414 protein-coding genes, 5 tRNA genes and 2 pseudogenes (1 of these 421 running past the window's edge) are annotated in these 457,139 nt (G+C 65.4%); 215 read left to right on the forward strand and 206 right to left on the reverse strand.

The window, feature by feature from the left end; genetic code table 11:
• Nucleotides 1–418: 418 nt before the first annotated feature.
• Nucleotides 419–2,851 (reverse strand): penicillin acylase family protein, encoded by a 2,433-nt coding sequence (locus LK542_RS03370; protein ID WP_227810816.1) that lies wholly within the window; start codon nt 2,849–2,851, stop codon nt 419–421.
• 232 nt (nt 2,852–3,083) lie between these two features.
• Between LK542_RS03370 and LK542_RS03375 the strand changes: the two genes are divergently transcribed.
• The 11 genes from LK542_RS03375 to LK542_RS03425 all read left to right on the forward strand — a co-directional run bounded on the left by LK542_RS03375 (nt 3,084) and on the right by LK542_RS03425 (nt 13,124).
• A complete protein-coding gene (locus LK542_RS03375) occupies nt 3,084–4,568 on the forward strand; it encodes a B12-binding domain-containing radical SAM protein (RefSeq protein WP_227810817.1) in 1,485 nt (494 codons plus the stop codon).
• 52 nt (nt 4,569–4,620) lie between these two features.
• Nucleotides 4,621–5,760, forward strand: a complete 1,140-nt coding sequence (locus LK542_RS03380) for an ABC transporter permease (protein ID WP_227801154.1) — start codon at nt 4,621–4,623, stop codon at nt 5,758–5,760.
• Complete coding sequence (locus tag LK542_RS03385; protein ID WP_227810818.1) at nt 5,760–6,614, forward strand: ABC transporter ATP-binding protein; 855 nt, start codon at nt 5,760–5,762, stop codon at nt 6,612–6,614. Before LK542_RS03380 ends, LK542_RS03385 begins: the two co-directional genes overlap by 1 nt.
• Nucleotides 6,615–6,616: 2 nt before the next feature.
• Complete coding sequence (locus tag LK542_RS03390; RefSeq protein ID WP_227810819.1) at nt 6,617–7,564, forward strand: MlaD family protein; 948 nt, start codon at nt 6,617–6,619, stop codon at nt 7,562–7,564.
• An 8-nt stretch (nt 7,565–7,572) separates the two neighbouring features.
• Complete coding sequence (locus LK542_RS03395; protein ID WP_374040113.1) at nt 7,573–8,181, forward strand: ABC-type transport auxiliary lipoprotein family protein; 609 nt, start codon at nt 7,573–7,575, stop codon at nt 8,179–8,181.
• Nucleotides 8,178–9,356 (forward strand): VanZ family protein, encoded by a 1,179-nt coding sequence (locus tag LK542_RS03400; protein ID WP_227801158.1) that lies wholly within the window; start codon nt 8,178–8,180, stop codon nt 9,354–9,356. The genes LK542_RS03395 and LK542_RS03400 overlap by 4 nt, the downstream gene beginning before the upstream one ends.
• A gap of 48 nt (nt 9,357–9,404) precedes the next feature.
• Nucleotides 9,405–9,734, forward strand: coding sequence for a ferredoxin (locus LK542_RS03405; RefSeq protein WP_227801159.1), 330 nt, complete (start codon nt 9,405–9,407; stop codon nt 9,732–9,734).
• Nucleotides 9,735–9,747: 13 nt separating this feature from the next.
• Nucleotides 9,748–10,377: an alpha/beta hydrolase gene (locus LK542_RS03410; protein ID WP_227810821.1), complete on the forward strand. Its 630-nt coding sequence runs from the start codon at nt 9,748–9,750 to the stop codon at nt 10,375–10,377.
• A 101-nt stretch (nt 10,378–10,478) separates the two neighbouring features.
• Nucleotides 10,479–11,624, forward strand: a complete 1,146-nt coding sequence (locus LK542_RS03415; RefSeq protein WP_227801161.1) for a D-alanyl-D-alanine carboxypeptidase family protein — start codon at nt 10,479–10,481, stop codon at nt 11,622–11,624.
• Nucleotides 11,625–11,874: 250 nt separating this feature from the next.
• On the forward strand, nt 11,875–12,801 hold the full coding sequence (locus tag LK542_RS03420) for an aldo/keto reductase family oxidoreductase (protein ID WP_227810822.1): 927 nt from the start codon (nt 11,875–11,877) through the stop codon (nt 12,799–12,801).
• Between the two features lie 11 nt (nt 12,802–12,812).
• The gene (locus tag LK542_RS03425) at nt 12,813–13,124 is read left to right on the forward strand and encodes a metal-sensitive transcriptional regulator (RefSeq protein ID WP_227810823.1); all 312 of its coding nucleotides are present in this window, start codon (nt 12,813–12,815) and stop codon (nt 13,122–13,124) included.
• A 15-nt stretch (nt 13,125–13,139) separates the two neighbouring features.
• On the opposite strand, the gene LK542_RS03430 is transcribed toward LK542_RS03425, so the two are convergent.
• From LK542_RS03430 to pssA, 4 genes are all read right to left on the reverse strand, one after another.
• Nucleotides 13,140–13,961, reverse strand: coding sequence for an alpha/beta fold hydrolase (locus tag LK542_RS03430; protein ID WP_227810824.1), 822 nt, complete (start codon nt 13,959–13,961; stop codon nt 13,140–13,142).
• 109 nt (nt 13,962–14,070) lie between these two features.
• Complete coding sequence (locus LK542_RS03435) at nt 14,071–14,817, reverse strand: LytTR family DNA-binding domain-containing protein (RefSeq protein WP_227801165.1); 747 nt, start codon at nt 14,815–14,817, stop codon at nt 14,071–14,073.
• Nucleotides 14,814–15,959, reverse strand: coding sequence for a sensor histidine kinase (locus tag LK542_RS03440; protein ID WP_227810825.1), 1,146 nt, complete (start codon nt 15,957–15,959; stop codon nt 14,814–14,816). The genes LK542_RS03435 and LK542_RS03440 overlap by 4 nt, the downstream gene beginning before the upstream one ends.
• A gap of 1 nt (nt 15,960) precedes the next feature.
• Entirely contained in the window at nt 15,961–16,749 is a 789-nt protein-coding gene (gene pssA, locus LK542_RS03445) for a CDP-diacylglycerol--serine O-phosphatidyltransferase (RefSeq protein WP_227801167.1), read from the reverse strand.
• A gap of 139 nt (nt 16,750–16,888) precedes the next feature.
• Here pssA and LK542_RS03450 point away from each other — a divergent pair, with 139 nt between their 5' ends.
• Both LK542_RS03450 and LK542_RS03455 read left to right on the forward strand, forming a co-directional pair.
• Complete coding sequence (locus LK542_RS03450; protein WP_227810826.1) at nt 16,889–17,869, forward strand: CAP domain-containing protein; 981 nt, start codon at nt 16,889–16,891, stop codon at nt 17,867–17,869.
• Nucleotides 17,866–18,453 carry an Hpt domain-containing protein gene (locus LK542_RS03455; protein ID WP_227810827.1) on the forward strand — a complete coding sequence of 196 codons (588 nt, stop codon included), beginning with the start codon at nt 17,866–17,868 and terminating at the stop codon, nt 18,451–18,453. Before LK542_RS03450 ends, LK542_RS03455 begins: the two co-directional genes overlap by 4 nt.
• 16 nt (nt 18,454–18,469) lie before the next feature.
• On the opposite strand, the gene LK542_RS03460 is transcribed toward LK542_RS03455, so the two are convergent.
• The 7 genes from LK542_RS03460 to rpmH all read right to left on the reverse strand — a co-directional run bounded on the left by LK542_RS03460 (nt 18,470) and on the right by rpmH (nt 23,796).
• A complete protein-coding gene (locus LK542_RS03460) occupies nt 18,470–18,685 on the reverse strand; it encodes a hypothetical protein (RefSeq protein ID WP_227810828.1) in 216 nt (71 codons plus the stop codon).
• A gap of 303 nt (nt 18,686–18,988) precedes the next feature.
• Nucleotides 18,989–19,561 (reverse strand): DUF1439 domain-containing protein, encoded by a 573-nt coding sequence (locus LK542_RS03465; RefSeq protein ID WP_227801170.1) that lies wholly within the window; start codon nt 19,559–19,561, stop codon nt 18,989–18,991.
• Between the two features lie 153 nt (nt 19,562–19,714).
• Nucleotides 19,715–21,091, reverse strand: coding sequence for a tRNA uridine-5-carboxymethylaminomethyl(34) synthesis GTPase MnmE (mnmE, locus tag LK542_RS03470; protein ID WP_227810829.1), 1,377 nt, complete (start codon nt 21,089–21,091; stop codon nt 19,715–19,717).
• A 203-nt stretch (nt 21,092–21,294) separates the two neighbouring features.
• Nucleotides 21,295–22,965 carry a membrane protein insertase YidC gene (gene yidC / locus LK542_RS03475; protein ID WP_227810830.1) on the reverse strand — a complete coding sequence of 557 codons (1,671 nt, stop codon included), beginning with the start codon at nt 22,963–22,965 and terminating at the stop codon, nt 21,295–21,297.
• Between the two features lie 10 nt (nt 22,966–22,975).
• A complete protein-coding gene (gene yidD / locus LK542_RS03480; protein ID WP_227810831.1) occupies nt 22,976–23,239 on the reverse strand; it encodes a membrane protein insertion efficiency factor YidD in 264 nt (87 codons plus the stop codon).
• Nucleotides 23,236–23,628, reverse strand: a complete 393-nt coding sequence (gene rnpA / locus LK542_RS03485) for a ribonuclease P protein component (protein ID WP_227810832.1) — start codon at nt 23,626–23,628, stop codon at nt 23,236–23,238. The genes yidD and rnpA overlap by 4 nt, the downstream gene beginning before the upstream one ends.
• Nucleotides 23,629–23,661: 33 nt before the next feature.
• On the reverse strand, nt 23,662–23,796 hold the full coding sequence (gene rpmH, locus LK542_RS03490) for a 50S ribosomal protein L34 (protein ID WP_040378179.1): 135 nt from the start codon (nt 23,794–23,796) through the stop codon (nt 23,662–23,664).
• A gap of 333 nt (nt 23,797–24,129) precedes the next feature.
• Here rpmH and dnaA point away from each other — a divergent pair, with 333 nt between their 5' ends.
• The 3 genes from dnaA to gyrB all read left to right on the forward strand — a co-directional run bounded on the left by dnaA (nt 24,130) and on the right by gyrB (nt 29,551).
• Nucleotides 24,130–25,530: a chromosomal replication initiator protein DnaA gene (dnaA, locus tag LK542_RS03495; protein ID WP_227801175.1), complete on the forward strand. Its 1,401-nt coding sequence runs from the start codon at nt 24,130–24,132 to the stop codon at nt 25,528–25,530.
• Between the two features lie 214 nt (nt 25,531–25,744).
• The gene (gene dnaN, locus LK542_RS03500) at nt 25,745–26,851 is read left to right on the forward strand and encodes a DNA polymerase III subunit beta (RefSeq protein WP_227801176.1); all 1,107 of its coding nucleotides are present in this window, start codon (nt 25,745–25,747) and stop codon (nt 26,849–26,851) included.
• Nucleotides 26,852–27,049: 198 nt separating this feature from the next.
• Nucleotides 27,050–29,551, forward strand: coding sequence for a DNA topoisomerase (ATP-hydrolyzing) subunit B (gene gyrB / locus LK542_RS03505; RefSeq protein WP_373889540.1), 2,502 nt, complete (start codon nt 27,050–27,052; stop codon nt 29,549–29,551).
• Nucleotides 29,552–29,610: 59 nt separating this feature from the next.
• Here the strand turns inward: gyrB and LK542_RS03510 are convergent, their stop codons facing one another.
• The 4 genes from LK542_RS03510 to nudK all read right to left on the reverse strand — a co-directional run bounded on the left by LK542_RS03510 (nt 29,611) and on the right by nudK (nt 33,224).
• Nucleotides 29,611–29,910, reverse strand: a complete 300-nt coding sequence (locus LK542_RS03510; protein WP_227810833.1) for a hypothetical protein — start codon at nt 29,908–29,910, stop codon at nt 29,611–29,613.
• Nucleotides 29,911–29,945: 35 nt separating this feature from the next.
• Nucleotides 29,946–31,232: an MFS transporter gene (locus LK542_RS03515; RefSeq protein ID WP_227810834.1), complete on the reverse strand. Its 1,287-nt coding sequence runs from the start codon at nt 31,230–31,232 to the stop codon at nt 29,946–29,948.
• Between the two features lie 138 nt (nt 31,233–31,370).
• Nucleotides 31,371–32,468 carry an MrcB family domain-containing protein gene (locus LK542_RS03520; RefSeq protein WP_227810835.1) on the reverse strand — a complete coding sequence of 366 codons (1,098 nt, stop codon included), beginning with the start codon at nt 32,466–32,468 and terminating at the stop codon, nt 31,371–31,373.
• A 168-nt stretch (nt 32,469–32,636) separates the two neighbouring features.
• A complete protein-coding gene (gene nudK / locus LK542_RS03525) occupies nt 32,637–33,224 on the reverse strand; it encodes a GDP-mannose pyrophosphatase NudK (RefSeq protein WP_227810836.1) in 588 nt (195 codons plus the stop codon).
• Between the two features lie 70 nt (nt 33,225–33,294).
• Here nudK and LK542_RS03530 point away from each other — a divergent pair, with 70 nt between their 5' ends.
• The 3 genes from LK542_RS03530 to LK542_RS03540 all read left to right on the forward strand — a co-directional run bounded on the left by LK542_RS03530 (nt 33,295) and on the right by LK542_RS03540 (nt 35,073).
• A complete protein-coding gene (locus tag LK542_RS03530; protein ID WP_227810837.1) occupies nt 33,295–34,050 on the forward strand; it encodes a DeoR/GlpR family DNA-binding transcription regulator in 756 nt (251 codons plus the stop codon).
• A gap of 16 nt (nt 34,051–34,066) precedes the next feature.
• Complete coding sequence (locus LK542_RS03535) at nt 34,067–34,429, forward strand: DUF4406 domain-containing protein (RefSeq protein ID WP_227810838.1); 363 nt, start codon at nt 34,067–34,069, stop codon at nt 34,427–34,429.
• Nucleotides 34,430–34,572: 143 nt separating this feature from the next.
• The gene (locus tag LK542_RS03540; protein WP_227810839.1) at nt 34,573–35,073 is read left to right on the forward strand and encodes a hypothetical protein; all 501 of its coding nucleotides are present in this window, start codon (nt 34,573–34,575) and stop codon (nt 35,071–35,073) included.
• Between the two features lie 32 nt (nt 35,074–35,105).
• Here the strand turns inward: LK542_RS03540 and LK542_RS03545 are convergent, their stop codons facing one another.
• The gene (locus tag LK542_RS03545) at nt 35,106–36,209 is read right to left on the reverse strand and encodes a hypothetical protein (protein WP_227810841.1); all 1,104 of its coding nucleotides are present in this window, start codon (nt 36,207–36,209) and stop codon (nt 35,106–35,108) included.
• Between the two features lie 183 nt (nt 36,210–36,392).
• Here LK542_RS03545 and LK542_RS03550 point away from each other — a divergent pair, with 183 nt between their 5' ends.
• The gene (locus LK542_RS03550; RefSeq protein ID WP_227810842.1) at nt 36,393–37,331 is read left to right on the forward strand and encodes a PHB depolymerase family esterase; all 939 of its coding nucleotides are present in this window, start codon (nt 36,393–36,395) and stop codon (nt 37,329–37,331) included.
• Here LK542_RS03550 and LK542_RS03555 read toward each other — a convergent pair.
• The 3 genes from LK542_RS03555 to infA form a co-directional block, all read right to left on the reverse strand.
• Complete coding sequence (locus LK542_RS03555) at nt 37,321–38,973, reverse strand: ATP-binding domain-containing protein (protein WP_227810843.1); 1,653 nt, start codon at nt 38,971–38,973, stop codon at nt 37,321–37,323. The genes LK542_RS03550 and LK542_RS03555 overlap by 11 nt on opposite strands.
• A gap of 193 nt (nt 38,974–39,166) precedes the next feature.
• Nucleotides 39,167–40,348, reverse strand: coding sequence for a fatty acid desaturase (locus tag LK542_RS03560; protein ID WP_227810844.1), 1,182 nt, complete (start codon nt 40,346–40,348; stop codon nt 39,167–39,169).
• A 97-nt stretch (nt 40,349–40,445) separates the two neighbouring features.
• The gene (gene infA, locus LK542_RS03565) at nt 40,446–40,709 is read right to left on the reverse strand and encodes a translation initiation factor IF-1 (RefSeq protein ID WP_227801192.1); all 264 of its coding nucleotides are present in this window, start codon (nt 40,707–40,709) and stop codon (nt 40,446–40,448) included.
• Nucleotides 40,710–41,026: 317 nt separating this feature from the next.
• Here infA and blaOXA point away from each other — a divergent pair, with 317 nt between their 5' ends.
• The 7 genes from blaOXA (at nt 41,027) to LK542_RS03600 (ending at nt 49,386) form a co-directional block, all read left to right on the forward strand.
• A complete protein-coding gene (blaOXA, locus tag LK542_RS03570) occupies nt 41,027–41,812 on the forward strand; it encodes a class D beta-lactamase (protein WP_227810845.1) in 786 nt (261 codons plus the stop codon).
• A gap of 526 nt (nt 41,813–42,338) precedes the next feature.
• Nucleotides 42,339–44,021 carry a 2-isopropylmalate synthase gene (gene leuA, locus LK542_RS03575; protein WP_227811200.1) on the forward strand — a complete coding sequence of 561 codons (1,683 nt, stop codon included), beginning with the start codon at nt 42,339–42,341 and terminating at the stop codon, nt 44,019–44,021.
• A 153-nt stretch (nt 44,022–44,174) separates the two neighbouring features.
• The gene (locus tag LK542_RS03580; protein ID WP_227810846.1) at nt 44,175–47,168 is read left to right on the forward strand and encodes a polymer-forming cytoskeletal protein; all 2,994 of its coding nucleotides are present in this window, start codon (nt 44,175–44,177) and stop codon (nt 47,166–47,168) included.
• Complete coding sequence (locus LK542_RS03585) at nt 47,165–47,620, forward strand: Tfp pilus assembly protein FimT/FimU (RefSeq protein WP_227810847.1); 456 nt, start codon at nt 47,165–47,167, stop codon at nt 47,618–47,620. The genes LK542_RS03580 and LK542_RS03585 overlap by 4 nt, the downstream gene beginning before the upstream one ends.
• Nucleotides 47,610–48,086 carry a prepilin-type N-terminal cleavage/methylation domain-containing protein gene (locus LK542_RS03590; protein WP_227810848.1) on the forward strand — a complete coding sequence of 159 codons (477 nt, stop codon included), beginning with the start codon at nt 47,610–47,612 and terminating at the stop codon, nt 48,084–48,086. The genes LK542_RS03585 and LK542_RS03590 overlap by 11 nt, the downstream gene beginning before the upstream one ends.
• Nucleotides 48,083–48,925, forward strand: a complete 843-nt coding sequence (locus LK542_RS03595) for a prepilin-type N-terminal cleavage/methylation domain-containing protein (RefSeq protein ID WP_227810850.1) — start codon at nt 48,083–48,085, stop codon at nt 48,923–48,925. Before LK542_RS03590 ends, LK542_RS03595 begins: the two co-directional genes overlap by 4 nt.
• Nucleotides 48,922–49,386, forward strand: coding sequence for an MSHA biogenesis protein MshP (locus LK542_RS03600; protein WP_227801198.1), 465 nt, complete (start codon nt 48,922–48,924; stop codon nt 49,384–49,386). The genes LK542_RS03595 and LK542_RS03600 overlap by 4 nt, the downstream gene beginning before the upstream one ends.
• Before the next feature lie 18 nt (nt 49,387–49,404).
• Here the strand turns inward: LK542_RS03600 and LK542_RS03605 are convergent, their stop codons facing one another.
• Nucleotides 49,405–50,376 (reverse strand): GlxA family transcriptional regulator, encoded by a 972-nt coding sequence (locus tag LK542_RS03605; RefSeq protein WP_227810851.1) that lies wholly within the window; start codon nt 50,374–50,376, stop codon nt 49,405–49,407.
• Between the two features lie 90 nt (nt 50,377–50,466).
• Here LK542_RS03605 and LK542_RS03610 point away from each other — a divergent pair, with 90 nt between their 5' ends.
• The 3 genes from LK542_RS03610 (at nt 50,467) to LK542_RS03620 (ending at nt 52,798) form a co-directional block, all read left to right on the forward strand.
• Nucleotides 50,467–51,264 (forward strand): MBL fold metallo-hydrolase, encoded by a 798-nt coding sequence (locus LK542_RS03610; RefSeq protein WP_227810852.1) that lies wholly within the window; start codon nt 50,467–50,469, stop codon nt 51,262–51,264.
• An 83-nt stretch (nt 51,265–51,347) separates the two neighbouring features.
• Nucleotides 51,348–52,088 carry an SDR family oxidoreductase gene (locus LK542_RS03615; RefSeq protein WP_227801201.1) on the forward strand — a complete coding sequence of 247 codons (741 nt, stop codon included), beginning with the start codon at nt 51,348–51,350 and terminating at the stop codon, nt 52,086–52,088.
• Between the two features lie 62 nt (nt 52,089–52,150).
• Entirely contained in the window at nt 52,151–52,798 is a 648-nt protein-coding gene (locus tag LK542_RS03620) for an HAD hydrolase-like protein (RefSeq protein WP_227810853.1), read from the forward strand.
• On the opposite strand, the gene LK542_RS03625 is transcribed toward LK542_RS03620, so the two are convergent.
• A complete protein-coding gene (locus LK542_RS03625; RefSeq protein WP_227801203.1) occupies nt 52,770–54,020 on the reverse strand; it encodes an RtcB family protein in 1,251 nt (416 codons plus the stop codon). The genes LK542_RS03620 and LK542_RS03625 overlap by 29 nt on opposite strands.
• Nucleotides 54,021–54,128: 108 nt before the next feature.
• On the opposite strand from LK542_RS03625, the gene LK542_RS03630 reads away from it, so the two are divergent.
• Both LK542_RS03630 and LK542_RS03635 read left to right on the forward strand, forming a co-directional pair.
• Nucleotides 54,129–55,163 (forward strand): lipid A deacylase LpxR family protein, encoded by a 1,035-nt coding sequence (locus tag LK542_RS03630; RefSeq protein ID WP_227810854.1) that lies wholly within the window; start codon nt 54,129–54,131, stop codon nt 55,161–55,163.
• Nucleotides 55,164–55,259: 96 nt separating this feature from the next.
• On the forward strand, nt 55,260–55,700 hold the full coding sequence (locus tag LK542_RS03635) for a hypothetical protein (protein ID WP_227810855.1): 441 nt from the start codon (nt 55,260–55,262) through the stop codon (nt 55,698–55,700).
• Between the two features lie 133 nt (nt 55,701–55,833).
• Here LK542_RS03635 and LK542_RS03640 read toward each other — a convergent pair whose 3' ends face one another.
• The 3 genes and pseudogenes from LK542_RS03640 to folE all read right to left on the reverse strand — a co-directional run bounded on the left by LK542_RS03640 (nt 55,834) and on the right by folE (nt 57,663).
• On the reverse strand, nt 55,834–56,442 hold the full coding sequence (locus LK542_RS03640; RefSeq protein WP_227810856.1) for an undecaprenyl-diphosphatase: 609 nt from the start codon (nt 56,440–56,442) through the stop codon (nt 55,834–55,836).
• Between the two features lie 174 nt (nt 56,443–56,616).
• Nucleotides 56,617–56,892, reverse strand: a pseudogene (locus LK542_RS03645) (transposase); the annotation flags it as partial.
• A gap of 204 nt (nt 56,893–57,096) precedes the next feature.
• Nucleotides 57,097–57,663, reverse strand: a complete 567-nt coding sequence (gene folE / locus LK542_RS03650; protein WP_227801207.1) for a GTP cyclohydrolase I FolE — start codon at nt 57,661–57,663, stop codon at nt 57,097–57,099.
• Between the two features lie 144 nt (nt 57,664–57,807).
• Here folE and LK542_RS03655 point away from each other — a divergent pair, with 144 nt between their 5' ends.
• Nucleotides 57,808–58,665: a hypothetical protein gene (locus tag LK542_RS03655; RefSeq protein ID WP_227810858.1), complete on the forward strand. Its 858-nt coding sequence runs from the start codon at nt 57,808–57,810 to the stop codon at nt 58,663–58,665.
• 4 nt (nt 58,666–58,669) lie between these two features.
• On the opposite strand, the gene nudC is transcribed toward LK542_RS03655, so the two are convergent.
• Nucleotides 58,670–59,491, reverse strand: coding sequence for an NAD(+) diphosphatase (gene nudC, locus LK542_RS03660; protein ID WP_227810859.1), 822 nt, complete (start codon nt 59,489–59,491; stop codon nt 58,670–58,672).
• A gap of 181 nt (nt 59,492–59,672) precedes the next feature.
• Here nudC and LK542_RS03665 point away from each other — a divergent pair, with 181 nt between their 5' ends.
• The 3 genes from LK542_RS03665 (at nt 59,673) to LK542_RS03675 (ending at nt 63,817) form a co-directional block, all read left to right on the forward strand.
• On the forward strand, nt 59,673–61,352 hold the full coding sequence (locus tag LK542_RS03665) for a carbamoyltransferase C-terminal domain-containing protein (protein ID WP_227810860.1): 1,680 nt from the start codon (nt 59,673–59,675) through the stop codon (nt 61,350–61,352).
• The gene (locus LK542_RS03670) at nt 61,349–62,701 is read left to right on the forward strand and encodes a N,N-dimethylformamidase beta subunit family domain-containing protein (RefSeq protein WP_227810861.1); all 1,353 of its coding nucleotides are present in this window, start codon (nt 61,349–61,351) and stop codon (nt 62,699–62,701) included. The genes LK542_RS03665 and LK542_RS03670 overlap by 4 nt, the downstream gene beginning before the upstream one ends.
• Nucleotides 62,702–62,764: 63 nt before the next feature.
• Nucleotides 62,765–63,817: a glycosyltransferase family 9 protein gene (locus tag LK542_RS03675; protein WP_227810862.1), complete on the forward strand. Its 1,053-nt coding sequence runs from the start codon at nt 62,765–62,767 to the stop codon at nt 63,815–63,817.
• 585 nt (nt 63,818–64,402) lie between these two features.
• Here the strand turns inward: LK542_RS03675 and LK542_RS03680 are convergent.
• The 6 genes from LK542_RS03680 to LK542_RS03705 form a co-directional block, all read right to left on the reverse strand.
• A complete protein-coding gene (locus LK542_RS03680) occupies nt 64,403–65,491 on the reverse strand; it encodes a glycosyltransferase family 9 protein (protein WP_227810863.1) in 1,089 nt (362 codons plus the stop codon).
• Nucleotides 65,488–66,402, reverse strand: a complete 915-nt coding sequence (locus LK542_RS03685) for a glycosyltransferase family 2 protein (protein WP_227810865.1) — start codon at nt 66,400–66,402, stop codon at nt 65,488–65,490. Before LK542_RS03685 ends, LK542_RS03680 begins: the two co-directional genes overlap by 4 nt.
• Nucleotides 66,403–67,026, reverse strand: coding sequence for a DUF4254 domain-containing protein (locus LK542_RS03690; RefSeq protein ID WP_227810867.1), 624 nt, complete (start codon nt 67,024–67,026; stop codon nt 66,403–66,405).
• A 202-nt stretch (nt 67,027–67,228) separates the two neighbouring features.
• Nucleotides 67,229–68,389 carry an MFS transporter gene (locus LK542_RS03695; protein ID WP_227810869.1) on the reverse strand — a complete coding sequence of 387 codons (1,161 nt, stop codon included), beginning with the start codon at nt 68,387–68,389 and terminating at the stop codon, nt 67,229–67,231.
• Between the two features lie 575 nt (nt 68,390–68,964).
• Entirely contained in the window at nt 68,965–69,390 is a 426-nt protein-coding gene (locus tag LK542_RS03700) for an organic hydroperoxide resistance protein (protein ID WP_227801217.1), read from the reverse strand.
• Between the two features lie 215 nt (nt 69,391–69,605).
• Entirely contained in the window at nt 69,606–70,616 is a 1,011-nt protein-coding gene (locus LK542_RS03705) for a LacI family DNA-binding transcriptional regulator (protein ID WP_227810870.1), read from the reverse strand.
• 255 nt (nt 70,617–70,871) lie between these two features.
• Between LK542_RS03705 and LK542_RS03710 the strand changes: the two genes are divergently transcribed.
• From LK542_RS03710 to LK542_RS03730, 5 genes are read left to right on the forward strand one after another with little or no spacing between them, the layout of a single operon-like run.
• The gene (locus tag LK542_RS03710) at nt 70,872–72,233 is read left to right on the forward strand and encodes a GH1 family beta-glucosidase (RefSeq protein ID WP_227810871.1); all 1,362 of its coding nucleotides are present in this window, start codon (nt 70,872–70,874) and stop codon (nt 72,231–72,233) included.
• A gap of 44 nt (nt 72,234–72,277) precedes the next feature.
• Nucleotides 72,278–73,333, forward strand: a complete 1,056-nt coding sequence (locus LK542_RS03715; protein ID WP_227810872.1) for a glucokinase — start codon at nt 72,278–72,280, stop codon at nt 73,331–73,333.
• The gene (locus LK542_RS03720) at nt 73,320–74,657 is read left to right on the forward strand and encodes an MFS transporter (protein WP_227810873.1); all 1,338 of its coding nucleotides are present in this window, start codon (nt 73,320–73,322) and stop codon (nt 74,655–74,657) included. The genes LK542_RS03715 and LK542_RS03720 overlap by 14 nt, the downstream gene beginning before the upstream one ends.
• Nucleotides 74,654–75,223, forward strand: a complete 570-nt coding sequence (locus LK542_RS03725) for a heme-degrading domain-containing protein (RefSeq protein WP_227801222.1) — start codon at nt 74,654–74,656, stop codon at nt 75,221–75,223. Before LK542_RS03720 ends, LK542_RS03725 begins: the two co-directional genes overlap by 4 nt.
• Nucleotides 75,223–76,209, forward strand: coding sequence for a Gfo/Idh/MocA family protein (locus LK542_RS03730; RefSeq protein ID WP_227810874.1), 987 nt, complete (start codon nt 75,223–75,225; stop codon nt 76,207–76,209). The genes LK542_RS03725 and LK542_RS03730 overlap by 1 nt, the downstream gene beginning before the upstream one ends.
• Here the strand turns inward: LK542_RS03730 and LK542_RS03735 are convergent.
• Nucleotides 76,191–77,966, reverse strand: a complete 1,776-nt coding sequence (locus LK542_RS03735; protein WP_227810875.1) for an ABC transporter ATP-binding protein — start codon at nt 77,964–77,966, stop codon at nt 76,191–76,193. The two genes, LK542_RS03730 and LK542_RS03735, sit on opposite strands and share 19 nt — an antisense overlap.
• A gap of 130 nt (nt 77,967–78,096) precedes the next feature.
• Here LK542_RS03735 and LK542_RS03740 point away from each other — a divergent pair, with 130 nt between their 5' ends.
• From LK542_RS03740 to LK542_RS03780, 9 genes are all read left to right on the forward strand, one after another.
• Nucleotides 78,097–78,690, forward strand: a complete 594-nt coding sequence (locus tag LK542_RS03740) for a hypothetical protein (RefSeq protein ID WP_227801225.1) — start codon at nt 78,097–78,099, stop codon at nt 78,688–78,690.
• A 280-nt stretch (nt 78,691–78,970) separates the two neighbouring features.
• On the forward strand, nt 78,971–81,892 hold the full coding sequence (locus LK542_RS03745; protein WP_227810876.1) for a monovalent cation/H+ antiporter subunit A: 2,922 nt from the start codon (nt 78,971–78,973) through the stop codon (nt 81,890–81,892).
• Nucleotides 81,892–82,236: a Na+/H+ antiporter subunit C gene (locus LK542_RS03750; RefSeq protein ID WP_227801227.1), complete on the forward strand. Its 345-nt coding sequence runs from the start codon at nt 81,892–81,894 to the stop codon at nt 82,234–82,236. Before LK542_RS03745 ends, LK542_RS03750 begins: the two co-directional genes overlap by 1 nt.
• Nucleotides 82,233–83,852, forward strand: coding sequence for a monovalent cation/H+ antiporter subunit D (locus LK542_RS03755; protein ID WP_227810877.1), 1,620 nt, complete (start codon nt 82,233–82,235; stop codon nt 83,850–83,852). The genes LK542_RS03750 and LK542_RS03755 overlap by 4 nt, the downstream gene beginning before the upstream one ends.
• Nucleotides 83,849–84,367 carry a Na+/H+ antiporter subunit E gene (locus LK542_RS03760; RefSeq protein ID WP_227801229.1) on the forward strand — a complete coding sequence of 173 codons (519 nt, stop codon included), beginning with the start codon at nt 83,849–83,851 and terminating at the stop codon, nt 84,365–84,367. Before LK542_RS03755 ends, LK542_RS03760 begins: the two co-directional genes overlap by 4 nt.
• Nucleotides 84,351–84,629, forward strand: coding sequence for a K+/H+ antiporter subunit F (locus LK542_RS03765; RefSeq protein ID WP_227801628.1), 279 nt, complete (start codon nt 84,351–84,353; stop codon nt 84,627–84,629). The genes LK542_RS03760 and LK542_RS03765 overlap by 17 nt, the downstream gene beginning before the upstream one ends.
• Nucleotides 84,626–85,021: a monovalent cation/H(+) antiporter subunit G gene (gene mnhG, locus LK542_RS03770; RefSeq protein WP_227801230.1), complete on the forward strand. Its 396-nt coding sequence runs from the start codon at nt 84,626–84,628 to the stop codon at nt 85,019–85,021. Before LK542_RS03765 ends, mnhG begins: the two co-directional genes overlap by 4 nt.
• A 193-nt stretch (nt 85,022–85,214) precedes the next feature.
• Nucleotides 85,215–86,759 carry a hypothetical protein gene (locus tag LK542_RS03775; RefSeq protein WP_227810878.1) on the forward strand — a complete coding sequence of 515 codons (1,545 nt, stop codon included), beginning with the start codon at nt 85,215–85,217 and terminating at the stop codon, nt 86,757–86,759.
• 422 nt (nt 86,760–87,181) lie between these two features.
• Nucleotides 87,182–87,703, forward strand: coding sequence for a DUF1993 family protein (locus tag LK542_RS03780; RefSeq protein WP_227810879.1), 522 nt, complete (start codon nt 87,182–87,184; stop codon nt 87,701–87,703).
• 314 nt (nt 87,704–88,017) lie between these two features.
• On the opposite strand, the gene ssb is transcribed toward LK542_RS03780, so the two are convergent.
• Nucleotides 88,018–88,518, reverse strand: a complete 501-nt coding sequence (gene ssb / locus LK542_RS03785) for a single-stranded DNA-binding protein (RefSeq protein WP_209589756.1) — start codon at nt 88,516–88,518, stop codon at nt 88,018–88,020.
• A 451-nt stretch (nt 88,519–88,969) separates the two neighbouring features.
• Here ssb and uvrA point away from each other — a divergent pair, with 451 nt between their 5' ends.
• Nucleotides 88,970–91,819, forward strand: a complete 2,850-nt coding sequence (uvrA, locus tag LK542_RS03790) for an excinuclease ABC subunit UvrA (RefSeq protein WP_227801236.1) — start codon at nt 88,970–88,972, stop codon at nt 91,817–91,819.
• 229 nt (nt 91,820–92,048) lie between these two features.
• On the opposite strand, the gene LK542_RS03795 is transcribed toward uvrA, so the two are convergent.
• Genes LK542_RS03795 through LK542_RS03805 form a run of 3 tightly spaced genes read right to left on the reverse strand, consistent with a single transcriptional unit; the run spans nt 92,049 to nt 97,010 of the window.
• Nucleotides 92,049–93,257 carry a cyanophycinase gene (locus LK542_RS03795; protein WP_227810880.1) on the reverse strand — a complete coding sequence of 403 codons (1,209 nt, stop codon included), beginning with the start codon at nt 93,255–93,257 and terminating at the stop codon, nt 92,049–92,051.
• Between the two features lie 10 nt (nt 93,258–93,267).
• Nucleotides 93,268–96,024: a TonB-dependent receptor gene (locus LK542_RS03800; protein ID WP_227810881.1), complete on the reverse strand. Its 2,757-nt coding sequence runs from the start codon at nt 96,022–96,024 to the stop codon at nt 93,268–93,270.
• Between the two features lie 23 nt (nt 96,025–96,047).
• Nucleotides 96,048–97,010, reverse strand: coding sequence for a MurR/RpiR family transcriptional regulator (locus tag LK542_RS03805; RefSeq protein ID WP_227810882.1), 963 nt, complete (start codon nt 97,008–97,010; stop codon nt 96,048–96,050).
• Between the two features lie 197 nt (nt 97,011–97,207).
• Between LK542_RS03805 and LK542_RS03810 the strand changes: the two genes are divergently transcribed.
• From LK542_RS03810 to LK542_RS03820, 3 genes are all read left to right on the forward strand, one after another.
• Nucleotides 97,208–98,326 (forward strand): succinylglutamate desuccinylase/aspartoacylase family protein, encoded by a 1,119-nt coding sequence (locus LK542_RS03810; protein WP_227810883.1) that lies wholly within the window; start codon nt 97,208–97,210, stop codon nt 98,324–98,326.
• Nucleotides 98,327–98,351: 25 nt separating this feature from the next.
• Nucleotides 98,352–99,728 carry a YfcC family protein gene (locus LK542_RS03815; protein ID WP_227810884.1) on the forward strand — a complete coding sequence of 459 codons (1,377 nt, stop codon included), beginning with the start codon at nt 98,352–98,354 and terminating at the stop codon, nt 99,726–99,728.
• Between the two features lie 67 nt (nt 99,729–99,795).
• A complete protein-coding gene (locus LK542_RS03820) occupies nt 99,796–100,248 on the forward strand; it encodes a DUF2214 family protein (protein ID WP_227810885.1) in 453 nt (150 codons plus the stop codon).
• 109 nt (nt 100,249–100,357) lie between these two features.
• Here LK542_RS03820 and LK542_RS03825 read toward each other — a convergent pair whose 3' ends face one another.
• Nucleotides 100,358–102,220: a phosphoenolpyruvate carboxykinase (GTP) gene (locus LK542_RS03825; protein WP_227810886.1), complete on the reverse strand. Its 1,863-nt coding sequence runs from the start codon at nt 102,218–102,220 to the stop codon at nt 100,358–100,360.
• A 341-nt stretch (nt 102,221–102,561) separates the two neighbouring features.
• On the opposite strand from LK542_RS03825, the gene LK542_RS03830 reads away from it, so the two are divergent.
• Nucleotides 102,562–103,554: a D-2-hydroxyacid dehydrogenase family protein gene (locus tag LK542_RS03830; RefSeq protein WP_227810887.1), complete on the forward strand. Its 993-nt coding sequence runs from the start codon at nt 102,562–102,564 to the stop codon at nt 103,552–103,554.
• Here LK542_RS03830 and LK542_RS03835 read toward each other — a convergent pair.
• On the reverse strand, nt 103,551–104,315 hold the full coding sequence (locus LK542_RS03835; RefSeq protein ID WP_227810888.1) for an L-asparaginase: 765 nt from the start codon (nt 104,313–104,315) through the stop codon (nt 103,551–103,553). The two genes, LK542_RS03830 and LK542_RS03835, sit on opposite strands and share 4 nt — an antisense overlap.
• 132 nt (nt 104,316–104,447) lie before the next feature.
• Between LK542_RS03835 and LK542_RS03840 the strand changes: the two genes are divergently transcribed.
• On the forward strand, nt 104,448–104,933 hold the full coding sequence (locus LK542_RS03840; protein WP_227801246.1) for an asparaginase domain-containing protein: 486 nt from the start codon (nt 104,448–104,450) through the stop codon (nt 104,931–104,933).
• Between the two features lie 82 nt (nt 104,934–105,015).
• Entirely contained in the window at nt 105,016–106,629 is a 1,614-nt protein-coding gene (locus tag LK542_RS03845; RefSeq protein WP_227810889.1) for a catalase, read from the forward strand.
• A 92-nt stretch (nt 106,630–106,721) separates the two neighbouring features.
• Here LK542_RS03845 and LK542_RS03850 read toward each other — a convergent pair whose 3' ends face one another.
• The 4 genes from LK542_RS03850 to LK542_RS03865 form a co-directional block, all read right to left on the reverse strand.
• The gene (locus LK542_RS03850) at nt 106,722–107,618 is read right to left on the reverse strand and encodes a recombination-associated protein RdgC (RefSeq protein WP_227801248.1); all 897 of its coding nucleotides are present in this window, start codon (nt 107,616–107,618) and stop codon (nt 106,722–106,724) included.
• Nucleotides 107,619–107,707: 89 nt separating this feature from the next.
• The gene (gene dinB, locus LK542_RS03855) at nt 107,708–108,799 is read right to left on the reverse strand and encodes a DNA polymerase IV (protein ID WP_374040121.1); all 1,092 of its coding nucleotides are present in this window, start codon (nt 108,797–108,799) and stop codon (nt 107,708–107,710) included.
• A gap of 158 nt (nt 108,800–108,957) precedes the next feature.
• Nucleotides 108,958–110,739 carry a S8 family peptidase gene (locus tag LK542_RS03860; RefSeq protein ID WP_227810891.1) on the reverse strand — a complete coding sequence of 594 codons (1,782 nt, stop codon included), beginning with the start codon at nt 110,737–110,739 and terminating at the stop codon, nt 108,958–108,960.
• A 359-nt stretch (nt 110,740–111,098) separates the two neighbouring features.
• Entirely contained in the window at nt 111,099–113,300 is a 2,202-nt protein-coding gene (locus LK542_RS03865; RefSeq protein WP_227810892.1) for a TonB-dependent receptor, read from the reverse strand.
• Between the two features lie 411 nt (nt 113,301–113,711).
• Here LK542_RS03865 and LK542_RS03870 point away from each other — a divergent pair.
• Nucleotides 113,712–113,787 (forward strand) — tRNA-Val (locus LK542_RS03870).
• Nucleotides 113,788–113,829: 42 nt separating this feature from the next.
• Nucleotides 113,830–113,906: transfer RNA gene (locus tag LK542_RS03875), tRNA-Asp, on the forward strand.
• Nucleotides 113,907–114,157: 251 nt separating this feature from the next.
• On the opposite strand, the gene LK542_RS03880 is transcribed toward LK542_RS03875, so the two are convergent.
• Nucleotides 114,158–115,312, reverse strand: coding sequence for a diguanylate cyclase (locus tag LK542_RS03880; RefSeq protein ID WP_227810893.1), 1,155 nt, complete (start codon nt 115,310–115,312; stop codon nt 114,158–114,160).
• A gap of 253 nt (nt 115,313–115,565) precedes the next feature.
• On the opposite strand from LK542_RS03880, the gene LK542_RS03885 reads away from it, so the two are divergent.
• Together LK542_RS03885 and LK542_RS03890 are read left to right on the forward strand one after the other, a co-directional pair.
• Entirely contained in the window at nt 115,566–116,051 is a 486-nt protein-coding gene (locus tag LK542_RS03885; RefSeq protein ID WP_227801253.1) for a cyclic nucleotide-binding domain-containing protein, read from the forward strand.
• Nucleotides 116,048–117,211 carry an AI-2E family transporter gene (locus tag LK542_RS03890; RefSeq protein WP_227801254.1) on the forward strand — a complete coding sequence of 388 codons (1,164 nt, stop codon included), beginning with the start codon at nt 116,048–116,050 and terminating at the stop codon, nt 117,209–117,211. The genes LK542_RS03885 and LK542_RS03890 overlap by 4 nt, the downstream gene beginning before the upstream one ends.
• Before the next feature lie 31 nt (nt 117,212–117,242).
• On the opposite strand, the gene LK542_RS03895 is transcribed toward LK542_RS03890, so the two are convergent.
• The 6 genes from LK542_RS03895 to LK542_RS03920 form a co-directional block, all read right to left on the reverse strand.
• Nucleotides 117,243–119,429: a YgiQ family radical SAM protein gene (locus LK542_RS03895; protein WP_374040122.1), complete on the reverse strand. Its 2,187-nt coding sequence runs from the start codon at nt 119,427–119,429 to the stop codon at nt 117,243–117,245.
• Nucleotides 119,430–119,594: 165 nt separating this feature from the next.
• Nucleotides 119,595–119,879, reverse strand: coding sequence for a DUF4404 family protein (locus tag LK542_RS03900; protein WP_227801256.1), 285 nt, complete (start codon nt 119,877–119,879; stop codon nt 119,595–119,597).
• Nucleotides 119,880–119,890: 11 nt separating this feature from the next.
• A complete protein-coding gene (locus LK542_RS03905) occupies nt 119,891–120,118 on the reverse strand; it encodes a VF530 family DNA-binding protein (protein ID WP_227810895.1) in 228 nt (75 codons plus the stop codon).
• A gap of 88 nt (nt 120,119–120,206) precedes the next feature.
• Nucleotides 120,207–122,345: a M3 family metallopeptidase gene (locus LK542_RS03910; protein WP_227810896.1), complete on the reverse strand. Its 2,139-nt coding sequence runs from the start codon at nt 122,343–122,345 to the stop codon at nt 120,207–120,209.
• Between the two features lie 64 nt (nt 122,346–122,409).
• Nucleotides 122,410–124,521 (reverse strand): M3 family metallopeptidase, encoded by a 2,112-nt coding sequence (locus tag LK542_RS03915; protein WP_227810897.1) that lies wholly within the window; start codon nt 124,519–124,521, stop codon nt 122,410–122,412.
• Between the two features lie 106 nt (nt 124,522–124,627).
• A complete protein-coding gene (locus LK542_RS03920; protein WP_227810898.1) occupies nt 124,628–126,760 on the reverse strand; it encodes a M3 family metallopeptidase in 2,133 nt (710 codons plus the stop codon).
• A gap of 173 nt (nt 126,761–126,933) precedes the next feature.
• Between LK542_RS03920 and LK542_RS03925 the strand changes: the two genes are divergently transcribed.
• Nucleotides 126,934–128,229 carry an FAD-dependent oxidoreductase gene (locus LK542_RS03925; RefSeq protein WP_227810899.1) on the forward strand — a complete coding sequence of 432 codons (1,296 nt, stop codon included), beginning with the start codon at nt 126,934–126,936 and terminating at the stop codon, nt 128,227–128,229.
• On the opposite strand, the gene LK542_RS03930 is transcribed toward LK542_RS03925, so the two are convergent.
• The 3 genes from LK542_RS03930 to LK542_RS03940 all read right to left on the reverse strand — a co-directional run bounded on the left by LK542_RS03930 (nt 128,204) and on the right by LK542_RS03940 (nt 132,847).
• On the reverse strand, nt 128,204–128,419 hold the full coding sequence (locus LK542_RS03930; protein WP_227801262.1) for a SlyX family protein: 216 nt from the start codon (nt 128,417–128,419) through the stop codon (nt 128,204–128,206). The two genes, LK542_RS03925 and LK542_RS03930, sit on opposite strands and share 26 nt — an antisense overlap.
• A 66-nt stretch (nt 128,420–128,485) precedes the next feature.
• Nucleotides 128,486–130,630, reverse strand: coding sequence for a DUF4214 domain-containing protein (locus LK542_RS03935; protein ID WP_227810900.1), 2,145 nt, complete (start codon nt 130,628–130,630; stop codon nt 128,486–128,488).
• 156 nt (nt 130,631–130,786) lie between these two features.
• The gene (locus tag LK542_RS03940; RefSeq protein ID WP_227801264.1) at nt 130,787–132,847 is read right to left on the reverse strand and encodes a UvrD-helicase domain-containing protein; all 2,061 of its coding nucleotides are present in this window, start codon (nt 132,845–132,847) and stop codon (nt 130,787–130,789) included.
• 173 nt (nt 132,848–133,020) lie between these two features.
• Between LK542_RS03940 and LK542_RS03945 the strand changes: the two genes are divergently transcribed.
• Nucleotides 133,021–133,506, forward strand: a complete 486-nt coding sequence (locus LK542_RS03945) for an SRPBCC family protein (protein WP_227801265.1) — start codon at nt 133,021–133,023, stop codon at nt 133,504–133,506.
• 44 nt (nt 133,507–133,550) lie between these two features.
• On the opposite strand, the gene LK542_RS03950 is transcribed toward LK542_RS03945, so the two are convergent.
• The 5 genes from LK542_RS03950 to hemE all read right to left on the reverse strand — a co-directional run bounded on the left by LK542_RS03950 (nt 133,551) and on the right by hemE (nt 140,478).
• Nucleotides 133,551–134,990: a dihydrolipoyl dehydrogenase gene (locus tag LK542_RS03950; protein WP_227810901.1), complete on the reverse strand. Its 1,440-nt coding sequence runs from the start codon at nt 134,988–134,990 to the stop codon at nt 133,551–133,553.
• Between the two features lie 80 nt (nt 134,991–135,070).
• Complete coding sequence (locus tag LK542_RS03955) at nt 135,071–135,907, reverse strand: hypothetical protein (RefSeq protein ID WP_227801267.1); 837 nt, start codon at nt 135,905–135,907, stop codon at nt 135,071–135,073.
• A 32-nt stretch (nt 135,908–135,939) separates the two neighbouring features.
• A complete protein-coding gene (locus LK542_RS03960) occupies nt 135,940–136,755 on the reverse strand; it encodes a hypothetical protein (RefSeq protein WP_227810902.1) in 816 nt (271 codons plus the stop codon).
• A gap of 75 nt (nt 136,756–136,830) precedes the next feature.
• Entirely contained in the window at nt 136,831–138,837 is a 2,007-nt protein-coding gene (locus LK542_RS03965; protein WP_227810903.1) for a primosomal protein N', read from the reverse strand.
• Nucleotides 138,838–139,395: 558 nt separating this feature from the next.
• The gene (hemE, locus tag LK542_RS03970) at nt 139,396–140,478 is read right to left on the reverse strand and encodes a uroporphyrinogen decarboxylase (protein ID WP_227801270.1); all 1,083 of its coding nucleotides are present in this window, start codon (nt 140,476–140,478) and stop codon (nt 139,396–139,398) included.
• 93 nt (nt 140,479–140,571) lie between these two features.
• On the opposite strand from hemE, the gene LK542_RS03975 reads away from it, so the two are divergent.
• From LK542_RS03975 to LK542_RS03990, 4 genes are all read left to right on the forward strand, one after another.
• Nucleotides 140,572–142,485, forward strand: a complete 1,914-nt coding sequence (locus tag LK542_RS03975) for a prolyl oligopeptidase family serine peptidase (protein WP_227810904.1) — start codon at nt 140,572–140,574, stop codon at nt 142,483–142,485.
• Entirely contained in the window at nt 142,482–146,603 is a 4,122-nt protein-coding gene (locus LK542_RS03980; protein WP_227810905.1) for a DEAD/DEAH box helicase, read from the forward strand. The genes LK542_RS03975 and LK542_RS03980 overlap by 4 nt, the downstream gene beginning before the upstream one ends.
• 58 nt (nt 146,604–146,661) lie before the next feature.
• Nucleotides 146,662–147,144, forward strand: coding sequence for a hypothetical protein (locus LK542_RS03985; RefSeq protein ID WP_227810906.1), 483 nt, complete (start codon nt 146,662–146,664; stop codon nt 147,142–147,144).
• Nucleotides 147,145–147,244: 100 nt separating this feature from the next.
• Nucleotides 147,245–149,167, forward strand: coding sequence for a DUF885 domain-containing protein (locus LK542_RS03990; protein WP_227810907.1), 1,923 nt, complete (start codon nt 147,245–147,247; stop codon nt 149,165–149,167).
• A gap of 72 nt (nt 149,168–149,239) precedes the next feature.
• On the opposite strand, the gene LK542_RS03995 is transcribed toward LK542_RS03990, so the two are convergent.
• The 31 genes from LK542_RS03995 to LK542_RS04145 form a co-directional block, all read right to left on the reverse strand.
• Nucleotides 149,240–152,068, reverse strand: coding sequence for a pitrilysin family protein (locus LK542_RS03995; protein ID WP_227810908.1), 2,829 nt, complete (start codon nt 152,066–152,068; stop codon nt 149,240–149,242).
• A gap of 183 nt (nt 152,069–152,251) precedes the next feature.
• Complete coding sequence (locus LK542_RS04000) at nt 152,252–152,884, reverse strand: hypothetical protein (RefSeq protein WP_227810909.1); 633 nt, start codon at nt 152,882–152,884, stop codon at nt 152,252–152,254.
• 130 nt (nt 152,885–153,014) lie between these two features.
• Nucleotides 153,015–153,770, reverse strand: coding sequence for a twin-arginine translocase subunit TatC (gene tatC, locus LK542_RS04005; protein ID WP_227810910.1), 756 nt, complete (start codon nt 153,768–153,770; stop codon nt 153,015–153,017).
• Complete coding sequence (gene tatB, locus LK542_RS04010) at nt 153,771–154,280, reverse strand: Sec-independent protein translocase protein TatB (protein WP_227801278.1); 510 nt, start codon at nt 154,278–154,280, stop codon at nt 153,771–153,773.
• Nucleotides 154,281–154,289: 9 nt separating this feature from the next.
• A complete protein-coding gene (tatA, locus tag LK542_RS04015; RefSeq protein ID WP_227801279.1) occupies nt 154,290–154,529 on the reverse strand; it encodes a Sec-independent protein translocase subunit TatA in 240 nt (79 codons plus the stop codon).
• Between the two features lie 115 nt (nt 154,530–154,644).
• Entirely contained in the window at nt 154,645–155,019 is a 375-nt protein-coding gene (locus LK542_RS04020; protein WP_227810911.1) for a histidine triad nucleotide-binding protein, read from the reverse strand.
• A 134-nt stretch (nt 155,020–155,153) separates the two neighbouring features.
• A complete protein-coding gene (locus LK542_RS04025) occupies nt 155,154–155,492 on the reverse strand; it encodes a phosphoribosyl-ATP diphosphatase (protein WP_227810912.1) in 339 nt (112 codons plus the stop codon).
• Nucleotides 155,489–155,899, reverse strand: a complete 411-nt coding sequence (gene hisI, locus LK542_RS04030; RefSeq protein ID WP_227801282.1) for a phosphoribosyl-AMP cyclohydrolase — start codon at nt 155,897–155,899, stop codon at nt 155,489–155,491. Before hisI ends, LK542_RS04025 begins: the two co-directional genes overlap by 4 nt.
• Nucleotides 155,900–155,901: 2 nt before the next feature.
• Nucleotides 155,902–156,663 carry an imidazole glycerol phosphate synthase subunit HisF gene (gene hisF, locus LK542_RS04035; protein ID WP_227801283.1) on the reverse strand — a complete coding sequence of 254 codons (762 nt, stop codon included), beginning with the start codon at nt 156,661–156,663 and terminating at the stop codon, nt 155,902–155,904.
• 158 nt (nt 156,664–156,821) lie between these two features.
• The gene (gene hisA / locus LK542_RS04040; RefSeq protein ID WP_227810913.1) at nt 156,822–157,598 is read right to left on the reverse strand and encodes a 1-(5-phosphoribosyl)-5-[(5-phosphoribosylamino)methylideneamino]imidazole-4-carboxamide isomerase; all 777 of its coding nucleotides are present in this window, start codon (nt 157,596–157,598) and stop codon (nt 156,822–156,824) included.
• A gap of 40 nt (nt 157,599–157,638) precedes the next feature.
• Entirely contained in the window at nt 157,639–158,280 is a 642-nt protein-coding gene (gene hisH / locus LK542_RS04045; RefSeq protein ID WP_227810914.1) for an imidazole glycerol phosphate synthase subunit HisH, read from the reverse strand.
• Between the two features lie 7 nt (nt 158,281–158,287).
• Entirely contained in the window at nt 158,288–158,878 is a 591-nt protein-coding gene (gene hisB, locus LK542_RS04050) for an imidazoleglycerol-phosphate dehydratase HisB (RefSeq protein WP_227810915.1), read from the reverse strand.
• A 56-nt stretch (nt 158,879–158,934) separates the two neighbouring features.
• Nucleotides 158,935–160,026, reverse strand: a complete 1,092-nt coding sequence (gene hisC, locus LK542_RS04055) for a histidinol-phosphate transaminase (RefSeq protein WP_227810916.1) — start codon at nt 160,024–160,026, stop codon at nt 158,935–158,937.
• Nucleotides 160,023–160,844, reverse strand: a complete 822-nt coding sequence (locus LK542_RS04060; protein WP_227810917.1) for a site-specific DNA-methyltransferase — start codon at nt 160,842–160,844, stop codon at nt 160,023–160,025. Before LK542_RS04060 ends, hisC begins: the two co-directional genes overlap by 4 nt.
• Nucleotides 160,841–162,160, reverse strand: coding sequence for a histidinol dehydrogenase (hisD, locus tag LK542_RS04065; RefSeq protein ID WP_227810918.1), 1,320 nt, complete (start codon nt 162,158–162,160; stop codon nt 160,841–160,843). Before hisD ends, LK542_RS04060 begins: the two co-directional genes overlap by 4 nt.
• Nucleotides 162,161–162,168: 8 nt before the next feature.
• On the reverse strand, nt 162,169–162,843 hold the full coding sequence (gene hisG / locus LK542_RS04070) for an ATP phosphoribosyltransferase (RefSeq protein ID WP_227801290.1): 675 nt from the start codon (nt 162,841–162,843) through the stop codon (nt 162,169–162,171).
• Entirely contained in the window at nt 162,843–164,096 is a 1,254-nt protein-coding gene (murA, locus tag LK542_RS04075) for a UDP-N-acetylglucosamine 1-carboxyvinyltransferase (protein ID WP_227801291.1), read from the reverse strand. Before murA ends, hisG begins: the two co-directional genes overlap by 1 nt.
• Nucleotides 164,097–164,099: 3 nt before the next feature.
• Nucleotides 164,100–164,336, reverse strand: coding sequence for a BolA/IbaG family iron-sulfur metabolism protein (locus tag LK542_RS04080; RefSeq protein ID WP_227801292.1), 237 nt, complete (start codon nt 164,334–164,336; stop codon nt 164,100–164,102).
• Between the two features lie 20 nt (nt 164,337–164,356).
• A complete protein-coding gene (locus LK542_RS04085; protein ID WP_227810919.1) occupies nt 164,357–165,124 on the reverse strand; it encodes an ABC transporter permease in 768 nt (255 codons plus the stop codon).
• The gene (locus LK542_RS04090) at nt 165,121–166,044 is read right to left on the reverse strand and encodes an ABC transporter ATP-binding protein (protein WP_227810920.1); all 924 of its coding nucleotides are present in this window, start codon (nt 166,042–166,044) and stop codon (nt 165,121–165,123) included. The genes LK542_RS04085 and LK542_RS04090 overlap by 4 nt, the downstream gene beginning before the upstream one ends.
• Nucleotides 166,045–166,198: 154 nt before the next feature.
• A complete protein-coding gene (locus tag LK542_RS04095) occupies nt 166,199–166,474 on the reverse strand; it encodes a lipid asymmetry maintenance protein MlaB (RefSeq protein WP_227801295.1) in 276 nt (91 codons plus the stop codon).
• Nucleotides 166,474–167,106 carry a phospholipid-binding protein MlaC gene (locus tag LK542_RS04100; protein ID WP_227801296.1) on the reverse strand — a complete coding sequence of 211 codons (633 nt, stop codon included), beginning with the start codon at nt 167,104–167,106 and terminating at the stop codon, nt 166,474–166,476. Before LK542_RS04100 ends, LK542_RS04095 begins: the two co-directional genes overlap by 1 nt.
• Before the next feature lie 71 nt (nt 167,107–167,177).
• The gene (locus LK542_RS04105) at nt 167,178–168,011 is read right to left on the reverse strand and encodes a VacJ family lipoprotein (protein WP_227810921.1); all 834 of its coding nucleotides are present in this window, start codon (nt 168,009–168,011) and stop codon (nt 167,178–167,180) included.
• A complete protein-coding gene (mlaD, locus tag LK542_RS04110; protein ID WP_227801298.1) occupies nt 168,008–168,481 on the reverse strand; it encodes an outer membrane lipid asymmetry maintenance protein MlaD in 474 nt (157 codons plus the stop codon). Before mlaD ends, LK542_RS04105 begins: the two co-directional genes overlap by 4 nt.
• Before the next feature lie 12 nt (nt 168,482–168,493).
• Complete coding sequence (mlaE, locus tag LK542_RS04115) at nt 168,494–169,276, reverse strand: lipid asymmetry maintenance ABC transporter permease subunit MlaE (protein WP_227801299.1); 783 nt, start codon at nt 169,274–169,276, stop codon at nt 168,494–168,496.
• Entirely contained in the window at nt 169,273–170,076 is an 804-nt protein-coding gene (locus LK542_RS04120) for an ATP-binding cassette domain-containing protein (RefSeq protein ID WP_227801300.1), read from the reverse strand. The genes mlaE and LK542_RS04120 overlap by 4 nt, the downstream gene beginning before the upstream one ends.
• Before the next feature lie 438 nt (nt 170,077–170,514).
• Nucleotides 170,515–171,978: a glutamate synthase small subunit gene (locus LK542_RS04125; RefSeq protein WP_227801301.1), complete on the reverse strand. Its 1,464-nt coding sequence runs from the start codon at nt 171,976–171,978 to the stop codon at nt 170,515–170,517.
• Nucleotides 171,979–172,101: 123 nt separating this feature from the next.
• Nucleotides 172,102–176,817: a glutamate synthase-related protein gene (locus LK542_RS04130; RefSeq protein WP_227810922.1), complete on the reverse strand. Its 4,716-nt coding sequence runs from the start codon at nt 176,815–176,817 to the stop codon at nt 172,102–172,104.
• Nucleotides 176,818–177,080: 263 nt separating this feature from the next.
• Entirely contained in the window at nt 177,081–177,791 is a 711-nt protein-coding gene (locus LK542_RS04135) for a transposase (protein WP_227810923.1), read from the reverse strand.
• A gap of 123 nt (nt 177,792–177,914) precedes the next feature.
• Entirely contained in the window at nt 177,915–178,595 is a 681-nt protein-coding gene (locus LK542_RS04140) for a response regulator transcription factor (RefSeq protein WP_227801304.1), read from the reverse strand.
• 12 nt (nt 178,596–178,607) lie between these two features.
• Nucleotides 178,608–179,777 (reverse strand): sensor histidine kinase KdpD, encoded by a 1,170-nt coding sequence (locus LK542_RS04145; RefSeq protein ID WP_227810924.1) that lies wholly within the window; start codon nt 179,775–179,777, stop codon nt 178,608–178,610.
• Between the two features lie 162 nt (nt 179,778–179,939).
• On the opposite strand from LK542_RS04145, the gene LK542_RS04150 reads away from it, so the two are divergent.
• Nucleotides 179,940–180,188 (forward strand): DUF3297 family protein, encoded by a 249-nt coding sequence (locus LK542_RS04150; RefSeq protein WP_159699730.1) that lies wholly within the window; start codon nt 179,940–179,942, stop codon nt 180,186–180,188.
• Nucleotides 180,189–180,350: 162 nt separating this feature from the next.
• On the opposite strand, the gene LK542_RS04155 is transcribed toward LK542_RS04150, so the two are convergent.
• A complete protein-coding gene (locus LK542_RS04155; RefSeq protein WP_227810925.1) occupies nt 180,351–183,476 on the reverse strand; it encodes a DEAD/DEAH box helicase in 3,126 nt (1,041 codons plus the stop codon).
• Between the two features lie 253 nt (nt 183,477–183,729).
• Here LK542_RS04155 and LK542_RS04160 point away from each other — a divergent pair, with 253 nt between their 5' ends.
• Both LK542_RS04160 and LK542_RS04165 read left to right on the forward strand, forming a co-directional pair.
• A complete protein-coding gene (locus LK542_RS04160; protein ID WP_227810926.1) occupies nt 183,730–186,081 on the forward strand; it encodes a Tex family protein in 2,352 nt (783 codons plus the stop codon).
• Nucleotides 186,078–186,536 (forward strand): GNAT family N-acetyltransferase, encoded by a 459-nt coding sequence (locus tag LK542_RS04165; RefSeq protein WP_227810927.1) that lies wholly within the window; start codon nt 186,078–186,080, stop codon nt 186,534–186,536. The genes LK542_RS04160 and LK542_RS04165 overlap by 4 nt, the downstream gene beginning before the upstream one ends.
• Here LK542_RS04165 and LK542_RS04170 read toward each other — a convergent pair.
• Together LK542_RS04170 and LK542_RS04175 are read right to left on the reverse strand one after the other, a co-directional pair.
• On the reverse strand, nt 186,520–186,810 hold the full coding sequence (locus LK542_RS04170) for a hypothetical protein (protein WP_227801309.1): 291 nt from the start codon (nt 186,808–186,810) through the stop codon (nt 186,520–186,522). The genes LK542_RS04165 and LK542_RS04170 overlap by 17 nt on opposite strands.
• 85 nt (nt 186,811–186,895) lie before the next feature.
• Entirely contained in the window at nt 186,896–187,207 is a 312-nt protein-coding gene (locus LK542_RS04175) for a hypothetical protein (protein WP_227801310.1), read from the reverse strand.
• Between the two features lie 151 nt (nt 187,208–187,358).
• Between LK542_RS04175 and grxD the strand changes: the two genes are divergently transcribed.
• Both grxD and LK542_RS04185 read left to right on the forward strand, forming a co-directional pair.
• A complete protein-coding gene (gene grxD, locus LK542_RS04180) occupies nt 187,359–187,676 on the forward strand; it encodes a Grx4 family monothiol glutaredoxin (protein WP_227810928.1) in 318 nt (105 codons plus the stop codon).
• Nucleotides 187,676–188,269 carry a UbiX family flavin prenyltransferase gene (locus LK542_RS04185; RefSeq protein ID WP_227810929.1) on the forward strand — a complete coding sequence of 198 codons (594 nt, stop codon included), beginning with the start codon at nt 187,676–187,678 and terminating at the stop codon, nt 188,267–188,269. Before grxD ends, LK542_RS04185 begins: the two co-directional genes overlap by 1 nt.
• Nucleotides 188,270–188,290: 21 nt before the next feature.
• Here LK542_RS04185 and LK542_RS04190 read toward each other — a convergent pair whose 3' ends face one another.
• The 3 genes from LK542_RS04190 to LK542_RS04200 all read right to left on the reverse strand — a co-directional run bounded on the left by LK542_RS04190 (nt 188,291) and on the right by LK542_RS04200 (nt 190,304).
• Entirely contained in the window at nt 188,291–188,464 is a 174-nt protein-coding gene (locus LK542_RS04190; protein WP_201303300.1) for a hypothetical protein, read from the reverse strand.
• A gap of 117 nt (nt 188,465–188,581) precedes the next feature.
• Complete coding sequence (locus tag LK542_RS04195; RefSeq protein WP_159699706.1) at nt 188,582–189,001, reverse strand: hypothetical protein; 420 nt, start codon at nt 188,999–189,001, stop codon at nt 188,582–188,584.
• Between the two features lie 250 nt (nt 189,002–189,251).
• The gene (locus LK542_RS04200) at nt 189,252–190,304 is read right to left on the reverse strand and encodes an MBL fold metallo-hydrolase (protein ID WP_227810930.1); all 1,053 of its coding nucleotides are present in this window, start codon (nt 190,302–190,304) and stop codon (nt 189,252–189,254) included.
• 138 nt (nt 190,305–190,442) lie between these two features.
• Here LK542_RS04200 and LK542_RS04205 point away from each other — a divergent pair, with 138 nt between their 5' ends.
• From LK542_RS04205 to LK542_RS04240, 8 genes are all read left to right on the forward strand, one after another.
• Entirely contained in the window at nt 190,443–190,844 is a 402-nt protein-coding gene (locus LK542_RS04205; RefSeq protein ID WP_227810931.1) for a MerR family DNA-binding transcriptional regulator, read from the forward strand.
• Between the two features lie 117 nt (nt 190,845–190,961).
• Nucleotides 190,962–192,146 carry an isovaleryl-CoA dehydrogenase gene (locus tag LK542_RS04210; RefSeq protein WP_227801315.1) on the forward strand — a complete coding sequence of 395 codons (1,185 nt, stop codon included), beginning with the start codon at nt 190,962–190,964 and terminating at the stop codon, nt 192,144–192,146.
• Nucleotides 192,147–192,200: 54 nt separating this feature from the next.
• On the forward strand, nt 192,201–194,003 hold the full coding sequence (gene aceK, locus LK542_RS04215) for a bifunctional isocitrate dehydrogenase kinase/phosphatase (protein ID WP_227810932.1): 1,803 nt from the start codon (nt 192,201–192,203) through the stop codon (nt 194,001–194,003).
• Nucleotides 193,996–195,195, forward strand: coding sequence for an acetyl-CoA C-acyltransferase (locus LK542_RS04220; protein ID WP_227810933.1), 1,200 nt, complete (start codon nt 193,996–193,998; stop codon nt 195,193–195,195). Before aceK ends, LK542_RS04220 begins: the two co-directional genes overlap by 8 nt.
• A gap of 164 nt (nt 195,196–195,359) precedes the next feature.
• Nucleotides 195,360–196,028: an SDR family oxidoreductase gene (locus LK542_RS04225; RefSeq protein WP_227801318.1), complete on the forward strand. Its 669-nt coding sequence runs from the start codon at nt 195,360–195,362 to the stop codon at nt 196,026–196,028.
• A 37-nt stretch (nt 196,029–196,065) separates the two neighbouring features.
• On the forward strand, nt 196,066–197,193 hold the full coding sequence (locus LK542_RS04230) for an acyl-CoA dehydrogenase family protein (RefSeq protein WP_227810934.1): 1,128 nt from the start codon (nt 196,066–196,068) through the stop codon (nt 197,191–197,193).
• Nucleotides 197,190–197,723: a GNAT family N-acetyltransferase gene (locus LK542_RS04235; RefSeq protein ID WP_227810935.1), complete on the forward strand. Its 534-nt coding sequence runs from the start codon at nt 197,190–197,192 to the stop codon at nt 197,721–197,723. The genes LK542_RS04230 and LK542_RS04235 overlap by 4 nt, the downstream gene beginning before the upstream one ends.
• A 57-nt stretch (nt 197,724–197,780) precedes the next feature.
• Nucleotides 197,781–198,764 (forward strand): hypothetical protein, encoded by a 984-nt coding sequence (locus LK542_RS04240; RefSeq protein ID WP_227810936.1) that lies wholly within the window; start codon nt 197,781–197,783, stop codon nt 198,762–198,764.
• A 7-nt stretch (nt 198,765–198,771) separates the two neighbouring features.
• Here the strand turns inward: LK542_RS04240 and LK542_RS04245 are convergent, their stop codons facing one another.
• The 4 genes from LK542_RS04245 to LK542_RS04260 form a co-directional block, all read right to left on the reverse strand.
• Complete coding sequence (locus tag LK542_RS04245) at nt 198,772–199,815, reverse strand: LD-carboxypeptidase (RefSeq protein WP_227810937.1); 1,044 nt, start codon at nt 199,813–199,815, stop codon at nt 198,772–198,774.
• Nucleotides 199,816–199,893: 78 nt separating this feature from the next.
• Nucleotides 199,894–202,743, reverse strand: a complete 2,850-nt coding sequence (locus LK542_RS04250) for a TonB-dependent receptor domain-containing protein (RefSeq protein WP_227810938.1) — start codon at nt 202,741–202,743, stop codon at nt 199,894–199,896.
• A gap of 186 nt (nt 202,744–202,929) precedes the next feature.
• A complete protein-coding gene (locus LK542_RS04255; RefSeq protein ID WP_227810939.1) occupies nt 202,930–204,711 on the reverse strand; it encodes an ABC transporter substrate-binding protein in 1,782 nt (593 codons plus the stop codon).
• Between the two features lie 71 nt (nt 204,712–204,782).
• Nucleotides 204,783–206,318: a serine hydrolase gene (locus LK542_RS04260; protein ID WP_227810940.1), complete on the reverse strand. Its 1,536-nt coding sequence runs from the start codon at nt 206,316–206,318 to the stop codon at nt 204,783–204,785.
• Between the two features lie 181 nt (nt 206,319–206,499).
• Between LK542_RS04260 and LK542_RS04265 the strand changes: the two genes are divergently transcribed.
• Together LK542_RS04265 and dacB are read left to right on the forward strand one after the other, a co-directional pair.
• Nucleotides 206,500–207,738 (forward strand): nucleoside recognition domain-containing protein, encoded by a 1,239-nt coding sequence (locus LK542_RS04265; RefSeq protein ID WP_227810941.1) that lies wholly within the window; start codon nt 206,500–206,502, stop codon nt 207,736–207,738.
• 9 nt (nt 207,739–207,747) lie between these two features.
• On the forward strand, nt 207,748–209,229 hold the full coding sequence (gene dacB / locus LK542_RS04270; RefSeq protein WP_227810942.1) for a D-alanyl-D-alanine carboxypeptidase/D-alanyl-D-alanine-endopeptidase: 1,482 nt from the start codon (nt 207,748–207,750) through the stop codon (nt 209,227–209,229).
• Here the strand turns inward: dacB and LK542_RS04275 are convergent.
• Nucleotides 209,226–209,981, reverse strand: a complete 756-nt coding sequence (locus LK542_RS04275; RefSeq protein WP_227811201.1) for an SDR family oxidoreductase — start codon at nt 209,979–209,981, stop codon at nt 209,226–209,228. The genes dacB and LK542_RS04275 overlap by 4 nt on opposite strands.
• Before the next feature lie 101 nt (nt 209,982–210,082).
• Here LK542_RS04275 and LK542_RS04280 point away from each other — a divergent pair, with 101 nt between their 5' ends.
• Nucleotides 210,083–210,994, forward strand: coding sequence for a LysR family transcriptional regulator (locus LK542_RS04280; protein WP_227810943.1), 912 nt, complete (start codon nt 210,083–210,085; stop codon nt 210,992–210,994).
• Here LK542_RS04280 and LK542_RS04285 read toward each other — a convergent pair.
• The 11 genes and pseudogenes from LK542_RS04285 to LK542_RS04335 all read right to left on the reverse strand — a co-directional run bounded on the left by LK542_RS04285 (nt 210,991) and on the right by LK542_RS04335 (nt 222,347).
• Nucleotides 210,991–211,926 carry a polysaccharide deacetylase family protein gene (locus LK542_RS04285; protein ID WP_227810944.1) on the reverse strand — a complete coding sequence of 312 codons (936 nt, stop codon included), beginning with the start codon at nt 211,924–211,926 and terminating at the stop codon, nt 210,991–210,993. The two genes, LK542_RS04280 and LK542_RS04285, sit on opposite strands and share 4 nt — an antisense overlap.
• Before the next feature lie 79 nt (nt 211,927–212,005).
• Complete coding sequence (locus LK542_RS04290; protein ID WP_227810945.1) at nt 212,006–212,593, reverse strand: PEP-CTERM sorting domain-containing protein; 588 nt, start codon at nt 212,591–212,593, stop codon at nt 212,006–212,008.
• A 151-nt stretch (nt 212,594–212,744) separates the two neighbouring features.
• A complete protein-coding gene (locus LK542_RS04295; RefSeq protein ID WP_227810946.1) occupies nt 212,745–213,356 on the reverse strand; it encodes a M15 family metallopeptidase in 612 nt (203 codons plus the stop codon).
• Nucleotides 213,353–214,258, reverse strand: coding sequence for a LysR family transcriptional regulator (locus LK542_RS04300; RefSeq protein WP_227801331.1), 906 nt, complete (start codon nt 214,256–214,258; stop codon nt 213,353–213,355). Before LK542_RS04300 ends, LK542_RS04295 begins: the two co-directional genes overlap by 4 nt.
• A 301-nt stretch (nt 214,259–214,559) precedes the next feature.
• Nucleotides 214,560–215,339: pseudogene (locus LK542_RS04305) on the reverse strand (N-acetylmuramoyl-L-alanine amidase); the annotation flags it as partial.
• Between the two features lie 14 nt (nt 215,340–215,353).
• The gene (locus LK542_RS04310) at nt 215,354–216,295 is read right to left on the reverse strand and encodes an N-acetylglucosamine kinase (protein ID WP_227810947.1); all 942 of its coding nucleotides are present in this window, start codon (nt 216,293–216,295) and stop codon (nt 215,354–215,356) included.
• Nucleotides 216,296–216,336: 41 nt separating this feature from the next.
• Nucleotides 216,337–217,950, reverse strand: coding sequence for a glycoside hydrolase family 10 protein (locus LK542_RS04315; protein ID WP_374040114.1), 1,614 nt, complete (start codon nt 217,948–217,950; stop codon nt 216,337–216,339).
• Between the two features lie 21 nt (nt 217,951–217,971).
• Nucleotides 217,972–219,114 carry an acyltransferase family protein gene (locus LK542_RS04320; protein ID WP_227810948.1) on the reverse strand — a complete coding sequence of 381 codons (1,143 nt, stop codon included), beginning with the start codon at nt 219,112–219,114 and terminating at the stop codon, nt 217,972–217,974.
• Between the two features lie 150 nt (nt 219,115–219,264).
• Nucleotides 219,265–220,575, reverse strand: coding sequence for an MFS transporter (locus tag LK542_RS04325; RefSeq protein WP_227801334.1), 1,311 nt, complete (start codon nt 220,573–220,575; stop codon nt 219,265–219,267).
• Between the two features lie 54 nt (nt 220,576–220,629).
• Entirely contained in the window at nt 220,630–221,508 is an 879-nt protein-coding gene (locus LK542_RS04330; RefSeq protein WP_227810949.1) for an N-acetylmuramic acid 6-phosphate etherase, read from the reverse strand.
• A gap of 98 nt (nt 221,509–221,606) precedes the next feature.
• Nucleotides 221,607–222,347 (reverse strand): GntR family transcriptional regulator, encoded by a 741-nt coding sequence (locus LK542_RS04335; protein WP_227801336.1) that lies wholly within the window; start codon nt 222,345–222,347, stop codon nt 221,607–221,609.
• 245 nt (nt 222,348–222,592) lie between these two features.
• Between LK542_RS04335 and LK542_RS04340 the strand changes: the two genes are divergently transcribed.
• The 12 genes from LK542_RS04340 to LK542_RS04395 all read left to right on the forward strand — a co-directional run bounded on the left by LK542_RS04340 (nt 222,593) and on the right by LK542_RS04395 (nt 236,638).
• A complete protein-coding gene (locus LK542_RS04340) occupies nt 222,593–223,948 on the forward strand; it encodes a serine hydrolase (RefSeq protein ID WP_227810950.1) in 1,356 nt (451 codons plus the stop codon).
• Nucleotides 223,949–224,057: 109 nt separating this feature from the next.
• Nucleotides 224,058–225,293 (forward strand): D-amino acid dehydrogenase, encoded by a 1,236-nt coding sequence (locus tag LK542_RS04345; protein ID WP_227801338.1) that lies wholly within the window; start codon nt 224,058–224,060, stop codon nt 225,291–225,293.
• A gap of 71 nt (nt 225,294–225,364) precedes the next feature.
• The gene (locus tag LK542_RS04350) at nt 225,365–225,805 is read left to right on the forward strand and encodes a YchJ family protein (RefSeq protein WP_227810951.1); all 441 of its coding nucleotides are present in this window, start codon (nt 225,365–225,367) and stop codon (nt 225,803–225,805) included.
• Nucleotides 225,806–225,834: 29 nt separating this feature from the next.
• On the forward strand, nt 225,835–227,442 hold the full coding sequence (locus LK542_RS04355) for a carboxyl transferase domain-containing protein (RefSeq protein WP_227810952.1): 1,608 nt from the start codon (nt 225,835–225,837) through the stop codon (nt 227,440–227,442).
• A 10-nt stretch (nt 227,443–227,452) separates the two neighbouring features.
• Nucleotides 227,453–228,238: an enoyl-CoA hydratase/isomerase family protein gene (locus LK542_RS04360; RefSeq protein WP_227810953.1), complete on the forward strand. Its 786-nt coding sequence runs from the start codon at nt 227,453–227,455 to the stop codon at nt 228,236–228,238.
• A 21-nt stretch (nt 228,239–228,259) separates the two neighbouring features.
• On the forward strand, nt 228,260–229,600 hold the full coding sequence (gene bioA / locus LK542_RS04365; RefSeq protein WP_227810954.1) for an adenosylmethionine--8-amino-7-oxononanoate transaminase: 1,341 nt from the start codon (nt 228,260–228,262) through the stop codon (nt 229,598–229,600).
• A gap of 2 nt (nt 229,601–229,602) precedes the next feature.
• The gene (gene bioF, locus LK542_RS04370) at nt 229,603–230,790 is read left to right on the forward strand and encodes an 8-amino-7-oxononanoate synthase (protein ID WP_227810955.1); all 1,188 of its coding nucleotides are present in this window, start codon (nt 229,603–229,605) and stop codon (nt 230,788–230,790) included.
• A complete protein-coding gene (gene bioD, locus LK542_RS04375) occupies nt 230,787–231,620 on the forward strand; it encodes a dethiobiotin synthase (protein ID WP_227810956.1) in 834 nt (277 codons plus the stop codon). The genes bioF and bioD overlap by 4 nt, the downstream gene beginning before the upstream one ends.
• A gap of 11 nt (nt 231,621–231,631) precedes the next feature.
• The gene (bioB, locus tag LK542_RS04380; RefSeq protein WP_227810957.1) at nt 231,632–232,663 is read left to right on the forward strand and encodes a biotin synthase BioB; all 1,032 of its coding nucleotides are present in this window, start codon (nt 231,632–231,634) and stop codon (nt 232,661–232,663) included.
• A gap of 68 nt (nt 232,664–232,731) precedes the next feature.
• Nucleotides 232,732–234,753 carry an acetyl/propionyl/methylcrotonyl-CoA carboxylase subunit alpha gene (locus LK542_RS04385; protein ID WP_227810958.1) on the forward strand — a complete coding sequence of 674 codons (2,022 nt, stop codon included), beginning with the start codon at nt 232,732–232,734 and terminating at the stop codon, nt 234,751–234,753.
• Nucleotides 234,754–234,782: 29 nt separating this feature from the next.
• Nucleotides 234,783–235,712, forward strand: a complete 930-nt coding sequence (locus LK542_RS04390) for a glyoxylate/hydroxypyruvate reductase A (RefSeq protein WP_227810959.1) — start codon at nt 234,783–234,785, stop codon at nt 235,710–235,712.
• Nucleotides 235,713–235,717: 5 nt separating this feature from the next.
• Entirely contained in the window at nt 235,718–236,638 is a 921-nt protein-coding gene (locus tag LK542_RS04395) for a hydroxymethylglutaryl-CoA lyase (RefSeq protein ID WP_227810960.1), read from the forward strand.
• A gap of 78 nt (nt 236,639–236,716) precedes the next feature.
• Here the strand turns inward: LK542_RS04395 and LK542_RS04400 are convergent.
• A tRNA-Pro gene (locus LK542_RS04400) sits at nt 236,717–236,793 on the reverse strand.
• A 100-nt stretch (nt 236,794–236,893) separates the two neighbouring features.
• Here LK542_RS04400 and LK542_RS04405 point away from each other — a divergent pair.
• Nucleotides 236,894–237,508, forward strand: coding sequence for a hypothetical protein (locus tag LK542_RS04405; RefSeq protein WP_227810961.1), 615 nt, complete (start codon nt 236,894–236,896; stop codon nt 237,506–237,508).
• Between the two features lie 3 nt (nt 237,509–237,511).
• On the opposite strand, the gene LK542_RS04410 is transcribed toward LK542_RS04405, so the two are convergent.
• Nucleotides 237,512–238,453 carry an alpha/beta hydrolase gene (locus tag LK542_RS04410; RefSeq protein WP_227810962.1) on the reverse strand — a complete coding sequence of 314 codons (942 nt, stop codon included), beginning with the start codon at nt 238,451–238,453 and terminating at the stop codon, nt 237,512–237,514.
• Between the two features lie 135 nt (nt 238,454–238,588).
• A complete protein-coding gene (gene rsmI, locus LK542_RS04415; protein ID WP_227810963.1) occupies nt 238,589–239,494 on the reverse strand; it encodes a 16S rRNA (cytidine(1402)-2'-O)-methyltransferase in 906 nt (301 codons plus the stop codon).
• 11 nt (nt 239,495–239,505) lie between these two features.
• Between rsmI and LK542_RS04420 the strand changes: the two genes are divergently transcribed.
• From LK542_RS04420 to LK542_RS04440, 5 genes are all read left to right on the forward strand, one after another.
• Nucleotides 239,506–240,777, forward strand: a complete 1,272-nt coding sequence (locus LK542_RS04420; RefSeq protein WP_227810964.1) for a penicillin-binding protein activator — start codon at nt 239,506–239,508, stop codon at nt 240,775–240,777.
• 1 nt (nt 240,778) lies between these two features.
• Nucleotides 240,779–241,135 carry a YraN family protein gene (locus LK542_RS04425; RefSeq protein WP_227810965.1) on the forward strand — a complete coding sequence of 119 codons (357 nt, stop codon included), beginning with the start codon at nt 240,779–240,781 and terminating at the stop codon, nt 241,133–241,135.
• A gap of 109 nt (nt 241,136–241,244) precedes the next feature.
• Nucleotides 241,245–241,838: a phosphoheptose isomerase gene (locus LK542_RS04430; protein ID WP_227801354.1), complete on the forward strand. Its 594-nt coding sequence runs from the start codon at nt 241,245–241,247 to the stop codon at nt 241,836–241,838.
• Nucleotides 241,835–242,467 carry a BON domain-containing protein gene (locus tag LK542_RS04435; RefSeq protein WP_227801355.1) on the forward strand — a complete coding sequence of 211 codons (633 nt, stop codon included), beginning with the start codon at nt 241,835–241,837 and terminating at the stop codon, nt 242,465–242,467. Before LK542_RS04430 ends, LK542_RS04435 begins: the two co-directional genes overlap by 4 nt.
• A 49-nt stretch (nt 242,468–242,516) precedes the next feature.
• Nucleotides 242,517–243,035 carry a TlpA disulfide reductase family protein gene (locus tag LK542_RS04440; protein WP_227810966.1) on the forward strand — a complete coding sequence of 173 codons (519 nt, stop codon included), beginning with the start codon at nt 242,517–242,519 and terminating at the stop codon, nt 243,033–243,035.
• A gap of 8 nt (nt 243,036–243,043) precedes the next feature.
• Here the strand turns inward: LK542_RS04440 and LK542_RS04445 are convergent, their stop codons facing one another.
• Both LK542_RS04445 and LK542_RS04450 read right to left on the reverse strand, forming a co-directional pair.
• Complete coding sequence (locus LK542_RS04445; RefSeq protein ID WP_227810967.1) at nt 243,044–243,463, reverse strand: hotdog fold thioesterase; 420 nt, start codon at nt 243,461–243,463, stop codon at nt 243,044–243,046.
• 229 nt (nt 243,464–243,692) lie between these two features.
• Entirely contained in the window at nt 243,693–245,681 is a 1,989-nt protein-coding gene (locus tag LK542_RS04450; RefSeq protein WP_227810968.1) for a helicase-related protein, read from the reverse strand.
• 228 nt (nt 245,682–245,909) lie between these two features.
• Here LK542_RS04450 and LK542_RS04455 point away from each other — a divergent pair, with 228 nt between their 5' ends.
• From LK542_RS04455 to LK542_RS04530, 16 genes are all read left to right on the forward strand, one after another.
• The gene (locus LK542_RS04455; protein ID WP_227810969.1) at nt 245,910–247,739 is read left to right on the forward strand and encodes an ATP-binding protein; all 1,830 of its coding nucleotides are present in this window, start codon (nt 245,910–245,912) and stop codon (nt 247,737–247,739) included.
• Complete coding sequence (locus LK542_RS04460) at nt 247,736–248,140, forward strand: response regulator (RefSeq protein WP_227801360.1); 405 nt, start codon at nt 247,736–247,738, stop codon at nt 248,138–248,140. The genes LK542_RS04455 and LK542_RS04460 overlap by 4 nt, the downstream gene beginning before the upstream one ends.
• Nucleotides 248,130–249,632 (forward strand): HD domain-containing phosphohydrolase, encoded by a 1,503-nt coding sequence (locus LK542_RS04465; protein WP_227810970.1) that lies wholly within the window; start codon nt 248,130–248,132, stop codon nt 249,630–249,632. The genes LK542_RS04460 and LK542_RS04465 overlap by 11 nt, the downstream gene beginning before the upstream one ends.
• A 1-nt stretch (nt 249,633) precedes the next feature.
• Nucleotides 249,634–251,670, forward strand: a complete 2,037-nt coding sequence (locus LK542_RS04470; RefSeq protein WP_227810971.1) for a GspE/PulE family protein — start codon at nt 249,634–249,636, stop codon at nt 251,668–251,670.
• Nucleotides 251,671–251,682: 12 nt separating this feature from the next.
• Nucleotides 251,683–252,807, forward strand: coding sequence for a type II secretion system F family protein (locus LK542_RS04475; protein ID WP_227810972.1), 1,125 nt, complete (start codon nt 251,683–251,685; stop codon nt 252,805–252,807).
• 114 nt (nt 252,808–252,921) lie between these two features.
• Nucleotides 252,922–253,509: a prepilin-type N-terminal cleavage/methylation domain-containing protein gene (locus LK542_RS04480; protein WP_227810973.1), complete on the forward strand. Its 588-nt coding sequence runs from the start codon at nt 252,922–252,924 to the stop codon at nt 253,507–253,509.
• Nucleotides 253,466–254,068 (forward strand): GspH/FimT family pseudopilin, encoded by a 603-nt coding sequence (locus LK542_RS04485; protein WP_227810974.1) that lies wholly within the window; start codon nt 253,466–253,468, stop codon nt 254,066–254,068. The genes LK542_RS04480 and LK542_RS04485 overlap by 44 nt, the downstream gene beginning before the upstream one ends.
• 2 nt (nt 254,069–254,070) lie before the next feature.
• Nucleotides 254,071–254,502: a type II secretion system protein gene (locus tag LK542_RS04490; protein WP_227810975.1), complete on the forward strand. Its 432-nt coding sequence runs from the start codon at nt 254,071–254,073 to the stop codon at nt 254,500–254,502.
• On the forward strand, nt 254,499–254,978 hold the full coding sequence (locus LK542_RS04495) for a PilW family protein (RefSeq protein WP_227810976.1): 480 nt from the start codon (nt 254,499–254,501) through the stop codon (nt 254,976–254,978). Before LK542_RS04490 ends, LK542_RS04495 begins: the two co-directional genes overlap by 4 nt.
• On the forward strand, nt 254,975–255,874 hold the full coding sequence (locus LK542_RS04500) for a DNRLRE domain-containing protein (protein ID WP_227810977.1): 900 nt from the start codon (nt 254,975–254,977) through the stop codon (nt 255,872–255,874). Before LK542_RS04495 ends, LK542_RS04500 begins: the two co-directional genes overlap by 4 nt.
• Before the next feature lie 22 nt (nt 255,875–255,896).
• Nucleotides 255,897–257,051, forward strand: coding sequence for a GGDEF domain-containing protein (locus LK542_RS04505; RefSeq protein ID WP_227810978.1), 1,155 nt, complete (start codon nt 255,897–255,899; stop codon nt 257,049–257,051).
• On the forward strand, nt 257,048–258,172 hold the full coding sequence (gene pilM, locus LK542_RS04510; RefSeq protein ID WP_227810979.1) for a pilus assembly protein PilM: 1,125 nt from the start codon (nt 257,048–257,050) through the stop codon (nt 258,170–258,172). Before LK542_RS04505 ends, pilM begins: the two co-directional genes overlap by 4 nt.
• Entirely contained in the window at nt 258,165–258,815 is a 651-nt protein-coding gene (locus LK542_RS04515; protein WP_227810980.1) for a PilN domain-containing protein, read from the forward strand. Before pilM ends, LK542_RS04515 begins: the two co-directional genes overlap by 8 nt.
• Nucleotides 258,812–259,387, forward strand: coding sequence for a GspMb/PilO family protein (locus tag LK542_RS04520; RefSeq protein ID WP_227810981.1), 576 nt, complete (start codon nt 258,812–258,814; stop codon nt 259,385–259,387). The genes LK542_RS04515 and LK542_RS04520 overlap by 4 nt, the downstream gene beginning before the upstream one ends.
• A complete protein-coding gene (locus LK542_RS04525) occupies nt 259,384–259,737 on the forward strand; it encodes a hypothetical protein (protein ID WP_227810982.1) in 354 nt (117 codons plus the stop codon). The genes LK542_RS04520 and LK542_RS04525 overlap by 4 nt, the downstream gene beginning before the upstream one ends.
• Nucleotides 259,734–261,071, forward strand: a complete 1,338-nt coding sequence (locus LK542_RS04530; protein ID WP_227810983.1) for a type II secretion system protein GspD — start codon at nt 259,734–259,736, stop codon at nt 261,069–261,071. The genes LK542_RS04525 and LK542_RS04530 overlap by 4 nt, the downstream gene beginning before the upstream one ends.
• On the opposite strand, the gene LK542_RS04535 is transcribed toward LK542_RS04530, so the two are convergent.
• Entirely contained in the window at nt 261,068–261,460 is a 393-nt protein-coding gene (locus tag LK542_RS04535; protein ID WP_227810984.1) for a rhodanese-like domain-containing protein, read from the reverse strand. The two genes, LK542_RS04530 and LK542_RS04535, sit on opposite strands and share 4 nt — an antisense overlap.
• A gap of 89 nt (nt 261,461–261,549) precedes the next feature.
• On the opposite strand from LK542_RS04535, the gene ftrA reads away from it, so the two are divergent.
• A complete protein-coding gene (ftrA, locus tag LK542_RS04540; RefSeq protein WP_227810985.1) occupies nt 261,550–262,515 on the forward strand; it encodes a transcriptional regulator FtrA in 966 nt (321 codons plus the stop codon).
• On the opposite strand, the gene LK542_RS04545 is transcribed toward ftrA, so the two are convergent.
• The 8 genes from LK542_RS04545 to LK542_RS04580 form a co-directional block, all read right to left on the reverse strand.
• Nucleotides 262,485–265,382: a glycosyl hydrolase 115 family protein gene (locus LK542_RS04545; protein WP_227810986.1), complete on the reverse strand. Its 2,898-nt coding sequence runs from the start codon at nt 265,380–265,382 to the stop codon at nt 262,485–262,487. The genes ftrA and LK542_RS04545 overlap by 31 nt on opposite strands.
• 204 nt (nt 265,383–265,586) lie before the next feature.
• Entirely contained in the window at nt 265,587–266,576 is a 990-nt protein-coding gene (gene lipA, locus LK542_RS04550; RefSeq protein WP_227810987.1) for a lipoyl synthase, read from the reverse strand.
• 56 nt (nt 266,577–266,632) lie between these two features.
• Nucleotides 266,633–267,307: a lipoyl(octanoyl) transferase LipB gene (lipB, locus tag LK542_RS04555; RefSeq protein ID WP_227801379.1), complete on the reverse strand. Its 675-nt coding sequence runs from the start codon at nt 267,305–267,307 to the stop codon at nt 266,633–266,635.
• A gap of 88 nt (nt 267,308–267,395) precedes the next feature.
• On the reverse strand, nt 267,396–267,662 hold the full coding sequence (locus LK542_RS04560) for a DUF493 family protein (protein ID WP_227801380.1): 267 nt from the start codon (nt 267,660–267,662) through the stop codon (nt 267,396–267,398).
• Nucleotides 267,663–267,912: 250 nt separating this feature from the next.
• Entirely contained in the window at nt 267,913–269,859 is a 1,947-nt protein-coding gene (locus LK542_RS04565) for a DUF6600 domain-containing protein (RefSeq protein WP_227810988.1), read from the reverse strand.
• Nucleotides 269,860–269,982: 123 nt separating this feature from the next.
• Nucleotides 269,983–270,621 (reverse strand): LysE family transporter, encoded by a 639-nt coding sequence (locus LK542_RS04570; protein WP_227810989.1) that lies wholly within the window; start codon nt 270,619–270,621, stop codon nt 269,983–269,985.
• A gap of 102 nt (nt 270,622–270,723) precedes the next feature.
• Nucleotides 270,724–271,008, reverse strand: coding sequence for an HU family DNA-binding protein (locus tag LK542_RS04575; RefSeq protein WP_159699514.1), 285 nt, complete (start codon nt 271,006–271,008; stop codon nt 270,724–270,726).
• Nucleotides 271,009–271,095: 87 nt separating this feature from the next.
• Complete coding sequence (locus LK542_RS04580; RefSeq protein ID WP_227801383.1) at nt 271,096–271,320, reverse strand: BrnA antitoxin family protein; 225 nt, start codon at nt 271,318–271,320, stop codon at nt 271,096–271,098.
• A 199-nt stretch (nt 271,321–271,519) separates the two neighbouring features.
• Between LK542_RS04580 and LK542_RS04585 the strand changes: the two genes are divergently transcribed.
• The gene (locus LK542_RS04585; RefSeq protein WP_227801384.1) at nt 271,520–272,455 is read left to right on the forward strand and encodes a DUF808 domain-containing protein; all 936 of its coding nucleotides are present in this window, start codon (nt 271,520–271,522) and stop codon (nt 272,453–272,455) included.
• Nucleotides 272,456–272,561: 106 nt separating this feature from the next.
• Here the strand turns inward: LK542_RS04585 and LK542_RS04590 are convergent, their stop codons facing one another.
• Together LK542_RS04590 and LK542_RS04595 are read right to left on the reverse strand one after the other, a co-directional pair.
• A complete protein-coding gene (locus LK542_RS04590) occupies nt 272,562–273,068 on the reverse strand; it encodes a hypothetical protein (RefSeq protein WP_227810990.1) in 507 nt (168 codons plus the stop codon).
• A 21-nt stretch (nt 273,069–273,089) separates the two neighbouring features.
• Entirely contained in the window at nt 273,090–273,557 is a 468-nt protein-coding gene (locus LK542_RS04595; RefSeq protein ID WP_227801386.1) for a hypothetical protein, read from the reverse strand.
• A 45-nt stretch (nt 273,558–273,602) separates the two neighbouring features.
• On the opposite strand from LK542_RS04595, the gene LK542_RS04600 reads away from it, so the two are divergent.
• The 3 genes from LK542_RS04600 to LK542_RS04610 are packed head-to-tail and all read left to right on the forward strand — an operon-like array spanning nt 273,603 to nt 276,421.
• On the forward strand, nt 273,603–274,898 hold the full coding sequence (locus tag LK542_RS04600) for an SDR family oxidoreductase (protein WP_227810991.1): 1,296 nt from the start codon (nt 273,603–273,605) through the stop codon (nt 274,896–274,898).
• Nucleotides 274,899–275,363, forward strand: a complete 465-nt coding sequence (locus LK542_RS04605) for a DUF2269 domain-containing protein (RefSeq protein WP_227810992.1) — start codon at nt 274,899–274,901, stop codon at nt 275,361–275,363.
• 32 nt (nt 275,364–275,395) lie between these two features.
• A complete protein-coding gene (locus LK542_RS04610) occupies nt 275,396–276,421 on the forward strand; it encodes an NAD(P)-dependent alcohol dehydrogenase (RefSeq protein ID WP_227810993.1) in 1,026 nt (341 codons plus the stop codon).
• On the opposite strand, the gene LK542_RS04615 is transcribed toward LK542_RS04610, so the two are convergent.
• The 5 genes from LK542_RS04615 to LK542_RS04635 form a co-directional block, all read right to left on the reverse strand.
• Entirely contained in the window at nt 276,422–277,192 is a 771-nt protein-coding gene (locus LK542_RS04615) for a glutaminyl-peptide cyclotransferase (RefSeq protein ID WP_227810994.1), read from the reverse strand. It lies immediately after the preceding gene.
• A 71-nt stretch (nt 277,193–277,263) separates the two neighbouring features.
• A complete protein-coding gene (locus LK542_RS04620) occupies nt 277,264–277,947 on the reverse strand; it encodes an SOS response-associated peptidase (protein WP_227810995.1) in 684 nt (227 codons plus the stop codon).
• Nucleotides 277,948–277,971: 24 nt separating this feature from the next.
• The gene (locus LK542_RS04625) at nt 277,972–278,448 is read right to left on the reverse strand and encodes a hypothetical protein (protein WP_227811203.1); all 477 of its coding nucleotides are present in this window, start codon (nt 278,446–278,448) and stop codon (nt 277,972–277,974) included.
• A 5-nt stretch (nt 278,449–278,453) separates the two neighbouring features.
• Nucleotides 278,454–278,792, reverse strand: a complete 339-nt coding sequence (locus LK542_RS04630; protein ID WP_227810996.1) for a DUF6152 family protein — start codon at nt 278,790–278,792, stop codon at nt 278,454–278,456.
• Nucleotides 278,793–278,838: 46 nt separating this feature from the next.
• The gene (locus tag LK542_RS04635) at nt 278,839–279,405 is read right to left on the reverse strand and encodes a histidine phosphatase family protein (RefSeq protein ID WP_227810997.1); all 567 of its coding nucleotides are present in this window, start codon (nt 279,403–279,405) and stop codon (nt 278,839–278,841) included.
• An 85-nt stretch (nt 279,406–279,490) separates the two neighbouring features.
• On the opposite strand from LK542_RS04635, the gene LK542_RS04640 reads away from it, so the two are divergent.
• Nucleotides 279,491–279,991 (forward strand): GNAT family N-acetyltransferase, encoded by a 501-nt coding sequence (locus LK542_RS04640; protein ID WP_227810998.1) that lies wholly within the window; start codon nt 279,491–279,493, stop codon nt 279,989–279,991.
• Nucleotides 279,979–280,632, forward strand: coding sequence for a DUF6624 domain-containing protein (locus LK542_RS04645; protein ID WP_227810999.1), 654 nt, complete (start codon nt 279,979–279,981; stop codon nt 280,630–280,632). Before LK542_RS04640 ends, LK542_RS04645 begins: the two co-directional genes overlap by 13 nt.
• On the opposite strand, the gene nfsB is transcribed toward LK542_RS04645, so the two are convergent.
• Both nfsB and LK542_RS04655 read right to left on the reverse strand, forming a co-directional pair.
• Nucleotides 280,619–281,272 carry an oxygen-insensitive NAD(P)H nitroreductase gene (gene nfsB, locus LK542_RS04650; RefSeq protein WP_227811000.1) on the reverse strand — a complete coding sequence of 218 codons (654 nt, stop codon included), beginning with the start codon at nt 281,270–281,272 and terminating at the stop codon, nt 280,619–280,621. The two genes, LK542_RS04645 and nfsB, sit on opposite strands and share 14 nt — an antisense overlap.
• 22 nt (nt 281,273–281,294) lie before the next feature.
• Nucleotides 281,295–282,302: a zinc-binding alcohol dehydrogenase family protein gene (locus LK542_RS04655; RefSeq protein ID WP_227811001.1), complete on the reverse strand. Its 1,008-nt coding sequence runs from the start codon at nt 282,300–282,302 to the stop codon at nt 281,295–281,297.
• A 102-nt stretch (nt 282,303–282,404) separates the two neighbouring features.
• Here LK542_RS04655 and LK542_RS04660 point away from each other — a divergent pair, with 102 nt between their 5' ends.
• Nucleotides 282,405–283,310: a LysR family transcriptional regulator gene (locus tag LK542_RS04660; protein ID WP_227811002.1), complete on the forward strand. Its 906-nt coding sequence runs from the start codon at nt 282,405–282,407 to the stop codon at nt 283,308–283,310.
• On the opposite strand, the gene LK542_RS04665 is transcribed toward LK542_RS04660, so the two are convergent.
• Nucleotides 283,307–284,368: a nitronate monooxygenase family protein gene (locus tag LK542_RS04665; RefSeq protein WP_227811003.1), complete on the reverse strand. Its 1,062-nt coding sequence runs from the start codon at nt 284,366–284,368 to the stop codon at nt 283,307–283,309. The two genes, LK542_RS04660 and LK542_RS04665, sit on opposite strands and share 4 nt — an antisense overlap.
• A gap of 51 nt (nt 284,369–284,419) precedes the next feature.
• Nucleotides 284,420–285,037, reverse strand: a complete 618-nt coding sequence (locus LK542_RS04670) for a LysE/ArgO family amino acid transporter (protein WP_227811004.1) — start codon at nt 285,035–285,037, stop codon at nt 284,420–284,422.
• Nucleotides 285,038–285,126: 89 nt separating this feature from the next.
• Here LK542_RS04670 and LK542_RS04675 point away from each other — a divergent pair, with 89 nt between their 5' ends.
• Nucleotides 285,127–286,035 (forward strand): LysR family transcriptional regulator ArgP, encoded by a 909-nt coding sequence (locus tag LK542_RS04675; RefSeq protein WP_227811005.1) that lies wholly within the window; start codon nt 285,127–285,129, stop codon nt 286,033–286,035.
• A 136-nt stretch (nt 286,036–286,171) separates the two neighbouring features.
• Here LK542_RS04675 and LK542_RS04680 read toward each other — a convergent pair whose 3' ends face one another.
• Complete coding sequence (locus tag LK542_RS04680; protein WP_227811006.1) at nt 286,172–286,621, reverse strand: hypothetical protein; 450 nt, start codon at nt 286,619–286,621, stop codon at nt 286,172–286,174.
• A gap of 136 nt (nt 286,622–286,757) precedes the next feature.
• Nucleotides 286,758–289,016, reverse strand: a complete 2,259-nt coding sequence (locus LK542_RS04685; protein WP_227811007.1) for an alkaline phosphatase PhoX — start codon at nt 289,014–289,016, stop codon at nt 286,758–286,760.
• Between the two features lie 155 nt (nt 289,017–289,171).
• On the opposite strand from LK542_RS04685, the gene LK542_RS04690 reads away from it, so the two are divergent.
• Nucleotides 289,172–291,871 carry a PAS domain-containing protein gene (locus LK542_RS04690; RefSeq protein ID WP_227811008.1) on the forward strand — a complete coding sequence of 900 codons (2,700 nt, stop codon included), beginning with the start codon at nt 289,172–289,174 and terminating at the stop codon, nt 291,869–291,871.
• 7 nt (nt 291,872–291,878) lie between these two features.
• Here the strand turns inward: LK542_RS04690 and LK542_RS04695 are convergent, their stop codons facing one another.
• On the reverse strand, nt 291,879–292,226 hold the full coding sequence (locus tag LK542_RS04695; RefSeq protein WP_227801413.1) for a YnfA family protein: 348 nt from the start codon (nt 292,224–292,226) through the stop codon (nt 291,879–291,881).
• Between the two features lie 36 nt (nt 292,227–292,262).
• Nucleotides 292,263–293,108, reverse strand: coding sequence for a helix-turn-helix domain-containing protein (locus tag LK542_RS04700; RefSeq protein ID WP_227811009.1), 846 nt, complete (start codon nt 293,106–293,108; stop codon nt 292,263–292,265).
• Between the two features lie 191 nt (nt 293,109–293,299).
• Here LK542_RS04700 and LK542_RS04705 point away from each other — a divergent pair, with 191 nt between their 5' ends.
• Complete coding sequence (locus LK542_RS04705; RefSeq protein ID WP_227811010.1) at nt 293,300–293,707, forward strand: DUF2750 domain-containing protein; 408 nt, start codon at nt 293,300–293,302, stop codon at nt 293,705–293,707.
• A gap of 93 nt (nt 293,708–293,800) precedes the next feature.
• Here the strand turns inward: LK542_RS04705 and tssG are convergent, their stop codons facing one another.
• From tssG to tssE, 3 genes are read right to left on the reverse strand one after another with little or no spacing between them, the layout of a single operon-like run.
• Nucleotides 293,801–294,889, reverse strand: a complete 1,089-nt coding sequence (tssG, locus tag LK542_RS04710) for a type VI secretion system baseplate subunit TssG (protein ID WP_227811011.1) — start codon at nt 294,887–294,889, stop codon at nt 293,801–293,803.
• Nucleotides 294,853–296,691 carry a type VI secretion system baseplate subunit TssF gene (tssF, locus tag LK542_RS04715; protein ID WP_227811012.1) on the reverse strand — a complete coding sequence of 613 codons (1,839 nt, stop codon included), beginning with the start codon at nt 296,689–296,691 and terminating at the stop codon, nt 294,853–294,855. Before tssF ends, tssG begins: the two co-directional genes overlap by 37 nt.
• A 2-nt stretch (nt 296,692–296,693) precedes the next feature.
• On the reverse strand, nt 296,694–297,200 hold the full coding sequence (gene tssE / locus LK542_RS04720) for a type VI secretion system baseplate subunit TssE (RefSeq protein ID WP_227811013.1): 507 nt from the start codon (nt 297,198–297,200) through the stop codon (nt 296,694–296,696).
• A 137-nt stretch (nt 297,201–297,337) separates the two neighbouring features.
• Between tssE and tssK the strand changes: the two genes are divergently transcribed.
• The 6 genes from tssK (at nt 297,338) to LK542_RS04750 (ending at nt 305,266) form a co-directional block, all read left to right on the forward strand.
• Nucleotides 297,338–298,678, forward strand: coding sequence for a type VI secretion system baseplate subunit TssK (gene tssK, locus LK542_RS04725; protein WP_227801420.1), 1,341 nt, complete (start codon nt 297,338–297,340; stop codon nt 298,676–298,678).
• Entirely contained in the window at nt 298,675–301,440 is a 2,766-nt protein-coding gene (locus LK542_RS04730) for a type VI secretion system Vgr family protein (RefSeq protein WP_227811014.1), read from the forward strand. Before tssK ends, LK542_RS04730 begins: the two co-directional genes overlap by 4 nt.
• Nucleotides 301,441–301,461: 21 nt before the next feature.
• Nucleotides 301,462–302,943, forward strand: a complete 1,482-nt coding sequence (locus LK542_RS04735; RefSeq protein ID WP_227811015.1) for a hypothetical protein — start codon at nt 301,462–301,464, stop codon at nt 302,941–302,943.
• On the forward strand, nt 302,940–303,527 hold the full coding sequence (locus LK542_RS04740; RefSeq protein WP_227811016.1) for a hypothetical protein: 588 nt from the start codon (nt 302,940–302,942) through the stop codon (nt 303,525–303,527). The genes LK542_RS04735 and LK542_RS04740 overlap by 4 nt, the downstream gene beginning before the upstream one ends.
• A gap of 65 nt (nt 303,528–303,592) precedes the next feature.
• Nucleotides 303,593–303,856 carry a PAAR domain-containing protein gene (locus LK542_RS04745; RefSeq protein ID WP_227811017.1) on the forward strand — a complete coding sequence of 88 codons (264 nt, stop codon included), beginning with the start codon at nt 303,593–303,595 and terminating at the stop codon, nt 303,854–303,856.
• Between the two features lie 9 nt (nt 303,857–303,865).
• On the forward strand, nt 303,866–305,266 hold the full coding sequence (locus LK542_RS04750; RefSeq protein WP_227811018.1) for a hypothetical protein: 1,401 nt from the start codon (nt 303,866–303,868) through the stop codon (nt 305,264–305,266).
• A 19-nt stretch (nt 305,267–305,285) separates the two neighbouring features.
• On the opposite strand, the gene LK542_RS04755 is transcribed toward LK542_RS04750, so the two are convergent.
• From LK542_RS04755 to glmS, 4 genes are all read right to left on the reverse strand, one after another.
• Nucleotides 305,286–306,593, reverse strand: coding sequence for a hypothetical protein (locus LK542_RS04755; RefSeq protein ID WP_227811019.1), 1,308 nt, complete (start codon nt 306,591–306,593; stop codon nt 305,286–305,288).
• Nucleotides 306,594–306,597: 4 nt separating this feature from the next.
• The gene (locus tag LK542_RS04760) at nt 306,598–307,689 is read right to left on the reverse strand and encodes an NAD/NADP-dependent octopine/nopaline dehydrogenase family protein (protein WP_227811020.1); all 1,092 of its coding nucleotides are present in this window, start codon (nt 307,687–307,689) and stop codon (nt 306,598–306,600) included.
• A gap of 456 nt (nt 307,690–308,145) precedes the next feature.
• Nucleotides 308,146–309,171: a hypothetical protein gene (locus tag LK542_RS04765; RefSeq protein ID WP_227811021.1), complete on the reverse strand. Its 1,026-nt coding sequence runs from the start codon at nt 309,169–309,171 to the stop codon at nt 308,146–308,148.
• A 130-nt stretch (nt 309,172–309,301) separates the two neighbouring features.
• Complete coding sequence (glmS, locus tag LK542_RS04770; RefSeq protein ID WP_227801430.1) at nt 309,302–311,131, reverse strand: glutamine--fructose-6-phosphate transaminase (isomerizing); 1,830 nt, start codon at nt 311,129–311,131, stop codon at nt 309,302–309,304.
• Between the two features lie 160 nt (nt 311,132–311,291).
• Between glmS and LK542_RS04775 the strand changes: the two genes are divergently transcribed.
• Nucleotides 311,292–311,762, forward strand: a complete 471-nt coding sequence (locus LK542_RS04775) for an Lrp/AsnC family transcriptional regulator (protein WP_227811022.1) — start codon at nt 311,292–311,294, stop codon at nt 311,760–311,762.
• Nucleotides 311,763–311,895: 133 nt separating this feature from the next.
• Here LK542_RS04775 and glmU read toward each other — a convergent pair whose 3' ends face one another.
• On the reverse strand, nt 311,896–313,272 hold the full coding sequence (gene glmU, locus LK542_RS04780; protein WP_227811023.1) for a bifunctional UDP-N-acetylglucosamine diphosphorylase/glucosamine-1-phosphate N-acetyltransferase GlmU: 1,377 nt from the start codon (nt 313,270–313,272) through the stop codon (nt 311,896–311,898).
• Between glmU and LK542_RS04785 the strand changes: the two genes are divergently transcribed.
• The 5 genes from LK542_RS04785 (at nt 313,232) to LK542_RS04805 (ending at nt 316,446) form a co-directional block, all read left to right on the forward strand.
• The gene (locus LK542_RS04785; RefSeq protein ID WP_307728911.1) at nt 313,232–314,191 is read left to right on the forward strand and encodes a DUF6279 family lipoprotein; all 960 of its coding nucleotides are present in this window, start codon (nt 313,232–313,234) and stop codon (nt 314,189–314,191) included. The genes glmU and LK542_RS04785 overlap by 41 nt on opposite strands.
• A 41-nt stretch (nt 314,192–314,232) precedes the next feature.
• Nucleotides 314,233–314,883 carry a 16S rRNA (guanine(966)-N(2))-methyltransferase RsmD gene (rsmD, locus tag LK542_RS04790; protein ID WP_227811024.1) on the forward strand — a complete coding sequence of 217 codons (651 nt, stop codon included), beginning with the start codon at nt 314,233–314,235 and terminating at the stop codon, nt 314,881–314,883.
• Between the two features lie 111 nt (nt 314,884–314,994).
• Nucleotides 314,995–315,495 carry a pantetheine-phosphate adenylyltransferase gene (coaD, locus tag LK542_RS04795; protein ID WP_159699373.1) on the forward strand — a complete coding sequence of 167 codons (501 nt, stop codon included), beginning with the start codon at nt 314,995–314,997 and terminating at the stop codon, nt 315,493–315,495.
• Nucleotides 315,496–315,517: 22 nt separating this feature from the next.
• Nucleotides 315,518–315,778, forward strand: a complete 261-nt coding sequence (locus tag LK542_RS04800) for a YfhL family 4Fe-4S dicluster ferredoxin (RefSeq protein ID WP_227801437.1) — start codon at nt 315,518–315,520, stop codon at nt 315,776–315,778.
• Between the two features lie 158 nt (nt 315,779–315,936).
• The gene (locus tag LK542_RS04805) at nt 315,937–316,446 is read left to right on the forward strand and encodes a DUF1003 domain-containing protein (RefSeq protein ID WP_227811025.1); all 510 of its coding nucleotides are present in this window, start codon (nt 315,937–315,939) and stop codon (nt 316,444–316,446) included.
• A 489-nt stretch (nt 316,447–316,935) separates the two neighbouring features.
• On the opposite strand, the gene LK542_RS04810 is transcribed toward LK542_RS04805, so the two are convergent.
• Nucleotides 316,936–317,130, reverse strand: a complete 195-nt coding sequence (locus LK542_RS04810; RefSeq protein ID WP_227801439.1) for a hypothetical protein — start codon at nt 317,128–317,130, stop codon at nt 316,936–316,938.
• Between the two features lie 139 nt (nt 317,131–317,269).
• On the opposite strand from LK542_RS04810, the gene LK542_RS04815 reads away from it, so the two are divergent.
• Both LK542_RS04815 and LK542_RS04820 read left to right on the forward strand, forming a co-directional pair.
• Entirely contained in the window at nt 317,270–318,226 is a 957-nt protein-coding gene (locus tag LK542_RS04815) for a LysR family transcriptional regulator (RefSeq protein WP_036253186.1), read from the forward strand.
• 175 nt (nt 318,227–318,401) lie between these two features.
• Nucleotides 318,402–319,964: a PKD domain-containing protein gene (locus tag LK542_RS04820; RefSeq protein WP_227811026.1), complete on the forward strand. Its 1,563-nt coding sequence runs from the start codon at nt 318,402–318,404 to the stop codon at nt 319,962–319,964.
• 6 nt (nt 319,965–319,970) lie between these two features.
• Here LK542_RS04820 and LK542_RS04825 read toward each other — a convergent pair whose 3' ends face one another.
• Nucleotides 319,971–320,426 (reverse strand): Lrp/AsnC ligand binding domain-containing protein, encoded by a 456-nt coding sequence (locus LK542_RS04825; protein ID WP_005664065.1) that lies wholly within the window; start codon nt 320,424–320,426, stop codon nt 319,971–319,973.
• 215 nt (nt 320,427–320,641) lie between these two features.
• Between LK542_RS04825 and putA the strand changes: the two genes are divergently transcribed.
• Both putA and ald read left to right on the forward strand, forming a co-directional pair.
• Nucleotides 320,642–324,286 (forward strand): trifunctional transcriptional regulator/proline dehydrogenase/L-glutamate gamma-semialdehyde dehydrogenase, encoded by a 3,645-nt coding sequence (gene putA / locus LK542_RS04830; RefSeq protein WP_227811027.1) that lies wholly within the window; start codon nt 320,642–320,644, stop codon nt 324,284–324,286.
• A 140-nt stretch (nt 324,287–324,426) separates the two neighbouring features.
• On the forward strand, nt 324,427–325,542 hold the full coding sequence (gene ald / locus LK542_RS04835; protein ID WP_227811028.1) for an alanine dehydrogenase: 1,116 nt from the start codon (nt 324,427–324,429) through the stop codon (nt 325,540–325,542).
• Here ald and LK542_RS04840 read toward each other — a convergent pair.
• Together LK542_RS04840 and aac(6') are read right to left on the reverse strand one after the other, a co-directional pair.
• Nucleotides 325,512–326,306, reverse strand: coding sequence for a 5'-methylthioadenosine/adenosylhomocysteine nucleosidase (locus LK542_RS04840; RefSeq protein ID WP_227811029.1), 795 nt, complete (start codon nt 326,304–326,306; stop codon nt 325,512–325,514). The two genes, ald and LK542_RS04840, sit on opposite strands and share 31 nt — an antisense overlap.
• A gap of 20 nt (nt 326,307–326,326) precedes the next feature.
• Nucleotides 326,327–326,770 carry an aminoglycoside 6'-N-acetyltransferase gene (gene aac(6') / locus LK542_RS04845; RefSeq protein ID WP_227811030.1) on the reverse strand — a complete coding sequence of 148 codons (444 nt, stop codon included), beginning with the start codon at nt 326,768–326,770 and terminating at the stop codon, nt 326,327–326,329.
• Between the two features lie 1,377 nt (nt 326,771–328,147).
• On the opposite strand from aac(6'), the gene LK542_RS04850 reads away from it, so the two are divergent.
• The 7 genes from LK542_RS04850 to LK542_RS04880 all read left to right on the forward strand — a co-directional run bounded on the left by LK542_RS04850 (nt 328,148) and on the right by LK542_RS04880 (nt 335,544).
• Entirely contained in the window at nt 328,148–329,782 is a 1,635-nt protein-coding gene (locus LK542_RS04850; RefSeq protein WP_227811031.1) for a GMC family oxidoreductase, read from the forward strand.
• Between the two features lie 154 nt (nt 329,783–329,936).
• Nucleotides 329,937–330,710, forward strand: coding sequence for an ABC transporter ATP-binding protein (locus LK542_RS04855; RefSeq protein ID WP_227811032.1), 774 nt, complete (start codon nt 329,937–329,939; stop codon nt 330,708–330,710).
• A complete protein-coding gene (locus LK542_RS04860) occupies nt 330,707–331,423 on the forward strand; it encodes an ABC transporter ATP-binding protein (protein ID WP_227811033.1) in 717 nt (238 codons plus the stop codon). The genes LK542_RS04855 and LK542_RS04860 overlap by 4 nt, the downstream gene beginning before the upstream one ends.
• 35 nt (nt 331,424–331,458) lie before the next feature.
• Nucleotides 331,459–332,661, forward strand: coding sequence for an ABC transporter substrate-binding protein (locus LK542_RS04865; RefSeq protein ID WP_227811034.1), 1,203 nt, complete (start codon nt 331,459–331,461; stop codon nt 332,659–332,661).
• Nucleotides 332,662–332,848: 187 nt separating this feature from the next.
• Complete coding sequence (locus LK542_RS04870) at nt 332,849–333,733, forward strand: branched-chain amino acid ABC transporter permease (protein ID WP_227811035.1); 885 nt, start codon at nt 332,849–332,851, stop codon at nt 333,731–333,733.
• 3 nt (nt 333,734–333,736) lie between these two features.
• Complete coding sequence (locus LK542_RS04875) at nt 333,737–334,726, forward strand: branched-chain amino acid ABC transporter permease (protein WP_227811036.1); 990 nt, start codon at nt 333,737–333,739, stop codon at nt 334,724–334,726.
• Nucleotides 334,723–335,544 (forward strand): alpha/beta fold hydrolase, encoded by an 822-nt coding sequence (locus tag LK542_RS04880; protein ID WP_227801452.1) that lies wholly within the window; start codon nt 334,723–334,725, stop codon nt 335,542–335,544. Before LK542_RS04875 ends, LK542_RS04880 begins: the two co-directional genes overlap by 4 nt.
• On the opposite strand, the gene LK542_RS04885 is transcribed toward LK542_RS04880, so the two are convergent.
• Nucleotides 335,539–336,696, reverse strand: a complete 1,158-nt coding sequence (locus tag LK542_RS04885) for an iron-containing alcohol dehydrogenase (protein ID WP_227811037.1) — start codon at nt 336,694–336,696, stop codon at nt 335,539–335,541. The genes LK542_RS04880 and LK542_RS04885 overlap by 6 nt on opposite strands.
• Before the next feature lie 80 nt (nt 336,697–336,776).
• On the opposite strand from LK542_RS04885, the gene LK542_RS04890 reads away from it, so the two are divergent.
• From LK542_RS04890 to LK542_RS04970, 17 genes are all read left to right on the forward strand, one after another.
• Nucleotides 336,777–337,547, forward strand: a complete 771-nt coding sequence (locus LK542_RS04890; RefSeq protein ID WP_227811038.1) for a TSUP family transporter — start codon at nt 336,777–336,779, stop codon at nt 337,545–337,547.
• 190 nt (nt 337,548–337,737) lie between these two features.
• Nucleotides 337,738–339,669, forward strand: a complete 1,932-nt coding sequence (gene mnmG / locus LK542_RS04895; protein WP_227811039.1) for a tRNA uridine-5-carboxymethylaminomethyl(34) synthesis enzyme MnmG — start codon at nt 337,738–337,740, stop codon at nt 339,667–339,669.
• A complete protein-coding gene (rsmG, locus tag LK542_RS04900) occupies nt 339,666–340,313 on the forward strand; it encodes a 16S rRNA (guanine(527)-N(7))-methyltransferase RsmG (RefSeq protein ID WP_227811040.1) in 648 nt (215 codons plus the stop codon). Before mnmG ends, rsmG begins: the two co-directional genes overlap by 4 nt.
• A 110-nt stretch (nt 340,314–340,423) precedes the next feature.
• Nucleotides 340,424–341,194: a ParA family protein gene (locus tag LK542_RS04905; protein ID WP_227801458.1), complete on the forward strand. Its 771-nt coding sequence runs from the start codon at nt 340,424–340,426 to the stop codon at nt 341,192–341,194.
• A 32-nt stretch (nt 341,195–341,226) separates the two neighbouring features.
• The gene (locus tag LK542_RS04910) at nt 341,227–342,114 is read left to right on the forward strand and encodes a ParB/RepB/Spo0J family partition protein (protein ID WP_227811041.1); all 888 of its coding nucleotides are present in this window, start codon (nt 341,227–341,229) and stop codon (nt 342,112–342,114) included.
• A 304-nt stretch (nt 342,115–342,418) separates the two neighbouring features.
• A complete protein-coding gene (locus LK542_RS04915; protein WP_227811042.1) occupies nt 342,419–342,757 on the forward strand; it encodes an ATP synthase subunit I in 339 nt (112 codons plus the stop codon).
• A gap of 1 nt (nt 342,758) precedes the next feature.
• Complete coding sequence (atpB, locus tag LK542_RS04920) at nt 342,759–343,610, forward strand: F0F1 ATP synthase subunit A (protein ID WP_227811043.1); 852 nt, start codon at nt 342,759–342,761, stop codon at nt 343,608–343,610.
• Between the two features lie 86 nt (nt 343,611–343,696).
• Complete coding sequence (atpE, locus tag LK542_RS04925; protein ID WP_056340707.1) at nt 343,697–343,936, forward strand: F0F1 ATP synthase subunit C; 240 nt, start codon at nt 343,697–343,699, stop codon at nt 343,934–343,936.
• 73 nt (nt 343,937–344,009) lie between these two features.
• Nucleotides 344,010–344,480, forward strand: coding sequence for a F0F1 ATP synthase subunit B (locus tag LK542_RS04930; protein ID WP_227811044.1), 471 nt, complete (start codon nt 344,010–344,012; stop codon nt 344,478–344,480).
• Between the two features lie 2 nt (nt 344,481–344,482).
• Nucleotides 344,483–345,016: a F0F1 ATP synthase subunit delta gene (locus LK542_RS04935; RefSeq protein WP_227811045.1), complete on the forward strand. Its 534-nt coding sequence runs from the start codon at nt 344,483–344,485 to the stop codon at nt 345,014–345,016.
• Between the two features lie 73 nt (nt 345,017–345,089).
• Nucleotides 345,090–346,631: a F0F1 ATP synthase subunit alpha gene (gene atpA, locus LK542_RS04940; RefSeq protein ID WP_227801468.1), complete on the forward strand. Its 1,542-nt coding sequence runs from the start codon at nt 345,090–345,092 to the stop codon at nt 346,629–346,631.
• Nucleotides 346,632–346,687: 56 nt separating this feature from the next.
• Nucleotides 346,688–347,563, forward strand: coding sequence for a F0F1 ATP synthase subunit gamma (atpG, locus tag LK542_RS04945; protein WP_227801469.1), 876 nt, complete (start codon nt 346,688–346,690; stop codon nt 347,561–347,563).
• Between the two features lie 36 nt (nt 347,564–347,599).
• Nucleotides 347,600–349,003 carry a F0F1 ATP synthase subunit beta gene (gene atpD / locus LK542_RS04950; protein ID WP_227801470.1) on the forward strand — a complete coding sequence of 468 codons (1,404 nt, stop codon included), beginning with the start codon at nt 347,600–347,602 and terminating at the stop codon, nt 349,001–349,003.
• Between the two features lie 25 nt (nt 349,004–349,028).
• Nucleotides 349,029–349,451, forward strand: a complete 423-nt coding sequence (locus LK542_RS04955; protein ID WP_159699284.1) for a F0F1 ATP synthase subunit epsilon — start codon at nt 349,029–349,031, stop codon at nt 349,449–349,451.
• 190 nt (nt 349,452–349,641) lie between these two features.
• The gene (locus LK542_RS04960; protein ID WP_227811046.1) at nt 349,642–350,004 is read left to right on the forward strand and encodes a hypothetical protein; all 363 of its coding nucleotides are present in this window, start codon (nt 349,642–349,644) and stop codon (nt 350,002–350,004) included.
• 132 nt (nt 350,005–350,136) lie between these two features.
• On the forward strand, nt 350,137–351,807 hold the full coding sequence (locus tag LK542_RS04965) for a beta-lactamase family protein (RefSeq protein WP_227811047.1): 1,671 nt from the start codon (nt 350,137–350,139) through the stop codon (nt 351,805–351,807).
• A gap of 90 nt (nt 351,808–351,897) precedes the next feature.
• On the forward strand, nt 351,898–353,568 hold the full coding sequence (locus LK542_RS04970) for a serine hydrolase (protein WP_227811048.1): 1,671 nt from the start codon (nt 351,898–351,900) through the stop codon (nt 353,566–353,568).
• A 3-nt stretch (nt 353,569–353,571) separates the two neighbouring features.
• Here the strand turns inward: LK542_RS04970 and LK542_RS04975 are convergent, their stop codons facing one another.
• Entirely contained in the window at nt 353,572–354,189 is a 618-nt protein-coding gene (locus LK542_RS04975; RefSeq protein WP_227811049.1) for a peptidoglycan recognition family protein, read from the reverse strand.
• Nucleotides 354,190–354,313: 124 nt separating this feature from the next.
• Here LK542_RS04975 and LK542_RS04980 point away from each other — a divergent pair, with 124 nt between their 5' ends.
• The 3 genes from LK542_RS04980 (at nt 354,314) to LK542_RS04990 (ending at nt 356,144) form a co-directional block, all read left to right on the forward strand.
• Nucleotides 354,314–354,736 carry a CoA-binding protein gene (locus LK542_RS04980; RefSeq protein WP_227801481.1) on the forward strand — a complete coding sequence of 141 codons (423 nt, stop codon included), beginning with the start codon at nt 354,314–354,316 and terminating at the stop codon, nt 354,734–354,736.
• 83 nt (nt 354,737–354,819) lie between these two features.
• Nucleotides 354,820–355,413, forward strand: a complete 594-nt coding sequence (locus tag LK542_RS04985; RefSeq protein WP_227811050.1) for a glutathione peroxidase — start codon at nt 354,820–354,822, stop codon at nt 355,411–355,413.
• A gap of 128 nt (nt 355,414–355,541) precedes the next feature.
• The gene (locus tag LK542_RS04990; RefSeq protein WP_227811204.1) at nt 355,542–356,144 is read left to right on the forward strand and encodes an OmpW family protein; all 603 of its coding nucleotides are present in this window, start codon (nt 355,542–355,544) and stop codon (nt 356,142–356,144) included.
• Nucleotides 356,145–356,148: 4 nt separating this feature from the next.
• Here the strand turns inward: LK542_RS04990 and pabB are convergent, their stop codons facing one another.
• The 3 genes from pabB to LK542_RS05005 form a co-directional block, all read right to left on the reverse strand.
• Nucleotides 356,149–357,978 (reverse strand): aminodeoxychorismate synthase component I, encoded by a 1,830-nt coding sequence (pabB, locus tag LK542_RS04995; RefSeq protein WP_227811051.1) that lies wholly within the window; start codon nt 357,976–357,978, stop codon nt 356,149–356,151.
• 18 nt (nt 357,979–357,996) lie between these two features.
• The gene (slmA, locus tag LK542_RS05000; RefSeq protein ID WP_227801484.1) at nt 357,997–358,572 is read right to left on the reverse strand and encodes a nucleoid occlusion factor SlmA; all 576 of its coding nucleotides are present in this window, start codon (nt 358,570–358,572) and stop codon (nt 357,997–357,999) included.
• A 147-nt stretch (nt 358,573–358,719) separates the two neighbouring features.
• On the reverse strand, nt 358,720–359,448 hold the full coding sequence (locus tag LK542_RS05005; protein WP_227801485.1) for a pyrimidine 5'-nucleotidase: 729 nt from the start codon (nt 359,446–359,448) through the stop codon (nt 358,720–358,722).
• A gap of 24 nt (nt 359,449–359,472) precedes the next feature.
• Here LK542_RS05005 and LK542_RS05010 point away from each other — a divergent pair, with 24 nt between their 5' ends.
• Nucleotides 359,473–360,363, forward strand: coding sequence for a TraB/GumN family protein (locus tag LK542_RS05010; RefSeq protein ID WP_227811052.1), 891 nt, complete (start codon nt 359,473–359,475; stop codon nt 360,361–360,363).
• Nucleotides 360,364–360,385: 22 nt separating this feature from the next.
• Here LK542_RS05010 and LK542_RS05015 read toward each other — a convergent pair.
• A tRNA-Thr gene (locus LK542_RS05015) sits at nt 360,386–360,460 on the reverse strand.
• Between the two features lie 42 nt (nt 360,461–360,502).
• Nucleotides 360,503–361,432, reverse strand: coding sequence for an acetylglutamate kinase (gene argB, locus LK542_RS05020; RefSeq protein ID WP_227801489.1), 930 nt, complete (start codon nt 361,430–361,432; stop codon nt 360,503–360,505).
• 139 nt (nt 361,433–361,571) lie between these two features.
• Between argB and LK542_RS05025 the strand changes: the two genes are divergently transcribed.
• Nucleotides 361,572–361,775, forward strand: coding sequence for a cysteine-rich CWC family protein (locus LK542_RS05025; RefSeq protein ID WP_227811053.1), 204 nt, complete (start codon nt 361,572–361,574; stop codon nt 361,773–361,775).
• A gap of 32 nt (nt 361,776–361,807) precedes the next feature.
• On the opposite strand, the gene LK542_RS05030 is transcribed toward LK542_RS05025, so the two are convergent.
• Together LK542_RS05030 and LK542_RS05035 are read right to left on the reverse strand one after the other, a co-directional pair.
• The gene (locus LK542_RS05030) at nt 361,808–362,854 is read right to left on the reverse strand and encodes a PHB depolymerase family esterase (RefSeq protein WP_227811054.1); all 1,047 of its coding nucleotides are present in this window, start codon (nt 362,852–362,854) and stop codon (nt 361,808–361,810) included.
• Nucleotides 362,855–362,876: 22 nt separating this feature from the next.
• Nucleotides 362,877–363,308 carry a CopG family transcriptional regulator gene (locus LK542_RS05035; protein WP_227801492.1) on the reverse strand — a complete coding sequence of 144 codons (432 nt, stop codon included), beginning with the start codon at nt 363,306–363,308 and terminating at the stop codon, nt 362,877–362,879.
• Between the two features lie 126 nt (nt 363,309–363,434).
• Between LK542_RS05035 and LK542_RS05040 the strand changes: the two genes are divergently transcribed.
• From LK542_RS05040 to LK542_RS05060, 5 genes are all read left to right on the forward strand, one after another.
• Nucleotides 363,435–363,902 carry a thioesterase family protein gene (locus tag LK542_RS05040; protein WP_227811055.1) on the forward strand — a complete coding sequence of 156 codons (468 nt, stop codon included), beginning with the start codon at nt 363,435–363,437 and terminating at the stop codon, nt 363,900–363,902.
• Nucleotides 363,903–363,959: 57 nt separating this feature from the next.
• Complete coding sequence (locus LK542_RS05045) at nt 363,960–365,426, forward strand: UbiA family prenyltransferase (RefSeq protein WP_227811056.1); 1,467 nt, start codon at nt 363,960–363,962, stop codon at nt 365,424–365,426.
• Nucleotides 365,423–365,617, forward strand: a complete 195-nt coding sequence (locus tag LK542_RS05050) for a DUF1289 domain-containing protein (RefSeq protein WP_227801497.1) — start codon at nt 365,423–365,425, stop codon at nt 365,615–365,617. Before LK542_RS05045 ends, LK542_RS05050 begins: the two co-directional genes overlap by 4 nt.
• Nucleotide 365,618: 1 nt before the next feature.
• Entirely contained in the window at nt 365,619–366,530 is a 912-nt protein-coding gene (locus tag LK542_RS05055) for an MBL fold metallo-hydrolase (RefSeq protein WP_227811057.1), read from the forward strand.
• 84 nt (nt 366,531–366,614) lie between these two features.
• Complete coding sequence (locus LK542_RS05060; RefSeq protein WP_227811058.1) at nt 366,615–367,571, forward strand: nitronate monooxygenase family protein; 957 nt, start codon at nt 366,615–366,617, stop codon at nt 367,569–367,571.
• A 116-nt stretch (nt 367,572–367,687) separates the two neighbouring features.
• Here the strand turns inward: LK542_RS05060 and LK542_RS05065 are convergent, their stop codons facing one another.
• Nucleotides 367,688–368,314, reverse strand: a complete 627-nt coding sequence (locus LK542_RS05065; protein ID WP_227801502.1) for a hypoxanthine-guanine phosphoribosyltransferase — start codon at nt 368,312–368,314, stop codon at nt 367,688–367,690.
• Nucleotides 368,315–368,391: 77 nt separating this feature from the next.
• Entirely contained in the window at nt 368,392–368,739 is a 348-nt protein-coding gene (locus LK542_RS05070; RefSeq protein ID WP_227811059.1) for an MmcQ/YjbR family DNA-binding protein, read from the reverse strand.
• Between the two features lie 151 nt (nt 368,740–368,890).
• Here LK542_RS05070 and LK542_RS05075 point away from each other — a divergent pair, with 151 nt between their 5' ends.
• The 7 genes from LK542_RS05075 to LK542_RS05105 all read left to right on the forward strand — a co-directional run bounded on the left by LK542_RS05075 (nt 368,891) and on the right by LK542_RS05105 (nt 374,109).
• Nucleotides 368,891–370,708: an aminopeptidase P family protein gene (locus LK542_RS05075; RefSeq protein WP_227811060.1), complete on the forward strand. Its 1,818-nt coding sequence runs from the start codon at nt 368,891–368,893 to the stop codon at nt 370,706–370,708.
• A gap of 1 nt (nt 370,709) precedes the next feature.
• A complete protein-coding gene (locus LK542_RS05080; RefSeq protein WP_227811061.1) occupies nt 370,710–370,976 on the forward strand; it encodes a hypothetical protein in 267 nt (88 codons plus the stop codon).
• A gap of 9 nt (nt 370,977–370,985) precedes the next feature.
• Nucleotides 370,986–371,729 carry an MgtC/SapB family protein gene (locus LK542_RS05085; protein ID WP_227801507.1) on the forward strand — a complete coding sequence of 248 codons (744 nt, stop codon included), beginning with the start codon at nt 370,986–370,988 and terminating at the stop codon, nt 371,727–371,729.
• 49 nt (nt 371,730–371,778) lie between these two features.
• Nucleotides 371,779–372,357 carry a DUF924 family protein gene (locus LK542_RS05090; RefSeq protein WP_227811062.1) on the forward strand — a complete coding sequence of 193 codons (579 nt, stop codon included), beginning with the start codon at nt 371,779–371,781 and terminating at the stop codon, nt 372,355–372,357.
• 1 nt (nt 372,358) lies between these two features.
• Entirely contained in the window at nt 372,359–373,189 is an 831-nt protein-coding gene (locus tag LK542_RS05095; RefSeq protein ID WP_227811063.1) for a DUF2520 domain-containing protein, read from the forward strand.
• A 62-nt stretch (nt 373,190–373,251) separates the two neighbouring features.
• Nucleotides 373,252–373,629, forward strand: coding sequence for an MAPEG family protein (locus LK542_RS05100; RefSeq protein ID WP_227801510.1), 378 nt, complete (start codon nt 373,252–373,254; stop codon nt 373,627–373,629).
• A 117-nt stretch (nt 373,630–373,746) separates the two neighbouring features.
• Complete coding sequence (locus LK542_RS05105; protein ID WP_227801511.1) at nt 373,747–374,109, forward strand: hypothetical protein; 363 nt, start codon at nt 373,747–373,749, stop codon at nt 374,107–374,109.
• Nucleotides 374,110–374,210: 101 nt separating this feature from the next.
• Here the strand turns inward: LK542_RS05105 and LK542_RS05110 are convergent, their stop codons facing one another.
• Nucleotides 374,211–374,786 (reverse strand): molybdopterin-dependent oxidoreductase, encoded by a 576-nt coding sequence (locus LK542_RS05110; protein WP_227811064.1) that lies wholly within the window; start codon nt 374,784–374,786, stop codon nt 374,211–374,213.
• 53 nt (nt 374,787–374,839) lie between these two features.
• Between LK542_RS05110 and LK542_RS05115 the strand changes: the two genes are divergently transcribed.
• Complete coding sequence (locus tag LK542_RS05115; RefSeq protein WP_227811065.1) at nt 374,840–375,442, forward strand: alpha-ketoglutarate-dependent dioxygenase AlkB; 603 nt, start codon at nt 374,840–374,842, stop codon at nt 375,440–375,442.
• A gap of 174 nt (nt 375,443–375,616) precedes the next feature.
• Nucleotides 375,617–376,186 carry a porin family protein gene (locus LK542_RS05120; RefSeq protein ID WP_227811066.1) on the forward strand — a complete coding sequence of 190 codons (570 nt, stop codon included), beginning with the start codon at nt 375,617–375,619 and terminating at the stop codon, nt 376,184–376,186.
• A gap of 147 nt (nt 376,187–376,333) precedes the next feature.
• Here the strand turns inward: LK542_RS05120 and LK542_RS05125 are convergent, their stop codons facing one another.
• The 3 genes from LK542_RS05125 to rarD all read right to left on the reverse strand — a co-directional run bounded on the left by LK542_RS05125 (nt 376,334) and on the right by rarD (nt 379,662).
• On the reverse strand, nt 376,334–376,867 hold the full coding sequence (locus tag LK542_RS05125) for a transposase (protein ID WP_227811067.1): 534 nt from the start codon (nt 376,865–376,867) through the stop codon (nt 376,334–376,336).
• A 157-nt stretch (nt 376,868–377,024) separates the two neighbouring features.
• Nucleotides 377,025–378,692 (reverse strand): energy-dependent translational throttle protein EttA, encoded by a 1,668-nt coding sequence (ettA, locus tag LK542_RS05130; protein ID WP_227801519.1) that lies wholly within the window; start codon nt 378,690–378,692, stop codon nt 377,025–377,027.
• A gap of 88 nt (nt 378,693–378,780) precedes the next feature.
• Entirely contained in the window at nt 378,781–379,662 is an 882-nt protein-coding gene (gene rarD, locus LK542_RS05135) for an EamA family transporter RarD (RefSeq protein ID WP_227811068.1), read from the reverse strand.
• Between the two features lie 323 nt (nt 379,663–379,985).
• Between rarD and LK542_RS05140 the strand changes: the two genes are divergently transcribed.
• The 4 genes from LK542_RS05140 (at nt 379,986) to LK542_RS05155 (ending at nt 383,850) form a co-directional block, all read left to right on the forward strand.
• Entirely contained in the window at nt 379,986–381,863 is a 1,878-nt protein-coding gene (locus tag LK542_RS05140; protein WP_227811069.1) for a potassium transporter Kup, read from the forward strand.
• A gap of 145 nt (nt 381,864–382,008) precedes the next feature.
• Nucleotides 382,009–382,440: an FKBP-type peptidyl-prolyl cis-trans isomerase gene (locus tag LK542_RS05145; RefSeq protein WP_227811070.1), complete on the forward strand. Its 432-nt coding sequence runs from the start codon at nt 382,009–382,011 to the stop codon at nt 382,438–382,440.
• 128 nt (nt 382,441–382,568) lie between these two features.
• Entirely contained in the window at nt 382,569–382,766 is a 198-nt protein-coding gene (locus LK542_RS05150; protein WP_227811071.1) for a hypothetical protein, read from the forward strand.
• An 88-nt stretch (nt 382,767–382,854) separates the two neighbouring features.
• Nucleotides 382,855–383,850: a hypothetical protein gene (locus tag LK542_RS05155; protein ID WP_227811072.1), complete on the forward strand. Its 996-nt coding sequence runs from the start codon at nt 382,855–382,857 to the stop codon at nt 383,848–383,850.
• Here the strand turns inward: LK542_RS05155 and LK542_RS05160 are convergent.
• The 9 genes from LK542_RS05160 to LK542_RS05200 all read right to left on the reverse strand — a co-directional run bounded on the left by LK542_RS05160 (nt 383,847) and on the right by LK542_RS05200 (nt 393,592).
• Nucleotides 383,847–384,299, reverse strand: coding sequence for a GNAT family N-acetyltransferase (locus tag LK542_RS05160; protein ID WP_227811073.1), 453 nt, complete (start codon nt 384,297–384,299; stop codon nt 383,847–383,849). The genes LK542_RS05155 and LK542_RS05160 overlap by 4 nt on opposite strands.
• A 36-nt stretch (nt 384,300–384,335) precedes the next feature.
• Nucleotides 384,336–385,316: a histone deacetylase family protein gene (locus tag LK542_RS05165; protein ID WP_227811074.1), complete on the reverse strand. Its 981-nt coding sequence runs from the start codon at nt 385,314–385,316 to the stop codon at nt 384,336–384,338.
• 16 nt (nt 385,317–385,332) lie between these two features.
• Entirely contained in the window at nt 385,333–386,928 is a 1,596-nt protein-coding gene (gene gshA, locus LK542_RS05170; RefSeq protein WP_227811075.1) for a glutamate--cysteine ligase, read from the reverse strand.
• A 79-nt stretch (nt 386,929–387,007) separates the two neighbouring features.
• The gene (locus LK542_RS05175) at nt 387,008–388,795 is read right to left on the reverse strand and encodes a DUF885 family protein (protein ID WP_227811076.1); all 1,788 of its coding nucleotides are present in this window, start codon (nt 388,793–388,795) and stop codon (nt 387,008–387,010) included.
• A gap of 69 nt (nt 388,796–388,864) precedes the next feature.
• Nucleotides 388,865–389,692, reverse strand: coding sequence for a peptide chain release factor N(5)-glutamine methyltransferase (prmC, locus tag LK542_RS05180; RefSeq protein ID WP_227811077.1), 828 nt, complete (start codon nt 389,690–389,692; stop codon nt 388,865–388,867).
• Nucleotides 389,689–390,165, reverse strand: a complete 477-nt coding sequence (locus tag LK542_RS05185; RefSeq protein WP_267877536.1) for a disulfide bond formation protein B — start codon at nt 390,163–390,165, stop codon at nt 389,689–389,691. The genes prmC and LK542_RS05185 overlap by 4 nt, the downstream gene beginning before the upstream one ends.
• 188 nt (nt 390,166–390,353) lie before the next feature.
• Nucleotides 390,354–391,430: a peptide chain release factor 1 gene (gene prfA, locus LK542_RS05190; protein WP_227811078.1), complete on the reverse strand. Its 1,077-nt coding sequence runs from the start codon at nt 391,428–391,430 to the stop codon at nt 390,354–390,356.
• A gap of 82 nt (nt 391,431–391,512) precedes the next feature.
• Nucleotides 391,513–392,790 carry a glutamyl-tRNA reductase gene (gene hemA, locus LK542_RS05195; protein WP_227801532.1) on the reverse strand — a complete coding sequence of 426 codons (1,278 nt, stop codon included), beginning with the start codon at nt 392,788–392,790 and terminating at the stop codon, nt 391,513–391,515.
• 112 nt (nt 392,791–392,902) lie between these two features.
• Nucleotides 392,903–393,592: a response regulator transcription factor gene (locus LK542_RS05200; RefSeq protein WP_227801534.1), complete on the reverse strand. Its 690-nt coding sequence runs from the start codon at nt 393,590–393,592 to the stop codon at nt 392,903–392,905.
• Nucleotides 393,593–393,781: 189 nt separating this feature from the next.
• Between LK542_RS05200 and LK542_RS05205 the strand changes: the two genes are divergently transcribed.
• A complete protein-coding gene (locus tag LK542_RS05205; RefSeq protein ID WP_227811079.1) occupies nt 393,782–394,336 on the forward strand; it encodes a hypothetical protein in 555 nt (184 codons plus the stop codon).
• A gap of 169 nt (nt 394,337–394,505) precedes the next feature.
• Nucleotides 394,506–395,942, forward strand: coding sequence for a tyrosinase family protein (locus tag LK542_RS05210; protein WP_227801537.1), 1,437 nt, complete (start codon nt 394,506–394,508; stop codon nt 395,940–395,942).
• 57 nt (nt 395,943–395,999) lie between these two features.
• Here the strand turns inward: LK542_RS05210 and minE are convergent, their stop codons facing one another.
• The 4 genes from minE to LK542_RS05230 form a co-directional block, all read right to left on the reverse strand.
• Nucleotides 396,000–396,251, reverse strand: coding sequence for a cell division topological specificity factor MinE (gene minE, locus LK542_RS05215; protein WP_159699137.1), 252 nt, complete (start codon nt 396,249–396,251; stop codon nt 396,000–396,002).
• A gap of 1 nt (nt 396,252) precedes the next feature.
• The gene (minD, locus tag LK542_RS05220; RefSeq protein ID WP_227801538.1) at nt 396,253–397,068 is read right to left on the reverse strand and encodes a septum site-determining protein MinD; all 816 of its coding nucleotides are present in this window, start codon (nt 397,066–397,068) and stop codon (nt 396,253–396,255) included.
• 47 nt (nt 397,069–397,115) lie between these two features.
• Nucleotides 397,116–397,907: a septum site-determining protein MinC gene (gene minC, locus LK542_RS05225; protein WP_227811080.1), complete on the reverse strand. Its 792-nt coding sequence runs from the start codon at nt 397,905–397,907 to the stop codon at nt 397,116–397,118.
• Nucleotides 397,908–397,985: 78 nt separating this feature from the next.
• Nucleotides 397,986–398,192 (reverse strand): hypothetical protein, encoded by a 207-nt coding sequence (locus LK542_RS05230; RefSeq protein ID WP_227801540.1) that lies wholly within the window; start codon nt 398,190–398,192, stop codon nt 397,986–397,988.
• On the opposite strand from LK542_RS05230, the gene LK542_RS05235 reads away from it, so the two are divergent.
• The 7 genes from LK542_RS05235 (at nt 398,191) to LK542_RS05265 (ending at nt 405,682) form a co-directional block, all read left to right on the forward strand.
• Complete coding sequence (locus LK542_RS05235) at nt 398,191–399,369, forward strand: acetyl-CoA C-acetyltransferase (RefSeq protein WP_227801541.1); 1,179 nt, start codon at nt 398,191–398,193, stop codon at nt 399,367–399,369. The two genes, LK542_RS05230 and LK542_RS05235, sit on opposite strands and share 2 nt — an antisense overlap.
• Before the next feature lie 53 nt (nt 399,370–399,422).
• Complete coding sequence (locus LK542_RS05240) at nt 399,423–400,163, forward strand: beta-ketoacyl-ACP reductase (protein ID WP_227801542.1); 741 nt, start codon at nt 399,423–399,425, stop codon at nt 400,161–400,163.
• A 105-nt stretch (nt 400,164–400,268) separates the two neighbouring features.
• Nucleotides 400,269–401,585: an amino acid deaminase gene (locus LK542_RS05245; protein ID WP_227811081.1), complete on the forward strand. Its 1,317-nt coding sequence runs from the start codon at nt 400,269–400,271 to the stop codon at nt 401,583–401,585.
• Between the two features lie 50 nt (nt 401,586–401,635).
• Entirely contained in the window at nt 401,636–402,592 is a 957-nt protein-coding gene (gene pip, locus LK542_RS05250) for a prolyl aminopeptidase (protein WP_227811082.1), read from the forward strand.
• A gap of 72 nt (nt 402,593–402,664) precedes the next feature.
• Complete coding sequence (locus LK542_RS05255) at nt 402,665–403,129, forward strand: DUF2721 domain-containing protein (RefSeq protein WP_227801545.1); 465 nt, start codon at nt 402,665–402,667, stop codon at nt 403,127–403,129.
• Nucleotides 403,130–403,140: 11 nt separating this feature from the next.
• Nucleotides 403,141–403,593 (forward strand): hypothetical protein, encoded by a 453-nt coding sequence (locus tag LK542_RS05260; protein ID WP_227801546.1) that lies wholly within the window; start codon nt 403,141–403,143, stop codon nt 403,591–403,593.
• Nucleotides 403,594–403,648: 55 nt separating this feature from the next.
• A complete protein-coding gene (locus LK542_RS05265; RefSeq protein ID WP_227811083.1) occupies nt 403,649–405,682 on the forward strand; it encodes an NADPH-dependent 2,4-dienoyl-CoA reductase in 2,034 nt (677 codons plus the stop codon).
• A 46-nt stretch (nt 405,683–405,728) separates the two neighbouring features.
• Here LK542_RS05265 and LK542_RS05270 read toward each other — a convergent pair whose 3' ends face one another.
• Both LK542_RS05270 and LK542_RS05275 read right to left on the reverse strand, forming a co-directional pair.
• A complete protein-coding gene (locus LK542_RS05270; RefSeq protein WP_227811084.1) occupies nt 405,729–406,850 on the reverse strand; it encodes a beta-ketoacyl-ACP synthase III in 1,122 nt (373 codons plus the stop codon).
• A gap of 116 nt (nt 406,851–406,966) precedes the next feature.
• On the reverse strand, nt 406,967–408,394 hold the full coding sequence (locus tag LK542_RS05275; RefSeq protein ID WP_227811085.1) for a S41 family peptidase: 1,428 nt from the start codon (nt 408,392–408,394) through the stop codon (nt 406,967–406,969).
• A gap of 505 nt (nt 408,395–408,899) precedes the next feature.
• On the opposite strand from LK542_RS05275, the gene LK542_RS05280 reads away from it, so the two are divergent.
• The 3 genes from LK542_RS05280 (at nt 408,900) to LK542_RS05290 (ending at nt 413,346) form a co-directional block, all read left to right on the forward strand.
• Complete coding sequence (locus LK542_RS05280; RefSeq protein ID WP_227801551.1) at nt 408,900–409,130, forward strand: hypothetical protein; 231 nt, start codon at nt 408,900–408,902, stop codon at nt 409,128–409,130.
• A gap of 57 nt (nt 409,131–409,187) precedes the next feature.
• A complete protein-coding gene (locus LK542_RS05285; RefSeq protein ID WP_227801637.1) occupies nt 409,188–411,200 on the forward strand; it encodes a M13 family metallopeptidase in 2,013 nt (670 codons plus the stop codon).
• An 85-nt stretch (nt 411,201–411,285) separates the two neighbouring features.
• Nucleotides 411,286–413,346 (forward strand): M13-type metalloendopeptidase, encoded by a 2,061-nt coding sequence (locus tag LK542_RS05290; protein ID WP_307728913.1) that lies wholly within the window; start codon nt 411,286–411,288, stop codon nt 413,344–413,346.
• 86 nt (nt 413,347–413,432) lie between these two features.
• On the opposite strand, the gene LK542_RS05295 is transcribed toward LK542_RS05290, so the two are convergent.
• From LK542_RS05295 to LK542_RS05305, 3 genes are all read right to left on the reverse strand, one after another.
• Entirely contained in the window at nt 413,433–415,031 is a 1,599-nt protein-coding gene (locus tag LK542_RS05295) for a right-handed parallel beta-helix repeat-containing protein (protein WP_227811086.1), read from the reverse strand.
• Between the two features lie 339 nt (nt 415,032–415,370).
• On the reverse strand, nt 415,371–417,581 hold the full coding sequence (locus LK542_RS05300; RefSeq protein ID WP_227811087.1) for a hypothetical protein: 2,211 nt from the start codon (nt 417,579–417,581) through the stop codon (nt 415,371–415,373).
• A 265-nt stretch (nt 417,582–417,846) separates the two neighbouring features.
• Nucleotides 417,847–418,737: a cytochrome c5 family protein gene (locus LK542_RS05305; protein ID WP_227811088.1), complete on the reverse strand. Its 891-nt coding sequence runs from the start codon at nt 418,735–418,737 to the stop codon at nt 417,847–417,849.
• Nucleotides 418,738–418,929: 192 nt separating this feature from the next.
• Between LK542_RS05305 and LK542_RS05310 the strand changes: the two genes are divergently transcribed.
• The 7 genes from LK542_RS05310 to LK542_RS05340 all read left to right on the forward strand — a co-directional run bounded on the left by LK542_RS05310 (nt 418,930) and on the right by LK542_RS05340 (nt 428,218).
• A tRNA-Arg gene (locus LK542_RS05310) sits at nt 418,930–419,005 on the forward strand.
• A gap of 350 nt (nt 419,006–419,355) precedes the next feature.
• Nucleotides 419,356–420,645 carry a nucleotide sugar dehydrogenase gene (locus tag LK542_RS05315; protein WP_227811089.1) on the forward strand — a complete coding sequence of 430 codons (1,290 nt, stop codon included), beginning with the start codon at nt 419,356–419,358 and terminating at the stop codon, nt 420,643–420,645.
• An 80-nt stretch (nt 420,646–420,725) separates the two neighbouring features.
• Entirely contained in the window at nt 420,726–421,772 is a 1,047-nt protein-coding gene (locus LK542_RS05320) for an NAD-dependent epimerase/dehydratase family protein (protein WP_227811090.1), read from the forward strand.
• A 49-nt stretch (nt 421,773–421,821) separates the two neighbouring features.
• Nucleotides 421,822–423,225, forward strand: coding sequence for a TIGR03013 family XrtA/PEP-CTERM system glycosyltransferase (locus tag LK542_RS05325; RefSeq protein ID WP_227811091.1), 1,404 nt, complete (start codon nt 421,822–421,824; stop codon nt 423,223–423,225).
• A gap of 67 nt (nt 423,226–423,292) precedes the next feature.
• Nucleotides 423,293–425,383 (forward strand): XrtA/PEP-CTERM system histidine kinase PrsK, encoded by a 2,091-nt coding sequence (gene prsK / locus LK542_RS05330; protein ID WP_227811092.1) that lies wholly within the window; start codon nt 423,293–423,295, stop codon nt 425,381–425,383.
• Between the two features lie 13 nt (nt 425,384–425,396).
• Complete coding sequence (prsR, locus tag LK542_RS05335; RefSeq protein ID WP_227801560.1) at nt 425,397–426,758, forward strand: PEP-CTERM-box response regulator transcription factor; 1,362 nt, start codon at nt 425,397–425,399, stop codon at nt 426,756–426,758.
• Nucleotides 426,755–428,218: a right-handed parallel beta-helix repeat-containing protein gene (locus tag LK542_RS05340; RefSeq protein ID WP_227811093.1), complete on the forward strand. Its 1,464-nt coding sequence runs from the start codon at nt 426,755–426,757 to the stop codon at nt 428,216–428,218. The genes prsR and LK542_RS05340 overlap by 4 nt, the downstream gene beginning before the upstream one ends.
• A gap of 30 nt (nt 428,219–428,248) precedes the next feature.
• Here LK542_RS05340 and LK542_RS05345 read toward each other — a convergent pair whose 3' ends face one another.
• The 6 genes from LK542_RS05345 to LK542_RS05370 are packed head-to-tail and all read right to left on the reverse strand — an operon-like array spanning nt 428,249 to nt 433,681.
• A complete protein-coding gene (locus LK542_RS05345; RefSeq protein WP_227811094.1) occupies nt 428,249–429,514 on the reverse strand; it encodes a glycosyltransferase in 1,266 nt (421 codons plus the stop codon).
• On the reverse strand, nt 429,508–430,350 hold the full coding sequence (locus LK542_RS05350) for a hydrolase 1, exosortase A system-associated (protein ID WP_227811095.1): 843 nt from the start codon (nt 430,348–430,350) through the stop codon (nt 429,508–429,510). Before LK542_RS05350 ends, LK542_RS05345 begins: the two co-directional genes overlap by 7 nt.
• Complete coding sequence (locus tag LK542_RS05355; protein ID WP_227801565.1) at nt 430,347–431,189, reverse strand: hydrolase 2, exosortase A system-associated; 843 nt, start codon at nt 431,187–431,189, stop codon at nt 430,347–430,349. Before LK542_RS05355 ends, LK542_RS05350 begins: the two co-directional genes overlap by 4 nt.
• The gene (locus tag LK542_RS05360) at nt 431,186–431,434 is read right to left on the reverse strand and encodes an acyl carrier protein (RefSeq protein WP_227801566.1); all 249 of its coding nucleotides are present in this window, start codon (nt 431,432–431,434) and stop codon (nt 431,186–431,188) included. The genes LK542_RS05355 and LK542_RS05360 overlap by 4 nt, the downstream gene beginning before the upstream one ends.
• Before the next feature lies 1 nt (nt 431,435).
• A complete protein-coding gene (locus LK542_RS05365) occupies nt 431,436–432,482 on the reverse strand; it encodes a GNAT family N-acetyltransferase (protein WP_227811096.1) in 1,047 nt (348 codons plus the stop codon).
• Nucleotides 432,479–433,681 carry a DegT/DnrJ/EryC1/StrS family aminotransferase gene (locus LK542_RS05370; protein ID WP_227811097.1) on the reverse strand — a complete coding sequence of 401 codons (1,203 nt, stop codon included), beginning with the start codon at nt 433,679–433,681 and terminating at the stop codon, nt 432,479–432,481. The genes LK542_RS05365 and LK542_RS05370 overlap by 4 nt, the downstream gene beginning before the upstream one ends.
• A 111-nt stretch (nt 433,682–433,792) precedes the next feature.
• Here LK542_RS05370 and LK542_RS05375 point away from each other — a divergent pair, with 111 nt between their 5' ends.
• From LK542_RS05375 to LK542_RS05395, 5 genes are all read left to right on the forward strand, one after another.
• Nucleotides 433,793–435,385: an acyl-CoA ligase (AMP-forming), exosortase A system-associated gene (locus tag LK542_RS05375; RefSeq protein ID WP_227811098.1), complete on the forward strand. Its 1,593-nt coding sequence runs from the start codon at nt 433,793–433,795 to the stop codon at nt 435,383–435,385.
• Nucleotides 435,382–436,611 carry a pyridoxal-dependent decarboxylase, exosortase A system-associated gene (locus tag LK542_RS05380; protein WP_227811099.1) on the forward strand — a complete coding sequence of 410 codons (1,230 nt, stop codon included), beginning with the start codon at nt 435,382–435,384 and terminating at the stop codon, nt 436,609–436,611. The genes LK542_RS05375 and LK542_RS05380 overlap by 4 nt, the downstream gene beginning before the upstream one ends.
• A gap of 108 nt (nt 436,612–436,719) precedes the next feature.
• Nucleotides 436,720–437,739 carry a glycosyltransferase family 2 protein gene (locus tag LK542_RS05385; RefSeq protein WP_227811100.1) on the forward strand — a complete coding sequence of 340 codons (1,020 nt, stop codon included), beginning with the start codon at nt 436,720–436,722 and terminating at the stop codon, nt 437,737–437,739.
• Nucleotides 437,708–438,703 (forward strand): glycosyltransferase, encoded by a 996-nt coding sequence (locus LK542_RS05390; RefSeq protein WP_227811101.1) that lies wholly within the window; start codon nt 437,708–437,710, stop codon nt 438,701–438,703. The genes LK542_RS05385 and LK542_RS05390 overlap by 32 nt, the downstream gene beginning before the upstream one ends.
• Nucleotides 438,704–438,810: 107 nt before the next feature.
• The gene (locus tag LK542_RS05395; protein WP_227811102.1) at nt 438,811–440,271 is read left to right on the forward strand and encodes an oligosaccharide flippase family protein; all 1,461 of its coding nucleotides are present in this window, start codon (nt 438,811–438,813) and stop codon (nt 440,269–440,271) included.
• Nucleotides 440,272–440,304: 33 nt separating this feature from the next.
• Here LK542_RS05395 and LK542_RS05400 read toward each other — a convergent pair whose 3' ends face one another.
• The 15 genes in view from LK542_RS05400 to LK542_RS05465 are tightly spaced (at most 45 nt apart) and all read right to left on the reverse strand, a layout consistent with a single transcriptional unit that may run on beyond the window.
• A complete protein-coding gene (locus tag LK542_RS05400; protein WP_227801578.1) occupies nt 440,305–441,465 on the reverse strand; it encodes a glycosyltransferase family 4 protein in 1,161 nt (386 codons plus the stop codon).
• Nucleotides 441,462–442,454, reverse strand: coding sequence for a polysaccharide deacetylase family protein (locus tag LK542_RS05405; RefSeq protein ID WP_227801579.1), 993 nt, complete (start codon nt 442,452–442,454; stop codon nt 441,462–441,464). Before LK542_RS05405 ends, LK542_RS05400 begins: the two co-directional genes overlap by 4 nt.
• On the reverse strand, nt 442,454–443,836 hold the full coding sequence (locus LK542_RS05410) for a putative O-glycosylation ligase, exosortase A system-associated (protein WP_227811103.1): 1,383 nt from the start codon (nt 443,834–443,836) through the stop codon (nt 442,454–442,456). Before LK542_RS05410 ends, LK542_RS05405 begins: the two co-directional genes overlap by 1 nt.
• A 3-nt stretch (nt 443,837–443,839) precedes the next feature.
• Nucleotides 443,840–443,968, reverse strand: a complete 129-nt coding sequence (locus tag LK542_RS24810; protein WP_267877533.1) for a hypothetical protein — start codon at nt 443,966–443,968, stop codon at nt 443,840–443,842.
• A gap of 17 nt (nt 443,969–443,985) precedes the next feature.
• Nucleotides 443,986–445,179, reverse strand: a complete 1,194-nt coding sequence (locus LK542_RS05415; protein ID WP_227811104.1) for a glycosyltransferase family 4 protein — start codon at nt 445,177–445,179, stop codon at nt 443,986–443,988.
• Nucleotides 445,176–446,414, reverse strand: a complete 1,239-nt coding sequence (locus LK542_RS05420; RefSeq protein ID WP_227811105.1) for a TIGR04063 family PEP-CTERM/XrtA system glycosyltransferase — start codon at nt 446,412–446,414, stop codon at nt 445,176–445,178. The genes LK542_RS05415 and LK542_RS05420 overlap by 4 nt, the downstream gene beginning before the upstream one ends.
• A gap of 45 nt (nt 446,415–446,459) precedes the next feature.
• The gene (locus LK542_RS05425) at nt 446,460–448,394 is read right to left on the reverse strand and encodes an XrtA/PEP-CTERM system amidotransferase (RefSeq protein ID WP_227811106.1); all 1,935 of its coding nucleotides are present in this window, start codon (nt 448,392–448,394) and stop codon (nt 446,460–446,462) included.
• Nucleotides 448,382–449,572: a TIGR03088 family PEP-CTERM/XrtA system glycosyltransferase gene (locus LK542_RS05430; RefSeq protein ID WP_227811107.1), complete on the reverse strand. Its 1,191-nt coding sequence runs from the start codon at nt 449,570–449,572 to the stop codon at nt 448,382–448,384. Before LK542_RS05430 ends, LK542_RS05425 begins: the two co-directional genes overlap by 13 nt.
• Before the next feature lie 3 nt (nt 449,573–449,575).
• Nucleotides 449,576–451,126, reverse strand: a complete 1,551-nt coding sequence (gene xrtA, locus LK542_RS05435) for an exosortase A (RefSeq protein WP_227811108.1) — start codon at nt 451,124–451,126, stop codon at nt 449,576–449,578.
• A complete protein-coding gene (locus LK542_RS05440; protein WP_227811109.1) occupies nt 451,117–452,310 on the reverse strand; it encodes a TIGR03087 family PEP-CTERM/XrtA system glycosyltransferase in 1,194 nt (397 codons plus the stop codon). The genes xrtA and LK542_RS05440 overlap by 10 nt, the downstream gene beginning before the upstream one ends.
• A gap of 3 nt (nt 452,311–452,313) precedes the next feature.
• A complete protein-coding gene (locus LK542_RS05445) occupies nt 452,314–453,411 on the reverse strand; it encodes a FemAB family XrtA/PEP-CTERM system-associated protein (RefSeq protein WP_227811110.1) in 1,098 nt (365 codons plus the stop codon).
• Between the two features lie 9 nt (nt 453,412–453,420).
• Entirely contained in the window at nt 453,421–454,305 is an 885-nt protein-coding gene (locus LK542_RS05450; protein ID WP_227801588.1) for an XrtA system polysaccharide deacetylase, read from the reverse strand.
• The gene (locus LK542_RS05455) at nt 454,302–455,336 is read right to left on the reverse strand and encodes an XrtA/PEP-CTERM system-associated ATPase (RefSeq protein ID WP_227801590.1); all 1,035 of its coding nucleotides are present in this window, start codon (nt 455,334–455,336) and stop codon (nt 454,302–454,304) included. The genes LK542_RS05450 and LK542_RS05455 overlap by 4 nt, the downstream gene beginning before the upstream one ends.
• A gap of 12 nt (nt 455,337–455,348) precedes the next feature.
• Nucleotides 455,349–456,917, reverse strand: a complete 1,569-nt coding sequence (locus LK542_RS05460; protein ID WP_227811111.1) for a TIGR03016 family PEP-CTERM system-associated outer membrane protein — start codon at nt 456,915–456,917, stop codon at nt 455,349–455,351.
• Nucleotides 456,898–457,139, reverse strand: the end of a protein-coding gene (locus tag LK542_RS05465) for an XrtA-associated tyrosine autokinase (RefSeq protein ID WP_227811112.1). The gene runs 709 nt beyond the window's last position; 242 of the gene's 951 nt are visible here — the last part of the coding sequence; its start codon lies beyond the right edge, outside the window — the gene reads right to left on this strand; the stop codon is at nt 456,898–456,900. Before LK542_RS05465 ends, LK542_RS05460 begins: the two co-directional genes overlap by 20 nt.

Raw genomic sequence — 457,139 nt, forward strand, 5'->3', positions numbered from 1 at the left:
CATCTCATTGCTGAGACAACGCTTAATACTTTTGTGAACATTTGATAATTTAAGTATGCAGCTGAACAAGTCAGCTGGCACCTTCATCAAACGCCCACACTTATCGACTGTTGATTGTTAAAGAACCAGTGTTCTGTACTACCTTGCTGCACCGTGCGAAGCGTTGTGTTCGTCAGCAGCAGAGGAACGAGATTATGCAGTGTTTCGCGATGCTCGTCAAGTCCCTCATTTCTTTCGCTGTCGCTCTTTTGCAGAGCAGAAGCAGCGGCGGAAGACCAGAACTATAGCAAACGCCAATGCAGGCGCACAAGTGGGGAAAGTGAGATTTTGTGAGATTTCAGCCTCACTTAAGCCAACAAAATGGGCCGCCCTGGCCAGCGTGGTTGCTGGCACCCGGGCAGCCCGTCTTTTCTTTCTATTACTCGCGGAGGGTCGTAGCCTTGTAGTTCGGATCAGACTTGATCTTCTCCTGGGTGAACGGCAGCACCGCCCACTCCTTGCGGGAGTACATCTTCGTTTGGTCCGCATACCACGGCGACTTCGGATCGACCGACTGGCCATAGGTCAGCAGCGCATGCGCGACCGGACCTTGCGGCTCGAAGCTGACGGTCTGGATGTAGCTCTGGCCCCAGTACACGCCCATGTAGCCGCCTGGCGTCAGGCCGGTCGCCATGGTCAGCGAACTGTAGCTGCCGTCCTCGTCGCCGATCCCGCCATGCAGGGGGATGCGCACGCCGTTGCGCGGCTCGACCTGGTAGTCGCCGAGGCGGCCGTCGAGCGGGATGCCGAGCGACTGCAGCTTGGCGGCTGCGGTCTTCAGCGCGGCCAGCATGTCCGGCTTGGCCGCAGCGGCGACGCCATTCGGGGTATGTACCGGGTCGGCCGGATCGAAGGGCGTGGTCCACTTGTTCGGGATCCGGGAGGCGATGCTCCAGAATTCGCGGAACAGGACTGCGCCGCGGCTGTCGACGTCGGCGCGGCGGTCCCAGGCCTGCAGGGTCGTGCATGCCTGGCGCACCTGTGCGTCGGCGGACCCTGCGCAGGCCGGCAGCAGTTCCGGGAGCACCAGCTCGGCCGCGTGCACGCGGTTCGAGAAGGCCAGCGCCTGCATGTCGGTCAGGCCGATCCGGCGCTTTTGCGCCAGCAGTTCTTCGAGCTGGCGGAAGCCGACGCGGGTGCGCAGGCTCTGCTCGATGCCGACGCTGCCATACAGCGGCGAGTAGCCGTAGGGAGCCGGGCCGTTCAGCAGCGACTTCGGATTGGTCAGCCAGTAGCTGTCGTTCGAGTTGCCGACGTAGTCGGTGCGCATCATCCACGGCGCGTTGGCCGGTGAGAAGACGCCGTTTGGTGCGCCGCGGTCCTGGCCTGCGCCGCAGCCGCTGCTCGAACCGTCGAACATGAGCGCTTCCTGCAGCAGCAGGCAGCCGTTGATGAACTTGTCGGTATACATATGTGGCACCACGCTGGCATCCGCATACAGGGTATTGCCGTCGCGGTCAGCCGCGACCGTGTTCACCCAGGGCAGGCCCACCACCTTGTCGAGCGATGCCTTCAGCTCGCGCACGCTGCCCGATTTGCCGATGCCCAGCCACTGCTCGATCATGCGGGTGTTGTGGCGGTTCGGGTCGGCCAGCACGAAGGCTGCCTGCGAAGACCAGGTCATGCCTGCCTCCGGACGCACGATGATCGCGCCCTGGTGGCTGAAGTAGAAGGTCTTGCTGGTCCGGGCCAGCGATCCGTTCGCCTGCAGGGCCTCGACGGTGACGGTCTTGGACGTCATCTTGCGGCGCTGGCCGTCGTACAGGTAGGTGGTGCCGGTCGGGTCGGTAGCGTCCAGCGCCAGGCGGAAGGTGTTGAAGTGGTAGGCGGTGGTGACCGTATGGCTCCAGGCCACGTCCTTGTTGAAGCCGATGACGACCGCCGGCACGCCGCCGATGATCACGCCCATGGCGTCATAGCGGCCCGGGACCGTCAGGTGCGCCTGGTAGAAGCGGTCCGAGGTGGTCCACGGGAAGTGCGGGTTCCCCAGCAGCAGGCCGCGGCCATTGCTGGAATGGTCCTTGCCGACTGCCAGCGCATTGCTGCCGATGCCCTGCTCGCGCAGCTTGTCGAGCTGGGCCACCAGGGTGCTGGTGTCGAGCTTGCGCGGCGCCAGCTTGGCCAGCTGTACCGGTGCACCCGGCACGCGGCCGCCCGCGACGAAATCGGCGGCGAAGACCTGGCCGGAGGCGTGCAGCGCCTTTTCGGCCACCACCAGCGCCATGTCGTCGAAGTCGATCGGCTTGACCCACTTCGCGCCGGCGCAGGCCGCCGGCAGCTTGCCGGCGTAGTCCTTGAGGTAGCGGTTGTAGCCCTCCACAAAACCTTCGAGCAGCTGGCGCGGCTCGGACGCGCCGGACGCATAACCGGCGCGCAGCTGGCCGATGTCGAGGTAACCCTTGAAGAAGAAGTCGCTGTCGCCGTTCTTCAGGTCCATGAAGCCGCTGCCGCCGCCGTACTCGTCGCCGGTGCGCTGGCGCGGGCGCGCCTCGGCGCCGAAGTAGCGCGAGCGCTCGCCGCGCACGGTCAGCACCGAGTCGGCGAACATGCAGACGTTGTCCTGGGCGTAGGCATAGGCCAGACCGTAGGCCAGGCTGCGGAAATCGGTGGCGCGCACGTGCGGGATGCCGTGACTGGTGCGGGCGACGTCGACCTTGATGCGTGCCGAGGACACGATGTGGCCGGCGGTCGACGACATGGTCGCCGACTGGACTTCTTCCTCGCTGCGGCCGCATGCGGCCAGCGCCAGTGCGATCGTTGTTGCGAACAGAAGCTTGTAGGGATGCTGGAATGCGCTGGTGCGACCTTGCATGAACGGCCTTTCTGCGGTTGGGCGCGAAGATTGTAAATTTGGAACAGCGCGTCACTGTAACGCTGAACAATACGCGCACGATATGCAGAGCGAATAAATTGTTGCGTTTGTAAGTACGATTCGCACTTTAGCCACACCCTGCCTCCGCCTCCATCTCTCGCTTGGCAGGATGCCAGCGCTTTCTGCGACGCCAGCGCTTAAAATGGCGGCTTTTCCGTACCAGGCGCCCGCCATGACCATCCTGCTTTCCACTCTCAACGCCCGCTACACGCACGCCTCGCTCGGCTTGCGCTATCTGCTGGCGAACATGGGACAGCTAGAGGCGCAGACCCGGATCCAGGAATTCGTCATCGGCGCCAAGACGAGCGACCTGGTCGAACGCATCCTGGCGCACGGGCCGCGCATCGTCGGCCTGGGGGTCTATATCTGGAACGTGGAAGAGACGACCCGGCTGGTGGCGATGCTCAAGCGCGTCGCGCCCCAGGTCACGATCGTGCTGGGCGGCCCGGAGGTCTCGCACGAGACGGGCGAACAGGAGATCGTGCGTCTGGCCGACTACGTGGTCACCGGCTGGGGCGACGTCACCTTTCCCAAGCTGTGCGGCGAGATCCTGAACGGGCCCAAGCCCCTGATGAAGGTGCACGCCGGGGTGCAGCCGCCGATGGCGGAGATCGCCCTGCCCTATTCTTTATATAGTGACGAAGACATCGCCCACCGCACCTTGTATGTGGAAGCCTCGCGCGGCTGTCCGTTCAAGTGCGAGTTCTGCCTGTCTTCGCTGGACAAGACCGCCTGGCCCTTCCCGCTGGATGCCTTCCTGGCCGAGATGGAATCGCTGTACGCACGCGGCGCGCGCCTGTTCAAGTTCGTCGACCGCACCTTCAACCTGAACGTCAAGACCAGCCTGCGCATCATGCAGTTCTTCCTCGACAAGCTGGCAGCGAATCCGGACGACCCGGTCTACGCCCACTTCGAGCTGGTTCCCGACCACCTGCCCGAAGCGCTGAAGGAAACCATCGCCAAATTCCCGCCGGGCGCGCTGCAGTTCGAGATCGGCATCCAGAGCTTCAACCCGGAGGTGCAGGCCCTGGTGAGCCGGCGCCAGGACAATGCCAAGGCGGCCGACAACATCCGCTGGCTGACCGAACACTCGACTACCCACCTGCACGTGGACCTGATCGCCGGCCTGCCGGGCGAGGACGTGGCCAGCTTCGCGCGCGGATTTGACCAGTTGGTCAAACTTGGGGCCCAGGAGATCCAGTTCGGCATCCTCAAGCGCCTGCGCGGCACGCCGATCATCCGCCACACCGAGCCCTTCGGCATGGTCTACGATCCCTACCCGCCCTACACCGTGCTGGCCACGAAGCAGGTCGACTTCCCGACCATGCAGCGCCTGGTGCGCTTTGCCCGCTACTGGGACCTGGTCGCCAATTCGGGCCGCTTCGCCAACACCACCCGCGTGCTGCTGGGCGAGACACCGTTCGACAACTTCATGGCCTTTTCCGACTGGATCTATACCAGGACGGATGCCACCCACCGCATCGCACTCGAGAAACTGGCCAAGCTGGTGCAGGAATGGCTGCAGCTGCGCGGCATGGCGCGCGCGGATGCGGCGGCGCTGCTGGCCTCGGACTACGCGGGCAAGGTGGACACCGTCCACCTGCCCAAGCCGGCGGCGGCGGCGCCGGAACGCCAGGTTCGCCACCTGGCTGCCTAGCTATGTTAGATACCGTGTAGCAGCGATAACGATTCTCTTTTACACTGGCGCAATGCAGATTGAAAATGCGCCAATATTAACCATCCAGCATCCCGGGTCCGCCGACAGCGCGGGCCAGTCTGTCATGGCGAGCGGCGTATGGCAGGTGCACACCCTGTCGCACAAAGGCGTGCTCAAGGCGATCAACCGCACGCTGCGCGGCCTGAAGCACAAGCACACCCTGGCATGGGACCTGTCCGGCATCGAGCGCCTCGACCACGTGGGCGCCCAGATGTTCTGGAACGCCTGGGGCAAGCAGCGTCCCGCGCAGCTCAAACTCGACCCCAACCACGAAGAGCTGTTCGGCCGCATCGAGAAGGCCAGCGCCATCAAGCTGCCGCGCCAGCGCGTCAGTCCGCTGAACTGGCTGATCGTGCTGGGCGGTGGCGTGCTCACGTTCTTCGAGCACCTGCGGGCCTTCGTGGGCCTGATCGGCCAGCTGATCATCGACATCGGCCGCTTCATCCGGCGTCCGATGGCCGGCCCCTGGCGCGAGATCTCGGCCAATATCTACCACTCCGGTTTCCAGGCGCTCGGCATCACGGCCATGGTCGGCTTCCTGATCGGGATCGTTCTCTCCTTCCTGTCGTCGCAGCAGCTGCGCATGTTCGGCGGCGACATCTATATTGTTAACATCCTGGGCATGGCGGTGATCCGCGAGCTCGGCCCGCTGCTGGCGGCGATCCTGGTGGCGGGCCGCTCCGGTTCGTCCATCACGGCGCAGCTGGGCGTGATGCGGGTGACCGAGGAACTCGACGCCATGCTGGTGATGGGCATTTCGCACGGCCAGCGTCTGATCATGCCGAAGGTGATCGCGCTGGCCATCTCGATGCCGCTGCTGGTGGTGTGGACCGACGCCATGGCCCTGATCGGCGGCATGGTCTCGGCCAAGATCGAGCTGGGCCTGTCGTTCCGTTATTTCATCCAGAAGCTGCCGGACGCGGTGCCGGTGGTGAACTACACCATCGGCCTGCTCAAGGGCTGCGCCTTCGGCATGCTGATCGCGCTGGTGTCCTGCCACTTCGGCCTGCGCATCCAGCCGAACACGGAAAGCCTGGGCCGCGGCACCACCACCGCCGTCGTTACCGCGATCACCGTGGTGATCCTGGCCGACGCCGTGTTCGCCATCATCTTCAACGACGTGGGGTTCTGATGGCCGATACCAAACCACGCCAGCCGCAGCAACTGAACAAGCGCCCCGACGAGGATGTGGGGCCACCGGTGGTCGAGATCCGCAACCTGTGGACGCGTTTCGGCCGCACGGTGGTGCACCAGGACCTGAACCTCGACATCTACGCCGGCGAGATCCTCACCATCGTGGGCGGCTCCGGCACCGGCAAGACCGTGCTGCTGCGCCAGATGCTGGGCCTGGAGCGGCCGAGCCAGGGCTGCGTGAAGGTGTTCGGCCAGGACATCACCGAGGCCGACGCCCAGCAGCTGCAGCGCATGCGCAACCACTGGGGCATGCTGTTCCAGCAGGGCGCGCTGTACTCGGCCCTGACTGTGTTCGACAACATTGCCTTCCCCATGCGCGAGCTGCGCGCGCTGCCCGAGGACGTGATCCGCGACGCCGTGCTGCTCAAGATGGACATGGTGGGCCTGGGCCCCGAGCACGCCAACAAGATGCCGTCCGACCTGTCGGGCGGGATGATCAAGCGCGTGGCCCTGGCGCGCGCCCTGGCGCTCGAACCGCAGTTATTGTTCCTGGACGAACCCACGGCGGGCCTCGACCCCGACCTGTCGGACTCCTTCGTGGCGCTGATCCAGACCCTGCACAGTGAACTGAAGCTGACCGTGGTGATGGTCACCCACGACCTCGACACGCTGTTCGCCCTCTCGTCGCGCATCGCCGTGCTGGCGGAAAAGCACGTGCTCGCGGTCGGGCCGGCCTGTGACGTGCTGCGGGTCCAGCATCCGTTCATCAAACACTTTTTCCTGGGCCCGCGCGGCCAGCGGGCGCTGGAAGTGCTCGAAGAGCGCCACGCCCAGAACGATTTGGAGGACTGAATATGGAAAACAGGTCGTATGCCCTGATGACAGGCGTCTTTACGATCGCCCTGGTGATCGCCGCCGTATTGGCCGGTCTGTGGTTCAACCGCGACCGCACCGAACTGCTGCCCTACGAGATCGTCACCACGCAGTCGATCCCGGGCCTGAACCCGCAGGCCACGGTGCGCTACCGCGGCCTGGAAGTGGGCCGCGTCGACGAGATCGTGTTCGACCCGCGCGTGACGGGACAGATCCTGATCCGCCTGTCGGTCAAGCAGGATTCGCCGATCACCACCACCACCTTCGCCTCGCTCGGCTACCAGGGCGTGACCGGGATCGCCTTCATCCAGCTCGACGACGACCGTACCGGCTCGCCGCGCCTGGCCGCCAGCGAAGACCGTCCGGCGCGCATCCCGCTGCGTCCGGGCCTGCTCGACCAGCTGGAAAAGCGCGGCCTGGCCATCCTCGAGCGCGCCGAGAAGATCACCGCGAGCCTGGACCAGATGCTGGGGCCGGAGAACCAGAAGACCATCGTCGGCGCGTTCGACAGCATCGGCAAGGCCGCCGACGCCTATGCTGCCATCCCGCAAAAGCTGGAGCCGACCATCGACCGCATGCCGGCGCTGACCGCCAAGCTGGAACGCAGCCTGACGTCCTTCGACGCCGCGGCCGGCAGCATCACCGCCACCGCCAACAACTACAACCAGCTGGCGACCCGCCTGCAGGCGCCGGACGGCCCGCTAGAGCGCCTGAACGGCGCGGTCGGCTCGCTGCAGTCGGCCACCAGCGAACTCGAACTCGAAACCCTGCCGCACGTCGTCGAGATGACCGACGAGGCGCGCGGCGCCCTGCGCGCCGTGAAGCGCACCGCGACTTCGCTGTCCGACCGCCCGCAGAGCATCCTGTTCGGCGCCCCGAGCGCCCAGCCGGGCCCGGGCGAACCCGGCTTCGTGCCCCCGACCAAATGAGGACCACCGTGACCGCATACCGCTCCTTTACCGCCCTCGCCCTGGCCCTCGTGCTGGCCGGCTGCGCCAGCAAGAAGGCCCAGGAAAGCACGACCTACGATTTCGGTCCGGCGACCATGACCCAGCAGGCCGGCGCCCCGGCCACGATGGCGGCCATCGTCGTGATGGACGCCACCGGCCCGGAAGCCCTCGAGAACGAGCGCATGTTCTACCGCCTGAACTACGCCGACGCGCTGCAGGCCCGCACCTATGCCCACAGCCGCTGGGCCGGCAACCCGCTGCAGATGCTGACCCAGCGCGTCAAGACGCGCCTGGCGCAGTCGGGCATGAAGGTGCTGACCGCCACCGACGCCTCCACCGGCGTGCCGCTGCTGCGGGTTGAAGTGGACGACTTCGTCCACGCCTTTACCGGCGTGGCCCAGAGCGAAGGCCAGGTCACCCTGCGCGCCTCGCTGTTCAGCGACCACCGCCTGCTCGACCAGCGCACCTTCACCCGCACCACCCCGGCCCCGAGCGCCGATGCGCCGGGCGGCGCGCGCGCCCTCGCCGCCAGCACCGACGCCATCGCAGCCGACATCCTGGCCTGGCTGGCGACGGTCGACACCCGCAAGCGATGACCAAGCCGACCGCCGTCGTCGATCAGCGCGAACGCCCGCGTGAAGGACGCGGCTCGCCGATCGCACGGGCGGCGCTGCTGGCCTACCTGCTCCTGATCGTCTACGCCAGCTGGTACCCGTTCACCGGCTGGCGCGACAGCGGCCTGCCGCTGTTCACCTTCCTGAACCTGGTCAAGCAGCGCTACTGGACCGGCTTCGACGTCGGCGTCAACGTGTTCGGCTACGTGCCGCTGGGCGTGCTGCTGGTGCTGTCGATCTACCCGCGCATCCGCGGCATCTGGGCGGTATTGGTGGCCGCAATTGGCGGCGTGCTGGTGACGATCGCGATGGAAACGGTGCAGAACTTCCTGCCCAGCCGCGTGCCCTCCAACCTCGACCTGATGACGAATGCCGGCGGCTGCCTGGTGGGCGCCATCCTGGGCGCCTGGTGGGCGCCCGGCCTGCTCGACCGCAGCCGCCTGTTCCAGCTGCGCCGGCGCTGGTTCGCGCCCTATGCCAGCCAGGGCCTGGTGCTGGTCGCCCTGTGGCCGCTGGCGCAGATCTACCCGCAGAGCTACCTGTTCGGGCACGGCCAGGTGCTGCCGATCATCTCCGGCTGGCTGTCACGCCTGTTCGATACCGAGATCGACCTGGTCGCCATGCTGCGCCCGGACGCGGTGATGACGGTGGAGCAGTACTGGCTGTCCGAAACCATCATCACGGCCTGCGGCATGACCGGCGCCGTGCTGACCCTGATGTGCCTGGTGCGCCGCAGCGCCCCGCGTTTCCTGCTGATGGTGGGCTTCCTCGCGATCGCGCTGCTGGTCAAGACCCTGGCCAGTTCGTTGCTGTTCCGGCCCGATAACGCTTTCGTGTGGGTGACGCCGGGCGCCGAGGGCGGCTTCATCATCGGCATGCTCATGCTGGCCGGGCTGGTGTTCGCGCCCCAGGTGGCGCAGCGGCGCCTGGCCGTGGTGACCCTGGTGCTGAGCCTCATCGTGGTCAACACGGTGCCGGTGAACCCGTATTTCGTCTCCACCCTGCAGGGCTGGGTGCAGGGGAAGTTCCTGAACTTTAACGGGGCGGCCCAGTTCCTGTCCCTGATGTGGCCTTTCTTTGCGCTCTGGTTCCTGCTGCTGCCTTCGCACCAGCTGAACCGCCAGGAGCCGCGTCCCGGCGCGCCGGACCAGGCTTGATGCCGTATCATTGCGCCTTGCGCCCGCCCTCCCTATGACGAGACCGACATGAACGACGACGCCAAACCCTATTACCAGCACCACGTTTTCTTCTGCATGAACGAGCGCGAAGGCAAGGATGCGCGCCAGAGCTGCGGCAAGTGCGGCGCCGAGAAGGCCCAGAAGCACGCCAAGAAGCGCATCAAGGAACTCGGCCTGAACGGCGAAGGCAAGGTGCGCATCAACCAGTCCGGCTGCCTGGACCGCTGCGAAGAAGGCCCGGTGCTCGTGGTCTACCCGGAAGGCACCTGGTACACCTACGTGGACAACGCCGACATCGACGACATCATCGACACCCACCTCATCGGCGGCAAGGTCGTGGAACGCCTGAAAATCTGATAACGCACCAAGCATGAACAAGTATTCGCACAAGTTTACCCTCGACGGCCACGCCGGCAAGATGCAGTGCATCCTCGACCTGCCGGAAGACCCACCGCGCGGCATCGCCCTGGTGGCGCACCCGCACCCGCTGTACGGCGGCACCATGGAAAACAAGGTGGCGCAGACGCTGGCGCGCACCTTCGTCAACCTGGGCTATGCCACCGCGCGCTTCAACTTCCGCGGCGTGGGCGAGTCCGAAGGCGTGCACGACGACGGCCGCGGCGAAGTGGACGACATGGACATCATGTACAGGCACATGACCGAACAGTACCCGGGCCTGCCGGTCGCGCTGTCCGGTTTCTCCTTCGGCACCTTCGTGCAGGCCCAGTTCCAGCAGCGCCTCATTGCGGAAGGCCGCCCGGCCGAGCGCCTGGTGCTGGTCGGCACCGCGGCCGGCAAGTGGCCGATGCCGCCGGTACCGGCAGACACCATCCTGATCCACGGCGAACTTGACGATACGATCACGCTGCAGGAAGTCTTCGACTGGGCGCGCCCGCTCGACATCCCGGTGACGGTGATCCCGGGCGCCGACCACTTCTTCCACCGCAAGCTCGGCCACATTAAAAATCTTGTCGTAGAAATGTGGCGGCGTGACATTTGACGCCAACGCTGTGCAATAATTAGGCTCTTCTCCTAAGGCAATATCTTGAGATATTGCCTTGCGCGCTTCTGCATTAGCTTTTTTTACAGACGAACACTCCCATGAAAAAACTGTTAGCGGCCGTGGCCGCCAGCCTGCTGATGGCCTCGGCCAGCGCACAGACCGTGCCGGCACCGTCCATCGCAGCCAAGTCGTGGCTGCTGCTCGATGCAACGAGTGGCCAGGTCATCGCAGCCCAAGACCCGAACGCCCGCATCGAACCGGCCTCGCTCACCAAGGTGATGACGGCCTACGTGACTTTCCGCGCGATCCACGACAAGCGCCTGACGCTGGACACGATGGTGAACGTCTCGACCCGCGCCTGGAAGGTCGACGGCAGCAGCTCCAAGATGTTCATCGACCCGGCTACGCCGGTGTCGGTCAACGACCTGCTGCACGGCCTGATGATCCAGTCGGGTAACGATGCGGCGGTGGCGCTGGCAGAAGCGGTGGCGGGCGACGAAGGCACCTTCGTGACCCTGATGAACCGGGAAGCGGAGCGCATGGGCCTGAAGGGCACCCGCTGGGCCAACCCGCACGGCCTGCCGGATGCGAACAACTACTCGACCGCGCGCGACCTGTCGGTGCTGGCGGCGAATGTGATCAAGGACTTCCCGGAGTTCTACAAGATCGACTCGATCAAGCAGTACACCTACAACAAGATCACCCAGCAGAACCGCAACCGCCTGCTGTGGCTGGACCCGACCGTGGACGGCATGAAGACCGGCCACACCGACTCCTCGGGCTATAGCATGATCGCCTCGGCGCGCCGCCCGAACGGCAACGCCGGCCAGCGCCGCCTGATCTCGGTGGTGCTGGGCACCGCCTCGGACGCGGTGCGCACCCAGGAAAGCCAGAAGCTGCTGAATTGGGGCTTCCAGAACTTCGACACCGTGCGCCTGTACTCGAAGGGCCAGGCGGTGGCGACCGTGCCGGTGTGGAAGGGCTCGGAGTCGGAAGTGAAGCTCGGCTTCAACCGCGACGTGCTGGTGACCGTGCCGAAGGGCGTGGCCGGCAAGCTCAAGCCGGTCCTCGAACGCAAGGACCCGCTGGTCGCCCCGCTGGCGCGCAACGCGCAGGTCGGCACCGTGAAGATGATGGTCGACGGCAAGCCGCTGATCGCGCTGCCGCTGGTGACGCTGGCCGAGGTGCCGGAAGCGAGCATCTTCGGCCGCGCATGGGATTCGATGCGCCTGTGGATGCAGTGATCGGCTGATCGTTTTGTCAAAAGCCCGTCCGTGCGAAAGCCGGGCGGGCTTTTTGTTTTCCGGCGCAAGGATGCGTTGGTGGCTTGTTCCGAACTTAGGTTCCGGCCTTCGCCGGAACGACGGCTCAACCCTTAGTGGTTAGCCCAAAGACCGTCGTTCCGGCGAAGGCCGGAACCCAATTTTGCGTGCACCCAGATAGCCCTCGCTTGCACCGCTATAATCGTGCCATTCCGTCACAAGAAAGCGCCCGATGACCCTCCCGCTCCCTTCCGACCTGCACTGCCCCCGCATCGCCACCCGCGACGGCGGCCTCGAACTCTCGCGCATCGTGGCCGGCATGTGGCGCATGAACGATTGGGGCATGTCGGTCGCGCAGCGCGTGGCCTTCATCGAGCAGTGCATCGAACTCGGGGTCACCTCTTTCGACCACGCCGACATCTACGGCAACTACGGCGTCGAGGGCGTGTTCGGCGAAGCCCTGCGCGCCCAGCCTCTGCTGCGCGACCGCATCGAACTGGTGAGCAAGTGCGGCATCAAGCTGGTCTCGCCGAAGCGCCCGCAGCACGGCATCCAGCACTACGACACCAGCGCTGGCCACATCATTGCATCGGCCGAGGAATCGCTGCGCCAGCTGGGCACCGATCACCTCGACCTGCTGCTGATCCACCGCCCCGACCCGCTGATGGACTTCGACGAGATCGCGCAAGCCTTCGCCCGCCTGCAGCAGGACGGCAAGGTGCGCCATGTGGGCGTGTCGAACTTCACGCGCCACCAGTTCGAATGCCTGAACCGCCGCGTGCCGCTCGCCACTAACCAGGTCGAATTCTCGCCGATGGTCACCACGCCGATGTTCGACGAGACCTTCGACGGCATGCAGGACCTGCGCATCGCGCCGATGGTCTGGTCGCCGCTGGGCGGCGGGCGCCTGTTCACCTCGAACGACGCGCGCGCGCTGGACGTGCGCACCGTCATCCAGGAAATCGCCGGGCGCATGGAAAAGCCGTTCGCCAGCGTGCTGTTCGCCTGGATCATGCAGCTGCCGAGCCGCCCGATCCCGCTCACCGGCACCGGACGCTTCGAGGCGATCCGCGAAGCGGTGGCGGGAACGCAGTTCCAGCTCGAACGCGGCGACTGGTTCCGCATCCTGCGCGCGGCGCGCGGGCACGAAGTGGCATAAGGCGATCGGTCATGGCCGACACCCCGCTCAAGATCGTCGAGGGCAGCGCCCTCACTGCCCAGCAGAAGAAGGACCTGCTGAACCGGCTGGCGCGCATCGAAGGCCAGCTGCGCGGGGTGCAGAAGCTGGTGGCGCTGGCGGCCGAACCGTCGGATGTCGACGCCGTGGCCCAACAGATGGCGGCGGCGCGCAAGGCGCTCGACCGCTCCTTCGTGCAGCTGCTTGCGGGCGCGGTCCAGACCCAGACCGGCAATGCCGCCGACCTGCCCGAAGCCCAGGCACGCGCCGCCCACCTGGCGGCGATGCTCGACAAGTTCGTGTAAGCCAGCCCGGCTTGCTCAGCGCGCCGCGGTGGTCAGGCTCTCCGTCGCCGCCAGCACCTGCCGTACCGCCGCCGTCACGACCTCCGGCGAGGTGAGCGCCATCTGGTGGCTGGAGTCGACCACTACCTTCCTTGCCTTCGGATAGAGCGCGCGCACCTGCCTGCGCGTCTGTTCATCCATCCGGAACGCGCCGAAATCGACCGCGATCGCGGTGCTGGAGACCGGCTGGTTCACCAGGCGCACGATCGGCTTGTCGTCGATGCCGCCCAGCGCCAGCACCATCTCGCCGGTATCGTCGATCTTTTCGATCTCGCGCCAGACCGTGCCGGAAAAGGCCAGCCTGCCGGCCAGGCGCGTCATGAAGGGAAAATCGTCCGTCTTCTTGACCATGCCCGGATACAGCGCGTCCACCAGCACCAGGCCTTTCACCTCGCTTGGGTAGGCGCGGGCGAACAGCTGCATGTACAGGCCGCCCAGCGAATGCCCGACCAACACGTAGGGCGGCTTGAGGCCCTTGTGGCGCAGGACGGCGCGCAGCTCCTCGACGATGGTGCGGCCGTCGCGCGGCGTCGTGGCCTCGCCGCTGTTGCCGTATCCCGGGCGGTTATAGGCGAACACCGTAGCCTCGTGTGCGAGCTGCTCGGGCACCCGCCCCCATTTCTCGATCGTGTTGCGCGAGCCGCCCTCGAACACCACCACGTCCTTCGACGTCGGATGGCGGATCGTCAGCGATTCGACCTGGCGCCCACCGATGGTGTCGATGACGGGGGCAGGAGGAGCCGCAATGGCGGCGGCGCTCAGGCAAAGGGCGGACAGGGTCAGTGCAGGCTTGAACATGGCGTCTCCATGGTGGAAAACGCCAGCATCGCCGCGAACCCAGGGCCGGCGCACCCGCTTTGCGACGGATCGACAGCGTGGGCGACGAATGGCGAGCCGGACGGACGGGCTACATGGCCCTGAACAGGTGCACGAAGGCGCGGCTGACCGGCAGCTCGGCATCGTGGCCGCGCATGCGCAGGAACAGGCGGCTGGCGTCGTCGCGGCGCGTGCCATCGAGCCAGGCCAGGTTGATCACGGTGGAGCGGTGCACCTGCCAGAACTGTTCCGGATCGAGCTGTGCGGCCAGGTCGGTGATCGTGGTCCGGATCAGGTATTCGCCGTGGACGCTGGCGACGACCGTGTACTTGTCGTCGGCCTGGAAGAAGCGGATGTCGGCCACGTCCAGGTGGCGCGTGCGCTCGCCCTGGCCGGCAAGGATGTAGCGCAGCCTGGGGCGGGCGGGCGCGGCGGTCAGCTGCTGCAATGCCTGCGCCAGCGCCGGCCCTGCCGGCAGGGTGGCGGGAGCGGCGCGCAGGCGCGCCACGGTACGGGCCAGCCGTGCCGTGTCCACCGGCTTGAGGATGTAGTCGAGCGCCGCATGCTCGAATGCCTGCAGGGCAAATTCGTCGAAGGCGGTGACGAAGACGACGCGGGTGCTGCCCTCGATGCCCTGCGCCACCTCGAGGCCGGACAGGCCCGGCATCTGGATATCGAGAAAGGCCAGGTCCGGCTCCAGCTCGGCGATCCGGGCCGCAGCCTCGACGCCGTTGCGGGCGAGATGGACGATTTCCAGGCCAGGCCACAGCGCCAGCAGCTGGTCGCGCAGGTAGAGCGCGAGGTGCGGTTCGTCGTCCGCGATCAGGGCGCGCGTCATGCCGCGATCCGCTGCGACACGGCGCCGGCGACAAAGGGAAGCTCGAGCACGACCTCGGCGCCGTCGCCCGTTGCTTGCAGGGTCAGGCTGGCGTCGGCGCCGAACTGCGTGTGCAGGCGCGAGCGCAGGTTGGCCAGCGCCATCCCCGCCCCGGGACGCAGGCGTCGCCGCGGCGCGTCCAGGCCGACGCCGTCGTCGGCGATGCGTACGATGAGGCGGCCGGCATCCACCCTGGCGCTGACGCTCACGCGGCCGCCTTCGAGCTTCGGTTCGAGGCCGTGGTGGATGGCGTTCTCCACCAGCGGCTGCAGCATCAGCGTCGGCATGCGCGCCGAGCGTGCTTCGTCATCGGCATCGATGTGGAAGGACAGCCGCTCCTCCATGCGGATCTTGAGCAGGGACAGGTAGCTGTGCACCATCTCGAGCTCGGCCTGCAGCGTGCTGTCGGTCTGGCGCAACTGCGACAGCCCGGCGCGCAGGTAGCCGGAGAAGGTCTCGAGCATGCGCTTGGCCCGCGGCGGGTCGTAATCCATCAGGCTCTGGATGTTGGCCAGGGTGTTGAACAGCAGGTGCGGCTCGATCTGCCCCTGCAGCAGGCGCAGGCGCGCATCGAGCGCTTCCGCCTGCAGCTGCTGCCGGCGCAGGCGCGAACGCCACCACGCCCAGTTGAGCGCCATGACGAACAGCAGGAAGACCGCGAATTTGGTCAGGGGCGCGGGCAGCGAAATGAACATGCGCCGCATGTCGAAGCCGACCAGGATCGGCACGATGGTAAAGCCGACGGCCAGGCCGAGGATGATGCCGCCCAGGGCCAGGGCGCTGAGCGCCATGCCGGCGCGGATGTCGCGTACACCGGACATGCGCCTGACGAGCGGCGCCGGCAGCCAGCGCGCCCCCAGGCGCAGCACGCCGAACAGGGTATGCACGATGCACAGGCAGATGCCGATGTTGGGCAGCATGGAGGCCCACCACCAGTTCGGCCACTCGACCGTGCCGAACACCTCGACAAAGCTCATCAGCCCCAGGGCGAGGGCCACTGCCATCCCGGACGCGACCAGCAGGCGTGCGCCGAGCGGCGCCTCGGGGTCCGGCCGGAACTCCCACAGTGAGCGCCAGCCCCGGCCCAGATAGGACCCTGTCAATTCAGTCCTCGTACACCTGCGGCGGCGCGATGCCGCGCCAGCCGGTGCGCCAGGCGATGTTGAGCAGCAGGGTCGCGCACACGTAGACCAGGAAGAACAGCACGAAGAAGCGCGTCTGCAGGATCGCCAGCAGCACCGCGCACACGGCCAGCAACGCCAGCATCACCTTGCCGCGCGGGTGCTTCGAACTGGGGAAGCGCACCGTCGATACCATCAGCGTGCCCACCGCCAGCATCAGCGCGACGATGGCGAAGCACTGGGCCATGGTGGTGGCCGGATCGGGCCAGGCCACCACCACCGAGGCCACGCAGGCCGCGCCCGCGGTGATCGGCATGCCGACGAAGTAGCGCGGGTCGGTGCGGCCGACCATCACGTTGAAGCGCGCCAGGCGCAAGGCGCCGCAGGCCACGAACACGAAGCAGGCCAGGCCGCCCATGCGCACCAGGGTCGGATGCGCGGCGCTCATCTGCGCGAAGCCATAGCAATACAACAGCAGGCCGGGAGCGCAGCCGAAGTTCATCACGTCGGCGATCGAGTCGAGCTGCACGCCGAAGCTGGACTGGGTCTTGGTCACGCGCGCCACGAAGCCGTCGAGGGCGTCGAAGACGCCGGCCAGCACCAGCAGGATCGCCGCCAGGCGGTAGTCGGCGGGGGCGCCGACGTGCGCATTGTCCACCGAGATCACGATGCTGCCGAAGCCGCAGGCAATCGACAGCAGCGTCACGAGACTGGGCAGGGCGAACTTGGCACGCGCAAGGCGTTCGCGGCTGGTGGGCTTGGATGGCGACAATTGACGACTCGACAATAAGGGTGATGCCATATTCTACAGGCACCTAAATAAGCTGGCGTCGCACAACACCGTCGCGGGCATGGACCGGTGTTTTGCTCTAGAATGTCGCTTCATTTAAAGTGTTGACAGGAGTTGCTAAATGAGCTATATGCCGCACTGGCGTTCCCTCATCGCCGCATTGGTGGCCGCATCGACCCTGGCCGCCTGCGGTGGCGGTGGCGGCGACAGTTCGAGCGGCATGACCGCCGTCCCATCGGGCAACACCCCGCCCGCTAGCACCCCGGCTACCCCGAGCGCGGTGCCAGGCGCGAACGCGCCTGTCTCGGTGGGCAACGTCGCCATCGATGGCCGCAACTGGATCAACTACCGCCGCACCCAGCTCGGCGTGCCGACGGTGACCGAGAACGCGATGATCAACAATGCGGCGCTGGGCCACTCCGAGTACCTGCGCACCAATAACATCATGAGCCACGACCAGCAGGCCGGCAGGCCGGGCTTCACCGGCACGACCCTGAAGGACCGCCTGAACGCGGCCGGCTACACCATTCCGGCCAACGGTTATGCCTATGGCGAGGTGATCTCGGGCACCACCAACGGCAACGGCTTCTACATGGCGGAGGAACTGATCACCGCGATCTATCACCGCTTCGTGATGTTCGAGCCGAAGTTCCGCGAGATCGGCACCGGCGCGGCGTTTTCCTCGGGCGGCTATCACTACTTCACCGCCGACTTCGCGACCCGCAACGGCTTCGGCCCCGGCATCGCCGCGGGCAGCGTCGTGATCTGGCCCTTCAGCGGCCAGACCGGCGTGACGCCGAATTTCATGAGCGACAGCGAAGATCCGGATCCGGTGCAAGGCATTAACGAGGTCGGCTACCCGATCAGCGTGCACGCCAACATCGACGCTCCAATGACGATGCAGACCTTCACCGTGCGTCCGCGTGGTGGCGCCAACCTGCAGGTGCAGGTGGTGAACTCGTCGGCGACCGCCAGCCAGCGCACCGCCATCGCGATCGTCCCGCTGGCGCCGCTCAAGGCCGCCACCACCTACGACGTCAGCTTCGCCGGCACGGTGAACGGCGCCCCCGTCACCCGCGACTGGTCGTTCACGACGCGGTGAGCGCGGACCTCGTGGCCGCCGCCGACGCCCCGGCGCTCGACATCGCCGCCGGCGTCGAGCGGATGATGGGCGACGCTGCTATGTACCTGCGCATCCTGGCGCGCTTCCGTTCCGACTACACCGGCTACGTGGCGCGCCTGCGCACAGCCCTTGCCGGTGGCGACCTCACGCTGGCGCACCGCGTCGTCCACACCCTCAAGGGTGCGGCGGCGATGATCGAAGCGCGCGGCCTGCGCGCAGCGGCGGTGGAGGTGGAGCAGCAGCTGCGCGGCGGCGCCCACGCCAATGCTCACCTGGTCGACCGGATGGAAGCGGAACTGGCGCGCGTGATGGCGCAGGTGGACAGCCTGATGGCGGCGCAATCCGCAGGCGACACCGCCGGTGCGCAGGCGATGCTGGCCGAGCGCGACCTACGGCGCCTGCGCGCCCTGCTCGACGTCGGCGACAGCGGCGCCCAGAATGTCATCGCGGAGAACCGCAGCGCACTGCGCACCCGGCTGGGTGCGGCGCGCATGGCGGAACTGGAGAAGGCGGTGGCCGCGTTCGATTACGAACGGGCGCTGGGTGTGCTCGACGCCCAGTGAATTGCCGGGCGCCGGCCTAGCGCGTAAATTCCGCTTCTTCGTCGAACGAATCGGCGCAGGTCTTGCCGCAGAAACGGCGCACGCTGTCGAGCGGCTTCTCGCAGTACCAGCACGATCCTTTCGCGGGCAGGCTCGCACGCGATGGCATGACAGGAGACACCGTTCCTACGGCGGCAAGCACCGGCTCGGTGGCTAGTCCGTTGTCCGGAAAACTTTCCTGTGTCGTTTCCAAGATCCACCCCCTACACGACAGACTGAAGTCCAACCAAGATTACTTCAGCGGAACATCGTGCCCATGAGAAACCTCAAGCGCGGACCGCGGCGGGTTCGCGCCACGGCAGTTCACTGCAATTCAATCCGCTTCAGTGTGCGCCGAATGGACTGGCTCTGCAATCCTGAACTGCTTATTCGTCCTGCGAACAACAATTCCTGCAAGGACTTCCACCGCATCCCGCCAGGACGCGCGAAAATAATAGCGGATTGCCAAGCTTCTGCACGCACGCAAACGCGTGCGTGGTGGGAATACTACTAGATATTATTTCGCGGGTTCCAGCGTCACCAGCAAACCAGAACGTGTGGTTTCGATCCGGGTCGGAATGTACTGGACGCCGGCATAACGCAGGTCGTCGGGGTCGAAACTGTAGACCGGGGTGTCGCGCACCACCGTGTCGATGAGCGTACTGGCCACGCGCGCGAGCTGGCGCTCGGTTTCGGGATTGGCGCCGATGGCGATGCGGTCGACCCGCGGTTCCGCCATCATGACGGCCGGGCGGCCCGGATCGACGTACAGGCGGCCGGAGAAGGCCACGCTGCCGCTCCAGGTGTCGCGCGCGAAGGGCGGCGCAACCGAGGCGTCGAGCGCCAATGCCACCCGGTCCAGTTCCGGCTGGAGCGCCAGCATCGGCCGCGACAGGCGGATGTCGAAGATCTGCATCAGGCGGTGATTCACCGGAAAGCGGCGCTCGAGGCCGGCCTGCAGCTTGTGCAGCGGGATCTCGACCTTGCGCGGGCCGATCAGGCTGGCGCAGGAAGAGAGCAGGCCACAGGCGGCCAGCAACAGCCCTCCCTGCATCATCCGGCGCCGGTTACAACTGCGGGTGTGCGTCATCTTGTCCTCCAGGTAGGGTGGGCACATTCTCCGCCCACCGGTGATAGGTAAAGGTTCTGTTGTCGAGCAAGTGATCTTGCTGTTAACTATAAGCGCGTGGGCGGCATAGCTGCCCACCCTACAGGCTGGAGCGTGACGATACGCGTACCGGCCTTATTTACCGATACAGAATCGGCTGAAGATCACGCCCAGCAGGTCGTCCGGCGTGAACTGCCCGGTAATGCTGGAGAGCTGGTCCTGCGCCAGGCGCAGCTCCTCGGCGAACAGGTCGAGCGACTGGTCGTCCTGCATCGCATGCCGGCGCGCCAGCTCCAGGTGTTCGCGTGCGGCGCGCAGCGCGATCAGGTGGCGTTCGCGCGCCAGGTAGAGCGATTCGCCAGTCTGCTGCCAGCCCGCGATGCGCAGCAGTTCGGCGCGCAGCAGGTCGATGCCGAGCTTCTCGTTCGCCGACAGGTACAGGTGGGTGGCATCGGGCGACACGTCCATCGAGGGCTTGTGGCCCGACAGGTCGATCTTGTTCCAGATGCGCAGCACCGGCACGCCTTGCGGGAAGGCCGCCACGATCTTTTCATCTTCCGCGCTCGGTCCCAGGTTGGCGTCCATCAGGTGCAGGATCACATCCGCCTTGCCGACTTCGCCCCAGGTGCGCTCGATGCCGATGCGCTCCACCACGTCGATCCCTTCATCCGTGCGGATGCCGGCGGTGTCGATGATGTTGAGTGGGATGCCTTCGATCTGGATGGTCTCGGTCACCTTGTCGCGCGTGGTGCCGGCGATCGGCGTGACGATCGCCACGTCCGCCCCGGCCAGCGCGTTCAGGAGCGAGGACTTGCCGACGTTCGGCTGGCCGACCAGCACCACGTTCAGGCCTTCGCGCAGCAGCGCGCCTTGCGCCGCCTGGCGGAACACGTTTTCCAGTGCGTCGATGATGCCGGCCAGCTGGCCGCGCGCGTTCGATTTCTCGAGGAAGTCGATCTCTTCTTCCGGGAAGTCGAGCGTGGCTTCGACCAGCATGCGCAGGTTGATGGTCTGGTCGACCAGCGTATGCACGACCTGCGAAAAGGCGCCGGACAGCGACTGCGAGGCCGACTTCGCGGCAGCCTCGGTGGACGCGTCGATCAGGTCGGCCACCGCCTCGGCCTGGGCCAGGTCGAGCTTGTCGTTCAGGAAGGCGCGGCGGGTGAATTCGCCCGGTTCGGCCAGGCGCACACCGAGCGGGCCGCCAGCTTCGAGCACGCGAGAGAGCAGCATCTGCAGCACGACCGGGCCGCCGTGGCCGTGCAGCTCCAGCACGTCCTCGCCGGTGTAGGAATGCGGGCCGGGGAAGTACATGGCCAGGCCCTGGTCGATCACGTCGCCGTTGGCGGCCTTGAAGGGAATGTAGGTGGCGTGGCGCGGGGCCAGCTTCGTGCCGGGGAACAGGGCATCGATCAGCGCGCCGAGCGCCTTGCCCGAAGCGCGCACGACGCCGATGCCGCCGCGGCCGGGGGCGGTGGCGATGGCGGCAATGGGGGAGGTGTCGAGTTTCATGGGGGGATTGTAAGGGATGTGGTGCAAGGAGGCGGTGGCGGTGCGCGACGAAATTGGGTTCCGGCCTTCGCCGGAACGACGGTCTTTAGGCCTGCGACCTTTGCACGTCGTCCCGGCGAAGGCCGGGACCCAAGTTCGCAGCACATCCACGAAAAGAAAAAGCCCGCGCATCGCGCGGGCTTCCGAAGACAAACGCCAACAGCTTACTTCGCCGGAGCCGCCGTCTCGAACTTCTTGGTGATCACCCACTGCTGCGCGATCGACAGGATGTTGTTGACCACCCAGTACAGCACCAGGCCCGACGGGAAGAAGAAGAAGATGACCGAGAACGCCAGCGGCATGAACAGCATCATCTTCGCCTGCACCGGATCGGTCGGTTGCGGGTTCAGCTTGGTGGTGATGTACATCGAGACCGCGTAGATGATCGGCAGGATGTAGAACGGGTCAGGCTGGGTCAGGTCGGTGATCCAGCCGATCCACGGCGCGCCGCGCATCTCGACCGAGGACTGCAGCACCCAGTACAGCGCGAAGAACACCGGCATCTGCACCAGGATCGGCAGGCAGCCGCCCAGCGGGTTGATCTTCTCGGTCTTGTACAGCTCCATGGTGGCCTGCTGCATCTTCTGCGGGTCGTTCTTGTAGCGCTCGCGGATCGCCTGCATCTTCGGGGTCACCACGCGCATCTTGGCCATGCTGCGGTAGCCGGCTGCCGACAGCGGGAAGAAGGCCAGCTTGATCAGGATGGTCAGGGCGACGATGGTCCAGCCCCAGTTACCCAGCAGCGAGTGCAGGTGGTCCATCACCCAGAAGATCGGCTTGGCGATGATGGTCAGCACGCCGTAGTCCTTCACCAGCTCCAGGCCCGGGGTGATGGTTTCCAGGGTCTTCTCGTCCTGCGGGCCCGAGTACAGGCGGGCGTCGCTCGAGACGGTCGCGCCAGGCGCCACGGTGCCCAGCGGCAGCACAGTGCCGATCGCATACAGGTTGGTGGCGATCTTCCTGGTGTAGATGTCGCGCTGCGCCTTGTCGGCCGGGATGAAGGCCGAGACGAAGAAGTGCTGCGAGATCGCGACCCAGCCGTTGTTGGCCTTGGCCGAGTGCTCCGCCTTGCCCTTCTCGATGTCTTCGAAGGTCAGCTTCTGGTACTTGTCTTCCGCGGTGTACAGGGTCGGGCCGGTGTAGCTCGACATGAACCACGAGTCGTTGGCCGGCTTGTTGCCGTCGTGCTGCAGCTGCAGGTAGAGCGATGGCTGCACCGGGGCCTGCGAAACGTTGGTCACGTCATGGCGCACGCCGATGGTGTAGTCGTTCTTACGGAAGGTGAAGGTCTTGGTCAGGCGCACGCCGCCCTGCTCCGCGTCCAGCACCAGCTGCACGTTGCCGTTGGCGTCGCGGGTGGGTGCGCCGCCGCGGACGGTGAACGGGGTCTGGTGGTTCGGCAGCACGCCGGCCGGGGTCGAGCCGATCAGGCCGGTCTGGCCCAGATAGGTGTTCGGGCCGCCGACGGTGAACAGCACCTGGTTCTTGGTCTTGTCGAAGTGGTCCGGGAACTTCAGCAGTTCGAGGCGCTTGATGACGCCGCCGAGGGTGTCGATGTCGACCTTCACCAGGTCGGTGGTGACGGTGACGCGCTGGCTTGCCGGCGCGGCTGCGGCGGGTGCAGCTGCACCAGGCGTGCCCGGCACGGCGGCGGCGCCCGGCTGGGCGGCTGCCGGCACGTCGTTCGGCTTGGGCTGCTGCTGCGCCACCTGGGCGGCTGGCGGCGCCGGCGAGAACAGCGACTGCTTACCGTTGGCCACCATCCAGTTGTTCCAGAGAACAATCAGGGAAATGGCGAACACGATCCACAGGACGGTACGTTTATTGAGTTCCATTGGAGTCTAGTCAGGAGTGGTTACAACCGCGAGCGGCTGGTGGGGGTTGCTTGTGCTGGTCCGCAGGCGGGACGAAGTCGACGCCGCCCGGATTCCACGGATGGCAGCGGCACACGCGGCGCGCGGCCAGCAGCGAACCGCGTGCGGCGCCATGGACGCGCAGCGCTTCGATCGCATAATTGGAGCAGGTCGGGTAGAAACGGCATTTCTGCCCGAGCAGCGGGGACAGCAGCAGCTGGTAGCCGCGAAGGAACCAGACCAGCAGCGTCTTCATGGTGAAGGCGGGGCCTTGCGCGGACGCTGCGAGGCGAACAGGCGGGTGAGCTCGGCGCGCAGCTCTTTCTTGAGGGCGCGCGTGGTGGCCGGCCCGTCCTTGGCGTTCACCGGGCGCGACAGGCGCACGATGCAGTCGACCGCCAGCAACTGGCTGGTGCGGAACAGTTCGCGCGTGACGCGCTTGATCGTGTTGCGGGTGACGGCGCGCGGCGCGAAGCGCTTGGCCGCGACGACGCCCAGCCGCGCGTGCGGCAAGGTCGATGGTCGGGTGTAGAGCACGAAATGCGCGGATTTTTGCGCCGGCCGCAAACGAAAAACGGATGAAAACTCATCCGTTTTAACGATACGCCGAACGCGCGCGAAGTCGTGCGAACCTTCGCCTGTCATGGCCGACCGCGTCGATCTGCTGGTCTAAGGAACTTAGACAGCCAGGCGCTTGCGGCCCTTGGCGCGGCGAGCGTTCAGGACTTGACGGCCACCACGGGTAGCCATACGTGCGCGGAAGCCGTGCGTGCGCTTGCGACGGACGACGGAAGGTTGGTAAGTACGTTTCATGGTGGTCTCGCTTAAAGCAAAAGTAAGTGCAAAATCGGGTCTGACGTCGTGTCAGGATTCGTCGCCAATGACAGTTCGCAGATGTTAAGCCAGCGTCACGCCACAGCAGATACTCGTTTCGCCCGGGACGCGACCTGCCGACATTGTCAGCTTGATATGGCGCACGGACGGGGAACCCTGAATTAGACATGATTTCCAGTCCAGCTGTCAAGGAAGCTGTTGTATCCCGACGAGTTCGCGTTCTGCGTTTTCGGTTGAAAATAGTGGGTCCAACCTGTGGATAACTTCGGCCGAGACAGGTAAAATAGCGTGTTACGTATCAACTAGCGAAGTATGGAAAACTTTTGGCAGACCTGTTCCGCGCAGCTGGAACTCGAGCTGACGCCGCAGCAATATAGTGCGTGGATCAAATCGCTCGTCGTCCTCGACTACGAGGACGGCAAGCTGCGCATTGCGGCGCCGAACCGCTTCAAGCTCGACTGGGTCAAGACGCAGTTCGCCACCCGCATCACCGAGCTCGCCTGCCAGTACTGGGAAGCCCCGGTGGAGGTGCAGTTCGTGCTCGACCCGAAGAACAGCCCGGCCAAGAAGCCGGCGGGTCCCGCCTCGTCCGGCGCCGACGGCAACGCGGCGCCCAACCTGAATGCGCCCCGCCCTGCCGACCCGGCCCCGAGCCAGGGCAATGTGAACATCGCCAACTCGCCCAAGCGCGAGCAGAGCCGCATCAACACCGACCTGACCTTCGACAGCTTCGTCACCGGTAAGGCCAACCAGCTGGCGCGCGCCGCCGCGATCCAGGTCGCCAACAACCCGGGCGTGTCGTACAACCCGCTGTTCTTCTACGGCGGCGTCGGCCTCGGTAAGACCCACCTGATCCACGCGATCGGCAACCAGGTCATGGCCGACAACCCGAACGCGCGCATCCGCTACATCCACGCCGAGCAGTACGTGCGCGACGTCGTCACCGCCTACCAGCGCAAGGGCTTCGACGACTTCAAGCACTATTACCACTCGCTCGACATGCTGCTCATCGACGATATTCAGTTCTTCGGTGGGAAGAGCCGCACGCAGGAAGAGTTCTTCTATGCCTTCGAGGCGCTGATCGCGGCCAAGAAGCAGATCATCATCACTTCGGATACCTATCCGAAGGAAATCACCGGCATGGACGACCGCCTGATCTCGCGCTTCGACTCCGGCCTGACGGTGGCGATCGAGCCGCCGGAGCTGGAAATGCGCGTGGCGATCCTGCTGAAGAAGGCGCAGTCCGAAGGCGTGGGCCTGTCGGACGACGTGGCCTTCTTCGTGGCCAAGCACCTGCGCTCGAACGTGCGCGAGCTGGAAGGCGCGCTGCGCAAGATCCTGGCCTACTCGCGCTTCCACGGCAAGGACATCACCATCGACGTGGTGAAGGAAGCCCTGAAGGACCTGCTGTCGGTGCAGAACCGCCAGATCTCGGTGGAGAACATCCAGAAGACGGTCGCGGACTTCTTCAACATCAAGGTGGCGGACATGTATTCCAAGCGCCGCCCGGCGAACATTGCGCGGCCGCGCCAGATCGCGATGTACCTGGCCAAGGAGCTGACCCAGAAGAGCCTGCCGGAGATCGGCGAGCTGTTCGGCGGCCGCGACCACACCACCGTGCTGCACGCGGTGCGCAAGATCGCCCAGGACCGCCAGAAGAATGCCGAATGCAACCACGAGCTGCACGTGCTGGAACAAACCTTGAAAGGTTGATACGTAGGGTGGGCGGATTTTCCGCCCACGCGGTGATCGCTGCAGGGCGATACGTTGCGACAGAGCCGGTGATGTTGACCGCGTGGGCGGCAAGCCGCCCACCCTACGAAAAACGGTCAACGGCCCAATATTCGGGAGGGTTTGTGTTAATTCCCGGCAATTGGCAAAATAGAGCGATAGCAATAAATAAATTAATACTTAACTGAGGATACCTATGCAACTGGTCAAAACCACCCGAGACACGCTTCTCCGGCCACTGCAGATCGTGAGCGGTATTGTCGAGCGTCGGCACACTATGCCGATTCTGGCCAATATCCTCATTCGCAAGGACGGCGAAAGCGTCTCGTTCCTCTCGACCGACACCGAAGTCCAGATCACGACGCACGCGAACATCGGTTCGGGCGACGACGTGACCGGCACCACGGTGGCGGCGCGCAAGCTGCTGGACATCCTGCGTGCGCTGCCGGAATCGGGCGACGTCACCATGACCCTGCAGAACAAGCGCCTGGCCGTCCAGAGCGGGAAGTCGCGCTTCGCCCTGCAGACCCTGGCCGCGGAAGAGTTCCCGACCGTGTCGGTGGCCGACAGCTACAACGCCACCGTCACCCTGCCGCAGAAGACGCTGAAGCACCTGTTCAACATGGTGCACTTCGCCATGGCCCAGCAGGACATCCGCTACTACCTGAACGGCCTGCTGCTGGTGCTGGACGGCCAGAACATCATCGCCGTGGCGACTGACGGCCACCGCCTGGCCTTCTGCCAGGTGGCCTCCGAGCAGTCCTTCGAGCGCCAGGAAGTGATCATCCCGCGCAAGACCATCATCGAACTGCAGCGCCTGCTGGAAGAAAGCGATGAGGAAGTGCGCCTGGATATCGCCGCCTCACAGGTGAAGCTGACCTTCGCCGACATCGAGCTGGTCTCGAAGCTGGTCGAGGGCAAGTTCCCTGACTACACCCGCGTGATCCCGAAGGGTTACAAGAACGAGTTCACGATCGGCCGCGACGAGCTGCTGCGTTCGCTGCAGCGTGCTGCGATCATGACCAGTGACAAGTTCAAGGGCGTGCGCTGCATCATCGAGCCGGGCGTCATGAAGATCAGCTCGACCAACGCCGACCAGGAAGAGGCGGTGGAAGAACTCGAGATCGACTACGGCGGCGACACCATCGACATCGGCTTCAACGTGACCTACCTGCTCGACGTGCTGAACAACCTCAAGTGCGACCAGGTGAACATCGCGCTGGGCGATTCGAACTCGTCGGCGCTGATTTCGATTCCTGACAATGGCGACTTCAAGTATGTCGTCATGCCGATGCGGATTTGATCCTTGTTTGAATAGTTGAGCAGCCGGCACCATCTACATTAAGAGTCAGCCTCAACCCGTCATTCCCGCGCAGGCGGGAATCCAAGTTCGTCGATGTTCACGCAAACTTGGATCCCGGCCTGCGCCGGGATGACGACTCAAGCGCTGCAGGTGAACGCCAAAGCAGCCTTGAATCACCCGTTATATAGAAAGCAGTCCATGTCCGAGAATACCCAACCAGAAATGACTCCCGCCCCGAAGGCGGACGAATACGGCGCGTCTTCGATCCAGATCCTGGAAGGCCTGGAAGCGGTGCGCAAGCGCCCGGGCATGTACATTGGCGACACCTCGGACGGCACCGGCCTGCACCACCTGGTGTTCGAGGTGCTCGACAACTCGATCGACGAAGCCCTGGCAGGCTTCTGCTCCGAGATCCACGTCACCATCCACAGCGACAACTCGATCTCGATCACCGACAACGGCCGCGGCATCCCGACCGGCATCAAGATGGACGACAAGCACGAGCCGAAGCGCTCGGCGACCGAGATCGCCCTGACCGAACTGCACGCCGGCGGCAAGTTCAACCAGAACGCCTATAAAGTCTCCGGCGGCCTGCACGGCGTCGGCGTCTCGTGCGTGAATGCGCTGTCGAAACTGCTGCGCGTGACCGTGCGCCAGAACGGCAAGGTCCACCAGCTCGAGTTCTCGCGCGGCGTCCCGATGGACCGCCTGATCGAGGTGCGCGACGGCGTCGAAGTCTCGCCGATGAAAGTCCTGGGCGACACCGACAAGCGCGGCACCGAAGTGCACTTCTGGGCCGACGAGGAAATCTTCACCACCGTCGAGTACCACTACGAGATCCTGAGCAAGCGTATCCGCGAACTCTCGTTCCTGAACAACGGCGTCAACATCAAGCTTTCCGACCAGCGCACCGGCAAGGAAGAAGTGTTCGCCTTCGAGGGCGGCACCCGCGGCTTCGTCGAGTACATCAACAAGGCCAAGACCGTCCTGCACCCGACCGTGTTCCAGGCCACCGGCGAGCGCGTCTCCGAGCAGGGTACCAACATTTCGGTGGACGTGTCGATGCAGTGGAACGACGCCTACAACGAGCAGGTGCTGTGCTTCACCAACAACATCCCGCAGCGCGACGGCGGCACCCACCTGACCGGCCTGCGCGCGGCGATGACGCGCGTGATCAACAAGTACATCGACGAGAACGACTTCGCCAAGAAGGCCAAGGTCGAGATCTCGGGCGACGACATGCGCGAGGGCCTCACCTGCGTGCTGTCGGTGAAGGTACCGGAGCCGAAGTTCTCGTCGCAGACCAAGGATAAACTCGTGTCGTCGGAAGTGCGCGGCCCGGTCGAAGAGATCGTGGCCAAGACCCTGACCGACTTCCTGATGGAGAAGCCGAACGACGCCAAGATCATCTGCGGCAAGATCGTGGAAGCCGCGCGTGCCCGCGAGGCCGCCCGCAAGGCGCGCGACCTGACCCGGCGCAAGGGCGTGATGGACGGCCTGGGCCTGTCCTCGAAGCTGGCCGACTGCCAGGAACGCGACCCGGCGCTGGCCGAGCTGTACATCGTCGAGGGTGACTCGGCAGGCGGCTCCGCCAAGCAGGGCCGCGACCGCAAGTTCCAGGCCATCCTGCCGCTGCGCGGCAAGGTGCTGAACGTGGAAAAGGCGCGCTTCGAAAAGATGCTGTCGTCGGAGCAGATCACCACCCTGATCGCGACCCTCGGCACCTCGATCGGCCCGGACGAATTCAACGTCGACAAGCTGCGCTACCACCGCATCATCATCATGACCGACGCGGACGTCGACGGCGCCCACATCCGCACCCTGCTGCTGACGCTGTTCTACCGCCAGATGCCGCAGCTGGTGGAGCGCGGCCACATCTACATCGCCCAGCCGCCGCTGTACAAGGTGAAGGCCGGCCGCGACGAGCGCTACCTGAAGGACGACGTCGAGGAAGCCAGCTACATGATGACCTTCGCGCTGAACGCGGCTTCCTTGATCCCGCGCGATGGCGCCGAGCCGATCACCGGCGAAGGCCTGAGCGAACTGGTGCGCCAGTACAACCTGGCCAACGCCATCATGATGCGCCTGACCCGCGTGATCGACCGCGCGGCGCTGACCGCGATCATGAGCGGCGTCACGCTGGACATGAGCACGCTGGAAAACGCGGAAGCCTCGGCCAAGGCAATGGAAGCGGCGATCAACGACCGTGCCGTCAAGGTGATCGTGCGTTCTGACGAATTGAGCGAGAAGCACGCGCTGCGCATCGAGCGCATGCATCACGGTAACGTGAACGTCACCTCGATCGACGCCGACTTCGTGCTGAGCAACGACTACGCCGTGCTGGCCAACGCAGCCGCCACCTTCCAGGGCCTGATCGGCGAAGGCGCCATCATCCGCCGCGGCGAAGGCGACAAGATGAAGGAATTCGCGGTGCGTGGCTTCCACGAAGCCATGATCTGGCTGCGCGAAGAAGCGGAACGCGGCGTGAGCAAGCAGCGCTACAAGGGTCTGGGCGAGATGAACCCGGAACAGCTGTGGGAAACCACGATGGACCCGACCGTGCGCCGCCTGCTGAAGGTGCAGATCGAGGACGCGATTGCGGCGGACCAGATCTTCACTACGCTGATGGGTGACGAAGTTGAACCGCGTCGTAACTTCATTGAGACGAATGCGCTGCAGGCGGGGAACATCGACGTCTGATCAGGCTGCGTCTTGATGTAAAAATGGCCTCTTCGTGAGGCCATTTTTTATTTCTACGACTACTCGATCTTCTCTTCGAACTCGCTCAATCGCTGCATGACTACCGGGTTGTTTGCATACTTGCGCTTCAGCTGCGCGAGCTTCTTGTCGGTGCCGGTACACAGCTTGCGGATCTCCTGATTCACTTCCCTCATGCGCTGCTTGTCGGGCGGGTCGGGCATCTCTCCCCGAAAATGATCGCATCCCTCCCGCTTCGCGACAAACTTGGCGACATCGGTGGGTAGCTTCTCTTCCGCGGCAATTGCTGAACTAGCGCCCAAACACACCAACACGAATACCACGCTCACCATCAGACGCATTTCGCTCTCCCATGTGATCGTTTCTACGTTGACGCTTACTCCTGCTCGGAGATCGGCCGCATGACCAGGAACTGATACGACATCGCACCGAGGAACGCGATGCCAGCCCCAGTCAGCAAGGCCGGCACGAACGACCAGCTTTGCGCGATATACCCGGTAAAGATCGGCGCCAATGCGCCGCCAATGAAGCCACCAAAGTTCTGGATCGCACCGAGCGAGGCAACGCGGCTATGCGGCGCCACTGCGGTGGCGAGCGACCACGAACAGGCCGATGCCGCGTTGGCCAGGAAGATGACGATCGAGATGCAGGCGATGGCTGCGGTGTTGCTCTCGACCAGCGCTGCGGGAATCGTGAACGCCACCATACCCAGCATGGCCAGCACCACCGCGGTTCGACGTCCCGCCACGGCAGAGCTTGCACGTCGGGTGATGCGGTCGGACGCCCAGCCCGCCACAAGGGCACCGGCGAATCCGCAGACGAAAGGAATCGAAGCGGCCACGCCGACGTAGGCCACATCCATATGGCGCTCGGTGCGCAGGTAGCCGGGGAGCCAGGTGAGGAAGACCCAGTTCAGGTAGACCGAACCGAAGAAGCCGAGCAGCATGCCCCAGGTGGCGCGATGCCGGAACAGGGCGCGCCACGATTCAAAACCTGCTTTTGGCCCCTCTTCGACAACTTGGCCTTCGTCGAGATAAGAACGCTCGGCTTCGGACAGTTCCTCGCGCACCGGATCCCGATAGAGGATGACCCAGACCACGGCCGCGACGATGCCCAATGCGCCCGTCACGAAGAAGGCCCAATGCCAGCTGGTCGCGGCGATCAGGGGAGAGAGGCAGAGAGGCGCCAGCGCGAAGCCCAGTGGAGAAGCTGAATTGAAGATGCCGGTCGGCGTTCCGCGTGCGCGCAGCGGGAACCAATTGCTCACCACCCGTGCCGCCGCTGGGAATTGCGGCGCCTCGCCGATGCCGAGCACGATCCGTGCAAGCACGAACCAGCCGAAGCTGGACACGAGTCCGCCCGCAGCCTGGGCCAGCGACCACAGGACCAGGCCGGCGCCGAGCAGCCAGCGCGGCCCGATCTTGTCGACCAATACACCGACTGGGAGCTGGCACAGGGCATAGCTCCATGAGAACGCTGACAGCAAGATCCCCATCTGGCCCATCGAAAGGCCAAGGTCTGCACGGATGAATTCGTTAGCTACGGCCAAGGTAGCCCGGTCGAGGTAGTTAATGACACCGGTAACTACCAGCAACGTAAGCGCTATGGTTTGACGACGTCGGATACGAAAAGGGATAGTTCGGTTGCGAGAGATATCGATCATTTTATGATCGTATCAAATTGATGTCGATTTAGGAAAAGATATTTTTACCATGAAAGGTTTTCATACCACCACCTTCACCGACATGTGCTGATTTGAGGTTGTTGACAGCACAAGTTTATAAGGAATAAGTCCGCCACATCAATCCTCAATCACTGCCGTCCCGGCATAAAAGCGTAAGAAATCGTTAGATCCAATCTGCAAATCGTGCTTTTGCAGCTGCTCTTTCCGTTGTCTAAAAAGTGTCATTAGTAGTGATTTTCGTTCGTTGTCAGCACCATAATGCAGCAAACGATGGCACGTAGCACACAATGAGACAATGTTAGCGACAACATCAAGCGAAGCTTGGAAATGTGACTGTTGACTGATTGGAATCAGATGGTGAGCCTCCACATATCGTTTTTTTCTTGCCCTGGACAAAAACGTCCAGTGGGTTGCGTCGATCTCGCACGAAAACTGCGCAGCTTGAATCGCAGCAGCAGCAACAACAGGTGAGCGGACATACTTATTAGATAAAGGATTGACAAATAGCGGCGCACTAACAATATTCTTCACATGTTCAGAGGTAGTCAATTGGGCCGCCTTCTCCAATACGACATTTTGGAACTCTTCTTCGCTGACAGAGAATAAAGAGTGTAGGTTTTTCCCAAATAAAGAGAATAAACGCTCATAGTGCTTAAGGAGATATGTCAAATTTTCAAAAAAAACTGCATCACTAGGTGGATCAGTACGCAAATATTCGTAGCTTGCGATAGCCGCCGCTTCATATGCACGTCCTAAATCCCCGGTAGAGGCAAGTGGAATTTTCCCCTTCCAAACATCTGGTGCCACCTCGAGGTAACTTAAAGCTCGAGTTGCTGCCTCCTCCATCTTTTTCCAAGCAAAACTTTTGGTATAGCGTTTTTCAACTGCTGTAATGCCTTGATTTAAACTCAAAAAGCACTTACTCATATCTTCCGAGAACAATAGCACCACGTAATAACCATTCTCAGCGTTCTCGGTAACTTCCTTTCTAAAAATCCCAACCCACGGAACACGCGCGATGTTCCCATTGCCGATTGAACCTTTAACCTTGTAAAGGTGAGCTATCTTACGATCTTTTAAAAAGGTTTCTATTCGATGCGGAATTTCGTTAAGAAGTGAGACTTGATCCGGAGTTCCGACAAGCTTAGCTACACCGCCTAACTTAGCGCGAGTTGTTGAGTAATTATCAAAAACGTCAGTGAAGAGATTCCGCATGTCGCACCATTGCTCAAAAGATATTGAACAAGGTTAGCATCGATGTCTTCAAATGGCGAGCGATCCTCACATAGAGCGTAGAAATGTGGCTGGCATACAATGCTTGGAATTTCTATCTGTACTGCTAGCTAAGCATTGACGCTTGCAGGCATGTGTATTGGCAGCTAACTAAAACCACTTAACGAACAGCTGCAACGCCGCATGCTGCAACAGCATGATCGTCTTGCCGTCGACAATCTCTCCCCGTCCGATCATCTCCATCGCCTCGTAAAACGGCAGCTCCAGCACCTCGATATCCTCCCCCTCCACCACGACACCACCTCCATCGCTGACGCGCTGGCTGTCCTCGTATTCCGCCACGAAGAAGTGCAGCTTCTCCGTTACCGACCCGGGGCTCATGTAAGCCTCGAACACCTTCTCCACCCGCTCGATGCGATAGCCGGTTTCCTCCTCGGCCTCCATGCGGATGCGCTCGGCCGGCGCCATGTCGTCCAGCAGGCCGGCGGCCGCTTCGATTAGCATCCCGTCCGCCAGTCCGTTCAGGTAGGCCGGCAGCCGGAACTGCCTGGTCAGCACGACGCTGCGCCGCGCACGGTTGTACAGCAGGATCGCCGCGCCATTGCCGCGGTCGTAGACCTCGCGCACTTGGCGCTGGCTGCTGCCGCCCTTGCGCAGGTAGTCGAAGGTGTACTTCTTGAGCACATACCACTGGTCCGACAGGACGGCGACATCGATGAGTTCGACAGGAGCAGACATCGGATTCCTTGACGTTTCGATGCCGCCAGCCTAACATGCAATTTCGTGCAACTTCAAGAAATTTCGTGCAATGCTGACCAGTCAACGAAAAAGCGAGATCCTCGCCCTGCTGAAGCGCCAGGGCCAAGTTGAGGCCAAGGCGCTCGCAACCCATTACGCGGTGTCGGAAGATACGATCCGCCGGGATTTGCGCGAAATGGCGGCCGAGGGTCTGCTTCAGCGGGTGCATGGTGGCGCATTGCTGGCCTCCCCCGCCGAGGCCGGCCTGGCCGAGCGTCAGCGGATTGCCATCCCGTCGAAAGCCCAGGTGGCAGCCGCCGCGACGCGCCTCATCGCGCCCGGCCAGATCGTCATCCTCGACGGCGGCACCACCTGCGCGGAACTGGCCCGCTCCCTGCCGCGCGACATGCCGCTCACGGTGGTCACCCACAGCCCGACCATCGCCGTCGCCCTGGCCGAGCACGAGAAGATCGAGGTCGTCCTGATCGGCGGCCGCCTGTTCCGGCATTCGATGGTCGCCGTCGGCGCCGCCGCGCTCGAGGCGCTCAGCCACGTGCGGGCCGACCTCTACTTCATGGGCGTGACCGGCGTGCACGCCGAAGCCGGTTTCAGCACCGGCGATTACGAGGAGGCCTACATCAAGCGCGCCCTGTCCGCCCGGGCCGCCGAAACGGTGGTCCTCGCTTCAAACGAAAAACTCGGCGTGGCATCCGCCTACAAGATCGGGGACCTCGGCATGGCCGCGAGCCTGGTCGTCGACGGTGCGCCCTCGCCCGAACTCGGCGCGGCACTGGCCAGCGCCGGTGTCAGCGTCGTGAGCCAATAAACGAAAGGAACACACCATGCAGGCCAAGACCATCCTGATCGCCGGCCCCTACCGCAGCGGGACCGGCGACGACCCGGTGCTCATCGAACGCAACCTGAAGGCGCTCGAGCAGGCCGCGCTGGCGGTGTACGACAAGGGGCACTTCCCGCTGATTGGCGAATGGGCCGCGCTGCCGCTGGCGCATGCCACCGGCGCCACGGCGCCGGGCGCGATTCCGCAGTCCTTCCTGTACGAAGTGGCCCAGCGCATGCTGCGCCAGTGCCATGCGGTCTACCGCATCGCCGGCGAGTCGCGCGGCGCCGACATGGATGTGCAAACGGCGAAGGAGCTCGGCCTGCCGGTCTATGTCGATCTCGCCGACATCCCACCGGTCACGTAGCGCCCTGCTCCCTCCCGCGTACGTTTGCCTGAGGCAAGCCCGGATTCCAGAGCTGAGTTGCTATAGTAAGACTCACCAGTTACCAGCCGGAGCACGACCTCATGCGTCTTCTTCAACGAGCCGCCACCACACTCGGAGGGATTTTGGTTTCCACCATCGCTATCGCCGCGCCCGAACAGCAGGCCGCGGCCTTCATGAACATCTATTCCTCGCACTGCCTGAAGTATCTGCACGACTTCGACGGCCTGCGCAACCAGCTGAAGGCCTTCCCGCAGCTGCCGCCGGAAGCGGCGGCGATGTTCCTGCAGGGCGCCAAGGGCGCCGCCTGGTCGGTGCCGAGCCAGCACGGCCAGTTCATCATGGTCGTCCATTCGGACAAGAACGTGTGTGCGCTCTACGCCAAAACAGTGCCGGCCGCGACAGCCCAGGCGATGTTCGAGAAGACCGTGGGCAAGGCGCCCGCGCCCTTCCGCGCCGAACGCAAGCGCAATACCTCGGACAAGGGGCCGGATGGCGTCAAGAGCACCATCGCCTACGAGTGGAGCACCGAAAAATCCCCACGCAAGCCGCTGTTTGCGCTCACCACCACGACCAGCAAGAATAGCGTGGCGCAGGGCGTGGCCACCGCGGCCATCGGCCACTGAACGGCGCCCTGGCGCCGCCCTGCCGTGCCTGGCTATTGCGGCAGCCTGATCTTGATGACGGCGTTGCCTGAGGTGGCGTACAGGTTGCCCTTGCCGTCGGTCGTGATGCCGCGGATGGCCGCCAGGCTGCCCGGCAGGTTCCCGGGCTGCAGCGTGCCGGCGCGCGCGGTGCCGGCCACCGTGGTCACGACGCCGGCCGGGGTGATCCTGCGCACCAGGTTGTTGACGGCATCGGCTGCGTAGACATTGCCCTGCGGGTCCACCGTCAGGGCCACCACTTCCTCGAAGCTGGCCGCGGTTCCGGTGCCGTTGACTGCGCCGCGCCCATTCGCCGCACCGGCCAGCAGGTTCAGGACATTGACGGCGCCGATCTGCGCATTGTTGGTGCGGCTGATCCGGCGCTGCAGGTCGAACACGTAGACGTTGTTGTTGGCATCCGCCGCCACGCCGCGCGCTTCCGGGTTGCGCGTGCCCATCAGGTCCTGGGCCACTTCCGGGCCTTCCAGCATGGAGGTAAAGCCGGCCGCGATGCGGCGCGTGCTCAGGCCGTTCGTCACCAGCACGTGGTCGCGCGCGTCGACCGCGATGCCTTTCGGAGTGATCGCCGGCATGCTTGTCGCGGCGACATTGCTGCCCACGGGGATGGTCGCAAACGTGGCCACCTGGCCGGTGCTACTCGCCACGCTGCGGATGCGCATGCCGTCCGTGACGTACAGGGTGCCGCCCGCGTTGATGGCCAGCGCCAGCGGTTCGGTGAAGCGCGCGCGGTCGCCGGCGCCGTCGATGTACTGGCTCGAGCCCGCGGCGCCGGCCAGCGTGGTGACCGCGCCTGCCGGCGTGATCTTGCGAATTGAATCGTTGCCGGTGTCGGCCACGTACAGGTTGCCGGCGGCATCGATGGCGATGCCGGTAGGGGTGTCGAAGCGCGCCGCCGTGCCGCTGCCGTTGGTGCTGCCCGCGTCCGTGGCGCTGCCGGCGACGATGCTGATGGCCTGCTGCGGTTGCGGCGCCGGGTCGTCGTCCTCGTCTTCCTTGGGCGGATGGTCCCCGCAGGCTGCCACCAGCAGCATCAGTGCCGATGCGGCGAGTACCTTCAGGCGCGGGCGTGCGGGCTTGCCAGTGGGCGCTTGTTTCATTGGGTTCTCCAGGATCCGATTCACAAAATGCTAACACGGGACGCTGGAGGCGGCGGCGTGGATTCCCATGTCCTGCGCATGAATCAAGCCTGGCGATGCATCCTGCATGTTCGTGCTGGTTTTCGTCCGCTGGGGAAAGTGGTGTGGTTCAATGCTGCCACCTTCATCAGCAAAGGACCGTCGATGCCCGACGATGCAATCCCGAGCGGCGGCACAGGGCCCGCCCTCGTGCCAACGGCGGCCACGCTCGCACGTCCGGAAGGCGCGCGCCGCTACCTGGTCGCGACGCCGGCAGGAAGAAGCCCTGCTGGACGGCCCTTGGTGCTGGTGCTGCACGGCGCCGGTGCGTCGGCGCAGCAGGTGCTGGGCCAGGCCCATCCCCCTTCGCCGCTGTCCGTTTTTCTCGAGATCGCAGCGCGCGACGGCCTGGTGGTGATCGCGCCGGATGCCGGCAAGGGCGGCTGGAGCGACTGTTTTGCCTCCAGCGCGCGCGTGGCCCGCAAGGACGACGTCGGCTTCATCGCAGCGTTGATCGACCATGCGATCGCCCATCATGATGTCGACCCGGGCCGCGTCTACCTGATCGGCGTGTCGCGCGGCGGCTGGATGGCTTACCGCGCAGCCGTCGAGATCCCGCAGCGGCTGGCGGCGTTCTCGGTGGTGCTGGCAGGGATGCCGCTGCCTGGCCGCAGCCCGGCCCCCGGCATGCCGCTGCCGGCGCTGGTGTTCGGCTGCACGGCCGACCCCTTGATCCCCTACCACGGCGGCAAGCACTGGTATGCACCCTGGTTCATCGAGCCGGTGCGCGGCATCAAGGACTCCGTGCACGCCTGGCGCGAACTGGCGGGCCTGCCGGATACGCCCGAAGTCGTGCGCCTTGCGGCGAGCGACCCGCGCGGCAGGACAAGCGTCACCCGTTATCTGTGGGGAGGAGCGCCCGGTGGGATGCAGGTCGGCCTGTACCGGATCGACGGCGCCGGCCACGCGGAGCCGAGCCGCCTGAAGCGCTACCCCCGCTTCATCAACTGGCTGACCGGCCTCCAGAACGCCGACCTGGAGGTGGCGGAAGCGGCCTGGGCGTTCTTCCGCGATAAACGCGCCGGGGCACAGCTCACAGCTTGATGTCGCCGCCCCCGCTCATGCGGTCGAGGAACTGCACCGAGGCGCGCTCGCTCATCACCAGCACCAGCTTCAGGCGCGCCCGCGTCATGCCCACGAACAGCTTGCGCAGCGTGAGCTCGTCCATCTCCTCGAAGTCGATCTCGGTGAAGATCAGCGCCGGCGCCGACTGGCCCTTGAAGCGGTAGACGGATTCGGCCAGCAGTCCGCCCTCGCGGAACACCGGATTCCCGAACAGGTCGTAGGCACCGGTGAAGGAGCGCAGCGTGTGGGCGTCGCTCAGCTTATCCAGCTTGAGGATGGCCGATTTTTCCCGTCCGCGGAAGGAGCAGATCGCGATGTCCTGGCGCCCGAAGCCGGCGGCAAGGCACAGCGTCACGGCGCGCCGGGTCTGCGACAGCATGGCCTCCACGTTGCCTTCCGGGTAGGTCAGCTCCTCGATGTCGGCGCCCTTGAACGGGCTGCCCGCCTCCACCGGCTGGCTGACGGCGCCGATCGAACCCAGCATCTGCACCACCTCGCGCGGGCTGCGGTAGTTGGTGTTCGAGTGCAGCACCACCCAGCCGGGCAGCGGCACCGACTCCTTGCCGTACAGGTTCTGGTCCGGGTCTTCCAGCCAGATGGCGCGCCCGCCGTCCTTCAGCATGCGCAGCACGATATCGCGCCAGGTGGTCGAGAAGTCCTGGCCCTCGTCGATGATGACGACGTCGTACTGCCAGGTCTCGGGCAGGTCGGCCGAGGCCAGCGCGCTCTCGATGTCGGACCAGACGTTCGGCGAGCCATAGTCGGGCGTCTTGCCCTGGGCGCGCAGCCAGGCGTCGCACAGCTCGTGAAAGTTGGCGACGCGCCCGCCGGCGGGCACCAGGCGCTCGATGTGGTCGGCCAGCGGGCGGTTGAAGCAGACGTAGAGCGGGCGCAGGCCGGCGTCGATGGCGGCCGTGTATTCGGCCAGCGCCAGCTGGGTCTTGCCGCTGCCGGCGGTGCCCATCACGCGCAGGCGGTAAGGCGTGAACTCGAGCCGGCGCGCCCAGGTGGCCAGGCCGCCGGACAGGCGCGTCACCATCTGGGTGGCGCAGCCGATCATCGAGCTCGGGTCAGGGCGCAGGCTGAGGGTGTCGCCGAGGTAGCGCGTGACGCGGTCGAACTCCTCGGTGCGCGGCGTCAGCGGCAGGATCTCGCGGATCTTCGCGCCCAGGCGCCCCTTGGTGGTGGCGTCGATGATGTGGCTGGGGTCAATGCCCGCCTGCTGCGGGTCCTTGACGATGTAGTCGGGGCAGTACAGCAGGTAGTCGATCGACAGCTCGCCCTGGTAGCGCTTGGCGAAGCCTTCGATGGTGTGCAGGATCTGGTGGCGGATCTTGCGCGGCTTGCCCTGGTAGTTCTTGACCAGGCCGTCCCTGCTCTCGTTCAGGAAGCCGGCAATCTGCTCGATCAGCAGCAGGCGGCCGTTGGGCGCCACGATGATGAAGTCGATGTCGCCATAGGCCGAAAAGCCGTGCTCGACGTTGGTCCAGTGGACCCCGTGGTAGATCTCGTAGGGCGTGTCCGAGAGGCGCTTCTCGAGCAGCGCCAGGGTCTCGATTTCACGTGCGGCGGCGCCGGTGACGGACATCTCGCGCCAGCCGGCAGGATGGATATGGGCCATGGATCGTCGCTCACCTGTTTTTTATATAACAATATTGTAAAGCCGATCACAGTTATGAACAGCACTGTAGGGTGGGCGGGGTAATTTCGGGCAATGCCTGGAATTACGAACACCCACGCGGTCAACAGGCGCCAGCACCGGCACGACGTATCAGCATGTGGTGATCACCGCGTGGGCGGCATAGCCGCCCACCCTACGCGTATCCGCGTAATTCCGTGGCAAACGCACGCACCCGCGCGCACTTGTCCTCCGCCGCACGGGCGCACCAGGCGCTGAGCGCCTCCAGCAGCTGCTCCTCGCTGGCCAGCGAGCGCTGCCACAGCTGCGCCAGCTGCTCGCGCAGGCCCTGCACCCGGCGCAGGTAGTCGCTGGACGCCAGCAGCCCGCCGAGCCGGCCCTGCTCCTCGCCGTCGAGGTAACCCGGATCGCGGCTGAGCAGGCGCAGCGCCGCCCTGCGATCGACACCTTTATCCAGCGCGAGGCTGCGCAGCTCTCTCCGCCACACGGGTTTCAGGCGCGCATTGAGCGCCGCCATCACCCGCGCGCGGTTGCCCAGCACGGCGCGCAGGGTGGCCGTGTCGACCTGGGCGTGGCGGTAGCGGATGTCCGGCGCAGCCGGCAGCGGGCGCGCCCGGGCCAGCCCCAGCCACTGCATGAGCCGGATGTACATCCAGCCGATATCGAACTCATACCATTTGACGGACAGCTTGGCCGAGGTGGCGAAGGTATGGTGGTTGTTGTGCAGCTCTTCGCCGCCGATCAGGAGGCCCAGCGGCACGATGTTGGTCGCGGCTTCCTGGCAGTCGAAGTTGCGATAGCCGATCGCGTGCCCGGCGCCATTGATGACTCCCGCCGCCAGCACCGGGATCCACAGCATTTGCACGCCCCAGACCGTCAGGCCGATGATGCCGAACAAGGCGACGTCGACGATCAAGAGCAGGCCCACGCCCTGCCAGGTGAAGCGGCTGTACAGGCGGCGCTCGATCCAGTCGTCGGGGCAGCCGGTGGCATAGCGGCTGATTGCTTCATGGTCGCGGCTGGCGGTGCGGTAGAGCTCGGCGCCGCGCAGCAGCACGGTGGACAGGCCCGCCTGGCGCGGACTGTGCGGGTCGCCTGGGCGTTCGCAGTGCGCGTGGTGCTTGCGGTGGATGGCGACCCATTCGCGCGTCACCATGCCGGTGGTCAGCCACAGCCAGAATCGGAAGAAATGGGTCACCACAGGGTGCAGCGAGAGCGCGCGGTGCGCCTGGTGGCGGTGCAGGTAGACGGTGACGGCGACGATGGTCACATGCGTCGCCACCAGGGTGTAGATCAGGATGCTGAAAGCCGATGCGCCAGTAAGCCCATCGGCCAGGAAACGCAAGACGATTTCCATCAGTTGCCTCCCTAGCCAGAACAGCTAGTATGCGCGCTTCCCCGCGGAGAAGCGCGCGCCTGCCTTGCACAGGCTGGAGGCGCGCACGCCCTGAGGCTTAGCGGCGGCGCGGAGCCGGACGCGGACCGGTGGGACCGCGGTTTTCGATGTGGCGGAAGGTAATACGGCCCTTGTTCAGGTCGTACGGCGACATTTCCAGGGTGACGCGGTCGCCCGCCAGGATACGGATGTGGTTCTTCTTCATGCGGCCCGAGGTGTAGGCAATCAACTGGTGACCGTTGTCGAGGTTCACGCGAAAACGCAGCTCCGGCAGGATTTCCGCAACCAGTCCATTCATTTCGATCAGTTCTTCTTTGGCCATGCTCATTTCTCCTAATTCGTTAATGAAACGTCGGTCGCACCGCTGGCGAAGCCTGGCGGCGTTGTGCTGATGTTGATGCTGGCCCGACCGAGACCAGGTGGAGAGAGGGAAGCGCACAACCCGCAGCAATTGGAAGGCGGGTGTGGAGGCTTGGGCGGCGGCGTAGCGCGTTCTGCATCTACGGGGCCGGGGGAAAGTCGGAAGCGCTGCTTCGACGACAGGCCTCCAGTATACCAGTGTTGGCGATGCGCTGCAGAAAGGGGCCGGTTTTGGCTCCTTGAGCCGGTTGCTATACTGCACGTTTTGATGGAGGCCCGATGCACCTGAAACCCCTGATCATGCTGGCGCTGGTGGCCGGCGCCGCGCTTCCCGCAGCCGCCCAGGGCGCGATCCGCTGCACCCTGCTGGTCGATGCCGACAGCGGCAAGACGCTGGTGCGCGACGGCCAGTGCGAGCAGCGCGTCACGCCCGCCTCGACCTTCAAGGTCGCGATCAGCCTGATGGGCTACGACAGCGGCATCCTGGTCGACGAGAAGACGCCACTGCTGCCTTTTCGCGAGGGTTATGTGGACTGGCTGCCGGAATGGCGCACGGCGACCGACCCGGCAGCCTGGATGAAACAGTCGGTGGTCTGGTATTCGCAGCAGGTGACGACCCGCCTTGGCGCCGGGCGTTTCCAGTCCTATATCGACCGCTTCGACTACGGCAACCGCGATGCGTCCGGCAACCCCGGCAAGCACGACGGCCTGACCGAGGCCTGGCTGAGCAGTTCGCTGAAGATCTCGCCCGACGAGCAGGCCGTATTCCTGCGCAAGCTGGTGAACCGTACGCTGCCGGTGTCGCGCAAAGCCGTCGAGATGACGGCGTCCATCATGCGCTACCCCATGCTGCGCAACGGCTGGGAGCTGTACGCCAAGACCGGCAGCGGATCGGAACCGGGCGCGCTGCCGCACGGCTGGCTGGTCGGTTGGGCCACCAACGGCACACGCACGGTGGTCTTCGCGCGCCTGGTGCAGGACGACAAGCGCGAGAACGGACGCGCCGGGTTGCGCGTGCGCGACGCCTTCATCAGGGAGCTGCCGAAGCTGCTCGAAAAAATGTAGGGTGGGCGGCTTGTCCGCCCACGCGGTCGACGGGCGCCAGCAATGCCGCGTGGGGTGAATCGTGCCAGTGGCACGATTCACAAGCCGCCCACCCTACGATGCGGTAACGCACCCATTGCGCATCGCACCAATTTTCGCTTGACATGCCGTCCGCACTTCTTTTAGAGTGGATCGCATGTCTTTCCACCTGCATCTGTCGATTTCCCTACCTGCCACCGGCGCGCTAGCGCTGGGTCTGCTACTACGCGCGTAATCCCCGCCGTACGCCCGGCCACAAGCCGGCTCCCACAAGCAGTCTCGCAGCCCAGGAAGTGACACGATGTTCCAGTTTCCCACCCAAGCACCATCCAGCAAGTCCTCCGGCATTACCCTGCCGTCCGGTTCGCGCGCGTTTGTCCGCCTGCTGCTAAAGCTAGCGATCGGTTGCCGGGCCTAGCGTTCCCGCGGCCCGTCCGGCAACCCTCGCCGCACTAGTGCCCCCGTTCGGGGCCTTCGTGTCACGTTTCAATGCAACCAGGAGCCAATGATCATGCTGAAGAACCCCGCCGCCAAATACCGTCCCTTCCCCGCCGTCCCGCTCGCCGATCGCCAGTGGCCAAGCCGCAGCATCACCCGCCCGCCGGTCTGGATGAGCACCGACCTGCGCGACGGTAACCAGGCCCTGATCGAGCCGATGAGCCCGGAGAAGAAGCTGCGCTTCTTCGAGATGCTGGTCAAAATCGGCATCAAGGAAATCGAGGTCGGCTTCCCGTCGGCCTCGCAGACCGACTTCGACTTCGTGCGCATGCTGGTCGACGAAGGACGCATCCCGGACGACGTGACCATCATCGTGCTGACCCAGGCGCGCGACGAGCTGATCCGCCGCACGGTGGAGTCCGCGGCCGGGGCAAAGAAAGCCATCGTGCACGTCTACAACTCGGTGGCGCCGGTGTTCCGCCGCGTGGTGTTCGGCATGGAGCGCGAAGAGATCGTGCAGATCGCGGTCAAGGGCACCCAATTGATCAAGGAACTGGTGGCGCAGCACCCGCAGACCCAGTGGGGCCTGGAATATTCGCCGGAATCCTTCTCCACCACCGAGCTGGACTTCTCGAAGCAGATCGTGGATGCGGTCAGCAGCGTGTGGCAGCCGACCGTCGACAACAAGATGATCGTCAACCTGCCTTCCACCGTGGAAGCCAGCACCCCCAATGTCTACGCCGACCAGATCGAGTGGATGTGCCGCCACCTCGAGCGCCGTGATGCGCTCGTCATCAGCGTGCACCCGCACAACGACCGCGGCACCGCGGTGGCGGCGGCCGAGCTGGCCGTGATGGCGGGCGCCGACCGCGTCGAAGGCTGCCTGTTCGGCAACGGCGAGCGCACCGGCAACGTCGACCTGGTGACCCTGGCGATGAACCTCTACACCCAGGGCATCGATCCGGGGCTGGACTTCTCGGACATCGACGCGGTGCGCCAGCTGGTGGAGGAATGCAACCAGCTGCCGGTCCATCCGCGCCACCCGTACGCGGGCGACCTGGTGTTCACCGCCTTCTCCGGCTCGCACCAGGACGCCATCAAGAAGGGCTTCGCGGTGCAAAAGCCCGACGCGATCTGGGAAGTGCCCTACCTGCCGATCGACCCGGCCGACCTGGGCCGCAGCTACGACGCCGTCATCCGCGTCAACAGCCAGTCCGGCAAGGGCGGCATGGCCTACCTGCTGGCGCAGGAATACGGCCTGGAGCTGCCGCGCCGCCTGCAGATCGAGTTCTCGCGCGCGGTGCAGCAGATGGCCGACGCCACCGGCCGCGAAATCGCCGCCGCCGACATCCACGCCCTGTTCTCGCGCGAATACCTGGAGCAGGACAGCCCGTACAACTATGTCGCGCACCGCATGACGGAAGACAGCGCGCACGGCGTGCAGATCTCCCTGAACCTGGCGCGCCATCAGGTGCAGCAGGCCCTCGAGGGCAAGGGCAACGGCCCGATCGACGCATTCGTGAACGCGCTCGGCCTGGACGTGCGCGTGATGGACTACCACGAGCATGCGATCGGCCGCGGCGCCGATGCGCGCGCCGCCTGCTACGTCGAGCTGCGCGTGGGCAGTGGCCAGACCATGTTCGGCGTCGGCATCGACAGCAACATCCTGACCGCCTCGTTCCGCGCGGTGCTGTCGGCGGTGAACCGTCACCTGGCGGTGGCCGGCACGGGAGAAACGGCGATCGCCGCCTGAGAGTGTTGCAGCGTTGTAATATAAGTGTTGCTTTAGCGAAAAATTCGTTGTTGCAATCCTCTATCTGATGCACACTTCGGACATCGATGCTTTGACGCAGGCAGAGCCGTGTCCTTTCCGCCCTTGTTCGCCCTCTTCTTCGCTGGCGGCGCTATGCGCCGCCGCCGCGCATTGGGACGCTGGCTACCAGTGCTGGCCATGCTGGTGTGGCTGCTGGGGCCCGGTCTGGCGCAGGCAACGGTCTACGAGTTCTCCGGCAAGGATGTCTACACCTGCACCCTGGCGGAAAAGGAAAAGGTCTACACCTGTCCGTACCCGGCCTACCTGGAATGGAACGATTCGGTCATCATCGGCAACAACTACACCCTGAAGGTCACGAACAACGTCACCGTCACCTATAACCAGGGTCTCACGATGGGCAATAACGCCAAACTCATCGTGACGGGCAACCTGGACATCAAGGGCGTCAATCCGGCCAACCTGAAGGTGTCCGGCGGTGACATCGAGGTGGGCGGCACCTTCTCAATGGGCGCCCTGGCCCAGACCATCACCGGCAACATCTCCGCCGGCGCCGTCCAGCTGGGCACCGACCGCGTCACCATCACGGGCAATGTGACGTCCAAGGGTGTGGTCAACATCAGCTCTTCCTCGCGCATTACCGGCAACGTCAGCGGTACGGTCGTGACCACCGACTCATCGGTGACGATCACCGGCGACGTCAAGGCGACCAGCAAGTTCACGCTGGCCTCCGGCGGCTCGGTGACGGGCGACGTCATCGCGCCGGTGTTCGACATGCTGGCCTCGAACAGCAAGGTGACCGGCGACATTACAGCCACGACCTCGCTGACCATGGGGACGGGCAGCACCGTCACCGGCAGCATCAACACCGCCGTCCTCGACATGCAGGCCTCGGGCATCAAGGTGACGGGCCCGGTGACCGCCACCAAGAGCATGAGCATCGGTTCGGGCAATAGCGTCACGGGCAACGTCGATACCGGCGACCTGGTGCTGCAGAGTTCCAACGCCATCATCACCGGCAACGCGCGGGTCAACTGGGCGACGCTGGAATCGCAGGGGCGGGTCACCGGCATCATCTACTGCAAGAACGGCACGGCCGTGGGCAAGTGTGACTGCGTGACCAACAACAGCGGCTACGCGGTGAACACCGCGAACGGGCCGCGCTGCGAGGGCCCTGCGCCCAAGGCGCCGCACCACTTCCTGATCACCCACGACGGCGCAGGCGACACCTGCGTGCCGGAGAAGGTCACGATCACCGCCTGCGCCAACGCGACCTGCACCGCGCCGCATTACGCCGGCACCGTAACGGGTTCGCTGTTCGGCGACGGTTTCACCATCGGCGCCAATACCGGCTCGGTCGTCGTCAATGCCACCCGTTTCGTCGCCGGCTCGGTGGACCTTGTTGTCGGCAACACCACCCTGCCCACCGCCTGCTACCGCCCCAACAACAACACGAACAGCTGCAGCATGAATTTCAGCGGCGGCACCAAGCTGAAGCTGACGGTTCCCGCGCATGCGGCGGGCACGAACGGCATCAAGGCGCTGATCGAGGCAGTCAAGCCGAACGACGAGAAGACCGCGTGCGTTGCCGCGCTCCAGAACACCACCCACGACGTGCAGTACCGCTGCAACTACAGCAAGCCGAAGACCGGCACGCTGGCGCTGGCCCTCGGCGACAAGTCCTTGTCCTGCGAGGCCTCCGGCGTCACTGCGGATCCGAAGACGGTCAGCACGGCCTTCGGGGCGAACGGCAGCGCGGAGCTGGCAATCAAGTACCTCGATGCCGGAGAAGTCCAGCTGAACGCCACCTTGACCACCGAGAAAGGCACGGTCAACGGCACAGGCTCGCTCGTCACCGCCCCCGCCTCCTTCCTGATCGAGCCGGCCGGCGGGATCATCCGCGCGGGCGCCGACTTTGCCCTGAAGCTCACGGCGCGCAACGTCGCCGGCGCGACCACGCAGAACTTCGACACCGCCGGCCTGCTCGGTGCGGGGGCGCAGAATCATGTCGTGGCGCTCGGCGTCGACTGCCACCTGCAGGGCGGCAACCTGGGCACCCTGGCGTCCGCCCCGCCCACCTTTGCCAAGGGGGTCGCCTCCTTCAGCGCGGCCTGGTCCGACGTCGGCAACATCGACATGAAGGCCAGCCTGTCGAATTTCCTTGGCTCCGGGCTGAACGTCGCCAGCAGCACGGCGGAAGTCGGACAATGCAGCGGCAAGGCAGGCCCCTTCATTCCGGCCTATTTCCAGGTCGAGCTGGCCGATGCCCGTAGCTTCTATTATTCGGGCGAGCCCTTCCCCTTGCGGGTCAGCGCCATGAACAAGGCCGGCGCAGTGACATCCAACTATGCGACAGCGCTGAAGCTGAGCGAAGAAGTCACCCTCACGGCGAACGACAAGGACGGCAACGCCTTCGCGACCGCTCCGGGCGGGCTGGCCAATGCGAAGATCGCGGCGGACAAGTTCGAGAACGGCGTCGCCCCGCACAAGCCGGCATACACCTTCAGCACCTGGCCGAGCGCTCCCACCCGGATCCGCCTGCGCGCCAGCAACGGCAAGACCGACGGGGCTGACGTATCTTCCTCCGTCCCCGCGTCGGCCGAAGCCGCGATCCCCCTGATCCGCACCGGCCGCCTGCGCATCGGCAGCCGCTTCGGCGGCCTGAAGACGAGCCTGACGATCCCCCTGACCGCGGAATACTGGACCGGCAAGAGCTGGCTGCTCAACAGCGATGACGTGTACACCCTCATCCCGCAGTCCACCATTGCCCTCAAGCCGACCGTGTCGGGCATGGCGATCTTGCCAAGCTATCCGATCGAGCCCGGCCATCCCGGCAAGCTCAAGCTGGCGAACGGCGCGACCGCTTTCGATCTGCGCGTCACGGCGGGCGGCCCGGGCCCGGTCGAGATCGCGGTCAACCTCGGCAACTCGATGATGGACAACAGCTGCATCGGCGCCACCGTCGGCACCGGACTGAATACGGCCCCGGGCGCAGGCATCCCCTGGCTGCGCCCCGTCGTCACCGGCTGCGGCACCACCATGGCGCGCGATCCGTCCGGGCGCGCCACCTTCGGCGTCTACACGCCGGAGAACCGCCGCATCATCCACGTGCGCGAGGTGTTCAATTGAAGGCAGCGCGCGGCTTCACGATGGTCGAGCTGGTGATGGTGATGGTGCTGATCGGCGTGGTCGCCGCGATCGGGGTGCCGAAACTCATGGGCGAGAACAGCTTTGCCGCTGCCGCCTTCGGCGACGAGGTCGTGAGCGCCCTGCGCACCGCGCAGAAGACCGCGGTCGCGCGCCGCCGCCTGGTGTGCGTGGACGTGGCGGCGACCGCGGTCACCTTGACGCAGGCGCGCGAGCCGAACGAGGGCGCCTGCCCCATCGCGCTCGGCGACAGCTACGCCACGGACGCCGGCGGCGTGGCGGCATCGACCCACACCCTGTTCTTCCAGCCGAACGGCCTGATCACCAGCGACACGGCGGGCCGCAACCCGGTGCGCGGCAATGTCGTGGTCAGCCTGAACGGCAATGCGCGCCGCACCATCGTGTTCGAGGGGAGCACCGGCTATGTTCAGTAGGCGCATGGCCGGGGTCACCCTGGTCGAGCTGATCATTGCGATCGTCATCGTCAGCGCCGCGCTGGGCGGCCTGGTGGCAGCCTTCACGCGCGCCAACCGGGCCAGCGTCGATCCAGTGATCACGCAGCAGATGCTGGCCATCGGCGAGAGCATGATGGAAGAAGTCCTGCTCAAACCCTACGATAACGTCGCCGATGAGGTAGCGACGCCGACCCGGGCCCAGTTCAACGACCTGCGCGACTTCGACAACATCGACGACGCCAGTCCCGGCTACGCCAGCACCGGCATCCGCGACGTCGAGGGTGTGGCCATCGCCGGCCTGGAGCGCTACAGCGTGAGCGTGCGCGTGAACGAAGTGGCCCTGACCGGCGTGGCGGCCGGCGACGCCTTGCGCGTGACCGTCACCGTCACCAACGGGACACAGCAGCTGACGCTGACCGGATGGAGGACCAGGCCATGGACATGAGGCGGCAACGCGGCTTCACCCTGGTGGAGCTGATCATCGTGATCGTACTGGTGGGCGTCATCGGCGGGATCTTCGCGATGCAGCTGCGCCCGACGATCCTGGGTTACCTGGCGGTGGGCAAGCGCGCCGCGCTGACCGACCAGGCCAATACGGCGCTGCGCCGCATCGTTACCGAAGTGCGCGCCGCGGTGCCGAACTCGCTGCGCCTGGCCAATGCCCAATGCCTGGAGCTGGTGCCGACCATCGACGGCGGGCGCTTCCGCGCCGGGCCGGACGTCACCAAAACCGGCGGCGAGGCCTCGCTCGACTACGACACCGCCGTGACCGAGTTCGACGTGATGACGCCCTTCACCACGCGCCCGGCGCCGAACGACCTGGTGGTGATCGGCAACCAGAATCCGGGCGACGTGTACGGCAGGACCAACGTCTCCACCATCACCGAGGTCCTCGACCACACCGGCGCCGACACCTGGCGGGGCGTGCACCGCCTGAGGGTGACGGCAACCCGCATCCCCTTCGGCTACGAGGACGGGCGCTTCGTCGTGGTGCCGGGCGGCGAGCAGGCAGTGAGCTATGTGTGCACTGGCGCGGGACTGGTGGGCGGCCGCGGCCAGGGCACGCTGCACCGGGTCACCCGCCCCATCGCCGCGGTCCAGAGCTGCGCCGTGCCGGCGGATTCTCCGCTGCTGGCCTCGAACGTAGCCAGCTGCGAATTCATCTATTCGCCCAACCAGGGCGCGACCCAGCAGAGCGGCTTCGTGCAGCTGCAGCTGACCCTGGCCGACGGCGGCGAATCGGTGCCGCTGACGCTGGGCGCCCACGTGAGCAACGTGCCATGATGCGCATCCGTCAATCCGGCTTTGCCTACATTGCCGCGGTGGTGCTGCTGATCGTGGTGGCCCTCGTGTGCGTCGCCCTGCTGCGCCTGTCGGGCACCCAGCAGAACACCGTCAACAGCGCCCTGCTCGGCGCGCGCGCCGGCCTGGCGGCGCGCGGCGGCATCGAATGGGGCTTCTTCCAGCTGCGCAACGGCGCCTGCAATGGCGAGACCACGCTGAACGACTTCGTCGCCGACAGCGGCTTCCGGGTCACCGTGACCTGCACTTCGAATAGCTTCAATGAAGGCGAGGACAGCGCCGGCAACCGGTTGGAGAAGCGCATGGTGCAACTGGAAGCGGTCGCCTGCAACGGCGGCGGCCCCTGCCCCGACCGGACTGCGGCGAACGTCACCCGCCCCGACTACGTCGAGCGGCGGCGCGTGGCCACCACCTGCGTGATGGGGACCGCGGGTCTGTGCTGAGCCCTCAATGGCGGCTGCTCAGTTCATGCCGAAGCGCTGGCGGTACTGCGCCGTCGTCATCCCGGTGAGTTCCTTGAACATGCGGCGCATGCTGGCATCGCTGGCGAAGCCCAGGTCGGCGCTGATGGAGCTGGCCGGCGCCGCCGTGTGGATCAGGCGCTCGCTGACCTGGTTCAGCTTGATGCGCCGCACCCAGCTCGCCGCCGGCATCGCGGCCGCCAGGCCCACCTTGCGCGCCAGCGTGCGTTCAGTGGTGCCGAGTTCCGCCGCGAGTCGTGCCAGCGTCGCCTCGGTCGCCGGCATCCGTTCCGCCACCTGGTACAGGCGCTGCATCAGCCTTCCCTGCTGCCCGATCATGCTCACGCCCTGAAACGCCTGGTGCGTCCGTCCGGGGCGCGGCAGCACCATCAGGCGGGTCAGGTCGCGGTAGGCATCGATGCTCAGGCGCTCCTCGATAAAAGCCTGGGCGATCGGCAGGTAGCCGTTCACGCCGGAGGCGCTCGCGCTGCGGGCATTGAACACGCTGGCGCGTTCGATTTGCCAGTCAACGCGCGGAAAGCGTTCGCGCACGGCGTCGCCCAGCCACCAGGTCACGGTCGCGGGCTGCCTGTCCAGGCGGCGCGCGGCGGCCGCGAGCACCACGCCGGTACAGTAACTCCAGACCATGACCGCCTTGCCGAGGCGCGCGATGACCTCGACCAGGCCCGGATTGTCGGCCAGCGCGGCATCGACCCGGGCTGCGGACTCCGCCCAGAAGCCGGGCACCAGTAGCGCGTCCAGGCCGGCGGCGGCAAGCGGCGCCTGCGCTTCCAGGCGCAGGCCATGGGCGCAGTCCACATGGCCTGCGTCGACGCCCACGAACAGCGTCTCGAACTGGGCGCGGCCGGCGAGGATATTCGCCGCGTGCAGCAGGTCCGCGAAGGCAAGCAGGCCTGCCGGCATGCAGCCCGGGTAGAGCAGCAGGCCGATACGAAGGGATGGCGGTTTCATGGCAAGAAATGGATTGTTGTTGTCATTTCCCGCCATTTAATCAGCCCGCGCCGCCGTTGACAATAGCGCATCATTGTTCAAGGGATCTCCATGAAAATCACCCAGCTGCGCAACGCCACTGTCATCGTCGAACTCGGTCCCTACCGCATCCTGGTCGATCCGATGCTGGCGCCCGAGGGGGCCCTGCCGCCACTGCGTCTGGGCGGCGGCTGTGAACACAACCCTGTGGTCGGGCTGCCTGCCGGTGCGGACGCGCTACTGGAGACGGTCACGCACTGCCTGATCACGCACTGCCAGAAGGGTCACTTCGACCACCTCGACCGCGCCGCCACGCGCTGGCTGCGCGAGCGCGACATCCCGGTGATCTGCACGCCGCACGATGCGGACTACCTGCGCCGGCGCGGCCTGAACGTGCAGCCTTTGAGCCGCGACGACCACGTGGCCCAGCCCTTCCTGGACGGGCGCGTGACGACGGTGCCCTGCCGCCATGGACGCGGCGTGGTGGGACTGCTGATGGAGCATGGCGTCGGCTACGTCATCGAGATGCCGGGCGAGCCCACGCTCTACCTGACCGGCGACACCATTCTGACCAGCCAGGTACTCGATGCGCTGGCACGCCACCAGCCCGAGGTGTGCGTGGCCCCGGCAGGGGGCGCACGCTTCGACCTCGGGCACGAGATCATCATGGGGGTTCGTGACCTGATCCGCCTGCTGCAAGCGACGCGCGGAGCGGTGGTGGCGAACCACCTGGAAGCGCTGAGCCACTGCCCCGTCACGCGCTGGGAACTGTTCGCTGCAGCGGTACAGGAAGGGGTGAGCGAACGCCTGCTGGTGCCGGAGGATGGTGAAACACTGTCGTTCGCGACAAACATTGTTAAACAAAGATGAATAATCTTGCCGCCCAGCAGCTAATTATCTTTTTCAGATAATGGTTCATCATGCAGCCATCCATTCACCACACAGGAGGAAGCATGAACCAGGACCAACGGCCGGTTGCGATCGTCACCGGCGCCTCGCGCGGCATCGGCGCCGCCCTTGCCCAGCGCCTGGCCGAAGACGGCTACCAGGTGGTCGTCAACTACGCCAGCAACGAAGCCGAGGCCCGGCGCGTGGTGGCGACCCTGCACGCCACCGGCCACTCGGCCATCGCGGTCAAGGCCGACGTCGCCAATGCCGACGAAGTGCGCGCGATGTTCGATACGGCCGAGCGCGAGCTGGGCAAGGTCGATGTGCTCGTCAACAATGCCGGCGTGCTGAAGACCATGCCGCTGGCCGAGACCTCGGACGAGCTGTTCGCCCAGACCTTCGCCATCAACGTGCAGGGCACCTTCAACACCCTGCGCGAAGCGGCGCAACGCCTGAACGACGGCGGGCGCATCGTCAACTTCTCGACCACGGTGCTGGCCATGAAACTGCCCGGCTATGCCATCTACAGCGCCAGCAAGGCGGCGGTGGAAGCGATGACGGGCGTGTTCGCCAAGGAGCTGCGCGGGCGCCGCATCCGTGTGAACACGGTGGCGCCGGGGCCGGTGGCGACCGAGCTGTTCTTTTCAGGTAAAACCCAGGAACAGATCGACGGCTTCGCCAAGATGCCGCCGCTCGAGCGCCTGGGCGAGCCGGGCGACATCGCACGCATCGTGTCCTTCCTGGTGAGCGAGGAATCGGGCTGGATCAACGGCCAGGTGCTGCGCGCCAACGGCGGCACGATCTGAACGGTTGGGGCCAGGGCTGGTCTTATAATGACCGGCCCTATCCAAGCGCAAGCTCCTGCCCTATGTCCTACCGCCTCGCCATCTTCGACTTCGACGGCACGCTGGCCGACTCCTTCCCCTTCTTCATCAGCGTGTTCAACCAGATCGCGGACGAGCACGGCTTCCGGCGCGTCGGCGCGGACGAGGCCCAGCACCTGCGTCACCACGACACCCGCGCCATCATGCGCCATGTCGGCATGCCGGCCTGGAAGCTGCCGCTGGCCTCGCGCAGCTTCATCGGCCTGATGCGCGAGAACGCGGCGCACATCCCGCTGTTCGAAGGCGTGGGCGAGGCGCTGCGCGAGCTCGACCGCGAGGGGGTGCGGCTGGCCATCGTGTCGTCCAACTCGGAGCAGAACGTGCGGCTGGTGCTGGGCCCGCAGCTCAGCAGCCTGTTCGGGCACTACGAATGCGGGATGTCGATCTTCGGCAAGGCCGGACGCATCCGCAAGGTGGTGAAACGGGCAGAGGTCGCGCCCGGCCACGCCCTGTACGTGGGCGACCAGGCGATGGACGCCGAGGCTGCGCGCAAGGCCGGCGTGGCCTTCGGCGCGGTGAGCTGGGGCTATGCGCCGATCGAGGCGCTGCGACGCAGCGGCCCGGAGCGCGAGTTCGGCACGCCGGCTGAATTGCTGCACATTCTCAGCCCTTTACGCACACCACCTGCTTGAGCGTGTGCACCACCTCTACCAGGTCGCGCTGCGCACGCATGACGGCGTCGATGTCCTTGTAGGCCATCGGGATCTCGTCGATCACGCCTTCGTCCTTGCGCGATTCCACGCCCTGCGTGGCGCGCTCCATGTCCGCCCTGGTGAAACGGCGCTTGGCCTCGGTGCGGCTCATGATGCGTCCGGCGCCGTGGCTGCAGCTGTTGAAACTTTCCGGGTTGCCCTTGCCACGCACGATAAAACTCTTTGCGCCCATCGATCCCGGGATGATGCCGAGCTCGCCTTCGCGGGCCGACACCGCGCCCTTGCGCGTGACAAATACGTCCTTGCCGAAGTGCTTCTCCTTCTGCACATAGTTGTGGTGGCAATTGACTGCCTCCACGTGCGTCTCGAAGGGTTTGGGGATCACTTCGCGCATGGCGCGGATCACGTTGTGCATCATCACCTCGCGGTTGATGCGCGCGAACTTTTGCGCCCAGCCGACCGCTTCCACGTAATCGTCGTAGTGCTGGGTGCCTTCTTTCAGGTAGGCCAGGTCCTGGTCCGGCAGGTTGACCTGGTGGCGCCGCATGTCCTGGCGCGCCAGCTCGATGAAGTGGGTGCCGATGGCATTGCCGACGCCGCGCGAGCCGGAATGCAGCATCACCCAGACCGCGCCTTCCTCATCCAGGCAGACCTCGACGAAGTGGTTGCCGCTGCCGAGCGTTCCCAAGTGCTTGTAGTGGTTGGAGCCGCGCAGCTTCGGGTACTTGCGGCAGATGGCATCGAACTCGTCCTTGAGCTTGGCCCAGCCGGCATCGACGGGCGGCGGCGGGTTGTTCCAGGAACCGACATCGCGGCTGCCCTTGTTGTTGCGGATCTTGGGCGACATGCCGTGCGGCACCGCCTGCTCGATGGCGCTGCGCAGACCGGACAGGTTGTCGGGCAGGTCGGATGCGCGCAGCGTGGTCTTGGCCGCCATCATGCCGCAGCCGATGTCGACGCCGACCGCGGCCGGGATCACGGCGCCCAGGGTCGGGATCACGCTGCCGATGGTCGAGCCCTTGCCGACGTGGACGTCGGGCATGACGGCGACGTGGTGGAACACGAAAGGCAATTGCGCCAGCTTTTGCAGCTGCTCCTTCGCCTCAAGCTCGACCGGAACGCCCTGCGTCCACATCTTGACCGGCTTGCCGCCCTCGGGCGAGAGCAGTTCGAACTCTGTTTCAGTGCGGTGCTGTTTCATGGACCCATCTTCGCGCAAATCGGGAAAGCATGCTGTCCTGCTGCAGATCAAGGAGCGCTTTAACGCAGGTACAAGACTGGAGGATATTTTGAACAAGAAAGGACGGCCATGCGCGCCATCGGCAGCCTCCTGACACTCCTCGGACTCCTGCTCCTCCTCCCCGCCATGCGCTGCCAGGCCCAGACGGCCAACTTCGCCACGTGGGAAAACGACACCTGGTTCAAGACCGACCGCTATTACACCAACGCCGTCCAGTTCTCCGCACGCAGCCGTGAGGACACGCGCGGCGAGGGGGTGCGGCGCTGGACCGACGGTGCCTGCCGCCTGTTCGGCTGCGGCGACGCGCGCTTCCTGTTCACCCAGCACAGCATCGGCCAGCTGATGTACACCCCGGCCGACATCACGCTGCGCACGTCCCAGCTCTTCGACCGCCCCTGGGCCGGGCTGCTGTATGCCGAGCGCCAGTGGCTGTTCCTGGCGCCCGACGAGGCCTCGATCACCACCCTGGCGGCCCAGGCCGGCGTGACCGGCAGGCTGTCGCTGGCCGAGCCGGCCCAGAAGATGTTCCACCGCCTGTTCGACCGCCCCACGCCACAGGGCTGGGATCACCAGGTCGGCAATACCCTGGCGCTGCTGGTGTCGGCGGAGCGGCGCTCGGCCTGGCCGATGCTGTCCGGCGCGCTGGCGGGCGACCTGCGCCTGCACACGGCCGGGCATTGGCGCCTGGCCGCCGGCAACCTCATGAGCTATGCGGCCCTGGGCCTGAGTGTCACGATCGGCAAGCACCTGCCCCTGGTGGCACCGGCCCCGCCCGGCATCGTCAACCGGGTCGGACCACTGGACACGGCCTGCAGGCTGCGCTGGGTGCAGTGCACCCTGGTGCTGGGCGCGGAGGGGCGTTTCATGGCCTACAACCTGTTCCTCCAAGGCCGGCCATGGCGCGACGATCCGGGCGTGAAGCCGCACCGCTGGGTGGGCGAGCTGAGCGCCGGGCTGCGGCTGGACTTCCCCGGCACCCGCAGCCGCGCGCACGGTCCCTGGTTCGCCCAGCTGCGCGCGATCCGCCGCTCGGCCGAGTTCCGCGGACAGGCGGAGGATCAGCCACACACCGTCAGCTCGCTGACCCTGGGCGTCGATTTCTGAGGCGCGCACGTTCCGCGGCGCGGTTGCGCCTGTCGGGTGGCGCTTCTATACTCCGTCAGACAATGCCTTCACGCATCATTTGACCACGGAACCCCCATGCGCAAGCCCTTCTCCCTGCCCGTCCCCACCTTTGCGGCCCTGCTGGCGCCGCTGCTGCTGGCCGGCTGCGTCAACGACACGGCCAGCTACCAGATCGAGGGCAAGGACCATTCGCTCACCCTGCGCGTGGTGCAGGAATATTTCTGGAGCAAGAATGCGAGCATGCGCCTGACCGCTACCCGCATGCCTGACTGCATGCGCCAGATGGAGCTGGGCGAAGTATCGCTGTCGGGCCTGGAAGTCGAACTGTTCGCCAGCGGCCCCAACGTGTACACGCTGCGCGCGGGCGAGGATGTGTGGCAGGTCGACGCCCAGGCCTGCACCGAACTGGAAGCTCCGGAAGCGAACGCCGTCACCGGCCAGGCGCTGGGCAGCTTCCACATCGACGAGCACGACAAGCTGGTGTTCGAGGCGGCGGGATCGGCTGCCGCGGAATAAGGAGTCGCAGGAAAACGGCAGGAGAGCGCGGCCGGCACGGAAACCCGCCCACGCGTCCTGCGTGCCTTGGATCCCCTCGCGCCGACGCAGGTGGCGACCGGTACATTGCCGGCCGCGCTGCCCTACCGACTTGTCATGGACGCAGCCAGCCGCGTCCGATCGGTACCGCCAGCACCCGGCGATACACGCTTTCCATCAACGGCAACACCTTGGCACAGGCCGCACGCAGGCCCGGCGTGCTGACCAGCCATGCCATCGCTGCCGACACCACCAGCGCGCCGGCCATGTCCTTCGGCCAGTGCACACCCAGGTAGACGCGCGACCAGGCCACCACCAGCGCCAGCGGCAACAACACCCAGCCGATGCGGCGCGCTTCCTGTACCCGGCTGAAGGCCAGCACCAGCGCCACCGAGAAGATGCTGGTGGCATGGTCACTCGGGAACGAGCTGTCCGGATCATGCAGCAGGAAGGTGTGGCCCACGTCGAGCACGAAAGGGCGCGGGCTGTACCAGAAATGGCCGATCAACCCATTCAGCGTGAGAGCGCAGACGGCGGCGAACAGGGCGCGCAGGGCCACCTCGCGGGCCGGCCCGGTGCCACCCATCCACAGCATGACGAGCGATAGCGGCATCACGAAGATCAGCCACTCGGCGGCAAATATCGCGCTCAGCAATTGCCAGCCAGTGAGGCCGGCCTGGGCGTTAAGAAAGGAGAACAGCAGGAGGTTGAGGTGCTCGATCATGGTGCCGGCCCAAGATAAAATATTGATAATTTTTTCTTAGCTTAGCCGAGCACGTCCGGCGCACATTTCGATAAATGCAACAGAATGTGACAATGTGGTCACAATGTAACGCACGACTGTGGCAGCTCAATGACGGTTGAGCAGGCGGTGCAACTGGGCCAGCTCTACGTCGCGTCCGGATTTCTCCAATACGCTTTCCAGCAGGGTGCGGTCGCCATCGCGCAGCATGGTCCACTGGGTGAAGTATTCGTGCACCGTACGCCAGGGCGGAAAGCCGGGCGGCATGCTGCGCCAGGTGGCCCCGGTATGGAGGAAGTACAGGACGGCGCAGAAGACGTCGTACAGGTCGTGCTTGCGGGGGCGGGTCTTGCGGCGCGCCGCTTCCAGCATGCCGCGTACGGGCTCGAACTGTTCGCGAGAAATATCGCTGGGAAAGGCCGGACGATCCATGGCGCGCCCCTCGTAAAATCACTTGGAGGGTAGCGATCCGGAACAGGTTCCAAGGCAAGCCCGGCCATCTGCTGACGGCCGGGCCGGTAAAACCTTCTTTGAGAGCGCCTAACAAAACCCCGAGGGCAAGGCGCATCGTCGAAGACAGTACGTTAGTACGGCGAGACGATGCAACGCAGCCATCGGGGGAATTGTTGGGCGCTCTTAGTCACGGGCCAGCGCGAGGAATTCAGTGCGCAGCGCCAGGTTCGGCTGCAATTCGCCCAGCAGGGCCGAGGTGATGGTTTCCTCGCCGATGGCGCGGATGCCGCGGCTTTCCATGCACATGTGGCGGCACTTGACGACCACGCCGACCGCCTTCGGTTCCAGCACTTCCATCAGCGCGTTGGCGATCTGGATCGTCATGCGCTCCTGCACCTGCAGGCGCTTGGAGAAGATGTCGACCAGGCGGGTCAGCTTCGACAGGCCGACGATCTTCCCGTTCGGCAGGTAACCGACGGTGGCCTTGCCGAAGAAGGGCGCCAGGTGATGCTCGCAGTGGCTGTAGACCGGGATGCCGCGCACCACGATCAGTTCGTTGTACTCCTCGGCGCCGTCCTCGAAGGCCTTGAGCACTTCGACGGGATCCTGGTCATAGCCCGAGGTCCAGTGTTTCCAGGCCTTCGCCACGCGGTGCGGCGTTTCCTGCAGGCCCGGACGGTTGGGATCTTCGCCCAGGCTCGTCAACAGGCGACGCCAGTCGTGTTCGGTGAAAGCTTCTTTGTCGGACATGGTGAACCTTAAAAAATCGATTGCCGCAAGTATATAGAAAATGCGCAGAAGGCATCGGGCGCTGCCGGTTTATTGAGCAAAGTTAATGTGCCCACGCCAAGCGCCGGTAGCGTGGAAGGTGGTTTTTTGACCTGGGAGATCGCCATGTTCGGCAGCACCGTCCTCGAAGTCGCCATCGGTCTGACCTTTTGCTACGGCACCCTGGCGCTGGTCGTCAGCACCCTGCAGGAAGCGCTGGCCGCGGCCTTCAGCCTGCGCGCCAACATGCTGCTGGCCGCCATCAAGCGCATGCTCGACGACCCGCGCTGCGAAGCGCTGGCGCAGAGCCTGTACGACCATCCGCTCGTCAACCCGCACGGCAGCACGACCGGACGGCGTCCGCTGTCGGTGCGCCCATCCTACATCGAACCGGCGCACTTCGCGATCGCCCTGCTCGATTCGCTGCGCAGCAATCCGGCGATCCCACTGCAGGCCGCGATCGAAGCCCTGCCCGACGAACAGGTCAAGCGCTTGCTGCTGGCGCTGTACCGCCAGTCGAGCGGCGACCTGCAGCGCTTCCAGGAAGGCATCGCCGGCTGGTTCAACAGCGCGATGGAGCGCCTCTCCGGCGTGTATAAACGGCGCCAGCTCCTGATTTCCTTCCTGCTGGCCCTGCTGCTCACCATCCTACTCAACATCGACAGCGTGCACCTGTTCCAGACCCTGTGGCAGAACCCGACGCTGGCCGCGCAGATCAAGGCCGCGCCGACGGCGCTCGACGCCGAAGCGCTGCGCCAGCTGTGGGCCATGCCGATCGGCTGGAGCAGCTTCCCGCCGCGCCTGGACTCGGCCTTTGCGCTACAGGTGGCGGGCTGGCTGATCACCGCCGGCACCACTCTGTTCGGCGCGCCCTTCTGGTTCGACCTGCTGCAGCGCGCGGTCCAGCTGCGCAGCACCGGGGCCAAGCCGCAGCCGCAGCCGGCCGTGCGTACCGGCGCGGAGAGCGTGCCGGTCCAGCCCTGAAATCTTAACGGCCTGGTGGGCGGTGCGCGTCCACCAGCACGCTGGATACTGAAATGTGCGGCACCCGTTCGGGCCATTCGTCATCCGGCCCGAACCAGCGCGCCTCCGAGAGCTCGGTCGTGTCGACGCGGATCTCGCCGTCCAGGTAGTCGGCGGTAAACGCCAGCATCAGCGAATGCGGGAAGGGCCAGGACTGGCTGGCGAAGTAGCGCAGGTTCTGGACCCGCAGCCCCACCTCTTCATACACCTCGCGGTGGATCGCCTCTTCCACCGATTCCCCCGCCTCCAGGAAACCGGCCAGCGGAACGAAGCGCTTGGTCGGCGAGGCCAGGTGCATCGCCAGCAGCACGCTGTCGCCCTTGCGGATCAGGACCATCATCGCCGGCGAAATGCGCGGGTAGGCCATGTGCCCGCACTCGACGCACTTATAACAGCGCTCGCCCGCCGCCAGCACGGTGCCGCTGCCGCAGGCGCCGCAGAAGCGGTGGGTGCGCGCCCATTCCGCCACCTGGGCCGCACGCGCGGCCAGCCCCACCAGCGCCTCGTCCATGTCGGCGAACAGCGAGCGCAGGCCGCGCAGGGCATAGCCCGGCGGCAGCGCCGGTTCGCTGTCGAACCAGCCGGTCTCGCAATAGCGCTCGCCGTACAGGCCGAGCGGCTGCAGGCGCGCGCGGTCGACTTCCAGGCGGTCGAGCGTGGCGGCGTCGGGCAGGGCCAGGTCGTGCTCGCGCACCAGCAGGCGCCCGCCGTGGAACAGGAAGCTCAGGGGCGAGGGGTCGGGACGGGGCGCGAACAGCGGCGTGAAGCCGGAAGGGGTCTGGAGCATGGTCGTCAATCGGCAAGCGGGACAAGGTGCCGATCATACCGCCTTTCCCGGCGCGCTACCGGCGCCCCGCTTCGGCCGGCCGCGGCGGCCTTCTTCTTTTCAAAAACGGAGTGAACTAAACAGCGCTCATCAGGCTCAAAGATTGGCTGTTCAGAATCGCACCGGACACCAGGAGAAGACGATGGACGACACCCCAGTTGTGCTCGGCATTAACCGGACCCAGGACGCCAGCATCTGCCTCATGCAGGGCTCGCACCTGGCCTGGGCCATCCAGAAAGAACGCCTCACGCGCCGCAAGCACCACTGGGGCAAGCCCGGCGACCTGCGCGAACACTATGCTCCGCGCCTGCCCGGGCTCGAGCACCCGGTCGACATCGTGGTCGAATGCTTTTCGTCCGACGAAGAGATCCGCAGCCTGCCCCTGTACGAAGAAGAACTGGCCGCCGCGCTGACGCTGTCCCAGGGCCACCGGCGCGCGCGCATATCGCACCACCTGGCCCACCTGTACAGCGTGTTCCACCCATCCCCTTTCGATAGCGCCGCGGTGATGGTGATCGACGGCCAGGGCAGCCCGGTGTCCGACTTCACCGAGGCCTGGTCCGGCGCCGCCGGCACGCCCGGCGACTGGCGCGAGGTGTCGTCCTTCTACACCGCTACCCGCAGCGAGATCCGCTGCATCGGCAAGCAGGTGTGGGATCGCGACGACGGCCGCCTCGTCGGCCTCGGCATGTTCTACTACCTGCTCACCCAGGCCATCTTCCCGGGCGAGGGCGACGAGGGCAAGGTGATGGGCCTGGCTCCCTACGGCGACCCGGCGGCGCTCGGCCTGCCCGCGCTCGAGGTCGAGGGCATGGCGGTCGGCATCCCGTCGGCCTGGCGTTCGCTGCTGCGCGAGCGCAGCCGCTTCCGCTTCGGCAGCGCGGAAGCCCGCTTCACCGATTGCGCCAACCTGGCCGCGGCCGGCCAGCGCGCCTTCGAAGACGCGCTGTTGGCGCTGGCGCACTGGCTGTACCGCCAGACCGGGGCCGAGCACCTGTGCTTTGCCGGCGGCACCGCCCTCAACTGCTCGGCCAACGAACGGCTGCTGCGCGAGACCCCGTTCCGGCGTGTGTTCCTGCCGCCGGCGCCGAGCGACGCCGGCACCGCGCTGGGCTGCGCCATCTACGGTCTCACCGAACTGGCGGGCCGCCCCTGCGACTTCCGCTGGAGCGCCGACTACCTCGGCCCGCCGCCCCAGCTGGCCGACATCGAAGCGGCCCTGGACGGCGCCACCGACCTCGTGATCGAGCGCCCGCGCGGACGCGACGCCCTGTGCGCGCGCATGCTCGACCTGCTGTGCTCGGGCCGGGTGATCGGGCTGTACCAGGGGCGCAGCGAATTCGGCCCGCGCGCGCTGGGCCACCGCAGCATCCTGGCCGATCCGCGCCGAGACCGCATCCGCGACTGGATCAATGCACGCGTCAAGCAGCGCGAATGGTTCCGCCCACTCGCGCCAGTGGTGCCGGAAGAACGCGCGGCCGCCTATTTCGACCTGGCCGGCGCTTCGCCCTTCATGCAGTTCGCCGCACCGGTGCGGCCGGAAGTCGCGCCGATGCTGCCGGCCATCACCCACGTGGACGGCACCGCGCGCCTGCAGACCGTCGGTCCGGCCGACGACCCGCTGCTGCGCGCGCTGCTGGCCGGCTTCGAGGTGCGCACCGGGGTGCCGGTGCTGCTCAACACCTCGTTCAACGGCAAGGACGAACCCATCGTCGAGACGCCCTTCGAGGCGGTGGCCGCGTTCCGCCAGATGCCGCTGCACGCACTGGTGATGCCGCCCTTCCTCGTCACCAAGCGCAGCGAGCCGGAGCTGCCCGTATGATCCGTGCCTACCCCGGCCGCCCGAGCGTGCAGGCAGGCGACACCCTGAGCCTGCACGTCTCGGGCGACGCACCGCGCTTCCGCATCGCCGTCTACCGCTGGGCGGATGGCCTCGTGCCTGTATCGCGCAGCGCCTGGCTGGGCGCCGAGTACCTGCCCGACGGCCGGCCCGACGAAGACTGGCAATGGCCCGCTTACCCGGTGCAGACCGGCGATGACTGGCCCTCGGGGGTCTACCTGGCCCACCTCGAGCTGCCCGGCGGCGGCGAACTGCGCCTGTCCGCCGACTCCGCCGCCGCGCTGTTCGTGGTGCGCGCCCGGGCCAGCCGGCCGATCCTGTACAAGCTGCCGGTCGCCACCTGGCATGCCTATAACTGTTCCGGCGGCGGCTGCTTCTACACCAACCCACCCCGCTCGCAGCAGCCGCCCGGCGCCCGCGTCTCGCTGCGCCGGCCCGGCGGCGGCATCGGCGGCGCCACCTGGGGAGCACCCGATTATTACGACTGGCGCTCGCCGCGCCAGACCTTCGCCCACTGGGACGCGCGCTTCATCCGCTGGCTGGCGCGCTGCGGCTACGCCGCCGACTTCTGCACCGACCTCGACATCCACACGCAACCGGGGCTGCTACAGGACTACCGCCTCCTGGTCAGCGTTGGCCACGACGAATACTGGAGCGAGGACACGCGCGACGCGGTGGAAGACTTCGTGGCGGACGGCGGCAACCTCGCCCTGTTCGGCGCCAACCTGTGCTGGTGGCGCATCCACCTGGTCAACGACGCCACTGCCATGGTGTGCCACCAGGGCAGCAAGCACGGCGCCTGGGACCACTGGTGGCCCGCCAGCGGCGCCGGACGGCCGGAAGACTCCCTCAGTGGCGCCAGCTACCGCCATGGCGGCGGCTGGTGGGACGGGCCGCGCGAGACCCGCGGCTTCATCGTCCAGCAGTCCGGGCACTGGATCTTCGCCGGTACCGGCCTGGCGCGCGGCGATGCGCTCGGCGCCGACACCTGGCCGCCGCTGCCGGGATACGAATGCGATGGCGTGCCGGTCGACCACCTGGGGCCGGACGGCATCGCCACCCTGTCGGCCTGGCGCGACGAGGCAGGCACGCCTGACGGCTACCAGCTGCTGGCCGCCTGCCCGCTCGACCGGCGCTGGCAGGAACTTCCCCCGCGCGAGCGCCACGGCGCGGCAGAAGGCATCCATGTCGCGGCGATGGGCACGTTCCGGCGCGGCGGCACCGTGTTTTCCGCCGGGACCACCGACTGGGCGCAGGTGCTCGGCGACGCACGCGACCGCAGGGTCGAACGCATCACCCGCAATGTCCTCGACCGCCTGTCCCAGGCCTGAGCCGGCCGGCGCAGTCACCACAATCTCCCTGTTCGAACCCTTGCTTCACTTCCTGGAGAGCACATGAACCGGCGTTCCTTCCTGAACCGTCACGAGATCCGCAAGGTCATCGTATTCCGCGCCCTCCAGCTGGGGGACATGCTGTGTGCGGTGCCGGCCCTGCGCGCCCTGCGCGCGGCCCTGCCGGACGCGCGCATCGTGCTGACCGGATTGCCGTGGGCGGCGCAGTTCGCGCAGCGCTTCGATGCCTACGTCGATGAATTCCTGTCCTTCCCCGGGCATCCGCTGCTGCCGGAACAGCCCGTGCGCCACGAGGAACTCACCGCCTTCTATGCCTCCATCTGCGAGCGCGGCTTCGACCTCGCGCTGCAGCTGCACGGCAGCGGCGACGTGACCAACCATATCGTCGGCGGCTTTGGCGCCCGCTCCATGGCCGGATTCACCCGCGGCGAAGCGAGCCAGAGCGAGCGGACCCTGCTGGTGCCTTACCCGGAGGCGGGCGCCGAACCCGAACGGCTCTTGCACCTGCTGGACCGGCTGGGCGCCCCGATCGCAGGCAGCAAACTCGAATTCCCCCTGCGGCACGAAGACATCGAGGAACTCGAAGCCAGCCAGCTTGCCCCCGACCTCGAGCCCGGCAACTACATCTGCATCCACCCGGGCGCGCGCAAGCGCGACAAATGCTGGCCACCGGCCTGCTTCGCCGAGGTGGCGGACCAGCTCAGGCATGAATTCGGCTTCGACACCGTGCTCACCGGTTCCGCCGACGAAGCCCTGCTGGCGCGCGCCGTAGCCGAGCGCATGCGCACGCCGGCGATCGAAGCGGCGGCCCCCATCTCGATCGGCGCGATGGCGGCGCTGATGAGCAGGTCGCGGCTGCTGATCTGCAACGACACCGGCGTCTCGCACATCGCCGCCGGTCTGGGCCTGAACAGCGTGGTGGTGTTCAGCAAGGCCGACATCGCCCGCTGGGCCCCGACCGACCGGCTGCGCCACCGCTGCATCTGGGATCCCGCCGCCGAACGCGCCGCCGTCGTCCTCGAGCACGCCCGCGCCCTGCTGACCGGGACCGAGCCGAGCGGGCAGCGGGCGACCGGGATGTGGCCTTATTGGTAAGGGCCCGGTATCCAGTGCCAGCGGCATTGATTGCGACGAACCCAGTGTCCAGTGCCGCCTGTATTGATCTCGAAGAGAACAGCGTGGTGGTGTTTGCAAGGCCGGCATCGCGCGCCGATCGACGGCCGCGCCATCTCCGCATCCGGGACCCTGCGGTCGAGCGTATCGCTGTCGTCCTCGCGTGCGCACACGCCTTGCTCCCGGAGACCGAGCCCAGTAGCCGGCGCGCGATGAAGACGCGGCCGTATTGCTTAGGGCCGTGTCCAGTGTCGGCGACCTTGATCGGAACAAAGCCGAACAATCATGTCGGCGACCTTGATCGCAAAGAAGCCGGAACAATCATGCCGGCGCCTTGATCGCAAAGAGGGGGAGCAATCATGTCGGCGCCCTTGACCGCAAATACGCCGGAACAAGCAGCGTGTTCAAACTGCGGATGCGGCTCGATCAGGATGCATTTTCTCCGACGCGCGGTTGGCACAACATGATCCGGTCAAGGGGACCGGATCGGCTCACGACCAGTCTGCCCGATATCCGAGGCGGTCTCCAGGCGCATCACGCATGCGCGCGCATGCCGCCTCGAAAGATTCAGTCGGCCCCACCTGGGCTTCGGGTGCGTAGATGCGCCCGCGCATGCCGAAGCACTTCGTCGACACAAATCTCGTCCACGAAGCTGGGCTGATGCTGACAGCGCACCGCGCGGTTATCGAGGCCGCAGGTCCTGCAGCGCACCTGCGCCGACACGGCCGCCCGCAACAGCCCGGGCCGCAAGGGCGCGCCGTCGACCAAGTTGGTATGCCAGAAGATGCCGACTGCCGGGGTGCCGATCGCCAGCGCCAGGTGCAGCGGCCCGGTGTCGTTGGATACCACCAGGGCCGCACGTTCGATGAGGCCGCACAGGCCACCGAGGCCGAGCCTGCCCGTAAGCTCGATGCAGGGATGACGCATGCATGCCGCTACTTGCCGCACCAGTGCGGCTTCCCCATCCGTTCCGTTGACGGCGACCAGCATGCCCTCGGCAGCGAGCGCATCACCGACGGTGGCGAAGCGCTCCGGCGCCCAGCAGCGCCGTGGATCGGACGAGCCTGGCTGGAGCAGTACCAGTGGCCGGCCGCTATCCGGCGGCAGCAGCTGCGCCGCGGCTGTACGGTCGGCCGGCGTAAGCTCCAGTTCGCATGGAAGCCAGGGCAGCGTGCCGCCAACCAGTGCGGCGATTTCCAACAGCGCCAGCCGCCGGTTCGCCGGTTCGACATAGGGCACCCAGCGATCCAGCGGTGCGGCACCGTCTGCGCGCGCGCCGATTGTCAGGCGCGCGCCGAGGCGCCTGGCGAAAGGATTCGAGTGGCTCCCGCCGCCATACATCTGGGCCAGTATGTCGAAACCTTCATCCCGCATGCGCGCGGTAAACCGCTCGACTGCGCCCTCGTCGGCCGGACCGTCCGGCGGCGTACCCACGCCTGGAACCGGCGGCATGACCACCACCCGGTCCACCGGTCCGGGCCGTCCTGCGAGGAAGTCGGCATGCCAGGCCTTGCCGAGGTAGACCAGCTCGGCTTCGGGATAGGCGTGCCTGAGCGCATGCAGGGCAGGAAGGGCGAAGACGAAATCGCCCACGGCGTTCGGCCGCAGCACGGCGATTTTCCTTACCCCCTGCACGAGCGGGCGGGACGCGCTCATGGCTTCACCTCCGTCGCTGCGGTCCGCACAGGGATTTGCCCAGTGTGCGACCGGTCGGGGTACGATGCCTGCGCCGCCGCGCCGCACGACGCACTGCCGCCATCGACCGGCAGGACCCGGGGTGCATCGACCTCGCGCTCCCTGAGCGTGGTGGGCAGTTCCATGTGGTAGGCGCCGGACGGCAGCATGCCGCAGCCACCGAAGCGCGCCATCACGCGCAACTGGGCGAGCACGTCTTCGCCGCAGTGCTCGGGCGGCAAGGCCGGCCAGAAGTCGAAACCGCCGGCGGCGCGCAGCCTGGCGGTATCGAACAGCACGCAGCCGCCCACCCAGGCTACCCGGTAAGCGCGCGGCCGATCGGGCGGTACGCCCAGACGCCGCTGCAGATGGAACAGGTTGGCGGCGCTATGCAGGTGGTGGCGTGCCCATGCGTTCCCACCCGGCAGAACGGTTTCCGGCTCCACCCGGTCTTCCCAGAAACTGACCTGCTCCTGCGCCGGCCGCTCCTGTCCCAGGTAGCTCAGGCCGTGGACCGCGCTGCCGGCAAAGCCGCAGCCCTGGCGCACCAGGAGGCCGTGAAGGCGGCTGACGAGATCCGGCTCGAGGATGACGTCGTCGTCGACGAACAGGCAGTAGGGCGCATGCGCCTGCGACAGCAGGAAGGCGCGCTGCTCCGCCATGCCGCGCCGGGGCAGGTGGCGCCAGGTCTCGACCTGCCGGCCGCGCGCCCGCAGGTAGCGCAGCACCGCTACCACCTCGGGTGCTCCCAGGGCGCTCGCCCCGACGGTCTGGTCGGACACGACGATGCGCAGCTCGGGATAATCCTGGGCGGCGATCGCGGTGAGGGTCACCGCCAGTGCCGCCGGCCGGCCGCAGGTGGGCACGAGGACGTCGATGCGCGGCGTTTCCATTCAGCCTCCCAGCTGCGCTGCGCTGCCGGCCTGCCCGTACAGGTAGGGATTGAGCGCGGGATCGTTGTACATCTTGAACTGGCGGTAGACCTTGAAGTAGGCCTGACCGGTGGCGGCATCGCGCAGCAGGGCGTCGAGGCAGGCGGCGAGGTCGTGGCGCTGGGTGATCAGGCGTTGCAGCCGGGCACTGCATGCCTGCACGTGGGCCTGTCCCGCGTCGCCCCGTTCGGTCTGCAGGCGCATGTGGTGGATCTTGAGCGACAGGATCGACAGCCGGTCGATCATGGCGCCGGGCGTTTCGCTCGACAGGCGTGCCTCGGCGCCGGGCTCGACGCCGTCCAGGCCGGCCAGCAGGGCTTCGTCGACGGCTTCGACGGCATCGTTGCGCTGCTGGTTGTATCGGTCGATCAGGCGCTTGCTGGTGGCGATCGCGGCGGCGGGCACGTCGACCCGGCGTGCGCGGTCTTCTTCTTTCCACAGCAGACAGTTGAAGCGGTGGTTGGCGCCAATGGCCGTCCAGGCCCCGGAGGGCTCGACCGCGCCGTGCAGGCCCGGCCAGTCAGGGCGGGCGAGCTCGCCATCGTGGAATTGCGTGACCGCGGCCGCATCGACAGTACCCGGCATGGCATCTCCATTGTCAGTATCGTTGACTGATTGGAGGGATCGCCGCCGGCGAAGTTCGGCCAGGCTAGCCGCCGGTTTGGGCTGGCGCAAACGCGCTCATGGCCGGGCGAAAAAAAACGCAGACGGCGCGTGGCGCGGTCTGCGTTGGAAGCCCGGCTTGCGCCGTGCGAGGATCGGGTGCCGGCCGGGGCCGGCGAAAACATTACTTCAGCAGCTTGGTACGGCTTGCAACGAAGGCGATGCCCAGCGACAGGACGCCGACGTAGGTGATGGCGGCCTTCATGCCGACGAAGTGGGCGACGGCGCCGATCACCGGCGGGCCCATCAGGCTACCGCTGTAGGCCATGCTGGCCACGGCTGCCAGGGCCATCGGGCCTTGGGCGCCGGCTGCGCTGAACACGAAGGGGAACAGCAGCGACAGACCGAGGCCGGCGATGGCGAAGCCCACCAGGGCGACGTAGGCGTTCGGGGCCATCACGGCGAAGAACAGGCCGCATGCCGACACCAGCGAGCCGATGGTGACCAGGCGCTGGGCGCCGAAGCGCACCTTCATCTTGTCGCCGACCATGCGCGACAGCAGCATCATCACCGAGAACGCGGACAGGGCCAGCGGCGCCAGGCCGTCCGACGCGCCGAAGTGCTCTTTCAGGAACACGCCGCTCCAGTCGGCGATGCTGCCTTCCGACATCGAGCCCAGGAAGCCCAGCAAGCCCAGCAGCGCCAGCGGACCGCGCGGCAGCGAGAACGACTTCTTCTCGACCTTCTCGACGCTGTCGTCGGCGTCCATCATGCTGAACGCAGCCCACAGCACCAGGGCCAGCGGACCGGCCAGCATCAGGAAGTGGGTGGCCGGGGCGATCTTCAGGCTGGCCATCAGGCTGCCCAGGGTGGCGCCCGCCAGGCCGCCGGCGCAGCCGAGGCCGTGCAGCATCGACAGTTCCGACTTGCCGGTCAGCTTTTCACGCTTGGTGGCGGCCGAGTTGATGGCGACGTCGAAGGTGGAAGCGGTAATGCCCAGCATCAAGACCGACAGCATCAGGCGCGGCACGGTCGGCGCCATGCCGATCGACACCAGCACGGCCAGCAGGGCCATGCCCGAGAGCAGGAGCGACTTGCGTGCGCCGAAACGGCCCATCAGGAAGGACGAGATCGGGTAGGACAGGACAGCGCCCAGGCCGCCGCACAGCAGGACCATCGACAGCGCCGAGTGGGACACCTGGACGCGCTCGGCCAGCGCCGGGATGCGGCCGGCCCACGACCCCATGATCAGGCCGAACAGGACGAACAGGACAGGCAGTGCGTATTGCTGGGTTTGCGCGAGAGAAAAGGAGCGCGGAGTGGAAACAGAAACAGGGGTATGCATCGGCTTGGATTGTTAAATTTTTCGGGGGATTTTTCAGAACTGCAGCCAATCCTGATCGGCGGAATTATTTACGTCAGGAAGCTGATGGGAGGCAATTCTATACTCAAGGAAAATTTTTTGTTTGCCGTGCGGAAAAAAATTTTAGGACGTTGTTTTGTGTCGACGAAAGGATGACAACTTCATTAGCGAACCATTACAAAAGCCTGCAAAAGTAAGGATGAAACGGCTAGAACGCTGCTAAATGTAAGCAAATGCTTCTGAGCGGTGATCGATACAGTCAACGCCGGACAGGTCGAAAAAGGTGATGGATAGATAACTTTATAAGGCCAAACAACGTAATCCAACAAGCATTGGTGCAAATGGATCTAATGAATAAGAGATAGGCGCTGCTTCTTCATTTTGATTATCTATTTCCGTTATTCAGCCGGTGAATTGTTAAATGGCTGAGCCAGGTTTTCGAATGCTACTTATAAGCAGTCATAAACAAAATCGTTGTCAGAAAAACAGAAAGCCAGCCTTGCCGGACCTGGATTGGTCCGGCAAGGCTGGCTTTTCTGCACGAAATCGGGACGGCGTCAGACGAGCTGCAGGGTCACGTCGATATTGCCGCGCGTCGCGTTCGAGTACGGGCACACGATGTGGGCGCGCTCGACCAGGGTGCGCGCTTCTTCTTCCGGCACGCCCGGCAGGCTGATCTGCAGGGTGACTTCGATGCCGAAACCGGTCGGGATCGGGCCGATGCCGACACTGCCCTGCACCGACACATCCGGCGAGATCTTCAGCTTGTCGCGGGCAGCCACGAATTTCATCGCGCCGAGGAAGCACGCCGAATAGCCGGCCGCGAACAGCTGCTCGGGATTGGTGCCCTCGCCGCCCGCGCCGCCCAGCTCCTTCGGAGTCGACAGCTTGACGTCCAGCGCATTGTCGGACGAGACGGCGCGGCCGTCGCGGCCGCCGGTGGCCTTGGCGCTTGCACGGTAGAGGACTTTTTCGATTGCCATGGTGATGCTCCTTTGCTGGTTGACGGGCCGAGACCCTGTTATGTTTTGCTCGATTAAATAGCGCGCTACTTATATGCTGCTCATGTTACTGCTGTGGCAGCGCCCGGATATTTCCCGATCAGCGTTGCCATGAAAGCGATAATACATAGCGCGCTATTTAATTGCAAGCGATTTTTATCGGCGGCGGTGCGGAACGCCATCCGCCCCACGCCGGCTCAGATGCGCCGCACGGATTCGCGCACGATCAGGCTCAGCGCCGGCATGTCCGACAGAGGCTGTTCGTGGCCGAGCATACCCAGCATCATGCGGCCGATGTTGTTGCCGACTTCGTAGAGGGGCTGGCGCACCGTGGTGAGGGGCGGCGTCGTATACATCGAGCTGTGCAGATCGTCGAAGCCGACGATCGAGATATCGTCCGGCACCCGGATGCTGCGGCGGTACAGCGCCAGCCGTGCACCGTAGGCGGTCAGGTCATTGCCCGCGAAGATCGCGGTAAAGCGCTGGTTCGAGGCCAGCAGCTGGTTCACCGCCAGCAGGCCGCCGGACTCCTGGAAGTCGCCCGGTACGATCAGCCCGCGCTCGACCTCGATCTTGTGCTTCGCCAGCGTGTCGCAATAGCCGGCCAGGCGCGCGCGTGCATCCTCGTGGTCGGCCGGGCCGGTGATCATCGCGATCCGGCGGTGCCCCTGCTCGACCAGGAACTCCACCGCTTCGCAGGCGCCGCGGTAGTTGTCCAGCCCGAAGCTCAGCACCCGCTCGCCCGCCACCTTGCGGCCGAAGGCGACGATCGGCACGCGCCGCGAGAAATCGAGGATCTGGCTGTCGCTCATGTTCCCGGTGAGGATGGCCACGCCGTCGACGCGGCGCGCGATCAGGAGTTCGACCCGCTCGGCCTCCTCGTCGGCATGCCAGTGACCGCTCATGATCAGGAGCGCGTAGCCGGAGGCCTTGACCGCATCCTCGATGCCGACCATGGCGCGGTTGAAGTAGCCGCTTTCCAGCGACTGGGTCAGTACGCCGATGGTGCGCGTACTGCCCATCTTGAGGCTCTGGGCCAGGCGGTTCGGCTTGTAGTTGAGCTCCTCGATGACGCGTTCGATGGTCCGGCGCTTGTCGTCGGACACCTTGGCGGTCCCGTTCAGGAAACGCGAGACCGTGGCGGGAGAGACACCAGCCGCCTGGGCAACGTGGTTCAGGGTGGTGGTGGTGCTCTCGGCGATTCTCATGAATGCATTCGTGGGTGGAGGTGGCTGTCCTACTCAGCTTAACATGTCATGAAAGTCTTTCACACATCCTTTCACAGCGACTTCAGAACAGGCGTTCGTTAACTTTATCGACATTTTGTTTGACAGCTGTCCCTACACAGCCATAGCATGAAATCGTTTTCATCAATGTTGAAACCGGTTTCTCAACGTACTTGCACGCTACGACCGCAGTCCTGCAAGCGAGCCTGCGATTTTTCTGAACAAACGACACGTCTCATGAACAAGCGATCCTCACTCGACTCCGAGTTCGACTACCAAATCGGCTCATCCCGCGATTTCCCTGCCGATTTCACCTGGGGCGTCGCCACCAGCGCTTTCCAGATCGAGGGTGCCTCCAGCGCAGACGGCAAGGGCCCGTCGATCTGGGACACCTTCTGCCTGGACCGGGCCAACATCAAGGACGGCAACGACGGCACGGTCGCCTGCGACCACTACCACCGCTACCGCGAAGACGTGGCCCTGATGGCCGGCCTGGGCGTGGACGCCTACCGCTTCTCGATGGCCTGGTCGCGCGTGCAGCCGGACGGCAAGGGCGCCTGGAACGAACAGGGCTTCGATTTCTACGAGCGCCTGCTCGACGCGCTGGCCGAACAGGACATCAAGGCCCACCTGACCCTCTACCACTGGGACCTGCCGCAGGGCCTGCAGGACGACGGCGGCTGGCTCAACTGCGACACCGCGCACCGCTTTGCCGACTACGCACACGAAGTGACGCGCCGCTTCGGCAAGCGCATCGACACCATCGCCACCCACAACGAACCCTGGTGCACGGCCAACCTCGGCTACGGCAACGCCCAGTTCGCACCGGGCGTGCGCGACCTGAAGCAGTCGGTCCAGGTCTCGCACCACCTGCTGCTGTCGCACGGCCTGGCGATGCGCGCCATGCGCTCCCTGCAGCCCAGCGCCAAGTTGGGCATCGTCCTGAACCAGTGGACCGCCGACCCGGCCACCGATTCGCAGGCCGACCGCGACGCCGCCGCCTTCGAATACGCGCGCTCGACCCAGTGGTTCATGGACCCGATCTTCAAGGGCCGCTACCCGGAACTGGCACTGCGCGGCTACGGCGCCAATGCGCCGACGGTGCAGGAGGGCGACTTCGACATCATCCGCCAGCCGATCGACTTCCTCGGCTGTAACTACTACTTCCGCGCCTGGTGCAGCACCGACAATCCGCCCAAGCCGATGCCGGGCGCGCTCGGCTTCACCGACATGGGCTGGGAGATCTACCCGCAGGGCCTGCCCGAGCTGCTGCTCAAGCTCAAGGCCGAGTACGACCTGCCCCCGATCTACATCACCGAGAACGGCATGGCGCACCCGGACGAGGTGGTCGGCGGCCAGGTGCACGACCAGGAACGCATCGCCTTCGTGCGCAGCCACCTGAACGCCCTGCGCGAGGCCATGCAGCAGGGTGTCGACGTCAAGGGCTACTTCCTGTGGAGCCTGTTGGATAATTTCGAGTGGAACTCCGGCTACAGCAAGCGTTTCGGCATCGTGCACGTCGACTATGCCACCCAGCAGCGCACCCTGAAGGACAGCGCGCTGTGGTACCGCGAGTTCCTGGCCGCACGGCGCCGATAGGCTGGAACACCAGCGCCGGCAGCACATAAAAAATAGGAGGAGACATGCACGAATATATTGATGGGCGACGCCTGGTGGCCGACATCGGCGGCACCAACGCCCGCTTTGCGCTCGAAACGGGCCCAGGGAAGATCGAGGCCATGCTGACCCTGGCCTGCGCCGACTACCCGCGCTTCGAGGACGCCGTCCACGCCTACCTGGCGCACTGCGGGGCGGACGTGGTCCACGCGGTGATCGCGATCGCCAATCCGGTCGATGGCGACGCCATCCGCATGACCAACCACCACTGGGCCTTTTCGATCGAGGCCGCGCGCGCCGAGCTGAAACTGTCGACCCTGCTGGTGGCGAACGACTTCACCGCACTGGCGATGGCCCTGCCCGCACTTGGCCCGGCCGACCTGATGACGGTGGGCGGCGGCGCCGCCCGTGCGGGCAGCGCCATCGGCCTGGTCGGCGCCGGCACCGGCCTGGGCGTATCCGGACTGCTTCCCACGGACGGCCGCTGGGTGCCGCTGCACAGCGAAGGCGGCCACGTTGCCTTTTCGCCCATGGACGAGCGCGAAGTCGAGGTGCTGCGCTACTGCTGGCAGCGTTACGACCACGTGTCGGCCGAGCGCTTCGTCTCCGGTCCCGGCATCGCCCTGATCCGCGAGGCGCTGGCCGCCAGCCGCGGCGCCGCGGCGGACGCCACGCTGTCGCCGGCCGAGATCGTGACGCGCGCCCTGGCCGGAGGCGATGCCCTGAGCCGAGAGGCGCTCGACTGCTTCTGCGGCATGCTCGGCACCGTGGCCGCCAACCTGGCGGTGACGCTGGGCGCGCAGGGCGGCATCTACATCGGCGGCGGCGTGGTGCCGCGCCTGGGCAGCTATTTCCTCGACTCGCCCTTCCGCAGCCGCTTCGAGAAGAAGGGCCGCTTCAGCGCCTTCACCGCGCAGATCCCGACCTGGGTCATCACCGCGCCCTACCCGGCCCTGACGGGCGCCGCCGGCATCCTTGCCGACCACCTGGCGCGCCATCCGGTCGCGCCGTCGCGCCGGCGCATCCGCTCGGGTGCGGCGCCGATGCCTGTCCACGCGGAGGCCGACCATGCAGCCCGCTAAGCCCGCGGCATCGCCGCTGCTGTGGGTACCCACCGGCTACTTCACGATGGCGCTCGGCTACGTGATGCTCACCAGCGTCACCGCCATCATGTTCAAGAACCTGGGCATGGACAACGGCCGCGCGGCGCAGTATTCGAGCCTGCTGATCCTGGCCTACACGATCAAGCCGCTGTTCGCGCCCTTCGTGGAGATGTACCGCACCAAGAAGTTCTTCGTGCTGTGCGCGCAAATCCTGATCGGGCTGGGCTTCGCCGGCGTCGGCCTGTCCCTGGGACTGCCCGGCTACATGGGTTTCCTGATGGTGGTCTTCTTCGCCCTGTCCTTCATCGGCGCCACCCAGGACATCGCCAGCGACGGTGTCTACGTCACCTCGCTCGACAGCCGCGCCCAGTCGCTCTATTGCGGCATCCAGAGCCTGTCCTGGAACATCGGCCCGATCGTCGCCGCGGGCGGCATGGTGTACCTGAGCGGCTACCTGCACACCAGCGTGTTCGGGCACGACCCGAAGCTGTTCGGGCCGGACTGGATCGACGCCTGGCGCATCATCTTCTTCCTGGTGGGCGGCCTGACCCTGCTGATGGCGCTGTGGCACCTGCGCTTCATGCCGCAAGGGGCGCGCGCAGCCGACATGCCCTCCAGCGTGCGGGATGCCGGCCGCATCCTGCTGGATGCCTTCGTCACCCTGTTCCAGAAGCGCGACATCTGGCGCATGATCGCCTTCGCCTTCCTGTTCCGCCTCAGTATCGGCTTCCTGGAGAAGATCGGCCCCTTCTTCATGGTCGACCCGGCCTCGAAAGGCGGCCTGGGACTATCGAATGAAATGCTGGGCCTTATTTACGGCACCTACGGCCTGGCGGCCGTGCTGCTCGGCTCCCTGCTGGGCGGCTGGTACGTGGCCAAACGCGGCCTGAAGTCGACCCTGTTCGTGCTGTGCTGCGCGGTGAACATCCCGAACGTGACCTTCCTCCTGATGAGCATCTACCTGCCCAGCAGCCTGCTCGCCATCACGCTGGGCGTCGTGATCGAGAAGTTCTTCTTCGGTTTCGGCGCGGTCGGCTTCATGATCTATCTGATGCAGCAACTCGCGCCAGGCAAGTACACCACCACCCACTACGCCTTCGGCACCGGCCTGATGGCCCTGAGCGGCATGGTGACGGGCGTGATCAGCGGCCACCTGCAGGAGATGCTGGGCTACGTCAGCTATTTCGTGTTCGTGATGGTCGCTACCATTCCGTCTTTTCTCGCCACCTGGTTCGCACCCTTCCACATTGATGACGGCAGCACGCCGGCGCCGGATGCGCAGGCGAAGGCGGTGCCGGCATGAAGCGCCTTGTCCTGCTGCTGGCCCTGTTCGCGGCCGGCAGCGTGGCGGCTGCGCAGTCCGAACTCCCACCAAGGACCAAACAAATGAGTGAACAGGGCAATGCGCTGGACATCCTGCGCCGCCAGGAACAGCTGCTGCAATTCGACAGCTTCAGCAACGACACGGCACTGGACATCGGCTTGCGCCTGGTCGAGCAGGCGCGCGCCAACAAACAGGTGGTCAGCGTCGAGATCGCGCGCAACCGCCAGGTGCTGTTCGCGCACAGCATGAGCGGCGCGCCGCCCGACCATGCGGACTGGATCCGCCGCAAGAGCAATCTCGTCAACCGCACCGGCCACAGTTCCTTCTACGTCCACACCGAGGTGGTGCAAAGGGGCGGCGACATCGACGCGATGCCCACCTTCGACGTAAAAGAGTATGCTGCACATGGCGGTTCCTTCCCGGTCGTGGTGAAGGGGACCGGCCAGGTCGGCACCATTACCGTCTCCGGCCTGCCGGGGCCAAGCGACCACCAGCTGGTGGTGGACGTGCTGAAGGACTACCTCAAGCTGAAGGAGGATATCTGATGGGTGAAACAGTAAGGTGGGGCATCCTCGGCACCGGCGGCATCGCGCGCGCCTTCGCACTCGGGCTGAAGCACGCGCCGGGCGCGGTGCTGGCGGCGGTCGGCTCGCGTACGCTGGACAGCGCGCAGACCTTCGCACGCGAACTCGGCACCGAGCAGGCCTACGGTTCCTACGAGGAGCTGGCCGCGGCAGAGGGCGTCGACATCATCTACATCGGCACGCCGCACCCGATGCATGCCGCGAATTCCCTGCTGGCCCTTCAGGGCGGCAAGGCAGTCCTGTGCGAAAAGCCCTTCACCATGAACCGCCGCGAAGCGGCCGAGGTGGTGGCGCTGGCGCGCGCCAAGGACTTGTTCCTGATGGAAGCGATGTGGACCCGCTTCATGCCGGCCCTGGCCGAAGTGAAGCGCATCATGGCTTCCGGCGAGATCGGCACCGTGACGCAGGTGCACGCCGACTTCGGCTTCTCGGCCACGCTCGACCCCGAGCACCGCATCAACAAACGCGACCTGGGCGGCGGCGCCCTGCTCGACCTCGGCATCTACCCGCTGTCGATCGCCTGCGCCCTGCTGGGCAAGGTGGAAACCGTGCAGGCCCAGGCCATCATGAGCGAGACCGGTGTCGATGCGAGCACCGCCTTCACCATGAAGCATGCGAACGGCACGCTGTCGGTCTGCAGCTGCTCGATGCGCGCCCGCTCGGCTTCGGAGCTCATCGTTTCCGGCACCGGCGGCAGCATCCGCATGCACCGCATGTTCCACCTGGCCGAGCGCATCACGGTCGATCTGCAGGACGGCTCTTCGCGCACCATCCCGACGCCCTACCTCGGCAATGGCTATACCCATGAGGCGATCGAAGCGGGACGCTGCCTGCGCGAAGGGCTGATCGAGCATCCCCTGATGACGCATGCGGACACGCTCACCCTCATGACCTTGCTGGACCAAATCCGGTCCCAGATCGGGCTGCGCTATCCATCCGACGCTTGAGGCGCGCCGGGCGGCACCGGCCGCTCGCCGATCTGCTGGCGCCACATCGCGTAGTACAGCCCCTTGAGCGCCACCAGCGCATCGTGCGAACCGGTTTCCACGATGCTTCCCTTCTCCAGCACGTAGATGGTGTCCGCGTGCATGACGGTGGACAGCCGGTGCGCGATCAGGATCGTGATCTGGCTGGCACGCGCCGAGATGCTGCGCACGGTGTTGGTAATCTGCTCTTCGGTGAGCGAATCGAGCGCCGACGTTGCCTCGTCGAAGATCAGGAGGCGCGGCTCGCGCACCAGGGCGCGCGCGATCGACAGGCGCTGCTTTTCACCGCCCGACAGCTTCATGCCGCGCTCGCCGATCACGGTGTCCAGCCCTTCCGGTGACTTTGCCAGGAGGTTCAGGCACGAGGCCTGTTTCATCGCCGCCATGATCTGGGCGTCACTGGCATCGGGTTTCACGAACAGCAGGTTGTCGCGGATGGTGCCCGCGAACAGGTGGGTCTCCTGGGTGACGAAGCCGATCTGGCGGCGCGCCTCGTTGTAGCGCAGGTCTTCGGTCGAGGTCTCGTTGTAGTACACCTTGCCGCGCGCCGGCGTGTACAGGCCGACCAGCAGCTTGACCAGGGTCGACTTGCCGGAGCCCGACGGGCCCACGAAGGCGACCGTCTGGCCGAGCGCCGCGCCGAAGGAGATGTCCACCAATGAATCTTCCTGCGCGCCCTTGTGGCGAAAGCCGACGTCGGCGAAACGGATCTGCTCGAGCGGCCCGATCTCGACGAAGTCCTGCGGGCGGCGCTCGATCGGCTTGTCCATCAGGGCGCGGAAGTTCAGCAGCGAGGCCTCGACTTCGCGGTGGGCCAGGATGATGTTCCCGAGCTCCTGCAGCGGCGCGAAGATCGCCACCGAGATGAACTGCATCGCGATCAGTTCACCGGTAGAGAGCACGTCGCGGAAGATCAGCCACAGCAGCGCGAACAGGATCGCCAGCTTCAGCAGGCTGAGTGTGCTGCCCTGCAGGAAGGAGAGCAGCCGGATGCGCTTCACCTTTTCCATCTCGAGCGCGAAAATGCTGTCGGTCTGGGCACGCAGACGCCGGATCTCGGTGAAGGTCAGGCCCAGGCTCTTGATCAGCTCGATGTTGCGCAGCGACTCCGTGATGAAGCCGGAGTTGCGGTTGGTCTCGCGCACGATCGAGCGCTGCTGGGTCTTGATCTCGCGCGAGAGCAGGCCGGTGAGCCCGCCCAGCACCAGCACCCCGACCAGGAAGACCGGCACCAGCAGCCAGTGCTTGGTCACCGCATACCAGACCAGGAAGCTCACGCCGACGATCGAGGTGAAGACCGTGTTGATGAAGGTATTGATGAAGCGCTCGCTGTCGGCGCGCACTTTCTGCAGCAGCGACAGGGTCTCGCCGCTGCGCAAGTCTTCGAATTCCTGGTATTTCAAACGCAGCACGTGGCGCAGGCCGTCGTTGAAGATGGCCACGCCGAGCTTCTGCACGGTCAGGCGCGTCACGTATTCCTGCAGCGCCTTGGCCAGGCGCGCCAGCAGCGCCACCAGTACGGCAAGGCCGAGCAGGCGCAGCACGCCCGAGACCAGTTCGTCGTCGCTCCTGTTCCCGGGATGCAGGGCATAGTCGTCGATGATCCTGCCGAAGATGATCGGGTCGACCAGGTTCAGCACCTGCGCCGCGCCGGCTAGCAGCAGGGCGAGAAAGGCCAGGCGCCAGTGCGGGCGCAGATAGCTCCAGAGGATGTGCATGACGGAATGGTAACAACTCGTCCTGCGGGGGCGCGCACGGCCTGAACTTTACCTCGCTTTACATTTCCCGCCCTGCGCCCCGCGGCCATGACGCCGTAAACAACGTGACGACATTCACGCAAGGATTGATATGCTTACGAGTATCGGCAGCGCCGCCCTGGCGCAGACCTCTGTAACACAAGCAGGAAAGACCCGGTCCGAAGAAGCTCCAGCTGCGGTCGGGCCGGCCGCCACATCCGTTTCCGCCACTGACAGCGCCGCAACGGAGGCCAGCGTCGAGACGCAGAGCACCCTCTCGAGCGCCACCGCGCGTGTCGGCGACCAGCTACAGGCGCAAGCGGACGCAGCGCGCGTGCGGCACGCCGTGGACGAGACCACGACGCCAGCCGAGGAATCGGTGGGCACCGAAGAATCGGACGGCGCCACGGAAAGCACGACAGCGGCTCCTGCCGGCGTCGCACGGGGTGCTGCACCCGCAGGTGGCAGCACTTCGGCGTCGAGCGAGACCGAATCGGCCGACTACATTGCCGAAGCGGACACGAACTCGGACAAGAAGGTCAGCGACGAGGAACGCGCCGCCTACGAGAAGAAGCTCGAGCAGCAGGCTGAGGCCAGGGCACGGTCGAAGCACCAGGCCGGGCCCACCCAGGACCGTTCGCAGGAAGTCCGTGCGGCGTATTCATCTGCCGCTGAAGCCGAACCAGCCGTGGCGGTCACGGCCTGAACCGGTCCTGTCGTGACGCACTGAGGAACACAGGCGGCGCGCACGCACGGGTACGTTGACTCAGAAGAAACGCGTTGCCGCATTCCATGTAAAAACGCTAAAGTGGACCTATTTGCCACTTCGTTGCCACATGGAGATCTGCGTGAACGACAGCACCGGCCGCGCCCTGCCGCCCAGATGCCTGCTGCCGGCGACCAGCCCGGGAGTCCGCTGCGATACCCTGCCGGCGCGCGACGAAGGCGGTGGCGATGGCTGATTCACCGGCGCGGAGCTGAGCACCATGCTGCTGCTACTGCTCCTGCTTCCGTTCGCCGCGTCCTTCATCGCAGCCTGCATGCCCGTCGGCTCGCGCGACCGCCCGGCGGCCGTCGCCGGCATCGCCACCCTGGCAGCGCTGGCGCTGGCCATCGGCCAGTTCGACCCGATCGCGGACGGCACAGTGCCGGAGGAACGCTACGGCTGGCTGCCCGCCTACGGTCTCGACATCAGCCTGCGCATGGACGGCCTGGCCTGGGTGTTTACCGTCATGGTGCTCGGCATCGGCGTGCTGGTGCTGCTGTACGCGCGCTACTACATGTCGCGCCGCGATCCGGTGGCCCGCTTCTACGCCTACATGATGGCCTTCATGGGCGCGATGCTGGGCGTGGTCCTGTCGGGGAACCTGATCCAGCTGGTGGTGTTCTGGGAGCTGACCAGCGTCACCTCCTTCCTCCTGATCGGCTACTGGCAGGAGCGCAACGATGCCCGCCGAGGCGCGCGCATGGCCTTCACCGTCACCACCATCGGCGGCCTGTGCCTGCTGGCGGGGGTGCTCCTGCTCGGCCACATCGCGGGCAGCTACGAGCTGGAGACCGTGCTGGCCGCCGGCAACCGCATCCGCGCCCACGACTGGTACCTGCCGGCCCTGGTGCTGGTGCTGCTCGGGGCGCTGACCAAGAGCGCGCAGTTCCCCTTCCACTTCTGGCTGCCGCACGCGATGGCGGCCCCGACCCCGGTCTCCGCCTTCCTGCATTCGGCCACCATGGTCAAGGCCGGCGTGTTCCTCCTGATCCGCCTGTGGCCGGCCCTGGCCGGCACCGAGGAGTGGACCTGGATCCTCGGCAGCGCCGGCGTGGCCACCCTGCTGCTCGGCTCCTTCTTTGCGATCTTCCAGGTCGACATGAAAGGCCTGCTGGCCTATTCCACCATCAGCCACCTCGGCCTGATCGTGGTCCTGCTGAGCATCGGCACGCCGCTGTCGGTAGTGGCGGCGATCTTCCACACCATGAACCACGCGGTCTTCAAGGCCTCGCTGTTCATGGCGGTCGGCATCGTCGACCACGAAAGCGGCACGCGCGACATGCGCCAGCTGCGCGGCCTGAAGCGCGCCATGCCGCATACGGCGGCCTTGGCGATCGTGGCCAGCGCCGCGATGGCCGGCGTGCCGCTGATGAATGGCTTCCTGTCCAAGGAGATGTTCTTCGCCGAGACCATGATCGTGGGCGGCACGGAGAACTGGTGGATGTCGGTGGCTGCCGGGCTGATGGGCCTGTTCAGCGTGATCTACTCGCTGCGCTTCATCAGCGTCTTCTTCGGGCCGCTGGCGCACGACCTGCCGGAAGACCCGCACGAGCCGCCGCGCTGGATGCGGGTGCCGATCGAGTGCCTGGTCCTGCTGTGCATCGCGGTGGGCGTGCTGCCCGAGCGCGTGGTGGGCGACGTGCTGGCCGTGGCCGCGCATGCGGTGCTCGGCCCCACCATGCCCGAGTACAGCCTGGCGATCTGGCACGGCGTGAACCTGCCGCTCCTGATGAGCGTGATCGCGCTGGCGGGCGGCGTAATCGCCTACCTGGTCTTGCGCAACTGGTTCGAGCTGGCCCAGCGCGACCGGGTGCCGGTGCTGCACCGCCTGAAGGGCGCGCAGCTGTACGAAAACATCATGCTCGGCCTGGCGCAGGGCGCGGCCTGGCTGCTGCGCTGGACCGGCACCCGGCGCCTGCAGCCGCAGCTGCTGGTGCTGGTGGCGGCGATGGTGGCCGTGCCGCTGCTGCTGGCGCAGCCGGTGCGCGACTTCGCCGCGCCGCAGCTGGCCAATGCCGATCCCCTGTTCGCGCTGCTGTGGCTGATCGGCGCCGGCTGCGCCGTGGCCGCGGCCTGGAAAGCCAAGTACCACCGGCTGGCGGCGCTGGCGCTGGTCGGCGGCACCGGCCTGGCCACCAGCGCCACCTTCCTGTGGCTGTCGGCGCCGGACCTGGCGCTGACCCAGCTGATGGTCGAGACGGTGACCACGGTGCTGATCCTGCTCGGCCTGCGCTGGCTGCCGCCGCGCTTCCCGCCGAAGAACCTGGGACCGCGCATCCCGCCGAGCGCCTGGCTGCGCCGCTCGCGCGACGCGCTGGTGGCTGTCGCCGGCGGCCTCGGGCTGGCCGCGGCCAGCTACGCCGTCCTCACCTCGCCGCAGGAAGGCGCGAGTGCCGGCCTGCGCGACTTCTTCGTGCAGCGCGCCCTGCCCGAGGGCGGCGGCGCGAACGTCGTCAACGTGCTGCTGGTCGACTTCCGCGGCTTCGACACCATGGGCGAGATCACCGTGCTGTCGGCGGTGGCGCTCACGGTCTACGCCCTGCTGCGGCGCTTCCGCCCGGCGCCGGAAAGCATCGCGATTCCGGTCCAGCAGGCCAGCGACGTCGACCCGGCGGTGGGCCAGAAGCCGGGGCAGCAGGCGCGCGACGGCTACCTGATGGTGCAGGCGGTCTACCTGCGCTTCCTGCTACCGGTGATGGGCGTCATCGCCGTCTATTTCTTCATGCGCGGGCACAACCTGCCGGGCGGCGGCTTCGTGGCCGGCCTGATCTTCGCCACCGCCCTGATCGTGCAGTACATGGTGGCCGGCACCGACTGGGTCGAGTCGCACCTGCGCCTGCGCCCGCACCGCTGGATCGGCTGGGGCCTGGCCATCGCCTGCGCCACCGGCATCGGCGCCTGGCTGCTCGGCTACCCCTTCCTGACCAGCCACACGGCCCACGTCACGCTGCCGCTGCTGGGCGAGCTGCACCTGCCCTCGGCCTTCGTGTTCGACCTCGGCGTGTTCCTGGTGGTGGTCGGCACCACCATGCTGATCCTGGTGGCGCTGGCGCACCAGTCGCTGCGCAGCCGGCGCACGCCGCCCACCGCTACCCGCGCCGCCGCACTGGCCGCCATGCCCCCGCCCAAGGAGATCCAGTAATGGAAACCGTGCTGTCGCTCGCCATCGGCATCGTGTTCGGCTCCGGCATCTGGCTGGTGCTGCGCCCGCGCAGCTTCCAGGTGCTGACCGGGCTGATGCTGATGTCGTATGCCGTCAACCTCTTCATCTTCGCGATGGGACGCCTGAGCATCGACCAGCCGCCGCTGACGCCGCCCGGCACCGTGCCCGACCCGGTGCTTCTCGCCGACCCGGTGCCGCAGGCGCTGGTGCTGACCGCCATCGTGATTGGCTTCGCCACCACCGCCCTGTACCTGGTGGTGATGATCGGCGCGCGCGGCCTGAGCGGCACCGACCACGTGGACGGGGAGGAACCCGAGGCATGACGCTCGACTGGACCGGCCACCTGGTGATCGTCCCGGTGCTGCTGCCGCTGCTGTGCGGGGCGCTGCTGGTGCCGCTGACGGAAGGGCGGCACCGGCTGAAGTTCGCGGCCGGCTACCTGTCCGTGCTCGGCCTGCTGGCCAATGCGCTGGCGCTGGTGCTGCTCACCGACAATCGTTGGCCCGGCGGCGTTCAGCCCTATTTCGCCGCCAACTGGGCCGCGCCCTTCGGCATCTCGCTGGTGGCCGACCGCTTATCAAGCCTGATGCTGGTGCTCACCGCGCTGCTGGCCCTGGCCGCCCTGCACTACGCCCAGCCGCGCTGGAGCCGCATCGGCGTGCATTTCCATTCGCTGTTCCAGTTCCTGCTCATGGGGATCAATGGCGCCTTCCTGACCCACGACCTGTTCAACCTGTTCGTGTTCTTCGAAGTGATGCTGGCGGCCTCCTACGGCCTGGTCCTGCACGGCTACAACGTGGCGCGCCTGCGCGCCAGCATGCAGTACATCGCGGTGAACCTGCTCGCGGCCCTGCTGTTCCTGATCGGGGTGGCGCTGATCTACGCCACCACCGGCACCCTCAACATGGCCGACCTGGCCGGGCGCATTCCGCACCTGGCGCCGGAGGCCCTGGGCCTGCTGAAGGCCGGGGTGGCGGTGCTGGCACTGGCCTTCCTGGGCAAGGGCGCGATGTGGCCGCTCGGCTTCTGGCTGCCGACCACCTACGACGCCGCCTCGCCGCCGGTGGCGGCGATGCTGGTCCTGATGACCAAGGTCGGCGCCTACGTGGTGCTGCGCATCTGGCTGTTGGTGTTCTCGGACAGTGCCGGCGAGGCCGCGCGCTTCGGCTACGACGCCCTGCTGTGGGGCGGCATGGCGACCATCGTCTTTGGCGCGGCGGGCATGCTGGCCACCGACGGCGTCGGGCGCATGGCCGGCTACGCCGCCATCGTCTCCTCGGGCACGCTGCTGGCCGTGATCGGCTATGGCCAGCAGCCGCTGGTCGCCGCTGGCCTGTACTACTTCATCGCCTCCACCATCGCGATCGCCGCCTTCGTGCTCCTGATCGAGCTGGTCGACCGCATCCGCACGCCCGGCGCCGCGATGCTGGCGCTGACCATGGAAGCCTATGCGGTCGAAGACATGCCCGCCGAGCCGAAAGGACGCGGGCTGCCGGCCGCGATGGCCTTCCTGTCGCTCGCCTTTGCCGCCTGCGCCCTGATGATCGCCGGCCTGCCGCCGCTGTCGGGCTTTGTCGCCAAGTTCGGGATGTTCCATGCGCTGGTCAACCCGGGGCCCGGACTGCCCCCGATCGGCGCGCGCGGCTGGGCCTTGATGGCGCTGGTGATCGCTTCCGGCCTGGTCGCCATCGTGTCGCTGATGCGCTTCGGCGTGCGCACCTTCTGGGCGGCGGAGACGATCGGCCCGCCGCGCCTGCACGCCGCCGAGGCGCTGCCGGTGGCGGCGCTGCTGCTGGTCTCGGTGCTGCTGACGGTGCAGGCGCAGCCGGTGATCGCGTATCTGGCGCGCGCCAGCGCCGACCTGCACCAGCCCGGACTGTACATCGAGCGCGTGCTCGGCACGGCGCCGGTGCCGGGGCCGGCGGGAGGCAGGCCATGACGCCCTGGCTGCCCTATCCCATCGTGTCGCTGTCGCTGTGCGCGCTGTGGCTGCTGCTGAACCAGACCCTGGACCCGGCCAACCTGCTGTTCGGCGCCCTGCTCGGCATCGCCGTGCCGCTGCTGACGCGCCGGCTGCAACCCTTCGGCTACCCGCGCCTGCGCGCGCCGCTCACCTTCCTGCGCCTGATGGGCATGGCCTTCGTCGAGATCGTGCGCTCATGCTTCAACGTGTCGCGCATCATCCTGCTGCGCGACTACCGGACCGTGAATGCCCAGTTCATCCGCGTGCCGCTCACGATCCGCGATCCCTACGGCCTGGCGATGCTGTCCTGCCTGATCAACATGACGCCGGGGACGGTGTGGGTCGAGATACTGCCGGAGACATACGAACTGTCGCTGCACGTGTTCGACCTGCACGACCAGCAGTGGTGGATCGACACCATCAAGGGACGCTACGAGCGCCCGCTGATCGAGATCTTTGAATCGGAGACGAATGATGCAAACCCTGCTTGAACTGGCGATCGGCTACGCCCTGGTGTGCGTACTGGTGGCGATGGGCCTGTGCGCCTTGCGGCTGCTGGTGGGCCCGTCGGCGCACGACCGGGTGCTGGCGCTCGACACGCTGTGGATGTCCGGCATGCTGCTGGCCCTTGTGCTGGGCGTGCGCTTCGGCACCCAGGTGTATTTCGAGGTGGCGATCCTGATCGCGCTGGTCGGCTTCGTGTCAACCGTGGCGATGGCGAAGTTCCTGATGCGCGGGGAGATCATCGAATGAGCGGCATCGAGCACATCCCCGCCTGGGCGGCGCTGCCGGTGGCCGTGCTGCTGGTGCTGGGCGCCAGCATCGTCCTGGTCGGCGCCCTCGGGCTGCTGCGCCTGCCGACCTTCTACCAGCGCATCCATGGCCCCGCGCTCACGGTGACGCTCGGCGCCGGCTGCCTGCTGCTGGCCTCGATGGTCTACTTCACGGCGGCGCAGTCGCGCCCGGTCATCCACGAGATCATCATCGCCGTGTTCATCCTGATGACGGCGCCGGTGGTGTCGATGACGATCATGCGCGCGGCCGTGTACCGCGACCTGCGGGCACGCAAGCATGAAGCCGGGGCCACGGCGGGCGATGTGTATGTCATTCCCGAAGAGTCCGACAAGGGTATTCCGGGTCAGTAGCGCCACCGGGGCATCGTCCTGTTCGATGTGCAATGCGATTCTTGCGGGCAGTATTGCCGCCGTGCAGCCGGGGATGCGTCAATATTGATCGGGACTTTGGTTCCGCTGTCGGCTTGAGCTGAGCCCATGCCGGCGTCGGGAGCCGCGCCTACAGTGAGGTCTGGCGCTTTCCAACCTCCTGACCAAGGCTCCCATGACATCCATTCCCAGCATCAAGGCCCGCCTGCAGTGGGCCAGCCTGTTCGTGCCTGCCGCCATCGCCTTCCACGCCGGCGCCGCTCCCGCCCCAGGCGCGCCGGCAGAGGCGGCGCATTATGCGCGTCCACTCGAATACAGCGTCATCAATCTCGGCCGCGATGCCGGCTCGGCGGTCCTGAACGGGCGCGGCCAGGCCGCCTTTACCAGCGTGCTGCTCGACGACCGGCAGCACGGGTTTTTCGACGGCAGGCGAATCCATGCGGTAGGGCTGGCGGGCGGATCGTACAGCTACGTCAACGCCCTGAACGACCACGGGGTCGTCGTGGGCGAACTCCAGACCGCGACTGGGGACTACCGCGCGTTCGCCTGGACCGCCGCGCGCGGCCTTCGCGTCCTGCCGCGCAACAACGCCGTGTCCGGTCCCGCCAGCGGCGCCGCGCTTGCCATCAACAACCGCAACCAGATCGTAGGCAGGATCCGCTCGGCGGTGGGGATCTACCCGCTTGCCGCGCGCTGGAATCCCGATGGCAGCCTTGCCCACCTGGCGCCGCAGACGGCCCGGACCGCGCGCGCGGTCGCCATCAACGACAGCGGCATGGCGGTCGGCGAAGCCGAGGTCACCTGGCACGACAACCACGCCATCGTGTGGAACCCGGACGGCACGGCGATCGACCTGGGCACCTTCGGCGGCGACTTCTCGACCGCTACGCAAGTCAATGCCGGCGGCCAGGTGCTCGGCCACTACTACAAGGGCGGCAACAAGTTCGGCTTCCTGTGGAGCCGCAGATACGGCATGGTGCCGGTCGGCCCGACCACCGGCTTCGTCAACTTCACCGCGCTCAACGACGCGGGCGAGGTCGCGGGAAGCAACATGACAATCCTCGACAGCGCGCCGAGCCTGCAGCGGCCCTTCATCTGGTCGTGGCGCGCCGGCGTGCGCTCCCTGCCCATGGGCGGTGCGCCGCACGGCGAAGTGCTGGCCCTGAACAACCAGCGTGAAATGGTCGGTCTCATCGACCCTACGCCCAACGACGGCGACAGCGGCAGCCGGCGCGCCACCTACTGGAACGGCGTAGCCAGCCCGATCGACCTGAACACCCGGCTCTATCGGGCGCCGGCCGGCCTGGTGCTGTACGTGGCGCGGGCGATCAACGACGGCGGCACCATCCTGGCCGACTCCAACGCCGGGCTGGTCATGTTGCGCCCGGGGCGGGAAGGAACGCCCGCGCCGGTGCTGGGGCCGATATTCGGCGGGGCCGCCGACGGCGTGGTCGCGCTGGGCGCCACGGTCGACTTCACGGTCCCGTTTGTCGACAGCGCTGTCGCCGAGTCGCACCTGGCCTCAGCAAGCGTCAGCGACGGCTGCCCGCAACCGGTTCCCAGCCTGCGCGAGCGGCGCGGCCAGGGCGACGTCAGCGTGCGCCATACCTTCTGCCGACCGGGTTACGCCTCGCTCAAGATCAGGGTGACGGACCGGGCCGGCAATGCCACGCAGGTGGAGCGCCTGCTGCTGGTTGCCGATCCGTCGGCGAAACGCTGAGCTCGATAGATATGTCAAAAACCCATTCTGACGAATGGGTTTTTTATTCGACCTGTTGCCGAACCGTCAGTCGAATGATCGTCGCGGCAGCGGTAATTTCATTACGGTTTGCAGGCGAACCGGCGCGGCTCATATTTTCCTAGTCGGGCGGGTGGAATGCCAGAACCGACAGGTGAGGCTGGAGGATCTTTCCGATATAGTAGCGCTGAAAATGACAGCGTCAGTCCGATGTCCCTCGCTGTTGCGCATCGCAGCAGATCGACTACGTCGTGGTGCGCTCCGAGAAGGGAAGGGCGTGACGGATAGCAGAACAAACATCGTCTCCTGACGTGCGGTGCTGGCCGCAAGCGCCGGCTGGAATCTGCAACAAATCCTGATGGCCCTCGCTATTGAGAAGAGAATGATGGTATGGGAATAACATTATGGTAACGCCAACCCGGCTCTTTCTTCATTACCTTGACAGATTAAGAGATCTTCTGAAGCGGATCGAAGTATTTGGGACCGATATTTCTGGCAAGCGCTTGCACCCGGATATGCTCCCGCTACTGCAGCAGGCAAAGACCGCGATCGGATTTGCCCTGCGCACCAGCTGTCCGCTGGCCGGGCGGGAAATCGTTTCGTTCAGCAACGACGAGTACACGCTGCAGAGCGTATTCGTGGAACTCGATTTGACGACGCGGTATCTGTCGACTATTCCGGATACTGATTTCGGCGATTTCGACGCGTTGAAGGTTGGCACAGCTGCGGGCTTCGCCGACCTGAATATGCCGGCTTGGGACTACTATCTGATGTATGCCGTTCCTAACTTTTTCTTTCACTACTCGATGGTTTACGCGATTGCCCGTCAAGCCGGTGTTCCTATCGGAAAAGCGGATTTCGACGGATACCACAAATATCCGCCAGGATTTTCCTTCACCGAGGAATGCGATCCGAGCGAGGCGTAATAGCGACCGGCCGGGTTAATCCCACAGCCGTTCAGGCGGACTTGCGCTGTCCACAGCGCCTCATTTGGTCGACCTGAAGGACATTGGGCGCACTATCAACTTTCATTTGACCTCGCGACCAAGAAACTCGGCGCGTCCAAGCGCCAGCATGCGCTTGCCAAAGCGGTCATGTACGGGCTGGTAACATCCTTCGCATAAAGTGCAATGTCTTCGTCAACACGGCAGGACGTCCCCCTCCTGGGACATCAACCCAACAAATAAAAAAGCGGAGCTACATCGATAGCTCCGCTTTAGTTGTCGACGTTTTTTCGAACTTAGAACGGGATGTCGTCATCCATGTCCGAGAAGTTCGGCGCCGGACGCTGCGGCTGCGGACGGGCTGCCGGTGCAGGCGGAGCCTGGCGCGGGGCCGGGCGCTGCTGCGGCTCGTAGCCGCCGTCATCCATGCCGCCGCCCATGCTGTCGCCACCACCCATGCCCTGGCGGCCGCCCAGCATCTGCATGTTCTCGGCGATGATGTCGGTCGCGTAGCGCTCGATGCCGTCCTTGTCGGTGTACTTGCGGGTCTGCAGGCGGCCTTCGACGTAGACCGAGGAGCCCTTCTTGAGGTACTGGCCCACGATCTCGGCCAGGCGGCCGAAGAACGAAATGCGGTGCCATTCGGTCAGCTCTTTCTGTTCGCCGGTCTGGCGGTCCTTCGACTTGTACGAGGTAGCGACCGCGATGTTCGCGATCGCGTCGCCGCTCGGCATGTAGCGGATTTCCGGGTCGCGGCCCAGGTTGCCGACGATGATGACCTTGTTGACTGATGCCATGTTGATACTCCAGTGAGTTTTGTAGAGCCCTGACTCTGCGTAGATACTCAACGTCAGGGAACGTATGCTGCAGCCAACTATTATGGGGCCGAAAGGCAGAGAAAAAAAGCACATTTTGCGTTCCTGCCCACGCGTCCGTTTGCGCCAGATGGAGCCGGAAAATCCTGGGTTTGACCCGCCGTTCTTCAAAAATTCCGGGTATCTGAACGCTTTGTCATTGAACTGCGGCGGAAACGGCCCACATACGGCACACCTCGCTGCGTTCCTGCCATGTACACGGTTCTAGATTGCTATCGAAACGTGTCCTTGCGGCACAAAAGTGCTGGATGCATGTACAGCACTTCGAAAAACCAGCTACACTACTAGGTTCTCCCCCATTGGCCCGCTCACCGCGACAGTCCCTTCGTGCGCCGGCCCTGCAAACTTTTACTGAAAGCCTGCAAAAAGACTAATGGAAGAAATTCGAATCCGCGGCGCACGCACGCACAACCTGAAGAACATCAACCTCGACCTTCCGCGCAACAAGCTGATTGTCATCACGGGCCTCTCGGGTTCGGGCAAGTCCTCGCTCGCCTTCGATACCCTCTACGCCGAAGGCCAGCGCCGCTACGTCGAATCGCTGTCGGCCTATGCGCGCCAGTTCCTGCAGCTGATGGAAAAGCCGGACGTCGACCTGATCGAAGGCCTGTCGCCGGCGATCTCGATTGAGCAGAAAGCCACGTCGCACAACCCGCGTTCGACCGTCGGCACCGTCACCGAGATCCACGACTACCTGCGCCTGCTGTACGCGCGCGTCGGCACGCCCTACTGCCCGCAGCACCCGCATGAGCCGCTGGCCGCGCAGACCGTGTCGCAGATGGTCGACGCCGTCCTCGCCATGCCGGAAGGTACCAAGCTGATGATCCTGGCGCCGGTGGTGGCCAACCGCAAGGGCGAGCACACCGACCTGTTCCAGGCCATGCAGGCCCAGGGCTTCGTGCGCTTTCGCGTCGCCAGCGGCGTGAATGCGGCGAAGATCCACGAGATCGACGAGCTGCCCAAGCTGAAGAAGACCGAGAAGCACACGATCGACGTCGTGATCGACCGCGTCAAGGTGAACCCGGAGATCAAGCAGCGCCTGGCCGAAAGCTTCGAGACCGCGCTGCGCCTGGCCGACGGCCGCGCCGTGGCCTACGAGATGGACACCGAAAAGGAAACCGTCTTCTCGAACAAGTTCGCCTGCAATGTCTGCGGCTACTCGCTGCAGGAGCTCGAGCCGCGCCTGTTCTCGTTCAATAACCCGATGGGCGCCTGCCAGGAATGCGATGGCCTGGGCCACATCGAGTTCTTCGACCCGAAGCGCATCGTCGCCTTCCCGCACCTGTCGCTGGCCTCCGGCGCCGTGAAGGGCTGGGACCGCCGCAACCAGTTCTACTACCAGATGCTGCAAAGCCTGGCGGCCTACTACGACTTCGACCTCGACAAGCCCTTCGAGACCCTGCCGAAGTCGGCCCAGGACGCCGTGCTGCACGGTTCGGGCAAGACCGCGATCCCGTTCAGCTACGTCAACGAGCGTGGCCGCACCGTGATCCGCGAGCACACTTTCGAAGGCGTAGTGAACAACCTGCAGCGGCGCTACCGCGAGACCGACTCGATGGCGGTCAAGGAAGAACTGGCCAAGTTCATCAACGAGAAGAAGTGCCCGGTGTGCGACGGCGCGCGCCTGCGCACGGAAGCACGCTTCGTCAAGATCGGACAGGGAGCGCAGCAGCGCGCCATCTATGAAGTCTCGGACAAGCCCCTGCGCGACACCCTGGCCTTCTTCGAGACGCTGGAACTGACGGGCGCCAAGCGCGACATCGCCGAGCGCGTGATCAAGGAAATCACGGCGCGCCTGAAGTTCCTGAACAACGTCGGCCTGGACTACCTGTCGCTCGACCGCAGCGCCGATACCCTGTCCGGCGGCGAAGCCCAGCGCATCCGCCTGGCCTCGCAGATCGGTTCCGGCCTGACCGGCGTGATGTACGTGCTGGACGAGCCCTCGATTGGCCTGCACCAGCGCGACAACGACCGCCTGATCGCGACGCTCAAACATTTGCGTGACATCGGTAACTCCGTGCTGGTGGTGGAGCACGACGAGGATGCGATCCGCACCGCCGACTACATCGTCGACATGGGTCCGGGCGCCGGCGTGCACGGCGGCGCGGTGATCGCGGCCGGCTCGCTGCCGGAGATCATGCAGAGCGAGCATTCGCTGACCGCCCAGTACCTCGACGGCCGCCGCAAGATCCAGGTGCCGAAAAAGCGTACCAAGGCCGATCCTGCGCGCCAGCTGGTGATCACCGGCGCGCGCGGCAACAACCTGAAGAACGTGTCGCTCACGCTGCCGGTGGGCCTGCTGACCTGCGTCACCGGCGTCTCGGGCTCCGGCAAGTCGACGCTGATCAACGACACCCTGTACCCGGCCCTGTCGCGCCACCTGTACGGTTCGCAGACCGAGCCGGCCGACCACGATGCGATCCACGGCCTGGAGCACTTCGACAAGGTGATCTCGGTCGACCAGGCGCCGATTGGCCGCACCCCGCGTTCGAACCCGGCGACCTATACCGGCGTGTTCACCCCGATCCGGGACCTGTTCGCGACCGTGCCGACCGCGAAGGAACGCGGCTACTCGGCGGGCCGCTTCTCGTTCAACGTCAAGGGCGGACGCTGCGAAGCCTGCCAGGGCGACGGCGTGATCAAGGTCGAGATGCACTTCCTGCCGGACGTGTACGTGCCTTGCGACGTCTGCCACGGCAAGCGCTACAACCGCGAGACGCTCGAGGTGCAGTACAAGGGCAAGAACATCACCGAAGTACTGGAGATGACGGTCGAGGACGCGCACGAGTTCTTCAAGCCGGTGCCGGTCATCGCGCGCAAGCTCCAGACCCTGCTGGATGTCGGCCTCGGCTACATCAAGCTGGGCCAGAGCGCGACCACGCTGTCGGGCGGCGAGGCGCAGCGCGTGAAGCTGTCGCTGGAACTGTCCAAGCGCGATACCGGACGTACCCTGTACATCCTGGACGAACCGACCACCGGCCTGCACTTCGCCGACATCGACCTGCTGCTGAAGGTGATCCACCGCCTGCGCGACCAGGGCAACACCCTGGCGATCATCGAGCACAACCTGGATGTGATCAAGACCGCGGACTGGATCGTCGACCTGGGGCCGGAAGGCGGCGCGGGCGGCGGCACCATCGTTGCGAGCGGTACGCCGGAAGAGGTGGCGAAGAACAAGGCGAGCGTGACGGGCAAGTATCTCAAGCCCTTGTTGAAGGCTTGAGCAGTTGGTATCGTTTGACCGTGACCACCAGCCCGAAATCCGTCGTACCGGCGAAGGCCGGTACCCAATTTGCGCGCAGTCCACTAGCAATTGATGCTGGTGGAACGCGACGAACTTGGGCTCCGGCCTTCGCCGGAGGTCATGGGCGCCAGTGGCGCGCATGACGCTTCGAGGCCGGAGGTACTAAAGACAAAAGGGGCAGCGCCGCAAGGTTCTGCCCCTTTCTTTATTACTCCACGGTGTAGAGCGGCTGCTGCATTTTCACCGGCCGCACATCCATCCTGATCCGGTAGATCGACCACGCATCCTCGCGGTTGGTCACAAACTCCTTGCTGTCCGGTGCACGCGAGAAGCTGAACTCGAACCCGCGCTCCGGTGAGCGGCTGGTCGGCCCTTCGAAGGCCAGCCCGGTGGCGCGTTCCAGGTTGCTGTCGACAAGCTTCTCGAGCAGGTTGACCACCGAGGTATTCCCCAGGATGTCGGTGTAGAACAGCGCCTCGCGGTACTCGCGCATGTTGCGGTCGACCGGCTCCTTGCCCGGCCCCGGCACGTAGGTCCGGTTCACCAGGTGGAAGCGGTCGCCGTTGTCGACGTAGCTGATGCGGGCGTTCGACAGGTTGAAGACCGGCTGGGTCTTGTTGGTCGTCGCTTCGAACAGGTCCAGCACCAGCGCGCCGGTGTAGCCGATCACCGTCACTTCGCGGTTCGGTCCGACCACGGCGGCCGTGTTCTCGTCGATTCCCAGCCCCAGCTTGTAACCCTTGCTCAGCATGGCCGGCAGCATGCGCGCGAAGCGTCCACGCACCAGCAGGTGCTGGTCGATGAACACGTCGTCGCCGATGAAACCGAGGCCCGGCGCGATGTCCTTGCCGTCCACCACGCCGTGCTTGAGGATCGGGATCACGTCCAGCGGCGGATCGTAGAACATGGTGCTGCTCATGATGGCGGCGCCGGCGCTGGTGCCGGCGATCACGCCGCCGCGCCGGTACATGGCCCACAGGGCGTCCAGCACCGCGCTGTTGCTGCCGTCCGGCCGCCGCAGCGAGCCCGTGATGCGGGCCTGGTCGCCGCCGGTAAAGAAAGCGCCGCCGGCGCCGCGCACCACGTCCACGATTGCCGGGTCGTCGGCCGCCCTGCGCACGTCGCTACCCGCCAGGCGCGGCGCCAGCGGCACCAGGAAGGCCTGGGCGCCGTGGCGGTTCAGGTTGGCCACCGCCATGCCCCCTTCGCGCGTGGGGTTCTCGGCGGCCGTGGCGAACACCGCGATGCGCGCGCCCCTGCCGCCGGCCAGGGCCACGATCTTCTCCCACACCGCAGCGTTCTCGGCGCGCAGGCCGCCGCCGATGATGACCAGCGATCCCTTCGGCACCTCGGCGGCCGCGGCGCCGGTGATGCCGGCGCCAGCCAGCGCCAGTGCCAGGCACAGGCTCTTCAGCATATGCTCTCTCCTAGCGGAACGAGTAATTCACGCTGACGAAGGCGTTGCGGCCGCGCGGGTCCGTGTAGCTCGGGTCGTACCCGGCCAGGAAGAACCAGGCCTGGTTCGAGAACGGCGGATCCTTGTCGAGCAGGTTCAGCACGCCGGCGCGCAGCTTGAGCTGCTTCGTGATGGCCCAGCTGCCGGTCAGGTCCCACAGCGAATAGGCCTTCACGTGGTTCGGCGCCAGCAGGGTGTCGGTAAACGGATCGTAGGTCGTGTTCTGGTCCGTGTAGCTGGACGAATACTGGTTCGCCAGCGTCAGGGTGACCGGCCCGTTGTCCCACTCGAAGTTGATCCGGTGGCGCCACTTCTGGATCGCCTGGTCGTTCAGGAACACGCCCAGGTTGCTGCGGAAGGGCTCGGACGGGCCGAACTGGCGGTCGTACTTCAGGATGCGGGTGCCGGACAGGTTCACGCCGAACCGGCCCCATGCGCCACGTTCGCTGCGCCAGTCGGCTGCGATGTCGATGCCCGAGGTCTTCAGGCGCCCCTGGTTTTCCTTCATCAGGAGGATGTTCGAGATGAAGCCATCCTCGTCGCGCTCGATGTAGCTGCCGTTGTAGGCGGCCGGGTTCTCGATGATGACCTGCTCGCCCAGGGTGCTGATCACATCCTTCTTCTCGATGTTCCAGTAGTCGACCGAGAAGTTGGCGCGCTTGTTCATCTCGAACACGGCGCCGAGCGTGAACTGGCGCGACTTTTCCGGCTTGAGGTCGGGGTTCGAACGGCGCTCGACGTTCCACTGGTCGGTACACAGATCGATACTGCCTTCCTGCGCCACGCACTGCGGGTCGGTCAAGATGCCGGCCGAGGTGCCGAAGATGGTGGGGCGCTTCAGGTCGGACAGCGACGGCGCGCGAAAACCCGTGCCGGCCGAGGCGCGCAGCAGGACGGCCGCATTCGGCTGCCAGCGCAGGCCGATCTTCGGATTGGTCGTGGAGCCGACTTCGCTGTAGTGGTCGTAGCGCAGCGCGAACTGCATCTCCAGCTCTTTGGTGAACGGCGCGCTGATCTCGGTGAAGACCGAGCCCACTTTGCGCGTGTTGTCGGCGGTTTCGACTTCGAGCAGTTCGCCGGCCGGCACGGTGCTGTCACGGTCGCCGGCGATGTTGTTCGACTTGAGCAGCTCGGACGGCGTGAACATCTGGTGCTCGCGCCGGAATTCGCCGCCCACGGCGATGGCCAGGTCGCCACCGCCCAGCGTGGCCAGGGCGCGCGACATCTTGCCGTCGATCGAGGTCGATACGCCCTTGGCCTTGCGCGCCTCGTCGTCGATCTTGATCGAGTTGATCAGGTCCAGGCCGGCCTGGGACGAAGGCGCGAACGGGTTGACGGTGCCGTTGCGCACGGCGGCATCGAACTTGTCGAACAGGACGTAGCCGTCGAAGTAGCGGTCCACCGCGCGGTTCTCGGCGCGCGCCACGGCCAGGTCGTAGTCCCAGCCGGCCAGGTTACCGGTGGCGCCCAGCACCAGGCGCTGGCCTTCGCTGGTCACCTCGTTGCTGCGGTTGCCCGCTTCCTTCATGCGGTAGCGGATGCCGCTGAAGGTATCGGGCAGGCCGGGACCGGTAAGCGCCCGGCGATAGGCCTCGGGCAGGATGTTCACCGGCAGGTTGCGGATGCGGACCGGGTTCGGCGACAGCACGTACTTGGTCTTGGCCTCGGTCTGCACCAGTTCGGCGAACAGCTGGTTGTTCGCATCCAGCTGGAAAGTGGCGCGGCCGATGAAACCGAGCTTGCGCGAATCCGGATAGATTTCGGTGTCTTCCATGTAGTCGTAGCTGCAGCCGGCCACGCCGCCCGGGCCCTGGGCCGCATACACGGTGGCAGGGGGATTGCAGTTGGGCGCGCTCGGGTTGACCCGGCTCACCCGGCTGTTCGCAGGCAGCAGGCCGGCGGCGATCAGGGCGCTGCGCTGTGCGGCGGAGATGTCGACGTTGGCCGGGAAGGTATTGCTCGACATCTGGGCCGGCAGCGTGGTGGCCAGCTGGCGGTCGTGGATGAAGCTGCGCTGTCCGGAACGCAGGGCGTCGAGCTGCTGCACGTCGAGCACGCCCCAGACGTTGAAGCGGTCGGTTTGCAGGTCGCCGTAGCCGCCGCTGATGCTGGCGGTGCGCTTGCCGGCGCCGCCGTGCTGGGTACCGGCAGCCGACGCCGCCAGGTCGATTCCGGTGTAGTCCTTGCGCGTGATGAAGTTGATCACGCCGCCGATCGCGTCGGTGCCGTAGATCGCCGAGGCGCCGTCCTTGAGCACCTCGACGCGCTGGATGGCGCCGGCCGGGATGTTGTTCAGGTCGACGCCGGCGTTGTCGCCGGGAGAAGCGAAGTTGGCCAGGCGGCGGCCGTTCAGCAGGATCAGGGTGGACGAGACGCCGAGGCCGCGCATGTTGGCGCCGTTGAAGCCGCGCTGTCCCGAGGTCGAGTCCGAGATGCTGGGGCCGTCCGTCAGCGGCGCCGTGTTGGCGCTGATGTTCTTCACCAGTTCTGCTGCAGTGGTCACGCCCATCTTGTCGATGGTCTCGCGCGAGATCACCTCCACCGGCAGCGCCGCTTCGGTATCGAGACGCTTGATCGACGAGCCCGTGATTTCCACACGGTGGACCTTGGGCGCGTCAGGCTGCGGCGTGGCCTGGGCCCAGGCCTGCTGCGCCATCAGTCCCAGCGCCGCCACGATACTCGAGGCCAGGATGGTCGGCCGCAAACCAATCGACATGTGCTTCCTCATGCAATGCTCCTCTCGAAGATGATTCAGGATTGCTTCACGTTGCGGCGCCTGGATGCGCCCTCTTTTTTCTGGGTGCTGCTGGATCGGATCTGGTGTTCGCCATACAGGTAGGCGGCGATCGCCTCGGTGTGGCGCGCCGCCTTGGCGACGTTGGCCTTGTTGGAGGTCATCAGGGACACCGCCAGCGCTTCGATGATGGCCAGCGCCGCGCTCGCGCTGCTTGGCAGCACCGGATGGGTGCCGTGCGCGTACAGCACCTGGTGCCCCAGTTCGGCCAGCGGCGAAGCGGGAGAATCGGTGATCGAAACCACGGTAGCGCCGCTGTCGCGCGCGAAGCGGGCGAGCGAGACCGCCGCCAGCGTATAGCGCGGCAGCGAGATCACCACCAGCACGTCCTTGTCGGTGATGGTCGCCAGCTGGCTGGCCGCGACCTCGGTGCCGCCGGCCGCCGCGACTTCGACCACGTGGCGGCAGAAGGGCTGCAGGTGCATCGCCAGCGTACCGGCCAGGAAGGTGGACAGGCCGAAGCCGAGCACGTAGACGGTGCGCGCGCGGGTGAGCATGGCGCCGATGCGGTCGAGCTCCGTGCCGGACAGGGCGCGGCTGGTGGCGGTGATGCTGGCCTCGGCATAGCCCAGGCTCTCGAGCGCCGGCGAAGCGTTACGGCGCGCGATGGTGCTGCGCAGCTTCTCGACCGGCTGCAGCACCGACTGCAGGGTCTCGGCCACCGCGCTCTTCATTGCCGCGTAGTTCCTGAAACCGAGGTCGCGCGCGAAGCGGCTGATGGTCGCCGTCGACACCTCGCAGGCTTCGGCCAGCTCCTCGATCCCGAGGGCGGTCACGCGCACCTGGTTGCGCAGCAGGTAGTCGGCGATCGCCCGGTTCGAGGCCGAGCCCTCGGCCAGCATGCGCAGCAGCGACTGGCCGAGCGAAGACTCGGCGAAACCGATGTCGGGAGAGGCGTTGCGCGGCTTCGAAGGGCTCATCAAGGCGTTTTATGAGAGGTGGATGCTTTTCTTTATGACATGCAAATTTCGAAATATTTTCCAAATGTAATGCAGGTTCTATGGCAAACTCAACAGGAATCTGAAAATATTCTTTCACCGATTCACGCTGTGTAAAAAAACCGACATACCCGCCGGCCCCTCATGCAGCCCGCATGCCGGCGGATGGAGACTTGCGCATGCATATACAGACTCATCCGATCGCCAGCGAGCCCGGCCTGGCCAGTTACCAGCTCACGTCCTGCCATTACGGCAGGCCCGGCAGCGGCAGGAAGGCGTATATCCAGGCTTCCCTGCATGCGGACGAAGTGCCGGCGATGCTGGTCGCGCAGTTCGTGCGCCGCCAGCTTGACCGGCTCGAGGCCGAAGGACGCGTGCAGGGCGAGATCGTGCTGGTACCGGCCGCCAATCCGGTCGGCCTGTCGCAGCTGGTGCAGGGCACGCCCTTCGGCCGCTACGACCTCGGCACCGGCGTCAACTTCAACCGCGCCTTTCGCCACGTCGCGGAAGAACTGAAGGAGAAGCTGGCCGGGCGCCTGGGTGCGGATGCCCCCGCCAACGTCGCCCTGGTCCGCGCCGGCGCATGCGCCGCGGTGGCGCGCTGGGAGCCGCAAGACCACACCGAGGCGCTCAAGAAAACCCTCCTGTCAATGGCGATCGACGCCGACATCGTGCTCGACCTGCACTGCGACAACCAGGGTCTGCTGCACGTGTATGCCGGCACGCCGTTGGCGGACCAGGCCGCGCAGCTGTCCGCCCTTCTGGGCGCGCGCGCCCTGCTGCTGTCGAACGATTCGGGCGGCGCGCCCTTTGATGAAGCCTGCAGCCGCCTGTGGTGGGAGCTGGCCGAGCACTTCGGTCCCGATACCCCGATCCCGCCCGCCTGCGCCGCGGTCACAGTCGAACTGCGCGGCGAAATGGACGTGCGCTACGACCTGACCGAACAGGACGCCCAGGCGCTGCTGCAGTTCCTGGCGCGCGAAAGCCTGCTCGACATTCCCTTGTGCGAACTGCCGGCGCCGCAGTGCGATCCCACCCCGCTGGCCGGCGTCGAGCCGCTGCACGCGCCGCAATCGGGCGTGCTCGTGTTCCTGAAAGCGCTCGGGGACCGGGTAGCAGCGGGCGAGGCGGTGGCCGACATCGTCAATCCGGTCAGCGGCGCCACTGCTACCCTGCGCGCCGGCCAGGACGGGCTGCTGTTCGCGAGTACCGCCCACCGCCACCTGTTGCGCGGCATGCAGGTCTGCAAAATCGCGGGCGCCACGCCCTTCCGTTCCGGTTCTCTCCTGAGTCAATGAGGAATCAATGAGCATGCGCCTTCGAATGCCCAACACCTTTGTACTGCTGTTCGCCATCCTGGCGCTGATCGCGCTGGCGACCTGGTTCGTCCCCGGCGGGAAGTACGATACCCACCTGGTCGACGGCCGCCAGCTGGTCGACCCGGCGTCCTTCCACTACGTCGACAGCAATCCACAGGGCTTGGTGGCGCTGCTGAAAGCGCCGATTCGCGGCTTCGTGGAATCGGCCCAGATCATCGGCTTCGTGCTGTTCGTCGGCGGCGCTTTCGCGGTGCTGCAGCGGACCGAGGCGATCGATACCGCGATCCGCTCGATCGCGCGCGCCCATACGCGCTCGCAGCTGGTGCGCACGCTCCTGATCCCCGTGTTCGTCACCCTGTTCTCGCTGGGCGGCGCCACCTTCGGCATGAACGAGGAGGTGATTCCCTTCATCCTGATCTTCGTGCCGCTGGCGCTGGCGCTGGGCTACGACACCGTGACCGGCGTCTCGATCCCTTTCCTGGGCTCGCAGGTCGGCTTCGGCGCGGCCTTCCTGAACCCCTTCAACGTCGGCATCGCCCAGGGCATCGCGGGCGTGCCGGTGTTCTCGGGGATGGGTTACCGCCTGGTGGTGTGGGCCTCGGCCACCCTGGTGACGGTGCTGTTCCTGATGTGGTACGCGGCGCGGGTCAAGCGCAATCCGGCGCTCAGCCCGACCTATGTGCTGGACCAGACCAGGCGCCAGGAACTGCCGGACCTGTCCGCCCACGAGCACGAGCGCATGACGGGCCGCCACGGGGCAGTGCTGGCGATCTTCGCGCTGACGCTGGGCGCGATGGTGGTGGGCGTGGTGCAGTACGGCTGGTTCATCGACGAGATCGCGGCCCTGTTCCTGGCGATGGCGATCGTGGTCGGCTTGGTCGGGCGCCTGGGCGCCGACGACTGGGTGGCTTCCTTCATGCAAGGCGTCAAAGACCTGGCGCCGACGGCGCTGGTGATCGCGATCGCGCGCGCCACCATGGTGATCGCACGCGACGCCCACATCATCGACACCATGCTGCACGAACTCATGCCGCTGGTGCAGTCCAGCCATCCGGTGTTCGCGGCCCAGAAGATGTACCTGATCCAGTCGGTGATCAACTTCTTCATCCACTCGGGCAGCGGCCAGGCCGCGCTGACGATGCCGATCATGGCGCCGTTGGCCGACCTGGTGGGCGTGTCGCGCCAGACCGCCATCCTCGCCTTCCAGCTGGGCGAGCTGTCGACGCCGATGATCCCGACCTCCGGCATCACCGTAGGCGTTCTGGCGCTGGCGCGCATTCCCTGGCTGACCTGGGCCAAGTGGATGATCCCGCTGCAGCTGATCTACCTGGTGCTGTCCCTGCTGCTCCTGGTGCCGCCCTGCCTGATGAACTGGCAGTGAGCGTTGTCTTGACAGCGCGGCGCGGACGCGACACATTGGAGACCCGCAACTCGTCCATTGCGCAGCCATGATCGATTTCTTTGTCGCGAGCGTCCACCACCTGATCGTGTTCGGCATCGCGGCCGTGCTGGCCGCCGAACTGGCGCTGATGCGTCCCGCGGCGATGTCGCCGCACACGGTGCGGCTGCTGGGCCGCTTCGATGCCGCCTATGGCCTGCTGGCGATTGCCATCCTGGTCGTCGGCTTCGGCCGCGTCTGGCACGGCGCCAAGGGGGCGGATTATTATATGGACAATCCGATGTTCTGGGCCAAGATCGCCGCCTTCGGCGTGGTGGGCATCCTGTCGATCCGCCCGACCCTGCGCATCGCGGCCTGGCAGAAGCTGCTCAAGGCCGATGCCGCCTTCGTGCCGTCACTGGAAGACATCAACGGGCTGCGCCGCATCCTGCTGCTCGAGATCCACGTGTTCGCGCTAATCCCGATCTTTGCAGCGGCCATGGCGCGCGGCATCGGCTACTAGCCGACCGTAGGGTGGGCGGCTCCACCGCATGGTTCGAATAATCAAAAAAGGGACAAGCCGATGACCTGTCCCTCCTTTTGTGAGGCGGCCTGCGCCGCCATCATTTTCCTTACGCGCCCAGGCGCTGCTCGAGCTTCTGCTTGGTGTCCACCAGCTCTTGCGGCAGGCGGTAGGCCAGCTTGTCGAACAGTTCGCTGTGCAGCTTCAGTTCCTCGTTCCAGGCATCCTTGTCGATCGAGGTGATCTGGGTGAACTGCTGCTCGGTGAACTCCACGCCTTCCCAGTTCAAGTCGCCGTAGTTCGGCGAGGTGCCGAACATGTGCTGCTGGCCTGCCGGCGCGCTGCCGTCGGCGCGGTCCAGCACCCACTTCAGCACGCGCATGTTGTCGCCGTAGCCCGGCCACACGAAGCCGCCGTCTTCGCCGGTACGGAACCAGTTGACGCAGAAGATTTTCGGCGCGGTGCCCTGGGCTTCCACTTTCTTGCCCAGGTTCAGCCAGTGCTGGAAGTAGTCGCTCATGTTGTAGCCGATGAAGGGCAGCATCGCGAACGGGTCGCGGCGCACGATGCCCATCTGGCCGGCGGCGGCGGCGGTGGTTTCCGAGCCCATGGTGGCGGCCATGTACACGCCTTCCACCCAGTTGTTGGCTTCGGTGACCAGCGGCACGGTGGTCGAACGGCGGCCGCCGAAGATGAAGGCCGAGATCGGCACGCCGGCGGGATCGTCCCAGGCGGCGTCGATCACCGGGTTCTGGGTCGCGGCGACGGTGAAGCGCGCGTTCGGGTGGGCGGCCTTGGTGCCGGACGCCGGGGTCCAGTCCTTGCCCTGCCAGTCGATCAGGTGATCAGGCGCCTGCTTGGTCATGCCTTCCCACCACACGTCGCCATCGTCGGTCAGCGCCACGTTGGTGAAGATGACGTTCTCGCGCAGCGAAGCCATGCAGTTCGGGTTGGTCTTGTCGTTGGTGCCCGGGGCCACGCCGAAGTAGCCGGCTTCCGGGTTGATGGCGTACAGCTTGCCGTCGGCGCCCGGCTTGATCCAGGCGATGTCGTCGCCGATGGTGGTCACTTTCCAGCCGTCGAAGGCCTTCGGCGGGATCAGCATCGCGAAGTTGGTCTTGCCGCAGGCCGACGGGAAGGCGGCGGCCACGTATTTCTTGTCACCCTTGGGCGATTCGACGCCCAGGATCAGCATGTGTTCGGCCAGCCAGCCGGTGCCGCCCTGCTGCGCTTCCTGGTAGCCCATGTTGGAAGCGATGCGCAGCGCGAAGCACTTCTTGCCCAGCAGCGCGTTGCCGCCGTAGCCCGAACCGAAGGACCAGATCTCGCGGGTTTCCGGGTAGTGGACGATGTACTTGGTGGGGTTGCACGGCCACGGCACGTCCTTCTGGCCCGAGGACAGCGGCATGCCGACGGTGTGCACGCAGGGCACGAAGTCGCCGTCGGTACCGAGCACGTCGAACACGGCCTTGCCCATGCGCGTCATGATGCGCATGTTGACGGCGACGTAGGGCGAGTCGGACAGCTCGACGCCGATGTGGGCAATCGGCGAGCCCAGCGGACCCATCGAGAACGGCACCACGTACAGGACGCGGCCGGCCATGCAGCCGTCGAACAGGCCGTTCAGGGTGCGGCGCATTTCGGCCGGGTCCATCCAGTTGTTGGTGGGGCCGGCCTGCTCCTTGGTTTCCGAGCAGATATAGGTGCGGTCTTCGACACGGGCGACGTCCGACGGATCGGACCAGGCCAGATAGGAATTCGGACGTTTTGCCGGGTTCAGCTTCTTCATCGTACCGGCTTCGACCATCTGCGCGCACAGGCGGTCGTACTCTTCTTCGGAACCGTCGCACCAATAGATGCTGTCAGGCTTCGTCAGGGCGGCGATCTCCGCGACCCAATTGATGAGCTTCTGGTGTTTGACGTGAGCTGGAACGTTCAGTGCGGCGACGCCGCCCATCACGGGCTGGTTCATAGATACCTCCAATGCCAATTAAGAATACTGTCTGTCCCGGCACGGCAGGATCCATCCGTCTGGCCGTGCCTTAGAATGGCGTGTCGCCCCAGCGGGACGCGGCGTTTACGGCGATCATGTCGACAGTCTCTTAAGAGAGACCTGGAACGGTGCTGCTGGGTCCGATAGAAGCGTGTCAAACCCTTAATAATTGGCCGATTGTACACCCGGAAAACCGCGATTCGTGCTCAGCTACTACAAAAAAGTAGCAGAAAATGCCCGAGTAATGTAGTAGGCTATTCGGCGTCTTTTTGGAACCTGTTATTTCGCTACGCGATCAACGTTTATTGGTAGAAACTCTTATGCGAATAGCTGTTTTGGACGATTACCAGGACGCCGTACGCGGCCTTTCCTGCTTCCGTTTGCTCGACGGTCACGAAGTCAAGGTGTTTACCCATTCCGCACGTGGGATGGGCCAGCTGGCTGCGCGGCTGGCGCCGTTCGACGCGCTGGTGCTGATCCGCGAACGCACCGCCTTCCCCGCCGCCCTGCTCGCGCGCCTGCCCAACCTGAAGCTGATTTCGCAGACCGGCAAGGTCAGCGGCCACATCGATGTCGAGGCGGCCACCGAACACGGCATCGCCATCGCCGAAGGTATCGGTTCGCCGGTGGCGCCCTCGGAACTGACCTGGGCCCTGATCATGGCCGCCAGCCGCAAGATCGTGCCGTATGCGAACAACCTGAAGGATGGCTTGTGGCAGACCGCTTCGTCTAATCCAGTGCTCAACGGCCTCGGCCGTTCGCTGCGCGGACGCACGCTGGCGATCTGGGGCTACGGCAAGATCGGGCGCCTGGTGGCCGGCTATGCGCGGGCCTTCGGCATGCGTATGCTGGTATGGGGCAGCGAAGGCAGCCGCCAGGCTGCAATCGCCGATGGCTTCGAGGCGGCGGCCTCGCGCGAAGCGCTGTTCGCGCAGGCGGACGTGCTCACGCTGCACCTGCGCCTGGCGGAAGAGACGCGCGGCATCGTGAAGGCGGACGATTTTGCGCGCATGAAGCCGGATGCGCTGTTCGTGAATACAAGCCGGGCCGAACTGGTGGACGAAGGCGCGCTGGAGCAGGCCCTGCGCGCGGGACGGCCGGGTTATGCGGCGCTGGATGTGTTCACCAATGAACCGCTCCGGCCCGATTCACCGCTGCTGCGCATCCCGACGGTGCTGGCGACGCCGCACCTGGGCTATGTGGAGCAGGACAGCTACGAGATTTATTTCCAGACGGCGTTCGAGAACGTGGTGCGCTTCGCGGCGGGAACGCCGGACAACATCCTGAACCCGGAAGCGCTCGGAAAGCGCTAGCTTTCCTGCTTCAGCTCGGGCAGGCCGCTGAAGCTGGGCTTACGCACCGGCATCACATGGGTGCCGGTCCACAGCCCCGCCCAGCCCGGCGGCCAGCCGATCGCCGGCCCGGAATACGGCTGCAATCCTGCCCGCACCGGCACTACCGGCACCGGCGGCGCCTCGACCAGGCCGCCGCCCGTCGGACGCTCCATGTTGAGGCTGTACATATAGCCCGGCAACAGCAGATCGCAGACCTGGGCAAACCAGGCCGTGTGGTCTTCGTCGCGGCCCAGCGCCTGCGCCAGGCCCTGCGGGTCGAACTTCGCCAGCGCGTGGATCAGCTCGTCCGTGCTCGCGCCCGGCGTATCGCCCCAGCCCATCACGGGATTGTTGTTGTAGTCCGCGCCCGAGCCATACCAGCCTTCGCGCCAGGTGCGCTGCATCCAGGTGCGCGGACCAGTGAACAGGTGCCAGCGCCAGTGCAGGCCGGAGGGTTTGGGCCAGGAATACAGGTAGAGCTTCTGGTAGCCCGCCTTGTGCAGCTCGCGCACCACGGCCATCAGGCGCGCGTGCGGCATGCGGTCCGGTGGCGTGCGGCGGAACAGGATCGGCTCGCCATCGGCGTGCTGCACCTCGTCGCTCGACAGGTTGAGGTCGAGGGTGCGCTGCTCGTTGCCGAAGCGCGCCGAGATCCACCCGGTCAGCAGGTTGACGTGGGTGATCACGCCATAGCCTCGATGGCGGTGGAAGATGACGGTGCCTGGTGCGACGGCTTTCATGGGAACAAGTGAAGAAGAGAAAGGGAGTAGTCTACTCATCCGATCCGAACGATTCTAGCGCAGTCACATACAGATACACTACCGTTTGCGGCTATCATTACCCACCTTTTTTCTGCACGTGGACAAACCAACATGACTTTGCGAATCATCGCTACCGGCGGCACTTTCGACAAACACTACAATGAACTCAATGGCGTACTCGGCTTTGCGGAAAGCCACCTGCCGGCCGTGATCGCGCGCTCGCGCATGACGATTCCCGTCGAGCTCGAAGTGCTGCCGCTGCTCGACTCGCTCGACATGCAGGACCCGGACCGCCAGCGCGTACTCGCTTCCTGCCAGGCAGCAAAAGAGAAGGCCATCGTCATCATCCACGGCACCGACACCATGCGCGAAACCGCGGCCGTGCTGGGGGCAGCAGAGCTCGGCCAGACCATCGTGCTGACCGGCGCCATGATCCCCTACGAGATCGCCAACTCGGACGCGCTGTTCAACCTGGGCTTTGCCTGCGGCGTCGCGCAAACGCTGCCGGCGGGCGTCTACGTCGCCATGAATGGGCAGGTGTTCCCGTGGGATAACGTCACCAAGAACCGCAGCGCCGGCGTGTTCCAGCAGCTGTAATTTCTCGCGGGCAGGCGCGCGCTGCCCGTGTGCTCGCCTCCCTATACTGCCCTCTCAATCGAATCCGTATGAGGAGAGAGCAATGAACGAGCAGCGTCCCTTCCTGACCACGCGCCAGGGCCACCCGGTCCGCGACAACCAGTCGCTGCGCTCGGTGGGCGAGCGTGGTCCGGCCACGCTCGAGAATTACCAGTTCATCGAAAAGATCACCCACTTCGACCGCGAGCGCATCCCGGAACGGGTGGTGCACGCGCGCGGCACCGGCGCCCATGGCTACTTCGAGCCCTACGGCACCATCGGCGGCGAACCGGCCAGCAAATACACCCGCGCCCGCGTGCTCAACGAGGTGGGAGTACAGACCCCGATCTTCGTGCGCTTCTCGACCGTGATCGGCGCCAAGGAGTCGCCCGAGACCGCGCGTGACCCGCGCGGCTTCGCGATCAAGTTCAAGACCGTCGACGGCAACTGGGACCTGGTGGGCAACAATCTGAAAGTCTTCTTCATCCGCGACGCGATCAAGTTCCCGGACATGATCCACGCCTTCAAGCCGGACCCGGTGACGAACCAGCAGGAACCCTGGCGCTTCTACGACTTCATCTGCAGCCATCCGGAAGCCCTGCACATGGTCACCTGGGTCAAGAGCCCGTGGGGCATCCCGGCCACCTACCGCGAGATGGAAGGCTCGGGTGTGAACACCTATAAACTGGTCAACGACCAGGGCGTGGCCCATCTGGTGAAATTCCACTTCGAGCCGAAACAGGGCGTGCGCAACCTCACCAGCCAGCAGGCTGCCGAGATCCAGGCCCAGGACACCAGCCACGCCACGCGCGACCTGTATGAGGCGATCGAACGCGGCGAGTTCCCGGAATGGGAATTCTGCGTGCAGATCATGAGCGACGGCGAGCATCCGGAACTCGACTTCGACCCGCTGGACGACACCAAGCGCTGGCCGGAAGACCAGTTCCCGCTGCTGCCGGTGGGCCGCATCGTGCTCAACAAGAACCCGGACAACGTGTTTGCAGAAACCGAGCAGTCCGCCTTCGGCACCGGGGTGCTGGTGGACGGCATCGACTTCTCGGACGACAAGATGCTGCAGGGCCGCACCCTCTCCTATTCCGACACCCAGCGCTACCGCGTAGGCCCGAACTACCTGCAGCTGCCGATCAACCAGCCGCAGCAGGGCGCCACGGCGCGCACCAACCAGCGTGACGGCCAGATGACCTTCTACGTAGACGGCCGCGGCGAGGACAAGCACATCAACTACGAGCCGAGCCTGATGGGCGGCTACAGCGAAGCGCCGAAGCCGGAAAAGGAATACAACCAGTGGGTCGAGGGCCACCTGGGCCGCTACCAGACCACCCGCACGATGGACGACTACGCCCAGGCCGGCACCCGCTACCGGACCTTCGAGGACTGGGAGCGCGACGACCTGGTGAACAACGTAGGCGGCGACCTGAAGAAATGCCCGGAACCGATCCAGCTGCGCATGGTGTGGCACCTGTGGCACTGCGACGAGGACTACGGCCGCCGTGTGGCGGAAGTAGCCGGCATCGACCTGGAAAAGGCAAAGGCCCTGGATCCGCTACCGGGCAAGCCGGCGCCGCATCAGAACCGGCAGGGGCCGACTTACTCGAGCGGCAAGCCGGAACAGGGGGATGAGCCGTCGACCAGCGAGGAGATGGCGGGGGCGAAGTGAGTTGACCGCGTGGGCGGAGAATCCGCCCACCCTACGGGCAATGATGTTCGTAGGGTGGGCGACTCTCTCGCCCACGCGGTGATAGTTGGCGCTTAAGCCTTCGCTTCGCCGCCCAGCGCCTCGACGACGTCCGCCAGCAGCTTGGCCAGCTCGCCCGTCATCAGCGTGATGTCGTTGTCGAAACGCTCGTCGTCGCTGTAGGTGACTGCTTCGCCTTCCTTGATCACGTCCAGCGGCTTGATGCTCTTGATCGCCAGCGACTCGGTCAGCACGAAGCTGATGCGCTCGTTCCAGGTCATGGCCAGGCGGGTGCACTGCTTGCCGGCCGCGATGTGGCGGCGGATGTCGTCCGGTTCCAGGGTGTGCTTCACGTAGCGCACGGCGGCGCGGCTTTCGCCGGTGGCGCGCAGTTCGGTGTCCTGGTCGATGGTGAAGCCATACGGCGCCTCATCGGCTTCCAGCCAGCCGGTCATCACGGCCACCGGCGATTTTTGCACGCGCAGCGATTCCAGCGGCATGCGGTCCACGGCCTTGAGCAGCATCTTGATGACGTCGTCCGCCTTGGCCGGGCTGGCGGCATCGACCACCAGCCAGCCGTTGACCGGGTCGATCCAGACCCAGACGTTGCTGCGGATCGAGAAGGCGCGCGGCAGCAGTTCGTCGGCCACGCGTTCCTTCAGGTCTTTCATCGCCTTCTTGCCCGGCGGGAAGCCCTGCTGTTCTTCCAGCTCGGCGGCCTTGGCCTTGGCGACCTGGTTGATGACCGAGCTCGGCAGCAACTTCTTCTCGTTGCCCAGCATCATCAGCATCTGCTTGTTGACGACGTGTACCAGCTTGCCGTTGCCGCGTGGCGAATCCCAGCCCTGGCGCAGCAGTTCATTGCTGCTGGCGGGCGTGAAGGCCTGCGACTGCAGTGCTTCTTCCATTTGTTCCGGGTTGAATGCCCAGGGAGCGGGCAGGCGATAAATCTGGAGATTCTTGAACCACATACGCTTGTTATCCGATTGTTTTCAAAATTCTGGGGAACGACATTCTACGCTGCCGCATGGAAATTTCGACCGGCAGATGGGGGAAAAAGTTAACTTGTTGTCGAGTCGCCAACGACCTCGACGATCGCCGGCGGCATCGTGTCGTCGAACAGGCGCAGCTGTTCCACGGTCTCGGTATCGCCCAGGCGCACGCCCACGCCCAGCAGGCGCACCGGGCGGCTGTGGCGCGCCCAGCCGGTCTCCATCAGGCGCGCATAGGTCGGAATATGTGGCGCATAGCCAACACACTCGACTGTCGTCTGCTGGAAGTTCGAGAACTTGATCTTCACGAAGAGCTTGTGGATGAACTTTTCGGCGCCGTTGCGCTTGATGCGGCCGAGCAGGTGCTCAACCAGGTCGGGCAGCAGCCGCAGGCAGGCGTCCAGGTCCGGCACGTCCGGCGTATAGGTTTCTTCCGTGCTGATCGACTTGCGCTCGCGCGAGGTATTCACTTCGCGTTCGTCGATGCCGCGGCACAGCTTGTACAGGCGGTAGCCGAAGCTGCCGAAGTGTTCCGTCAGCCGCTCGATGCTCCAGTTGCGCATGTCGCCACAGGTCTGCAGGCCGAGCCGGTGCATCTTCTCGGCCGTCACCTTGCCCACGCCATACAGCTTCTTCACCGGCAGCGCGGCAACGAAGGCGTCCACCTCCTCCGGGCGCACCAGGAACAGGCCGTCCGGCTTGTTCCAGTCGCTGGCGATCTTGGCCACGAACTTGTTGGGCGCCACGCCGGCCGAGGCGGTGATGCCGACGGTGTCGAAGATGCGCTGCCGGATCTCCTGGGCGATCAGGGTGGCGCTGCCTTTGCAGTGCGGCGAATCGGTGACGTCGAGATAGGCTTCGTCGAGCGAGAGCGGCTCTACCAGCTCGGTGTAATCCTGGTAGATGTCCATGATCTGGCGTGAAGCGATGCGGTATTTCTCCATCGCCGGCGGGATCACCAGCAGCTGCGGGCACAGCTTCATGGCCTGGGCGGTGGCCATGGCCGAATGGATGCCGTAGCGGCGCGCCTCGTAGTTGCAGGTGGCAATTACGCCGCGCTGGTCGGGACGGCCGCCGACCGCGAGCGGACGCCCGCGCAGCGAGGGATCGTCGCGCATTTCGACCGACGCATAGAAGCAGTCGCAATCGCAGTGGATGATTTTACGAAGGGGGGCGTTCACGTAACGGCGGAGCCGACTACTGTCATTCCATACAGTATCCGTTTTTTCTTGCGAGACGTCAAAAAAGAACGCGCGGACATGCCGCGCGTTCCCGGATGAAGGCGACGCAGGGGAGGCGCGCCGCTTCGTCCTGAGCCTTACCAGCTCAGCTTCACGTTGTAGCTGCCTGCGCTACCGGTGCTGCCGCTGTAGTACACGACGCGCACGTAACGGCTGGCGGTCGTGGTGCCGGTGTTGGCCGAGCTCACGCTGTCGACCGAACCGGTACCGTTTTCGCTACGGCTGAGCAGCGTGCCCGAGCTGTTGTAGACGTACAGGTCGTAGTCCGAGCTCGAGTTCGGCGTCATCGTCGCGCTCAGGGTCCTGCCGGCCGGCAGATCGACACGGAAGTAATCCGTATCGGTCGAGCTCGACATGGTGCCGTTCACGGTGGTGCCGCTGGTCGAGACCAGGTTGGCGGCGGCCAGCGAGTTGTTCGACTCGGTTTCGTTGATGGTCGTGGTCGGCGGCGTAGTGGTGCCGCCGATCGCGGCGTTCACCGCGGCGGTCGCGTCCACGATGCCGGTGCCGCAGCCCGAGCAGGTCGCCGGGAAGGCGCGCGCGGTGGACTTCAGCATGCTTTCCACCTGGTCCGGGGTCAGGGTCGACTTGGCCGCGAACATCAGGGCCGCGACGCCGGCCACGTGCGGGGTGGCCATCGAGGTGCCCTGGTAGCCGGCGTAGTTGTCCGAGCCCGGCGTCGAGCTGCCCGAGTTCAGGGTCGAGATCACGCTGTAGCTGCCGTCGCCGCCCGGGGCTGCGACGTCGACCAGGGTGCCGTAGTTCGAGTAGGAGGCACGGCCGCCGGTCTTGCCGGTCGCGGCAACGGCGATGACGCCGGAGCAGTTCGCCGGGCTGGCGTTGCTGACGTTCATGTTGTCGTTGCCGGCGGCGACCACGACCACGGAACCGCGCGAACGGGCGCCATTGATCGCGTTCTGGGTGGTGGCGTCGCAGGCGCCGGTACCGCCCAGCGACAGGTTCAGCACCTTGGCCTTGTTGGCATTGGCCGGCGCGCCGCTCACGGTGCCGCCCGACGACCAGGTGATGGCGTCGGCGATGTCCGAGGTATAGCCGCCGCACTTGCCGAGCACGCGCACCGGCACGATCTTGGCGTTGTAGGCGACGCCGGCCACGCCCAGGCTGTTGTTGGTGCGGGCGGCAACGGTGCCGGCCACGTGGGTGCCGTGCCAGCTCGAGCCCGATGCCGGCGAACCTGCGCCGCATTCATTGGCGGCCACCCAGTCGCCCGGGTCGCTTGCGTCGCTGTCGCGGCCGTTGCCGTCGTTGCCGATGGCGGCGGTGCTGATGAAGTCATAGCCCTGCAGGATCTGGCCGCTCAGGTCGGCGTGCGGGCGGTAGCCGGTATCGATCACGGCCACGACCACGCCGGTCCCGGTCGACTTGTCCCAGGCGGTCGGCAGGCGCAGGCCGCCAGTGGTATCGGTGTAGTGCCACTGCTGGGCGTAGTACGGGTCGTTCGCGGTCGCCATGTGGGTCATGATGCGGTCCGGCTCGGCGTACTCGATGCTCGGGTCGCGCGCCATCATTTCGGCGGCCAGCTTCTTGACCTCGTCGAGGTGCTTGCGGCCGTTCAGCTTGAACACGTGGGCGCCGGTCGAGATGGTGTGGCTCTGGCTGACCAGCATGCCGAATTCCTGGCCGGCGCGGTCCAGCTTGGCCTTGCGGTCGGCGGTCACGACGGCAGCACGGGCCAGGCCCTTGGCGGCCGGCGCCGAATCCTTGTACTTCACGATGATACGGTCAGTATCGATGACAAATTTCTGCTCGGCCGCACCGGCCGTAACGGCCACGAATGCGAGCGAGATTGCAGCGCACATCTTCAACATTGCAGGATGAATCGAATGCGTTTGCTTCATGTTTCTTCCTTAGTGTGATGTTTTCCGTCAAGTGAAATGTTCCTCACCTGTGTCGTTGATTTCCGGTCATTGCCGGTGCCGTCTGGATGCGGCGAAAAGCAGCGTAATATGAAAGGAAGAGCGTGTGCGTGACAATTGGAGACAATTTCAGCGTATTAACAACACTCAAGATAACCAATAGGTCAAAAACATGTTTTCTTCGGCGAAACGTTAATTTTGGCAAATAACGTATGCCACAATTGTGTTGACATACCTCAAACTGCTTTCCCGATGGTTAATGTAGAGCTCGCTTGAAATCGCGCCATGAGGCATAAAAAAAGGCCGCGCAAGCGCGGCCTTCGTCATCGTGTTGCGGCAGCTCAGAAGTTGCCCTTGAACTGCACACCCCACTGGCGCGGCTCGTTGGTAAAGCCGGTCAGGTTGTTGAAGTCGATGGCGCCAGTGATGCGGCGCTGGTCGAGCACGTTGCGGCCGAAGGCGGCCACTTCGTACTTGCCGTTACCGAAGATGTAGCCCAGACGCACGCCGCCTTCCGTCAGCGGGGCGCCGGTGAACTCGGTCGCCTCGTACAGGAAGAAGTTGATCTTGCTGCGGTAGGCCCAGTCGGTGAAGAAGTACAGCTCGCCATCCGCGACCGGAATGCCGTAGCGGGCGGTGGCGTTGACGGTCCAGCGCGGCGCCTGCGGCAGCGCGTTGCCGTTGATGACGACACGGCCGGCGGCGTTCAGCGGATCGGTCACGGTGCACTGGGCGCACTTGTTCACCGACAGGCTGGCGTCGCGGATCTGGGTGTAGTTGTAGCTCGCGCCGGCGCTCACGCGCAGGGCGGTGCTGAGGGCCGCTTCGAAGTCGAATTCGGCGCCCTTGCCCTTGGTGCGGTCGGCGTTGATCAGGCGGTTGACGTTCGAATTGCCGCCCACCACGGTCAGCTGCTGGTCCTTGACGGTGTAGTCGTAGACCGAGAACGAGGTGCGCGCGCGGCGCTCGAACAGGTCGGCCTTCAGGCCCAGCTCATACGAGGTGATGGTTTCCGAACCGGCGACCGTGATCGGCACCGCGGCCGAGGCGGCGGCAATGCTCGGGGCGCGGAAGCCGGTGGCGACGCGGCCGTACACGTTGACATTCGGGCTCAGCTTGTAGCTGGCCGACAGGTCCCAGTTGACCTTGTCCTGGCTGGTTTCCACCGAGCGCGGGCCGATCTGGGCCACGTTCTCGTTCACCAGGGTGCGGAATTCCTTCTCGTCCTTGGTGTAGCGCAGGCCGCCGCGGACGGTCCAGTCCGGGGTGATGGTGTAGTTGACCGAGGCGAATGCCGCCCAGGCTTCGTTCTTCTGATTGCTGACCAGGCGCGAAGTGCGCGCGCCGGCATCGTTGAAGTTGTCGCTGCCGCCGGTGGCGTCTTCGTCGAAGAAGTACAGGCCGGCCTGCCAGTTCAGCGGACCGGCGCTCTTCGATTCGACGCGGAATTCCTGGGTGTACTGGTCGAGGTCGGTGATGTAGCCGCCGGTCTGGACCTGGAAGGGAATGAAGCCCGGGCCGGCCGGGGTGCCGCCGTCGATGTCGCCGCGGCTGTAGTAGTCGCTGACGTGTTCGTAGCCGGTGATCGAGAACAGGCGGAAATTGCCGAAGTCCCAGGACAGGCGCAGGTTGGCGCCGTTGGTCTTCAGGCTCTGGAAGTTCTCGGCGTTGGTGACGATCCGGTCGAGGTCGTAGCCCGGGACGATCTTGTTCGTGCCCTTCTGGATCAGGTTGGCGCGGAACAGACGGGCGCTGCCGTTGGTATTGCGCTGGTGCAGGTTCAGCAGTGCATTGAAGTTGCTGTCCGGCTGGTACAGGAACTGGATGCGCTCGGCGTGCTCGTTGTAGCCGTCGAGTTCATTGCGCTTCTGCGTCATCGCCACGTCGGCGAAGTTCTCGACGTAGTCGTCGCGGTGCTGGCCGACGGCCGACACGCGCATTGCCCACTTGTCCGACAGCGGCACGTTGACCGCGCCTTCCAGGTTGGCGGTCTCGTGGGTCGCGATCGAGGCGTTGACATAGCCTTCGGTCTTGCCCAGCTTCGGACGCTCGGATTCGAACTTGACCACGCCGGCCGGGGTGTTGCGGCCGAACAGGGTGCCCTGCGGGCCGCGCAGCACTTCGACGCTGGCCAGGTCGAAGATCGGGAAGCCTTTCAGGATCGGGTTTTCCTGCACCACCTCGTCGTACACCAGCGAGACCGGCTGCGAGGCGAAGGTATTGAAATCGGTATTGCCGTAGCCGCGGATGTAGAAGCGCGGGAAAGTACGGCCATTGGAGGATTCGACGTTCAGGCTCGGCACCTTGCCGGCCAGCAGGCGAATGTCTTCGCCGCCGGAGATCAGGACGTCCAGCTTGTCGCCCTTGAGCGCGGTGACGGACACCGGTACTTCGCGGATGTTTTCGGTGCGGCGCTGCGCGGTCACGGTGACGCTCTGCAGTTCCGGTGCATCGTTGGCGACGGTTTGCGCCTGGGCAGGCATGACTGCTGCCAGCGCCAGGGTGCCGAGCACGGCCTGGTGCAGCTTGGACATCTTGATCATGGAAGTCTTTCCTAATGATTGATAAAAGAACCGATGTCCCCGTTCTCTCTTATCTCCGCTGCGGCGATGGCGGCCGGGCAGCGCGGCGGTATGTTCCGCCTGCCGGCAGTGCATCTTGGCGATGTCTTAAGCTTGCCGGTTTAGCAAAGCGCGTATTGTCAGTGATGAATACATGCACTTGCAAGCAGAAACGGAACAGTTGAGTCTTTTTACAACACCTTTACAGGATTTCCACTTCGCAGCCATCATCGCCTTTAACAGGTGCAGCAGCAGGGGGTGGGCAGCACTTGAAAACAGGCCTTTTCAAATTTTTTTCAAAAACCCTTGCACACCTCGAATTCCAGCCTCTATAATTCGGGCCTCTTCGGACGCAATGACAAGCGTCAGACAGAAACCTCTGATGAAAGTATCGGGCGCTTAGCTCAGTTGGTAGAGCGGATCCCTTACAAGGATTAGGTCGGGAGTTCGAGCCTCTCAGCGCCCACCAAAGCACATCGGATGGTTGATCGAAGTAATGATCAGAGTAAACGGAGCGGTAGTTCAGTTGGTTAGAATACCGGCCTGTCACGCCGGGGGTCGCGGGTTCGAGCCCCGTCCGCTCCGCCAATATAAGAGGAAGGGTCCGATTCGTCGGACCCTTTTTTCGTTCAGCGGTCAGAGTGTCTGTCCCTGCGGACAGACACGGGCCACGGGCTCGAAGGGATTGCCTTGCAAGGCAATCCGCGGCCGGCGGAACGTCGGCGAGCCCCGACCGCTTTGAACACCTCAAATAAAAATGGTCCGCACAAGCGGACCATTTTTATTTGCACTTCAGTCTTTGCAGGTTTGCCCGTCTGTTCAAACACAAGCCGACCACCCTACGCACGGCGTTGTTGTGGGTGCCCCACCTCCACCCGATCCCTCCCCCCACTCTTCGCCGCATACAGCGCGTGATCCGCCCGCGCCAACGCCATCCCCAGCGTCTCGTTCGGATCCAGCACCACCACCCCGACACTGACCGTCATCGTGTACGCCGCACCGCTGGTGATCACCGTCGCTTCGCGCACCGCCAGCCGCAGCCGCTCCGCCGCCTGCTGGGCCCCGGACAAGTCCGTCCCCGGCAGCACCATCGCAAACTCTTCCCCGCCCAGCCGTCCCACGGTCTCATGCGCACGCAGGGTCGCGCGCAGGGTGTGCGCGAACACGGCCAGCGCTTCGTCGCCGGTGGCATGCCCGAAGCGGTCGTTGATCTGCTTGAAATGGTCGATGTCCATCATGGCCAGCGCCAGCGGCTGGCGCTGGCGCAGCGCGGCCTGGCGCGCATGCTCGGCGCGTTCGAGGAACGCGTGGCGGTTCGGCAGACCGGTCAGGCTGTCGGTGGTGGCCAGGCGCGCCATCTCGGCGTCGTCCTTCTCCTTGCACAGCAAGAGGAAGCCGAAGCCGTTGACGATCATGAGCAGGTAGCCGGCCAGGTAGGCCGTCTCCTGGGCGGTGCGCTGGCCGAGCGGGACATCGCTGCTCAGGCAGCTCGCCGCCCACAGCGCTACCGAGACCGCGAACAGGGCGTCGTTCAGGCCGATGATCCGCTGCAGCAGCGAGGCGCGACGGCGCGGGCGCAGCAGGATCCAGGCCATCGCCGCCGCGAACAGGGCGACCATGGCCGCCACCAGCGCCGTCAGGTAAGGCACCGGCGCGCCGGCGCTGCCGGCAGCCAGCACGATGGCCAGCGCCAGCGCCGCCATCGGCAGCAGCACGCGGCGCCAGCGCTCGAAGCCGAAGAAAATGCAGTAGGCCGCGACCTCCAGCGAGACGGCGAGCACCCAGCCCGCGCCCTCGATGCCGTTCAGCACCGGCACATCGAGGAAGGGACGGCACCAGCCCAGCAGCTGGCACATGCCGATGCCGAAGCGCGCCCACATCCACAGGCGCAGCCCCGGGCTGGGCGCGGCGCCGTGCGTATAACCCGCCATCAGCACGGCAAACGCAATATTGCCGATGCCAAGCGCCAGCAGAAAAGAATGGATATCGATCACTACCTGTCCCTATGGATGCAGCCACATAAAAGAAGCACAACCATGTTATATTATTAATATATATTGCCGTAGAGAATTATAGTACACGTTTTTTTAGAAGGAAGTCCGCACAATTGAACAGACAAGTCGGCAACATGCGCAAAGCGCAACACTTCTCGTCGAGACACTTCTCTGACACAGTTTTTGATGCACAGCAGCACCTGATAGCGGATAATCATCCGACAACATACCAACGCACCATTCTGGAGCAATCGTGATTTTCGGTTTCCTCAAGCCGCCCAAGATGTCGCCGCGCCTGCACCGGCTGAAGAACACCTCGCTGTTTTCGGCGCTGACACCCCTGGAACTGAAAATCGTCGACGGCCTGCTGCACGAGCGCCGCTACCTGACCGATGAGATCGTGTTCGACGAGGGCGAGGAAGGCCAGGCGCTGTACCTGATCATGAGCGGCCGGGTGGTGATCAACAAGCTGCACCAGGGCAGCAACCAGGTCGTGGCCGAGCTCGAACCCGGCAGCTTCTTCGGCGACCTGGCCCTGCTCGACAACTCGCCGCGCAATGCCCAGGCGCGCGCCGTCGAGCCCTGCGAGATGGCGGTGTTCTTCCGCGCCGACTTCCTCGGCCTGCTGGAAACCGATGCCGTGATCGGCTACAAGATTTCGCTGGCGCTGGCGCGCCACATCGGCCTGCGCCTGCGCGAATGGATGGGCACCGGCCGTCCCCAGCTGGAAGCCCTATGAACCGCAGCGAGCGCGCCGGGCCGGTCGTCTGGACCGGCATCATCGCCGCTACCTGCCTGCTGCTGCTGGTCGTGCAGCAGATGCTGTGGCTGGCCCTGCCCTTCATCTTCGGCGGCGTGCTGCACTACATCCTGGTCGGGCCGATGCAGCGCCTGGTACGCGCCGGCTATGGCAGGAACAGCGCCGCGATGCTGGTCTGCCTGCTGTTCTTTGCCTTCCTCACGCTGGCCCTGACCGCGGCCTTCTCCTGGAGCCGCGGGCCGGAGGAAGAGTCGTGGGAACAGACGATCGGCCTGTACCTCGACGGCGGGATCGCCTTCGTGCACAACACGACGGCCCTGCTGGAAAAGAAGTTCCCGCTGCTGGCCGAGATGCACCTGACCTCGACCGTGAACACGGTGTTCCGCAATCTCACCGACAACTTCGCCGAAAAGCACCTGGGCGAGATCCTGGTGGCGCTGGCGACCTGGGTACCTTCGCTGCTGCTGGCGCCCTTCCTTACCTTCTTCTTCCTGCGCGACGGCCTGCGCTTCAAGAAGTTCCTGGCGCGCGCCGTGCCCAACGCCTATTTCGAACGGGCGCTCTACCTGCTGCACGAAGTGGACCAGACCGCGCGCCGCTACTTCGAAGGCCTGCTGAAACTCACCGTGCTCGACACCGCGGTGCTGGCGCTGGGCCTGTGGACGATCGGCGTGTCCTCGCCGCTGCTGCTCGGGCTGATGTCGGCGGTGCTGGCTTGGGTGCCTTTCGTGGGCTCGGTGGTTGGCTGTGTGCTGGTGGTGATCGTGGCCTCCACCGACGCCCCCAACAACCCCTTCATCGCCTATGGTGCGATCGGTGTGTTCGTGCTGGTGCGCCTGCTGGACGACTTCGTGTTCATGCCGCTGACGCTGGGCCGCAGCATCCGCGTGCATCCCCTGGTGACGGTCCTGATGATCTTCGTGGGCGGCGCGTTGGCCGGGGTGGTGGGGCTGATGCTGGTGTTGCCGCTGCTGGGCGTGGTGATGGTGGTGGGCGAGACCCTGGGGCGGCTGGTGACCAACCCGCGCCTGCGTGCGCGCCACCGCTATGCGCGGGCGCTGCGCACGCGCCAGGCCAGTGTGGACCTCGATATCGCACGCGAACGGCGCGGGGCGCCGACGCCCAACGCAGGGCTCTGACGAAAAAACCGGCGCATGCGCGCCGGTTCGTTTAACGCTTGGTGCTGCCCGCCTTGGGCTTGGTTTTGATGGTCGACAGGATCGACGGCTTCACCTTGGAAGGCGGCGCCACGAACGGCGTCTTGGCGGGAGCCCGGTCGTTGCCGCGCGCGGCACGCTTCGGCGCCACCTCGATCGTGCGGCCCTTCGGCACACCGCCCGGCACGCGCCGGTCTTCCCGTACCATCGAAGCACCCTCGTCGGATGCCGGCACCAAGTGGCGCTCGCCGTTGCCGATCAGGTCACCCCGGCCCATGCGGCGCAGGCCCTCGCGGATGACCGGCCAGTTCTCCGGATCGTAATAGCGCAGGAAGGCCTTGTGCAGCTTGCGCGTCTTGCCGCTCTTGGCGGTCTCGACGACTTCCGAATCCTCGGTCACCTTCGCCAGCGGGTTCTTGCCCGAGTGGTACATGGTGGTCGCCATCGCCATCGGGGTCGGCGTGAAGGTCTGGACCTGGTCGAGCTTGAAGTTGTTCTTCTTCAGCCACAGCGCCAGGTTCAGCATGTCCTCGTCGGTCGAACCCGGGTGGGCCGCGATGAAGTACGGGATCAGGTACTGCTTCTTGCCGGCCTCGATCGAGTACTTGTCGAACAGGCGCTTGAACTCGTCGTAGGCGCCGATACCCGGCTTCATCATCTTCGAGAGCGTCCCCTGCTCGGTGTGCTCCGGCGCGATCTTCAGAAGGCCGCCCACGTGGTGGGTCACCAGTTCCTTCACGTACTCGGGCGAGCGCACGGCCAGGTCGTAGCGCAGGCCGGAACCGATCAGGATCTTCTTGATGCCGGGGATGGCGCGCGCCTTGCGGTACAGCGAAATCAGCTTGCTGTGGTCGGTGCCCAGGTTGCTGCAGATGGTTGGGTACACGCAAGACAGGCGGCGGCAGGATTCCTCGATCTTCTTGTCCTTGCAGGCCAGCCGGTACATGTTGGCCGTCGGACCACCCAGGTCGGTGATGGTCCCTGCAAAATTCTTGGTCGTGTCGCGGATCAGTTCAATCTCGCGCAGGATCGAGGGCTCCGAGCGGCTCTGGATGATGCGGCCTTCGTGCTCGGTGATCGAGCAGAAGGTGCAGCCGCCGAAGCAGCCGCGCATGATGTTGACCGAATAACGGATCATTTCCCAGGCCGGGATGTGGGCCTTGCCGTAGCTCGGGTGCGGCGCGCGCGCGTACGGCAGGTCGTAGACGTTGTCCATCTCGTCCATGGCCAGCGGCAGCGGCGGGGCATTCAGCCAGACGTCGCGGTCGCCGTGCTGCTGCACCAGCGCGCGTGCGTTGCCCGGGTTCGACTCGAGGTGGAACACGCGCGAGGCGTGCGCGTACATCACCGGGTCTTCGCTCACGGTTTCAAAACTCGGCAGGCGCACCACGGTCTTGCGCGCCTTTTCACGCGCCGCGGCCTGGCGCTCTTCGCGCGTCATGATGACGATCGGCTTGACCTCGGGTTCCGGCTTGGCGTTCTCCGTGGCGCAGGCGGTGGTGTCTTCCTGCGCCATCGCGTAGGGGTTCGGATGCGGATCGACGCGGCCCGGCACGTCGACGCGGGTCGAGTTGTGCACGCTCCACTCTGCGTCCGGCAGCCAGCCGTGCGGCACCAGGAAGGCGGTGCCGCGCAGGTCGCGGATGGTCTTGATGTTCTCGCCGGCGGCGATGCGGCGGGTGACGTCCACCAGCGCCCGTTCGGCGTTGCCGAAGATGACCAGGTCGGCCTTCGACTCGAACAGCACCGAGCGGCGCACCTTGTCCGACCAGTAGTCGTAGTGGGCGATGCGGCGCAGCGAAGCCTCGATGCTGCCGGCGATCACCGGCACGCCCGGGAAGGCTTCGCGGGCGCGCTGGCAGTAGACCGTGACGGCACGGTCCGGGCGCTTGTTCGGCTCGGCGTTGGGGGTGTAGGCGTCGTCGGAACGGATCTTGCGGTCGGCCGTGTAGCGGTTGACCATCGAGTCCATGTTGCCGGCGGTAATGCCCCAGTACAAATTCGGCTTGCCGAGCGCGCGGAAGGGCTCGACCGAGGTCCAGTCCGGCTGGCTGATGATGCCGACGCGATAACCCTGCGCTTCCAGCAGACGGCCGACCAGGGCCATCCCGAAGCTCGGGTGGTCGATGTAGGCGTCGCCAGTGACCAGGATGATGTCGCACGAATCCCACCCGAGCTTGTCCATTTCGGCGCGGGTCATCGGGAGGAAAGGCGCGGCGGCAGCGCGGCTGGAGCGCTTCGGGACGCTCGCGAAAAGGTTCTGGGGGGAGTTCATTGGCCGGTATTGTACCGGAAAACCATTTTCGGGTCTCCCTCCCCTCCCAAAAATGGCTTAGTTATCAATGACTTGCTGATGAGCAGCGCTCTAGATTCCCATATTGGAGAGCATGTTGCCAAGCTGACGCAGGCCGGCCGAGACGGTCGGGTGGTTCACGTTGAAGCGGGCCGCCAGCTCCTGGGTGCGCGAGGACAGGCCGTAGGTGTTCTCGTCGCGCTGGTTTTCTTCGCGAAGCGCCAGGGCGCGGTCGATGTCGCCGTCGAGCTGGCGCAACAGGGTCTCCAGTTCCGGGTCAACGTCCCTGGTTTCCTGCAACTGGCGGTGCAGGGCTTTCAGGTGCGCTTTCAGGTTTGTATCATTCTCGTTCTGCATAGTCGTTCTCGCTAGTTGGTGAAGCGGGTCTCGAGATACAGCTTCTCGACCTGATCGCGCGCCCACGGGGTACGGCGCAAAAACTTCAGGCTCGACTTGATGCTGGGGTCTTTCTGGAAGCAGTTGATGTCGATCCGGCGGCCGAGTCCATCCCAGCCGTAGTGATCGACGAGACGGGTTAACAGGGATTCTAAGGTAATACCGTGGAGAGACTGAACACTCATCGCTTGCTGTGCCATGCATAAAAAAAGGGAACCATGCCAAAGGCATCGTTCCCCGATTTTACGTGAAGCCGGCCGGCCGCATGGCACGGCCGGCTTCGCGTGATCACTCGCCAGTCAGGCCGCGGCGTTCCAGCAGCGGACGCACCTGCGCATCGCGGCCGCTGAAGTTGCGGTACATCTGCATCGCATCCAGCGTACCGCCGCGCGACAGCAGGGTCTTGCGGAAGTGGTCGCCGTTCTTGCGGGTCAGGCCACCGTTCTCCTTGAACCAATTCACCGTATCGGCGTCCAGCTTCTCCGCCCACAGGTAACCGTAGTAGCCGGCCGAGTAGCCGCCCGAGAAGGTGTGCGAGAAGTAGGTGGTGCGGTAGCGCGGCGGCACCAGGTTGAAGTCGACGCCGGCCTTTTTCAAGGCATCAGCCTCGAAGGACAGTACGTCGGTCGGGATCTGGTTCGGCGACAGCTGGTGCCAGGCCTGGTCCAGCAGCGAAGCCGCCAGGTACTCGGTGGTGCGGAAGCCTTCGTTGAACTGCTGCGAAGCCTGCACCTTGTCCAGCAGTTCCTTCGGCATCGGGGCGCCGGTCTGGTAATGCTTGGCGTAGTTGGCCAGCACTTCCGGCCAGGCCATCCACATCTCGTTCACCTGCGACGGGAACTCGACGTAGTCGCGCGGCACGCGCGAGCCCGAGAAGCGCGGGTATTTCACGTCCGAGAACATGCCGTGCAGCGCATGGCCGAACTCGTGGAAGGTGGTGCGCACTTCGTCGTAGGTCAGGAGCGTCGGCTCGCCGGCGGCCGGCTTGGCGATGTTCAGGTTGTTGGCGATCACCGGCTTGGTGCCCAGCAGCTTGGATTGCGGGACCCAGGCATTGGCCCAGGCGCCGCCGCGCTTGGTCGAACGCGCATACGGGTCGAAGGTGAAGATCGCGAGCTGCTTGCCGTCGTGGTCGAACACGTCGAACACGCGCACATCCGGGTCGTAGACCGGCAGGTCCTTGCGCTCCTTGAAGCTGATGCCGAATTCCTTGTTCGCCGCGAAGAACACGCCGTCCTGCAGCACGCGGTTCAGTTCGAAGTAAGGCTTGAGCTGGTTGGCATCGAAAGCGTACTTGGCGGCGCGCACCTTGTCGCTGTAATAGCCCCAGTCCTGCGGGCCGGCCTTGAAGCCGCCGCCTTCGGCGTCGATCACCTTCTGGATCTCCGCGGCTTCCTTCTTCGCATTGTTCACGGCCGGCTTGGCGAATTCCGCCAGCAGCTGGTTGACGGCGCCTGTGGTCTTGGCGGTCTGGTCTTCCAGGTTGTAGGCGGCGTGGTTCGGGTAGCCCAGCAGCGCGGCGCGTTCGGCGCGCAGCTTGGCGATCTTCAGCACCACGTCGCGGTTATCGAATTCACCGCCGCGCGAACCGCGCGCCAGCGACGCGGCCAGCAGCTTTTCGCGGGTGGCGCGGTTGGTCAGGACCGACAGGCCGGCCTGCTGGGTGGTGTTCACCACCGGGATCACGAACTTGCCGTCCATGCCGCGCTTCTTGCCTTCCGCGGCGGCGGCGTCGATCTGCTTGTCCGACATGCCGGCCAGTTCGGCGCGGGTGTCGACCACCAGGGCCGAGGCGTTGGCTTCCTTCAGGACGTTCTGCGCGAATTGGGTCGACAGCGCGGCCAGCTGTCCGTTCATTTCCTTCAGCTTCTGCTTGTCGGCATCCGACAGCTTGGCGCCGGCGCGCACGAAATCGGTGTGGTAGCGCTCGATCAGGTACTGCGATTCCGCGTCCAGGCCCAGCTTGGTGCGGCGGTCGTACAGCGACTTGATGCGCGCGTACAGCTTCGGGTTCAAGCGGATCGCATCGTTGTGGGCCGACAGCTTCGGTGCGTTTTCCTTGGCGAGGGCGATCAGGGTGTCGTTGGTGTAGGAGCCGCTCAGGGTGCCGAAAGCGGCGCCGACACGGTTCATCAGCTGGCCCGAACGCTCCATCGCCACGATGGTGTTCTCGAACGTCGGGGTGGCCTTGCTGTTGGCGATCTTCTCGATCTCCGCCGCTTCCTGGCGCATCGCTTCGGCAAAGGCCGGCGCGAAGTGTTCGTTCCTGATCTTGTCCCAGGCCGGGTATTGGAACGGCAGGATGCTCGGCTTGGCGAAGGGGTTAGAGGCTTCGAGCATGGAGGCCGGAGCAGTGGGTGCAGCAACTGCGGCCAGGCTCGAGACGGCGCTGGCGGCGGCAACCAGGAAGATGTGTGGACGGTGCATATTGCCCTCGTTTTGGTTATGGAAAGTTATACGGGAGCCGCCTGGGCGACTCCCGGGACTACGCTCAGTTCAAACCGCGGCGTTCCAGCAGCGGCTCGATCACCGGATCGCGACCGCGGAAGTCGCGGTACATCTGCACCGCATCCATGGTGCCGCCTTTCGACAGCACCATGGTGCGGAAGCGGTCGCCGTTCTTGCGCTGCAGGCCGCCGTTTTCCTTGAACCATTCGCCGGCGTCGGCGTCCAGGCGCTCGGCCCACAGGTAGCTGTAGTAGCCGGCCGAGTAGCCGCCCGAGAAGGCGTGCGAGAAGTAGGTCGAGCTGTAGCGCGGCGGGACCGGCGCGAAGTCCAGGCCCGCCTCCTTCAGGGCCTGCTCTTCGAAGCTCTTCACGTCAGCCGGGATGGCCTTCGAGCCGAGCTGGTGCCAGCGCTGGTCGATCACGGCCGCGGCCAGGTACTCGGTGGTGCGGTAGCCTTCATTGAAGCGCTGCGAGGCGCGCAGCTTGTCCAGCAGCTCTTTCGGCATCGCTTCGCCGGTCTGGTAGTGCTTCGCATAATTGGCCAGCACTTCCGGCCAGGCCATCCACATCTCGTACACCTGCGAAGGCAGCTCGACATAGTCGCGCGGCACGCTGGTACCCGAGAAGCGCGGGTACTTCACTTTCGAGAACCAGCCATGGGTGCCGTGGCCGAATTCGTGGAAGGTGGTGCGCACCTCGTCCCAGCTGAGCAGGGTCGGCTCGCCCGGCGCCGGCTTGGCCAGGTTCAGGTTGTTGGTGATGACCGGCTTGTCGCCCAGCAGGGTGCTCTGGCTGACCAGGGCGCTCATCCAGGCGCCGCCGCGCTTGTTCGGGCGCGCGTACGGGTCGAGCACGAAGATCGCCAGGTGGGCGCCGTTCTCTTCGAAGACGTCGTACACGCGCACGTCGGCGTCGTACACCGGCAGGTCCTTGCGCTGCTTGAAGGTGATGCCCCACAGCTTGTTGGCGGCGAAGAAGGCGCCGTCGTTCAGCACGCGGTCGAGTTCGAAATACGGCTTCAACTGGTTGGCGTCGAAGGCGTACTTGGCGGCGCGCACCTTGTCGCTGTAGAAGTTCCAGTCATACGCGGCGACCTTGAAATTGCCCTTCTCCGCGTCGATCACTCCCTGGATCTCGGCAGCTTCCTTCTTCGCGTTTCGCACCGCGGGCGCGGCCAGGTCGGACAGCAGCTTGTTGACGGCGGTGGTGTCCTTGGCGGTCTGGTCTTCCAGCGAGTAGGCGGCGTGGCTGCTGTAGCCCAGCAGCTCGGCGCGCTCGGCGCGCAGCTTGGCCAGCTGCAGCACGATGTCGCGGTTGTCGAATTCACCGCCGCGCGAACCGCGCACCGTCGAGATCGACAGCAGCTTCTCGCGGGTGCCGCGATTGCTCAGCTGCGACAGCGGACCCTGTTGGGTCGTGTTCACCACCGGGATCACGAACTTGCCGTCCAGGCCGCGCTTCTTCGCTTCGGCGGCGGCGGCCACGATGGCCTTCTCCGGCAGGCCGGCCAGCTCTTCGCGGGTGTCGACCACGAAGGCCGAGGCGTTCACTTCCTTCAGCACGTTCTGGCTGAACTGGGTCTGCAGCGCCGCCAGCTTGCTGTTGTACGCGCGCAGCTTGTCCTTGTCGGCGCTGGAGAGCTTGGCGCCGGCGCGCACGAAGTCCTTGTGGTAGCGCTCGATCAGGTAGGTCGATTCGGCGTCCAGGCCCAGCTTGGCGCGCTTGGCGTACAGGGTCTGGATGCGCTGGAACAGCTTCGGATTCAGGCGGATCGCGTCGCCGTGGGCGGCGAGCTTGGGCGCCAGTTCCTTGTCCAGGGCCTGCAGGGTGTCGTTGGTGTAGGAACCGACCAGGGCCGAAAACACCGAGGAAACGCGGTTCAGCAGGCGCCCCGAACGCTCCATTGCGACAATGGTGTTCTCGAAGGTCGGCGCAGCCTTGTTGTTGGCGATGGCGTCGATTTCGCGCGCCTGCTCGCGCATGCCTTCGTCGAAAGCGGGCGCGAAGTGCTCGTCCCTGATCTTGTCGAAGGCCGGGTAGCCGTACTGGAGGGTGCTCGGCTTGGCGAAGGGGTTGGACGCGTCGAGCGGTGCGGCATAGGCCAGGTTGGCCATCGCGACGCTGGCCGCGATCAGGAGCATACGGGGACGATTCATGGTGTCTCGGATAATGATTGGACTACGTTGATACACGCCCGTCCTGTGCTGCCAGGCTTGTGGCCCGGCAGCACAGGACGCGGCGCAGGAAAGCCGGGTGAGCGGCTCAGTTTCCGGTGAGGCCGCGGCGTTCCAGCAGCGGCTCGATGACCGGGTCGCGGCCGCGGAAGTCGCGGAACAGGTCCATCGCATCGGCGCTGCCGCCGCGCGACAGCAGGGTCTTGCGGAAGTGGTCGCCGTTCTTGCGCGACAGGCCGCCGCTCTGCGTGAACCACTGCACCGTATCGGCGTCGAGCTTTTCGCTCCACAGGTAGGCGTAGTAGCCGGCCGAGTAGCCGCCGTTCATCGAGTGCGAGAAGTAGGTCGTGCGGTAGCGCGGCGGCACCGGGGCAAAGTCGACGCCCGCGTCCTTCAGCGCCTTGGCCTCGAAGGCCAGCACGTCGCTCGGGATCTGCGACGGCTTGAGCTGGTGCCAGCGCTGGTCGAGCAGCGAGGCGGCCAGGTACTCGGTGGTCATGTAGCCCTGGTTGAACTTCTTGGAAGCGACCACCTTGTCCAGCAGCTCTTTCGGCATCGGCGCGCCGGTCTGGTGGTGCTTCGCGTAATTGGCCAGCACTTCCGGCCAGATCGCCCACATCTCGTTGACCTGCGACGGATACTCGACGAAGTCGCGCGGCACGTTGGTGCCCGAGAAGTGCGGGTACTTCACGTTCGAGAACATGCCGTGCAGCGCGTGGCCGAACTCGTGGAAGGCGGTGCGCACTTCGTCGTAGGTCAGCAGCGTCGGCTCGCCCTGGGGCGGCTTCGGAATGTTCAGGTGGTTGCCGACCACCGGGCGCTTGGCCAGCAGGTGAGACTGCGACACGTATTCGTTCATCCAGGCGCCGCCCTGCTTGTTGCCGCGGGCGTAGGGGTCGAAGATGAAGATCGCCAGCTGTTTGCCGTCGTGATCGAATACATCGAAGGTGCGCACGTCCGGATCGTACACCGGCAGGTCCTTGCGCTCCTTGAAGGTGATGCCGTATTCCTTGGTGGCGGCAAAGAACACGCCGTCCACCAGCACGCGGTTCAGTTCAAAGTAGGGGCGCAGCTGGTTCTCGTCGAAGTTGTACTTCGCGGCGCGCACCTTGTCCTGGTAGATCGGCCAGTCGTACGCGGCGACCTGGAAGCCGCCCCGCTCCTTGTCGATGATCTTCTGGATTTCGAGCGCTTCCTTCTTCGCGTTGTTCACCGCGGGCTTGGCCAGCTCGGCCAGCAGCTTGTTGACGGCGGCCGGATTCTTGGCGGTTTCCAGTTCCTGCGAATAGGCGGCGTAGCTCGGGTAGCCCAGCAGCGCCGCGCGTTCGGCGCGCAGCCTGACCAGCTTGAGCACCAGGTCGCGCGAATCATACTGGCCGCCGCGGCTGCCGCGGTTCAGGGACGCGGCCATCAGGCGCTCGCGGGTCTTGCGGTCGGTGAGGCTGGACAGCGCCGGCTGGCTGCTGGTGTTGACGATCGCAATCGCGAACTTGCCTTTCTGGCCGCGCTTTTCCGCTTCCGCGGCGGCGGCATTGATCTCGGCATCCGAGAAGCCGGCCAGTTCGGCGCGGGTATCGACGATCAGCGCCGAGGCATTGGCTTCCTTCAGCACGCGCTGCGAGAAGTCCGACTGCAGCGAGGCGATCTCGGCGTTGTATTTCTTGAGCTTGTCCTTGTTGGCGGCGGACAGGTTGGCGCCGGCGCGCACGAATTCCTTGTACACGCGCTCGAGCAGGTGCTTCGACTCGGCGTCCAGTGTCAAGCCGGCGCGCTTGTCGTGCAGGGTCTTCACGCGCTGGAACAGCGCCGGGTTCAGGTAGATCGCATCGCTGTGGGCAGCCAGCTTGGGCGACATCTCGCGGTCGACCGCGTCCAGGGTGTCGTTGGTATTGGCGGTCTGCAGGTTCGAGAAGGTCATGGCCACGCGCGTGAGCAGCTGGCCGGCGCGCTCCATCTCGACGATGGTGTTGTCGAACGTCGGCGCCGCCTTGTTGGTGGCGATCGCATCGATCTCGCGCAGGTGCTCGGCCATCCCGGCCGCGTAGGCGGGCAGGAAGTGTTCGTTCTTGATCTTGTCGAAGGCCGGATAGTTCAGCGGCAGGCTGCTGGGCTGGGCGAAGGGATTGGAGGCGTCGAGGGCGGGTGCCGCAGGTGCTGCGATTGCCGATGCATGGATGAATGCGAGGCTGGCGGCAACGATGAGCGGGTAGGGTCGGTTCATGAGATCTTTCACGGACTCTTGGGAAGGAGCTGCCGCGTGTACTCGACAGCCGTTGCGCGAAGATCATAGCAGGCTTATACACACATCGTCACAACAATAAAGGTATGTATATGGCATGTAACCGACATGTATCTTCATGTATCAAAACGCCGTGCTAGCATGCGCCGTTACGCATGAATACCTTCACCGACCCCTCCTTTGACGCGATCGTCGTCGGCACCGGCCCCGGCGGCGCCAGCACCGCGCGCGAGCTGGCGCAGTCTGGCGCGCGCGTGCTCGTGCTGGAACAGGGCAGCGCCGCGCCGCTCGCCGGCACCATGGGGCAGATGGCCACCATGGCGCTGCCGGGACGCGGCGCCTGGCTGCACCGCGATGCCTCGCTGCTGGTATCGGGCACCACCCTGGGCGGCAGCTCGGCGCTGAATTTCGCCACCGCCAGCGCCCCGCCGGCCGCCATGTTCGCGGCCCACGGCATCGACCTGGCCCCCAGCCTGGCGGCCCTGCGCGCCGAGCTGCCGCTCGCGCCCCTGCCCGACAGCCTGGTCGGCCCGATGGCGGCGCGCATCATGACTGCTGCGCGCGCGGCCGGCTTCGCCTGGCACAAACTCGACAAGATGATCCGGCCGCAGGCCTGCCGCAGCGGCTGCTGGCGCTGCGTCTACGGTTGCCCCTACGGCGCCAAGTGGAGCGCGCGCGACTTCGTCGACGAGGCCTGCCGCCACGGCGCCGTACTGTTGGACCGCAGCCGGGTACTGCGCGTGCTGATGCAGGACGGCCGTGCGGCCGGGGTGGAATTCAAACGCGATGGCGCCATCCGGACGGCACGCGCGCCGCTCGTGGTGCTGGCTGGCGGCGGCATTGGCAGCCCGCGCCTGCTGCATGCGTCGGGGCTGGGGCCGCGCCACGCGCCCTTCTTCAGCGATCCGGTGGTGGCGGTGATGGGCAGCGTCGATGACCTCGAAGGCGGCGCCGAAGTGCCGATGGCGGCCGGCGCCAGCTTTCCCGAGGAAGGCATCGCACTGGCCGACCTGACGCTCCCGAACGCGATGTACACGGCCTTTGCGCTGCAGGCGGGCCGGGTCGACCGCGTGGGCGCGCACCGGCGGACCTTGAGCATCATGGTGAAGATCCGTGACGACATCGGCGGCGCCGTCGGGCCGCGCTGGGTCGACAAGCGCCTGAGCCCGGGCGACCGCGCGCGTCTCGACCAGGGCGTCAAGATGGCGCGCGCCATCCTGGCGCAGGCGGATGCGAAGCAGGTGTTCGTCACCCACCACTTCGCCGCCCATCCGGGCGGCAGCATCCGCATCGGCGCCGGCGTGGACAGCGAACTGCGCGCCGCGCCCGGCCTGCACGTATGCGATGCCTCGGTGATTCCCCAGCCCTGGGGACTGCCGCCGACCCTGACACTGCTGTGCCTGGGCAAGCGGCTGGGGATGATGCTCAGTAGTGGGGCGGCTTCTCGTTGACCGGCCCCTGGCGGGTGGACTGCAGGGTGCGGACGTGGTCGGCCAGCGCGGCGACCATGGCTTCGAGCTGGTCGATGCGGCGCTCCTGGCGGTAGATGGTCTGGTTCAGCGTCTCGACCAGGTCTTCCTGGTGCGAGAGCTTGATCTCGATATCGACGAAGCGATCGTTGATCGGGTCTTCATGGCTCATTGGCTGCCTCCCGGCGCAAAGCCGGCATTATGCCATTTCGGTACGCAGCCAATGAGCGGCCCTGGATCACGCCCAGGGCGAGTAGTCCATGCCGTCCTGGATCGCGGCGATGACCTGGGCCTTGTTCTCCGGGCTTTCGCTGAAGTCGACCAGGATCTGTTCGCGGCTGCCGGTGGCAATGCGGCCTTCCCAGTAGACGTAGCCGCCGGCGTCCGGTTCACGGTCCAGGATGTTCAGGTACATCTGGCGGATGAACTGGGCATCGGTCGGGTTGGCGCCATAGATGCCCGCGAATTCCGTCGTCTTCATGAAGTCGGACGCCACCTGCTGGATGGTGGAGCCGTTTTCCATGCGCCAGATCCAGTAGCTCAGGCCCGCCTTTTCCGGCGCACGGCCGAGGGCCGCTTCGTACATGCGATAGGCCTGGCCCGCGATGCCGTCGACGTCGAGCGCCTTCCAGGTATCGTTGAACTGGATGCGCTCGACGTTGATCAGGTTGTCGGTCCCCAGGTTGCCGAGCGTGTCGGTCACGGTGACGCCGTAGACGCCGCGCTTGAGCGTGAAGTGCTCGCTCAGGCCCGCGTACACGACGGTATCCCTGCCGCCTGCGCCGTCGACCGCGTTGTTGCCGACGCCCAGGTTGGTGATGCGGTCGTTCTGGGCGGTGCCGGTCTGGCTGAGCGTGCTGTCGATGGTGAAATTCAGGTAGTCGCTGGCGCTGGTGGCGTTGCCGGCGATGTCCTCGGACGCGGCAATCGCTTTGTACACGCCGTTCGGCAGCGCTGCCGAGTCGAGCTTCCAGCTGCCGTCGCCCTTGGTGACGGTGCGGCCGATTTCGATGGCGCGATCGCCGTCGACGCGGTACAGCTTGATCGTCGAATTGGCTTCGGCGGTGCCGCTGAACACCGGCTGGTTGCTGCTCGTGGCCAGGGTCATCGTCGAAGTCGGCTTGACCGGCGCCGTGGCGTCGACATTGAAGCCGACCGCTTCGCTGAAGGCCGACACGTTGCCGGCGGCGTCGGTCGCGGTGGCGCGCACCGAATAGTTCAGGCCATCGTTGAACACGGTGGTGGCAACGACCGAATACAGGCCCTTGGCGTCGGCCTGGGTTTCCGCGACCATGCGCTCGCCCACGTAGATGCGGACCGTGGCGTTCGCTTCGGCCTGGCCGGTGAACAGCGGTTTGCTGAACGAGGTGAAGTTGGCCGCGTTCTTGGTCACCGACAGGCTCGGTACGGCCGGCGGCGTGCTGTCGCTCAGCACCTGCGCACGCTGGTATTTGCCGTCCACGAAGGAGAACTGCTCGACGTTGCTGATGGTGACCGTGCCCAGGCTGGCGTGGCTGGCCAGCACGTTGCCGCTGGCGTCCTGGCTGAAGGTGTATTCGCCGCGCACGCGGCCGAAGGAGACCGTATCAACGCCGGCGCCGCCATCGATGATGTCGTTGCCGCCCGCACCCGCGAGCACGTCGTCGAAGGCGGTGCCGGTCAGGCGGTCCACCGCGCTTGTGCCGGTGATGTAACGGCCGCCGGTGGTCGAGTTGATGCCGAGCGCGCCGCGCAGGCCGTCGCCGCCGTACAGCCAGTTCAGGGCTGCGATGTCGTAGGGGCTGAAGGTGCTGTAGGGTCCGCCGCTATCGGTGTAGGACATCAAGGTATTACGAGTATTGTCCTGGCTGACCGGCAGGTGGACATCGTCCTCGAACGGGTGCTTCAGGCCGAGCGCATGGCCCAGTTCGTGCAGCAGGGTCTGGTAACCCACGCCGCCCGGTTCCAGGTCGCGGTTCTGGAAACGCCATTCGAAATTGTCGAGGTAGACATAGGCCTGCGGCTTGTAGTCGATCAGCGTGTTCCCAACACCATAGGTGTATGGAGCGTTCCAGCTGCACAGCCCTGTGGTATTGCTGCCTTCGATGTCCAGGTTGGCCAGGTGAAGCTGGGCGCTGGCGCCGTTCGCGGTCTCGACGAACTGGATGCCGGTCAGCTGCTGGAGGTAGTCGAACGCGCCGCGCGTGGCGATCTGCTGCGCCTGGGTAAACGCTTCCTGGCCAGTCACATCCTTTTCATTGCCCGAAGAAATCGAGAAAGTGTAGTAGATCGTGTTGGCGGGGCCCGTGGTCAGGAAATTCCAGTCAGGGCCCTTGTCGAGCAGCGCGTCAATGTGGTTCAGCCCGGAACGGGGCGTATTTTCGAGGTCGGAAACGTTTGCCATGGGCGAAATCTAAGTAAAGTGGGACGTGAGCATCCATGATGAGCTCGCTTTCCGGAAAGTATTTCCTGCTATTAAGACGAAGTCAAATAAGAATTTCAATCGTGCGCGACCGTTAGCAGGGTTTCAAGGCTTATGCGCAACGCATTCCTGGTAGGTTTATGCTTTCGGCATGGCCAGCAGGGCTTTCAGGCTGGCCAGGCGCTCCTTCGGGCTCAGCACTTCGCTTTCCTTGGGCGGGGCGTCGCCAACGTCCAGCGCCATCTCCTTGATGAAGCGCGAGGGCTCGCAATGCACCAGTTCGCCCGCACGCTTGCGTTTCTTGCACCAGGTCAGGCGCAGGGTGCGCTGGGCGCGCGTGATCCCCACGTACATCAGGCGCCGCTCTTCCTGGATGCGGGCCGCGATCACCTCGACCGGCGCGTCCGGGTCGCCCTTGTGCGGCAAGATGCCCTCTTCCACCCCGACCAGGAACACGTGCGGGTATTCCAGGCCCTTGGACGCGTGCAGGGTCGACATGCGCACCGCGTCCTGCTCCTCGTCCTGGCCTTCGAGCATCGACATCAGGGCCACCATCTGGGTCAGTTCGAGCAGGTTCTTTTCCTCGCCGTCGCGGTCGCGCCCACCGCGGCCGCGTTCCTTCAGCCAGTTGGTGAACTCGAGCACGTTCTGCCACTTGCCCTGGGCCGCGCGGTCGTCGAAATTCTCGTACAAGTAGTGCTCGTAGTTCATCTCCTTCATCATGTCGTCCAGCACCTCGGCCGCGTTGTCGCCGCTGCCCGACGGGCCCGGGCGGGTGGCGCGGTCTTCGAGCTCGAGCATGAAGCGGCAGAAGTCGCGTAGCGGCGCCAGCTGGCGCTCGGCCAGCTTGGCCTCCAACCCGCCCTTGCGCGCCGCCTCGAACAGCGAGCAGTTCCACTGCTTGGAGAATTCGCCCAGGGTCTCGAGCGTGGCCATGCCGACCCCGCGCTTGGGGGTGGTGACGGCGCGGATGAAGGCGGGGTCGTCGTCCTGGTTCGCGATCAGGCGCAGGTAGGCGATGATGTCCTTGATCTCGGCCTTGTCAAAGAAGCTCTGGCCGCCCGACATGGTGTAGGGGATGCGCTCCTTGCGCAGGGCCTGCTCGATCACGCGCGCCTGGTGGTTGCCGCGGTACAGGATGGCATAGTCGGTCCACTTGTTCTTGCGCTGGAAGTGGTCGGCCGAGATCATGATGGCAACCTGCTCGGCTTCCTGCTCGTCGCTCTGCATGCCCAGCACCTCGATCGGCTCGCCCAGGCCGTGCTCGGACCAGAGCGACTTCTCGAACAGCTTCGGGTTGTTGCCGATGACCGCGTTGGCCGCCTGCAGGATGCGGGTGGTGGAGCGGTAGTTCTGTTCCAGCTTGATGACGCGCAGGTCGGGGAAGTCGGTCTGCAGGGTCTTCAGGTTTTCCACCGAGGCGCCGCGCCAGGCGTAGATCGCCTGGTCGTCGTCGCCCACGGCGGTGAACATCGGCTTCTTGCCGATGCCCGTCACCAGCAGCTTCACCAGCTCGTACTGGCAGGTGTTGGTGTCCTGGTACTCGTCCATGAGCAGGTAGCGCAGGCGGCGCTGCCAGCGGTCGCGGATCGATTCGTTGTTGCGGAACAGTTCCACCGGCAGGCGGATCAGGTCGTCGAAGTCGACCGCCTGGTAGGCCTGCAGGGTGGCCAGGTAGCTGCGGTAGACGCGTCCGGCCATGGCTTCGTCCTCGTCCTTCGCCGCTTGAATAGCGTCGTCCGGGTCGACCAGGCCGTTCTTCCACAACGAGATGGCGTTCTGGATGCGGCGGATTTCCTGCTTGTCCGTGGTGAGGGCGAGGTCGGACACGACGGTATAGCAATCGTCGCTGTCCATGATCGAGAACTTGTCCTTCAGGCCGACGCCGGCCGCTTCCTGGCGCAGGATCTTGACGCCCAGCGAGTGGAAGGTGGAGACAGTCAGCTGCTTGGCCTGCTTGGGCTGCTTGAGCAGCTTGCCGATGCGTTCCTGCATCTCGAGCGCGGCCTTGTTGGTGAAGGTGAGCGCGGCGATGGTGCGTGGATCGTAGCCGCAATGCTCGATCATGTAGGCGATCTTCTGCGTGATGACGCGCGTCTTGCCCGAGCCGGCGCCGGCCAGCACCAGGCATGGGCCGTCGAGATAGAGCACGGCTTCGCTTTGCGGCCCGTTGAGGCCGAATTTTGGTGCGTTGGACATGGGAAAGATTTCTGCAGAATGGCCGGATATTGTAACGATGAGTTCGGCAACGCGCAGGCAAAAATGCGGAATGGACGTGTTTGCAACACCGCCCCGGCGCGGCGCGGAAAGACACAATCGGGTACCATCGCACCCTTGCGGCGCCGTGCGCCGAGGCTTTTTGGACACCGCACATGAAATTTGAACATCTCATCCAGATCAACGATCCGATGAACCCGCTGATCGACACCATTTCGATCGAGCAGCTGTGGCGCGGGCTGGTGCTGCGCGCCGAATCGCCGACCCTGTTCGTGCCCCACCTGGACGAATGCACCATCGGCGAACGCAGCAGCGGCAGCTTCAGCCGCCGCCTGCGCTACGGGGACCTGGTGATCGACGACGTCGTGCACCTGACGCCGCTGAAGGAAGTGCGCTACGAGGTGCCGGCCCAGGGCGAGATCGCCGCTTCCAGCCTGGTCATGAAGATCGAGGCGCCGACCAGCGCCGTGCTACTGGTGCGCTTCTGCTACGACGACGGCCTCGGCGAGCACAGCGACCCGGCCAACGAAATGTACGACGACTTCAAGCGCTCGGCCTACCAGGAAGCCGACATCGACACGGTGCGCATCCTGCGTCAGCTGGCCGGCGAGGGCAAGCTGGATGCGAGCTACCTGAATTAAGTTTTTCTGATCTTTTCCGGGTTCAGTTAAGCCCAGCTAATCTTCTATGTACCCGGCTCGGTATCGGCCGGGTCGATCTCGCTCTCGCCACGGGTCAGGCACTGGGCCAGGTCGCGCAGGGCGGTGCGCACGCCCTCCTCGATCACCGGGTGGTAGAAGGGCATGTCCAGCATCTGGTCCACCGTCATGCGCATCTGGCAGGCCCAGGACAGCGTATGCGCCAGGTGCTCGGCGCGCGGCGCGATCATCTCGGCCCCCAGGAAGCGGCGCGAGCCGAATTCCGCATACACCCGCAGCATCCCCTTGTTCTGCAACATGACCCGGCTGCGGCCCTGGTTCTCGAACGAGACCGCGCCCACCGCAAACTTGCGCTTGCCCCCTTCGCACAGGCTGCGGTAGCTGGCGCCCAGGGTGGCGATGTTCGGCTCGGTAAAGGCGACCGCGATCGCGGTGCGGCGCAGGCCGGGACGCACGTCCGGGTAGCGGCCCGCATTGTCGCCGGCGATCTTGCCGTGGTCGGCCGCGTCGTGCAGCAGCGGACGCTCGTTGTTGGCGTCGCCGGCGATGAAGATGTGGCTGTTCCCACATTGCATGGTGCGGGCATCGAAATACGGGATGCCGTCCTCCCCGCGCTCCAGGCCTGTGTGCTCCAGTCCGATATCGTGCACGTTGGGCGTGCGGCCGGCCGCCATCAAGACGTACTGGAAGCGCTCTGTCTTCTCTTCGCCCAGGGCGTCGCTGACGGTGAGCGCCACTTCCTCGCCTTCCTGCACCGCGCCCACCACCTTCGACTGGAACTGGATGTCGAGTTCCTCGGTCAATACCCGAGTGGCGCTGCGCAGCACTTCCGGGTCGCTCAGGTGGGCGATGCTGCCGCCGCGCGCGAACAGCTTCACGCGCACGCCGAGCCGGTGCAGGGCCTGGCCCAGTTCCAGGCCGATCACGCCGGTGCCGATCACGGCCACCGACTTCGGCAGGTCGTCCCAGTAGAACACGTCGTCGCTGGTAGCGATGCCGGGGCCGACATTTTCCAGTGCCGGCAGGCGCAGCGGGGTGGAGCCGGTGGCGATCACGATGCGGGCGGCGGTGATCTCGGTGTGGTCGTCGACGACCAGCGTATGCGGCCCGGTGAAGCGCGCGTGGCCGCGCAAGCGGTCTTCCTCGGGGAAGGATTCGACGCTTTCCAGCACGAAGCCGACGAAGCGGTCGCGCTCGCGGCGCACGCGTTCCATCACGGCGCGGCCGTCGATGCGCACCTCGCCGGCATGCACGCCGAAGGGCGCGCTGTGCTGCATCGCATGCGCGCTTTCCGCGGCTGCGATCAGGAGCTTGCTCGGCATGCAGCCGACGCGCGCGCAGGTGGTGCCGTAATGGCTGCTTTCGATGACCACGGTGCGCGCGCCCTGCGCCCGGGCCGCGCGGTAGGCCGTCATGCCGGCGGTGCCGGTGCCGATGATGGCGACGTCCACGTCGAGTTGTTTCATCGCGTTCTCCTGCTTCCTTTGTCGGATAACCAAGACGATACGCGATTTTCCCGAACCCGGCAGGCGACTGGCCGCCGCGCCTAGTAGTTGTGCAAGGTGTAGCCGAAGGTGTAGGTGGTCTGGATCAGGGTGTCTTCCGGGATCCCCTTCGGATGCGGGTAGCGCCGCAGGGCCCGGTCGGCCACTTCGCCCACCACTTTTTCGAAGCCGCCGGTGACGGCCTTGCGCTTGCGGTCGCGCAGGCGGTCGACTGCGAAGTAGCCGACCAGGTCGTATTCGCGCGAACCGGTCTGCTTCAGCTCGAAGCGCGGCGTGGCCGGATAGAAGCGCAGCGACACGTCGCCGCCGACCGCGAAGCCGCGCGCCAGGTCGGGGAAGCGCATCTCGGCGGAGATGGTCGACATCACGCCCGCCACGTAAGTGCAGTAGGCCAGCCGTTCCGGCTTCCACTTGCCCATCTCGGCCACCAGGCGCTCCGGGTCGGCCGGCGCCTTGCCGTCGACCCCGCATTCGGACTGGTCGAAGCCGCGCCCGCGCCAGGCCCACCAGATGGCGGCGGCCGCGTCCGGACCATTGACCGGATCGGCGAAGCCCGCCGCCAGCCGTTCGGCGCCTTCCGGCTGCCCGCCCTCGACGGCGCGCGCATACAGCGGAATGGCGCGCTGCCAGTCGCGCTTGACGCAGACACCATGCTCGTACATGGAGCCGCCCATCAGCGCCGCCTCGGGCTCGTTCTTCGCCAGGGCCTGTTTCAGCCGCTCGACCGCGCCGCTGCAGTCGCGGTTCTCGATGCGGCGCCGGATTTCCGCGGCCGACAGCTCGCCGTCGGTCGGCAGGGTCGCCAGCGCGGCCGGCGCGGCCAGCAGCGCCGCGAGAAGAACGGCCAGCCGGCCATGGGTGCCACCTTGGTATGCCATTGCCACGCTCCTTGGAAAAGTCGAAGGTTTGCTCATTCGAGGGAGAACACGTACTTGACCGAGACCGAGGTATCGGTCGGGATGCCTGGAGGCTGCGGGTAACGGCGCAAGGCGCGGTCGGCGACTTCGCGCATCAATTTCTCGAAGCCGTCCCGCGCTGGAATGGACTCGCGGTCGCGCAGGACATCGCCGTCGATCAAGCCGTATAACTGATAGGCCCCGGTCTCGCCTTTCTTGACTTCGATGCGCGGCACCCCTGGGAGAAAGCGCAGCGTCACATCGCCATGCAGCCCCCAGGCCTGGGCTTGTGCCGGATACTTCACTTCCGCCGCGATGGTCCAGAGCACGCCGATGATGTAGTTGCAGATCGCAAGCCTGGCAGGTTCCCAGGTCTTGAGTTCGGCGACAAAGCGCTCGGGGTCCTGTTCCACGCCTTGTGGGACGGCGCAGGATCCGCTACGCGCTCCGCTTCGGTCGCGCAGGCTCCACCACAGGGCCGCCGCGGCATCCGGGCCGCGCGCCGGGTCGGCATAGCCGGCCGCCAGGCGCGCGGCAGCTCCCGGCAGGCCGCCCTGGTGTGCCTGCACGTAGAAGGTGACCGCATTGTCCCAGCTGGCCTTGACGCAAACGCCGTGTTCGTACATCGAGCCAGCCAGCAGCGCGACCTCGGGATGGCCGGCCTTCAGGCCGGCCTTGAGCTGTTCCACGGCCGCGCCGCAATTGCGGGCGTCGATCCAGATGCGGACGTCGTGGACCGCCTCGAGCGCGGCGCGCGACGCGGCCTGCCCCTGCGTCAGGGGCAGGGCAAGCAGCGCGGGCAGCAGGCGGCGTGCGATCGGCAGGGGCAAGGCGGGGCTCCGGAACGGTTGAGCTGCCACTCTAGCAAAAATCCGTGCGCCGAAACTCACGGATGACCACGATGTCTAGATATCGAGCGGATCGACTTCCAGCGACCAGCGCACGCGCGACTTCATGGCGCGCAGGATCTCGACCCATTCGCGGAGAAAAGCCTGCAGCGCCGGGCGCGAGGCCGACTCCACCAGCAGCTGGGCGCGGTCGACGTTGTGCACGCGCGTCATCGTCATCGGGATCGGATCGTTGATCATCACCGCATCGAAGACCAGGCTGTCGCGCGCCGCCTCCAGGAAGGCGATTGCCGTGGCCAGCTCGGGCGCCTCGGCGCGCAGCAGCGCCTGGTACATGAAGGGCGGCAGGCCGGCCTGGCGGCGTTCTTCCAGCAGGCTGGCGGCGAAGCGGTCGTAGTCGTGGCGCACCACGGCGCCGTACAGCGGGTGGCTGGCGTAGCGGGTCTGGACCAGCACTTCCGAAGCCGCGCCGGCGCGCCCTGCCCTGCCCGCCACCTGCATCAGCTGGGCGAACAGGCGCTCGCTGGCGCGGTAGTCCTGCGAGAACAGCGCGGTGTCGGGGTTCAGGATGCCCACCAGCGTGAGCTTCTTGAAGTCGTGGCCCTTGGCGACCATCTGGGTGCCGACCAGGATGTCCACTTCGCCCCGGTGCACGCTGTCGAAGGCTTCCTGGGCGCTGCCCTTCAGGCGGGTGGAATCGGCGTCGATGCGCAGGATGCGCGCTTCCGGGAACATCGCCGCCAGGCCTTCCTCGATGCGCTGGGTGCCGCGCCCGAGCGGCTGCAGGTCGACGTTGCCGCAGGTCGGGCAGTGGCGCGGGATGCGCAGCTCCAGGCTGCAGTGGTGGCAGCGCAGCCGGTGCTCGGGACGGTGCAGCACCATGAAGGCGGTGCAGCGGGTGCAGTTGCTGATCCAGCCGCAGGCGTCGCAGCAGATCACCGGGGCATAGCCGCGCCGGTTCAGGAACAGGAGCGACTGTTCGCCGCGGTCGAGGCGCCCGCGCAGCGCCGCGATCAGGGAGCCGGTCAGGCCGTCCTTGGGCCGGTCGCGTTCCATGTCGACCAGCTTCACGGTGGGCAGCACGGCGTCGCGCACGGCGCGCTCGCGCAGCTCCAGCTTGCGGTAGCGGCCGGATTGCGCGTGGTGCCAGGTCTCGAGCGAAGGTGTGGCCGAACCGAGCACGATCGGGATGCCCAGCTGGTGCGCGCGCCACACCGCCAGGTCGCGCGCCGAGTAGCGCAGGCCTTCCTGCTGCTTGTACGAGGGGTCGTGCTCCTCGTCGATGACGATCAGCTTGAGGTTCGGCAGCGAGGACAGGATCGCCAGCCGGGTGCCCAGCACGATGCGCGCCCGGCCCTCGTGCGCGGCCAGCCAGTGCAGCATGCGCTCGCCCTCGGACAGGCTGCTGTGCAGGGTGGCCAGCATCACGCCGGGAAAACGCGCGCGGATATTCCCTTCCAGCTGGGGCGTCAGGTTGATCTCGGGGACCAGGATCAGGATCTGGGCGTCCCGGTCGCGCCCCAGTACCTGGGCGCAGGCCTGCAGGTAGACCTCGGTCTTGCCGCTGCCGGTGACGCCGTACAGCAGCAGCGGAGTGAAGCCCTGGGCGCCGCCGATGCTGTTGGCGGCTTCCTGCTGCGCCGGGTTCAGCACCGGCATGCTTGACGGCGTCGGATCGTGCGCGCTGTCGTCCTTTGCCAGTTTTTTGAGCGCGCGGTCCAGCGCCACGGTCTTGGGCACGCGCAGGTTCTTTGGCAGGCCGGGCAGCGCCACCTCGCCCAGCGGGCGCTGGTAATAGTCGGCGGCGAACTGCGCCAGTGCGATCCAGCGCTCGGGCAGCGGCGCAAGCTGGCTGCGCACGGCGATCGCGTCCTTCAGTTTATCGAGCGGGACCTCGGTGTCCTGTTTGACCGCGACGATCAGGCCGACCACTTCGCGCCGCGCGAAGGGCACCAGCACCAGCTGGCCGACAAGCGGCTCCTGGCCCGGTTCGCAGGACCAGCGGTAGTCGAAGCAGCTGTTGAGCGGTGTGTCGAGCGCAACCTGTAGGAAGCAGTGTGCCAAGTCCAACCTTCTTGAGTGACGGAGCCGAGAACCAGAAGCCTGTGGAAAACTTTGTGAATAGCGCTGTACTTGACCGTGATCGAGGTTTACGTTAGATCAACTCGAAACGCGCGATTCGCTGGGACAACAAAAAATTATTCAATAAAATCAGTGTCTTACAAACCAAGAGTTATCCCTGTTAACAACCCGGGCTGGAATCGCCTTGCTGTGCATAACTGCACATGTGTAAGGGGAAAACTCGTTGCGGTGCACCAGAAACTTCAGACCTTACTTGAAGAGTTGAGCTAAGTCCGCGTAAACCAAGCACTTTTCCCAGCTCATCAGTCACAGTGTGGATAACTTTGTGAACAATGGACAGGAAGCCTGGACAATTTACCTCTTAAGGTCCGGACCTACTGTGTAAATCCACAGTCCCTCATGAAAAAAACGTTTAAGAATCATTGATTTACGTCTTCTCATGCCCGGCAAAGATGTCCACAGGAATAATTTTGAAGTTTTACGAACTTGTGAACAAGTGTGATTTTGCTGCGGCAACGCCTGCCGCAGCAATGACCCGGGTTACACCGCGCGCTGTTTGCGGCTGAAGTCGTGCACGGCTTCTACCATTGCCGTCACCGATTCCGGCGGGGTGAACTGCGAAATGCCGTGGCCAAGGTTGAAGACGTGGCCGTGGCCTGCCGAGGGTTGTCCATAGGCGCTCAGGGAGCGCTCCACTTCGGCCCGGATCTGCTCCGGCGCGGCGAACAGGATCGCCGGGTCGAGATTGCCCTGCAGGGCCACGCGGTCGCCCACCAGGGCGCGCGCCTTGCCCAGGTTGACGGTCCAGTCCAGGCCCAGCGCGTCGGCGCCGATGTCGGCCATTTCGTCCAGCCACAGGCCGCCGCCCTTGGTGAACACGATCGCCGGGATGCGCACGCCATCCTTCTCGCGTTGCAGCTGGCTCACCACCTGCCGCATGTAGTTCAGCGAGAATTCCTGGTAGGCGCCGTCGGCCAACGCCCCGCCCCAGGAGTCGAAGATCATCACGGCCTGGGCGCCGGCGTCGATCTGGGCGTTCAGGTACTGGCTGACTGCGCGCGCGTTGGTGTCCAGGATGTGGTGCATCAGGTCGGGACGCGCGTACATCATCTTCTTGATGGTGTGGAATTCTTTCGAGCCGCCGCCTTCGACCATGTAGCAGGCCAGCGTCCACGGGCTGCCCGAGAAGCCGATCAGGGGCACGCGGCCGTTGATCGCGGTGCGGATCTGGGTCACTGCCTTGAAGACATAGTCGAGCGACGCCATATCCGGTACCTGGAGGGCGCGCACTTCCGCTTCCGTGCGCAGCGGGCGCTCGAACTTCGGGCCTTCGCCGTCGGCGAAATACAGGCCCAGGCCCATCGCGTCCGGCACGGTCAGGATGTCCGAGAACAGGATCGACGCGTCCAGCGGATAGCGATCGAGCGGCTGCAGCGTGACCTCGGTGGCGAAATCCGGATTCTTTGCCAGGCCCAGGAAGGAACCGGCCTGCTGGCGCGTGGCGCGGTATTCCGGCAGGTAGCGTCCCGCCTGGCGCATCAGCCACACCGGGGTGTAGTCAGTCGGCTGGCGCAGCAGCGCACGCAGGAAGGTGTCGTTCTGAAGCGGGGCAAATTGTGGCATGGCTGACAATCGGATTCGGAGGGAAAACCTCCATTATCGCATCTTTGGGGGTGCACTTATAATGCGTTTCTTGCCCAATTGAGAGAACCTGCCATGAGCAAACAGCAAGCCCCGTGCGGCACCTGGACGTCCCCGATCACCGCATCCGTTGTCGCGGCCGGCGCCACGCCGCTGGCCTCGCTCATGCTCGATGGCGCCGCTGTGTACTGGCTGGAAGGCCGGGCCAGCGAGGCGGGACGCTCGACCCTGGTCTCCACTGGCGGCGAACTGACGCCCGCGCCCTTCAACGTGCGCAGCAAGGTGCACGAGTACGGCGGCGGCGCCTATGTCGTTGCCGGTGGCAGCGCATGGTTCTCCAACCATGCCGACAGCCGTCTTTACCGCGTCGACGCCGGCGCCCAGCCGGTCGCGGTCACGGCGGAAGACAACAAGCGGCGCTATGCCGACTTCGTGGTCGACGCACCGCGCCGGCGTTTGATCAGCGTTCGCGAAGACCACTCCGCCGGCGGCCACTATCCCGAGAACACCATCGCCGCCATCGGTTTCGACGGCCTGGAAACCGTGCTGGTGGACGGCAATGACTTCTACGCCGCGCCGCGCATCTCGCCGGACGGGCGCCATCTGGCATGGCTGTGCTGGGACCATCCGCGCATGCCCTGGGAAGGCAGCGAGCTGTGGCTGGCCGACATCCAGGACGACGGCACGCTGGCCAATGGCCGGCTGGTGGCGGGCGGCCCGCAGGAATCCATCTGCCAGCCGGAATGGTCGCCGGGCGGCGTGCTGCACTTCGTGTCCGACCGCAGCGGCTGGTGGAATTTGTACCGGTACGAAGGCGGCGTGGTGGGGGCGCTGTGCCCGCGCGACGCCGAATTCGGTGGACCGCAGTGGACCTTCGGCGGTTCGCTCTACGGCTTCCGCGCGGAGGATGAGATCGTTTGCGCCTATATCGAGGGCGGCGTCAGCAAGCTGGGGCGCCTCCGCGGCGGCGAACTGACCGAGATCGCCACGCCCTATGAAGAAATCCGCGAACTGCGCGTGAACGCGCACACGGTCGCGCTGCTGGGCGGCGCACCGACGGTGGCGCTCGAACTGGCGCGCATCGACCTGGATAGCGGCCAGCACGAGGTACTGGCGCGCTCGATCGCGCAGTTGCCGGACGTCGGCTACCTCTCGGTTCCCCGTTCGATCAGCTACCCAAGCGCGAACGGCCGCACTGCCTACGCCTTCCACTATCCGCCGACGAATGCCGATTTTGCGCCGCAAGACGGCGAACTGCCGCCCCTGATCGTCATTGGCCACGGCGGCCCCACCGGCATGGCGGCCAGCACCCTGAAGCTGGCCACCCAGTTCTGGACCAGCCGCGGCTTCGCAGTGCTGGACGTGAACTACGGCGGCAGCACCGGCTTCGGGCGCGCCTACCGCGACCTGCTCAAGGGCCAGTGGGGCGTGGTCGATGTCGAGGACTGCGTGGCGGGCGCGCGCCACCTTGCCAGCCAGGGCCTGGCCGATCCGCGCCGCCTGCTGGTGCGCGGCAGCAGCGCCGGCGGCCTGACGACGCTCTCCGCCCTCGCCTTCCACGACCTGTTCCAGGCTGGCGCCTGTTACTACGGCGTGTCCGACCTGGCCGGCCTGGACGCCGACTCGCACAAGTTCGAATCGCACTACAACCAGTACCTGATCGCGCCGCCCGAACGCGCCGAGCAGGTCTACCGCGAACGCTCGCCGATCCACCACACCGAGAAGCTGACGCGCCCGATGATCTTCTTCCAGGGCCTGGACGACATGGTGGTGCCGCCGCAGCAGTCCGAAACCATGGTCGAGGCGCTGCGTGCGCGCCAGGTGCCGGTGGCCTACATCACACTGGAAGGCGAAGGCCATGGCTTCCGCAAGGCCGAGAGCGTAGTGCAGACGCTGGAAGCGGAGCTGGTGTTCTACCTGCGCGTGTTCGGCATGCCCGTCCCCGCCGGACTGCCAGCGGTGGAGATCGAGAACCTGCCCGCTGCATGACCTTGAACGACCTGAACGCGGGCGAGCAGGCCATCCTGTCCCTGCTGGCATTGAGCGGCGAGCCGATGGGCCGCCAGCGCATCCTCGAACACCTGATGGCTGCCGGCCTGCCGCTGCCGGAGGGGCAGTGGGCGGCCGAACTGGAACGCCTGCGTGAGCTCGCGCTCGTGACGGAAGTCGTGGGGCGCGGCTTTGCGATCGCCCCGGCGGCCACCTGGCCGGCGCTGGAACATGCGCTGGACACGGGGCTGTTCGGGGCGCTGCAGGCCGCCTACGAACGCGTCACGCCGCTGCGCCGCGACTGGCAGGGCACGCCGATCCTGCGCAGCTACCGCCAGGGCCTGGCGCTGCTGCGCATGGCCCTGCTCGCCGGCGAGAACGCCACGGTCGTGATGCCGCTGCTGGACGCCTGCCTGCGCTGCCACGAAGCGGCCTACCTGCATCCGCTGGTCGACGTCTGCGCCCGCCCTTTTGCACCCGCGCTCATCGAACGCATCCATCCCTACCTGCGCGACAGCGTGCTGGCCGAACTGGTGAAGCATGCGCAGCGCGAACCGGCGCTGGCGCCCGCCGTCCGCGCGGTGGCCGAAGCGCATGCGGCGCAGGGAGACGCCTCGGTCGGCCTGCGCATCGCGCTGGCCGAGCACTTCATCCTGTGCGGCCGTCTCGACGAGGCCCTGGCCCAGCTGGCCGACGTGCTTGACGCGCCCGGGCTGTTCCTGCGCAGTGTGGTCGCCCTGCTGCGCGACGACCCGGACGCCGCCCTGCCCGACATCGACAAGTCGCTGAAGCTGCTCCGCCGCGAGACCGGCAAGCGCAAGGCCATTTTCGATGGCATCGGCGCCCACCTGTACCTTGCCGCCCTCCTGCGCGGCAATGGGCCGGCGCAGCTGAAACTGGCCGACGCCTGGCTCGACATCGCCACGCGCGCCGTGCAGCGCCCGGAGACGGCCGTGGTCTTCCAGCTCAGCATGCTGCAAGAGATCCGGCGCGGTACCGTGGATGCCGAGGTACTGGCCTCGCGCAGCTGGGAGATGGCGCTCGAGCCCTTCACCTTCCGCGCCCTGATGCACCACTGGCTCGGACTGCCGCAACTAAGGGCTAAGCGCCAGGACATCGAAGACATGCTGGCGCAATCCGAACGGGCCGGCTTCGACCTGCTGTCGGCCCAGCTGGCCGCGCTGCTGGGCCAGATCGGCGGTCCGGGCGCCGTCGCCCATGAAGCGCGCGCGAGCGAACTGCGGCGGGTGCACCGCTTCACCGACCTCACCCACTGGTTCGAGCGCGAAGAAGCCTGGGAGCGCCAGCTCAACGCCCTGATCAACCTGCAGCCGGCCCTGAATGCCGAAGTGGTGCGCGAGTCGCGCCTGGTGTGGATGATCCGCTACGACGAGCACATGGGCGTGCGCGAGCTGGAGCCACGCGAGCAGAAGCGCGACGCGCAAGGCGGCTGGAGCCGCGGCCGCGCCATCGGCCTGAAGCGCCTGGCCGAAGATGCGCAGGAGCTGGACTTCCTTACCGCCCAGGACGTGCAGGCCGTGTCCAGCATCGCCGGCCGCCGCTACTACGGCAGCACCGGCATCCGCTTCGAGTTCGAACTGGACAAGGCGTTGGCCGCCCTGGTGGGCCACCCGCTGCTGTTCTGGATGGATTCGCCCGGCACCCGGGTCGAGCTGCTGCCGGGCGAGCCCGAGCTGCACGTGAAGGCGCGTGGCGGCAAGGTGACCATCTCGCTGCATCCCGCGCCGAACGACCAGGACGGCGACGTGATCATCACCCGCGAGACCCCGACCCGCCTGCGCCTGGTGCGCGTGGGCGAGGAGCACCGCCGCATCGCGGCGATCGTCGGCGAGGGCCTGGAAGTGCCGGTGGAAGCCGAACGCCGCGTGCTGCGCGCGATCAGCGCGATCTCCTCGATCGTCACGGTGCAGTCGGACATCGGCGCCAGCCCCGGCGACATCGAGCAGGTCGCAAGCGACCCGCGCCTGCACCTGCACCTGCGTCCCTATCAACAGGGCATGAGCATGCAGGTGCTGGTGCGCCCGCTGGACAATGGCGCCTATTACTCGCCCGGCGCCGGCGCGGAAAGCGTGATCGCCGACGTGAACGGCATCCGTACCGAAGCCAGGCGCGACCTGAAAGCGGAGCGCGAGGCCGAGCGCCAGTTGATCGGCGCCTGCCACGCGCTCGAACACGGAGAGCTGGAACATGGCGAATGGCTGCTGGGCCAGCCCCTGCAATGCCTGGAACTGGTGGACGAGCTGCGCAGCCTGGATCCGGCCAAGGTGGTGGTGGCCTGGCCGGAAGGCGAGAAGTTCCGCGTGTCCAAGCGCGCGAATTCGAAATCGGTGCGCATCCAGATCCGGCGCGACCGCGACTGGTTCGCGGCCAACGGCGACATCGTGGTCGACGAGCAGCGTGTAATGAGCCTGCGCGCGCTGCTCGAGCGCGTGCGCGAAGGCAAGAGCCGCTTCGTGGCCCTGGGCGACAACGAATACCTGGCCCTGAGCGACGAACTGCACCGCCGCCTGATGGAGCTGGCCGACTACGGCACCATGAATGGCGACGAGCTGCGCATGCATCCGCTGGCCAGCTTCTCGCTGGCGGAACTCGCGCGCGATGCGGGAGAGGTGAGCAGCGACGACGCCTGGCGCAAGCACCTGAAACGCATCGCCGACAGCGAAGCCTTTACGCCGGCGCTGCCTTCTACCCTGCAGGCCGATTTGCGCGACTACCAGCGCGAAGGCTTCGAGTGGCTGGGACGCCTGGCCCACTGGGGCGTGGGCGCCTGCCTGGCCGACGATATGGGACTGGGCAAGACCCTGCAGGCGCTGGCCCTGTTGCTCACCCGCGCCAAGGACGGCCCGGCCCTGGTGGTGGCGCCGACCTCGGTGTGCCTGAACTGGATCGCCGAAGCCCAGCGCTTCGCACCGACCCTGAATCTGAAGCTGTTCGGGCCCGGCGACCGGGCCACGATGCTGGACGAAGCCGGCCCCTTCGACGTGGTGGTGGCGAGCTACGGCCTGCTGCAACAGGAAGCGCCGCTGTTTGCGAAGAAGCCCTGGCACAGCATCGTGCTCGACGAAGCCCAGGCCATCAAGAACATGCACACCAAGCGTTCGCAGGCCGTGATGGCGCTGCAGGGGAACTTCCGCATGGCGGCCACCGGTACGCCGCTGGAGAACCACCTGGGCGAGCTGTGGAACCTGTTCAGGTTCATCAATCCGGGCCTGCTGGGCAGCGCAGACCAGTTCCAGCTGCGCTTCGCCGGACCGATCGAAAAGGCCCAGGACAAGCGCGCTGAAGCGGGGGCGCGGGCGCGCCTGCGCCGCCTGACGCAGCCCTTCATCCTGCGCCGCACCAAGGCCCAGGTGCTCACCGAACTGCCGCCGCGCATTGAGATCGTGGTGCCGGTCGAACTGACCCAGGAAGAGACAGCGCTGTACGAGTCGCTGCGCCGTGAAGCGCTCGACAAGCTGGCCGCGTTGGAAGCGCCGGAAAGCCAGAAGTCGATCGAGATCCTGGCCGAGATGATGCGGCTGCGCCGCGCGGTCTGCAATCCGGAGCTGGTGGCGCCGGGCGCCGGCATCGCCAGCAGCAAGCTGATTGCGTTTGCGCGCCTGGTCGACGGCCTGCTCGAGAACCGCCACAAGGTGCTGGTGTTCAGCCAGTTCGTCGACCACCTGACCCTGATCCGCAAGTACCTCGACGGCAAGCAGATCCCCTACCAGTACCTGGATGGCGCTACGCCCATGCAGGAACGCAAGCGCCGCGTCGATGCCTTCCAGGCCGGCGAGGGCGAGCTGTTCCTCATCAGCCTGAAGGCGGGCGGCGTCGGCATCAACCTGACGGCGGCCGACTACGTGATCCACATGGACCCGTGGTGGAATCCGGCGGTGGAAGACCAGGCCTCGGACCGCGCCCACCGCATGGGCCAGCAGCGTCCCGTGACCATCTACCGCCTGGTGGCGCGCGGCACCATCGAGGAAGGCATCGTCGAACTGCACGGCCGCAAGCGCGACCTGGCCGACAGCCTGCTCGAAGGCACCGAGATGGCGGCGCGCATGTCGCCCGGCGACATGCTGATGATGCTGAAGCAGGGCCTAAGCCTGTCCTGAACTTGATTCCGGCACGGGCTCCATGTGATGATGCCGCTTTATTGAAGAGATAACACACATGGAACTGGACAAAGCGGCAAGGCCGGCGCAAGCCCGTGTCATCGGTGTCAAATCCTGGCTTGCCTACGCCGGCGTGCTTGCGCTGGCCGTGCTGCTGTTCTTCGTCGCGCTGCCGCTGGCCTTCCACTGGAACGAGATGGCGGCCGCCGGTGTGCTGGGTGCTTCGGCCCTGGTCGTCGGCTACCAGTTTCTTCAGGTGCGCAGCGTGCAGCTGTACTACGACGACGTCGGCGTCTGGGTCGTGTCGGGCGTGCTGCCGTGGGCGAAGGGCGTGCAAGGGGTGAAGTGGCGCGACATGGATGACGCCACCTACGTCAACGGTTTCGTCAGCTGGGCGACGCGCTCCTACACCGTGCGCATCGGGCACCGCTTTACCAAAGAGAGCGAGATCGTCCTGCACCACATCGCGCGCGGGCGCCAGGCTGTCGAAACGATCAATGCCATCCACCAGCAGATGATCCGCTCCGGCGCCGTCGATTAAGCAAACACTAAGTGTCGGAATGTTTCAGCGCCCCGCAAGCGGCCTGAATGGTGCTACTCTTCCGTGGCTCCGACCTTTTAATCCCTAGGGTTCGAACAGGATGATGAAAACGAAGATTGCGCTGGCCGTGCTGCTGGCGAGTTTCGCGCTGGCCCCCGCCAGCGCCAAGACCACCAAGCCCGCCAAGGGCAAGGCGAAAGCCGCCAAGGTGGTCAAATCGAAAACGAACAAGGCAAAGGCGCCGGTCAAGAAGTCCGGCAAGAAGACTGCGGTCGCCGCTGCCGCCGCGGCCACCGCAGTGGCCGCAGCACCGGTCGCCGCCGCACCTGTCGTTAACGCGAACGAGAAGCGCCTCGATCGCCGCTTCGATTCGATGAGCATGCAGTACCTGACCGCGCTGTGGCGCGTCGATCCGGAAGGCGGCATCTACGTCGGCAAGTTCGACCAGGCCGCCAACCTGACCATCCCCGACGCCGCGACGCGTGCGAAGAAGCTCGCCTTCGCCAACGAATGGCTCGACAAGTTCAACAAGCTCGACACCCGCCAGCTGTCGCCGCGCCAGCGCACCGACCTGGCCCTGCTGGTGAACAAGCTGGAAAAGGACCGCTGGAACCTGACGACCTGGCGCGAGTACGAGTGGAATCCCTCGCTGTACAACATCGCCCAGCCGCTCGACCTGATCCTCAGCACCGAGTACGCGGCCAAGCCGCAGCGCCTGCGCACCATCCTCAAGCGCCTGGCCAACGTGCCGGCCTACTACGAGGCGGCCCAGGCTTCGATCGTCAACCCGACCCGCGAGCACACCCAGCTCGCGATCGCGCAGGCGCCGGGCACCATTGCAGTGCTGGCCGACCTCGGCAAGGCGGCCCAGGAATCGATCCTGAACCAGCAGGAAAAGGCGATTTTCGCGCAGCGCATCGCCAACGCGGGCAGCGCGGTGCTGGCCTATGTCGACCACCTAACGGCGCTGGAAAAGAACGCCCAGGATGGGGCAGGCAAGCCGCGCCCCTTCCGCGCCGGGAAGGCACTGTACGAGCAGAAGTTCGCGCTCGAGATCCAGTCGTCCAGCAGCGCCGAACAGACCTTCCGCAAGGCGCTGGCCACGCGCGAAGAGCTGCTGGCCCGCATGGACAGCATCTCGGACGAGCTGTGGCCGCGCTACATGGCGGGCGTGAACAAGCCCCGCGACCGCTTCCAGAAGATCGGCATGATGATCAACAAGCTCTCCGAGCGCCACGTCGCGCGCGAGAACTTCCTGCCCGAGATCCGCCGCCAGATTCCGGCGCTGCACAAATTCGTCACCGAGAAGAATCTGCTCACGCTGGACGCCGACAAGCCGCTCGAGGTGCGCGAGACCCCGATGTACCAGCGCGGCGTGGCCGGCGCCAGCATCGACGCGCCCGGCCCCTACCGCCCGAAGGACAAGACTTATTACAACGTCACCCCGCTGGACGGCCTGAGCCCGGAACAGGCCGAGAGCAGCCTGCGCGAGTACAACGAGTGGATCCTGCAGATCCTGAACATCCACGAAGCGATCCCTGGCCACTACGCGCAGCTGGTGTACGCGAACCGTTCGCCCTCGCTGGTGAAGTCGCTGTTCGGGAACGGCGCCATGGTCGAGGGCTGGGCCGTCTACGGCGAACGCATGATGCTGGAGAACGGTTACGGCGACAACGCGCCCGAGATGTGGCTGATGTACTCGAAGTGGAACCTGCGCAGCGTCACCAACACCATCCTCGACTACAGCGTCCACGTGCTCGGCATGGGCCAGGCGGGTGCCATCGACCTGCTGACGCGCCAGGCCTTCCAGACCCGCCAGGAAGCCGACGAGAAGTGGCGCCGCGTGCAGCTCACTTCGGTGCAGCTGACCAGCTACTACAGCGGCTACGAGCAGATCATGGAGCTGCGCGAGCGCCGCCGCCAGCAGCTGGGCGATCGCTTCAACCTGAAGGAATTCCACGACCAGTTCCTCAGCTATGGCAATGCGCCGGTGAAGATGATTGCTGAACTGATGAATCAGTAAGCCAAGCACCAGCGCAAAAAAATGCCGGGACACGTGTCCCGGCTTTTTTTTGGCCGCTTGTTCTCTTGACGATCAGGCTTCGGGCTTGAGCACCATCTCCACGTAGCGTTCCCTGTCGAGGAAGCGTCTGGCCGCCGCCTGGACCTGCGCCGGAGTCACCGCGTCGAGGCGCCGTTCCACGGTCAGGATGTCGCGCGGATCGTCTCCCTCCAGCTCCGCACTTTCCAGGCGCTGCCTCCAGTAGCTGTTTTCCTTGACCGATTTGCGATAGGTCTGCAGCATCGCCTGTTTGGCCTTGTCCAGGTCGGCAGGCGCCGGCCCATTGTCCTGCAGCTCCGCGATCTCGGCCCACAGGGTGGATTCCAGCTTCTCGACGTTCTGCGGCGCGGTCGGCAGGCCGATCGAGACCGAGTAGGACGGACGCGGAATCCGCCCGTACTTGCCGACCGCCTCGCCGGCGTAGATCAACTGGTGGCGGTCGCGCAAGGCGGCTTTGATACGGATGTTCAGGACATCGATCATCGCCAGGAAGGCCATCGATTCGTCTTTCGAGTACGCGACGTCGCCGCCGAAATCGAAGGACACCACGCTCTTCTGTTCGGTGCCGGCACGGAATTCGCGCCTGGTCACGCCCGCCACCTGGCGGATGCCCGGGTCGCGGTACTGCAGCGGCAGCTCGCCCACCGGCAAGGTGGCGACCCAGGTCGCCAGCAAGGGCTTGATGGTGTCGACCTCGAAGTCGCCGACGAAGAAGAAGGTCATGCCCTTGGCACTGTCCATGCGCGAACGGAACAGGTCGAGCGTGCGGTCCATGTCCAGGCCGCGATAGTCTTCGGGACGGGCCCGCAGTTCGACGCGCGGGTGGCCGCCGTACACGGCCTGGTTGCGCGCATCGCCAAAGCGCGCCTCGGGCATGCTCGCCCGGGTCAGCGCCAGCTCCGCATTGGTATTCACGAAGCTGCGGAATGTCGCCTTGTCGCGGCGCGGCGCCGTCATCGCCAGATAGTTCAGCTGCAGCAGCGTCTCCAGGTCGGCGCCGTTGACGCCTCCGTGCACATGATCGGCATAGCCGCTCATGCCAGTGTTGAAGCTGAGGTTCTTCCCGGCGAGGATGCGGCGCAGGTCGGACTGGCTGTGCGGACCGGCGCCCATGACGCTGTTCAGTGCGCCGGCGAAGCGCAGCGCATGCCTGTCGGCGTCGGCAAACAGCATTTGTCCCCCCGGGCGGGCAGCCGACATCTGCACGCTGTCCTTGCTGAACGGCGTCGGCTTGAGCACCACCTTCACGCCGTTCGACAGCACCAGGCGGGTGACGCCGAGCTCCTTGTCCTCGACTTGCGCGACGATGGCGCCGGGCTCGGGTTTCTTTACCGCCAGCTGGGTGGGCACGGCCTTGTCCACGCTCATCCGCCTGGTGGCCGTCAGGGCCGTTTGCACCGTGGCGAGCAGTTGCGCGCCGGTCGGCGCCGGCTGGGCCGTGCCGGTGGTGTAGAGCAGCATACGCGGACCTTCTGCCGGGATGATCGTCCTGGCGTAGGCATTGACTTCATCCAGCGTCACGCCGGGCACCCAGGTGCGGACGTATCCGATCTCCTGTTCGATGCCGAGCAGGGGTTCGCCGGCCAGGAAGTGGCGCTGGTAGTCCTCCACCACGGCCCTGGAGCTGCGCGTGTCGCGCGCCAGGTACTGGTGTTCGTACCTGGCCATGAAGCTGCGCTTGGCCAGGTCGAGCTCGGACTCGGAAAAGCCGAACTGCCGCACGCGCTGGTTTTCGCCCACCAGGACATCGATGGCCTGGTGCACCCCCGCCGGGCCGATCGCGGCGGTGGCGGCATACATGCGCTGGTTGGCCCCGAAGGGCATCGGCATCTCGCCGGCGAAGCCGTTCTGCACGGGCTGGCGCGCCATGCGCGCGCCCATCAGTTGCGCGAACAGGCGGCGCACCAGCCCGTCGCGGTATTCCCCGGCGGTGGCCGACGGCGCGCGCCGGTAGGTGGCGTAGACAAGCTGCAGATTACTGCCCGGAGCCTCCCGGTCGGCGTAGACCAGCGCATTGGGTTCGCCGAGCGGCGGCAAGGGGAACTGCGGACGCGGACGCGGCGACGCGGGCATCTTCAACTGGCCGAAGCGCTGGCGCACCATCCGCTCGGTCGCGTCCGGGTCGATGTCGCCGACCACGATCACCGCCATCAGGTCGGGCCGGTACCAGTCGCGGTAGAAGCGCCGCAGCGCCTCTGGACGGTTGGTGGCGATCGATTCCTCGGTGCCGATCGCCAGGCGATCTTTGTACCGGGAACCGTTGGCCAGCGTCGGCAGGGTCGCATCGCGGGTCCGATTGACGTAGCCGTAGCGCAGCCGCTTTTCCTCGAGAATGATCTTGCGCTCGTCTTCGATGGCCTCGTCGGTCATGGTCACGCCATGCGCCCAGTCTTCCAGGATCAGCAGCCCTTTGCCGAGGTTCTCCGGCTTGTCGGTTGGAAGCGGCAATATGTAGTAGGTCGAATCGAAGCCGGTGAAGGCGTTCAGGTCGGCGCCGGCACGCATCCCGATCGACTGCAGGTAGGCCTTCAGTTCCTGCTTCCTGAAATGGGTGCTGCCGTTGAAGGCCAGGTGTTCGACGAAGTGGGCGGCGCCGCGCTGGTCGTCGTCCTCCAGGATCGAACCGGCATTCAGGACCAGGCGCAGCTCGACGCGTTGCGCCGGCGTCGCGTTTTTCTGGATGTAGTAGCTCAGGCCGTTGGCCAGCTTGCCCATCCGGAGTTGCGGATCGACCGGCAAGGGATCGCCGGGCGCGGGGGCGGCGGACAGGGAAACGACGCAGGCGGCGCAGGCCAGCAGCGCCCTGCCGAGCTTGAAGAAAATGGCGAAGGACTGGGAGGATGAGAACAGTGGCGTCGACATGTGATTGATCCAGTATGTATGCGGATGCTGCACATCCCAACTAGTACAGCGATGCAATCTTCACATGATTGTTACTTTACTTCCAGCAATGATGTCGAGGAAGCGCCAAACGATCCCGGCGGCATAGCATGACGCGACCGGACGCGCTGTGACGTTGTGAACAGGCGACAGCAGCTCAGGCGTTCAGTCGGCGCGGCCGACCGCGATGCTCACGCTGCCGCCCTGCCTGGTCGCGGTGGAGACGACGCCGTTCTCGTGCAGCCGCACGCGCGCACCGGGCGCAATGCCGGGATAGCGCGGCATCGCCTGGTAGTCACTGTAGTAGGCGATCCAGCGCACGGTGGGATACAGGTGGTGATGCTGGCGTTCCGCCTCCTGCAGCAGCTGCGAGGCCAGGCTGACGAGGGCGAGCGCGCCGGTCATGTGGCCGGCGGCCATGGCCACGGCGCGCAGCGGCTTGCGCAGCAGGCTGCGGGCGAAGAACAGGAGCTGGAACACGAGCGCGGCGATGCCGGTCGCGACGGTGGCGGCGAGCGCCATGGCGGGCAGGTAGCAGGCCAGGGCCACGAAGCCCACGGTCAGGTCGAAATCCTGGGGCGGCAGGCCGGTTGCGGCCGCGACGACGTGGCGTGCGATCGCCAGCGACACCAGCAGGAGAAAGGCGTGGATGACGGCCAGCGCGAGCTTGCCGGGCCGCCGTTGCAGAAAGCCGAGCACGACGGGTTGCAGCCACAGGGCGAAGCCGGCGGCGAAGCCCGCCGTCGCAATGGTGGAGCACAGCTCGCGCGCCGTTTCCTGGCCGGGAGCGGCAAGCATCAGCAGGACCGCGAAGGCGAGCGGCAGGCTGAAGACCAGATAGCATTGGGCCGTGCGGTCCAGCGCCTGGAAGGAGTGCAGTAGCCGGCGCGCGCCGTTCATGCCTTCAGCATGGGCGCGGGCCGGCATCTCAGGCCGTTTCTTCCGGCGCCCGGGTCATGCGCGCGAACATCGGCGCAACGATCAATCCCAGTTCGTAGAGCAGGCACATCGGAATGGCCAGCGCTAGCTGGCTGACCACGTCCGGCGGCGTGACGATGGCGGCAATGACGAAGGCGCCGACGATCACATAGGAGCGCACTTCGCGCAGCTTCTCGATGCTGACGATCCCCATGCGCACCAGGATCACCACCACCACCGGCACTTCAAACGTCGCGCCGAAGGCCAGGCACATCGACATGACGAAGTCGAGGTAGTTCTCGATGTCCGGCGTGACCGCGATCGAGGCCGGGGCAAATTCGCCGATGAAGTGGAACACACGCCCGAACACGAAGAAGTAGCAGAAGGCCACGCCGCCAATGAACAGCAGCGATGACGAGATCACCAGCGGCAGCACCAGGCGCTTCTCGTGCGCATACAGGCCGGGCGCGACGAAGGCCCACAGCTGGTAGAACACCCAGGGCAGCGACAGGATGAAGGCCAGCAGCAGCGTGACTTTCATCGGCACCAGGAAGGGCGAGACGACGCCGGTGGCGATCATCTTGGCGCCGGGCGGCAGCGAAGCGATCATCGGCGCGGCCAACAGGTCGTAGACCTGCGCGGGTCCTGGCCAGATGAACAGGGCTGCGCAGGCAATGGCGATCCCGATCGACGCCTTGACCAGGCGGTCACGCAGTTCGACGAGGTGGGAAATGAAGGTTTCTTCGCCTGCGGCTTCTTCGGTCATTTAGAAAAACGAACTCTTTGATTTGCTGGAGCCGGGGCGAAACTTGCGCACGCGCGCGGCGCCCGACAGCACATGGGTCTTGCCGCCGTGGCGATGCTTGTACCAGCTCGGGACGGCGGAGGTGCGCACCAGTTTCTTGCGGCGGAAGTCGCGCGCCTTGCGCTCGATGTCGGTGGTGCTGACGTAGGAATGGGTCGACGACGTGGTGGAAGAAGACGCGTGTTCCCTGCCGTCCCACAGCGCCTCGACCTCGTCGACGTGGCTGGACATGGACTGCTCGACATCGGCCTTGAACGAAGCTGCGCTCTCGTGCACTTCCTTGTGCAGGTTGCGCAGTTCGTCGAGCTCGATTTCGCGGCTGACCTCGGACTTGACGTCGTGCAGGTAGCGCTGGGCGCGCCCGTACAGGGTGCCTGCCATGCGCGCCACCTTCGGCAGCTTTTCAGGGCCGATCACGATCAGCGCGACAACGCCGATGATCGCCAGTTTCGACAGTCCGAGATCGATCATGCCCGGATATTATTGACGGGTTTTGTCGCGGGCTTCCACGTCGATGGTGGACTTGTCGGCAACTTGCTGCGGTGGCTGGGTGCTCGAGGCGTTCGGATGCGCCTTGTCTTCCTCGCCCTTCACGCCATCCTTGAAACCCTTGACGGCTTTACCGAGGTCGCCACCGATATTGCTGATTTTCTTGGTGCCAAAAATCAGCATCACGACGACCAGGACAATCACCCAGTGCCAAATACTCATCGAACCCATGTTTATCTCCTAGCGAGGCGCTGCGCGCCTGTATATCGGGAAAGCGTACGTTTCAGTATACGCCATGCGGGGCATCTTGCCCCGATTAAAAGTTAAGGGCAGCCCCGGTAACGCATCAGGTGCCGAGACCGCGCCACGGGCGCTTGCCGCCGTACACGTGCAGATGCAGGTGATAGACCTCCTGCCCGCCGTCCGGTCCGCTGTTGATCAGGGTCTTGAAGCCACCGCTGCGGCCGCCATTGCCATCGGACTCCACTGCAACACCGTGCTCTTGCGCCAGCTTGGGCGCCAGCGCCAGCATCTTGCCCAGCACCGCGGCGTGCTCCATGCCGCAGTCCGAAAGCGTGTCCACGTGCTGCTTCGGGATCACCAGGAGGTGCACCGGGGCAGCCGGGTTGATGTCCTTGAAGGCCAGCACGTCATCGTCTTCGTAGACGACGCTGGCCGGGATCTGCTTCACGACGATCTTGCAAAAAATGCAGTTGTCCATCTTGTCTCCGGATGTTCCCTTACAGCCTTGTGATTCGAAAGCCCGTGCATGCTACCGGCGCCGCATGACATCGGTATGACGGCGACAGCCCGATTATGACACCGTCCGCCCACACCGCAAGCATGAGTGGGCACTTACTCTTTGCGCGATGCCTTCTCGGCGATCCCCGACAGGCCCTCGCGCCGCGCCAGTTCGTCGATCACCTGCTGCGGGCTGAGGCCGAATTGGGACAGCAGCACCATGGTGTGGAACCACAGGTCGGCCGTCTCATAGAGCACCTTGGAAGCGTCGCCCGAGACGCGCGCGTCCTTGGCGGCCATCACGGTTTCGGTGGCTTCCTCGCCGATCTTCTTCAGGATCGCATCGTCGCCCTTGCTGAACAGCTTGGCGACGTAGGAAGTTGCAGGGTCGCCGCCCTGTTCGGGCTTGCGCGACTCGATCACGGCCGCGACGCGGGCCAGGATTTCGCTCATGGGTGTTTCTTGTTGGAAGAGTAGATGGTGTCGGGGTCTTGCAGCACGGGTTCCACCGCCTGCCAGTCCTCGCCGTCGAGCTTTTGGAAGAAGCAGGAGTGGCGCCCGGTGTGGCAGGCGATCCCGCCCTTCTGCTCGATCTTGAGCAGCACGACGTCTTCGTCGCAGTCGAGGCGGATCTCCAGCACCTTCTGGGTATGGCCGGACTCTTCGCCCTTGTGCCACAGCTTCTTGCGCGAACGGCTCCAGTAGACGGCTTCGCCCAGCTCCACCGTCTTCGCCAGCGCTTCGCGGTTCATCCAGGCGAACATCAGGATGTCGCCGCTCGACGCTTCCTGGGCGATCACCGGCACCAGGCCGTGTTCGTCCCAGCGCACCTTGTTCAGCCACTTTGCACTGGTCGGCATGTTCACTCCAGGCGCATCGGGATGCCGCGTTCGCGCATGAAGCGCTTGGCCTCACCGACCGTGTGCTGTCCGTAATGGAAGATGCTGGCGGCCAGCACCGCGTCGGCGTGGCCCTCGAGGATGCCGTCGGCCAGGTCCTGCAAGCCGCCCACGCCGCCGGAAGCGATCACGGGGATGCCGACCGCGTCGGATACGGCGCGGGTGAGGCCCAGGTCGAAGCCGGACTTGGTGCCGTCGCGGTCCATCGAGGTGAGCAGCAGCTCGCCGGCGCCCAGGCGTTCCATGTTCTGCGCCCATTCGACGGCATCCAGGCCGGTGGCATTGCGCCCGCCATGGGTGAAGACTTCCCATTTTCCGGGTGCGACCTGCTTGGCGTCGATCGCCACCACGATGCACTGCGAACCGTGCTTCTGGGAGGCGTCGAACACCAGCTGCGGGTTGGTGACGGCCGAGGTGTTCATGGACACCTTGTCGGCGCCGGCATTGAGCAGGCGCCGCACGTCCTCGACCTTGCGCACGCCGCCACCGACGGTGAGCGGAATGAACACGGTGGACGCCACGGCTTCGATGATTGGCAGGATCAGGTCGCGGCCGTCGCTGGAAGCGGTGATGTCGAGGAAGGTGATCTCGTCGGCGCCTTGTCCGTCATAGCGGCGCGCGATTTCCACCGGGTCGCCGGCATCGCGCAGCTCGGTGAAGTTGACGCCCTTGACCACACGGCCGCCGGTGACGTCGAGGCAGGGGATGATGCGTTTTGCGAGCATAGAATTCTAGCGTTGGCTTATGCACGTCATCCCGGCGAAGGCCGGGATCCAATTTGCTTGAGCAGTCGAACCGCACGCAGAACTTGGGTCCCGGCCAAGGGGGACGCCTAGTCCCGGGACGACGGTCTTAGGGCTGGTGGCCGTGACCACCCTTGCCTTTACGCTTGCGCTCCCTCAGTGAGTTCATCCGCACGTTCCTGCGCCGAGGTCAGGTCGAGCGTGCCTTCGTAGATCGAACGGCCGCAGATGACGCCCTCGATGCCTTCGTCCTGCACGGCGCACAGCGCTTCGACGTCGGCCAGGTTGTGCACGCCGCCCGAGGCGATGACCGGGATTTTCACGGCTTGCGCCAGCTTGACGGTCGCTTCGATGTTCACGCCGGCCATCATGCCGTCGCGGCCGATGTCGGTGTAGACGATCGACTCGACGCCGTAGCCTTCGAACTTCTTGGCCAGGTCGATGACTTCGTGGCCCGACATCTTGCTCCAGCCGTCGGTCGCGACCTTGCCGTCCTTGGCGTCCAGGCCGACGATGATCGCGCCCGGGAAGGCGCCGCAGGCGTCGTGCAGGAAGCCCGGGTTCTTCACGGCGGCGGTGCCGACGATGATGTAGGTGATGCCGTCATCCAGGTAGCGCTCGATGGTGTCGAGGTCGCGGATGCCGCCGCCCAGCTGGACCGGGATCTCGTCGATGCCCATCTCTTCGGCGTAGTCCTGCACGGTTTTCAGGATCGACTTGATCGCTTCCTCGTTCTTCGGCTTGCCCGCGAACGCGCCGTTCAGGTCGACCAGGTGCAGCCGGCGCGCGCCCTTCTTCAGCCAGTGCAGCGCCATTTCGGCGGGGTCTTCGGAAAACACGGTGGCGAGGTCCATGTCGCCCTGTTTCAGGCGAACGCAGTGACCGTCTTTCAGGTCGATGGCAGGGATCAGCAGCATGGTCGTTGTCGGTTGGTTGACGGCGGGTTAAAAGTAAAACTCACGGGTTCCAGTGGATGAAATTGCGGTACAGGCGCAGCCCGGCGGCGGCGCTCTTCTCGGGGTGGAACTGGGTGGCGACCAGGTTGTCGCGGGCGACGGCGCAGGTGTACATGCCGCCGTAGTCGGCTTCGCCGATGGTGTCGTCACGGTTTTCGGGCGCGGCGTAGTAGCTGTGCACGAAGTAGAAATACGCGCCGTCCTCGACGCCATCCCACAGCGGATGGGCACGGGTCTGGCGTACGCGGTTCCAGCCCATCTGCGGCACCTTGAAGCGCGAGCCGTCGCTCTGCAGTTTTCCATCCAGCTGGAAGCGCACGACGCGGCCCGGCAACAGGCCCAGGCCCGGCGTGCCCTCGTTCTCTTCGCTCGCGTCGAACAGCATCTGCTCGCCGACGCACACGCCCATCACCGGGCGCGTCTTCACGGCGCGCAGCAGGGCGTCTTCGGCGCCGGATTCGCGCAGGCTGCGCATGCAGTCGCGCATGGCGCCCTGTCCCGGCAGCACGATGCGGTCGGCCGCATCGATGTCTTCGGCCCGGTTCGACACCAGGATGTCGGCCTCGGGCGCGGCAGCGCGCAGCGCCTGCGCCACCGAGCGCAGGTTCCCCAGGCCATCGACCACCACAATCTTGTTCGTCATGGTCTGCTTACAGGCTGCCTTTGGTCGAAGGGATGATGCCGGCGGCGCGCTCGTCCAGCGCGGTCGCCATGCGCAGGGCGCGGCCAAAGGCCTTGAACACGGTTTCGCACTGGTGGTGGGCGTTCACGCCGCGCAGGTTGTCGATGTGCAGGGTCACGCCGGCGTGGTTCACGAAGCCGCGGAAGAATTCGCCCGTCAGGTCGACATCGAAAGTACCGATCATGGCGCGCGTCCATGGGATATGCATCTCCAGGCCGGGACGGCCCGAGAAATCGATGACCACGCGCGACAGCGCTTCGTCCAGCGGCACGTAGGAGTGTCCGTAGCGCACCATGCCCTTCTTGTCGCCCACCGCCTTGGCCACCGCCATGCCGAGGGTGATGCCGGTGTCCTCGACCGTATGGTGGGCGTCGATGTGCAAGTCGCCGACGGCTTCGACTTCGAGGTCGATCATGCCGTGACGCGCGATCTGGTCGAGCATGTGGTCGAGGAAGGGCACGCCGGTATTGAGCTTCTGGCGGCCGGTGCCGTCGAGGTTGATCGAGACGCGGATCTGCGTCTCGTTGGTGTTGCGCGTGATGTCGGCGGTGCGGGTCATTGCTGGTACTCGTCGGTGCGGCCTCTCCCGGGAGAGGGAGATGCGGCCGCAGCTATTTATAGGGACGCTTTCAGGGCATTCAGGAATGCGGTGTTTTCTTCTGGAGTACTGACCGTGACGCGGATGCAGTTGGCCAGCATCTTGTCCATTTTACCCAAATTCTTGATCAGCACCTTTCCGTCGCGCAGATCGGCACACGCCTTGTCGGCATCCGGTACGCGCAGCGCGATGAAATTCGCAGCCGATGGAAACACTTCGACTCCCGGCAGCGCCGCCAGTTCGGTCGCCAGGCGCGACCGCTCGGCATTGAGCAGCTCTGCCTGGCGGTCGAGCACGTCGAGGTGGTCGAGTGCGAACTCGGCCGCCACCTGGGTCAGCACGTTGACGTTGTAGGGCGGACGCACCTTCTCGAACTGCTCCAGCAGTTTGGGGTCGCCCGACAGGTAGCCGAGGCGGATGCCGGCCAGGCCCAGCTTGGACAGGGTGCGCATCACGACCAGGTTCGGGAATTCCGGCAGGCGGCCCATGAAGCTCTTCTTGGCGAAGGGCTGGTAGGCCTCGTCCACCACCGCGATGCCGGTCTCGCCCAGGGCACGGATGATGGCCGTCATGTCGTTCTCATCGAACAGGTTGCCGGTCGGGTTGTTCGGATAGGCCAGGAACACCAGCGAGGGCTGGTGCGTTTGAATCGCGGCCAGCATGGCGGGCAGGTCGAGCGAGAAGTCGGATTTCACCGGCACGCCGACGAAGTCGGCGCCCGCGAACTGGGCCGAGCGCGCGAACATCACGAAGGCCGGGGTCGGCGCCATCACCACGGCGCGCTTGCCATCCTGGCGTGCGATGGCGGTCGCCATGATCGAGATGAGCTCGTCCGAGCCGTTGCCGAGCAGCACGTCATAGCCGGCGGGAACGCCAAGGCCTTTGCAGATCTTCCCCTTGAGGGTGGCGTAGGACGCGACCGGGTAGCGGTTCAGCGCGGCATCAGCCAGGCGCTGGCCCAGTTCGGCGCGCAGTTCGCTTGGTAATTGGTAGGGGTTTTCCATCGCGTCGAGCTTGATGTAGCCGCTCGCATCCGGCACGAAATAGCTGGCGATGTTGCGGACGTCTTCGCGGATGGTGTTGTCGATCAGCGTGTCGATCATGCTCATGCGGTTTCCTCGTTCAGGGGGCTGCTCTTTGCGGCGGCCTTGCGTTTTTTTCCGGCCACCGGGACCTCGGGCGCGGCCAGGCGCTCGCGGATGATGTCGCAGTAGGCGGGGTTCAGTTCGAAGCCGGTGAAGTGGCGCCCGGCCTGGCGCGCGGCGATGGCCGTGGTGCCGCTGCCCATGAAGGGGTCGAGCACGATGCCGCCCGGCGGGCAGGAGGCTTTCACCATGCGCTCGATGATCTCGAGCGGCTTCTGGGTCGGATGGTCGGCCCGTTCCGGATGTTCGCGGTGCAGGCGCGAGACGCTCCACACGTCCTTCGGGTTGTAGCCCACCTCTAACCACTTGGCGCCGATGAAGATCGAGCGCGAACGCGCCTTTTTCGTTTCGGCGTCATACGGGATGCGCACGGCGTCGAGGTCGAAGAAGTAATCCTTGCGGTTCACGAAAAAACCGATGGTGTCGTGCACCGACGAGAAGCTGCGCACGCTGCCGCCCATCGAGGGCACGCGGCGGTCCCAGATGATCTCGTTCATCATCGTCATGCGCTTCTTGAGCATGACGAAGATCTCGGGCGCGAAGCGCCAGGTGAGGAAGATGTACAGGCTGCCGTTGGGCTTGAGCTTGGGCAGCACGGCGTCGATCCACTCCTCGGTCCAGGCAAGGTAGGCCTCGACGCTCTGCTGGTCGGACGCGTTGCCGTAGTCCTTGCCCAGGTTGTAGGGCGGGTCGGTGAGGATCAGGTCGATGGAAGCGTCCGGGATGCGCGCCAAACCCGTCAGCGCATCCTCGCAGAACACCTGGTCGACCCAGGTACTCATGATTTGATACGAAGCTCTGCGCTGCGGGCGTGCGCCTGCAGGCCTTCGCCGTAGGCCAGTTCGGCCGCCACCTTGCCGAGCGTCTGGGCGCCCTGCTCGCTCACCTGGATCACGGACGAGCGCTTCTGGAAATCATAGACGCCCAGCGGCGACGAGAAGCGCGCGGTGCGCGAGGTCGGCAGCACGTGGTTCGGGCCGCAGCAGTAGTCGCCCAGCGATTCGGACGAGAAGCGGCCCAGGAACATGGCGCCGGCGTGGCGAATCCTGTCCGCCCACTTCAGCGGGTCCTCGGCCGAGATTTCCAGGTGCTCGGCCGCGATGGCGTTGGCGATCTCGCAAGCCTCTTCCATGTCGCGCACCTTCACCAGGGCGCCGCGGTCGCTGAGCGAAGTCGTGATCGTCGCGGCGCGCGGCATGGTGGGCAGCAGCTTGTGGATGCTCTGTTCCACGCGCGCGATGTAGTCGGCATCGGGGCACAGCAGGATGGCCTGGGCCAGCTCGTCGTGTTCGGCCTGCGAGAACAGGTCCATCGCCACCCAGTCCGGATTGGTCGTGCCGTCGCACAGCACCAGGATCTCGGACGGGCCGGCGATCATGTCGATGCCGACCACGCCGAACACGCGGCGCTTGGCCGCGGCCACATAGGCGTTGCCCGGGCCGACGATCTTGTCGACGGGCGGGATGGTCTCGGTGCCGTAGGCCAGCGCGCCGACGGCCTGGGCGCCGCCGATGGTGATCACGCGGGTCACGCCGGCGATGGCGGCGGCGGCCAGCACCATCTGGTTCTTCACGCCATCGGGAGTCGGCACTACCATCACGATTTCCTGCACGCCGGCCACCTTGGCGGGAATCGCGTTCATCAAGACGGAGGACGGATAGGTCGCCTTGCCGCCCGGGACGTAGATGCCGACGCGGTCGAGCGGCGTCACGCGCTGGCCCAGCACGGTGCCGTCAGGCTCGGTAAAAGTAAAACCGTTCAGTTCCTGCTTCTGGCGTTCGTGGAAGACGCGGATGCGCTCGGCCGCGGTGCGCAACGCAGTGCGCTGGGCGTCCGGGATCGAGGCCAATGCGGCGTCCAGTTCTTCCTGTTTCACGTCGAAGGCCGCCATCGAGCTGGCGCCGCCGTTCGGGATGCGATCAAAACGGTTCGTGTATTCGAGCACGGCAGCATCACCGCGATGCTTCACGTCCGCCAGGATCTTCGCGACGCTCGATTCGATGGCGTCGTCGGTCTCCGCTTCGAACGCCAGCAGGGCGTCGAGGGTCGGTTTGAAATCCGGTGCGGTGGAATCGAGCTTGCGGATCTGTACTGCCATGATGTGCTTCAGCCTTTTGCTAGCGACGCCTGCTGGAAGGCGTCGAGGATCGGTTGCAGGCGCTCGCGCTTGAGCTTGAGCGCGGCCTGGTTGACCACCAGGCGCGAGGAAATGTCCATGATCTTTTCGACTTCGACCAGGTTGTTGGCGCGCAGGGTGCCGCCGGTCGAGACCACGTCGACGATGGCGTCGGACAGCCCGACCAGGGGCGCCAGTTCCATCGAGCCGTACAGCTTGATCAGGTCGACGTGCACGCCCTTGCTGGCGAAGTGCTCGCGCGCGGTGTTGACGAACTTGGTCGCCACGCGCAGGCGCGCACCCTGGCGCACCGCGTTCTCGTAGTCGAAGCCGGCATTCACCGCCACCGACATGCGGCAGCAGGCGATGCGCAGGTCGATCGGCTGGTACAGGCCTTCGCCGCCATGCTCGAGCAGCACGTCCTTGCCGGCCACGCCGAAGTCGGCCGCGCCGTGCTGGACATAGGTCGGCACGTCGCTGGCGCGCACGATCAGCACGCGCACGCCCGGGTCGTTGGTCGGCAGGATCAGCTTGCGGGAGGTTTCCGGATTCTCGGTGACGGTGATGCCTGCCGCCGCGAGCAGCGGCAGGGTGTCCTCGAAAATGCGGCCCTTGGAGAGGGCCAGGATCAGGCCCGGCTCTCCGGATGTACTGGGAATAGTCATTACTTGATGCGCACGATGTCGGCACCGACGGCCGAAAGTTTCACTTCCATGCGGTCGTAGCCGCGGTCGAGGTGGTAGATGCGGTCGACCAGGGTCGTGCCTTCGGCCGCCATGCCGGCGATGACCAGCGAGGCCGAGGCGCGCAGGTCGGTCGCCATCACCGGCGCGCCGACCAGGCGGTCCACACCCTTGATGAAGGCGGTATTGCCCTCGGTCGAGATCTGGGCGCCCAGGCGGTTCATCTCCTGCACGTGCATGAAGCGGTTTTCAAAAATGGTCTCGGTGACGCGGCTCGGGCCGTCGGCCAGGATGTTCACGGCCATGAACTGGGCCTGCATGTCGGTCGGGAAGCCCGGGTATTCCGTGGTGCGGAAGGACACCGGGTGCGGGCGGCCGTCCATGCGGGCGCGGATGGTGTCCGTGCCGACGTCGAGCTGCAGGCCGATCTCGCGCAGCTTGTCGAGCGCCACGTCGAAGATGTCGGTGCGGGTGTTGCGCAGCACGATGTCGCCGCCGGTGGCCGCCACGGCGCACAGGAAAGTCGCCGCTTCGATACGGTCCGAGATCACTGCGTGGCTGGCGCCGTGCAGCGACTCCACGCCCTGGATCACCAGGCGGTCGGTGCCGATGCCCTCGATCTTCGCGCCCATCGACGCCAAGAGGTTGGCCAGGTCGGTCACTTCCGGCTCGCGCGCGGCGTTTTCCAGCACGGTCTCGCCTTCCGCCAGCGTCGCCGCCATCAGCAGGTTCTCGGTGCCGGTCACGGTGATCATGTCGGTATGGATGCGCGCGCCCTTCAGCTTGCCGTTGGTCTTGGCATAGATGTAGCCACCTTCGATCGTGATCTCGGCGCCCATCTGGCGCAGGCCCTTGATGTGCTGGTCGACGGGACGCGAGCCGATTGCGCAGCCGCCCGGCAGCGACACCTTGGCCTGGCCGAAGCGGGCCAGCAGCGGTCCCAGTACCAGGATCGAGGCGCGCATGGTCTTCACCAGCTCATAGGGCGCTTCGAGCGAGGTGATGTTCGAACCGTTCAGGGTGACGCGTTCGTCGTCCTGAGTCACCTTGAGGCCGGTCTGCTCGAGCAGCTTGAGGATGGTGCGCACGTCGTGCAGGCGCGGCACGTTCGACAGTTCGAGGTCGCCGCCGGTCAACAGGCCGGCGCACAGGATGGGCAGGGCCGCGTTCTTGGCGCCGGAAACCGGGATCTCGCCGTTCAGGCGCTTGCCGCCGACAATCTGGAGCTTATCCATAGATTAACCTTGGTACTCGTCAGGGGTGAGGGTTTTCATCGACAGCGCGTGGATTTCCTCGCGCATGCGGTCGCCGAGCGCGGCGTACACCAGCTGGTGGCGCTGGATCGGGCGCTTGCCGGCGAAGGCTGGCGAGACGATGACGGCGGTGAAATGCTGGCCGTCGCCTTCCACCTCGAGGTGGGTGCATTCGAGGCCGGCGCTGATGTAGCCGTGGATCAGTTCGGGGGTTGTCGACACGAGGGACTCCAGTGAATTCTTTAGTGGCGTAGCTTGTAGCCGCGCTTGAGCATATTGACCGCGATGGCCGCCAGCACCACCAGGAACACCGACACGATGGCCAGGCTGGTCCAGGGCGAGACGTCGGACTTGCCGAAGAACCCATAGCGGAACCCGTCAATCATATAAAAGAACGGGTTGAAATGCGAGACCGCGAGCCAGAACGGCGGCAGTTTTTGGATGGAATAGAACACCCCGGCCAGGAAGGTGGCCGGCATGATCAGGAAGTTCTGGAAAGCGGCCAGCTGGTCGAACTTCTCGGCCCAGATGCCGGCGATGACGCCCATGGTGCCGAGAATGGCCGCGCCCAGGAAGGCGAACACCACGATCCACAGCGGCGCCACGAAGCTCAGGTGGGCAAACCAGGCGGTGATCACGAACACGCCGAAGCCGACCGCCAGCCCGCGCAGGATCGACGCGGCGATGTAGGCCGACAGGATTTCGGCATGCGATAGCGGCGGCAGCAGGATGAACACCAGGTTGCCGGTGATCTTGGACTGGATCAGCGACGACGACGAGTTGGCGAAGGCGTTCTGCAGCACGCTCATCATCACCAGGCCGGGAATCAGGAAGGAGGTATAGCTGACGCCTTCCAGCATCTCGACCCGGCCGTCCAGCACGTGGCCGAAGATCAGCAGGTAGAGCATGGCGGTGACGACCGGCGCCGCGATGGTCTGGGTTGCCACCTTCCAGAAGCGCAGCGACTCCTTGTAGAACAGGGTGCGGAAACCCACGGAGAACAGGTTCATTGCGGGCCTCCCGGTTGTTTGTCGCCCACGACCTGCAGGAAGATGTCTTCCAGGTCGGCCTGCTCCAGCTGCATCTCGTCGATCACGGCGCCGTGCACGCGCAGGCTGGCCAGGATCGGCTCGACCTCGTTGACGTCGTTCACGCGCAGGGTATAGCGGTTGCCGTTCACGTGCTCATCGTGCGAGACCAGGTGGCGCAGGCCTTCGGGCAGGTCGCCGCTCTTCAGGTTCACCACCAGCTGCGAGCCTGACACGCGGCGCAGCAGGGCCGACATGGTATCCAGCGCCACCACCTCGCCGAGCTTCAGCATGGCGACGCGCTGGCACATGGCCTGGGCTTCTTCCAGGTAGTGGGTGGTCAGCACCACGGTGTGGCCTTCGCGGTTCAGGCGCGAGATGAACTTCCACAGGGTCTGGCGCAGTTCGACGTCGACGCCGGCGGTCGGCTCGTCCAGCACGATCACCGGCGGCTTGTGCACCAGCGCCTGGGCCACCAGCACGCGCCGCTTCATGCCGCCCGACAGGGCGCGCATGTTGACGTCGGCCTTGTTGGTGAGATCGAGGTTGTGCATCACCTCGTCGATCCAGGCGTCGTTGTTCCTGATCCCGAAGTAGCCCGACTGCAGGCGCAGGGTTTCGCGCACGGTGAAGAAGGGATCGAACACCAGTTCCTGCGGCACCACGCCAAGGCGCTTGCGCGCTTCGCGGAAGTCGGTGACCACGTCGTGGCCATGGATGGTGATGTTGCCGACGTCCGGGCGGATCAGGCCGGCCACGGTGGAGATCAGGGTGGTCTTGCCGGCGCCGTTGGGGCCGAGAAGGCCGAAGAACTCGCCTTCCTCGATGGTCAGGGAAACGCCCTTCAGGGCCTTGAAGCCCTTGTAGCTTTTCTCGACGCTGTTAATCTGGATCGCTGTCATTCTTGTTCGGAAGGGATGGCGCGGGCGCGCCAGGCCGTGCGGGTGAAACGGCCCATTATAGGTGAAATCAAGAATGCAAGAGGCTGGCGGAAAAAAACCAGCGCGTGAGAGAGACGCGCGGCCGGACCGATATGGTCCGGCCGGGGGAACAGCATCAGGATTGCGACAGCAGGCCGTCCACGCCGTACAGCGCGGCCAGCTTTTGCACGTTCTCGGGAACGTTGATAAAACTGAGGCGCTGGCCGGCGGCGCGCGCACGGCGCTGCCAGGCCAGCAGTACCGCCACGCCGGACGAGTCGGCGGCGCTGACGCCGCCGAGGTCGAACACGGTTTCGCCGGCGGCGATCGCAGCAATGCCCTGCTCCAGCGCGCCGCTGGCGCTCTGGAAGGTCAAGGCATCGAGCGAGAGCATCGTATTGGCTTCGGCCATTATTTCGGGGCCTTCAGCGGCTTGGATGCCAGCTGGGCGTTACGCTCGGCCAGGCTCTTGATCAGGCCATCGATGCCGCTCTTGCCGATCTGGCTGGCGAAGGTGCCCTTGTAGGTCTCGACCAGCCAGGCGCCCAGCACGTTGATGTCGTAGATCTTCCAGCCCTGCGGGCCATTGGCCAGGCGGTAGTTCAGGGTGATCGGCTCGCCGCGGGCGACGTTCACCTGCGAACGCACCTCGACGTCGGTGGCGCCGGCTTCAGCACGCATCGGCTTGAACTCGACGGTTTCGTTCTTGATGGTCGACAGCGCGCCCGAGTAGGTGTAGACCAGCAGGGTGGTGAATTCCTTGGTCAGGGCCTTCTGCTGCTCCGGAGTGGCCTGGCGCCAGAAGCGGCCGGCTGCCTGCTGGGTCATCTTTTCGGTATCGACGTGCGGCAGGATCTTGGAGTTCACGAGATCCATGATCTTGTTGCGGTTGCCGGCCTGGATGTCCTTGTCGGCCTTCACGGTGTCGATGACGTCGGCGCTGATGCGCTTGACCAGCGCGTCAGGGGCTTCCGCGGCGATGGCCGAGGTGGCAAAGGCGATGGTGGCGGTAGCGGCTGCGATCAGTTGAATGACTGGTTTCATGTGTCGTTTTCCTTTGTCGGTGGGGCTGCGCCGTACTATTGCCGGCGCGGCATATCCCCGGTTAACTCTTCTTAAGGCTTCTCGGATGACACCGGTTGTGTAACCGTTTGTGAACCGGCCGGCTTGTCGGCGGACGCTTTGCCGGCCGGGTCTGCCGCGGGTTCGGCGTTGCTGGTGGCCGCATCGGCCGGTGCATCGGCCTCATCCGCTTGGCGCGGCACATTGCCGTCGTAGACCTGGCTCTGGCGGCGCTGCATGTAGCCGTCGCGGATGAACTCGTAGCGGTCCAGCGCGGCGTCCTCCAGCAGGCCCGAGGCATCCAGCAGCTGGGCGCGCTTGTCGACGACGCGCACGCCGGCGCCGATGTTGCGCCAGTTGGCCGGTTCCTTGTACTTCCAGATGTCGCCGCCGATGTCGGCCGGCAGCGCCGCGGTGTCACGCACCGTAGATGGGCCCAGGATCGGCAACATCAAGAAGGGACCGCTCGGGACGCCCCAGGTACCCAGGGTCTGGCCGAAATCCTCGTTATGCTTCGGGATGCCGGCTTCCGAGGCGATGTCGAGCAGGCCGAAGATGCCGAAGGTCGAGTTGACGGCGACACGGGTGACGTCGCCCATGCCGGCCTGGCCCTTGCCTTGCAGCAGGTTGTTGACCGCGCTCCAGGCATCGGACAGGTTGCCGAAGAAGTTGCCTACACCAGTTTGCACGAAGCTCGGCGTCACGTTCTTGTAGGCGGTGGCGGTCGGCTTCAGCACGGTACGGTCGACCGCATCGTTGAAGCGGAACACGGTACGGTTATAGCCTTCCAGCGGATCCTGCGGATTGGTGGTGGCGCAGCCGGTCAGCAGCAGCGCGGCGGCGAGTGCCGCCAGGCCGTGTACACGGGGATATGGCATGTGTTTCATTCACTACCTTCCTTTCCTTCAGCGGCCTTGCTATAGATAAATTGATTAATCAAGTCTTCCAGCACCGTCGCCGACTGGGTACGGGCGATGCGGTCGCCATCCACCAGGTTCTTGGTGTCGCCGCCCGGTTCGATGCCGATGTACTGCTCACCCAACAAGCCGGCAGTCAAGATCTTGAGCGAACTGTCTTTGGGGAATTTATAGCCTGGCTCCATATCGAGGCGCACGAGCGCCTGGTAAGTCTTGTCGTCGAAGGTAATTTCCCCCACGCGGCCGACCACCACGCCGGCGCTCTTCACCGGTGCCTGCGGCTTGAGGCCGCCGATGTTGTCGAACTTGCCGGTCACGGCGTAGGTCTTGCTGAACGAAATCGTGCTCATGTTGCCTGCCTGCAGGGCCAGGAACAGCAGCGAGGCCATGCCCAGCAGGACAAACAGGCCAACCCAGACGTCGATAGTTTTGCGATGCATACGAATACCCTATTACTTATTAAACATCAAAGCGGTCATGATGAAGTCCAGGCCCCAGACCAGCAGCGACGCGATGACGACGGTGCGCGTGGTAGCGCGCGACACGTCTTCCGGCGTTGGCTTGGTCTGGTAACCCTGGAACAGCGCCGTGAACGTGACCGCGACACCGAAGATAAAGCTTTTGAGCACACCGTTCAGTACGTCAGCGCGCACATCCACACCGGCCTGCATCTGCGACCAGAACGCGCCTTCGTCGACGCCGATCAGCTGGACGCCGACCAGGTAGCCGCCGAACACGCCCACGGCCGAGAAGATGGCCGCCAGGATCGGCATGGCAATGACGCCGCCCCAGAAACGCGGGGCCAGCACACGTTGGACCGGATTAATTGCCATCATTTCCATGGCGGACAGCTGCTCGCCCGCTTTCATCAGGCCGATCTGGGCCGTTAGCGAGGTGCCGGCACGGCCGGCGAACAGCAGCGCGGTCACGACCGGGCCCAGCTCGCGCACCAGCGCCAGCGCCACCACCTGCCCCAGCGCCTGCTCGGCGCCGTACTGGTTCAGGGTGTAATAGCCCTGCAGCCCGAGCACCATGCCGACAAACAGGCCGGAGACGATGATGATCACCAGCGAATAATTGCCGATGAAGTGGACCTGCTCCGAGATCAGGGCCGGACGCTTGAACGAGCCGGGCGAAACGCTGAGCAGGTTGAAGAAGGCACGGGTAGCGAAGCCGACGCTGGCAATGGCCTCGCGCACGTTGCGCCCGATGGTTTCCAGGAGGCGGGTAATCATTTGCGCGCTCCCAGCCCGAGGTCGTCGGCCAGCGACTTGCCCGGATAGTGGAAGGGCACGGGGCCGTCCGGCGCGGCGTTCACGAACTGCTTCACGTAGGGGTCTTCCGAGACGCGCAGCTCGGCCGGCGTGCCTTCCGCAACGATTTTGCCTGCCGACATGAAGTACACGTAGTCGGCGATGGCGAAGCATTCGTGCACGTCGTGCGACACGAGGATCGAGGTCGAGCCGAGGGCATCGTTCAGGTTGCGGATCAGGTTGGCGGTAACGCCCATCGAGATCGGATCGAGGCCGGCGAAAGGCTCGTCGTACATGATCAGTTCCGGATCGAGCGCGACGGCGCGCGCCACCGCCACCCTGCGCGCCATGCCGCCGGAGATCTCGGCAGGCTTGAGCTTGTGCGCATTGCGCAGGCCGACGGCGTTCAGCTTCATGAGGACCAGGTCGCGAATCAGCTCTTCCGGCAGGTCGGTGTGCTCGCGCAGCGGAAAGGCGACGTTGTCGAATACGGACAGGTCGGTAAACAGGGCGCCGAACTGGAACAGCATGCCCATGCGGCGGCGCAGGCGGTACAGGCCTTCGGTATTGAGCTTGTGCACGACTTCGCCATTCACGCGCACTTCACCGCGCTGGGGGCGGATCTGGCCGCCGATCAGGCGCAGGACGGTCGTCTTGCCACAGCCCGAGCCGCCCATGACGGCGACGAGCTTGCCGCGTGGAAAATCCATGCGGAGGTTCGACAGGATGGAACGCTCTCCGTACGCAAAGTGCAGATCGCGGATTTCGACTAGGTTCGACACAGCGTGATTGGTATTTGGGTAATCCGTTATTGTAGTGCAGAAAGCTCAACCCTCGCTTGCGCTGCCCCATTTTGGCCCGCTTTCACGAGGTACTATTACAACAAAACTAACCCATGGGTCAGATATTTGTGCGTGTAAGCTCTTGTTTTTTCAGAGATATGTATGTCTAGCAATGTTGCTCTTTATTGAATTCTATCAATAAATGCTGATGAGCAATAATTTGTGACTGATGTTCATGCAGCGCTCACCTGCATGTCATGTGATGCGCTGCAATAAACCCTAGGCTAAAGAAATCAGCCCCCGAATGGTCGTGCGGGCACGCACATAAGTGTGTCGGTAAGTGTCAAAAAGCCGCTGCTTGTTGGTCCATATCCACAGCCGGACCGGCGAGCCAAAAGAAAAGGCGGCCGCAGCCGCCTTTGTCCCGGGTTTGCCGCGTCAGCGCGGCAGTACCGAACTTCCCATCAGGAATTCATCGACCGCACGGGCACACTGTCGCCCTTCGCGGATTGCCCATACGACCAGCGACTGGCCGCGGCGCATGTCGCCGGCGGCGAACACGTTCGGCTTCGAGGTCTGGTAGGAACGCTCCCCCTCGGTCGCGGCGCGGGCATTGCCGCGGGCATCCTTTTGCACGCCGAAGGCGTCCAGCACGTTCTGCACCGGCGACACGAAGCCCATGGCCAGGAACACCAGGTCGGCTTTCATCTCGAATTCCGAGTCCGGGACTTCGATCATCTTGCCGTCCTTCCACTCGACGCGGCAGGCGACCAGCTTTTCCAGCTTGCCACCCTTGCCTTCCAGGCGCTTGGTGGCCACCGCCCAGTCGCGCTGGCAGCCTTCCTCATGGGAGGACGAGGTGCGCAGGCGGGTCGGCCAGTAGGGCCAGACCAGCGGCTTGTTCTCGTGCTCCGGCGGCATCGGCATCAGCTCGAACTGGGTCACGGACGCGGCGCCGTGGCGGTTCGAGGTGCCGACGCAGTCGGAACCGGTGTCGCCGCCGCCGATCACGACCACGTGTTTGCCGGTGGCCTTGATCTGGTCCTTCAGCTTGTCGCCGGCGTTCACCCGGTTCTGCTGCGGCAGGAAATCCATTGCGAAGTGCACGCCCTTCAGTTCGCGGCCCGGGACCGGCAGGTCGCGCGGCTGCTCGGCGCCGCCGGCCAGCACGACGGCGTCGAAGTCCTTTTCCAGGTCTTCCGGGAAGATGGTGTCGCGCGCCATGTTGCTGACGGTAGCCGGGAAATCCTTGCCGATCAGGACACTGGTGCGGAACACCACGCCCTCGGCCTGCATCTGCTCCACGCGGCGGTCGATCAGGCCCTTCTCCATCTTGAAGTCGGGGATCCCGTAGCGCAGCAGGCCGCCGATGCGGTCGCTCTTCTCGAACACGGTCACGTCGTGGCCCACGCGCGCAAGCTGCTGGGCGGCGGCCAGGCCCGCGGGGCCGGAGCCGACCACGGCGACCTTCTTCCCGGTCTTGCTTGCCGCCGGCTGCGGCACGATCCAGCCGTGCTCCCAGCCTGCGTCCGCAATCTTGCGCTCGATCGACTTGATGCCGACCGGGTCGTCGTTGATGCCCAGGGTGCAGGCCGATTCGCAGGGCGCCGGGCAGATGCGGCCGGTGAACTCGGGGAAGTTGTTGGTCGAATGGAGGTTCTCGACGGCCGCACGGTAGTTGCCGTGGTAGACCAGGTCATTCCAGTCCGGGATCATGTTGTTGACCGGGCAGCCCGTGTTACAGAAGGGGATGCCGCAATCCATGCAGCGCGCCCCCTGCACCTTGGCCTGGCCGTCGGTCAGGGTCAGCACGAATTCCTTGTAGTTCTTGACGCGATCGGTGGGTTCGAGGTGACCCTCTTCCTGCCGTTCGAATTCCATGAAGCCGGTAATTTTGCCCACGTTGTTTTCCTTATTTCCGATTAAGAGCGTCTAACAAAACCACCAGGGCAAGGCGCATCGTCGAAGACAGTACGATAGTACGGCGAGACGATGCAACGCAGCCATGGGGGGAATTGTTAGGCGCTAAGCTGCGAGCTCGATCTTGTCGTTCGCCTCTTCCATGCTCGAGTTGTGCATCTCTTCGAGCGCCCGCTTGTAGTCGGTCGGGAAGACCTTGACGAACTTGCCGCGGCTGTTGGCCCAGTCGTCCAGCAGGTTGCGCGCGCGGGTCGAGCCGGTGTGCTTGAAGTGGCGCTCGATCAGGCGGCGCAGGATGACCTCATCCGATTCGCGCTCGCCATCGCGGGTCTGGCTGTGCCAGCCTGCCTTGTCGCCCTGCTGCTTGGTCGTCAAGACCGGCTCCAGGTTGACCATCGACGTATTGCACTTCGCCTCGAACTCGCCCTTCGGGTCGTACACGTAGGCGACGCCGCCCGACATGCCCGCCGCGAAGTTGCGGCCGGTCTCGCCCAGCACCACGACGGTACCGCCGGTCATGTATTCGCAACCGTGGTCGCCGCAGCCCTCGACCACTGCCGTGGCGCCCGAGTTACGCACCGCGAAGCGTTCGCCGGCCACGCCGTTGAAGAAGGCTTCGCCGGCAATCGCGCCATACAGCACCGTGTTCCCGACGATGATGTTGTCCACTGCCCAGCCACGGAACTCGGTGTTCGGACGCACGATGATGCGGCCGCCCGACAGGCCCTTGCCGACGTAGTCGTTGCCCTCGCCCACCAGGTCGATCGTGATGCCGGCCGCCAGGAAGGCCGCGGCCGACTGGCCGGCGGTGCCCTGCAGCTGGATGTGGATGGTGTCGTCCGGCAGGCCGGCATGGCCGTAGCGCTTGGCCACTTCGCCCGACAGCATGGTGCCCACGGTGCGGTTCAGGTTCTTCACCGGCGAGATGAAGGACACGCGTTCGCCCTTCTCCAGCGCGGCCTTGGCCTGGGCGATCAGCTTGTGGTCCAGCGCGCGGTCGAGGCCGTGGTCCTGGCCATCGGTGTGGAACAGGGCACGCGGCGAATCCGTCTTCGGCTGGTAGAAGATGTTCGAGAAGTCCAGGCCCTGTGCCTTCCAGTGTCCAACGGCCTTGGCCTTGTCCAGCAGGTCGGTACGGCCGATCAGTTCGTCGTAGCTGCGGATGCCCAGCTGCGCCATGATCTGGCGTGCTTCTTCGGCGACGAAGAAGAAGTAGTTCACCACGTGCTCGGGCTTGCCCTGGAACTTGGCGCGCAGGACCGGGTCCTGGGTCGCCACGCCCACCGGGCAGGTATTCAGGTGGCACTTGCGCATCATGATGCAGCCTTCCACCACCAGCGGTGCGGTCGCAAAACCGATTTCGTCGGCGCCCAGCATCGCGGCCACCACGACGTCGCGGCCGGTACGCATCTGGCCATCGGCCTGGACGCGGATACGGCTGCGCAGGCCGTTGAGCACCAGCGTCTGCTGGGTCTCGGCCAGGCCCAGTTCCCACGGAGTGCCGGCATGCTTGACCGAGGACAGCGGCGACGCGCCGGTGCCGCCGTCGTGGCCGGCGACCACCACATGGTCGGCCTTGGCCTTGGAGACGCCCGCGGCCACGGTGCCGATGCCGACTTCCGACACCAGCTTCACCGAGATCGAGGCGTTCGGGTTGGCGTTCTTCAGGTCGTGGATCAGCTGGGCCAGGTCTTCGATCGAATAGATGTCATGGTGCGGCGGCGGCGAGATCAGGCCCACGCCCGGCACCGACACGCGCAAGCTGGCGATGTATTCGGTCACCTTGTGGCCCGGCAGCTGGCCGCCTTCGCCCGGCTTGGCGCCTTGCGCCATCTTGATCTGGATTTGATCGGCCGATGCCAGGTACTCGGCGGAGACGCCGAAGCGACCCGAGGCCACCTGCTTGATCTTCGAGCGCAGCGAGTCGCCTTCTTCCAGCGGGATGTCGGCCACGACGCGGTCCGAGCCCAGGATCGAGGCCAGGGTTTCGCCCTTGGCGATCTTGATGCCCTTGAACTCGCCCATGTAGCGGCGCGGGTCTTCACCGCCTTCGCCGGTGTTCGATTTGCCGCCGATGCGGTTCATCGCGATCGCCAGCGTGGCGTGGGCTTCGGTGCTGATCGAACCGAGCGACATCGCGCCGGTAGCAAAACGCTTGACGATGTCCTTGGCCGGTTCGACTTCCTCCAGCGGGATGGCTTTCGACGGATCGATCCTGAACTCGAACAGGCCGCGCAGGGTCAGGTGGCGGCGGCTCTGGTCGTTGATGATCTGCGCGTACTCTTTATAGGTGCTGTAGTTGTTGGCGCGGGTCGAGTGCTGCAGCTTGGCGATGGCGTCCGGGGTCCACAGGTGGTCTTCGCCGCGCACGCGGAAGGCATATTCGCCGCCGGTGTCGAGAGCGTTGGCGAGGATCGGGTCGTTGCCGAAGGCGAGCGAATGCAGGCGCAGCGCTTCTTCCGCCACTTCGAACAGGCCGATGCCCTCCACCGTCGACGAGGTGCCGCGGAAGTATTTGTCGACCAGCGACTTGTTCAGGCCCACGGCCTCGAAGATCTGGGCGCCGCAGTAGGACATGTAGGTCGAGATGCCCATCTTGGACATCACCTTCATCAGGCCCTTGCCGACCGCCTTGGTGTAGTTGTAGATCGCCTTGTCGGCGTCCATCTCGTGCGGCAGGTTGTGCGCCAGGTCGGCCAGGGTTTCGAGCGCCAGGTAAGGGTGCACGGCTTCCGCGCCGTAGCCGGCCAGCAGGGCGAAGTGATGGGTCTCGCGCGCCGAGCCGGTTTCCACCACCAGGCCGGTGGAGGCGCGCAGGCCGCGGCCCACCAGGTGCTGGTGGATGGTGGAAGTCGCGAGCAGCGCCGGGATCGCCACCTGCTCGCTCGACATGTTGCGGTCCGAGACGATCAGGATGTTGTGGCCCGACTTGACCGCGTCCACGGCTTCCGCGCACAGCGAGGCGAGCGAGGCTTCGATGCCTTCCTTGCCCCAGGCGACCGGATAGCAGATGTTCAGCTCATAGGACTTGAACTTGCCGCCGGTGTGCGAGCTGATGCCGCGCAGGCGCGCCATGTCGTCGAAGCCGAGGATCGGCTGCGAGACTTCCAGGCGCATCGGCGGGTTGACGTTATTGGTATCCAGCAGGTTGGGCTTGGGTCCGATGAAGGACACCAGCGACATCACCATGCTTTCGCGGATCGGGTCGATCGGCGGATTGGTCACCTGGGCGAACAGCTGCTTGAAGTAGTGATATAGGGGTTTCAGCTTGTTCGACATCACCGCCAGCGGCGAGTCGTTGCCCATCGAGCCGGTGGCTTCCTCGGCCAGCACCGCCATCGGCGCCATCAGGAACTTCAGGTCTTCCTGGGTGTAGCCAAAGGCCTGCTGGCGATCCAGCAGCGCGATCGGGGCCTTCTCGCCCTGCGCATCCTTGGCGCGGTGCTGCAGCAGCTGCGATTCGGACAGCTTGATTTCGTTGAGCTTGATGCGCACCGACTTGATCCAGGCCTTATAGGGCTTGGCGTTCGAGTAGGTGTCCTTCAGTTCCTTGTCGTCGATGATGCGGCCGGCTTCCAGGTCGATCAGGAACATCTTGCCCGGCTGGAGGCGCCACTTCTTGACGATGCGCGATTCGGGAATCGGCAGCACGCCCGATTCGGAAGCCATCACCACCAGGTCGTCCTCGGTGATCACATAGCGCGCCGGGCGCAGGCCGTTGCGGTCGAGGGTGCCGCCGATGTGGCGGCCGTCGGTGAAGGCCATGGCGGCGGGGCCGTCCCAGGGTTCCATCATCGCGGCGTGGTATTCGTAGAAGGCACGGCGGTTGTCGTCCATCGACGTGTGGTTTTCCCAGGCTTCCGGGATCATCATCATCATCGCCTGGGCCACCGGATAGCCGGCCATCACCAGGAGTTCGAGCGCGTTGTCGAAGCAGGCGGTGTCGGACTGGCCTTCGTAAATCAGCGGAAAGAGTTTACCCAGGTCTTCGCCCAGCACGGCTGACTTGAGCATGCCTTCGCGGGCGCGGGTCCAGTTGAAGTTGCCCTTCACGGTGTTGATCTCGCCGTTGTGCGCGATCAGGCGGTAGGGGTGGGCCAGCGGCCATTCCGGGAAGGTGTTGGTCGAGAAGCGCTGGTGCACCAGCGCCAGGGCCGAGATGCAGCGCGGATCCTGCAGGTCCCTGTAGTAGACGCCGACCTGGTCGGCCAGCAGCAGGCCCTTGTAGACGATGGTGCGGGCCGACATCGAGGGCACGAAGAACTCCTTGCCGTGCAGGAGCTTCAGGGCCTGGATCGCGTGGCCGGACGATTTGCGGATGACGTAGAGCTTGCGCTCGAGCGCGTCGGTGACCATGATGTCCGGGCCGCGGCCGATGAAGATCTGGCGGATCACCGGTTCCTTCTTCTTCACGAAGGGCGACATCGGCATGGTCTCGTCGACCGGCACGTTGCGCCAGCCGAGCACGACCTGGCCTTCGATGCGCACGGCGCGCTCGATTTCCTGTTCGCAGGCGATGCGCGAAGCGTGTTCCTTCGGCAGGAACACCATGCCGACGCCGTACTCGCCGGGCGGCGGCAGTTCGACGCCCTGCTTGGCCATCTCGTCGCGGAAGTACTGGTCCGGAATCTGGATCAGGATGCCGGCGCCGTCGCCCATCAGCGGGTCGGCGCCGACCGCACCGCGGTGGTCCAGGTTCTTCAGGATCTGCAGGCCCTGCTCGATGATCGAGTGGCTCTTGTTGCCCTTGATATGGGCGATGAAACCGACGCCGCAGGCATCGTGCTCATTGGCGGGATCGTACAAACCTTGGGCAATCATGAGGCAATCTCCACAACTTTATCGGGGGTCGAGGACCGAGAATAGTGCAACGCAGCAGAGACAGCAACAAGAATAATTAGGGTCGGAGTCGAATTGTTTGACAACTTTTGGAACTTCAATTTAATTAGGGACAGAGTGAATCAAGAGACGGACAAGTCCCGTGACTCGCCTATAAGTCCTTGATTCTTATGAATCAGCTGTTCGATGAACGAATAAAAAAAAACGGCACGAAACATCGTGCCGTAGACCGGATGGGCAGGCCCTTAGGGCTCGGGACGTGGCGGGATCGGTTCCCTGAACGGTCGTCCGCGCTTGGCCGGCAGGATCTGGCGCCTGGTCTTGCGCTCCAACTCGGCCTTGAAGGCGTCGGAACCCAGGGGCTGGTTCTTCAGGACGGAAGCAGTGATGAAGTCGACTTCGTCCTGAGGAATGCCCTGCATGACCAGCTCGGTGTACGCCGCCTCGCGCTGGAAGGGGGTGTTGCCCAAGCCCCAGTAAAGCAGATGGTCGGTGACCAGGGCATCGGTGCGCACGCCCGTGTGGTGGGCGTAGCTCGACCAGGGGTAGTCGAGGGGGCCCGTCGTAAGGCCATTGCGCACCGGGTTGAGCTCGATATACCGGCTGCAAGCCAGGAAATAGTGTTCGGTGTCCACCAGCGAAGTGCGGAAACGCCCTTCGAAGAGGCCGCCGCTGCGCGCGTACTTGTTATTGAACCAGGGGACGTAGAAGCGGCCCACCTTCTGCATCATCAGCGCCAGTCCGACATTGTCCGAGGGCGTGGCCAGCAAGTGGATGTGGTTCGGCATCAGCACATAGGCATGGACCGCCACCTGGTAGAAGCGCGCTGCTTCCTTCAGCCAGGCGAGGAAGCGCTGGTAATCTTCCTCTTCATGGAAGATCGGCTGGCGGTTGTTGCCGCGCTGGATCAGGTGCTGCGGTTGGTTCGGGATGATGAGTCGGGGAAGGCGTGCCATGGCGTGCTCAAAAGTCGAGCAGGCATTTTATCCGAGAAATTCGACTCTGTCCCCAATTAATCTCATGGCCGCCAAAAATATGGCTGACTCTGTCCCCAATTAGACTGCGGAGGGCTTTGCAGCTCAGGCGAGGGTGAAGCCAGCCGAGAGGCTGTAGCCTTCACCGTAGGCACTGCGCAGCGGCAGGTCCTGGCCGAGGCCGGAGCGCGCTTTCTTGCGCAGGCGGTAGACCAGCATGTCGACCCGGCGGCTGGCGTCCGGGTCTTCGCCGCCCATGCCGGCCACGATCACGTGGCGCGGGACCGGACGGGTGTTGATGGTCAGGAGGTGCAGGAAATTGCACTCCTTTTCGGTCAGGTCGATCACCTTGCCGCCCAGCTCGAGCTGGCGCGCGCTCACGCGCAGGGTCCACTTGCTCGGCGCCGGGGCCGGATCGGCCGGGCGCACCCGGCGGTCGAGGGCTTCGATATGGGCCGCCAGTTCGGGGAACTTGATCGGCTTGGTGAGGTAGTGGTCGGCGCCCAGGCGCAGGCCGAGGATGCGGTGGTCAAAAGCGACGCGGCCGGTCAGCACCAGCAGGCCGATCTCGGGATACAACTGGCGCATGCGCGGAATGACGTTGAAACCGTCCTCGTCGGGCAGGCCGAGGTCGAGGACGACGACCGCGGCCGGGGTGCGCGTCAGCGCCGCCCACATCTCGCTCGCGGTCCTGGCGATCGCGACATCATGGTCGAGTTCCCGCAGGAATTCGGCCATGTCGTCCGCGTATTCGCCATTGTCTTCAACAATCAGTATCTGCGTCATGGATTGGCCATGTTAATGATCGTTCCGATTATCACTGTTGGAACTGCTTGAAGCAAGTTGTTGTTGTCCGCTTATATGCAGGGCGGGTAGCCATAGCCTGAATTCGGCGCCGCCCTCGCCCTCGCCTGCATTTCCCAGGCGTAGCATCCCGCCGTGGACGTCGACGATCGAGCGCGCCATATAGAGACCGAGGCCGTTGCCCGGCAGGCCGGCGGCGTTGCTGCCGCGGTAGCCCTTGTCGAAGATGCGCTCGGCATCCTGCGGCGGCACGCCGGCGCCTTCGTCGCGCACCGTGAACTCGACCCCGCTGCCGCTGCGCCGCGCCGACAGCGCCACGCCGCTGCCGGCCGGCGAAAACAGCAGGGCATTGTCGACCAGGACCTTGAGCGCCAGGCGCAAGCCCTCGGGCTCGCCGCGCAATCCCAGTTCCATGTCCTCTGTCTCGACCCGGGCATCGCGCCCGGCCGCGCGCACCTGTTGCACGCCGGCCTCCAGCAGTTCGCGCGCGGCGATCGTGTTCGGCTGGCGCACCTTGCCGATCGCGGCCATGCGGTCCGGCGACAGGTACTCGTCCAGCATCTCGATCAGGCGGTCCACCGCGGTCGCGATCTTGCGGTAGCGCTGGCGTACCGCGTCGTCGGCACCGTGGGACGTCGCTTCCAGGCGCTGGATCGCGCCGTCGATGGTCGCCAGCGGGGTGCGGAATTCGTGGTTCAGCATGCTGGCGAAGCGGCGCTGGTCGGCCAGGTGGGCGCGCTGCGGCGACAGGTCGCGCAGCAAACCGACCAGCGAACTGCTGCCGTCGGAATTGCGCACCACCGTCGTGATCACCTCCAGTCCGATCGGATGGCCGTCGGCATTGCGCGCGTCGACTTCCTGCACATGCCGCTCGCCGGGCTGGCCGTCGCCACTCTGGGCCAGATGCATGCCGAGCGCGCCCAGCGCCTGGCGTACGCCGCCGCCCGCGATGGCCGCCTGCAGCGCGCCGGCGTCGTGGCCCAGCAGGGCGGTAAAGGCCGGGCTCAGGTAGCGCAGCGTGCGTGCGGGGAGGTCGATGCTGAACGGGATGTCGCCGCCAAGCTCGGCGATCGTGCGAAAGTGCGCATCGAGGCCGGCCGCGCCGGGGCTGGACTGCTCCGGGCTGTGCGGCGCAGGAGGGACGGCGGGCGTACTTCTGGCCATGGGCACTTTCTTATGGATGGGACAATGAACGTTGTCAGCGAGTATATCGTTGCTTTTGCCTCTTTGTATAGAAGCGGGCACCGCGATATCCTGCGGCCCTTCCTGTGCGCGGATATTGAAAAATGCGCCACGCCGCCCGCAGTTGGTGGATAATTCGCGTCTATGAACGATACCGCTACCCTCCCCCCACTCCCGGACCGGCTCTCGATCGACCCGAGCAGCCCTTTTCATAACCGCGACGTTTTCCAGCGCGAGATCGGCATCCGCTTCAACGACAAGGATCGCCACGACGTGGAAGAGTATTGCATCAGCGAAGGCTGGATCAAGGTCGCCGCCGGCCGCACGCTCGACCGCAAAGGCAAGCCGATGCTGATCAAGCTGAAGGGCAAGGTCGAGGCTTTCTACAAGTAAGCCCAAGCCCCTGAACGACAAAAGGGCGACCGGCATGCCGGTCGCCCTTTTTGTTTTCGGCTCCGTAGGGTGGGCGGCTTAGCCGCCCACGCGGTCACCGATCGCCGCGTGGGCGGGACTTTAGTCCACTGGACTAAAGTCCCGCCCACCCTACGGAACAACTCAGTCTTCCAGCGGTGCGAAGATCGCCTGCAGGTCTTCCTGCGTCAGCGCCATCTTCTGCGATTCGCCTTCGGACAGGATCGACTGCGCCAGCTCCGACTTCTTCATCTGCAGCTGCTGGATCTTTTCTTCCAGCGTACCTTTGGCGATCAGCTTGTATACGAACACGGGCTTATCCTGGCCGATGCGCCAGGCGCGGTCGGTGGCCTGGTTCTCGGCCGCCGGGTTCCACCACGGGTCGTAGTGGATCACGGTGTCGGCCGCGGTCAGGTTCAGGCCCACGCCGCCGGCCTTCAGGCTGATCAGGAAGATCGGCACCGCGCCCTGCTGGAAGGCGGCCACCTGGGCCGAGCGGTCGCGCGTCTCGCCGGTGAGCAGGGCGTAGTGGATGCCGCGCGCCGCGAGTTCTTCCTCGATCAGGAACAGCATGCTGGTGAACTGCGAGAAGACCAGGATCTTGCGGCCTTCCTGCAGCAGGTCTTCGACCATCTGCATCAGGTCGGCCAGCTTGGCCGACACCGGCGCCGCATTCTTCTTGGCCGGCATGGCCTTGACCAGGCGCGGATCGCAGCAGACCTGGCGCAGTTTCAGCAGTGCTTCCAGGATGACGATCTGGCTGCGCGCCACGCCCTTGCGGTCGATCTCGTCGCGCACCTTCTTGTCCATCGCCAGGCGCACCGTCTCGTAGAGGTCGCGCTGAGGACCGGAGAGCTCGATCCGGCGCACCATCTCGGTCTTTTCCGGCAGTTCCTTGGCCACGTGGTCTTTGGTACGGCGCAGCAGGAAGGGCTTGATGCGGCGGCTCAGCAGGATGCGGCGCACCGTGTCGTCCTGGCGTTCGATCGGGTGGCGGAACTGGTTGTTGAAGGTCTTCTCGTCGCCCAGCAGGCCCGGCAGCAGGAAGTGGAACTGCGACCACAGCTCGCCCAGGTGGTTTTCCAGCGGGGTGCCGGACAGGCACAGGCGGTGGTTGGCGTTCAGCGAGCCGGCCGTCTGCGCCGCCTTGGAACGGGTGTTCTTGATGTAGTGCGATTCGTCCAGGATCACCAGGTGGTAGTGGTGCTCGCGCAGCTTTTCTTCGTCGCGCGGCAGCAGCGCGTAGGTGGTCAGGACGATATCGGCGCTGTCGATCTGGTCGAACAGGTCCATGCGCTCCTTGCCCTGCAGGAGCAGCACCTTCAGGTCCGGGGCGAAGCGCGCGGCTTCGTCCTGCCAGTTGGCCATCAGGCTGGTCGGGGCGATCACCAGGGCCGGGCTGGTCAGGCGGCCCGCTTCCTTCTCGGTGAGGATGTGCGCCAGGGTCTGCACGGTCTTGCCGAGGCCCATGTCGTCGGCCAGGATGCCGCCGAGGTCATACTCGCGCAGGAACTGCATCCACGACAGGCCGTCCAGCTGGTAGTCGCGCAGCGTGGCCTGCAGGCCTTTCGGCGGTTCGACCTTCTTGACCGCGCCGAACTGGCTCAGCTTGCGGCCGGTTTCGCGCAGGCGCTCACCGCCGGTCCAGCGCAGCTCGAGGCCGCGCGCCAGTTCTTCCAGGCGCGCCGCGTCGAGCGTCGACATGCGCATGCGCGCCTTGATCTTGTCGTTGAAGTACAGCTCGCCCAGGGTCGCCAGGATGGGCTTGAGGCGGCCCCACGGCAGCGCCACGCGCAGGCCGTCCGGCAGGGTGGCCAGCATCTCGTCGGCGTCGGCGTGCGCGGCCAGAACCGCGGGATCGAAGTCCGCGGGCGCGTTGCGGATCAGCTGCACCAGCACCGGCAGCAGCGGCACGCGCTTGCGCGCCACCACGATGCCGAGTTCCAGCTCGAACCAGGCATTGCCTGCTTCTTCAGGTTCGTCGATGTCGGCATACCAGTCTTCGACCGGCACCACGTCATAGCGGTACTTGGCCGACTTCTGCAGGTGCCAGCCGGCGTCGGACAGGGCGTCGAGATCGTTCTCGGCGAAGCGCAGCCAGTGCGCCTGGCTGTCCAGCACCAGCGCGCCGGCCATCGCGTTGAAAGGCGCGGTGGCCGGCTTGCGGAAACCGATCTCGTTCAGCCGGTTGAGGGCCGCGGCTTCGGCTTTCGGGTCGCGCTCGATGACCTCGGTGACGTCGCCGATCTGGCGCACCACGCGCTGGGCCGGGTCGAAGGAGACGCGCTGGCCGTCGTAGTCGTAGGCCAGCACCGCGAAGTCGTGCCAGCGCGGGCTGCCGCCGTCGGCCAGCTGCACCGAATCGAGCAGCAGGTGCGGGATGGGTTTGACGTCGTTGCGCAGGCGCTGGGTCAGCGGCTGCGGCAGCGGCATCAGCTGCTGCAGGCCGTGCGCCAGCAGCAGTTGCGAGACGCGCTTCTTGTCGGTGCCGGTGAGGGTCGGGGCCTGGGCTACCAGCGCCTGCAGTTCGGCCAGCGAGATGTCGATACCGCCGCGGTTCAGTTCGAGCGGCCCGATCGACAGGTTGTCGATATACCACGGCGGGTCGGTCGGCAGCATGTAGTCGATCAGGTCGGCGCCGCTGTGGGTCGCGCCCTTGGCCGGTTCCACCGACCATCCGAGCTTGGCGACGCGGCCTTCGTCACGCCAGGCCAGGCTGGCCAGGCGGGTCGGGCCGGCCTGCAGCGGATACACGAGGCCATTGGCCATGTCGGACCACGAGTTCGCCCACAACAGCTTGCCCTGCTCGAGCAGCATCTGCAGCAGGATGGCGCCGACCTTGCCCTTCGGTTCGGTGGCGCTGGTGCCCTGGGCCGAGCCGCTGCGCATCGCGATGAAGAAGCGCACCAGGTCGACATCGTCGCCTTCCAGGTAGCTTGGTGGCGCCGACAGCAGCGAGAACACTTCGCTCACCGGGCTGGCGGCGGCCACCTCGCCGTTCGGGCGCAGGCGCGCCTTGCACAGGCAGACGGCGACATGGCGTCCGCCGCTGGTGGGGGCCATCACGTAGACAAACTTGTACTGCACGGCCTTCGGATCGGCGACCTCGTCGGTCAGCTTGGGCTGCGGATGCGCAGCCGCTTCGACCCTTTGCAGCCAGCTCACCACCGGTGCGGGCAGGGCGGGAGCGCGTGCGGGTGCGCGGGCGACGGCGGGTGCTGCTGCGGGTGCGTCGCTGGCGTTCTCGCGATGATCATCGACTGTGTGCATGGGCCTCGGGTGTCTGTATTAAAAGCGACAATAACGAACATTATCCTTCATACGAACGCTTCCGTTTTGTTCGGAATCGCACGTAGCGGACAAAACTTGCCCGCACCAAGCGCGTGCACGCATCTTCACTTCATGTCGTGCGCACAGCCGTCTGTTCTCGCATGTTCGCGCGCGGCTGTCAAGACTGGTGTATCCACCGCGTTTGCGTATCATTGTTCGCTTGACCTTTTTTGAATCGCCAGGTTCACGCACCATGCTGCCCTCCATCGAACAACGCCTCGCCCTCGAACTGTCCGCCAAACCCGCCCAGGTAGCAGCCGCCGTCGCCCTGCTCGACGAAGGCGCCACCGTCCCCTTCATCGCGCGCTACCGCAAGGAAGCCACCGGTGGCCTCGACGACACCCAGCTGCGCCTGCTGGAAGAGCGCCTGCGCTACCTGCGCGAACTCGAAGACCGGCGCGCTGCGATCATCGCGTCGATCACGGAACAGAACAAGATGACGCCGGAGCTGCTGGCGTCGATCGCGCTGGCCGAAGACAAGACCCGCCTCGAGGACCTGTACCTGCCCTACAAGCAGAAGCGCCGCACCAAGGCGCAGATCGCGATCGAAGCGGGCCTGGCGCCGCTGGCCGACGCCCTGCTCGGCGACCCGAACCTGAACCCGGACGAGGCGGCCGCAGGCTACCTGCGTGAAGCCTTCACCAATGCGGACGGCGGCGCCAACCCGGGCGTGCTTGACGCCAAAGCGGCCCTCGACGGCGCGCGCCAGATCCTGATGGAGCGCTTCGCCGAAGACGCGGCCCTGCTGCAGTCGCTGCGCGAATATGTGCAGGAGCACGGCGTGGTCGAATCGAAGGTCGTGGCCGGAAAAGAGGACGAAGGCGAGAAGTTCGCCGATTACTTCGACTATTCCGAGACCTTGTCCACCATCCCCTCGCACCGCGCGCTGGCATTGATGCGCGGGCGCCGCGAGGGCGTGCTGGACGTGACCCTGCGCCTCGATTCGGAACCGGAAAAACCGAAGTGGGACGCCCCGCACAACCCCTGCGAGAGCCGCATCTGCGCCGCCTTCGGCATCAAGGCGGCCGGCCGTCCGGCCGACAAGTGGCTGCTCGACACCGCACGCTGGACCTGGCGCGTGAAGAGCTTCATGTACATCGAGACCGAGCTGATGGGTCTGCTGCGCGAAAAGGCCGAACTCGATGCGATCGGGGTATTTGCCCGTAATTTGAAGGCGCTGCTGCTGGCCGCACCGGCCGGCCCGCGCGCCACCATGGGCCTGGACCCTGGCCTGCGCACCGGCGTGAAGGTGGCGGTGGTGGACCCGACCGGCAAGGTGGTCGATACCGCCACGGTCTACCCGCACCAGCCGCGCAACGACTGGGACGGCGCCCTGCACGTGCTCGGCCAGCTGGCGGCGAAGCACAAGGTGTCCCTGATCTCGATCGGTAACGGCACCGCCTCGCGCGAGACCGACAAGCTGGCCCAGGATCTCATCAAACAGCGTCCCGAGCTCAAGCTGACCAAGATCGTCGTGTCGGAAGCCGGCGCCTCGGTCTACTCGGCCTCGGAATTCGCATCGCGCGAACTGCCGGAGCTCGACGTCTCGCTGCGCGGCGCGGTATCGATCGCGCGCCGCCTGCAGGACCCGCTGGCGGAACTGGTCAAGATCGACCCGAAGAGCATCGGCGTCGGCCAGTACCAGCACGACGTGTCGCAGACCCAGCTCGCGCGCTCGCTCGACGCCGTGGTCGAGGACTGCGTGAACGCGGTGGGCGTGGACGTGAACACCGCATCAAGCGCGCTGCTGGCGCGCGTCTCCGGCCTGTCGAGCAGCGTGGCGCAGAGCATCGTGTCCTACCGCGACATGAAGGGCGCCTTCACCTCGCGCGCGGCCTTGAGAAGCGTGCCGCGCCTGGGCGACAAGACCTTCGAACAGGCCGCGGGTTTTCTCCGCGTGATGAACGGCGAGAACCCGCTCGACGCGTCGGCGGTGCACCCGGAATCCTATCCGGTGGTCGAGCGCATCCTGCTTGATATCAAGCGCGACATGAAGGCGGTGATCGGCGACAGTGCCCTCATCAAATCGCTGAACCCGGCGAAGTATGCTGATGAAAAATTCGGCGTGCCGACCGTGAGCGACATCTTGAAGGAACTGGAAAAGCCAGGGCGCGACCCGCGTCCGGAGTTCACCACCGCGACGTTTAAAGAAGGCGTGGAAGAGATCTCGGACCTGCGCCCGGACATGATCCTGGAAGGCGTGGTGACCAACGTCGCCGCCTTCGGGGCCTTTGTCGACATCGGCGTGCACCAGGATGGCCTGGTGCACATCTCGGCGCTGTCGAACACCTTCGTGAAGGATCCGCACACCGTGGTCAAGGCCGGCCAGGTGGTGAAGGTGAAAGTGCTGGAAGTGGACGCCAAGCGCAAGCGTATCGCGCTGACCATGCGCCTGTCGGACAGTGCGCCGCAGCCCGGCGCGCGTCCGGAACAGCGCGGCGACCGCAATGACAGCAAGCGCCTGGCCCAGCACCAGCGCCAGGAACGTCCGGCGCCGAGTGCCGGCGGCGCGATGGCGGCCGCTTTTGCCAAAATGAAGAAGTGAACATCGCGCCTGCCGACCCGGCCAGCCCGGACGCGCGGGCCTTGATCGCGGAACTCGACGCGGCCCTGGGGGCGATCACAGGCGACAGCGGCGCCTCGTCCTTCGACCCCGAGGATGTACGCGGCCCGCAGGCGGTGTTCATGATTGCCCGCGACGGGCAAGGCCAGCCGCTCGGTTGCGGCGCGCTGCGTCCGCTGCTGCCGGGCGTGGCGGAACTCAAACGCATGTATGCGCGTCCGGGCAGCGGCGCCGGCGCACCCTTGCTGGCGGCGCTCGAGGAAGGAGCCCGCAAGCTGGGATATCGCGAAATCCGGCTGTCCACGCGCCGCATCAACGCACGTGCCGTGGACTTCTATCGGCGCCATGGCTATGCGGACGCACCGGCCTGGGGCAAATACCTGGGCAGCGAAGTCTCCGTCTGCCTCGGCCGTTCCCTCCTCAGCCAGCGTGCTTGAGGTAGAGCCCCACCATATAGATACTGAGGAAGACGAAGCCGAGCACCAGCATGCGCGATTGCGGCATGGCTGGACGGCCCGTTTTCTTGATCGCGAATCCGTCGCGCGCCAGCAACAGTCCATAAGCGAGAGCGGCGATGCCGCAGATGAGCCGGCCGATGCCGTGGCCAAGGAGGCCCTCGACCAGGTTGATCAGGCCGGGCACCCCGAGCAGGGCCGCGATGACGAAATTGGCGTTGGCCGAGGGCGTGCGGGGAGTCGGTTTTTGTTCCATGGATGTGCGGGGACGAGGTTGATCCGCGCGATCATACCAGTCCGGCCCATTGGGGGCGAGGAAGCGTATGTGGCTGATGCAGCGCTCAGGCGAAGACGCGCACCGCGGTCGCCCCTGCCTTCAGCATGAAGCACAGGCAGAACAGCCCGAAGCAGGCGTAGCCGACCATGGTCGTGCGGTTCGACGCCAGCTCGCTACGGCGGTCGCGCCAGGCCTGCACGGCGCAGTACAGCAGGAAGGCGCCGGCCAGCAGCTGGGTGACGTTCAGCAGGATGTCTTCCAGCGTATCGTGGAACATCCCCGTGATGACGTCGTACAGGCCGGGAATCACGAAAAACGCGGCCATGATCCACAACAGGGGGGAAGGCATGGAGGCGAAGCCTCGGTAAGCGGTCATGATGACTCCCGTTCGAGTGGCACGGAACCATCATAACGAGGATTTGTTGGCAAAAATGCGTCGATTGTCACAGTCCGAAGGGAAGCGAACCTGCCCTGCCGAATTCTTATAAAATGTCGGCATCTTATCCATTCTCACCGAAGGCAAACACATGAGCGACGTTCAAACCTGGATCAAAGACACCGTGACCAACACCCCGGTCGTGCTGTTCATGAAAGGAACCGCCCAGTTCCCGCAATGCGGCTTCTCGGGCCGCGCCATCCAGATCCTGAAAGCCTGCGGCGTCGACAACATCGCCACCGTCAACGTGCTGGAAGACGCCGAAGTCCGCCAGGGCATCAAGGATTACTCGAACTGGCCGACCATCCCGCAGCTGTACGTGCGCGGCGAATTCATCGGCGGCTCGGACATCATGAACGAGATGTACGAATCGGGCGAACTGCAGACCCTGCTGAAGAACGGCCAGTAATGGCCGGGCGTCCGCGTCGAATCGTCGTCGCCATCACCGGCGCGACCGGCGCGGTCTATGGCGTGCAGCTGCTGCGGCGCCTGCACGCGACTCCCGGCGTCGAGACCCACCTGGTCATTTCCGACGCCGCCTCCCTCACCCTGCACCAGGAACTCGGCCTGCAGCGGCGCGACGCCGAAGCGCTGGCCGACGTCGTCCACCGCAACCGCGACATCGGCGCCTCGATCGCCAGCGGTTCGTTCCAGACCGACGGCATGATCATCGCTCCCTGTTCGATGAAAACGCTGGCGGCCGTCGCCCACGGGCTGTCGGACAACCTCGTCACGCGCGCGGCGGATGTGATGCTGAAGGAAAGGCGCAGGCTGGTGCTGATGGTGCGCGAAACGCCGTTCAACCTGGCGCACCTGCGCAATATGACGGCCGTGACGGAAATGGGCGGCATCGTGTTCCCGCCCCTGCCGAGCTTTTATCATCGTCCGGCGACGATCGACGAGATGGTCGAGCACACGGTCGACCGCGCGGTCGACCTGCTCGGGCTCGACAATGCCAACGCCCCGAGATGGGGCGGCATGAAAACTACGCCGGACACCTGAGTCCGGCTCAGTCGGCTTAAACTAGCGCTTATCGCCGTCGAAGGGGTCGTCGGCCTTCTTCGCCTCGCGCGCTTCCTCAATCATCCGCCGCTTGGCGTTGCGTTGTCGCATCACTTCAGCATGGCGCGCCGCCGTCATCGGCGGTGCGGTCATCAGTTCCTTGAGCTGGGCGGTGTTGGCGTAGTTGTTTCGCATACGGCAGCTGCTCCTTGACGTGACCGTGTGGCGGCGGATCCGCTCGCCACAAGTTGATTATGAACCAGCTCCGGCCATTTGTGCGTTCCGGAGGTCACGAAAAATGCAAATGCGAAACTATTTTTGCTCTGGTTTCTGGTGATTCATGCGCACCAGCATGCGGATGAACTCGCGTGCCAGCTGGCGATGATGCTCATCCAGGCGTTGCAAATCTGCAATCAACTTCACGTCGGCTGACTCGAAACGGGCGCCGCCGCCATTCGCCTCGGCGCCGGCGGCCGCGTTCTCGGCGCCGCCGAAACGCAGCCAGTCGGCGGGCACGCCCAGCCACTGCGCGATCATGCGCAGCTTTTCCTGGGTCGGGATGGCTTCACCTACCAGCCACTTGCGCGCGGCATGGACGGTGATCGGGCGGCCTTCGAAACGGATGTTGAATTCCCTGGCGAGGCGGGTCGGGCTATCGGGCGAGTAGTGGGCATTCTTCAGCGCCTGTTGCAGGCGCTCACTGAAGCTCTCCCGTTCATTGGTTGAATTCATTGTGATGCTATCGATTCATGTGGGCGGCTTCTTACTGCAGAGAAGCCTCAACGGACAATCATACCCTGAAAAAAGTAACAAAGATGTGATTATCTAATAGAATTTGCATGTTTTACAAATTCGAAAACGATGCGCCATACCCCATTTGGGAGATGAAAATATATCCTATCGGAAAAAGTATGACATTGCTGCACGATTGAATGCAACAATTATGCGTGGCCAATAAACATGGCTACGCGTGCAGGAACCTTCAGGCGAGCTGGAAGCGGATGATGCCGTCGCTGCCACGGCTGCGGCGCAGCATGCCGTCGCGCCACAGCTTGTGCAGGTGGGCCAGGGCCTCGCCCAGAGCGAAACTGAGCTGGTGGGCGTCCAGTTGGCGGCGGAACATCAGGGGGACGATGTCGACCGCGGAGCGCGGTTCGACGCAGGCGGCAAGGACCTCGGCCAGGCGCGCTGCGTGGTGATCATGCAGCTGCGCAATGCGGGTATGCAGCCCGCGGAAGGGTTTACCGTGCGATGGGAGAACAAGAGTGTCTTCAGGCAAGTTTGTGAACTTTTTCAGCGAGTCGAGGTAGAGCGCGAGCGGATTTCCTTCCGGCTCGACCGCGAACACCGAGACATTGGTCGAGATGCGCGGCAGCACCATATCGCCCGACATCAGGACCTTCAGTTCTTCCGAGTATAAAGATGCGTGTTCGGGCGAATGACCGAAACCGGTGATCACGCGCCAGCCGATATTACCGACCTGGACAGTGTCGCCATCCTGCAGGCGGGTATAGGCTTCCGGCACGGCCGGCACCAGCGACGGATAGTAATTCTTGCGGCTGCGCATCTGGTCGAGCATGGCCGGATCGACTAGGCCATGGCGCTCGAAGTGCGGAATGGCCGAGGGGCCGTCCACGCCCGGCAGCGCCGCCGCCATCATGCGCGCAAAGGCGAATTCACCCGCGGTGGTCCAGAACGGGGCTTCGAAGCGATCGCTGAGCCAGCCCGACAGCCCGACGTGGTCCGGATGGCAATGGGTGGCGAACACGCGCAGCAGAGGCGCGCCCTGCAGGCCCTCTGCCAGCACCTGCTCCCAGGCGGCGCGGGTGGCCTCGGTACCGGCGCCGCAGTCGATCACGCTCCAGCCCGTCCGTCCTTCGACCTCGTCCTTCAGCAGCCACAGGTTGATGTGGTCGAGCGCAAAGGGCAGCGGCATGCGGATCCACAGCAGGCCCGGCGCCAGCTCATGGACCATACCCGGCGCCGGGATGGTGTCGCCAAATGGATAGTGCAGCTGGGCTTCGAGCGGGTTCATGGAAAACTTTCGTATTCGTCGGCAAGCGGTCGCGCTACAATGCCGTTAACGTTAACGTAAACGGAAATGCGCAGGCATCGATTGTAAGCGATGTCGCGTTTTGCTTCCTTTGCCCAGGCTTTTTTACCCGTAGCTTCCATGGTCACCTACACCATCGCCGAACTGGCCCGCGAATTCGACATCACCGCCCGCGCCATCCGTTTCTATGAAGACCAGGGACTGCTCAGCCCCAAGCGCGAAGGCGTGGGCGGCCGCAACCGCGTCTACACACCGCGCGACCGTACCCGGCTCAAGCTGACCCTGCGCGGCAAGCGCCTCGGCCTGACCCTGTCGGAAATCAAGAGCATCGTCGACATGTACGAGTCGCCGCGCGATACCGCGGCCCAGATCGAACGCTTCCTGGGCGTGCTGGCCCACCAGCGCGTGACCCTGGAACAGCAGCGCGCCGACATCGAGATGGCGCTGGAAGAAATCTCCGCGCACGAAGAAGAATGCCGGCGCCTGCTGGCGGAAAGCACCGAACGCAAGGACGCCGCCTGACTGGTGTCATGGGGCTGACGCCCGGTTTTTTCGCCCCTTAGTTGACGTTTACGTTAACGTAAGAGGCGAGTATCATGCACCCTATTCTGCTCAACCACCGTTCACCGTGAGGACGACATGCTGCATCTCCCAGGCCTGACCTTTGACCATGGCGAAGACATCGCCGCGCTGCGCGAAGCCGTACAACAGTTCGCGGCAGCTGAAATCGCACCGCGCGCCGCGGAGATCGACCGCAGCGACCAGTTCCCGATGGACCTGTGGAAGAAGATGGGAGAACTGGGCCTGCTGGGCATCACCGTCGGCGAGGAATACGGCGGCGCCAACATGGGCTACCTGGCGCACATCGTCGCCATGGAAGAAATCTCGCGCGCCTCGGCCTCGGTCGGCCTGTCCTACGGCGCCCACTCGAACCTGTGCGTCAACCAGATCAAGCGCAACGGCAGCGAAGAGCAGAAGCGCAAGTACCTGCCGAAGCTGATCTCGGGCGAGCACGTGGGCGCGCTGGCCATGTCCGAGCCGAACGCCGGCTCCGACGTCGTCAGCATGAAGCTCAAGGCCGAGCTGAAGGGCGACCGCTACGTCCTGAACGGCACCAAGATGTGGATCACCAACGGCCCGGACGCCGACACCCTGGTGGTGTACGCCAAGACCGACCTGGAAGCCGGCCCGCGCGGCATGACCGCCTTCCTGATCGAAAAAGGTTTTAAGGGCTTCTCGATCGCCCAGAAGCTCGACAAGCTGGGCATGCGCGGCTCGCACACGGGCGAGCTGGTGTTCCAGGATTGCGAAGTGCCGGTCGAGAACGTGCTGGGCGGCGTCGGCAAAGGCGTGAACGTGCTGATGTCTGGCCTGGACTTCGAACGCACCGTGCTGTCCGGCGGTCCGCTGGGCATCATGTCGGCCTGCATGGACGTGGTCGTCCCCTACATCCACGAGCGCAAGCAGTTCGGCCAGGCGATCGGCGAGTTCCAGCTCATGCAGGGCAAGATCGCCGACATGTACTCGACCATGATGGCTTGCCGCGCCTACGTCTACGCCGTCGGCCAGGCTTGCGACCGCGCCACCAGCCCGGAACAGGTGCGCGCGCTGCGCAAGGACGCCGCCGGCGCCATCCTGTACAGCGCCGAAAAGGCGACCTGGATGGCCGGCGAAGCGATCCAGACCCTGGGCGGCAACGGCTACATCAACGAATACCCGGTCGGCCGCCTGTGGCGCGACGCCAAGCTGTACGAAATCGGCGCGGGCACCAGCGAGATCCGCCGCATGCTGATCGGCCGCGAGCTGTTCGGCGAAACGATGTAAGCACGGTGAATGGGCGGTGAAGCCGCCCATCCTACATAGCGCGCGAGACGAACGATGACCCAGGGAGCGTTCCCCAAACTGCTGTCTTCCCAGATCGCATTCGACATCGCGCGCACCATCCTGGACGGCTTCGACAAGCACTACCGCCTGTTCCGCCAGGCCAGCCAGGAAGCGCGGCGCCATTTCGAGGGCGCCGACTGGGCCACCGCGCAGGCCGCGGCGCGCGAGCGCATCGATTACTACGACAAGCGGGTGCAGGAATGCGTCCACGTGCTGCAGGACGAGTACGACCCGGAAGAACTCACGGACCGCGTCTGGCGCGAAACCAAGCTGCATTACATTGGGCAGCTAGCGGGCCACAAGCAGCCGGAACTGGCCGAGACCTTCTTCAACTCGGTCAGCTGCATCATCCTGCACCGCAGCTACTACCATAACGATTACATCTTCGTGCGCCCGGTGATCTCCACCGAGTACATCGAGACCGAGGAACCGGCGCCGACCTACCGCGTCTATTACCCGGCCGCCGACGGCCTGCGCCCTGCCCTGCGCCGGGTGGTGACCAACTTCCAGTTCGCCCTGCCCTTCGCCGACCTCGATCGCGACGTGGCGCTGGTCGAGGCGCGACTGAGCGAGGCCTTCGGTTTACAGCGTGCGGAACCGAACCTGCAGCTGCAAGTGCTGTCCAGCCCCTTCTTCCGCAACAAGGGCGCCTACATCGTGGGCCGCGCCATCAACGGCCCGCGCGACTACCCCTTCGTGATCCCGGTGCTGCACGACGGCACCGGCAAGCTGGCATTGGACACGGTGCTGACTGAGGTGTACCACATCACCTTACTGTTCAGCTTCACGCGCGCCTACTTTTTGGTGGACATGGAAGTGCCATCCGCCTATGTGCAGTTCCTGCGCAGCCTGATGCCGCGCAAGCCGCGCAGCGAGATCTACACGGTGCTGGGTCTGCAGAAGCAGGGCAAGACCCTGTTCTACCGCGACTTCCTGCAGCACCTGAAGCATAGTTCCGACCTGTTCCGCATCGCGCCCGGCATCCGCGGCCTGGTGATGCTGGTGTTCGAGCTGCCTTCCTTCCCCTATGTGTTCAAGGTGATCAAGGATTTCTATCCGCCGCCCAAGGACACCACCCGCGCCCAGGTCAAGGAAAAATACCTGCTGGTGAAGCACCACGACCGCGTCGGGCGCATGGCCGATACGCTCGAGTATTCTGACGTTGCCTTCCCGCTGGCGCGCTTCTCGGAAGAGCTGCTGGCCGAGCTGAAGGAATTTGCTCCTTCCCTGGTCGAGATCGAAGGCGAGCGCATCATCGTGCGCCACCTCTACATCGAGCGCCGCATGGTGCCGCTGAATATCTACCTGGCGGACGCCCAAGCCGCGGGCGACGAGGAACGCATCGAGCACGGCGTGATCGAATATGGCAATGCGATCAAGGACCTGGTCGCGGCCAACATCTTCCCGGGCGACATGCTGTACAAGAATTTTGGCGTCACCCGCCACGGCCGCGTCGTGTTCTATGATTACGACGAGATCGAATACCTCACCGACTGCCAGTTCCGCGACATTCCGGAAGCGCGCAACGAAGAGGACGAGATGGCTTCGGAACCCTGGTACCCAATCGGCAGGCACGACGTTTTTCCGGAACAGTTCGGCCGTTTCCTACTTGGAAATCGAACGATCCGGCACTACTTTATGAAACACCACGCGGAGCTGTTGACCCGCGCGTATTGGCAATCCCACAAGGACCGCATTCTGGAAGGCGTCGTCGACGACGTGTTCCCCTACCCCCAGCAGATTCGCTTCTGCCACCACGCACATCCCTCTACTTTGGAGAACCTGAACAATGAATGATCCAGTCGTTATCGTTGGCGCCGCCCGTACCCCGATGGGCGCCTTCCAGGGCGATTTTTCGTCGAAGTCGGCGAGCGACCTCGGCGCGGTGGCGATCAAGGCCGCGGTGGAGCGCGCCGGCGTCGACGCCAACAGCGTCGAGCACGTCTACTTCGGCAACTGCCTGATGGCCGGCCAGGGCCAGGCCCCGGCGCGCCAGGCGCTGATCAAGGCCGGCCTGCCGCTGTCGACCGGCGCCGTGACCCTGTCGAAGATGTGCGGCTCGGCCATGCAGGCCGCGATCTTCGCGCATGACCAGCTGGTGGCCGGCAGCGCCGACATCGTCGTCGCAGGCGGCATGGAATCGATGACCAACGCGCCCTACCTGATTCCGAAGGCGCGCGGCGGCTACCGCATCGGCCATGCGCCGATGTTCGACCACATGATGCTCGACGGCCTGGAAGACGCCTACTCGCGCAACGAGAAGACCGGCGAAGGCCGCTCGATGGGCACCTTCGCCGAAGAGTGCGTGGCCACCTACCAGTTCTCGCGCGAAGAGCAGGACAACTTCGCGATCGAGTCCGTCAAGCGCGCGCAAAGCGCCAACAACGAAGGCTGGTTCAACTGGGAAGTGGCGCCGGTCTCGGTCGCCACCCGCACCGGCGAACTGCTGGTCGAGAAGGATGAAGGCCCGATGAAGGCCAAGGTCGACAAGATCCCGTCCCTGAAGCCCGCCTTCAAGAAGGACGGCACCGTGACCGCCGCCTCGTCCTCGTCGATCAACGACGGCGCCGCGGCCCTGGTGATGATGCGCGAATCGAAAGCCAAGGAACTCGGCCTGACCCCGATCGCCCGCGTCCTCGGCCACGCTACCCACGCCCAGGAACCGAACCTGTTCACCACCGCTCCGATCGGCGCAATGCAGAAGCTGTTCAAGAAGACCGGCTGGAAGGCAGGCGACGTCGACCTGTTCGAGATCAACGAAGCCTTCGCCGCAGTGCCGATGGCCGCCATGCGCGATCTCGACATCCCGCACAGCAAGGTCAACATCCACGGCGGCGCCTGCGCCCTGGGCCACCCGATCGGCGCCTCGGGCGCGCGTATCATCGTCACCCTGCTGGGCGCGCTGAAGCGCACCGGCGGCAAGCGCGGCGTGGCCTCGCTGTGCATCGGCGGTGGCGAAGCGACCGCGATGGCGATCGAACTGGTCTAAGCCGATCGGCGGCGTTATGCCGTCGTAGGGTGGGCGGGTCTCCCGCCCACGCGTTCAAACAGTGCATACTGAGTGGCCAAGCATCTTTGCGTTGACCGCGCGGTCGGCGAAGCCGACCACCCTACGAAACCCGACCAAGCCAACAATTTTTAAAGGAGCCTGTCATGCCTACCGCTTTGATCCTCGGCGCCTCGCGCGGCATCGGCCACGAGATGGTGCGCCAGTACCGCGCCGAGGGCTGGCGCGTGATCGCCACCGCGCGCAAGCAGGACGATTGCACCGCACTGTCGCAGATGGGCGCGGTTGCGCACCAGCTCGACGTCACCAGCGCCGACTCGATCGCCGCGCTGGCTTGGCGGCTCGACGACGAACAGGTCGATGTGGCCTGGCTGGTGGCCGGCGTCTACGGCCCCTCGGGCTCGAGTTTCCCGACCGGTCCCGAGTTCGACACGGTCATGCACACCAACGTGCTGTCCGCGATGCGCCTGATTCCCATCGTCGGCCCGCTGGTAGCCAACACGCGCGGCAAGCTGGCCGTGCTGTCTTCCAAAATGGGTTCGATCGGCGCGCGCAACAGTACCGAGGGCACGCTGTACCGCGCCAGCAAGGCCGCGCTCAATTCGGTGCTGGCCGATGCCGCCATCACCTACGGCGCGCAAGGCGTGACCTGCGTGGCCTTCCACCCGGGCTGGGTGCAAACCGACATGGGCGGTTCCGGCGCGACTCTCACGCCCGAGCAGAGCGTGCGCGACCTGCGCGCCACCCTGGCGAAGCTGGACGCGTCCAGCAACGGCGCCTTCCTCGACCACGACGGCACGCCGATCCCGTGGTAACCCTATAACGCATCGCGCATAACAAACACGAGACACCATGATTCTGAGCGAAGAACACCAGATGATCCGCGACGCCCTGCGCAGCTACGCGCAGGAGCGCCTGGCCCCGAACGCCGCACGCTGGGACCGCGAGCACTACTTCCCCAAGGACGAGCTGAAGGAACTCGCCGGGCTGGGCGTCTTCGGCGTCGCGGTGCCGGAACAGTACGGCGGCGCGGGCCTCGACTACGTGTCGCTGGCGCTGGTGCTGGAAGAAATCGCGGCCGGCGACGGCGGCACCTCGACCATCATCTCGGTCAACAACTGCCCGGTGTGCTCGATCGCCATGATGTACGCGAACGAAGAGCAGAAGGAACGCTTCCTGCGCCCGCTGGCGCAAGGGGAGATGCTGGGTGCCTTCGCCCTCACCGAACCGCATACCGGCAGCGATGCCTCGGCCCTGCGCACCACCGCCACCCGCGACGGCGACCACTACGTCATCAACGGCAGCAAGCAGTTCATCACCAGCGGCAAGTACGGCGACGTCGCCATCGTCCTGGCCGTCACCGACAAGGCCGCCGGCAAGAAGGGCATCAGCGCCTTCTGGGTGGAGACGAACACACCCGGCTACATCGTCGCCGGCCTGGAACAGAAGATGGGCCAGCATTCATCGGACACGGCGCAGATCGTGTTCGACAACTGTCGCATCCCAGCCGCCAACCTGATCGGCGAAGAAGGCATGGGCTACAAGATCGCCCTGTCGGGCCTGGAGGGCGGCCGCATCGGCATCGCTTCGCAGTCGGTCGGCATGGCGCGCGCAGCCCATGAAGCGGCCCTCGCCTATGCCAAGGAACGCGAGAGCTTCGGCAAGCCGATCTTCGAGCACCAGTCGGTGCAGTTCCGCCTGGCCGAGATGGCGATGCAGATCGAGGCCGCGCGCCAGCTGATCCTGCATGCGGCCGCGATGAAGGATGCGGGCCTGCCCTGCCTGAAGGAAGCCGCGATGGCCAAGCTGTTCGCCTCCGAGATGGCCGAGCGCGTGGTTTCGAACGCCATGCAGGTGTTCGGCGGCTACGGCTACGTGGCCGACTTCCCGGTCGAGCGCATCTACCGCGACGTGCGCGTGTGCCAGATCTACGAAGGCACCAGCGACATCCAGAAGATCCTGATCGCGCGCGCGCTGTGATCCTCATCCGTCCCGCCACGACCAGCGACCTGCCGGCGCTGTTCGCCTACCTGGGTGACCAGCTGGCCGAGAACGGCCGCGAGGGCGTGCTGTTCCAGCCGCTGGCGCCGACCCTGGACGGCGTGCCGCCGGCGATGCGCGAGCGCTTCGCCACGGGCATGGCGACCCCGGTCGGCCAACCGGGCTGGCGTCACGTCTGGATCGCAATCGACGCTGCAGGCGCCATCGCCGGCCACATCGACCTGCGCGCCCGCCCGGAACCGGCCTGCAGCCACCGCACCCTGCTCGGCATGGGCGTACGCCACGACGTGCGCCGCGTCGGCCTCGGTACGCGCCTGGTGCAGGAAGCGCTGGCCTGGGCCCGCGCCAGGGGCTTTGCCTGGGTCGACCTCGAGGTGCTGTCGCAGAACCACAAGGCGCGCGCGCTCTACGTGCGCAGCGGTTTCGTCGAAACCGGCGAAGTGCCGGACCTGTACCGCATCGGCGGCGTATCGGTCGGTGAAGTCTCGATGAGCGTGCGGCTGGGCTGAGCTGCCGCTTCATGCCGCCTGCATTGACCGGCAGGCGCTCGGCCTTATACTGGCCCGATGACCACTTTCGCCCGCTCCCTCTTCCTTCCCTTGCTCGTACTGAGTGCTTCGGCAAACGCCGGCGACCTCGGCAAGGCCGACTGCCGCATCGCGCCGCTTTACCCGCCTCCGGTCGACGATGCCGTGTCGTGGTCGGGCGGCTGCAAGGATGGTTTCGCCGACGGCAAGGGCGTGCTCGAATGGCGCACGCAAACCGCGGGCAATCGCCGGCTGGAAGCGACGCTGGTGCAGGGCGAGGTCACGGGCGAAGCGATCCTGACCTACGACGCCGGCAAGTACCTCGGCTGGGTCGGGCGCGGCATGCCACATGGCCTCGGCGCGCATCTTGCGCAAGACGGCTCGACCTACGAAGGCCAGTGGCAGGGGGGCCGACGCCATGGCGTCGGCAAGGCGACGTTCGCGCTGGGCGGCAGCTACGATGGCGAGTGGCGCGGCGGCCAGATGCACGGCCAGGGCAAGATCGTCTATAACGGCGGCCGCACCTACGCCGGGGAATTCGTCAACGGACGCGCCCTCGGCGCGGCGCCGAGATCTTCCGGCGACGCCGAACGCTTCGGGCTAAAGGAAGAGCATCCCCGCACCGGCACGAACGTGCTGCGCGACCGCGCCACCGGTTTCGCGCCCATGGATGCGTCGTGGCAGGAACTGACGCCGCCCCAGCAGAGCCTGGTCCGCAACGCCTATCCCGCCCTCGACGATGGCGACGAACCGCCGTACCCGCTCAAGGGCACGCGCGCTTTCTTTGACGACGTGGCCAAGCTGTACCGGCGCTTCCACGACTACCGCGGCGACGCGCTGGTCTATGTCACGGTGGGCCCGGAGGGCAAGCCGACCAGCGCCAGCACCTTTGGCGTGCCGCACCAGGAGTTCGCGCGCTACCTGGCGATGGTCACCATGATCCAGCGCTTCAAGCCGGCGCTGTGCGCCGGTACGCCGTGCGAAATGATCTACCCGATGAAGTTCCGCTTCAAGGTGAACTGAGAGCGGCTCAGGACACCGCGGCCTCGAGCAGGGTCACGGTCTGCGCCGCCGTATCGAGCCGCGCACGCACGCCGATCGGCACCGTGAACTGGTGGCGGATATGGCCGATCGAGTAGCCGGTCACCGCCGGGATGGTCAAGGGCTGCAGGTGCTGGTCGAAAGTCTGGTCCAGGCTCAATGAGCGCCGCCCTTCCTGCGGAGCGCAGTCTTCGCACACCCCGACGATGACGCCGGCCGCGTTCGCAAACCCGGTCGACAGGTCGAGCTGGGTCATCCAGCGGTCCAGGCGATAGGGCGCCTCGTCCACCTCTTCCAGGAACAGCAGGCTGTCGCGGAAGTCGGCCGCGTAAGGCGTGCCGGCCAGTGCAGCCACGATCGACAGGTTTCCCCCCAGGAGCGGGCCGGTGGCCACGCCTGCCGTCACGGTGCGGATGCCGAAATGCGGCATGGTGTGCGCCTTCACCACGTTCTCCGGCGCCATCGGGATCGTGTAGCTGGCCCGCGGGTCGGTGAGCACCGCCATCATGTGCTCGCGCGGATAGCTTTCCAGCGTCGACGAGGCCACCGGGCCGTGGAAAGTCACCAGCCCTACCTTGTTGTAAATCGCCAGGTGCAGCGCCGTGATGTCCGAGTAGCCGAGCAGGATCTTCGGGTTGCGGCGAATGAGTCCGTAGTCGAGCCCGGACAGCAGCGAGATGCAGCCGGAGCCGCCGCGGATCGGCCAGATCATCTTCACCTCGGGGTCGGCGAACATGGCGTGCAGGTCGGCCAGACGCTGCTGCACCGAACCTGCGTAGTTGCCGAAGGCGGCGCCAAGGTAAGCACCCACTTTCACGCGTAGGCCGAGGGCTTCGATGTTCTTGACCGACTTCTGGATCAGGCGATCGTCGACCACGCCGCCGGGGGCGATCAGGCCGACCAGGTCGCCGGGGCGCAGGCGCGGTGGTTTGATGAGGCGTTTCGACGAGCGCCGGGGAGCGGCGGCGGCCAGGGCGGGGGCGGAGATGGCGGCTGCGACGGAAGCGCCGAAGCCGCGTCGGCTGATTTTCATAGGCGACAACAAAGAAAAACGGCCCGCGCCGTGGAGGCTTGCGCCTCCCCCGACAGCGGGCCTTCCACGCCGGTCAACTTAGAAGAACTTGTAGGTCACCTGCAGGCTGAACGAGCGGCCACGCGGGTCGGCCACACGCGGTTCCCAGCTGCTGCCCGCACCGGTGTTGCTGTCGTAGGTGATCGCGAACGGAGGATCTTCGTCGAAGATGTTCTTCACGCCTGCGGTCAGCGTCAGGTTCTTGAAGCCGGTGTAGCTGGCCGTCAGGTTGTAGATCGAATACGCATCCACCTTCGGGTTGTAGTTGGTCGGCTTCACCAGGCCGTTGGCCACGCCCGGCAGCACCTGGTCGTCGTAGCCCGAACGGTAGATGTTCTGGAACAGGCCGCTCCAGTCGCCGTACTTGTAGGTCACGTAGGCGGTGTGCTTCCACTTCAGGCCCAGGTCACCGGTGAAGGTGAAGCGGCCCACTTCGCTTGGACCGAACTCCGCATTGGTGGTGGCGCGCGACTTCTTCTCCAGCAGGCGCGAACCGTCGATGCCGGCAGTCCAGATGGCGCCGGTGCTGAACTTGCCGTTGAAGCGGGCGCCCAGCTCGAGGCCGCGGGTGGTGCGCTCGCCGGCGTTGACCCAGCGCTGGTCGATACCGAAGATGTTGCCCGACGCGTCACGCCCGAAGCGCTCCGAGAACAGGTTGTAGTTCGCCACCATGGTCGCCGTGCTGAACGAGTCGATGGTGTTCTGCTTGCGGATCTCCCAGATGTCGGCATTGGCCGAGAACCAGGTGAACGGCTCGATCACGATACCGACGGTGCCCTGCTTCGCGGTCTCCGGCCCCAGGTCCGATTTACCGCCAGTGAAGATAGTCGGGGTGATCGATTCGCAGCCAGGCTTGGTTGCATCGACCAGGCCAGTCGGGCACTTGGCCGGATCGACCAGGTCCTTGCCGGCATACGGCGATTCGGTAACGCCGTTGTACAGCTGGTTGAACGACGGGGCGCGGAAGCCTTCGTTGTACGAACCGCGGAACAGCAGCTGCGGGATCGGCTGGTAGCGGAACGAGACCTTCGGGTTGGTGGTGGCGCCGATGCCGCTGTAGTGGTCGCGGCGGATCGCCAGCGTCACGTCCAGGTTCTTGATCACCGGGATCAGCAGCTCGGCATAGACCGCCTTGATGTCGCGATGCACGCCGTCCAGCGCGTTCGGATCGTCGAACGGCGCGTTCAGGATCACGGGACGGGCGCTTGCTGCGCGCCTGTCGCCGTTGAACTCGTAGCCTTCGCGGCGCAGGTCGAAGCCGACGGCACCCATCACGGTACCGGCCGGCAGGTTGAACAGCTCGCCCGACAGCGCGCCGTCGACTTGGGTCAGGGTAGTCCTGCCGCCGTACATGACGACGCCTTCGGCCGAGGTGCTCTTGATCAGGTCGAGCGCTTCCTGCGACTGGGTCTGACCCGGCAGCAGGAAGGGGTTGATCTTGCCGGTGCCGAGGGCATTGGCCAGGGCGACGGTGTAGTTGTAGCCGGTGCCCAGGGTCGATTCCGACTCGCTGAAGGCGCGCGAGGCGCCGACGCGGTAGTCGAAGGTACGGCCGAACAGGTTGACCGGGCCGTCGGCGCCGACCAGCAGGCGGGCGGCTTTGGACTCGGTCACGATCTCGCGGTTGCCGCACTCCATGCAGCGCCAGCGGTAGGCGATTGGCAGGCCGTAGTTGGCCGAGATGCTCGGGAACACCTTGACCAGCGCGTTATACACGTTGTTGTAGGCGGCGCCGGTACTCGGGTACCACGAGCTGACCGGGAAGGTGGTGGCGCCCGGCGAAATCTGGTTCGGCGAGAAGCGCTTGGCCACTTCGACGTTCGAGCCCACGGCTTCGACGAAGAACTGGTGGTCGCCGCGCTGGAAGGTGGCGCGCGCCAGCGCATTGCTGCTCTTGACCGGCTGCTGCAGCACGGCCGCGCGGCCGGTGTCCCAGGCGCAGCCATAGGCGGCGCCGGCACTGTTCCACAACTTTTCATCGTAGGGGCCCTGGCCGTCGATGCTGTTGCAGCCAGCGCCGCCCGGCAGGTCGAGGATGCTGATGCCGTTATAGGTGGTGGTGCCGCCGCCCGGGATGGTTGGGCCGGTGCCGGTGCGCGACAGCAGCGACGGACCCACGGTGGTGGCGAACACGTTGGCGTGCGGCGAACCGCGGGTGTCGACCGAGACGCCGCGGTCCGGCTGGAAGGTGTTCACGAAGTCGCGCTGGTCGCCGCGCAGGGCCTTGTTCTCGCGGTGCGAGAAGGTAGCCAGCACGTTCCAGCCGTCGGTCTGCAGGTCGCCCCAGCCGCCGGTGAGGGAGGCGCGGCCGATCTCGCTGCCGCCCGCTTCGGTGACGTCGACGAAGCCCTGGGCTTCCAGACCCTTGTAGTTCTTCTTCAGGATGAAGTTGATCACGCCGCCGATCGCGTCGGTGCCGTAGATCGCGGAAGCGCCGTCCTTCAGCACTTCGACGCGGTCGACCGCCGCCATCGGGATCGAGTTCAGGTCGACCGCCGAACCCTTCATGCCGTGGGTCGCGATGCGGCGGCCGTTCAGCAGCACCAGGGTCGAGTCGGCGCCCTGGCCACGCAGGTTGGCCGAGGAGGCGCCATTGTTGCCGCGCTGGGCGCCCGAGGTGACGTCCGCGTTCGAGGCCAGGTTGTCGGAGCCGTTGCCGTTGATGTTCAGGGTCGCGATCAGCTGCTCGGCGCTGACAATGCCCTGTGCTTCGATCTGCTTGGCGCTGATGATCTCGAGCGGCAGTGCGCCTTCCTTGGCGATGCGCTTGATGCTACTACCGGTGATCTCCACACGCTGGATCGGGCCGCTGGTCTGGATGTTCTGTGCCAGTGCCGGGCTGACCGCTCCCATCAGGGCGATCAAATGGGCGAGCTTCTTTAACTTCACGCGTTTCTCCTAACGTTTTCCCTTGGCGACCGAGGAAAGCCTGGCCGTTTTGTATTGTCGTAATGTCTAGCCATTACCTTATTCTGCGAATTCAGGATAGGCCGAGTGATTTCCGGCTATCCAATGAATTATCCGGCGGCCAGTATAACTAACAGGAATGTTTTATTTAGGAAAAACTGTATGCATCTAGGGCGACGCTCTACCAGAGCGTGCCCTTTGCGCAACATCGACATCCAGATAACGCCATTGGGTGAATTCCACCGGGTGGCGTTTGTAGTTTTTCAACCACGGATGGCGCAAATCGCCCGATAAAACGTGGGTCAGGGGTACCCATGGGTTATAGGCGTGGATCAGCTGGTTCATCTCGAAATACAGCTTTTGGCGCTCGGGGCCGTCGGTGAGCCGGCGTGCCTGCTCGTAGCGTACGTTGTATGCGGGCAGGTTGAAGCGCGAATAATTGGCGCGCCCGGCATTCGGGCCGTAGAGCAGCTGGTAGAAGTTGTCGCCGTCGGGGAAGTCGGCAATCCAGTTACTTTCGAACATCTGGACCGTGCCCAGGCGCGAGGCCTTGATGATCTCGGTCTTCTTGTCCGACTTGAAGACTACGCGCAGGCCGATCGCGTTCAGGCACTTGCGCCACAGCTCGTCGCGCAGGCGGCCACCGACCGTGGCTTCGCTGTGCATCGTCAAGGTCAGGGGCTTGTTGTCCGGAGTACGCCGGAACCCGTCCTCGTCGCGCCGGGTGTAGCCGTGGCGGTCCAGCAGCGCATTGGCCAGGGCCGGATCGTAGGGCACCGGGCTGCGGTAGTTCGGGTCGTAGCCCAGCACATTCGGCGGCAGCGGCGACTCGGCCTTGATCGCAAAGCCTTTCTTGAGCAGCGCGATGTCTTCGGCATTGTTGTACGACAGCGAGATCGCCCGGCGTAGCGCCACCTTGTCCTTGCCGTAGCCGCCGACCACCGGGTCGTTCATGTTCATCCACATGTAATAGGTCTGCAGCACCGGGAAGCGCGACAAGACGATGCCGCGCGCGGCCAGCTCGGGTTTGAGCTGCCCGTCGCGCACCACCATGTCGGTCATCGATTCGGGGATCTGCTCGAGGTAGTCGTACTCGGCGTTCAGGAAGCCCAGCATGCGGCCCTGGAATTCCTCGGCGATGCGCACCTCCACCCGGTCCACGCGCGGCAGGCGCTTGCCTTCCAATGCGCCGGCGATGGCCCGGTCCTCGGCACTGTTACTGGGCGTGGCGTGGAACACGGCGGTCGAATAGGGATTGGCCAGCAGGACGATGCGGTCGCTGCGCTTCCACTCGCCCACCATGAAGGGACCTGTGCCGACCGGGTGGTTGCCGGCCTGGCCCGGGTAGGCCTCGATGACTTCGCGCGCCACCACGCCCGTGGCCGGGGTCGCGAGGTAGAACAGGAAGTTGTTGTCCGGCGCCTTGAGGCGGATGCGCAGCGTGTACCTGTCGGGCGCCTGCAGGCCGGCGACCTGCTTGTCGACGTCGTACTCCTTTTTCAGCACCTCGTCGCCCAGGATCTTCCCGTCGAACATATAGGCCCAGGGCGACTTCAGGGCCGGATTGTACAGGCGCTTGATGCTGTAGACGTAGTCCTGGGCCGTCATCTCCCGTTTCACCCCCTTGAATGCCGGGTCGGGGGTGAAATGGATGCCGGGGCGGATGCGGAAGGTGTAGGTGAGGCCGTCCGCGCTCACCTCGGGCATGGCGGTGGCCGTGTTCGGACGCAATCTGGCCGGGCGCGCCAGGTAGTCGTAGCGCAGCAGCGGGTCAAACAGGTTTTCCAGCAGCGACAAGGTAGCGTTGTCCGAAGCGGCGGCCGGGTCGAGCCCGGTCTCGCTGGTGGACAGGAACATGCGCAGCACCTTTTCCTGGGCGGGCGCCTGCGCGCCCGCGTTACCAAGGCACAGCAGGGGGAACAGGAGGGCGGCAGCGAGGCGACGTGTCATGACGAGGGCTTGAAAGCGGCGGGGAAAACGATGCGTATCATAGCCGCCGCCGCGGGAAAGCGGTGGCTTCCTTATTGCTTCACCGGCGTCAGCTCGATTTCCTGCACCTTGGGCTCGCGTTCCGGGGTGAGGGTGAATTTGACATCTACCCTCCCGCGCTCGCCGACCAGCGGGAAGCTGCCGCGCAGGCCGTTTTCGGCCTTGATCGGGCCGACCGAGGTGATGCGTCCGATCGGTTCCAGCTTTTCGCGCGCATACGCGATCCAGTCTTCACGCGAGCGGTCGAGGAACAGGTTCTCGGCCGCGATCGCACCCGCCAGGGACGCATCCCAGGACTGCACCAGTTGCGCCACCTGGGTATGGCGGGTGGCCAGGATCGGCGACACGGGAACCGGGCGCGGACCCAGGTCGGCGCGCTCGACCAGCATGGCCAGCGCCTTGGCGGTCGGTCCGTACACCGGCCCGTAGCGCAGGTTGGTGAAGGCGAACACCCCGACCCCATGGTCCGGTGCGAAACGGTACTGGCTGCCGAAGCCCGGCAGCCCGCCCGAATGGCCGGCGCTCATCACGCTACGGCTGTCGCGCTGCCACACCAGGCCGTAGCCGTAGAAGCTGACGTTCGGGTTCGGCGTTTTCATGTCGCTCAGGGTCGCCCGGGTGGACAGGCCGGCAAATGCGTGCGGCAGCTGCATCTCGCGTACCGAGGCGCGTTTCACTGGTCCGCGCTCCGGCTCGTTGCGGGCCGGCCAGGCATCGAGGTGGAAGGCGACGTAGCGCGCAAAGTCGTCCATGGTCGTGATCAAGCCGCCCATCGCGGCGCCGTCGCCATCGGGCAGGATCGGCTCGCGTTCCCAGTGGTCGCGGTCCCAGCGGTAGCCCAGGGCCAGCTTGCCAGGTGCGGCCTGCGTGTATTCCCAGCGCGTATTGTGCATGCCGAGCGGGCGCAGGATCTGGCGCGTGACGTAGTCCTGGAAGCGCATGCCGGACGCCTTGCTCACCACCTTGCCCAGCAGGATATAACCGAGGTTGCTGTACTCGAAAGTCTGTCCGGGAGCGTTGGAGAACGAGAGGCCGGCGCCGACCAGTTGCTCGATTTTTGCGTTGGGCAGGGCCATCTGGCGGTCGCCCCAGGGATTGTCCTCGGGCAGTCCGGTGGTCATCGTCATCAGCTGGCGCACCGTCAGGGCGGGCGAATCAAGGGTCGGCAGCTGGACGCGGCGCAGTTCGGGCAGGAGATTGGCGACCGGGTCGTCGAGCCGCAGCTTGCCCTCGTCACGCAGCTTGAGCGCCGCCATCGCCACGAAGCTTTTCGTCATCGAGGCGATACGGAATTCGGTCGAGCTCGTTGCCGGAATCTTGCGCTCCACATCGGCCAGGCCGAGCGCACGGGCATGCACCAGCTTGCCGTCGAGGACCACGCCGTACACCAGTCCAGGCAGGTGCTCCTTGCCGGCGAGGTCCGTGTACATCTTGTCTATTTCGGGAAGGATCGCTGCCACCCGTTCGGCCCGGCCCGTGGTGGGCTCCTGCGCAGATGCATGGGGGAAGGCGATGCTGCCGAGGACGAACACGAAGCTGCACAGGCTGGGGCGAAATGGGCGCTGCATCTGGTCTCTTCTCCGGTCAACGTGGATGACGAAAGATTATGCCCTGATTCTCCTGCCATCGAGCAAACAAAGACCCCTCATAACTTTTTCGCATGGACCAAACGCATTCTTTCATCTGCGCAGCTTGTTCCCGGCCTATACTCTCGCTGCACAATCGTACGACCTCAGCGGCGGCATCTACATGGCACTCAATTACATCTGGACCGGTTTCTTCCTCGTGGGCTTCCTGGCGGCGCTGGCCCAGTGGCTCTTCATGGGCGACACCGAGATCTTCAAGCGCATCATCGACGGCACCTTCGACTCGGCCAAGATGGCGGTGATGGACATCGCCCTGCCGCTGGCCGGCGTCATGACCTTCTGGCTCGGCATCATGAACGTCGGCGAGAAGGCCGGCGCCATCCAGCGCTTCGCCCACGTCATCGGGCCCTTCTTCGCGCGCATCTTCCCCGGCGTACCACGCGAGCACCCGGCCAACGGCCACATGGTCATGAACTTTTCGGCCAACATGCTCGGCCTGGACAACGCTGCCACGCCCTTCGGCCTGAAGGCGATGGAAAGCCTGCAGTCGCTGAACCCCAACAAGGACGAGGCCAGCGATGCCCAGCTGATGTTCCTGGTGATCCAGACCTCGGGCCTCACCATCATCCCGCTGGCCGTGATGGCGCAGCGCGCGGTGCTGGGCGCGGCCAATCCGGCCGACATCTTCATCCCGACCCTGATCGCGACCTATACCGCGACGATCTGCAGCATCATCGCGGTCGGCCTGCGCCAGCGCATCAACCTGCTCGATCCGGTGATCTTCGCCTGGATCGGCGGCACCGCGGCGCTGATCGGCTCCGTCGTGGTCGGCTTCACCTACTTCCTCGACAAGTCGCAGATCCAGCTGGTGTCGACGGTGGTTGCCAACCTGGTGCTGTTCTCGGTGATCGCCATCTTCATGACCGGGGCCCTGCTCAAGAAGGTCAATGTGTTCGAGACCTTCATCGAAGGCGCCAAGGCCGGCGTCGAGACCTCGATCAAGATCATCCCCTACCTGGTCGGCATGATCGTCGCGATCAGCGTGGTGCGCAATTCGGGCATCCTGGGCCTGATCGTCAACGGCTTCGCCTGGATCTTCGGCGCGCTCGGCCTGCAGACCGATTTCGTCGGCGCGCTGCCTACCGCCCTCATGAAGTCCCTGTCCGGCAGCGGCGCGCGCGCCATGATGATCGACGCGATCAAGACCTACGGCGTCGATTCCTTCGTGGGCCGCCTGGCCAGCATCCTGCAGGGCGCTTCGGACACCACCTTCTACATCATCGCCCTGTACTTCGGCTCGGTCGGCATCCGCAAGACCCGCTACGCAGTCAGCTATGGTCTGCTGGCGGACCTGATCGGCATCATCGCCGCCATCTTCGTCGCTTACCTGTTCTTCGGTTAAGGAATACCCATGCTGCGCCGCCTTGTCCTCGCCACCCTGCTCTGTGCCTCGTTCAGCGTCCACGCCCAGCTGCCCGCCCCGGTAGCCCAGGCGCTGGCGCAGCAGGGTCTGCCGGAAGACGCCCTCGGGGTGCTGGTGCTGAAAGGGGACACGACGGTGCTGTCGCACCAGGCCGACCGGCCGATGCAGCCGGCGTCCACCATGAAGCTGGTGACGACCATGGTCAGCCTGGAGCGCCTCGGTCCCGCCTTCCGCGGCCGTACCGAGCTGCGCACCACGGGCGAGATCGACAAGGGCGTCCTGCGCGGGAACCTGATCCTGAAGGGCGGCGCCGATGCCGACCTGTCCGGCCAGGACCTCGAGAACATGCTGCGCGCCCTGTACTACCAAGGCATCCGCCGCATCGAGGGGGACCTGGTGCTGGACCGCAGCCTGTGGCAGCCGGCGCGCATGGAAGTCGGCCTGCCGCCGTTCGACGAGTCGCCCGAGGCCTACTACAACGTCATCCCCGATGCGCTCATGGTCAACAAGAACATGCTGCAGATCGACATGCGCTCCACCACCAAGCGCCTGAAGCTGGAGATGCAGCCGGAACTCGACCGGGTGTCGATCGGCTCCGATATGACGCTGATCGACGCCGACTGCTCGAAATGGGAAGACGGCTGGAAGCTGCCGGAAGCGGTGCGCCAGAAGAGCGGCCGCATCAAGGTGATCCTGCACGGGACCTTCCCGAAGGACTGCGCGCGCAGCTACAGCATCAACGTGTTGGACCGCAATGACTACATCGAGCGCCTGTTCCGCCAGAAGTGGAAGGAACTGGACGGTAAGTTCAGCGGCAAGGTGGTGGAAGGCACGGCGCCGCCTGAATCGCGCGTGCTGGCCGAGCACACTTCGCGCATGCTGCCGGAACTGGTACGCGACACCAACAAACCTTCCGACAACCTGCTGGCGCGCACCCTGTTCCTGAGCCTGGGCAGCCTGCAGCCGGATCCGGCGGCGGGCAGCTTCGCGCTTCCGCCCACTGGCGAACCGACCTTCGTGCGCGCCGACGCCGCCGTGCGCGAATGGATGCGCGCGCACCGCATCGACGACACCGGCCTGGTGATGGAAAACGGCTCCGGCCTGTCGCGTACGGAACGCATCACCGCGCAGCAGATGGCCTACTTGCTGCAGGCCGGCCTGCGCAGCAACTGGATGCCCGAGTTCCAGGCCAGCATGCCGATCGCCGGCATCGACGGCACCCTGCGCCGGCGCCTGCAGGGCACGCCGGCCGCGGGCCGTGCGCGCCTCAAGACCGGCACGCTGCGCAACGTGGTGGCGCTGGCCGGCTATGTGCCGGATGCGAACGGGGTGCAGAACGTGTTCGTGGCGATCGTGAACAGCGAGCAGGCGGGCAACGGGCGCGGGCGCGCCGTGCTCGATGCGCTGGTCGACTGGGTCGCGCGTTCCGGCGCTGTTCAACAGCAGCCCGCCGCGCCTGCGGCTCCTTAAACCTGCGCCATCCCGCCATCCACGAACAACTCGGTCCCGTTCACGAAGCTGGCATCGCTTGATGCCAGGAACAGCACCGCCTTTGCGATCTCTTCCGGCTCGGCCACCCGTCCCAAGGGCACCTGGCTGGCCAGTGCATCGAGCAGTCCCTGCTGCGCGGCCGCATCGTCGCCGGCCAGTTCCACCAGGCCTGGTGTGCGCACCGGGCCCGGGCTCACCACGTTGACGCGGATCTGGCGATCTTTCAGGTCGAGGATCCAGCTGCGGGCAAAGGCGCGCACCGCGGCCTTGCTGGCGCTGTAGACGCTGAACGCGGCGTTGCCGGTGCTGCCGGTGATCGAGCTGGTCAGCACCACCGATGCGCCTGTGGAGAGCAGCGGGATGGCTTTCTGCACCGTGAACAGCAGCGCCTTGACGTTGCGGTCGAAGGTGGCGTCGTAGTGCTCCTCGGTGATGCTGCCCAGCGCCTGCATGTCGCCGCCGCCCGCGTTCACGTACAGCACGTCCAGGCGCCCGCTTTGCTCGCGGATGCGGGAAAACAGGCGGTCGAGGTCGGCCGGGTTGGTCGAATCGGCCTGGATCGCGGTCACGTTGGGGCCGATGGCCTCGGCGGCGGCATCCAGCTCGGCCTGGCGGCGGCCGGTGATGAAAACGTGGGCGCCTTCCAGGGCGAACTGCTGGGCGGTAGCCAGGCCGATGCCGGTCGAGCCGCCGGTGACGAGTGCGATCTTGTTTGCGAGCTTGGTCATGATTTCCTCCATTGGGTTGGTTGACGGAGACCAGTGTAGTTTGTACACCCGCAGGGATAAATCCGGTTATGATGGAATCATCTTCCATGTACATGCACAATCGGATGGATCACCTGCTCGCGCTGCGCACCTTTGTCCGGATCGCCGAAGCCGGCAATTTCACCAGGGCGGCCGACCAGCTCGGCCTGCCCCGCTCCACCGCCAGCAAGATCATCCAGGACCTGGAAGACCACCTCGGCACCCGGCTGATCCATCGCACCACGCGCCGCATCACGGTCACGCCCGAAGGCGCGCAATACCACGGGCGTGCGCTGCGCCTGCTGGCCGAACTGGAAGACATGGATGCCGAAGCGCGCCGCACGCGCGCCATGCCGAAAGGGCGGCTGCGCGTCGACGTCGGTTCCTCGATCGCGAACCTGATCCTGATCCCGGCGCTCCCCGGCTTCCAGGCCGCCTACCCCGACATCGAGCTGCGCCTGGGCGTGAGCGACCGCCCGGCCGACATGGTGGGTGAAGGAATCGATTGCGTCATCCGCGGGGGTGAGCTGGCCGAGACCTCGCTCATCGCGCGCAAGCTCTGCGAACTGGACTTCATCACCTGCGCCCACCGCGACTATGTCGTGCGGCATGGCCTGCCTACCCATCCCCGTGAACTCGCACAGGACCACCGCCTGCTCGGCTATTTTTCCTCACTGAGCGGCAGGACAATCCCGCTGCGTTTCGAGCGGGATGGGGAACGCATCGAGATCGGCGCCGATGGCGGCACGGCAGTGAACGAAAGCACGGCCCACGTCACCGCCCTGCTGGCGGGCCTGGGAGTGGCGCAGAGCTTCCGCTTTGCGCTGCAACGCCACCTCGACAGCGGCGAACTGGTGCAGGTGCTGCCGGAATGGTCGCAGCCGGCGCACCCGCTGTACGTGATGTATCCGCCCAACCGCAACCTGAACGCCAAGGCGCGCGTGTTCGTGGACTGGGCGGTGAAGGTGTTCGCGGCGGTGGATACGCGCAGGATTTAAAGGCCCTGCTGCTTCAATGCCTCGATCTCGAAGTCGCCGTCGTCCATCAGGCGCAGGCCGAGGTCCTGGGTACTCAGGCCCAGGCTGCGCCCCATCGACAGCAGCAGGCTCTGGCCCGGCGCCGCACGGTCCGGCATCAGCTGGTAGACCGGATCGGCATAGGCCTGGGCCGGGGTCGTGATGGTCCAGCCCATGTCCTTGAACTGCTGGACGACGTCGTCCAGCCACAGCGCATTGATCAGGTTATGGTGCAGCAGGAGCACTTGCGGGATGTCCCTCCCTTGCAGGCGCTGGGCCAGGGCGCGGTAGGCCAGCGCGCGCTGGCGAATGTGCGCCAGGTAGGCCTGGCGGACCGGCTCGACGTTCGCGTTCGGATCCGCGTCCAGCATCTGGACCAGCTTGTCGTTCAGCCGCCAGTCGCTGGTGTCGAGGCTGACGTAGCCGTTGCGGTAGCCCTGCTGGCGCAGGAAGGCGCGCATGCCGTTGCGCTTCTCGAGCGTATTCCCCTCGCGCAGGTAGGTGAAGCGGAACCATTTCTGGTAGCCCGGCAGCGCAGCGACGACGCGGTCGCAATCGAGCACTTCCTGCTGGTACTGCGCCAGCGTGACCTTGGCGCTGTCCAGGTCCGGATGCGTCACCGTGTGATTGCCGAGGGCATGGCCGCCCTGGCCCCAGGCGTGCGCCAGCGCCAGCCCTTCGGGCCGGTCGGCGCCGAAGCCGCAGGTCACGAACAGCGCAGCCTTGACCTTGTGCTTTGCCAGCGCCGCCAGCATTGCTGCATTGCGGGCCTGCGGCGACAGGCGCGGAGTAGCGGCGAGGTTCGGGCCGTCGTCAAAGGTGAACGCGACAGACTGGGCATGCAGCTGCGGAGCGAGAACCAGGCTGATGGCGGCAAGCGCCGCGCGCAGCGCGCGTGCAGGAGGGACAGGCATGAACGGCTCCGTTCGGTGAAGGAACCGGCATTCTGGCCGCGCCGGCGGCAGGTGTCCAGCCGGCGCGCATGAACGGCGATCAGGCTTTGCGGCGGCGCCTGATTGCCAGGCCGCCCAGGCCGAGGCCCAAGAGGGCAAGCGAGCCGGGTTCCGGCACTGCCGTGATCTTGGTGGTGAAGTAGGCGGCATCGTTGCTGTTCGCGTTGCCTGCCCAGATCCACTGGGCGTTCGAGGCGATGTTCGGACGCGTGTTCCAGGGCGTGACGCCATTCGCGCCCTGGCCGATCAGGCTGCCGTAGACGCCATTGAAGCCGACATTGTTGCCCTTCCAGTTCACGGTATTGGTGACCAGCGATTGCGTGCCGTTGGCGAAATAGTGCCGTTTGTCGCTGATGGCGAACTGGCCCAGCATGCCTGCCAGGCCGCCCTGGTCATAAGCGTAAATGTGCAGATAATAGTCACGGCCGGCTTCCAGCACGACTTGGCCAGTGAAGCTCGTTTCCCAGAAATTGCCATTGCTGAAGGCAAGGCCAGTCTGGTTGTCGCTGGTCGACAGGTAGGCGATGTAGCCGTTATCGACGCTGAGCGTGGTCGTCAGGGTGCCTGCGGAAACGCCGGCACTCGCAAGCAGCGCAGCCAGGGCAAGTGGATAGAGTGAAGTACGCATTATTTCCCTTAGTAAATATTTGATTCTTTTAGTTAAGCAATTTAAATGCCAGCATAAAGAAACCAATTAATTCAGTTACTTAGGGAAAGCAAATTTTCCAACTGTAAATATTATCGACAGTAAACAAGCTGGTGGAACCAAGTAGAGCTGATTACAACACGCGGCGGTAGGTGGCGCGCACCAGTTCGCGGTCGCCGCAATCGAAGTGCCACCATTCGGTATTGATGCCGAAGAAGCCGGCGGCAAGCATGCCTTCGCGCAGCAGGCGGCGGTTAGCCAGCTGCTGGTCCGTGAGCTCGCCAGTGTGTAAGAAGCCTTCTTCCAGCGCCGGATGCGACAGCTCGGTCATGTCGTCGAAACCGGTGCCCATGTCGAGTTCGCAGCCCTGCTCGTCGAGCAGGGTGATGTCGAGCGCCATGCCGTAGGAGTGGATCGAGCCGCGCGCCGGGTTGGCCAGGTACATCTGCAGGCCGGTGCCCTCCAACGCATCCCACAGCTGCTGCTGCACGCGCTGCGGACGCAGGGCGTCCAGCACCAGGGGGGTGTGGCCGGGTCGGCGTTCCTTGAGCCAGGCGACGAAGCGTTCCAGCGCCGCGGCGGCGTCAACGTGCAGCCAGGCGCAGTCGTAGGGCGAATACAGGTCGCGTCCCACGAAGTTGTTGGGGCTCGCGTAGCGCAGGTCGATCGCGATCCCGTCGATGCTGGTGAGGTGGCGGAATTCAGGGCTGCCGGCGATGTCTTCGCTGGCGACGGTCAGGGTCATGAAGAAGCTTTTTCGAGACAGGCGCGCGCGGTCGCGCCGATACAGTTGGCCAGCTCGCGCGCCCCGTGCGACAAGGGGGAATGGCTGGCGCTCAGCAGATACAGGTGGACCGGCATCGCCGGCGACCACTGGCGGCACTGCACCTTGGCCGGGTCGGCCGAGGCGGCGGTAAATGGATCGAGCACGGCCACGCCGGCCCCGGCTTCGACCAGCGAACGGGCGATCTGGTAGGTCTGCACCACCGTGTGGTAGACCGGTTGCACGCCCTGTGCCTCGCAGGCGGCGACCACGATCTCGCCCAGCGGATCGCCGTCGGTCAGGCCGATCAGTTCGCCCGTCAGGCCGTCGGCAGTGAAAGGCTTGGCCAGTTCGTCCGCGCTCCAGGTGCCGGCGGGCGCCATCACGGTGAGGTTGCCGTGCGCGATCGGCTCGGCCACGATGCCGGGGTGGCGCGGGTCCTGCAGCGACAGGGCCAGGTCGGCTTCGCCCAGACGCAGCGCGTTCACGATCTCGCTGGTGTGGTGGGTAGCCAGTTCGCAGCGCGCCTGCGGGAAGTCGCGGCGCCACACCGTCATCGCCTGCGGCAGCACGCTGATCGCAATGGTCGGCGTCGACACCAGGCGCACGGTTTCAACCGCGCGGCCCTTCAGGCTGGCGGCCAGGCGGCGGATGCCCTGCAGGTCGCGGTTCAGCTTCTCGGTCTCGGCGAACAGGCGGTGCGCTTCCGGCTTCGGATACAGCTTGCCGCGCACGCGCTCGAACAGCGGCATGCCCAGCTGGAGCTCGGCGTGCTGCAGGACTTTCGTCACCGCCGGCTGCGAGATGTGGAGAACCTGGGCGGCACCGCTGATGGTGCCGACCTGCATGATGGCGTGGAAAACTTCGATATGGCGCAGGCGCATCGCTTCATCCTTCAGTCAAGACGTCCGCGCGCACGGCGCGGATTTTGCGAAGGATACAGGGAAAACCCGGCTGCGGCGACCATCACGGCGTGTTCACCACAGGACCCGCCGGCGCCACGGGCGGCGTGGCCGGAGTCGGCACCGGCGTCGGCACGGCCGGCGTCGGAACCGGCACCGGAGCCGCAGGCGCGGGCGCTGTTTCCGGCACCACCGGCGCCGGCGGAGTGGCGGGCGGCAGCGGCGGCACGGGCGTGGTGATCATCGGCGTCGTCACGACGGGCAGCGGTGCATTCGCCGGCGTGGTCAATACCTCGAGCAGGCTTGCCGTTTCGGCATCCGGGTTGCCGGCGAAATCGGCCGGGCGGTATTTCATCTGGAAGGCCTGCAGCACGGTGCGGGTCTGCTGGTCCAGTACACCGGTTTGCTGGATGCCGTAGCCGTGGGTGGCCAGCTTGCGCTGGAACCAGGCGACGTCCGGCAGGGTCGCGTCGAAAATCGGACGCACCAGGGCGACGCGGTTCGCGTCCGGCCACAGCACCAGGCCTTCCTGGGCCAGGCGCGCCCACGGGAACAGCGGACCCGGGTCCTGCTTGCGCTGCGGCGCGATGTCGCTGTGGCCAAGGACGTTCTCGGGCGCGATGCCGTGACGCTGGACGATGTCCTTCAGCAGCGGCAGCAGGGCATCCATCTGGGCCTGCGGGAAGGGGTAGAACAGGCGGCTGCCGTCCGGGTTGACGGTAAAGCCCGGGTTGACGATCTCGATGCCGATCGAGCTGTTGTTCAGCTGCGTGAAATTCTTCCAGCTCGAGACGCCGGCATGGTAGGCGGCCCGGTTCTCGTCCACCAGGCGGTAGATGACCGGCTGCGTGTGGTTCGTGACGAGATAGTGAGCGCTCACCTGCTGCTCGGTCAGGATCTTGATCGAGGTCGGGTTATCGGACACCGTGTAGTGCAGCACCAGGAAGCGCGCACGGCTCGACTGGCCCTTGGCATTGTAGGTAGTATCGATCTTCGGTCCGATCGGACCGGTGGCGCAGCCGGCCAGCAGGGCCAGGATGACGGGGACGAGCAGGTTTTTCATCGGTGTAGCAATCATTATGGAGGTGAAGGATTGGGGTGCTGGGCGTCCGCTGCCGCCAGCCGCGCGGCGGCGTAATGGGCGCGCACACCGGTCTGGCTCAGGATGGTATCCGGCGGCAGGGCCGCGCGCATGGTTTCGACGATCACCGGGTGCAGCTCGGCGGCGCGGCCGGCCAGCGCCACCGGGCGCGGACCGAAGCGGCTGACCAGGGCCTGGGCCAGGCGCGCCAGTTCGTGGCCCGCCTCGCGCAGGATGGCGGCGGCGGCCGGATCGCGCTCGGCGGTGGCGGCGACCGCGATCGCCAGCTTGCCGACTTCGCCGCGTTCGCGGCCATAGATGAACTGGCGCGAGAACGACCAGTCCGAGCCGCCCACGTGCTGGAACACGGCATGCGCCATCGGCGAGCTTTCCCAGGCGCCAGGGGCTTCGTCCTCGCGGCGCCAGATGTGGCGCAGGGCTTCGCGCGCGATCCAGAAGCCGCCGCCGCCGTCGTCCAGCACCACCCCGCGCCCGCCGGCGCGATGAAAACCATGGTGCTCGTCGATGAAGGCGCCGATCGAACCGGTGCCCGAGTACACCAGGTAGCCCTCGCCAGGCCGGAAGCTGGCGAGGTAGGCGATCTCGATGTCGTTGCTCAGCACGATGGCTTTCGGGGCCAGTCCGAGCAACGCGCCCAGGCTTTGCTGCAGCGGGCCGCCATCGCCCCCGTAGCCGGTCACGCCGGCGCGCACCGCCAGCGGACGCCCGTGCGCCAGCACGTCGCGCGTGATCGCTTCAAACGTCGCCTGCACCGTTTCGCGCCCTTCGGCGCTGCCCATCTGCAGGGCGGACAGGCCGCCCACCGTGCCTTCGGCAACGATACGGCCCCCGGCCGCCGCGAGGGCCCAGCGGGTCTGGGTACCGCCGGCGTCGATGCCGAGGCCGAGGTGTTGGTCTTGCAGTTCGGGAGTATACATGGCCCGTGTGTGTAATGAATAAAGCGGATGAAGCTAGGATATCAAGGCTTGCGCCATGCCTGCACGCGCGCACCTTCGATGCCGAGGCGATCGACCGCGCTGACCACCACCAGGTCGGCGGCGCCCAGCTTCGCGTCGTCCGGCACGGTATGGTCCACGCGCGCGGCCGGCACGGTCGAGAAGCGCCATTCGCCGCCATGGCGCGCCCACACCGCGTACTGCGTGGTGGCCTTGCCCGCCTTGAGCGACAGCTGCACGCCGTCCTTGCCGCGCTTCGCGGCAACCTGCGGCCGGCCCGGACCCGCGCTGCCCAGCCAGGGCGTGGCCGGTACCAGCACCTGGCCCTGGTAGGTGGTGGCGCGCAGCTGGTCGCTGATGCCCTTGCGGTTCTGGGTGAGCGCGGCCATGCTGAAGTGGACGTGGCCGGTCGACAGCGGGCGCGCACGCGTCAGCGCGATCTGGTCCAGGATCTCCTTCGGCTCGTAGTTCAGGGTCGGCGGCGCCGCGCCGATGCGGCTGGTGAACAGGCCCGGCCACATGTGGCGGCCCTGCGGGTTCTGCGAAATCCAGTAATCGAGCAGCACCGGGTAGGACTGGGCGGTCTGGGCGATCGGCCAGTACAGCTGCGGCACGAAGTAGTCGACCCAGCCCTTTTCCAGCCACAGCTCGGCGTCCGCATACAGTTTGTCGTACTGCGAGAAGCCCGAGATGCCCGGCGGGCGGCGATCCGGACGGCCCATGCCGAAGGGGCTGATGCCCACGCGCACCCAGCTCTTCTCGCGGTGCACGCCCTTGTACATGGCTTCGATCAGACGGTTGACGTTGTCGCGGCGCCAGGAGGCGCGATCGAGCTTGCCGCCGCCCGCCAGGTAGCGTTCCCAGGCCGGGCCGTCGGGGAAATCGAGTTCCTTGGCGACCGGCTTGCCGTTGCCGTCCAGCGCCTGCGCATTGCCGGCGACTTCCGGCGCGGCGATCGGGTACGGATAGAAGTAGTCGTCGATGTGCACGCCGTCGATGTCGTAGCGGCGCACCACGTCGAGGATCACGTCCATGGTCTGCTTCGAGGCCGCTTCCTCGGCCGGGTCCATCCACAGGAACTTCCCGTAGCGCTTGACCGCGTGCGGCAGGGTGTTGGTGATGTGGTTCGGGGCCGCCGGCGAACGCGCATTGTCGTGGCGCGCACGGTAGGGGTTGAACCAGGCATGCAGTTCGAGGCCGCGCGCATGCGCTTCCTTGACCCAGAACGCGAGCGGGTCGTACATCGGCGAAGGCGCCTTGCCCTGGGCGCCGGTCAGGTACTCGGTCCAGGGTTCGATCGGCGACGGGTAGATGGCGTCGGCCGCCGGACGCACCTGCAGCACGATGGCGTTCAGGTTCAGGCTGACGGCGCGGTCGAGGATGGCGATGGCCTCCGCCTGCTGCTGCGCGGCAGGCAGGCCCGGCTTGGTCGGCCAGTCGATGTTGGCCACGGTCGAGACCCAGGCGGCGCGGAATTCGCGCGGCGCCGGTGGCGGGGTGTCGGCGCCGCCCATGCTGCCACCAGGGGCGGTCGGCTGCGTGCCGCAGGCGGTGAGCAGGCCGGCCATGGCCAGGGCGCCACTCATCGCGCCCAGGGCGCCGAGCGTGAACGCGCGTTTTTTCAGGTTGGGTTTCAAATCCGCTCCTTGATTGTTGTTCTAGACTTTGACGAACCACCGCTTGCGCCACATGCCGTACGCGATCGCGAACATGCAGGCGTTGAAGAGGATGGCGTATAACAGCGAGGTGTTGGCAGGGCCGATCGGCAGCGCCTTGATCGGCGCGTACAGCATGCCTCCGAGCGCGAGCTGGCTGCCGTCCGGCTGGTCCAGCTTGATAAAGCCGAGCATCTTGGCGATGAAGCCGGAGAACGCAAAAATGAACAGCGCGTTCATGCCGTAGATGATGAAGGGCCTGGCCCAGACCGCGGCGCGCTCGCGCACGAAGGCATGCGGGTTGGCGTCGAGCAGCCAGTAGAACATGCCGAAGGCGAGCAGCGCCCAGCCGGTCATCCACAGGCAGTAGGACGCCGTCCACAGGCTTTTATTGATCGGCATGAGCACGGCGTCCAGGCTGGCACCGAGGCCCAGGAACACCAGGCCGGCGAACAGCATCCACACGGTCTGCTCGATGCGCGGCAGCGTCGATGCCAGTACGCGTCCGGCCAGCACGCCGAACAGCTGGCTGCACAGGGCCGGGATGGTGCTGACCAGGCCTTCCGGATCCCAGGTCTTCGCCTGCACCCACAGGTGGCCATCCAGCAGCATGCGGTCGACATAGGCGCCGAAGTCCTTGCCCGGTTCGAGCACGCCGGCCCCGATGCCGGGCACCGGCACCCACAGCATCAGCACCGAATACAGCGCCAGCAGCAGCGCGATCACGGCCAGCTGCGCGCGCCAGCGCAGGTAGACCACCACCGGCGCGGCCAGCAGCGTGCACAGGGCGATGCGCTGCAGGACGCCCGGGATGCGCACGTGCTCGAAGTCGAAGCGCGGGATCAGGTTGAGCAGGAAGCCGATCAGGAAGATCAGCGCGGCGCGTCTGGCCAGCTTGAGCAGCAGGCGCGGTTTGTCGGCGCCGGCTTGCGCCAGGCGGCCCAGCGACAGCGTCATCGCGACGCCGCCGATGAACAGGAAGAAGGGGAAGATGCAGTCCGTGAAGGTCCAGCCGTTCCACTTGGCGTGGGCCAGCTGGGCATGCAGGTTGCCCCAGTCACCGGGATTATTCACGAGCACCATGGCGGCGATGGTGAATCCGCGGAAGGCGTCGAGCGAGGTCAGGCGCACCGGTGCATCGCGCATTGCTGCGTTGTCTCCATTTTCATTGTTATCGCTGGCGTGTCCGCCGTCTTCGTAGGGTGGGCGGCTATGCCGCCCACGCGGTGATCGTTAGCGGCTGAATGACGCACTGATGCCGTCACTGCCAGCTGGTGGGCGGGAAACCCGCCCACCCTACTTCTTGCCAAACTCGGGGTCGATCTTCACCAGGGCCGCCATGATGAAGGCGGGAACCGTGGACAGGCAGGCCCAGATGAAGAAGTGCTTGTAGCCCAGGTATTCCTGCAGGTCGCCGCTCCACATGCCCGGTACCATCATCCCCAGGGCCATGAAGCCGGTGCAGATCGCGTAGTGGGCGGTCTTGTGCTCGCCCTCGCAGACCATGATCATGTACAGCAGCATCGCCGTGAAGCCGAAGCCATAGCCGAACTGCTCGATCGCCAGCGCGGTGCAGACCACGGCGAAGCTGGTCGGCTGGGTCTGCGACAGGTAGACGAACACCAGGTCCGGCAGGTGGATTGCGAACACCATCACCCACAGGCAGCGCTTCAGGCCGAGGCGCGAGATCAGGTAGCCGCCGGCCAGGCCGCCCATGGTGAGGAAGGCGATGCCGATGGTGCCGTAGGCGATGCCGTACTGCTCGGTGGTGAGGCCCAGGCCACCCGCGGCCAGCGGGTCCTTGAGGAAGGGCGCCACCAGCTTCAGGAGCTGGGCTTCGCCCAGGCGGAAGGTCAGGATGAAGCCGAGGATCAGCCAGATGTCGCGCTTGCGGAAGAACAGGGCAAAGGTGACGAAGAAGTCGCGCAGCGGGTTGCTGCTGCCGGCCACCTTGTGGTCGCTGTCCGGCTTGGGCAGGATCGTCCCGTGCCACAGGAAAGCCACGAAGAACAGGGCGGCGAGCACGTAGAACACGATCGCCCAGGCCTGGTTGACGTCACCCAGCTGGTGCGCCAGGTAACCGGCCAGCACTACCAGCGGACCTTGCACCGACAGCGTCGCCAAGCGGTAGAAGGTCGAGCGCACGCCGACGAAAGCCGCCTGCTGCTGCTGGCGCAGGCCGAGCATGTAGAAGCCGTCGGCCGAGATGTCGTGGGTGGCGGAAGCGAAGGCCATCACCCACATCACGGCGAGGCTGGCGATGAAGAAGTTCGGCAGGTGCAGGGTCATGCCCACCGCGACCAGCGAAGCGGCCACGCCCAGCTGCAGCAGCACGGTCCAGCGGCGCTTGGTGCCGAACATGTCGACGATGGGCGACCACAGGGGCTTGATCACCCAGGGGAGGTACAGCAGGCTGGTATAGAAGGCGATGTCGGAGTTCGACACGCCCATGTCCTTGTACATGATGACCGACAGGCTCATCACCACCACATAAGGGATGGCCTGGGAAAAATACAGGGAAGGTATCCACGTCCAGGGACTTGACTGCGACGGGCCGGCCTGCTGCGGGCCGGAAGTTGACGGACGTTTGTCGAGCGAAGTCTGCATAAGTCTTTCGTGGTCGGCAGCTGCGGCGCGCATCGGATGCGCGCCGGGCGCGGATTACGCGATGGCGTCGCGCACGCTGCCGTGCGCCGCTTCCAGGAGCGCCTGCGCCTGCTCGACACTGATTTGTTTGGTCAAGGCCACCACCGCGGTCTTGACGTGGTAGCCGCACTGCTCCAGCACCGCCTGCGCGGCCGCTTCGTCGGCGCCGGTGGCGAACACGGTCAGGCGGATGGCGCGTCGCACCAGCTTGGCGTTGGTAGCGCGGAAGTCTACCATCAGGTTACCGTACACCTTGTTCAAACGCACCATCAGGCCGCTGGAAAAGGTGTTCAGCGCGATCTTCTGCGAGGTGCCGGCCTTCAGGCGGGTGGAACCGGAGATCATTTCCGGTCCGGTGTCGAGCACGATGCCGATCTCCGCTTCGCTGGCCACCGGCGCGTCGGCGTTGTTCGAAAATCCGATGGTCAGGGCGCCCGCCGCCCGCGCGGCGCGCAACGCGCCCAGTACATACGGGGTGAAGCCCGAGGCGGCCAGCAGCAGCACGACGTCGCCCGCTTCGACCTTGACGCTCGCGAGGTCGGCGGCGCCCTGCTCGACATCGTCCTCGGCGCCTTCGACCGCGACGAACATCGCACTCTCGCCGCCGGCCAGCAGGGCGACGGCGCGCCCGTGTGGCCAGGAAAAGGTCGGATTCAGTTCGACGCTGTCGAGCACGCCAAGGCGGCCCGAGGTGCCGGCGCCGACGTAGATCAGGCGTCCACCCGCTTCGATGCGCGGCAGCGCCGCGGTGATGGCGGCGGCGATGCGGGGACCGGCGGCGCGGACCGCGTCGACGGCCTTGACCTGGTCGTCGACCAGGACGTTGACCAGGTCCTCGGTTGGATACTGGTCGAGGTTTGCGTGGTCCTGGGCCGGGGTTTCGGTTTTCAGCATTGCCGTATCTTCTAGGTGCGGAGTGATCGATGAAACCAGTGTAATACCAATCGATCCGGGTGGCTTATGAAAGCTGCACCCTTCATCATGCCGAAAAGTTATGCTGGTCTGCGCAACTCGGCGACGAAATCATAGTGGTCGCTCAGGCAGTAGGAATGCGTCAGCTCCACCGGCTCACCCGACTCCAGGTAGCCCACACGCGTGATGAACAGCACCGCGCGCCCTTCCGGCACGTCCAGGCGCGCCGCCAGTTCCTGCGGGGCGTTCATCGCGCGCAGGTGCTGCAGCGCGCGCACCGGCATGTGTCCGGTCTTGGCCAGGTGGGCGTACAGCGAACCGCCCACGTTCTCGGGACGCGGCAGCACGGTGGCCGGGATCACGCTCACTTCGTAGGCCATCACCACCCCGTCGGCCAGGCGCAGGCGCTCCAGGCGCGCCACCCGCGTGTTCGGCGACAGGCCCAGCGACAGCTGCTCGTCGGCGTCGGCCTGCACCACCTCGCGCCGCAGCCAGTGGCTGCTCGGGGTGTAGCCGCGCTGCTGCAGCTGTTCGGAAAAGCTCGACAAGTCCGACAGCGGCTGTTCGATGCGCGGCGCAATGTAATTACCCGATCCGCGCCGCCGCACCACCAGGCCCTGGTCCACCAGCTGGTCGATCGCCTTGCGCGCCGTGACCCGAGAGACGTCGAGCTGCTCGGACAGCGTACGCTCCGAAGGCAGGGCCTGGTCGGCCTGGTAGCGGCCCTCGCGCACGTCCTGTGCGAGCTTGCGCGCCAGCTGCATGTAGAGTGGCGAATTGTCGTTCAGGTCGACCTGGAAGGCAGGGGGGCTTGTCGTCATCGGTTCGGATCAGGGTGTCGCACAAAGTGTAATGGCAACATTGGCCCGCGACACAGAGTGGTCCATGAAAAAGCTTTGTATATGCATTCTTATTGCTTATAAGCATACCACTTGATACCAATATAAAAGGGTTATGCCAAGGCCACGGCTATTCATTTGGCAATCCTTCCTGCCACTCCGTATGCTCATCCGACCACCTTACATGCTTCACAAATAACAAGCCCCGAGGGCGAAGAGGAGACCGGATGAACGAGCGCAGGCGAACCTTGCTGGGCATGGCCCTGCTGGGCGCGGTCGAGCCCCTGTTCGCGGCCCCGCCCTCGTCCACCCGGCCGCACGGGGAGCTCGACGCCGAACTGGCGGCGGTGGCGAACGATCCCGCGCTGCAGCTGGCCAGCCTGTCGGTGCTGGCGATCCGCGACGGCCAGCCGGTGTACGAAGCGGCTTTCGGCCGCCGCTTCATTGGTAATGGGGTCCTGCCCGACAAGCCGGCCACGCCCGCAACCCTGTACCGCATCGCCTCGATCTCCAAGATGATGACCACGCTGGGCCTGATGCGCCTGGTGGAAGCGGGCAAAGTCGATCTCGACGCCGACGTCTCCGACTACCTGGGCTTCAACCTGCGCAACCCGCACTTCCCCAGCCAAGCGATCACGCTGCGCACCCTGCTCACCCATACCTCTTCGCTGCGCGACGAAGGCGGCTATTCCTGGCCCTTCGCCACCGCGCTGAAGGATGTGCTGGTGCCGGGCGCACCCTTGTACGGCGAAGGAAAAATGTGGTCGACCCGCGCCGGCCCGGGCGCCTACTTCACTTACTGTAACCTCGGCTGGGGCGTGATCGGCACCCTGATGGAGCGCGTGACCGGCGAGCGCTTCGACCTGCTGATGCAGCGCCTGCTGCTGCAGCCGCTCGGGGTTAATGCCGGCTACAACGTCTCGATGCTGCCGTCGGCGGCGCTCGACAACCTGGCCACGCTGTACCGCAAGCGCAGGACGGATACCGAAATCTGGAATGCCGACGGCCCCTGGATCGCCCAGGTCGACGACTATTCGATGAAACCGCCAGCGGCGCCCGCCGGCATCGCCAGCTACGTCCCCGGCACCAACGCCACGCCCTTCAGCCCGACCGGCGGCCTGCGCATCTCGGCGCGCGACATGGGCGTGGTCATGCGCATGCTGATGAATGGCGGCGTGCATGGCGACGGCCGTTACGGGATGCGCCTGTTCCAGGCCGCGACCCTGGAGCGCATGTTCGCGCGCCACTGGACCATCGATGCCACCGGCAGCAACGGCGATTCGCTGGGAGGCTTCTTCCCGGCCTGGGGCCTGGGCAACGCCCACTTCCCGGACCGTCCCGGCAGCTGCCTGGTCGAAGGCGGCGGTTTCGATGCGGTCGGCCACTCGGGCGACGCCTATGGCCTGCGCTCCGTGTTCGCAGCAAGCCTGGCGCGCGGCGACGGCATGATCATGCTGGTGGGCGGTCCTTCGTCCGACCCGGAACTGCAGAAGGGCCGCTATTCGGCGCGGGCGCGCTTCGAAGAACGGATTCTCACGGCCTTGTACCGCCATGCCATCCTCGGCCAACAGGCAGCAACGTGACCCAAATGCGCACATATATTCCGGTTATGGCGCTCGGCGCGACTTTCATTGGCCGTGTTGCGGCCGAGCGCCTAAGCTCAACCCTCAAATTCAATAAAAAGAGTGCAGGATGCAGCAGCAAGTAATTGTCATCGGTGGCGGCGTGGTCGGCCTGACCTCGGCCTGGTGGCTGGCCGAAGCCGGCTACCGCGTCACCGTCCTCGAACGCGCGGAAGTCGGCAACGGCTCCAGCTACGGCAACGGCGGGCAGCTCAGCTACCGCTACGTCTCGCCCCTGGCCGACGAAGGGGTGCCGCTGAAGGCGCTGCAGTGGATGTTCCAGGACACCGGCCCGCTGCACTTCCGCCCCGAGGCCGACCTGCGCCAGTACCGCTGGCTGGCCAGCTTCCTCGCCCACTGCCGCGCCGACGTCAACCGCAAGACCACGGCCAAGCTGCTCGAACTGGGCGAACTGTCGCGCCAGGGCATGAAGCAGCTCGAACTCATCATCCCGCTCGAGGAATTCGAATGGCGCGACGCCGGCAAGCTGGTGGTCTACCGTTCGCGCGACGTGTTTGAACGAGCGGCGGGCAAGGCCGGCGCCGGCGAGATCCTGTCGGCCGCCGACTGCGCCGCGCGCGAACCCTCGCTCGCCGCGGCCGAACCGCTGCTGGCCGGCGGTATCTACAACAGCGGCGAAGCCGTGGCCGACTGCCACGCCTTCTGCCTGGCGCTGGCCTCGCGCCTGCGCGCCCACCAGAACTTCCAGGGCTTCGTCAACGCCGAGGCGCGCCGCCTGCTGGCCGACAATGGCCGCATTACGGGCATCGAGACGGATACCGGCACCATCGCCGCCGACAGCTACGTGCTGGCGGCCGGCATCCAGAGCCGCACCCTGTCCGATACGGTCGGCGTTACGCTGCCGCTGTACCCGCTCAAGGGCTACAGCCTGACCGCGCCGATCCGCGAGGACGACGTGGCGCCGGAAATCAGCGTTACCGACTTCGAACGCAAGGTGCTGTACGCCCGCATCGGCAACAAGCTGCGCGTGGCCGCCATGGTCGACATGGTCGGCGAAGACCTGAGCCACAACGCCAAGCGGGTGGATGGGCTGACCCGCCAGGTGAAGGAAACCATGCCGCGCGCGGCCGACTATTCGAAGATCTCGGTGTGGGCCGGGCTGCGCCCCGCCACCCCGAGCAGCGCCCCGATCATCGGCGCCACCCCCTACGGCAACCTGTGGCTGAACGTGGGCCACGGCCCGCTCGGCTTCACCTTTGCCTGCGGCAGCGCCAGCCTGCTGGCGGGGGCGATGAAGGGCGAGGCGCCACCGTTCGCACTCGACGGACTGACCCTGCGCGGCTGATGGCCGCAGCCGTCTCCGCCTCCAAAATGGCGGAATTATCCGCCATACCGAAATGGCGGATAATGACGGCCATGTCCAAAACGACCACGCTCGACGCCTGCCCCTGCGGCGGGCCGTCCCTGGCCGCCTGCTGCGGTCCCTTCATTCTCGGTGAAGCCCTGCCGCCCACGGCGGAGGCGCTGATGCGCTCGCGCTATACGGCCTACACCCAGAAAAACGAGCCATACCTGCTTGCTACCTGGCACGCTTCTACCCGTCCGATCGAACCGATCATTGATGAGAAAGAGCCAATCCGCTGGCTCGGACTTGAGGTAAAATCTGCTTTACGTTTACGTCAACGTAAAGTAGATTTGCCGGACGATCCAGATAGCGATACCGTCGAATTCGTCGCCCGTTTCAAGGTGGGCGGACGGGCGCACCGGCTGCACGAAGTGAGCCGATTCCTGCGCGAACCGGACCCCGAGTCCGGGGTGAAGCGCTGGTATTACGTGGACGGCAGTTTCCCAAAATAAATACCGAACAAGAGACATAGAGGACGGCAATGCCCCAGATCGAGAGCAAACTGAACCCGCGCGGCGAGGACTTCAAGGCCAATGCCGCGGCCATGCAAGCCGTCGTCGATGACCTGCGCGCCAAAGTGGCCCAGATGGCCCAGGGCGGCGGTGAAGCGGCGAGCGCCAAGCATGTCGCACGTGGCAAGCTGCTGCCGCGCGACCGCGTGCAGATGCTGCTCGACCCGGGCACGCCCTTCCTCGAATTCTCCCAGCTGGCTGCCTACGAGATGTACGACGGCGCCGCGCCAAGCGCCGGCATCATCACCGGCATCGGCCGCATCAAAGGCCAGGAATGCGTGATCGTCTGTAACGACGCCACCGTCAAGGGCGGCACCTACTACCCGATGACGGTGAAAAAACACCTGCGCGCCCAGGAGATCGCCGAGCAGAACCACCTGCCCTGCATCTACCTGGTCGACTCGGGCGGCGCCAACCTGCCGAACCAGGACGACGTGTTCCCGGACCGCGACCACTTCGGCCGCATCTTCTACAACCAGGCGAACCTGTCCGCCAAGGGCATCCCGCAGATCGCGGTGGTGATGGGTTCCTGCACCGCGGGCGGCGCCTACGTGCCGGCAATGAGCGACGAATCGATCATCGTCAAGGAACAGGGCACCATCTTCCTGGGCGGCCCACCGCTGGTGAAGGCGGCGACCGGCGAAGTCGTGACCGCCGAAGACCTGGGCGGCGGCGACGTCCATACCCGCTTGTCGGGCGTGGCCGACCACCTGGCGCAGAACGACCTGCACGCCCTGTCGCTGGCGCGCACCATCGTGTCGAACCTGAACCGCGTCAAGCCGGTCCAGGGTGCTCTTCGTGAAAGCGTGGAACCCAAGTACGCGCCGGAAGAACTGTACGGCGTGATCCCGGTCGACACCCGCAAGCCCTTCGACGTGCGCGAAGTGATCGCGCGCGTGGTCGATGGCAGCGAGTTCGACGAGTTCAAGGCGCGCTACGGCACCACGCTGGTGTGCGGCTTCGCCCACATCTACGGCATAAAGGTCGGCATCATCGCCAACAACGGCATCCTGTTCTCGGAGTCGGCGCTGAAGGGCACCCACTTCATCGAGCTGTGCTGCCAGCGCAAGATCCCGCTGGTGTTCCTGCAAAATATCACGGGCTTCATGGTCGGCCGCAAGTACGAAAACGAGGGCATCGCCCGCAACGGCGCCAAGATGGTCACGGCCGTGGCCACCGCCTCGGTGCCGAAGTTCACCGTGATCATCGGCGGCTCCTTCGGCGCCGGCAACTACGGCATGTGCGGCCGCGCCTTCTCGCCGCGCTTCCTGTGGATGTGGCCGAACGCGCGCATCTCGGTGATGGGCGGCGACCAGGCGGCGTCGGTGCTGGCCACGGTCAAGCGCGACGGCATCGAAGGCAAGGGCGGCCAGTGGAGTGCGGAAGAAGAAGCCGCCTTCAAGCAGCCGATCAAGGAGCAGTACGAGCACCAGGGCCACCCCTACTACGCCAGTGCGCGCCTGTGGGACGACGGCGTGATCGACCCGGCCGATACCCGCACCGTGCTGGGCCTGGGTCTGTCGGCTGCGCTCAACGCGCCGATCGAAGAGACGAAGTTCGGCGTGTTCCGCATGTAAGGAGACAGACATGGAATTCCAGACCCTGACCGTCTCGATCGACGACAAGGTGGCCGCCGTCACCCTGAACCGCCCCGACCTGCGCAATGCCTTCAACGAGCACGCCATCGCCGAGCTGGCGCTGGCCTTTGACGAACTGGGACGCAACGAGCAGGTGCGCGCCATCGTATTGGCGGCGAACGGCCCGGCCTTCTGCGCCGGCGCCGACCTGAACTGGATGAAGAAGATGGCCGGCTACTCGCACAGCGAGAACCAGCAGGATGCGGCGCGCCTGGCCGACATGCTGCGCACCATCTACCTGTGCCCGAAGCCCACCGTCGCCAAGGTGCAGGGCGACTGCTACGCCGGCGGCATGGGCCTCGTCGCGGCCTGCGACATCGTGGTCGCCAGCGAGGTGGCGCACTTCTGCCTGTCCGAGGTGAAGCTGGGCCTGATCCCGGCCACCATCTCGCCCTATGTCATCAAGGCCATGGGCGAGCAGGCATCGCGCCGCTACTTCCTCACGGCCGAGCGCTTCGATGCACATGAAGCGCGCCGCATCGGCTTCGCCCATGAAGTCGTGGCAGCCGAAGAACTGGACGCCACCGTGGCCGGCATCGTGAAATCGCTGGTGACCAACAGCCCCAATGCCGTGCGCGAGGCCAAGAAGCTGGTGCGCGACGTGGTGAACCAGCCCGTCACCGACGCGCTGCTGGCGGACACCGCCAACCGCATCGCGGAAATCCGCGCTTCGCTGGAGGGCCGCGAAGGCGTCGCCTCCTTCCTCGAGAAGCGCAAGCCGACCTGGCTGAATTAAGTAACGAATATTGGATCGATTGTGAAGCAGCAAACCTCTTCCGACTGGATCGCACGCAGCCTGCGCAGCGTGTGGCACCCCTGCACCCAGATGCAGCACCACGAAGAGGTGCCGCTGATCGCGGTCAGCCATGGCAAGGGACCCTGGCTGTACGACCACGAGGGAAAGCGCTACCTGGACGGCATCAGCTCCTGGTGGGTCAACCTGTTCGGCCACGCCAACCCGCGCATCAATGCGGCGCTGAAGGACCAGCTGGACAAGCTGGAACACGCGATGCTGGCCGGCTTCACCCATGAGCCGGTAATCGAGCTGTCGGAAAAGCTGGCCGCGCTCACCGGCCACAACCTCGGCCACGCCTTCTACGCCTCGGACGGCGCCTCGGCGGTCGAGATCGCGATGAAGATGAGCTTCCACGCCTGGCGCAACGCCGGCTACCCGAGCAAGCAGGAATTCGTCTGCCTGCAGGGCAGCTACCACGGCGAGACCATCGGCGCCCTTGCCGTTACCGACGTCCCGCTGTTCAAGGACGCTTACGGCCCGCTGCTGCGCGCTTCCCACGTGGTGCCGGCGCCGGATGCGCGCAATGCCACCGAAGGAGAATCGGCCCAGGACGTGGCGAAACGCGCGATCGCGGACGTGCGCACCCTGTTCGAGGAACGCGGCGACAAGATCGCTGCCATCATCGTCGAGCCACTGGTGCAGTGCGCCACCGGCATGGCCATGTACGACCCGCTCTACCTGGAGCTGCTGCGCGAACTGTGCGACCAGCACCACGTGCACCTGATCGCCGACGAGATCGCGGTCGGCTGCGGCCGCACCGGCACCTTCTTCGCCTGCGAGCAGGCCGCCATCTGGCCGGACTTCCTGTGCCTTTCCAAGGGCATCAGCGGCGGCTACCTGCCGCTGTCGCTGGTGCTCACCAGCGACGCGATCTACCAGGCCTTCTACAGCGAAGACATTACCCGCGGCTTCCTGCACTCGCACTCCTACACCGGCAACCCGCTGGCCTGCCGCGCGGCGCTGGCCACGCTGGCGATTTTCGAGGAAGACGATGTCCTGAACCGCAACCGCGAGCTGGCGACGAAACTGACCATCGCGCTGGCGCCGCTGGCCGAGCATGAGCGCACCCACCACTTCCGCCAGCGCGGCATGATCTTCGCGGTCGATGCGGTGGAGCCCGACCCGGCACGGGCCTCGACCTTCGCGCGCCGTTTCTTCACGACGGCCGTCGAGAACGAACTGCTGCTGCGCCCGATCGGCCGCACGGTCTATCTGATGCCGCCCTACGTGCTGGACGACGAGGAAGTCGCCGGCCTGGCCGCACGCACGCAGAAGGTCTTCGAATCGGTGATCGCGGGCTGACCATGAATCTGATCGAAGGCATCGACCGCAAGCTGGACCAGCTGGCCGAGCAAAGCCTCACGCGCCGCCTGCGCGTGGCCGACAGCCCCTGCGCGCCGCGCCAGGTCGTCGATGGTCGCCCCATGCTGGCCTTCTGCAGCAACGACTACCTGGGCCTGGCCTCGCACCCGGCCGTGATCGCCGCCCTGCAGGAGGGAGCGGAACGTTACGGCGCCGGCAGCGGAGCCTCGCACCTCGTCAGTGGCCACAGCCGCGCCCATGCGTTGCTGGAAGAACGCTTCGCCGAGTGGCTGTCCCCTTACATCGACAAGGCGCGCGCCCTCTACCTGTGCACCGGCTACATGGCCAACCTGGCGGTCCTGACCGCGCTGGGCCAGGATGCCGACGCCATGATCTTCTCGGAAGCGCTGAACCACGCCTCCCTGATCGACGGTGCCCGCCTGGCCCGGGCCGGCGTGAGCGTCTACCCGCACGGCGACGTCGCCGCGCTGGAACAGCAGCTGATAAGCAGCAGCGCGGCCACGAAGATCGTCGTCACCGACAGCGTGTTCAGCATGGATGGCAACCTGGCGCCGCTCCCCGAATTGCTGGCCCTGTGCGAGCGCCACGGCGCCTGGCTGGTGGTGGACGATGCCCACGGCTTCGGCGTGCTTGGCGAGACCGGCCGCGGCGCCCTCGAGCATTTCGGCTTGCGTTCGCAGAACCTGGTCTATGTCGGCACCCTCGGCAAGGCCGCCGGCGTGGGCGGCGCCTTCATCGCGGCGCACGCCAGCGTGATCGAATTGCTTACCCAGCGCGCCCGCCCCTACATCTACACCACCGCCGCGCCGCCGGCGCTGGCGCACGCGCTGCAGGCCAGCCTTGATATCATCGGCGGCAAGGAAGGCGAAGAGCGCCGCGCCCACCTGGCTGCGCTGGTCGGGCACCTGCAGGATGCGCTGCGTCCGCAGTGCTGGCAGCTGCTGGCCTCGAACACTGCGATCCAGCCGCTGATCATCGGCAGCAACGCCGATGCGCTGCGCGTGGCCGCCGCCCTGCACGAGCAGGGACTGTGGGTGCCGGCGATCCGTCCGCCCACCGTGGCGGCGGGCACGGCGCGCCTGCGCATCACGCTGTCGGCGGCGCACACCCATGACGACGTGGCGCAACTGGCGCGTGCGCTGAACGAACTGGAGAGGGCCATCGCATGAACAACCTGAACGAACCGGACCAGCCGCTGGCATTGACGCCCATCGTCACCGCCCCAGCACCTGCCACAGCCGGCGCCGCGGTGGAGGAGCCGAAGCCGGAAGCGCTCGCGGTGGAGAGCGTACCCTCGCGCTTCTGCTGCTTCGTCACCGGCACCGACACCGAGATCGGCAAGACCCTGGTGTCCGCCGCCATCCTGCACAAGCTGGCCGCAAGCGGCCGCCGCGCCTGCGGCATGAAGCCGGTGGCGGCCGGCGCGGAACTCATCGACGGCGAATTGCACAACGAGGACGCCGACATGCTGCGCGCCGCCGGCAACGTGCACCTGCCAGTCAACATCACCACGCCCTTCCTGCTGAAGGAGCCGGCCGCGCCGCACATCGCCGCCGCCCTCGAAGGCGTGACCATCGAAGCGGTGCCGATCCTGGCCGCCTATACCGAAATCCACGCGGCCTCGGATGCCGTCGTGGTCGAGGGCGTGGGCGGATTCCGCGTGCCCTTCAACGACGACTTCGACAGCGCCGACCTGGCCACGCAGCTCAACCTGCCGGTGATCCTGGTGGTGGGCCTGCGCCTGGGCTGCATCAGCCACGCCCTGCTCACGGTGGAAGCCATCGTGGCACGCGGCCTGGTGCTGGCCGGCTGGGTCGCCAACACGGTCGACCCGAACATGCGCTTCATGCGCGAGAACATCGAAGCGCTGGAACAACGCATTCCGGCGCCGCTGCTGGGCCACGTGCCTCGCCTGGAAAACCCGACGGCACAAGCCGCCGCCGAATATATCGATCTTGCGGGACTGCCAGGCTGGCATTCCCCGCGCGTCCAGACCTAAGGAAAACCAAGATGTCCCAACCGAATACCATTGCGCTGCACCGTCCCGTCGCCATCAAGCAGCCGGACAACGTCACCTGGCCGCTGGCCGACGTGCTGGCCCTGTTCGAGCTGCCTTTCAATGACCTGATGTTCCGTGCACAGCAGGCGCATCGCGCCAACTTCCCGGACGGCGACGTCGAGCTGGCCACCCTGCTGTCGATCAAGACCGGCGGCTGCGAGGAAGACTGCGGCTACTGCCCGCAGGCCGCGCGCTACGACACCGGCGTCGAAGCCAAGAAGATCCTCGACCTCGACACCGTGCTGGATGCGGCGCGCCAGGCGAAAGCCAGCGGCGCCACCCGCTTCTGCATGGGCGCGGCATGGCGCAGCCCGAAGGAGCGCGACATGGAGAAGGTCGAAACCATGGTGCGCGAAGTGAAGGCGCTCGGCATGGAAACCTGCGCCACCCTCGGCATGCTCGAAGAAGGACAGGCGGAACAGCTCAAGCGCGCCGGCCTGGACTACTACAACCACAACATCGACACCGCCCCGGACTTCTACAACAACGTGATCTCGACCCGCGAATACCAGGACCGCCTGGATACGCTGGGCCGCGTGCGCAGCGCCGGCCTGAAGGTCTGCTGCGGCGGCATCGTGGGCATGGGCGAGACGCGCGAACAGCGCGCCGGCCTGATCGCCCAGCTGGCCAACCTGAACCCGTATCCGGAGTCGGTCCCGGTCAACCACCTGGTGCAGGTCGAGGGCACCCCGCTGCACGGCGTCGAGAAACTCGATCCGGTCGAGTTCGTGCGCACCATCGCCGTGGCCCGCATCACCATGCCCCAGGCGCGCGTGCGCCTGTCGGCCGGCCGCCGCGAACTGGGCGAAGCGGTGCAAGCCATGTGCTTCATGGCCGGCGCCAACTCGATCTTCTACGGCGACAAGCTGCTCACCACCGGCAACCCGGAGGCGGACGACGACCGCGTGCTGCTCGAGAAGCTGGGCCTCAAGACGCGCGCCGCGACGCTGGATTCCGCGCCGAAGGCTGCCTGCGGCTGCTAATTATGCGAATACGGCCGGGGAGACACGACCGTTGATTGAACTGACAACCAAAAGCGAAAGACAAACGCATGTTCACCAAGATCCTCATCGCCAACCGTGGCGAAATCGCCTGCCGTGTCGCCGCCACCGCGCGCCGCATGGGTATCCGCACCGTCGCCGTCTACTCGGAAGCCGATGCGGGTGCAAAACACGTGGCGGTCTGCGATGAGGCGGTCCTGATCGGCCCTAGCGCCGCCAAGGACAGCTACCTGCGCGGCCAGAAGATCATCGAGGTGGCCAAGGCCCTAGGGGCCCAGGCGATCCACCCGGGCTACGGCTTCCTGTCCGAGAACGCGGAATTCGCAGAAAGCGTGCAGGCCGCCGGCCTGGTGTTCATCGGCCCGCCGGGCTCCTCGATGCGCGCGATGGGCTCGAAGTCGGCCGCCAAGCAGCTGATGGAAGGCGCCAACGTGCCGCTGGTGCCGGGCTACCATGGCGACAACCAGGACCCAGGTTTTCTCCGCGACCAGGCCGACCGCATCGGCTATCCGGTGCTGCTCAAGGCCAGCGCCGGCGGCGGTGGCAAGGGCATGCGCGTGGTCGAGCGCTCGGAAGATTTCGAGGCCGCGCTGGCCTCGTGCAAGCGCGAGGCGATCAGTTCCTTCGGCGACGACAAGGTGCTGGTCGAGAAATACCTGATCCGTCCGCGCCACATCGAGATCCAGGTGTTCGCCGATACCCATGGCAACTGCGTCTACCTGCACGAACGCGACTGCTCGGTGCAGCGCCGCCACCAGAAGGTGCTGGAAGAAGCGCCGGCCCCGGGCATGAGCCAGGACCGCCGCGCCGCCATGGGCGAAGCGGCCGTGAACGCCGCGCGCGCGGTCGGCTACGTCGGCGCCGGCACGGTGGAATTCATCGCCAACCAGGACGGTTCCTTCTACTTCATGGAGATGAACACCCGCCTGCAGGTGGAGCACCCGGTCACCGAAATGATCACCGGCACCGACCTGGTCGAGTGGCAGCTGCGCGTGGCTGCCGGCCAGCCGCTGCCGAAGAAGCAGCACGAGCTGGCCATCCACGGCCATGCGATCGAAGCGCGCGTGTACGCCGAGAATCCGGAGAAGGGCTTCCTGCCGTCGATCGGCACGCTGCGCCACATGGATACCCCGCTTGCCGTCGAATTCCAGCTAGGCGCTGATGGGACCAACCCGGCCGCTGTACGCGTCGACTCGGGCGTGCGCGAAGGCGATGCGATTTCGCCCTTCTACGACCCGATGATCGCCAAACTGATCGTCTGGGGCGCCGACCGTACCCAGGCCCTGGCGCGCCTGTCGCAGGCCCTGGCGGAGTTCCAGATCGTCGGCCTGGCGACCAACATCGCCTTCCTGAAACGCCTGGTCGAAGGCGAAGCCTTCTCCACGGCCGACCTGGACACCGGCCTGATCGAGCGCCACGGCGCCACCCTGTTCCCGGCAGCGACTGCCGCGCCGCTGGGCGCCCTGGCCCTGGCCGCACTGGCGCTCAGCAGCGGCGAAACCGTGCGCGGCGCGACCAATCCGGCCGATCCGTGGGCCCAGGCGCGTAGCTGGCGCATGAACAGCGCCTACCGCCGCGTGCTCTCGTTCGGCGACGAGTTCAGCGGCGAAGCCGGCTACCAGGTCGGCCTGACCTATGGCCAGCACGGCTGGGAAATCGACGCCAACGGCGAGCGCCAGCCTCTCGAGCTGGTGCGCCACGAGGGCGCGGAGCTGAGCATTCGCCTGGGCGACACCTCGCTGCACGGCAGCGTGCGCCGCGACAGCGATATGTTCCACGTGTTCACGGGTGGCCGCCATTACACGCTGGCGTACAATGACCCGATGGCGCATGTGGGAGAAGCGGAGACCGCGGGCGGACGCCTCACGGCGCCGATGCCGGGTAAAGTAGTGGCTGTACTGGCCTCGTCTGGCAAGGAAGTCAAGAAGGGCGAGCCGCTGGTGATCATGGAAGCGATGAAGATGGAGCACACGATTTCCGCGCCGAGCGACGGCCTGGTGGAAGAAGTGCTGTACCAGGTGGGCGACCAGGTGGCGGATGGAGCGCCGCTGCTGGCTTTCAAGGCGGCTTGATACAACGATAAAAAAACCAAGGAGGGGACATGCGGATACTCCTGTACCGGGGAGACGGCGTGATCGAGCCGTGGGCGCGCGAGTTCGCGTCCGTCATGCCGCAGGTGGAGACCGTCGCATGGAAGGAGGGCGTGGCCCTGCCGCCCTGCGACTACGCGGTACTGTGGAGCCCCACCCCGGCCCTGCTGGACCAGCTTGCGCACGTGCGCGCGATCTTCCTGATGGGCGCGGGCGTCGACGCCCTGCTCAAGCTGGGCGAGGCGCTGCCGCCGGTGCCGATCGTGCGCCTGGGCGACGCCGGCATGGGCGTGCAGATGGCGGAATACGTGGCGCACGCCGTGCTGCGCTATTACCGCCACTTCGACGATTATGAACAGCAGGCGCGCCACGGCGTCTGGGATCCGCTGCCGCTCACGCCCAAGAACGAATTCGCGGTCGGGATCATGGGGCTCGGCAGACTCGGCCTGCCGGTGGTCGAGGCGATGCGCCTGTTCGGCTTCCCGGTGCGCGGCTGGAGCCGCACGCCCAAGGACATCCCGGGCGTCGAATGCTTCCATGGCAGCGACGGCCTGGATGCCTTCCTGCGCGGCACCCGCGTGCTGGTCTGCATGCTGCCGCTCACGCCGGAGACGGCCAACCTGCTCGACCGCCACAACATGGGCAAGCTGCAGCAGGGCGCGTATCTGATCAACGTCTCGCGCGGCGCCATCCTGGCCGAGCCCGACCTGATGACGCTGATCCGTTCCGGCCACATCGCCGGCGCCACGCTCGACGTGTTCCGCCACGAGCCGCTGCCAGCGCCGCACCCGTTCTGGAACGAGCCGCGCATCAGCATCACCCCGCATATCTCGGCGCTTACCGTGCGCCATGACGCCGTGCTCCAGATCGCAGACAAAATCGCGAAACTGGAGAGCGGCCAACCCGTCGGCGACATCGTCGACCGCGATCTAGGATATTGATAGAAATGAACGAGCAAGCCAGCCTGCCGAAGAAGGTCAAGATCGTCGAAGTGGGGCCGCGCGACGGCCTGCAGAACGAGAAGGAGGCGCTGTCCGCCGCGGTGAAGATCGAACTGGTGAACCGGCTCGCGCGCGCGGGTTTTCCGAATGTCGAAGCAGCCTCCTTCGTCTCGCCCAAGTGGGTGCCGCAGATGGCTACCAGTGCGGAGGTCATGGCCGGCATCGAACGCCTGCCGGGCACCATCTATTCGGCGCTAACGCCCAACATGCAGGGTTTCGAAGCGGCGCTGGCCGCCAGGGCGGATGAAGTCGTGGTCTTCGGCTCGGCCTCGGAAGCCTTCTCGCAGAAGAACATCAACTGCTCGATCGCCGAATCGATTGCGCGCTTCGAGCCGGTCGCCAAGGCGGCCAAGGCCAACGGCCTGCGCCTGCGCGGCTCGATCAGCACGGCCTTCGGCTGCCCCTACCAGGGCGAAGTGCCCTTGGAGAGCGTGGCCGACGTGGTGCGCCGCATGCGCGACCTCGGTTGCGACGAAATCGACATCGCCGACACCATCGGCGTCTCGACGGCACGCAAGACCCAGGCGGTGATGCTGGCGGCAAGCCGCGAATTCCCGCTGCAGCAGCTGTCGGGCCACTTCCACGATACCTATGGCCAGGCGCTCGCGAACATCTACGCGGCGATGGAAGTCGGCGTGGCGATTTTCCACTCGTCCGTTTCGGGCCTGGGCGGCTGCCCGTATGCGAAGGGCGCCACCGGCAACGTCGCGACCGAGGACGTGCTTTACCTGATGAATGGACTGGGCATCGAGACCGGCATCGACCTCGACCAGGTGGTGGATGCGGGACAATTCATTTCGCAGGCGCTGGGCCGCAAGGGTGCGAGCCGGGCAGGGAATGCACTGCTCGCCAAGCGCGCGGGTTGATCCACATGCGGCCGGCAATGCCGGTCGTCCAGAACGAAAAAAGCCGACAGTTTTCACTGTCGGCTTTTTCCTTAATGCTGGTCGGAGTACAAGGATTCGAACCTTGGACCCTCTGGTCCCAAACCAGATGCGCTACCGGGCTGCGCTACACTCCGAGAAGAAGAATCATACCGCTCCCGGCTGATCTGGTCAAGGTTTAAGGGGAAAATAAGCCAGCGTGTGGCATTCTTCGACAATGATCAAGCAGGAAACATTGTGAGTTTCGCAGCAGCGTATGGCGACAACGCCGTCGGGAGTCGGGGGAACAGGCGCTTCCTCGTGGGCGTCGGCATATCCGTCGTGTTGCACGTGATGCTGATGCTGGCCTACCGCGGCCATGTCCCGGCCCTGCCAGCGCTGGAACCCGAACCGTCCGCGCCGATTGCCGTGCGCATCCTGCCCCCGCCTCCAGCGCCGGCGCCACCGCGCGTGGAGCCAAAGCCGCAGCCGCGCGCCGAGCCCGCCGCACCACGCCCTGCCCGCCCATCGACGCCGAAACCGGTCATCGCCGTTCCTGCCTCGCCGCAACAGGAGGCATCACCGGATAGCTTCAGCGTGCAGCAAGCCGAGGAACCTGCACCGAGCGAGGCGCCCCAGTTCGACATCAATGCCGCCAGGCAAACGGCACGGCAACTGGCAAGTCAGACCAAGCTTGGCCGTGAAGGAAATGCGAACGCGCAATTCCCCGATCCGCCGCTGGAAACCGAAACGAAGGCCGCACGCGCCATCAGCAAGGCCAAGCGCCGCGACTGCAAGGACGGCGTACCGGGCGGCCTGCTGGCGCCGCTATTCCTCATGATGGACAAGAAGGACCACGGCTGCAAATGGTAAGCCTCACACCCCCTGTTTTCGCTTCAGGTAGCCGTGCATGTCGAGCCAGCGTGCGAAGTCCTCGAACCAGCCGGTGCTGGTGGTCGGCTTCCGGTACATGCCGAAGCCGTGGCCGCCCTGCTCGTAGAGGTGGAACTCCACCGGACGCCTGGCGGCGCGCCAGCTGTCGACCAGGCCATACCCGGTATTGCCGAACAAGGGATCGTCTGCGGCAAGCGCGATGAACAGCGGCGGCGCGTCAGGCGATGCCTTCATCGGCGCCAGCGGACCGTAGATATTGGCGATGAAGGCAGGTCTGGCGTCCTGCCCATGCAGCGTGGTTGCCATCGTCAGCATCGCGCCGGCGGAGAAGCCGACCATGCCGATACGGTCGGGATCCACCCGCCACTCCACGGCGCGCGAACGCACGAGTGCGAAGGCGGCGCGCGCGTCGGCGATCTGGGGCGCCAGGGTCACGGCCGGATCCTGCTGCGAAGCCCGGCGGGCTCCTTCCGCGCCGGCCGAGAACATCTGCGCCATCGAGCGCGCGAATGCGCCCATGTCCTGTGGTGTCTGGTTGAGACGGTACTTCAGCACGAAGGCCGCCACGCCCTTGTCGGCAAGGGCCCGGGCCACGTCCCATCCCTCGTTGTTCATCGACAGCGTACGGAAGCCGCCGCCCGGTGCAACGATCACCGCGGCGCCGGTCGCCTTCCCTGGGGCCGGCAAGAAGGGCGTCAGCGTGGCCAGGGTGACGTTGCGGGCGAACACGCTGCCATACTGGCTGTGCCAGCTCTCCTGTACGCTCGCACCCGGCAGCGCGCCGGTCCCCAGCACGATCGCGTTCGGCTGCGCTGGAATCGCGATCGGCGTCATCCTGTCGTCCTGCGCCATTGCCGGCGCAGCCAGGGCGCAGCCCAAGCCGATTATGCCGGCAGCAAGGCCCATGCGGATTGTTCTCATCATGTATGTCCCCTCTCCAAGTGATTACTGCTCCAGCGCTGCGTCAGCACAATGGTTGCGCTAACATTCTACGGCAGGAACTTGTCAAGGGGCTAATAAATTGAAGAAACCGCGAAAGAGGCTCGCCTGAGGGCTTGATTACTCACCCTTGATCTGCAGGGCGCGCTCATACAGGGCGTTCTTTTTGCGTCCGGTGATCTGCGCAGCCAGGTTGGCCGCCTGCTTGACCGAACATTCGGTCAGCAGGATCTGCAAGATGCGCTCCGCTTCCGCATCCTGCGCGTCCGTCTCCAGGGTCGCGCCTTCCACCAGCACCACGAACTCACCGCGCTCGCGGTGCTGGTCGGCCGTGACCCAGGCCCTTGCCTCGCTCAGCAGGCAGCGGTGCACTTCTTCGAACATCTTGCTCAGCTCGCGCGCGAACACCACCTGGCGGGTCGGCTCAAACACGCTCATCAAGCCTTCGACGCAATCGACGATGCGATGCGGCGCTTCGTAGATGACGAGGGTCGAGGTTTCGCGCGCGAGCTCGGCCAGTGCGCTTTCGCGCTGCTTGGATTTTGCCGGCAGGAAGCCGACGAAATGGAAGCGGTCATTCACCAGTCCGCTTGCCGACAGGGCCGCGATCGCCGCCGACGGTCCCGGCAGCGGCACCACGTTCAGGCCTGCCTCACGCACGGCATCGACGATGCGCGCGCCCGGGTCGGATACGGCAGGCGTGCCGGCATCCGACACCAGGGCCACGCGCTGGCCGCCCTGCAGGCGCTCGACGATCTTGTCCGCGACTTCACGTTCGTTGTGCATGTGGGCGGCGATGGTCTGCTTCGACAGGCCGAAGCGCTGCAGCAGGGCGCCGGTCTTGCGCGTGTCCTCGCAGGCCACGACATCGGCGAGCGCCAGCAGGTGCAATGCGCGCAGCGTGATGTCGGTGACGTTGCCGATCGGTGTAGCCACGACATACAGCGTTGCGGTAGGATAGGACTGCTGGGCCGCTTCGCCCATGACGGGAAGCCGGGCGATGTCGATGGTCTGCTGTTCTGTCATAAGGGGTTCCGATGCTGAAGAAAAAGAATATCCGGGCGCTGCTGCCAACTGCCGCATTCGGCCTGCTTGCGGCCGCATTGTCTGCTTGCAGTAGCACACCTTTGCCGCCCGACACCGGCTGCGGCGTACCGGGCGGATTGTGCGCGCCCGCCGCGACGAGTGCAAGTCCGCCGCCTGCCGAACCCAGCTATACACCCCCGCCGCCGGCCGCTCCCGTCCAGACCAATCCCATCGAGATCCTGCCGCCAACCGGTAGCCGTCCCCTCGCCGCCGACCTCAATCCTTCCGGCGCCCGCATCGCCCTGCTGCTGCCCCTGCAATCCGACGCGCTCGCGCAACCGGCCGAAGCAGTGCGCGCCGGCTTCATGGCCGGCTACGAACGCGACCGCGGCGGCGTGACGGTCAACGTCATTCCCACCGGCGACTCCTCCCAGGCCACGCTCGACGCCTACGCACGCGCGGCCGAGCAGCACGATATCGTGGTCGGCCCGCTCGCGCGTCCGGCCGTGGCCGCACTGGCCACCAGCGGCGCCGTCACCCGGCCGACCATCGCCCTGAACCACCCGCAAACCAATGGACCGCTGCCGCGCCAGATGCTGGTGGTCGGCCTGTCGCTCGAAGACGAAGCACGCCAGGTGGCCGACTGGGCCGCCGCGGAACAGCCGGGCGCCCGCGCCCTGGTGCTGACCGGCAAAGCCGCATGGCAGCAGCGCCTGTCGGGCGCCTTCACGGCGCGCTGGGCCCAGCTGGGCCTGAACAACATGGTCGTCGAGCTGCCCAGCAGCGACGGCTACGTCGATGCCAATGCCTTGGCCGAGCTGCGGTCGCGCATGCAGGTCGACCAGCCGCAGCTGGTGTTCGCCGCCCTCGACGCAGTGCAGCTGCGCCAGGTGCGCAGCGCCATCGGCACCTCGCTGCCGACCTACGGCACCGCCTCGATCAATCCGGGCCGCGATCCCGGGAGCGCCGCGCCGGAACTGGCCGGCGTGCGCATCCTCGACCTGCCCTGGGCCGTGCAGCCGGAACATCCGCTGGTGGCGAGCTATCCGCGCTGGGGCGATACCAGCAATGGCTACGATATGCAGCGCCTGTACGCGCTCGGCATCGACGCCTTCCGCATCGCACGCCAGCTGGCCCTGCGTCCCGACGGCGCCTTCGAGCTGGATGGCGTGACTGGGCGCCTGTCGGTGGACATGGGCGCCGGCGCGGGCGCCTTCCGCCGCGTCGAGACCGGCACCGTCTACCGCGACGGCGCTTTCGAAGCGGTCGCTTTCGGGCGCTGACATGTGGCACCTGCGCCTGTCACCGCGGCAGGCCCAGGGCCGCGACTGGGAGCGGGCAGCCCTGCTCCACCTGAAACGCCACGGCCTGAAGCCGGTCGAAGAAAATTTCCGCTGCAAGGGCGGGGAAATCGACCTGGTCATGCGCGATGGCGATATCCTGGTGTTCGTCGAGGTGCGCCAGCGCGCCGGCAATGACTGCGGCGGCGCGGCCGCCAGCATCACCCCCGCCAAGATCCGCCGCCTGGTGCGTGCGGCGCAGGTGTACCTGTTGCGTTTTCCCGTCACCCCACCCTGCCGCTTCGACGTCGTCGCCATCGATGGCGACCGTCTCGAATGGCTCAAGGATGTGATTAACTGATCAATTTGCCAAGCAGCCTCGCCGGCCGCCCTCAGCGGCCCCTTGAAATGTAAGCAATTTTTACGGTGGTTGCCCGAGCTGGGTTGCCACTGCACTATAATTCCCGGCTATGAATACTCAACGCATCCTCGCTCACTTCCAGGAGAGCGCCGATCTCAAGATGAAGTCGGCAGCTGCCCTGGCACAACCCATTTCGCAGGCCGTGGAACTGATGTTCCATGCCCTGTCCAACGGCAACAAGATCCTGGCTTGCGGCAATGGCGGTTCTGCCGCCGACTGCCAGCACTTTGCTGCCGAGCTCGTCGGGCGCTTCGAGCGCGAGCGCTTCCCGCTGCCGGCGATCGCCCTGACCACCGACACCTCGATCATGACGGCGGTCGGCAACGACTACAGCTTCAAGGAGATCTTCTCGAAGCAGGTGCAGGCCTTCGGCCAGGCAGGCGACATCCTGCTGGCGATCTCGACTTCCGGCAATTCGGCCAACGTGCTGGCTGCGGTCGAGGCGGCGCTCGAGCGCGAGATGCGCATCGTCGCCTTCACCGGCAAGGACGGCGGCGCGCTGGCCAAGCTGCTGACCGACGCCGACATCCACATCAACGTGCCCCACGCACGCACCGCGCGCATCCAGGAAGTCCACCTGTGCGCGATTCACTGCATCTGCGACGGCATCGACGTCGCACTGTTCGGAGGAGAAGAGGAATGACCAACATGCGCCCGCTGGCCGGCCTGCTGTCGAAAATCGTACTGGGTACCGCACTGGCGGCTTCGCTGTCGGGCTGCGTCGCCATGGCCGTGGGTGGCGTCGCCACCGCCGCCCTGTCGGCGAATGACCGCCGCACCATCGGCATGCAGACCGAGGACAAGGCGATCAACGTCAAGGCCGAGATCAAGATGCAGCAGCTCACCGGCGAGAACGGCCACATCAACGTCACCAGCTACAACCGCAAGGTGCTGCTGACCGGCGAAGTGCGCGACGAAGCCATGAAGCAGGCGGCCGAGCGCGAAGTGCGCGCGATCGACAACGTGGTCTCGGTGATCAACGAACTGGAAATCGCCGGTCCGTCGAGCTACACCTCGCGTTCCAGCGACGCCCTGATCACCACCAAGGTCAAGGCCAGCCTGGTCGACAAGAAAACCATTTCGGCAACCTCGGTGAAAGTCACCACCGAGCGCGGCGTGGTCTACCTGCAGGGTCTCGTCACCCCGCGCGAAGGCAATATCGCCGCCGATGTCGCCAAGGGCGTGGCGGGCGTGACCCGCGTCGTCAAGATCTTCGAGTACATCGCCGAGGAAGACCCGCGCGCCAACCAGGCTGCGCCAAGCCAGAGCTAAGCCTCAACGGCAGGACTGCGGTCCTGCCGTTTTTTTATCCGCATCCGCCATGACCTCTTCCAAACCCTCCCGTCCCTGGATCAAGCCGGCCGCCGCCTGTGCGCTGGTACTGGCGCTGGGCGGCATCGGCTACACCGCCTTCAACAAGGGCACGCCGGCGCCGAACGTCACCTTCATCAGCATCAGCGGCGACAAGATCAGTACCGAGTCCCTGCGCGGCAAGGTGGTGATGGTGAACTTCTGGGCGACCTCCTGCGTCACCTGCGTCAAGGAGATGCCGCAGATGGTCGAGACCTACAACAAGTACAAGGGACAGGGCCTGGAGTTCGTGGCGGTGGCAATGCAGTACGACCCGCCCAACTACGTGCTGAACTTCACCGAGACGCGCAAGCTGCCGTTCAAGGTGGCGATCGACTCGGCCGGCGACATCGCCAAACAGTTCGGCGACGTCAGCCTGACCCCGACCACCTTCGTGATCGACAAGAACGGCAAGATCATCAAGCAGTACGTCGGCGAGCCGGATTTCCCGACCCTGCACAAGCTGCTCGAGAAAGAGCTGGCCTCTTAAGCCTTCGCTTATTTGGGATAGAGAATCATTTGCGTGCAGCGGAACAGGGCGATGGTCTTGCCGCTGTCCTTGTCCGTGACCGTCGCATCCCAGACCTGGGTGGTGCGGCCCAGGTGCGCGGCGGTCGCCACCACGGCGATGGTGCCCTGGCGTGCGGTGCCCAGGTGGTTCGATTTCAGTTCGATTGTCGTGAAGTTCTGCGCGCCTTCCGGCAGGTGGGCAACGCAGGCGTAACCGGCCGCGGTATCGGCCAGCGTGACCACGCTGCCGGCATGCAGGTAGCCGTTCGGGGCCAGCAGCTGGGGCGTGATCGGCAGCTCCGCGCAGACGCGGCCTTCAGCCACTTCGGTGATCTGGATGCCGAGGTGGCCGGGGAGGAAGGACTTGCCGAATTCGTTGAAGGATTCTGGGGTGTATTTCGGGTTCACGGTGTTGTCGCTTTGATGGCAAAAGCGGGATCGTACACTGTGCGTCAATATCGTGCAGGCTTGGGTTAGTGGCTGAGCGACGGAATTGGGTTCCGGCCTTCGCCGGAACGACGTGCTTAGGCGAGTGGCCACAACAGTCGGACTTGACCTCTAGCCTCAAGACCGTCATCCCGGCGCAGGCGGGAATAATGCCACTGGCATTATTCCCTCCAATTTCGCACCGCAACCTTTAACGCCTGCGCTTGCCCCCACCCGAGGACCCACCCCGCTGCCGCGCCGCCGCATTCTGCTGCTGCAGCATCGAATCGACCCGTTCCGACGCCTCGCGCGCCAGTTGCTGCGCCAGTTCGATGCTCGGAAAGTGTTCCGGCTCCCGGTAGCCCAGCCAGGCGTAGGCCGAGTACATGCGGCAGGTGTCCTCGACCTCCTGCAGGTTCATGTAATAGAGCTCCTGGGTCGGCGGCGCCAGCTTGCAGACCTTTTTCTTGGCCAGCGACAGCGCCCAATGCTCCCAGGCGCTTTGCAGCACCGGCACCCGGGTCGAGATCGGCACCAGGGACAGCATGAACTTCTCCGCCACCGACAAGGGCAGCGTGTCGAGCCACTCGGCGCGCTCGTTCTGTTCTTCGGTGATGCGCGGGTAGAAGAAGCCGTCCGGCACGTCGATGTTGTGCACGAAGCGGCGCAGCAGTTTCACCAAGGAGGTCTCGCCCGTCACCGACGAGATGCGGTGCAGCTGCTCGAGCGAAGGCGCGACCGCGAAGCCGGTAGCGGCCACCGGCGGAATCTTTTCCTTCATGAGCGCGCGCATCACCTCGTGGGTGTCGTCGTCGTAGCCGGCGACGAAGCCTTCCTCGTGCACGCCATAGCGCCCGGCACGGCCGGCGATCTGCTTGGCCAGCGCGGCCGAGATCTCTTCTTCCTCGACCCCGTTGTACTTGACCGTGGTCGTCATCACGATGCGTGCGATCGGCATGTTCAGGCCCATCGCCAGCGCGTCGGTGCCGACCACGATGTCGGCCTGCCCTTCGCGGAAGCGCTCGGCCTGGGCGCGCCGCACTTCCGGCGACAGGTTGCCGTACACGGTGGCCACCGACAGGCCCTTCTCGGTGATCATGTCGCGCCACATCAGCACATCGCGGCGCGAGAAAGCGATGACGGCGTCGCCGCGCCGTAGGTTGCCGAGTTTGCGCACGGGCGACGGCTCCATCGCCAGCGGCGCCATGCGTTTCAGTACATGGACTTCCAGCGACACCTCCAGGCGCTCGGCCAGGGCCTCGATCGCGCGCCGTGCTTCCGGCGCCCCGACCAAGAACACGGTGGCGGCCGGCGCGCCGCACACGGCGGCGGTCCAGGCGGCGCCGCGGTCGCGGTCGGCCAGCATCTGGATCTCGTCAATCACCGCCACCTCGACCGGCTTCTTCGTATCGAGCATCTCGACGGTGCTGGCGACGTGGGTCGCGCCTTCGGCGACACGGCGCTCTTCGCCGGTGATCAGGCTGACCTTGATCTCCTTGCCATGCGGGCGCGCCTCCTGCAGGCGCTCGTAGTTTTCCAGCGCCAGCAGGCGCAGCGGCGCGAGGTAGACGCCGCTCGCGGCCTTGGCCAGCGCTTCCATCGCGCGGTGGGTCTTGCCCGAATTGGTGGGACCGAGCAGGGCGACGAACTTGCGCTGCATCTTGCTGGCCACCTCGAAGGATTCCGGGTACTCGGCCAGGTTGATGCTTTCCTTGGTGCGCGCGGCGTGACGCTCTTCCTGCTCGCGCTCGACCGCGTGGGTCAGGCGCTGCGAGATGCGCTGGAAGACGTATTCGGCCGGTTCCGAGGTTTCCAGTTCGTCGAGCACGTGCAGGAACAGCATCGGGTCCCAGCCGAATTCGTCGGCTTCTTCGGCGATGTCGCGCACGAAGTCCTCGGCCTCGGTCTGCAGCTGCTCGATGGCGTCGGGGGTCGCGCGCTCTTCGAGCAGGTCGCGGCGCGCCAGCATGTCCATCTTGCGCCACTTGCTCGGCTTGGCCAGCACGCCGCGCGACGGCACCAGGCGGTAGGGCACGCGCAGGCCTTCGTAGCGCACCTCGCCCGAGAAACGCAGGAAGACGCGGCCTTCCATCTTGACCAGTTCGATGCCGCGTTCGGGGAAGTCGAGCTCGCGCTCGAGGAAGGCGTCGTCGCCGGTATCGCTGTCGGTGTCGGATGGGTCGTTGCGGGGCTGGCTCATTGGCGGAAAGCTTGTCCTGTTGTTGTCACGGTTACCACTATAGCGCGGCGTGGCGCGGGCGCGCGCCCGCGAACGCCGCTGCCCCTGGCGCGGGGCCCCTGGTCTTTCCTTGGACAAAAACCAACAGTCATTCAGGGCTTGCGAATGTTACTTGCCCGTAAGAAATTATTAAACTATAGTCTGTAGCTCACAAGCGAGCCGCTGTCGTGGGCTAACCGGATTATCACAATGAAAAACAACCGGATCGGCATCATTCTCGTCGTCTCCTCGCTGGCGGTGATCGCCCTGATCGTCGCCATGCTGCTGCAGCGCCAGCAGGCCGATGCGGCGGCGCAGATGCGGGTGCAGGGCCTGGCCACCATCCGTTCGCTGTCGGCCCTGCCGGCGCCGGTACTGGTCCCGCGCGCAGGCCAGTACGGCGTGCTCGATTCGGTCCTGGCCAACGGCGGCCGCCGCGATTTCGCCTATGCCGCCGTCACCGATGCCAACGGGCGCAACCTGGCTGAAGTGGCCGGTCCCGGCGTGATCCTTCCCCCCGCTGTCCCGATGGCCGTCTCCGGCTTTGCCGAGCGCGCGCTTCTTGGCGCACCCGGCATGCCGGCCGTCCGCGAATTCCACGGACCCGTGGCCGATCCCGAAGGCGGACGCCTGCAGATCCGCGTCGGCTACTACGAGCCACGCATCGCCGACGGCCTCAAGGACCTGCCTTTCTACGGCCTGGTGGCGCTGGCGGTGTTCCTGCTGGTGCCCCTGATCTACCTGGTCATCAAGCGCGAGATGGCGCCGCTGGCGAAACTTGGCGAGCAGCTGCACACCCTTGCCGGCGCCCAGGGCGCGGCTGCGGCGCCGGTGCCCGCTACGCGTGAACAGGACGTGCGCGGCCTGGCGCTGGAACTGAACACCTACCTCGACCAGGCCGGCCGCCGCATCCGCGAGCTGGAAGAGTCGAGCGTGGCCAACCTGGCCAGCGGCCGCCTGCTCGAGTACACGACCAACAAGATGCAGGCCATGCTGCACTGCCAGCCAGACGGCCTGCTGGCCCTCGATCCGGGCGGCGACATCACCTTCGCCACCGCCAAGCTCGAGCCGCTGCTGGGCGTGCCGGTGACCGCCGTGCTGACCCAGCCGGTCGACACCTGGTGCGAGGACGCCGAGCTGCGCGCGGTGCTGCAACGCCTGCGCAGCGGCGCGGCCGATACCCGGCGCCCGCTGAACTTCGAGTTCGAACCGGTACGCGTGCCAGGCAAGCGCCTGCACGCCAGCGTCTCGCCGCTGCAGGCGGCCGGCGGCGCCGTCTCCTTCGGCAGCCTGGTGGTGCTGCGCGACGTCACCGCCGAACACCTCGCGCGCGCCGCCGGCAACGACTTCGTCGCCCACGTCTCGCATGAACTGAAGTCGCCCCTGAACGTGCTGGCCATGTACGGCGAGCTGCTGGCCGATCCGGGAACCGCCCCGGACGAGCGCATCGAGGCGGTCAACGTGGTGCAGGACCAGATCGAGCGCATGACGTCCCTGGTGAACAACCTGCTCAACGTGAGCAAGCTCGAAATGGGCACGGTGCGCCCCGAGCGCCACCGCGTCAAGCTGCACGAACTGCTGCACGACACCTGGCAGCAGGCGCAGCCGCGCGCCCACCAGAAGCACGTCAAGCTCGAGCTGCAGGTGCCGCACGATATCCCGGCGGTCTCGATCGACAAGGACCTGTTCCGCATCGCGCTCAACAACCTGGTCGGCAATGCGATCAAGTACAACGATGCCGGCGGCAGTGTGGTGCTGTCGGCCGAAGAAGGCGACAGCGACGTGGTCATCACGGTGCGCGACACCGGCATCGGCATGGCGCTTGACGACCAGGCGCGCGTCACCGAGAAGTTCTACCGCGTGCCCGAGACCGGCCCGAACCAGCGCGGCGGCCATGGCCTGGGCCTGTACCTGGCCAACCAGATCGTCGAACTGCACCATGGCCGCCTGAGCCTGGAAAGCCAGCCGGGCCAGGGCAGCACCTTCTCCATCCACCTCAAGAAGATGCCTTCGCTCGCCGAAAGCGCCAACGTCCTATGAGCAAGCGCAGCATCCTGATCGTCGACGACGAAGCGCACGTCATCCGCGTACTGCGCCTGATGCTCGAGCGCGAAGGCTATCGCGTCCTGTGCGCCGGCGATGGCGCCGAGGCGCTGGCGCTGATGGCGGATGCGCGCCCCGATGCCCTGATCAGCGATATTCAGATGGCAGGCATGAACGGACGCGAGCTGTGCACTGCGGTGCGCGAACGCTGGCCCGACGAGCACTTCCCGATCCTGGTCATGACCTCGATGACCGCGGCCGACGAACGCGCCTGGGTGCGCGCACTGCCGAAGGTCGAATTCCTGGAAAAGCCCCTGAGCCCGCGCCAGCTGGTGGCGCGCCTGGCCGATCACTTCAATGCCCGCGAAGGCGGGCCGGAGACCCAGCATGCAAGCTGATACCCTGAGCGAGCTTGATTACAGCCGTTACGCACGCTGGCTGCGCCGCGTCAGCGGTACCGACTACGACCTGGCCGTGGTCGGCAGCGGCGGCGCCGTCGCCTGGACCAGCCTGTCGGGCTCAAACATGGCCGACTGGCTGGCGGCATTGGCTGCAAGCGGCTTCGCCTGGTCCTGCGTCGGCGAGGGCATGCAGCGCCACGATGCGCTTGAGGCCACCCTGCTCTACCTGCCGGTACGCGCGCACGGCTTCCTGGCGGTGCGGGTCGCGGCCGGCGAACCGGATGCCGGCTGGGACCTGCTGGCCGAAACGCTCGAAGACATCGCCGCCGGCATCGCCGACGACCTGGCGTCCAAGACCGAACTCGATGCGATGGCGCTCGAGCTGTCGGAGCGCTACGAAGAGCTGCACCTGGTGTACGCGATCGACAAGCAGGTGCAGCAGCTGGAGCCGGGCATCGACCTGTTCCAGCGCCTGCTGGAGAGCTGGGCCGTGCACATGGACTGCGACGTCGCCGCTTTTGTGAAGCCGGGCGAGAACCTGTGCGTGCATGCAACCAACCTGTCGGCCCCGATCCACAACCTGGACCTGGTGCTGGTCGAGATGCGCGGCGACCTGTACCGCTTCGCACATTCCTCGCGCGCCTCGATCGTGATCAACGACACCAACGATCCGCGCCGCGCCTACATCTTCACCGACCTGCCCTACAAGTTGCTGTGCTGCCCGGTGATCCACAACCGCAGCGTGGTGGCGATCCTGGTGCTGGCCAACCACCTGGCCAAGCCCGATTTCTCGAACAGCGACCGCAAGCTGGGCGAGCTGCTCGCTAACCAGCTCTCCAGCCTGTCGCGCATGTACGGCATGCTGACCGAGACCAGCCGCTTCAACGAGCAGATGGCCAATGCCCTGATCGAGGCGGTGGAAGCGAAGGACCCGTACACCCGCGGCCACTCCGAGCGGGTGCACTACATCTCGATGCAGATCGGCGCCGCCATGGGCCTCTCCAGCCGCGATACCGACGACCTGTTCTGGGGTTCGCTCCTGCACGATGTCGGCAAGATCGGCATTCCCGATGCGGTGCTGTGCAAACCGGGCCGTCTCACCCAGGACGAGTACACCTTCATCATGGTGCACCCGGAGCGCAGCTACGAGATCCTGCGCCACATCGACCGCCTCAAGGGGGCGGTGCCGGGCGCGCGCCACCACCAGGAAAAATGGGACGGCACCGGCTACCCGCACGGTCTGCAGGGCACCGAGATTCCGCTGCTGGCGCGCATCATCGCAGTGGCCGACACCTACGACTCGATCACCAGCTCGCGCGCCTACCGCGCCGGGCGCAGCCACGAGGTGGCGATGGCCGAGATCGCGCGCGTGTCCGGCAAACAGCTCGACCCGAACGTCGTGCGCGTGCTGGAGGAAATCTGCGCGCTCGAACCGGAGTGGATCGCACGCTTCAACATCCAGCGCGAGCGCGCGGCCGCGGTGGCCTGAGATGCGCGACGAGGCCGTGGACAACGCCGTCACCCGCAGCCGCATCGGCTCGATGACCTACCTGGCGCCGACCATGGCGCTGGTGTCGGTCGAGGCGGTCGCCGCGCTCGAGGCGGCGCTGGCGGCCTGCATCGCGCAGCACCAGGTCACGATCGTGATCGACCTGGGCAAGGTGGCGCTGCTGTCCGGCCGCGCACTGGAACTGGTCCAGGGCAGCGCCGAACGCCTGGCCGGGCTCGGCGGCTGGTTGAAGCTGGCCTATCCCAGCGCGCTGCTGCAGGACGTGCTCGACGTGACCGGCCTGACCGACCAGGTGGCCCTGTACGATGCGCCGCCGGCCAGGGTGGTCCTGCGCCAGGGCCAGGCCAAGCTGGGCGACATCCTGGTCGAACGCGGCCTGGTGAGCGCGGCCCAGGTGGACGAGGCCAAGCGCTTGCAGGAGCAGACCGGCAAGCGCATGGGCCTGATCATGGTCGAGAAGAAGTGGCTGCCCGAGGCGGCGCTGTTCCAGGCGCTAGCCGAGCAGCTGGGCGTGCCTTTCGTCGGCCTGCGCGCCGGCCTGTACGACCCGGCCGCGGTATCGGTGCTGGAACGCGACGTGGCGCGCCGCCTCGGCGTGCTGCCGCTGTTCCTGGTGTCGAATACGCTCACCATCGCGACTGCCGACCCGCAGGCGGTGCACAGCATCGACGAGATCCGCGCCCGCACCGGCTGCCGCGTGCGGGTCGCGATGGCGGCGCCGGCCGACATTGAACGCGTGCGCAACGACGCCTATGGCGGCGCCTCCCTGCCCGACTTCGTGCACAGCTCCGCCGACGACCTGGAGCTGGTGGAAAACCACGTCCCGGACGACTACACGGCGATCGACGAGATGGCCGGCGCCAGCCCGGTGATCAACCTGGTCAACGCCGTGATCCAGCGCGCCATCCACGACCACGCCAGCGACATCCACATCGAAATCTCGCGCAACAAGGCGCGCGTGCGCCTGCGCATCGATGGCGTGCTGTACGAGGTGATGTCGCCGCGCCTCGAGCTGCACCCGGCCATCGTGTCGCGCCTGAAGGTGATGGCCAACCTCGACATCGCCGAGCGGCGCCTGCCGCAGGACGGCCGCATCCAGGTGGTGACCCAGGGCCGCACCGTCGACCTACGCTTCTCCTCGCTGCCCGGCATCTATGGCGAGAAGGTGGTGCTGCGGGTGCTGGACAAGAACCAGTCGATCCTCGACGTCGACAAGCTGGGCATGAACGACAGCGCCGTCGGCGCCTTCAAGCGCCTGCTCGGGCGCAGCCACGGCCTGATCCTGGTCACCGGCCCGACCGGCAGCGGCAAGACCACCAGCCTGTACGCGGCGATTAGCTACCTCAAGAGCATCGAAAAGAACATCGTCACCATCGAGGACCCGGTCGAATACCAGCTCGACATCATCAACCAGAACCAGGTCAACGATGCGATCGGGCTCACCTTCCCGAAGATCCTCAAGCACGTGCTGCGCCAGGACCCGGACATCATCATGGTGGGCGAGATCCGCGACCGCCAGACCGCCGAGATCGCGGTGCAGGCGGCGCTGACCGGCCACCTGGTGCTCACCACCCTGCACACCAACGACACCCTGGGCGCGGTGGCGCGCCTGGTCGAGATGGGCGTCGAGCCCTACCTGCTGTCGTCGGCGCTGATCGGTGTCATGGCGCAGCGCCTGGTGCGCCGCGTGTGCCCGGCCTGCAAGACCAGTTCCCTGGTGCCGCCGGCCACGGCCGCCGCCTATGGCTGGAAGGGCGAAGGCAACCTGAAACTGATGCGCGGGCGCGGCTGTCCGTCCTGCTACGACTCCGGCTTCAAGGGGCGGCTCGGCATCTACGAGCTGCTGGAAGTGGGAACCGACCTGCAGCGCATGATCGTCGCCAACGCCGGCAAGGACGAGATGGCGCGCCATGTCGCCGCCCAGGGTCACCACGACCTGTACGCCGACGGCATGCAGCGCGCCTTTGCCGGACTCACCACGCCCGAGGAAATCGCGCGCGCGGTGCACGCGAGCTAAGGGGAAGGCAGGATGGCGCTCGACTGGGACGAACTGGAGCCGGTAGCGAAAACCGCGGCGATGGGAACGGCGCCGCGCCGGCGCAGTGCGCCGGCTTTCGGCCAGGCCCGGGTCGGCAGCGCCGATCGCATCCTGTTCACCGAACGCCTGGCGCTGCTGCTGGAGACCGGTGTGCCGCTGCACGCGGCGCTGCGCTCCTTGCAGGAGCAGGCGGCCAGGCCGGCAGTCGCCGCCATCATCGGCGACATGGCCGAGGCCATCGTCGGCGGCCAGAGATTTTCGGAAGCGCTGGCGCGCCATCCGCAGCTGTTCCCCCTCACCTACGTCAACCTGGTGGGCGCCAGCGAGGCGGGTGGCTTCCTGCCTGAGGTGCTGGCGCAACTGGTCGAGATGGACGAGAAGCAGGAGCGGCTGCGCGCCACCATCGTCTCGGCCCTGTCGTATCCCGGCTTCCTGCTGGTGTTCTCGGTCGTGGTGGTGATTTTCATCCTGATGTACGTGTTCCCGAAGTTCGCGCCGATGTTCTCGGGGATCTATCACAAGCTGCCGGCCACGACGAAAGTGCTGATGGTGGTCAGCGAAGTGCTGCTGGCGCATGGCGGCAAGCTGCTGGCCGGCGCGGCGCTGCTGCTGGTGCTGGCTGTGGCGGCCGCGAGGCAACCGGCCGGGCAAGCCTGGCTCGACCGCCTGAAGCTGCGCCTTCCCTTCGTGAAGGACATCTTCACCAAGATCTACCTGGAGCGCCTGATGCGGGTGATGGGCGCCTCGCTCGAGCGCGGCGTGACCATCATGGCCACGCTGGCGGCCTGCCGCAATGTGGTGCCGAACCAGGAGTTCCATCGATTCATCGGCGACCTCGAGATCCAGGTCACGGAAGGCCGCGGCATTGCCGCCGGGTTCGTCGACAGTCCCCTGGTTCCCGTCAATGTAAAGCAGATGGTCGCTACCGGTGAACAGACCGGATCGCTCGGACGCGTCATGGGTCGGGTGGCCGACTTTTACGAGCGCGACCTGACGCGCCAGCTGAACCGTCTGGCCAAACTTGCCGAACCAGTAATGTTATTAGTTATGGGCCTATTAGTTGGCACTATCGTTAGTTCAATTATCTTGCCCATATTCAAGATGAGTACGCGGTGAATTTGCCACACTTGTATCAGGATGGCTTTCAGAAATATACATTGCTGAAAGTTCATGCTAACCTCAAATGACTTTCTAATAGGCAATTGCCTTTCCTTCTAATCTGTGATCATCATGAAAACAACTATCCGCCAATACGCAGTTAAAGGTTTTACCCTGATCGAGCTGTTGATTGTGGTGATCATTATTGCCATCATGGCGGCGATTGCGATTCCGCAGTTCGGTAACAGCACGGACGAAGCCGCTGATGCCGCACTGGACGCCAACCTGAACACCGTACGCTCGGCGATCGAGCTGTATCGGGTGCAGCACGACAATACCTATCCCAGCGCCGTTGCTGCTACGGGTGCCGGTGCCGCTTGCGTAGGCGGCGATCCGGGCACGGGTGCAATCAATACCGAGCAAGCCTTCCGCGATCAGTTAACGATGCACTCGAATCGCGCCGGGCAAACCTGCAGCGTGCAGGCACCCGGTTTCATTTACGGGCCCTATCTGCGTGCAATTCCACGCGACCCCGTCACTGCCCCCGCCGTGGGCGCAGCAGTGGACACTGGCGATGACGTTGTTGTCGTTAATACGCCACTCGCTCCCCTGACCGCAGCCACCGACGCCCCTGGCTGGCGCTACAGCAACACGAACGGCCGCTTCGAGATGAACAGTGTTGAACTGGATCGTAACCAGCGGGCGTTCAACACCCACTGAGCATCAGCCCATGGCCACGCCGCGGGCATGCTCCCATCGCCCTGCCGGTTTCACACTGGCAGAAATGCTGGTAACGGTGGCCGTGCTGGCGTTGGCAGCAGCGATTGCCGTGCCTAATGCGGCGCCGGCCGGCGCTTTCGCTGCCGATGCCGCGGCCTCGGAAGTCGCACGCGCGATCCGCTTCGCCCAGCGCGAAGCGATCCGCACCGGCACCTGGCATGCGGTCCGGTTCGAAGTCGCTTCACAATCGCTGCTGGTGTATCGCCTGACTGCCACAGGGGCGCAGGACCCCGACTACAAAGTACTCCATCCGGTCGGCAAGGCCGAGTATGACATCAGCTTGCGCCCCATCGGCCAGCTGGCAAGCGCCCAATTCAAATACAAAAAGCGTCCAGTGAACAGCTACATCTCCTTCCGACCCGATGGGACCCCGGCGAGCTTCGATCCCGGAGCTCCCGCCGGTGATCTGCTCGAACAGGACGGCAAGGTGGTGCTGACGCACGGTGACATCCAGCGCAGCGTATCCGTCGCACGCGTCACTGGCCGGGTGACATTCTGACCATGCGCGCGCCAGCTGCCGGTCTGTCCTATATCGAGGTGATGGTGGCGCTGGTGCTGCTTGCGATCTGCGCAGTGCCGGCCGCCGAGGCAATCCGCAGTGGTTTGCGCGCCGCGGCCGCGGGCACCGAGCACGCTCGGGAGCTGCGCTGCGTAAAGAGCAGAATGGAGGTCGTGCTGGCCGAATCCTTCGAAGACCTCTGGAAGGAGGTCAAGGGTAAAAATGATCCGTCAAGCTACTCACTGCCCGCCGACGCAGGCCCGGATGGCGAATGCGGGGTGCGCAACGTCTATATTTCCAAGTACGTGCATCCTTACGGCGCCGCCGTCGGTACCGTGCTGGAACCAAACGACGAAGCCGAGAACACGCTGTTGATGGTCACCGTCTCCGGCACTGACGGCATGTATCCGCTCACGACCCTGGTGGACCGATGACGCGGCGAACCCGCCGGCGCCAGGACGGCATCACCCTGGTGGAACTGCTGATGGCACTCGTGATTTGCGCGCTGGTCATCGGACCGCTGACGTCGATGCTCAGCACCAGCATGCAGGCCGGCATGCAGAATAGCAGCAAGGCGGTGCTCCAGCAGGACCTGCGCTTCGCGCTCGCGCGTATCTCGAGCGCCGCGACCGACACTCCCCGCAAGGCGCTGGCGCCGCAGAACACGGTGCTGTCCGATTCCGGCGGCTGGTTCGACAAGTCGCGCTTTCGCGTCAATGCGGGCAAGCAGCTGATCGAGGTGCGCGACGGGGTCGACAATGTTCTGGCCGAGTCGGTCGCCGCCTTCGGCGTCAGTGCCCGTACTGTCAATGCCAGTGCAACGATCGTCGAGGCGAGCCTCAGACTCGAACGCGATGCGCAATCCGCACAGGGCAGCATCGCCGTGCGCATGGGGGGGCCGCGTCCATGAAGCGCGAGCGGGGACTGCTGCTCCTGCCGGTCGCGCTCGCGCTGTCGGTCATGGGTATGCTGGCCTATGCCATGGCGCGCGGTAGCGCAGATGAGGTCGCAGCCATCGACGCCGAGTACGACGTGGAGGCGACACGCTATTTGGCCGAGGCGGGACTGCGCCTGGCGAAATGGCAGAACGAGAGAGTCGGCTGCGGAAATCCAAAGGCCTTCGGTACCGTGCGCCTGAAAGGTGTCCCGGGCGAGTTACGCGCTATCGACGTCGAGCTCGACAAAGGCGAATTCGAAGCCACTGTGAGGGCTGAGTCTCCACGGGGCACCGTCAGTACGGTCACACTTGACAAGATGCCCTTCTACGACCGTACGCAACAGTACGACACGGTACTGCCGAACAGTGCGTTCAGGGACACCACAATCAGTAGCGTGTCCCCGAACGCCCCAGATAACACTCCTGAATCACTGGAAGCGACCGACGCCAAGGCCCACTTCCTGCTCAGCGTTGCGCTGGAGAGCTTCCCTACCAAGGCGCGGGTGACGAAAGCAACGTTGTGGCTGTACCTGGACAGTTCGAATTCCGTCCAGACAGTGCGTGAACTGGCAGCCCATGCGGTCACGCGCGCCTGGACTGAGGGCACCGCCACCTGGAACTCGCCGTGGAACACGAGCCCCGGCGGTAGTTACGAGGCCCGGCCGGAAGCGGTAACGGCCATCGCCGGCACCAACCGTTTTTACCGTTGGGACATTGGTCCACTGGTGCGGCGCTGGCACGGCGGCGCGCTCGCGAATTTCGGGATGCTGTTCAAGCCCTCGGGACTGAACAGGGCGATTTTCCGCAGCAGGGAAGCCGGCAACAACCGTCCCCGCATGGATGTCTCCTACAACCTGCGCTGCGATTGAGCTTTTGAACAAACCGAAAACGATGAGAAAGCATACCGAAACGATTGTCGGCGAACTGTCCACCGTGTGGTCCTGCACCAGCTTCGGCGCGCCCGAGCTGTCGGCCTATGCCGCACCCGTCATCGCCGGCGAAACCCGGCGCGGCGTGGCCCTGCTGAGCGTCGTGGCGCTGCTGTTCCTGCTGCTGGCGGCGGTCGTGTCGGCGGTGTTCAACCTGGGCGCCGGCTACACCTACACCTACTCCTTGCTGAGCGCCCTGGCGCTGCACATCTACGTCTCCAGCGCCCGCGTGGAACAGCTGCGCGCCCTGTACCTGCTGGCGATGCTGCTCCTGGTCGTGTGCGGCTCGGCGCTGGTGCTGCTGGCCCAGCGCGTCGGCCAGCTGCACACCATCCTGCTGCTGAGCGTGGCGGTGCTGATCATGCTGGTGCCGGTGGTGCCCTGGGGCGTGCGAGAAGCCGCCATGACGCTGGGGGCGATCTACCTGATGTTCACCGCGTCGACCTGGCTCAGCCGCTTCCGCTTCGCCGCGCTCGACCTGTGGGTGCTGCAGTGCCTGATGCTGACGGCCGCCATGATCTCGCTGGCGCTGGTAGGACGCGCACTCAGCCTGCGCAAGCACGACCTGAGCCTGCGCTTCGAGCTGGAACGGACGCAGCGCGAGCTGACCGACCTGGCCAACCGCGACCACCTGACCGGTTCCTGGAACCGGCGCCACATGGAGGCCGACTTCACCGCCGTGGTGGCGCGCCACCAGGCCTCGAACCTGCCCAGCTGGTTCGGCCTGTTCGACATCGACCGCTTCAAGTCGATCAACGACAGCTGCGGCCACGCCACCGGCGACGAGGTGCTGCGTGCGGTACATGCGGCGTTCGGCCAGCTGTCGGGCGACGAATACCTGGCGCGCCTCGGCGGCGACGAATTCGCCCTGCTGATGTGCGGCGACGACGTGCCGGAACGGGTGGCGCGCATGCTGGCCTCTGTAGAAGAGCGGATGCGGGCGCCGCTGCCGGCGGGTGCGCGGGTTACGGTCAGCCTCGGCCTGCTGCGCCTGCCCACTCGCGGCTGCCCTGCCTTTGACGCCGCCTATCGCCGCGCCGACGAGCTGCTGTATGAGACGAAGCGTGCCGGCGGCAACGGCATGCGCATCGGCGCCAGCGCGGAGGAAGCGGCATGAACGCACGCATCGACATGGCCGCAGTCCGCGGATTGTTCTCGCGCCTGGCGGCGCGTGGCGCGCCGGGCCTGCCGATCGGCGTCGACTTCGCCGCTGAAAGCCTGAACATGATGCAGGTCGACGCCGTCCCGGGCGGCGCCCGGGTGCGCGCGGCGGTGTCGCTGCCCTACCCGATCGAACGCAGCCGCCTGCTGGCCGACCCGCGCGCGCTGCGCGCCTTCGTGCGCGGCGCGCTGGCCGCGGCCCCATTCTCCGGGCGCCGCATGGTGGGGGCGCTGGCGCCCAGCGAGGTGCGCATCCTGCCGCTCACCGTCAACGTGCCGGCCGGGCAGAACGAGCAGCAGGCGGTGGGGCGCGCGGTACGCGAGCAGCTCGGCGCGGCTGCAGCGGAATCGGTAGTCGATTACTACCAGGTGCGCAGCGCCGACGCTGCGGGATCCGAAAAACAGGTGCTGGCGGCGGTGGCGCCCACTGCGACCGTCGTGAACTACCTGGAGGCGCTGCGCGGCGCCGGCCTCGATCCGGTGGCACTGGACATTGGGCCGGCCGCCATCGCGCGCCTGCTGGCGGCCATGCACCGCGAAGACTACGGCCAGTCCGTCCTCCTGATCAACTTCGGCAGCACACGCAGTTATCTCACGGTGATCTGGGGCCGGCGCCTGATGCTCGACCGCGAGATCGAGCTGGGCGAAACAACGCTGGTGAGCAAGGTGGCCACTACGCTGGGGCTGGACGCACGCACGGCGCTCGCCCTGCTGCGCCAGCACGGCACCGGCGCCGTCGCGGGCCACGAGCCGGGTAGTGCAACCCCCGACATGGGGCGCACCATTCGCGAGATCCTGCATTCGGAATTCGCTGCCCTGGCCGAGGAACTGGTGCGCACCCAGGTGTACGTGGCTTCGCGCACGCGCGGCAGCACGGTCAGCAAGGTCTACCTGAACGGCAGCGTGGCGCGCTACGCCAACATCCCGCAGCGCATCGCCCAGCTGGTCCACCTGCCGGTCGAGGTGCTCGATCCGTTCACGGCCTTTGCCGACATGGACAAGGATCGCGGCGCACAGCAGATGCACGGCATCGCGCTGGCGGCCGGGCTGGCATTACGGGGAGTAGAACATGGCTGACGTGGACATGATCCCGCGTAGTTATCGAGAAGGCTTGCGGGCGCGGCGTACGCTGTTCGCTTATGGATGCGCACTGGCCTTCGTGCTGGGCCTCGGCGGCGGCACTGCCGCCTGGGTGCGCTGGCGGCTGGCGGTGGAGACGCCGCGCCTGGAACAGCTGCGCGCCGCCACCGCGCTGGCCGAGGCGACGCGCAATCAGCTGGCGGCCGCGCAGGCGCGCAAGGAAGCCTTGCAGCAGGCCAGCAATGCGCTCGAAGCGCTGCGCGGCAGCGGGGCCGTGGCGCGGCTGGCCGGATCGATCGACGGCGCGGTCAACGATGGCGTCTGGTTCGACGGCCTGCAGTTCTCGCGCACCCAGGAACTGCTGCGCGATCCCCTGCCCCAGCCGCTGCCCGTGGGCACCCTGCAGGTGCAGGGCGCAGCCGGTGGCAGCGTCGAGCACTGGCATCTGGCGAACCGCCTCGAGATCGCAGGCCAGGCCCAGGACAACGAAGCCATGTCGCGCTTCCTCGACGCCCTGTCGGGCGACCCGCTGCTGACGGACGTACGCTTCCTCAACAGCTCGGCCAGCAAGACCGATACCGGCGTGTCGCTCGCCTTCAGCGTGGCCGGCGCCCTGCGTCCGAACGGGAGCACGCCATGAACGGACGCTGGACGGTAAGGGCGGCGGCGCTGCCGCTGCGCCAGCTGCACCTGGCGGGCGCCGGACTGCTCCTGATCTTCGGCTCGGCGCTGTGGTTCTATGCACTGCGCGCGCCGCTGACCCAGTTGCGCACCGTGCGTACCGAACATGCGCGTCTGGCGCAGGCCGGTAGCGACCCGCGCCTGCTGCAGGCCCAGCTGGCCGCGCTCGGCATCGAGAGCGAGGCGCTGGCACGCAAGCTGGGCGGTGCGCAGCTGGGCGCGTCGGGACCGATCGCGCCGCTGGTGGTGCAGCTGATCGGCGACGTCAACCGGCTGGCGCGCCAGCACCGCGTAGCGCTGCGCGGCAGCACGCCCGCCACCGAGCAGAAGACCATGGTGTTCACGCAGTACGGCATCGATGCCGAGGCGACCGGCAGCTACGCCGACCTGCTGGCCTGGATGGAAGCGATCGAGCGCTCCCGCCCCAACCTGGCCATCGACCGTTTCGAGATGAGCCCGGACGAAGCCTCCGGCGCCATCCACATCCGCCTGCGCATCGCCGCCTACCGGCCGCTGGAGCCCAACTCATGAAGCCACTTCACGTCCTCCTCGCACTGGCGCTCGCCTGCCCGGCCCTTGCCGCCCAGGCCGCGCCGCTGCGCGATCCCTTCGCACGGCCGCCGGCCCAGCCGGCGCCGCCGCCGTCAAGCGACGCGCTCGATACCGACACCTTGCCGGTACTGCGCGCCATCATGGTCGACGCAAGGCAATCGATGGCGAACATCGGCGGGCACATCGTGAGCGTAGGCGACCAGGTCGGCCCATACCATGTGCTGCGGATCGACGAGCGCAGCGTCACGCTCCTGCGTGGCAAAACCAAGAACGTACTGGCAATCGACAGGACACCCGATCGGGGAAGCAACAGGGAAAGCAGCGAATGATGAAGCAGACCATCCTATCCACGGTGCTGGCCGCGATGCTGGCCGGTCAGGTAGCGGCCGCCGATGGCGGTGCAGGCGGAGCCGGCGTCCCGGCCAGCGCCGGCACCAACCTCACTTCGCTGGTGTTCCGCGACGCCCCCATCGCCGAACTGTTCGAGATGATCTCGCGCCGCGAGCGCATCAACATCACGCTCGGCAAGGGCGTCACCGGCAACGTGGCGATCAGCCTGTACGACGTCAGCGCGCGCCAGGCGATCCAGGCGATCGCCGAGGCAGGCGGCTATCAGGTACTGGAACGCGAGCGCGGCTACATGATCGTCAATCCGGCCCAGGCGGCTCAGGGTGCGCAAAGCGCACCGGCTGCTTCCGGCGACCGCCGCCTCGATGTCAGGGCGCTCAAGGTGCAGTATTCGGAGCCGCAGGTGATCGCCGAGATCCTGGGCAAGCATGTCGGGATGGGCGGCAGGGTCACCGCCCTGCCGCTGCGGCGCCAGGTCATCGTCGAGGACAGCGCCGCCGGCATTGCCCGCATCGAAGCGCTGATGCGCGAGATCGACCGCCAGCCGCGCCAGATCATGATCGAAGCGAAGATCCTCGAGATCACGCTCGACGACAACCAGCAGTTCGGGGTGGACTGGCAAAAGGTGTTCAGCGCGGACGGGGTTAACCGCTTCGGCACCAGCGGGCTGGCGCAGCGCGGCGCCGGCTTCGTGTTCAACTTCGTCAACGACAACGTCAACTTCTACCTGAACGCACTGAGCAACAAGGGCAAGGTGCGCACCCTCGCCACGCCCAAGCTGCTGACGCTGGAGAACCAGGAAGCCAGCACCAACATCGGCGACAAGCTTGGTTACCGCCTGACCACGACGATCAACAACGTCACGAGCGAGACCATCGAATTCCTCGAGACCGGCGTCATCCTGCGCGTGACCTCGGCCGTCGACACCGACGGCAAGATCGCCATGCGTGTGAAGCCCGAAGTGAGCTCCGGCACGGTGCTGGGCGGGATCCCGTCGAAGAAGACCACCGAGGTGAGCACGCAACTGGTGGCGGAGGACGGCCAATCGATCCTGATCGGGGGCCTGATCAAGGCCAGCTCGGGCAACCGGCGCACCGGCGTGCCGCTGCTGGCCGACGTGCCGGTGCTGGGCAACCTGTTCGCGAACAACGAGCAGACCGGCAACCTGACCGAGACCATCGTCGTGATCACGCCGCGCATCGTGCCGACCCATGCGGAAGGCGCCGACGTGCATGAGATCGAGCGCGTGCAGCGCAACGCCCTGGAGATCCAGCAGGCCCTGGCGAAACCGGCGGCCGCGCTCGAGCGGCGCTAGGTCGCCAGCGTATAGCCCTCGTCCAGCCAGCCGGTGACGCCGCCGATCATCAGCTTGACCGGGCGCCCCAGCCTGGCCAGGCGCTCGGCGCCGCGGTGCGCGCCGTTGCAGTGCGGTCCGGCGCAGTACACCACGAACAGGGTGTCCATCGGATACTCGCGCAGCTTCGCTTCGACGATCTTCCCCTGCGGCAGATTGAGCGCGCCCGGCACGTGGCCGCGCGCGTAGAGCTCGGGGCTGCGCACGTCGAGCAGCACGAAATCGGGCTGGCCGCCGGCAAAGGCCTGGTGCACATCGGCGCAATCGGTCTCGTAGCTGAAGGCGGAACTGAAATGGGCAAGCGCGCGGTCGCTGGGCGCGGCGGGTACGGCGGATACGGCTGAAGTCATGTGGTCCTCCTGTTGAAGAGCCTCCAGTGTGGCAGCGGGCCGGAGGACCGGCGAGTGGCCGCCCTGACAGAAACTGGTAACATCGCGCCATGCCGCACCATGTCGCCATCCTCGCCTACGACGGCCTGTGCACCTTCGAATTCGGCTGCGCCGTCGAACTGTTCGCCCTCGAGCGGCCGGAGCTTGGCGTGCCCTGGTACAGCTACGCCGTCTGTGCGGAAGAAAGCGGGCTGCTGCGCGCCGCGGGAGGCCTCTACGTGCAGGTGCCGCACGGACTGGACGCTTTTGAGGTGGCCGACACCATCGTCATCCCCGGCTGGCGCGACGCCGGCGAAGTCCCCTCCCCCGCCCTGCTCGCATCCTTGCGGCGCGCCCATGCACGCGGCGCGCGCCTGTGCACCATCTGTTCCGGCGCCTTCGTGCTCGCGCACGCCGGGCTGCTGGACGGTAAAAAAGCGACAACGCACTGGCGCTACCTCGAGCGCCTGGCGCAGGACTTCCCCGACATCGACGTGCAGCAGGGCGTGCTCTACGCCGAGGACGGGCGCATCGTCACTTCGGCCGGCTCGGCGGCGGGCCTGGACATGCTGCTGCACCTGGTGCGCCAGGATTTCGGCCTCGACGTGGCCAACCGCGTCGCCCAGCGCCTGGTGCTTCCCGCCCACCGCGACGGCGACCAGGCGCAGCTGGTGGCGCGGCCCCTACCAGCGCCAGGGGAAGACGGCGTGGCGCAGCTGATGGACTGGGTGCGCGAGAACCTGCGCGCGCAGCACACGGTGGACTCGATGGCGGCGCAGGCCCGGCTTGGCGCCCGTACCTTCCAGCGGCGCTTCAAGGAAGCCACCTCGCTCACGCCGCTGGCCTGGCTGGTGCGCGAGCGCGTCGCGCTGGCGGCGCGCATCCTGGAGACACGCCCGCAGCTGGCGATCGAGGCAGTGGCCGACCTGTCCGGGCTGGGCTCGGCGGAGTCGCTGCGCCATCACTTCCGCAAGCACGGTCTGCCGCCGCCGGCGCGTTACCGCAATCAGGGGCGCGCGGCCTCGCGTACCGGATAATAGGGACTTTCCGGCGGGCCCAGGTAGCTCGGCTGCAGGCCGCCCGCGTCGATCACGAGGCGCTGCAGCACCAGACCGGGATCGAGCGCCCAGAACTTGACGGTATGGCGGCCCGGCCGCTCGATGCGATGCGTGGTGGTGAACTTCGCCACGCCGTCCGACACCATCCGGTTCCAGTACTGTTCCGATTCGTCAGCGTGCACATTGACTTCCTGGACCGGGCCGTCGTCGATCGAGACCGCAAAGCGGAAGCCTTTACCAGGCTGGAACTTGAGCGCCGGCCCCAGCACCGCATGCAGCTTGAGTTCGCCGCCGCGGAACAGGTGCACGTCGTACTCGAGCCGCATGCCGTCCGCCGGCGTCAAAGCGGGTGCGGCGCCTGGCGTCGTCGTCATGCCGGACAGGGTCTGGCCGTAGCCGGGAATCCTGAGCCATCCGCGCCCGCCAGGCGCATGCTCACGGCTGAAATTTTCGGCCTCGATCGCGACCACGCCGCGGCTTTCGACGTGGCCCTGCGCGGACTGCGGCGACAGGTCGGCAGGCTTGTGCACCGGGACCTTGATGGTCACCCGGTCTCCATCCGGTCCGCTGACGGTCAGCTCCGCCTCGCTGCGCCCTGCCGGGACGGCGTCCCAGTCGACGTCCACCAGGATGCGCTGCTCCTTGTCGATCCGTCCCATCGCGTGGCTGAGGCGGATCCACGGGTGGCTCGCCTTGACCGCATACTCGAAGGGCTCCCTGCTGCGGTTGAACAGCTCGAGGTAGCGCGGCTGCCGCTCGAATACGTCCAGCGCCGGCAGGGTCATGTGCTGCAGGCCGTAGGCCGGCCAGACGGCCTGGCTGCCCTGCACCACCACGCCCATGCGGTCGGCCGCGCCGATGCCGCCAGGAGAGGCCGGATCGGGCAGGCGCAGCTCGGCCACCGCCGGCATCACGTCACGGTAGGGCTGGGCCCAGTTGGTGTAGCCGAAGCGCGTCTGCGACATCATGTGCTTCCACTTGCCGCCCCTGGCGCCGTGGTAGGCGCGCGTCAGCTCCGCATCGTGCGCGAACAGGCGGCGTACGCGCGCAGCCATGTCATTGGTACTGGCGCGGCCCTGGCGCGCATACTGGGCATTGCGGCCGGCCGATACCCACATCTCGAGCGCATTGGCCGAGGCGCGCACCGGATATTCGACCAGCTGGAAGTACGCATCCTGCACCGCCTTCGGCAGGGCCTTGCCGACCTGCTGCGCTTCCAGGACAAGCGCGTTGTAATCGTTCACCACCCGTTCCGCCTCGTCGTAGGCAGTCAGGCTGTAGGTGTCGGGCGCCAGCTGCTCCGGGCGCCGGCGCGCGTTGTAGCGGGTGTAGCGTTCGACGATCGCTGCGATGCGCCCGGCGTGCTGCGTGCCGAATTCGCGTGCGGCCCAGGCCTCCAGGTAGGCCGGCAGCTTGTCCGCCGGCCAGGCCGACGGGTTCCAGGCGTAGGCCAGGAAGAACTCGGTCGGCACCTCCATCGGCTTTAGGTCGCCCACGTTGACGATCCAGAGCCGGTTGGCGCCGTACTCGTTGGCCAGGTTCATCTGTTCCCAGACCTTGGCGATCTGGGTCACGTTCAGCCATTTGTAGGAGCGTGGTCCGCCCACGTAGTCGAAGTGGTAGTAGACGCCGGCCCCGCCGCTGCGCTTGCGTTCTTCAGGCGTCGGCAGGCGCCTGATATTGCCCCAGTTGTCGTCGCACCAGAGCAGCAGCATGTCGTCCGGCACGCGCATGCCCTTTTCGTAGTAGTCCTGGACTTCCTTGTACAGCGCCCACAGCTGCGGCACACTGGCCGGATCGCGGCCCAGCTCCTGCTGGATGAGCGCGCGCTGGTCGCGCACGATCCGCTCGAGCAGGTCGACGTTGGCGCTTTCCGACATCGGCTCGTCGCCGTCGCCGCGCATCGCCATCGTGATCACCTTTTCATAATCGCGCGTATTGCGCAGGCCTCCGGCCCAGAAGTCGCGCAGGGTATCGGCATTGCGGCTGTAGTCCCACGGACCCTTGCCATGGCGCGCCCATTCCTGCTGGGCGCGCATCATCGGTTCGTGGTGCGAGGTTCCCATCACGATGCCCATGCTGTCGGCCAGCTCGCCATTGCTCTTGTCGTCATCGTAAAAAGCCGAGCCCCACATGGCCGGCCACAGGTAGTTGGCGCGCAGGCGCAGCATCAGCTCGAAGATGCGCTCGTAGAACTTGCGGTTGAAGCCGCCGAAGCGTTCCTTGGCCCAGTTGGTGAGCGCCGGCGCTTCGTCGTTCAGGAAGATGCCGCGGTACTGGACGGCCGGCTTGTCCATCAGGCGGGTATCCAGCGGGACGCTGAGCGCGGCGTGGCGCGCCACCGGCACGTCGGCCCACCAGTGCCAGGGCGAGACGCCGATCTGCTCCGACAGCGTATAGATGCCGTAGATGGTGCCGCGCTTGTCGCTGCCGGCGATGACCAGCGCCCGCTTCACACCGGGCACGGGGTCGGTGACGGCCTGGATCAGGAAGCCTTCCCATTGGCCCGCGAGGCTGCGCGTATCGATTTTCCCCTGGCGCGCCAGCGCATCGATCAGGGCGTGCCGGCCAAGGGTGCCGACGATGATGGCGTCGCTGCCTGCGGCGGCGCCGGTTTGCCACTGCGGCGTCCTGCCCGTGACTGCCTGGAGGTCGCGCTGCAAGTCGCGCGCCGCGCGCAGCACGCCGGGGAAGTCGTCCTTGTCCACCACGATCGGGGCGGCCCGGGCGCCTGCCACGAGCCGGACGCCTTCCTTGCCCTGCAGGTCGACGAAGCGCGGAGTGCCGAGTGCGTGGACTTTGGCCGGCAGCGCCAGGCACAGGCCAAGCGCGAGAGAACACAGCAAGCGCTGCAAAATGCATCGTCCAAACCCGGTGCCAGGTAATGCCTGTCCTGCCATGTCGACTCCATTCTGATCGTCGCCAACCAGAATGTTAGCGCAACCATTAAAGTCTATTATCGAATGGGCAAGGAGTCAAACGTGGCCGGAAAAAGAAAAAGGCCGGCCCGCGTGTGCGGAACCGGCCTCGTTTTCAGTGCAGAGGAAAGCTTAAGCGGCGACGCCCGCCTCGTGCGCCTGCTGGTCGGCGTGGTAGGAGGAACGCACCATCGCGCCCACGGCGGCGTGCACGAAGCCCATCTCGTAGGCCTTCTCTTCGAACATCTTGAAGGTGTCCGGGTGCACGTAGCGGCGCACCGGCAGGTGCGAGTTCGACGGCGCCAGGTACTGGCCGATGGTCAGCATGTCGATGTCGTGCTCGCGCATGTCGCGCATCACTTCCAAAATCTCTTCGTCGGTCTCGCCCAGGCCCACCATCAGGCCGGATTTGGTGACCGCGTTCGGGTACATCTTCTTGAAGTCGCGCAGCAGCACCAGCGAGTGCTTGTAGTCGGCGCCCGGGCGCGCTTCCTTGTACAGGCGCGGCACGGTTTCCAGATTGTGGTTCATCACGTCCGGCAGGCCGTCGGCGAAGATGTTCAGTGCCTTTTCCAGGCGACCGCGGAAGTCCGGCACCAGCACTTCGATCTTGGTGTTCGGCGACAGGGCGCGGGTCTTGGTGATGCACTCGACGAAGTGGCCGGCGCCGCCGTCACGCAGGTCGTCGCGGTCGACCGAGGTGATCACCACGTAGGACAGGCGCAGGTCGGCGATGGTCTTGGCCAGGTTGCCCGGCTCGTTCACGTCGAGCGGATCCGGACGGCCGTGGCCGACGTCGCAGAACGGGCAGCGGCGGGTGCACTTGTCGCCCATGATCATGAAGGTCGCAGTGCCCTTGCCGAAGCATTCGCCGATGTTCGGGCAGCTGGCTTCTTCGCACACCGTCACCAGATTGTTCGCGCGCAGGATGTCCTTGATCTCGTAGAAGCGCGAGGAGGCGGTGGCGGCCTTCACGCGGATCCAGTCCGGCTTTTTCAGGCGCTCGGCGTCGGCGATCGGGACGATCTTGATCGGGATGCGCGAGGTCTTGCTGGCGCCCTTCTGCTTTTCGGTGGCGTCGTAAGTAGCAGGGGCAGTACCGGTGTTGGTATCTAGGGTCATTTGGCTCGAGCCCTGGCGGGCTTCCATTCAGAGGTTGTTCGTTGCTGGACGGCCAGTCAGGCCTCGGTTGCTTCAACCGTAACCAGTTGGCGCACCAATTCCTGCGCCAGCGCCTGCTGGACATCCGCCAGCGGGGCGTCCACGCCCATCGTGCGCATGTCGACCGTGGCCAGCCCGGAGTATCCGCACGGGTTGATCCACGTGAACGGGGCCAGGTCCATCGCCACGTTCAGCGAAACGCCATGGTAGGTGCAGCCGTTGCCGCGCACCTTCAGGCCGAGGGCGGCGATCTTCGCGCCCTTGCGCGGTCCGTCCGCCATGTAGATGCCGGGCGCCCCGGCAACGCGCTCGCCCGCAAGATTATACGCCGCCAGCACCTCGATGACCGCCTGTTCGATTTTTGCCACAAACTGACGGGCGTACAGCTTGCCGCCCGGCTTGTTACGGCGCAGGTCCATCAGCAGGTAGATCACGACCTGGCCGGGACCGTGGTAAGTCACCTCGCCGCCGCGGTCGGTCTGGATCACGGGAATATCGTGGGGCGCGAGCACGTGAGCGCGATCGGCGCCCAGGCCCAGCGTATAGACAGGGGGATGTTCGACGATCCACAGCTCGTCCCGCGTCTCGGGCGTACGCGCGTCGGTAAAGGCGCGCATCGCGGCGAAAGTCGGTTCGTAGTCGGCGCGGCCAAGCTCGCGGATCAGCGGCGGGGCGGGACGGTTAGCGGACATGAGGGTATAGGGCGGGAATATGGACAGCCCTGGCATTATAAGCCAGCGTGAGGCCTTGTGCCCGCCGGCTGTCGGTTTTCCGCCGGCCTCAGAGGACCATTTTCACCATGGGGTGCGAGGACAGGGCGCGATAGACGTCGTCCAGCATCTCGCGGCTGGTGGCGCGGATGGTGACGGTCAGGCCGGTGTAGTTGCCCTTTGCGGATGGGCGGCTTTGCACCTTGCCAGCATGGAAAGTCGGATCCAGCTTCATGATGACCTCGACGATCGTCGGCGCGAAGTCGACGTGCGTGGCGCCCATCACCTTGATCGGGAAGTCGCTCGGGTATTCGATGAGGGATTCTTTGGGGTCCATGGTATTTGTCCTGTGCAAAGCGGCATTGTAGCCAATCCAATATGGTGCTGCACTGACGAAAAAAAAGGCCGGCGCTGTGGCCGGCCTGAACTATCTCTTTTTTTGAGAAATAGCGGGACATTCGGGCCGCTCGGAGCAGCCGTGCTGCCTGCGAGCGAGTAATGCCACTTTATCCAGCCGCCGTCCACAGTGCGAGCGGAATGTGACGAACTGCAGTTTGCGCCGACAGGCGACGCAAACGGCGGTGTAGTCAGCGAATCATCTCGCGTGGACGGGCGCCGCCATCCACGTTGTCCCCGCGGTGTTCCATCCGGCCACGTCCCGGCGGCGGGCCGGAGGGCGCCGGAGCGGGAGCCGGGGCGGCCATCGGCGCCGGCGCAGCCATCGGGCGCGGCGGCGGCGCGAAGGATTGCGGCGGCGGGGCGCTTGGTGCTGGCGGCGGCGCCTGCACGGCCGGCTGCGGCATTGCCGCCATCGGCTGCGGACGCTCGCGGCGGCCCTCGAAGCGCTCGCCACGCTCGAGACCGCGGCTGCTGCGATCCCAGCGGTCGGCCCGGTCGGCGCGTTCCTCATCGCGTCCGGGGCGCGACCAGGGCTGCGGACGGACCGGCTGCTGGACCACGGCCGGCGCCGGCGGCGGCGAGCTCGTGATGGCGCCCGGCTGGAACGGCACCTGGCCCGGCGTCGGGGTGGTCGTCAGCACCGGCGGGCGCTGGCCGCGGTTGTTGCGGTCGAAGCGATCGCCGCGGCGGCTGTCACGCGGTCCGTCGTAACGATCAACGCGGTTCGGAATGCCGTCGCCGTCACGATCCCCGTCGACACGATTCGCAATGCCGTCGCCGTCGCGGTCCCGGTCGAAGCGATCCGGGATACCGTCGCGGTCGGTGTCGCGGCGCACGGTCGACCGATCGCGCCAGCCCTGCGGCGGGGGCGGGGCGGCACCCGGCGTGGTCGGCAGCGCTTGCGGCGGCGTCGCGCGTGGCGCGTTCGGCACCACGATCGGGCCACGCTGGCCGAAATTCGCGTGCGGCACCACGGTCAGGCCGTCGCGGCGGCGGTAATCAGGCTTACCGTCATGATTACGGTCGCGGCGGTCACGCCAGGTCCAGCTGTTCAGGCGACGCAAACGATCGTCCGACAAGCGGTAATGCGGCACGTAATGATCGCGCGGTCCCAGCGGATACCAGCCGGTGGCCGGACGCGAGCCGTGATGGTTGAAATTCAGGTTCCAGCCGCTGCCGCCGACCCAGCCCACCAGCGCCGGCGACCACACCGGGCGGCGATCGATCCGGCCCGGCGCCCAGGCCCAGCGGTTGCGCACCTGCACCCAGCGGCCGTAGTGGAAGGGCGCATAGCCCCAGGGCGCGTTGTCGACCCAGGTCCAGCCCCAGGGGGCGATCCAGGTCCAGCGGCCGTCGCGGTAGGGCACCCAGCTGGTGGATACGGAGGGAATCCACAGCGGGCCGTATTCGAGGTCTTCCTGCCAGGTGCCGTGGCGGTCCAGTTCTTCGTAGCCGGTCATGTCGGTGGTGACGTAGCGCGCCGAGCGCGAGCCGTCGATCTGGCGGTCGCGATCGAGCGCCCAGTCATCGAAGGCGTCGCGGCGCGCCTGCAGCGTGCGCACATCGTCGTCGCGCAGTTCGGCGCTGCGGCCGGCGCGAATGGTCAGGCTGGCGCCGCCGCCGTCGACCTGGGCTTCGCCGTCGAACACGCTGACCACGCTGGTGTCGCGCACGCGCTCGGCGTCCACGCGCAGGCGGCCGGGACGCAGCATGCGTACGCGGCCCTGGGGCGTGGTCAGCTCGAACTCGGGCAGCACGTCCTCGCTCAGGATGCGGATGCTGGCGCTGCCGTAGTGCAGGCGCAGGCGCACGCTGTCGTCATCGAGTTCCGTTACTTCCAGCGAGCTGTCGCCGTCGATGCGGATCGCGGTCGAGCCGATGCGCACCTCGGTGCGGCCGTTCGGCTCGGTGGTGATCAGGTTGCGCGTGGTGACCGGCCAGTTGACCAGGGCCTCGCTGGCGGTGTCGCCGACGTCGCCGGTGATGCTGACCTTGCCCTGGGTGAGCGACACGCGGCCGACGCGCCCCGGGGGCTCCGTCTCAAGCCGATCTTGCAACTCAGCCTGTGCCAGGGCGGCAGTGGATAAAGCCGTGAGCGCGAGCATCACGGCGGTCTGGGCGAATCGCTTGTTCATGGAAGGCTCCGCAAATGGGGACGAAGGACGGCTACCTGATTACAACGCACGAGTGCCTGCAGGGAATACTCAACTTACAGAAAGTTGCAAAGCTGTGTTAACGGACACAGCAGGATACATGACTCAGGCGCGGTGGCTTGGCTGCACCAGGAACAGAAGCGAGCCCATCAGCACCAGCACGGCGCCGAAGATGCGGTTCTGGAGCTTCACGGCGCGCACGTCGCGGAAAAAGCGCTGCATCGACGAGGCCAGGGCCGCGTAGCCGTGCATGACGGTCGAATCGATCACCACCATGGTCACACCCAGGATGGCCAGCTGCGGCAGCAGCGGCGCTTTCTGGTTGATGAAACTCGGCAGAACCGCAACCATGAAGATGATGCCCTTGGGATTGGTGGCGTTCGTCAGGAAGCCGGTCATCACGCGCTTGCGGAAGCTCGGGTGGGCGGCCAGGCCGGCCGTATCCACGGGGCCGACTTCGGCCTTGGCGCGCCATTGGCCGATGCCGAGATAAATCAGGTACAGCGCGCCGACGACCTTCACGATGGTGAAGGCCAGCGAAGAGGCGAGCAGCAGCGAACCGACGCCGGCGCCGGCGATGATCAGGACCAGGATCAGGCCGATCTGCAGGCCCAGCACGGTGGCGCTGGCTTTCTTCAACCCGTAGGCGAGGCCGTGCGACATCGACAGGACGGCGCCGGAACCGGGCGAAATGGCGATCAGCGTACCGGCGATGACGAAGGCGATCCAGGTAGAGAAGAGCATGCTGCCGCGGGAATGGGGGAAGAGGGGAAAGGAGCGTAACGCAAAATGGGCCAGCGCGCGCGTCCGGGCGGGCCGGAGCGCGGCGCGGGGCCTGGGTACTGCTTACTTCTTCTTCGGGTTGACGGCTGCTTTCAGCGTCGCACCGGCAGCGAAGCGCGGGGTCTTCGATGCAGCGATCTTGATGACATCGCCGGTTGCCGGGTTGCGGCCCTTGCGTGCAGCGCGCTTGGTGACCGAGAAGGTGCCGAAGCCGGTGATACCGACGGTGTCACCTTTCTTCAGGCGTTCGGTGATGATCTCGATGATCGTGTTGACGGCGGTGTTGGCAGCCGCGCCCGACAGTTCGGTACGCTTCGCGAATTCCGCGATCAGTTCGCCTTTTTTCATAAGTCCCTCCGGGGTTAAAAGAGCGGGAAGATTAGCATAAATATTGCTGTATGTAATCTCGCCCCGGAGGCGAAGCGAAGCGCAGGGTCAGGCGAGGCTGCTTTCGACGCTCGGCGCGGCCAGGCGATGGCGCAGCGCGGCGTTGATCAGGGTCTGGTAACCGGTGCCGCAGCGCTCCGACAGATTGCGGAATTCGTTCAGGACTTCGTCGTCGAGGTAGATCGTGATGCGGGTCTTGCGCTTCGGCGGGCGGGCACGGCGTGCAGGTGCTGCGGCGATCGGTGCTGCTTGCATGGTCGATTCGGTGTTCATGGCGTCTCCTTCGGTGGCGAGGCTGCAGTACCGCAGCCAACAGCCTTGCACTATACGTACGCGAGGGACAGGATGCCCGGCAAAAGCGACGAGATGCAGATTTGCGCGACTGGAATGCAAAAAGCCGCGCTGAACCGTGTGACTGGCCCCTGTGGCTCAGGTAAGATGTGGCGAACTTGACATGATTGGAGTATGACCAATGGCTGCAGGCAGTTTGCTGGCATTACTGGACGATATTGCAACGATCCTCGACGACGTTGCGGCGATGAGCAAGGTGGCGGCGAAGAAGACCGCCGGCGTGCTCGGCGACGATCTGGCGCTCAATGCCCAGCAGGTGACCGGGGTGAACGCCGACCGCGAGCTGCCGGTGGTGTGGGCGGTGGCCAAGGGCTCGTTCAAGAACAAGGCGATCCTGGTGCCGGCGGCGTTGGCGATCTCGGCCTTCGTACCCTGGCTGATCACCCCGCTGCTGGTGATCGGCGGCGCCTTCCTGTGCTACGAGGGTTTCGAGAAGCTCGCCCACAAATTCCTGCACAGCAAGGAAGAAGACGCGCAGCACCACGCCGAGCTGACGGCCGCACTGGCCAACCCGGCGGTCGACATGTGTGCGATGGAGAAGGAAAAGATCAAGGGCGCCGTGCGCACCGACTTCATCCTGTCCGCGGAAATCATCGTCATCGCCCTCGGCACTGTCGAGAACGCGCCGTTCAGCCAGCAGGTGCTGGTGCTGGTGTCGATCGCGCTCCTGATGACAATCGGCGTGTATGGCCTGGTGGCCGCCATCGTCAAGATGGACGACGCCGGCCTGGCGCTGAGCCAGAAGGCCAGCGGCCTGGCGCGCGGCACCGGCAAGCTGCTGCTGGCCACCGCGCCGAAGCTGATGAAATTCCTGTCGGTGGTCGGCACCGCCGCCATGTTCATGGTCGGCGGCGGCATCATCGCCCACGCCTGGGAGCCGCTGCATCACTTTTCGGAAGGAGCGGCGCACACGATGGCCGGCGTGCCGGGTGTCGGCGGCGTGCTGGCGGCGATCACCCCGACCGTGGTCGATGCCTTGGCCGGCGTGCTCGTCGGCGCCATCGTGCTGGCGGTGGTCACTGTCGTGCAGCGCCTGCGCGGTAAAAAAGCTCACTGATCGGTAGGGTGGGCAGGTTTCCTGCCCACGCGGTCAACAGACGGCACGATCATCGAGCGCGGGTTTCAAGCACCAAGCATCACCGCGTGGGCGGAAATCCGCCACCCTACGCCGCGGCCGCGTGCCTCAAGCGCACGGCGGCCAGGCCATCGCGCACCGCCCATCCCAGCGCTCCCAGCGCCATCGCACTCAAGAGCCAGCTCGCCCAGCCATGATCGACCGGCGCCAACCCGGTCGGCAGCGCATGCCAGGCCAGCAGCGCCTGGCCGGTCAGCGTGTACAGGATGCCCAGGTTCATGAACAGGAACAGGTGCAGGAAGCGCTCGCTGGCGGGGAGCTGCCGCACATCGCCCTCGACCACCACGTCACGCACCGACACCAGCAGTTCTGCCCCGAACAGCGCCACGATCCACCACACGGCCGCCCCATGCCACTCGAACCAGGCGAGCGAGGCGAACAGCGCGGCGAACAGGAATTCGCGCGCACTGTGCAGGCGCTCCTCGGAAACGCATTCAGGCCGCGCCGGCAGTTTCGACAGCCATTCGTGGTTGATGAGCACGTCCAGGAAGCCGATCACGCCATGCAAAATTAACGCATAGACATAGGGCGGCACGTTTTTTCTGCCTGCTCTAGACTAGCTGCGACGGATTAGCGCGGCGCCCGCTGCCAGCCCGAGCGCAAAGCCGGCGTACACGATTGCCAGCGAGGGCTTGGACAGGTGCTTCTCGTAGCCCGGGTGCAGGCGCTTGGGCGTCAGCTTGTAGTCGGCGAAGCAGGCAAAGGCCGAGGTGGCCGCGGCCGCCGTCAGGTAGCCGACCGGGGTCTTGCGATCGAGATACTTGCCGGCGAAGCGCTCGAACAGGATCGACCAGAAGGTTGCGCTGGCGTGGTGGATCAGGTAGCCCGGAACGGTGTAGCGCATGGACGGACCGCTGTGGCGCGCCGCCTTGTCGCCGTAGATCCAGTGGCTGACCGCATTGGTGGGCGCGTAGGCGCTGCCGACTTCCTTCTTGCCGAGCGCCGCCAGCGCCACCGTCGACAGGATGCTGGATGCGGCGCCAGAGACGAGGCCGCGCTGTAGTGCCGTGTTCCAGGTTTGCATGACGAGTCCTTTTGATTAACTGTAGATGCATGGAAGGAAGCATGGATGCGGATCTTGCTGACGGGAGCCAGCGGTTTCATCGGACAACACCTGCTGCAGGCACTGCTGGCCGAAGGCCACCATGTCGTGTGCGCGGTGCGCCGGCCCAGAACCAGCCCGGAACCGCGCCTCACCTACATCCATGCGGACTTCGCCAACGATACCGATAAATCGGTCTGGCTGGCGCGCATGAACGAGATCGGCGGAGTCGATGTCGTCATCAACACGGTGGGCATCTTCCGCGAATCCGGCAGCCAGACCTTCGCGCGCCTGCACGTCGAGACGCCGCGCGCGCTGTTCGCCGCCTGCGCCGAATCGCACGAGGTGCAGATGGTGATCCAGCTGTCGGCGCTGGGCGCGGACCGCGAGGCCGATACCGCCTACCACCTGTCCAAGCGCGCGGCCGACGACTACCTGGCTTCGCTCCCGCTGCGCGCCTACATCGTGCAGCCTTCGCTGGTCTATGGCAGCGAGGGCGCAAGCAGCACGGTGTTCCGCACCCTGGCCAGCATGCCGCTGACCGTACGCTTCGGCAACGCGCCGCAGCTGGTGCAGCCGATCCACATCGATGACCTGGTCGCTGCGATGGTGGGCCTGTTGAAGCACCGCCTGGCGCTCACGCCCGGCAGCACCGCGCTGCGCGTGCCCCTGGTCGGGCCGCAGGCGATGCCGTTTACCGATTACCTGCAGGCACTGCGCACGGCCATGGGCATGGGGCGCCAGCCGGTACTGCAGCTTCCCGGCGCGCTGGCGCGCCTGATGGCCAAGTTCGGACGGGTGCTGCCGGGCGGCCTGCTGGACGAAGACGCGCTGCGCATGCTCGACCGCGGCAACGCCGGCGACCCGTCCATGACGACCCGGCTGCTCGGCCACGCGCCGCGACCGGTCCAGGACTTCATCCGCGCGCCCGGCGCCGAGCGCAGTCGCGCGAAACTCGGCTGGCTCCTGCCCATCCTGCGCCTGTCCATCGTGGCGGTGTGGATCATCACCGCGATCGTGTCATACGGCCTGTATCCCGTCGAGGCCAGCTACGAGCTCTTGGGGCGCACCGGCATTCCCGCCGGGCTGCAGCCCCTGATGCTGTATGGCGCCGCCACCTTCGACCTGGCGCTTGGCCTGGGGATCCTGTTCCTGAAGAAGCGGCGCTGGCTGTGGCTGGCGCAGCTCGGGCTGATCGGCTTCTACACTGTCGTCATCGCGATCAAGCTGCCGGAATTCCTGCTGCATCCCTATGGGCCGCTCACCAAGAACCTGCCCATGCTGGCAGCCATCTGGCTGCTCTACGAACTGGAGAAAGAATAGATGGAATACGTCGTCATCAAGTGGCTCCACATCCTGTCCTCGACCTTCCTGTTCGGCACCGGCATCGGGTCGGCCTGGTACATGCTGTTCGCGAACGTCAGCCGCGACGTGCGGGCGATCGCCGTGGTGGCGAAGTACGTGGTGGTGGCCGACTGGCTGTTCACGGCCACCACCGCCATCCTGCAGCCGGCCACCGGCTTCTACATGATCCACCTGGCGGGCTACCCGCTGCACAGCAAGTGGATCATGTGGTCGATCGCGCTGTACGTGCTGGCCGGCGCCTGCTGGCTGCCGGTAGTGTGGCTGCAGATCCGCATGCGCGACATCGCCCAGGAGGCGGCGCGCACCAATACCGAATTGACGCCGCAGTACTGGCGCTACTTCCGCATCTGGGTCACGCTCGGCGTGCCGGCCTTTATCGCCTTCGTGGTGATCTTCTGGCTGATGGTGGCCAAGCCGATGTGACCCGGATCCACTCATTGACTCAAGGAGCACCCATGAAGGCTTACCAGATTCTCCCCGGCGCGAACATCGACGGACTGCAATGCATCGACTACCCCGACCGCAAGCTGGGACACGGCGAAGTGCGCATCCGCGTGCACGCCGTGTCGCTGAACTACCGCGACCTGATGGTCGCCAGCGGCAACTACCTCGTCACGGTGGACGACCCCATCATCCCGTGCTCGGACGGCGCCGGCGAGGTGCTGGAGCTCGGCCCGGGCGTCACCCGCGTGCAGGTCGGCGACCGCGTGGCCGGCTCCTTCTTCCCGTTCTGGCAGGACGGCATGACCTCGCCCGAAAAGATCCGCCACGCGCTGGGCGGCGACATCGACGGCATGCTGGCCGAAGAGGTGGTGCTGCACGAGGATGCGCTGGCGAAGATCCCGGCTTCCCTGAGCTTCGTCGAGGCCTCGACCATGCCCTGCGCCGGCGTCACCGCCTGGAATGCGATCTTCGTGTCCAGCAATGGAGTCAAGCCGGGCGACACCGTGCTGCTGCTCGGGACCGGCGGCGTGTCGGTGTTGGGCATGCAGCTGGCCAAGGCCGCCGGCCTGCGCACCATCATCACCTCATCGAGCGACGAGAAGCTGCAGCGCGCGCGCGAGCTGGGCGCCCACCACACCATCAATTACGGAGCGATCCCCGAGTGGCACGAAGAAGTGCTGGCCATGACCCAGGGCAGGGGCGCGAACGTGGTGCTGGAAGTGGGCGGCAAAGGGACCGTCAACCGCTCGGTGTCGGCGGCGGCAATGGGCGGCACGGTGGCGATCATCGGCGGCGTCAGCGGCTTCGGCGGCGAAGTGAACCCGGCGGCGCTGCTGGCCACCGCCAAGCGCATGGTCGGCATTTTCGTCGGTAGCCGCGGCATGCTGGAAGACGTGATGCGCTTCGCCGACACCACCGGCCTGAAGCCCGTGATCGACCGCGTGTTCCCGTTCGCCCAGGCCCAGGACGCCTACCGCTACATGGAATCGGGCTCGCACTTCGGCAAGGTCGTGATCGACGTCACCGCCCAGGCTTGATCAGCGCTTCTGCGGCACCAGTTCGATCTCGTACAGCTTGGGCCACAGCTTGCCGGTGACGAAGAGGCGCTTGCCCTTGCTGTCCCAGGCGATGCCGTTCAGGACCGCGTCCTGGTCGAGGGTGCCGCGCTGCGCAGGGGGCAGCAGGCCCTCGAGGTTGATCACGCCTTTCACGCTGCCGTCCTGCGGGTCGATGCGGACGATCAGGTCGGTGCCCCAGATGTTGGAGAACAGCTCGCCACCCACCATCTCGAGCTCGTTCAGCTGGGCGATCGGTTTGCCCTGGTGCGTCACCTGGATGCGGCGCACTTCCTTCAGGGTCTTGGGTTCGAGGATGCGGATGAAGGAACTGCCGTCGCTCATATAGACCTGCTTCGCATCGCTGGCCAGGCCCCAGCCCTCGCCGACGTACTTGAAGCTGCGTTTCAGCTTGAAGGTCTTGATGTCGTAGACGTAGCCCACCTGCGAGGTCCAGGTGAGGGCGACGATCTCGTTGCCCACCGGGGTCGAACCTTCGCCGAAGACGTCCGCCGGCAGGTCCATCTGCTGCAGCACCTTGCCGCTGGCCAGCTCCACCCGGCGCAGCCAGGAACTGCCGTTGCGGCCCGTGGTTTCGTACAGGTGGCCGTCGCGGAAGGACAGGCCCTGGGTGAAGGCCTTCGGGTCGTGCGGGTAGGTGTTCTTCACGACGAAGCCGTAGATCGGGACTGCCGCCTGGGCGGTACTGGCGATGACGGCGGTGGCGGCGAAGGTGGCGAGTGGTTTCAGCATGCAGAAACTGTAGCACGATCACCGCGTGGGCGGGAAACCGTAATCTGGTCCACTGGACCAGATTACCCCTACTAGAACAGCGACAAATTCGGCGACGGTTCGGGCGCCTTCTTCACCGTCTGCGGCGCCGCCCAGGTCTTCATCCGGTCCGCCGGATAGTGGCGCAGGAAGCTGCGCGCCGTCTCCACGTCGCGGCAGGCCAGCCAGTCCTCGAGTTCATCCGGCCCAATCACCACCAGCGAGCGCTTCTCGTCGTCCGGCTTGTGCATGCGCGACATCAGCGGATGCGTGTCCGCGTTGATCGTGATCTGGGTGAACGAGGACTCGACCCGGCCATCGGCCTCGGTCCATTCGCGCCACAGGCCGGCGACGAAAAAGGGGCTGTCGTCGTGCATGCCGATCGCGTGCCGCAGCGCGCGGCCGCTTTCGTAGCAGGGCTCGTAGAACCAGGTCATCGGCACCGCACACAGCTGCAGGCGGCGCCAGGCCGGTGCGAACGAGCGCCGCTCGCCCAGCGATTCGGCGCGCGCGTTCATGGTGTCGAAGGGCTTCACGCCGGGCGGGATGTGCCGGCGCGGCACCATGCCGTAGCTGGCCAGGCAGACCGAGGGGCTGCCGTCGCGGCCGCGGCGGACGATGGGCGCGCTGTAGTCCTTCCAGACCTCATCGGGCCAGCGCCAGTCGGCCGGCAGCTCGCTGAAGGCGCCAAGGGTGCCGAACTGCTCGCGGGTGGGGGAATGGTAGTTGACGCACATGGTCCGACAAGGATAGTGCAAGCGCTAGAAGTATGCCAGCAGGCGCCCGCAGGCGATCACGGCGATCCACAGGCCGAGCGACAGCAGGGCGTGCAGCATGGCCCTGGCGGGCGCACGCGGCGGCCAGCCGTCGGCCTGGCGGTAGGGCCCCGCATGGAAGGCCAGCGCGTTCAGGCCGGCCACGGCGACCAGGCCCAGCTTGAGCAGGAACACCCGGTTGGCCAGCAGCGCCAGCGGATCGGCCACGAACAGCAGCAGCCCGGTAGGAACGACCAGCAGCATGCTGCCGACCGACCAGGGCAGCAGGTGGCGCGCCAGCGCCTTGACCGGGAGCTGGCGGCCGAAGCCGAGCACGCGCAGGTCGAACATGGCGACGGCCCCCACCAGCACGGCAAAACCGACGATGTGCAGCGTCTCGACGGCCGGGTACAGCCAGGCATGCTCGCGCATGGCCTGGGCCAGGGGCAGGGACGCGGCCAGCTTCGCCGCGTCGCCAAGCACTGGCGTCAACGCAGCTCCGTGGTCTTGTCCTTGATGGTGATGCGTTCGGCGCGCAGCTCGGTCGCGTTGCTGCGGTGTGGATAACCAACAACCGTCGCCTGGCCGCCCACCGCCAGGTTTTCCTTCGGCAGGCCGCGGTTTTCCATGCGGCTCGGCGGCGCCAGCACCACCATCCAGGTCTTGTCCGCCGTCTTCAGGCGCACGAAGCCGTGCGGCTGCAGGTAGCCGGACTCCTCGATGGTGCCGGACAGGGTGAGCGGCTTGTCGGCGTTGTATTCGCTCCAGCCGTGGTGGGCGGAAGCCGTCGTGGCCACCAGGGCGGCCAGCATAAACCAGCGTTTCATGGACACCTCCTGTTGAGGAAAAGGCAAATCATTCTACCCCTGTTTTTCAGGCGCGCAGCCGCCCGACGACTTCCAGGCGGTTCGACCCAGGCCGCGCCACCACGATCTCGCCCTGCGCCACCAGCTCGCCCACCAGGGCGCGGATGTTGACGTCGTGGGTCACCAGCACCAGGTTGGTCTTGCCGGCTTCGCTGCCGAAGGCATTCACGCGGCCCAGTACTTCGCGTAGCTTGGCGCGTTTGGCGGCCTCGCCATCGTTGAACATGGAATCGAGCATCGGTGCTTCTTCCACCCGGCCGAAGGCCAGGCGGGCCGTGTCCAGGCAGCGGCACCAGCGGCTCGACAGCACCGCTCCCAGCGGAATGCCGCGGTCGCGGAAGGCGGCGCCGATCGCGTGTGCGTCGCGCCGGCCCTGTTCCGACAGGTTGCGCTGGGTGCTGCAGACGCCGAGGCGAAAACCGGGCGGATCGCCGATGCCGGGAATGGTGGCGGCATGGCGGATCAGGAGCACGTAGCCTCCCGACTGCAGGCGCTGCCACAGGTCGGCATCGAAAGCGAGCAGCGGCGCGCTCGCCAATGCTGCGGTCACTGCCAGAAAGCGTCGTCGAAGCATGCTCGCGTCTCCTTGGATCGGGCTGCAGGGATTATCCCGCCAGCGAGGCATGGACGAGCGCACGGATGAACGCTAAGCTTGCAGCATGACTACCCAGCGCCAGGCCCTCGTTGCCGACATTCCAGCCTTGTGGGAGCTGCGTACCCGCGCCATCCGGGTCAGCTGCGCTTCCCACTATTCCCAGGACATCATCGACACCTGGTGCGCCGCCGCGCCGCCCGAGAAGATGGCAGCGCTACTGGCGGCGGGTGGCGGGCTGCTGATGGAAGAAGGGGGGCAGCCGCTCGGCTTTGCCATCCTGAACCTGGAAACGGGCGAACTCGACGCGGCTTTCGTCGAGCCGGCGCAGCAGGGGCGCGGCATCGCACGCCAACTCCTGGCGGCGCTGGACGCGATGGCGATCGAACGCGGTTTCGACCGGCTGTTCCTGTCCGCCTCGCTCAACGCGGCGCCCTTCTACGAGCGCGCCGGCTACGTGGAACTGCGGCGCGAGATCTACCCGCACCGCAGCGGTATCCAGCTGGAGTCGGTGTTGATGGAAAAGACATTCCCATGTGTGCGACAGGAGGAAAGATGCAGCACATGATGTTCGGCACCGCCCTGCTGGCAGCAAGCCTGGTCACTCCACTGGCCGCGGCTACGGAAGCCTGCCCGGACTACGTCGCCCAGCTGGCCGCCATGGTCGACGCGGAGCAGGGCCTGCGCAAGCGCATCGACTACCTCGATCCGGACAACCCGGCGCAACAGAAGCTGGACAGCCACACGCGCCTGGTCGAACGCGTCAATGACGAACGCTTCCAGGCGCTCCTGGCGCGCTGCGGCTGGCCGGCCCGCGTGGCGCATGGCGACACGGCCTTGAAGCACGCCTGGCTGCTGGTCGAACGTGGCGAACATCACCTCGCCTTGCAGAAGCAGGCGCTGGCGCTGGTCGAACAGGCGGCAGCAGCCGGCGGCGATGCCCCGGACGGACGCTTCGCCCAGCTGTACGACCGGGTGGCTGTGGCGGAAGGGCGTCCGCAGCATTACGGCACCCAGCTGGACACACCGCGTGACCAACCATGCACCATTTTCTTCAAGCCCTTCGACAAGCTCGCGCTGGTCGAGGCGCGCCGGGCCCGGCTGGGCATGGGCAAACTGTACGACTACCTGGACAGTGTGAAGGAGATGCGCCGCTGCACCAGGGAGCCGCACTACGCGCCACGGCCGGACACGCTTACACGAAAGTAAAGGTCAGCTCTTCCGGCAGGCGCGATTTCGGCAGGCCGGCATTGAAGTCGGCGTCGGAGTGGTAGCCGAAGCTCGCCAGCACCACGCTGGCCAGGCCCTGCTCGTGCAGGCCGAATTCCTCGTCGAGGATCTTCTGGTCGAAGCCTTCCATCGGCGTCGCGTCGATGCCGAGCGAGGCTGCGCCCAGCAGGGCGGTGCCGAGCGCCAGATAAACCTGCTTTTCCAGCCACTGCGGCATGTCGCGCGTGGTGTAGCGGTGCGTGCGCACGTAGCCGCGGCGGCCGGCGTCCTGGCCGGCCTTGGCGGCATCGTCGCGGAAGCGGCCGTCGCGCGCTTCCTGCGCCAGCAGGCGCTCCAGGTGGGCGTCGTCCATGTCGGTGCGCGAGCAGAACACGATCACGTGCGAGGCGTCCAGGATCTTGGCCGAGTTGTAGCCGTAGCCGCCCTGCGCCGCTTTCGCGACGCGCGCCTTGCCTTCCGGGGTGCTGGCGACGATGAAGTGCCAGGGCTGCGAGTTTACCGACGAGGGGCTGTGACGCAGCAGGCTGTAGACCTGCTGCATGAGTTCTTCGGGCACGCGGCGTGCGCTGTCGTAGGCCTTGGTGGTGTGGCGCTTGCGGGCTGTTGCGAGAATATCCATCCGTGTTGCTTCCTTGTTTGACTTAGAAATTTTCGAGAACGATTTTGCCGACCGCGCGGCCGCTTTCGATCAGGGCGTGCGCGCGGCGCAGGTTTTCCGCGTTGATGCGACCAAAGTGCTGGCCCAGCGTGGTGCGCAGGCTGCCTTCGTCGATCATCTGCGAGACGCGGTTCAGGAGCGCGTGCTGCGCGATCATGTCCGGGGTCTCGAACATCGGGCGCGTGAACATCAGCTCCCAGTGCAGCGAGATCGACTTGCGCTTGAGCGGCACCGCATCCAGCGTGGCCGGGTCGTCGATCAGCGCGAACTGGCCCTGGGGCGCCAGCACGTCGATGATGGCGGCGTAGTGCTTGTCGGTGTGCGTCAGGCTGATGACGATGTCGACCGCCGGGATGCCGAGCGCTTCCAGCTGCGGGCGCAGCGGCTGCGCATGGTCGACCACGTGGTGGGCGCCGAGTTCCTGCACCCAGTTCCGGGTCTCTTCACGCGAGGCGGTGCCGATCACGGTAAGACCAGTCAGCTTGCGCGCCAGCTGCACCAGGATCGAGCCGACGCCGCCGGCCGCGCCGATCACAAGCAGCGACTTGCCTTCTCCGCCGCCCTCCGCCACCTTGAGGCGGTCGAACAGCAGTTCCCAGGCGGTGATCGAGGTCAGGGGCAGGGCGGCCGACTGCGCGAAGTCGAGCGTAGCCGGCTTGCGGCCGACGATGCGCTCGTCCACGGTATGAAACTCGCTGTTCGAGCCGGGACGCACCAGCGAGCCGGCGTAGAAGACTTCATCGCCTTCCTTGAACAGGGTGACGCTGCTGCCGACGCCGCGCACGATGCCGCTCGCGTCCCAGCCCAGCACGCGCGGCTCGCTGACCGGTGCACCGTTGCGAATCTTGGTGTCCACCGGGTTCACCGACACGGCGCGCACCTCGACCAGCAGGTCGTGCGGGCCGGCCAGGGGCATCGGCAGCTCGGTCTCCTGCAGGGATCGCGGGTCGGCGATGGGGAGGCCGTGCTGGGTATACACTAGCGCTTTCATGTTGAATCTCCAGTAAGTTTTTCGCTTGACGTGGATTCTATGTAGCAGCGCCATCGGGAAAAACCCGGCTGGAGCGATTTCACTTTCACAGTTGGAGAGAAAATGATCAGGCTCGATGACCTGGCCCTGTTTGTCCGCACCGCCGCCCTGGGCAGCTTTTCAAAGGCCGCGCGCGAGGTCAACCTGCTGCCCGGCCAGGCCAGCGCTGCGATCGGGCGCCTCGAGCGCGAACTCGACATCCGCCTGTTTGCACGCTCCACCCGCAGCCTGCGCCTGACCGAGGAGGGCAGGCGCTACCTGCCCTTCGCGCAGGATGCCCTGCAGGCCCTGCGCGATGGTGTCGACGGCATCCGCGGCGACGTGAACTGCCTGACCGGCACCCTGCAGATCGCAGCACCGTCGGACTTCGGGCGCAACCTGCTGCTGCCATGGATCTCGGAGTTCCGCCGCGACCACCCGGGGCTCGACATCCAACTGTCGGTGTCGGACCAGCTTACGGACGTGTTCCGCGATCCCGTCGACATCGCCCTGCGCTACGGCCAGATCGACGACGCCAGCTACGTCGCCCTGCCGGTGGCGCCCGCCAACCGGCGCGTGCTGGTGGCCTCCAGCGACTACATCGCGCGGCACGGACGCCCGGCCACGCTCGATGCGCTGCAGGACCACAACTGCCTGCAATACCGGCTGCGCGGCCGCACCTACGACCGCTGGTCCTTTACGCTGGCGGAAGGCCCGCGCCTGGTGCAGGTGTCGGGACGCCTGGTGAGCGACGACGCCGAAGTGGTACGGCGTTGGGCCGTGGCGGGAGAAGGCATCGCCTATAAATCCTGGCTCGACGTCAGCGCCGACGTGGCGGAACAGCGCCTGGAGGTACTGCTGCCCGAGATCGCGGGCGAACCCACGCCGCTCAACCTGGTCTGCCCGCACCGCCGCCAGTTCTCGCCGGCGGTGAAGCTGCTGCACGCCCTGGTCGAGGAGCGCTGCCGGCCGCTGGAACGCCCTGTCTAGGCGGGCTCAATCATTTCGGCCGCCAGGGTGGCGACCAGTCCTCCCGCAGGCATGGCGCGCGCCTGGGCGAAGTTGGTGCCGCCCCAGTTGACCGAGTAATCCTGGCTGCCATTGCCCGAGGCTGCCGCGTGCAGGGCCTTGGCGGCGTCGTAGGTGATCGGGTAGTCGGGCAGCGGCGGATGGCCTGCGGCCCCCACCTCAGTGAACAGCTTGTTGACGATGCCGCGCGCCGGCCTGCCGGAAATGACGGCGCTCATGGCCGTTTCCAGCGCGGCGCCATTGGCGATCAGGGCGCGGTGGTGCGGCGGCGCCGAGGATTCCGGACAGGCGATGAAGGCGCTGCCCATCTGGACCGCGCTGGCGCCGTGGTAGAAGGCTGTGCGGATCTGCTTGCCGTCCATGATGCCGCCGGCGGCCACCAGCGGCAGCGCCACCTTGCCAGAGAGCTGCTCGAGCAGCTCGAAGGTCGGCAGCGCCGGGTCGGGCTGCGTCGGATCGAAGATGCCGCGGTGTCCGCCCGCCTCGATGCCCTGGGCGACGATCACGTCGATGCCGGCCTGCTCGATGCGCAGCGCCTCCTCGAGCGAGGTGGCGGTGGTGAACAGCACGATGCCGGCCGCCTTGAGCTGGTCGATCCAATCCTGCGGCGGCAGGCCGAAATGGAAACTGACCACGGCGGGACGCTGTTCCAGCAGCAGCGCGAGCATGGCCTCGTCGGCCAGGAAGCTGCGGTAGATCTCATTCAGGCGGGCGGGCGGTTCGGCGCCGAAGCGGGCGAAGTGCGGGCGCAGCCAATCCAGCCAGGCCGCTTCGCGCGCCGGGTCGGCCTGGGCCGGTGCATGGGTGAACACATTGACGTTGAAGGGACGCTGCGTCTTTTCGCGCACCGCCGCGATCGCGGCGCGCGCCCCTTCCGCATTCACGGTGCCGACGGCGATCGAGCCCAGCCCGCCCGCCTCCGAGACGGCGGCCGCCAGCGCCGGGGTCGAGATGCCGGCCATCGGGGCCTGGATGATGGGATAGCGGATGTCCAGCTTCGACAGTAGGTCGTGGCGCATGATGCGGCTCCGGTTCGAGGTCCAGCCATGAGTATAGCCAGGCCGGCGGGCTTATGCTCCGCGGACCAGGAGATACGCCAGCACCAGCATCAGCGAGCCGGTGCAGGCTTCGATCACGCGCCACACCGAGGGCCGGCCGAGCACGGACGCGAAGCGCTGTGCGCCCAGGCCAAGCGCCGAGAACCACAGCACCGAGGCCGTCATCGCGCCCAGGGCAAACGAGGTGCGCGCCTCGCCCGCCAGGCTGCTGCCGACCGCACCCAGCAGCACCACGGTGTCGAGGTAGACATGGGGATTCAGCAGCGACAGCGCCAGCACGGTGGCCAGCGCACGCCCGAGCGTCATGCTCTTGTCCTGCGCCGACAGTGCGAGCGAGGCGCCTCCCTGCAGGCTGCTTTTCCAGCAGCGCCAGCCATACCAGACGAGGAACAGGGCGCCGCCATAGCGCGCCACCGACATCAGGGTGGGCGATGCCTCCACCAGCGCACCCAGGCCGGAGATGCCGAGCGCGATCAGCACCACATCGACGACGATGCAGGTGGCCACCGTCGCCAGCACGTGCTGGCCGCGCACGCCGGTGCGGATCACGTGCGCGTTCTGTGCGCCGATAGCCATGATCAGGCTGGCGCCCAGGCCCAGCCCCTGCAGAAAAACCTGTTGCGAAAACATGATGCTCCTCACGAAAGTCACCATGCTCGTTCAACTCGCCCGTAAATTCAAATATATTCATGATTTCTCAACTTAGGTAAGAGAAACTGATGCAGATCGATCCCCGCCGCAGCGCCGCCTTCCTTGCCGCCGTCGATACCGGCAGCCTGGAGCTGGCCGCTGCCCAGCTTGCGCTCAGTCCCTCCGCCGTCTCGCAGCGCATCTCGGCGCTGGAGCAGGACTTCGGCACGCCGCTGCTGGTGCGCAGCCGGCCCTGCCGCCCGACCGGTCCCGGCACCCGCCTGCTGCAGTACCTGCGCCGCACCAGCCTGCTGGAGTCCGAATTCCTGGCCGAGATGGGCATGGACGAGGGGTCGGTGCGGGTCGCGATCGCCGTCAACAACGACACCCTGGCCACCTGGCTGCTGCCGGTGCTGGCGCCGATCCTGGCGGCGGAAGAACTGCTGGTGGAATGCGTGCTCGACAACCAGGGCCACACCTTCGCGCTGCTGGAGCAGGGCCGGGTGGTGGCCTGCGTCGCCGGCGAAGCCACGTCCATGCACGGCTGTACCGTGAGTCCGCTGGGCCTGATGCGCTACCGGATGGTCGCGTCCAGGGACTTCGCCGCCCGCTGGTTCGCCGACGGCTTCAATCGCGAGACCGCGAGGCGCGCGCCGGTCGTCGTATTCGACCGCAAGGATTCGCTGCAGTCGGCCTTCCTGTTGCGGTACTTCGGCCTGCCTGAGGGGGCCTACCCCTTCCACTACGTGCCGGCCAGCGACCCCTTCGTGGATGCGATCCGCATCGGCATGGGCTACGGCATGCTGCCGATGGAGCAGTGCGGCGCCATGCTGGGCGACGGCAGCCTGGTCGACCTGGCGCCCAATCTGTACGTGGATGTGCCGCTGTACTGGCACGCCTGGCGCGTGCAGCCGCCGCGGCTGGAGCGCATGGGTGCGGCCCTGGTGAACGCGGCGCGCGACGTTCTTCTACAGGCCGAAGTACTCGCCCCGAAATAAATGTGTTTTTGGCTGCCATAACCGGCGCGCTGCTGCGTTGGCTCCTGCTTGCAGTGCTAGCACTGCGGCGCACTCGCCGCCTTGCATCACATCCGGTTCTGTTTGCCAAAACTCACATTTATTTCTTGTCGAGTACTTAGGAGCGCACCAGCTTCAGGCCAGGCCGGTTGCTGCGCCGAGCCGCGCGCGCCGGCGCCACCGGCCACCACTGGGCAACGCCCCACAGCAGTTCCGCGACCAGGAATAGCCAGACCACCGGCAGCCCGCCCTGGACCAGCGCCCATACCATCCAGGTCGCGAACAGGAAGCGCCCGGCGCCGTCGTAGCGCCCGAGCGCCAGGCTCGGTTCCAGCAGGCGCCGCACGGACCACAGCAGCACCAGGTTGCCCATCAGGCAGGTTATCAGGATGTGGATATGGGCGAAGGGCGGCAGCGCCGCGCCGCCCAGCCACATGTTCAATCGGGACAGCTGCAGGTAGAACAAGGCGAAGGTCCAGGGCGTGGCGAAAGGCGCGACGACCAGGATGTCGAACAGGGCGCTGGTGCGCGTGATGCGCAGATAGGTGGGGAGGGTGACGGTCGGCATGGCGTGCTCCTGCGGCGTGAATGCGCATGCATGATGCTGGCACGGCTTGCCTGCAGGCTTCTTGCGATGGACGAAAAAAAGGGCCGGACGCCTGCACGTCCAGCCCCAAAGATGGAGAAGTTACGGTACGACTGGCTTAGCTGCCGATCCGGCCGCCGTCGTTCTTGGTGATCACGATGGTCGCCGAGCGCGGACGCTTGCCGGCGCCGTAGCCGGCGTTCGAAGGCCACTGGCTGGTGTACTTGGTCGGATCCGCGATGTTGGCGGACGACGTGGTTTCACCCGGGTGCTGGATGTTCACGAACAGCGCCTTGCCGTCCGGCGTCTCGGTGATGCCGGTCAGCTCGCAGCCGACCGGGCCCACCAGGAAGCGCTTGAGTGTATCCGCCGTGGCGGCCTTGCCGACGTAGGTGTCCACCGCCAGCGTCGTGCCGTTGGCACGGGCGTGGTTCAGGGTCGTCTTCTTGCCGTCGCCCACCTGGCCCGGCAGGCCGGCCAGCATCATGCAGTTGGTGACGTCGGTGTAGGCGCCGTCGTCGGTCTGGATCCAGCAGATGCCGGTCGAGGTGCTGAAGGCCAGGCCGTCCGGGCTCGAGAAGTCCTGGTCGGCGGTGAGGCCGGACAGGTTCACGGTGGCGGCAGCTGCGCCGGATTCGGCGCCGAACAGGTAGACGTCCCAGCTGAAGCTGCTGGAGCTCGAACCGGCGCTACCTTCCTTGACGCGGATGATGTGGCCGTTCGGGTTGCCGACTTGCGCGGTCGTCCCCTTCATGTCGGTGTAGACGCGCGGGTTGGCGGCATCCGGGGCGGCCTGGCTCGAACCGCTCGGCTCGACGCGGCGGTTACTGTTGTTCGTCAGCGTGAAGTAGATCTCGCCGGTGGTCGGGTGCACCGAGCACCATTCCGGACGGTCCATCTTGGTTGCGCCCACGGCGTCGCCGGCCAGGCGGGCGTTGACCAGCACGTCGGCCTGGTCGGCGAACTTGTAGCCGGCGTAGGCAGCGATGGCCGGGTTGGAGATCGACAGCTCGATCCACTGGCCTGTGCCGTCGGCGTTGAACTTGGCCACATACAGCTTGCCGCTGTCGAGGTACTTGTCGCCGGTGGCGATACGGTCGGCCGGCGTGGCGTCGGCGGCGGCCCAGACGGCGCTGGAGACGAACTTGTAGATGTACTCGTTGCGCGAATCATCGCCCATGTACACGGCCAGCGGCTGGCCCACGACCGGTTTGCCGAACACGGCGCTCTCGTGGGCGTAGCGGCCCAGCGCGGTGCGCTTCTTGATCGACTTGCTCTTGTCGTAGGCGTCCATCTCGACGATGTAGCCCATGCCGTTCATCTCGTTGCGGTAGTCGTCGCTGCCGTCGATCGAGGCGCCCTTGCGGCTGATGTTCCAGCGCTGGTATTTATCGTCAAGACCGCCGGTTTCCCAGCCGTGGCGCGAGGCCGCGCCCTGGTCGCGGCCATAGCGCTTGAGCGAGACCACGCTCTTGTCGTTGCCGCGCGCCGCGTCATCGGTGGCGGCGCGGGTGAAGTAGCCGGACCAGTTCTCTTCGCCCGACAGGTAGGTGTTCCACGGGGTGCGGCCGGTACCGCAGTTGTTCAGGGTGCCGCGGATCCTGGTGCCGTTGGTCGAATACCTGGTCACCACCAGCGCGTTGCCGCGCACCGGGCCCGAGAGCTCGATATCGGTCTGCTGGTGCACGCGGCGGTTGAAGCTGGAATCCTTCTGGTAGGCCCACTTGCCGCCGCTCTGGCGCACTTCGACCACGGACAGGCCGTGCAGCGCCATCTCCTTGTCGACCTCGAGCGCCGGGCGCGGCAGGCTCTGGGTGCCGCCGTTGGCGTGCACGAAGTGCGAGGACAGCTTTTCGTCGGTGGTGGCTTCATGGTTCATCGCCAGCAGGCCGCGGTCGACCGCGCTGGTGGACGCAGTGCCGGTGCTCGAGAGCGGGAAGAATTCCATGCCGTCGTGGTGGTCGCCGGCGCGGTTTTCGAAATCGGTATCGGTGCCGTCGTTCTTGTAGGCGGCGGTATTCGCGCTCAGCGGATCGCCCAGCGCGTACAGGACAGTGGCGGTGTAGCCGGCCGGGACAACTACGGTGTCGGCCAGGCTCTTGGACACGGCGCTGAAGCCGAGCAGCTTCTCGGCCGGCGGCGGCGGAGTGGTATTCACCGGCGGCGGCGAGGTAACGGTATCGTTGTCCGAACCACCGCAGCCGCTCAGGCCGACAACGCCCAGCAGGGCGGAAGCAGCCGTCGCCGCGCCGCCGCGCAGCAGGCTGCGGCGGCTCAGGCGGGCTTCGAGGACGGTGCTGAAATGTTCGTTCGACGAAACATTCGTATCGGTGTCATGGTCGACAGGGATGCGGAAGAGGTCGGTCGGCTTGTTCACAAGTAATCCTGTTGGTAGTGAGGAAAAGTCCGTGCATGGTAGGCAGCGAACATGACTTCCTTGTGACCATTCGATAACAGTTGTGTGACATCCACAATCCTGCGCCGTGTAACCAGCTGTACAGATATACTGCTAGAACCCAACAAGGAACCCACATGCAGGACCACCGCGGCGCCGTCCAGGCGCTCGACCCGGCCACCCTCGGCCACCAGTTGTTCGAAGCCAGTCCCGACTGCGTCAAGCTGCTCGATATCGATGGCCGCATTCTTGCCATGAACGGCAACGGCCTGCGCGTCATGGAGCTCGCCGGTATTGACACCGTACGCGGCCAGCCCTGGAGCGCCCTGTGGCCGGAAGAATCCCGCGCCGGCGTCGAGGCGGCGCTGGCGGAGGCGCACAGCAGCGGCGTCGGGCGCCTGCGCGCGCCCTGTCCAACCGCGGGCGGTACCGTCAAATGGTGGGACGTCAGCGTCAGCCGTGTCGGCGACCAGGGCTTCCTGGCGAGCTCGCGCGACATCACCGAGCAGGTCCTGAGCGAACAGGAACGCACGGGCCTGATGCGCGAGCTGCGCGCGGCCAACCAGATGATGAAGGACGTGTTCCGCCAGGCGCCGGCCTTCATGTGCGTATTTACGGGGCCGGATCATGTGTTCGCGCTGGTCAACGACCGCTACATGCAGCTGGTCGGCGGGCGCACCTCGGTCGGCTTGCCGCTGCGGGTGGCGCTGCCGGAAATCGCCGGCCAGGGCTTCATCGAACTGCTCGATGGCGTGTACCGCAGCGGCGAAGCGGTATCCGGCACCGACGTTCCCGTGATGCTGCAGCGCCAGCCGGGTGGACCGCTCGAGCGCCGCTTCGTCGACCAGGTCTACATGCCGCTGCGCGACCCGGACGGCCGGGTCACCGGCATCCTGGTGCACGGCATCGACATCACCGACCGCAAGCTGGCCGAGATCGAGCTGTTCGAGAGCCGCGAGCGCTTCCAGAAGATCGTCAGCCAGGCCGCCACCGGCGTGGTGCAAATGGACACCGAGGGCCGCATCACCCTGGTCAACCAGAAGTACTGCGAGATGGTGGGACGGCTTGAGTCCGAACTGCTGGGCACCAGTGTGCTCGACGTGACCGCGCCGGAATCGGTGCCGGTGACGCTGGACGCGGTGCGCCTGCTGCGCGGTGGCGAGACGGGGGTGGTCATCGACAAGGAATACCTGCGGCCCGACGGTACGGTGATGCCGGCCACCAGCAGCGTGAATGCGCTGCGCGGCCCGGACGGCGAATTCCAGGGGCTGGTGGCGATCGTGGTCGACACCACCGAAAGCCGGCGCGCCGCCGAGAAGCTGCGCGCCAGCGAGGAACGCTACCGCACCCTGTTCGAATCGGTCGACCAGGGCTTCTGCATCTTCGAGATGATCTTCGACGAACAGGAGCGGCCGGTCGATTACCGCTTCCTGGAAATGAACAAGATGTTCGAGACCCATACCGGCCTGCGCGATGCAGTCGGCAAGACGGCGAAGGAGCTGATCCCGAACCTGGACGGCTACTGGTTCGACACCTATGGCAGGGTCGCCCAGACCGGGGAGCCGGTGCGTTTCGAGAACGAAGCGCCCTCGATGGGACGCTGGTTCGACGTCTACGCCACCCGTCTCGGGGGCCCGGACAGCCGCAGGGTGGCGCTGCTGTTCAGCGACATTACGGCACGCAAGCAGTCGGAAGCGACCCTGGTCAAGCTGGCCAAGGACCTGGCCGAAGCCGACCAGCGCAAGACCGAATTCCTGGCCACGCTGGCGCACGAGCTGCGCAATCCGCTGGCGCCGATCCGCAGCGGCCTGTCGGTGATGCGCCTGAAGGGCGACAACGCCGCCTCGGTGGCGCGGGTGCGCGAGATGATGGAGCGCCAGGTCAGCCACATGGTGCACCTGATCGACGACCTGCTCGACATCGCCCGCATCAGCGGCGGCAAGCTCGAACTCAAGAAGGAGCGCGCCGACCTGCGCGGCGTGCTCTCGAGCGCTGTCGAAACCAGCCTGCCGCTGATCGAAACCGGCCGGCACGAACTGTCGGTGGACATGCCGGAGAATGAGGTGCCGGCCGAGGTCGACGTTACCCGCATTGCCCAGGTGGTGGCCAACCTGCTCAACAACGCGGCCAAGTACACGCCGGCGGGCGGACGCGTCAAGCTGTCGCTGCGCATCGAGGAGCAGCAAGCCGTGATCAAGGTGACCGACAACGGCATCGGCATCCCCGAGGAAGAACTGTTATCGGTGTTCGAGATGTTCAGCCAGGTCGGGCACCACCTGGAGCGCGCGCAGGGCGGACTCGGGATCGGCCTGTCGCTGGTGCGCAGGCTGGTGGACATGCATGGCGGGACGGTATCGGCCGCCAGCGGCGGCGCCGGCGCTGGCAGCGTGTTCACCGTGCGCCTGCCGCTGGCCACGAGCGCCGGCGACGCCCAGCCGCAGGCCAGCGCGGACGCCGCCGGCAGCGCCCTCGAAGGCACCCGCATCCTGGTGGTGGACGACAATGTCGACGCCGCGACCACCCTGGCGATGATCCTGGAAGCCTGCGGCTACACGACGCAGGTGGCGCACGACGGCATGCAGGCGCTGGCGGCGGCCCGGGAATTCCGGCCGCAGGTGGCCTTCCTCGACATCGGCATGCCCGGCATGGACGGCTACGACACCGCGCGCGCGATGCGCCGGCTGGACGGCTTGGAAGAGATGACCCTGGTGGCGCTGACCGGCTGGGGCGCGGAGAGCGACCGCCGCAAGTCGAACGAAGCCGGCTTCAACCACCACCTGACTAAGCCGGTGCAGCTGGACGTGGTGCAGGAACTGCTGGCCGGGCTGGCGCCCTGAACCGCGTTCAGGCCTGGCGCTGCCCCAGCGCGATGCAGGCCGCGCCGGCCAGCGCCAGCGCCACGCCGAGGTAGTCGCTCCACACCGGCTTGATGCCGTCCACGATCCACAGCCAGGCCAGCGCGGTGGCGATGTACACCGCGCCGTAACTGGCGTAGACACGCCCGCTGGCCGCCGGATGCAGGGTCAGGAGCCAGACGAAAGCCGCCAGGCTGAGGGCTGCCGGCAGCAGCAGCCAGGCGGAACCCTTCCCGGTCAGCCACAACAGGGGCAAGTAGCAGCCGAGCAGCTCTGCGATCGCGGTGAGGAAGAACAGGCCGGCCATGCGGCTTAAGGAGAGAAGCTCGAAGGACATCGCGGCAGGCGGCTGTGGAAAACGCCTATCTTATCCTCAGGCGCTGGAAGCGGCGGCCTGCGCTTCGAACCACTGGCGGCTGATCGCATCGGCCGGGAAGAAGGATTCCAGGCGCAGCTCGTGCACCGTGACGTCGTGCGGCGTGCCCAGCGTGGTAATCGTCGTGAACAGGTTCAGCGTCACCCCATCCTTGTGCAGCTGTACCGGCAGGAAGGGCAGGGCGCGGCGGTCGAGGTTGGGCTGACTGGCCGCTTCGGCGATGCCGGGCAGCGCCATCAGCTCGTCCAGCAGCCTGGTGGCTTCGCTGCCGGGACCGTCGCCCATGGCTTCGCGCTGCACCCACTGCAGCAGGTCGGTGCAGACCTCTTCCCAGTTCAGCAGGTGGCGGCGCAGGCCGTCCGGGTCGAGGGTGAGCTTGATGACGTTGACCGAGCCGTCGCGCGGGATCGGCGCATGGGCGGGCATGCCGAGGAACCAGCGCATCATCTTCGCCGCCGGTTCGTTCGCCATCACCAGGTTCCACAGGCGGTCGACCACCAGCGCCGGATAGGGCGCCTGCTGGGCCAGCATGAAGTCGAGCGCCTGCATCACCGCCGCCAGCTCGGGGTCGGACAGGCTGCGCTCGCGGTAGGCCGGCGCGAAGCCGGCCGCCAGCAGCATGGCGTTCCTCTGGCGCAGCGGGATGTCGAGCACCAGGCCGAGCTTGAGGATCAGGTCGCGGCTGGGCGCCGCCCTGCCCGTCTCGAGGAAGCTCAGGTGGCGCTGCGAGATGCCGGCATCCACCGACAATTTCAACTGGCTGACCCCGCGCTTGCCGCGCCAGTAGCGCAGCGCTGCGGCGAAATCGCTGAAGTACTGGTTTTCCACTGCAAGCGTATCCATGCTGCCTCCCTGTCAGGACTGCGGCCGATTGTGGCCCAGCTCGAGCGTGAACTCAAGCAGATGAAGGCCATTCTCCACAGCCAGACGGGGGCTGGCGATTACCTCCCAGGTAATCGAACAGCGACGCTGCGCCACCGATTTGCGATCCGGCGTATCCTCAACGGGTAGCCAATCAATTCGGGTGTGACAAGGTGAGCGAGCAGACACTATCGGCAATCAAGCTCGGCGCGCAGCAGCTGGCCGACGTGGTCACCATGCCGGTGCAGCAGCGCTATGCGCGCTTCGTCGAGCAGGTGGCGCAAACGGGCGAGGTATGGGGGCTGTACCGCGACGGCTGGGCGCTGGCCAAGACCGACGACGGCACCCTGGTGTTCGCGATGTGGCCGGCCAGCGAATTCGCCGACCTGTGCGCGGAATACGAATGGGACGGCTACGAGCCGCATGCCTTTCCGCTGGACGAGCTGATGAGCGACCTGCTGCCGCAGCTGGAAGAAGACGGCGTGCTGCCGGGGATTTTCTATACGCCGGGCGACCGCGGGCTGACACCGACGCCCTTCATGCTGCGGCTGGACCTGGAGCGCAAACTCAGCAAGCGGTAGGGTGGTCGGCTTCGCCGACCGCGCGTTCGACTAACGCATGCTCTGCCGCGACGCAAAGTCCTGTTGAACGCGCTGTCGGGCGAGCCGACCACCCTACAAATTCAGCTCGTAGCGCACGTCGCGCCGGTCCTCGGTCTGCAAGCCCTCGACCAAGTAGGCATCCCAGCCCAGCCGCCCCTCCTCGCCCTCCAAGCGCACGTTGCGCACGTCTGCCGCCAGCAGCACCAGCTCGACTTCGTACTCGAGCGACAGTCCCGTGAACATCGCCAGCATGCTGCGCAGGGCGCGCGCCGCCAGCCCGCCCGGCAGGAAGCCGTTGAAGCCGTCCCGGTCGAGCGGCCCCACCACCAGCCGCAAGCGCAGGTCGCGCTGCCACACGCGTGCGCCGGCGATGGTACCGACGCCCAGCACCGCATTGTCGCTGCCAAGGGTGGTCTGCTGGGCCGGCGGCACGTCGTACCAGCGGCCGACGAACTGTTCGGCGACGATGTGCTGGCCGAAGTATTCCGACAGCACCCGCGCCAGCTGCACGCTCGATGCCGGGCGCTGGCGCACCGAGGCGGCGAAATAGGCGATCGACTCGTCCAGCACCGCGCCTTCGTCGGACCCGGAAAGACGGCGGCGCAACGCACCGTCACCCAGCCCGGCCAGGCTCAGGAGCAGCGGCAGGAAGGCATCCTGGCCGTCGAGCTGGTATTGCAGCGCCAGCCGGTACTTGCGCCAGGCCTGGTAGAACAGCGCCAGCGAACGGTTCGAGAAGCTGTCCAGGAAAGCACGGGCGCCTTCCGCCTCCACATCTCCCTTTTCCTGATACTGGTGCTCGGCGATGCGCTCGGTGTAGTGCAGCGGCAGCACGCCTTGCCCGCCCAGCAGTCCCATGAAGGCGGGCGTCAGGCGCACGTACTTGAGAGATCCCTCCTGCAGCGCAGCGGCAAGCACGCCTGCTTCGGCATCGATATCGCGCGGCTCGGCCTGCACGGCCTCGAGCTGGCTGGCCGGGAAACCGAGCGACACCGAGTTCTGGAAGCGCAGGAAGCGCGCCACCAGGTCTTTCGAGGGCTGGCCGCGGCGGCGCAGCCACAGCTCGAGCATGCGCACCGCCTGCACGAACTCGAAGCGGTAGGGCTCGCGGAACAGGCGGTCGATTACAGCAGGCTCAAATCGCCGCTGCGGGGCTGGCATGTGAATAAGTCCTCTCCGGTTTTGCTGGACACGATCACCAGCTGGGTGAAGCTGTTGGCGTGCACGTACAGGGCGAGAAAACGTTCGATGACCTGGGCAAAGGCGTGGATGCCGCTGCCCACGAAAGCTTCCTCATCGATGGTCAGGCGCACTTCGACGCCGCGCACCAGGCAGGTAAAGGGGTTCCCGGCCAGCCAGGCGGTCGTGGGGCGCTGGGCGATGGCGTTGATGCCGCCGATCTGGCGCTGCGAGGAGGGCGAGTGGGGCAGGTCGTACAGCGCCAGCATCTCGCGGAAGGCGTCGACGCCGCCGTCGGCCAGCGACAGGTGGTTCAGCGCCAGGTGCGATATCAGGCGCCAGTGCGCGCCCTGGCCGCGCCCGAAGCGGTAGGAAGGCGTGGGTTTGCGCAGGAAGGCAATCGCGCGCACGCTCGAGCCGCCTTCCAGGAACAGGTCGCCGCCCGGCTGGCCGTAGCTCAGGCTGGCCGGCAGGTCGCGGTTGGTGCAGGTCAGCTCGATGTTGAGGGTGTCGGTTTCCACGTCGGCCGGGTCGAAATCGATGTCGACGATCGCGACCTGGGTCTCGAAGCCCGGACTCTTGTCGGCCAGCGATTCGTCGCGCCGGATCGCGTAGTAGTGGCCGGCGTCGCCTGGGGTCTGCGCGTGCTTCAGCGCGTAGTAGGGGCGGAACTGCACCAGCGTTTCGCCCTGGGGGGTCTGGCGGATCAGGTTCAGCGACTCTATCGCATAGACCTCGTAGGCAAAGGCGCGCCGCGCGTCGGCCAGCACCGGGTAGCTGGCGGTGGTGTGGGTCACGCGGATCGGTTCGCCGCGCTGGCGGAACAGGTTGATCACCGGCGTGCAGCCCAGCAGCACGTTGTTGGTGGACAGGGTGCCGAGCATGCGCGCCAGGTTCGAGTCCGAGCGCAGTCCGGTGAGCGCCAGGTGCAGGGTGATTGTACGCGCGTCGGGGACTTGCGCGGCAAGAAGCCGCAGGTCGATGTCGAAGAAGTTGAACTTCTCGGGGAAGCAGAAGTATTCGGTCAGCAGGCGGTAAGCCGCATGCGAGCGCGCCGGGAAGTCGATCAGGGCTTCGTCCTCGTCGAAGCCGGCGGGCCGCACGGGAATCGCGGGAAGCTGGACCCAGCGCCCGCTGTTGTCTGCTTCGACATAGGCGGCAACGCTGCGCATGAACAGGGCGTCGCGCAGGGCGGCGCAGAACGAGGGCTCGCCGTCGATGAAGACGCGTAGCAGAGACAGGTCGAGCTGGGCGATGGCGCCCTGCTCGGCGGTACAGGACAGGCTCAGGCTGATGCTGGACGAGGCATTGCCCGGCAGGCGCACGGCTTCCGGGGCATCGATGATGGCGGAAAAGGCGGCGCGGCTCAAGACCAGCGGGGCAACAGCGACCGGATACACGGTGCGGAAGGTACAGGCCGCGCCGCGCACCGGACGGGTGTTGAGCTGGGTGCCGCGCGCGATCACGCCCGTGCCGGCCTGCTTGGCGGCGCCGCCGACATCCATGCGCGCGATCGAGCACGAGGGAAACGGGCGCAGGTAGTGCGGATACAGCACTTCGAACAAGGCTTCGGTGAATTCGGGATAGTCGTCGTCGAGGCGCTTGGCGATGCGTGCATTGAGCAGCGCGAAAGATTCGATCATGCGCTCGGTATGCGGGTCTTCGCACACTTCTCCGCTGATCAGGAGGCGCCCGGCGATGCGCGGATAGCGCTCGGCGAATTCGCGCAGGTCGCGCCGCAAGTAGGCGAGTTCGCTTTCGTAGTACGGCAGCATCTGGTCCATGCTCAGGCTCCCGGCGCCACGCGTGCAGGCTTGGCGGCCTTGCTCGCCTTGCTGATGCTGTACTGGAGAGTGGAGGGCGTCAGCACCGCGTCGAAGTTGACCGGCTCCTGCGACACGCTTGCCACCAGCACCGCCGTGATCGAGAAATTCAGGCGGTTCACCGATTCTCCCCCCAGGTCGAGGTTGGCGCGCACGTTGCGCAGGCGCGGCTCGTGGCAGGCGATGGTCTTTTCGATGCTGGCGCAGATGGCGGCGCGGTCGGAGGGACTGGACAGGCAGCGGTCGGCGAAGTCGCCCAGGCCATAGGTGACCATCGAGCGGCTGCATTCGGGGTAGGCCTTCAGTGCGCCCTCGGGAATGCTGGAGCGGGTATTGAGCAGGGCTTCGAGGTCGCGCGCCACGGTGTCTTTCAGCTCGTCGATGCTCAAGCGCTGCGCTGCGTGGTTGCCCGGCCCGCGCTGCGGCAGTCCGAGGAGGCGGTCGAACAAGCCTGGTGTGTATCCCTTCATCTGCGTCCCCTCGAAAACGAAATCCGATGTTGCCACGCACACCAGCACCAACCTTTGATCAAGTTCACATGGGCAATCCTTTCCCGTTGTTATGGTTTCCGGAGTCGTTTTACCAAAACTTGAGCGAAGGCAGAGAGATGACCAGCAAAGTTCTCTGGGGCGAAGGCCTGTTATTGCGTCCACAGCACTTCCAGCGGCAAGACCACTACCACGAGCAGTGTCTCCATAAAAGCATCAAGGCCGTGCATCCCTATGCCTGGGGGGTCGAGGCCCTGCAGGTCGACCGCGAAGCGCTGGCCAACAGCGTGCTGCGCCTGCTGGCGCTGTCGGTGCGCTTCCAGGACGGGGAACTGGTCGATGCGCCGGAGATCGACGCCCTGCCCGAGACGGTGGACCTGAGCCTGCTGCCGCCATCGACGCAGAGCATCACGTATTACATCGCCCTGCCCGGCATGAAGCCCTTCAGCGGCAACTTTGCGCCGCCGGGACAGGCCAGCAACACGGCGCGCTTCGTGCAGGCCAACCAGGACACGGCCGACCTCTACACCCAGGCCGCGCCGGTGCAACTGGCCTATCTGAAGAAGGCGCTGCGGCTGGTCTCGGAAGCCGAGCCGCGCGACTCCTACGTCCACTTCCCGCTGCTGCGGCTGCGCCGCGCTGCCACCGGCGGCTTCGAGATGGACGAGAGCTTCGTGCCGCCTACGCTCTCGGTCGGCGCCGCACCGGCGCTGTTCCAGGGGCTGCGCCGCCTGTTGGATGCGCTGCAGGCCAAGACCTCGGCGCTGTACGGCCACCAGCGCGAGCCGAGCCGCAACGTGGTCGAGTTCCGCTCGGGCGACATGTCTTCGTTCTGGCTACTGCACACGGCAAGTTCCGCGTATGCGACGCTGAGCCACCACTTCCATCATCCGGCCCTGCATCCGGAGCGCCTGTACGAACAGCTGCTCGACCTCGCGGGTGGCCTGATGACCTTTTCGAAGAGCTGGCTGCTGTCCGACCTGCCACCTTACCAGCACCACGATCCGGGCCCCTCGTTCGCCAAGCTGCACGTGATCATCCGCGAACTTCTCGACACGGTGATCTCGTCCAAGTACTTCGCGATCGCGCTGAGCGAAGTGCGACCTTCGTACCACATCGGTGCGCTCGACTCGGGCAAGATCGACGAGAAGACCACCTTCTACATCGCGGTGTCGGCGGCGATTCCCGCGGTGGAGCTGGTCGACGTGGTGCCGCTGCGCTTCAAGGTCGGCGCACCAGACGACGTCGAGAAATTCGTGCTGTCGGCGCTGCCCGGCGTGCGCCTGCAGTATGCGCCACAGCTGCCGGCCGCGGTGCCGGTACGGCCCGAAACCTGCTACTTCGTACTGGAGGCGAAGGGGCCGATGTACGAGCGCATGCTCAAGGCGCAATCGATTTCGATCTACGTCCCGGCCGGCATGAAGGAACTGCGGCTGGAGCTGCTGGCCGTCGCCGCATGAAGGCGGAGCTTGCGGCACTGGGCGCAGCCCTGGGCGTGTTCGGCACGGGCCTGAGCCAGCATGCGCGCCTCATCACCCTGGCCAGCGCCCAGGACAGCGCCCTGCCGGAATCGCTGGCGGTGGAGGGCTTCAGCGGACGCGAAGCCGTCAACGAACTGTTCGGCTTCGACATCACGGCGCTCAGCACCTCGACCGATCTCGATCTGGCGCTGTTCATCGGCGAAGAACTCACCATCGGGCTGCTGCAGCCGGACGGCTCGCGGCGCATGTGGCATGGACTATGTACTTCGGCCTCCTGGCTGGGCGCCGACGGCGGCGTGGCGCGCTATCGCCTGCGCCTGGAGCCGGCCCTGAGCATGCTGGCGCTGCGCCGCGACAGCTACCTCTTCCAGGACAAGACCGTCCGCGACATCGTCTGTGAATTACTCGCGGATTATCCACAGGTGCGCTTCGACTTCGACCTCACGCAGGAACTGCTGCCGCGTGCAGTCTGCACCCAGTATCGCGAGAGCGACCTCGATTTCTTTACTCGCCTGCTTGCCTCTGAGGGCCTGAACTGGCGCTTCGAGCATGACCAGGCCGACGAGCTTGAGGACGGCGCGCACGGCCAGGCAAAGCACCGCTTGATCGTGTTCGACAGCAGGGCAGCAGCACCTTTGGTGCCCGGCGGTGAGCTCCTTCGCTTCCATGGTGTGCGGGCGACGGAACAGGACGACGCGATCGACGGCTTCCGTGCGCGCCGCAGCGTGCGCGCGAATGCCGTGGCGATCAGCAGCTGGGATCCGGCGGCCCTGCTGGCGCCCGGGTACGAGCATGCATCCGTGCTCGATGCGGGAAAGCTGCCTTCATTACAGGTCTACGATGGCGCCGGCGAACGCATCGCCACCGAACGCGGCGCCGCCGACACCCACAGCGAGTTGATGCTGCAGGCGCTGGAACTGGAGAACAAGCTGTTCGAAGGCAGCGGGGCGGTGCGCAGGCTGGCAGCCGGCCATGCGTTTCAATTGACGCAGCACGACCGCTATCCGGATGGCGCGAACAGCTTCAAGGTGCTGTCGGTGCAGCATGAGGCGCGCAATAACTTTCAGACCGGGATCGCCGGAGCCGCTCCTGGGGTGGAGAACGGCGTCTACCGGAATGTGTTTGCCTGTGTGCGCGATGTCGTGCCGCTCGTGCCTTTTCTGACTGCGGCGCGGCAGCGGTCCACGGCGCCCGGGCCGCAGTGCGCGCTCGTGGTCGGACTGGCCGATGCCGTATCGACCACCAACCGCGATCACCAGGTGCGGGTCCAGTTCGCATGGCAGCGCGGCGCCCGTCCCAATAGCGGCGGCATGGCGCACAATACGGACGACAAAGGGTGCGCGCCGGGGAACGAGACGTCCGGCACCTGGGTGCGTGTGGCCGAAGCGCTGGCCGGACCAAATTGGGGAACCGTGTTCACGCCGCGCATCGGGACCGAGGTGCTGGTCGATTTCATCGAAGGCGATATCGATCGGCCGGTCATCGTGGCGCACCTGTACAACGGGGCGGACCTGCCGCCTTTTTCAGCAGGCGTAGATTCGGGCGCCAACCATCCGGGCGCGCTGTCGGGGATCCACACCCGTAACTTCGACGGCAGCGGCTACAACCAGTGGCAGATCGACGACACCACCGGGCAACTTCGCATGCGTTTAGCTACGAGTGTCGGGGCGACGCAGCTCAATCTCGGTTACCTGATCCACCAGGAGCCCGGTACCTCCCAACGCGGCGGATATCGCGGCAGCGGATTCGAACTGCGCACAGATGCCTGGGCGGTGATTCGTGGCGGAGAAGGTGTGCTGCTCTCGACCCGCGCCCGGCCGGCGATAGGGAGCAGCGTTACTTCGACACAGATGGATGTGGCGGAAGCCGTGGCGCAGTTCAAGAGTGCGCAGGAGTTGACGGCCAAGCTGGGTGAAGCAGCGGCGGTACAGCAGGCCTTGTTCAGCAAGGACGCGGCCAATGCGCAGGAAGAGTTCATCGCGCAGATCGATCCGCAGGCCAAGGGCAAGTATGAAGGGCCAGTGAATGGGCAACCCGCGTTCAAGGCCAAGCAGGGGTCGCGCGAACTAGATAGCTCACAGCCTGTGGAAAAGTTCGGCTCGCCGATCGTGCTGATGGATTCGGCGGCCAGCATCAACTGGGCCACGCAGGCATCGACCGTGCTGTATGCGGGGCAGCACCTTCACTGGACGACGCAGGCGGACATGCACATGACGGCGGGGCATACCTTTTCCTCCGTGTCTGGTGGGCCGACCAGCCTGTTCACGCATTCCGGAGGTATCCAGGCGATTGCGGCGAACGGGCCGGTGTCGCTGCAGGCGCATACGGATCAGCTGGAGATTATGGCGGACAAGGAGATCACCGTGATCTCGGTAAATGACTGCATCGAGATCAAGGCCAAGGAAAAGATCGTGCTGCAGGCGGGGGAGTCGTTGATCACGCTGGAGGGTGGGGATATTACGTTTGCTTGTCCGGGGACGTTTTCGGTGAAGGGGGGCCAGCATTTCTTCGATAAGGGTGAGCGCGGCAATGTAACGCTAAATCCCTTGCCAGATTCTCGTGCGAAGCTCTATGACGAAGGATTCGTTATTAAAAACGATGATGGCCTTCCAGTAGTTGGCCTGCGTTACCGAATCGAACTCCCTGACGGAACTTTTGAGGAGGGAAGCACTGACGAAAAAGGTCAGACTCACGTCGTTACAGGCGCTGATGCGAAGGAACTCAAGTTATACCTGATTTGATTGCACATTTGGAAAAATCAAATGACCAAAAACAAATTCAAGCTCGCTGGAAGCTCGCACATGACTCCGATCGAAAATATGAACCGGAAGGAAATCAGGATAAAGTCCGACGCCGCTCGAATCAAGGAAATTGTTTTTCTCAACGGTCAGGACGGAGAAAAAGCGAACAGCGTCCAGCAATATGTGAACTTGGAGCGGTCGAAAACCTTTGTTGATGGCTCGACTATTAGCAACCTTGATCGTCTTGGAAATAGGCCAAGACTCAAAGTGTCCTTTAGCAAGCCTGGAACTCACCAATTCATAGTTAAATGTCGTCCACATGCTGATAACGCTGATTACTCTGACGGAGAGTTAGCCCGCAATCCCCGCTTCAAGTATCAGAAGGAACAGAAGTCGTACACAACCGAAAGCGACGGAAGTTTGATCCTGCCACTTGATGACTTCTTTACCAGTCTAGCGGGGAAAGATAAATATGTATTTGACGCAACCGACACGGGTGGCCAAACGGTATCCACCGGAAATTTAGAAGTGCACCGTCTGATTTATCTTGTTGAGATTAAAATGCGTTCGCTTAAATCGTGCGCAAATAGCTTGTCCATTGTAGAAAAAGAGTTTGCCAAACATAACATCAGGTTAGTCAATCTGCCCACTGTCGAGACGGATTACCTTTCAAACATCGGTCATGAAGAGAAACAAACTTTTCTAAAAAACTTGGAAAAAGCATATTCGACTTCAAAAGCCAAAAGCGTGGAGCCTTACAGCATAGCAGTCACGTACACAGGTCATCTTGCCATAAAGAAGTCTAAACACAGAATCCTGCAGCCCTCAGTTAAAGTTGGTCCTGGCTGCCCGAAAGAGTTAGTTGAAATTGTCGGAGACACTCCATCCTCAGATTCGCCAATATATTTTTATCTATGGCAAAACCTTGATAGTGAAGACTGGTTTGTATCCGCAAGATTTATTAAGGATAGTGGAACGCGTGCAGACATAGTTAATATCCCACGGAACAAATGCACGGCCGTGTCGGAGAAACCAAACTCACCGAAAGCGGCAAAGGTAAGTATCGATGTTAGCGCTTTACCAGCAGCGACTGGAACAATCGAGCTAATTGTGCATACCGTGGATTACATGCGGGCTGGAATGGCCTTTTCAGGTGTGAATGTGATTTGTGTCGGCACTCAAGCATGGTGGGAGACCATTGATGAGCATGAGCAGAACCTAACTATCATTCACGAATTAGGGCATAAAATTGGTATGGTGCCTGACGGGACAGGAAAGTGGCCAGACAAACCGCCCACTTGGTACGACAACGCAAAAGGGCATGTCGGAAACCATTGTTTTAACGGGCTCCCTCCGAACTTGACACGTTACGATGGCGATGTTGATGGGCGGCGAACTAAGTGTGTCATGTTCGGTGCCAGCAACGGAAAAACTGAATTCTGTACAAATTGTGCGCCGATTGTTCGCAAAGTGGACATGAGCGATGGCTGGGAACCTCTATGAACGCACTGAACCGTGTTTTAGTAGCCCTCTTTTACGCCGCTTTGCTGTTACCGCTCAATGTGAGCTCTTCGAAAGACCTAGCTAGCTCAACTGGGACCAATACTATGGCAGATGAAAAACTATTCCAACAAGTCCCCTTGGATACGAACGAGCAAACCCCCTGTTCGCCTGAAGATCCGGGTTTCAATTGGCGTGGCGTCGTAATACGTGCTCCTTCAACCATTATCTTACCGAAGAGAACCGCGCAGCTCGCCACAGTGACTATTCCAATTTGCGGCCTTTATCTTGTGGATGTCGCTAATAAGTTCCGCTATCCCGGACCGAAAATTCTGATCTTCTCTGATGACAGCTCGGGACAAACGTACAAAGGTGCGCTTGTTAAGCGTAATATCGAGCCGACAATACCCCCTCCGCCATCGCAGCCAATTAATCCTTCATCAAAAGCCGCCTTCAGTGAGTACTTCAACGTGAATGCAGCAGCTTATTTGGCACTTCCTATACAACCAGCGCGATATCGTGTCAGCATAGAATATGCGGGTTATCGATCTAACGAAGTAATGATCTCTGTTGTTGAGCACCCTTAATTGTCCAAACTCGCACTCCATCTGGACAGCTACAATCAAATAAGCGGTGGGTTCTCGGAGGATTTATGGCAGGTCCATTGATTAAGCTCGGCGACAAAACGTCTCACGGCGGTTCGGTCATTGAAGCGTCTCCACATAGCGATACAGGTGGAGTTGGCATTGCCCGTATGGGCGATAAGACCACATGTCCAACACATGGCTCCAATCCGATCATCAGCGGCGACTCGACGTTAATCATCGATGGCAAACCCGCCGCACGTCACGGAGACAAAACAGCCTGTGGTGCCACCCTGATCGCCGGACAGCAGGCAACGATCGACAACATCTGAGCGACTGACATGATAACAACTACAACAACACCCGCACGCTTTCCTGCCGATTGGTTCAAACTGGGCGCCGTCATTATCACGGCCTTTATCGTCAGCTGGGCGATCGCGCTGTGGTATTGGCACCAGACTGGGCGAGATCCTGGAACAGGCGAGTTGGCGCTGGGCCTGCTTGTTCTGCCCATGGGCATATTGTTTGGCCTGTGGGCAAGTCAGAAAGCGGTCTTGGGTCGTGCAGCACCCATTCCTTCCGTTACCGCAAAGCCGGCGTCGCCCACAGCGCGAGTTGATGCTGCACCTGCTTCACCAGTGCTGGCACTTGTCGCAAGCGCACTGCGCTCCCCGCACGGTACGTCGGCTGAAGAGCTCGCAAGCGCCATTGCCGATAACGAAGCACGCGCCGACCTGGACAAGGAACTTGTCGACGACAACGGTTTTCCGGTGATGACCGCGCGGAGCGACGACGCGCAGGATGACACGTTGCAGGATGAGATTGCGGATTGGCTGACGAGCCAGGGCCTGCAGGTACGGTTATCGGACGAAGAATGGCGCGCCCTGACGCTGGCGACCGGCGTGGCCGCTGAACTCGGCAGCCAGGCGGCCGGTGATCTACTGCCCTCCGACGGCAACCCACCAATGCTCCAGCTCAGCCTGATGTTGCCGCATGAATGGACTATCGAGGTTCGACGTGCAGCCACGATGTGGCTCAAGCATACGGTGAGTCGGTATGGCTGGCCGGAGGCGAATATCACTACCTCAGAAGCCGCTGAGCAGGACCAGGCGACGCCCACCACACTGCTTGCGCAACTGATGCCCGTCGCGTCATCAAATAGCCGATCGCAGGTAGCAATCGTCCTTGCCTGCGCCTCCCTGATCGGACAGGAAAGTGTCGACCGCCTGGCTGCACAATCGGCCCTCTTCACGTCATCACAATCGCGTGGCCAGATCCCGGGCGAGGGCGCAGCTGGATTGCTGTTGACGGACCTGCAGCTTGCGCACTCCTGCGGCGCCGAATTCGCACTGCTGGGCCCGGTTATCGAGCGACGCCGTGACAGCTCCGCCGACGAGGCGCGCCGGGTCGATTCAACCCTGTTGCTGGACATGGTCGACCAGGTCCACAAGGCCGCCGCTGTGGATATCTCGCAGATCAGCATGATCGTGGCAGACACCGCCCACCGTCCCAACCGCGTGCTCGAGCTGATGGGACTGAGCGCCCCGGCCATCCCGCAGGTCGACGCGGCCGACGACATCGTCCGCATCGGCCTGGGCAGTGGCAGCTGCGGCGCCGTGCCCTTCATGACGGTGCTGGCGCTGGCGCGGCACTATGCGCTTGAGCGCGGCGCGCCCATCCTCTGCATCGGCAACGAAGATCCGATCCTGCGCAGCGCGGCGCTGGTACGTCCTCCGGCATAAGCCGCCGGGGGAACCAGACTCAGGTTTCGAGCGAATTGACCACCAGCTTGCGCTTGCCGTTCGGTGCCAGCGGGATGTCGTTCTCTTCCTGCAGCGAGATGTCGAAGAAGCCACCCCAGCGGCGCTGCTGGGCGTCCAGCACGAATGCCCGCTGTTCGTCGTTCAGGCTGCCATGGCGCGGCACCACGGCCAGCGTGATCTCGCCCGCCTTCTTTTGCCGCACCTGGTACAGCCGGACGAAATCCCAGGTCACTTCGTCGATCACGATCGACAAGCCCGGAATCCGCTTGCCGGACCGGTCAACCAGGTATTCGTGCCCGCGGCCATCGATGCCCGGGCAGCGGCCCTCCGCATCGATCAAACCATAGTCGTTGGTCCGGTAGCGGATCAGCGGCATCACATCGTTCCACAGCGAGGTGCCGACGATTTCGGGACGCTCGCCATCCATGCGGTTTTCATTCCAGCCATAGAGCGGCTGGAATTGGTAATCCGAGGTGCCGCTATCGTCCACCTTCAGGAATGCCAGGTTCGTTCGTTCCGACAAACCATAGTTCAGCGATACCGGCGCGCGGAACAGCCGGCGGATCGCCGCAAGCTGCGCTGGCGTCGCAGGTTCCGAAGCCAGCAGCACCGCCTTGACCTGCACGTCGAGTTCCCTGGATTCGACCAACTCGGCCAGCGCCGTCACCGAGCTCGGGTAGCCATGCACGTACTCGGGCCGGAAGCGCTTGATGGCCTCGATGATGGCCGCCTTGTGCTGTCCGTGCACGTGGTAGGGCGACAGCATCAGGCGGTTGCCGACCACGCGCGCCGGTTCCTCGTGCGCCAGGCGGCGGGCGTCCGCGCCGATGCGCAGGATGCGCGACTTGTCGAAGGAGAAGCCGAGCTTGCCCCACTCATGGATAAAGAACGCCTTCTCGATGTCAGCCAGGCGCTTGGTGCGCCACAGGCCGATGCCCTGGCCGGACGAGCCGCCGCTGGTGGCGTACATCAGCTTGTCCGGATCGAGCCGGCGGTCGAGGAAGTCGCGCTGCTGCGACATCACTTCTTCCTTGGACAGGTAGGGGAAGGCGGCCAGCACCTCGTGCACCGGCTCGTTCTTCGCCTCATCGACGCTCAGCTTCACGGTCCGCTGGTAATGCGGCACGTGTTCGAGGGCGTGCACAAGGATCTTGCGCAGGCGCTGCTGGGCCTGCGCCGCAATGGCAGCCTTGTCCTGCGACAGCATGTCCAGCACGCTGAAGAAGTCCGGGTGGTAAAGGACGCGGCTCGGAATGTAGCGGCGCCAGGCGTAATACGGTTTGGCGAGCAGGTCGTGGATGGTCACATCGTCACCCGTTCAGGATGCGGTTGAACTCGGCAGGCGACTTGTCGCCCAGCCCCAGCCGTTCCAGCGTGCGCGCCTCAAGCAGGAAGTCGCGGTCGAGCAGGCCGCTGGCGATGACGATCAGGGCGTCGGCAGTCGGCGTGGGCACACCCATCAGGCGGCCGATCGAGGACAGCAGCGCCAGGCCCATCGGCACGTCTTCGGTGATGAAACGGGTCTGCAGGGTCGCTGGTCCCTTGGGGCCACCCTCGCGCGCATAGCGGCGGAATACGGAAATCGAAGGTTGCGACAAGTCTTCTTCGTTGCGGAACTTGCATTCGTCAAAGTAAGGCGAAGGTTTGCCGCCGGTTGCCGCGATGACGGCATTCTTTTCGGCGTCGAGTTTATACAGCAGGTTGAGCACGGACGGCGTGAAGGCTTCGCGGTACATCCAGAATTCGCCTTCGGAGTGTTCGATGCGGCTGGCCGACAGCAGGGTGCCGATCGTGTGCACGATCAGGTTCGGGTTGTGCATGGCCGACTCGACCACATTGCTGCGCGTCGCGACATAGGTCGGGAACAGGCGCGCGGCGCGTTCCAGCCCTTCGGCGGCGCGCTCGCGTGGCAGGAAGGCCAGCGCATTACGGGTGTTGCGGAACAGGACGTTGACGACGCCCGGCTCGACGATGCGCGCGTCGTAGGGCAGGCTTTCACCTTCCGCCAGCAGGAAGGCTTCCTTCTTCTGGTAGGGCAGGAAGTAACAGGAACCCATGTAGCCCGGCGCCAGCAGCACCAGCTGGTGGGCCTTGAGGTAAGGGCCGATCAGCTCGGCGATCTCGGCATGGCATTGCGTCTGGGTGGTGATGATGATGGCATCAGGCGTGATGGCGAAGGCTTCGCCGACGTCACGGGTGGCCAGGGCGATGGTCGCGGTGCTGGTCTCGCCGCCTTTTGGATTGCTGATGAGCTTGATCGCGCGGGTCTCGCGCACGGTATCGAAATTCTGGTCATGCAGCGAGCGGGAAGTTTTCAGCAAGGCGACCCGGTGCCCGTCCTGGGCCAGGATCGCGCCAAGCGCGCATCCTGCATTGCCAGCGCCTACCATTAACACATTCATGCGTCCTCCATTCGACCGGCCGGACGGCACGACGCGGCGAGCGTCAGTGCCAGGCTTCGCTAAGAACGCGGCGGCCCGGTCATTGGGTTCATCAAAGGCGGCAACAGGACCTCATGGAATGGCGCGCAAACGCTTCCCTGGAGAGCACACAGTGCCTCTCCACGTCACCGCACGAATCAAAAATGATCAAACGAGTACCCGTTTTGGATGCTCATCGATGAAATTAAGATAAGTTTGTTCAATTGGGAAGTCAAACCAATTCCGCCCCGAAAGAAGCTGGAAATTACGCACTTTTTAGAGGGAGAAATGGCTGTTTTTGCGGAGGAACTGCTGTGTTAGTGGTGCTGATGAGGCATGCGTAAAGACCACATGCGCGCATACATCTTGTAACAACTCTAACAATTTACGGGGTTTCTGTTACTGCGTGCTCCGACGTCGATGCATACTGCGTGAGCATTATTGAGCCGACAGCCAACTAGGTATCCAGTCAATTGCCAGCAAGGGCTTTGCGTACTTGTAGGCGATGTTTCCCCATTTGATCTTTTTCGCTAATCCTCTCTCGGCATCCTCGTCCTTGCCCGTGAGCCGGCGTTCGAAGCTGGCGATCGCATTGGGGAAGTGACGATTCGAATACTCAATCTTCTTCGAGTGAATCGGCGTCCCTTTAGGAGCATTTCCGATATGTTCCGTAATCGTCATGGTCATGTGATTCGGCTCCCCCGTGAGCTCGTTACCGCGATGCACACGGCCACCCATAAAGAATGCTATCCGATGAGGCCCCCAGTCCGGTTTCGACGAAGCAAGTCCAGGATCAGCCAAGACTGCGTCTTGCCAGTGCCTGGAGTTGATGGTCCGCCCATCGAGGCAGAAGTGCCTGGATTTCGTAATGGCGTCCTGCATCTCCGTATCTGTCACAGTCTGCCGAATCAGCGACTGGCTTTCGTTCCAGTACATCAACGCGAATGGGAGATTGGATGGGAGAACGCCCTTGCATTCGTATCGCGCTTGCTCGATGAAGTTTTTCAGCATCTTCTCGTACAGCCCAGCGCCGGGCCGAATCCCGAACTTGGCCGCGATGACTTCATGAACAACTGCAGCGTTCTCTACGAGAAGCCGAAGGATCTCTGCATTGAATTCCTTATTCTTGCGAGGCTCGGATGAGCTCAAACTGACTTTGCCGCGCAGTGAGCAGTTGTCGTAAGCATCCTGATTGTAGGTGATCCGCAAGCCTGGGACGTCATGCTTGTAGTGTTTGCCGAAGGGCGCAGTCGGGTCACGATCATTCTCGCCGCGTATCCGATCCAGTTCGCGGATCTCGATCGCGTTTTTACATTCCGGACAAGTGGCAAGGTAAAGCGGTCTCTTGGGCAAGCTCCTGGTCTCGGTCGCCCAAGGCTGACGCCGCTGTGTCGAACTGAAATAGGCTTCTTCCGTGATGAATGCGTATCCCGGGCGGTCTGGCCACAATGCAAATATATCCATAGGTATGATTTCCACAAGGAAAGTTAATCATACCTGATGGTGCTCACACATCGGCCGCGGGCTGATGCACAAAGGCCGGTATTGAACCGGCCCTTCCAATGCATTCACGGTCTCGACGGGACCCGTCTGATTATTCCACAGTGACCGACTTGGCCAGGTTGCGCGGCTTGTCCACATCGGTGCCGCGTGCGAGCGCGGTGTGATAAGCCAGCAGCTGCAGCGCGGCCACGTGCAGGATCGGCGACAGGTCGCCATAGTGCTCCGGCAGGCGAATCACGTGCAGGCCTTCGCCCGAGGTGATGCGCGAGTCGACGTCGGCGAAGACGTAGAGCTGGCCGCCGCGGGCGCGGACTTCCTGCATGTTCGACTTCAGCTTTTCCAGCAGCGCATCGTTCGGGGCGATCGTGACCACCGGCATCTCTTCGGTCACCAGGGCCAGCGGGCCGTGCTTCAGCTCGCCTGCAGGATAGGCTTCGGCGTGGATGTACGAGATTTCCTTGAGTTTCAATGCACCTTCGAGGGCGATCGGGTAGTGCATGCCGCGGCCCAGGAACAGGGCGTTTTCCTTGCGTGCGAACTCTTCTGCCCAAGCCATGATCTGCGGCTCCAGCGCCAGTACCGAGGACAGGGCGACCGGCAGGTGGCGCATCATCTTCAGGTGCTCGGCTTCTTCCGCGTCCGTCAGGCGGCCGTTCACTTGCGCCAGGGTCAGCGTCAGGAGGAACAGCGCGGCCAGCTGGGTGGTGAAGGCCTTGGTCGAGGCCACGCCCACTTCGACGCCGGCGCGGGTGATGTAGGCCAGCTTGCACTCGCGCACCATGGCACTGGTGGCGACGTTGCAGATGGTCAGCGTGTGCGGCATGCCGAGGCTGCGCGCATGCTTCAGCGCAGCCAGGGTGTCGGCCGTCTCGCCGCTCTGCGAGATGGTGACGACCAGGGTCTGCGGGTGCGGGACGCTGTCGCGGTAGCGGTATTCGCTGGCGATCTCGACGTTGACCGGGACCTTGGCAATGCACTCGATCCAGTACTTCGCGGTCAGACCGGCGTAGTAGCTGGTGCCGCAAGCCAGGATCAGCACACGATCGATTTCCTTGAACACGCCATAGGCACCGTCGCCGAACAGTTCCGGCATGATGCCGGTTACACCTTCCAGGGTGTCGCCGATGACGCGCGGCTGCTCGAAGATTTCCTTCTGCATGTAGTGGCGGTACGGACCGAGCTCGGCGGCGCCGGTGTGGGCGTGCACGGTTTTCACTTCACGCTCGACCGGGCGGCCTTCGGCGTCGACGATCCAGTAGCGCGCCAGTTGCAGGTCGACCACGTCGCCTTCTTCCAGGTAAATGATCTGGTTGGTGGTGCCGGCCAGCGCCATGGCGTCGGAAGCAACGAAATTCTCGTTCTCGCCCACGCCGACGATCAGCGGCGAGCCCTGGCGGGCGGCGACCACGCGGTGCGGTTCTTCACGCGAGAACACGGCGATCGCGTAGGCGCCGTGCAGGCGCTTGACGGCCTGCTGGACGGTGTCGAACAGGTCGCCGTTGTACATGTGGTCGACCAGGTGGGCGATCACCTCCGTATCGGTCTGGCTGGTGAATTCGTAGCCGAGGCCCTTCAGTTCGGTGCGCAGCTCGTCGTGGTTCTCGATGATGCCGTTGTGGACAAGTGCGATGCGGGCATTGCCTTCGCTTGGAGAGAAGTGCGGGTGGGCGTTGTGCGATGCCGGCGCGCCGTGGGTGGCCCAGCGGGTGTGGGCAATGCCGGTGAAGCCGTCGAGGCGGGCTTCGCGCACTTGCGTTTCCAGGTCGGCCACGCGCGAGGTGCTGCGCGAGCGGGTCAGCTTGCCGTCGAGGTGGACGGCAACGCCGCAGGAATCATACCCACGGTACTCCAGGCGTTTCAGGCCCTCGATCAGGACTGGGGTGATGTTGCGCTTGGCGACTGCACCGACGATACCGCACATGTTTGACCTCGTTTAAAGATTTGCAATAATACCTATCGTAGAGCAACTAGGTTGAAATAAGCTTTCAGAATTCACGATCTTTTGATAGATTATTTCATCAGTCAAAAGCCATGAAATATTCTTTCATTCAGAGCAGAATTTTTGTTATTTATTTCAATTGATGTCAGATCAACTACCTTTAGACGAGCTCGATCGTCGCATCCTGAACGCATTGCAGACTGATGCATCGCATACGAATGCCGAATTGGCTGAACTTGTGCACGTGTCACCGCCCACTTGTTTGCGCCGGGTAAAGCAGCTCACCGATGCCGGTGTCATCGAACGCCAGGTCGCGATCGTCGATCCGACCAAGGTCGGTGCCCGCTTGAGCGCCATCGTCGAGATTACGCTCGACGTGCAGGCTGCCGAACGCATGGACGAGTTCGAAAGCCTGGTGGCGCAGGAAGGCGCAGTGCTGCAGTGCTACCGCGTGTCCCCGGGCCCGGATTTCGTGCTGGTGGTGCAGGTGGCGGACATGCCCGCCTACCACGCGCTGGCGCACCGCCTGTTCACGGCGCATGCCAACGTGCGCAACGTGAAAGCTTATTTTTCGACCCACCGCGCCAAGTTCGACACCCGGATCGCGGTCTGAGCCATACAGCAATCTGTGGATAAGTTTGTGGACTAGCACCCGGAAAACCACAGGATAAGCATGTGTTTTTCCTGTGTTTTTCCTGTGTTTTTCCTGTGTCCTTCCTGTTGTTAGCCTGTAGATTGCCGGTGGATTACTTCTTGGTTTTCACTGGGCGCGACCATCCTTCGATGGTCATTTGCTTCGGACGCGAGATGGTCAGCTTGCCGGCCGGCGCATCCTTGGTGAGGGTGGTGCCCGCACCCAGGGTTGCGCCCTTGCCGACGGTCACTGGCGCCACCAGTTGGCTGTCGCTGCCGATGAAGGCGTCGTCCTCGATCACGGTGCGGAACTTGTTGGCGCCGTCGTAATTGCAGGTGATGGTCCCGGCGCCGATGTTCACGCGCGAGCCGACGGTGGCGTCGCCCACGTAGGCCAGGTGATTGGCCTTGCTGTGCGCGGCGACCTGGCTGTTCTTGATCTCGACGAAGTTACCCACATGGACGTCTTCGCCCAGCTCGGTGCCGGGGCGCAGGCGCGCATAGGGGCCGATCTGCGACTTGTCGCCGACCACCGCGTCCTCAATGTGGCAGAAGGGCTTGATCTGAGCCCCGGCGCCGACTTTTGCATTGACCAGCACGCAGTGCGGGCCGACCGTGACGCCATCAAGCAGCTCGACGCGGCCTTCGAACACGCAGCCGACGTCGATCACGACATCGCGTCCGCAGATGAGTTCACCGCGCACGTCGATGCGGGCCGGATCCATCAGGGTGACGCCTTTTTCCAGCAGGGCATTGGCGATGTTCAGCTGGTGACGACGCTCGAGCTCGGCCAGTTGGACCTTGCTGTTGACGCCTGCCACTTCCCATTCGGCCGAAGGCTGGGCCGACACCACTGGCACGCCGTCTTGAACAGCCTGGGCCACGATATCGGTCAGGTAGTACTCGCCCTGCGCATTGTTGTTCGACAGCGCCGCCAACCATTTCTTAAGGTGCACGGTCGGGATGCACATGATGCCGCTGTTGATCTCGCGGATCGCGCGCTCGGCTTCAGTGGCGTCCTTTTCCTCGACGATGCGCACGATATTCCCGTTCTCGCGCACGATGCGGCCCAGGCCGAAGGGATTGGCCTGCTCCACGGTCAGGATGGCGAGCTTGTCCTTGCCGGCGGCCTCGACCAGGCGGCCGAGCGAGGCGGCGGTGGTCAGGGGCACGTCGCCGTACAGCACCAGGGTCGGCACGCTTTCGTCCAGCTGCGGCACGGCCTGCATCACCGCATGGCCTGTACCCAGCTGGGGCTGCTGGAGCGCGGTCTCGATGTTGGCGCCGGTCTCCTGCGCCAGCTTGCCAACCATCTCGGGCACCGCTGCGCCCCCGTGCCCGTAAATCACGCATAATTTACTCGGCGATAAGCTGCGGGCGGTATCGATTACATGGCGCAACAGCGGCTTCCCTGCCAATGGATGCAAGACTTTTGGCAGTGCGGACTGCATGCGTTTTCCCATGCCGGCGGCGAGGATCACAACGTTCATATGCCGTTCTCAAAAAGTTGAAAATATGAAAAAGTTTAACACGCAAGAGTCCTTGTTCCAGCGCACTATTGCGCTATGCATGGTGGCGCTGTTCGCGCTCCTCGCAGCTTGCAGTTCGGTGCGTTTCACCTATAACCAAGGCGATACCTTACTGTATTGGTGGTTGGATTCCTATGCCGATCTGGAAGGCAACCAGGCCGACATTGCCAAGCGCGACATCGACAATCTGTTCAAATGGCATCGCCAGACCCAGCTGCGCGACTACGCGGCATTGCTGGGCAATATGCAGCGCCAGCTCGCCGGCAACCCGACCCAGGCCGACCTGATCAACCTGTACAAGGAAATCCGCGTCCGAGGCGAACGTCTGGCCGGCCATGCCGTGCCGGAAATGACCACTCTGGCACTGTCGCTCAAACCAGACCAGATTGCCGATATCGAGCGCAAATTTATTTCGAAAAACGCGGAATATCGGAAGAAATTTATTGAAGGCAGTACCGAAAAGCGCCAGCGCGCCCGCTTCAAGAAGGCCATGGACCAGCTGGAACTCTGGTTCGGCAACTTCAGCAGCGAACAGCAGGAGACCCTGCGCAAGACCATGGACGCACGCCCGCTCGACAACGAGATCTGGCTGGAGGAACGGGTTTGGCGCCAGCGCCGCATCCTCAGTCTGCTGCGCAAGTTCCAGCAGGAGAAACCGAACCGCGAGCAGGCCGCCGCCCAGATCACGGCGATGCAGCGCGAACTGTTCAGCCGCATGGATTCGCCCGAGCGCAAGCCCTTCTATGACACCAGCGTCGACCAGACCACGAAGTTCATCCTGACTGCGATCCGCATTGCCACCCCGGCGCAAAAGAAACACGCCCAGGAGCGCATGCAGGGCTGGATCAATGATTTCAACGCCCTCGCGGCCGGGAAGTAGCCAAGAATAGGCGGCACTATGCCCATGCTATAGTGCCGCCCATGCAAAAGAAGTCCTCCAAACCCCACAGTTCCCATAGCCACGGGGCGCCGCGTCTCGCCCCGCGCCAAGTGCGCATCATCGGCGGCGCCTGGAAACGCGCGCTGCTGCCGGTCCTCGATGCCGAAGGCCTGCGTCCCACCCCTGACCGCGTGCGCGAGACCGTGTTCAACTGGATCCGCCACCAGCTCGGCGGCGATCTGGAGGGCGCCAGCTTCCTCGACCTGTTCGCCGGCTCGGGCGCACTCGGCTTCGAAGCGGCCAGCCGCGGCGCGGTGATGGTGACGATGGTGGACAACCATGGCCCGGCGGCACGCCAGCTGGAAGCCAACCGCGACAAGCTGAAAGCGGACAACGTGAAAGTGCTGCGCGCCGACGCGCTGGCGCTGGTCAAAGACCTGGCGGCACGCGGCCAGCGTTTCGACGTGATCTTCCTCGATCCGCCCTACCAGCTGGGCCTGCTCAGCCAGATCCTGCCGCTGTGCCCGGCCATCCTGAACGAGGGCGGCATGGTCTATGCCGAGACCGGCGCCGCCCTGCCTTTCGAAGACACGGAATTGCCCGACTGGCTGGCCGGCTGGGATGCAATCCGGGACGACAAGGCCGGCATGGTCTATTACTACCTGCTGAAATTGCACACAGACGAGGCTTAGTCCTTAAAAACTGCACAAGAATTGGGCAAAACCAGCCCCTTGCTGGGGCGACTGCCGGATTTTCAGGCATAATGCGCGTTCTGACAGGGTGATTTCTCCAAGGGAGCCGCAATGGTTGTAGCCGTTTATCCAGGTACTTTCGATCCGCTCACGCGGGGGCACGAAGACTTAGTGCGCCGTGCGTCGGGCCTGTTCGACCGCCTGGTGGTTGGCGTGGCCGACAGCAAGAACAAGCGACCCTTCTTTTCGCTCGACGAGCGCCTGGAGATCGCCAATGAGGTGCTCGGCCATTATCCGAACGTGCAGGTGGAGAGCTTCTCCGGCCTGCTGAAGGATTTCGTGCGCCAGCATGACGCGCGCGTGATCGTGCGCGGCCTGCGCGCAGTGTCCGACTTCGAGTATGAATTCCAGATGGCGGGCATGAACCGCTACCTGCTGCCCGACGTCGAGACCCTGTTCCTGACGCCGTCCGACCAGTATCAGTTCATTTCGGGCACCATCGTGCGCGAGATCGCGATGCTGGGCGGCGACGTATCGAAATTCGTCTTCCCGTCGGTGGACCGCTGGCTGCAAAAGAAAATCGCAGCGATGAAAGCGGCCACCGCGCCCTGAGCAGCAAGGAACGAGCAATACCATGGCACTGATGATTACCGACGATTGCATCAACTGCGACGTCTGCGAACCCGAATGCCCGAACGACGCCATCTCCATGGGCGCCGAGTTCTACCAGATCGACCCGGGCAAATGCACCGAATGCGTCGGTCATTTCGAACAGCCGACCTGCGCGGAACTGTGCCCGGTCGCATGCATTCCCATTAACCCCGAATGGCGCGAAACGCGCGAGCAGCTGCAGGCGAAATACGAACGCCTGACTGCCGAGAAGGCAAGCGCCTGATCCCGAGCCGGCTTCCATGCCGGCTTTTCTTTTTCCATTGTCACTGACGCGCCAATGCCCCGCCGGCGCACGCGCACGAACAGGGTGTGCGCAGGCCAAGTGCTATCCTGATTGGCATGGATGCGCCACACGATCATGAGGAAGCAATTCCCTCCACCGTGCACGAACATGTCGGCACGGTGTCGGAATTCTATGCGCGCCATGAAGAGCAAACCACGCCGGCGCAGCGCATCGTCGAGAAGATCAGTATCTTCCTCGGCAGTCCGGCCTATGTCGCCGGCAACCTGGTCTTCGTCGTCCTGTGGATCATCTGGAACCTGGCGGCGCCCGAACTCGGGTTCGACCAATGGGATGAGCCGCCCTTCTTCTGGCTGCAGGGCTTGATTGCCCTGAATGCCTTCATCATCTCCACCACCGTGCTGATTCGCCAGAATCGCATGTCCGCCCTCGCCAACCAGCACGCCCACCTCGACCTGCAGGTCAATTTGCTGGCCGACGAAAAGACTAGCAAGATCATCGAGATGCTGGACGAGCTCCGGCGCGACCTGCCCAACGTCCGGGACAAGGTCGACCGCAAGGCCGAAGAACTCGCCAAACCGACCGATACCGGCGCTGTCATCTCGATCATTGAGGAAGCGTCCGAACAGCTCAACTGCAAACACAAGTAATTCACTGTGCACGGCACGAACATGCCTTGAGGACCGGGGCAGGCAGGCGTTCGCCTTCGTTTTAACCAATATTCACCATAAACGCTGAATAGAACGTGAAATCTGTTTAACATCAGCCATTACACATCCATATTCTTTTTTCTTTGCGCTAACGGAAGATAAAAGCGATTATTTGCTTCGGCTTCCTTACCGATCGAACACCTGCGCTATGTTCCGCCTTCCCCCAACATTCCGCAGGCAAGATAGGGCCATTTGCTCCGATTTATCCGCTCTGCATGAACGTCGAGAGGACTTGGCCATCGATCACTTTTTAACTCTTCGTGAATTTTGTTAAATCGCCGAGGCCTGAAAACCCGGGTGACGAAGAGTCACCGCAGGCTCAACGCCGAATGGTCGACAAACGAGAGGGAAAGGCCGAAACCGGAGAGAACGGACGAAAAAAAACGCGGCGTCCGAATCGGAGGCCGCGTTTAAACGGAGGAATGGGGATCAGCGCTTGGCCAGGTGGGCCTTGGGCGGGCGCGGGCGCACGGCCAGGACGGCGGCGCGGCCGATGCCGACCAGCAGCGGGCGGAAGAACATGGCGACGCCACCCAGCAGCGCCACACCGGTGGCGGTACGAACGACCTGGCCGACTGGAACGGCGGCAACTGCGGTCTGGATGAGGGTGAGCGAGGCAGACATGGTGTTGATAATTGTTGAGTTGTGCACAGCATAGTGCGATGCAACATATAAATCTAATTTTGTTCACTGATGACGCTTATGCATTCTGTGAATACTTGAGGTACACTGGGAGCATCTGTATTGCCATCGATAAGTTCCCATGAGCTTTCTGACGCTTGACCTGAACCTGCTGCGCGTCTTCGACGCAGTGATGACCGAGCAAAACCTCACCCGCGCCGCCGGGCACCTCGCGATGACCCAGCCGGCCGTTTCCAACGCCATCAAGCGGCTGCGCGAAAGTCTGGGGGACGAACTCCTGATCCGCACCGCCTATGGCGTCAAGCCGACGCCGCGCGCCGAAGCGCTATGGCCGGCCGTGCGCCAGGCCCTGGCTGCGCTGGAAGCGGCCGTGATGCCGGAAACCTTCGACGTTTCCAAGGCCCAGGCCACCTTCCGCATGGCGATGGCCGACGCTACCGCCGCCCTGTGGCTGCCGTCACTGATGCGCTCGATCGAACGCGAAGCGCCGGGCGTGAACATCCGCATGGTGCCCCTCACCACGCGCGAACCGCGGCCGATGCTGCTGCGTGGCGACATCGACCTCGCGGTCGGCTTCTTCCCGGGGGTGGCGGCCCAGCTGTCCTACGAAACGGGTTCGCCGATCCGCCACGAGCGCCTGTACTCGGGCGTCTACGTGTGCGTGATGCGCAAGGACCACCCGCTGGCCAAGGAAAAGCTCGACCTCGACACCTATTGCAAGGCGAATCACCTCCTGGTGAGCTTCTCGGGCCGCGCCCACGGCCTGGTGGACGAAGCGCTGGCCCAGATCGGGCGCGAGCGCCGCATCCTGCTGACCGTAAACCAGTTCTTCACGGCAGGGCGCGTGGTGGCGAATTCGGACCTGATCACGGTACTGCCGAAGCACCTGATGGTGTCCACCGGCATGACCGACGCGCTGGTCTGGCGCGAACTGCCCTTCCAGCTGCCGGCCGTGCACCTCGACATGCTCTGGCACGAGCGCGACGGCCGCAGCCCGGCGCACCGCTGGCTGCGCAAGAACCTGGAAAGCATGGCAGAAAGCGCCTCACCCAAAACCGGCGCCAGGAAAGTGGTCTAGAACACTGCATGCCGGCATCGTTGCCGGCATCGTTTTTTCCGCCTGCAAGATCCGCCTCCGGAACCGCTTTCGAGCCCTGTCCGGCTTTGTGATACCTCGTCCCGGCTCGTCCCGCTGCACCCTACATTGAGAGAGGCGCATGCACGGTGCATGCGCCTACCAATGGGAGGTAAGCATGCGAAACTTTTCGACAGGACGGATCGCGCTCGCGGCCGGCGTGATGGCGTTTGGCGGCGCACTATGGCAGGCGCAGGCTGCCGCGCCGGAGGAGCTGGAGGCTGCAACAGCTACCTACGCCGGCAAGGACGTCTACGGGATCGTGAACCTGGTGCCGTCCCCGGTGCTGCGCACCTACATCAATGCGCGTGGCCAGGTGGCCCTGGAATACATCGCGCTCGACGACCGGCTGCATGCCGGCGTCTTCAACGGCGAGCGCCTGCTCGACATCAGCCCGCCGGGCCACGATACCTCTTCGGTCAGCGGCATCAACGACTGGGGTGAGGTAGCCCTGCAGATCCGCTTCCCCAGGACCGATCCGTCGACCGCCGTGTTCCAGCCCTATCGCTGGTCCGCGGCGCGCGGCTTGGTGCCGCTGCCATCGCCCAACCCGGACACCAACACCTTCCTGCAGACCCTCAACAACCGCGGCGAGATCGTCGGTGGCTCCGACACCACTGGAGACAGCAACTACCGGGCGGTACGCTGGACCGCGGCCAATCGCCTGTTGCCCCTGCCATCCCCGACCGGTCTCACCAATACCTTCGCCACCGACATCAACGAGAACAACATCACCCTGGGCGACGGCCAGAGCGCCGGCGGCGCCTCGCACCTGATCGTCTGGAATGCAGCCGGCCGCGCGACCGACCTCGGCACGCTGGGCGCGAGCAGCGTTGTCAGCCGCTTCCTCAACAACCGCGGCGACATCGTCGGCCTGTTCGATTTCACCACCCCGAACTTCACGTCCTTCCTGCTAAGCCCGGGCAAAGGCGCGGCACGCATCGGCCTGAACACGGTTCCGACCGATCTCAACGAAGCGGGCGAGGTGGTCGGCCGGGTCCAGCGCAGCAACAACGAGAACCGCGCCTTCGTGTTTTCGCGTGCGCGCGGACTGGTCAACCTTAACCCTTCATCCTTCTGGGCGTCCGAAGCGAATGGCCTCAACGACAGTGGGGTGGTGGTGGGCCTGGCCTGGCCAGAGCAGTACGCCCAGAGCCGCGCCTGGCGCTGGCTGCGCTCTGGCGCCGGCGTCGACCTGAATAGGCGCCTGCTGAACGCTCCTGGCGGACTGGTGCTGACCAACGCACTCACCGTGTCCGCCAATGGCGATATCGTGGCCGAATCGAATGCCGGGCTGGTCCTGCTACGCCCGAACGGCGGCGGGACCGATGCGCCGGTGCTGGGGCCGATCCAGCTGACCCAGCTCCAGGTAAACCGTCCGGTCCAGCTCACGCTGTCGCTGCGCGACCGCAACCCGGCGGACACGCATAGCGCCACGGTCGACTGGGGCGACGGCAGGGGGCCGCAAGCGGCGGCGCTGCGCGAATACAGGGGCAAGGGCGAGGTGCGCGCCAGCCATACCTACACGGCGCAGGGCGACTACAGCATCGTGGTACGCGTGACCGACTCGAGCCGCAGGAGCACCACGCTGTACGAGCGCATCAACTTGCTCGAGCTCGGTACGCCGGGACAGGTCGCTAAAAAGCGCCCGCAGGCGCATCCGCAGGCGCCGGGGCGTTGAGGAGGCTTAGCGGATCGGCAGCTTGGTGGTGTTCTTGACCTCTTCCATCACTGCATAGGTGTGCGTTTCGCGCACACCTTTTTGCAGCAGGGTCTTGCCGAGGAATTCGCGGTAGGCGGCCATGTCCTTCACACGCGCCTTGACCAGGTAGTCGAAGCCGCCTGCCACCATGTGGCATTCGAGCACTTCCGGAATCATCTGGACGCTCTGTTTGAATGCATCGAAGACCTCGGGAGTGGTACGATCGAGCACCACCTCGATGAACACCAGCAGCGACACGTCCAGCAGCTGGGGGTTGAGCTGGGCCGTATAGCCCATGATGTAGCCGGATTCGTGCAGCTTGCGCACGCGCTCCAGGCAGGCGGCGGGAGAGAGGTTGACCCGTGCCGCCAGCTCGACGTTGCTGATTCGTCCGTCGTTCTGCAGTTCTGCCAGAATCTTCTTACTGATCTTGTCGAGCATGGTCCGCCTCCTGCCATGTAAATATTATTCGGTCAGATTGTCTCACCAAAAACTATCTTTTGCTAGTCTGTCGTAAAAACAGAATTAATCCAGAAGATTTCCTTCTACAATCGAATCATTCCATTGTGTTCCGGAGCACGCCGGCCGCCCCTAGGGTGGTGCGGCGTGTTTTGCTGCATGAGCACGAAGTCCGTTTCCTTTTTAGAAAAATCACTATGCAGATTGCTGCCATCCCGGCGTCCACCTTCGTCCCCTTCGATGCACTCCAGGCTGAGGTCAAGCACGACCAGACCCCGCTGCGCGAAGCCATCACCAATGCCTACCGCCGCGACGAGACCGAAGCGGTCCAGTGGCTGCTCGCGCAAGGCGCCAGCGCCAACGGCGACGCCTACATGCTGGCCCACCGCCTGGTCTCGAGCGTGCGCGACAAACGCACCCGTTCCTCGGGCGTGGACGCCCTGATGCACGAGTTCTCGCTGTCTTCGGAAGAAGGCGTGGCGCTGATGTGCCTGGCCGAAGCGCTGCTGCGCATTCCGGACAGCGAAACCGCCGACCGTCTCATCGCCGACAAGATCAGCAAGGGCGACTGGAAGAAGCACCTGGGCGAATCGCCTTCGCTGTTCGTCAACGCGGCCACCTGGGGCCTGCTGATCACCGGCAAACTGGTCTCGACCAATAGCGAGAAGAACCTGGGCTCGGCGCTGACCCGCCTGATCGCCAAGGGTGGCGAACCGCTGATCCGCAAGGGCGTGGACATGGCGATGCGCATGCTGGGCAACCAGTTCGTCACCGGCCAGACCATCGACGAAGCGTTGAAGAACAGCCGTGAGAACGAAAGCCGCGGCTATCGCTACTCTTACGACATGCTGGGCGAAGCCGCCCTGACCGAGCAGGACGCCAAGAACTACTACGCCTCGTACGAGACCGCGATCCATGCGATCGGCAAGGCCTCGAACGGCCGCGGCATCAAGGACGGCCCGGGCATCTCGATCAAGCTGTCGGCCCTGCACCCGCGCTACAGCCGCGCCCAGTACTGGCGCGTGATGAACGAGCTGCTGCCGCGCGTGCGCAGCCTGGTGCTGCTGGCCAAGCAGTACAACATCGGCATCAACATCGACGCCGAAGAAGCGGACCGCCTCGAGATCTCGCTCGACATGCTCGAATCGCTCGCTTTCGATCCGGAACTCAGCGGCTTCGAAGGCATCGGCCTGGTGGTGCAGGCGTACCAGAAGCGCTGCCCCTTCGTGATCGACTTCGTGGTCGACCTGGCCAAACGCAGCGGCCGCAAGTTCATGGTGCGCCTGGTGAAGGGCGCCTATTGGGACGCCGAGATCAAGCGCGCCCAGGTCGAGGGCATGCCGGGCTATCCGGTCTACACGCGCAAGGTCTACACCGACGTGTCGTATCTGACCTGCGCGCGCAAGCTGCTGGCGGCCAGCGACATGATCTACCCGCAGTTTGCGACCCATAACGCGCACTCGCTGTCGGTGATCTACACCTGGGCCAAGGCCGACGGCATCACCAACTACGAATTCCAGTGCCTGCACGGCATGGGCGAGACCCTGTACGACCAGGTGGTCGGCCCCCGCAAGCTGGACAAGGCCTGCCGCATCTACGCGCCGGTCGGCTCGCACGAGACCCTGCTGGCCTACCTGGTGCGCCGTCTGCTGGAAAACGGCGCCAACTCCTCGTTCGTGAATCAGATCGTGGACGAGAACGTGGCGATCGACACCCTGCTGGCCGATCCTTTCGAACAGGCGCGCGCCGCCGGCGGCAAGCCGCACCCGGCGATCGCCCTGCCGCTGCAGCTGTTCGGCGCCGAGCGCAAGAATTCGGCGGGCCTGGACCTGGTCAATGAACACATCCTGAGCTCGACCGCCGAAGGCCTGGCCAAGCAGCGCCAGTACAATGCGGCGCCGCTGATCGCCGGTCCGGTAGAAGCTAGCGAGCCGGCGAAGGTGATCAATCCCGCCATGTCGAGCGACGTCGTCGGCCAGGTGGTTGAAGCGTCCCGCACGGACGTCGAAACCGCACTGTCCGCCGCTGCCGCTTTCGCCGGCGAATGGGAAGCGACTCCGGTCGAAACCCGCGCCGCCATTCTGGAGCGCACCGCCGACCTGTTCGAGCAGAACGGCACCGAGCTGATGGCCCTGGCCGTGCGCGAGGCAGGCAAGTCGCTGCCGAACGCGATCGCCGAGCTGCGCGAAGCGGTCGATTTCCTGCGCTACTACGCGGTGCAGGTGCGCGAATCGAAAGCCGACGGCGCGCTGGGTCCGGTCACCTGCATCAGCCCATGGAACTTCCCGCTGGCGATCTTCACCGGCCAGGTGGCCGCCGCCCTGGTGGCCGGCAACGTGGTTTTGGCCAAGCCGGCCGAGCAAACTCCCTTGATCGCCCATCGCGCCGTCGAGCTGTTCATCGAAGCGGGCACCCCGCGTGCGGCGCTGCAGCTGCTGCCGGGCCGCGGCGAAGTGGTGGGCGCCGCCCTGACTTCGGACACGCGCGTCAAAGGCGTGATCTTCACCGGGTCCACTGAAGTGGCCCAGCTGATCAACCGCACCCTGGCTACGCGTGCCGAAAAAGAAGGCATCGACATCCCGCTGGTGGCGGAAACGGGCGGCCAGAACGCGCTGATCGTCGATTCCTCGGCACTACCGGAGCAGGTGGTGCAGGACGTGCTGTCCTCGGCCTTCGACTCGGCCGGCCAGCGCTGCTCGGCGCTGCGCGTGCTGTTCCTGCAGGAAGACATCGCCGACAAGACCATCAAGATGCTGCGCGGCGCGATGCTGGAACTGCGCGTGGGCGCCCCGGACCGCCTGGCGACCGACATCGGCCCGGTGATCGACGCGGAAGCCCAGCGCAACCTGCTGGCCCACATCGAACGCATGCGCGCCACCGCGCGCAGCCACTTCGCGCTCGAGCTGCCCGAGAGCGTCAATGCCCAGGGTACCTTCGTGCCGCCGACCGTGCTGGAAATCGGCTCGATGGCGGAACTCAAGCACGAAGTCTTCGGCCCGGTGCTGCACATCGTGCGCTACCGCCGCGCGGACCTGCCGAAGGTAATCGACACCATCAACGCCACCGGCTACGGCCTGACGCTGGGCGTGCATTCGCGCATCGACGAGACCATCGACTTCATCGTCTCGCGTGCCCACGTCGGTAACATCTACGTCAACCGCAACATCGTCGGTGCGGTCGTGGGCGTGCAGCCTTTCGGCGGCGAAGGCAAGTCGGGCACCGGCCCGAAGGCCGGCGGTCCGTTGTACTTGAAGCGCCTGCAGCGCAATGCCGCGCCCCTCATGGAGCACAGCCGCGTGTTCGACGCCGGCCTGGATGCGCTGCTCGGCTGGCTGCGCGCTAACGACCATGCAGAGCTGGCAACGCTGGCGCAAGCCTATGGCCGCACCGCGCTGACCAACGTCGAGATCGCCCTGCCGGGTCCCACCGGCGAGCGCAATACCCTGGCCTTCACCAAGCGCGGCACCGTGCTGTGCGCACCGAAGACGGCAACTGGCCTGCTCAACCAGATGGCTGCAAGCCTGGCCACCGGCAACCGCACCCTAGTGCTGGCGACGCCGGACCTGATCCCGGCCAACCTGCCGGCCCTGGTGAAGGAACGCGTGCGCTTCATCGGTGACGATGAACTCGATGCGGACGAGTTCCAGATCGCGCTGCTGGAAGCCGGTCTTGCCGGCTCGCTGCGCGCGAAACTGGCAGCGCGCCCGGGGGCCATCGTCGGCATTGTCGACACCACGGCCACGGCGCCGGTCGCCCTGTGGCGGCTGGTGGCCGAACGGGCCGTCTGTGTCAACACGACGGCGGCTGGCGGCAACGCAAGCCTCATGACGCTGGGAGTGTAATCATCTGGGGGAGCGCGAGCTCCCCTTTTTTTTGACCCAAATCAAAGCAGCAGGAGTAGCGTAGGAGCGTAGGGTGGGCGGGTCTTCCGCCCACGCGGTGATAGTTGGCAGCCGAGTCATTACAAAAATTGGAGGTAGACATGCTTGTTGGCGTACCAAAGGAGATCAAGAACCACGAGTACCGCGTCGGCCTGACGCCGCCCTCGGTGCGTGAGCTGACGTCGCGCGGTCACGAAGTCATCGTGCAGCAGGGCGCCGGTGAACAGATCGGGCTGTCGGACGAGCAGTACGTGGCGGCCGGCGCCACCATCGTGGGCACGGCGAAGGACATCTTTGCCCGCGCCGACATGATCGTGAAGGTCAAGGAACCGCAGCCGCTCGAATGCGCAATGCTGCGCGAAGGCCAGGTGCTCTACACCTACCTGCACCTGGCTCCCGATCCCGAGCAGACCGCGGCCCTGGTCAAATCCGGCGCGGTCTGCATTGCCTACGAAACCATCACGGGCCCGGGAGGCGGCCTGCCGCTGCTGGCGCCGATGAGCGAGGTGGCCGGGCGCATGTCGATCCAGGCCGGTGCGGCGCACCTGGAAAAGTCGCGCGGCGGCATGGGCCTGCTGCTGGGCGGCGTGCCGGGTGTCGCTAGCGGCCATGTGGTCATCATCGGCGCCGGCGTGGTCGGCACCAATGCGCTGCAGATGGCGGTCGGCACCGGCGCCCGCGTAACGGTGCTCGACAAGAACGTCGACCGCCTGCGCCAGCTGGATCTCGTCTACGGCAACCGCATATCCACGCTCTACTCCAACGCCCACTCGATCGAGGAAGCGGTGCTGGATGCGGACCTGGTGATCGGCGGCGTGCTGGTGCCGGGCGCCGCAGCGCCCAAGCTGGTCACCCGCGACATGATCTCACGCATGAAGAAGGGCGCTGTGGTGGTGGACGTGGCGATCGACCAGGGCGGCTGCTTCGAGACCTCGCATGCGACCACCCACGCCGATCCGACCTTCGTCGTCGACGGCGTGATCCACTACTGCGTGGCGAACATGCCGGGCGCAGTGGCGCGCACGTCCACGTTTGCCCTTAACAACGCCACCATCGGCCATGCCGTGGCACTGGCGAGCAAGGGCTGGCGACGCGCCTTATCGGATGATGCCCACCTGCGCAACGGCCTGAATGTCTGCCAGGGCAAGGTCACCTACGAGGCGGTAGCAAAAGACCTGAACTACGACTATGTGCCGGCGGAGACCCTGCTGGGCTGAAGCGGATATTTAAGCAGATCCCGGCAGACGCGCCGGGTGATATGGAAGGCATACTGCGCGGCGACCGATTTCACGAAACGCATGAAATCGGTGGCCGCGTTTTCATTGGCGTTATCCGACACGGTGCGGATCACGGCGCATGGCACGCCCAGCTCGTAGCACACCTGCGCCACCGCGGCGCCTTCCATTTCGACCGCCACCAGGCCCGGCAAAGCGGCATTCAGAGCTTCCAGACGCACACGGTCGTTCATGAACTGGTCGCCGCTCGCCACCAGGCCGCGGTGTACTCGCGGCTGCGCCAGGCGGAATGCCTGCCGTTCTCCTTCACTGATCGCGTCCAGGAAGTCACGTTCCAGGAATTCATGGGCAGCGCGCGACAGGCGCAGCGACAGCTGCTGGTCGGGCTGGAAATGGGTCAAGCCGGTGAGCGGCACCTCGAAGCGCGGAAACAGGGGACTGGCATCCATGTCGTGCTGGACCAAGGCTTCGGCGACCACGATATCGCCCACCTGGACCGTTTTATCCCCCGCGCCAGCCACGCCGGTGAAGAGGATGTGGGTAACTCCGAACTTCTCCACAAGCGTTGTCGCTGTCATGGCAGCCGCAACCTTGCCAATTCGCGATAGAACGCACACAGCGTCGATTTCCCACAGTGTTCCTGCCCAGTAGTCACGCATGCCATGGATGAGCTTGGAGGGCCCTCTCATGGCTTCCACGAGCCCCAGCTGTTCTTCGGCCAGCGCGCTGATGATCCCCAATCGCATGTTTTTCCTGTTTTTTGTTGTCAAAGTGACTTGCGAAAGTACACCACGCGCTCGGTTTCCTCGAATCCGAGTGCCTCGTGCATGGCGTGGCTCGCCGTGTTGTCGATGGCAGCGTCGGACGCCATCTCGCTACACCCCTGTTCCCTGGCCCATTGCTCGGCGATTTTGACGAGCAGGGCAGCAATTCCCTGGTGCCTGGAGGCGGGATCGACGTACAAACCTTCCAGGAAGCCGACAGGAGACGACTCCGTGCCGTTGACGTAATCGCTGCGCAGCGCGACTTCAACCAGTCCCTGGGCCTCGTCGTCGCTTGAATACGCGATGAACTGTGCATAACGGCCGGGTTGTTCACATAGCTCCTGCATTTCAAGTAGGTGTTCAGTCGGATCTTCTGGCCACAGCGCCATGCGCAGCTGCAGCCAGCCGGCTTGTTCAGGACTTGTACAGGGTTTGATCGAGCTCATTCGTTAACTTTTTCGCACGGATGAGTGTGCATTTTGCTTGTCTTACGGGTGAGAGGCCAGAAAAACCGCGTTCTCCTGGCCTTTCCAGGGCGCTTGCGCTTCCAGGTTCTTAGTTAACTAAGTTGTATATAAAGACTGGTAGTAGATAGTAAACGCGGCTTCTTCTGTTGATAACTCGCGTTTACTCCACAGTATCAAACACTTGCGTTCGCGTTTACCGGCTGCACAAACCTTGCGTGGAGCTTGCACGAATCTTGGACAGTTTTGGAGGTGAAGAGAAATCGACGTGTTCTGCACATCCGATCCTGTGGATATACCTCGGCTTTTCCACAGACGCATCGACAAAACAGGTCTGCAGGACGGGTTTTGGGCTGGTCTGATGCTCTTCCGGGATGCGAACAGGGGTGTTGAGCCAAGCAGTACGCGTCAGCGGTCGATACTGCGAACGGGTCTGGCAGGGTTCTCGGCCAGGCAGTGAAAGCGGCTCGGACGCGTTGTTGGTTTTGTTGTTGTAGTAAACAAGTTTGTATACAAACTGGTAGTAATAGTAAACGAGCATGTAGTTGTGGATAAGAAGGATTTTCTCCACAAGCTCAATGGTTTACGGTCGCGTTAACGTGCTGAACAAGGCTTGTGTTTGAACTGTAGGAAAGTTGGACAGAATTTTGGCTGACCTGGTTAAGGAGCGCTTCTACACATTCGTTCCTGTGGATATCCAAGAGGTTTTCCACAGATGCTGGCAAAAATAGGCATATTGCTGCCGGCAGTGCTGAGCAGTGAAGGTCGATGCAGGAAAGCTGTCTTCAGGTCTGGGCGGCCAACTGTTGGCGGTGATCGCGGTCCAGGTCCGAAACCGAAGCTGTAGCGAACTGAAGCATCCAGGTGCTGGCAGTTGCTGATCCATGGCTCGAGAGCCTGTCTGCCGTGTGCGACGAAGGGCGAAAAAAAAATTTCGAAAAAGTTTCCTCGGTTTACAAACAAAGTTTGTATACAAGGATAGTAGTAGTGGTTAACGGCAGCCTGAGTCTGTGGAAAAGACGGTAAACGCCTCACGAATCATCAACTTACTGTCCGGATAAATCAGTGCAGCAGTTGCGCGTGAAGACGTTCGAAAAACTGGACAAGATTTTGACGGCCGTAAAATGCCCCGGTTCTGCACAAAACAGACCTGTGGATATCAAGAGGCTTATCCACAGAGGGGCTCTAGACTTCCGTTTACGATCTGGTAAGCTTGCCTCAACGAATGACGAACGGAGGCCTTGTGGATCTCGACGCGCTGTCTCGTAAGCCCATGCCTGGCCAGCCGGAGGGGACCGGTTTGCCTGTGTTCGCAGGTGGCGTACACGGCGTTCGCGGCATCGTTCGGGAAGCCTGAGCTTGGAATCGGCCGGCGAGTACGACTACATCATCGTCGGCGGCGGCACGTCCGGCTGTGTGCTGGCGAATCGGCTCTCGGGGCGGCCGGACATCGAAGTCTTGTTGATCGAAGCGGGTGGACGCGACGATTACATGTGGATCCACATCCCGGTCGGCTACCTGCACTGCATCGGCAATCCGCGCACGGACTGGCTGTTTCGCACCGAAGCCGATCCAGGCCTGAACGGGCGGGCGCTGATCTACCCGCGCGGCAAGGTGCTGGGAGGCAGCTCGTCGATCAACGGAATGATCTACATGCGCGGCCAGCCCGCGGATTACGAGCGCTGGGCCGAGGTATCCGGCGACGATTCCTGGCGCTGGGAAAGAGTGCTGCCGCTCTTCAAGCGCAGCGAAGACCACTACCTGGGCGCCAGTGAACTGCATGGCGCCGGCGGCGAATGGCGGGTGGAAAAACAGCGGCTGTCGTGGAAGATCCTGGATGCCTTCCGTGAGGCGGCAGCCCAGACCGGCATCCCGAAAATCGAGGACCTGAATGCCGGCCTTGGTGAAGGCTCCGCCTATTTCGAGGTCAACCAGCGGCGGGGCATCCGGTTGAATACCGCGAAAGCTTTCCTGAAACCGGCGGCGAAACGGCCGAACCTGACGATCATGACCGGCTGCCACGTCGAACGCCTGCTGTTCGAGGACGGTCAGCAGGGAAAAGCCTGTAGCGGCGTGCAGTTCAGCGGGGATGGACGCATGTTCACGGCGACGGCAAGGCGCGAAACCCTGCTGGCGGCGGGGGCGGTGGGTTCGCCCCAGATCCTGCAGCTGTCCGGCATCGGCGATGCGGGTGAACTCCAGCGTCATGGCATCGCTCCGGTTGCCGACTTGCCGGGCGTGGGCGCCAACCTGCAGGACCACCTGCAGCTGCGCATGATCTTCAAGGTGGAAGGCGTGCCGACCCTGAACACGCGCGCTACCAACTGGTTCGGCAAGGCCCTGATCGGGCTCGAATATGCGTTCTTCCAGAGCGGACCGATGTCGATGGCGCCGTCCCAGCTGGGTGCCTTTGCCCGCTCGTCGCCCGACTTGGCGGCCCCGAACCTGCAGTACCACGTCCAGCCCCTCTCGCTGGACAAGTTCGGCGATCCGCTGCACCGCTTTCCGGCCTTTACGGCCAGCGTGTGCAACCTGCAGCCGACCGCGCGCGGCCACGTGCGCATCGCCTCCAGCGACAGTTATGCGCCGCCGAAGATCACGCCGAATTACCTGAGCACCGAGGCCGACCGCAAGACTGCCGCGGCGGCGCTGGCGCTGACGCGCCGCATCGTGGCCGCGCCGGCCCTCAAATCCTACCGCCCGGAAGAATTCATGCCGGGCCCGCAGTACCAGAGCGAGGAAGAACTCGCCCATGCGGCCGGCCTGGTCGGCACGACGATCTTCCACCCGGTCGGCACCTGCCGCATGGGCCGCGAAGACGATCCACAGGCGGTGGTCGACAGCCGCCTGCGCGTGTGGGGCGTCGAGAAGTTGCGGGTGGTGGACGCCTCGATCATGCCCTTCATCACCTCGGGCAATACCAATTCTCCAACCATCATGATCGCGGAAAAAGCTGCCGCCGACATCCTGGCCCAGCACAAGGCAACAGCCTAGACGTGCAAAAACGCACAAGCGGCTTGCACCAATAGGGCGCATCCGCACCGCGCACGCCAGCTCGGCCGTATTGTGAGGGCCAAAGCTTGTATGTATCATCAGGCAAGCAGTCCTCGCAGTTTCTGTCACTTGCAGCAGCACGTGTGGAGAACCAATGGCGGATGTCATCCTGGAGACGAGAAAGCTCACCAAGGAATTCAAGGGATTCACGGCGGTCAGCGAGGTCAGTCTTCAGGTCGAGCGCGGCCACATCCACGCCCTGATCGGCCCGAACGGCGCCGGCAAGACCACCTGCTTCAACCTGCTCACCAAATTCCTGGCCCCGAGCTCCGGCCAGATCCTGTTCAAGAGCCGCGACATCACCCATGCCCGGCCGGCCCAGATCGCCCGCATGGGCATCATTCGCTCCTTCCAGATTTCCGCCGTCTTCCCGCACATGACGGTGCTCGAGAACGTGCGCATCGGCCTGCAGCGCCGGCTCGGCACCAGCTTCCAGTTCTGGCGCAGCAGCCGCTCCTTAACACAGCTGGACGAGCAGGCACTGGCCCTGCTGGGCGAGGTCGGCCTGGACGGCTTCGCCGGCAGCCTGACGGCCGACCTGCCCTACGGCCGCAAGCGCGCGCTGGAGATCGCCACCACCCTGGCGATGGAGCCGGAACTGATGCTGCTGGACGAGCCGACCCAGGGCATGGGCCATGAAGATGTCCACAGGGTGACCGAGCTCATCAAGAAGGTATCCGCCGGCCGCACCATCCTGATGGTCGAGCACAACATGAACGTCGTCGCCGGCATCTGCGACCGCATCTCGGTCCTGCAGCGCGGTGCGGTGCTGGCCGAAGGCAGCTACGCCGAGGTGTCGCGCAATCCGCAGGTGATGGAAGCCTATATGGGCACGACCGCCGGCGAGCTCGCGGGAGCGCGGCATTGAACCCGGCGCTCCAGATCGCCGGCTTGCACGCCTGGTACGGCGAATCGCACATCCTGCACGGCATCGACCTGAGCGTGGCGCCGGGCGAAGTAGTGACGCTGCTCGGCCGCAACGGCGCCGGCCGGACCACGCTGCTGCGCGCGATCATGGGCCTGACCGGACGCCGCAGCGGTTCCATCAAGGTGGGTGGCGTTGAGTCGATCGATCTGCCGACCTACCGCATCGCCCACCTCGGCATCGGCTACTGCCCGGAAGAGCGCGGCATCTTTTCTTCGCTGTCGGCAGAGGAAAACCTGCTGCTGCCGCCGCAGCTCAGGGGCATAGCGGGGGCAGGGAAGGGACTCGGCCTGGACGAGATCTACGCGATGTTCCCCAACCTCTACGAGCGCCGCCACAGCCAGGGCACGCGCCTATCCGGCGGCGAGCAGCAGATGCTGGCCGTGGCCCGCATCCTGCGCACCGGCGCGCGCCTGCTGCTGCTCGATGAGATTTCCGAAGGCCTGGCGCCGGTCATCGTGCAAAGCCTGGCGCGCACCATCACGACGCTCAGGGCCCGGGGCTACACGATCCTGATGGTCGAACAGAACTTCCGCTTCGCCGCGCCGCTGGCGGACCGCTTCTACGTGGTCGAGCACGGCCAGGTGGTGGAGACCATCGCGGCGCCGGAACTGGACAGCAGGATGCCGCTGCTCACCGAGCTGCTCGGCGTTTGAACAATACATAACCCGCCAACAAGAATGGAGACCACATGAAACCTACCGTCATTGCCCTTGCGCTCGCCTCCAGCCTAGGCCTGTCGCTGCCGGCTCAGGCCCAGATCTCGGGCGACGTCATCAAGATCGGCTTCATCACCGACCTGTCCGGCGTGTATTCCGATGTCGACGGCAATGGCGGCGCGGAGGCGATCCGCATGGCGATTGCCGACATGGGCGGGGCGATCAACGGCAAGAAGATCCAGCTGGTCGTCGCCGACCACCAGAACAAGCCCGACATCGCCGCTTCCAGGGCGCGCGAATGGTTCGACCAGCAGGGCGTCGACCTGCTGATCGGCGGCACCAATTCCGGCGCCAGCCTGGCGATGGCCAAGGTAGCCGCGGAAAAGAAAAAAGTCTTCATCGCCATCGGTTCCGGCACGGCGCAGCTGACCAACGAACAGTGCACGCCCTACACGGTCCACTACGCCTACGACACCGTGGCGCTGGCGCGCGGCACCGGCGCCACCATGCTCAAGCAGGGCGGCAAGTCCTGGTACTTCCTGACTGCCGACTATGCCTTCGGCCAGTCGCTCGAGAAGGACACGGCGGACGTCATCAAGGCCAATGGCGGCACGGTGGTGGGCAGCGTCAAGCATCCGCTGTCGGCCTCGGACTTCTCGTCCTTCCTGCTGCAGGCGCAATCCTCAAAGGCGCAGGTGCTGGGCATGGCGAACGCGGGCGGCGACCTGATCAACGCGGTGAAGGCGGCCAACGAATTCGGCCTGACGAAGAAGATGAAGGTGGCCGGCCTGCTAGTGTTCATCAACGATATCCACACCCTGGGCCTGAACACGACCCAGGGCATGTACCTGACCGACGGCTGGTACTGGGACCAGACGCCTGACTCCCGCGCCTGGGCCAAGCGCTATTTCGCCAAGATGAAGAAGCAGCCTTCGATGCTGCAGGCAGGGGATTACTCGGCCACGATGCAGTACCTGGGCGCCGTCAAGGCGCTAGGAACCGACAACGCCGACAAGGTGATGGCGCACCTGAAAGCCACGCCGATCAAGGACATGTTCGCCACCAACGGCACGATCCGCCCGGACGGCCGCATGGTCCACGACATGTACCTGATGCAGGTGAAGTCGCCCAAGGAATCGAAGGGGGCGTGGGACTACTACAAGGTGGTGGCGACGATCCCGGGGGACCAGGCTTATACGAAGAAGTCGGAGACTAAGTGCGCGCTGTGGAAGTGAGCATCATCGCTACCTCCTTTTCCATAGCTAGCCCCAAGACCGTCATCCCGGCGCAGGCCGGGATCCAATTTTGTAGAGCAGTCGATAAGCACGCAAAAATTGGGTTCCGGCCTTCGCCGGAACGACGTGCTGAAGCAGCGGACTGACGTATTCGCTAGCGCGTCGCTCCTTCCACAACCAGGCACCCATGGACATCTTCGGCATCCCCCACCAAGCCCTGCTGAGCCAGCTCCTGCTCGGCCTGGTCAACGGCTCCTTCTACGCCATGCTCTCGCTGGGCCTGGCCGTCATCTTCGGCCTGCTCAACGTCACCAACTTCTCCCATGGCGCGCTATACATGATGGGCGCCTTTGCCGCCTATATCGGTGTCACCAGCTTCGGCCTGAACTACTGGATGATGCTCCTGCTGGCCCCGCTGCTGGTCGGCCTGTTCGGCATCCTGGTCGAGCGTTCGATGCTGCGCTGGCTGTACCAGCTCGACCACTTGTATGGACTGCTCCTGACCTTCGGCATCACGCTGCTGCTGGAAGGGGTGTTCCGCTCCTTCTTCGGCGTCTCCGGCCAGACCCTGGACGTGCCTGAGCAGCTGGCCGGGGCCACCGACCTTGGCTTCATGATCCTGCCGAACTACCGTGCCTGGGTGGTGGCCGCCTCGCTCGCCGTCTGCCTGTCGACCTGGTTCGTGATCGAAAAGACCCGCCTCGGGGCCTACCTGCGCGCCGGCACCGAGAATCCGAAGCTGGTGGAAGCCTTCGGCATCAATGTACCGCTGATGGTCACGCTTACCTATGGCTTCGGAGTGGCGCTGGCCGGCCTGGCGGGCGTGCTGGCGGCGCCCGTCATCAATGTCACGCCGCTGATGGGCTCGAATCTGATCATCGTCGTGTTCGCGGTGGTGGTGATCGGCGGCATGGGCTCGATCCTCGGCTCCATCCTCACCGGCCTGGCCCTGGGCGTGATCGAGGGCCTGACCCGGGTGTTCTATCCGGAAGGCTCGGAAGTGGTGGTGTTCGTGGTGATGGTGATTGTCCTGCTGCTGCGTCCGGCCGGGCTGTTTGGCAAGGAGCGCTAGACCATGAATCGTAAAACCCTCTCCCTGCTGGGCCTGCTGCTGTTCCTTGCGGCGCCCTTCTTCGCCTATCCCGTGTTTCTGATGAAGCTGCTGTGCTTCGCCCTGTTCGCCTGTGCCTTCAATCTGCTGATCGGTTTTACCGGACTGCTCTCTTTCGGACATGCCGCTTTTTTCGGCAGCGCCGGCTATGTGACGGGGCATCTGCTGGCGGTGGTGGGGCTGCCGACCGAACTGGGCATTGCAGCGGGCGTGGCCGCGGCCGGGCTGCTGGGCCTGGCGATCGGCCTGCTGGCGATCCGCCGCCAGGGCATCTACTTTTCGATGATCACGCTGGCGCTGGCCCAGATGGTGTATTTCGCGGCGCTGCGCGCGCCCTTCACGCATGGCGAGGATGGGCTGCAGGGCGTGCCGCGCGGCCGGCTGTTGGGGCTGCTGGACCTGTCGAACGACCTGACCATGTACTACGTGGTGCTGGCGATCGCCGCCGCGGGTTTCGCGCTGATCTATCGCACCGTCCATTCGCCCTTCGGCCAGGTGCTCAAGGCCATCAAGGAGAACGAAGCGCGGGCGGTGTCGCTCGGTTATGAAGTCGACCGCTACAAGCTGCTGGCCTTCGTGCTGTCGGCCAGCCTGGCGGGGCTCGCAGGAGCCACCAAGACGGTCGTGCTGGGCTTTGAGACGCTGACCGACGTGCACTGGACCATGTCCGGCCTGGTCGTCCTGATGACGCTGGTAGGGGGCATGGGAACGATAGCCGGGCCCATCGTTGGCGCCTTCCTCATCATCGCCCTCGAGAACAAGCTGGGCGACTGGGGGACCTGGCTTTCCGAACGGCTCGGCATCGCGTGGTTCGCGAGCCTCGGCGAGTCAGTGGGCATGGTCACAGGCCTGATTTTCATTGTCTGCGTTCTATTGTTCCGACGTGGTATCGTGGGGGAGATGGGTGCGCTGCTCGAGTCCGGCAAGCGCACGGCGCCTGCGGAGCGAACATGAACCTGGAATCCCACTACGTCGACGTACACGGCCTGCGCAAGTTCTACGTCAGCGCAGGCAATGGCCCGGCCGTCATCCTGATGCACGGCTTTCCGGATACCCACGAGATCTGGCGCTACCAGATCCCGGTGCTGGCAGCCAATGGCTACCGCGTCATCGCGCCCGACATGCGCGGCTACGGCAGGACCGATGCGCCGCCCGGCACCGGCGCCTATGCCATCGAATTCCTGTGTGCGGACATCCTCGGCCTGATGGACCAGCTGGGCCTGGCGCGGGCGTCGATCGTGGGCCACGACTGGGGCGGGCTGGTCGGCTGGCAGTTGTGCATGAATGCGCCCCAGCGCTTCGAGCGTTTCGTCGCCCTGTCTACTGGCCACCCGGCGGCCATCGCCAGTGCCGGCGTCGCCCAGCAGATGCGCTTCTGGTACATCCTGGGCTTTCTGATGCCGGTCGTGGCCGAGCATGCGATCCGCGCCAACGACTGGTTCTTCCTGCGCCAGATGACGCGCCGCCCCGAGCAGCTGGCGATCTGGCGCGCCGCGCTGGAACCGGAAGGGCGCCTGACCGCGGCGCTGAACTATTACCGGGCCAACCTGAAGCTGGGCCGGCCGCACCATTGGCGTCCGGTCGAGGTGCCGGTGATGGGTGTCTGGAGCGACCGCGACCCGGCCCTCGGCGAAAAGCAGATGCTGGATTCGCTGCATCACTGCCGCGCGGGCTTTCGCTACGAGCGCCTGAGCGGGGCGGGGCACTGGATGCAGTTGTCGGCCAGGGACCGCCTCAACGCCCTGCTGCTGGACTTCCTGCGCGCCTCATAAAGCTGCCGCGTAGATCGCGCGTGCATCCGCACGGGTGAGCTCGCGCGGGTTGTTGCCGAGCAGGCGGGTCTGGAGCATGGCGTCGTCCGCCAGCCGGTCGAGGTCACCCTCGTCAATGCCGACCTGGCGCAAGGTCGTTTCAATCCCGGTCATCTTGGCTGTTTGTTGCATCGCAACAATGAGCGCCTGCGCCCGCGCTTCTTCGCTGCCGCTGGCATGCGGCACCACAACCGCCGCCAGTTCGGCGTACAAGTGGGTAGCCTCCGGCAGGTTGAAATGCAGGACGTGCGGGAGCACCAGCGAGTTCGACAGACCGTGCGGCACGTGAAAGATGCCGCCGATGGGGTAAGCCAGCGCGTGTACGGCGGCCACCGGTGCATTCGAGAATGCTTGGCCGGCAAAGCAGGCGCCGAGCAGCATGGCCTGCCGGACTTCCAGATTGTCGCCCTGCTCACAGGCCCGGATCAGGCTGCGCGACAGCAGCGCCAGGGCCTCCCGCGCCAATGCATCCGACAGCGGATTCTTCTTGTGCCGGCTGGTATAGGCTTCGATCGCATGGACCATGGCGTCGATGCCGGTTGCCGCCGTCACAAGCGGCGGCAGGCCGAGCGTCAGGCTCGCATCGAGCACGGCCAGGTCGGCGTACAGTTGGGGCGCGACGACACCGGTCTTGGTCGTCTCGCCCGTGGTGACGATGGCGATGTTGGTCACCTCCGAGCCGGTGCCGGCCGTCGTCGGTACCTGGACCAGCGGTAGGCGCTTGCCGCGCACCTTGCCGATCCCGTAGATCTCTCCGATGGCCTGGGCCGATCCTGCCAGCACCGCGACCAGCTTGGCGACGTCCATCGAGCTGCCGCCGCCGAAACCGATGACGAGGTCGGCTTCGTGCCGGCGCGCAGCCTGCACCGCATCGAGGACCACGGCTTCCGGCGGATCGGCGACGACGCCGGCGAACACCATCGGCGCCAGGCCTGCCTGTTCCAGGCTGAGCCTGGGAAGCTCGAGCAGGCCGGTGCGCACGAAGCCCGGGTCGGTAACGATGAAGGGACGACGGGTGCCGGGGAAGCGCTCGGCGATGAGTTCGCCGAGGCGCTGGGTCACGCCGGGCTCGGACAGGATGTTGGGAACCGTGCTGAAGGCAAAGGCGGTCATGGTGTCTCCGTGGTCGTTATTGGACAAGCTTAACCCATCCCGTACAATGCAGCCTCTGCGTTCCTCCCACGTTCTTTCCCATGATTGATTTTGCTTGGCTCGGCGCTGCTGCCTTCACGGCCGGCCTGGTCGATGCCGTCGTTGGCGGTGGCGGCTTGATCCAGATTCCCGCGATCTTTTCCGTGTTGCCGAAAGAGGTGCCAGCCACCCTGCTGGGCACCAACAAGTTTGCCAGCATCTTTGGTACCAGTGCGGCTGCGGTGAATTACGCGCGCCGGGTGAGGGTAGCGTGGAGCACCGCAGCGCCGGCAGCCGTCGCGGCTTTCATCTTGTCTTTCGCGGGCGCGTGGACCGTGACGCGGGTGCCAGCCGACTTTGTACGTACACTGCTGCCAATCATCCTCGTCGCGGTCGCGGTATACACCTTCAAGAAGAAGGATCTCGGTGCGGTTCATGCACCGGTCCACAGCGGACGTGCGGAGCGTTACTGGGCGATCGGCATCGGTGCTGCGATCGGCTTTTACGATGGCTTCTTTGGCCCGGGTACGGGCAGCTTCCTGATCTTCCTGTTCGTTCGCTTCTTCGGCTTCGATTTTCTCGGTGCGTCGGCGGCGGCCAAGATCGTCAACGTGGCCTGCAATTTCTCGGCGCTGCTGTGGTTCGGCTACAGCGGGCACATATTGTGGCAGCTGGGCCTGATGATGGCAGGGTGCCAGGTCGCGGGTTCATTGGTCGGTACCAGATTGGCGCTGAAGCATGGTAGCGCGTTCGTGCGGAAGCTCTTCCTTGTGGTCGTATCCGGACTGATCCTGAAAACCGCCTACGATGCGTTCACGAAGATAGGTTGGTGATTGTTCCACGTGAAACAGCAAAGCCGGGTTCGCCCGGCTTTTTTGCTTTTGTTTCACGTGGAACATCTTAGCGACGGTCGCGTTAACTGTTCCACGTGGAACAAAATCTGTCGTTTTAAGCCCCCCTTAGAGTCCGGCAAGAAAAAAGAATCTATAATCGCGCATTAGAATCCTCGCCTCACTCTCCATCATGCTATTTCCAACTGAATTCGACGTCGTCGTCGTCGGCGGCGGCCATGCCGGTACCGAGGCCGCACTCGCGTCGGCACGCACGGGTCAGAAGACCCTGCTGCTCACGCATAACATCGAAACCCTCGGCGCAATGTCGTGCAATCCATCGATTGGCGGCATTGGGAAGGGTCACCTCGTCAAGGAAGTCGACGCGCTCGGCGGCGCCATGGCGATCGCCACTGACGAAGCGGGCATCCAGTTTCGTATCCTGAATTCGTCCAAAGGCCCGGCCGTGCGCGCCACCCGGGCCCAGGCCGACCGCGTCCTGTACAAGCAGGCGATCCGCTCGCGCCTGGAGAACCAGCCCAACCTGTGGCTGTTCCAGCAGGCCGTCGAAGACCTGATGCTAGAAGGTGACCGCGTCGTCGGCGCCGTCACCCAGGTCGGCCTGAAGTTCCGCGCCCGCGCCGTGGTGCTCACCGCCGGTACTTTCCTGGACGGGAAGATCCACGTCGGCCTGCAAAACTATTCGGGTGGCCGCGCCGGCGACCCACCGGCCGTATCGCTGTCGAGCCGCCTAAAGGAACTCAAGCTGCCGCAGGGCCGCCTGAAGACCGGCACGCCGCCGCGCATCGATGGCCGCAGCATCGACTTTTCGGTACTCGCCGAACAGCCGGGCGACCTCGATCCGGTGCCAGTGTTTTCCGTGATGGGCAACACCGCCATGCACCCGCGCCAGGTGCCGTGCTGGGTCACGCATACCAATGAAAGAACCCACGAGATCATCCGCAACGGCCTGGATCGCAGCCCGATGTACACCGGCGTGATCGAGGGTGTCGGCCCGCGCTACTGCCCGTCGATCGAAGACAAGATCCATCGCTTCGCCTCGAAAGAATCGCACCAGATCTTCCTGGAACCGGAAGGCCTGACCACGAACGAGTTCTATCCGAACGGGATCTCGACCAGCCTGCCGTTCGATGTGCAGCTGGAATTGGTGCGCTCGATGCGCGGCATGGAGAACGCCTTCATCCTGCGTCCCGGCTATGCGATCGAGTACGACTACTACGATCCGCGTGGCCTGAAGGCGTCGCTGGAGACCAAGGCGATCAAGGGCCTGTTCTTCGCCGGCCAGATCAACGGCACCACCGGCTACGAAGAAGCGGCGGCCCAGGGCCTGCTTGCCGGCCTGAACGCCGCGCTGCAGACCCAGGGCAGGGACGCCTGGACGCCGGGACGTTCGGAAGCCTACCTGGGCGTGCTGGTCGACGATCTCACTACCCAGGGTGTGGCCGAGCCTTACCGCATGTTCACTAGCCGCGCCGAGTACCGCCTGTCGCTGCGTGAAGATAATGCCGACATGCGCCTGACCGAAATCGGCCGCAAGCTCGGTATCGTGGGCGACGCCCAGTGGGCCGCGTTCGAGACCAAGCGTGAAGCCGTCGCCCGCGAACTCGAGCGCCTGCGTTCGACCTGGGTGAACCCGCGCATCCTGGCCGCCGCCGAATCCGAGCGCGTGGTGGGGCAGGCGATCGAACGTGAGTACAACCTGGCGGACCTGCTGCGCCGTCCGGGTGTGCAGTACGACACCCTGATGAGCATGACTGGCGCCGAAGGCCAGGCATTGGCTGGCCCGGGTGTGGAAGACCCGGCGGTGAAGGAACAGATCGAGATCCAGCTGAAGTACGCCGGCTACATCGACCGCCAGGCGCGCGAAGTGGAGCGTCACGACCACTACGAGAACCTCAAGCTGCCCGAGAACCTGAACTACCTGGAGATCGCGGCACTGTCGATCGAGGTGCGTCAGAAGCTCGATAAACAGCGCCCGGAAACCCTGGGCCAGGCTTCGCGTATCTCGGGCGTGACCCCGGCGGCGATCTCGCTGCTGCTGGTGCACCTGAAAAAGCGCGGCGCCAAGGGCTTCACCAATGCTCCGGCGGAGGCGGCCGAATGAAGTATTTCGACCGCGCCGCCCTGGCGCAGGTGCTGGGTGAGGGCATCAAGGAAATGCAGCTGGACGTGTCGGCGCAGCAGCAGGAACAGCTGCTGGATTACCTGGCCCTGATGAACAAGTGGAACAGCGTCTACAACCTGACGTCGCTGCGCGACCCGATGCAGATGGTGACCCACCACCTGCTCGATTCGCTCGCCGCGGTGCCCGCTTTTGCCGGCGCGCGCAATGTGCTGGACGTCGGGGCAGGGGGCGGATTGCCCGGTGTCGTGCTGGCGATCTGCCGCCCCGACATGAACGTCTCGATGATCGACACCGTCCACAAGAAAACCGCCTTCCTCAAGCAGGTGAAGGCGGAGCTGGAATTGACCAAGGTCACGGTGCACACGATGAAGGTGCAGGAACTCGAAGTGAGCGACAAATTCGACGTGATTACTTCGCGCGCCTTTGCCGACCTGTCGGATTTCCTGAACTGGTCCGGGCACCTTCTGGCGGAGGGTGGGAAATTCATCGCCCTCAAGGGCACGGCGCCGGCCGAAGAGCAGGAGCGGATACCGGCGGAATGGAAAATCAGCGGTTTGCAGCCATTGCAGGTTCCGAGGCTAGGCGCGGAGCGGCACCTGATCTTTGTCGAGCGATCGGCATAAACAAAATAAACCGTATAAATAGTTTATACCGTTTATAAAGTACGAACCATTAAAATGGTTTGTACCGTATGAACGGTATAGCGTCTTGGCTCACACTCGGATAAGAATAGATGGCGAAGATTTTTTGCGTAGCGAACCAGAAGGGCGGGGTCGGCAAGACCACCACCACCGTCAACCTGTCGGCAGGCCTGGCCAAGCTGGAGCAGCGCGTGCTGCTGGTGGACCTCGACCCGCAGGGCAATGCGACCATGGGCGCGGGCATCAACAAGGCCGAGCTCGAGGGCTCGATCTACCAGGTGCTGCTCGGGGAGCTTGACGTCGCCGCTGCCCGCATGCGCTCGGAGGCAGGGCGCTTCGACGTCCTGCCCGCCAATCGCGAGCTGGCCGGCGCCGAAGTCGAAATGGTCTCGCTGGAAAACCGCGAACGCCGCCTGAAGGATGCGCTGGCCGCCGTGGACAAGGACTACGACTTCATCCTGATCGACTGTCCGCCGGCCTTGTCGCTGCTGACGCTGAACGGCCTATGCTCGGCGCACGGCGTGATCATCCCGATGCAGTGCGAGTACTACGCGCTCGAAGGCCTGTCCGACCTGGTCAACACCATCAAGAAGGTGCACGCCAACCTGAACACCGACCTGCGCATCATCGGTCTGCTGCGCGTGATGTTCGATCCGCGCATGACCCTCTCGCAGCAGGTCTCGAGCCAGCTCGAGCAGCACTTCGGCGACAAGGTGTTCAAGACCATCATCCCGCGCAACGTGCGCCTGGCAGAAGCGCCCTCGTACGGCATCCCGGGCGTGGTGTTCGATCCGTCCTCGAAGGGCGCCCAGGCGTACATCGCCTTCGGCGCCGAGATGGTCGAGCGCATCAAGACCATGTAATTCCAAAACCCGTATCGAAAGCTGACATAGAAATGGCAACCAAAAAACTCAAGGGCCTCGGCCGCGGCCTCGACGCGCTGCTCGGCGGCGACAGCCAACCTGCCCCCGTGAAGGCGCCGTCCGCGCTGCCGGTCGACCAGATCCAGGCCGGCAAGTACCAGCCGCGTACCCGGATGGACGAAACCTCGCTCAGCGAGCTGGCCGCCTCGATCAAGACCCAGGGCATCATGCAGCCGGTGCTGGTGCGTCCGCTGGGCGAGGGCGCCCTTTCCGACGGCTCCGCCGTCGCGTACGAGATCATCGCCGGCGAGCGGCGCTTCCGCGCGGCGCAGATGGCGGGCCTGGAAGAGATCCCGGTGCTGGTGCGCGACGTGGACGACCAGTCCGCCGCGGCCATGGCCCTGATCGAGAACATCCAGCGCGAAGACCTGAATCCGCTGGAAGAGGCGCAGGGCATCCAGCGCCTCATCAGCGATTTTCAATTCACCCATGAGCAGGCCGCAGCGGCGGTCGGCCGTTCGCGCAGCGCCGTGTCGAACCTGCTGCGCCTGATCAACCTGGCCCAGCCGGTGCAGACCATGCTGATGGCCGGCGACATCGACATGGGCCACGCCCGTGCCCTGCTGGCGGTCGACAGTGCCAGCCAAATCACGCTGGCCAACCAGGTGATCGCCAAGCGCCTGTCCGTGCGCGAGACCGAGAAAATGGTCGCCCGCGCGCTGGAAGAGCAGAACAGCCCGGCGACGCCGGCCCGCGCCAAGGACAAGCCCGGCGACATCGTGCGCCTGGAAGAGGAACTGTCCGACCGCCTCGCGACCCCGGTGATGTTCAAGATGGGGGCGAAGGGCAAAGGACAGCTGATCATCGACTTCGCCGACCTCGACATCCTCGACGGCGTACTGGCCCGCCTGCGCGCCTGAATTGTGTCTTCGGTAGGGTGGGCAGGTCCTCCTACCCACGCGGACAGTGCTCGTATGCATATATCCACACCGCAGTCATTCCACCACGGAATCCGCGCGGGCGGAACCCGCCCACCCTACAGTTAAGTAACTGAAAATATGAGGCTTTTGTCTATCCTCATGTTGCTTCCATCACATCTTTACAGCCCAGTTATAAGCTCGGAATCGTTTGACTCGCGTCCGTATAACCACTTATAATCCCGCTGATTCATGTAATTACCACATCGTAAACCGTCCTAGTGCGCCAGCGCGAAACTATAAAAATATGCTGCGCATCGTCTCCCTGCAACTGATGGCCACGGTAGTCGCAGGCGTCATCGCCGCACTATTGGGGGGATGGTCTGCGATGTTTTCGGCAGTACTGGGCGGTTTGTGTTGTGTTGTGCCCAACGGCATCATGGCAGTACGACTGTTCGCCAACGCGCACCGCGCGGGCGGCGCAAGTCCTGCAACATTCTTCATCTGGGAATTTGTAAAGATCGTATTGACGGTCGCGCTCCTGTTCGCGACCGCCAGGCTGTACCACGATCTGAACTGGCTGGCACTGGTCGGCGGTTTCATCGTGGCACTGAAAAGTTACATCATCTTATTATTTAGGCACTGACATGACGAGTCCAACCGTAGAAGGCGCAGCAGCAGCAGGATCGCACGCGTCCCCGACCGCATCGGAGTACATCACCCACCACCTCGGCCACCTGTCGAACAAGCACCAGGACTTCGTGGTCGATTTCAGCGTCTTCAACATGGACACGATCTTCTGGTCGATCACGACCGGTATCATCGGCTGCCTGTTCATGTGGATGGCTGCACGCAAGGCCACGTCCGGCGTGCCGGGCCGCTTCCAGGCTGCCGTCGAGATGCTGGTCGAGATGGTCGAAGACCAGTCGAAGTCGATCGTGCACGGCGACCGCAGCTTCATCGCTCCGCTGGCGCTGACCGTGTTCGTCTGGGTCGCCCTGATGAACTCGCTGGACTTCCTGCCGGTCGACATGTTCTCGGCACTGTTCGGCTTCCTCGGCGTCGAGCACCTGTTCCCGTATCACCGCGTGGTCCCGACCGCCGACCTGAACGGCACCCTGGGCATCTCCCTCGGCGTGCTGGCCCTGATGCTGTACTACAGCGTCAAGATCAAGGGCCTGGGCGGCTGGATCCACGAACTGTTCGCAGCTCCGTTCGGCATCTGGATGGCGCCGTTCAACCTGCTCCTGAACATCATCGAATATGCAGCAAAAACCGTGTCGCTGGGTATGCGACTGTTCGGCAACATGTACGCCGGTGAGCTGCTGTTCCTCTTGATTGCTCTGCTCGGCTCCATGGCCACCGCATTTGGTGTGATCGGTCACATCATCGCGGGTTCGATCTGGGCGATCTTCCACATCCTGATCGTGTTCCTGCAGGCATTCATCTTCATGATGCTGACGCTGGTGTACCTCGGTCAGGCCCATGAAGGCCACTGATCGGCGCCGCAAGCATCGAACAGATAGTGGTTGTAAAGAAGTTGTAGTTTTTAATCTAGTTTTTAAATTAACTTTTGGAGTTACACATGACTGACCTTTCTTTTGTTGCACTGGCTTGCGGTTTGATCATCGGCCTGGGCGCTATCGGTGCTTGCATCGGTATCGCAATCATGGGCGGTAAGTACCTGGAAGCTTCTGCACGTCAGCCAGAACTGATGAACACCCTGCAGACCAAGATGTTCCTGCTGGCTGGTCTGATCGACGCGGCATTCCTGATCGGCGTCGGTATCGCCATGCTGTTCGTCTTCGCACGTCCGTTCAGCTAATCAAGCACGACCTTGATCTGAAGAGCCGAACCTTCCCTGGTTCGGCATCCGTTTTTGTGAGAAGGAATTTACCGTGAACTTGAACTCAACGTTGTTTGTCCAGTTCGTGGTCTTCTTCATCCTGGCGGGCTTCACGATGAAATTCGTGTGGCCGCCACTGATGAAAGCGCTCGACGAGCGCGCCGAGAGGATCGCGAATGGCCTGGCCGCTGCAGACCGCGGCAAGGCTGACCTGGCCGCCGCCGAAAAGCGCGTCCAGACCGAGCTGGCCGGCGCCCGTGACGAAGTCCAGAAGCGCATCGCCGACGCAGAAAAGCGTGCTGCCCAGATCATCGACGCAGCCAAGGCAACCGCTGCCGAAGAAGCCGCCCGTATCGTCGCCGCAGCACAGGCCGACGCCGAGCAGCAAGTGACCCGTGCCCGCGAAGAACTGCGTGGCCAAGTGGCAGCACTGGCAGTGCAGGGCGCCGAGCAGATCCTGAAGCGTGAAGTGAACCCAGCGGTCCACGCCGACCTGCTGTCGAAACTGTCGACCGAGCTCTGATCATGGCTGAACTCGCAACCGTCGCCCGCCCTTACGCCGAAGCGCTGTACCGTGTCGCCCAGTCGGGCGACGTGGCCGCCTGGTCGGCCGTCACGACCGAACTGGGCCAGATTGGCGCCAATCCGGACGTGCAGGCCTTCGCCAGCAACCCGAACGTGACGCACGCCCAGCTGGCCGACACGATTGCGTCCCTGGTCAAGTCGCCGCTGAACGCTGAAGCGAAGAACTTTATCGCGATGCTGGCCGAAAACGGCCGCGTCAACCTGCTGCCCGAAATCGCCGCCCAGTTCGCGGCACTGAAGAACGCCAACGAAGGCGCCGCCGATGCGACGATCTTCAGCGCCTTCGAGATCTCGGGTGACCAGCTGGCCCAGCTGGTCGCTACGCTGGAAAAGAAATTTGGCCGCAAGCTGAACCCAACGGTAACAGTGGATGCATCGCTGATCGGTGGTGTGCGCGTGGTCGTCGGCGACGAAGTGCTCGATACCTCGGTACGCGCCAAGCTGCAACAGATGCATGTTGCGCTGGCTTCGTAAGAGAAGCATCTAGCAGCACGCGCCGGCCTCGCGCCCTTGCCCTACGCATCAAAAACATTTGGAGTTAGCACTCATGCAACTTAATTCTTCTGAAATCAGCGAACTGATCAAGAGCCGCATCCAGGGTCTGGAAGGTTCGGCTGAAGTTCGCAATCAAGGCACGGTGATCTCCGTCGCCGACGGTATCTGCCGCATCCATGGTCTGTCGGACGTGATGCAGGGCGAGATGCTGGAATTCCCTGGCAACACCTTCGGCCTGGCGATGAACCTCGAGCGCGACTCCGTCGGCGCCGTCATCCTGGGTGCCTACGAGCACATCTCGGAAGGCGACACCGTCAAGACCACCGGCCGCATCCTGGAAGTGCCGATCGGTCCGGAACTGCGTGGCCGCGTGGTCAACGCACTGGGCCAGCCGATCGACGGCAAGGGTCCGATCAACACTGCCCTGACCGCACCGATCGAAAAGATCGCTCCGGGCGTGATCGCCCGTGAATCCGTCTCGCAGCCGATGCAGACCGGCATCAAGTCGATCGACGCGATGGTGCCGATCGGCCGTGGCCAGCGTGAGCTGATCATTGGCGACCGCCAGACCGGTAAATCGGCTGTTGCTGTCGACGCGATCATCAACCAGAAGGGCCAGGGCGTCACCTGCGTGTACGTCGCAATCGGCCAGAAGGCATCGACCATCAAGAACATCGTGCGTTCGCTGGAACAGCACGGCGCGATGGAGTACACCATCGTTGTTGCCGCTTCCGCTTCGGAATCGGCTGCAATGCAGTACATCTCGGCCTACTCGGGCTGCGCGATGGGCGAATACTTCCGCGACCGCGGCGAAGACGCGCTGATCGTGTACGACGACCTGTCGAAGCAGGCAGTCGCCTACCGCCAGATCTCCCTGCTGCTGCGCCGTCCGCCGGGCCGCGAAGCTTACCCGGGTGACGTGTTCTACCTGCACAGCCGTCTGCTCGAGCGCGCAGCCCGCGTGAACGCCGACTACGTCGAGAAGTTCACCAACGGCGCCGTCACCGGCAAGACCGGTTCGCTGACCGCACTGCCGATCATCGAAACCCAGGCAGGCGACGTCTCGGCATTCGTGCCGACCAACGTGATCTCGATTACCGACGGCCAGATCTTCCTGGAGACCTCGCTGTTCAACGCCGGTATCCGTCCTGCGATCAACGCCGGTATCTCGGTGTCGCGCGTCGGTGGTGCAGCCCAGACCAAGGTCATCAAGGGCCTGTCGGGCGGTATCCGTACCGACCTGGCGCAGTACCGTGAACTGGCTGCGTTCGCGCAGTTCGCATCGGACCTGGACGAGTCGACCCGCAAGCAGCTGGACCGCGGCGCCCGCGTGACCGAACTGCTGAAGCAGCCGCAGTTCTCGCCGCTGTCGACCTCGCTGATGGCCGCATCGCTGTTCGCCGTCAACAAGGGCTTCCTGGACGACATCGAAGTCAAGAAAGTGCTGCCGTTCGAGCACGGTCTGCACAACTTCCTGAAGTCGAGCCACGCATCCCTGCTGTCGAAGATTGACGAAACCAAGCAACTGGACAAGGACGGCGAAGCTGCGCTGGCCGCCGCCATTGCTGATTTCAAAAAATCCGGCGCATATTAATCGTCGAGCCGGCGCCGTGTGAACACGGCGCCGGTGCGCGGAAGGAGTAAGAACTCATGGCAGTAGGCAAAGAGATTCGTGGCAAGATCAAGAGCGTAGAGAATACGAAGAAGATCACCAAGGCGATGGAAATGGTCGCCGCATCGAAAATGCGCAAGGCGCAGGACCGCATGCGCGCCGCCCGTCCCTACAGTGACAAGGTTCGTAACATCACCGCCAATCTTGCCGGCGCAAATCCGGAGTACACCCACCCGTTCATGGCGCAAGCCAAGGACGTGCAGGCGAACGCCGTCGGCTTCATCGTCGTCACGACCGACAAGGGTCTGTGCGGCGGCATGAACACCAACGTGCTGCGCCAGGTGACCATGAAGGCGCGCGAAATGGAACAGGCAGGCAAGCGTGTCGAGGCAGTCGCCATCGGCAACAAGGGCCTGGGTTTCCTGAACCGCATGGGCATGAAGCTGGTCTCGCAAGCGACCCAGCTCGGCGATACCCCGCACCTGGACAAGCTGATCGGCCCGGTCAAAGTGATGCTGGACGCGTACCAGGAAGGCAAGCTCGACGCTGTCTACCTGTGCTACACCAAGTTCATCAACACGATGAAGCAGGAACCGATGGTCGAGCAACTGCTGCCGCTGCCCGCAAAGCACATGGAAGCAGAAGCAGGCGGACATAGCTGGGACTACATCTACGAACCGGAAGCGGCCGTCGTCATCGACGAACTGCTGGTGCGTTACGTGGAAGCGCTGGTGTATCAGGCGGTTGCAGAAAACCTGGCGTCCGAGCAATCGGCACGCATGGTCGCGATGAAGGCCGCAAGCGATAACGCCGGCAGTGTCATCAGCGACCTGAAGCTGGTCTATAACAAGACCCGCCAGGCGGCGATTACCAAAGAACTCTCCGAGATCGTGTCCGGTGCGGCCGCGGTTTAAGTAAAAGAATTTAACTATATATCTGAAGGAACGAACATGGCTGATGGCAAAATCGTTCAGTGTATCGGCGCCGTGGTTGACGTGGAATTCCCGCGTAACGCCATGCCGAAGGTTTTCGACGCACTGAAAATGGAAGGTTCGGAACTGACCCTGGAAGTCCAGCAGCAGCTGGGCGACGGCGTGGTCCGTACCATTGCACTGGGCAGCTCGGAAGGCCTGCGTCGCGGCATGACCATCCAGAACACCGGCAACCCGATCATGGTCCCGGTTGGCACCGCCACCCTGGGTCGCATCATGGACGTGCTGGGTAACCCGATCGACGAATGCGGTCCGGTCAGCCATGAGCGCATGGCCTCGATCCACCGTTCGGCACCGGTCTACGACGAACTGTCGCCGTCGACCGACCTGCTGGAAACCGGCATCAAGGTGATTGACCTGGTCTGCCCGTTCGCAAAAGGCGGTAAGGTCGGCCTGTTCGGCGGCGCCGGCGTCGGCAAGACCGTCAACATGATGGAACTGATCAACAACATCGCGAAGGCGCACTCGGGTCTGTCCGTGTTCGCCGGCGTGGGTGAGCGTACCCGTGAAGGTAACGACTTCTACCACGAGATGGCGGACGCCAAGGTCGTCGACCTGGAAAACCCGACCAACTCGAAAGTGGCGATGGTCTACGGCCAGATGAACGAACCGCCGGGCAACCGTCTGCGCGTCGCGCTGACCGGCCTGACGATGGCGGAAGCCTTCCGTGACGAAGGCAAGGACGTTCTGTTCTTCGTCGACAACATCTACCGTTACACCCTGGCCGGTACCGAAGTGTCGGCACTGCTGGGCCGTATGCCGTCGGCAGTGGGCTACCAGCCGACCCTGGCCGAAGAAATGGGCCGCCTGCAAGAGCGCATTACCTCGACCAAGACCGGTTCGATCACCTCGATCCAGGCCGTGTACGTCCCTGCGGATGACTTGACCGACCCGTCGCCGGCAACCACCTTCGCCCACCTGGACTCGACCGTCGTTCTGTCGCGTGACATCGCTTCGCTGGGTATCTACCCGGCAGTGGATCCGCTCGACTCGACCTCGCGCCAGCTGGACCCGCTGGTCGTCGGTGAAGAGCACTACAACACCGCACGCGCCGTGCAGGGCACCCTGCAGCGCTACAAGGAACTGCGCGACATCATCGCGATTCTGGGCATGGACGAACTGGCGCCGGAAGACAAGCTGGTCGTCGCACGCGCTCGTAAGATGCAGCGTTTCCTGTCGCAGCCGTTCCACGTCGCTGAAGTGTTCACCGGCTCGCCGGGCAAGTACGTTTCGCTGAAAGACACGATCAAGGGCTTCAAGATGATCGCATCGGGCGAACTGGACCACCTGCCGGAGCAGGCCTTCTACATGGTCGGCACCATCGAGGAAGCAATCGAGAAAGCCAAGAAGCTGGCTGCCTAAGCCACTTCTCACCTGAAGGACAGACATGGCAAACACGATTCAAGTGGACGTGGTCTCGGCCGAAGAGCAGATCTTCTCCGGCCAGGCCGAATTCGTCGCGCTGCCGGGTGAAGCGGGTGAGCTGGGTATCTACCCACGCCACACCCCCCTCATCACGCGCATCAGGCCAGGTGCTGTACGGATCCAGGTAGCCGGCGGCGGCGAAGAGTTCGTCTTCGTCGCAGGCGGTATCCTCGAAGTGCAGCCGAACGGCGTGACCGTGCTGGCCGACACCGCAATCCGCGGTGGCGACCTGGACGAAGCGAAGGCACTGGAAGCAAAGAAGCAGGCCGAAGAGCTGATGCTGAACAAGGAATCGAAGATCGACTACGCGAAAGCCCAGGCCGAAATGGCGGCGGCAATCGCGCAGCTGGCAGCGATTCAGAAGCTGCGTTCGAAAGGACGCTAAGCATTCGCTACTGCGGAATAAAGAGGCAGCCTTCGGGCTGCCTTTTTTATTGTCGCCTCGCGTCAGTGAGTACTTGCTAATTCGCAAGCCTTGACGGGATGAATGCAGCGGACGGTTAGTCAGCGCACGGGTGTGTGCGCTTTTCCGGCTTAGTATCGATTCTCCAGTATGAGAATCCTCGGGCCGGACCATGGCAATCCCTCCAGAACCTCGACAGCAGCAAGCCCTGCCAGCGGAAGCGCCGTTCGGCCAGACTCTGTACCGTTTCCTCTTCTTCGACTGGCTGTTCCGCGACGTCAGCGCGGCCCGCAATCTCTACGAGCGCCACGCCGCGCGCGAGCACAATCGCCGCATGAGCCGCTACCTGCCGGTCTACATGCGGCGCTGGTCGGTGCTGGCAGGCTTCGACTTCGCGCTCGGCTTCCTGTTCGAGCGGGTGTTGTCCGCCACGGCGCTGTCGGCGCTGTTCTTCACCGGCTCCTGCGTGACGCTCACTGGCATCGTCGTGATGACGGTGACCTGGCTGTTCCTGACCTACGCCAAGCTGTCCTGAAGATGGCGGGCACCGTCCCGTTCGCCCCCGGATAGCAACCACTCGACCTATCCGAACGACCACTGATCGGCAACCGATTGCGGAAGGGTTCGTCACGTACGTACAGTCGCGGCACTCCATAACAAGAAAGGAATGCCGACCATGTTCATCCGCACCGCCATCTGCAGCGCCGCGCTGCTGCTGTGCCTGCCGCACGCCGCCTTCGCCCAGGAAAAAGCATCTGCCACCCGCAGCGCCCAAGACCTGGCCACCCGCCTCGACGCCACCATCGCTCCCTACTTCCAGCCCGATGCCCCGGGCGCCACCGTCATCGTGGTCAAGGACGGCAAGACCGTTTTGCGCAAGGCCTACGGCATGGCCGACACTTCGAAGAACATCAAAATGACGCCGGAGATGGCGCTGCGCATCGGTTCGATGACCAAGCAGTTCACCGCCACCGCCATCCTGCTGCTGGCGGACGAGGGTAAGCTGTCGCTCCAGGACGAGATCACCAAGTTCCTGCCGGACTACCCGACCCAGGGCAAGAAGATCACCATCGAGCACCTGCTGACCCACACCTCGGGCATCGTCAGCTATACCGGCAAGCCGGGTTATCCACAGCGCGCGCCGCAGGACACCACGGTGGCCGCACAGATCGACTCGTTCAAGAACGAGCCGATGCAGTTCGAACCGGGCAGCGCCTGGCGCTACAACAACTCGGGTTACTACCTGCTCGGCGCCATCATCGAAAAGGTCTCGGGCCAGCCGTACCACCAGTTCGTGGAGCAGCGCATCTTCGTTCCGCTCGGGATGAACCACACCGCCTACGAGGGCTACGAGCGCGGCGCCTGGCCAACCGCAGCCGGCCATAGTCTGGGCGAGAAGGGCTTCGGGCCAGCCCGTACGCTCGGCAAGAACCAGTCTTATGCCGCCGGCGAACTGGTGTCGACCGTGGACGACCTGGCAAAGTGGGATGCGGCCATCGCGGGCAACAAGCTGCTTCAACCCGCCACCTGGCAGCGCGCCTTCACGTCTTACCGCCTCAGTGACGGCAAGGACAGCAACTACGGCTATGGCTGGGAGCTGACCCTGATCCAGGGCGAGCCAACCATTGGCCATAGCGGTTCGACCCGGGGCTTCCGTTCCTACGGCCTGCGCCTGCCCGCCAAAGGCGTCTACGTGGCCGTGCTGACCAACGGCGACAGCGGCACCGTGGTCCCCGATGTGGTGGCGCGCCGCGCGGCCGCCGTCGCCATCGGCAAGCCGCTCCCCGAGTTCAAGGAGGTGGCGCTGGATGCGGCCAGCCTGGATGCCGTGGCGGGCGTCTACACGCAGGACAAGGACACCCAGCGCGTACTGCGGCGCGACGGCGAGTTCCTGGCGCTGCAGCGCGCGGGCCGTGGGCCGCTGGTGCTGAAGGCGATGTCGCCCAACGAATTCTTCATCCCCGATACCGCCGACTGGATCGCCTTCCAGCGCGACGGCAGCGGCAAGGCGACCGGCATGACCTACTACCAGGACGGCAGGACGCTGGTCCACAAGCGCTCCGGCGAAGCGCCGCCGCCGCGCATCGTGGCGAAGATCGCGGACGCCGCTTTTGACGCTCACGTAGGCCGCTACGAGATCCAGCCGGGCATGGTGTTCGAGGTCCAGCGCGAGGGCAGCCGCTATTTCGTGCAGCCGAGCGGCCAGCGCCGCGTCGAAATCTTCCCCTTGAGCGAGACCCGCTTCTTCGCACGCGACGTCGACGCGGAGATCGGTTTCGAAGCCCAAGGCCTGATGTTCAAACAGGGCAGCCGCAGCTTCACCGGGCGCAAGCTGTAAGGAGCCGACGCCCCCTCCAAGGTGATAGTTGCCATGGGAGGCGGGGCGGATAGTATGGACGATACCCATAATGACAAAGGGATCTCCGCCATGCTGCTTCGCTCCGCCATCTGCGCCGCCGCGCTGCTGCTGTGCCACCCGTATGCCGCATTCGCTCAGGACGCGGCGAAGTCCGCGCTCGGCGAGCAGGACCTGGCCGGCCGCATCGATGCAGCCATTGCACCCTATTTCAAGGCCGACGCCCCGGGCGCCACCGTCATCGTGGTCAAGGATGGCAAGACCGTCCTGCGCCGCGCCTACGGCATGGCCGACACGTCCCGGACCATCAGGATGACGCCGGACATGGCGCTGCGCCTCGGTTCCCTCACCAAGCAGTTCACCTCGACCGCGATCCTGATGCTGGGGGAGGAGGGCAAGCTGTCGCTCGACGACGACATCACGAAGCACCTGCCGGACTATCCAACCAGGGGCAAGAAGATCACGATCGAGCACCTGCTGACCCACACCTCGGGCATCGCCAGCTTTACCAGCAAGCCCGGTTACACCACCGGCATGACGCAGGACCTGACGGTGGCGCAGATGATCGACTCCTTCAAGAACGATCCGCTCGACTTCGAGCCGGGGAGCCAGTACCGCTACAACAACTCGGGCTACTTCCTGCTGGGCGCCATCATCGAGAAGATCTCGGGCCAGAGCTATGCGTCCTTCCTCGAGCAGCGCATCTTCAAGCCGCTCGGCATGCTGGACACCTATTACGAGGGCATCAAGCCTGGCAAGGCCCCGGTAGCGGCCGGTCATACCCGCAGCGCCAGCGGCTTCGGTCCCGCCAAACCGCTCAGCATGACCCAGCCATATGCGGCCGGCGCCCTGGTATCGACCGTGGACGACCTGGCGCGCTGGGACGCCGCGGTCAGCGCCGGCAAGCTGCTCAAGCCGGCCAGCTGGCAGCGCGCCTTCACGCCCTACCGGCTCAGCGACGGCAAGCCGACCACTTACGGCTATGGCTGGGGAATCAGCCAGGTACAGGGTGAGACCGCCATTGGCCACAGCGGCGGCATCAACGGCTTCTCCACCTACGCGCTGCGCGTGCCTGGCAAGGGCGTCTACGTTGCGGTGCTGACCAACAGCGACGCCGGCCCGGCCAGTCCGGGATTGGTGGCGCGCAAGGCGGCGGGCGTCGCTATCGGCAAGCCCTACCGCGAGTTCAGGGAAGCGAAGCTGGACGAGGCCGCGTTTGACGCCGTCGCCGGTACCTACGAGGTCGAGAAGGGCGTGCAGCGCGTGTTCCGCCGCACCGGCGATGGCTTGAGCATGCAGCGCACCGGCATGCCGCAGGTAGCGGTCAAGGCTGCATCCAGCACGGAGTTCTTCCTGCCCGGGACGCTCGAGTGGTTCGAGTTCCAGCGTGAGGGGAACAAAAGCGACGGCAAGGTGGTGGCGGTCACGCACCACCAGGATGGCGTACCGGTCGTGCACCCGCGTATTGGCGACGCACCGCCGGCGCGCCGCGCGATCAAGATCGCCAACGCGTCCTTCGACACCCGCGTCGGCCGCTACGAACTGAGGCCCGGCTTCGTGCTGGAACTGACGCGCGAGGGCGACCGCTACTTTGCCCAGGCCACCGGCCAGGGCAAGCTCGAGATCTTCCCGATGAGCGAGACCAGGTTCTTCTCGGACCGCGTCGACGCCGAGATCAGCTTCGAAGGGCAGACCCTGGTGCTGAAACAGGGCGGCCGCGACACGCCCGGCCGCAAGCTGTGAACGTTAACGCGTATTGGCCTGCTCGCCGGCCAGGCGCAGCGCCACCTTGTGGCGGAAGTAATCCTCCTTCACGTAGCGGTACAGGTTCGCGCCCGGGCACACGGTTTTATCTGAGTGGTCGCGGTGGCTCTTGATGTCGTCCAGCGAGACCTTGTACTTCCGGGCCAGTAGCGCCATCAGGTCGACCACCGCGTCGAGCTGCTGCTGGTTCGGTTCAACCTCTTCGAAATTGCCCACCACTTCGATCAGGGCGTGGCCGGTGGGGTCGTATTCGGTGTTGGTGTCGCCCGCGAAGTCGATTCTGCGCGCCTCGTAGATGCGGCCGTCGAGGTCAATCACGTAGTGGTAGGGGATGTCGAGCCAACCCTTGGTGGTGCGCGACCAGGACTGCAGGCGGCGCAGATAGGCCTGCGGGTCGGTGCCCGGCTTGAAGGGCTCGCCCTGGTGGTGCAGGGTGATCTGGCTGATGGCGTGGCGTTTGGCCTTGCCGGCGTCGGCCGGGGTGCCGCCCCAGCTTGCGACGGGAACGATGCCGCGTTCGACCGCAGCCAGCGGTTCGGCTGCGTGGGCTGACAGGGACAGGACAAGGGCGGCGATGCAGGAGAGGGCGGTGGGGCGCATGACATAAGGGATCAGGGACGAGACCGCATCTTTCCACGTTTGCGCGGCCTGCGCCAGTGCAGGCGCGCCAGATGATGCAAATCTGATAAGCTAGGGATCGAACCCTAAATCTACTGTACCCATCATGAGAAGCATTGCCCAGATCCTCAGCGACAGCAAGACCATCGCCATCGTCGGCCTGTCCAACAAGCCCGAGCGCGCCAGCTACGGCGTGGCCGAATATCTGCAGGGAGCCGGTTACCGCGTGGTGCCGGTGAACCCGAGCCTCGCCGGCCAGACCGTGCTGGGCGAAAAGGCTTACGCCACGCTGCAGGAGGCGGCCGACGCCCTCGCTGCCAGCGGCCAGCCGATCGACATCGTCGACTGCTTCCGCAAGTCCGAAGACATTCCGCCGATCGCGCGCGACGCCATTGCCGTACGCGCCGGCTGCCTGTGGATGCAGCTCGACATCGAGAACCAGGCCGCAGCCGACCTGGCGCGCGCCGCCGGGCTGGATGTGGTCATGAACCACTGCATTAAGATCGAACACCGCAGTCTGAACGGCTAAGGTCCCGGCTCCCGGCGTAGACCGCGATTCTTGTGGCTGCCGCTGCGTTACAATCGTGGCATCACACTCCAGGGATGCCACCCATGTTCAAGACCACCGCCCTGCTCGCAGCCCTTGTTAGCGCGAGCCTCTCCCAGCCGGCCGCCGCCCAGGCGACCAACGCGGCCAGCGCCAAGCCGACTGCCGCCAAGGCCAGCTGCCCGGCCATCCTGCACCAGAACTTCAAGCGCCTGCAGGACGACGCGCCGCAGGACCTGTGCCAGTACGCCGGCAAGGTGGTGCTGGTGGTGAACACGGCCAGCTACTGCGGCTTCACCAAGCAGTACGAAGGGCTGGAAAAGCTCTACGCCAAATACAACGGCCGCGGCCTGGTGGTGCTGGGCTTCCCCTCGAACGACTTCGGCAAGCAGGAGCCGGGCAGCGCGAAGGAGATCGCCGACTTCTGCTTCAACACCTACGGGGTGAAATTCCCGATGTTCGCCAAGACCGCGGTCACCGGTCCTGAGGCCAATCCGCTGCACGCCAGCCTGACCAAGGCCACCGGCCAGGCGCCGAAGTGGAACTTCACCAAGTACCTGATCGGCCGCGACGGCAAGATCCTGGAGCATTTCCCGAGCAAGGTAACGCCGGAAGATCCGGCCCTGGTCGGCAAGATCGAACAGGCGCTGGCCATGTAAGCAGCGTGGATCGAATAACCATCCTATGATTATGGTTATTTGATCCACATCAACGATTTTTTTGCGCTGCATCAATAACCTTACCTTCGTCACTGATGACATGACGAAAGGTAAAAACAATGAAAACGATGTTGCAGCATGTGCTGGCGATCGCTCTCGCGCTCGCCGGCAGCCAAGCCCTGGCGCAGGAAACCAACTGGATGGTGCGTGCCCGCGCCGTTCATATCGACCCGGCGAATGAATCCGCGCCGCTGGCCGGTACCGGCGCGGTGGACCGCATCCACGTGTCCAGCAAGACCATCCCGGAAGTCGACGTCTCCTACTTCTTCACGCCCAATCTGGCGGCGGAACTGATCCTGACTTATCCACAGAAGCACGACGTCACCCTCGACGGGGCGCGCATCGGCAGCTTCCGTCACCTGCCGCCGACCCTGACAGCGCAGTACCACTTCACGCCGCGGGAGAGCTTCAGTCCCTATGTCGGCGCAGGCGTCAACTACACCCGCATCTCGCGTGTGAAGCTCCTGAACGGCGCGGGCGAACTCGAGAACGACAGCTGGGGCCTGGCGCTGCAAGCCGGCGTCGACATCCGCCTGGATGCGCGCTGGTCGCTGAACCTCGATGTGAAGAAGGTGAACATCCGCAGCGACGTGATCGTCGGCGGCGCCAGGGTCAGCGCGGTGAAGGTGGACCCGGTGCTGTTTGGCGTCGGTGTCGGCTACCGCTTCTAAGCCGCTAAGCCTGCGGGTCGTCCAGCAGGACTGCCCGCAGCGGGCCACGCAGGGCGTTGCAGACCACCAGGTCGTCCGCATCTTCCAGCATCTCGCGCGTGATCACACGCTCGCGCGCATTCCAGGCCGGCGCCTGCAACAGCACGCTGCGCATCACACCCGGCAGCACTCCACAGGATAGCGGCGGCGTGTACCAGGCCGTGCCGAAGCGCACGAACACATTGCTGCGTCCACCTTCGGTCAGTTCGTCCCGCTCGTTGAAGAACAGCGCGTCGAAGCCGCCTTGCGCTTCGGCCGCGCGCCAGGCTGCGTCGTAGCGGCTGCGCACGCTCGTTTTGTGGCGCAGGAAGACGTCGCCCGAGTGCGTGTTATCCTTTGCCAGCACCAGCAGCACCGGCTCGCTCGAGGGCGCCAGCAGGCCTGACCCCACGGCCAGCTGGCCGAAGGGATCGACCGACAGGCGCAGGCGGTGCAGCTGGCCGGGCGGCAGGGCCAGGCAGGCCTCGTTCAGGGCCGCGCGTGCGCTACCGAAGTCGAACGGATGCCCGAAGAAGCGGCAGGAGGCGGCCAGGCGGTCGAGGTGCTGCTCGGGGTGGCGGCAGCCGTCGTCGCGGCTGGCGCGCAGGGTTTCGAAGATCTCCAGCTCGTTGGACAGGCCGGTGAGGAAGCGCGCCTTGAGCTGGCATTCGGCGAATTCGGAGGCAGCATCGCTGTCATAGACGATGCCGGCGCCCACGCCCAGTTCGCCCTGGCGGGTGCCGCCCTTGGAGGGACCCAGGGCCAGGGTGCGGATCGGGACCGACAGGCAGAAGTTACCAAAGGCCTGGCCGGCGGACGGCGGATCGAACCAGCCGATCGCGCCCGTGTAGATGCCGCGCGCCGCGGGTTCCAGTTCGTGGATGATTTCCATCGTGCGGCGCTTGGGTGCGCCCGTGATCGAGCCGCAGGGGTAGAGCGCGGCAAAGATGTCTTCCAGGGTCGCGTCAAGGCGCAGGCGCGCCTGCACGGTCGATGTCATCTGCAGCACGCTGCCGTAGCGCTGCACGTCGAACAGCGCCGGCACCTCGACGCTGCCGGTTTGCGCCACGCGACCCAGGTCGTTGCGCAGCAGGTCGACGATCATCAGGTTCTCGGCGCGGTTCTTGGTATCCGCGGCGAGTGCCTGCGAGCGCTGGGCGTCGGTCGCATCGTCGCCGCTGGCCGGCGCCGTGCCTTTCATTGGCCGCGCCAGCAGCACGCCGCTTTCAAAGCGCATGAAGAGTTCGGGCGAGAAGGACAGCACCGCGCTGCCGTCGGGCAGGGCGACCAGAGCACCATAGGGCACGCGCTGGCGCGCACGCAGCCGCGCATACAGCGCGATCAGGGGGCCGTAGGCGGCAAAGCGCAGGCGGTAGGTGTAGTTGACCTGGTAGGTGTCGCCGGCCGCGATGTAGTCGCGGATGCGGCCGATCGCTGTGCTGAAGGCGGCTTCGTCGACGTTGGGCGTGATCCCCGCCACGCCCGCCAATTCGCCAGCCGGCGCGCGGGTGGCGATCCAGGCCTCGACCTGGGTCGCATCGAGGTGCTCGCACTGTTCGAACAGCAGCACCTGGGCCAGCGGACCGTTGAGCGGATGGGCGGGCAAACCCTGCAAGTGCGCGCCCAGTTCGTAAGTCAGCAAGGGCACTGCGTACAGGCCGCGACCCAGGGCCTCCTGCATCGCCCCCAGCAACTGCGGCCAGTCCTGGGCAGCGTCGCAGCGCAGCGTGCCGGCGTGGCGGCTGTACAGGCGCGAGCGCGCTTCGCCCTGCGCGCCGGCGTCGTCCAGCAGTGCGAAGACTTCCTGGGTGTCCATGATGCCTCTGGCGCTAGCTTATGCCGCCAGCAGCAGCGACAGCTGCAGGGCCGTGCCTTCGGCCGGGTTCTGCTTGAAGCCGCTCTTGGCAAAGCGGTGCCAGCGTCCGGTCACGTAGCTCACCAGGAGGCCGGCGCGCGCCGCGACGTCGGCTTCCTGGCCGTGGCCCTGGGTGGCGGCCACCCGCAGGGCGCCCTTGAACGCCATCTCGACCTTGTCGTAGAAGCCGTTCATGCGCAGCTGCAGGCGCTCGTCCTCGCCCACCAGCGCGTCGCCGATCAGGACCCGGGTCATGCCCGGGTTGTTGCTGGCGAAGGAGAGCAGCATCTGCAGCATCGCATAGGCCTGGTTCACGCCACCTTCCTCGCGCTCGGTGATCTGGTTGATCAGGCCGAACACGCTGGACTCGATGAACTCGATCAGGCCCTCGTACATCTGGGCCTTGCTGGCGAAGTGGCGGTACAGCGCCGCTTCCGACACCGACAGGCGCGCCGCCAGCGCCGCCGTGGTGATCTTCTCGCCCTTGGGCTGCTCGAGCATCGAGGCCAGGGCCTGGAGGATTTGCAGCTTGCGCTGCCCCGGCTTAGTTGCCATGTGATCCCTAGTTCGTTGGGAGACCTCGCAAACCTACTACGCGTTGTAATCTCGACCTGCGATGCTCGCTGTACTCCCGTACAGCTGCGCTTCTCGGTCAAGCTTACCGCCGCTCGCTACGGTTTTCGAGGCCCCCTTGTTTTTGGATTAGCGCAGCCGGTGTAAACGCGCCGGTAGCTGTCGCACGGATTTTACTTTGACATCGACGTAACCGGGGCGTTTCAGGGTCCGCGGCAGTGGCGCTTTGCCGATCGGGTCGCTCATGCGCAGGTATTGTGTGACCCACACCGTGCGTAGCCCGAGGCGGCTCGCGCTTTTCAAATTGGCCAGCGTGTCTTCGACCAGGATGCAGCGGCGCGCCGCCACGCCGTGCTTGCGCAGCAGGCGGCGCAGCATCAGGCTCGATGGCTTGGGGCGCAGCTGGCGGTGCACGTGCATGTGTTCGATCGCGACGTGGTGCGCAAAGTGGCGGCCCAGGCCCAGGTGGCGCATCACGTCCGTGGAGTAGCGCGTCGGCGCGTTGGTGAGCAGGATCTTGCGGCCCGGGAGGCGCCGCAGCAGGGCGCCCAGGCCCTTCTCGGCGCGCACCAGCTTGTCGAGAGCGCCGATGTCGTGGGTGACGTGCAGGAAGTCGGCGGCCGACACGCCATGGTGGCGGATCATGCCGAGCAGGGTGGCGCCGTAGCGCTTCCAGTAGCCGAGGCGGGCGGCGTCCACCTGCGCCTGGGTGGCGGGGCTGTCGCCGTCGCCCAGCACGCGCGCGATATACGTGTTCATGTTGGCGCTGATGGCCGGGAAGATCGCATGCGAGGCGTCGTGCAGGGTGTTGTCGAGGTCGAACAGCCAGACGGGAGAGGGAAGGGTATGATTTGGCACGGTGCAGACACAACGGAGAATTGAATGCGACGTCCGATTATAGTGGTGTTCTTCAGCTTGTTCCTGCTGGCCTTCCAGGCACTGGCGGCAGAACGCGGCGCGCTGTTCAAGGTCAGCGGCAGCGGGCACTCACTTTACCTGTACGGCACCATCCATGCCGGGCGTCCCGACTTCTATCCGCTCGAGCCGCGCATCCGCCAGGCCCTGGAGGCCGCGCCCACGCTGGCGCTGGAAATCGATACCGCGCGCGATCCGGCCGCGATGGCGGCGGCCCTCCAGCAGCACGGCATGTATGCGAACCCGCGTCTCGGGCTGGCCGGCCTGGCGCCCGAACGGCGCCAGCGCATCGAAACCGCGCTCAAGCGCCAGGGCGTCGACCCGGCCGCACTGAAGCAGCTGAAACCCTGGATGATCGTGATGACGCTGGCCGTGATCGACGCGGCGAAGATGGGCTACGACCCGCGCCTGGGCGTGGACAGCCATCTGGCGGAGCAGGCGCGCAGCAAGGGCAAGACCCGCATCGCCGAACTCGAGTCGATCGGCTACCAGGCCGCGCTGCTTGACCGCCTCAAGGACGAGGACCAGTGGAAGCTGCTGGAAGAAACGCTGGAGAACATGGCGTCCGGGCGCCAGCTGCGCGAATCGCGCGAACTGTTCGATGCCTACGAGCGCGCCGACCAGGCGGCGCTGGAACGCATCGCGCAGCGCATGGAAGAAGACGACAGCATCAGCGGCAAGTTCATGCGCGAACTGCTGATGGACGAACGCAACGGGCCGATGGCGGACAAGATCGTTTCGCTCCTGGAGCGCGAAAACAATGCGGTGGTGGCAGTGGGATTGCTGCACCTGGTGGGCAAACGGGGCGTGCCCGAGCTGCTGCGCAAGCGCGGCATCAAGGTGGAGCGGATCTACTGAGGGAAGTGCTGCAGGAGGGGGGTGGTGCCCTTGACGTGGATTGAACACGTGGCCTCTCCCTTACCAAGGGAGTGCTCTACCACTGAGCTACAAGGGCATTCAGGTCGTCTTCTGTGGCAGAAACTCTGCCACAAAAAATTTAGTGAGACCGGATCATAGTGCCAAAAGCCTGTTCGGTCAAGACTTCCAGCAACAAACTGTGTTCGATGCGCCCATCGATGATGTGGACCGTATTGACGCCCGACTTCGCGGCGTCCAGCGCCGACGAGATTTTCGGCAGCATGCCGCCCGAAATCGTACCGTCTTCGAACATCTCGTCGATCTCGCGCGCCGACAGGTCGGTGACCAGGTTGCCCTGCTTGTCCTGCACGCCGGCGATGTTGGTCATCATGATCAGCTTTTCGGCTTTCAGGATTTCGGCGATCTTGCCGGCCACGACGTCGGCATTGATGTTGTAGGCCTGGCCATCCTGGCCGAAGCCGATCGGCGAAATGATCGGGATGAAGGCGTCGTCCTGCAGCGCCTTGACGACCGCCGGGTTGATCGCTTCGATCTCGCCGACGAAACCGATGTCGAGGAATTCGCCCGGCTTTTCCTTGTCCGGCATGGACATGCGGCGCGCGCGGATCAGGCCACCGTCCTTGCCGGTCAGGCCCACGGCCTGGCCGCCGTAGTGGTTGATCAGCATGACGATGTCCTGCTGGACTTCGCCGCCCAGCACCCACTCGACCACTTCCATGGTTTCTTCGTCGGTGATGCGCATGCCCTGCACGAAGGTGCCCTGCTTGCCGATCTTCTTGAGTGCGTTGTCGATCTGCGGACCGCCGCCGTGCACCACCACCGGGTTCATGCCCACCAGCTTGAGCAGGATGACGTCGCGCGCGAAGCCGTGCTTCAGGCGCTCGTCGGTCATGGCATTGCCGCCGTACTTGATGACGATGGTCTTGCCGTGGAAATTACGGATGTAGGGAAGCGCCTCGGCCAGGATCTGTGCCTTGATCTGTGGCGAAACCTTGGTCAGATCGTTGGGCTGGTCGTCGGGATTCAGGCTGCTCAAGGTTGCGTTCATGGAAGGTCCAAAATAAATGTCGCGAGATTTTAAGGCAACAGCCTAGTACTTGTGCTGATTATATGGCGTCTTGTTGTATTTTATGGGCTGAATCGCCACCGTACAGAACCATGACCCCTTTTTCATGCGGGAATGCCCCGTGAGCACCTGCACCCGCTGCGGCGCCGAATTCGGCTGCGCCATGGCCGATGGCAGCCCTGAACCCTGCTGGTGCACGGCCCTGCCGCCCGCCGTTCTGGTACCGCAGGAAGCGGCAGGCTGCTGGTGCCCGGCCTGCCTGCGCGCCCACATCGAGGCTGAACTATTGCGGCAAGATCAGCCGACGCGACAGTTGAACCGCTAACTATCACCGCGTGGGCGGAGAATCCGCCCACCCTACCGCTGCGTGCGGAAAAACCGCATCATCTCACGACTCGCATCCGGCCCCTTGCCATCGGTATAACTGCCGCGCGCATTGCCGCCCGACCAGGCGTGGCCGGCGCCATGGATCAGCCAGTGCTCGGCGTGCACGCTGCCGTCGTCGTGGTGGTGCACCGTGCGCGTGTAGGCATGGCCGTCCGGCACCTGGCCCGGCTCGGCGGTGTGGCGCACCCCGCGCGCGCGGCCCTGGCTGACCAGGGCGTCGCCATTGGCGGGATGGACCGTGGTGTCGCGGTCGCCGTGGAACACGATGATCGGCAGCTGGCGCCCGGGCGCCTGGCTGCGCCGGAAATCGCCCTTCATCGCCGCCAGCGCCGAGGGCAGGTCTTTGGCCGCCGCGAAGGGCAGGCCCGAATGCACGCCGACGGCGGCGTACAGGTCAGGATACAGGGTGCCCATGATGGTCGCCATCGCGCCGCCCGCGGACAGGCCGGCAACGAAGACCTGGCGCGCATCGACCGCGTGGCGCGCCATCACGTCGCGCGTGATGCCGGCGATGATCGAGGGTTCGCCGCGGTCGCGCTGCTGGTCCGACTCGTTGAACCAGTTCCAGCAGCGCGACGGGTTGGCCGACTGCGACTGCGCCGGATAGACGACCAGGCAGCCCAGTTCTTCCGCCAGCGCATTCATTTGCGTGCCGTGGGCGAAGTCATCGGGGTTCTGGGTGCAGCCGTGCAGCATGACGACCAGCGCGGCCGGGGCGTCGCCCAGGGTGCTCGGCACGTACAGCTTGTAGTCGCGGGTACCGGCCTCGTTGCTGTAGCTGCCGCTGCTGAAGCTGCCCGGCCAGGCGTCATTGGCCGGGACCTCGAACTGTCCGCGCAAGGATTCCATGTTGCGCTGCAGGTCGGCCAGCACGTCGGTGGAGGGCGCGCTGCGCTGGAAGGCGTTCGCGTGCTTCATCGCTTCCTGCACGATGGCCGCGGTATCGAGCGGATTTTTCTTGAGCAGGGCGCGGGTGGCCTTGCGCATCTGCGCGAGCAGGTGCATGTTCATTTTCATGGTCTTCCCCTGGCCGGAGCGCTTACTGGATGCGTCCGGCTAGTGCCGCCTTCACCGCGCTGCTGGCATGCAGCGCGCCGAGGACGACGATTGATTCGATGGTGTCGCGCGCCAGTTCGGGCGTGACGTCGTCTGCGATGCTGGCCAGGCCGAGCACCTGGATCTGCAGGCGTTCGCCGGCGGCGCGCGCCCGTTCCAGGTCGGCCCGCGTGTAATGGTGGATGCCGAGTACCAGGCTGCGCCGCGCCACGGTCTGGCGCAGCACGTCGGCATGCGCCTGCAGCTGGTTGCGGATCGCCGTGCGGATCAGGTCGGAGCGATTGGAATAGAAACCTTCGCTCACCAACAGATCGATCTGCCCGAGGTCGATCGGCCCGAGGTTGATCGTGATCTTTTCCGAGTCCGCCGGCCGTACCGGCTCCTTCGCTACCACTTTCACTAGTTCTCTGGTCATGATGCCTTTCGCTTCCTTACGCCACGCTTGCACCATCCAGCTGGATGGTGTCTGGAGTGTACGCCCCTGACGCTGCGGGTCAAGGAGGATTTACCCAAATGCGACCGGCTGCGTTAATCTGCGTACATGCGTGCAGAAATACAACTCGGCCATAGCTTCGAATGGCGCTATACCATCCCGGCGCGGGCCAGCGTGCCCGCGCTCTATCACGACACGCCCTTCTGCCTGGACATGCCGGAAGTGCTGGCCACCGGCTACCTGGTCGGCATGATGGAGCTGGCCTGCCTGCACGGCCTGATGCCATTCATGGACTGGCCGCGCGAGCAGAGCCTGGGCACGATGGTCAGTTTCCAGCACCTGGCGCCGACCCCGCCGGGCATGACCTTGACCATCCGCGGCAGGGTCGTGGACGTGGACGGCCGCCGGGTGCGCTTCCAGGTCGAAGCCTGGGACGAGCTGGACAAGGTGTGCGAGGGCATCCACGAACGCCACCTGATCGATCCCGCGCGCTTCAATGACCGGGTGGCGAAGAAGCTGGCGCAATGGGCCTCGCCCCATGCAGTACCGGCCGAGCCGCCGCGCGATGAGCGATAATGCGCGATGGCTTTGCAATTCTTGAACTGAATCGTGATCACTTCGCTTGACACTTCCATGCTGGATTCCCAACAGGCACAGCGTTCGACCACCGTCCCGCTCGTGGTCGACCTCGACGGCACCCTGACCCCGACCGATACCCTGGTCGAGTCGGTGCTGCTGCTGGCGAAGCATTCCGCCCCCGACCTGCTCAAGCTGCCGTTCTGGCTGCTGCGCGGACGCGAGCACCTGAAATCCGAGATCGCGCGCCGCGTCACCATCTCGCCCGACGCGCTGCCCTACCGCGAAGACCTGCTCGACTACCTGCGCGCGGAAAAAGCCGGCGGGCGCGAACTGGTGCTGGCCACGGCCGCGCACCGCTCGATCGCCGAGCCGGTGGCCGCCCACCTGGCCCTGTTCGACCGCGTGCTGGCCACCGACGAAACCCGTAACCTCAAGGGCAGCAACAAGCTGGCCGCGATCCGCGCAGAAGTCGGGCCGGAGTTCGCCTATGCCGGCGACAGCGCGGCCGACCTGGCGGTGTGGGAAGGCGCCCAGGCCGCCGTGCTGGTGGGGGCATCACACGCCGTGACGCGCACCGTGCGCGCCAGGCACGCCGTCGAAAAGGAATTTCCGAAGCCCGCGGCCGGCCTGGCCACCTGGCGCAAGGCGCTGCGCGTGCACCAGTGGGCCAAGAACGTCCTGCTGTTCGTGCCGCTGCTGACCGCTTTCTCCTTCGCGCCCGAACACGTGGCCACCATGCTGCTGGCCTTCCTGTGCTTTTCCGGCGCGGCCTCAGCGACCTATATCGCGAACGACCTGTGGGACCTCGGCAACGACCGCCGCCACCCGCGCAAGAAGCTGCGGCCGTTTGCCAGCGGTGCGCTGCCGATCACCTCGGGCGTGCTGGCTGCGCTGCTGCTGCTGGCCGGTTCCTTCGCCCTGGCCTCCACCATCAACAAGGGCTTCGTGGCGATGCTACTGTCCTACGTGGTGCTCACCACTGCCTACAGCTGGTGGCTCAAGGAGCGCGTGCTGCTCGACGTGCTGATGCTGTCGACGCTGTACACGATGCGCATCGTGACCGGCTCGGTGGCGGTGGGCATCCACACCACCTCCTGGCTGCTGGCCTTCTCGCTGTTCGTGTTCCTCAGCCTGGCGTTGGTGAAGCGCTGCTCCGAGCTGCAGCTGATGCAGCAGCGCGGCCAGGCCAGCGCGCACGGGCGCGACTACCACGTGGTCGACCTGGCCGTGCTGTGGCCGATGGGCCTGGCCTCGGCGCTGGCGGCAGTGGTGGTGCTGGGCCTGTTCATCAATGCGGCCGAGACCGAGGCGCGCTACGCCAGCCCGGTGCTGCTGTGGGGCCTGGCCGCGCTGATGATCTACTGGCTCGGCCGCCTGTGGATCAAGACCGCGCGCGGCGAGATGGACGACGACCCTGTGCTGTATGCGCTGAAGGACCGCGGCAGCCGCGTGGCACTGGCCCTGATGGTCGTGGTGGCCGTCTGCGCCCATTACCTCGACGTGAAGGCGCTGTTCGCATGAATCCTGAATTGAGCAGCCCCGTCCCTTCGCCCTGTATCAACGTGTGCCAGATGGACCCTGTCAGCGGCCTGTGCAAGGGCTGCCTGCGTACCATCGACGAGATCGTCGCCTGGGGCAAGGCCAGCGACGAATACAAGCGCAGCGTGTGGACCGAGATCCGGCGCCGCGAAGCCGAGATCGACTGGGGCTGACATGGACCTGCGCCTGCCCCCGTCGCTGCACGTGTTCGAGCGGGGCTGGCTGTCGTCCAACAACATCCTGTTCACCGGCCGCCATGACACGGCGCTGGTGGACAGCGGCTACGTCACGCACGCGCCGCAGACCCTGGCGCTGGTGCGCCAGGGTCTGAACGGCCGCCCGCTCGGGCGCCTGCTCAACACCCACCTGCATTCGGACCACTGCGGCGGCAATGCGCTGCTGCAGGCCACTTATGCCTGCCACACGGCCATCCCGGCGCTGGACGCGGACAAAGTCGCAGCCTGGGACGAGGAGGCGCTCAGCTACCGCGCCACCGGCCAGCAGTGCGCGCGTTTCGGCTTCGATGCGGTGCTGGCGCCGGGCGATATCCTGGAGCTGGGCGACCTGTCCTGGCGCGTACTGGCCGCTCCTGGCCACGACCCACATGCGCTGCTGTTCTTCTGCGAATCCGAAGGCATCCTGATCTCCGGCGACGCCCTGTGGGAAAACGGCTTCGGCGTGATCTTCCCCGAACTGGCGGGCGAACCGGGTTTCGCTGAAGTGGGGGCCACGCTGGCGCTGATCGCCTCCTTGGCGCCGCGCGTGGTCATCCCCGGCCATGGCCCGGTGTTCGCGGACGTCGCCGATGCCGTGGCGCGGGCCCGGGCCCGGCTCGACTACCTGAGTGCCGACCCGGTGCGCAATGCGCAGAACGCGGTCAAGGTGCTGCTCAAGTTCCTGCTGCTGGAGCGGCGCGCGCTGGCGCTGGAGGGGCTGCCCGGGCTGTTAAGCGCTATCCCCTTGGTGGAACGGGTGCGTACCGGGCTGCTGGCGATGTCGCAGGACGAGCTGGCCGGGTGGGCGGTGGCCGCCCTGGTGCGCGCCCGGGCCGCGCGGATCGCAGGAGGGCAGCTGCTCGACGTTTAGAGTCAAAAATCTAGCACGATCGTTCTTTTTTCACGGCATAATGCCCTCCACCGTGTTCCATCAACCGACAACCGAGAGCCTTCCATGACGCTGCCACCCGTGTTGCAAGACCTGTCCCTTCCCGTGATCGCCTCGCCGATGTTCATCGCCAGCGGCCCCGCGCTGGTGGCGGCCCAGTGCAAGGCCGGCATCGTCGGTTCCTTCCCTGCCCTGAACGCGCGCCCGGCCGAGCTGCTCGACACCTGGCTGACCGACCTGCAGCGCGAACTGGCCGACTACGCGGCCGCCAATCCGGGCAAGAAGGTGGGGCCGATCGCCGTGAACCAGATCGTGCATGCCTCGAACGACCGGCTGGCGCACGACATCGAGGTGTGCGTGAAGCACCAGGTGCCGATCATCATTTCCTCGCTGCGCGCGCCGCCGAAGGAGATGCTCGACGCCGTGCACGCCTACGGCGGCATCGTGCTGCACGACGTGGTCTCGATCCGCCACGCGCAAAAGGCGCTGGAGGCGGGCGTGGACGGCCTGATTCTGGTGGCGGCCGGCGCCGGCGGCCATGCGGGCGCGCTGTCGCCCTTCGCGCTGGTGGGCGAGGTGCGCAAGTTCTTCAAGGGTCCGGTCGCGCTGTCCGGCTCGATCGCCACGGGCGACGCGATTCTCGCGGCCCAGGCCATGGGCGCCGATTTCGCCTACATCGGCTCGCGCTGGCTGGCGACCAAGGAATCGAACGTCACCGACGCCTACCGCGATGCGATCGTCGAATCGAGCGCGGCCGACGTGGTGTACACCAACCTGTTCACCGGCGTGCATGGCAACTACCTGAAGAAGTCGATCGTCGCGGCAGGACTGGATCCGGACAACCTGCCGGAATCGGACAAGAGCAAGATGAGCTTCGGCGGCGGCAGCGCCAAGGCCTGGCGCGACATCTGGGGCGCGGGCCAGGGCGTGGGCCTGATGGACGACGTGCCGACCGTGGCCGAGATGGTGGAGCGGCTCAAGGCCGAATACGCCGCGGCGCGCGAACGCCTGGCAATTCGCTGAACCGTAGGGTGGGCGGCTCTGCCGCCCACGCGGTGATAGTTAGAGGGTGAAACACCGTGCTCGACGATCTTGCAGCCGGTTGACCGCGTGGGCAGGAAACCTGCCCACCCTACAGATTAATCCAGGCGTTTGGCGTCCGGCACCGGAAACTCCGGCTCCGGCTCCGCCGCGCTCAGGTCATCCTGGTTGATCGACCACAGCCCCGGCAGGTTGCGCCAGTAGTTGTACACGTCCATGCCGAAGCCGACCACGAATTCGTTCGGCAGCGTCAGGCCCACCAGGTCGGCCTTGATCGGCTTGGCGCGCTTGAGGTCCTTGTCGGCGAAGACCGCGACGATCACTTCGGCCGCGCCCATGTCGAGCAGGCGCTGCTTGACGTGGGCCAGGGTCTCGCCTTCGTCGAGGATGTCATCGACCACCACGATGGTGCGGCCGGTGACGTCCTGGCGCGGGATGACCTTCCACACGATCTGGCCGCCGCGGTCGGCGTCGCCGTAGCGGCTGACGTGGATGTAGTCGAATTCGAGCGGGAAGTTCAGCTGCGGCAGCAGGTTGCCGGTGAAGACCACGGCGCCGCCCATCACGCCCAGCACCAGCGGGAAGGCCTTGTTGTCGGGGGCGCCGAAACGCGCGTTCAGTTCGTCGGCGACGCGCTTCACCGCGGCCTGCACTTGTTCCGGGGTGACGATCTGGGTAGCGTTGGCGAGCAGCGCGCGGGCGCGGTCATGGTGGTAGTCTTGCATGTCGTTCTGTCTTCTGGTGTAAAGATGGCGGTGCAGATTATGCGCCAATCGGGTCGGCGGGCGCGTTTCTGTTGGGATCAGCCGGCTATGTCGCGTTGCAGCTTGCGGGTCAGCCCGGCGAACACGAGTTCGTAGGAACGGCGCAGCAGCCCGGCGAATTCAGCGTCGTCCAGTTGGGCCTCCGGCGTTACGAACACCCACTTGGCGCGCGCCAGATAAGGCGCCGGCACAATGCCGGGCCGGTCGGTCAGTTCCAGGAAGCGTTCGTCGTCCGCCTTCAGGCTGAAGCCCTGCGAAGGCCCGTCCTTGTTGGTCACCGCGAACATCTTGGCCCCGACCGAAAACACGGTGTCGTGGTCCCACTTGGTGTCCTCGGTACAGCCGGGGAAGCTGCGGCACAGCCGCTTGGCCGCTTCGAAATCCATGTCCGTCTCCTGCGCCGGCTAGGTGCCGGTCAACTTGTTCGTGTTGATGACATTGTAGCGGATGATGTCATAACGCAATAAGTCGACGCGCCACGTCATGGCATTGCGGCGTATCATACGTGGCTTGGATAACAACCTGAATGACCAAGCCATGTCCACTCCCGAATTCGAACAAGCCCGTGCCGACAAGCTTGCCCGGCTGCGCAGCGCGATGGCGCGCGCCGGCATCGACGCTTACCTCGTGCCGTCGAGCGACCCGCACCTGTCGGAATACCTGCCCGGCCACTGGAAGGGCAGGGAGTGGATTTCAAGCTTCACCGGTTCGGTCGGCACCTTCATCGCCACCCGCGACTTCGCCGGCGTCTGGACCGATGGCCGCTACTGGACCCAGGCGGAGAGCGAGCTGGCCGGCAGCGAGATTGCCCTGATGAAGATTCCGGGCGCCGCCAGCCAGATGCACGTGGACTGGCTGGCTGCGAACCTGTCTGCAGGACAGACCGTCGCCGTCGATGCGCGGGTGCTCGGCCTGGCCGGTGCGCGCCTGCTGGCCGATGCGCTGAGTGCAAAAGGCATCCAGCTGCGCACTGATGTCGACCTGCTCGACGAAGTCTGGCAGGACCGCCCGGCGCTGCCGTCCGACCCGGTGTTCGAGCACCTGCCGCCGTATGCGACCATGAGCCGTGCCGACAAGCTGGCCGCTACCCGCGCCGCCATGGAGCAGCACGGCGCCGGCTACCACTTCATTTCGACGCTCGACGATATCGCCTATCTGTTCAACCTGCGCGGCGCCGACGTCAGCTTCAATCCGGTGTTCCTGGCGCACGCGCTGATCGGCCGCGCCGACGCCACCCTGTTCGTGGGCGAGGGCAAGGTGCCGGCTGACGTGCGCGCGCGCCTGGAATCCGACGGCGTCCACCTGGCGCCGTATGCGAACGCCGCTACCGCACTGGCCGCGCTGCCGGACGGCGCCACGCTGCTGCTGGATCCGCGCCGCGTCACCGCCGGCATGCGCGCGGCCGTCGCCCAGGGCGTGAACGTGGCCGAAGCGATCAACCCGACCACTTTCGCCAAGTCGCGCAAGCTGGACAGCGAAGCCGTCAACGTACGCGCCGCGATGGAACAGGACGGTGCGGCCCTGTGCGAATTCTTTGCGATGCTCGAGCCGCTGCTGGAAGATGCGGGCCGTGCACCACTCGACGAAGTGGCGATCGACACCCACATCACGGCCGCACGCGCACGCCGACCGAACTTCATCAGCCCGAGCTTCTCGACCATCGCCGGCTTCAACAGCAACGGCGCGATCATGCACTACCGCGCCTCGCAAGAAAGCTGCGCGGTCATCGAGGGTGACGGCCTGCTGCTGATCGACTCGGGCGGCCAATACCTGGGCGGCACCACCGACATCACGCGCGTGATCCCGGTCGGCACCCCTTCCGATGCGCAGAAGCGCGACTACACGCTGGTGCTCAAGGGCCTGATCAACCTGTCCTCGACCCGCTTCCCGCGCGGCACCCGCGCGCCGCTGCTGGACGCAATCGCGCGCGCACCGATCTGGGCCGCCGGCATCGACTACGGCCATGGCACCGGCCACGGCGTCGGCTACTTCCTGAACGTGCACGAAGGCCCGCAGACGATTTCGCCCGCCGTGCCGCCGGACCCGCACACCGCGATGGAGCCGGGCATGATCACCTCGATCGAGCCGGGCATCTACCGTCCGGGACGCTGGGGCATCCGCATCGAGAACCTGGTGCTGAACCAGGTGGTCGACACCACCGAGTTCGGCGAGTACCTGGGCTTCGAAACCCTGACCCTGTGCCCGATCGATACCCGCCCGATCGATCGCGCGCTGCTGCGCGAAGACGAGATCGCGTGGCTGAACGCCTACCACGCGATGGTGCGCGCGCGTCTCGAACCGCATGTGCAGGGCGCGGCGCGCGACTGGCTGATCAAGCGCACGGAGGCCTTCTAACATGGCGAGCTCCCGATCGACCCGCGCCAGCGCCGCCGTCGAGCGCCTGAAAAAGCGTACCGGTAATGTCGCATATTCGATGGCGCGCACCGGCGACGGCCTGTTCTACCTGGCGGAAGCGCCGGGCGCCCCGGCCCTGAACGCGCCCATGGAGCTGGACGAATTCGTCGCCTTCGTGAATGGCCTCGGTCCGCAGGAGGTCAAGCGCATCAGCAAGCACGACGAGGCCTTCGAAAAGCAGCTGGTTCGCAAGAAGCCGGGAGCGTAACAGCCTCTTATGCCTTCCAACCAACTCCTCGGGGCGTACTGGTCCGAATCCAGCATCTTCACCAATGGCCTGATCCTGCTGCACCTGGCCGGCGCGCTGGCGCTCGGCCTGCTGGTCGGCTATGAACGGGCCTACCACGGCCGTGCGGCCGGCATGCGCACCTATGGCCTGGTGTGCATGGCTTCGGCCGCGCTGACCATCCTGGCCGGCTACCCGGACTTCTGGTACGGCGGCCATGGCGGCGTGCTGGCGCCGGTCGACCCGACCCGCATCATCCAGGGCGTGGTGACCGGCATCGGCTTCCTCGGCGCCGGCGTCATCATGCGCGAAGGCTTCAACATCAGCGGCCTGACGACGGCAGCCTCGATCTGGGCTTCGTCCGCGATCGGCATCCTGGTCGGCGTCGGCTTCTACCTGGCGGCGATGGGCCTGGCCTTCTTCTCGGGCATGATCATGATCTACCTGAACCGGTTAGAAACCATCCTGCCGTCGCGTCACGCGGTGGCGGTGCGCATGCGCTTCAAGCCGCAGGTCTTCCCGCGCGAAGACGTGCTGCGCACGGCGGCGCTCGAGCGCGGCTACGAGATCGCCGGCAGCTCGCTGACCATCAGCAGCGACGAAGGGCGCCAGGAATGGCGCTTCGTGGCGCTGGCCCTGTCGAGGAAAAGCGGGGCCTCGCTGTCCGAGCTGGCCGACGAGCTGGCCGCCTTCGAAGGCCTGGAAGCCTTCCAGCTCTCGCACGCCCGCAATTAAGCAAAAAACAACAATAATAACTATCGCTATTCATTACTGGGGTTCATCAATGCAAGCACAAGACGTTCTCGATTTCTGGTTCCTTCCTGAGGGCGCTGAAGGCCACGGGAAGCAGCGGGTCGAATGGTTCCGCAAGGACGAAGCCTTCGATGCCGCCCTGCGCGAGCGCTTCGGCGCCTTGATCAGCCAGGCGCTGGCGGGCGGGCTGCGCGAGTGGGACGAGCTGGGACCGCGCGGCACGCTGGCGCGCATCATCGTGCTCGACCAGTTCACCCGCAATGCCTTCCGCGGCAAGCCGGAATCCTTTGCTGGGGACACGCTGGCACTGGCCAGCGCGCGCCAGCTGGTGGATTCCAGCGAACACCTGGCGCTGGCACCCGTCGAGCGCCAGTTCGTCTACATGCCCTTCGAGCACGCGGAAGACGCGCACATGCAGGAGCAGTGCGTGAGCCTGTTCACCGAACTGGCTGGCCAGCACGAAGGCTTCGGTGAAGCGCTCGACTATGCGCACCGTCACCGCGGCGTGATCGCCCGCTTCGGCCGCTTCCCGCACCGTAACGCCATCCTCGGCCGCGCCTCCACGCCGGAAGAACTGGCCTTCCTCGAGCTGCCCGGCTCCAGCTTCTGACGTGAGTCCGACGCTGAACCTGGTCGGCGCCGGCCACGTCGGCCGCGCGCTGGGGCGCCTGTTCGCCGCCACCGGCACGTTCGCCGTGCAGGACGTGCTGACCCGCAGCCCGGACGGTGCGCGTGAGGCCGTCGCTTTCATCGGCGCCGGCAGCGCCTGCGACACCTTGGTGCGGATGCGTCCCGCGCAGGTGTGGATGCTGGCGGTGGGCGACGACGCCATCGTGCCTGCCTGTGAAGCGCTGGCGCGAGCCGGCCACTTGGCAAGCGCCGTGGTGTTCCACTGCAGCGGCGCCAAGGCCTCCAGCGAACTGCAGGCGGCGCGCGAGGCCGGCGCCTTTGTCGCCAGCGTGCACCCGATCCGCAGCTTTGCCGACCCGGCAGCGGTCGCAGGGAGCTTCGCCGGCACCTTTTGCGGCATCGAGGGCGACTCGCAGGCCCTGGCCGTGCTGGAGCCGGCCTTCGCCGCGATCGGCGCGCGCATCGTGCGCATCGATCCCGCCGCCAAGACGGTCTACCACGCGGCCGCCGTGTTCGCGTCGAATTACCTGGTGACGGTGCTTGACGCCGCGCTGCGCGCCTACCAGGCTGCCGGCGTGCCGCCGGAGGTCGCGCGCGAACTAGCGCGGCCGCTGGCCAGCGAAACCCTGGCCAATGTGTTCCGCCTCGGCCCTGAAGCAGCCCTCAGCGGCCCGGTCGCGCGCGGCGACTTCGCCACCGTGGCGCGCCAGCAGGAGGCTGTCACGCGCTGGGACCCCTTCACCGGCCAGTTGTACGAAGCCCTGGTGGCGCCGACCGCCGACCTGGCGCGCCGCAAGCGCGGCGCAGGCTGACTTATCCCGTTTTATCCCTGTCTTATCCCGGCTTTATCCCCACTTTATTCACAGGATTTTCGATGTTCTTGACTGCCTGGGCCACCCTGGCCGCACTCGGCGTGTATTTCTGGACCGGCGTGAACGCCGGCCGCGCCCGCATCCGCCACGACATTCCGGCGCCCATCATGGATGGCCCGGAAGAGTTCCAGCGCTGCCAGCGGGTGCAAGCCAATACGCTCGAGCAGTTGCCCCTGTTGCTGGTGCCGTTGTGGATGTGTGCCTATTATTTGGGCGACGTTTGGGCGGCGCTTGGGGGCATGCTGTGGTGCCTGGGCCGGATTGCCTACGCGCTGGGCTATTACCGTGATCCGGCAAAGCGGGAAGTTGGCTTTATTACAGGGATGTTGGCTTGTGCGTTGTTAATTGGCGGCACTGTTTGGGGGCTATTGCTGCGCTAAACCCAAAAAAGTGCAGACAAAGATCGACAAAGTTCCCAGAGAGCAATAAGCTAGGCTGCTGATCAATACAAACCGATCCACCTGCGTTCGAAGCAGGTAAGAGGATAAGGAGAGAACATGCTGTTCCTGAAGAGCACCAGCGTCACCAAGGCCCCGGGTATTTACGATATCGATGTCGCCGCAAAACCGCCCGGCAAGACCTTCGGTGTTTTCCTGGCCACCGATCCGGACAATCCGCCGCAGTCCGTGCTGGCGGGTCTGGCCGAACTCGGCTTCAAGAATATCCACCAGCAGAGCTATGTCCACAAGGACAAGGGCAAGGTGCTGGACCTGCACTTCCAGAAGGATGGCACCGATCTGTTCAACGGTTGGAAGGCCGAGGAATGCCAGGCCAACCTGGCCGCGATCGAAACGCTGTTCGGTAACGTCGGCATCACCGTGACCCCGCGCGTCATGAGCCTGGCCGAAGCCTACGCCTGAAAGCGCCCGGCAATTCCCCCGATGGCTGCGTCGCATCGTCTCGCCGTACTGGCGTACTGTCTTCGAAGATGCGCCTTGCCCTCGGAGTTTTGCCAAGCGCTTTAAGGCTGTACCTCGATGTGGTACAGCGCCCAGGGGCAGGCTCCGAAGCGTTCCGTGACCTTCCGCGCCGCCATTTCCGGCACGCGGTCGGCGTCGTATACCGCCCATAAGGGTCCCAGCCCGCCGAGCGCCATCGGCTGGCCGTCCAGGTGCGTCGCCACGATGAAGCCCCAGGCCCGCAGCTGGCCCATGGGGACCGCCGCCGCATAGCCATCCACCGCCCGCAGCAAAACCTTGGCCTGGTCCGCCGGCCGCGCGCCGCCCAGTGCCAGCACGTCCGCCAACAGCGGCCCGCGCAAGGCATGCGGCTTGCCGTCGTATTCAAGGGTCGGCCGGATCGTGCGCGCCGGCAGGGCGGCGATGGCCGCGAAGTCCAGCGCCAGCGCGCGCGTGAACGCCAGCTTTTGCTTGAACATCATCTGGTCGCGCACCGGGTCGAGCGCACCGCGGTTGCTGCGTTCGATGGCCCCGGTGATCGTGAGCAGGGTAGGGCCGCTCGCTGTCTTTCGGGTGGCCGCCAGCGCGGGCAGGGCGCTTGACGCCAGTGCCGCGCCCAGGAAATGACGTTTGTCCATGCGAAAATGATGGGGTGAGGGGAAAGCCTCATCATAGCCATAAACATTGCACAATGGACTTATTCGCCCCAGCTGCCGATCTGAAGCCGATCCCGATCCCGATCCGCGACGGCGAACTCGCCTTTCTCCCCCAGCTGCCGCTGCCCTGGCCGAACGAGGAGGTGCTAGCGCGTCTGATTACCGAAACCGACTGGCGCGAGGAAAGCGTGGTCGTCTACGGCAAGCGTCACCTGCAACCGCGCCTCAGCGCCTGGCATGGCGAGAAGGGCTACCGCTATTCGGGCCTGAGCCTGGCGCCGCTGCCGTTCACGCCGCTGCTCGACACCATCCGCCGGGCCGCCGAAGAGGCGACTGGCCGGCGCTACAACAGCGTGCTGCTGAACTATTACCGGGACGGCCGGGACAGCATGGGCATGCACAGCGACGACGAGCCCGAGCTGGGCCTTGAGCCGGCGATCGCCTCGGTCAGCTTCGGCGCGACCCGGCCTTTCATCCTGCGCCACAAGCTCACGAAAGAGACCCTGAAGCTGCCGCTGACCGATGGCAGCCTGCTGTTCATGGCGGGGCAGATGCAGGCCAATTGGATGCACGGAATCAACAAAACTGCCAAACCCACTGGCCCTCGTCTTAATCTAACTTTCAGGAACATCGTGTAAGCAGCATCGATTTTTCATGATCTTTTTATAAAATATCTAACTCTTCGGTCATTAAGTTACATCTGCTTACAGTTTTTACGGGTTCTGGGCCTTTAATTAAGAAACCTGAATGCTATCTTGGCTACATCGCGATTCGATGGGAATCGCGAACCAGTCATGTAAAGGATTCGCGTAATGAAGAAGCTTGTCGCTGTATTGATCGCATCCGCAGCCGCCATGTCGGCTGCCCAGGCCCAGACCACCACTGCCCCGCGCGCCTATGTCGGCGCCGGTATTGCCAGCGCCGACCATGACTTCAAGACGTCCGGCGCCACCAATGTCGACACCGAAGGCTACAAGGCTTCCGGCAAGCTCTTCGGCGGCTACGAGTTCAACCAGACCTGGGGTGTCGAGGCGGGCTATACGGACTTCCGCAAGTCGGACGTCAACTATTCGATCGGCGGCGTGAACAACCGTGGCGAGACCGAAGGCCATGCCTTCTACCTGGCCGCCAAGGCAAGCATGCCGGTGAACGAGCAGTTCTCGGTGTACGGCAAGCTGGGCGCTACCCGCGTCAAGAACGAACTCGAGCTCGTCAACGCCAGCATGAGCCGCAGCAAGACCGAAGCCTATGGCGCAGTCGGCGCGGAGTACAAGATCAACGAGAACGTGTCGCTGGTCGGCGAATACGAGCGCTATGGCAAGAGCAAGGATTTCGGCGCCAAGGCCGACGTGTTCACCATCGGTGCCAAGTACGCTTTCTAAGCGATTCTGTCACCCAGAACAAAAGGCCCTGCGGGGCCTTTTGTTTTTGTAGGGTGGTCGGCTCGGCCGACCGCGCGTCCAGATCAAGCATGCATTGCAGCGACGTATCCGCTAGTTGAACGCGCGGTCGGCGGAGCCGACCACCGTTTACAGCCGGGCGAAGCCATTTGGCTGTGGCCGGTGTATCCACGGCGGCACGATCAGCTCCGGCGCCGGCGCCTCGTGTCCGGCACTGATGAAGCGGTGCAGCGAGGACCAGGGCCATTCGCGCGGATGGCTGCAGAAGCCATGGCGTACCGCATCGGTGTGGGTATAGTCGACCAGCGCCGCGTATTCGTGGTCGTCGCCGACGCGGTAGTGCTGGTAATGGCGCTCCCAGATCGCGCCCTCGTTGACATCCGGCATGGCGGATTTGCGCAAGGCCTTGGAAAAGGCAATCTTGACTGCGCGCCAACGGCTGGAACAGTCGTGGTCGCCTGGTGGCAGCGTCCACATTGCATGCGCATGGTCCGGCAGGACCGTCCAGGCATCGACGTGGAAGGGCTTGCGCACGCGCGCCAGGCGCATGGCTTCGCCGAAGGCGGAGATATGGTCTGTTAGCAGGGTGCTTCCCCGTTCGAGCAGGCGCACCGTGAAGAAGAAGGTCCCGCCCGGGACGCGGTTGTTGCGGTAATCAATCATAAGCACTGTCAGCGCAGGCCGCAGAACGGCAGCGCAGATCCCTGGCCTACAGGCCTAAACGCGACGATTCTACACACGACTTTTGCAAACCTGCGTTCCGTTTCCGCGAATAAAAAAAAGCCCCGCAATGCGGGGCTTTCCATTACGAAACAAGGGCTTAGGTCGTGAGCGGCTTGTAGCGGATGCGCTTCGGTTTCGCGCCTTCTTCGCCGAGGCGCTTCTTCTTGTCAGCTTCGTATTCCTGGTAGTTACCGTCGAAGAAGGTCACCTGCGAATTGCCTTCGAAGGCCAGGATGTGGGTCGCGATACGGTCCAGGAACCAGCGATCGTGCGAGATCACCATCACGCTGCCGGCGAACTCGAGCAGGGCGTCTTCCAGGGCGCGCAAGGTTTCCACGTCCAGGTCGTTTGACGGTTCGTCTAGCAGCAGGACGTTGCCGCCCTGCAGCAGGGTCTTGGCCAGGTGCAGGCGGCCGCGTTCACCGCCCGACAGGTTGCCGACCACCTTCTGCTGGTCCGAACCCTTGAAGTTGAAGCGGCCAAGATAGGCGCGCGAGGGCATTTCGAAGCGGCCCACGCTCAGCATGTCGGCGCCGCCGGAGACGTCGTCGAACACGGTCTTGTTGTTGGCCAGTTCGTCGCGGCTCTGGTCGACCAGCGAGACCTTGGCGGTCTTGCCGATCACGACTTCGCCGCTGTCCGGCTGCTCTTTGCCCGCGATCATCTTGAACAGGGTCGACTTACCGGCGCCGTTCGGGCCGATGATGCCGACGATCGCACCCGGCGGCACGGTGAAGGACAGGTTGTCGATCAGCAGGCGGTCGCCGAAGGCTTTCGAGACGTTCTTGAACTCGATGACTTCATTGCCTAGGCGCTCGGCCACAGGAATAAAGATCTCCTGGGTCTCGTTGCGCTTCTGGTATTCGTATTCGCTCAGTTCATTGAAGCGGGCCAACCTGGCCTTGGACTTGGCCTGGCGTGCCTTCGGATTCTGGCGCGCCCATTCCAGTTCCTTGGCCAGCGCCTTCTGGCGTGCCGATTCGGTCGCTTCTTCCTGCTTCAGGCGTGCCTGCTTCTGGTCCAGCCACGACGAGTAATTGCCCTTCCATGGGATGCCCGAACCGCGGTCCAGTTCCAGGATCCATTCGGCGGCGTTGTCGAGGAAGTAGCGATCGTGGGTGATGCCCACCACGGTGCCCGGGAAGCGCAGCAGGAACTGTTCCAGCCACTCGACCGATTCGGCGTCCAGGTGGTTGGTCGGTTCGTCCAGCAGCAGCATGTCGGGCTTGCTCAGCAGCAGCTTGCACAGCGCCACGCGGCGCTTCTCGCCGCCGGACAGCACGCCGATCTTCTGGTCCCACGGCGGCAGGCGCAGCGCGTCGGCGGCCATTTCCATCTGCAGGTTCAGGTTGCCGCCATCGGCTGCGGCGATGATCGATTCCAGGCGTTCCTGCTCTTTCGCCAGCGCGTCGAAGTCCGCGTCTTCTTCCGCATAGGCGGCGTACACGGCTTCCAGCTTGGCTTGTGCTTCAAACGCTTCGCCCAGGCCGCTTTCGACTTCCTGGCGCACGGTCTTTTCCGGATCGAGCTGCGGTTCCTGCGGCAGGTAGCCGATGTTCAGGCCCGGCATCGGGCGCGCTTCGCCCTGGATGTCGGTGTCGATGCCGGCCATGATCTTCAGCAGGGTCGACTTGCCCGAGCCGTTCAGGCCCAGCACGCCGATCTTCGCACCGGGGAAGAAGGACAGGGAAATATCTTTCAGGATTTGACGTTTTGGCGGGACGATTTTGCCCACGCGGTTCATGGTATAGACGTAATTGGCCATGCTTTGACTCTGGTGTTGTTTAAGGTGCACAGGATACCCGGAACCCGTCCCGCGGGACACTGGTTTTTGTGTCCCGCGCGGTCCCGGATCAGGTTTTGGCGCTGGCGGTCCTGTTGCGCCACAGGCCTTCGCCGGCGAACAGCGCCAGTGCGGCCCAGATCATCGCGAAGCCGACCAGGCGGTCGCTGCTGAAGTGTTCCTGGAACAGCCACACGCCCAGCAGGAACTGGATGGTCGGCGACAGGTACTGCAGCAGGCCGAGGATCGAGAGCGGAATCTTGCGCGCGCCGGTGGCGAACAGCAGCAGCGGGATGGCCGTGATCGGGCCGGCCGCGACCAGCAGCACGCGGGTGGTATCCGAGTCCACCTCGAGGAAGACATTGCCTCCGTTAACAGTCAGCCAGGCCACATAGGCGGCCGCGAACGGGAACAGCACCATGGTCTCGAACGAGAGGCCTTCCAGCGCACCCAGCGCCGCGGTCTTGCGCAGCAGGCCGTAGCCGCTGAAGGAAGCCGCCAGGAACAGCGCGATCCAGGGCACCGAGCCCGCCTGCCAGGTCAGCCAGGCGACGCCCAGCGCAGCGATCGCGATCGCGCCCCATTGCGCCGGACGCATGCGCTCCTTCAGTACTAGGAACCCGAACATGATGTTCACCAGTGGATTGATGAAGTAGCCGAGGCTTGCTTCGATCACATGGCCGTTGTTCACCGCCCAGATGTAGGCCAGCCAATTGGCCGACAGCAGGAAGGCGGAGGCCACGAAGCTCCAGAACACGCGCGGCTGGCGCACCTGCGCCAGCCATTTCCACTGGCGCCGGAAGGCCAGCACGATCAGGAGGAAGCCGAGGGACCACAGCACCCGGTGCGCCAGGATCTGGGCCGGCGGCACTTCGCCGATCGCATGGAAATAGATAGGGAAGAGACCCCAGCACAGGAAGGCGAGGGCGGCGGACAGGATACCGGAACGCATGGGAGGAGAGAGACGATTGCTGGGATGACATTATCCCTGATGCGCAATATCTCTGCTGGCGCGGGGCCTTTTTGCGTAGGTGTATGATGCGTAAGAACCTATCTCGGCAGGTATGAGTCGTTGCTGCCGCGCCTGGAAAGCGGGGGCCGCGTTGCTCGTCGTTGCATGGCCAGCCATGCGGCCTCCTCGCGCCTTGCCCGCGCTTCCCATGCATCGGCATCCACTTCCTCATACCTACCGACATAGGTTCTAAGAAATCTTCTTGCAATTTTCTTGTCGTTATTTTATGGTGCGGCGCACCAGAACAGAACAATGGTGCAACCTTGAGTTCCGAAAACAAGAAGAGCAGCATCGCGGCGCTGACGCTGGCTGCCATTGGCATCGTCTACGGCGATATCGGCACCAGCCCGCTGTACACCCTGCGCGCGATCTTCGACGCCGAACACGGCCTTCCCCTTACCACCCCCAACATCCTCGGCATCATTTCCCTGATCTTCTGGGCGCTGACGGTCATCGTCTCGCTCAAGTACGTCACGCTGGTGCTGCGCGCCGACAACCGCGGCGAAGGCGGCATCATGGCGCTGATGGCGCTGGCCACCAACTCGGTCACGAAACACTCGCGCTGGCACTTCCCGCTGCTGGTGATCGGCGTGCTGGGCGCCACCATGTTCTATGGCGACAGCGTGATCACGCCGGCGATCTCGGTGCTGGGCGCGATCGAGGGCCTGGAAGTGGCGGCCCCCGGCATGTCGCACTACGTGGTGCCGCTGGCAGTGGTGGTGCTGGTGATCCTGTACAGCGTGCAGCGCCACGGCACGGCCGGCATCGGCCGCTTCTTCGGCCCGATCATGCTGATCTGGTTCCTCACCCTGGCCGTGATGGGCATCATCAACATCATCGAAGCGCCAGTGATCCTGAACGCCCTGAATCCATGGCATGCGCTGCGCTTCATGATGGAAAACAAGCTGCTTGCCTTCGTGGCCCTGGGCGCCGTGGTGCTGGCGATCACGGGCGCCGAAGCGCTGTACGCCGACATGGGGCACTTCGGCCGCAGGCCGATCCGCATGGCCTGGTTCATGATCGCCTTCCCTGCGCTGGTGCTGAACTATCTTGGCCAGGGTGGCCTCTTGATCATGCAGCCGGACGCGGTCGAGAATCCCTTCTTCCACCAGCTCGGCACCTGGAGCGTGATCCCGCTGGTGATCCTGTCGACCATGGCGGCGGTGATTGCCTCGCAGGCGACGATTTCCGGCACGTATTCGATGACCAAGCAGGCGATCGCGCTCGGCCTGCTGCCGCGCATGCGCATCATGCACACCTCGGAAAGCGAGATCGGCCAGATCTACATCCCGGCCGTCAACTGGGTGCAGTTGGCCGTCGTGCTGATCGCGGTGATCGGCTTCGGTTCCTCGGACGAACTGGCCGGCGCCTACGGCATCGCGGTGACCGCCACCATGATGGCGACCACCATCCTGACCTTCTTCGTGACGCGCTACCGCTGGCGCCTGCCCTTGGCCGTGTGCCTGGGGGCGACCGGTTTCTTCCTGGTGATCGACGTGATGCTGTTCTCGTCGACCACGCTCAAGCTGTTCCATGGCGGCTGGTTCCCGCTGCTGCTCGGCACTGTCCTGCTGACCCTGATGCTGACCTGGAAGCGCGGCCGCGAGCTGGTGTTCGAGAACCTGGAAAAGCATGCGATTCCGCTGGAAGCCTTCATGGAATCGCTGTTCGTGGCGCCGCCCGCGCGCGTGCCCGGGACCGCCCTGTTCCTGCGCGGCGAGAGCGACGGTGTGCCGCATGCCCTGCTGCACAACCTGTCGCACAACAAGGTCTTGCATGAACGCGTTGTGTTCCTGACTGTGCACATGCGCGAGGTGCCGTGGGTGCCGAGCGAGGAACAGGTCGAGGTGGTGGAGCTCGGCCACAACTGCTTCCAGCTCAACGTCCAGTACGGCTTCAAGGACGAACCGGACATCCCGGGGATCCTGCGCCAGTGCGGCGGCCTCGGCCTGAACTTCGAGATGATGGAGACTTCGTTCTTCATCGCCCGCCAGACCGTGATCTCGGCGCCGGGCGGCGGCATGGCGCCATGGCGCGAGCACCTGTACGTGATGATGTCGCGTAATGCGCGTGCCGCTGCCGACTACTATCAGATCCCGCCGAACCGGGTCATCGAGCTCGGCACCCAGGTCGAGATCTGATGCTGCCACCCCATTACAAATAAGGACAGATCGATACAAAAGACGGACAGTCGGGGGACAGACGCCCGGAGACGGCTCCGGTAAGGTGCGAAATTACGTTGCATTAACTTTTCGCACTTTACTTTCCACCCCAAGGATCCGTCTCATGAAGCTGAAGTTCCTCCTCGCCGCCGCCTTCGCCGCCATTCTCAGCCTGACCGCCTGCGGCGGCGGCGGTGGCGATTCCGGTACGCCCAACCCGAACAATCCGGCCCAGCTGGTGAAGAAGGACGACACCGTCGGTACCGGAGCCGAAGCCGTCTCCGGCAAGACCGCCACCGTGACCTACATCCTGTGGCTGTACAGCGCGTCGGCCGCCGACCACAAGGGCACCCGCGTCGAATCGAACAGCTTCTCGTTCAAGCTCGGCACCAATGCCGTGATCCCGGGCTTCGAGCAGGGCGTCACCGGCATGAAGGTGGGCGGCAAGCGCACCATCGAAGTGCCGGCAAGCCTGGGCTACGGCGACCGCGGTTCGGGTAGCGTCCCGCCAGGCAATGGCCTGGTGTTCGAGATCACGCTGACCAAGGTCGAGTAAGACATTGCTGGCAAATGAACCGGGGCGCTGCCCCGGTTTTTTTTGCGTGCACGCCTGCGCTTGCGCAGGGGGCGGGCGTGCTGGATGCCCGATGCTGCGAGTCCCGACGACTCCGCCAGCCTCCGCCCATGCGCTTTCCCTTCCTGCTGTTCTTCCTCGCTCTCCCTTCCGTGTCCGCCACCGCGCCTGTGGCGCCCGTTGCCGCCTGCCTGCCGCTGCGCGCCGCGCAAGGCGAGCCCGACGGCTGGCTATTGCTCGCAACCGTGATTGTCTGCGTGGCAGGCCGGCTGGCGGCGCAACCGCGTCGCCGAAAGAAGTCCAGATGAGATTTTGGACATTGATATATCTCAAACCTGCTGGGTTGGCTATCCGAGATGCTGCAAGTCCCCTTCACTCAAGCATCAAAGGTTCGTCATGCGCTATTCCTTGCCTGCCCTCCTGCTGTCCTCTTCACTCCTCGCGCCGCTCGCTGCGCACAGCCAGTCCGTCTACACGATGAGCTTCCTGCCGTCCAACACCACGCCGCACGCCATCGACGCCAGCGGGCGCATCGTGGGTATCGGGCCGGACGGGCGCGGCTTCCTGTGGTCGCAGGGCAGCATGAGCAGCCTGGGCACGCTTGGCGGCAATGGCAGCGTGGCGGCGGCCATCAGCCCGACCGGCCAGGTCGCCGGTTCCTCGGAGACGAAGAACGGCGTGTCCCATGCCGTCGTGTACCAGGGCGGCGCGGCGCGCGACCTCGGCATGCTGAACGGCCGCCCGACCTTCGGCACCGCCATCAATACGAGCGGCCAGGTCGCCGGGTATGCGCTGGACCGCGCCGGCAATGACCGCGCCTTTCTCCATTCGGGCGGCAAGATGACCGCCATCGGCAGCCTCGGCAGCGGCGTGGCACGCGCGACCGGCATCAACAAGGCCGGCGCGGTCGTTGGCGTGTCCTTCCTGCGCGGCTTCACGGCCCAGCGCGCCTTCCTGTATGCGAAGGGCGTCATGAAAGACCTCGGCACCCTGGGAGGCCCGTCGAGCGCGGCCGCGGCCATCAACGAGCGCGGCGAAGTGGCCGGCACGAGCTTCGTGAATGCCGACGTCCAGCACGCCTTCCTGTACCGCGGCGGCGCCATGACCGACCTCGGCTCCTTCGGCGGCGCCACCACCGAGGCGCGCGCCCTGAACAATGCCGGCATGGTGGTCGGCTACTCGACCCGCGCCGGCGATGTGCCGGGCGAGAGCTTTTCGCATGCCTTCCTTTACCGCGACGGCGTGATGCACGACCTGAACGACCTGGTCGCCAAACGCGGGATCTGGACAGTGCTGGACGCCGTCGGCATCAACGACGCCCGCCAGATCGCCGCCTACGCCTGCACCGAGGAGGGCGACTGCCGCGCCGTGCTGCTGGCGCCGGCGCGCTAGCGCAGCATGTCGATGTGCATGATCCCGTCTTCGTCGTAGGGTGCGGAGACGGTTTCGAAGCCGAAGCTCTGGTAGAACTGTTCCAGGTATTGCTGGGCGCCGATGCGGATGCGATGGCCCGGGTAGAGCGCCTCGGCGCGCGCGATGCCTTCATTCAGCAGCGCGCGCCCGGCGCCGCTGCCGCGTGCGGCCTTGGTGGTGATGACGCGGCCGAGCGACATCTCGGTGTACTTCACGCCCGGACCCAGCACGCGCAGGTAGGCCGCCAGCCGGCGCTGGCCGTCGACCGTGCGCCAGCCGAGCAGGTGGTGGGCCTGCGGGTCGAGGCCGTCGATGTCGGGGTAGAGACAGGTCTGCTCGAGGATGAACACGTCCTGGCGCTGGGCCAGCACTTCGTACAGCTCGGCGGGAGTCAGGTCGTTGAAATGGGTGAACTGCCAGTCGATCATGGGAATGAAATAGGTTGGGAGCCGCGCGTATCACGCTCACGCGGCGGTTTCGAAGCCTTCGAGGATGTGCACGGCGCCGTGGCCGCCCTCGAACATGAAGACCGTGGGCAGGTCGAGGTGGGCGATGCGCTCGCCGATGCGCAGCAGGTCGCCGCCCTGCAGGCCGAAGCACTGCGCCAGTCCGCCCAGCGGAACCACCAGTGCTTCGGGCCGGAACATGGCCAGCTTGACGCAGGCCGTCTCCAGCGCGGCCAGCCACTGGGCGCTGCCGCAATCGCGTCCCAAGGGCAGGTTCATGGTGTAGCCCAGCCCCGCCCCCGCACCCTGTTCACCGGCATGCCCGCTGTAGAACGGGTAGGCCTGGCGCGGGTCGAGGTGGAGCGACACGGCCAGCACATCGCTGCGCGCATAAAAGATGTCCTGGGCGCCGCCGCCATGGTGGCGCGCGATGTCGAGGATGGCCACGCGTCCCAGGCCGTCGTCCAGCAGGTGCTGGGCCGCCAGCGCCGCCGTGTTCAGGAAGCAGCCGCCGCCGAAGCCTTCGGCGCGCGCATGCTGGCCGGGCCGGGTCAGCGCGAAGCTGGCCCGTTCGCCCACCCGCAGCGCGTGGGCGGCATTGATGGCGCAGTCGGCGCCGGTCCTGGCGGCGAGCCAGGTGCCGGCGCCGATCGGCGTGCCGCTGTCGGAGGCGAACAGGCCGAGGCGCGCGAAGAAGTCGTCCGGCTCCGGCGCGCTTGGCACGCCGTGGGCCGGCCAGAGCGTGGGCAGCAAATTGCGCTGCGCGTTGGCGGGATCGAGCGCCGTCCACGCGCTCCAGGCGCTGCGCAGGAAGTGCAGGTAGCGCGGCGTGTGCACGCGCTCGAGCGAGACCAGGGGCACGCCCTGCGGCGTCACGATGCGGCCCAGGCCGCGCCGCTCGAACTCCGCCAGCGTCAGCGCGAGCGCATCTGGATGCTCGTCCCATGGCCCGGAGCAGGGGGCCTGCTGGGCATGGTGTTCGTTGTAGAACGTGAGCATCCCTGGAGGACCAGGTTCAGTGGTTGCCGCACAGCGTGCTGCTGTTGTAGGCCGCGACGAAGTCGTCGAAGCTGCCGGTATTCGTCTTTTCGATCGCCGCCTGCTCGGCCAGCGAACTGCGCGCCATCTCGTCGAACAGCGCTTCCTCGGCCGGCATCAACGGGCTGTCGCGGAACGCTGCCGCATGCAGTTCGCTCTGGCGCAGGCCGAAAGCGGTGGCCGAGCCGAGGCTGCGGATCTCTGCCAGCACGCGCGCCGACGGTGTCAGGTCCGGGTTGATGATCTTGGCCTTCTGCAGGTTGAGCGAGGATTCGTGCACGTTGCCGTCGTTGTGCTGGTCGTCCAGCAGCTGGGCCACCGGGCGGATACGTTCGACCAGTTCCAGCGCCCAGTCCTTGAGCGGCACATCAAGGCCGTCGCGGGTGAGCGTGAGGGCCGGGTCGCGCCCTTCCTTGACGGTGCGGGCGAAGTTGCGCGCGTGGACCTGGCCCTCGTGGGCGCTGATCAGGGGACTCTCTTCGAAGGCGCAGAACAGCAGGAAGGCGTCGAGGAAGCGGCCCGTTTCCAGGCTGATGCCGACCGGCTCGAACGGATCGACGTCGAGGCAGCGCACCTCGATGTACTGCACCCCGCGGTTGCACAGCGCCTGCACCGGGCGCTCGCCGGTGCGGATCACGCGCTTCGGGCGGATCGTCGAGTAGTACTCGTTCTCGATCTGCAAAACGTTGGTCGACAGCTGGATCCACTCGCCGTCCCTCTTGGTGCCCAGCGCCTGATAAGGCTCGTAGGGCGTGTTCACGGCCGCCATCAGGCTGGTGACGTAGCTTTCCAGGCTGTTCTCGTGCGGGCGCAGGCCTGCCTGGGCATCGTTCTGGTAACCGAGGTCGCTCATGCGCAGGCTGGTCGCGTAGGGCAGGTAGAGCGTGTCCTCGGACAGCGTCTGCAGCCCGTGCGGGCGGCCGCGCAGGAAGCTGGTGGTCAGGGCCGGGGTGGCGCCGAACAGGTACATCAGCAGCCAGCTGTAGCGGCGGAAGTTGCGGATCATCGCGATGTAGCTCTCGGACTGGAAGTCGCGCAGCGCATGGCGGCGTTCTTCCATGATGCCTTCGCTGGCGGCCACCAGCGTCCACAGCTTTTCCGGCAGCGAGTAGTTGTAGTGGATGCCCGAGATGCACTGCATCGCCTTCCCGTAGCGCAGCGCCAGGCCGCGGCGGTAGACGTGCTTGAGCATGCCGATGTTCGACTTGCCGTACCAGCCGATCTCGATCTCTTCCTCGGAAGGCAGTTCGCCGGGCATCGACACGCTCCACAGCATCTCGCCATCGAGGCGCGCATGGGCGAAGCGGTGGATCGCGTCCAGGTGGTTCAGCACCACGGAGATGTCGTGCTCGGCCGGGGTGATGAATTCCAGCAGGGCTTCGGCATAGTCGGTGGTGATCTGCGGATGGGTCAGTGCCGAACCGAGCTGGACCGGGTGCGGGGTGCGCGCCAGGTGGCCTTGCCGGTCTACGCGCAGGGTTTCGCGTTCGATGCCACGCAGGCCCTGGCCGAGCAGGGCGCGGTGGTCGTCGTCGTCGAGCAGGGCGAGGCGGCGTTGGAGTTGATTCGACACGGGTGTTTCCTTTCTTATACTGCCAATGCGGATTGGAGCAGAGAGTAACCGAAAAACGCGCGGCGCGCCGGGAGGCCCCTCATTCCTGGCCGGCAGTCCCTTTGGCACGCGGCGCAGCCGGGCGGCCTGCCTCTTTTTCGCTCAGGATCCAGGCCTCGACCTGGCGCTGCAGCAGGTCGGCCGGCAGCGCGCCGTTCCCGAGTACCGCATCGTGGAAACGGCGCAGGTCGAAGCGTCCGCCCAGCGCCGCGCGGGCGCGGTCGCGCAGCAGGGCGATGCGCAGCTGGCCGATCTTGTAGCCGAGCGCCTGGGCCGGGCGCGCGATGTAGCGGTCGACTTCGGCCTCGTTGTCCTGCGGCGGGTTGGCGGTGTGCGCGTTCAGGTAGTCGATCGCCTCCTTGCGCGACCATCCCTGGGCATGGATGCCGGTATCCACCACCAGCCGCGCCGCGCGCAGCATCTCTTCATTGAGCTGGCCGAAGCGCGAGAACGGATCGTCGAAGAAGCCGAGCTGCGCGCCCAGGCCTTCGGCATAGGTGGCCCAGCCCTCGCCGAAGGCGTCGAACCATGCGTGGCGGCGGAAGGCGGGCAGCGCAGTTTCGGACAGGATCTGCGCGCGCGCCACCTGCAGGTGGTGGCCCGGCAGGCCTTCGTGCAGGGCCACGCTGTCGACCTGCCAGATCGAGCGCGTGCCCAGTTGCGTGAGGTTGACCACCAGCGCGGCGCTGCGCTCGTCGCTGCCGGCTTCGTAATAGGCCACCGGCTGCGCGATCCCATCCTGCATCGGCTTGACCGTGATCTCCGCGGTCGGCACGGTGCCGACGATCTTCGGCAGCCTGGCCTTGGCCCGCGCCAGCGCCTTGCGGTAGCGCCCCAGGAGCGCGTCGGGCTGGGCGAAGAACAGGCGCCGGTCGCTGCGCGCGAACACGAGGAAGCGATCGAGGCCGCCCCTGAAGCCGGTGCGCGGCACCAGCGCCGCCATCTCGGCGCGGATGCGCGCCACTTCCTTCAGGCCGATCGCGTGCACCTCGGCCGGGGACAGCCCGGTCGTGGTGCTGCTCTGCACCAGGAAGGCGTACCAGGCCGCGCCGCCGGGCAGGCTGGCCGCGCCGATGGTGTCGCGCGCAGCGGGCAGGTACTCGGCCCGCAGGAAGTCTTCCAGCCGGTACAGCGCGACCGCGGCATTGGCCAGCGCGCTGATGCCGCCGTCGACCAGGTCTTCGCGCACCTCCGCTTCGATCGCTGCGGGGATGCGCTGGAGCGGCGCGAACAGCGGCCCGGCAGCGATGTCTTCGCGCAGGCGGCGCAAGGCTTCCGGCACTGGAGTGAGGACGACTTTCGGTACGGTCCAGCCGGCGCGCATCCCGGCGCGCATCTGCTCGATGAGGCCATCGACGTGGGCCGGCAGCGCGTTCAGGCGTCCAAGATAGTTGCGGTAATCCTGCTCGGTGGCGAAGGGCATCTGCGCGACCAGGCGCGGCAGGCGCAGGTGCAGGCCGTCCCAGCTGCTGATCGGTTGCGGATCGAAGGCGGTGAAAGCGGCCGCCGCCAGTTCGCGTTCGCGCGCAGCCAAGAACAGGTCGTAGGAAATGCGGTCCTGCCCCTGCAGTTCGCTGCGCTCGAGCCGGCGCGCTTCGTCCAGCACCTTGCGCGCGTGTTCGACCGCCGCGGCGCGCGCCTCCAGCGAGGTGTCGGACAGCAGACCACCGTGGCGATGCTCGCCGATGCCGGTCGCGTATTCGGGCTGCTGGCGCAGCTGCCACTGCCATTCGCGCTCGAACAGCCGGCGCGCGGACTCGGTCGTCGTGTCGGCGGCGCCGCACACGAAGGGAGCGAGCAGGATGATCGAAGCGAACAGTTTGCGCATGCGTTGCCCGTCGGGGCTGGCAGTCAAGGAATGGTCATTGTAGCAACGCCGCGGCCGGCGTCGCGCAAGCTAGGGCAGGCGGCCGCCGCTGACCCGTTCGATGCCGGGCAGGTCGCGCCAGCTCTGCACGTCGCTGAAGCCGCGTGCCTGCAACAAGTCGCGCACGGCATGGGCCTGGTCGTAGCCATGTTCGAGCAGCAGCCAACCGCCGGACACCAGGTGGCCGGGGGCACCCGCGATGATGCTGCGCAGGGCCGACAGGCCGTCGGCATGGTCGGTGAGGGCCCCGACCGGCTCGAAGCGCAGGTCGCCCTGCGCCAGGTGGGCGTCGCCGGCCGCGATGTAGGGCGGATTGGAGGCGATGAGCTCAAAGCGCTCCTCACCCACGGCCGCGAACCAGTCGCTGCGTAGGAAGCGCACGCTGGCGCCGTTGGCTGCCGCGTTGGCGCGCGCGATGGCCAGGGCCTCGTCGCTGAGGTCGAGCGCGGTCACAACGGCGTCCCGGCGGGTGTGGGCGCAGGCCACGGCGATGGCGCCGCTGCCGGTGCCCATGTCGAGCAGGCGGCCCCCTTGCGGCAGGCGCTCCAGCGCCAGTTCGACGATCAGTTCGGTGTCGGGACGGGGAATCAGCACGCCGGGTGCGACCCGGAACGGCAGCCCGAAGAATTCGCGCTCGCCGACGATGTAGGCGATCGGTTCGCCGTCGAGGCGGCGCTGCACCAGGCTTGCCAGGCGCGCCGCTTCGTCGGCAGTGAGGGCGCGCTCGGACTGGGTGATCAGGGCCACGCGCGGCAAAGCCAGCGCATGGCACAGCAGGATGCGGTTTTCCAGTGGGTCGAGCCCTAGCCCCGCCTGCAGCTGGCGCAGGGTGGCGCCGGCTTCTACCTGCGTGGTCATCGCGCCGGTTTGCGCAGCAGGACGAAGGCCAGCAGCAGGGTCAGGACCACGAACCAGACCGCCGACCATTGCGGGATCGCGAGACCCATCAGCGAATCGGTGGCGCCTTCGCACAGGCCGTCTGCGCGGAACAGCCAGGGCAGGTATTCGGCGGTGGGGATCTTGTTGAGGAAGGTCTCCATCGGGTCGATGCCGCAGGTGAAGCCCGGATGGGCGATCACCCACAGGTGCTTGCCGACCGTGTACAGGCCGCCCAGCGCCGCCAGCAGGGCCAGCACGGTGCCTTCGCGGACCTTGCCGCTGATGGCCGACACCAGGCTGGCCACGCCGATCGCCAGGAACATGTAGCGCTGGATCACGCACAGCGGACAGGGCAGCATCTGCTGGATGTGCTGCAGGTAGAGGGCGACCGCGATCAGCGCGAAGCAGATCGACGAGATGGCGTACAGGATCTGGCGGTTGGAAGGCAGCATCATGGTGTTGTTATCGGTGTGGTTCGGACGGGGGCCATTCTCGCATGAAGCCTGCGTTACCACTTAATCTTTGCTTAACGTAGGGTGGGCGGGTCTCCCGCCCACGCGGTGGTCGCGACAGGATGATATTCGCGATAGTGCTAATGGTAGTTGAACGCGTGGGCGGGAGACCCGCCCACCCTACAAAATCAATCCCCGAGCGCCGCCAGCAGTTCCGCCTGGTGCTCCGCCGCTAGCGCATTGGTCAGCTCCGCCAGGTCGCCGTCCATGATCATGTCCAGCTTGTACAGCGTCAGGTTGATGCGGTGGTCGGTCAGGCGCCCCTGCGGGAAGTTGTAGGTGCGGATCCGTTCGCTGCGGTCGCCCGAGCCGATCAGGCTCTTGCGGGTGGCCGCTTCCTTCGACTGCTGTTCGCGGATCTGCACGTCCTTGATGCGCGCCGCCAGTACCTTCATCGCCTGCGCCTTGTTCTTGTGCTGGCTGCGGTCGTCCTGGCACTCGACCACGATGCCGGTCGGCAGGTGGGTGATGCGCACCGCCGAATCGGTCTTGTTGATGTGCTGCCCGCCGGCGCCGGAAGCGCGGTAGGTGTCGATGCGCAGGTCGGCCGGGTTGATGTTCACGTCCTCGACCTCGTCCGCTTCAGGCATCACGGCCACCGTGCAGGCCGAGGTGTGGATGCGGCCCTGGGTCTCGGTGGCGGGCACCCGCTGCACGCGGTGGCCGCCCGATTCGAATTTCAGCTTCGAGTACACGCCGTTGCCGATGATGCGCACGATGACTTCGCGGTAGCCGCCCAGGTCCGACGCCGACTCCGACACCACTTCGACCTGCCAGCGCTGGCGTTCGGCGAAGCGGGTGTACATGCGCAGCAAGTCGCCGGCGAACAGCGCCGATTCGTCGCCGCCGGTGCCGGCGCGGATCTCGAGGAAGATGTTGCGCTCGTCGTTGGCGTCCTTCGGCAGCAGCATCTTCTGCAGCTCGAGATTCAGGGCCGCCAGGCGCGCTTTGGCGTCTTCGGTCTCCTGCTGGGCGAATTCCTTCATCTCCGGATCCTGCGCCATCTCCTGGGCGGCGGCGATGTCGTCCTGGGCCGCGCCGTACTGCTTGTACAGGGCCACCAAAGGCGACAGCTCGGCATGCTCGCGGGTCATCTTGCGGTAGCTGTCCATGTTGGCGGTGGCGCCTTCGGACATCAGGAGTTCGTCCAGTTCGACGAGTCGGTTGGCCAGTTGGTCCAGCTTGGCCAGCATGGATGGTTTCATGGGGTTCGAATAGAGTCTTGGTAGCCGCAGGGCGGCCGGGACGCGTCCACGGCAGGACGCACGACGGATCGGTAGAGGGCCGCTAACGGCGGCCGCGGAACAGCTGGGGCAGCAGGCTGGCCAGGCGGGCGCGCTCGTCGCCCTGGGCGTGGTGCAGCGCCTGCTGGGGACCGTGCAGGAACTTGGCGGTCAGGCCCTTCGACAGCGCTTCCAGCACCGCCTCGGGATCGTCGCCGCGCGCCAGCAGCTTGCGGGCGCGATCGAGTTCGGCCAGGCGCAGCGCCTCGCTCGACTCGTGCAGGTCGCGGATCACCGGCACCATGGCGCGGTCGCCGATCCAGTTCATGAAGGACTGCACGCGCGTTTCGATAATGGCTTCGGCCTGGGCCACGGCGGCCTGGCGGCTCTCGATGCCGGTCTGGACCACTTGCGCCAGGTCGTCCACGGTATACAGGAAGACGTCGTCCAGGCGCGCGACTTCCGGCTCGATATCGCGCGGCACGGCCAGGTCGACCATGAACACGGGACGGTGGCGGCGCGCCTTGACTGCGCGCTCGACCATGCCGAGGCCGATCAGGGGCAGGGTCGAGGCGGTGCACGAGATCACGATGTCGAAGCTGTGCAGGCGTTCGGGCAGGTCGGCCAGGCGGATCGCCTCGCCGTTGTAGCGGGCGGCGAGAAGCTGACCGCGTTCCATGCTGCGGTTGGCGATGGTGACCGACTTCGGGTTCTGGGCCGCGAAGTGGGCGGCGCACAGCTCGATCATCTCGCCGGCGCCGATGAACAGCACGTGCTGGTCGGCGATGCGGTCGAAAATGCGCTGCGATAAACGAACCGCGGCCGCTGCCATCGACACGCTGTGGGCGCCGATCTCGGTGGTGGTGCGCACTTCCTTGGCCACCGCGAAGCTGCGCTGGAACAGCTGGTGCAGGTAGGTGCCGAGGCCGCCGGCTTCCTCGGCGCTGCGCACCGCATCCTTCATCTGGCCCAGGATCTGCGGCTCGCCCAGCACCATCGAATCGAGCCCGGAGGCGACGCGGAAGGCGTGGCGCACCGCGCTGTCCTGCGGCAGCATATATAAGTGGGGGCGCAGCTCGGCGAAATTCAGGGCGTGGTAGTGGGCCAGGAACTGGGCCGAGGCGTCGAGCGGATTGGCGATGTCGCTGGCCGCGTACATCTCGGTGCGGTTGCAGGTGGAGAGGATCGCCGCTTCGTCGCCGGAGACCCCCGAACCTTGGCGCGCGAACCAGCTGCGCGCCGCCTGCACCGCCTTGCCGAGCTGGTCAGGCGCGAGCGCCAGCTGCTCGCGCAGCGAGACCGGTGCGGTGGTATGGTTCAGGCCAACGGCAAGCAGTTGCATGGTGGGACGGGGTCGACAGGGTTACAGCCATTATACCCTTGTGCGAGCAGGGTTTCAGGGACCGGCCGGGGCCGGCCGCCCTGGTGCATTTACGATAATGCAGGCAAGCGCATCAAGCGCCGAGTTTTTCCAGGCGGTAGCCGTAGCTGTAGACCGGCACCAGGCGGAAGCCGTTCTCCGGACGCAGGCTCAGCTTGTTGCGCACGCGCGAGACATGGGTGTCCATGGTGCGCGAAGGCACGTCGGTATCGCGCACCCACACCGATTCGTGGATGTAGGCGCGCGACAGCGGGCGGCCGATGTTACGGAAGAACAGCAGCGCCAGCGAGAATTCCTTCTGGGTGACGTCGATGATCGAGCCATCCTTGAGCAGGCGTCCCGGGCGGGTTTCGAAAGTGAAGGGGCCGAACTGCAGCTGCTCGGCGCTGTTCTGCGAAGGGTAGGCGCGGCGCAGCAGGGCCGAGACGCGCGCCACCAGTTCGCCACGGCGCAGCGGCTTGACCAGGTAGTCGTCGGCGCCGGCGGTGACGCCGGCAATGATGTCGTCCTCGGCATTGTTGCCGACCAGGAAGATCGTCGGTGCGTTCGAGGCCATTTTTTCCTTGGCCCGGCGCAGTATCTCGGCGCCTTCCATGTCTGGCACGTTCCAATCCATGACCAGCATGTCCGCGTTTTCCTTGCGCAGCTGGGCGAGGCATTCCTTGGCGCTGTCGTAGGCGTGGCAGGTATGCCCGGCGGCGGTCAGCACCTGGCAAATCAGTTCGGCCTGGCTGCGGTCTTGCTCAAGAACGGCGATCTTCATAGGACATCTACTGGTAAGGTTACCCTTGTAGGAAGGGTCCTACAAGGGTTAAACCGAATATAGCAGACTTTCACAAAATAGCGCTACGGAAAAATAACGAATTTGCGTTATGAAACTTGCTTCTGTTGTGTTAAGGCGAAACGCCAGAGGGCGTTACACTTGTCCCGACGATGGTAATCCGGAGGCGATATGTTGTTTCGACGCAAAAAGAAAGACGTGGCGGCAACTAGCGAGGCGCCCAAACTGGAGCCGGTGACCGGCGCCGACATCGAGCTGGCGCGTGAGCGCTGCCGCGAGATGGTGCGCAAGCGCGCCCTGGTATCGGCCGGGGTGGCGGCGGTGCCGCTGCCGGGCGTGGACGTGCTGTCCGACCTGACCACCTTCACCGTGCTGGTCGAGGAAGTGAACAAGGAGTTCGGCCTGAGCCAGCAGCAGATCGAGCGCCTCCATCCCCGTATGCGGGTGCTGGCCTACCAGGCGGCGGCTTCGGTGGGCGGCATGCTGGTCGGCAAGCTTGTGACCAAGACCCTGGTGCTGCAGCTGTTCAAGCGCGCCGGCATCAAGATCGCGGCCAAGACCGTGACCAAGGTGGTACCGATTGCCGGGCAGGTGGCCTCGGCGGCGATCGGCTTCGCACTGTTCCGCAAGATGGGATACGAGCACGTGGAAGCCTGCGCCAAGGTGGCGCGCGAGCTGCAGAAGGCGCGCGTGATCGACATGGGAACGGCCCAGGTGCCAGTCTAGAAGCTGCAAACCGGAAATTTCCTAGCATTAGATCCATTCGGAAACTTTGATCCAGCACAGCCCGGACAGCGATTCGCTGACAGGGCTGGCGCCGGGTCGCGCCATCTCAAGCCCCGCCGGGACCGGCCCGGTATCGTCGAATCGACCAATCGACCAGACGAGGCTGACGATGACACAGGCAAGACCAGGCAGGCGGGCGTTCCTAGAGCGCTCCGCGCTCGCACTCGGCGCGGCGAGCCTGCCGCTCGAGGTGCTGGCCCAGACCACCCTGAAGATCCGCCCCGAGTGGCAGGCCTTCAAGACCACGCCGCGCTACGACTCGCTGCTCAAGGCGGTCCGGCTCATGAAGGCGAATACCAATGCGGCCGACCCGAACAGCTGGGCGTACTGGACCAGCATCCACCTGAACAAGTGCCCGCACAGCATTCCGTATTTCCTGGCCTGGCACCGCGGCTACCTGTATCACTTCGAGCGCCGCCTGCGCACGGTGTCCGGCGACAGCCTGCTGGTCCTGCCTTACTGGGATTACTACAGCTACCCGAACCTGCCGGCCGAGTTCACCAACCCGAACAATGCCAATCCACTGTTCGTGGCGCGCATCAACACCAATGTGCGGCCGGTGCTCACCATGGCGCCCTTCGCGCCGACGGTGCTCAACTTCCAGCGTGGCACCAGCAATGCCTTCGAGACCCTGTGCGAAGACGCGCCGCACAACCCGGTCCATGACCTGATCGGCGGAGTGATGGCCACCATGGAGTCGCCCATCGATCCCATCTTCTGGCTGCACCATGCGAACATCGACCGGCTCTGGGTGGCCTGGGTGAGCGCGGGCGGCGGACGCAAGATGCCGGCCACCACCAACGCCTACTGGTCCGGCACCCACGTCTACAACAGCAGCCTGAGCCTGTCCCGCCTGTCGACCTACAGCAATCGCAGCAGCCTGGGCTACCGCTACGCGAACGAAGCGCTGCCGACCCGGCTGCCGCTGGCGCGCCTCGCCGACCCGAACATCCGGCGGGCGCAGGCGGGAGCGCGCGAACTGGCCTCGTCCCTGCCGCCGGTCGGGTCCTTCCGCATCCCGTCGCCGCGCGAGACCGGCAAGGGCAGGTTCGCGCTGAGCGGTGCCGAGAAGGTCGGCCTAGACGAGAACTCGCTCAGCGTCCAGCTGCCGATCAGTGCCGAGCATGCGCGCACGCTGGCCGCGATCGGGGGCAACAAGGCGGGCCGCATCCCGGGCCGCGCCGACACTTACCGTTCGGTGCACATCACGCTCGACAGCGTCGAACTGGCCGAGCTGGCCAAACAGGGCGGCTTCTATTACGAGCTGTACCTGAACATTCCTTCGCGCCGCACGGCGCTGGGACGGCCGCTGAACCTGTACATCGGCAACCTGGGTGCCTTCAAGATCAACAGCGCCGCCCATCACGGGGGTGGGGCCGTGCAGCTGCGTTACCCGATCCGGCGTCATCTGGCCGGCGCCCTGGCCGATGAACTGAGTGCGCTGTCGCTCTCGTTCGTGCGCATCAACGGCGACCACAGCCCCAGGGGCGGCGTGATTGGGGTCGGCGAGCTCAGGCTGGAAGTCTCGACCGAAGACGACGAGTGATAAAAAAAATGCCAGTCAGCTGCACTGACTGGCATCGGTTCGCGGCGGGCAGGCGAATCAGGCGTCCGGCAGCACCACGTTCACGTCCAGCACTTCCAGGTTGCCCTGGCGGTCGAGCGAGATCTTGATGTCGTCGGCGCTGACCTTGGTGTACTTCGAGATCACTTCGATCAGCTCGCGGTGCAGGGCCGGCAGGAAGTCCGGGCCGGCGCGGTTGGTGCGCTCGCGGGCGATGATGATCTGCAGGCGCTCCTTGGCCGCTGTCGCGCTCTTCTCTTTTTTGGGAAAGAGGAAGTTCAGGATAGGCATATCACTTGGCTCCAAAGATGCGCTGGAACAGGCCCGGCTTTTCGTAGTTGGTGAAACGCAGCGGACGGTCTTCGCCCAGGAAACGGGCCACCACGTCTTCGTAGGCGTCGGCCACGTCGGTGCCCTTGAAGTGGATCGCCGGATTGCCCTGGTTCGAGGCGTGCAGCACCGACTCCGATTCCGGGATGATGCCGATCAGCGGGATGCGCAGGATTTCCTGCACGTCCTGATAGGACAGCATTTCGTCGGCGTCCACGCGCTTCGGCGAGTAGCGGGTGATCAAGAGGTGTTCCTTGACCGGCTCCGAGCCGCTCTGGGCGCGGCGTGACTTGGCCTGGAGGATGCCGAGGATGCGGTCCGAGTCGCGCACCGAGGACACTTCCGGGTTGGTGACGATGATCGCTTCGTCGGCGAAGGTCAGCGCCATCAGCGCGCCGTGCTCGATGCCGGCCGGCGAATCGCAGATGATGAACTCGAAGCCCATCTGGACCAGGTCGTTGAGCACGCGCTCGACGCCGTCTTCGCTCAGCGCATCCTTGTCGCGGGTCTGCGAGGCCGGCAGGATGAACAGGTTGTCGGTGTGCTTGTCCTTGATCAGGGCCTGGTTCAGGGTCGCTTCGCCATTGATCACGTTGATCAGGTCGTAGACCACGCGGCGTTCGCAGCCCATGATCAGGTCGAGGTTGCGCAGGCCGACGTCGAAGTCGATGACGGCGGTCTTGTGGCCGCGCAGGGCCAGGCCGCTCGAAAAGCTTGCGCTCGAAGTGGTTTTGCCCACACCGCCCTTGCCGGACGTCACAACAATAATTCGTGCCACAAAAAGGTCCTTTACAGTTCTAGCAGGTATCTGCGGTCTATGGGGGATTATGCACGCGAGGCCGGCGCCAGCGACGAAATGTCGAGCCGGTCGCCGACCAGGCGGATCTGGGCCGGCTGGCGCGTCAGGTCGTTCGGGAACCCGTCGTCGAAGGTGCGGTACACGCCTGCAATCGACACCAGTTCCGGCTGCATGGCCAGGGCGAAGATGCGCGCTTCGGGGTTGCCCGATGCGCCTGCCAGGGCCCGGCCGTTCAGCGGCGCATACACGTGGATGCTGCCGTCGGCAATGATTTCCGCGCCATTGTTCACGACCGCGGTAATGATCAGGTCGCTGCCGCGCGCATAGATGCGCTGGCCGGCCCGCACCGGGGTATCGATGATCATGGCCGATACCGGGGCCGGAGCCGGCGCGGCGGTCGGGGCGGGCGTCGGCGCCGGGGTCGGCTCGGGCGCCGGCGCCGGCGCCGCTGCGCTTGCTTCCTGCACATCCTTGTGCTCGGGCGCGCGCACGCCGCTGCTGCCGTCGTCCAGCGACAGGCCATGGGCGCGGATCGTGTCCGCCAGTCCCGGGCCGGCGCCGCGCACGGCGACGGCGTTCAGCCGGTATTTCTTGAGCAGCGCCACCAGGGCCGGCCAGTCGATCGCCTCTCCCTCATGGGCGATGGCGGCGATGTCGATCACCGCGAACTCGTCCTCGAAGAAATCCGACACCCCGCCCGTCATCTGGCGCAGGGCTGCATCGATCACGACCGGGTCGGCCGAATGCAGGATCGTCGAGATGGCGACGACCGTGGAGATCTTGATTTCGATGGGCAGCGAGCTTGGGTTTTTCGGCATAAAACAGTCTGGTTGGCGTTGCGCTCGTGCATTCTACTGTGAAATTTGACCGAAAGGACAGTTACGTACGCATGATTCCTAGTAGAAATGGGTGTTCCATTGCTGTTCAAAAAACGCGCAACATCCCAGCGCAAGCCAGTCGTCGCGCGGTTGTATTCGGTGAGTAAACTGATAAGATTGATTTTGCTCAAACATCAGCACCCCACCCACCGTAACATGCATGGTTTCGCAACCCTGCTGTCTGAACAATCGCCCGGCGGCGCCGGGAATTAGGGAGATCAACATGGAAGACGTCGTCATCGTGGCCGCTGGCCGCACGCCGGTCGGCAAGTTCGGCGGCACACTGGCCAAGATCCCTGCTGCCGAACTCGGCGCGCACGTGATCCGCCAACTGCTGGCCAGGACCGGCATCGACCCCGCCTCGGTCAGCGAGGTGATCATGGGGCAGGTCCTCACCGCCGGCGCCGGCCAGAATCCGGCACGCCAGGCCGTCATCAAGGGCGGCCTGCCCGACATGGTGCCGGGCCAGACCATCAACATGGTGTGCGGCAGCGGCCTGAAGGCTACCCACCTGGCGGCCCAGGCCATCAAGTGCGGCGACGCCCAGATCGTCATCGCCGGCGGCCAGGAAAACATGAGCGCTTCGCCGCACGTGCTGAACGGCTCGCGCGACGGCTTCCGCATGGGTGACGCCAAGCTGGTCGACACCATGATCGTGGACGGCCTGTGGGACGTCTACAACCAGTACCACATGGGCGTGACCGCCGAGAACGTCGCGCGCAAGTACGAGGTCTCGCGCGCCGAACAGGACGAATTCGCGCTGCAATCCCAGCTCAAGGCCGAAGCTGCCCAAAAAGCAGGCAAGTTCAAGGACGAGATCATCCCCGTCGAGATTCCTTCCAAGAAGGGCCCGACCATCTTCGACACCGACGAATACCCGAAGCACGGCTCCACGCTGGAAGCCCTGAGCGGGCTGCGCCCCGCCTTCAATAAAGAGGGCACCGTCACCGCCGGCAACGCTTCCGGCATCAACGACGGCGCCGCCGCCGTGATCATGATGAGCGCCTCCAAGGCCAAGGAGCTGGGCCTGACCCCGCTGGCGCGCATCAAGGCCTACGCCTCGGCCGGCCTGGATCCGTCGATCATGGGCATGGGCCCGGTCTCGGCGACCCAGCTGTGCCTGAAAAAGGCCGGCTGGACCCACGAAGACATCGACCTGATGGAAATCAACGAGGCCTTCGCCGCCCAGGCCATCGCGGTCAACAAGGAAATGGGCTGGGATACCTCGAAGATCAACGTGAATGGCGGCGCGATTGCCCTCGGCCACCCGATCGGCGCCTCCGGCTGCCGCGTGCTGGTGACCCTGCTGCACGAAATGGTGCGCCGCGACGCCAAGCGCGGGCTGGCCAGCCTGTGCATCGGCGGCGGCATGGGCGTGGCGCTGGCGGTCGAACGCGACTGACCGCCTGGAGTAAATGCGGTAGCAGTGACTGACAACTAAAACTGGAGAAGACAATGGCACGAGTAGCATTGGTGACGGGCGGCATGGGCGGCCTGGGCGAGGCGGTGTGCATCAAGCTGGCCGCTTTGGGATACAAGGTCGTCACGACGTATTCGCCGGGTAACAAGAAGGCCGACGGCTGGCTGGCCCAGATGAAAGAGCAGGGCTTTGACTTCCGGGCCTATCCCTGCGACGTGTCCGACTACGATTCGGCCCAGGCCTGCGTGCGCCAGGTCGAGCAGGAAGTCGGCCCGGTCGACGTGCTGGTCAACAACGCCGGCATCACCCGCGACATGACCTTCAAGAAGATGGACAAGCCGAACTGGGACGCGGTGATGAAGACCAACCTCGACTCCGTGTTCAACATGACCAAGCCGGTCTGCGACGGCATGGTCGAGCGCGGCTGGGGCCGGATCATCAACATTTCCTCGGTCAACGGCCAGAAGGGCGCCTTCGGCCAGACCAACTACTCGGCGGCCAAGGCCGGCATGCACGGCTTCACCAAGGCGCTGGCCTATGAAGTGGCACGCAAGGGCGTGACCGTCAACACCATCTCGCCAGGCTATATCGGCACCAAGATGGTGATGGACATCCCGAGCGAAGTGCTGGAAACCAAGATCATCCCGCAAATCCCGATGGGCCGCCTGGGCAAACCGGAAGAAGTCGCCGGCCTGGTCGCTTACCTGTCGTCCGAAGAAGCGGCGTTCGTGACCGGCGCGAATATCGCGATCAATGGCGGCCAGCACATGCAGTAATGCCGAGGTCGTGACGCAAGGGAAGGCACCGCTGCGGCGGTGCTTTTTTTTCGCCTCGCCCAGCCTCGGTACAATAGCCGCAACGACTTTTAACCAGTGACCGCCATGCACACTCTGCCCCGCGACGGCCTCGCCCTGTCCAGCCTCGACGAACACCTGCTCCTGCCCGGCACCAAGGGCTTGCCGATCACCGAAGCGCTGCGCCAGGGCGCGGTCGGCCTGCAGGGCTGGAATGTGCTGCGCGGCGACACCTCCTTCCCGGTGGCTGTGCTGAAGACGTCGGCACTGCAGCACAATCTGGCCTGGATGAAGGCTTTCTGCGAGCGCCACGGCGCCACCCTGGCGCCGCACGGCAAGACCACCATGAGTCCGCAGCTGTTCGCGGCCCAGCTGGCCAATGGCGCCTGGGGCATCACCCTGGCCAGCGCCACCCAGGTCCAGGTGGCCTACCGCTTCAACGTGCGCCGCGTGCTGCTGGCGAACCAGCTGGTGGCACGCGCCGACATTGCCGCCGTGCTGGCGCTGCTGCACGAGGATCCGGATTTCGAGTGCTTCGTGCTGGCCGACTCCCTGGCCGGTGTCGCGCGACTGTCGGAAGCGGCGGGCGCACGCGGCCTGGCGCGTCCGTTGCCGGTGCTGGTGGAACTCGGCCTGGCCGGCAAGCGCGCCGGCTGCCGCACCGCCAGGGAAGCGCTCGACGTGGCGCGCGCCATCGCCGGGGCAGACGGCCTGGTGCTGGCCGGGTTCGAAGGCTACGAAGGTCTGCTCGTCAGCCAGGACCGCGAGGCCGACCTGCGCGCGGTGCGCGCCTTCCTGGCCGAGCTGGTGGACCTGGTCGAAACGGCCGACGGCGAAGGCCTGTTCGGCAGCGCCGAGATCCTGCTGTCGGCCGGGGGTTCCTCGTACTTCGATCTGGTGGCGCGCGGCTTTGCCGGCGTGGACGGCCTGTCGCGCCCGGTGCGCGCCGTGCTGCGCAGCGGCTGCTATCTGACCAGCGACCACGGCTCATATAAGCGCCTGCTGGCCCAGCTGGACGCCCGCGAAGCCCACGGCGAGGGCCTGCGCCCGGCGCTGGAGGTGTGGAGCACGGTGCAGTCGCGCCCCGAACCGGGCCTCGCCATCCTCACCATGGGCAAGCGCGACGCATCCTATGACGAAGCGCTGCCGACGCCGCTGTTCACCCACCGTCCGGGCGAGGCAGGGGCGCCGAGCGCGCTGCCGCCCGGCTGCGAGATCGTCAAGATGAACGACCAGCATGCCTACCTGTCGCTGCCCGAGGGCGGGATGCGCGACGCGCTGCGCGTGGGCGACCTGGTCGGCTGCGGCATCTCGCATCCCTGCACCACCTTCGACAAGTGGCAGGTCCTGCTGGCGGTGGACGACGCCTACAACGTGCGCGAGGCGCTCAACACCTTCTTCTGAAACGCCGTGGCGGTAGGCTACAATCGGCTGTCACCCGCCGAAAGAGAACCATGCCTGCCACGCCGCCGTCCCTGTTCCCGCCGATCCAGCCCATCCGCCACGGCATGCTCGCCGTCGACGAGCTGCACACGATCTACTGGGAAGAAGTCGGCAACCCCAACGGCATTCCGGTGCTGTTCCTGCACGGCGGGCCGGGCGCCGGCCTGTCGCCCCAGCACCGGCGCTTCTTCGACCCCAGCGCCTACCGCGTGATCCTGTTCGACCAGCGCGGCGCCGGCAAGTCCACGCCGCTGGGCGAGTGGCGCAACAACACCACGCAGCTCCTCATCGACGACATCGAGCGCCTGCGCCAGATGTTCGGCATCCGGCAATGGCTGGTGTTCGGCGGTTCCTGGGGCTCGACGCTGGCGCTGGCCTACGGCCAGTCCCACCCCGAACGCTGCCTCGGCTTCGTGCTGCGCGGGATCTTTCTGTGCACGAAGGCGGAAGTCGACTGGTTCATCAACGGCGTGAAGTGGTTCTACCCCGAGCTGTACGAAGACTTCGTGGCCCCGATTCCGCAGGAAGAGCGCGGCGACCTGCTGAAGGCCTATGCAGAGCGCCTGCTGTGCGGCGATCCCGAGGTCTACTGGCCAGCCGCGCGCGCCTGGAGCCGCTTCGAAGGCCGCCGCGTGTTTCTGCTGCCGCAGCCGGAGGAAGCCTCGTCCGACGCGCTCGACCTGGGCGTGGGCCGCCTCGAGTCGCACTACATGCTGCACGGCGCCTTCCTGGAAGAGGACCAGCTGGTGCGCGACATCGGACGCATCGCCCACCTGCCGGCGGTCATCGTGCAGGGCCGCTACGATGTGATCTGCCCGCCGCTGTCGGCCTGGCGCCTGCACCAGGCCTGGCCGGGGGCGAAGCTGCACATGATTCCGGACGGCGGCCACGGCGCCCTCGAGACCGGTATCGCCCGCGCGCTGGTGAACGCCACCGAGCAGTTCAAGCGCCACGGCCGCTTTGATTGACAGGCGCGGGGTGCCAGTCGCGCGCCGCGGCTGCTACACTATGCTCAAACCTACAACAACATTGCGCTTCCCATGAATATCCAGATCAGCGACATCGGCCACGTCATCCAGCTGGCGATCGCGCCGGTCTTCCTGCTGACTGGCGTGGCGACCAAGCTGACCGTGCTGACCAACCGGCTGGCGCGCATCATCGACCGCACCCGGGTGCTCGAAGACCGCCTCAAGGTCCGCCCCAGCAACGAGGAATCGGCCGAACTCGAAACCCTCTACACCCGCTCGCACCTGATCAACACCGCGATCACTTCCAGCACCGGCTGCGGCCTGATGGTCTGCCTGGTGATTGCGATGCTGTTCCTGGGTGATACCACCAACCTGCCGCTGGACCAGTACATCGCCGGACTCTTCGTGTTCGCGATGGTCGGCCTGATCAGCAGCTTCGTCTACTTCCTGCGCGAGATCTTCATCGCCTCGCGCTTCATGCGCATGCAGCACACGCTGTCCCTGCAACAGCCACGCCAGAGCGCACCCACCGAATGATCGAGTACAGCATGCACGACTATCAACGCCCCCCGACCCTCCACCGCTACGCGCCGCATGCCGAACTGGAAGCCGCGCTGCGCGGCCAGTTCCGCCTGGTGCCCGCCGGCTTCTTCCTGACCGTGTCGTTTTCGACCGTATGGGACAAGCGCCTGTTCGACGTGCTCGGCCCGGCCGACAGCTGCCTGGTGATCCATAACACCGAACTGTTCGGCGAACGCCTGCACCGCGCGGTGCAGCGTACCCTGCCTGACTGGGCCGGCATCGACGGTCCGGTGGAATACGGCGTGCGCTCGCGCCTGGGCGCGGCCTTTACCAAGGGCGCCGGCCAGGCCCAGGAAAAGGAATGGCAGTTCGCCTGGCGGTCGATGTCGCCGGATGCGATCCTGCGCCCGGTCACGGTCAACATCGGCAGCATCGAAGCTTTCGCCGAACTGCGCGACCGCGAAAGCCACCTGGCCTGAGGTCGAATTGGAAGTTTAGAAACACGCCTCCACGAAATCACGGTGTAATGCCGTGATGACGTCCACCACTTATCCCCATCTCCTCGCCCCGCTCGACCTCGGTTTCACCACGCTGAAGAACCGCGTGATCATGGGCTCGATGCACACCGGTCTCGAAGACCGCTTCTACAACTACGGCAAGCTGGCCGCGTTCTACCGCGAACGCGCGCGGGGCGGCGCCGGCCTGATCGTCACCGGCGGCATCTCGCCCAACCGCCAGGGCTGGCTGCTGCCCTTCGGTGGCACCCTGAATGTCATCGGCGACGTACCCAACCACCGGCGCGTCACCCGTGCCGTGCACGAAGAGGGCGGCAAGATCCTGCTGCAGATCCTGCACGCTGGGCGTTACGGCTACCAGCCTTTCGTGGTCTCCGCCTCCGCGCTGAAGTCGCCGATCTCGAAGTTCAAGCCGAAGGCGCTGGACGCCGCCGGTATCGAGGCCACCATCGCCGCTTATGCGCGCTGCGCGAAGCTGGCGAAGATGGCCGGCTACGACGGCGTTGAAATCATGGGCAGCGAAGGCTATTTGCTGAACCAGTTCCTGTGCGCGCGCACCAACAAGCGCCTTGATGACTGGGGCGGCCCGATCGAGAACCGCATGCGCCTGGCGCTCGAGGTGGTGCGCCGCATCCGTGCCGCGGTTGGCCCCGACTTCATCCTGATGTACCGCCATTCGGTGCTCGACCTGGTCGAAGGCGGCAATACGTGGAACGAAGTGGTGGCGGTGGCCAGGGCCCTCGAGGCCGCCGGCGTCACGATCCTGAACACCGGCTACGGCTGGCACGAGGCGCGCGTGCCCACCATCGTTACCTCGGTGCCGCGCGCCGCCTTTGCGCAGGTGGCGGCGCGCCTGCGCAGCGAAGTCCGCATCCCCGTGGTCGCCTCGAACCGCATCAACATGCCGCAGGACGCCGAAGCGCTGCTGGCGCAGGGCAGCGCCGACCTGGTGTCGATGGCGCGGCCCTTCCTGGCCGATCCCGACTGGGTCGCCAAGGTGGCCGAAGGCCGCGTCGACGAAATCAACACCTGCATCGCCTGCAACCAGGCCTGCCTCGACCACACCTTCTCCAACAAACGGGCCAGCTGCCTGGTCAACCCGCGCGCCTGCCACGAGACCGAACTGGTGTACCGCAAGACGGCCGGGGCGCGCCGCGTGGCCGTGGTCGGCGCCGGCCCGGCCGGGCTGTCGGCGGCCACCGTGGCAGCCGAGTGCGGCCACCAGGTGACGCTGTTCGATGCCCTGGACCGCATCGGCGGCCAGTTCAACGTGGCCATGCGCGTGCCGGGCAAGGAGGAATTCGCGGAGACCATCCGTTACTTCGGCCGCAAGCTGGCGCTTACCGGGGTGGACCTGCGCCTGGGCCGCCGGGTGAGCCGCGACGAGCTGCTCGCCGGCGGCTACGACGACGTGATCGTCGCCACTGGCATCAAGGTGCGCAAGCCAGGCATTCCCGGCATCGAGCACCCGAAGGTGCTGAGCTACCTCGACGTACTGCGCGAAGGGAAACCCGTGGGCCGCCGCGTGGCCATCATCGGCGCCGGCGGGATCGGCTTCGACATGGGCGAATTCCTGGTGCACGACCCGGCCGTGCCGCTGCCGGTGCCGGCCGCGCACTGGATGGCGGAGTGGGGCGTCGATCCTGCGTCAAGCACGCCGGGCGGCCTGGTGGCGCCGGCAAGGCCCCATCCGCCGCGCGAAGTCTGGCTCCTGCAGCGCAAGAGCACGCGTCCGGGCGCGGGCCTGGGCAAGACCTCGGGCTGGGTGCACCGCGCGACCCTGGTGCGCAACGGTGTGCAGATGCTGGCGGGCGTTCAGTACGAGCGCATCGACGACGCGGGGCTGCACATCACCGTCGGCGGCGAGGCGCGCGTGCTGGAGGTGGACAACGTGGTGATCTGCGCGGGGCAGGAGAGCCTGGCGGAGCTGATGCCGGCGGAAGGCACGACCGGCGGGCCGCGTTTCCACAAGATCGGCGGGGCGGCGCTGGCGGCGGAGCTGGATGCGAAGCGGGCGATCCGGGAGGGCGCCGAATTGGCTGCGCGCTTGTGATCGACACTCTGCTGCGTGGGCAGCGCTGCCGCCCACGCAGTCAAGCTTACTTCTTGCGAACGACCACGCAGCCGATCGAGTAACCGGCGCCGAAGGAGCAGATCACCCCGTTCGCGCCGCTCGGCAGGTCATCCTGGTACTTGTGGAACGCAATGATCGACCCTGCCGACGAGGTGTTGGCGTAGGTGTCGAGAATCACCGGCGCCTCGCTCGGCTCCGCGTCGCGGCCCAGCAGGGTGCGGGCGATCAGCTGGTTCATGTTCAGGTTGGCCTGGTGCAGCCAGTAGCGCGACACGTCCTTGATCTCCAGGCCCGCGTTCTTCACGGTGTCGGCGATCGTCTCGGCCGCCATCGGGCACACCTCCTTGAACACCTTGCGGCCCTGCTGGCGGAACAGCTTGTCCGGCGCGCCGATGCCGGCTTCGTCGAAGCGGTTCATGAAGCCGAAGTTGTTGCGGATGTTGTTCGAGAACTTCGTCTTGAGCTTGCTGTCCAGGATTTCCCACTGGTGGCGGCTGGTCGCAGTATCCGCTGCTTCCACGATCACGGCGGTGCAGGCGTCGCCGAAGATGAAGTGGCTGTCGCGGTCGCGGAAGTTCAGGTGGCCGCTGGTGATTTCCGGGTTCAGCATCAGGACCGCACGGGCGCGGCCGCTGCGCACCGCGTCGACCGCCGTCTGGATGCCGAAGGTGGCCGAGGAGCAGGCCACGTTCATGTCGAAGCCGAAGCCTTCGATGCCCAGCGCATCCTGCACCTCGACCGCCATCGCCGGGTAAGGGCGCTGCATGTTCGAGCAGGCCACCAGCACCATGTCGATATCCGACGCCTGCTTGCCGGCGCGGTCCAGTGCTTCGCGCGCGGCGGCCACGCACATCTCGGCCTGCAGCGACACCTGTTCGTCGGCGCGTTCCGGGATGCGGGCCGTCATGTGGGTCGGGTCGAGCACGCCTTCCTTTTCCATCACGTAGCGCGACTTGATGCCGGAGGCTTTTTCGATAAAGGCGCTGCTCGAGTGCTCCAGCGCGGTGGTTTCGCCGGCGGCGATCGCGGCGCCGTGCTCCTGGTTGTACAGGTCGACGTAGGCGTTGTAAGCCGTTACCAGCTCATCGTTGGAGATGGAATACGGCGGCGTAAACAGGCCAGTGCCGCTGATCACGACAGGTTTCATATTGGGGACTTTCAAAGACATTAACCGGGGTTTCCCGAGAGATGCGGCGATTCTACACGCTCATGCCGGGGCTGGGAATTGGCGGAAATGACAAGCTTGACCTGCGTGCAAGGAGCTCAGTGCTCCTGCTGCGCCAGCGTCGTCGCGGTGGGGACGGCGCGCCTGGACAGCTGCACCTTCTCGCCCTTCAGGTGGCGCAGGGCCTGGGCCAGCTGGAAGTCGTCGGCGCTGCCGTAATCGACTGGTTTACGCGCGCGCGCGTCGGCCCACAGGCGCATCTGCTCCTCGATGTCTTCCTGGCGCGTGGCGGCTTCCTTCTCGCGGTCGTTGGACAGGTGCCGATCGAGGTCGGCTTCGCGCATACGTAAAGCGTTGAAGCCGTCGCCGTCGGCCGTTTCGTCGACCGGGAAGTCGGGCAGGATGCCGCGCGCCTGGATCGAGCGCCCGGCCGGGGTGTAGTAGCGCGCGGTGGTCAGCTTGACCGCGGCGTCGTGGCCGATCGGGCGGATGGTCTGCACCGAGCCCTTGCCGAAGGTCTGGCTGCCCAGGATGGCGGCGCGCCTGTAATCCTGCAGGGCGCCGGCCACGATCTCGGAAGCCGAGGCCGAGCCGGTGTTCACCAGCACCACCATCGGCAGCTTCTTGAAGGCCGGCGGCAGGCTGGCCAGCGGATCGGCGCCGCTGCGCAGCATGTAGAACTCGGGACGGGCGTAGAAGCGCTGGCGCGAGTCCGGCAGCTGGCCGTTGGTCGAGACGATCTCGGCATCCTTGGGCAGGAAGGCCGCGGCCACACCGATCGCGCCCTGCAGCAGGCCGCCCGGGTCGTTGCGCAGGTCGAGCACCAGGCCCTTCATGTCCGGGTTGTCGCGGTACAGGGCCTGCAGCCTGGCCGCCATGTCGTCCACGGTCGGCTCCTGGAACTGGGCGATGCGCAGCCAGGCATAGCCCGGCTCCACCATCTTCGCCTTGACGCTTTTCTGGACGATTTCGCCCCGCGCGATGGTAAAGCGCAGCGGTTCGGGGCTGTCCTTGCGCGCGATGGTGAGGGTGACTTTGCTGCCCGGCTCGCCGCGCATGCGCTTGATCGCTTCGTCGATCGGCAGGCCCTGCACCGGGTGGCCGTCGATCCGGGTGATCAGGTCGCCTTCCTTGATGCCGGCATGCCAGGCCGGGGAATCCTCGATCGGGGCGACGATCTCCACGTAGCCCTCTTCGCTCTCGGAGATCTCGATGCCGAGGCCGACGAAGCGTCCCTCGGTGCCTTCGCGCAGCTCGCGGTAAGCGCGCGGGTCGAGGTAGGCCGAATGCGGGTCGAGCGAGGCCACCATGCCGGAAATTGCTTCCGACAGCAGGGCCTTGTCTTCGACCGGTTCGACGTAGGTGGACTTGATGACGCCATAGACATCGGCCAGCTGGCGCAGCTCAGCAAGCGGCATGCCCGCCTCGACCGGTTTCTGGGCCAGCGCCGAAAACTGCATGGTGGCGGCAACCCCGGCAACGACGCCCAGGCCGACGAGACAGGAATTCTTGAAAGTGGAGCCCATGGTTCACCCGATGTGAGCGCTGGCCTCGGTGCCGTGCAGCACGCATGAGGTAGCGCAAGTCCAGTATAAACCCGAACACGGAGGGCTGCTCCGAAGCAGGCCAAACCATGCGCTTATGCATACATGACAGCGGGTTTGTGTAAGCGCCCTGTTACGGATATGCCGGCTTGGTAAGCAATTGTAAGAGTCGAAGCGAACGCGAGGGTGGGAACCTATAGTGAATTCCAGTTTTTCTCTCTCCACTTTTTGAAGTGGTCTTTGCCCGCGGCCCCCTCCGCGGGCTTTTTTATTCCCGTCGATTCTACATTCCCAGTAGCAATACCGCCTCCCGCAGGCCGTCTTGTTGTGACGTACCAACACATGCATACCTGATATCGCCCTGTCTGCATGTATCGAAAAGTAAAAAAGCCCCCCAGGCCGTTGCTGCCCCTTGCGCACCCGCTAGAATGGGTGCAGCCCTATCGTCGAGGACGGTGGGCGGGATGTCAGGCAGAACATTATAAGAATGAAGAAATCGACTCTCTCGTCCGCGCGGCGCTGCCGGGCCGGACACCCGCGTTTTCCCGCCAACATGCAGCTGCGCGTGTTCGGCAATCACCTGCTGGCGCAGAACCACGACACGGCGCGTTTTATCACCGTGCCTGGGGTCTACACGGCAAGCCAGGCGCGTTATCACGCGCACTTCCTGAAGACCGGCCACAAGCCGGCCGCTTTTTCCCAACCCCAGCACCCCTAGCAATCGAGGACTATTTTCGTGAAGCGAATCCTTTTGAGCACCCTGACGCTGTCCCTGATGGCAGCCTTTGCGAATGCGGCCGACAAGGCGCCGACCCAGCCGGCCGGCGCGCCGGTGTCGGGCATCGACACCCAATACATCGACACCAGCGTGCGCCCGCAGGACGATTTCTTCACCTACCTGAACGGCAAGTGGCTGAAAGAGACCGAGATCCCGAGCGACAAGGCAAGCTGGGGCACCTTCATGAAACTGCGCGACGACACCACGCCGCAGATCAAGTCCATCATCGAAGCCGCGCAGGCCGACAAGTCGGCCAAGACTGGCTCCGAAACCCAGAAGATCGGCGACCTGTACGCCAGCTACATGGACGAAGCGCGCCGCGAAGCCCTGGGCACCAAGCCGCTGTCCGGCGAGCTGCAGAAGATCCGCACCCTGAAGGACAAGAAGGGCCTGCCGAACCTGGTCGCGCACCTAGCGAAGATCGGCGTGTCGACCCCGTACGGCATCTACGTCAGCCAGGACATGCGCAACTCGACCGAGCACGTCGTGTACATCTCGCAGAGCGGCCTGGGTCTGCCGGACCGCGACTACTACCTGAAGCAGGACGACGCCAAGCTGGCCGAAGTCCGCACCAAGTACCTGGCGCACGTCGAAAAGACCCTGGCGCTGGCGGGCGAGAAGGATGCCGCGGCCCAGGCCAAGGCCATCGTCGACTTCGAGACCGAACTGGCCAAGGTGCAGTGGACCCGCGTGGAAAACCGCGACCCGGTCAAGCGCTACAACAAGATGAGCGTGGCGGACCTGGGCAAGCTGGCTCCCGGCTACGACTGGAAGGCGGCGCTGGGCGCGGCCGGCATCGGCAACAAGGTCGACACCATCATCGTCAACCAGCCTAGCTACTTCAAGGGCCTGAACGAAGTGCTGGCCAAGACCGAGCTGTCGACCCTGAAGTCCTACTTCGAGTGGCAGCTGCTGCGCGAGTACTCGCCGCTGCTGTCGAAGGCATTCGTGGACCAGAGCTTCTCGTTCTATGGCACTGCGCTGTCGGGCGTGTCGGAGCAGGCCCCGCTGTGGAAGCGCGGCGTCGGCACGGTCGAGAGCGCGCTGGGCGAAGCGGTCGGCAAGCTGTACGTGAAGGAGCACTTCCCGGCCGAGCGCAAGGCGCGCATGGAAGAACTGGTGAAGAACCTGATTGTTGCGTATGGACAGTCGATCGACAACCTGGAGTGGATGAGCCCGACCACCAAGAAGGAAGCCCGCGCCAAGCTGGCCAAGTTCACCCCGAAGATCGGCTATCCGGACAAGTGGCGCGACTACGCGAAGCTGTCCATCAAGCGTGACGACCTGGTCGGCAACGCGATGCGTACCGCGACCTTCAAGTACAACTACCAGCTGAACAAGCTGGGCAAGCCGGTCGACCGCACCGAATGGGGCATGACGCCGCAGACCGTGAACGCCTACTACCGCAGCACGACCAACGAGATCGTGTTCCCGGCCGCGATCCTGCAGCCGCCGTTCTTTGACATGCGCGCCGACGACGCGGTCAACTACGGCGCGATCGGCGCCGTGATCGGCCACGAAATCGGCCACGGCTTCGACGACAAGGGCAGCCAGTCGGACGGCGACGGCAACCTGCGCGACTGGTGGACCGACGCCGACCGCAGCGCCTTCAAGGCCCGCACCGACAAGCTGGTCAAGCAGTTCAACGGCTTCTCGCCGCTGCCTGGCTATAACGTCAACGGCGAACTGACCCTGGGCGAGAACATCGGCGACAACGCCGGCCTGTCGATCGCGTATAAAGCCTACAAGCTGTCGCTGCACGGCCAACCGGCCCCGGTGATCGACGGCCTGACCGGCGACCAGCGCTTCTTCATGGGCTTCGGCCAGGTGTGGCGTTCGAAGATGCGCGAAGCGCAGCAGATCAACCAGGTCAAGACCGACCCGCACTCGCCGGGCCAGTTCCGCGCCAACGGCACCGTGATGAACATGCCGGAGTTCTACGAGGCCTTCGGCGTGAAACCAGGCGACAAGATGTACCTGGCGCCGCAGGACCGCGTGCTGATCTGGTAATCAGGCCTTGAAACGACGGGCCGGCGCTTCGCAGCGTCGGCCCGCTGCGCATATAACGACAATAACGACACTTAGAGAGAACCGCATGAAACGACGTCTAGTGAGCGCCGCGGCGCTGATCCTGGTCGCCTCGATGGCCCAGGCCGAATCCACCAAGAGCGCCACCGGCGCCGCCAAGGGCAAGGCCCTGTCCGCCGGCATCGCCCTCGAATACGTCGAGCCGGGCGTGCGCGCCCAGGACGACTTCTTCGAATACCTGAACGGCAAGTGGCTGAAGACCGTCGAGATCCCGGCCGACAAGTCGAGCTGGGGCGCCTTCCACAAGCTGCACGACGACACCCAGCCGCAGCTGCGCGCCATCATCGAGAAGTCGGCCGCCACGAAGAACCCGCGCGCCGGCTCGGAAGAGCAGCTGATCGGTGACTTCTTCGCCAGCTACATGGACGAAGCGCGCCTCGAGAAGCTGGGCATCAGCCCGCTGAAAGGCGAACTGGCCGGCATCGCCGCCATCAAGGACAAGGCCGAGCTGCCGGCCGCCTTTGCCCGCCTGGGCCGCCTGGGCGTGACCACGCCCTTCGGCTTCTACATCCACCAGGACGCCAAGGACTCGACCAAGTACGTGGCCGACCTGTACCAGGGCGGCCTGGGCATGCCGGACCGCGACTACTACCTGAAGCTGGACGACGCCAAGATGGCCGACATCCGCGCCAAGTACCAGCAGCACGTCGAGAAGATGCTGGCGCTGTCGGGCGACGCCAATGCCGCCGCCAACGCGAAAGCCGTCGTCGACCTGGAAACCGAACTGGCCAAGGTCCAGTGGACCAAGGTCGAGAACCGCGACCCGATCAAGACCTACAACAAGGTGGAAGTGGCCAAGCTGGCCGAGCTGGCGCCAGGCTACGCCTGGGACGCCTGGCTGAAGGAAGCCGGCATCGCCGGCAAGACCGACTACGTCATCGTCAGCCAGCCGAGCTACCTGAAGGGCATGGCCGAGATCGTGAACCGCGTGCCGCTCGAGACCTGGAAGGTCTATCTGCAGCTGCACACCGTGAACGGCTACGCCTCCTACCTGTCGAAGGCCTTCGTCGACCAGCGCTTCGCCTTCCACGGCACCACGCTGTCGGGCGCGCCGAAGCTGGAACCGCGCTGGAAGCGCGGCGTGTCGACCATCGAGGGCGCCATGGGCGACGCGGTGGGCAAGCTGTACGTGAAGGAACACTTCCCGGCCGAGCGCAAGGCGCGCATGGAAGTCCTGGTGAAGAACCTGCTCGAGGCCTACCGCTCCTCGATCGACACCCTGGACTGGATGAGCCCCGCGACCAAGAAGGAAGCCCAGGCCAAGCTGGCCAAGTTCACCCCGAAGATCGGCTATCCGAACAAGTGGAAGGACTATTCCTCGCTGACCGTCAAGCGTGACGACCTGGTGGGCAACGTGATGCGTTCGCGCGTGGTCGAATACAACCGCGAGCTGAACAAGCTGGGCAAGCCGATCGACCGCGACGAATGGGGCATGACGCCGCAGACCGTCAACGCCTACTACAACCCGGAACTGAACGAGATCGTGTTCCCGGCCGCGATCCTGCAGCCGCCGTTCTTCGATGCGAAGGCCGACGACGCGGTCAACTACGGCGGCATCGGCGCCGTGATCGGCCACGAGATCAGCCACGGCTTCGACGACCAGGGTTCGCAGTACGACGGCGACGGCAACATGCGCAACTGGTGGACCGAGGAAGACGGCAAGCGCTTCGCCGAGAAGACCAAGGTGCTGATCAAGCAGTACGCCGGCTACAGCCCGCTGCCGGGCTATAACGTCAACGGCGAACTGACCCTGGGCGAGAACATCGGCGACAACTCGGGCCTGGCGATCGCCTACAAGGCCTACAAGCTGTCCCTGAATGGCAAGCCGGCGCCGGTGATCAAGGGCCTCACGGGCGACCAGCGCTTCTACATGGGCTGGGGCCAGGTGTGGCGCGCGAAGATGCGCGAGCCGGCCCAGATCAACCAGGTCAAGACCGACCCGCACTCGCCGGCCCAGTTCCGCGCCAACGGCACCCTGAAGAACCAGCCGGGCTTCTACGAAGCCTTCGGCGTGAAGCAGGGCGACAAGATGTATCTGGCGCCGCAGGACCGCGTGATCATCTGGTAATCCCGCATCGCCTGGGGCGATAAAAAACGGCCGCGATGCGAATCGCGGCCGTTTTTCTTTGTGCACCCCCGCGCGCAGCGCGGGAATCAGCGTGCGACGCTGGAGTAGCTGCAGGATTTGGCCACGCCCGGCTTCGGGTCGCCGAAGACGGCGTCGGAGCACTTGACCGAATTGGTGACGATCATGGTGGCGTAGCTGCCGGCGGCGCCGTAGCGCACTTCGCGCGTGCCGGGCACGGTGCAGATGCCGTACTGGCTGGCGCAGGCGGTCCAGCTCACGTCGGCCGGCGCCGCACCGGTGGTGGCCGCCACGGCGTAGCTGCAGGACTTGGCGGCACCCGGGGCCGGGTCGCCGAAGACCGAGTTGGCGCAACGCACCGGACCGCTCACGGTCTTGGTGACGAAGGCGGTGGCGGTGCCGTAGCGCACTTCGCGGCTGCCGCTGAAGCTGCAGGTGCCCCATTCGGTGGCGCAGGTGACCCAGCTGGTCGGCGCCGGCGCCGTGGTCACGGACGCCGCCTCGTAGGCGCCGATGTCGAGCAGGCCTGCAGGGCGGGCTTCGCCGCCAGCCACGTGCTTGTACTGCGCGCCTGGTGCCAGCGCCACGCCGGCTGCCGACACGCCAGGGGCGGAACCGGCATCGATCACGAGCGCGTTCGCGGTCGGGCGCAGGTCGTAGGCGGCGCGGTTGACGAAGCCCGGCGCGGCAGCGCGGTAATTGGTCTTCTCGATGGCGCCGACCTGGTTGCTCAGGGTGCCAGTGCCACCGAAGATATTGTTCTGCAACAGGATTGGCTTGGTGACGCCGCTGCCGACCAGCACGAAGTTGCCGCGCGAGGTGTCGTCGTTCAGGAAGGTGTTGTTGACGACGTAGAGGTCGTGCCCGGGATTGCTCGCGCCTTCTTCGCCGTAGGCGATCAGGTTCGGGTTGTTGTGCGCGGCCGGCTGCTGGATCACGTTGCCGATGATGTAGCTGGTGCCCGCGTTTGGCAGGTTGATCTCGTAGCTCGGCTTGCCGCTGCCGGCCTGGCCTTCCGGCAGGCTCGAGAAGCGGTTGTAGGCGATGGTATTGATGCGGGCGCGCGACTTCAGGTTGTGGCCGACGTTGGCGTCGTGCGAGTAGTTGTAGCGGAAGGTCAGGCTGCCGACGTTGCCGATGTACAGGTTGTGGGTGTAGCCGGTGCCGTAGCCGTTGCGCCCGAACTCGCTGTTCTCGATGAGGATGTTGCTGTTCAGGTTGACGCCGGTCAGGATGCCGTTCTCGTTGTCGTGCAGGTAAGACGAGCGCAGGGTGAAATTGGTGCCTTCCAGGCGCAGGGCGGCGCCGTTCTGGTCGGGCACTTTCGCGCCGAACATTTCGACGTTTTCGATGACCACATTGTCACCAACCACCACCCAGATGGCCTTGCCCATCGAATTTTGGCCAGCCGCATCGATCTTCGGACGGCCATTCACGCCGCGGATGGTCAGGTTGCTGGCATAGATGCCGCAGACGTCGCCGCTATAGGTGGCGTTGCCCGCGATTTCGACAATGTCGCCGGCCTTGGCGGCAGCGAAAGCCTGGCAGGGGCGGGCGTAGGTCTTGCCGGCGCCGACCGACAGGGTTGCGGCCGAGGCCGGCGCCAGGATGGTAGCGCACGCGAGTGCGAGCACGGTGCGGGTCAGGATAAGGCGGGATGGACGCATCTGGTTCCTCGTATCATTTCGACTAGTAATTGTGTCTAAAATAAATTTCCGTGAGACACATTTCCACAGAGTATAGGATGCGAACAGGAAAATACGTAACCAATTGTAAGAAAATCGGGTAATCCGCAACATTTGCCTATGAAGATTATTTTTTGAGGAGGGCGGCAATATGCGTGCTTTGGTGCCGAACCTGCTGCGATTGGTGTCCAAGTCGCAAAAATGAGAAAGGTGGGCTGCGCTTTGGAAGGATTGTCTGATCGACTACTTGTTACACGGCGCGCATGCGTCGGGACGAAAAAAAAGGCCGCACGAGGCGGCCTTTTGTTCATCCGGCTTGAATCAGCGCGGCTTGATCGCGAACTGCGGAGCGTACGCGTAGTTGGGTTTAAAGTTACGCTGTTCAAACAGTGCCCAGGCTTTCTGGCCTTCGGTGCCGCCGTAGCTCGCCGCGTAAGCGAGGGCAGGCTGCATGTTGGCCGGGTAGCCGGTCGCTTCCGGCGCGTAGCCGAACATTTCGCCGACACGCAGACCCAGGACCTTGGCCATCGCGTCGCTGGCACATGCGGTGCTTGTGTAGTCGGGGCTGCTCTTTTTGTAGACTTGCGCGATCGTGGAATAGATCGGCGAAGTGTAGCTGTCGCGTACCTTCATCGAGTAGTTTGCGGCCCCGATCCAGCATGCGCCTTGACCAACCATTCGGGCGATAGGGAACTTCACTTTCCAGCGCAGCAGGGTTTCAGCCTTGACGAAGCCCAGTTCCGCCGCATGGCCGACGGCCGAGGTGAAGAAGTCGTCCTGCCATGGTGCCAAGCCGGTGCCGTCTTCGTAGACAATCGCATAGCCGTTGGTGATCACGCCCAATGCATTGCTGGTTGCTGCACCCGTCGTGTAGGTATTGTTATACCAGTCCAGGTTGTTGTCGATGAAACCGAGGAACTGGCTCTTCAGCGGGTGGCTATCCGGGGTGATATAGGCAGCCTCGGCGAGCGTGCGCAGCGACCAGGCCTGACCACGCACCTGGTCCGGACTCACGATGCCTTTTTCGAAACCGCGATAGTATGGATTGTCGACTAAGGTGCTGTACATGCCCCAGAACTGCAACTCCTCTAGATAGTAATAGTCGCCAGTAACCAGATAAGGAACGTACGCCAGGTTCGGCTGGTGCGACGTATCATGGTCGTTTGGTACCCCGCAGCCGCCAGCGACGGCGCAAGCCGGGAACTTTTCGTCACGGGCAAGTTTCCAGTTAAACGTATCACTCCCCCGGCCAAGCACGGACATATACGGATAATCGTTGACGCTCACCGGCAAGTCGGTTTGCTTGTCACGGATGTGCGACGACCAGCTTCCCGACAAATCGGCGGTACCGAGGGTCACTTCACGCGCCCGCTTGTCCATGCTCAGGAGGTACATGACGGTCCAACTGGGAAGCAGGCCAATGTCGCGGCGTCCACCGGTGGTGGGCATGCTTGGAATGGCCAGGCCAGTTGCCATTGGCTGGGTGATCGCACCGGTCCACTCTGCCTTTAGTGCATTCAGCGACGCTTCCGGAACGCTGATGGCCTGGTCATAATTCGGCACAGCCTTGGTAGCGATCAGGTAGCCAGTATTGTGCTTGACGTTAACTTCCGGCGTGGCACTACCCCACCATGCCAGCTGACGCCAGCGTGCGTGGTGGTAATGGGTCATGCTGGGATTGCTGTAGACGGTCTTGCCGCCAACTACCACCTCGGCATTATAAGTATAGTTGTTTGGATTGGCTTCGAATGCCCAAGTGTTCTCTACAACGGTATCAACGCGCGCTTTCTTCACCGTTGGATACCAGCGGATTGCGAAACGTGCAGTCAGGTAGGGGTGCTGTATGCCACTACTGGTGGTCAGTGGCGCCATCACATGCCATTCGTTGGCGGCGCCGCCGGTCAGCCAGACCTTGGCTTTGCCGCTGCGCATAAGCTGGTCGGCCGACGCGCTGTAGCGCACGCCGTTCAGGGTGGCGCTGACTGACGCGGTGAAGCCCGCATCGAGCGGAGCGGTGATTGCGGCCGGGGTGGCGGCAGCGGCCGTGCCGCGGATGAGCGACATGGAACGGACTTCGCTGACATTCAGGGTCGGCAGCACCGTCGAGATGATGGCATGGCGCACCGAGCCGTCGGCGTGCTTGGCCTTGACGTCGACCTGCAGCGGAAGGCTGCTGCCGTCCTCCAGGCGGCCGACCAGGCCGGAATTGGCAGGCAGGTCGCCGGCCACGAACACCTGGCCGAAGGTCACGGGAACGTTGGTTTGGGCGGCCGACGAGGTGCCCTCGAAGCGCACGGTGGTGATGGTGCCGGCCGGGTTGGTTGCGCCGGTATTGGTATTGGTGCCGGTCGTGGTGCCACGGCTTTGCGGTACATACGTACCGAGGGACATCGAGCGCGTGCCGTCCATACTGGACGACAGGACATTGTTTTGATCGGTTGTGCTGCCGCCACTACCGCAGGCGGTAAGGGTCGCGCCGAACAGAACAGTATAAGCAGCGCGCTTGGTCAGCGGATGTGTCAGGAATTTCATGTGGAGATCTCGTTCAGGATGCGGGACGCTTGATTACGCCACTGGCAGAGAACAAGGTTACGCCAAAGAAAAACACATTCCCAGAGGAATCACAAATTCTGTTCAAAATTTTGGGCGTTTTTTGCCCTAGAGCAACACAATATTACCCAGTATTTAACGAATATTATTCGGCAGCAACCGTTTTTAGCAATATATATACTGTCGTTTTGACATTGGCGGAAAAAAACCCGCCGGTATGGGCGGGTCGGAGCCAAGCCGTTTGCTTTTACTTCGAAGCAAGCACCATGTAGTCAACTGCAGCCTTCACGTCGGCATCAGGCGCTGTCGAGCCGCCTTTGGGCGGCATCATGCCGGCCTTGCCCTGGAAGCCCTTGATGGCGTGTTCGTACAATACGGCATTACCCTGGCCGATACGGGCGGCCCAGGCTGCCTTGTCGCCGACTTTCGGTGCGCCCGCGATGCCTGCGCCATGGCAGGCGATGCACGCGCTGTTATACAAGGCCTTGCCGGTGTCTGCGGAGGCAAGCGCCGGGGCGGCGGCAGGCGCGGCGGCCGGAACAGGGGCGGCCGCGGCCGGTGCCGCGGCGGCTGCCGCAGTTGCCGGCGCAGCCTCTGCGGCCACCGGGGCGGCATTCGCCGCGGCCGGGGCCGGCACGGCCGGCTCCTTGAACGAAGCACCGCTCTTGTTGGCCAGGTAGACCACGGCGCGCGCCACTTCCACGTTGTCGAGGTCGGGATTGCCGCCCTTGGCCGGCATCGCGCGGATGCCTTCGATCGCGTGCTTGACCAGGGTGTCGTAGCCTTGCGCCAGGCGGGCGCCCCAGGCGCCGTTGTCGCCCAGCTTCGGGGCCCCGGCAGCGCCGCTGTCATGGCAGGCGGCGCACACGGCCGCGTACACCGCATTGCCTGCTTGCAGGACTTTAGGCGCATTCGCGTCGACCAGGGTGAAACCTTCTTCGGCAACGGGGCGCAGGCGCGCCGCCACGGCTTCGGCGCTCTGGCTGCTGGTGCCGGCGCCGGTCAGGCGGTTATTGGTAGCGAAGATCACGAGCAGGATGATGCCGATGACGATGACCAGGAAGAACCCCGCTACGGCCGCAATGAGTTGCTTTGGGGTTCGGATCAGGGATTGGTGTTCGTTGTGTGCGTCGCTCATGATTTCCTTAATTCGATTAAAAAAACCTGCCACTCCCGGCGCTTGCGATCACATGCTTTCTTGCAAATGCCGTCAAACGGCCGATTATAGTCGTAAAGCTTCCATAGTGTAATGAAATTCATTTGGAGCAAGAGTGCCCATGGACGTAAGTTGCGAAAGACTGTATCCTTCGCATCACTTCCTTCCCCCTACGCGGCTGTAGCTCAGTGGATAGAGTATTGGCCTCCGAAGCCAAGGGTCGTGGGTTCGATCCCCGCCAGCCGCGCCACCAGTTCCCCTTCCGACATCCAAGCCCGGTTTGCAGCGTGCAAACGTGCGCCCTCATCCAATTCCTCGTGGCAATATTGCTTAACCGCTTGCTATCAAATGGCCGCGCACGATTCATGCTTTCTTGGAACTTGTGTTTCAGAAAATGCTAATATTGCATGGTCGATACGGATGAGTTGGCACTGCTTTGCCTCCGCTGTCATGACATCGTCATGACATTCCGATATCGTTCTTCGGACATTGTTGTTACCGTTAGACAAACACAGACGGTAAAGTTGAGTGTACTTATGCATTCATGCTAAACTGAAAGTTAGCATTATTGCAAAACTAAATTCTTGAACGGAATGCGATATGAAAGCTGATGAGGTCGTCGCTGTAGTAGGGCTGGGTTATGTGGGCTTGCCCCTGGCAGTGGAATTCGGCAAAAAGGGGCGCACCATCGGTTTCGACCTGTCGAGCGCGAAAATCGAGAACTACAAGCGCTTTGTCGACCCGACCGGCGAGGTATCGTCGGAACAGCTGCAGGCCGCACGCCACCTCGAAGTCAGCACCGATCCGGCGCTGCTTGCCCAGGCTGACTATATTGTTGTTGCCGTCCCGACCCCGGTCGACATCGCGCACAATCCGGACTTCACGCCGCTGATCGGCGCCAGCAAGTCGGTCGGCGCCAATATGAAGCGCGGCGCCATCGTCGTCTACGAGTCGACCGTCTATCCCGGCGCGACCGAGGAAGTCTGCATCCCGATCCTGGAGCGCGAATCGGGCCTGAAGTGGAAGCAGGACTTCCACGTCGGCTTCTCGCCGGAGCGCATCAACCCGGGCGACAAGGAACACACCCTGACCACCATCCTGAAGGTGGTGTCGGGCGACGACGATGCCTCGCTCGAGCGCATCGCCGCCCTGTACGAATCGGTCGTGACCGCCGGCGTCTACCGCGCTTCCAGCATCAAGGTGGCCGAGGCCGCGAAAGTCATCGAGAACACCCAGCGCGACCTGAACATCGCCCTGATGAACGAGCTGGCGATCATCTTCGACAAGGTCGGCATCGACACGCTCGAAGTCCTGAAGGCGGCCGGCACCAAGTGGAACTTCCTGCCCTTCCGTCCGGGCCTGGTCGGCGGCCATTGCATCGGCGTCGATCCGTACTACCTGACCCACAAGGCCGAGATGGTTGGCTACCATCCGCAGGTGATCCTGGCAGGCCGCCGGATCAACGACGGCATGGCCAAGTTCGTGGCCGAGAAGACGGTGAAGTCGATGATTTCGTCGGGCTTCCACGTCAAGGGCTCGAAGGTCAACGTGATCGGCCTGACCTTCAAGGAAAACTGCCCCGACCTGCGCAATTCCAAGGTGGCAGACATCGTCCACGAACTCGAAAGCTACGGGGTCGAGGTGCATGTGTTCGACCCGCAGGCGGATGCCGAGGAAGCGCAGCACGAATACGGCATCAAGCTGGAAAGCTGGGACAGCCTGCCGAAAGCGGATGCGCTGGTGGTTGCGGTGCCACACAAAGAGGTGTTGGCGCTGTCTTTGGCTGACTTCCAGTCCAAGCTGAACGAAAATGGCTGTTTCATCGACGTGAAATCGCAGTTCGATCCGAAAGCTCTGCAGGAAGCCGGCTACTGCGTCTGGCGCCTGTAATAACCGCAAGTCCTGCATCGGCCGCGGCATGTGCCGCGGCAGCGCCAGTCGGCCCGGCGTGACCAAGAGAGTGTTCGAAAGTGAATAAGTTTCAAGACGCCCAGCAACACCTGCAGCAGCATCGCTACCACTGGCTCGTGACCGGTGCGGCCGGGTTCATCGGTTCGAACCTGGTCGAGGCGCTGCTGCGCCTCGGCCAGCGAGTGACCGGCCTGGACAACTTTGCCACCGGCCACAGGCACAACCTCGAACTCGTGCGCGAAGCGGTCGGCGCCGCCGCCTGGGACAGCTTCGCCTTCATCGAAGGCGATATCCGCAAGGCGGACGACTGCGCACGCGCCTGCGAGGGCGCCGATTTCGTCCTGCACCAGGCCGCCCTTGGCTCGGTGTCGCGCTCGATCGACGACCCGGTGACCACCAACGACACCAACGTCGGCGGCTTCCTCAACATGCTGGTGGCGGCGCGCGACGCCCGGGTGCGGCGCTTCGTCTACGCGGCGTCGAGCTCCACCTACGGCGACCATCCGGACCTGCCCAAGGTCGAGGACCGCATCGGCAACCCGCTGTCGCCGTATGCGGTGACCAAGTACGTGAACGAGCTGTATGCGAACGTGTTCGGCCGTACCTATGGCATGGAATCGGTCGGCCTGCGTTACTTCAACGTGTTCGGTCCGCGCCAGGACCCGAACGGCGCCTACGCCGCCGTGATCCCGCAGTGGGTCGCGGCCCTGATCCGCAACCAGGAACTGCGCATCAACGGCGACGGCGAGACCAGCCGCGATTTCTGCTACATCGACAACGTGGTGCAGGCCAACCTGCTGTCGGCCCTGGCCGGCCCGGAGGCGGCGAACCAGGTCTTCAACATCGCCGTCAACGAACGCACCAGCCTGAACCAGTTGTACGGCATGATGCGCGACCTGCTGCGGGAGCAGTTCCCGCACCTGGACGCGCACCGGCCGCAGTACGCGGACTTCCGCCGCGGCGACGTGCGTCATTCCCAGGCGGACATCGGCAAGGCGGCAAGCCTGCTGGGCTACCAGCCCACCCACCGCATCGGCGAAGGGCTGCGCCAGGCGATGGACTGGTATGTACGGAACCTGGCGCCGGCCTCAGCGCAAGACAGATAAGAAATACCAACAAGCCATATGAATAGCAATAAGAATCGGGGAGGCTACCGTGTTTCGGATCTCTAACCACTACGTATCGAAGATCGTCTTTCTCCTGCTGTTCGTCGAAGTGCTGGTGCTGCTGGGCGCAGCCTACATCGGCGCCGCGGTGCGAATGCTTGAATTCGAGGATGCCGCGGCGGCGGCCCACCTCGACCACTTCTTCACCTCGGCGGTGGCGTTCACCGTGGCGATCATCTTCAGCATGAGCGCGATGGGCATGTACCAGCTCGACTTCGACGAAGGCCTGCGCCATCCCTTCTTCATGAAGCTGATGCCGTCCTTCCTGATGGGCTTCGCGATCCTGGCACTGGTGTTCTACATGGCGCCGGAACTGTCCTTCGGGCGCGGCACCATGGCCCTGGTGTTTCTTCTGGCCGGCACCGGCATTTTCCTGGCGCGCATGGCCTTCTTCAAGTCGTCCGAGGCGCGATTCCTCCAGTCGCGCATCATGTTCCTCGGCAGCGGCCCCCTGGCCAAGGAATGCAGTGAATTGGCGAGCAAGAACTCGAGCTACCACAAGTACGACATCGCCGGCTACATCCAGATCCCGAGCGAAGAACTGTGCGTGCCGTCCACCAGCCTGCTGAAGGTGCGCGACGGCGATTCGCTGGTCTCGCTGGTACGCCAGCACAACGTGTCGGAGATCGTGGTGTCGGTGCAGAACCGCCGCGGCGGCTTCCCGATCAAGGAGCTGCTCGACTGCAAACTGCAGGGCATCCGCGTCACCGACGCCGCCACCTTCTTCGAGCGCGAGACCTGCCAGATCCGGGTCGACTCGCTGCAGCCGTCCTGGCTGGTGTTTGGCGGCGGCTTCGACCAGAGTTTCGTGCGTACCTTCATGAAGCGCAGCTTCGACCTCGTGTGCAGCATGATCATCCTGGTACTGGCCTTCCCGCTGATGCTGCTGGCGGCCATCTTCGTCAAGCTGGAAGACGGCGGTCCGGTGTTCTACTCGCAGGAACGGGTCGGCAAGGACGGCAAGACCTTCCGCGTGCACAAGTTCCGCAGCATGCGCGTCGATGCCGAAAAGGCCGGCAAGCCACAATGGGCGGCGCAGAACGACCCGCGCGTCACCCGCTTCGGTAACTTCATGCGCAAGACCCGCATCGACGAGCTGCCCCAGATCCTCAACGTGTTCAAGGGCGAGATGTCCTTCGTCGGCCCGCGGCCGGAGCGTCCGTACTTCGTCGAGCAGCTGATCGAGGTGGTGCCGTATTACAATGTGCGCCACAGCGTCAAGCCCGGCATCACCGGCTGGGCCCAGGTGCGCTACGGCTACGGCTCCTCGGCCGAGGACGCGCTGCAAAAGCTCCAGTACGACCTGTACTACGTGAAGAACAACAGCCTGTTCCTGGATGTGCTCATCCTGATCAATACGCTCAAGGTCGTGCTGTTCCGCAGCGGGCGTTGATGGCGCCGGGGCCGGCCGGTCCCGTCCATCCAGCCCGCCCACTCACGTTCGAGCCACCGTCGACCCCATGGAAGTTTCCCTGACCAGCATCGCGGCCTACAGCTACGTGCTGGTGGCCGTCTGTTTCCTCGTGCTGGGCGCCCCGCTGGCGGTGCGCCAGCGGCGCCGCCACGACATCGCGCTCGGCCTGGCCTGCCTCTCGAGCGTCCTGTGGGGCGCGACCCTGGCCTGGGAAGCGAGCGTCGGCACGCCCGTCTCGGCGCTGGCCGACAGCGCCGAGCTGCTGCGCAACGCCTCCTGGTCGGCGTTCCTGCTGGTGCTGCGCGGCCACTTCACCGATCCCGCCAGCCGCTTGCCGCTGCGCCTGCAGCCGGCGCTGGTGCTGGGCGCGCTGGCCTACCTGGGCTGCCTGCTCGGGACCGTGGGCGACTGGTGGAGCCTGGCGCCCACGGCCGACGCCGGCGCGCTGCCGATCGCGGCGCGGGTGGCGATGGCGGTGTCGGGCATGCTGCTGGTCGAACTGGTCTACCGCAACCGCACCCTGCACGAGCGCTGGGCGGTGAAGTTCGCCTGCCTCGGCATCGGCACCATGTTCGCCTACGACTTCTACCTGTACAGCCACGCACTGCTGTTCCGCAGCGTCGACACCGACATCTGGGCCGCGCGCGGCCTGGTCAACGCCCTGAGCGTGCCGCTGATCGCGGTGTCGCTCGGCCGCAGCAAGCTGTGGTCTTCGCCGCTGTCGGTGTCGCGCCGCGCGATGTTCCACTCGGCGACCCTGTTCGGCTCCGCGCTCTACCTGCTGGCGATGGGCTCGGCCGGCTACTACCTGCGCTATTTCGGCGGCAGCTGGGGCACGGTGATGCAGGTGACCTTTCTGTTCGCCGCCATCATCCTGCTGGCCGGGGTGCTGTTCTCGGGCAGCTTCCGGGCGCGCCTGAAGGTCTTCATCAGCAAGCACTTCTACCGCTACAACTACGACTACCGCGAAGAGTGGATGCGCTTCACCCGCACCCTGTCGAAACCCGGTCCCGACCTGGGCCAGCGCGCCATCGAAGCGGTCGCCAACCTGGTCGAGAGCCCGGGCGGGGCTCTGTGGCAGCGCGTCGAAGGCGGACGCTTCGAACCGGTGGCCAGCTGGCAGGTCCCGGCGCCGGCGGCTTCCGAGCCGGCCGGCTCGGCCTTCTGCCAGTTCCTCGAAACCAGCCAGTGGGTGGTCGACCTGCACGAATACGCGCATAGCCCGGACAAGTACGACGCCCTGGTGCTGCCGGCGTGGCTGGCGGACTATCCGCGCGCCTGGCTGGTGGTGCCGCTGATCCTGCACGCGCGCCTGTTCGGCTTCGTGCTGCTGCAGAACCCGCGCAGCCCGGTCAAGCTGAACTGGGAAGTGATCGACGTGCTCGAGATCGCGGGCAGCCAGGCCGCCAGCCAGCTGGCCCAGCAGGACACCGCCAATGCGCTGATGGTCGCGCGCCAGTTCGAGTCCTTCAACCGCATGTCGACCTTCGTGGTGCACGACCTGAAGAACCTGGTGCTGCAGCTGTCCCTGATGAACGCGAATGCGGCCAAGCACAAGGACAATCCAGAATTCCAGGCCGACATGCTCGAGACCGTCGACTACTCGGTGCAGAAGATGAAGATCATGCTGCAAAAGCTCAGCCGCCTCGACAATGCCGAGCAGCCGCTGGCGCTGGCGCTGGACGAGGTGGTGGCGCAGGCGGTGGCGCTGAAGGCCGCGTTCGAGCCGCGCCCCGAGCTGGTGGTGGAAGACCCGCAGCTGCGCGTGCTGGCCGACCGCGAGCGCCTCGAGCGCGTGGTGGGCCACCTGATCCAGAACGCGATCGAAGCAACCCCGCGCACCGGCCGCGTCACGATCCGCCTGCTGCGCCGGGACGGCCAGGCCTTGATCGAGATCGTCGACACCGGCGAAGGCATGAGCGAAGAGTTCATCCGCGAGCGCCTGTTCAAGCCTTTCGACTCGACCAAGTCGGCCGGCATGGGCATCGGCGTGTTCGAGAGCCGTGAATACATCCATGAACTGGGCGGCAGCCTGGAGGTGAGCAGCACGCCTGGTGCGGGCACCACCTTCCGGGTCCTGCTGCCGCACCACCAACAGGAAACGCCGGCGGAGCAGGGCGCCCGCCGTGCCGCCTGAAACGAGGAACAACGTGACCCAGACAAAACCCAAACTCTTGATCATCGAGGACGATCCCGGGGTGCAGAAACAGCTGCGCTGGAGCCTGGACGCCTACGACGTGGTGGTGGCCGGCGACCGCGAGGCTGCACTGGCCCAGATCCGGCGCCACGAGCCGGCCGTGTGCACCATGGACCTGGGCCTGCCGCCCGATCCGGACGGCTCGACCGAAGGCCTGGCCACCCTGCAGCAGATCCTGGCGCTGGCGCCGGACACCCGCGTCATCGTCCTGACCGGCAACCAGGACCACGCCAACGCCGTCAAGGCGATCGGCATGGGCGCCTACGACTTCCACCACAAGCCCTGCGACCCGGAAGTGCTGAACCTGGTGATCCAGCGCGCCTTCTTCCTGCACAACCTGCAGAAGGAAAACCGCCGCATGCAGCAGGCCCAGGCCGATTCGCCGCTGGCCGGCGTGATCTCGCGCGACCCCGGCATGCTCAAGGTCTGCCGCAACATCGAGAAAGTGGCCCCGACCTCGGCCTCGGTGATGCTGCTGGGCGAATCGGGCACGGGCAAGGAAGTGCTGGCGCGCGCCCTGCACCAGCTGTCGCCACGCGCCAAGGAGCGCTTCATGGCGATCAACTGCGCGGCGATCCCCGAGAACCTGCTCGAATCCGAACTGTTCGGCTACGAAAAGGGCGCCTTCACGGGCGCGGCGAAGCAGACCAAGGGCAAGGTCGAACTGGCGCACGGCGGCACCTTCTTCCTCGACGAGGTGGGTGACCTGCCGATGGCGCTGCAGGCCAAGCTGCTGCGCTTCCTGCAGGAGCGCGTGATCGAGCGCATCGGCGGCCACGAGGAGATCCCGGTGGACGTGCGCATCGTCTGCGCTACCCACCAGAAGCTCAAGGAACTGTGCGCCCAGGGGCGCTTCCGCGAAGACCTGTATTACCGCCTGTCCGAGATCGTGGTGACCATCCCGCCGCTGCGTACACGCGAAGGCGACGCGGCGCTGCTGGCGCACCACTTCAAGAACAAGTTCTGCGCCGCCGAAGGGCGCGCCTCGCTGCACTTCGCGCCGGACGCGATCGCCGCGATCGAGGGCTACAACTGGCCCGGTAACGTACGCGAGATGGAGAACTACATCAAGCGCGCCGTCATCATGGCCGACGGGAACACCATCGTCGCCGAGGACCTCGGGCTGCCCGGCGAAGGCGCGACCGAAGAACCGATCAACCTGCGCCAGGTGCGCGACGAGGCCGAGTACAAGGCCATCGTCAAGGTGCTGGCACGGGTCGACGGCAACATCGTCAAGGCTTCCGAGATCCTCGGGGTCAGCCGCCCAACCCTGTACGATCTGATGTCCCGCCACGGCATCAAGTCCGCTCCATGACGCCTGGCCCGCGTGCGGCGCGGCGGCGCCTGCCGGCCGCCCTGCTGGCGCTGGCGCTGCTGCTGGCGCTCATGGCGGCGGGCGCCGCTGCCTTCGTGCTGGACCGGGTGAACGTCGCTCCGCGCCAGCTTGGACCCTACATCGAGCGCCGCGCCGACGGCCACAACGCCGCCATCGAAAGCGTCGGGCACTGGCTTGGCTCCGGGCTCGTCGCGCTCGACCGGGACAGCGGGCCGCTCCTGACCGAGGCAGCGCTGCGGCTCGGCGCCCAGGACGCTCCCGCATCCGGTCGCGTCGCGCGCGAGGTGGAGGTCGCCAGCGTGGGCGCCCTGTACGCCGCGGTCGGACAGGCGCAGCCGGGCGACGCCATCACCCTCCAGCCGGGCAGCTACCGCATCGGCGCCACGCTGGCGGCCTTCCAGCCCGGCAGCGAAGCGGCGCCAATCACCCTGCGTGCACGCCGTCCCGGCAGCGTCACGCTGCTGGTGGAGACCGTCGAGGCAATTCGCATCGGCGCGCCGTGGTGGCGCATCGAAAACCTGGAAATGCGAGGCGTGTGCGGCGACGATTCGAGCTGCGAGCATGCGCTGCACATCGTGGGCGCCGCCCATCATGTCGCCATCGTCAACAATACCCTGGTCGACTTCAATGCGCACATCAAGATAAACGGCGAGAACGGGCGTTTCCCCGACCATGGGCTGATCGAGTCGAACACCCTGCACAACACGAAGGCGCGCATGACGACCAATCCGGTGACGCCGATCGATCTGGTGGCCGCCAGCGACTGGAACATCCGGCGCAACCTGATCAGCGACTTCGTCAAGGGCTTCGGCGACGGCATCAGCTATGGCGCCTTCGCCAAGGGGGCGGGGGAACGCAACCTGTTCGAGCAGAACCTGGTCTGGTGCGAGCGCCGCCTGCGCGGGCTGGGCGGAAAGCGTGTCGGGCTCTCGCTGGGCGGCGGCGCCACCGGCAAGCCCTACTGCCGCGACCGCGCCTGCGTGGTCGAGCAGCAGGACGCCAGCCTGCAGAGTAACCTGATCGCCTCGTGTTCCGACGTCGGCATCTATCTCAACAACGCTGCGGGCAGCCGTCTGGTCCACAACAGCGTCATCGACACCGCGGGTGTGGATGTGCGTTTCGCCGGAAGCAGCGCCGACCTCGAAGGCAACCTGGTCGATGGCGTTATCCGCAGCCGCGACGGCGGTGTCGTGCGCGAACGCGACAACCGTAGCACGCCTCCACTGTATGCCTATCTCGGCTACTCCCCGGTACGCGCGCTGTTCGCTGGCCGCGAATTCGCCTGGCGCGATGAAGTACCGCGCCGCGAGGGCGCGACGTCCGGCGCGCCGCACGACCTGTGCGGGCGGGCGCGCAGCGCGGCGCCCGCATACGGAGCCTTCGACGACTTCGCTCCCTGCCTGGCCTCTGCCGCTAGTGCGGCCGGGCCCCAGAGGTAAGCGCGCCCGGGCCCCAGGCAGCGCGCTGCCTCAGGTCCCAGCGCGCCGGGACCGGGCCTCGGATGCGACGTCTGCCAGCAGGCTGGCCAGTTGCCGGGCGCGGGCGCTCCTCGCCTGCGCCCGCACGAACTCCGGCGCCGCGCACGGCGCACTGCCTCTGCGCGCCAATTCCAGCAGGCGGGTCAGCGCCTGCGCGATCGCTTCCCTGTCGTCGAGCGGCGCCATGGTATCGATGCCGGCCGCGCGCACGAGGGCCGCGGTGTCGCCTGCGGGATCGGTCAGCGCGAGCAGCGGGCGTCCCGCGCGCAGGTATTCGTAGAGCTTGGCCGGCACCTGGTTGTTGCAGTTTGCCGCCTGCAGGACCAACAGGCCGTCGGCTGCCAGCATTTCCGCCAGCGCGGCGCGGTAGGGCAGGGGCGGAGCGATCTCCACCAGCGCGTCGATGCCATGCTCGCGCGCCAGTTCCTTCAGCAGCGCATCGTGCACCGGCGCACGCAGCCGCAGCCGGAAGCGCGCCGGATCGAGAACGCCGGCGCGGGCCAGCCCGGCCAGTGCCGCGAACAGCGGACCCGGATCGCGCTCCGACGGGTAGACGATTCCGCTGTGCAGCAGCACGAAGGGGCGGTCGGGCGCCGCAACGGGCCGCGGCACGTCCGCTGTGGCGGCCGTGAATTCCGCTTCGTCGTAACCGTTCTCGATCAGGCAGAAGCGTTCCGGCGGCAGTTCCGGATAACGCTGGCGGTAGCTGCGCACCATGCCCGACGTGGCGCACACGGCGCGCGCGCAGTGGCGCAGCGTCCGGCGCTCGACCCAGGCGGCGGCGCGCCGCATCCAGGGATCCTGCGGCCAGCTGGCGTCGATCATCGGATCGCGCAGGTCCGCCACCCAGGGCAGCCCGGTGAGGCGGTGCAGCACCAGGCCGATCAAATGCGCGGTGGCGATCGGATAGGTGGACCAGATGACGGCGGGACGCTCGCGCCGCACCAGCCGCAAGCCGGCCCGGACGGCGCCCGGCAGCCAGCCGATCCAGCGGTCGGGCAGGGCCAGCATGCGGGTATAGCGTCCCTTGATCGCCAGGTGGCGCGCGCTGTCGAGCGCGAACGCGCGCGTCACCTGCGCCGGTCCGTCGTAGGGCGCGCCGCCGGCGTCCGCATAGGCGCGCGGATGGGCGCTGAGCACCAGGGGACGCCAGCCGAGCTCGGGCAGGTAGCGGGCAAAGGAGACGGTGCGCTGGATGCCGCTGCTGCCGCGCTGGGGCGGGAAGTGGAAGGCCACCATCAGGACCGTGTCTACCACGCGGCCATCCAGTCGCAGGTCCAGTCGACGACCTGCTCGTGCCAGTCACGCCGCGAGCAGGTATGGTCGGCGCCCGGCAGGCGGCGCAGCGTGACGCGGCGCTCGCCGAGCAGGCGGCGCCATGCGGGATCGGTCTCGGCCACGCCCGCGAATTCCTGGGCGGTCAGGTCGGCGCCGCTGAGCATCACCAGCAGGCGTCCGTCGAAGCGCGCCAAGCCGTCGGCCATGCGCTGCGGCAGCGTGGCCACGGGCCCCGGCGCCGGCTTCGCGCCCAGCGCGCTGCGCGCCACTGCCAGCGCCGAGGCGGCCGCCGAGCGCAGGTCGAAGCGCCCGGCCAGGATCTTGCTCCATAGCTCGCCCTCGAACAGGCGCCTGCGGTAGTAATGCCGGATGGTCGCGCGCGCCGCGCCGGCCTCGGTGCGCACCCAGGGATTGAGCAGGGCCAGGCCGCCCACGCGCGCGTCGCCGGCGCCGTAGAATGCGATCGCCGAGGCGCCGTCGCACAGGCCCCAGAGGGCGATGTCGCGCAGCTGCGGCGCGGCCGCGGTGAAGGCGTCGAGCGCCGCCCGGATGTCGGCACCGACTTCCTCGAAGCCGCGCGCGCGGCCCTCGCTGTCGCCCATGCCGCGATAGTCGAAGCGCATGGCGGCGATGCCGCGCGCGGCCAGGCTGCGCGCCAGCAGCGTGAACTGGCGGTGGCTGCCGGCGCGGTACTGGGGGCCGCCGACCACGATCAGCACCCCGCGCACGGGCGCGGCCGGGCCGGCCGGCAGGCTGACGATGCCGTACAGGCGGTCGCCCTCGCAGTCGAAGGAGATGGCGCGTTCGTCGATCATGGCTGCCCTCCCTGCGTCGCCGGCGCGGCCAGCGCGGCCAGCGTGGCCGCACGCAGCTGCGGACACTCGGCCGTTTCCGCCATGCTCCAGCAGGCCTCGTCGTGCACGGCCTGCAGTTCCACGGTCGCACCCTGGGCGCGCCAGATCCAGGCCTGCTGCTGCGCCGGCTGGGGAACCGGGCGCCCGGCCGCCGGCACCACTTCCAGCCAGTGCAGCGGCGCCGCCGGCGTCGCGAAGGCGCCCGCGTCGGCCGCTTCGATCGCATCCGCCAGCGCCGGGGCCAGCATGTAGCCGCCGATCTCCTGGGCTTCCACGCGCAGCGACTCGCGCAGGCGCCGGCTGTCGCGTCCGCCTTCGCCGGCCAGCATTTCGCTTGCCATGCGCATGCGCAGCAGCTGGTTCAGGTAGACCGCGCCGCGCAGCACCGGCTGCCACAGGACGAAGCGCTCGACCGGCACGGCGGCGGCGCGCGCGTAGTCCAGCGCCAGCAGCGCGCCCAGGCGCACGCCCCACAGGCCGGGGGTGCACTGCGTCCGCTCTGCCAGCCAGGCGTGGCCGAGGGCGAGGTCGGCCTTCCAGGTGTCCCAGCGCGCCTCGCCGAACTCGCCGTCGCTGTCGCCGCTGCCGTGCAGGTCCAGCTGCAGCACCGCGCAGCCCTGCGCGGCCAGCGCGCGCGCGGCCACGCTGGCCGCGCGCCGGCTGCGGTTCATCTCCTCGCCGAAGGGCGGCACGTACAGCAGCGCCGCACGCGCGCCGCCCTGGGCCGGATGGTAGACGCAATAGCGCCGTCCGGCGGCGGCAGGCAGGAAGAAATGTTCGGCAGGCGCGGGACGCATCATTGTCCGGTTTTCTGTTCCACGAAGCGCGCCAGGCTGCCCACCGTCTCGAAGGTGCTGGCGCTGATGTCGTCGTCGTCGATCATGACGCCGAACCGGTCTTCGATGGCGGCGATCACGCTGACGACCGCCATCGAGTCGAGTTCGGGAATGGCGCCCAGCAGGGGCGAGTCGGCCGTCAGCGCCTGGGCGCCGGGGCCGAGGTTCAGCACGTCGGCCAGCAGGGTTTTCACTTCGTCGAGATACATGTCATGCTCCGTTCTGTAGGTGGGCGGCGCCCCGTTCGCGCAGCATCGCATGCAGGCGCGCCAGGGCCGGCCACCGGTAATGGTTGAGATGGTAAAGAGTGCGCACCTGGTCCGTCCAGCGCGTGTGCCACTCCATCACCCTTCCGTAGAATTCGATGCGCGCGAACCGTTCTTCGTCGAACAGCGCGCGGCAGGCTTCCTCGCGCATCAGGAGCGCCGGCGACAGCCCGTCCGCCGCGCCTTCATCGTACGCGGTCTTCAGGATGACGATGGTATCGCGTTCCAGGATGCACAGGTCCATGGCGACCAGCCGCTCGCCGAACCAGTAGCGGTAGGCGCGCGCGCCGCCATCGCGGGCGAAGGCTTCCAGCATGCGGGCATAGAACCGCCCCTGCGCGTTGCCGGCGTCGACGGCGGTGCCGCCGCGCGCCTTCCAGCCGGCGCCTTCCAGCCGGCCGTAGTCGGCCACCGTGGCAGCCATCATGCCGGGCTGATCGACCACGTCGAGGCGGGTGGCGGTGCCGTCGGCGGCAAGGCGCTTGCGCTGCTTCTTGAGGTTGGCGCGCAGGTTCTTGCCGCGGCCGTTCCAGTAGTCCTCGAAGCCGCCGGTGACATCGATGCGCGCGGTCGCGATGTAGTCCAGGGTACGCATATTGTCGCCGGCGCCGGGAGCGGGACGCGGCAGCAGCAGCGGGTCGCACTGGGTCAGGCCGAGCTGCAGGGCGAAGCCGGGCAGGGCCTGGGCCAGGCCGGCGAGCAGGGACGCGGCCGGGATGCCGGGCCGCTGCAGCCACAGCCCGAGCGGCGCCTGGGCCGGCTGGAAGGTGGCCCAGCGCCCCGGGCCCTGCGGCGCCAGCACGGCCGCCGCGCACGGGCCCGCCTCGTCTTCGCACAGGGCCAGCAGCTCAGGTCCGCTGCCGAACGCTTCCAGCAGCGCGTCCACGAAGGCGGGCGCGAACATCGGCGCGGCCGGCAGGCCGGCGCGCAGCGCATCCCAGTGGGCGGCGGCGGCGCCGAAGCGCGCGGCCGGAAGCAGTCGCCACTTCATGGGGCCAGGGCCGCGCGTGCGCGTTCGCACAGCCAGGCAAGCTCGTCTTCACGCAGTTCCTGGTGCAGCGGGAAGGCCAGCACCCGGCGCGACAGCGCCGCGCTCTCGGCGCCGGCAGCCGCGTCCACGCCGGGCCACAGGGTCGAGGCGAAGCGGGTGACCGGCACGCCCCATGCGTCCAGGCGCGCGCAGACCGGCTCCGGATCGTCCACCAGCAGCGGGAACAGCCAGGGACAGGCGCCCGCCGGCAACTGCGCGAACAGGGGGCGGCAACCGGGCAGGCCGCCGAGCGCGCGCTCCAGCCGCGCATAGTTGGCGCGGCGCCGCGTCACGATACGCCCGGCGTCGGCGCGGCGCAGCAGGCGCCGCGCGATCCAGGAGGCGCGCTTGTCGACCCAGGCAGGGTCGAACTCCACGCCGCTGTCGGACGAGGCGGGGGCGAGCGCCGCGGCCTGCGCCGCCTCGCCGCGGCGGCCTTTCAGCGCGTTCCACAACAGTCCCTTGGCCGCCAGCGGGGCGGCCAGCAGGGCGTGCAGCAGCGGCAGGCGGCCGTAGGCAAAGCCGCGTTCCAGGGTGTTGAGCAGGGCCTTGATCTCGAAGGCGGCGCCGGCCGGGCGCAGCCTGGACGCCAGCGGCCGGGTGCGCGACACCAGCACGCCGCCATCGTAGGCCGGGAAGAATTTCATGCTGCTGGCGATGGCGTAGTCGCCGAATGCGCCGACCGGGCGTCCCGCGTGCTTGCCGAAGAAGCAGTGGGCGCAGTCCTCCACCAGGGCCAGGCCGTGCGCATCGCAAAACGCGCGCAGCCGCACCAGGTCCTGCGGGAAGCCGAAGTAATGGGTGACCACCAGCACTTTCACCCGCGACCCGAGCCGCGCGGCGACATCGTCCAGGTCGACCGCCGTGTCCATGCCGACGCGGTAGAACAGGGGTGTCGCGCCGCGCCACAGCACCGGCGGCACCATCGACAGGCTGTGATAGGCCGGCAGCAGCACCGCGTCGCCCGCTTCCACGCCGAGGGCGCGCAGCGCCAGCGCCAGCGCCACCCGGCCGCTGGTGACGAAGCGGGCTTCCCCGGCCTCGAGCACGCTCGGCAGGCTGGCGCGTCCGCGGCCGAACGAGGCGCGCGACAGCACCGGCGCCAGCGGCACGCGGGGATGCGCCGGCGGCGCGAGGGAAAGGGGGGCGGGAAGCGGCATGGTCGGCTGTGGTATCTGGGTCGTATTGTGCCTTGTTTCGCAGGCGAAATGGTAACATTGCGCTCTATTTGCACCGCAACACGACATGCCGCGCATGCTTCGTCTTCTTTTATGAGCGAGTTGGTCCACGACTTCATTTTCGCCTCGGCCGCGCGCACGCCGCAGGCCCCGGCCCTGGCCCATGGCGACATCCGCCTCGACTACGCCGCGCTAGCCGGCGCCGTGCGCGCCGCCGCCGCGGCGCTGGGCGCCCATCTGCGCGCGCCCGGCGAACGGGTGGCCGTGTTCCTGGAAAAGCGCGTCGAGAACGTGGCGGCGCTGTTCGGCGCCGCCGCCGCCGGCGCCGTCTTCGTCCCGGTCAATCCACTGCTCAAGCCGGAACAGGTGGCGCACATCCTGCGCGACTGCAACGTGCGGGTGCTGGTCACCTCGAGCGAGCGCCTGGCCGCGCTGGCGCCGGTGCTGGCGGCCTGCCCCGACCTGCGCGCCGTGCTGGCCACCGGGCTGAAGTCCGGAGCGGAGACGCCCGCCGCCGGCGCGCCGGAAGTGCGCGCCTGGGAAGCGGCGCTGGCCGCCGCGCCCGCATCCACGCCGGCGCGCCGGATCGACGCCGACGTCGCCGCCATCCTGTACACCTCCGGCTCCACCGGCAAGCCCAAGGGCGTGGTGCTGTCGCACCGTAACCTGGTGGCCGGCGCGCGCAGCGTCGCCGATTACCTCGCGATCGGGCCGGACGATCGCATCCTGTCGGTGCTGCCGCTCAGCTTCGACTATGGCCTGAGCCAGCTGACCTGCGCTTTCCTGGCCGGCGCCTCGGCGGTGCTGCTCAACCACCTGTTTGCGCGCGATGTCGTGGCGGCGGTCGCGGCCGAGCGCATCACCGGCCTGGCCGCCGTGCCGCCGCTGTGGAGCCAGCTGGCGCGGCTGCCGTGGCCGGCCGACTGCAGCCTGCGCTACCTCACCAATTCCGGCGGCGCCATGCCGGGCGCCACGCTGGCGCAGCTACGCGCCGCGCTGCCGCGGGCACAGGTGTTCCTGATGTACGGCCTGACCGAAGCCTTCCGCTCGACCTACCTGCCGCCGGAACAGCTGGACCGCCGTCCGGATTCGATCGGGCGCGCGATCCCGAACGCCGAGGTGATGGTGGTGCGGCCCGACGGCAGCGCCTGTGCGCCCGGCGAGCCGGGCGAACTGGTGCACCGCGGCGCCCTGGTCGCGCTCGGCTACTGGAACGACCCGGCCAAGACCGCCGAGCGCTTCCGCCCGGCGCCGGGACAGGATCCGGCCCTGCCCCTGGTCGAAATGGCGGTCTGGTCGGGCGACACCGTGCGCCGCGACGAAGAGGGTTTCCTGTACTTCGTCGGCCGTACCGATGACCTGATCAAGGTCTCCGGCTACCGCATCAGCCCGACCGAGGTCGAAGAGCTGGCCTATGCCAGCGGCCTGGTGGAAGAGGCGGTCGCGTTCGGCGTGCCGCACCCGGAACTGGGACAGGCGGTGGTGCTGCTGGCCAGCGTGCCCTGCGCCGACGAGGCCACCCGCGGCGCGCTGCTGAAGGAATGCCAGCGCCGCATGCCGGCCTACATGGTGCCGCAGCACCTGGCCCTGCGCGCCGAAGCGTTTCCGCGCAACCCGAACGGCAAGATCGACCGTCCGGCGCTGCGCGCGGCCTTCCTCGATACCTTCGAAAGCAGCATCGCATGAACAAACCTGTCCACGCCCCGCAGAACCAGTTCGCCGTCAGCGGCGGCGAACTGCAGATCGGCGGCATGCCCCTGTCGCGCCTGGCCGAACGGGTCGGCGCCACGCCCTTCTACGCCTACGACCGGGCCCTGGTCAAGGCGCGCATGGCGCAGCTGCGCGCCGCCCTGCCGGACGGGCTGAAGCTGCATTATTCGATCAAGGCCAATCCGATGCCGGCCCTGGTGCAGCTGATGGCAGGCCTGGCCGACGGCCTCGACGTGGCGTCAGGCGGCGAGCTGTCCACCGCCCTCGACACCGGCTTCGACCCGGCCGATATCAGTTTCGCCGGCCCCGGCAAGAGCATGGCCGAGATCCGGCGCGCGATCGCCGCCGGGGTATGCATCAATGCCGAATCGGCGGCCGAGGTCGAGCGTATCGCGCGCCAGGCCAAGGAGCTCGGCCTGGCCCCGCGCGTGGTGCTGCGCGTGAATCCGGACTTCGAGCTGAAGGCCTCGGGCATGCGCATGGGCGGGGGCGCCAAGCCCTTCGGCATCGACGCCGAACGCGTGCCGGACGTGGTGGCGCAACTGCGCCGGCATGGTATCGAGCCGCTCGGCCTGCACATCTTCGCCGGCTCGCAAAGCCTGAAGGCGGAGGCGGTGGTCGAGGCGCACGCGAGCGGCTTCGCGCTGGCCCTGCGCCTGGCCGAGGACTGCGCCTTCCTTCCCCGGATGCTGAACCTGGGAGCGGGCTTCGGCATTCCGTATTTCCCGGGCGAGGCGGCGCTCGACCTGGCTCCGGTGGCGGCCGGGCTGGCCGCGTGGCTGCCGCGCGTCCGCGAACGCTTGGGCGATGTGCGGGTGTCGCTGGAGTCCGGCCGCTACCTGGTGGGCGAAGCGGGCGTCTACGTGGCGCGCGTGCTCGAGCGGAAGGAATCGCGCGGCCAGGTGTTCCTGGTCACCGACGGCGGCCTGCACCACCACCTGGCGGCCTCGGGGAACTTCGGGCAGGTGATCCGCAAGAACTACCCGGTGGCGATCGGCAACCGCATGGACGCACAGGCGCGCGAGAGCGTCACCGTCGTCGGTCCCCTCTGCACGCCGCTCGACATGCTGGCCGAACGCATGGAACTGCCGCAGGCGGACAGCGGCGACCTGGTGGTGGTGTTCCAGTCCGGCGCCTACGGCCTGTCGGCCAGCCCTACCGCCTTCCTCGGACATCCGGCGCCGGCCGAGGTGCTGGTGTGACGCGGTCATGCCACAAGCAGTGCGCACGATTGGTTTAATTGCCTCAGCGAACGAAAATTGATCTAGAATAATTGTCGTTAATTTAATTGCCGTAGTGCCGAGGTAGACATGTCCAAGCCAGCTCCGGGTTCCCGGCGCATCCTGATCAGTGTTCTCAACTGGAACTGCTCGGACGAGACCGCCGCCTGCGTACGTTCGCTGGCGGCGCTCGAGAACCGCGCCGGCCACCTGCTCGACATCGTGGTGATCGACAACGGTTCGCGTGCCGAGGAATGGACCCGCCTGCAGCAGAGCCTGGCCGGCGCCGACCTGAGCCTGCTGCGCAACGAGCAGAACCTCGGTTTCGCGGGTGGCCACAATATCGCGCTGCGCCGTGCGCTCGACAGCGGCGCCGACTACGCCTGGCTGGTCAACAGCGACGCCGTGGTCAAGCCGGATGCGCTCGACCGCCTGGTCGAACTGATCGACGCCGATCCGCGCTGCGGCGCCACCTCGCCGCTGATCCTGGCGCGCGACGACGAAAGCGTGATCGATTTCTGCGGCGCCCGCCATGACTGGCCGGCGATGGCCTCGGTCAGCTCGACCTCGGTGGAAGAAACACGCCAAATGGAAGCGCAGTATCCGCGCGACATGTGGCTGATGGGCGCCGCCCTGATGCTGCGCGTGGAGGCCCTGCGTGAAGTCGGCCTGCTCAACGATTCCTATTTTGCCTATTGGGAAGACAACGACATCAGCGCGCGCCTGTCCGCCAAGGGCTGGCTGTGCCGCATGGCCTTCGACGCGGTGGTGCTGCATTGCCATCCGCGCCTGCGGATGAGCGAGAAAGGGCCGTATTATTTTTATCTGATGGCGCGCAACTCGTTCAAGTTCTGGTACCAGCATACCCCCGCCCCCTACCGCCGCATGATCCGCCTGAAGCTGATCGACCGCGCCCTGCTGGTGGCCAACCGCCTGCGCAACGGCGGCTATGACGAGAAGTGCGCGGCCTGCATGCTCGGCGTGTATGACAGCCAGACCGGCAAGTCGGGGAAGTGGAATCTCGAACGCAAGGTGCCGTGGGTGGTCGAGGCCCTGCGCCGTGCGCTGTGGCGCAACCATGCCCGCCACTTCCGCCCGGGTGACGCCTGAGCCACATGCGGCCCGTTCCCTGCCTGCCATGAACCATCCTGACATCACGTTTTCGGTCGTCATACCGAATTTCAACAACGGCGCGACGCTGGCGCGCGCGATCGACTCGGTGCTGGCCCAGACCTGGCCGGCGCACGAGATCATCGTCATCGACGACGGTTCCACCGACGATTCGGCGGCGGTGGCGGCGCGTTATGGCGACCGGGTGCGCTACGTGCCACAGCAGAATGCCGGCGTGTCAGCGGCCCGCAACAACGGGGCACGCCTGGCCACCGGCACCTGGCTGGCCTTCCTGGACGCCGACGATACCTACATGCCGGAACGCCTGGCCGCCCACGCACGCTGGATCGCGCGCGAACCGGACATCGATTTCCTGTTCGCCGACCAGGACTTCCGCGAGCCCGACGATACCCATCTGCAGTTCTCGATCGACGCCTGCGCCGCCGGCCGCAGCCTGGTGGCGCGCCATCCGGGCCAGGTCGAGATCCCGATCGCCCAGGACGATTTCGAGGCCTGCATCGCCGATGGTTTCGCCGAGATCCGCACCCTGTCGCTGCCGCGCGTGACCTTCCTCAAGCTGGGAGGCTTCCCGCTCGAGCACAAGATTGGCGAAGACATGTATTTCTTCATCCGCCTGTATGCCGCCAGCCGGCGCGGCGGCGTGGTCAACCTGCCGCTGTCGGTGTATTACATCTACCCGGGCAGCGCCCTGCGCAAGGATCCGGTGGCGGCGCAGCGCAAGTACGTCGCCACGATCGCGGCCCTGGACGAGGAATTGCGCGACGCGCCGGCCGGGATCCGGCGCGGCTGGCGCACCAGGCTGCGTTATGGCAGGCTGAGCCTGGCATACATGCACCTGCGCGCCGGCCAGCGCCGGGCGGCGGTCGCCGCCGTCGCACCGCTCATGTGGAGCAATCCTTCGCTGCGCTCGCTGCGCGACATGGCGTCGGTCATGCGAGGATAGGCGGACCGGGCTGGTGCAGTCCTGTCCTGAACCCGGCGAGCCGCTTCGCCATCGTCAAGGTCCTTGGTAGTGCCGCGAATAGGCAGTTGCCGGAAAGTATATGAAGCATGGCCAACCTGCGCCGCTCACTAGTCATTAATTTCTTCTCGTCGTCGAGCGCCGCCCTGGTGCAGTTCCTCGTCAGCGTGCTGCTCGCGCGCATGCTCAGCCCGAGCGAGATCGGCGTGTTCTCGATGACGGTGGTGTTCGTCACCATCGCCCACATGTTCCGCGACTTCGGCGTCGCCACCTATATCCAGCGCGAGCCCGAGCTCACCCCCGAAAAGATCCGTTCGGCACTGGGGATCCTGTACGCCACCTCGTGGTCGCTGGCGGTCGGCCTGTTCGCCCTCAGCGCGCCGCTGGGCGACTTCTTCAACGAGCCCGGCATCGTCCCGGTCATGCGGGTGCTGGCCCTGGGCTTCATCGTCATCCCGTTCGGCTCGCTGACGCACTCGATGCTGCTGCGTGAACTGGCGGCGGACAAGCAGGCCGTGGTGACGGCGGCCGGCACCATCGCTTACTGCGCCAGCTGCCTCATCCTCGCGGCCCTGGATTTCGGCACCATGAGCCTGGCCTGGGCCAACCTGATCAACATCTGCACCTGCGCCCTGGCCTACATCCCTTTCCGCCCGAAAGGCATGCCCTGGATCCCCTCGCGCCGTGGCTGGGGGCGGGTGATCAACTTCGGCGTGGGCCAGCTGTTGACCAACTGTATCGATGCCGCCAACGGCTCGATCGCTGAACTCGTGCTGGGCAAACTGGGCAGTGCACGCCATGTCGGCCTGTTCAGCCGGGCCAACTCGACGGTGTCGATTTTCAGCTACCTGGCAGGTACCACCGTCACCTATGGCGCCCTGACCTATCTGTCGCAGGCGCATCACCGCGGCGAATCGCTGGTGCCGACCCTGCGCCGCGCCGTCACCCTCCTGACCGGCATCGGCTGGCCGGCGCTGGCCCTGACGGCGGTATTCGGGCGCGACCTGGTGCTGGCGCTGTACGGTCCTACCTGGCTGGACAGCGTCCCGGCGATCCTGCCGCTTTGTATCGCAGCGTGCTTCTACCTGCTGTTCCAGTACACGCCGAGCGCGCTCGCCTCGATCGGACGTCCCTACCTGGGCGCGATTCCGCAAAGCGCCACCCTGGTGATGCGCATTACGCTGGGCGTGCTGCTGTTCGACGGGACCCTGGTCAGTTTTGGCTGGGCAGTCTGCCTGGCGACGATGTGCGTCGTGCCGGTCATGCTCTACCTGCAGTACCACTACCTGCAGTTCAAGCCTTCGACCCTGTTCGCCAGCGTCATGCCGAGCCTGGCGGTGGCGGTGTGCTGTACGGTGATCGGCGAAGCGCTGCACCTGGTGTTGCCGGAGTCGCTGCCGGCAATGGCGCGGCTGCTGCTCGCGTTTCCTTTCGTGCTCGGCACCTGGTACGGGGCCTTGCGCCTGATTTCCCACCCGCTCGTCAACGAACTGCACCTGCTGGCGGGCAGCGCCAGGCTGCGCCTGTCGCGCTTCGGTCGCGCTTCCTGAAAGAAGCCGGCCGCGCCGCGGCCGGTCCGCGCTTCAGGCAAAGCGCTCGAGTACCGCCGTGATCGCCTTCGTATGGGACTGGATCGAATAGCGCTGCGCCGTGGCGGCGGCCGCGCTTTCCATCTGCGCGGCCCAGGCCGGGTTGTCCAGGATGCGCAGGATGGCGCCAGCCAGGACGGCGGGATCGCGCGGCGCGATCAGGAGCCCGTCGACTTCATGGGTGATGACGTCGAGCGGTCCGCCTTCGTTGGATGCGATCACCGGGCGCCCGACCGCCATGCCTTCCAGGAAGGTGCGGCCGAAGGGCTCGGGCTGGGTCGACGCGTGCACCACGACCGAACTGATGGACAGGATCTCGGGAATGTCCTTGCGTCCCCCCAGCAGGTGGACGCGGCCGGCCACGCCGGGCGCCTGCACCAGCTCCCCGACCTTGCGCGCGAACACGTCGTCGCGGCCGTAGGCGGCGCCCACCAGCAGGATGTGCGCGTTCGGGTAGCGCGCGAAGACCGCCGGGGCCGCCTCGAGCAGCACATCCTGCCCCTTCCATTCGATCAGGCCGCCCACCAGGGTGATGACCGGCGCATCCGCCGGCAGGCCCAGCTCGCCGCGCAGGCGTGCTGCCGGGCTGCGCGGACGGTAGACCCCGAGATCGAGGCCCTCGGGCACCACGGTGCATTTGTCTTCCGGCACGCCGAGACCGACCAGCTGCTGCTTGACGGCTTGTGACACCGGGATGCAATGATCCAGCCATGACAGGACCAGCCGGTTGCTGCGCGTGTCGGCGTGGAAGCCGCGCGCGTGCAATACCAGGGGCAGGCCCGCCATGCGCGCCGCCATGGCGGCGGCGACGTTGCAGCTGGCGTCATTGTTCAGATAGACGATGCGCGCGCCCTGGCGACGGAAGGCCCGGTAATACTTGAACGCATAGGGCAGCAGGTTGCACACGTTGTCGATCATCGACGCGAAGGGCACGCGGCGGTCGTACAGCCAGCCCCGTCTCACGATGTCGACCGGCGCCAGGTGCCGCCAGGACGTCTGCGCCGCCAGTTGCCGGTACTGTTCGGTGCCCAGGCTGGTGTACAGGAGCGGGGTATAGCGCGGATCGAGCTGTTCGAGCATCGCCATCAGCGAAATGACGGCGCCACCGAAGCCTGCGCCGTTCTCGCAGAATGCGACAGGTACCGGTGCAGTCATTGTTCTTCTCCGAGCCAGCGCAGCAGGCGCAAGGCAAACATCAGGGGCCTGGCGTCCCAGGGACGGCTGCGCGGCAGCTGGTAGGGGTGGTCGCGGCCGGAGGCGGCGCCGACCGCCGTGGTGAAGGCCGCGCGGTAGCCGGCCGACTTGACCATCTCCACGTGGCGCTGGTCGAAATCGACGCCCTGCTTGCCGTTCGGGTAGGCGAACAGTTCGACGGGGCGTCCGGTGACGCGCTCGAGGTGGTGCTTGCCGTCGGCGATCTCGCGGAACGCCCGGTCGTCGTCGAGCCTGGCGAGGATCGGATGGGTGACCGTATGGCCGCCGATCTCGATCCGGTACTGCATCAGTTCACGGATCATGTCCGCCGTCAGCATCAGGTGCTGGGTCAGATCCTCCCTGGCCAGCTGCTGGAGCCGGCGCAGCATGGTGTCGCGCGCTTCCGGCGTCAGGTACTTGCAGCGTTCGGTCATGGCCGCCGCGCTCGCCTTGCACTGGGCAGTGTCGGCGAGCGGGTAGACATCCATGCCGATGTCGCGCAGGTCGATCGCGCTGTCGTGCGAGCGGCGGACCGCTTCCAGGATCACGTCGTTCCACATGCTGCTTTCGTCTTCGATGTGCCCGCTGGTGACGAATACGGTCGCCGGCAGCCCACGTTCGCGCAGGATCGGCAGGGCCAGCTCGTGCACCGTGCGGTAGCCGTCGTCGAAAGTAATGGCGACCGCGCGCGGCGGCAGGCTGCCGTTGCCGAGGCGCGTGATCGCTTCGCCGAGCGGCAGCACATTGAAGCACGAGGCCAGCAGGTCCATCTGCCAGCGGAAGGTGTCGACCGTCGGCTCCGAGTCGAGCAAGGGGTCCGGCTTGTGCAGGATCCGGTGGTAGTTGACGATGCACAGGCGCCGCTTGCCGGCTTCGGCGGGAGCAAGCGCATTGCCGGCGGTGCGGATCAGCGGCGCCGCGCAACGCATGCTGAGGGGAAGTGAGTTCACTATCGAGCGACTTTCTCTGGCAGGCCCACCGGCGGCGCGACCGGCGCCGTCCTGTGCAGCGGTACGGCTTTGCCCGCACCCGCGACCTGTGCCAGGGCCGCCGGAAGCAGCCGTCGTTCCAGCACGATCACGAGTGCGAACAGGGTGAAGATGAGATCGAAGTAGGCGAAGCTGAGGGCGGCGCCGCCCAGTGCGAAGGCGAAGATGCTCAGCTGGATCATCGATGCCGCCGTGCCCACCCAATGGTTGCCGAGCTGGCGCCTGGCGATGCGCGCCACCTTGGCCGCCTTGAAGAAGGCCATCGCCAGCATGGTGACATAGATGAACAGGCCGCCGAAGCCCTGGTCGCCCAGCACCTGGAAGTACACGCTGTGGGCGGCGCGCGCGAATTCGACCGGCACCGCGTCGCCGGTGTAGAACCACGAGTAGGCGTCGAAGTCCTTGATCAGGGCACGCCAGATGGCGAAGTTTTCCAGCGCCTTGAAGCCGCCGCCGAAGATGGGATTCTGGGTCGCCAGGATGAAACTGAGCTTCCAGGCCACCACGCGGCCCATGAAGGAATCGTCCTGGTTCGCCGTTTCGATGGTGTTGATGCGGTCGGTCCATTCGGAAGTGACGACGAAGGACGCGGCGACGACCAGGACGGCCGCCAGGCTGCCGAACAAGAACTTGCGCTTGCTCTTGACGAACAGGTAGCCCGCCACCGCCAGCATCGAGATGAAGCCGCCGCGCGACTGGGTGCCGATCACCGCGAACACCAGCAGCGCCATGCTGCCCAGCAGGCCGAGCTGGATGATGCGCGAGCGCTGGCCGTATTCGCCCAGCAGGTAGGCGCAGATCGGGAGCGTCATGACGAAGGCGACTGCAAGCTCGTTGCGGTCGCCCAGCACGTGCCCGCTCATGCCGGCGATCGCATGGCCGCCGCCACTGGCGATGAATTTCAGCGCTTCGAGATTGCCGTAGAAGCCGACCGACAGGACCACGCCCCAGAGCAGCATATCCAGGTGCAGCTTTTTCTCGACGATGAGCAGGACGAAGATGAACAGGGCGATCACTTTCCAGAAGCGGTTCCAGTAATCCCAGGCGACTTCCTGGTTACCGATCGCCATGATCGTGCTGATCGTGGTCCAGACGAAAAACAGCAGCACCATGGCGCCCAGCCCGCTCAGCTGGAACTTCGGCTTGTGCTTGCTGAAGATATAGGTCAGGATCGTCACGCCGGCGATCAAGAGGTTGTAGCGGATGCTGCTGGCGGCGCCGTACACCCAGCCGTTCGGGAAGAACAGCGCGGTCCACGGCCACATGCCCAGCGCGATGAAGGGGCGCTTGAACATGAAATACAGCAGTGCCGGCAGGATCGCCAGCAGGAAGAGATCGCGCATCGCCTAGCCTTTCCCGTGGCGCGCAGGGGTGTCGGCGTCGGGCTTCGCGTTTTCCTTCTGGTCTTCACGCAGCGCCCAGAAGCACAGGTAGGCGACGGCAAGAAGGTCCAGCATCCACAACAAGGATTCCATGGTATTTCCGGTTCAGTTCAATACGGGGTCGAGGAAAGCGCCGCGCGACGGGGCAGCGCGCGTCCGGCGAGCACGTCCGCGAACAGGCGCAGCTGGCCGGCGCTGGTGTCGTCCCAGCTGAAGCCTTCGGCATAGCGGCGCGTCGCGGCGCGGTCGGGGTAGTTGGCGCGCAGCGCATTGACGGCGTCGGCCACGCCCTGCGGGCTGCGCTCGCGCATCAGGACGCCTGCTTCGGGCGCCGCCACCACTTCCGGGGTGCCGTAGACGCGGCTGGCCACCACCGGGGTGCCGCAGGCCATCGATTCGAGCAGCACGTTGGCCCAGCCTTCGCGCGAGGAGGCCAGCACCAGCGCGTCGGCCGCGCCGTAGTGCGCGCGCAGCTGGGCCTGGGGCACGGCGCCGAGGAATTCCACGCGCTCGGCCACGTTGTGGGTGCGCGCGAGCGCTTCCAGCATTGCGCGGTTCGGGCCGTCGCCGGCCACCACCAGGCGCACGCCGGGCAGCAGCGGCAGGGCGGCGATGATCAGTTCCTGGGCCTTGACCGGCACCAGGTGGCCGACCGTGAGCAGGGTGAACATGCTATTCGCCTGGCGCTCGGTGGGGCGGAACAGCTGCAGGTCGACGCCGTTGCGCAGCGAAGTCACACGGTTCGCGGGCACGCCCAGCGCCACGACTTCGTCGCGCAGCGCATTGCACACCGTGATCACGGCGTCGGCCCGGTTGGCGGCCCACTTGATCATGCGGCGCGGCAGCGTGTATTGCGGCAGCAGCGTGATGTCGGAGCCGCGCGCGGTGATCACCAGCGGCTTGTTGAACCAGCGCGCCAGCAGGGCCGCGGCCACGCCGTCCGGGTAGAAATAGTGGGCGTCGATCAGGTCGAAGTCGAAGCCTTCGTCGATCAGGCGCGCAATCGCCGGGCGCGCGGCCTGCGCCAGCAGGAAGGGCGCCACGTTCATGCCGAGCTTCGGGATCGCGGCATAGCGCGGGTGCTCCACCTGCAGGCCGTGGCGCACTTCGGCGCGCGGGACTTTCGCCATCTTCGCGTAGTTGCCGAAGCGTGGGTGCGTCGAAGGGAACCAGGCCACCGGCGCCACCACGCGCGCCTCCACCTGCCCGGTTGCGACCAGATGGCGCAGGCGGGTTTCGACGAAGATGCCGTGGCCCGGCTTCTCCGTGTTCGGGAACAGCGTACTGAAAGTCAGGATCTTCATGCAGCCTGCGATTCGGCCGAGCGGGTGGCTGGACGCTTGGCCAGGCGTCCGTAGATGTTCTGGTAGCGCGCCACGCTGACCGGCCAGTTGCGTTCGGTCTCGACGTAGTGGCGGCCGGCCGCGCGCAGGGCCGGCCACAGGGTGTCGGCGTGCAGCAGGGCGGCGACCTTGTCGGCCAGCGAGCGCGGATCGTTGGCCTTGAACAGCACGCCGGTCTTGCCGTCGGCGATCAGCTCGAGGTGGCCGCCCACGTCCGACGCGGCCAGGATGCGGCCCTGGGCCATCGCTTCCAGCGGCTTGAGCGGGGTGACCAGGTCGGTCAGGCGCATCGACAGGCGCGGGTAGACCAGCACGTCGAGCAGATCGTAGTACTTCTGCACCTGCTCGTGCGGTACGCGGCCGGTGAACACCACCTTGTCCGTGATGCCCAGGTCCTGGGCCAGCTGGCGCAGCTGGGCGTCCTGCGGCCCGCCGCCGACCAGCAGCACGCGCAGGTCCGGGATGTCGGTGGAGAGGCGCGGCACCGCGCGCAGCAGCACGTCCAGGCCTTCGTAGGCATAGAAGGAACCGATGAAACCGATCAGGCGCGATCCCTGCAGGCCGAGTTTGCTCTTGAGTTCCTGGTCGGCGCTGCCGCCCACCGAGAACTTGTCGATGTCGACCGCGTTCGGGATCACCGTGACCTTGTCGGCCGGGATGCCGCGCGCAACGATGTCTTTACGCAGGCCTTCGCAGATGGTGGTGACGGCGTCGGCGCGCTTCAGGGCCCAGGTTTCCAGCGCCCGGGTGGCGCGGTAGCGCAGGCCGTTCTCGCTGCTGGTGCCATGGTCGACCGCGGCGTCTTCCCAGAAGGCGCGCACCTCGTACACCACCGGGATGCCGAACTTCTTGCCGGCGCGCAGGGCGGCGACCGCGTTCAGGCTGGGCGAATGGGCGTGCAGCACGTCCGGTTTCACTTGCGGGATGATTTCCTCGAGGCGCCGGGTGAGGCCGTCGATGACTTCCTTCTGGTTCAGCACCGGCAGTTTGGCCAGCGCGCTTTTTGACGTCGGGGTGCGGTAGAAGTGCAGGCCGTCCACGGTCTCCTCGAGCTGTTCGCCCGAGTTCTGCTTGGAGCCGGTGACGTGGAAGGTTTCCCAGCCGAGCGCGCGCTGTTCGCGCAGGATCGAGCGGGTACGGAAGGTGTAGCCGCTGTGCAGGGGGATCGAGTGATCGAGGACGTGGAGGACTCGCATGTTCTTGTGGTTCCGGTTGCGCTTGTTGCGTTGGTCGTTCTTGTTTTATGCGGCGACGGCGATGGCCGGCGCGGGTTCGGTCGCCGCAGCGGCGCCGTTCTTGCGCAGGAAGGCGTCGAACATCAGCACCGACCACAGGGTCGTGCTGTGGTCCTTGGCTGCGGACTGGTGCTCGTCCACCATCTGCTTCAGGAAGGCCGGGTTGAAGATGCCGGTGTCGAGCAGGGCCGGGTTAAGCACGGCGCGGCGCATGGCGTCCGCCAGCGGGCCGCGCAGCCAGGCCGCCAGCGGAATCGAGAAGCCCTGCTTCTTGCGGTACAGGATGTCGTCCGAGAGGAAGGGCTGGAGCGCCTTCTTGAACACGTGCTTGCCTTCGCCGTTGCGCAGCTTGGAGCCGGACGGCAGGCCGGAGACCCATTCCACGAACTGGTGGTCGAGCAGGGGCACGCGCACTTCCAGCGCATGGGCCATGCTGGCGCGGTCGACCTTGGTCAGGATGTCGCCCGGCAGGTAGGTCTTCATGTCCAGGTACTGGATCAGCGACAGCGGATCGTCGGTCGGGGCGTTCTTCGCATAGCTGCGCATCACCTCGACCGCGCGGTAGCCCTGCAGCTTCTGCTTGAAGCCGCTGGAGAACAGCTGGCTGCGGATGCGGTCGTTGTTGATCGACACGCCGTGGAAGTAACCCTCGGTGAGGTCGCGCGCCAGCGCTTCGAAGGTGGTCTTGGCGCGGAACACGCGCGGCGCCCAGTCGGCCTTTGGATAGACGGCGCCCAGCACGCCGAAGATGGGCTTGCGCACGGCCAGCGGCAGCATCGAGCGCACGCGGTTCTCGCCCATGGCCATGCGGTGGCGGCGGTAGCCGGCGAAGTTCTCGTCGCCGCCGTCGCCCGACAGGGCCACGGTGACGCGCTTCCTCGCCAGCTGGCACACGCGGTAGGTCGGGATCGCCGAGCTGTCGGCATACGGTTCGTCGTACAGCGCCGCCAGGGTGTCGAGCAGGCCGTAGTCGTCCTTGTCGACGGTTTCGCACTGGTGCGTGGTCTTGTACTGCACGGCCACCTGGCGCGCGTAGTCGGATTCGTCGAAGGCCGGGTCGTTGAAGGCGATCGAGCAGGTATTCACCGGGCCGTCGCTCACGCCAGCCATCATCGCCACCACGGCGCTGGAATCGACGCCGCCCGACAGGAAGGCGCCCAGCGGCACGTCCGAGATCAGGTGGCTCTGCACCGCTTCGCGCAGGCGCGCGACCAGCTCTTCTTCCATGGCGTTTTCGCTCATGGGCGCGTGGGCGGTGAAGGGCACGTCCCAGTACTGCTTCGATTCCGGCACCGGTTGGCCGACGCGCAGGGTCAGGGTGTGGCCCGGCAGCAGCTTCTTGGCACCGCTGAAGATGGTACGCGGCTCGGGTACGTAACCATAGGCGAAATATTCCTCGACCGCCAGCGGGTCGATCTCGCGTTTCAGACCGGGCAGGGTCAGCAGCGACTTCAGTTCCGAACCGAAGGCGAACATGCCGTCGTCCAGCAGCGCGTAGTGCATCGGCTTGATGCCGATGCGGTCGCGCGCCAGGAACAGGGTCTGATTCGGGCGATCCCAGATCGCGAAGGCGAACATGCCGCGCAGGTGGCCCACGCAGGCTTCGCCCCACTGTTCGTAGGCGTGGACAATGGTCTCGCTGTCCGAGGGCGTGCGGAACACGTGGCCCAGACCCTGCAGCTCGGCGCGCAGCTCGCGGAAGTTGTAGATCTCGCCGTTGAACACCAGGGCGAGGGTCTCGTCCTCGTTGAACAGCGGCTGCAGGCCGGCTTCGAGCGCGATGATCGACAGGCGCCGGTGGCCGAAGCCGAGGCCCGGTTCCAGGTGCAGGTCGCCTTCCACCGGACCGCGGTGGAACTGGGTTTCGTTCATCCGGTGCAGCAGGTCGCGGTCGATGGCGCGGCTGCCCTGCGTGTCAAAAATTCCAACTATTCCGCACATGGGGTGATCGCCTTATTCGGTGTTTTTGGTGTTGTCTTGGTCTGGCACAGTTCGTCGTACAGGGCGACGTAGGCGGCCAGCATGGCCTGCATGCTGTATTGCTGTTCGATCCGGGCGCGCCCGGCGGCGCCGTGGCGCTGCGCCAGGGCGCGATCCCTGACATAGGGGGCGATGGCGGCGGCCAGCGCCTGCGGGTCGCGCGCCGGCGCAAGCGTGCCGCTCACGCCCTGCTCGACCAGGTCGGGAATGCCGCCGACCGCGGTGGCGACCACCGGCAGGCCGCTTGCCATCGCTTCCAGCAGGGTGACCGGGGTGCCTTCGGCGATCGAGGACAGGGCGAACAGCGAGAAGCTGCGCATCACCGGCGCCACGTCGCTGCGCGCGCCGGCAAAGCAGACGCTGGCCTCCAGGGCGCGCTCGCGTACCTGCGCTTCGAGCTGGCCGCGCAGCGGGCCGTCGCCGACCAGCACCAGGCGCAGCTTCGCCTGCGGCAGCAGGGCGCGCAGCTGGACGAAGGCCTCGACCAGGGTCGCGTGGTCCTTCACGTCCTGCAGGCGGCCGACGGTGCCGATCACGAAGGCGTCGGGGTCGCTCTGCCAGGCCTCCAGGGGACCGGCGACGCCCGGACGGAAGCGTTCGGTATCGACGCCATTGTCGATCAGCTGGATCTTGCGCGCCGGGATGCGTACCACGCGCTCGAGCCAGCCGCGCAGCTCGTGCGAGACCGGCACGTAGCGGTCGATGAAGGGCAGTACCAGGCGGCGCAGCAGATTGTGCTTCGGGTTGACGCCCTGCGGGTCGCGCGCGTCGCGGCCATGCTCGGCATGCACCCGCACCGGCACCCCGGCGGCCCAGGCGGTGGCGGCGTACTCGATGGTGCCGAGGTTATAGGTGTGCAGGATGTCCGGGCGCAGCCGGCGCAGCAGGCGGAACAGGTCCGTATGCGTGCCCAGCGCCAGCCCGGCCGGCTTGTGCAGCGCGAACAGCTCGACATCGGGGCGCGTGATGCGCTCGGCGAAATCGGTGTAGTCGGTGAGGCAGATCACCGCGTGCCGGTAGCGTCCGGCCGGCATGCGGTTGATGGTGTCGACCAGCAGCGTCTCCAGCCCGCCGATGTCGAGGCGGTAGATCAGGTGCGCCACCAGCGGCGGCTGCGGGAGGGTCGATACAACGTTCATGCTTCAGCGTCCCCGGGCCGCCACCAGCGCGGCGTCGACCGCGTTGAAGTTCTGCGCCAGGAAGACGCGCAGCGCGGCGCGCGCCGCTTCCTCGCCGTCCGCGGCCGGGGCGGCGATCGCCACCAGGGCGCCGTCGTCGCCGTGGAACATCAGCTTGGCCTGGGCCTGGCGCAGCTTGCCGGCCACGTTGCTGGCGGTGTACTGGCCGTCGATCCACATCAGGTGCCAGACCACCAGCGGGCTGTCGCCGCCGTCCAGCACGGTTTCGCGCAGCGCCAGCGTGCGTGCGCCGGCGCTTTCGGTGCGGACGCTGGAAGCAGTCTCGTGCCAGACGTCCTTTTCGCCCGCCAAGCGGTTGACGGAACTGATCAGGCCCTTCTGCTTGCTCTGGTTGCGGTAGTACAGCAGCTGCAGCTTGACCGGACGGCCGTCCGGCGCACTGTAGGCGCGCGCCAGGCGCGCATCCGGTTCCATGTAGCGCACTTCCCAGTCGGCGAAGCCGGCGGCGTAGGGCCAGCCCAGCTTCGGTTCGGGCAGGGCCACTTCCTGCGCATTGTGGTTGGCGCGTTCGTTGAAGGCGGCAAACGCCGGCCACACGGCGCACAAGGCGACGACGGCCAGCGCCATCGGCATCAGCGGGCGGGCGGCGCCCTGCACCCGGCCGGCGGCGGCCGGCGCGGCAGCGATGGGCTGCTCATCCTCGCGCCAGTAGCTGCCGATCCAGAACATGATGAACATGATCACGCCGAAGAACAGCCAGCCGTAGACCAGGTGGTCGACGCCGGTGGCCAGTTCCATGCCGCTCATGTGGCCGATCATCACGATGCCGTAGGCGCGCAGCCAGTTGGCGACGATCGGGACCACGATCGACAGGCCGATGAAGACGGCGCGCCGCACATTCGAGCGGTAGGTCAGGTAGGCGTACAGGCAGCCCAGGGTGATCGAGGAGATCAGGTAGCGGATACCGCTGCAGGCCTCGACCACCGACCAGCTGCCGCTCGGCAGTTCGAAGCGGGTGCCGTTGCGCAGGACCGGGATGCCGGTGGCTTGCACCGCCCACACGGTGAAGTCGGCGGTGTAGTTGATCAGGGGCCCGACGAAGATCTCGCCGAAGGGCACCGCGAACAGCAGGAACAGCAGGGGAAAGGTGAATTTCGCGGCCAGGCGCGGACCCAGCAGGGCGAGAAACGCCAGCGGGAACATCGAGACGAAGGCGTACTGCATCACCACCTGCACGTCGGCGATGCGGCCGGCCAGCCAGGCGGCGCCGGCGCCGGCCAGCAGGACCAGGGCCGGGCGCCAGGGCTGGGCCGGCAGTTGGCCGAACCAGGCGCGCTGGCGCCAGATCAGGGCCAGGCTGATCGGCAGGATCACATAGCCGTGGGCGAAGGTTTCCGAGCTGTTCCAGGTGTCCACCATCGAGCGCACGGTGCCCAGGTAGAGCAGGAAGGGCGCCAGCAGCGCCAGCGCCAGCGGAAGGTAGTTGGCGCGCGCCGGCTGCGCGGGCGCGTCGATGCCGGCCTTGATCACGCCGGGTGGAGGTGTCAGATGCATTCGAGTCGCTCCCCGATGCAGGCCAGGTTGCTCGGCCAGCTGTACTTGCGTTCGACCCTGGCGCGTGCGGCCAGGCCAATGTCATTGCCGCTGCGCGCCAGCAACGCGGCGACCGCGTCGGCGAAGCCGGCGGCGTCCTGCGCCAGCACCAGCTCCTTGCCCGGTTCGGCCTCGATGCCCTCGAGCGCCTGCGGCGACACCACCACCGGGGTGGCCATCGCCATCGCTTCCAACACCTTGTTCTGGATGCCGCGCGCGATGCGCAGCGGCGCCACCGCGGCGCGCGCGTGCGCGATGTAGGGCCGCACGTCGGGGACGGTGCCGGTCACCACGATGTTGGGCTGCCTGGCCAGTTCCAGCACGGCCGGGGTCGGGCGCGCGCCGACGATGTAGAACACCAGGTCGGGGAAGCGCGCGCGCAGCAGCGGCATCACGTCCGCGGCGAACCACTGCACCGCGTCGACGTTGGGCCAGTAATCCATGGCGCCGGTAAAGGCGATGGCGCGTTCGCCTTCCTTGAAGGGGGAGGGGCCGGCGGCCGCGGGCGAGAAGTAGTCGGTGTCGACGCCGTTGCTGAAGAAGCCGATGCGCGCATCGCTCTCGGGCGCCAGCTGGCGGAACAAGGCTGCCTCGGGCTCGGACACGAACAGCGAGGCGTCGTAGTCGCGCGCCACCTGGCGCTCGTAGGACAGCAGCTGGCGCGCCTCGTGGCGGTACAGCCAGCTCATCGGCCAGGACTTCTTCTCGGCGTACTGCCGCCATTTGTCCGAGTCGACGTCGCAGAAATCGACCACGCGGCGCGCGTTCGGGTACTTGTCGGCGTACTGCGCCATGGCGGAAGAGAACACCAGCACGCGCTCGATCCTGTGCGCGCTGACGGTCTGGTCGACCCAGCGCTGCATGGTGGCGTCGCGGTAGTAGTCGAGCGAGAGCGAGCGGTTCTTGACCAGCGCGCCAAGGCTGCGCACCCGCGAAAGCAGGGGGTTCAGGCTGGCGAAATGGCTGCTGGCGCACATCTTCTCCACGGTCGGCACGTGCTGCCAGTCGTCGGCGTCGTCCACAAACGTAGCCAGGTGCACCCGGTAGTCGCGCGCCAGGTGCTTGAGCAGGTGGTAGGAGCGGATCTTGTCGCCCTTGTTGGGCGGGTAGGGGATCCGGTGGATCAGGAGCAGCAGGTCTTCCACGTCTTATCCCAGGTTGCGCACGATGTAGGGGCCGAGGAAGTTCGCCACCGGCAGCGGCAGTTTCTTCCACATCTTGATGAACAGCTGGTACTTCGGGTTCAGCGGATTGTTATCCGGCAGCTTGTCGGACGCATACAGCTTGTATTCATACGGCAGCGGCTCGGCGGTGAAGCCCCAGTTCTTCTTGAAGTCGTAGGCGCCGGTGCCCAGCTTGCTGCGGCCGTAGTCGAAGATGCGGCAACCGCGCGCGGCCGCTGCCTGCATCAGGTTCCAGTACATGAAGTCGTTGCCGGCCACTTCGCGCGCCAGGTCCATGCCGCCGCCGTAGTAGGGCACCACTTCGTCGCGCCAGTAGAAGGAGAGCACCGAGGCCACCAGGCGGTCGTCGCCCGTGTAGATGCTGCGCACCTCGCATTCGTCCCCGAAGGTCTGCTGCAGCAGGGCGAAGTATTTTTTCGGGAACACCGGGGTGCCCAGGCGCAGCACGCTGTTGGCATAGGCTTCGAACATGCGGTCGACGTTGTTTTCGACCACGCCCTTCAGGCCCAGCTTGATCCCCTTGCGCACCATGGCGCGCTGCTTGCGCGGGATGGCGTTCAGGTTGGCTTCGTCATCAAGGCTGATCTCCTTGCGGAAGGTGACGTACAGCTCCTTGGTATGCCAGCTTGGATCGTCCGGATGGATGCGCTGCATGCAGCGGTATTCCAGGTGGCCGACGCCCAGTTCGCGCGCCAGCTTGTCGGCGGCCTCGTCGAGCAGGCGGCGCGCGCCCTCGTCCAGCGTGGCCGGCCCGCCGTAGACGCAGAAGGGCATCGCGCCCAGCGAGTGGCCGAACAGGCGGCTCTTGATCTCGGCGAGGGGCAGCACGCCCTGGATCTGGCCGTCCTGCTGGACGTAGTAAAACCAGGTCTTGATGCCGAAGGATTGCTCGATCACCTTCTGCCAGCCGGACAGGTGGAAGAAGGTGGCGTCCGGGCAGGCGCGCACGAAAGCGTCCCAGCGGCCGTATTCGTGCGGCTGCAGGAGGTGGAGCGTTTGCGGTCCGGTGGCCAGCACCGGGGCGGCGCGCTTGGCCTGGGCGGCTTCGATGATCGAGTTCATGGCTGAGGCTTATTTTTGTTCGAGGAAGATGCGGTCCATGCGGTCCCACGCGAAATCGCGCGCCAGCTGCTCGAGGCGGCTCTCCATGCGCTCGATGTTCACGTAGTGGCGGAAGCGCGACTTGGCGTCCAGGCCCTGCGGGCGCGGTTGGCCCGGGTCGAGTTCCCAGGGATGGAAATAGAACAGGGCCGGCTGGCGGTCTTCCCGGTTCACCTTCTGCATCATCCAGCGCGACAGGGCGTAGGGCAGCAGGCGGAAGTAGCCGCCGCCGCCGGCCGGCAGGTTCCGGCCCAGCATGTTGACGGTGGTGACCGGGACTTCCAGCAGGCCGTCCGGCCCGTGCGGGTAAAACGCGAAGCGCGGCGCATCCGGCATGCCGTAGTGGTCGTGCGCGATCGGGTAGATGCTCGAGCTGTAGCGGTAGCCGGCTTCCTGCAGGGCCTCCAGGGCCCACAGGTTGGCGTGGCCGATCGAGAAGCTCGGTGCGCGGTAGCCCAGCACGGCCTGGCCGCCGATGTCTTCCAGCAGCGCCTTGCTCGACCGGATGTCGTTGTCGAACTGGGCGCGCGTCTGGTCGGACGCGCGCAGGTGGCCGTAGCCGTGGCTGGCCAGCTCGTGGCCGGCGGCCACGATGCGCTTCACCATGGCGGGGTAGCGCTCGGCGATCCAGCCCAGGGTGAAGAAGGTGGCTTTCACGCCGTGCCGCTCGTAGATCGCCAGGATGCGTTCCATGTTGGCCTCGACCCGGCATTCGCGCGACGGCCAGGAGTCGCGGTCGATGTAGGGGGCAAAGGCCGAGACCTGGAAGTAGTCTTCGACGTCGCAGGTCATCGCATTCTTGATGCGCTCTCCGGGAGCCGGCAGGGGACGCGGAGCGGGGGCGTAGAGTTTCATTCCTGGTTGTCCATGTGCTGGGCCGCCGCGCCCTGGGGCGTGGCGACGATTTTCTTCAGGATCGACAGTACCGAGACGATCGACTTTTCGAGGCGCATCATGCGTTCGTCCAGCACCTCGACGCTGGCGGCGCGGCGGTCGCCGGTGCGCTGGTCCATGCTGCGCAGCCCGTCCTGGGGCAGGGCGCCGGCGTCCGGCGTGCCGACCGCGTCGGGCAGCTGGTATTCCTCGGAGATGTCGCGCACCACCTCAGTGATGTCGGCTTCGGTGAAGGCGTGCATCTCTTCCAGGTAGCCCATCAGGAGCACCCGGTCCATCAGCGTATTGGTCTTGCGCGGGATGCCGCCGCTGTAGGCGTAGATCGCGGCGTGCGCGCCCTCGTCGAAGGCGGGATCGCCTTTCCAGCCGACCGTGGCCAGGCGGTGCTCGACATAGGCGCGGGTTTCCTGCGCATCCATCGGGCCCAGGTGGTAGCTGGCGATCACGCGCTGGCGCAGCTGCTGCATGCCGGGGCTGTGCAGGGTGGCGCGGAATTCCGGCTGGCCGAGCAGAAAAGTCTGCAGCAGCGAACGGTCGTCGGTCTGGAAGTTCGACAGCATGCGCAGTTCTTCCACCGTGCGCGCGTTCAGGTTCTGGGCTTCGTCGATGACGAGCAGGGCGCGCTTGCCCTGGCGGTCGACGCCGCGCAGGAACTGTTCCAGGCGGTTCAGCAGCTCGGCCTTGCTGGCGCCCTCGTAGGGCAGGCCGAAGCTGGAGACCACCATGCGCAGCGTGTCTTCCGGATCGAGGCTGGTGTTGACGATGTGGGCGGCCACGATCTGGTCCGTCGGGATCTTGTTGAGCAGGTTGCGTACCAGGGTCGTCTTGCCGGCGCCGACTTCACCGGTGATGACGATGAAGCCCTCGCCCTGCGACAGGCCGTACTCGAGGTAGGCCATGGCGCGCTTGTGGCCCTTGCTGCCGAAGAAGAAGTGGGGGTCCGGCCGCAGCTGGAAGGGTTTGGCGGACAGTCCGTAATAGGTTTCGTACATGCTTGCTGGCTCCTAGAGCTGTGCGGAAATGCCGGCGCTGATCGCGTTCTCGCGATAGCTGCTGTCATTGAAGCCGTAAGTGCCGCGCTGGTGGCGCAATTCGACCACGCCGCGCAGCGACTTGCCGAGTTCGCGGGTATAGCCGATGCGGAAGTAGCTCCGCTCGTCTTCGATGCCGGTGGTGATCGAACGGCTGCGCGAATACGAAGTCGCCGCGTTCAGGTTCGAACGAGGATTCAGCTTGTAGGCGTAGTTCAGGTTCACCCCTTGCTCGCGCACGTTGTCGTTCAGGTTCGCCAGCTGGTTGCCCAGCAGCGGACTGTCGCTCTGCTGGCTCGACAGGGCGATGCGTTCGGTCCTGAACAGGGTCGCGGCGGCGGTGCTGCGCCCCTTGGTGTAGACACTCACGGCCTGCAGCTGGCGCTGGCGGATGTAGCGGTTGCTGAGGTAGTTGATGTCGTTGGCCAGGCTCGGCGGCAGGCCGGCATTGCGGATGTAATTGGCGACTGCCTGCTGGCGCAGCAGCGGATCGCTGATGCTGGCCGCGAACAGGCTGTCGAGCAGGGCTGCCGTGTCGATGGTCGAGGGCAGCAGCAACTGCTGGCGGCTGGTCGTGATGCCGTCGCCGTAGATGATCTTCCAGACCGTATGGCGGCTACGATGACTGGCGTCGAGCCTGCCGGTCTGGCCGTAGAAATGGCGGCCGATGGAGGCATTCACGCGGGTACGTTGCGAGGGCGACCAGTCGAATCCGACCGACCAGTTGCGGCCCGCGTTGCGTTCGCGCAGGGTCGGGAAATCATAGCTGTCGTAGCCGGCGCTGGCGGTCAGTGCCAGGCGCCGGGTCAGTGCGTACTGCAGCGAGGCAGAGGCCATCTCGGTCGAGGTATCGCCGCCGAAGTCGCTATCGAGCTCCTGGCGCATGAGGTTCAGGCTCCATCCCAGCGAGCGCTGCGATGGGCCGCTGCTCAGGTTGGCGGACACGGTGTCGCCGATGGTATTGCTGAAGGGGTCGAACTCGCCCGCGTCGACGCCGTCGCGCGAGTAACTCATGTCCAGCTGCGCGACATTGCCGAAACGGTGGCGCAGGCTGGGCGTGATGCGCCAGGTGCGCACGTCGACGCGGTTGTCGCCGAGGTAGGGCGTGCCCTCCACCTGTGGTCCGAAGGCCAGCACGCTGCGCGGTGTCTGGGTCGCGGCGACGTCGACGAACAGGAAGTCGTCGAGCAGCTCGCCGCGGCCATTGAGCGCAAAGTCGAAGGTATGGTCGAGCGTATTGTCCAGCCGGTCGTTGCTGTAGGCGAAATGGTGCCACTGCGCCACCGTGTTGAACTGGAAACGGCGCCCGGTGCCGGTGATGATCAGTCCCGGATTGAGCTCGGAAATGAGTTGCGCCTTCTCGTTCGCTTTGTCGTTGAGCGCAATATTGTCCGTGTAGCTTTCGTTCAGGTTCAGTGTCGGCTGGATACGCCAGTCGGCATGGCTGGGCGCCGAGGCCAGCATCGCCGCGATCGCCAGCGGAGCCAGGCGCGGCCGAAAGACGGCGCGCAGGCGTCCGTCTTTAGCCATAGTGATAGTCATACGTTTCTTCGATGCCGGGAATGTCCCTGGTCTTGTTATAGATGAGGTTGACGTTGTCGTAGCCTTCCAGCTGGTGCAGCGCTTCCTTGAGCGCGTGCTGGGTCGTGCCCTGGGCTTCGACCACCACCACGATCTGGCCCATGTGCGAGGCCAGCGCGCGTGCTTCGCTGGTGAGCAGCAGCGGCGGCGAATCGAAGATCACGATCCGGTCCGGATAGCGGT

It is taken from the genome of Massilia sp. IC2-477 (assembly GCF_020707265.1).
Taxonomy (GTDB): domain Bacteria; phylum Pseudomonadota; class Gammaproteobacteria; order Burkholderiales; family Burkholderiaceae_D; genus Telluria.

Bases quoted from the DNA above. Each gene is read 5' to 3' on its own strand.
- LK542_RS04085 (WP_227810919.1), bottom strand. From the start codon at position 165,124: ATGAACCTGTTCTCCGTGGGTTTCCGCACCCTGTTCTACAAGGAGTCG.
- hemA (WP_227801532.1), bottom strand. From the start codon at position 392,790: ATGCAACTGCTTGCCGTTGGCCTGAACCATACCACCGCACCGGTCTCG.
- atpE (WP_056340707.1), top strand. From the start codon at position 343,697: ATGACTGACCTTTCTTTTGTTGCACTGGCTTGCGGTTTGATCATCGGC.
- LK542_RS04630 (WP_227810996.1), bottom strand. From the start codon at position 278,792: ATGAAACGCTGGTTTATGCTGGCCGCCCTGGTGGCCACGACGGCTTCC.
- LK542_RS04435 (WP_227801355.1), top strand. From the start codon at position 241,835: ATGACCAACATGCGCCCGCTGGCCGGCCTGCTGTCGAAAATCGTACTG.
- LK542_RS04185 (WP_227810929.1), top strand. From the start codon at position 187,676: ATGGCCGGGCGTCCGCGTCGAATCGTCGTCGCCATCACCGGCGCGACC.
- LK542_RS03545 (WP_227810841.1), bottom strand. From the start codon at position 36,209: ATGAAACAAGCGCCCACTGGCAAGCCCGCACGCCCGCGCCTGAAGGTA.
- LK542_RS04575 (WP_159699514.1), bottom strand. From the start codon at position 271,008: ATGAAAAAAGGCGAACTGATCGCGGAATTCGCGAAGCGTACCGAACTG.
- tssG (WP_227811011.1), bottom strand. From the start codon at position 294,889: ATGCCAGCCCCGCAGCGGCGATTTGAGCCTGCTGTAATCGACCGCCTG.
- LK542_RS04615 (WP_227810994.1), bottom strand. From the start codon at position 277,192: ATGCTGAAACCACTCGCCACCTTCGCCGCCACCGCCGTCATCGCCAGT.
- murA (WP_227801291.1), bottom strand. From the start codon at position 164,096: ATGGATAAGCTCCAGATTGTCGGCGGCAAGCGCCTGAACGGCGAGATC.
- LK542_RS03815 (WP_227810884.1), top strand. From the start codon at position 98,352: ATGCCCAACACCTTTGTACTGCTGTTCGCCATCCTGGCGCTGATCGCG.
- LK542_RS03630 (WP_227810854.1), top strand. From the start codon at position 54,129: ATGCGCGCCATCGGCAGCCTCCTGACACTCCTCGGACTCCTGCTCCTC.
- LK542_RS03765 (WP_227801628.1), top strand. From the start codon at position 84,351: ATGCAAACCCTGCTTGAACTGGCGATCGGCTACGCCCTGGTGTGCGTA.
- ftrA (WP_227810985.1), top strand. From the start codon at position 261,550: ATGCCGCACCATGTCGCCATCCTCGCCTACGACGGCCTGTGCACCTTC.
- LK542_RS04530 (WP_227810983.1), top strand. From the start codon at position 259,734: ATGATGAAGCAGACCATCCTATCCACGGTGCTGGCCGCGATGCTGGCC.
- LK542_RS04395 (WP_227810960.1), top strand. From the start codon at position 235,718: ATGAACGAGCAAGCCAGCCTGCCGAAGAAGGTCAAGATCGTCGAAGTG.
- LK542_RS04585 (WP_227801384.1), top strand. From the start codon at position 271,520: ATGGCTGCAGGCAGTTTGCTGGCATTACTGGACGATATTGCAACGATC.
- LK542_RS04195 (WP_159699706.1), bottom strand. From the start codon at position 189,001: ATGAATTCAACCAATGAACGGGAGAGCTTCAGTGAGCGCCTGCAACAG.
- LK542_RS04145 (WP_227810924.1), bottom strand. From the start codon at position 179,777: ATGGCCAGAAGTACGCCCGCCGTCCCTCCTGCGCCGCACAGCCCGGAG.
- bioF (WP_227810955.1), top strand. From the start codon at position 229,603: ATGAATCTGATCGAAGGCATCGACCGCAAGCTGGACCAGCTGGCCGAG.
- LK542_RS04800 (WP_227801437.1), top strand. From the start codon at position 315,518: ATGGCACTGATGATTACCGACGATTGCATCAACTGCGACGTCTGCGAA.
- LK542_RS04885 (WP_227811037.1), bottom strand. From the start codon at position 336,696: ATGACCGCCTTTGCCTTCAGCACGGTTCCCAACATCCTGTCCGAGCCC.
- hisF (WP_227801283.1), bottom strand. From the start codon at position 156,663: ATGCTCGCAAAACGCATCATCCCCTGCCTCGACGTCACCGGCGGCCGT.
- LK542_RS04745 (WP_227811017.1), top strand. From the start codon at position 303,593: ATGGCAGGTCCATTGATTAAGCTCGGCGACAAAACGTCTCACGGCGGT.
- LK542_RS03725 (WP_227801222.1), top strand. From the start codon at position 74,654: ATGAAGCGCCTTGTCCTGCTGCTGGCCCTGTTCGCGGCCGGCAGCGTG.
- LK542_RS05415 (WP_227811104.1), bottom strand. From the start codon at position 445,179: ATGAAGATCCTGACTTTCAGTACGCTGTTCCCGAACACGGAGAAGCCG.
- minC (WP_227811080.1), bottom strand. From the start codon at position 397,907: ATGCCGAAAAACCCAAGCTCGCTGCCCATCGAAATCAAGATCTCCACG.
- LK542_RS05110 (WP_227811064.1), bottom strand. From the start codon at position 374,786: ATGGACAAACGTCATTTCCTGGGCGCGGCACTGGCGTCAAGCGCCCTG.
- hisG (WP_227801290.1), bottom strand. From the start codon at position 162,843: ATGACTATTCCCAGTACATCCGGAGAGCCGGGCCTGATCCTGGCCCTC.
- LK542_RS03950 (WP_227810901.1), bottom strand. From the start codon at position 134,990: ATGAAACAACTCGACGTGGACGTCGCCATCATCGGCACCGGCACCGCC.
- LK542_RS04960 (WP_227811046.1), top strand. From the start codon at position 349,642: ATGGCAATCCCTCCAGAACCTCGACAGCAGCAAGCCCTGCCAGCGGAA.
- LK542_RS04385 (WP_227810958.1), top strand. From the start codon at position 232,732: ATGTTCACCAAGATCCTCATCGCCAACCGTGGCGAAATCGCCTGCCGT.
- LK542_RS04875 (WP_227811036.1), top strand. From the start codon at position 333,737: ATGAATCGTAAAACCCTCTCCCTGCTGGGCCTGCTGCTGTTCCTTGCG.
- rpmH (WP_040378179.1), bottom strand. From the start codon at position 23,796: ATGAAACGTACTTACCAACCTTCCGTCGTCCGTCGCAAGCGCACGCAC.
- LK542_RS03665 (WP_227810860.1), top strand. From the start codon at position 59,673: ATGGACGACACCCCAGTTGTGCTCGGCATTAACCGGACCCAGGACGCC.
- pip (WP_227811082.1), top strand. From the start codon at position 401,636: ATGCCTGCCACGCCGCCGTCCCTGTTCCCGCCGATCCAGCCCATCCGC.
- LK542_RS05450 (WP_227801588.1), bottom strand. From the start codon at position 454,305: ATGAAACTCTACGCCCCCGCTCCGCGTCCCCTGCCGGCTCCCGGAGAG.
- glmU (WP_227811023.1), bottom strand. From the start codon at position 313,272: ATGAACGTTGTGATCCTCGCCGCCGGCATGGGAAAACGCATGCAGTCC.
- putA (WP_227811027.1), top strand. From the start codon at position 320,642: ATGCAGATTGCTGCCATCCCGGCGTCCACCTTCGTCCCCTTCGATGCA.
- LK542_RS05010 (WP_227811052.1), top strand. From the start codon at position 359,473: ATGCGACGTCCGATTATAGTGGTGTTCTTCAGCTTGTTCCTGCTGGCC.
- LK542_RS03530 (WP_227810837.1), top strand. From the start codon at position 33,295: ATGCTGACCAGTCAACGAAAAAGCGAGATCCTCGCCCTGCTGAAGCGC.
- LK542_RS04775 (WP_227811022.1), top strand. From the start codon at position 311,292: ATGTCAGATCAACTACCTTTAGACGAGCTCGATCGTCGCATCCTGAAC.
- LK542_RS04660 (WP_227811002.1), top strand. From the start codon at position 282,405: ATGATCAGGCTCGATGACCTGGCCCTGTTTGTCCGCACCGCCGCCCTG.
- LK542_RS05150 (WP_227811071.1), top strand. From the start codon at position 382,569: ATGCGCTTTCCCTTCCTGCTGTTCTTCCTCGCTCTCCCTTCCGTGTCC.
- mnmE (WP_227810829.1), bottom strand. From the start codon at position 21,091: ATGAAACTCGACACCTCCCCCATTGCCGCCATCGCCACCGCCCCCGGC.
- grxD (WP_227810928.1), top strand. From the start codon at position 187,359: ATGAGCGACGTTCAAACCTGGATCAAAGACACCGTGACCAACACCCCG.
- LK542_RS03550 (WP_227810842.1), top strand. From the start codon at position 36,393: ATGCCCGACGATGCAATCCCGAGCGGCGGCACAGGGCCCGCCCTCGTG.
- LK542_RS03560 (WP_227810844.1), bottom strand. From the start codon at position 40,348: ATGGAAATCGTCTTGCGTTTCCTGGCCGATGGGCTTACTGGCGCATCG.
- LK542_RS05410 (WP_227811103.1), bottom strand. From the start codon at position 443,836: ATGCGCGATCTCTTCCTGCTGGCGATCCTGCCGGCACTGCTGTATTTC.
- LK542_RS04430 (WP_227801354.1), top strand. From the start codon at position 241,245: ATGAATACTCAACGCATCCTCGCTCACTTCCAGGAGAGCGCCGATCTC.
- LK542_RS05080 (WP_227811061.1), top strand. From the start codon at position 370,710: ATGGCGAGCTCCCGATCGACCCGCGCCAGCGCCGCCGTCGAGCGCCTG.
- LK542_RS04295 (WP_227810946.1), bottom strand. From the start codon at position 213,356: ATGACCCTGACCGTCGCCAGCGAAGACATCGCCGGCAGCCCTGAATTC.
- mlaD (WP_227801298.1), bottom strand. From the start codon at position 168,481: ATGCATCGCAAAACTATCGACGTCTGGGTTGGCCTGTTTGTCCTGCTG.
- ald (WP_227811028.1), top strand. From the start codon at position 324,427: ATGCTTGTTGGCGTACCAAAGGAGATCAAGAACCACGAGTACCGCGTC.
- tssE (WP_227811013.1), bottom strand. From the start codon at position 297,200: ATGAAGGGATACACACCAGGCTTGTTCGACCGCCTCCTCGGACTGCCG.
- lipB (WP_227801379.1), bottom strand. From the start codon at position 267,307: ATGTCCGCTAACCGTCCCGCCCCGCCGCTGATCCGCGAGCTTGGCCGC.
- LK542_RS05165 (WP_227811074.1), bottom strand. From the start codon at position 385,316: ATGCTCACGTTCTACAACGAACACCATGCCCAGCAGGCCCCCTGCTCC.
- LK542_RS03900 (WP_227801256.1), bottom strand. From the start codon at position 119,879: ATGCAGAACGAGAATGATACAAACCTGAAAGCGCACCTGAAAGCCCTG.
- LK542_RS03825 (WP_227810886.1), bottom strand. From the start codon at position 102,220: ATGAACCAGCCCGTGATGGGCGGCGTCGCCGCACTGAACGTTCCAGCT.
- LK542_RS04325 (WP_227801334.1), bottom strand. From the start codon at position 220,575: ATGCAGACTTCGCTCGACAAACGTCCGTCAACTTCCGGCCCGCAGCAG.
- LK542_RS03800 (WP_227810881.1), bottom strand. From the start codon at position 96,024: ATGAGGAAGCACATGTCGATTGGTTTGCGGCCGACCATCCTGGCCTCG.
- blaOXA (WP_227810845.1), top strand. From the start codon at position 41,027: ATGCACCTGAAACCCCTGATCATGCTGGCGCTGGTGGCCGGCGCCGCG.
- LK542_RS04000 (WP_227810909.1), bottom strand. From the start codon at position 152,884: ATGCTTGCCGCTCCCGGCCAGGAAACGGCGCGCGAGCTGTGCTCCACC.
- LK542_RS05395 (WP_227811102.1), top strand. From the start codon at position 438,811: ATGGCCAACCTGCGCCGCTCACTAGTCATTAATTTCTTCTCGTCGTCG.
- LK542_RS03990 (WP_227810907.1), top strand. From the start codon at position 147,245: ATGATGAAAACGAAGATTGCGCTGGCCGTGCTGCTGGCGAGTTTCGCG.
- LK542_RS03385 (WP_227810818.1), top strand. From the start codon at position 5,760: ATGGCCGATACCAAACCACGCCAGCCGCAGCAACTGAACAAGCGCCCC.
- LK542_RS03370 (WP_227810816.1), bottom strand. From the start codon at position 2,851: ATGCAAGGTCGCACCAGCGCATTCCAGCATCCCTACAAGCTTCTGTTC.
- LK542_RS05205 (WP_227811079.1), top strand. From the start codon at position 393,782: ATGTTGTTTCGACGCAAAAAGAAAGACGTGGCGGCAACTAGCGAGGCG.
- atpA (WP_227801468.1), top strand. From the start codon at position 345,090: ATGCAACTTAATTCTTCTGAAATCAGCGAACTGATCAAGAGCCGCATC.
- LK542_RS04620 (WP_227810995.1), bottom strand. From the start codon at position 277,947: ATGTGCGTCAACTACCATTCCCCCACCCGCGAGCAGTTCGGCACCCTT.
- LK542_RS03450 (WP_227810826.1), top strand. From the start codon at position 16,889: ATGAGCTATATGCCGCACTGGCGTTCCCTCATCGCCGCATTGGTGGCC.
- LK542_RS04390 (WP_227810959.1), top strand. From the start codon at position 234,783: ATGCGGATACTCCTGTACCGGGGAGACGGCGTGATCGAGCCGTGGGCG.
- LK542_RS04675 (WP_227811005.1), top strand. From the start codon at position 285,127: ATGCAGATCGATCCCCGCCGCAGCGCCGCCTTCCTTGCCGCCGTCGAT.
- LK542_RS03895 (WP_374040122.1), bottom strand. From the start codon at position 119,429: ATGACCCGCGCCGAAATGGACAAGCTCGGGTGGGATTCGTGCGACATC.
- LK542_RS04225 (WP_227801318.1), top strand. From the start codon at position 195,360: ATGCCTACCGCTTTGATCCTCGGCGCCTCGCGCGGCATCGGCCACGAG.
- LK542_RS04635 (WP_227810997.1), bottom strand. From the start codon at position 279,405: ATGCTTCGACGACGCTTTCTGGCAGTGACCGCAGCATTGGCGAGCGCG.
- LK542_RS05120 (WP_227811066.1), top strand. From the start codon at position 375,617: ATGAAGAAGCTTGTCGCTGTATTGATCGCATCCGCAGCCGCCATGTCG.
- LK542_RS03945 (WP_227801265.1), top strand. From the start codon at position 133,021: ATGAAATTTGAACATCTCATCCAGATCAACGATCCGATGAACCCGCTG.
- LK542_RS04495 (WP_227810976.1), top strand. From the start codon at position 254,499: ATGACGCGGCGAACCCGCCGGCGCCAGGACGGCATCACCCTGGTGGAA.
- LK542_RS03680 (WP_227810863.1), bottom strand. From the start codon at position 65,491: ATGAGCGCGTCCCGCCCGCTCGTGCAGGGGGTAAGGAAAATCGCCGTG.
- LK542_RS03805 (WP_227810882.1), bottom strand. From the start codon at position 97,010: ATGAGCCCTTCGAAGCCGCGCAACGCCTCTCCCGACATCGGTTTCGCC.
- LK542_RS03520 (WP_227810835.1), bottom strand. From the start codon at position 32,468: ATGCGGAATCTCTTCACTGACGTTTTTGATAATTACTCAACAACTCGC.
- LK542_RS04200 (WP_227810930.1), bottom strand. From the start codon at position 190,304: ATGAACCCGCTCGAAGCCCAGCTGCACTATCCATTTGGCGACACCATC.
- LK542_RS04640 (WP_227810998.1), top strand. From the start codon at position 279,491: ATGACTACCCAGCGCCAGGCCCTCGTTGCCGACATTCCAGCCTTGTGG.
- pabB (WP_227811051.1), bottom strand. From the start codon at position 357,978: ATGGACACCCAGGAAGTCTTCGCACTGCTGGACGACGCCGGCGCGCAG.
- LK542_RS04090 (WP_227810920.1), bottom strand. From the start codon at position 166,044: ATGACAGCGATCCAGATTAACAGCGTCGAGAAAAGCTACAAGGGCTTC.
- hisD (WP_227810918.1), bottom strand. From the start codon at position 162,160: ATGGCAGTACAGATCCGCAAGCTCGATTCCACCGCACCGGATTTCAAA.
- LK542_RS03600 (WP_227801198.1), top strand. From the start codon at position 48,922: ATGATGCGCATCCGTCAATCCGGCTTTGCCTACATTGCCGCGGTGGTG.
- LK542_RS04025 (WP_227810912.1), bottom strand. From the start codon at position 155,492: ATGAGCGAAATCCTGGCCCGCGTCGCGGCCGTGATCGAGTCGCGCAAG.
- rnpA (WP_227810832.1), bottom strand. From the start codon at position 23,628: ATGACAGGCGAAGGTTCGCACGACTTCGCGCGCGTTCGGCGTATCGTT.
- LK542_RS05035 (WP_227801492.1), bottom strand. From the start codon at position 363,308: ATGACCAGAGAACTAGTGAAAGTGGTAGCGAAGGAGCCGGTACGGCCG.
- LK542_RS05280 (WP_227801551.1), top strand. From the start codon at position 408,900: ATGAAGAAATCGACTCTCTCGTCCGCGCGGCGCTGCCGGGCCGGACAC.
- LK542_RS04285 (WP_227810944.1), bottom strand. From the start codon at position 211,926: ATGCCTGTCCCTCCTGCACGCGCGCTGCGCGCGGCGCTTGCCGCCATC.
- rsmD (WP_227811024.1), top strand. From the start codon at position 314,233: ATGCAAAAGAAGTCCTCCAAACCCCACAGTTCCCATAGCCACGGGGCG.
- LK542_RS04990 (WP_227811204.1), top strand. From the start codon at position 355,542: ATGTTGCAGCATGTGCTGGCGATCGCTCTCGCGCTCGCCGGCAGCCAA.
- LK542_RS04655 (WP_227811001.1), bottom strand. From the start codon at position 282,302: ATGAAAGCGCTAGTGTATACCCAGCACGGCCTCCCCATCGCCGACCCG.
- LK542_RS04670 (WP_227811004.1), bottom strand. From the start codon at position 285,037: ATGTTTTCGCAACAGGTTTTTCTGCAGGGGCTGGGCCTGGGCGCCAGC.
- LK542_RS03920 (WP_227810898.1), bottom strand. From the start codon at position 126,760: ATGAACCGACCCTACCCGCTCATCGTTGCCGCCAGCCTCGCATTCATC.
- LK542_RS04855 (WP_227811032.1), top strand. From the start codon at position 329,937: ATGGCGGATGTCATCCTGGAGACGAGAAAGCTCACCAAGGAATTCAAG.
- LK542_RS04320 (WP_227810948.1), bottom strand. From the start codon at position 219,114: ATGCGCGATGCACCGGTGCGCCTGACCTCGCTCGACGCCTTCCGCGGA.
- LK542_RS03830 (WP_227810887.1), top strand. From the start codon at position 102,562: ATGCGAATAGCTGTTTTGGACGATTACCAGGACGCCGTACGCGGCCTT.
- LK542_RS04260 (WP_227810940.1), bottom strand. From the start codon at position 206,318: ATGCAGCGCCCATTTCGCCCCAGCCTGTGCAGCTTCGTGTTCGTCCTC.
- LK542_RS03390 (WP_227810819.1), top strand. From the start codon at position 6,617: ATGGAAAACAGGTCGTATGCCCTGATGACAGGCGTCTTTACGATCGCC.
- LK542_RS04475 (WP_227810972.1), top strand. From the start codon at position 251,683: ATGGCGCTCGACTGGGACGAACTGGAGCCGGTAGCGAAAACCGCGGCG.
- atpD (WP_227801470.1), top strand. From the start codon at position 347,600: ATGGCTGATGGCAAAATCGTTCAGTGTATCGGCGCCGTGGTTGACGTG.
- LK542_RS05160 (WP_227811073.1), bottom strand. From the start codon at position 384,299: ATGATCGACTGGCAGTTCACCCATTTCAACGACCTGACTCCCGCCGAG.
- LK542_RS04310 (WP_227810947.1), bottom strand. From the start codon at position 216,295: ATGTATACTCCCGAACTGCAAGACCAACACCTCGGCCTCGGCATCGAC.
- LK542_RS03915 (WP_227810897.1), bottom strand. From the start codon at position 124,521: ATGAATCGTCCCCGTATGCTCCTGATCGCGGCCAGCGTCGCGATGGCC.
- LK542_RS04020 (WP_227810911.1), bottom strand. From the start codon at position 155,019: ATGGACAACTGCATTTTTTGCAAGATCGTCGTGAAGCAGATCCCGGCC.
- minE (WP_159699137.1), bottom strand. From the start codon at position 396,251: ATGCCTATCCTGAACTTCCTCTTTCCCAAAAAAGAGAAGAGCGCGACA.
- LK542_RS05365 (WP_227811096.1), bottom strand. From the start codon at position 432,482: ATGAAGTGGCGACTGCTTCCGGCCGCGCGCTTCGGCGCCGCCGCCGCC.
- LK542_RS04820 (WP_227811026.1), top strand. From the start codon at position 318,402: ATGCGAAACTTTTCGACAGGACGGATCGCGCTCGCGGCCGGCGTGATG.
- coaD (WP_159699373.1), top strand. From the start codon at position 314,995: ATGGTTGTAGCCGTTTATCCAGGTACTTTCGATCCGCTCACGCGGGGG.
- LK542_RS05090 (WP_227811062.1), top strand. From the start codon at position 371,779: ATGCAAGCACAAGACGTTCTCGATTTCTGGTTCCTTCCTGAGGGCGCT.
- LK542_RS03850 (WP_227801248.1), bottom strand. From the start codon at position 107,618: ATGTGGTTCAAGAATCTCCAGATTTATCGCCTGCCCGCTCCCTGGGCA.
- LK542_RS05295 (WP_227811086.1), bottom strand. From the start codon at position 415,031: ATGCGTCCATCCCGCCTTATCCTGACCCGCACCGTGCTCGCACTCGCG.
- LK542_RS03695 (WP_227810869.1), bottom strand. From the start codon at position 68,389: ATGCATACCCCTGTTTCTGTTTCCACTCCGCGCTCCTTTTCTCTCGCG.
- mnhG (WP_227801230.1), top strand. From the start codon at position 84,626: ATGAGCGGCATCGAGCACATCCCCGCCTGGGCGGCGCTGCCGGTGGCC.
- LK542_RS05105 (WP_227801511.1), top strand. From the start codon at position 373,747: ATGCTGTTCCTGAAGAGCACCAGCGTCACCAAGGCCCCGGGTATTTAC.
- LK542_RS03375 (WP_227810817.1), top strand. From the start codon at position 3,084: ATGACCATCCTGCTTTCCACTCTCAACGCCCGCTACACGCACGCCTCG.
- LK542_RS04580 (WP_227801383.1), bottom strand. From the start codon at position 271,320: ATGAACACCGAATCGACCATGCAAGCAGCACCGATCGCCGCAGCACCT.
- hisB (WP_227810915.1), bottom strand. From the start codon at position 158,878: ATGACCCGCACCGCCGACATCACGCGCAACACCAACGAGACGCAGATC.
- LK542_RS03775 (WP_227810878.1), top strand. From the start codon at position 85,215: ATGACATCCATTCCCAGCATCAAGGCCCGCCTGCAGTGGGCCAGCCTG.
- LK542_RS05270 (WP_227811084.1), bottom strand. From the start codon at position 406,850: ATGAAACCTGTCGTGATCAGCGGCACTGGCCTGTTTACGCCGCCGTAT.
- LK542_RS03415 (WP_227801161.1), top strand. From the start codon at position 10,479: ATGAAAAAACTGTTAGCGGCCGTGGCCGCCAGCCTGCTGATGGCCTCG.
- LK542_RS05360 (WP_227801566.1), bottom strand. From the start codon at position 431,434: ATGTATCTCGACGAAGTGAAAACCCTGCTGGCCGACGTGCTGAACCTC.
- ettA (WP_227801519.1), bottom strand. From the start codon at position 378,692: ATGGCCAATTACGTCTATACCATGAACCGCGTGGGCAAAATCGTCCCG.
- LK542_RS03420 (WP_227810822.1), top strand. From the start codon at position 11,875: ATGACCCTCCCGCTCCCTTCCGACCTGCACTGCCCCCGCATCGCCACC.
- LK542_RS05460 (WP_227811111.1), bottom strand. From the start codon at position 456,917: ATGACTATCACTATGGCTAAAGACGGACGCCTGCGCGCCGTCTTTCGG.
- LK542_RS04440 (WP_227810966.1), top strand. From the start codon at position 242,517: ATGACCTCTTCCAAACCCTCCCGTCCCTGGATCAAGCCGGCCGCCGCC.
- LK542_RS04595 (WP_227801386.1), bottom strand. From the start codon at position 273,557: ATGCAAACCTGGAACACGGCACTACAGCGCGGCCTCGTCTCTGGCGCC.
- LK542_RS04330 (WP_227810949.1), bottom strand. From the start codon at position 221,508: ATGCTGAAAACCGAAACCCCGGCCCAGGACCACGCAAACCTCGACCAG.
- bioB (WP_227810957.1), top strand. From the start codon at position 231,632: ATGTCCCAACCGAATACCATTGCGCTGCACCGTCCCGTCGCCATCAAG.
- LK542_RS03615 (WP_227801201.1), top strand. From the start codon at position 51,348: ATGAACCAGGACCAACGGCCGGTTGCGATCGTCACCGGCGCCTCGCGC.
- LK542_RS05390 (WP_227811101.1), top strand. From the start codon at position 437,708: ATGCCCGCCACTTCCGCCCGGGTGACGCCTGAGCCACATGCGGCCCGT.
- LK542_RS03435 (WP_227801165.1), bottom strand. From the start codon at position 14,817: ATGACGCGCGCCCTGATCGCGGACGACGAACCGCACCTCGCGCTCTAC.
- LK542_RS03980 (WP_227810905.1), top strand. From the start codon at position 142,482: ATGACCTTGAACGACCTGAACGCGGGCGAGCAGGCCATCCTGTCCCTG.
- LK542_RS03755 (WP_227810877.1), top strand. From the start codon at position 82,233: ATGACGCTCGACTGGACCGGCCACCTGGTGATCGTCCCGGTGCTGCTG.
- rarD (WP_227811068.1), bottom strand. From the start codon at position 379,662: ATGCGTTCCGGTATCCTGTCCGCCGCCCTCGCCTTCCTGTGCTGGGGT.
- yidD (WP_227810831.1), bottom strand. From the start codon at position 23,239: ATGAAGACGCTGCTGGTCTGGTTCCTTCGCGGCTACCAGCTGCTGCTG.
- LK542_RS04220 (WP_227810933.1), top strand. From the start codon at position 193,996: ATGAATGATCCAGTCGTTATCGTTGGCGCCGCCCGTACCCCGATGGGC.
- LK542_RS04735 (WP_227811015.1), top strand. From the start codon at position 301,462: ATGACCAAAAACAAATTCAAGCTCGCTGGAAGCTCGCACATGACTCCG.
- LK542_RS03675 (WP_227810862.1), top strand. From the start codon at position 62,765: ATGAACCGGCGTTCCTTCCTGAACCGTCACGAGATCCGCAAGGTCATC.
- LK542_RS03905 (WP_227810895.1), bottom strand. From the start codon at position 120,118: ATGGCACAGCAAGCGATGAGTGTTCAGTCTCTCCACGGTATTACCTTA.
- tatA (WP_227801279.1), bottom strand. From the start codon at position 154,529: ATGGGTTCGATGAGTATTTGGCACTGGGTGATTGTCCTGGTCGTCGTG.
- tssF (WP_227811012.1), bottom strand. From the start codon at position 296,691: ATGGACCAGATGCTGCCGTACTACGAAAGCGAACTCGCCTACTTGCGG.
- LK542_RS04840 (WP_227811029.1), bottom strand. From the start codon at position 326,306: ATGCGATTGGGGATCATCAGCGCGCTGGCCGAAGAACAGCTGGGGCTC.
- LK542_RS04970 (WP_227811048.1), top strand. From the start codon at position 351,898: ATGCTGCTTCGCTCCGCCATCTGCGCCGCCGCGCTGCTGCTGTGCCAC.
- folE (WP_227801207.1), bottom strand. From the start codon at position 57,663: ATGTCCGACAAAGAAGCTTTCACCGAACACGACTGGCGTCGCCTGTTG.
- LK542_RS05445 (WP_227811110.1), bottom strand. From the start codon at position 453,411: ATGAACTCGATCATCGAAGCCGCCCAGGCCAAGCGCGCCGCCCCGGTG.
- LK542_RS04515 (WP_227810980.1), top strand. From the start codon at position 258,165: ATGGCTGACGTGGACATGATCCCGCGTAGTTATCGAGAAGGCTTGCGG.
- LK542_RS04665 (WP_227811003.1), bottom strand. From the start codon at position 284,368: ATGCGCCACGACCTACTGTCGAAGCTGGACATCCGCTATCCCATCATC.
- bioD (WP_227810956.1), top strand. From the start codon at position 230,787: ATGAACAACCTGAACGAACCGGACCAGCCGCTGGCATTGACGCCCATC.
- LK542_RS04965 (WP_227811047.1), top strand. From the start codon at position 350,137: ATGCCGACCATGTTCATCCGCACCGCCATCTGCAGCGCCGCGCTGCTG.
- LK542_RS03690 (WP_227810867.1), bottom strand. From the start codon at position 67,026: ATGCCGGGTACTGTCGATGCGGCCGCGGTCACGCAATTCCACGATGGC.
- LK542_RS04355 (WP_227810952.1), top strand. From the start codon at position 225,835: ATGCCCCAGATCGAGAGCAAACTGAACCCGCGCGGCGAGGACTTCAAG.
- LK542_RS03780 (WP_227810879.1), top strand. From the start codon at position 87,182: ATGGTAACGCCAACCCGGCTCTTTCTTCATTACCTTGACAGATTAAGA.
- LK542_RS03810 (WP_227810883.1), top strand. From the start codon at position 97,208: ATGCATATACAGACTCATCCGATCGCCAGCGAGCCCGGCCTGGCCAGT.
- LK542_RS04155 (WP_227810925.1), bottom strand. From the start codon at position 183,476: ATGCACACAGTCGATGATCATCGCGAGAACGCCAGCGACGCACCCGCA.
- LK542_RS04915 (WP_227811042.1), top strand. From the start codon at position 342,419: ATGCTGCGCATCGTCTCCCTGCAACTGATGGCCACGGTAGTCGCAGGC.
- LK542_RS04300 (WP_227801331.1), bottom strand. From the start codon at position 214,258: ATGCGCCTGCGCCATATCGAAGTTTTCCACGCCATCATGCAGGTCGGC.
- LK542_RS04695 (WP_227801413.1), bottom strand. From the start codon at position 292,226: ATGTCCTTCGAGCTTCTCTCCTTAAGCCGCATGGCCGGCCTGTTCTTC.
- LK542_RS05370 (WP_227811097.1), bottom strand. From the start codon at position 433,681: ATGCCGCTTCCCGCCCCCCTTTCCCTCGCGCCGCCGGCGCATCCCCGC.
- LK542_RS04490 (WP_227810975.1), top strand. From the start codon at position 254,071: ATGCGCGCGCCAGCTGCCGGTCTGTCCTATATCGAGGTGATGGTGGCG.
- LK542_RS03940 (WP_227801264.1), bottom strand. From the start codon at position 132,847: ATGTCCAACGCACCAAAATTCGGCCTCAACGGGCCGCAAAGCGAAGCC.
- hisA (WP_227810913.1), bottom strand. From the start codon at position 157,598: ATGCTGCTGATCCCTGCCATCGACCTGAAAGACGGTCACTGCGTTCGC.
- LK542_RS05340 (WP_227811093.1), top strand. From the start codon at position 426,755: ATGACGCCTGGCCCGCGTGCGGCGCGGCGGCGCCTGCCGGCCGCCCTG.
- LK542_RS03580 (WP_227810846.1), top strand. From the start codon at position 44,175: ATGCGCCGCCGCCGCGCATTGGGACGCTGGCTACCAGTGCTGGCCATG.
- aceK (WP_227810932.1), top strand. From the start codon at position 192,201: ATGACCCAGGGAGCGTTCCCCAAACTGCTGTCTTCCCAGATCGCATTC.
- hemE (WP_227801270.1), bottom strand. From the start codon at position 140,478: ATGCCACAATTTGCCCCGCTTCAGAACGACACCTTCCTGCGTGCGCTG.
- LK542_RS05045 (WP_227811056.1), top strand. From the start codon at position 363,960: ATGCTGGATTCCCAACAGGCACAGCGTTCGACCACCGTCCCGCTCGTG.
- LK542_RS03515 (WP_227810834.1), bottom strand. From the start codon at position 31,232: ATGATCGATATCTCTCGCAACCGAACTATCCCTTTTCGTATCCGACGT.
- LK542_RS03820 (WP_227810885.1), top strand. From the start codon at position 99,796: ATGATCGATTTCTTTGTCGCGAGCGTCCACCACCTGATCGTGTTCGGC.
- LK542_RS05145 (WP_227811070.1), top strand. From the start codon at position 382,009: ATGAAGCTGAAGTTCCTCCTCGCCGCCGCCTTCGCCGCCATTCTCAGC.
- LK542_RS03635 (WP_227810855.1), top strand. From the start codon at position 55,260: ATGCGCAAGCCCTTCTCCCTGCCCGTCCCCACCTTTGCGGCCCTGCTG.
- LK542_RS05100 (WP_227801510.1), top strand. From the start codon at position 373,252: ATGTTCTTGACTGCCTGGGCCACCCTGGCCGCACTCGGCGTGTATTTC.
- atpB (WP_227811043.1), top strand. From the start codon at position 342,759: ATGACGAGTCCAACCGTAGAAGGCGCAGCAGCAGCAGGATCGCACGCG.
- LK542_RS03745 (WP_227810876.1), top strand. From the start codon at position 78,971: ATGCTGCTGCTACTGCTCCTGCTTCCGTTCGCCGCGTCCTTCATCGCA.
- LK542_RS05085 (WP_227801507.1), top strand. From the start codon at position 370,986: ATGCCTTCCAACCAACTCCTCGGGGCGTACTGGTCCGAATCCAGCATC.
- LK542_RS04765 (WP_227811021.1), bottom strand. From the start codon at position 309,171: ATGGATATATTTGCATTGTGGCCAGACCGCCCGGGATACGCATTCATC.
- LK542_RS04135 (WP_227810923.1), bottom strand. From the start codon at position 177,791: ATGGCACGCCTTCCCCGACTCATCATCCCGAACCAACCGCAGCACCTG.
- LK542_RS04890 (WP_227811038.1), top strand. From the start codon at position 336,777: ATGATTGATTTTGCTTGGCTCGGCGCTGCTGCCTTCACGGCCGGCCTG.
- LK542_RS04140 (WP_227801304.1), bottom strand. From the start codon at position 178,595: ATGACGCAGATACTGATTGTTGAAGACAATGGCGAATACGCGGACGAC.
- prmC (WP_227811077.1), bottom strand. From the start codon at position 389,692: ATGACCACGCAGGTAGAAGCCGGCGCCACCCTGCGCCAGCTGCAGGCG.
- LK542_RS03620 (WP_227810853.1), top strand. From the start codon at position 52,151: ATGTCCTACCGCCTCGCCATCTTCGACTTCGACGGCACGCTGGCCGAC.
- LK542_RS03890 (WP_227801254.1), top strand. From the start codon at position 116,048: ATGAACCGCAGCGAGCGCGCCGGGCCGGTCGTCTGGACCGGCATCATC.
- LK542_RS03605 (WP_227810851.1), bottom strand. From the start codon at position 50,376: ATGAAACCGCCATCCCTTCGTATCGGCCTGCTGCTCTACCCGGGCTGC.
- LK542_RS04205 (WP_227810931.1), top strand. From the start codon at position 190,443: ATGGTCACCTACACCATCGCCGAACTGGCCCGCGAATTCGACATCACC.
- LK542_RS04600 (WP_227810991.1), top strand. From the start codon at position 273,603: ATGCGGATCTTGCTGACGGGAGCCAGCGGTTTCATCGGACAACACCTG.
- LK542_RS04100 (WP_227801296.1), bottom strand. From the start codon at position 167,106: ATGAAACCAGTCATTCAACTGATCGCAGCCGCTACCGCCACCATCGCC.
- LK542_RS05115 (WP_227811065.1), top strand. From the start codon at position 374,840: ATGGACTTATTCGCCCCAGCTGCCGATCTGAAGCCGATCCCGATCCCG.
- LK542_RS05050 (WP_227801497.1), top strand. From the start codon at position 365,423: ATGAATCCTGAATTGAGCAGCCCCGTCCCTTCGCCCTGTATCAACGTG.
- LK542_RS04935 (WP_227811045.1), top strand. From the start codon at position 344,483: ATGGCTGAACTCGCAACCGTCGCCCGCCCTTACGCCGAAGCGCTGTAC.
- LK542_RS04410 (WP_227810962.1), bottom strand. From the start codon at position 238,453: ATGATGAGAACAATCCGCATGGGCCTTGCTGCCGGCATAATCGGCTTG.
- LK542_RS05350 (WP_227811095.1), bottom strand. From the start codon at position 430,350: ATGATCGACGAACGCGCCATCTCCTTCGACTGCGAGGGCGACCGCCTG.
- LK542_RS03425 (WP_227810823.1), top strand. From the start codon at position 12,813: ATGGCCGACACCCCGCTCAAGATCGTCGAGGGCAGCGCCCTCACTGCC.
- tssK (WP_227801420.1), top strand. From the start codon at position 297,338: ATGACCAGCAAAGTTCTCTGGGGCGAAGGCCTGTTATTGCGTCCACAG.
- LK542_RS04985 (WP_227811050.1), top strand. From the start codon at position 354,820: ATGTTCAAGACCACCGCCCTGCTCGCAGCCCTTGTTAGCGCGAGCCTC.
- LK542_RS05260 (WP_227801546.1), top strand. From the start codon at position 403,141: ATGCACGACTATCAACGCCCCCCGACCCTCCACCGCTACGCGCCGCAT.
- LK542_RS05060 (WP_227811058.1), top strand. From the start codon at position 366,615: ATGACGCTGCCACCCGTGTTGCAAGACCTGTCCCTTCCCGTGATCGCC.
- LK542_RS05315 (WP_227811089.1), top strand. From the start codon at position 419,356: ATGAAAGCTGATGAGGTCGTCGCTGTAGTAGGGCTGGGTTATGTGGGC.
- LK542_RS03985 (WP_227810906.1), top strand. From the start codon at position 146,662: ATGGAACTGGACAAAGCGGCAAGGCCGGCGCAAGCCCGTGTCATCGGT.
- LK542_RS03930 (WP_227801262.1), bottom strand. From the start codon at position 128,419: ATGAGCCATGAAGACCCGATCAACGATCGCTTCGTCGATATCGAGATC.
- LK542_RS04815 (WP_036253186.1), top strand. From the start codon at position 317,270: ATGAGCTTTCTGACGCTTGACCTGAACCTGCTGCGCGTCTTCGACGCA.
- LK542_RS05285 (WP_227801637.1), top strand. From the start codon at position 409,188: ATGGCAGCCTTTGCGAATGCGGCCGACAAGGCGCCGACCCAGCCGGCC.
- LK542_RS04535 (WP_227810984.1), bottom strand. From the start codon at position 261,460: ATGACTTCAGCCGTATCCGCCGTACCCGCCGCGCCCAGCGACCGCGCG.
- LK542_RS05125 (WP_227811067.1), bottom strand. From the start codon at position 376,867: ATGATTGATTACCGCAACAACCGCGTCCCGGGCGGGACCTTCTTCTTC.
- LK542_RS03730 (WP_227810874.1), top strand. From the start codon at position 75,223: ATGGGTGAAACAGTAAGGTGGGGCATCCTCGGCACCGGCGGCATCGCG.
- LK542_RS04750 (WP_227811018.1), top strand. From the start codon at position 303,866: ATGATAACAACTACAACAACACCCGCACGCTTTCCTGCCGATTGGTTC.
- LK542_RS05290 (WP_307728913.1), top strand. From the start codon at position 411,286: ATGAAACGACGTCTAGTGAGCGCCGCGGCGCTGATCCTGGTCGCCTCG.
- LK542_RS04265 (WP_227810941.1), top strand. From the start codon at position 206,500: ATGGCACTCAATTACATCTGGACCGGTTTCTTCCTCGTGGGCTTCCTG.
- hisI (WP_227801282.1), bottom strand. From the start codon at position 155,899: ATGCCGACCAGTGCAAAGTGGCTGAACAAGGTGCGCTGGGACGAACAC.
- LK542_RS05455 (WP_227801590.1), bottom strand. From the start codon at position 455,336: ATGTACGAAACCTATTACGGACTGTCCGCCAAACCCTTCCAGCTGCGG.
- rsmG (WP_227811040.1), top strand. From the start codon at position 339,666: ATGAAGTATTTCGACCGCGCCGCCCTGGCGCAGGTGCTGGGTGAGGGC.
- LK542_RS03835 (WP_227810888.1), bottom strand. From the start codon at position 104,315: ATGAAAGCCGTCGCACCAGGCACCGTCATCTTCCACCGCCATCGAGGC.
- LK542_RS05255 (WP_227801545.1), top strand. From the start codon at position 402,665: ATGAATATCCAGATCAGCGACATCGGCCACGTCATCCAGCTGGCGATC.
- LK542_RS05075 (WP_227811060.1), top strand. From the start codon at position 368,891: ATGTCCACTCCCGAATTCGAACAAGCCCGTGCCGACAAGCTTGCCCGG.
- LK542_RS05230 (WP_227801540.1), bottom strand. From the start codon at position 398,192: ATGTTGATCTCCCTAATTCCCGGCGCCGCCGGGCGATTGTTCAGACAG.
- argB (WP_227801489.1), bottom strand. From the start codon at position 361,432: ATGAACGCAACCTTGAGCAGCCTGAATCCCGACGACCAGCCCAACGAT.
- LK542_RS04450 (WP_227810968.1), bottom strand. From the start codon at position 245,681: ATGAGCCAGCCCCGCAACGACCCATCCGACACCGACAGCGATACCGGC.
- LK542_RS05210 (WP_227801537.1), top strand. From the start codon at position 394,506: ATGACACAGGCAAGACCAGGCAGGCGGGCGTTCCTAGAGCGCTCCGCG.
- LK542_RS04160 (WP_227810926.1), top strand. From the start codon at position 183,730: ATGCTGCCCTCCATCGAACAACGCCTCGCCCTCGAACTGTCCGCCAAA.
- LK542_RS04280 (WP_227810943.1), top strand. From the start codon at position 210,083: ATGGATCACCTGCTCGCGCTGCGCACCTTTGTCCGGATCGCCGAAGCC.
- LK542_RS24810 (WP_267877533.1), bottom strand. From the start codon at position 443,968: ATGGAATCCTTGTTGTGGATGCTGGACCTTCTTGCCGTCGCCTACCTG.
- LK542_RS04360 (WP_227810953.1), top strand. From the start codon at position 227,453: ATGGAATTCCAGACCCTGACCGTCTCGATCGACGACAAGGTGGCCGCC.
- LK542_RS04880 (WP_227801452.1), top strand. From the start codon at position 334,723: ATGAACCTGGAATCCCACTACGTCGACGTACACGGCCTGCGCAAGTTC.
- LK542_RS03610 (WP_227810852.1), top strand. From the start codon at position 50,467: ATGAAAATCACCCAGCTGCGCAACGCCACTGTCATCGTCGAACTCGGT.
- nudC (WP_227810859.1), bottom strand. From the start codon at position 59,491: ATGCTCCAGACCCCTTCCGGCTTCACGCCGCTGTTCGCGCCCCGTCCC.
- LK542_RS04095 (WP_227801295.1), bottom strand. From the start codon at position 166,474: ATGGCCGAAGCCAATACGATGCTCTCGCTCGATGCCTTGACCTTCCAG.
- atpG (WP_227801469.1), top strand. From the start codon at position 346,688: ATGGCAGTAGGCAAAGAGATTCGTGGCAAGATCAAGAGCGTAGAGAAT.
- hisH (WP_227810914.1), bottom strand. From the start codon at position 158,280: ATGACGAACAAGATTGTGGTGGTCGATGGCCTGGGGAACCTGCGCTCG.
- LK542_RS05400 (WP_227801578.1), bottom strand. From the start codon at position 441,465: ATGACTGCACCGGTACCTGTCGCATTCTGCGAGAACGGCGCAGGCTTC.
- LK542_RS05240 (WP_227801542.1), top strand. From the start codon at position 399,423: ATGGCACGAGTAGCATTGGTGACGGGCGGCATGGGCGGCCTGGGCGAG.
- LK542_RS03705 (WP_227810870.1), bottom strand. From the start codon at position 70,616: ATGAGAATCGCCGAGAGCACCACCACCACCCTGAACCACGTTGCCCAG.
- LK542_RS04810 (WP_227801439.1), bottom strand. From the start codon at position 317,130: ATGTCTGCCTCGCTCACCCTCATCCAGACCGCAGTTGCCGCCGTTCCA.
- glmS (WP_227801430.1), bottom strand. From the start codon at position 311,131: ATGTGCGGTATCGTCGGTGCAGTCGCCAAGCGCAACATCACCCCAGTC.
- tatC (WP_227810910.1), bottom strand. From the start codon at position 153,770: ATGACCGAAGAAGCCGCAGGCGAAGAAACCTTCATTTCCCACCTCGTC.
- LK542_RS03910 (WP_227810896.1), bottom strand. From the start codon at position 122,345: ATGCACCGTCCACACATCTTCCTGGTTGCCGCCGCCAGCGCCGTCTCG.
- LK542_RS04480 (WP_227810973.1), top strand. From the start codon at position 252,922: ATGAAAACAACTATCCGCCAATACGCAGTTAAAGGTTTTACCCTGATC.
- LK542_RS03655 (WP_227810858.1), top strand. From the start codon at position 57,808: ATGTTCGGCAGCACCGTCCTCGAAGTCGCCATCGGTCTGACCTTTTGC.
- infA (WP_227801192.1), bottom strand. From the start codon at position 40,709: ATGGCCAAAGAAGAACTGATCGAAATGAATGGACTGGTTGCGGAAATC.
- LK542_RS05425 (WP_227811106.1), bottom strand. From the start codon at position 448,394: ATGTGCGGAATAGTTGGAATTTTTGACACGCAGGGCAGCCGCGCCATC.
- LK542_RS03430 (WP_227810824.1), bottom strand. From the start codon at position 13,961: ATGTTCAAGCCTGCACTGACCCTGTCCGCCCTTTGCCTGAGCGCCGCC.
- LK542_RS03640 (WP_227810856.1), bottom strand. From the start codon at position 56,442: ATGATCGAGCACCTCAACCTCCTGCTGTTCTCCTTTCTTAACGCCCAG.
- LK542_RS03535 (WP_227810838.1), top strand. From the start codon at position 34,067: ATGCAGGCCAAGACCATCCTGATCGCCGGCCCCTACCGCAGCGGGACC.
- dnaN (WP_227801176.1), top strand. From the start codon at position 25,745: ATGCAACTGGTCAAAACCACCCGAGACACGCTTCTCCGGCCACTGCAG.
- LK542_RS04345 (WP_227801338.1), top strand. From the start codon at position 224,058: ATGCAGCAGCAAGTAATTGTCATCGGTGGCGGCGTGGTCGGCCTGACC.
- LK542_RS04605 (WP_227810992.1), top strand. From the start codon at position 274,899: ATGGAATACGTCGTCATCAAGTGGCTCCACATCCTGTCCTCGACCTTC.
- LK542_RS04425 (WP_227810965.1), top strand. From the start codon at position 240,779: ATGTGGCACCTGCGCCTGTCACCGCGGCAGGCCCAGGGCCGCGACTGG.
- LK542_RS04910 (WP_227811041.1), top strand. From the start codon at position 341,227: ATGGCAACCAAAAAACTCAAGGGCCTCGGCCGCGGCCTCGACGCGCTG.
- LK542_RS05175 (WP_227811076.1), bottom strand. From the start codon at position 388,795: ATGCGCAAACTGTTCGCTTCGATCATCCTGCTCGCTCCCTTCGTGTGC.
- LK542_RS03405 (WP_227801159.1), top strand. From the start codon at position 9,405: ATGAACGACGACGCCAAACCCTATTACCAGCACCACGTTTTCTTCTGC.
- LK542_RS05420 (WP_227811105.1), bottom strand. From the start codon at position 446,414: ATGCGAGTCCTCCACGTCCTCGATCACTCGATCCCCCTGCACAGCGGC.
- mlaE (WP_227801299.1), bottom strand. From the start codon at position 169,276: ATGATTACCCGCCTCCTGGAAACCATCGGGCGCAACGTGCGCGAGGCC.
- LK542_RS05070 (WP_227811059.1), bottom strand. From the start codon at position 368,739: ATGGATTTCGAAGCGGCCAAGCGGCTGTGCCGCAGCTTCCCCGGCTGT.
- LK542_RS04060 (WP_227810917.1), bottom strand. From the start codon at position 160,844: ATGAGTACCTGGGTCGACCAGGTGTTCTGCGAGGATGCGCTGACGGGT.
- LK542_RS05030 (WP_227811054.1), bottom strand. From the start codon at position 362,854: ATGAAAATGAACATGCACCTGCTCGCGCAGATGCGCAAGGCCACCCGC.
- LK542_RS04520 (WP_227810981.1), top strand. From the start codon at position 258,812: ATGAACGGACGCTGGACGGTAAGGGCGGCGGCGCTGCCGCTGCGCCAG.
- LK542_RS03590 (WP_227810848.1), top strand. From the start codon at position 47,610: ATGTTCAGTAGGCGCATGGCCGGGGTCACCCTGGTCGAGCTGATCATT.
- nfsB (WP_227811000.1), bottom strand. From the start codon at position 281,272: ATGGATATTCTCGCAACAGCCCGCAAGCGCCACACCACCAAGGCCTAC.
- LK542_RS04980 (WP_227801481.1), top strand. From the start codon at position 354,314: ATGAGAAGCATTGCCCAGATCCTCAGCGACAGCAAGACCATCGCCATC.
- hisC (WP_227810916.1), bottom strand. From the start codon at position 160,026: ATGAGCATGATCGACACGCTGATCGACAACACCATCCGCGAAGACGTC.
- LK542_RS04335 (WP_227801336.1), bottom strand. From the start codon at position 222,347: ATGACGACAAGCCCCCCTGCCTTCCAGGTCGACCTGAACGACAATTCG.
- LK542_RS04825 (WP_005664065.1), bottom strand. From the start codon at position 320,426: ATGCTCGACAAGATCAGTAAGAAGATTCTGGCAGAACTGCAGAACGAC.
- LK542_RS05200 (WP_227801534.1), bottom strand. From the start codon at position 393,592: ATGAAGATCGCCGTTCTTGAGCAAGACCGCAGCCAGGCCGAACTGATT.
- LK542_RS04175 (WP_227801310.1), bottom strand. From the start codon at position 187,207: ATGACCGCTTACCGAGGCTTCGCCTCCATGCCTTCCCCCCTGTTGTGG.
- LK542_RS04455 (WP_227810969.1), top strand. From the start codon at position 245,910: ATGAAAAACAACCGGATCGGCATCATTCTCGTCGTCTCCTCGCTGGCG.
- LK542_RS04700 (WP_227811009.1), bottom strand. From the start codon at position 293,108: ATGGATACGCTTGCAGTGGAAAACCAGTACTTCAGCGATTTCGCCGCA.
- LK542_RS04240 (WP_227810936.1), top strand. From the start codon at position 197,781: ATGACCACTTTCGCCCGCTCCCTCTTCCTTCCCTTGCTCGTACTGAGT.
- LK542_RS03685 (WP_227810865.1), bottom strand. From the start codon at position 66,402: ATGGAAACGCCGCGCATCGACGTCCTCGTGCCCACCTGCGGCCGGCCG.
- LK542_RS04170 (WP_227801309.1), bottom strand. From the start codon at position 186,810: ATGGAACAAAAACCGACTCCCCGCACGCCCTCGGCCAACGCCAATTTC.
- LK542_RS04955 (WP_159699284.1), top strand. From the start codon at position 349,029: ATGGCAAACACGATTCAAGTGGACGTGGTCTCGGCCGAAGAGCAGATC.
- LK542_RS05300 (WP_227811087.1), bottom strand. From the start codon at position 417,581: ATGAAATTCCTGACACATCCGCTGACCAAGCGCGCTGCTTATACTGTT.
- lipA (WP_227810987.1), bottom strand. From the start codon at position 266,576: ATGACCCTAGATACCAACACCGGTACTGCCCCTGCTACTTACGACGCC.
- LK542_RS04505 (WP_227810978.1), top strand. From the start codon at position 255,897: ATGAGAAAGCATACCGAAACGATTGTCGGCGAACTGTCCACCGTGTGG.
- LK542_RS03410 (WP_227810821.1), top strand. From the start codon at position 9,748: ATGAACAAGTATTCGCACAAGTTTACCCTCGACGGCCACGCCGGCAAG.
- LK542_RS03400 (WP_227801158.1), top strand. From the start codon at position 8,178: ATGACCAAGCCGACCGCCGTCGTCGATCAGCGCGAACGCCCGCGTGAA.
- LK542_RS03700 (WP_227801217.1), bottom strand. From the start codon at position 69,390: ATGGCAATCGAAAAAGTCCTCTACCGTGCAAGCGCCAAGGCCACCGGC.
- LK542_RS03670 (WP_227810861.1), top strand. From the start codon at position 61,349: ATGATCCGTGCCTACCCCGGCCGCCCGAGCGTGCAGGCAGGCGACACC.
- prfA (WP_227811078.1), bottom strand. From the start codon at position 391,430: ATGAAACCATCCATGCTGGCCAAGCTGGACCAACTGGCCAACCGACTC.
- LK542_RS04465 (WP_227810970.1), top strand. From the start codon at position 248,130: ATGCAAGCTGATACCCTGAGCGAGCTTGATTACAGCCGTTACGCACGC.
- ssb (WP_209589756.1), bottom strand. From the start codon at position 88,518: ATGGCATCAGTCAACAAGGTCATCATCGTCGGCAACCTGGGCCGCGAC.
- tatB (WP_227801278.1), bottom strand. From the start codon at position 154,280: ATGATCGATCTCGGACTGTCGAAACTGGCGATCATCGGCGTTGTCGCG.
- LK542_RS04740 (WP_227811016.1), top strand. From the start codon at position 302,940: ATGAACGCACTGAACCGTGTTTTAGTAGCCCTCTTTTACGCCGCTTTG.
- LK542_RS04150 (WP_159699730.1), top strand. From the start codon at position 179,940: ATGAACGATACCGCTACCCTCCCCCCACTCCCGGACCGGCTCTCGATC.
- LK542_RS03555 (WP_227810843.1), bottom strand. From the start codon at position 38,973: ATGGCCCATATCCATCCTGCCGGCTGGCGCGAGATGTCCGTCACCGGC.
- LK542_RS04105 (WP_227810921.1), bottom strand. From the start codon at position 168,011: ATGAAACACATGCCATATCCCCGTGTACACGGCCTGGCGGCACTCGCC.
- LK542_RS05380 (WP_227811099.1), top strand. From the start codon at position 435,382: ATGAACAAACCTGTCCACGCCCCGCAGAACCAGTTCGCCGTCAGCGGC.
- LK542_RS05265 (WP_227811083.1), top strand. From the start codon at position 403,649: ATGACGTCCACCACTTATCCCCATCTCCTCGCCCCGCTCGACCTCGGT.
- LK542_RS04560 (WP_227801380.1), bottom strand. From the start codon at position 267,662: ATGGACCCCAAAGAATCCCTCATCGAATACCCGAGCGACTTCCCGATC.
- LK542_RS05245 (WP_227811081.1), top strand. From the start codon at position 400,269: ATGCACACTCTGCCCCGCGACGGCCTCGCCCTGTCCAGCCTCGACGAA.
- dnaA (WP_227801175.1), top strand. From the start codon at position 24,130: ATGGAAAACTTTTGGCAGACCTGTTCCGCGCAGCTGGAACTCGAGCTG.
- LK542_RS03760 (WP_227801229.1), top strand. From the start codon at position 83,849: ATGACGCCCTGGCTGCCCTATCCCATCGTGTCGCTGTCGCTGTGCGCG.
- LK542_RS03625 (WP_227801203.1), bottom strand. From the start codon at position 54,020: ATGAAACAGCACCGCACTGAAACAGAGTTCGAACTGCTCTCGCCCGAG.
- LK542_RS04730 (WP_227811014.1), top strand. From the start codon at position 298,675: ATGAAGGCGGAGCTTGCGGCACTGGGCGCAGCCCTGGGCGTGTTCGGC.
- LK542_RS03845 (WP_227810889.1), top strand. From the start codon at position 105,016: ATGAACGAGCAGCGTCCCTTCCTGACCACGCGCCAGGGCCACCCGGTC.
- LK542_RS03715 (WP_227810872.1), top strand. From the start codon at position 72,278: ATGCACGAATATATTGATGGGCGACGCCTGGTGGCCGACATCGGCGGC.
- LK542_RS04525 (WP_227810982.1), top strand. From the start codon at position 259,384: ATGAAGCCACTTCACGTCCTCCTCGCACTGGCGCTCGCCTGCCCGGCC.
- LK542_RS04975 (WP_227811049.1), bottom strand. From the start codon at position 354,189: ATGCGCCCCACCGCCCTCTCCTGCATCGCCGCCCTTGTCCTGTCCCTG.
- LK542_RS03740 (WP_227801225.1), top strand. From the start codon at position 78,097: ATGCTTACGAGTATCGGCAGCGCCGCCCTGGCGCAGACCTCTGTAACA.
- LK542_RS04690 (WP_227811008.1), top strand. From the start codon at position 289,172: ATGCAGGACCACCGCGGCGCCGTCCAGGCGCTCGACCCGGCCACCCTC.
- LK542_RS04350 (WP_227810951.1), top strand. From the start codon at position 225,365: ATGTCCAAAACGACCACGCTCGACGCCTGCCCCTGCGGCGGGCCGTCC.
- LK542_RS04785 (WP_307728911.1), top strand. From the start codon at position 313,232: ATGCGTTTTCCCATGCCGGCGGCGAGGATCACAACGTTCATATGCCGT.
- LK542_RS05065 (WP_227801502.1), bottom strand. From the start codon at position 368,314: ATGCAAGACTACCACCATGACCGCGCCCGCGCGCTGCTCGCCAACGCT.
- LK542_RS04420 (WP_227810964.1), top strand. From the start codon at position 239,506: ATGCTGAAGAAAAAGAATATCCGGGCGCTGCTGCCAACTGCCGCATTC.
- LK542_RS04865 (WP_227811034.1), top strand. From the start codon at position 331,459: ATGAAACCTACCGTCATTGCCCTTGCGCTCGCCTCCAGCCTAGGCCTG.
- yidC (WP_227810830.1), bottom strand. From the start codon at position 22,965: ATGGAACTCAATAAACGTACCGTCCTGTGGATCGTGTTCGCCATTTCC.
- LK542_RS05355 (WP_227801565.1), bottom strand. From the start codon at position 431,189: ATGATGCGTCCCGCGCCTGCCGAACATTTCTTCCTGCCTGCCGCCGCC.
- LK542_RS04645 (WP_227810999.1), top strand. From the start codon at position 279,979: ATGCAGCACATGATGTTCGGCACCGCCCTGCTGGCAGCAAGCCTGGTC.
- xrtA (WP_227811108.1), bottom strand. From the start codon at position 451,126: ATGCATCTGACACCTCCACCCGGCGTGATCAAGGCCGGCATCGACGCG.
- LK542_RS03925 (WP_227810899.1), top strand. From the start codon at position 126,934: ATGAATACCTTCACCGACCCCTCCTTTGACGCGATCGTCGTCGGCACC.
- LK542_RS05430 (WP_227811107.1), bottom strand. From the start codon at position 449,572: ATGAACGTTGTATCGACCCTCCCGCAGCCGCCGCTGGTGGCGCACCTG.
- LK542_RS05275 (WP_227811085.1), bottom strand. From the start codon at position 408,394: ATGGGCTCCACTTTCAAGAATTCCTGTCTCGTCGGCCTGGGCGTCGTT.
- slmA (WP_227801484.1), bottom strand. From the start codon at position 358,572: ATGGCAACTAAGCCGGGGCAGCGCAAGCTGCAAATCCTCCAGGCCCTG.
- LK542_RS03995 (WP_227810908.1), bottom strand. From the start codon at position 152,068: ATGTCGACGCCACTGTTCTCATCCTCCCAGTCCTTCGCCATTTTCTTC.
- LK542_RS05185 (WP_267877536.1), bottom strand. From the start codon at position 390,165: ATGCTGCCTTCCAACCGCCAGATCCTGTACGCCATCTCGTCGATCTGC.
- LK542_RS03720 (WP_227810873.1), top strand. From the start codon at position 73,320: ATGCAGCCCGCTAAGCCCGCGGCATCGCCGCTGCTGTGGGTACCCACC.
- LK542_RS05235 (WP_227801541.1), top strand. From the start codon at position 398,191: ATGGAAGACGTCGTCATCGTGGCCGCTGGCCGCACGCCGGTCGGCAAG.
- LK542_RS04255 (WP_227810939.1), bottom strand. From the start codon at position 204,711: ATGACACGTCGCCTCGCTGCCGCCCTCCTGTTCCCCCTGCTGTGCCTT.
- prsK (WP_227811092.1), top strand. From the start codon at position 423,293: ATGGAAGTTTCCCTGACCAGCATCGCGGCCTACAGCTACGTGCTGGTG.
- LK542_RS05155 (WP_227811072.1), top strand. From the start codon at position 382,855: ATGCGCTATTCCTTGCCTGCCCTCCTGCTGTCCTCTTCACTCCTCGCG.
- gyrB (WP_373889540.1), top strand. From the start codon at position 27,050: ATGTCCGAGAATACCCAACCAGAAATGACTCCCGCCCCGAAGGCGGAC.
- LK542_RS03710 (WP_227810871.1), top strand. From the start codon at position 70,872: ATGAACAAGCGATCCTCACTCGACTCCGAGTTCGACTACCAAATCGGC.
- LK542_RS03975 (WP_227810904.1), top strand. From the start codon at position 140,572: ATGAGCAAACAGCAAGCCCCGTGCGGCACCTGGACGTCCCCGATCACC.
- LK542_RS04610 (WP_227810993.1), top strand. From the start codon at position 275,396: ATGAAGGCTTACCAGATTCTCCCCGGCGCGAACATCGACGGACTGCAA.
- LK542_RS05375 (WP_227811098.1), top strand. From the start codon at position 433,793: ATGAGCGAGTTGGTCCACGACTTCATTTTCGCCTCGGCCGCGCGCACG.
- LK542_RS04340 (WP_227810950.1), top strand. From the start codon at position 222,593: ATGAACGAGCGCAGGCGAACCTTGCTGGGCATGGCCCTGCTGGGCGCG.
- rsmI (WP_227810963.1), bottom strand. From the start codon at position 239,494: ATGACAGAACAGCAGACCATCGACATCGCCCGGCTTCCCGTCATGGGC.
- LK542_RS03380 (WP_227801154.1), top strand. From the start codon at position 4,621: ATGCAGATTGAAAATGCGCCAATATTAACCATCCAGCATCCCGGGTCC.
- LK542_RS05055 (WP_227811057.1), top strand. From the start codon at position 365,619: ATGGACCTGCGCCTGCCCCCGTCGCTGCACGTGTTCGAGCGGGGCTGG.
- LK542_RS04190 (WP_201303300.1), bottom strand. From the start codon at position 188,464: ATGCGAAACAACTACGCCAACACCGCCCAGCTCAAGGAACTGATGACC.
- dacB (WP_227810942.1), top strand. From the start codon at position 207,748: ATGCTGCGCCGCCTTGTCCTCGCCACCCTGCTCTGTGCCTCGTTCAGC.
- LK542_RS04760 (WP_227811020.1), bottom strand. From the start codon at position 307,689: ATGAATGTGTTAATGGTAGGCGCTGGCAATGCAGGATGCGCGCTTGGC.
- LK542_RS04500 (WP_227810977.1), top strand. From the start codon at position 254,975: ATGAAGCGCGAGCGGGGACTGCTGCTCCTGCCGGTCGCGCTCGCGCTG.
- LK542_RS04680 (WP_227811006.1), bottom strand. From the start codon at position 286,621: ATGCCGACCGTCACCCTCCCCACCTATCTGCGCATCACGCGCACCAGC.
- LK542_RS04130 (WP_227810922.1), bottom strand. From the start codon at position 176,817: ATGATTGCCCAAGGTTTGTACGATCCCGCCAATGAGCACGATGCCTGC.
- LK542_RS04460 (WP_227801360.1), top strand. From the start codon at position 247,736: ATGAGCAAGCGCAGCATCCTGATCGTCGACGACGAAGCGCACGTCATC.
- LK542_RS03595 (WP_227810850.1), top strand. From the start codon at position 48,083: ATGAGGCGGCAACGCGGCTTCACCCTGGTGGAGCTGATCATCGTGATC.
- LK542_RS03750 (WP_227801227.1), top strand. From the start codon at position 81,892: ATGGAAACCGTGCTGTCGCTCGCCATCGGCATCGTGTTCGGCTCCGGC.
- LK542_RS04565 (WP_227810988.1), bottom strand. From the start codon at position 269,859: ATGAACAAGCGATTCGCCCAGACCGCCGTGATGCTCGCGCTCACGGCT.
- uvrA (WP_227801236.1), top strand. From the start codon at position 88,970: ATGGAAGAAATTCGAATCCGCGGCGCACGCACGCACAACCTGAAGAAC.
- LK542_RS03465 (WP_227801170.1), bottom strand. From the start codon at position 19,561: ATGACGCACACCCGCAGTTGTAACCGGCGCCGGATGATGCAGGGAGGG.
- LK542_RS04245 (WP_227810937.1), bottom strand. From the start codon at position 199,815: ATGAAAATCAGCCGACGCGGCTTCGGCGCTTCCGTCGCAGCCGCCATC.
- LK542_RS04905 (WP_227801458.1), top strand. From the start codon at position 340,424: ATGGCGAAGATTTTTTGCGTAGCGAACCAGAAGGGCGGGGTCGGCAAG.
- mnmG (WP_227811039.1), top strand. From the start codon at position 337,738: ATGCTATTTCCAACTGAATTCGACGTCGTCGTCGTCGGCGGCGGCCAT.
- pilM (WP_227810979.1), top strand. From the start codon at position 257,048: ATGAACGCACGCATCGACATGGCCGCAGTCCGCGGATTGTTCTCGCGC.
- nudK (WP_227810836.1), bottom strand. From the start codon at position 33,224: ATGTCTGCTCCTGTCGAACTCATCGATGTCGCCGTCCTGTCGGACCAG.
- LK542_RS05305 (WP_227811088.1), bottom strand. From the start codon at position 418,737: ATGAGCGACGCACACAACGAACACCAATCCCTGATCCGAACCCCAAAG.
- LK542_RS03865 (WP_227810892.1), bottom strand. From the start codon at position 113,300: ATGATCAAGATGTCCAAGCTGCACCAGGCCGTGCTCGGCACCCTGGCG.
- LK542_RS03860 (WP_227810891.1), bottom strand. From the start codon at position 110,739: ATGAAGCAAACGCATTCGATTCATCCTGCAATGTTGAAGATGTGCGCT.
- LK542_RS03840 (WP_227801246.1), top strand. From the start codon at position 104,448: ATGACTTTGCGAATCATCGCTACCGGCGGCACTTTCGACAAACACTAC.
- LK542_RS03735 (WP_227810875.1), bottom strand. From the start codon at position 77,966: ATGCACATCCTCTGGAGCTATCTGCGCCCGCACTGGCGCCTGGCCTTT.
- LK542_RS05385 (WP_227811100.1), top strand. From the start codon at position 436,720: ATGTCCAAGCCAGCTCCGGGTTCCCGGCGCATCCTGATCAGTGTTCTC.
- LK542_RS03955 (WP_227801267.1), bottom strand. From the start codon at position 135,907: ATGGCATACCAAGGTGGCACCCATGGCCGGCTGGCCGTTCTTCTCGCG.
- LK542_RS04290 (WP_227810945.1), bottom strand. From the start codon at position 212,593: ATGCGTACTTCACTCTATCCACTTGCCCTGGCTGCGCTGCTTGCGAGT.
- LK542_RS03510 (WP_227810833.1), bottom strand. From the start codon at position 29,910: ATGCGTCTGATGGTGAGCGTGGTATTCGTGTTGGTGTGTTTGGGCGCT.
- LK542_RS04230 (WP_227810934.1), top strand. From the start codon at position 196,066: ATGATTCTGAGCGAAGAACACCAGATGATCCGCGACGCCCTGCGCAGC.
- LK542_RS05040 (WP_227811055.1), top strand. From the start codon at position 363,435: ATGCGTGCAGAAATACAACTCGGCCATAGCTTCGAATGGCGCTATACC.
- LK542_RS03795 (WP_227810880.1), bottom strand. From the start codon at position 93,257: ATGCTGAAGAGCCTGTGCCTGGCACTGGCGCTGGCTGGCGCCGGCATC.
- LK542_RS03935 (WP_227810900.1), bottom strand. From the start codon at position 130,630: ATGGCAAACGTTTCCGACCTCGAAAATACGCCCCGTTCCGGGCTGAAC.
- LK542_RS04210 (WP_227801315.1), top strand. From the start codon at position 190,962: ATGCTGCATCTCCCAGGCCTGACCTTTGACCATGGCGAAGACATCGCC.
- LK542_RS04570 (WP_227810989.1), bottom strand. From the start codon at position 270,621: ATGCTCTTCTCTACCTGGATCGCCTTCGTCATCGCCGGTACGCTGATC.
- LK542_RS04470 (WP_227810971.1), top strand. From the start codon at position 249,634: ATGCGCGACGAGGCCGTGGACAACGCCGTCACCCGCAGCCGCATCGGC.
- LK542_RS04870 (WP_227811035.1), top strand. From the start codon at position 332,849: ATGGACATCTTCGGCATCCCCCACCAAGCCCTGCTGAGCCAGCTCCTG.